This is a genomic window from Winogradskyella ouciana (assembly GCF_009709615.1).
GTDB lineage: Bacteria > Bacteroidota > Bacteroidia > Flavobacteriales > Flavobacteriaceae > Winogradskyella > Winogradskyella ouciana.
This window is the reverse complement of sequence record NZ_WJYA01000004.1, coordinates 173,014-634,386: the sequence shown is the minus strand read 5'-3', so window position 1 is coordinate 634,386 and position 461,373 is coordinate 173,014. Positions and strand designations below refer to the sequence as shown.

Below are 461,373 nucleotides of genomic sequence, written 5' to 3'. Positions count from 1 at the left end.
ATTCGAAGTTTATTTTTTTACTAGTATCATTCTTTAAAAAGAAATTGTCTTGGGCACTCAATAACCAACCACTTAGACTAAAAAAACATAAAATTATATTTTTAAAAAGTCGTTTCAATTTTGATTCAGTTTAATTGAAGTTACAAATCTTTACCTTACGACTTATTTTAAGCGTTATTTTTTACATAAACTTTAAGAAATTTCAGAACTTAGCGCTTTAAAACTACAACGATGCCAAAAATTTCAAGAAAAGGTATTAATATGCCAGAATCTCCAATTAGAAAATTGGTACCTTATGCTGAAGAAGCTCACAAACAAGGAAAAATAGTTTATTACCTTAATATCGGTCAGCCAGATATAAAAACTCCCACAATTGCATTAGATGCAGTAAAAGTGCATTCATTGGATATTTTGGCCTATTCACGCTCAGAAGGTTCTGAGGATTATAGAAGGAAAATAGCAAAATATTATGAGCGTAACTCAATACACGTTACCCATAACGACATTATTGTTACAACGGGAGGAAGTGAAGCGCTTTTATTCGCTTTTGGAAGTATAATGGACGAAGACGATGAAATTATAATACCTGAGCCATTTTATGCCAATTATAATGGGTTTTCAACAGCTTCAGGAGTTAATGTTGTTCCTGTGATCTCAAAAATTGAAGATAATTTTGCCTTACCTCCTATTGAAGAGTTTGAAAAGTTGATTACACCAAAAACCAAGGCTATACTAATTTGCAATCCAGGGAATCCAACCGGTTACCTGTATTCAAAAGAAGAGATTAAAAAACTAACTTCGATAGTTAAAAAGCACGACCTGTTCTTAATTGCAGATGAGGTATATAGAGAATTTGTCTATGATGGCATCTCCCACTATTCTATTTTACAAGAACCAGGACTAGAAAATCATGCTATAGTCATCGATTCTGTTTCTAAACGTTACAGCATGTGTGGTGCTCGTATCGGGTATTTGGTTTCAAAAAACAAAGAGGTCATTAAAACGGCTTTAAAGTTTGCCCAAGCTAGATTAAGTCCACCTACACTGGCACAAATTGCAAGTGAAGCAGCTTTGGAAACCCCACAAAGCTATTTTGATGATGTTATTGAAGAGTATGTTAAGCGAAGAAACATTCTCATAGAAGAGTTAGAGAAAATTCCAGGTGTAAAAGTAGCTAAACCCAATGGCGCATTTTATTGCATTGCTGAACTGCCTGTGAAAAATTCTGATGATTTTGCACGTTGGCTTTTAGAGTCTTTCGATTACCAAAACAATACTATAATGGTTGCACCCGCAGCTGGTTTTTATTCAACACCTGGTGTTGGCAAAAATCAAATTCGTATTGCGTATGTATTAAATGAAGAGAGTTTAAGAATTGCTGTAAAAATATTGGCAGAAGCACTAAAAGCTTATAAAGACTAATGACCATAGAAAAAAATGTTTCATTAAAACCTTTTAACACTTTTGGCATTGATGCAAAAGCGACTTCTTATTGTAATATATCTACAGTAGAAGAGCTTAAAAGCATTTTAGAACAGCAATATAAAAATCCATTTTTTATTCTTGGTGGTGGGAGTAACATGCTTTTAACAAAAGATATTGAAGCTTTGGTACTTCATATAAATCTAAAAGGTATTACAGTTGAAAGTGAAACTGATGATAAGGTAATTGTAAAGGCTATGGCTGGTGAAAACTGGCATGATTTTGTTCTTTGGTGCTTAGATAATAATTATGGTGGAATAGAAAATTTATCGCTTATTCCAGGAAACGTTGGTACAGCACCTATTCAAAACATCGGAGCTTATGGTGTGGAACTCAAAGATGTTTTTGTGAGTTGTGAAGCCATGCATGTAGAAAGTCAAACCCTAAAAACTTTTACCAAAGAAGATTGTAAATTTGATTATAGGGAATCAATCTTTAAACAAGAACTAAAAGGAAAATACATTATAACAAGTGTAAATTTTGAGTTAGGCAAAACCAGCCATAAATTACATATGGATTATGGCGCTATAAAGGATCAATTGAAACTTTCGGGTGTTACCAATCCAACAATCAGCGATGTATCTGAAGCCGTCATTGCCATAAGACAAAGTAAATTGCCAGATCCTAAAGAGATAGGTAATAGTGGGAGTTTTTTTAAAAACCCTATTATTTCAAAAGCCCAATTTGAAAAGCTTAAGAAAAACTTCCCTGAAGTGCCTTCTTACAAGGTTTCTGATGAAAGTATAAAAGTGCCTGCGGGCTGGCTTATTGAAAAAGCTGGTTTTAAAGGTAAACGCTTTAATGATTATGGTGTTCACAATAAACAAGCTCTAGTACTAGTTAATTACGGCAACGCAAAAGGAAGTGATATTTATGATATGGCTCTTTTAATTAAAAAGACAATTAAGCACATTTTTGATATTTCTATTGAAACTGAGGTCAATATTATATAAACAAAAAGCCACAAATTAAATTGCGGCTTTTTAATTTAGAATAATTTTTTAAAATGCTATTAACCAATCTCTCAAGGGAGAAAACTATTCTAACTTATTATGTGCTATTAACCTTGTAAGGCCTAATTACTTATATTTACGTCTGTAAATCCTTTTTGGACGTTACATAAACTAAAAACACTAAGATTTTAACATTTTGAGTATTACACCTACAGAGCAAAAAATAATTGATTTCCTTAAAGAAGGAGATAAACGTGCTTTAAACCTGCTCTATGAAAATTATTCCAGTAGTTTATATGGTGTAATTTTAAAAATTACAATAAATGAGGAAATAGCTGAAGATGCCTTGCAAGAGACTTTTATAAAAGTCTGGAAAAACGCTCATAAATATGACTCAAGCAAAGCAAAATTATTCACTTGGTTATTCCGTATTGCGAGAAATACTGCCATAGATAAACTCAGAAGTTTTAATAATCGCTACCAGAAAGAAGTCCAAATTGATACTTCAAACGTATATATCTTACCAACAAGCAATTTAAACCAAGATGTTATGGATATTAAAGAGCATGTTGGACGATTAGAAGAAAAGTACCAAATTGTGTTAGATGCCCTGTTTTTTCAAGGTATGACACAACAGGAAGCGAGTGATGAATTAGATATTCCGCTTGGTACTATTAAATCTAGATTAAAAATAGGTTTGCGCGAACTTAAAAAAGTTTACGACCCTTAAAATATTTATTATGGAAACAAAATTACATAGTTTTTTAAATTCTAACTTACTGAATAAGTATTTAGTAGGTGAGACTTCCAGTGAAGAAACTAAGGAAGTAGAATATTATATTAATAACTTCCCAGAAGCTGCCAAAGCTTATGATAAGTTGCAGTATAATTTAGAACTTATTGCCAAGGCAGGTGCCGTTGATGTGCCAAAAAATGTTTTGGCAAATATCTTAGATGCTTTGGAAGAGTCTAATGACACAAAGGTTATTCAGTTGGTCCAAAACAGAAAGACACCTTGGTATAGCATTGCCGCTAGTGCAGCAGCTATATTATTTGCAGTGACATCATTTATGTTATATCAAAAAAATCAAAATTTATCTAACGAGAATAATGTTGTCGTTGATGAAATCTTTGATCTAAGAAGTGATATTGAAAACAACAATGCTAAACTAGATGAGTTATCTAGAGAGCTAAACAAATTGAACGATCCGGATGCAAGAAAATATGTTATCAATGGTAATGACCGTGCTAAAGATTTAAAAACTGTAGCATATATCAATCCTGTTGAAAAAACATCTATGATTGATGTGATAACATTACCTAAATTGCCAAAAGATCAGCATTATGAAATTTGGGCTGAGCTACAAGACAGAATGGTTAATTTAGGTATTTTGGACGAGTCTGATCGTAAATTGAGACCAATACCATACATGGAAGATGCATTGGCCTTGAGTATTAAAATTGGTAACAAAGGAGATGCGAACAACACCACCGATACTGAGGTAGCAGAGGTATCTTTAAAAGAAAAAGAATAACAGAAGTTGCTATCATAAATAAAAAAGGCGCATTTAATCAAATGCGCCTTTTTTAATGAGGTTGGCAAGATATGATTTATAACTTATTAGCAAAAGCATTATCTTTGCATCAAATTGATTCTTCTTAATGAAATTACTACTTATAACACTAGGATTATTAGCCTTGGCAATAGCGGGTATAGCCATAAAACTATGGGCAAAAAAAGATGGTGAATTTGCAGGTACTTGTGCCAGCCAAAACCCAATGCTCAATAAAGAAGGGGAAGCTTGTGGTTTTTGTGGAAAAACTCCAGATCAATTTGAAGATTGTAACGAACCTCAACATTCTTAATCCTTAATGAGTTTTACAATACTATTCTTTGCTTTTTTAGTAATAGTATGTATTCAAATTGCTTATTATCTCACTTTTCTTTTTTCGTTCTCTATTAAACGAGTGGAGGTTCGCTTAAAAAAGCATATCCCTGTTTCTGTAATAATTTGTGCCAAAAATGAAGCTGAAAATCTACAGCGCAATCTTCCCTTAATTGCAGAGCAAGAGTATTCAGATTTTGAGATTGTTTTGGTTAACGATAGTTCTTCTGACGAAACCCTAAGTGTCATGGAGAGGTTCAAAAAACATCATAGCAATATTAAAATTGTTGATGCCAAACCCATCGAAGCGTTTTGGGGAAATAAAAAATATGCGCTAACACTGGGCATAAAAGCTTCAAAACATAATTTTCTGGTTTTTACTGATGCGGACTGCAGACCAAATTCCAGTAAATGGCTACAGCACATAAGTAGTAAGTTCTCCAATCAAAAAGCAATAGTGCTAGGCTATGGAGCTTATGCTAAAAAGCGATTTTCTATATTAAATAGCCTTATCCGTTTTGAGACTGTGTTTACCGCATTACAATACTTTTCATACGCAAGTCTAGGGCGAGCTTATATGGGAGTCGGAAGAAATATGGCTTACAGAAAAGAATTGTTCTTTAACAACAACGGTTTCAATGGTCATATGGCCATTAAGTCTGGAGATGATGATCTATTTATAAACGAGGTTGCTGATAACAAAAATACTGCAATTTGTGTCTCTAAAGAAAGTTTCACCGTTTCAGAGCCTAAAACCTCTTTTAAAGATTGGATTTTACAAAAGCGAAGACATATCAGTACTGCTAGTCTGTACAAAAGCAATCATCAAATTCTATTGGGTTTGTTTTACACTTCCCAGCTCCTATTCTTGATTTTAGGCACACTACTACTCTTAATTGGTTATAATTGGCTATGGGTAGTAACACTTGTTGTTTTACGTTATATCGTTCAGCTTGCAAGCTTTGGGTTGGCTGCTAAAAAACTTAATGAAGTTGGTCTTATCTTTCTTACCCCTTTTCTAGAATTATTTTTAATTAGCACACAATTAAGTATATTTATTGCTAACCTTATATCTACACCCAAACATTGGAAATAAAAGACGCGATTAAAAAAGCTAAAGAGAATGACCAGATTGCGTTCAATTTTTTACTAGACACCTTTTGGAATGATGTTTATGCCTTTCAATTAAAGCGCACCCAAAATGAAAATGATGCTGAGGATATCACCATCCAAACCTTTTCAAAGGCTTTTGACAAGATAGACACTTACAATGAAGACTATAAGTTTAAAACGTGGCTGATTACAATATCAAAAAACATCCATATTGACCTGGTAAGGAAACAGAATAGAACAATTAGGAATACATCAAAAGATGATGAGGACCATTATCTAGAAATTATTGATGATTCGCCTACACCTGAAGACAAAATCATTACGGAACAAAATCTTGCCAAGCTACTTAGGGATATAAAAAAACTCAAACCGCATTATCAAGAAGTGATTAACCTAAGGTACTTTCAAGAACTCAGTTACAAAGAAATTTCAGAAGATCTCAACGAACCTATCAATAATGTTAAGGTAAAGCTTTTAAGAGCAAAAAAACTTTTGGCAGCCATTATTACTAAATCCTAATGCTTTCAAAATTAAAAAAACTAGGTCCAGGACTATTATTTGCAGGTGCAGCAATAGGAGTATCGCACTTGGCACAATCCACAAGAGCTGGAGCCGATTTTGGTTTAGGCCTACTTTGGGCACTATTACTGGTTAACTTATTTAAATATCCGTTTTTTCAATTTGGCCCTAGATATGCGTCTGCTACTGGCGAAAGTTTATTGGAAGGTTATCGTAAACTAGGTAAAGGCATACTAATAGCTTATTTTATTTTGAGCCTTGCAACTATGTTTACTATTCAAACTGCGGTAACTATAGTAACAGCTGGGTTGGCAAATTCCCTATTTGGAGATATAAGTTTTTTAAATTTTGGCATTCAAAGTATAGACAGTGTTGAAATTTGGACAGTTATCATTTTAACCATTTGCTTATTAATACTCTTTTTAGGCAAATACAGTACTTTAGACAAGCTCATAAAGGTTATAATCGTTACCCTGACCATTAGTACATTAGTTGCAGTGTATTTTGCTTTTACCGAGTTTGAAGCTTCAGTTTCCTTAGTTCAAATTTTACCTGAAAGTAAAGTGGAAATTGCATTTTTAATTGCCTTTATGGGTTGGATGCCAGCTCCTTTGGATATTTCCGTATGGCATTCCATTTGGGCTATAGAAAAGAAAAAGGACGAAGGTACATTTTCGCCCAAAAGTGCATTACTCGACTTCAATATTGGTTACCTAGGAGCTATAATTTTAGGTATAGCATTTGTTTGCCTTGGTTATTTTGTAATGTTTAACTCTGGTGAAACCTTTAGTGATAAAGCTGCTGTTTTCTCAAATCAGCTCATTGATTTATATACCAAAAGTCTAGGTAATTGGGCCTATATCATTATCGGAATTGCAGCATTAACCACCATGTTTAGCACTACCATAACCACACTAGACGCCTCACCTAGAGCAATGTCCAAAAGTGTAGATTTATTATTTGACAAACCAAAAAAGAATGGCTATTTGTTCTGGATTTTAATTTTAACCACAGGAACACTTTTTATCTTTTTCGCTTTTGCCTCAGAAATGGGATTGCTTATAAAAATCGCAACAATTCTGTCATTTGTCACCGCACCTTTCTATGCCATTATCAATTACAAATTAATAGCCAGTAAGCACACACCCAAAGCATGGAGACCAAGTATATACCTTCATGTTTTATCATGGATGGGCATACTGTTTCTTATAGGATTTAGCATTTGGTATCTAACCACTTTGTAGGCTGTTTTAATTTATTACTTTGTATCTTTGCTTTCTCGAAATTGAAAATGAATGGAAACCAAAGTCGCTTCAAATATTTTACCAGAACGTAAACCTAAATGGCTTAGAGTTAAATTACCTACTGGCAAAAAATACACTGAACTCAGAAGTCTTGTAGATAAATATAAACTCAATACAATTTGCACCTCAGGAAGTTGCCCGAACATGGGTGAATGTTGGGGAGAAGGTACGGCTACATTCATGATTTTAGGAAACGTCTGCACTCGTTCTTGCGGATTTTGTGGCGTTAAAACAGGACGACCAGAAACTGTGGATTGGGACGAACCCGAAAAAGTAGCGCGATCTATAAAAATCATGCAAATTAAACATGCTGTTTTAACAAGTGTAGATAGAGATGATCTTAAAGATATGGGAAGTATTATGTGGGCAGAAACCGTTAAGGCGGTTCGTAGAATGAACCCTGAAACGACGCTTGAGACTTTAATTCCAGATTTTCAAGGTATAGAAAAACATATTGATAGAGTTATAGACGTTGCGCCAGAAGTGGTATCCCACAATATTGAAACCGTTAGACGATTAACCCGAGAAGTCAGAATTCAGGCTAAATACGACCGAAGTATGGGAGTTTTAAAATACTTAAAACAACAAGGTCAGCGTAGAACAAAATCTGGTATTATGCTAGGTTTGGGTGAAACTCGAGAAGAGGTTATAGAAACACTTCACGATTTAAGGGAAAACGATGTGGATGTAGTAACCATTGGCCAATACCTTCAACCGAGCAAGAAACACTTACCGGTAAAAAGATTTGTCAATCCTGATGAGTTTAAAGAGTTTGAAGAAATTGGATTAGACCTTGGCTTTAGACATGTAGAGAGTAGTGCTTTGGTGAGATCTTCGTACAAGGCACAAAAACATATCAACTAATGATTAAGGTTGCCATTAATGGATTTGGTAGAATTGGTCGCCGTGTATTTAGGTTAGCTCAAGAACATCCACAAGTAGAAATTGTTGCCATAAATGATTTGGCAGATGCGAAGACTTTAAGTCATTTGCTAAAGTACGATAGTATTCATGGTGTTCTAAAGGATCATATTTCGTCAGATGAAAGTCATATTGTGGTTAATGACACTTCGATTCCGCTTTATAATCAATCACATCCAAAATCTATTGACTGGAAAGCAATTCAGCCTGATTTTGTCATAGAAGCCACAGGAAAATTTAAAACTAAATCAGATTTACAGCATCATATTAATAATGGTGCAAAACGTGTTATTTTATCAGTCCCTTCCATGGATGATGATATAAAAACCATAGTTTTAGGTGTTAATGATGACAGTATTAACGGTTCTGAAACCATAATATCCAATGCTTCTTGCACAACAAATAATGCTGCACCAATGATTGCCTTGATCAATAAGTATTTTGGCATAAAACAAGCATATATCACTACTGTACACTCTTACACAACTGATCAGAGCTTACACGATCAGCCACATCGAGATCTAAGACGTGCTAGAGCGGCTGGACAATCTATAGTCCCAACGACTACAGGAGCGGCAAAAGCCTTGACAAAGATTTTTCCAGATTTGTCAGATGTTATTGGTGGTTGTGGTATTAGAGTCCCAGTTGCTAACGGTTCACTTACAGATATAACCATTAACGTAGAAAAAAACACTACTATTGAAGAAGTGAATGCGCTTTTTAAAAAGGCTTCAAATTCCAACTTAAAAGGTATTTTAGAATACACGGAAGATCCAATAGTCTCAATAGATATTGTGGGTAATCCACACTCATGTATTTTCGATTCTCAAATGACTTCTGTCATCGGAAACATGGTTAAAATCGTAGGTTGGTACGATAATGAAACTGGCTATAGTTCAAGAATTATAGATTTAATTTGCAATTTATCGGATAAAAAAGCACTTTTGTCGAATAAATAATTATATTTGTTTAAATAAAGTGAGCTGAAATGTCCCGAATCAAATATTACATATTTGTTTTTTTAGCGTGTTTTTGCAGTCTGGTTTTCGCACAAGTAAATGATGTCGAAGATGAGGATATGCTATCTATGAGACTTCAAGAACGTGTTAACCAAGCTAAGCTAGAAAGCGATCGCGGAGATTATTATAATGCATTAGGTAATCTAGACAAGGCTAAAGAAATTGCTGAAAAAATTGACGATAAAAAAAGTCTTGGGTCAATTCACACAAAAATCGCGAAAGTAAGATATCTTGTAGGTGAAACGGATAAAGCTAATGTAGCTCTTAATACAGCCATTCAACTTCAACGCGAAAACAGCGATTACGCAAATCTCGCTATTACTTATAATATTAAAGGTGTTATCCATAATACAAAGGAAGAGTATCTTGATGCCCTAGAGTATTATAATTCTGCCAAAACATTATTTGAGCAAGAAAACTTAGAAAAATACATTTCTGAAGTTACTTTGAACGAAGCAAAGTCTTATATCGCCTTAGAGCGCTATGATGAAGCTAAAACACAGTTAGAAAAAACTGTTATCATTGCAAAAAAATATGACCAAAGACCCATTTTAAGTAGTGCCCTAATACAAACAGGTAAGGTTTCTAGTGCCCTTAACAGTAATGATTTGGCACTTACTCAAGTCGAAGAAGGTTTGTCTATAGCAAAATCATATAATCTTCTAGAAAATATTAATGAAGCCTATTTAACCTTAAGTGATATTCATAAAAAAAGAGGAGACTACAAAAGTTCTCTAGAAAATATTACAAAACATATACAATTATCAGATTCTATACTTAACGTTAAGAGAGAAAATTTAGCACCAGGCATTACAAGCCAATCGATTAATCAATATAAGGACGCACAAAACGCACAGCTAAAAGAAACCTTAGAAGAAGTAAATGCTGAAAGTAATTTTACAAGGATTACAACAATATTAAGTATTGCTCTAATAACGATTTTATCGCTTTTAACCTTATCGTTATATAAAAACAATAACATTAGGTTAAAGACCAATAATATGCTACATAAAAAGAACGATGAGCTTATTGTAGCGAAAGAAAAAGCGGAACTTGCCTCTAAGACAAAAGCCAATTTCTTGTCAACGGTGACACATGAGTTACGCACACCACTTTATGCTGTCACAGGTCTAACGAACATGTTATTGGATGAAAACCCCAAAGAGCATCAAGTACCACACTTAAAATCATTAAAATTCTCTGGAGATTATCTTTTAACTTTTATAAATGATATTCTACAAATCAATAAAATTGAAGCTAATAAAGTTGAATTAGACCCAGAAATATTCAACCTTAAAAACAAAATAGAAAATGTAATTTCTGCCTTGAGCAATTCAGCTAAAGACAATGGCACTAAATTACATTTAGACTATGAAGAAACGTTGCCAGAAACTTATAATGGTGACCAATTAAAGATTTCCCAAATCTTAATTAACCTACTTGGAAATGCTATTAAATTCACAAAAGATGGAGACATCTGGGTGAGAGCGTACAAAATTGATCAAAAGGACAATAAGTACACGCTGCGCTTCGAAATTGAAGATAATGGCATTGGTATTACAAAAGAAAAACAAGACCACATGTTTGAGAGCTTCTCCCAAGGCTCTGTGCAGATTAACCGTAAGTATGGTGGTACTGGTCTAGGTCTATCTATTGTAAAAGGACTTATTCAGATTCTTAAAGGTAAAATTTACTTAAAGAGTGAGCTCGGAAAAGGCACTACATTCTTTTTTGAAATTCCTTTAGAAAAAGCTGAAAATGTTGAAAAACCTAAAGTAGCAGAAATTAAAAAATCTAATAAGATGGAAGATTTGGATTTAAGTAACGTGAAAATTTTAATTGTTGAAGACAACAAAATCAACCAAATGATTACCAAGAAAATCCTAAACAAAATGGGACTTTATTGCGATGTTGTTGACAATGGAGAAGCTGCCATAGAGCAAGTAAAATCTACAGAATACAATGTAGTATTAATGGATATCCACATGCCAGGCATTAGCGGATTAGAAGCGACTAAAATCATTAGAACTTTTGATAAAGACTTAACCATCTTTGCGCTAACGGCTGTAACTCTAGAAGATAAAATGCATGAGTTTGGTGAAGCAGGCTTTAATGATATTATCTCTAAGCCATTTAAACAAGAAGATTTTGAAGGCAAACTCTACGATGTACTTTCGGGTAAAGAGGTGGTTTCTAGTTTCTTTTAGTGTACAAATGCTTTGATTGCTTCATCAAAAACAGTACCGTCATCAATAATTAATTCTATAGGCAAATAATACAATTTGGCTTCCAAGCTTTCATTGTCAGATAATCTGACATAATCCTTTTCTGTCGTTAAAATCATCTCTTTTTCAGTCAGCATCTCTATATCATTGGGTCTAAAGCTATAATGGTCTGGGTATTCTACGTGATCAAATTTCAGCCCTTTTTCTTCGAGAAACCCAACCAATGGTTTAGCATTTGCAATACCAGTGACCAAGGTAAATCTTGGTAGTGACTTTAACTCTAATTTCTTATTCTTTGATATCACATCTTCAGAATAGTCAATGTGACTAAAAAATAATTTCTGGCGCGATCTTATCTTTAATTTAGATTCTATTTTAGTCTTTTCAGCTTCAGTAATATCCTTAGGGCATTTGGTGACAACAATGATGTCTGCACGTTTAGCACCAGAACGTGGCTCCCTTAAATTTCCTGTTGGCAATACCATATCAGTAAAGTAAAGATTGTAATAACTGGTTAGCAAAATATTAAAACCCGCTTTTACTTTTCTATGCTGAAAGGCATCATCCAATAAAATAACCTCAGGTTTGTTATCTAGTCCTAGGAGCTGTTCTATACCATTTTGGCGATCACCATCAACAGCGACCTCAATACCTTCAAATTTTCTATAAAACTGATAAGGCTCATCACCAATAGTATCAGCAGTGGCGTCATCGTCTCCTAATACAAATCCTTCTGTAATACGTTTATAACCTCTGCTTAGGGTCGCTACAGATGTTCTGTCCTTCAATAATCGAATCAAATACTCAATCATTGGTGTCTTTCCCGTACCACCAGTACTGAGATTACCAACGCAGATAATCGGCAAATTATAAGATTTAGAAGACTTAATACCCTTGTCGTACAGCCAATTGCGCAGCCATGTTACAACATAGTAAATAGGTACAAAGGGAAACAATATGATACGGATAATCTTCACGAGCACTAAAATATATTATTTTTGAAACAAATTTGCACATATGACCGTACAAGATGTAATTAATCAACTTCACGATTTAGCTCCATTAAACTATGCTGAAGATTTTGACAACGTAGGTTTATTGGTAGGTGACAAAAACCAATCCGTCTCAGCAGTCCTAGTCACTTTAGATACTTTAGAAGCCGTTGTTGATGAAGCTATTGAAAACAATTGTAACCTCATCGTAAGTTTTCATCCAATTATTTTCAAAGGATTAAAAAAACTGACTGGTAAATCGTATGTAGAGCGTGTGGTGATAAAAGCTATTCAAAATAATATTGCCATATTTTCTATTCACACAGCATTGGACAACGCATTTCAAGGAGTTAATTCTATCATTTGTGATCAATTAGGATTAGAGAATAAGAAGGTTTTAATACCTCAACCAAATACTTTAAAAAAGTTACAAACGTATGTGCCAAGAAATAATGCAGAAGACTTAAGAACAGCATTATTCAAAGTAGGTGCAGGTAATATTGGCAATTACGACTCTTGCAGTTTTAATATTGAAGGTAAAGGCACCTATAGAGGCAACGAAGATTCAAACCCAACAGTTGGCGAAAAAGGTATATTACATTCCGAAAATGAAACGGCTATTTCCGTGGTCTTTAAAAAACATTTAGAATCTAAAGTTTTAAAAGCTCTCTATAACGCACACCCTTATGAAGAAGTCGCTTACGAAATCACAACTTTAGATAATACAAATCAATACATAGGTATGGGAATGATCGGTCAGCTCAAAACCGAAATGAATGAAGAGGAATGCCTCCAATACGTTAAGACTAAAATGAATACGGAATGTATTAGACATTCTAAATTTTTGAATAAGTCCATTAAAAAGATTGCAGTTTTAGGAGGTTCTGGTAGTTTTGCCATCGGAGCTGCAAAAGCCTCAGGTGCAGACCTTTTAGTTACAGCAGATCTAAAATATCATGATTTTTTCAGTGCCGAAAACGACATTGTTTTGGCAGATATTGGACATTATGAAAGTGAACAGTTCACAAAATCGTTTTTAGTAGACTATCTCTCGAAAAAAATTACTAGTTTTGCAGTCGTTTTATCAAAGACAAATACAAATCCGGTAAAGTATTTATAATTATGGCAAAAAAAGCTGAAGCTACTGTAGAAGAGCGTCTAAGAGCACTCTACGATTTACAGTTAATTGATTCTAGAGTAGATGAAATAAGAAATGTCAGAGGTGAGCTTCCTTTAGAAGTTAGAGATTTAGAAGATGAAGTTGAAGGACTGAATACTAGATTAGAAAAATTAAATGACAATCTTGCTATTATTGATGATGAGATTAAAGGCAAAAAGAACTTAATCGAAGAAGCTAAGGCTTTAATCAAAAAGTATAGCGAGCAACAGAATAATGTTAGAAATAACAGAGAATACAACTCTTTAACAAAAGAAATTGAGTTTCAAGAGTTAGAGATTCAATTGGCTGAAAAGCATATCAAGGAATTTAAAGTTCAAATTGAGCAAAAGAAAGAAGTTATTTCTGAAACAAAAGACCGTTTAAAAGATCGTAAAGAACACCTTAAGCACAAAAAGGGAGAACTAAACGAGATTTTAAAAGAAACGGAAAAAGAAGAAGAAGCGCTTTTGAGCAAATCTGAAGATTTTCAAAAGAAAATTGATGACCGTTTGGTAAAGGCATACCAAAGAATAAGAAACAATGTAAAGAACGGTTTAGCCGTTGTCGCTATTGAGCGTGGTGCTTCTGGTGGTTCATTCTTTACCATTCCACCGCAAGTGCAAGTAGAAATCGCTTCTCGCAAAAAAGTGATTACCGATGAGCACAGTGGACGTATCTTAGTGGATGCTGCATTAGCTGAAGAAGAAAAAGCAAAAATGGATAAGTTATTTGCTAAGTTAAGCAAATAAGCATTTTCAAAATATAGTTTTAAGGCCTTTACAGTTTGTAAAGGCTTTTTTATTTAGCATAATTTTATACAAATTCATTTTAAGGATTTGTATTTTTCTACGACTGAATGAAAAAGAAAAATAGATTATGAAAAAATTAGTATCCATTTTAAGCATAGCCTTATTATTTAGCTGTCATAACTCAGCCCAAAACAGCAACCCAAAACAACAAGAAGTAATCAACGCTGAACCTATTGAAGTCCCAATGGAAAACGGAATGGCAAAAGCCTATTTCGCCAGTGGATGCTTCTGGTGTGTTGAGGCTATTTACGAAAGTGTAAAAGGTGTTGACGAGGTTATTAGCGGTTATTCTGGAGGACATACCGAAAACCCAACCTACGAATCGAGTAATACCGGTAGAACTGGCCATGCAGAAGCTGTTGAAGTGATTTACGACCCGGAAGTAGTTAGTTTTGCAACATTGGTCGATGTGTATTTTGGCTCCCAAAACCCAACACAGGTCAACGGACAAGGACCTGACAGAGGTTCGCAATACCGCTCAATTATTTTCTATCAGAACGATGAACAGAAAAAAATCATTGAAGAGAAAAAAGCAGCTCTGGCCAAAAAATTAGATGATGAAATTGCTGCAGAAGTTTATCCATTTCAAAAGTTTTGGGTCGCTGAAGATTATCATCAAGATTTTGAAAAGCGCAATCCTAATCAACGCTACATTGTAGCTGTTTCTATCCCAAGATTGAATAGGTTTAAAGCAAAATTACCTGAATTGTTAAAAGCAGAAGCAAAGCATTAAGTAATCAGACCTTTCAGGCTTTTAAAGCCTGAAAGGTCTACACTATTTTTTGATCGCCTTAATTTCAAAAAGCATCGGAAACAGTTGATCTTTCATTTTATACATGCCGTTCTCTATCTTAACTAGGTCAGGAAAGACATCATAAGGGCTTTCATCATATTCATTCAAATATTCTATTTGCAATCCTGCTTCAATAAGTGCATTCACAACCTCACTTAAACCATGATTCCAACCGTATTCTTTACTTACCATTTTTGAAGATTGGTCTGCATAGGTGCCTTCGTATTCATCATAAATCACTTCTTTTTGGTTGTAATGATATTTCATTTGTGGTTTTCCATCTACATAATCAAACATCCATAAAATGGGATGGAATTCTACGATGTAAAACGTTCCTCCAACCTTTAGCCGTTCTGAAATCATTTTTGCCCAAGGCTTTAAGTCTGGTAACCAACCTATAACTCCATAACTTGTATAAACAATATCAAAAGTTTCAGAAACATGTTGCGATGTATCCAAAACATTACAACATACAAATTCGGCATCAAGCTTTAATTCCTCATTAAGTGCTTTGGCAAGTTTAACACCTTCATCACTTAAATCCACACCAACACATTTCGCTCCCATCCTACTCCAACTCAAAGTATCTTGCCCAAAATGGCATTGTAGATGCAACAAAGACTTTCCGCTAACATCGCCTAAGGCTTTCAATTCATAAGGCATTAAAGAGGTTTCGCCAGCTTTAAAAGCCTCCATGTTATACATATCACTTTGTGCATGTACACCTACTTTTTTGTTCCATGTGTCTTTATTTACTTCAAAATAATTAGTGTGCTCGTCCATCGTTGATTAATTTTACATCTAAATTAAAAAATCCTTTTCGTATGAAGTCATTATATCTCGGTTTGATTTGTCTTTTAATTGTTTCAGCATGTAAATCTGAAAAGAAAGACAATGTAGTTATTGAAGAAGAAACAAAAGAATTAACCATTGCAGAAAAAATAGCAAATGCACATGGTTACGACAACTGGAAAAACGTAGAAAAAATAGAATTCACATTTAGAGTTGACCGTGACACAATACAAGGTAGCGGAAGATCTTGGGAATGGTTTCCAAAAAAAGATAGTGTGGTTATGCGAGCTGGCGAACAACATGTAAAATTTCTGAGATCAGAACTAGATAGTGTTCCTCCTAATGCTGACAGAGCATTTATAAATGACAAGTTTTGGCTATTAGTGCCATTTCAATTGGTTTGGGATACGTCTGCAACAATCTCAGAACCAAAAAAATCAGAAGCTCCAATTAGCAAAACCAAAATGGATATGATTACCATAACCTATCCTAACGAAGGTGGCTATACGCCTGGTGATGCATATGATATTTTCTACAATGAAGATTATATGATTGAAGAATGGATTTTCAGAAAAGGAAACTCAAAAGAACCATCAATGGCAACGACTTTCGAAAACTATAAAGATTTTAACGGCATAAAGATTGCCATTGACCACAAAAGAGACAACGGTAACTGGAACTTAAACTTTACTGACGTTAACATAACATTGGAGTAATACTAAATATAATTTTTGGCATTACTTTTGTAATCTATAATGTAAGTTTCACGTCCGTCATTTCGACTTAAAACGTATAGCTTACATTTTCCGCCTTTTGGCGCCTATATATATCCAAGCACTTTATCTTACGAGTTAAAGTGCTTTTTCTTTTACCCTCTAAAATCCTTCTTTACATGTGCACCATCACAATAGGGTTTGTTCTGTGAAGCTCCACAACGGCAGAAGGCAGTCGTTTTATTTTTTGTTTCTTCGTTACCATCTTTGTGAGTTACTTTCAACGTGCCATAAACCAAAAGCGGTCCGTTTTCCAACACTTCAACTTTGGTTTCTAAAGATTGAGCTGTTTTATCCTCACCATTATTCATATAATAGCTCAAAGCTCCCGAAGGGCATTTCTTAACCGTTTCAACAATCTCATTGGTTGGTGAAGCATCAACTTTAACCCAAGGGCGTTCTTTTGGTTGAAATACCTCAGGTGAACCCTTTACACAAATACCTGAGTGGATACATTTTTCAGCCTCCCAAACCACGGTTACCTCACCATTGGTGTATTCTTTTGTCTTTCCCATAACTTTATTGTTTCCTTAAAGATAACCAAAATTACTATTGAAAAAACACCTTTAATCCCTCATTTTAAATCCTTATTTTTGTTACAAACCGAAAATCAATCCAGATTGTCCGACTATAAACTTGGTCTAGATTACGCCAAACAACAAGATATATTAGACGAATTATCAAGCTACAGAGAACGATTTCATATTCCCAAGGATAAAGACGGAAATGAACTTATTTACCTGTGTGGTAATTCTCTTGGGCTTCAACCAAAATCCACAAAAGATTATATCAACCAAGAATTAAAAGATTGGGCAAATCTCGGTGTTGAAGGGCATACCGAAGCTAAAAATCCGTGGTTACCATACCATGAGTTCCTAACAGAAAGTACTGCCAATTTGGTTGGTGCAAAACCAATTGAAGTCGTTACTATGAATTCATTAACTGCGAACCTTCATTTTATGATGGCATCGTTCTATCAACCTACAAAAGAACGTTATAAAATTCTTATTGAAAGTGATGCGTTCCCATCTGACAAGTACGCCGTGGAATCTCAATTACGTCATCATGGTTATGACGACGACGAAGGCTTAATTCTTTGGAAACCAAGAGAAAGAGAAGAGTTATTGCGCTATGAAGATTTAGAGCAAATTTTCGAATCTCACGGAAATGAAATCGCTTTGGTAATGATTGGTGGAGTCAATTATTACACAGGGCAGTTTTTTGATTTAAAACGCATTACAGAATTAGGTCACAAACATGGTTGCAAAGTTGGTTTTGACTGTGCACATGGCGCAGGAAACGTTAATTTAGATTTACACAACTCAGGAGCGGATTTTGCGGTTTGGTGTACCTATAAATATTTAAATTCTGGCCCAGGAAGTCTGTCCGGTTGTTTTGTTCATGAGCGACATGCTTATAACAAAGATCTCAATCGATTAACAGGTTGGTGGAGCCACAATAAACAAACCCGCTTTAATATGCGTCATGAATTTGATGTGCTACCAGGTGCCGAAGGTTGGCAATTGAGTAATCCACCTATATTGTCAATGGCAGCGATAAAAGCCTCTTTAGATTTGTTTAATGAAATAGGAATGGAAAAACTGATAAAAAAGTCAAAAAAAATAACAGGCTATTTTGAATTTTTATTGAAGGAATTAGGAGAAGATGTCATTAGAATTATTACACCAGAAAATCCAGATGAACGTGGTTGTCAACTCTCAATACAAGTCTTAAATGCTGATAAATCATTACATAACAAACTAACTGAAGCTGGAGTGATAAGTGATTGGCGAGAACCAGATGTGATACGATGCGCTCCTGTGCCTTTATACAATTCTTTTGAGGATGTTTATTTGATGGTTGAGAAATTAAAGCCCATCCTAACCTTTCCAGAGGGAAGGAACTAACTACCAATATAATGAATAACAATACGAAAGATAGCAACAGTGAAAAAGTCTTCCCTTCTGGGGAAGATTTAGATGGGGCTCAGAATATATTAATAATCGGAGCTGGCCTCTGCGGAAGTCTCCTTGCATTGCGACTAGGCCAAAGAGGTTACAACGTCAACGTTTACGAAATGCGCCCTGACCTTCGAAAAACAGATATTTCTGCAGGTCGTTCTATTAATTTAGCGTTTTCAGATCGCGGCAACAAGGCCATGAAATTAGTCGGCATTGAAGACAAAGTAAAAGAACTCTGTATTCCAATGAATGGCCGAATGCTTCATGATAAAGAAGGCAACACATTCCTTTCAAATTACAGTGGTCGCGATTATGAATATATCAATTCCATTTCTAGAGGAGAACTTAATGGTCTGTTATTGACAGAAGCCGAAAAGCATGAGAACGTAAGTATTCACTTCAACAAAAAATGTAAATCGGTAGATTTTGAAAAGACCACAGCTTTATTCAAAGATTACCACACTAAAGACGAGTTTATCGAAGATGCCGATTGTATTATTGCCACAGATGGTGCAGGTTCTGCGTTACGAAAGAGTTATTACTTGGAAAAGAAGTTTCTGTTTAGTTTTTCGCAAGATTATCTCACACATGGCTATAAAGAATTAAGCATTCTTCCGGCAGAAGATGGTGGTTATAAAACCTACAAGAATGCCCTACATATTTGGCCAAGAGGCGATTTTATGGTAATTGCCTTACCAAACTTAGATGGTAGTTTTACCGTAACCCTGTTCTTAAGTTACGATGAAGGTGAATATAATTTCAACAACCTAACCACACCTGAAATAGTCACCGAATTTTTCCAAAAAGAATTTCCTGATGCTTTGGAATTAATGCCGAATCTCGTTGATGACTTTTTTGAAAACCCAACTGCACCTCTTGGAACCGTTAAATGTTCTCCTTGGCATTATAAGGGCAATACGTTGCTTATGGGAGATTCGGCACATGCAATAGTACCATTTTATGGACAAGGGATGAACGCCTCTTTTGAAGATGTTGTGGTTTTTGATAAAGTTTTGAATACGCATAAAGAAAAAGGTTGGGAAACTGTGTTTTCGGAATATGAAAGAGTAAGAAAGCCAGATACTGATGCAATTGCCGATTTAGCCATTGATAATTTTCACGAAATGAAAGACCATGTTGCCAATCCGATATTTCAGGAAAAACGAAAGATTGAAATGGCGCTTGAGAAAAATTTTCCCGAAGGCTATTCCTCAAAATATAGTTTGGTTACCTTTAATGAGGATATTGGCTATCGCAAGGCGATGCTAAGAGGACGCGCACAAGACAAAGCTATTTTAAATATGTTGGCAGACGGAGTCATTTCGACAGAAGATGATATAAAAGATATTTTAGATAAAGTAAAAACAGAAACCGAAGCCATTTTAGAAGATGATAGGATTGCTGGACTACATTAAAATTGAAGCGTCATTACGAGGAACGCAGTGACGTGGTAATCTTATTAATTGAGGTTCTAACAAACAGATTGCCACAGTCACTTAAAAAAGTGACTTCGCAATGACATATAAAATTGAATTATGAGTAATGAAAAAATAGTAACACCAAGAGGAGCATACCCACACGTAAAACAAGTTGGAGATTTTATCTTTGTTTCAGGTACAAGCTCTCGCAGACCAGATAACACCATTGCTGGAGTAGATATTATAGACGAAATGGGAACTAAAAAGCTAAACGCATACACCCAAACCCAAGAAGTCTTAAAAAACATAGAAAAGAATTTAGCTAAAGTTGGAGCCTCTTTAAAAGATGTGGTCGATGTGACCTCATTTTTAGTCAACATGAATGATTTTGCAGATTACAACAGGGCCTATGCTGAATTTTTTGAGAAGGAAACAGGACCAACCAGAACAACTGTAGCTGTACATCAATTACCACATCCGGATTTAGTGGTGGAGATTAAAGTAGTGGCTTTTAAACAGAATGAATGATAAACTTATTCCGAAAAATAAGAAAAGACATGTTTAAGAAAAAGAGCTTCTTAAGTTACCTACTCTATGCTATTGGAGAAATCGCGTTGATAGTTGTAGGTATATTACTAGCCCTCTATCTTCAAAATAAGAACGAGGAAAAGAAAATTGAGAAAAATGTCAGTATGTCAATCAATATGCTCAAGGATGAAATTATGACTAACAAACAAAGTATTAATAGAGTCAAAGACTATCACATAATGGTTAGAGATTCGATTGATGCTATGGATACACCAAAAAATGAAGAGGATATTGATAACACATTGAGCTTTTGGAGAGGTATGCAAACACCACGATTGCAGAACGCGGCATTTCAAACCAGTATTCAATCTGGCGTCGGTAAAGAAATTCATCCAGAACTATTAAAATCTCTTAATGCATTGTATACTTATCAAGACAGTTATAACGCGTTCGGAACCCAAGCAACTCAAATATTTTTTAATGCTGATTTTACGGATTTTAGCCAATTCAAAAGAATTATGACATCCATCGGAATGACAATGACCGACCTCTATTGGTACGAGCGTGAACTTACAGAAATGTTTGATTACAACATAAGACAAATTGATTCTTTATATTAATAGAACTTGAACATTAAAAATTACATAAACGGTAACTTTCATAATCCAATTAAAAATAATTGGATAGACAACTATAACCCATCTAACGGAGAAGTCTATGGGCAGATACCCAATTCCTCAAAGGATGATGTGGAAAATGCTTATAAAGCTGCAAAATCTGCTTTTCCGAGTTGGAGTGAAACCACATTAGAGAAACGCAGTAGAATTCTAATTAAAATTTCAGAATTACTAGAAGCCAACTTACAACGATTTGCAGAAGCCGAAAGTAAGGATAATGGCAAACCTGTTTCACTAGCTAAAGCTGTGGATATCCCAAGAGCAGCAAGTAACTTCCGTTTTTTCGGAAATGCCATTACACAATTTGCAAGTGAAAGTCATGAATCCGTTGGGCAAAACGCTATCAACTATACTTTACGTCAACCCATTGGAGTTGTAGGCTGTATAAGCCCATGGAATCTTCCACTCTACTTGTTTACATGGAAAATTGCACCAGCCATCGCAGCAGGAAATTGCGTCGTTGCCAAACCCAGCGAAATCACACCAATGACAGCTTACCTTTTAGGTGAAATTTGTAATGAAGCTGGTTTACCCAAAGGAGTATTGAATATCGTTCATGGCTTGGGCACTACAACTGGCCAGGCTATTATTAAACATCCAGATATTAAAGCGATTTCTTTTACTGGCGGAACAGCAACTGGCGCACACATCGCCAAAGTGGCTGCTCCAATGTTTAAAAAATTATCTTTAGAACTCGGTGGAAAAAATCCAAATATCATTTTTGCTGATTGTGATTATGACGATATGCTAAATACAACGGTTCGTTCGTCATTTGCAAATCAAGGTCAAATCTGTCTGTGTGGAAGTCGCATTTTTATAGAAGCTTCCATTTACGATAAGTTCAAAAAAGACTTTGTTGAAAAGGTAAAAGTACTTAAAGTTGGTCATCCATCAGAAAGTGATACCAATATTGGTGCATTAGTTTCAAAACCACATTTAGAAAAAGTAAAAGCGTATATCGAAATTGCAAAACTAGAAAATGGAACTGTGCTTTGTGGCGGAAATGAAGTATCCATTGAAGGTTATGAAAATGGTTATTATTTAGAACCTACAGTCATTGAAGTCCCAAATGATGAATGTCGTGTCAATCAAGAAGAAATTTTCGGGCCAGTAGTCACCATAATGCCATTTAATACTGAAGATGAAGTCCTGGAAATGGCAAACAAAGTAAAATATGGTTTATCAGCCACGCTTTGGACCAATAACTTAAAGCGTACCATGCGAATGAGTAACGAACTACAAGCAGGAATTGTATGGGTCAACACTTGGATGATGCGTGATTTACGAACACCTTTTGGAGGTGTAAAAGCATCTGGTGTAGGTCGTGAAGGTGGCTTTGAAGCTTTACGCTTTTTCACCGAACCTAAAAATGTATGTATTAAATATTAACAATAAGTTCTTATTTCGAATTCGTTTCAATATCTTATAAAACAAATCTAAAACGTTATGAAAATCAAAATACTTACACTCTTATTCATATTTGTATCAACCTCATTATTTGCCCAAGACGATTGGCAAACTTTCGCTAAAGATAATTATTCTATTAATTACCCTTCGGATTGGGAATATAGCGACCAAAACCCTCAACCCACGGTAGCATTTATGCTTTATAGCCCTGAAGAATCTCAAAAGGAAGATCGTTATAGAGAAAGTATTAATTTGACTGTTGAAGCACTCAGTATGGCAGATTATACCTTGGATGAATATACGAAGTTAGTATTAGACCAAGTTAAAGAAAAAATACCTACTGCCAAAATGATAAGTGCACTGCCAGTAAGTATAGGTGATGTAGACGCTACAAATATAGTTTGGTCTGCTGATTTTGGAAATGGCACGGTATTGCAATTCAATCAACTATTTGCTGTAAAAGATAGGATAGCTTATGTCTTAACCTTCTCCTCTACTGAGGCAGAATATGACAAATACATTGAGGATGCGAGTAAGATACTTAACAGTTTTAAATTCACTAAATAAATGAACTTAAATCTAAACAACAAATACGCATTAGTCTGCGGAAGTACAGCTGGAATAGGAAAAGCCACTGCTATAGCCTTAGCAGAAGAAGGCACAAACGTGACTCTGATTGCCAGAAATGAAGAAAAGTTAAAAGCTACATTAGCTGAATTGCCTCAACATCGTAATCACGATTATATCGTTGCTGATTTCTCAAACCCAAAGGAACTTCAACAAAAAGTTGAAATCTATATTAAAGATAATCACGGTTTCCATATTTTGGTTAACAATACTGGTGGACCAGCTGGTGGGCCTGTGTTTTCAGCTAAAGTAGAAGAGTTTGAGAGCGCATTTACGCAACACTTAAAATGCAATCATGTGTTAGCACAAACTATTGTTCCTTTTATGAAAGAGGAAGGTTATGGAAGAATAATTAATGTCATCTCAACTTCTGTTAAACAACCTTTAGACGGTCTTGGTGTAAGTAATACCATTCGTGGTGCTGTTGCCAATTGGAGTAAAACATTAGCCAATGAATTAGGGCAATTCGGAATCACAGTAAACAATGTATTGCCTGGGGCTACAGGTACAGAGCGATTAACGGAAATCATTAAAAACAAATCTGCAAAAACAGGCAACACAGAGGAGGCAGAAGCAGACGCTATGAAAAACGCGGTACCTGCTAAACGATTTGCCAAGCCTGGAGAATTGGCAGATGCCATTACATTTTTAGCTAGTGCACGTGCAGCCTACATTAACGGAATAAATCTTCCTGTGGATGGTGGACGTACAAAAAGTCTATAGCCCATCCTTAACCATTCTGCAAGAGAAGGGAAAAGTTGCTCGAATATTATTATCTTTAAGCTTAAATTGTATTTTTTAACAAATTACTCTTATCCACCCGAGTAAGAGTTCCTTCCTTTTGGGAAGGCTAGGAAGGGCTTTTTATCATGAGTAAATTATATCCTCCAATAAACTTTAAAGAATGGATCGAAGAAAACCGTCACCTTTTAAAACCACCTGTTGGTAACAAAGTTGTTTGGAAAGACGGAGATTTTATTGTTATGGTGGTAGGTGGACCGAATAGTAGAAAAGATTACCACTACAACGAGACGCCAGAATTCTTCTATCAAGTTGAAGGCGATATTGTTTTAAAGGTAATTGATAAAGGCACTCCAAAAGATATTCATATTAAAGAAGGTGATATTTTTCTACTACCTCCTAAAATACCACATTCACCTCAACGTGGTGCAAATACAGTTGGTCTGGTTATAGAATACCCTAGAGAAAAAGGTGTGCAAGATGCGCTACTTTGGTTCTGTGAAAATTGTACAACAAAATTGTACGAAGAAGATTTTACACTTGATAATATTGAAACGGATATGCCAAAAATCTTTGATGCATACTATGGTGATAAAGACAAACGGAGTTGCCCAAATTGTGGTGAGGTAATGCAGCCACCTAAGAAAGTACAGATTGACTAATGTGCCGTACAGAGCACTCTAAGAATCTAATTAAAACTTAAAGATGTTGCCGAGGCTAATGCCTCGCAATAGTAATAAATATGAGTAAACGAAAACTACGTATAAATGGTCACTCCCACTTACTACCCTATCCTGAGGAGATTCCTCAGTTTATGAAAGATAAAGGGATTTTTTGGGTAGACAAAGACCGAAAATATATGCTTCAAAAAGATTGGAACAGACCAATCACAGATTCGAGTTTTTTCTTAAATGAAAAATTAGCTTGGATGGAACGCTTTAAAATAGATCATGCTGTGGTTTTAAACCTGTCTCAACTTTATGGAAATGGGTTACGTGTTGAGGAAATGAAACAAGCTTTACGTTTTCAGAATGATTTTAACGCTAAAGTACAGCATGAGAACCCTAGCAAATTTACTTGTGGTTTTGTAGTGCATCCCGGATTTGTACGTGGTGCTTGTTGGGAAATTGAGCGCTGTGTAGAAGAATTGGGCATGCAACTCTTATGTTTACCAACACATTATATGGATACCATTGGTACTTGGCGTTGTATTTTTGATGAAGAAAATGAACCAATTTTTGAATTGGCAAACAAGTACAATCTTGCGATTGAAATTCACCCATATGATGGTGAGAAATTTATAAAATTAGAAAACACATCTTGGCGTTTTCATTTGATATGGATGTTGGCCCAGTGTGCAGATGCTTACCATTTTTTAACTCTCAACGGCTATCAGGACAAATATCCTAATATGAGAACTTGCTTTGCGCATGGAGGGCAATTGGCTCAGATTAATTTAGGGAGACGAATACAAGGGTTTGATGGTAGACCAGATTTATTTGAAGGTAAAAGCCATCCAAGAAAAGCTGTAGGGCATAAGAATATATTCTTTGATACTTTGGTACATGATACAGGTGGTTTAGAATTACTTATTAAAAATCAAGGGTATAAACAAGTCCTAATGGGACTAGATGACCCTTATCCTTTGGGAGAAATGGAAAGTGAAAAACAATCGTCTTATCCAGGTAAAATTTTAGACTTGGCTATGGAACGAAAAATTATTAGAGAAGATGAACGTGATGCAATTTGGGAAGATAATGTCATACAGTGGTTGTGTGGTGAAGACCAGATTGGTAAAGAAAAATTGGTTAAACGTATATTGTCATAATGAATTTCTTGCCTGAAAAATTAGACAATTATATTGTTGCACACTCTGAACAAGAACCAAGGCTTTTACAACAATTAACCAGAGAAACGTATCAAAAAGTCTTACAACCGATTATGCTCAGTGGCCCTTATCAAGGAAGGGTTTTGAGCATGATTTCAAAATTGATAAATCCTAAAAACATACTAGAATTAGGCACTTTCACTGGCTATTCTACTTTATGTTTGGCCGAAGGTCTTCAAAAGAGCGGAGAAATACATACCATTGACATCAATGAAGAACTAGTGGACTTTCAACGTAAGTATTTTGACAAATCAGGTTTTGGGGATCAAATTTTTCAACATACAGGGAATGCCTTAGATATAATCCCAACTATAGATAAGATGTTTGATTTGGTATTTATAGATGCCGATAAACCTAACTACAGTGGTTACTTTCATTTAATAATCGATAAGTTGAATTCTGGTGGAGTTATACTTTCAGATAACGTCTTATGGCATGGAAAAGTAGTAGAACCATTAGAGGACAGAGATAAATCCACTAAAGCTGTTTTGGATTATAATACACTACTAAAAAACGATGACAGAATTGAAACTGTTGTTTTGCCAATAAGAGATGGTTTGACAATTAGTAGAAAAATCTAAATCTACATTTTTCTTTTAAGTGAGCCAGTAAAATCTTCTAAATCGTCTTTGGCCTTTTTGATTTCTTCCTGAACCTCCTTAGCTACATCAGAGTCTATGATGTTGCTTTCTTTAGCACTTTTGGTGACTTCATGTTTAATATCATTGGTTGCATCTTTTAAAGTACGCATACCTTTACCAAGGCCTCGAGCCACTTCTGGTAATTTATCTGCACCAAAAACCAATACCACTATAAATAGTATAAAAACTATTTCAGTACCTCCAATGAATAATAATGTAGTTAATTTTATCACAGTGCAAATATAGAGTGACTTTAGTTAATAAAAAAAGCCGACTCGTTAAAGTCGGCTTAATATTACGTTTTTATCTCAATTAATTCTTTACTTTATCCTTGAACTTATCAAAATCACTTTGTTCTACCTCACGTGGCCAAGAATTGTTAGAAGTATCTACATCTGCAGTTTCTAAGTCAGGGTCAACAGTAATTGCTACTATTTCCTTATCGGTAGCTACTGCTCTGCTTACCTCCTTATCATTCAGTCTCCAAATTTGAGCTGGATAAGTCACTTTCTCTTTAGAACCATCTGCATATTCATACTCTACGATTAAAGGCATTACCAAACCACCTGGTTTATCAAAAGTAACTTGATAGAAATACTTTGGAGATTTCTTCAGGTTTTTTTGTTCCTCAGGAGTAAAGTTATCCATTATGTATTCCTTTACTGTAGGTAAATCCTCAATCGATGTACCATTATTCATAGCTTCGTCATAACCTTCTTCTCCTTCACCTATGAAATAAACTAGGGCGTTAGGATCCATATTGAAGCGCTCAGCCAACTTTCTACCATTTTCATTAGGGTTACTGGTTACTGCATATTTTTTCACTTCCTTAATTCCAATATCAGTATAGTCTGTAGTATAGAACCATCCTCTCCAGAACCAATCTAAATCAACGGCTGAAGCATCTTCCATGGTACGGAAAAAATCCTCAGGTGTTGGGTGCTTAAACATCCAACGGTTAGCATATTCTCTAAATGAATAATCGAATAAATCTCTACCCATTATTGTTTCTCTTAAGATATTAAGACCTGTGGCAGGCTTACTGTAGGCATTACTACCAAATTGGTAGGTATTTAAACCTTTGGTCATAATAGGCGCAATAAAATCTTGGTTACCTCCCATATATCTTACAATGTTTTTGGCAGGCCCTCTACGTGATGGGTATTTATCATGACCTGGTGATAACGCTGTTGGATACCACTCACCAAAATCTTGCTCGGCTACATACTGTACAAAAGTGTTTAACCCTTCGTCCATCCATGTCCATTGACGCTCATCACTATTTACGATCATTGGGAAAAAGTTGTGTCCAACCTCATGAATGATTACACTGATCATTCCGTATTTAGTTCTGTCTGAATAGTTACCATCTTTATCAGGGCGACCAAAATTGTAACAAATCATTGGATATTCCATTCCCATTGGTGCATGTACCGAAATTGCCTTGTGATAAGGATAATCGAATGTCATACGAGAATACGATTTTAAAGTACTAGCAACGGCATAAGTTGACCACTGCTCCCATAATGGGTTTCCTTCTTTAGAATACATAGAAACAGCCATAACATCTCTGTCTCCAATCTTCACAGCCATCATATCCCATAGAAATTTACGAGATGTAGCAAAACCAAAATCACGTACCATCTGTGCAGAAAGTTTCCAAGTCTTTTTCTTGTTACTTTTTGTCTTTTCCGTTTTCTCTGCTTCCTCTTGTGTTACAATCATAACTGGCTTGTCATAAGACTTTTTAGCTTGATTGTATCGCTTCATCATTTCTTTTGTATAGACTTCTTCTCTATTTGTTAAATAACCCGTTCCATCTAAAATGTGGTCTGCTGGCACTATTATGTTTACATCAAAATCACCAAATGGCAACGCAAACTCATCACGTCCCCAAAATTGAGAATTTTGCCATCCTTCTACATCGTTGTACACAGCCATACGAGGATAGAATTGTGCCATAACATATATTCTGTTATCGTTTTCTTCAAAGTATTCATAACCAGAACGACCACCATCTTTAACGTGATCATTGATGTTGTACCACCATTTTATCTTGAATGAAAATTTATCTCCTGTTTTCATTGGCTTAGGCAGTTCTACTCGCATCATAGTACGATTAATGGTATGAGGCAAATCTTTACCATTTACATCTTTTACGTGCTCAATATTAAAACCTCCATCGAAGCTTTCTTTTAAATATGATCTTGTAGCTCTTGAAGCCGAAGTTGCAGGACCAATACCAGAACTGTTAATCAATGGTGTTTTAGAGTCTCTCGCACGCATATTTTGGTCTAATTGCACCCAAAGGTATTTTAACTCGTCTGGCGAATTGTTGGTGTAAGTAATTGTTTCGTCACCATATAACCTTGCATTTACATCATCGATTTCGATATCCATTTTGTAATCTGCTTGCTGTTGGTAATATGCCGGACCTGGTGCACCAGAACCTGTTCTAAACATGTTTGGTGTAGCAAACTCATCGTAGAGTTGTTTGAATTTGTTTTGGTTGGTATGACCTGGTTGACGCTCTGGTTTTATTTCGTTTTGAGCATAAGTGCTTGCTGAAGTAAAAAGCAAAGCACACAAGAAAAACTTGAAAATCTTCATTATGATATAGTGTTTTTAAAAAATGATGCCTAAAATAATGATTTAAGATTGTATTAACAGATTTTTAATCAAAGTTTAACATGCATTTATCATTATCTGGAATCAGCAAAAAGCTTCTGTTTTTCCCTAACAACTTAAGCCTAACGATATTCTGCTGATCTGAAAATTTATCGAATAAGACCCTATTGACAACTTCCATAGATTTAATGTTAGAAACGTTTTCGATTTCTAGGTAGCAATAGGTAATATCATCTTTATATTCTTTACCTATAAAATTAAATTTCACTGGGTTTCCGTTGACCTTTATTTCTAACTTATCTGACAAATAGCGTTTCATGTAATTGTCTATCATTTTAGAATCACTATCTGGAGCAAGCTTTATATCTTCATCGTAACGCATCTTCAGTAGCTCTTCAAAATCATCAATAAAAATCTGGCTTATAATTTGAAGCGAATGCTGCTCTTCTGCGTATTCAATTTTTGTGACACTTACATAATATTCATGCTTCACATTGTTAGATACAAATAATGGAGCTATTACAAAAGCAATTACAATCTGTATTAATTTCATGGTTTTAATTCTAAGGTTGTTCAGCTAAATCCAAAAAGTGTTCCAAAGTTAATCTTTATCTACTTCTTCTCTATTCTCTCTGTAAGCTTTTAATTTTTGTTGAAGAAACTCAAGCAGTTTTATTTCGTTCTTTTCTTCACACAACTTCAAAAAATTTTCGTCTTCTTGTGAGAACAAGAAATATTCGGTTTTTAAATTTTCGGGTAATGAGTCCTTTTCAAAAATTATCGATTCATAATCAGCCCTTAACTTATTAATACATTTATCTCTATCATCTAACTCTACTATGGCTTTCAGTTTTTTTGTTCTTCCACTAATCTCATTTAAAAGCTTATGGAAATTAACTCCAAAACCTAAGCCAATGTAGCCCCAAGAACCTGCGTCTGCATCATGCAGTTTGCGTTCGTTTTGTGTTAATGGCAATTTTGTATTGCCTGGTATTCCTAAATCGTAAAAATTAATTTCAGTTTTGGCATCAGAGTTTTCTAAATCAGATTGTAGGCTTCCTGTTAAAATCTTACCCACAATAACTTTATCCAAAGCATTCACTAATTCCGTTAGTTCAACAGAAAGTGTTCCGTACGCTTCTTCAAACTCAGTAACAATCACTTCTTTGGTTTCGTATTTTATACTTGAAACAATTAAAGTGTCTTGAGACTTTGCAAGTATAGTAAAACTCCCGTCAGCTTTAGAAATAGCAAATTTAGCAGCTGTTTTATTTAATATATGTATGCCTTCAACATCATCGTCTGCAATAAGTTGTCCGTTGATTTCCTTTCGCTGAGCTTGCAACAATAAGGTTGAAAGCAAAGCAATAAGGCAGAAAAGTAAATTAATCTTCTTCACTTTTTTCTTTTAGGAAAGATTTACTTAATTGAGTTAAACGCTCTAAAAATTGCATTTCTTTATCTTCTTCCAATAAGGTTTCATCTACGCCTTGTTTTTCGACATAATCGATAAAGGCTTCTACTTGTTCTAGAGGAATATTGAAATTGGTGTGAATATAATTAATACTGTACTTATCTAAAGCTTCTTTAAAAGGTGTTCTTTCTATAGCTTTTTCTTCTTTTGCCTTTGTCTCATCGTCATTAAGATCTACAACTTGACTTACAATAAAACCAGCTAAGTTAACCACGTTGAGCATGTGCCTTACTTCTGGGTTGTATTCATTAAATGCAACATTTTCTACTTTGGTCTTATAATCTGCTGAAAACTCAAAATCCTCAATATGGTCTAAACCAAAATAAACATAATCTAAGCTTACGTTATAGGTTCTCACATTTTCTAAATCGGTATTTAAATTTCCTGTTAAACCAAAAGGCAAAATAACCACTTCATCTAGTTTATTAACTTCCTCTACAAGAATAACGGTTAGTTTTTTGGATTTAATAACGTCTTCAGAAATATTGATTGTAAAATCTTTAAACTGAAGTGCACCAAATTCAACAATATCGTTTAATGCCACCTTAATCTTAAACTCCCCATTTTCATCCGTAACAGTACCTTTATTAGAAGACGTGTTGAAAACAGCTACACCTTCTTTATCTTCAGACGAGACAATTATTCTACCGTTAACTTCTATTCTACCAGTGTCTTGAGCATAGATCGATAAAGCAAAAAGAGTAAATATTATGATGGTTATTTTTTTCATGTTGGTTGTATTGACTTATAAATTTCGTTGATATTCTTGACTTCTCATAAAAAAGCGCTGATAAATCTTTGTTAAATCCTCATTTTAAAATCTAATGTTTAATCTTGAATTATGTAAGTTATAACTTTTATTTTTACTAAAACATTAGATTTTGAAATCAATTATAATTGCAAGTACTTCCACAGTTCATGGTAGTGGATATTTAGAATACCTTTTGGACGAACTCAAAATTCATTTTAATTCTGCTGAAGAAATTTTATTTATTCCTTACGCCAGACCAGGTGGCACATCTCACGATGATTATACCAAAACCGCAGCTAAGGCTTTTAAGTCCATTGGTAAATCGGTAAGAGGTTTACATGAATATGATGACCCAAAAACAGCTATTAGAAACGCCCAAGGTATTTTTACTGGTGGAGGAAACACCTTTGTTTTAGTTAATCAATTGTACAAAAATGATGTTTTAATGTCAATTAAAGATGCTATAAATAATGGTGTGCCTTATTTAGGCACCAGTGCAGGAAGCAATATTTGTGGATTAACCATCAATACAACTAACGATATGCCCATTGTCTATCCTCCGAGTTTTAAAACGCTTGCATTGGTACCGTTTAATATTAATCCTCACTATTTAGATCCAATTCCGAATAGTACACACATGGGAGAAACTAGAGAAACACGAATTAAGGAATTTCATGCATTTAACACGCAACCTGTGATTGGACTTAGAGAAGGTAGTTGGATTGAGGTTAAAAATAATCGTTTGACTTTAAAAGGCTCACTAGAGGCTAGGATATTTGAATATGGCAAAACACCTTATGAGTTACCAACAGATTCTGATTTAGGATTTTTAAAATAAGTTTAGATATTCTTAAAGAAATGATAGCCCCAAATTTCATAACCTTCATTATAATAGAACTTATGTGAAGGATAATTTTGAACATAAGTATTTAGTTCCATAGAATTACATCCCTTTTCTTTCACATAAGCATAAATCCAGTCCATAAATTGTTTACCGATACCTTTGTTTCTGTACTCAGATTTAATATAAACATGATCTAATTCTACAGATTTACCCGAATAATGACGTGTACAGAACCATAAGCCAGAAACACCAATAATATCATCAGCATCAAAAATCACTGCACATTCATAATTTTGAAGTTTCATTTCATCAAAACGAGATTTTAAAACCGCTTTACTTACTCTGCCCTCGTTAAGCTCAAAAACTAATGGAATCACACTACCTAGATTCTCATTAGATATAATTTTGAATTGATAACTCATCGTTAAAATTTATGACTATAAAAGTAAAACTTTTTAAATTTTGAATACAAAACCAATGACTTTTTCGAAAATATTGTGTCAAACTTTTGTAAATTTAACTCACTAACACTATCTCTATGAGAAGAGGCAATTTTAAAGTCCGCATATTAATTTTTATAGCTATAGCTGCTTTTGCTTATCTAAGAAAATGTAGTCAAGAAGAAATTAATCCATATACAGGTAAGAAACAAGCTATTTCATTATCGCCACAAGAAGAAATAGCCATTGGCTTACAAAGTGCACCTGGTATGGCACAGCAACACGGAGGTTTACACCCAGACAACAGATACCAGACAACTGTGGACAATGTCGGTAATAAGTTAGTAAACAGCAGCATAGCCAAAGACACGCCTTACAAATACGAATTCCATCTATTAGCTGATGAAAGAACTATTAATGCCTTTGCACTTCCTGGCGGTCAAATTTTTATTACATATGCTTTGTTTTCTAAACTACAGAATGAAGATCAATTAGCCGGAGTACTTGGACACGAAATTGGTCATGTATTAGGCAAGCACTCTAACGAACGTATTACGGATGCCAACTTTTGGAAAGTTTTGGCTATGGGAAGTTCTGCCATTGACATGGGTGGTGTAGCACAGCAAATTGGTCAGGGTCAGTTATTGAAAAATGGGAGAGGTGATGAATTAGAAAGTGATGAATTGGGTGTGTATTTTATGTTAGAGGCTGGTTACAATCCTGAAGAAATGATAGGTGTTATGAAAATTTTAAAGGATGCTGCTGGGCCAAATAGAGTTCCAGAATTTCAAAGCACACATCCAGACCCTGAAAACAGGATAGAAAAAATAAGGGAAGCCATTAGAAAATATAAAAATGCGTCTTAATAAGATAAGACGCATTTTATAATTAACTAACTCAAATAATTGTCTTTAATTAGACTGTTTTCTTTTTAAAGCGTTTCAAAAACTGTGCCGCATCAGTTGCTTTAGATTTTTTTGCATGCCCTAAAGCTGTGTACCCTAGATCACAGGTAGAATGAACATCTGCACCAGCTGTTACCAATACTTTTATTAGTTCTACACGGTTGTACTTAGCTGCATAATGGATTGGTCGCATACCATTTGATTTGGCATTAACATCCGCTCCTTGCTTAATTAGAGTTTTTGCAAGTTCAATGTTGCCAGTTGCTACGGCTTTACATAGAGGGCTTACCTCTACAGTTTTTACAGTTACTTCTTTAGTATCAGAAGTTAAAACATCGTTTGTTGCATTTAAATTACTGATTGAAAAGCCCAATGCTAAGGCTAAAACTACTGCTGATTTTTTCATGATGAAAGATTTTAAAATTTAATTGATTTGTTTTTTGATATTTTGATATACTAAAGAGACGACTAAATTTCTAAACTGTTACACTAAAAAAAGTTATATAACATACATTTAACGTTTTGAAAACAAATCTGTTAAGGGTTTCACAAAACTTTATTCCACCTTAACAATCAGCGTTTTAATATTTAAAATATTAATAACAAACCAAATTTTATAGATTTCAAAATTTGATGTACTATTCTATATCTTATCTTTGAACGTATTAAACACTATTCCATGAACAAGAAGGTTATTTTAATGATTTTAGATGGTTGGGGGAAATCACCAGACCCTAAAGTTTCGGCCATAGACAATGCAAATACTCCATTTATAGATTCACTTTATACAAAATATCCGAGTGCTAGTTTACGCACCGATGGATTGCATGTTGGCTTACCAGAAGGGCAAATGGGAAACAGTGAAGTTGGCCACATGAATTTAGGTGCTGGAAGAATCGTCTATCAAGATTTGGTAAAGATTAATCTGGCCGTGAAAGATAAAACACTTCAAGAGGAACAGGTTTTAAAGAATGCTTTTCAATATGCTAAAGTCAATAATAAGAAAGTACACTTTTTAGGATTGGTTAGTGATGGTGGAGTGCACTCACATATCAATCATCTTTTTGGGCTTTTGGATGCTGCCAATGATTATGATTTAGAAGATGTTTTTGTACATGCGTTTACGGATGGCAGAGATGTTGACCCAAAATCTGGATATGGTTTTATTTTAGAATTAGAAGAACATCTTAAAAAAACTACAGGAAAACTAGCAACCGTAACAGGTCGTTATTATGCTATGGACAGAGATAAACGTTGGGAACGTGTAAAGCTAGCTTATGATGCTATTGTTAACGGCCAAGGAGAATCGACTGATAACATATTAAAATCTATTCAAAATAATTATGAAGAAAATATCACTGACGAATTTCTTAAACCTTTAGTCATTTCTGATGATAACAAAAATCCTATAGCTAAAGTAGAAGAAGGTGATGTGGTCATTTTTTTCAATTTTAGAACAGATCGAGGTCGTCAATTAACACAGGCTTTGTCTCAGGAGGATTTTCATGAGTATAATATGCATAAGCTCAATCTTCATTATGTAACCTTAACCAATTACGATGATAATTTTGAAGGTATTAATGTAGTCTTTAATAAAGACAACCTTTCAGACACACTTGGAGAAGTCTTAGAAAAGCATAATAAAAAACAGATAAGAATCGCTGAAACCGAAAAATATCCACACGTTACATTTTTCTTTTCTGGTGGACAGGAAGACCCCTTTAAAGGAGAAACAAGAATCCTAAGAAACTCACCTAAAGTTGCCACTTACGATTTAAAACCAGAAATGAGTGCTTTTGAGCTACGCGATGCTCTGATTCCAGAACTAAAGCAAGGCGATACTGATTTTGTATGCTTAAACTTCGCTAACGGAGATATGGTTGGCCATACAGGTGTAATGGAAGCCGCAATTAAAGCTTGTGAAGCTGTTGACGTATGTGTAAAAGATGTGGTTACTACAGCATTAGAAAATGACTACACCACAATTTTAATTGCCGATCATGGCAATTGCGAAACCATGATTAATCCTGATGGCACACCTCATACTGCACATACAACGAATCCTGTTCCTATTATTTTAATCGATAAAGATTTAAAGGAAATAAAAGATGGTATCCTAGGAGATATAGCTCCAACAATTCTAAAGTTAATTGGAATACCACAACCAGAAGCTATGACACAACATAGCCTTGTATAAACTCCTTAAAGTTGTACCTTTGCCCAATAATTGAATTGATAGCATGAATTTTCAAGACAGATTAATTATTGCAGTAGATTTTGATGGTACAATTGTAGAAGATGCCTATCCAAAAATTGGTAAAGCGCGCATTTTTGCTTTCGAAACCTTAAAACGCTTGCAAGAAGATGGTCATAGGCTTATTCTCTGGACCTATAGAAGCGGGACAAAATTGCAAGAAGCTGTTGATTTCTGTAAAGAAAATGGCATTGAATTTTATGCCGTAAATGCCAGTTTCCCTGAAGAGAAATTTGATTACAGCCGAAGTCGTAAAATTCATGCAGACCTTTTTATAGATGATAGAAATATTGGTGGCATTCTCGGTTGGGGAGAAATCTATCAGATGATAACCAACGAAAAGCCAGATATAAAAATACCAAAGAAAAAGTGGTGGCAGTTTTAAAACGCCTAAATCCTTTTACTTCATCATTTCAAAATACGATTTTTCAATCTCTTCCCTATGATCAGGATGTGCTATATCTACAAGTGCCTTAACGCGCTCTTTTATAGTTTTTCCATATAAATTAGCTATACCATATTCTGTCACTACATAATGAACATGTGCTCTAGTCGTTACAACGCCTGCTCCATTTTTTAAAATAGGTACGATTCTACTTATTCCCTTTCGGGTTACTGAAGGCAATGCTATAATAGCTTTACCACCTTTACTCAATGAGGCTCCTCGGATAAAATCCATTTGACCTCCAACACCAGAATACATGCTGGCACCTATGGAATCTGCACAAACCTGACCCGTAACATCAATTTCTATTGCAGAATTAATCGCCACCATTTTAGGGTTTTGCTTTATATAAGACGTATTATTTGTATAATTAGAGGCACGCATCTCCACAAATGGATTATCATCCACATAGTCATATAAACGCTTAGAACCGATTAAAAAAGTTGTTAAGGCTCTCCCTCTATTGATTTTCTTGTAGTTACCATTTATAACATCATTCAGAATTAGATCAATGACACCATCAGAAAACATTTCAGTGTGCAAACCCAAATCCTTGTGATTAGTCAATCTCGTTAAAACAGCATTCGGTATAGATCCAATTCCCATTTGCAATGTACTTCTATCTTCTATCAAGCTTGCAACATAGTCACCTATTTTATTTTCAATGTCTGTCGGCACAGACATCCCCATGGTAGGTATTTCATCATCACATTCTACAAAATAATCAATTTCCGTATGGTGAATGATCCCAGCGCCATGAGTACGTGGCATATTTTTATTCACTTGTGCTACTACAGTGGTGACATTGTCAATAGCTGCCAAAGTTGCTTCCACGGAAACACCTAAGGAGCAATAACCATGTTGATCTGGAACAGAAACATGAATTAAAACCACGTCTAAATCAATAATATTTTGTTTAAATAAAAGCGGAACTTCACTTAAAAAAACTGGGGTGTAAGACCCATTACCCGCTTTTAACGTATGTCTTACATTTTTGCCGATAAAGAACGAATTAACATGAAAACTCTCAGCAAATTCTGGGTTTGCATAAGGTGCTTTCCCCTCAGTATGCAGCTGACAAATTTCAACATTTCGTAATTCTTCATGTCTTGCAGACATGGCATTGATTAATTGTTGTGGAGCTGCCGCTGCCGCCTGAATATAAACTCTATCGTTAGATTTAATAACTTTTACCGCTTCTTCTGCGCTTACCGTTTTGTACATCTCTTAAATTTTAGATTACAAAATTATAGCTCAAAAAGCAGAAAAAAACTGCCTTTTATCATGTTTTGCTTAAATTATTTAATAGTTATAATTAATTATCTTTGCACCCTAATTTATGAGACCATGATTATTGTAAAAACAAAGGAAGAAATTGAATTAATGCGCCAAAGCGCACTAGTTGTATCCAAGACCTTAGGCATGTTAGCCAAAGAAGTTAAAGAGGGAGTTACCACTAATCACTTAGATACCATTGCCGAAGAATTTATACGAGATCATGGTGCTCTGCCAGGTTTTAAGGGATTATACGATTGTCCATCAACTTTACTTTGCAGTGTTAATGAAGCCGTGGTACATGGTTTACCAACAGATGTTCCTCTAAAAGATGGTGATATTGTTTCTATAGACTGTGGAGCTTTAATGAATGGGTTTTATGGAGACCATGCATACACCTTTGAAATTGGCAATGTCAATGAAGCCACTAAAAAATTAATCCAAACAACCAAAGAGTCTTTATATGTTGGTATAAAACAACTAAAAGTTGGGAATCGCGTTGGTGATGTGGGTTACGCCATTCAGCAATATTGTGAAGCTGAAGGTTATGGTGTAGTGAGAGAATTGGTCGGTCATGGTATTGGTCGTAAGATGCACGAAGATCCTGAAATGCCAAACTACGGTAGACGTGGTAGAGGTAAAAAATTCATAGAAGGGATGGTCGTTGCTATAGAACCTATGATAAATATGGGAACGCATAAAGTGAAACAGCTTAAAGACGGCTGGACTATCGTTACCCAAGACGGAAAACCAAGTGTTCACTTTGAGCACGATGTGGCTATTGTAGACGGTCAGCCAGAAATTCTTTCAACATTTGCTTATGTGCATGAAGCTTTGGGCATAACTTCTAATGAAGAAGATGAATTTAGACAGAAAGCTTTAGTGCTTTAACATGAAATCAGTTTTCAAATTTTTATTAAACCTTTTCCCTCGTCCACTTCTAATAAGGTTAAGCTACATAATCAAACCCTTATTAGAATTCTTTTTAAAGGGCAGAAAGTACACAGATCCTATAAACGGTAAAAGCTTTAGAACCTTTTTACCTTACGGTTATGAAAAACAAAGACCAAACATACTGTCTCCTTCTACCCTTTCGTTAGAGAGACATCGATTGCTTTGGCTATACCTAAAGAATGAAACCAACTTCTTTTCTGATAATTTAAAAGTGCTGCATTTCGCGCCAGAGCAATGCTTTTTAAAACGTTTTAAAAAATTAAACAATCTAGATTACACCACAACAGATTTATTGTCTCCGATTGCAGACGTAAAAGCTGATATTTGCGATTTACCTTTTGATGACAACAGTTATGATGTTATACTTTGTAATCATGTATTAGAGCACATCCCAGATGACACTAAAGCTATGCAAGAATTGTATCGTGTTATGAAACCAAATGGCTGGGGAATTTTTCAAATCCCACAGGATTTATCTCGAGAAGTTACATTTGAAGATGATTCGATTACCGATAAAGCTGAGCGCGCTAAAATCTTCGGTCAGTACGATCACGTTCGGGTCTATGGCAGAGATTATTTTGACAAACTTCGGTCCGTTGGATTTAAGGTTGAAGAGGTTGATTATACTTCTCAACTTTCAGATGATGAAATTGACAAATACAGATTAGCAAAAGGTGAGATTATCCCTATTGTTTATAAGTAATAACTAATCAGGAAAGTTATTTAAACTCAAAGTTTGTAATTCTTTGTTATCCCCTTCAAAAATAAAAAACGCTTTTAACTCAGGATGTGTTTTTAAAAACTCGGTAACTTTATCAATTCCCATTGCTTGAAAAGCCGTCGCATACGCATCTGCCGTCATACAATCTTGTGCTATTACCGAAACGCTTAAAACATTGGTTTTTGTGGGATAACCCGTTTTGGTGTTTATGATGTGTGCATAGCGATTACCATTTTCGTCAATTTTAAACTTTCGGTACGTTCCTGATGTTGCCATAGCTTCATCTTTTAAAGTTATGGCTTTGTAAACGGATTGTTCTCCATCAAAACGCGGCTCGTCCAGTCCTACTCTCCAAGGTGACTTCTTTTCAATATTACGCCCTTTCACTCTGATTTCACCACCAATTTCAACCAAATAATTAGCGACTTGCTTTTCCTCTAAATATTCTGCAACAACATCTACTCCATAACCTTTAGCTATGGCATTAAATTCCAAATAAGTAGAGTTTGGTTTATTGATGGCATCATTAGTTAATGATACTTTATTGAAGCCGACAAATTGCATTAAACTATCAATAGTTGTGCTATCTGTTAAAAATTTATTGGTTTCAGCACCAAAATTCCATGCGTTGACTACATTCCCTATAGTTGGATCAAAGACACCTTCCGTTTCTCGGTAAATCGTTTTAGAGGATTTTAAAACTTTAATAAAATGTTGATCTACTTCAACAAGTTCATTTCGGTTTAACCTAGAAATATCAGAATCTGGAATATAGGTTGAAAGCGATTGATTCACCGCATTGAAAAGACTATCGATGTCTTGCATATAATCAATATCAGCCTCATTATGATATTGTATGTTAAAAGTGGTTCCAAAGACTGGGCCTGACAGTTTTATCAGTTCTGGTTTTTGTTCTTGTTTGCAAGAAAGACTTAACAAAGCCATCAGAATTAAAAACACATTTTTTTTCATCTATTTAAATTTTTGTAACAACCACTTTTCTATTGTTTATTATGTCGGTTGGCATTGCCCACTGTCTGCCAAATGCCCATTATGGGCTTTAATACGGTAAATTTTGACTTCGCCTGCCTGCCTGTTCGGCAGACAGGCGCTCAGTCTGACATTGATATTAATTCAAATTCATTTCAATGACTTGTATGCCATTGTACTCAATTAAATATTCTTCATTTAAATAAATGGGTAAATCTTCACCTTTGGGATTGCCTAAACCAACACCAGCATATAAAACTTTGGCATCTTTTTCGTAAGCGTGTTTTTTAAAGGTTTCCATCCAAACCACATCATAGTTATTTGGGTTTTCTGGCAAAATGACCGCTCTAACCACAACAAAATAGTATTGACTATTCTTATCGATACACACAAATTGCGGATGGCGTTTTAGCTTACTGTTAATAGCAACAAACTCAAAACCACGGGATTCTAAATCCTTACCTACGTGGTTCATGGCGAGGTTATGTATTTCTTGAGGTGTAAGAGGCTTGCTCATGGTGCAAAAATACAAAGAAGCTATTTAAATCGTACAAATTTTGCACTATTGAACGCGTAGTTTGAAACAGGTACCACAGCATCATCTTCTAATTGATACCATGGAGATATGGAAGCATCTTCTAGATTCTTAACCAAATGTACGCTTTGCGCAGGTGTATTTCCTTGAAACAGTAAAAACAACTTTTCGCCATTGTCGTTAACCACCTCGTCACAAAGTATTACGATATGCCCAGGGCTTCCACCTTTAATTAGCATATCTCCTATTTTTAAATCCTTCGCCTTAACAGATTCCAATTCATTGAAAAGTGATAATGTACCAGAATACATATAGATTAAGTTTAAGTACTTATAAAAATTGTCTTTAGAATGATCTGCATTAGCGGTTTTATGAAATGAAACTTTACTGCCATTTATCTTTGGACGATACCCTTCTGCATATTTTTGCAAGGAGCAATAATGTCCTGAGGTAAAATTAAAGCCTATCTCGTCCTTTCTGTCTTTCTCCCATAGATATTCACTTCGTATCCTAATTAAAGCATCAGCACATTGCTGTATTCCGTTTTTGGGTACAGGAACCTCCAATACTCCAACATGACCTCCTTGCCAAAAATATTCGGAATCATCGTAATTGATAATCTTACTTCCAAACGGCTTGAGTTTATAATGTCTCAAGTAATCTTCAAAGCTTCCCTTGGGATATGCTACACGTTTATAACCTTCTGGGATATTGACTCTTGATTTAATCGTTAGGCTATCCTTATTGATTAAACTTGGCGTTTCTACAATGGCAGCAACAGTGTCAACAACGTTTTCAATAGGCTTTAATTGAAAGGCCAGAACTAGTGCTGCAATCAATAACGATAATAGAAGTAACACTTTCTTCATGTCTATTGAAACGAATAAAAATTAGATTTTGTTATACAGATTATGAATTTATGTAACTTTAGCATTACTATGAGATTGAAATTTTTATTATTTGTTTCTATTTTGCTATTCACTTTCCACTGCGAAAACAAGACCAATTTACCAGACCTTCTTGAAGCTGGTTGGAATGGACAAGCAGTTTGTGAAGTATTGGAGGAAAACAAAGAACTACGTGTTTTAAAATGTACGTTTCCTCCAAATGTTGGGCATGAAAAACATTACCACAATCCACATTTTGGATATACCCTTGCTGGTGGAAAATTTAGAATTACAGATACTACTGGTACGCGAGAAGTTGATGTGCCCACGGGTTATAACTTTAAAAATGATTCCATCACTCAACATGAAGTTTTAAACATTGGAAAAACCACTGCAGTATTCCTCATCATGGAGTATAAATAAGTTTTTTTTGTATCTTTTAGATTGAAAAAGAAGACACTATGAAAACTTCAATTCGATTTGAAAATGCCATTGCTAAGCTTTACACCGCTTTTCAAAATGAAACCTTAAACCCTGAAGATTGCAATCGATGTGCTATCGGAACTATTTTAGATAACAAAGATAGCTGGAGACACATGACAGATATCCATGGCTCGGTTCAATTAAACTATGTTGGTCTTGTCCACCAGAATTTAGGTCGAAGATTCAATGGCTATTCACCTTTAGAACTTCTTAAAATTGAAGCGTCTTTTTTAAAAGGTTGTGGTTATCGCCTAGGAAAACATTTTTGCCATAAACCAGATTGCATTGATAAAACTATATTGTTTAATGGGTTATGTGAAGTGGTTGCAACCTTATGCCAACTAGATCATATTGACAATGTGATGGATTGCTCTAAATTGTTTGGTCATCATGTTGCCAAGCCAAGAAATGTAACCTCTCCGGTTTTAGAAAATTGTGAATTCTAAATAACAAAACCAGCACTTTGATGAGTACTGGTTTGTAATACAGTTTTGAATTCGACTTTGTATAAATTTGCCAAATGTCGCTTAGAGACTAGCCACCAAAGTCATCGAATCTAATATGTTCATCAGGAATTCCGAAGTCTTCACCCATTTTTTGAACCGCCTGGTTCATCAATGGAGGTCCACAGAAGTATAGTTCAATATCTTCTGGTGCTTCATGATGATTTAGATAATTATCTATCACACAATTGTGAATGAAACCGACAAAACCATCTCCTTCTTCGTCATTAATATCTTTCTTTACTTTCCAGTTATCTTCTTCTAATGGCTCCGAAAGCGCCATATAGAATTTAAAGTTAGGAAAGTCCTTTTCTAATTCTCTAAAGTGATCGATGTAGAACAACTCACGCTTAGATCGTCCTCCGTACCAATAAGTAACTTTACGTCCTGTTTTTAAGGTTTTAAATAAGTGATATAAGTGCGAACGCATTGGCGCCATACCTGCACCACCACCAACATAAAGCATCTCACTTTCTGACTCGTTGATGAAGAATTCACCGTAAGGTCCAGAAATAGTCACCTTATCACCTGGTTTTTGAGCAAAGATATAAGATGATGCCACACCTGGGTTTACATTCATCCATCCATTTTTAGCTCTATCCCAAGGTGGAGTCGCAATACGTACGTTAAGCATAATCTCACGACCTTCAGCTGGGTAAGAAGCCATAGAATATGCCCTTTCAACTGTTTCTGTATTTTTCATTACCAATGGCCAAAGCCCAAACTTATCCCACTCTGCCTGAAACTTATCTGGTGTTTCATGCTCTTCAGGATGCGCAGTAATGTCTATATCTTCATACTTAATTTCACAAGGTGGAATTTCAATCTGAATGTAACCACCAGCTTTATAACCCATATCCTCAGGAATCTCAACAACAAATTCCTTTATAAATGACGCCACGTTATAATTTCTTACAACAGTTGCTTCCCATTTCTTAATACCAAATACTTCTTCAGGAATGGTAATCTCCATATCCTGTTTCACTTTTACCTGGCAAGCTAAACGGGCCCCTTCTTTCAACTCTTTTCTGGAGAAGTGTGGAGTTTCTGTTGGTAAGGCTTCACCTCCACCTTCAAGAACATGGCATTCGCACTGAATACAAGTTCCACCTCCACCACAAGCAGATGGTAAGAATACTTTATTGCTCCCTAAAGTGCTTAAAAGTGTACTTCCAGAAGCTACTTCTATTTCGCGCTCGCCATTAATCAAAATCTTTACAGGACCCGATGGCGATAACTTTTGTTTTACAAATAATAACAGAGCAACTAAGAGTAAGGTCACCACTAAAAAGGCAGTTACAGTTGCGACTATTGTTCCGATTGTACTTGCGGCTAATATCATTGTCTTATCCTATTACTTGTTTGTGTTTTCAGCTACTTCTAAGTCAGACTCAAGTTTAGCTTCTTCTTTTTCAATATCTTCTTTTATCGTTTCAATAACAGCAGATTCCACTTCTGGAGTTGCTTCTTCATCACCTCCAGTCAACATACCTCCAAAACTCATAAAACCTATGGCCATTAAGCCTGTAATGATAAATGTAATACCTAATCCTCTTAATGCAGGAGGTACATTACTATATCTAATTTTCTCACGAATAGCAGCAATTGATAAAATCGCCAAGAACCATCCTATACCCGAAGAAATACCGTAGTTAAAAGCCAACCCTAAAGATGCTATCTCTCTAGATTGCATAAATAACGAACCACCCAAGATGGCACAGTTTACTGCAATTAACGGTAAAAAGATACCTAAAGAGTTATAAAGCGAAGGAGAGAATTTCTCTACTACGATTTCTACTAACTGTACCATTGTTGCAATGGTTGCAATAAACATAATGAATGATAAAAAGCTTAAGTCATAGCTCGCATATTCATCTCCTAACCATGCTAAAGCACCTGGTTGTAATATATATTGATCTAACAGCCAGTTCAACGGTACGGTAATTGCCAATACGAAAATTACAGCAGCACCAAGACCAACAGCGGTTGATACTTTTTTAGATACAGCAAGGTAAGAACACATCCCTAAGAATGTGGCAAATACCATATTATCTATAAATATCGATTTAAAAAATAATTCTACGTGTTCCATTTTTTTAAGTCTTCAGTTGCAGTTTGCAGTCTTCAGTTTAAGCATTGACTGCTAACTGAGCACTGTTTTACTGTCTACTATTTTTAGTCTTCTATTAACGCCTTATTTTTAGTACGTTGAATCCAAATAATTATTCCTACTACAATAAGTGCCATTGGAGATAACAGCATAAAACCGTTATTCTCATATCCTATTGCGTAAAGTCCAGTTTTCTCAATTGGGTCACCTAATACAGGAAAGCCTAACAAAGTTCCAGATCCTAAGAGCTCTCTAAAGAATCCCACTATGATAAGAATAACTCCGTATCCTAAAGCGTTACCTATTCCGTCTAGGAATGACTTCCATGGTCCGTTACCCAAAGCAAACGCTTCAAAACGACCCATAATAATACAGTTAGTAATAATTAACCCGACAAAGACCGAAAGTGTTTTACTCAATTCGTAAGCAAAGGCTTTTAACACCAAGTCTACTATAATTACCAATGTTGCTACAACGATAAGTTGAACGATAATTCTAATTTTTGAAGGAATGATATTTCGCATTAAGGACACAACCACATTACCAACACCCAATACAAATAATACCGAAATTGACATTACGATAGAGGCTTCCAGTTCTGCAGTAATCGCCAATGCAGAACATATACCAAGTACTTGAATGGTTATTGGGTTATTATCCGTTAACGGATCTAATATTAATCTACTGTCTTTTGCCATGATTAATTAGTTTTTAAAGTATCAAAATAAGGTTTGTACAGCTTTAAATCTTGCTTGATCATTGCTGTAACACCATCACCAGTAATCGTTGCACCTGCAATAGCATCTACCTCATTATCTGTTTTATCTTCATTTTTAGGGTCTGCATTTCCTTTAGCTACGGTAATACCTTTAAATACACCAGCTTCTGACAACAGGTGTTCACCATAGAAATCATCCATAAAGTAGCGTTGTTTAATATTGGCACCAAGCCCAGGAGTTTCACCCTTGTGGTCAAAATAAGCTCCTTGTACCACCATGTTTTCATCTAGGGCAATATAGCCCCAAATCGCATCCCAAAGTCCTTTACCATAAATAGGTGCTACGTAATATGTTTTTCCTTCACGCTCACCCACGAACAATGGTAGTTGTCTGTTCTCACCAGACTTAGCATTGGACTTTTGCTTTTTAATATCGATAAGGTATGGCTCCTTATTGTTTTCTGCCATAAACTCTTCTCGAGTTTGCGTCTTTACCACCTTGCCTGAAGCATCAACGGTAATTACAATTTGTTCTTTTACAAACTTTTCAAACTCGTCTGGCGCCACATCTGGTGATACAAATACTGCACTTGACTCATCATTTTCATTAACTCCCATTGCATAGAGAATGTTCTGTTGTTTCTCTATCTCTTCATTCTGAGTAATCATGGGTTTTGTATAGCTGAATAAACCAGCCAAGATAACGCCAACAACGATTACCATACCAACGGCAAATATGACCGTATATGAATTTTTATCTGTATTAACTGCCATAGTTATGCTGTTTTAACTTTTATACGTTTCATTCTTTTCTTAACATTAGCCTGAACTACATAATGATCGATTGTTGGTGCAAAAACGTTCATTAATAAGATCGCTAAAAATACTCCCTCTGGATATGCTGGGTTAAATACACGTATCATTATTGATATAAAACCAATTAAGAATCCATAAATCCATTTTCCCTTATTGGTTTGCGCAGCTGTTACAGGATCTGTTGCCATATAAACTGCACCAAATAAGATACTTCCAATTATTAAGTGCTGCCAAAAAGGAACACTCATTAATCCGTAAAACTTACTTGTATCTCCAATCCAACCTGCGTCTACAACACCATTGAATATCAATCCCATTACCAAAGCACCTATAACCGTACTTAACATAATTCTCCAGCTTCCTATTTTAGTAAAAATTAAGAATAAGGCTCCGATTATTATTAAGAACTTGGAAGTTTCACCGACCGATCCTGGAATAATTCCCCAAAACATATCCCAATAATCAATACCTGCTAAAGAGCTATTTTGAGCATAAGCACCTAACAATGTTTCACCAGAAATAGCATCTAAATTTTGACCTGCTGCAATTGCTTGATCTCTTTCTACTGCACCGTGTACCCATACTTTATCTCCAGACATCCAAGTTGGATAAGCAAAGAACAAAAATGCTCTAATGGTTAATGCTGGATTAAGAATATTCATCCCAGTACCACCAAATACTTCCTTTCCGATAACAACACCAAAAATAACAGCGACTGCAAGCATCCAAAGTGGAATATCAACCGGTACAATTAATGGCACTAACATACCTGTTACCAAATAGCCTTCTTCAACTTCATGGCCTTTTATTACAGCAAAGATAAATTCTACTGCAAGACCAACTCCATAAGATACTGCTACTAGAGGCAACACTGTTAAAGCACCAATCCAAAGATTATCTAAGGTCCAAAAAGATGCACCCAAAAAACCATTTGCAGATTCTATTTCACCTAAAGCCAAGTAATGCTGATAACCAGCGTTAAACATTCCAAAAATTAAACATGGCACCAATGCAAGTATGACGGTATTCATTGTACGCTTTAGGTCATCTGCAGCTTTTATGTGTGTTCCACCATGAGTGGTCTCGTTTGGAGTATATAAAAAAGTAAAGAGGGCGTTAAAACCTGGCAGCCACTTCTTATCTTTATTTTTTTCTTTAAAATTATGTAATTTATTTTTTAAACCCATTATCCTATCTCTTTAAGCATTAAGTCTAAACCTTCTCTTATTATTTTCTGATGTGGTTGTTTAGATACACATATAAATTCTGTTAAAGCGAAATCTTCTGGTGCAACCTCATACATTCCTAAAGCCTCCATTTCATCTAGATCTTGGTACATACAAGCTTTTAAAATTTGCATCGGATAGATATCCAATGGAAAAACTTCTTCATAACTACCAGTTACAACAAAGGCACGATGTTCGCCATTAGTGTTAGTATCTAAGTCATATTTTTTCTTCGGATTTAACCACGAGAATGTTAGAGCTCTTGAAGTAGACACTTTATCAAAAACAGGCTTATTCCATCCAAAAAACTCATAATCGTCACCTTCAGGAATTACAGTTATAACATTACTGTAATAATCTAAGCTACCATCTGGTGCCACCTTCTTCCCTGATAAAACATTACCAGAGATAATTCTGTCATTACCGTCTTTATCAACACCATTATCGTAAACCATGGTTGCCACTTCAGAACCTATCTTAGTTCTAAAATATCTTGGTTTTTTAACAGAAGAACCCGCTAGGGCAACTACACGCTCTGCATTGAATTTCCCTGTGAGCAAAAGCTCACCGATAATCACTAGATCTTGTGCGTTTACTGTCCAAACAACTTCACCCTTATTGATTGGGTTTACTTTATTAATTAAAGTCCCTACGTTACCAGAAGGATGTGGTCCAGAAACATTATGGGTAATTGTGTTATCCAAATTAGCCAAAGGAGAGTTGGAACTCCCTATAGAGATATGCACTCCACCTTCTGTTAATTTAGATAATGCAGTGACCGCTGTTTGCAATTCTGCTTCCTTACCAGCCAATGTATAATCTAAGTCTGCTGCTAGAGGTGCGCTGGCATAGCCCGAAATAAAAATGGCTTTTGGCTCGCTATCAGCCTTTGCCACAACATCATAAGGACGTTGTTTAATGAAAGCCCAACAACCAGAAGCTAATAAATGTGCCTTGATTTTGTCTGCATCTGAAGATAAATCAAACTTACCATGATCTACGTAGGTTTGTTCTTTATCAGCAGTAATTTTTATAGCGTCTATACGACGTCTTGGTCCACGTTGTACTTCAGTTACCTCACCAGATACTGGCGAGACAAACTTCATCTCTTCATTATCCTTATTGTAAAACAATGTCTCACCTGCCTTAACACGCGTACCTTCTTTTGCAACAAGTTTTGGAATTATACTGTGGAAATCTTCAGGCCTGATAGAATAGAAATTACTAATTATAGCGTTCTCTGTAGTCTTCTCGGCTTCGCCGACCAACTTTATATCTAAACCTTTTTTAATTCTGATGTCTTTTGACATATACTTAAAGATTAGTTATCTAAAAATCCGTGCAAATTTACGAATTAATGAGTAAATATATTTTCAATTTAAAGTCAACATTTTTATTTATAATCATTTTAAATAAGGTACTACTACAAAGGCACAGAATTTGATTATCTTTATGCCTCATGTATTACAAACGAATAATGACAAAGAATCTTTATAGCATTTTATTGCTTTTGTTGTCTCCAACACTATTACTTTCTCAAGCTGTAGAAGTTAGCCCACCCGATTTTATAAAAACCATAAAATTTAAAAGCAACACTACCCAAGGCCAGTTGCCCATTCTAAAATTAGGCGAACCTTTGGTTTTGGAGTTTGATGCGTTAAACGCAAATGAGGAGGATTTCTATTATGTTATTGAGCATTTTAATTTTGATTGGACACCTTCTGTTTTAGCTAAAGCCGAGTACCTAAGAGGTTTGGACAACCAACGGATTATGGAATACTATAATTCATTTAACACCTACCAAGTTTATTCGCATTATAAATTGCAAATTCCAAACATACAAACGCGTGGCTTATTGAAAAGTGGCAATTATATGATTTCCATATATGATGAATATGATGAGTTAATGTTCAGTAGAAAATTTATGATCTATGAAGATTTGGTAAATGTCGGTGTAAGCGTCAAGCGATCTAGGGATGTGACTGTAATTGACGAAAAACAATCCGTGGATCTTGTCGTTGCCACCAACAGTATTAATTTTAACAACCCTCTTGAAACGATTAAAACACTTATTATTCAGAATAATAATTTGAATACCTCTATTTCTGATTTAAAACCTCAGTACACTCTAGGCAATGAACTTATTTATAAGTATGATACTGAATCCGCATTTTGGGGAGGCAATGAGTATTTATGGTTTGAAAACAAAGATGTTAGAACTTCTAATGTTGGTGTTCAGTTTATTGATTTAAAAGACATTTATCAGAGTTATCTTTATCCGAATATAGCTAGAGCAGGGCGACCTTACACATACAATCCCGATCTCAACGGAAATTTTCAAGTTACTGCAGCCGAACGCTTAAACACTGATATTGAAGCCGATTATACCATGGTTCATTTTTCCTTATTAAATGAAGAATTAAAGGATAAGGACATACATGTGTATGGCAATTTTAATGCTTTCGCTATTGAACCGTTGACCAAAATGGAATTTAATCCAGAAAGCGGTAAATACGAAGTAAGTTTTCGCTTTAAACAAGGTTTCTACAACTATAAATATGTAGTTGTAGATATAGATACAGGTGAACTTGATGAAGGAGCCATCAGTGGCAATTATTGGCAAACCGAAAACAATTACAAAGTCTTGGTTTATTACAGGGATTTGGGAGCACGTTTTGATAAGCTAATCGGTTATGGTGAAGCCACTTCCGTTAATATTTCTAATTAAGACTGTAAGGAGTTTTCTCTTTATAGACTAAATTTCTTTTTATCTTCACATCAAAATTGATTTTTTAGAATGCAAAACGATGTTGCCTTATTTTCAGAACTGTGCGATGAGCTTTTTAAATTAGAAATTAATAAGCCAGTTGCTGAACCCATACCCACTTCAGAATTATATCAAGAATTAGATTTATCATTAAACACAGAAGGTATAATTGATAATGATTTAAAAGAAACGCTGAAAGAAATTATTAAAAGCACCCCAAAAACAGCTTCAAAATCTTTTTTCAATCAATTATTCGGTGGCAGAATTGACAAGGCTACTTTGGGAGATTTACTCGCTGTAATACTTAACAATAGTATGTACACCTATAAGGTTGCTGGTCCTCAAGTTGGTATAGAAAAACAAGTTCTAAAAGAAGTAGCTAAACTCGCTGGATATAATGATAGCAGCGACGGTACATTTGCACCAGGTGGGTCCATGAGCAATATGATGGCATTGATTATGGCAAGAGATGCCAAAAATGAAGCGATTAGAGCGGAAGGGCTTTCATCTAAAATGACATTATATACCTCAGCGGCTTCACATTATTCTATATCTAAAAATGCAGCTTTAACAGGTATCGGAAGAAATCAGGTTAGACAGGTAAACACTAATGAAAAAGGCGAAATGCTTTCTGAGCATTTAGAAGAACTTATTTTGAAAGATATAGCCGATGGTTACCAACCTTTCTTTGTCAATGCTACTGCTGGCACAACTGTTTTAGGAGCATTTGACGACATCATAGCTATTAGTAAAGTTTGTAAAAAACATAAGCTATGGTTACATGTTGATGGAGCCTATTGCGGAGGAGTGATTTTTAGCAAAAAGCACAAACACCTTATAAAAGGCCTAGAGCTTTCAGATTCATTTAGTGTAAATGCACATAAAATGTTGGGCACACCTTTGACGTGTTCAATAATTATAACCCAACACAAAGCGCAATTGCACCATTCGTTTTCTAACGAAGCTGATTATCTGTACCAAACTGATAGTGACGATTTTAATCTTGGTAAAACATCTTTACAATGTGGACGGCGCAATGATGCTTTAAAAATCTGGACGCTATGGAAATCCGTTGGAACAAAAGGTTTAGAAAAAATTGTTGATAAACAGTTTGAAATGGCACAAATAGCAAGAGATTATATCAACAATAACGATGACTATACGCTTTACAGCTTTGATGATTCTATATCCATATGCTTTAATTATAAGGGTGTCCCAGCCAATGAACTTTGTACTGCACTTTATAAAAATTCTGAACTCATGGTGGGCTTCGGAAATTTTAACAATACAGAATTTGTAAGGATGGTAACTATAAACAGTCTCTTAGAGAAAGAAGATATTTATAACTTTTTTGAAACGCTAGAAACATTTGTTTCGGAAAAAATGTTAAAATCAGTCACAACTTAACGTAAAAATTGCGCTATCATTCAAAAATTATGCTATTTTAGCATACTCTTTTCTTAAAGTTCATGGTACAACAAGTTACAAGCGGCATAAAAATTTCTGTCGAAACCAATTTTGAAGGTACATTTTATAAAAATTATAAAGTGCACTTCGCATTTGGTTATAAAGTAACTATTGAAAACCAAAGTAAAGATTCCGTACAGCTCAATTCAAGACATTGGAAAATACTAGACGCGCTCAATAAGGAAGAGATTATTGAAGGCGAAGGTGTTATTGGTAAAAAGCCTGTATTAAAACCAGGAGAATCCCACACATACAATTCCGGGTGTCTTTTAACATCACCTTTTGGTGCCATGCAAGGACATTACAATATGGTTAACTTTACAAAGGCCAGTAAATTTAAAGTTTACATTCCTACGTTTAAATTAAGTGCGCCTTTCGCACTTAATTAGGTTATATCATTCCGAAGTATTCAGGAATCTCTTAAACAATCATCAATTTAATTTATTGTTGTTCGCGCCTCACTCAGTCGATATGACAATTATCTTTTATTTTTTGAAGTCTTTTATAAAATCAAAACGATAAGTTTTAGAATCCTGCTCAACATGAAAAAACAAGCAGTTAGAGTTATATAAAAATTGATACTCTGAACTGATATCAAAACTTGTGTCATTCACTTTATAGATGCCATCGCAATCCACATTCCCATAAGGTGAAATTCGTCTAAAGCGATAGTCAGATTTACTTCTAACGTCGTAAAGTTCAAACCAAGCACCTGTTCCTAATCCTCCTAACCATTGTGCATGATCTTTTTTTTCATCATTATATTTTGGCAAAATTTTTCCTTCTAAACTTGGGTTGTAATCTTTTAGAACATCCAAAAATAGTTTTCGGTTTTGCTTACGTACGGTAGAATCAAATTCATTGATTTCACCATTGTCAGAAACTGAGTAAACAAAATTCTCTGTATCCGAAATAACAACGTTTCCAATAGTACTTGGTGTAAAGCTCTTAGATTTTATGAGTTTTTTCTTAATGCTATCATTTGTCACACTCTCAATTAAGGTGTCCGTAACAAAACGTGCGCAGTTAGTCGCATCTTTAATAAAAGCACCATATCTTATAAAACCTTTGTTTTGCATCTTATCGATATAGTCTCGCGCTAAATTATAATTAACTGCATTACAAACTGAAGCGTACATAGTACCTTCACCATGGGTTAATTTAGGATGCGTAGCCAAAAACTTCAGTATTTCATCTAAATTTTGTACGGTATCATTCTTAATATTTGCAACGATTGGGAGATTCAGCTCAAAATCAGTCTCTCTTCCTCTCACCCTTCCGTTGGGTTCTGTAGTTATATATCTCCCAAAGTCGAAATACTCTAAAACACCTGAGCTTTTATGTATTAAAACCAATGCTGCGTGACCTGCTCTAACATGTTTTTTACCACCTATGAAGGCAAAGCGCAAAAACTTAGAGTACCGTTCTTTAGCATGAGGCACAATGGTTTCCGGGTAGGCCAGTACAATAATAAAAGCGTCATTATTAAGCATAAAGGGCTTCAAAAATTTAAGGGAGCAACTTACAAAAAATAATGCTCGTAAGTTTCACAGAACTATAACGTTTGAAATTAACAATATCTCATAAATATTGTAACTTTGCACTTTCAAAATTCAAATTAAAAAAACATAACATATCATGGGAAAAGGATTCTTTAATGTACCAATAGCTGTTAACGAGCCTGTTAAGTCTTATGCTCCTGGTTCGCCAGAGCGCAAAGCTGTTTCAGAAGCTTATAAATCGATGTTTAACAGCAAGGTAGAAGTCCCTCTATATATCAATGGAAAAGATGTGAAAACTGGTAACACAAGAACCATGTCTCCTCCGCACGATCATCAACATATTGTTGGCGAATACCATATCGCTGAGCAAAAGCATATTGATGAAGCAATTGCTACAGCTCTAGAAGCTCGTAAGTCTTGGTCTCAAATGCCTTGGGAACATCGTGCTGGTATTTTCTTAAAAGCCGCAGAATTAATTGCCGGACCATATAGAGCTAAGATTAATGCAGCAACTATGATTGCTCAATCTAAAACTATACATCAAGCTGAAATTGATGCCGCCTGTGAGCTTATAGACTTCTTACGTTTTAATGTTCAGTTTATGACTGATATTTACATGGAACAGCCAGAAAGCACAAGTGATGCTTGGAACCGTGTTGAATACAGACCGCTTGAAGGGTTTACATATGCAGTAACACCTTTTAACTTTACAGCTATAGCTGGAAACTTACCAGCTTGTATGGCATTAATGGGTAATGTTGTGGTTTGGAAACCAAGTGATAGCCAAGTGTATTCAGCAAAAGTTATTATGGATGTATTTAAAGAAGCTGGTGTACCAGATGGTGTTATTAATGTTGTTTTCGGTGACCCAGTGATGATTACAAATACGGTTTTAGCTAGTCCAGATTTTTCAGGATTACATTTTACGGGTTCAACACATGTGTTTAAAGAACTTTGGAAACAAATTGGAAACAACATCCATAATTATAAAACTTATCCTAGAATTGTTGGCGAAACAGGAGGAAAGGACTTTATTGTTGCACATAAAACAGCAAATGCCAAGCAAGTCGCAACAGCAATTGCTAGAGGCGCATTTGAATTCCAAGGACAAAAATGTAGTGCGGCTTCAAGAGCATATATCCCAAAGGGAATTTGGGGAGATGTTAAAGATTATCTTTTAGAGGATTTAAAATCTTTTAAAATGGGCTCTCCTGAAGATATGAGCAATTTTATTACTGCGGTAATCCATGAAGGCTCTTTTGATAAATTAGCTAAATACATCGATGGTGCAAAAGCCGATAGTAATGCAGAAATTATTGCTGGCGGAAACTATGACAAATCCAAAGGATATTTTGTTGAGCCAACAGTAATAGTTACTACAGACCCTAAATATACAACCATGTGTACGGAATTATTTGGACCTGTCATCACAATTTATGTTTATGAAGACGATAAATTTTCTGAAACTCTAAAAGTGGTAGATGGTACGAGTGAATATGCCCTTACAGGAGCTATCTTAGCAACGGATAGATATGCTATTGATGAGGCTGCTAAAGCGCTACAAAACTCAGCTGGTAATTTCTATATCAACGACAAACCAACAGGTGCCGTTGTAGGTCAACAACCATTTGGAGGTGCAAGAGCTTCTGGAACGAATGACAAAGCTGGTAGTGCTCAAAACTTATTGCGTTGGGTATCACCAAGATTAATAAAGGAAACTTTTGTTACACCTACAGATTACAGATATCCTTTTTTAGGTTAAGAATCACAACAAACTGAAATACAAATCCTTAGAAGTGCTATACTTTTAAGGATTTTTTTTGCTTTTCATAGAAATGATAATAGGAAAAATAAAAATAACGCTTAAACTTCGTATCTTATCGATCTTAATTAATTAATTCCTCTTCCTATGAGAAAACTCTACTTTTCTATCTTATTGTTTTTACCAGTTTTAATTTTTGGGCAAACCGCATTAACATCAGGCATAACACCAGATTTATCAGCCTATGGCGAAGCAGTAAATTACCCTGGAGAAGGTGAATATGAAATATTTCTAAGTCCAGATAATATTCTAGATAAGCCTATCATTGTTGTAGATGGTTTCGACCCTGGTGACGCTAGGGATATTCCTGGTCTTTATAGTTTATTGGATTTCAATGGCAGCTCAGGAACTCAAAATCTAGCAGATTTAGTTAGAGCACAAGGGTTTGATGTAGTTATATTAAATTTTCCTGTTTATGTAAGAACAGCAGATGGTGCCACAGTTGATGGAGGAGCTGATTTTATGGAACGTAACGCAATGTTACTCGTAGAGCTTTTGGATATAATTAATACCGCAAAGGCAGCAAACAGCCCAGAAGAAAATGTAATTATTGGGCCAAGTATGGGTGGCATCATAACGCGCTACGCTTTAAATTATATGGAAGCCAACACCCTTGATACAGACACGCGTTTGTACATTTCATTCGACTCACCACATCATGGAGCAAATGTTCCAATTGGTTTACAGCACCAATTGAATTATTTAGCATTTAATGATCTAAATCCTGTTCCAGAAGTTCAACCATTGATTAATTCATTGCTTAAATCACCTGCTGCACGTCAATTACTTGTAGATCATTTTGAAACACATCTACAATCTGGTAGTACGGTAGAATTTGACCCAGCCTTAACATTACCTCAACCGCATCCGTTTAGAACAACATTTGAAGCCAGTATAAATTCTTTTACATCTAATGGTTTCCCGCAAAACACTAGGAATATTTCCATTATAAATGGTAGCGGAATAGGAAGCACTTACTTAGCAGCTGATGGTGTTACACCAATTACGAATGGATTTACTATTGTAGATACTTCAATACCTGTCGATGGTCCTTTTGGACCTATTGATGTAGAAGTTGAAATTTATATGACTCCTCCTACTGGTGCTGCACAACAAATCAGTCGGTTTTATGCTCCAGTTTTTCCTCCATTTATAGTTGTTGAATCCACTGCAAGTTCTGGCACTACAAATTTTGATGGAGTCGATTCCGCACCAGGTGGTTTGTTTGATTTATCTGGCCTCACAGGAGATTTAGGAGGTGGAGGTGGACTTGCCGCAGAATTCTTAGCGGCTTTACAAATTGATAAATTTAGTTTTATTCCTTCAGTAAGTGCTTTAGCGCTAGATATAACCGACGAGGCTACAGGGGATGATATCAACTGGCATCACAGCATAGATTTAGCAGGTCGTGCTACAACTAATGACACACCTTTTGACAATACATTTTTACCAGATGATAACGAACCACACGTACAATTAACAGAGGATAATGTTAATTTTGCCTTAGTTGAAATACTAACTCCACCATTAAGCGTTTCGGGCAATGATAGAATGACCTTTCAACTAGAGAAAAATCCCATTGAAAATGAATTGGTATTACTTTCTAATAGAAATACCTATGCTAATATAAGTATTGTTGATGTTACAGGTAAAATGGTGTTTAACTCAACAACCTCATTAGGTAGCAGAACATCAATTCCTGTTAAATTAACTTCAGGGTTTTATATTGTGAATGTTAGAGCTGAAAATAACGAAACATTTACGACTAAATTTTTAGCCAACTAAAAACCAAAGATCAACCATTAAAAAAGCTCTTCATCTGAAGAGCTTTTTTTATTTATGCTTTAATGGTAAGTAAATTACTTTTTTAGTTTCAAAAAAGGCTTCTTCAAAATAATCTGAAAGCAAATATGCTTTAACTGTAGAATATTGTTTTAATTCATCCGTTAAATCACCGCCTTTTAAATAGAGAATTCCATTTTTAAGTTCATTTTTTTGCTGTTTGGCTATTTTACCTTTTACCCATTTTGTAAACTCAGGCATCGCAGTCACAGCTCTACTCACTATAAAATCATAGGTTTCATCAATCGCTTCTACTCTACTATGTGTTGTCTTAACATTGGTTAATTCAATGGCTTCACATACTGCATTAATAACTTTTAGTTTTTTATTGATGCTATCTACCAAGTGAAATTGACAATTAGGAAATAAAATTGCCAAAGGTACTCCTGGAAATCCACCACCAGTACCTACATCTAAAATTGAAGAATCATCACTGAAGTTAATCACTTTTGCTATGCCTAATGAATGTAATACGTGTCTTAGATACAATTCATCGATATCTTTCCGAGACACTACGTTTATCTTAGAGTTCCAATCTTTATATAATTGCTCTAAAGCCTCAAACTGCGCTATTTGCACCTCAGTTAAGTTTGGAAAATATTTTAGGATTAAATCCATAATTGTAATTTCTGCAAAAATACATTATTTTATTGTGGATAATTTAACCTTAATCATTAAGGCTTCGTTTTATATATTAACTATCTTTGGCGAATTATAATGTATCTAATCCCTATACGTTATATATTAAATTTTATTATTTATGACACAACAAACCTTATCCTTTTCAAGAGCTGACTCAGCAAAGTTCTTTAGAACGTTGAACAAACGTGTGAACAATTACTTTAAGGAAAATAACATAAAACGCACAGGTAATTGGCAACTTTGGTTAAAAACCATAGTAATGTTTGCCATATTTCTTGCACCTTATTTTTTATTGCTCACCTTAAATATTCCTACTTGGGCACAAATACTTTTAACCATTGTTATGGGAATTGGTATGGCTGGCGTGGGTATGAATGTGATGCACGATGGTAATCATGGTTCTTTTTCTAACAAAGAATGGATTAACCGTTTAATGGGTAGTAGTATTTATATTTTAGCAGGAAATGTTTATAACTGGAAAGTTCAGCATAACGTTTTGCATCACACCTACACTAACATTCATGGGCATGATGAAGATTTAGAAGCTGGAAGAATTTTACGTTTTTCCGAACATTCTGAATGGAGGAAACATCATAGGTTCCAGCATTATTATTCCGTTTTATTGTATGGTCTGTTAACTATTAATTGGGCGATCACTACAGATTTTCAGCAAATGAAACGCTACATGAAACGTAAATTGTCTTATGGTAAATTACCCAATCCAGTGATTAATTGGAGTAAATTAGTAGTATCAAAACTTTTGTATGTTTCTATGTGGATTGTGTTACCAATTGTCTTAACTGACTTAGCTTGGTACGAAGTGTTGATTGGGTTCTTTATTATGCACTATGTTGCCGGACTGATACTGAGTATTGTGTTTCAATTGGCACACGTTATGGACGAAGCCGAAATGCATTTACCTGAAAAGGACGGCACCATGAAAAACACGTGGGCAATACACCAATTAAAAACTACGGTGAACTTTGGAGCAAAAAATTGGTTGGTAAATTGGTACACTGGTGGTTTAAACCATCAAGTAGAGCATCATATCTTTCCGCATATTAGCCATATCCATTATGGTAAAATTGCAAAAATTGTGAAGGATACCGCAAAAGAATTCAATCTGCCGTACAAAGAATACGAAACCACAAGAAAAGCGGTTGCTGCACATTTCAGATTTTTAAAAGAAATGGGAATGCGACCAGCGATATAAGCATAATTCTATTATTACAACCATGAACCAACTTTCGGATAGAATTAACAATCTATCGACTTCAGCAACCCTTGCTATGGCTGCAAAAGCCAGAGAATTAAGAGCAGAGGGAAAAGACATCATTGGATTAAGTTTGGGAGAACCCGACTTTAACACTCCAGATTTTGTTAAAGAAGCAGCTATTAATGCTGTAAACGAAAACTATAACAGCTATACACCTGTTGATGGTTATGTAGAATTAAAGGATGCAATTATCACTAAGTTTAAGCGTGATAATGAGTTGGAATACAAAAGATCTCAAATTGTAGTTTCCACTGGTGCTAAACAGTCTTTATTCAATATTGCCTCTGTGATGCTAAACGATGGTGACGAAGTTATTTTACCTTGTCCGTACTGGGTAAGCTACAGTGATATTGTAAAATTAAATGGAGGTGTTCCGGTTGAAGTACAAACGGATATAAAGAACGATTTTAAAATGACAGCCGAGCAACTTGAAGCTGCCATTACGCCAAAAACAAAAATGATTTGGTACAGTTCACCGTGTAACCCAAGTGGGTCGGTTTACAGTAAGGATGAATTAAGAGCCCTTGCCGATGTTTTACAAAAACACCCAAACATCTATGTGGTTTCTGATGAAATCTACGAACACATCAATTTTATTGGAGGTCATTTTAGCATGGCACAGTTTAATGATATGTTCGATAGAACCATTACCGTAAACGGAGTCTCTAAAGCTTTTGCCATGACGGGTTGGAGAATCGGTTATATAGGTGCTCCAGAATGGATTGCTAGAGCCTGCAACAAAATGCAAGGCCAAGTGACCAGTGGTGCCAATTGTATTGGTCAGCGTGCTGTAATTACAGCATTGGAAGCTGATCCTTCGCGCATCAAATACATGGTAGATGAGTTTAAGGAACGTCGTAAACTTATTCTTGGTTTATTGGAAGGCATAGAAGGATTTAAGACCAATGAACCCGAAGGTGCTTTTTATGTATTTCCTAATGTATCCGCTTATTTCGGAAAAACCATCAAAGGAAAAACCATAAACAATGCTACAGATATGTCGTTATTCTTATTGGAAGAAGCTCTTGTCGCCACAGTAACAGGTGAAGCTTTTGGTAACCCTAATTGTATAAGAATTTCTTACGCGGCATCTCAAGAACATATTATTGAGGCAATTAAAAGGATTAAAACAGCGTTAAGCTAGTATAAATTCATCAATCGCCTTTTTAAAAGAAAAGCTCTAACGTAAATTTTATGTTAGAGCTTTTTTATTATGATGCAAAAAGCATCCAAACCAAAGCGATTATTATTACAGATGAAAATACTATAACTTTTATCCAAAGGATTTTGTTTTCCTTTTTTAGTCTTTGCCTAATTTCTATTAGTTGCTCTGGTGTAGCATTTGGTAAATTATACTCCGTTTTTCTGTTTGTATTATAACCACCTAAAGTTCTTTTAAACTTCTTTCGCTTAGAACGCATTTTCTCATTGTTCTTAAGCGTAGTTATCATTGCTTGTGCTGATCCTCCAAAACTCATAATTTGTAGTGTTAAATTTTAGCAATACTCCACTAGGTTCACCCAACAAAGCGAACTGTATAATTATAAAAGACACTAAAAAGTATCAGTTAAAGATCAAAAAAGGATATAATCTCTGCTATTAGAATATAGCGATTAATGCGATGGCAAAAACAGATAGTTTTAAAATTACACCTGCATGATTTACCTTATTTAATTGTGACGATTTAATACGCTGTCTAATTCCGAATATAGACTTTGGAGTTGGCTTGCTGAAGTTAAGCTTCACAATTGATTTGTAATTAGAATTCAATAGTCCATTGGTTGTAAAATGAGACACCTCAATGGGTTCTGGTACTGTTTCTAATTTTTGATTTAATACTAATTCCATGATTGATATTTTTAATTGGTTACGCTAATATGACGCATAACAATTAATTTTGTTACACTCTGTGTTTCAACTATAGCAATAGATTGAAGCACTCAAACTCAAAAAATAGCAGTAGAATTATAGGCTAGCTAAATTTTAAAAAATCTCAAAAAAAATTAAAATTTTATCTGTTTCGCCAGAAAAATGGAGTCAATAAAATAAGAATTGTAAATAATTCTAAACGTCCAAGAAGCATTAAAAAAGACGCCCACCATTTCCCTAAAACAGGTAAGGCTGCATAATTATTTACAGGGCCAAAATCACCTAGAGCTGGCCCAACATTACCCAAACTAGAAGCTGAAAGTCCTACTGCAGATGTAAAGTCTATTTGAAACATAGAAAAGACCAAAGCACCAATTATAAAAGATAGCATATATAAAATAAAGAACCCAAGAATATTAAAGACAATGTCTTTTGAAATAGATTTAGTGTTATACCTTACTGGTAGAATAGCATTAGGATGTAATGCACGTTTAAATTCCAAAAATCCGTTCTTGATTAAAATAAGGTGCCTTACCACTTTAACACCACCCGAAGTACTACCAGCAGAACCTCCCAAAAACATCAACCCAAAGAAGAACACGGTTAAAAATGGTGTCCACATGGTATAATCTGCAGTTACAAAACCTGTTGTCGTAACAATAGCCAAAACCTGAAATAGTCCATGCCGTATAGCGCTTTCACTTTCTCCCAAAACCATGGGATGCGCTATAGTCGATTGAGAAACATCAGCTCTAAAATATATTAAAAGGACTGCCACTATAGTGAAAGCCGCTATAAACTTAAAATAGAGTTTAAACTCATCATCCTTAATAATTTTCTTTACGTTACCCTTAAAGAGGTAATAACTCAAAACAAAATTCGTGCCTGCCAAAAACATAAAAAAGATAATGATATATTGAATGGCAGGATTATCATTCCAATGCGCAATACTGGAATTTTTTGTTGAAAAACCTCCAGTGGATAAGGTGCTCATTGCATGATTAATGGCATCGAAAAAGGACATTCCTGCTACTTGAAGTAGAATAGTTTCAGCCACTGTATAGCCAAAATAAATTAACCATAAACGCTTTGCTGTATCTGTAATTCTAGGATGTAGCTTATCACCACCAGGACCTGGTGCTTCAGCCGCAAACAACTGCATACCACCAACGCCAAGCAAAGGTAAAATGGCAATGGCCAGTACAATAATTCCCATACCACCAATCCAATGTGTCATGCTTCGCCAAAATAATATGCCTTCTGGTAAGATTTCAATATCATTTATTATGCTGGCTCCAGTAGTTGTATAACCAGACATGGTTTCAAAAAAAGCATCTGTAAACGACGGAATGGCTTCCGTTGCCAAATAGGGCAAGGTGCCTGTAAGTGACATAACTACCCAACCAAAGGCCACAACAATGTAACCTTCGCGCTTGTTCATCTCTTTACGGTGTTTCTTGGTGCCATACATTGCGATAGCACCCAATAACAAGGTTGACAAACCTGCTAGAAACAAATTTAAAGTAACACCATCTTTATAAATAAGGCTGATTAATGTAGCCAGCATCATAAAACCACCATTGAACAGCAGTAGCAGTCCAAAAAAATGGAAAATGATTTTATAGTTAAGATGCATTCGATACATAATAGTAATTATGAGAAAAAGGCTTCAACTTCAGAAATTGATCGCGGTAAACAACAAACCACTACACGATCGCCAGCCTCTATTTTAAAACTTCCAAGAGGAATCATACCATTTCCGTTTCTTATAACTCCACCAAAAATAGCAGACCTCGGAAAGTTAAGATCCTTTATGGTCTTATTAGTAATTTTTGAATTTGGCTTTACCACAAACTCCAATAGTTCGGCATTCATGTTTGTAAGCTTGGTCATAGCGACAACCTCACCTTTTCTGATATATCTGAAAATATTATTGGCAGCTAAGAGTTTTTTATTAATTAGTGTATCAATTCCTATAGATTGAGACAATTGGTAATAGTCCATGTTTTCAACCAAAGCAATGGTTTTCTTTACACCTTTAGACTTTGCTAAAAGACAGGACATAATATTGGTTTCAGAGTTTCCGGTTACGGAAATAAAAGCATCAGTATCCGAAATATTTTCCTCTTCGAGTATTTCAACATTTCTACCATCACCACATATAACCAGTGCATTAGGTAATTGATCTGCAAGATCCTCAGCAACAGGCTTTCTACTTTCAACCAGTTTAACGTTGAATTTACTCATGCACAAATCTCTCGCTGTCTTATAGCCAATTTTACTACCACCAAGAATCATCACGTTTTTAATTCCCATTTTGACTTTTCCTGATAATTCAAACAATTCTGCATCGCCTCCTTTAGAGGTCATAAACACCACCTTATCACCTTCCTTAAATTGTGTATCACCTCTCGGAATAATGGTATATTGAGTAGCATAACGTTGTATGGCAATAGGAATGAAATGCAACTCAGGATATATTTCAGCAGCTTCCCTCACAGTTTTACCAACAAAAGTTGCGGTTCTCGATAAACGCAATCCCAACATGGTAAGTGCACCACCTTCAAACTCATAGGTGTCATTAAATCCATACTGGTTTAACAACAATTCTATTTCCTTAGCCGCTAAAGATTCTGGTGAAATCAATTCATCTATTCCAAATTGAGAAAAACCAATGGTCTCTTTTTCATCAATAAATTCAGTATTAGAAATTCTGGCTATTGTGCGTTGTGCACCAAGCTGTTTAGCCAGTACACTAGCTGTGATATTTGTAGTTTCAGAAGACGTTACGGCAATAAACAATGCTGCTGATTCTATACGCGCTTCCCTTAAAATGGCGATGGAAGTTGCATCCCCTTTTATAGTTTTTATGTCTAAATGCTCGCCTGCATAAGCCAAGCCATCTTTTTTGGTATCGATAAGGGTTATCTCTTGCGACTCATAGGACAATAGCTTTGCTAAATGAAATCCTACTTCTCCTGCACCTGCGATAATTATTTTCATTACGAAATGTTCAAAATAAACATGCAAATATACTAAGAAGTTATAAGTGAAGCTAAAGTTATAGCGACTTAGAAGTTTTTATCTGTTTCTTCTACAGAGACCACAATTTTCCTTAAGAAGAATTTAAATTACAGCTTTTCTTCGGTAAGCAATACACTGCTAAATTCAATTCTTGGATTTGATCTTTAAATTTTCAAGTGAAAAAAATCACGTACTTTTGCCAAAAATTTTTAATGGCCAAAAAGATAAAACCATATAAGAATAGTGATGCTTCCAAGAAAGAGCAGGTAACGGAAATGTTTGACACCATTTCTAAAGAATATGACGGCTTAAATCGAGTTATTTCTTTTGGAATTGATGTAAAGTGGCGAAATAAAGTCGTTAAATTAGTTTCTAAAAAAAAACCAGAAAATATTCTGGATATCGCTACCGGAACTGGCGATTTGGCCATCAGCCTTACCTCTACAAATGCTAAAGAAATCATAGGATTAGACATTAGCGATGGTATGTTAGAAGTTGGCAGACGAAAAATAAGGTCTAAAAACTTAGATGGTATTATTTCCATGGTTATCGGAGATTCTGAAGATCTACCGTTTGAAGACAATACCTTTGATGCTATTACTGTTGCCTTTGGAGTTAGGAATTTTGAAAATTTAGAGAAAGGACTCGCTGAAATCTTAAGAGTCTTAAAACCCAATGGTATTTTTGTGATCCTAGAAACATCTGTACCCACAAACCCTGTTTATAAATTTGGTTATAATATTCATTGTAGACTAATTTTACCAATGGTTGGTAAATTGTTTTCAAAAGATAGAGTTGCTTATAACTATTTAAGTGAATCTGCCTCAGTTTTCCCATATGGTGAAGCACTGAACAATATTTTAAGAAAAATTGGGTTTATTAATGTCGAAGACAAGCCACAAACTATGGGTGTGGCAACAATTTACACAGCATCTAAAGCATAATATGAAAAGAATCATAATCTTTCTTGCACTAATACTGGCATTTCAAAATGTGTCAGCCCAATTATTCACCAAAGAAAAGGTTGCAAATAATATCGATAACATAGACCAAAAGTTTTTGTCTTGGGGTTATTTTCTCGGTTTTAATCAATACGACTTTAAGTTTAATTACAACCAAGACTTAAAAGATATCTTGGTTGATAAAACCTTTGGGTTTCATTTAGGTCTTATAGGAGATATGCGTATTAATGATCACCTCAACCTTAGATTAGAGCCAGGTGTTTTCTTTACCACAAGAAATTTACAGTATGATGAAAGCTATTTTGCAGGTACGGAATTTAATGATTCTGATTTGCTAAGAGAGGTGAAATCCACCTACATACATGTGCCGTTATTATTAAAAATTTCAACTAAGCGCATCAACAATTTTAAGCCGTTCATCATAGGAGGGTTTTCCACAGCTTTAAACCTATCAAGTAATCAAGATAATCCGGATGATAATAGTGCTGGTGAGTTTAGAATGAAAAAAAGCACCTATTTCTATGAGATTGGTTTTGGTATAGATCTCTATCTGCTCTATTTCAAATTTACACCTTCAATCCGTGGCGTTTTTGCCATTAACGATGAAATCGTAAGAGATGCAGACCCAAATAGTCCTTGGACAGGCAATGTGGCAAAAATGCAAACTAGAGGTGTTTTTATTAACTTTACTTTTCAATAAGACGACGTCTAAATTCACTTAATACAATTGCCGTTGCATTGGCAACATTTAGGCTTTCTGTATTTTTACTTTCGCCATATTGAGGTATGGTAAGTTGTCGATCTACTTTTACTTTAATTGAATCAGAAATACCATTGGCTTCATTTCCCAAAACTACTATACCTGTACTTGGTAATTCTGTTTTATAGATATTTTCCCCATTCATAAATGTTCCAAACACATCAGTATTAGTTGCTGATATAAATTCTTCAAGATTTAAATACGTGATATTAACACGTGTCAATGAACCCATTGTTGCCTGCACCACTTTAGGATTGTAACAATCTACTGTATTGGCACTGCAAACCAAATCCTTAACACCATACCAATCGCAAAGTCTTATGATTGTACCTAAGTTGCCTGGATCTCTTACATCATCCAATGCAATTATTAGTTCTTCCCTATCAATATCTTTAGCCTTGGGAATATTAAAAACTGCCAAAGCTGTATTTGGGTTTTTAAGTGAACTTATCTTTTTAAGTTCTGCCTCAGAAATATCAGTAACAAGCTGTTTTGGTGCGTCAAAAATCGGTTGGGTAGTATATAAATTCTGAAGCTTAAAATCTGAATTTAAAAATTCTTCAATCCCTTTTATCCCTTCGACTGCAAACAGCCCTAATTGTTGTCTATATTTTTTTTGGGTTAAACTTTTAATTAACTTTATTTGATGCTTTGTAACCATTAAAATGTCTTTACATTTGTTAGAGTTATTACAAAGTAAACCTTTTTGGACTAATTTTTGTTTATAACATCCAATATCAAAAAACAATACACCCATTGAGACTGCTACATCGCATGTTACAATTCATTAAAAAACATAAGACCACTTATAGTGTATTGTTTTTTTATTTCACCTTTTTATTTTTTAGTTCATGTAATGTTGTAAAGCGTGTTAAGGCTGATGAGCATTTAATAACTAAAAACACAATTATTGAAAACGGTAAGGTCAATAAGGAAGAACGTGTCAACAACATCATCATTCAAAGAACAAATCTTGGGATGGAAAGCTTCTTTGGTTTTCCATTGAGGCTTCATGTCTATAACTTAGCTCGGCCAAATATTGATTCTATATTACAAGCTAAAGTATTGAGTGATTCTTCTAAAGTCCGTTGGAAAACCGCTTTACTATCCAAGAAGCAATTTGACCGAGAAATACAATCGCGTAAAAACTTTAACAGTTGGTTAAAACGCACAGGAGAAGCTCCTACAATACTAAATGAAGAAAAAACCGCAAAGACAGTTACCAATCTCAGAAAGTATTATTATAGTAAGGGTTGGTTTGACAATGAAGTGAATTATCAGATAGAAAAAGACAGTAGCAAAAGAGCAGAAGTAACCTATACAGTTGTTAAAAACAAACCGTACTTTTTAGACTCTTTAAAACCTATAATAAGCAGTCCTGCAATAGATTCGCTCTACGGTAAATTCAGTAAGGCATCATTACTAAAGAAGGGAGAACAATATAATGAGCAAAATTTTGAAAATGAACGCGAGCGTATCAATACATTTCTACGTAATTCAGGCTTCTATTATTTTGGGCAAGACTATATAAGGTTTGTAACGGATACCATTGGAACAAACCATAAGGTAAACACAGAATTGATTATAGCAGACCGCAGTATTAGAACCGATGATTCTACATCAATAGAGCCCTTTAAAGTTTATAAAATCAAAGAGGTTAATATTTTTACGGATGATAATTTTGAAAATCGGTTTAAAGCTATTTCAGACACCACCACTTACAAAGATTACAACCTTTATAGTAAGGAGAAATTGAGGTTTAGACCCAAGGCACTTACTGATGCCATTTTTATTAATAAGGGAGACATTTACACGGATCTAGCGCGTAGTAGAACATCGAGATACCTAAATGACCTACAAATGTTTCGGTACCCAAGTATAGAATACGTAGAAAACAGAGATGATACTACATTAACAGCAAATATTTACTTAGAACCCAAGAAAAAGTATGGCTTAAGTTTAGATTTAGATGTTTCTCAAAGTAATATTCAAACTATTGGGTTTTCAGTAACTCCCGGTTTAAAAATCAGAAATATTTTTAGAGGTGCTGAAACTCTAGAAATTAGTGGAATTGCAGCAATTGGTGCATCTAAAGATGGAAATGATAATGAGGACGCCTTTTTTGACATTAACGAGTTTGGTGGTAATGTGAGATTATCTATTCCGAGATTATTCACCCCTTTTAATACCGATAGTATTATCCCTAAATATATGTCGCCAAATACAGCGATCAACCTCTCTATAACAGGTCAACAAAATATTGGATTAGATAAACAAACACTTTCTGGGCTTTTAAGTTACAACTGGTTACCTTCTACGACAGTTTCTAATACTTTGGAATTGTTTAATGTTCAGTTTGTGAAAAACTTAAACACAAGTAACTATTTTGGTGTTTACTCAAATTCTTTTGGAAGGTTAAATAGTATTGCTAGAAGCATTAACTATATTGATAATGACGAAAGCTTGGTAGATGATAGTTTACCTAATCGGTTTTCTCCAGCAGATCAATTTATTAATGATGTATTGGCAGGAAACACAAGTTTAACATCGAACGATGATGATTTTTTAATTGTAAATAATATAGAAGAACGCAAACAGCGATTAACAGAAAACAACCTTATTTTCTCCTCTAGTTTTGACTATAAAAAAGATAAACGTGCAAATATATTTGACAACGATTTCTCAATTTTTAAGTGGCGAATAGAAATCGCAGGAAATTTATTATCCAATCTATCTGAAGTATTTGGCTCATCAAAAAACGAAAATGGAAATTATGAAGTATTTGGTGTGGCTTTTTCACAGTATTTTAAAACTGAGATAGATTATGTAAAGTATTTTGACTTAGGTCGTAAAAACGTATTTGCTTTTAGAAGCTACGCAGGTATTGCTATTCCTTATGGTAACTCTAACAGTATTCCATTTGCGGAAAGTTTCTTTGCTGGTGGACCTAACGACAACAGAGCCTGGACCGCTTATAATCTTGGCCCAGGAAGTTCTACAACAACCAACGAATTTAACGAAGCTAACTTTAAAATTCACTTAAGTGCCGAACAGCGTTTTGGCCTTTTTGGAGATCTAAGAGGTGCGCTTTTTGTTGATGCCGGCAACATATGGAATGTTTTAGATAATGTTGAAGATGAAGAAGCAACCTTTACAGGTTTTAGTTCTTTAGAAGATATTGCTGTAGGGTCTGGTTTTGGACTTCGTTACGATTTTGATTTCTTTGTTCTGCGTTTCGATACTGGTTTTAAAACTTATAACCCTTCCCTGCCTGAAGGCGAACGCTGGTTTAAAGATTACAACTTTAGAAACGCAGTATATAACATTGGAATTAACTATCCTTTTTAAAAAACACTTAACATATTACTATATCGTTTTCGGTATTTAATACCCGATTTATCTCTAAAAACCAACTCATAAATATTCAAAATTGCTTATTTTTGAGTCTAATTTTTCAATCATAAAATTATGAGTCACAATATTAAACCTGGCGTTGCAACAGGTAGAGAAGTTCAAGAGATTTTTAAGTTAGCAAAAGAAAAAGGCTTTGCCTTACCAGCTGTTAATGTTATAGGTTCAAATTCTATAAATGGTGTTTTAGAAACTGCTAAAGCGTTAAACGCACCTGTAATTATTCAGTTTTCTAATGGTGGTGCACAATTTAATGCTGGTAAAGGATTAGGTAATGAAGACCAAAAAGGTGCTATTGCTGGTGCCATCGCTGGCGCAAAGCATGTACATCTTATGGCAGAAGCTTATGGAGTACCTGTGATTTTACACACCGATCACTGTGCAAAAAAATTATTGCCTTGGATAGATGGTTTATTAGACGCAAGTGAAAAACACTTTGAAGAAACTGGAAAGCCCTTATATAGTTCCCATATGATTGATCTTTCTGAGGAGCCAATAGAAGAAAATATTGAGATTTGTAAAGAGTACCTAGCTCGTATGAGTAAAATGGGTATGACTTTAGAAATTGAATTAGGTATCACTGGTGGTGAAGAAGACGGTGTTGATAACAGCGACGTTGATGAATCAAAATTATACACGCAACCTGAAGAAGTAGCCTATGCCTATGAAGAATTAATGAAAGTGAGCGATCAGTTTACCGTTGCTGCTGCATTTGGAAACGTTCATGGTGTTTACAAACCTGGTAATGTAAAATTGACTCCTAAAATTCTAAAGAACTCTCAAGAGTACGTTTCAGAGAAATTTAATGTTGAACATAATCATATAGACTTTGTATTTCATGGTGGCTCGGGCTCTAGTGTTGAAGAAATAAGAGAAGCTATTGGCTATGGCGTTATTAAAATGAATATCGATACCGATATGCAATGGGCATTTTTGAGTGGTGTAAGAGATTACATTGACGATAACAAAGATTATTTACAAACCCAAATCGGTAGTCCTGATGGACCAGATTCACCAAACAAGAAATATTATGACCCAAGGGTTTGGCTACGTAAAGGGGAACAAGCTTTTGTTGAGCGACTTAAAAAAGCTTTTGAAGATTTAAACAATATAGATACGCTGTAAAAGTTCAATAAATATTCTTAAAACCTATCAATACTAAAGATTATAGTTTTGATAGGTTTATTTTTTATGCTAAATTAGATAGACCTACAACTTTTGAGTTTAATTAATAAGTAGTAATTTTGCCCACCTAACTAACTAATTCATCAATTTACAGACTGAAGTAATTTGTCTATAATTGATGAACCCAAAATCGTATATCAATATGGCTTGGTTTAAAAGAAAAGATAAAGGAATACACACCTCAACAGAGGAAAAAAAAGATACTCCCAAAGGGCTTTGGTATAAATCTCCAACAGGAAAAATAATTGACACCAAAGAACTAGAACAAAATTTTTACGTTAGCCCAGAAGATGGTTATCATGTAAGAATTGGTAGTAAAGAGTATTTCGAAATTCTCTTTGATGATAATAAATTCAAAGAATTAGATGCTAACCTTACATCAAAAGACCCTCTAAAATTCGTTGATACAAAAAAGTATCCTGAGCGTTTAAAGGCTGCACAAGCTAAGACTAACCTAAAAGATGCTGTACGTACAGCTGTTGGCAAGTCCAATGGACAAGATTTAGTTATTGCGTGCATGGATTTTGCCTTCATCGGAGGATCTATGGGAAGCGTTGTCGGTGAAAAAATTGCGAGAGCTGCAGACTATGCCTTAAAAAACAAAGTGCCATTTATGATTATTAGCAAGTCTGGTGGTGCGCGTATGATGGAAGCAGCTTTATCATTAATGCAATTGGCAAAAACTTCCGTAAAACTCGCGCAATTGGCAGATGCTAAAATTCCATATATCTCATTGTGTACCGATCCAACTACTGGTGGAACGACTGCATCATTCGCTATGCTAGGAGATATTAATATTTCTGAGCCAGGTGCACTAATCGGTTTTGCTGGCCCAAGAGTTGTAAGAGATACGACAGGCCAAGAATTACCAGAAGGTTTTCAAACTTCAGAGTTTTTGTTAGAGCATGGTTTCTTAGATTTTATAACACACAGAAAGGACTTAAAGAAAAAAATTAATCTCTATATAGATTTAATAAAGAATCAACCAATAAGAGCATAAAAAAAGCGAGCCAAATGGCTCGCTTTTTTTATCCAATTAACTCTAAACCAAAAAATTAATTTAAAGTAATAGGGATTTCCGTACCGTTGTTAAAGGTAAATGTCGCTTGGTTATCGCAATCTCCATCACCAAAATCAAAAACGCCTCCAAAGTTGGTTCGCTGCACATCAAAAGAACCACTAACAAAATAGTAGCAGATAACCTCTCTACGTAATGGTACTATAACCTCGTAGGTATGTGTGTTTCCATTAACGAAAGTTGCTTCCCAATCACCAGTAATTTCAAAAACATTGTCACTAAACACTCCGCTTCCAAAACCTTCTATCCATTCTCTTATTCTTGTACCTTCTCTAGACGCCTGTAAGCCATTTGGCCAAATCACTGTAATACTTAAATCGTGCGTAAATTGAGGGTTTCCATTATCATTAGATAACTCTTTTAAGATAGAACGACTGGCAATAATGTTTTTAGCATCGAAATAAAAATCTACCAAATTGTAGTTGATAGCAATTTGTTGGGCCTCAGGATCTCTTGTATAATCAAAGATAATTTGTCCTTTAAGTAAATGACCTCTAACCAAACATCCTTCAGTACCAAAATCTAAAGTTACCTGTCTGTAGTTTTGTTGTACAACCACTGTAATTGTTACACAGTCGGGAATATCTCCGTTGTATGTAGTTCTGCCTGTTTCGCTTAATTCTTGACCTTCATAAGCATCGATTACAAGATCACCTAAAACATTATCAATTTGGTCTATTTCGGCTGAGCGCTGAACTTCTGAAGTGTCTTGAACTTGGTTTTCTGTTTCTGTAGTTTCATCTTTACTACAAGATGTAAATGTTAAGCCCAAAACCATAAGGCCTAAGACTACTTTTTTTAGCGCATTAAAATTCTTCATGATTACTTTTTTATTGTTAATATAGTGTTAAGACTACTATAATTAAAAAAGGTTTAAATTAAGCCTTAAGAAAATAAACTGAGAAACAAGTACCTTTGCCTACTTGACTTTCTACCTCAATTTTTCCTCCAATACTTTCAATATGGTTTTTTGTGATATAAAGTCCCACTCCTCTCGAGTCTTGGTGATTATGAAACGTACCGTTGAGCGTAAATAATCTAGCCTTGTTTTCTTCGAGATTTATACCTTTACCGTTATCTTTAATATGCAAAACTATATATTCATTTTTTTCTGAAGTAGTAAGTTCAATTATTGGTGGCTGATGTTCTGTTCTGTATTTTATTGCATTAGTTAAAAAATTTAATACGATACTATCTAGATAGGCTTCAATTCCGAAAATATAAATATCTTGTTTTACGTTATTGATAATTTGACAATTCTCTTTTTTTGCAATAGAACTTATATTATACATTGCATTTTTCACATAATTGTATAAAGACAATTTTGCCAAGGCATTGAATTTTTTTGGCTTATCTACTTGAATTTTAGTGAGATTTTTTAGATTTTCATTTAAGTTACTTATAGACTCGTGTAACATTTGGTAATTCTCACTTTTTACAATATCTGGCAGTTCTTCTTCCAAAAATTCTGTAATTGAATTGAGGTTACCTATATGTGTTCTAAGATCGTGAGTAGCAATATGGGCAAAGTCTTTTAATTTTTCATTTTGACCTTTGATTACATTCATTAAAAATTGCAAATGCCAAGAAGATGACTTTTGGGATGAAATATCAGTTAGTTGAGAAATAAAATATAAAGGCGTACCATCTATATTACGCACTAATGAAACTGATAGTAGCGCCCATATAATATGTCCCTTTTTATGAAAGTAGCGTTTTTCAATCTGATAATTATCAATTTCTCCTTTAAGCAATTGATCCATTAAACCAAGGTCTAAATTTAAATCATCCCTATGCGTTATTTTCTGAAAATTTATCTCATAAAGCTCTTCTTTTGAATATCCCAGAAAATTGACAATGCTATCATTTACCTTGATCCAATTTCCGTTGAGACCAACAATGGCAATACCACCATTGGCGTATTTAAAAATGTTTTTATAAATCTCCTGTTTTACTTTATGTAAATTTTCTGGCATTGCTATATAGGGCTATTTAAAAGCATGAATAATATAAATCAAAGAACAACTTCTAATTAAAATAAATAAATGCTAAATGAAACACGTTGTAAAAAAATATCTTAGGGCAAATTTTACTATTAATAAAAATAGCTCTAAGATTTTCTGGGAAATAACTCTATTGATTTAAAGATGTACTCAAATACCTATAATGCATTTCTCAAAAAAATTGAGAATTCAGTACCCACACCTACTTCACTATTCACCTCTACTTTACCTCCAAGTGATTCAATATGGTTTTTGGTAATAAAAAGACCAATGCCTATGGCATCTTCATTGTAATGAAACGTCTTATACATTTGAAAAAGCTTATCACCATACTTCTCCATATCTATTCCCAAACCATTGTCTTTAATCTTAAAAACGATAAAATCGTCCTCAACTATAGAGGTTAGCTCAATAATAGGAGTTCTTTCTTCTGATTTATATTTTATGGCATTGGTCAAAAAGTTAAGCACAATACTATCTAAATAGGCAGGGACACCTTTTACAAAGTGACCCTCATCAACTTCATTATAAATTATAGCATAGGCATTTTGAGCCATAGCAATTATATTATACATGGCCTTTTCTACATAATCGTATAAATTAAGAGATTCTAATTTTGAAGGTTCAATTTCCCTGATTTTAGCTACTTCTGTAAGGTGAGATACTGTTTCTTCTAGATTATCTACAGCTTTTTTCAGCATAACAAGGTGTTCATTATCCTTTTGATTGCTAAAGTCTTCTTCTAAAAATTCAGTTATCGAGGATAAATTTCCTGCATGTGATCTTAAATTATGTGTCACAATGTTTGCAAAAGCTGTTAACCGCTCATTTTGTTCTTGCACAACATTGAGCATTGCTTTAAGTTTATCTTGGTTTTTTTGGCGGTTAGTAACATCATTAAACTGCCATATCATATATGGTTTACCTTCTTTAAAATATACCAAGGACACATAAATTAACACCCATAATATGGAACCGTTCTTATGAAAGTAGCGCTGTTTAACGCGGTACTTATCAATTTTACCCGTAATAAGCTTTTCGTACTTCTCTTCATGTACACCAAGATCTTCAGCATAAATGATGTTATGGATATCCATATTAAAGAGCTCCCATCTTGTATAACCCAATAGGTCGCACACACTTTGATTAACCTTTAGCCAATTACCATCTAGATTTACAATTGCAATGCCATTATAAGTATTGTTAAAAACGCGGTCTAATACATCGTGTGCGTTAGAAAAATTCCGACTAGAGTCTACTGCTTTCATCCTTTTTATTTACAGGATTAATAGGTAAAAGCTCTCAATTAGGGAAGGGAGGCTATCAAAATATTTTAATATAGACTAAAAGTTACGAAAAAAACCACAAAACGCAAAAAAAGTCCTATATTTGCCGCTTGAAAGAAAATCTTTCATAGTACATAAAAATCATTTACAATAATATTAGTATGTATTTAGATCAGAAAGCAAAAGAGAAACTTTTCAAAAAACACGGAAAGAACGAAAAGGACACAGGTTCTGCAGAAGGGCAAATTGCATTATTTACCGCAAGAATCGACCATTTAACAAAGCACTTAAAAAACAATCGCAAGGATTACAACACTGAGCGTTCATTAGTAAAATTAGTAGGTAAGCGTCGTGCTTTACTAGACTATTTAACTAAGAAAGATATCTTAAGGTATCGTGCAATAGTAAAAGAATTAGGATTAAGAAAATAATCTCAATATAAAGACCACGCCTTAAAGCGTGGTTTTTATTTATATATAACGCAGTCGAAAGCGTCTAAAATTCGAATTGAAGAAGCTTACACGGTTTTTCATTGGTCACACAACTACTACACAACAACACAACGACCATTGTTTAACAGTACTGATCATGCTCGGCATATCAGTACCCGAATTAAAAAATTATGATTCCAAAAACTTACAAAGAGGTCATAGACCTAGGTGATGGTAGAGAAATTTCTATCGAAACCGGAAAATTAGCAAAACAGGCTCATGGTAGCGTTGTGGTGCAATCAGGAAAATGTATGCTATTATGTACGGTAGTTTCTAACTATCATCAGGCGGATGTTGATTTCTTGCCATTAACAGTAGATTATAGAGAAAAGTTTGCAGCTGCTGGTCGTTATCCAGGAGGTTTCTTTAAAAGAGAAGCTAGACCAAGTGATGGTGAAGTATTAACCATGCGTTTAGTGGACCGTGTATTGCGTCCATTATTTCCAAAAGATTATCATGCAGAAACACAGGTTATGATTCAGTTAATGTCTCATGACGATGACGTTATGCCAGATGCTATGGCAGGTTTAGCTGCTTCTGCTGCAATTCAATTATCGGATTTTCCATTTGAATGTCCAATTTCTGAAGCTAGAGTTGGTCGTATCAATGGAGAATTTATCATCAATCCAACACGTTCACAATTATTAGAGTCTGATATTGACATGATGATTGGTGCTTCAGCAGATTCAGTGATGATGGTTGAAGGTGAAATGGATGAGATTTCTGAAGAAGAAATGGCAGACGCAATTAAGTTTGCACATGAAGCTATTAAAGAACAGTGTGCTGCTCAAGTAAGATTAGCAGAAGCTGTTGGTAAAAAAGAAGTACGTGAATACGAGCCAGAGCGCGAAGATGAAGAATTAGAAAAGAAAATCCATGACATGGTTTACGATAAAACGTATGCCATTGCAAAAGCAGGTTCTGCAAAGCACGAAAGAGGTGCAGCATTTTCTGAAATTAAAGAAGAGGTTTTCAACTCGTTCTCTGAAGAAGAGCAAGATGATTTAGGAAAGCTCATTCACAAGTATGTTGCTAAAGCACAGAAAATAGCGATTAGAGATTTAACCTTAAACGAAGGATTACGTTTGGATGGTCGTCAAACCACTGAAATCAGACCAATATGGTGCGAGGTAGATTATTTACCATCAACACACGGTTCTGCGATTTTCACTAGAGGTGAAACTCAGGCGTTAGCAACCGTAACTTTAGGAACATCTAGAGAAGCAAACCAAATAGATATGCCATCATTTGAAGGTGAAGAGCGTTTCTATTTACATTATAACTTCCCACCGTTTTCAACTGGTGAAGCAAGGCCAATCCGTGGAACATCGCGTAGAGAAGTAGGTCATGGTAACCTAGCACAACGTGCATTAAAAGGTATGGTGCCAGAAGATTGTCCATATACAGTAAGAGTTGTTTCAGAAGTATTAGAATCTAATGGTTCGTCTTCTATGGCAACGGTTTGTTCTGGTACAATGGCATTGATGGACGCTGGTGTTCAATTAAAGAAACCTGTGTCTGGTATTGCCATGGGATTAATTTCTCAAGGTGATAAGTATGCTGTTTTATCTGATATTTTAGGTGATGAAGATCATTTAGGAGATATGGACTTTAAAGTAACTGGTACTGCAGATGGTATCACGGCTTGCCAAATGGATATTAAAGTGAAAGGATTGTCTTATGAGATTTTAGTGAATGCACTAAAACAAGCAAGAGATGGTCGTTTACATATCCTTGAAAAACTAACGGATACGATTGCTGAACCAAATGAAGACGTTAAGGATCATGCACCAACAATGGTGACAAGACGCATCCCTAATGAGTTTATAGGAGCATTAATAGGTCCTGGTGGAAAAGTAATTCAAGAATTACAAAAAGAAACCGACACAACTATTGTAATCAATGAAGATCCTGAAACCGAAGAAGGTATTGTAGAAGTACTTGGTGTTGGGAAAAAAGGTATTGATGCTGTAATGGCAAAAATTGATTCTTTACTGTTTAAGCCAGAAGTTGGTAGTGTTTACGAAGTCAAAGTAATAAAGATGCTAGATTTTGGAGCTGTTGTAGAATATACGGACGCGCCAGGAAACGAAGTTCTTTTACACGTAAGTGAACTAGCTTGGGAACGCACAGAAAATGTGTCTGATGTTGTAAACATGGGAGATGTATTTGATGTGAAGTACTTCGGAGTCGATTCTAGAACCCGTAAAGAAAAAGTATCTCGTAAGGCATTATTGCCAAAACCAGAAGGTTTTAAGGAAAGACCTCCAAGAGACAACAACCGTGGACGTGATAATAGAGGCAGAGACAATCGTGGACGCGACAATCGCAACAGAGATAATCGCAGAGACGATAGAAAACCTAGAGAAGATAAAAAAGAGGATTAATTCTTTTTTGAAACTTTATAAGCTAAAAGCCCATCAAATTTTGATGGGCTTTTGTTTTTCTAAAATGTTATATCTACAATTACATCTAACCCGTTGCATGAGACCAACACAAAACTAAAAGATCATATAATTTCTTAAATAATTATTAAAAAAAATCTAAATCAAAACTTGTCACGTACATCTCTTGTAAATTATTAATTAAAAAGGAGATAACAGCCTATGGCCTCAAAAAATAATGCCCTAAAGAACTTAAAACTTAAGCTAGATTTCAATCTTAAAAAAATAAAGACTTTTGTAAACGCGACCTTATCTGGCAACGGAAAAACTCAAAACCCTCACAATAAAATTGTCCTACTTAGTACATTTATCATATTAACTATTGGGCTCTATTTCTTTTATGTTTTTCATAATGATTTGGAGCAATTTAATGTTGACAGAAGAAGCTCAACAATTGGCTTAACCTTCGTAATAATTGCCACTTTATTATTTATATACAAAATATTTTTATTTATCTACACAGCTTATAACTTTTACAAGTATAAAGCCATAGAGTCTGTTTCTGATAATGAGTTGCCAACCTGTACTGTTATTGTACCAGCTTATAATGAAGGAAAGCAAGTATATGATACCTTAATGAGTTTAGCTCAAAGTAACTACCCTATTGAAAAGCTGCAATTATTGTCCATTGATGATGGCAGTAAGGACGACACATGGGATTGGATGCAACAGGCTAAGCAAACACTAGGTGACAGAGTGGAAATATTCCAACAACCAGAAAATAAAGGAAAAAGACACGCACTTTACAGAGGTTTTAACCTTGGGTCTGGAGAGATTTTTATTACGGTAGATAGTGACTCTATAGTTACTGAAGATACTTTGAGAAATTTGGTAAGTCCATTCTCTAAAGACGAAAAATGTGGCGCTGTTGCAGGTAACATCAGAGTATTAAATAACAAAAAGGAAATTCTTCCTAAGATGCTCGATGTCAGTTTTGTGATGAGTTTTGAGTTTGTCCGCTCGGCAGAAAGTAACTTAAATTCCGTACTCTGTACACCAGGTGCTTTAGCAGCTTACCGACGCTCAGCAGTTTTTAATTGTTTGCCAGAATGGATTAACCAAACCTTTATGGGGCAACCTTCAGATATTGGTGAAGACAGAGCCATGACCAACATGATATTAAAGCAAGGCCAACATGTATTATTTCAAAAAAACGCTGTAGCCTACACCAATGTACCAGAAAAATATCCAGGACTTTACAAAATGTTTATCCGCTGGGCAAGAAGCAACGTAAGGGAAAATTTAGCTATGGCTAAATATGTATTTACAGATTTTAGGGAAGGTAGTAAACTAGGTAGTAGATTATTATTTATCAGTCAATTCTTAAGAATTGTAATGAGTTATCCCTTTGTGATTTTTATGCTGTTTTTTGTTTTGACGCACCCACTATTATTCCTAGGATCTACATTAATGAGCATCTTAGTGGCATCATCTTTTGCAGTAGCATTCTATGCTTATCGATACGAGTTAAAAGAGTCCATTTGGGCATATAGTTACAGTATTCTCTACACGTTTGCCTTATTCTGGATAACTCCCTATGCCATTGCAACGGCTAACAAAAGAGGTTGGTTAACACGCGGATTAGCAGAAAAAAATTAAATTTATTGTCAGAACTATATAAGAAAACCCATCATAATTGATGGGTTTTTTACGTTCATTGTCACATTCTGTCACCGACAGACTGGCAGTTTTAGTCAACTAATGCAAAACTGTAATTTTCATATTGACAAACTTTTGCACTTATACCCTAGAAATCCTTAACGATTACTTTTAATCACTCCATATTTCCAAATTTTTAAAATTAGTTGTTCTATTTGGCACTCTCGTATAGTCCTTGTGGTAAATAGAGTGAAATAATTAAAATAAAAATGAAAGTATTAGTAATAGGAGCCGGTAATATGGGCTTAACGTATGCAGAAGGCATGGCGAGTTCACCTTTATTGAGCAAGCACAAGCTTAGGATATATGATACCGATCCTAAAAAAATAGAGAGTCTAAGAAAAGACTCAAGATTTGATGTATATGATAATCTAGAAGATTGCTTACCTAAAGCACACATAATTTTTGTAGCTGTAAAACCTTATCACAGTGAAGGCTTGTTTGAACAAATGACACCGATGCTAAATAAAGAGCAATTATTTGTCTCTTTAATGGCTGGAGTCACTTTAGAGACCATACAAAATGGCCTCAACCAGAAGAAAGTGATACGTACAATGCCCAACCTACCTGCACAAGTTGGTAAAGGTGTGACATCTTACACCGAAGCTGAGGAAGTTTCTAAAGTTGAAATGATTATGGTGAGAAATTTATTAGACACCACAGGCACTTCAATTCATGTCGATTCGGAAAAATATATAGATGCCTCAACAGGAATTTCGGGAAGCGGACCAGCATATGTATTCTATTTTATGCAGTCCATGTTAGAAGCTGCTCTCAAAATGGGCTTTTCGGATTATGATTCAAAAGTATTAGTGAGTAGCACTTTTGAAGGTGCAATAGAGCTCTTCAACCAAAATAATATATCTCCAAAATCATGGATAGATAAAGTGGCCTCAAAAGGAGGCACAACACAAGCTGCCATCGATTCAATGGAAGATAATAACGTGAAACAGTTGATACAAGATGCGGCCTACGCTGCTTTTGACAGAGCTGTAGAATTAGGTAAAGACAAATAAAATGAATGACAATATAAGACGTGTGGTTGTTAAGGTAGGAACCAACGTATTAACAAACAAAGACAATAGAATTTTAGGGCCAGTACTGCGCGAATTGGTAAGACAGATCGCTGTACTTTACGAAGAGGATATAATGGTAATCTTAGTATCCTCAGGTTCTGCTATGGCTGGCATGGAGGTATTGGGAGATACCAATATTGAAAACAAATCGATAAGACGACAGGTCTATTCATCGGTTGGCCAACCAAGGATGATGCGCCATTACTATAGCATCTTTCATGATTACGGAATGCGTTGCGCCCAAGTATTGGCTACAAAGCGCGATTTTGATCCTGGTAAACATCGCGAAAACATGATTAATTGTTATGAAGGATTGTTATCAGAAGGCGTTATCCCTATCGCTAATGAAGATGATGCCGTATCATTGACCATGTCCATGTTTTCCGACAATGATGAGCTAGCCAGCTTAGTAGCTGAGTTGGTCAATGCAGACCGACTGATCATCCTATCTGATACCGACGGACTTTACACAGGACATCCTGATGACGACAATTCAAAAATCCTGAATGTTGTAAAAACGAACGAAAACGTTGAGAAATACGTTCAGGCTTCAAATAAAAAGGAAGGCGAAGGACGTGGCGGTATGGCATCGAAATTAAAAATTGCTAAAGGGACTGCCAGAAAGGATATCCCGACCTACATCGCAAACGGAAAACGAGAAAATGTCATTGTGGACATTGTAAAAAACAAACAAATAGGCACAAAATTTATAAGTGCCTAAACATTGAAAAAAATTAAATTAGAAATGAAACTTTTAAATACTGAAATAAAAAATAATGTTCTTAAAACCATGATTACTATCTTGGAGAGAGAACGTAAAAATATCATCAAGGCTAATAGAAAGGATTTAGACGCCTTTCAAAGAGAAGACCAAGCACTATTTGATCGATTAATTGTAAACGATAAAAAGGTGGATGAGATGATCGAAGCTGTTAAAGCCGTGATGCTTCAAGACGATCCTGTTGGAAAAGAGATATCCAACAGAACACTAAAAAATAATCTTAACATCGTTAACACCACGGCTCCGTTCGGAACGATTTTGATTATATATGAATCTAGACCAGACGTAACCATTGAAGCCGCAGTATTGGCATTTAAAGCCAATAATAAAATTCTGCTCAAAGGTGGTAAGGAAGCTTTAAACAGTAACCTTATTTTAGAAAAGTGCTGGCATGAAGCCTTAGAGGAAAACGGTCTTTCCAAAGATTGGATTAAATTACTGCACCTTAAGCGTGAGGAAACACGTGAATTCTTGAAAAATCCTTCCGAACCTTTAGACTTAATAGTACCACGAGGTGGAGAATCACTGATTAAATTTGTTAAGGAAAACGCATCTTGCGCAGTATTGGTGAGCGGTAGAGGAAACAATTTCCTTTATGTATCGGAACATGCGGATTGGAGCAAAGCCGTAAATGTAATTATCAATGCAAAGACCGATAAGATTTCAGGATGTAATGCTTTGGACAAAGTCTTAATCAATAAAAATCTTCCTGAATATGAATTGAAGTTAAAAATGCTTCAGGAAAAACTCGAAAAACACAAGGTCGAAATCTTGGTTGACGATAAGGTATCGGACATTTTATCACAAAAGGAAACCGTATCTGATCTAGATGTATGGTACGAAGAGTTTCTAGCTTTAAAATTGTTAATCGGTGAAGTCGACAATTTGGAAGAAGCTATAGATATCATCAATATATATTCGGGTAAACATTCTGCAGCCATAATTACCGAAGATAAGTTAGAAGCCATGCAATTTATGCAGAATGTAGACAGCGCTGCAGTCTACCATAATGCCTCCACAAGATTTACAGATGGTGGACAAATGGGTATTGGTGCAGAACTCGCTATAAGTACAGATAAGCTACACCATAGAGGTCCACTAGGGTTAAACCAATTAGTAACTAATAAATATTATGTATTTGGAGAAGGACAAGTAAGGATTTAATCCTTATTTGTCTTACCATTCACTTCGTTAAACTATCTTAAAAATTTGTATTTGTCGTATAAATGCTTATATTATAGGTTATGATAACACAAGACAAAGACAAATACGCAGAAGAGTTAAATCATTCTATTGCTTATCTCGAAAATTTGGGATATTCTAATATTAAGGCTGATATTGAGGGTTACGAAACACCGAAATCTTACCTTAAAAAAGGTAGCGATATTGAAGTAACACCTGATATTGTTGCCGAAAAAGAAGGCAGAAAGCACATTTTCGATTTAAGTTTGAAGTCTCAAAAACCAAGGCTTCTTAAGTCCAAGTGGCTGTTTTTAAATACATTAAGTCAAATTAAATCGTATCGTTTTAGATTAATTACCAAGAGAGGGCATTACAAATTTACTAATGAGACTATCGACGACATTAATCTCGACACGGTTAAGCTTCTAAAGATCTAAAAGTTTTTTTTAAAGTTGTGTAACATTTTATTGCTTTTATACGTATAATAAAAGCAACACGTTGTTGCAGGTAAAATTGCACAAATCTTAAAATTAAATGAGACAACTTAAAATTACCAAGCAGGTTACCAACAGGGAAACTGCATCATTAGACAAATACCTACAAGAAATTGGTAAGGTAGATTTGATTACAGCCGACGAAGAGGTAGAATTAGCTCAACGCATTAAGGCAGGTGATCAGATTGCTTTAGAAAAGTTGACTAAAGCTAACTTACGTTTCGTTGTATCTGTTGCTAAACAATACCAAAACCAAGGTTTAACTTTACCAGATTTAATTAATGAAGGTAATTTAGGGTTGATAAAAGCAGCACAGCGTTTTGACGAAACGCGTGGTTTTAAATTTATATCCTATGCCGTTTGGTGGATTAGACAATCTATCTTACAAGCATTAGCAGAACAATCTCGTATTGTACGTTTACCGCTGAACAAGATTGGTTCAATTAACAAAATAAACAAGACATTTGCCTTTTTAGAGCAAAGTCATGAGCGACCGCCTTCTGCGGAAGAGATTGCAAAAGAATTGGACATGACGATTAACGATGTTAAGGAGTCGATGAAAAATTCTGGTCGTCACGTCAGTATGGACGCACCTTTAGTTGAAGGTGAGGATTCTAACCTATACGATGTATTGAGAAGTGGTGAATCGCCAAATCCTGATAAAGATTTGTTACACGAATCTTTACGTACTGAGATTGAGCGTGCCTTAGAAACCTTAACACCTCGTGAAGCCGATGTAATTCGTTTGTATTTTGGTTTAGGAAATCAACATCCTATGACTTTAGAAGAAATAGGCGAAACGTTTGATTTAACTCGTGAGCGTGTAAGACAAATTAAAGAAAAAGCGATAAGACGATTAAAGCATACGTCTAGAAGCAAGATATTAAAGACATATTTAGGTTAGCTTCGACAAGCTCAGCTACCAATTCAAGAGAGTAATTTTTCTTTAGGGATTGAGTAAAAGCGAACCTAAACAATATAATTAGGTTAGGATTTTGTATATTTAACGACCAACCTAATAAAGGTAACAACAGTTACAAAACATAACTGTTCGTTTTTTGATTGATGAAAGAACCCACGGCTGATTACCGTGGGTTCACTTTTTACAGCTATCCCTAAATCACTCCCAGAGGGACGGGACTCTACCATTCATAACCTTTTTTGATAAAGCACTTTGATTCTTCGCGAGAAAACCTAGTCAACGTGCTTCGTGCTTCGTGCTTCGTGCTTCGTGCTTCGTGCTTAAAAAAGCAACGATTTAAATTTATTCCACCAAGACCTCCATAATTTATTTACCTTTGCACAAACTAAAACAACACAACTTACAATGGCTTCAAAACTAATCGCTCCTTCCATGCTAGCTGCCGATTTTGGCAATTTGCAACGTGATACAGAAATGGTAAACAACAGTGAGGCAGATTGGTTTCATATTGATGTTATGGATGGACATTTTGTACCAAACATTTCTTATGGAATGCCAGTTATACAAGCTATAAAAAAACATGCCACCAAGCCTTTGGATGTTCACTTAATGATTGAAAAGCCAGAACGCTACATTGAGGAATTCGCTAATTGTGGCGCTGATATCATTACAGTTCATTATGAATCTACAGTACACCTACACAGAACGCTTAGACAAATTAAGGATACAGGTTGTAAAGCTGGTATTGTTTTAAACATTACTACGCCAATAAGCGTTTTAGAAGATATTTTGCCAGAATGCTATATGATTTTATTAATGTCTATAAACCCAGGGTTTGGAGGACAAAAATTTGAAGATGTTACCTATCAACGTATTAAAAAGCTTCGTGCAATGATAGACGCACAGGGCCTAGACACACGTATAGAAGTTGATGGTGGTGTAACAGACAAGAACATACAAAAGTTGGTCGAAGCAGGTGCAGATACTTTCGTGGCTGGCAGCCATGTTTTTAAAAGTGATGACCCAACGGCAACCATTGCAACCTTAAAAGATTTAGCCAATTCATAAAAAAAGCGCCCAATGGCGCTTTTTTCAATATTGATCAATTAAATAATTGATTAAATCCGTGGTTGTTACCATGCCTACCAATATACCATCATCGACTACTGGCAATGCATGAAATTCTCTTGTCGCCAAAATTTTTGCCACTTCCTTGATTGAGGTCTGGGAGTTTACAGTAACAACATTCTTAGCCATAACCTGATCTATAGTAAACATATTGTAAACCAAAGTATCGACTTCACTTTCAGACTCATCAACAGCATCCGCGAAACTGATTCTTAATAGGTCGGTATAGCTTAGTATACCCACAATAATTTCTCCAGACACTACAGGAATATGTCTTATTTTATGACGTTTAAATAACATTTCGGCATACTCCAAATCGTCGCTTCTATTAAGTGCTATAAGATGCTTTGACATTATAGTGCTTACAGGTATTCTTTGTCTCATGATTTCTAGGTTTTTAATTCAGAATAAAGTTACCTATTCAAAACCATAAATTATATGATAAATGTCATAGCGATAAGGACTTATGACCTATAATTAGGTCTTAGCGCCATAGCCATAATTATAGCCGTAATTGTAGCCATAGCCATAAGATTTACTAGCGCCAACGCTATTAATAACGTAGGCCATATTCTTTATCTTACCACTTTCGGACAGCTCCTTAGAGAATTTTAATAGATTTTTTTCAGTGTAATTAGCCCTTGCCAAATAAATCGTTGCATCAGCCAATTGTGAAATCAGCATGGTATCCGTGACTAAAATTGTAGGTGCCGTATCAACTACTATATAATCATATTCTTCTTTAGCCTCTTCAATGAGCTTTTTAAAACGGCCATTTGTCAATAAATGTGCTGGATTAGGTGGTATGCTTCCAGATAAAATGATATGATGATTAGGATGCTTTTCAAAACCATTTATTAATGAGTCTTTCCAATTATAATTAATATCATGCAGATAGTTAGACAATCCTGATTTTTGCTTATCTACATGAATATGCGTATGGATTTGTGGGTTTCTTAAATCGGCGCCTATCAGTAGTACTTTTTTATTTATACTGGACAAAGCCAACGATAAATTAAGACTTACATAAGTTTTACCCTCTCCCTTAATGGTTGAAGTACAATAAATCACTTTCCCTTTCTCGCCATTCTTAATTGGCAGAATATAGTCTACATTAGAACTCAATATTCTAAAGGATTCCGCAAGTGCAGAACGATCATTTGGATCGGTGAAAATAATATCCTTTTTCTTCTTTAAATCTGGTATCTCTCCAATCACTGGGATTTTTGAAGACAATTTGGTAATATCTTCTTTTCCATGCAACTTTGTGTCAAACATAAACATGAGATACAATATTCCAAACGGAATAAGCAAACCACCTAAAATGGCTCCAGCATATACTATATTGGGCTTTGGCGAAATAGGAGTAGATCCAGATAATGCTTTCTCAACAATTTTTATAGAAGGTTCTGTTATTGCTAAATTTATAGCAGCCTCCTCACGTTTTTGAAGCAATAAAAGATATAAACTTTCTTTAATTTTTTGTTGGCGTTGTATTGCTTTAAATAATCTTTCTTGTTCTGGTATCTGTGAAACTCTACCGGCAAACTTCTGGTTTCTATTTTTCAGTTGACGTAGCGATGCGTCTAATTGATTGGTATAGGTTCTCAGTGATCTATTGATGTTAGCCTTAAGATCATTGACCTGGCTCTCTGCTAATTTTACCGAAGGGTTGTTGGCACCAGCGCTGTTTTTTAATCGATCCCTATTGATAACTGCGATATTATAGTTTGATATTAAGGTATTTATACCTGCATTTTCCAAACCGATATTAGCAGGAAGCAAATCAGATTCTGTATTTGCCTGTAAGGAGTTTTCCAGTAATTGAGATAGGGTCAATTGATTCTGCAACTTAAAGAGTTCTTCTTCAGACTGTACTCTTTGCTCCAGTCCCACTTCTGCATCCGTAGCAATATCAACGATATTATTGTTTTGCTTAAACGTCTCTTGATCAATTTCTATGGAATCCAGTTCTTTGGCTAAAAACACAAAGCGGGCATCGATAAAATCAACCGTACGCTGATACACCAACTGTCTGTCGTCTATACCATCCTTATTAAAAACATCCATTAAGGTGTTTATAATCTTCTCAGACAAATCCTTACTTTCTCCTTTTATTATTAATCGTAGTAAGTCACTGCGATCTCCAATGGCCTCTACCTTAATTTTATTTTTTAACCCCAAAGCCGTATGTTTTATAGGGCTAAAGTTTATAATAAACTCCTTGTTGTTCACCTCAGTAAACGAGGTCGTATTCTTTAACTCAACGTTAAAGGGTAAATTATGATTTGAGTTATAGGTAGTATGGTCTTTAAAATTAAAGGACTTTTCTGTTTTTAGATTGGTAACCAAAAACCCACTATCGTCTACAGTTAATTTATACGAAAAGCTAGATCCAATGCTATCTGGTTGAATGCGTTGTTCAAAATTGAGCGGTAACTCAGCAATCTGTGAGGTTTGAATGGTGCCTACTTCATAAAAGCTGGTGTTTAGATCTAATTCCCTCACCACACGCTCCATGATGAGGTATGAGGTAATAATTTCTATTTCATTCTCCAGGTTAATATTACTGCGGTTAAAAACAAATGCAGACGTCGGTATCTCTAAGCCCTCGGACTCATCCAGTATTTTAATTTTTGCATAGGTTTCGTAAATTCTAGGAGCATATCGTAAATAGACATAAGCGCTGATAAGAGCCACAGCCAGCGCTAAGACAAACCAAGGCCAATACCTTAGGTAACGTCTAATCTCCTGTTTTAAATCTAAGCTCTCCTCTTCGTTAAAAGTAAAGTTATTATTTAACTGATTTTCCATAGGTTATCGCGACAATAAAATGGTTATACTAAGTGCCAAAGAGGCAATGGTAAGTATGGTACCTACATCTCCAACAAAGCCAGCACTTTTCACCTTAGGGGTATTAGGGTTTACAACAATAACATCATTGGGTCTTATGAAATAATATTCACTATTCATAAATGCTGCCGACGTCAGGTCTATATGCGATACCTTTCTAACGCCATCAATTTCTCTTGTTATTAATATATCATCACGTTTACCGTTAATAGTAAGATCCCCTGCATACCCTAAGGCTTGCAATATGGTAATATTCTGTTCCGTAAAACTAAAGGTGCCCGGTTGGTTGACTTCACCCAATATAGTGACCTTAGCATTAACAAGACGTACATTTACTGTTGGGTTTAATAAATGGCCCCCCGAAACTAATTGCTCCCTTATAGATGCTTCCAACTCTTTCGTCGTTTGATTTTTTGTAGAAATGTCTCCGAGCACCGGAAACTTTATGGTATTATCTAATGACACCAGATAACCATCTAATTGAAGTAATTGCATACTCTGAGGTTGGTTACCTTGAGAACTGGTTTTATTGTAGGGTATTGCTGCTTCAGGGACGAGAGTCTCCACAGTAATTTTAAGAATATCATTAGGTTGAATCGTAGCTGTGCTATAGTTTACGTTACCATTGCCCTCCGTCTTGGCGTCTTGCATATAAAGCACTTCTTTTTTGGAAGCACAGGAACTGACCAGTATCAGCACTAAAAAAAATATAAGGTTTCTTTTCATCAAATAAAGTTCTCGTATGTTAAGCAAATATAACTGCATTTAAAGGACTTGCAAAAGCCTAATCACTATTTAAAGTTCTAATTGTTACAAATTAAGTTAAGTCACTAATTTTTTAAGTAAGAACGGTAAGGTGTATAATGCACACCCATAAAGTAACAAACAAATAATTTGTGTATTGAGATTGAGGTGCAACAGATTGAAAGCAATTCCAACGATTAATACATTAATGCCACAAATTATAAATGTGGTCATAACATGATTGTAACCGCTTTGGATGAACTTATGGTGGATGTGGTTTTTGTCCGCCTTAAATGGGTTTGTTTTATGAATCACTATTCTTATAAAAAAAATGCGTAAAGTATCAATCAATGGATAGAACAACAATGCAAATGCCAAAGCTGGCGAGGCCCTGTAGTAGTTTGAAGTTTCATCTACCTGTGCCATATTAATAAAACTTATGGTGAAGAATGCCAATAAAAACCCAACAATCATCGAACCTGTATCACCCATAAAAATCTTATCTTCTTTTGAAAAATTTAACCTCAAGAACGCAATTAAGGCACCACATAGCGCAATAGCAATGGTCGCCAAACTTAAATCCTCCGAATTTACAAACAGATATACAAAAATTCCACTAGCACAAAATGCTATGGTCCCTGCCAAACCATCTACACCGTCAATAAGATTATAGGCATTGATAATAAGAATATAAACAAATAGCGTAAAGCCTATTGACACCCAATACGGTAGTGTGTCAACCTCCAATATGCTCGAAAACCCAATAATACGCGTATCGGTAAAAACGATTAACAACAGTGCCGCAAACAACTGACCAACAAGTTTTTTACTGGCAGAAAGCACCGTTAAATCATCTTTTAGCCCAAGGAAAAACAGAATAGTTAAGCCTCCCATGACCAAGAGTAGCACTTTTGTATTTAGAAATGCACCAACAATAGTCATTAAGACAATTAAGCTTAGAAAAATGCCTATTCCCCCAAGTGTGGGAGTATTATTTGAATGTAAGCTTCTACTATCAGGCTCATCCATTAAATGTTTGGCCTTAGCGACATACAAAATCGTGGGGAACGTTTGATAAGCAATGATAAACGCTAACACAAAGGCACATATTAACCATACTGTAGCATTATTTTCTGGAGAAAAGTTTTCGAGTAATGTTTTTATCATATCACAGATATTGAAAACATCTTAGGGGGTTTGCTAAGATACAAATTAAAAGTTGAGTTATTCCTTATTTTGGTTCACTTCCAAAATGATATCAACAATTCTTTTTGCTGTTTTACCATCCCATAGTGGTATCGGTTTGCCTTCTTTCCATTGGTTCTTAAATAGCTTATCCAAGTGCTTCTTAATAGCTTTTGGGTTAGTGCCCACCAATTCGTTGGTGCCTAAGGTAATGGTCTCTGGTCGTTCGGTATTATCACGAAGCGTCATACATGGTACGTTCATAATAGAGGCTTCTTCAGTAATACCACCAGAATCGGTAATGACAGCTTTGGCACGTTCTACTAAATAATTGAATTCGAGATAACTTAGAGGCTCTACTATATGCAGTCTAGGATGTTCTATTTTTAACCTGGAAAATATCTTAGCGGTTCTTGGGTGCATAGGAAAAATTAATGGTACGTTTTTACTATGCGCAATAATTTCGTCTATCATTGCTTTGAGCTGACTTTCTTCATCCACATTTGCTGGGCGATGAAGTGTCATTACAATATAGGATTGCGGTTTTAACTCTAAGTCTGACCATACTTTGGGAGCCCTGAAATTTGGTCTCTGTTTTACAAGGGTATCTATCATGGTGTTACCTACGTAGAAAATTGCATTACCATCTGCACCACTATTCAATAAGTTTTCATTGGCCAATTCTGAGGTTGTGAAAAAGTAATTGGTAATACTATCGGTGACTAAGCGGTTAATCTCTTCTGGCATGGTCCAATCATCAGACCTTATACCCGCTTCTACGTGTGCTACTTTGGTATGCAGCTTCTGTGCCACCAAGGCGCAGGCCATGGTAGAGGTGACGTCGCCAACTACTAACACCAAATCCGCAGGGTTAGCCATGAGTTCCTTTTCAAAATGTATTAGGATAGCCGCTGTTTGCTCAGCCTGAGTTCCACCACTGCACTCTAGATTGACATGAGGTTCAGGGATACCCAATTGCTCAAAGAAGCTTCCTGACATGTTTTTATCGTAATGCTGCCCTGTGTGGACTAATCGGTACTCCAATTTTTCACCTTTTTCTTTTGCCGCTTCAATGGCATGAATAATTGGTGCAATCTTCATAAAGTTAGGTCTTGCTCCAGCAATTATGGTGATTTTATACATATACTAATTTCGCTTTATTTGAATTATTCTTTAATTTTTGTAAGAAAAATCGATAGCTGACACGAATATGACACGCTTAAGACACGCTTATGACCCGACGGAGACCCGACGCATACCCGAGGGAGATCCGAAGGAGCTCTATCTTAACTGCCCCAATCTCATCTGTCTTACATATATCATATACTAGTACTCGTTAATACTTCCCCAAAATTAAATTAATAAAAAACCTAACCAAGTGTATTTGACGTTTTATTCTTGTGGGTTGGTTGATGAGTCTGTAAGTCCATTCTAGATTATTATTTACCCACCACTGTGGAGCGCGTTTTACGTTACCCGTGTAGACATCGAAACTACCTCCTAAGCCTTGATAAACGGCATGATGTTGTTTTTGCATGCGCTCCATTAACAGTTCTTGTCTTGGCGAGCCCATCGCCACAAACACCATATCGGGTTGCTGATTTTTTATATCCTCAATTAGGCTTCTTTCTTCTTCATCAGTCTTTATATACCCATCTCTATAGTTACATATATGTATACCTTGATATTCTGATTTTAATTGCTTTACCGTAGCTTCTATTACTTCCTGTTTAGCGCCCACGAGGTAAAAGGATTTGTCGTTGTGGTGCTTTTTAACCATATCGAGCCATAGCTCACATCCTGGAATTTTCACCACTTCTTTATGCCCTTTCTTGTGCAAGGCCCAAACTGCTCCGATGCCATCTGGGTAGCCCAGGTTTCTATTTATTATGGCTCTACTTTCGTCGGTGGCATGTAATATTTTTTCGGCATTAACCGCTACCAAAATCTTTTGATGTTTTACGGCAAAGTCTATGAGCTCATCCCTAGAATTGGGAGCATAGGTTATGACACCATTTAAAGTTTCTGATTTCATACGTCACCTTGAGATTCTAAATAATAATGTGCCATGGCATTAAACATAAAAGCATTACTCCAACGCATATATGAGATTTTGGAGCTCATTCCTTTTTTTACCTGATAGTAAAAATAGCCTTTTTTGGATTGCATGTTATCCATGGTCCAGTTTAAGGTTTTTTCAAGCAGTTCTTTATGAGTTTTGAACTGGTTTAATTTTGATGCCGTTACAATGACCTGAGCTGGGCAATGTATATCTATAGGATAGGTTTTATTATGGTAATATTTTGGCTTCCCATCTGCTTCAAAGAAATTTTCGACATAATATGTCCACCCTTTGTCAGTATATTTTTGAAAGGTTTTATCTTCGGTTTGTTGTTGGTAAGTTTCTATCGCATCTAGATTGAATCCTGTATGAAAACTATCTATCCATGACTGTACAGGCAGCAATCCATAAATCCAGGAGCCATCTTCGTTTTGCAATTGACATGCCGTTTTCACAGCCTTTGCCGCCAAGTCTTTATAGGATTCCTCTTTTGTAAAGCCATATACCAAACTTAGAATCTTTGCTCCCAAAAGCGAGGCATTGATTACGGTATTGTTTCCATCCTTAATGCTGTATGAAAACAGAAACCCATCTTTATGTGGGGTTCTAGATAAGTCCTTGAGGACAAAATGGGCTGAAGATTTAATCACCTCCAGAACTTGAGGGTCTTTGGTTATTTTATAACTCTCCACAAGTGCCTCTACAGCAAACGCAGTAGCCACTACCGTTGGTGTGTTTTTTTTGAACAAGAACAATCGTCTTGCCTGCCAATCGAAATTGTAGCCCCAACAAGCCCCAGAAAAGCCTTCTACTTTCATATTTAAAAGCAATTGGGTAATGTATTTAATCTGTTTTAGTTGCTCGGCTTTAGAGCCAAAGTCCTTGTTTCCTTTTAAGGTTGCTTGGTATAGCCTACAGTAGCCCAATAAAAATAAAGCTATACCTTTAGAATTGTGCTCCTTCGGGACTAGCAACGCTTTTCTGAAATTAATTGGGCTACGCTTGAAGCCTTGTATCCAGGCCAAACGCGCTAAATCCCAATGTTTCAGTGGTAGTGCCTGAAAGATTTTGGAATTCATCCCGTCATAAGGGTCCCAACCTTTGAAATCTTCGGATTCGCAATAGGTTTTTAATTTTTGAAAGCTTTTTTTGAAATTTGGTGATGGCAAGGCGCATGTGTTTTAGTAGGTAGATTGAATGGTATGTATTGCACGGGTCAAATTTAGGGTCTTTCTTTTTAATGGGGTAGTGTTTATTGATTTTTTTGGTTTTAAAATGATTCAGATTGATTGGCGCATTATTAATACATGAATCTGAAAGTAAGTGGTTTCCACTATTGTTGATGGGGTTTTTGATGTTCCTGCACAGCGATTTCTACACTTCGACTGTGCTCAGTGCAGGAATGCTCAGCCAAGCAGCTCTGAATGACATAGTGCTCTGGATGTCATAATGCTCCAAAGTCACTTGTCATTCAGAAGGAACGCAGTGACTGAAGAATCTTTGTTTGGTAAATAGAGCGTGTTATTCTAAAAAGAGATTCTTCGCTGTGACTTCGACAAGCTCAGCCTGATAGCTCTGAATGACAAAGGTGCTCTGAATGACAGAAATGCTCTTAATGTACTTGTCATTCAGAAGGAACGCAGTGACTGAAGAATCTTTGTATGATAATAAGAGAATGTTTTTCTAGAAGAGATTCTTCGCTTTCGCTCTGAATGACATTGTGCTTTGAATGATAATTTTATTTAAATTATTATTGTGCTTCAAGAGATTCTTCGCTGCGACTTCGACAAGCTCAGCCTGACAGCTCTGAATGACAGTTTGCTCTGAATGACAGTGTGCTCTTAAAAATACATTGTCCTAAGTAACCTACTACAGATCATCATTTAAAAATTTCCAACTCGGGTTAAATTCGGTAATAAGTTTTTCTTTTTTATGTCGGCTTTTTCCTTTTACGACCTTTTCCATGCGAATGGCTTCTTCTATGTCAAAAAAGTGCTTGTAGTAAATTAAATAGTAACATTTGTATTTTGCGGTAAATGCTTTTGAGAAAGGCTCTGGGTGGTTATGTGCATATAACCTTTCTTTAAGGTTGTTTGTTACTCCCGTGTATAAAACCGTTTTATTTTTGTTGGTTAGGATGTAAACGTAATAATTGTGACTCCCTAATGTTTTCATTTCATTTTACCGGATCGCCTTTATGCTGTTTGTTATACTTATGAAATATAGTGAAATTTAACATTATTGTTTTTTGAGGATTCTTCGCTGCGCTCTGAATGACATAGTGCTCCTATGTTACTTGTCAATCAGAAGGAACGCAGTGACTGAAGAATCTGTGTTTGATAAATAGAGCGTGTTATTCTTAAAGAGATTCTTCGCTTTCGCTCTGAATGACATAGTGCTCTGAAGAACATAATGCCCCAAATCTGTGTTTAGTTATAAGAGCGTGTTATTCTAGAAGAGATTCTTCGCTTTCGCTCTGAATGACAATATGCTGGGAATGACATAACGCTCTTAGAAACACAATGCTCCTATATTACTTGTCATTCAGAAGGAACGCAGTGACTGAAGAGTCTGTGTTTGATAAATAGAGCGTGTTATTCTTAAAGAGATTCTTCGCTTTCGCTCTGAATGACATAGTGCTCCTAAGTTACTTGTCATTCAGAAGGAACGCAGTGACTGAAGAGTCTGTGTTTGATAAATAGGGCGTGTTATTCTTAAAGAGATTCTTCGCTTTCGCTCTGAATGACAATATGCTGTGAATGACATAACGCTCTTAAAAACACAATGCTCCGATATTACTTGTCATTCAGAAGGAACGCAGTGACTGAAGAGTCTGTGTTTGATAAATAGAGCGTGTTATTCTTAAAGGGATTCTTCGCTTTCGCTCTGAATGACAATGTGCTGTGAATGACATAACGCTCTTAAAAACACAATGCTCCGATATTACTTGTCATTCAGAAGGAACGCAGTGACTGAAGAGTCTGTGTTTGATAAATAGAGCGTGTTATTCTTAAAGGGATTCTTCGCTTTCGCTCTGAATGACAATGTGCTGTGAATGACATAACGCTCTTAAAAACACAATGCTCCGATATTACTTGTCATTCAGAAGGAACGCAGTGACTGAAGAATCTGTGTTTGATAAATAGAGCGTATTATTCTTAAAGAGATTCTTCGCTTTCGTTCTGAATGACATGGTACCCTGAAGGACAGAAGACTTAAACATCAACTTGTTGCCCTCCTAATTTTATAGATTCCAGAACTTTAAACGACGCTTTAGTTACCGCAACTATCTCTTGAAAAGAGATTGGCGCGTTACCATCGTTAAGTAAACCATTTACAAATGCCGCGACCATTTCTTTTTGTCCTTTATTCTGATTGAGCAATTTTTTCTTTTTGGGTTTTCCTTTTCCGTAGATTCTCAATACTTTAAAATCATCCAATGTTGCTGACATTCCTGCCGAAAACACCTCAACATACTCCTTAGTCATGGCTTTAGAACCGTTGGCATAGTAACCGATGACACCAGAAGACCCATTTTCGAACTGAATTAAAATATTGAGTGTATCATTCAACTGATTGGCATCTGGTAATGCAGACGCTGAAATCTTTATTGGCAAACTGCCGTTGAGGTAGGTTAAGTAATCAATAAAATGGCATACTTCCCCTAAAACTCTGCCACCGCCTATTTCAGCATCTTGAATCCAGTTATCTTTCGGTATAGACCCAGCATTAATTCTGTAGATCATGGTCATGGGATTATTGCCCACCGCCTTTTTTAGTTTGGCTGTCAACGGCGAAAATCGTCTATTGAAGCCGACCATTACCGCTTTATTGGCTTTGGATTGTGCTTCAATAATGTCTTCTAATTCCGACTCCAATAAACACAAAGGCTTTTCAACAAAGACATTTTTATTGGCTTCTAGGCTTTTTAAAACATAAGCCCCATGGGAGTCGTGACGTGTTGCCACAAATACGGTATTGGTTTTATCATCCAATACGTCTGCTTCTTCCGTTGCGCAGAATTGAAACTTGAACTTTTCGGCCACACGTTTAGAGGTGGTTCCAGTATTGGTTAACACTCCTACTCTGCCCACTTCAGCACTTTCAGGAATGTTGGGTAAGAGATTCCCTTGGGCATAGCTTCCCGCGCCGATAAATGAAATGTTTATTTTTCCGAGTTTATCGGTTGCTGCTGTTGCTATTTTTGACTTGGTCGCTTGTTTGTCTGTATTGTATTTTAAGGCAATTCCCGTGAATGGTTCGGATTTAGACACTACTAAATCAAAAGCATCTTTTGCATTATCGAAATCAAACTCGTGGGTAGTTAAGTAATCGATATGAATACGTTTGGTCGCCAATAACTTCTGAAACGCTTCCATGTTGCGCTTCTCTGTCCAGCGCACATAAGGTAATGGGTAATCGATGCCTTTTTCCTCGTAGTTTAAATCGTAACGTCCTGGACCGTAGGAACAGGCCATTTTCAATTCCAGTTCTTTTCTGTACCAAAAAGGATCGCGATCAAAACCTGTGGGTATTGCACCCAATACAACAACTTTACCTTTTTTGCGTGCTATGGCGCCAGCAAAATTAATAGGATCTAAACTATCTGTAGCCGCTGCAATAATGACCGCATCCGCTCCATGGCCTTGTGTGGCATTTAGAATTTGTTCTTCAACTCCTGCAGCATTTCTGGTCAACCCTAAATCGACCACTTTATTTTCAATCGCTTGGTTGACTGCTGCTTCTGACACATCTATACCAATAACGGTAACACCAGACGCTTTTAATATCAGTGCAGCCAGTTGCCCTAATAATCCAAGCCCTATAATGACACAGGATTCTCCCAGTCTTAGATCTGCCTGACGTACTCCTTGCATGGAAATGGCACCAAGGGTATTGTAGGCGGCATCCTTAAGATTTGCGTTGTCATCTAATTTGACGCAAAGGTTAACTGGAATTGATACAATTTCAGCATGGTTGGCATAACCAGCACCAGCACAAGCTACTTTATCGCCAATTTGGAATTCCGTTACCCCTTCTCCTACTTCTATAACTTCGCCAGCGCAACTGTAACCCAGTGGTGAGTAGGCGTCCAATTTCTTCATTACGGCACGGTAGGTCTGTATTGGCCCTTGTTTTTTTAAGGTGTCTATGACTTGCTTAACTTGCTGTGGTCGTTCTTTTGCCTTGCCGATTAAGCTTTTTCTTGCCGCAACAACCGTTGAGCCTTCCGTACCTGCACTGATAATGGAATAATGATTCTTTACAATAACCATGCCTTTACCCAGTTGTGGGTAAGGTACTTCTTGTATGACCATGTCACCAGAACCTAGTTTTTGTGTGAGTTGTTGCATTTAAATTGTATTGTGATTTATAAATAATTGAGGCCTTAATAATAATAGCCCAAAGATACCCCAAACTAAAATATTATAATAATAATATGATCCTGGAACTAATCCTATACTGTCAATAAAATACATCCCAAACAACATTAAAGCGTAAACTCGCAGAGTTTTGTGTATTTTAAAAGTTTTAATCAATGATTTTATTAAAAATACGCACAAAGCCAAAAGCCCAATGATCCCATTCATCAGTAATACTCTTATAAATTCGTTATGTGTAGGTCTGGAAACACCATCACCTAACCATTGAAAAAATGAAGACTGTTCATTAGCAAAGAACCTCCAATATTTCTGCCATAAATAACCGCGGCCTGCCAAGGTATATCTGGCGTCTTTGACCTCACCTTTCTGATAACCAACTTCTTTACTAAACAATTGTTCTATATTGTCTGATACCACATCTCCAAAAACCAGAATTATTACTAAAATTCCTATTAGTATTGAGAAGCCCTGTTTTATTCTTGAGTTTGAAAACAGCAATAGTAATACAATCCATAAGCCTAAAATACCGACTGCTGCCTTACTAAATACCACATATATAGATATAAACGCTGAACCCGCCAGAGCAATTAAAAATAATTTAAAGTAAATCTTTCTAACTTTAAAAACAGACTGATAAATTAATATGCTCAGGAGGGTGGTAAGACCATAAAACCTTACAGGGAATGCATCGTGATAAAAACCTACATACCTTATTAAACCCACAGTTTCCCTTTCTCGAAAAACTATACCTGTCTGTAATTGATATATACTCACCAGAATTGGGAATATGCCACAAACCATCATGGCAATTAGCATTTTTTTTAAACGTTTCTTGGAATTAATCAATAGGGGCATAAGCAGAAACCCTAAAAATATATTTGCATTAAGGAATAAGGTTTCAACAAATGCTAATGGCTCTACTGCTATTACCCAAATTAGTCCAACAGATAATGCAAATATGTAAGTCTTTGCGTATCTCGCCCAATATTTAGGCAAATAATTAAACTTTGAAAAAAGCGGATAAAATAAGAATGGCAAAAGAATTCCTTGCACGGACATTAATGATAATACACCCAGTTTATAATCCCAGAATGCGTCCACAATGGATTTAGTTGCCACCAAAACTAAAAAAGAGGCAAATAAACCCTTTCTAAGTTTTGCTACAATCATTGCCAAATAGACTATAATAGGTACAAAAATCATTCTAAATTAGTGTGCTTTTTAGGTAAAGGTCTAAAAGGTTTTTCTAAGTACTTCAATATTTTAACAGGGTTTCCAGCTGCAATAGCTCCTTCGGGAATATCTTTATTTACCACCGAACCCGCACCAATAATGGCATGATCGCCTATAGACACATTTCGCATCACAACCGTATTTACCCCAATAAACACATGGTTGCCTATATCGACGAAACCAGAACCTAAATCGCTTGGATTGATTACGTGAGCCGCTCCGTCATGAGATAGAATATAGCAGCCATGGGTAATTAAACAATGATCTCCTATAGTAATTTTACCCCTTCTGGTATCGATTTTGGCTCCCATACTAATCATGGTGTTTTTACCAATAGTGGCACCTGATAATCGTAACAAAGAAAGCCGAATAAACCGTATTATGTTTCCTAAATAATGTATTAAAAATCTAATTAAGGTTTTCATTGCTTAAATTTTATTATCAAAAAAGGTATTAAACCATAGCTCAGTCATCAATAGCCGGAATAGGAATTGTGAATGATCTGCTGAATCGCTATAATGCTGTTTGAGTATTTTTTCTATATAATCATAATTATAAACACCTCTTTTCTTTATATTTTTCTCAGTTACCAAATCAAAAACCATTTCCTTTAAATCTGTTTTTAACCAACTTCGTAATGGAGCAGCGAAAGGAGCTTTAGGCCGATTGATAATATTCGCTTTGAGATATCTCTTAGAAACCTCCTTCAAAATATACTTTTGTTGTCCATTATTTATTTTATCGCTACTCGTGCAGCGAAATGCGAACTCAACTATTCTATAATCAATCAAAGGTGGTCTTCCTTCTATACTAGCTGCCATCATAGATTTATCCAAATAATTTAAATTATGATTGGGCAAATATAATAATGCATCTGACAAACATAACTTATTTAGATATTCGGCATCCTGTTGTCTAAAAATTTCTACTTCTCGGCTAGGGTAATTTAAGTCGTAGAAATTAAAATCAGATGTGAATGCTTTTTTCCATTCACTAGGAACAAACGCTGCGTCCTTTGCAAATATATGTCGTCTATCTTGGTCAATACTCAGCAAAAAACATATCTTTTTGAACCATCTGGTGTACTTTTTTGGTATCATAAATAGGCTCTCTGGGGTATTCTTAGCTATTGCACTAGTGCGCTTTACTAGTTTATTATTGATTAAAGGCCCCCATTGATTAAATGCTGACATCGCCCTATGAATCCGATAACCACCAAATATTTCATCAGCTCCAATACCACTTAAAAGAACAGGAATTCCCGCTTGTTTAGCCAGATCTGAAATTAAATATGTGTTAATAGCAGCAGGATCGACCAATATTTCCTCTAAATGATATACCATTTTGGGCAATAATTCAATGATATTTGGGGTAATATGAATTTCTTTATGAATAAATCCAAAATCTTCAGCTACTTGCTTTGCATAAAAACTATCATCCACGATCCCTTGTTTCTTTAAATCGTTTGCGCCCATTTTAATGGTGAAAGAATTTACATTTTTAGATGTGCCCTTCTGCATTAGTGCCGCAATTAATGAAGAATCTAAACCACCACTCAACAACACACCGATTGGAACATCGGATAACATCTGTTTTTTTACAGAATCTTGTAATAATCCATCTAACTCTTCTACTTTTTCATTAAATGTTTTCTTGTCAGACTCGTTGACTTCGATTTGCCAGAAACGCTTGATTTTGAGCTCCCCATTTTTGAAAAGCATAGAACAACCTGGTTCTAGTTTTTTGATGTTTTTAAAACCTGTTTCTGGAGCTGTCTGAAAGTGAATTGGTGTTGATAAAGCCTTATAGTCAGGTTCGACGTAATCAATGGATGCAATTATCGACTTAATTTCCGAAGCTACAATTAACGACTGATTATTATGATAGAAGTACAATGGTTTTATGCCTAAATGGTCCCTTGCTGCAAAAAAGCTTTTTGTTTTTGCATTATAGATTACAAAAGAAAACATACCGTTGAGTCTATTTAAAATTGACTCTCCAAAATACTCATAGCCTTTCAATAACACTTCCGTATCGCTATTCGTTCTAAAACCAAACCCCTTATTTTGTAATTCCTTTCTAATTTCCAAATAATTGAAAATTTCGCCGTTATAGGCAATGACTAGGCTTTTATCTTCATTCCAGAACGGTTGATTTGATTGGTTACTGAGATCTATAATTGACAATCTTCTATGACCTAATCCAATTCTTTGATTAGTGTCCCAAAATACGGATTGATTATCTGGTCCTCTATGGGCAATTACCTGTGTAGCTCTATTAAGTAACTCTTCATTGCCAAAATTAACATATCCTACATATCCACACATTTATATCAATTTTTTAAAGAGATTCTTATACTTTTGAGAATTTACCTCCACCGTAAAATCCTTTCTTAAGATTTTATTATTATCGGCTAATTGCTTCCTAAACGATTTATCTCTTAGAATTTTTAATATAGCATCTTTAATTGCTTCTATATCACCAGGATGTACTAACACCGCATTTTCATTAGGTATTAAAACATCTTTTAATGCGCCAACAGGCGTTGTTATTATCGGTTTAGCCATAGCGATGGCCTCGAGCACTGACATTGAAAACCCCTCCGAATAGGACGGTAAAATAAAGATATTACTTTTATTTAACCATTCTATTTTTTCCTTTTCGTTCAGTTTCCCTAAGTACATGTAATTTCTATCATATTTATTTTCAATATGATTTTTATAAACCATATTAGGGTTTGTATAGTTTATTGCTGTACCATCAACTTCATTAAAAAACACATTGCGTTCTTCGACTATCATTGTGCCTGCAAAACAAAACATGGTATCAGGAAATTCTCTAACCACCTCGGGAATTACTTTTAAAATGTCGCAATACCCTTTGGCATGACTCAAGTGGCCAAGGAAAAAGATCTTGTTTTGATTATACTCAGAATTATTTGAGAAGTACTTTTCCGAATCAATCATATTATAGACGTAATCTATTTTTGATTCATCTTTAACCAGCCCTCTGTACTGTTTAGCTAAAGATGGAGACTGGGCTAAGTTATAATCCGTACGGTTAAGAACCCACTTTATAATAGTCTTAAATACTTTATTCGATTGTTCATAGTTTCTTCGAAAATGCCCAGCACGCATATGTATGACCACTTTAGCACCTAGAAGTTTTGAAATTAGAATGACCCAGATGTCTTTTCCGATCCACCCTAACATAGTGGCAGTGACATAATAATAAACTATGTGGGGTCTATTACTAGTTAATTTCCGAATTAATCTCCAGTTCAGTTTAAAAAAAACCAAAACCATGTGCCAATCAAATTTTCCCTTTTGCGAATTAGAAGTTCTAAAATTTGTATTTAAGGAGGTGATCTCAAAAGTTTTGGATACTGCTGATTCCAAGAACAGTTTTGCGGAGGTTTCTGGACCTGCATATGGAGGAGGTAGTGGAGCTACAAATAATATTTTAGGTTTATGTGTATCACTCATTTAAATAAACTGTTTCTTATTTGACTTACCCAATTTTCTATAGAAAGGGTTTTCCCTTTAAGCTTTGCATTTTTGCAAAGCAATTCTAAATGCTCTCGATTATTAAGAACTTTGGTTATTATTTGTAAATTATCCTTTTCATGGTACGTAAGCACATAACCATTTATGCCATTATCAATATATGAAATTTCTGGCCCATGGTCCTCAGAGGAAAGTGTAATATAAGGCCGCCCATATAATAAAGCATGATTAATAGAAAGCCCTGATAAACCAGGCACAAACACTGCGCTTATACGCTCCATTATTGGTGCAATTTCAGATTCATTCACTAAAGTGCCGTGCCATATGATATTGTCATCTTTCTTGACTACTTGTTTAACTATTTCGTTTTCTGGGCCGTCACCAATGATTTCTAATATAAGATTAGGAAGATGTTTTTTAAGCCTAAAAAAATATTCTATAGCAACATCTATTTTTTTTGATGAAATTAATCTTCCAAGAAATAAGATTCTAGTCTCGGTAATAGGTGGTAATTTAAAATTATAATATTTATCTATTTCGTTATTATCTAGGGTGTTATTGGCCCAGAAGGCATTTTTTTTATTCACAAGGTTATGATTAACTGCCCATGCACAACTTTGCTCTGTGTAAAAAACAACCTTATCCAAACAGCTGTAAAAAAGTTTAGTAAGCAACTTATTAAGTGGTTTCCACAATTTCGATTGAGATTTTAAAAGAGGATGGTTATACGAAAACAACCTAATGTTTGGATGTTGTTTTTTGAGATATAAGATATATAAAAATAATAGCAAATTTTTCTTTTCAGCTGGAATCATTATCCAATCAAACTGAGAAAATATCATTTTTAATCTCTTACGTACAACCTTTGATGTTCCGAATTTTAATTTATCAATATTCAGTTCAGTTAATTCAAAGTCCCAATCTGCCTTAATCATCTTATCACCCATACCTTTACGACCAGTGCCACACATTACATTCAACTGTATTTTGGGTTCTTTTGCCAAGTGATTTAAAAATCTGGCCTTATAATGATTAAAGTTAGGAGCTAACCACAGTATATTTATCATACTAAAGATTTATAAACTGTGTGATATTCTCTTTCCATCCGTTGAACACTAAAATTCTTCTGGGCATATTCTATGCGCTGTCTTTTATTGTCCATAATATATCTAGGATTGATTGAACAGAACAACAAACGCTCAGCGAGTTCCTCTAAGTTTTTGACAATATTTTCTGGCTCTAGAGGAGCCACTACCTCCCTTAACCCTCCTGAATCTTCAAATGCAATTACTGGTATCCCATGTAAATAAGCTTCAACCGCAACCAAGCCGAAAGGCTCTGCCTGAGAAGGAAATACACAGACATCAAACATATTATAATAATTTTGGACGTCGGATTGATATCCTACCATCTCTACTGATTCTTCGAGTTTTAGACTGATTGCAAGGTCTTTTATTTGGTTAAATGTATCTCCATCGCCCACCAGTGTGAGTTTACCTTTACCACCCTTTTCTAAAAATTTTTTGAAAGCAATAACTAAACGGTCAATTTTTTTTCTATTGGTAAACCTTGACACTAACCCGATTGAGAATAACTGTTCTTCATTTATTTTTTTGTTTTTTACATCGGATGGCAATTTTATACCGTTGAGAATCACCATACTATTTGAACTCCTAATTTTATAATGTTGTTTAGCTAAATCTAAAGTATATTTTGAATTTGCTACTAAAACATCGACTTTATTTAATAACCACTTTTTTATTGATTCTCGGAAAAACATTTTAACCTTATTCTCTTGCCTAACTCCTTTCGATAAACCGTGCATTGTATATACCACTTTTGATGTAGCCATTAACGTAGCAAAACACCTAGCTAGTGAAAAGTTGTGCAAGTGTACAATAGCGAAATTACCAAAATCAGATTTTAAATTTTGGTAAGTTGTGTAATTAATATCATAGCCACCTTTAAGGCCTGAAATTAAAATAGGTATACCTTGCTTCTCCAAATAATCATAATATTGTCCTTTTGTAGTATCTAACATTATAGATACATCTAAGCCTTTAGATTTTTGCTCTATAGCAAGTTCAATAACCAAACGTTCTATACCACCTATATGTGGATTGTTGATACAATGCAAGATTTTCAATTGTTAATGGATTTTAAAAAGTTATCAGTCATTGTTTTTATACTATGGTTATGTTTAGCATAGTTATAGGCGTTAGATGCTATCATTTTATATAAAATTTCATTATTTAACAAACTTAGTATGTTGTTCTCAGCTTCTTTAATATTGTGGACGTTATAACCAATTTCGTTTTGAACCATTACGTCATTTGGGTCTGCCCCGAAGACTAATGTTGGCACACCTCTTAGCCATGCTTGTATATACGTATTAGAAAAACCTTCAGAAATAGAAGTATTGACCAACAAAAAAGCTGAATTAAAATAATCCAATGCCTTACTGAATGAGAGCTGACCGGTAACAATTAGATTATGAGGTTTATTTGCGAACAACTTTTTCACATAAGATTTATCACTGTGTCCTCCCACCATTACAAACTTCAAATTAGTATGTTGCATTTGACTCGCTAGTGCTACAAATAATTCTGGACGTTTGTGTTTACCAAGATTAGCACACCATAAAACAACTTTATCTTGAAGTCTTTCAGAGATTGAGGTAATAGATTTTGATAAGGGATGACCAGAAATCATATTAAAAGCTTTCTTATTAAAATTCTTTTGAATCAAACTCTTCTGGACCTTGTTTTGAATGAATACATAATCACATATCCTAATTGCTTTTTGTCGTATTAAATCTGTATATATACTTTTCCTTAGCGCATAACTGAACTTAATTAAATTTAATTTTTGATATGTTTGAATGACATTTTTATACTTCAGAGCCGAATGATTATCTGTACATATCCAAATATATTTGCAATTGTATTTTTGCCTATATTTAATTATGGCTAGTCCAAATGCCGATGACATTCGCTCTATAATATATTCTGGATTAACAATTTGGAGGATTTTGTAAATTTCCTTTATGCTGGATTTAGAATGTGTTGGTCTATTTTCAATCCAGTGTATAATAGTACCATTAATCTTTGATACTGTACCGATTTTGTCAGGGTTAATTGTTTTGCAAATATAATGCACAACACATCCTCTTCTAGCCAATTCTGCAGCAAGATAATTCGACTGTACTTCAGCTCCACCACCTTGTTCTGAAATATGGTATAGTTGAACAAAACAAAAAATTGATCCTGATTTATTCATTTCTATACTTTAAAATCTTAGCTGGATTTCCACCAACAATAGCATAAGGAGGAACATCCTTTGTTACTACCGACCCTGCTCCTATTATAGCACCTTGACCAATATAATGACACGATGGAAGAATAATTGAAAAAGCACCTAACCACACATCATCATCTATATTAAGCATCCTGGGCTTTTCCATGCCTTGCTTTGTCATAGGTATTTTAAGATTATCAAATTTATGATTTGATGCATAAAAAATAACCCTATCTCCCATCATAACATTGCTCCCAATATTTACATAGTTGATAACACAATCTTTTCCTATACTGGAATCGTTACCTATAGATATATTCTCTCCCGAACCTATTAAAGCACGTTGTCCAAATTTGTTTCTTAACCCACATTTTTTCAGCATTCTGCTAGCAACAAAATATCGTATCTTATAAAGCCCTAGGGAGTAAAACATTGTATAATGAGGCAGGTGACGTGCAAAAAGATAGTAAATGACACCAAAAAAATTTCTCATAAGAAGCGTGTTTGATTCAATTTATTTATTTAAAAACAATATTAATATAATAAGCTACAATAAAATATTTGAAAACTGAAAAAAATTAGATATGACCTTGTCTACTAATTAAAAATTTAATTACAGATGATATTGACAGTTATTTATCGTCAATTTCATAAGTCCACAGCCCAATCATATGAGCATATTTTTTTCCAAAAATTAAATTTATTAAGCTTCTGGTTCTCATCACCAAAGCTCGAAAAACATAAAGTTTAAAGAGGTTTTTAAACACCTTATTATATCTTTTTAAGCCTATATAAGTCGCATAATACGAAATGGCATTTACTTTGAGCCCGTGCATGTATAATAAATTTTCTATTTCTTGTTTATCAAAATAATATTGATAAAACTTATCGGAAGCCGAGTTTGTTTTATTTAAGCTTCTTACTTTTTGTTTTAAAGCTGGAGAAAAATATGGGACACTTATGTAAATAAGACTAGACGTTACTCTTTTAGCTTCATTAATTATTTTAGTGACTTCTATAGGATTATTAAAATGTTCAATGACCCCAAAAGACAAGTATACCGAAAACTCATTATCCTTAAAAGGTAAATTGCGAATATCGCCTGTTTGAACTTTTAAATCAGGTCTATACTCCTTTATTTCTTCAATTATATCTTCGGAAAAATCCAACCCAACTATATCTATACCGCGATGGTCTAAAGCTGCCACAATTTGCCCTTTACCACAACCTGCCTCTAAAACTTTGTCTTTTGGTTTTATATGTTTTAGAATATATTTAGTGCCTCCTAAATAACCCTTTTCAGCTTTTTTTAGAGCCAATTTAACTGACTGCTTACTCCAATGTTGTGACCAGAACTCAGCATTATCTGCATTATTACTATCATATTCTGCTAATTTACCTGTATTTATTTTTTTATATGACTTCATTAATTATGATTTGAGAAGGTTTACATAATCATCAATAATCGTATGACTTGAAAACTTCTGTTCTGCAAATTCTATGGCATTGTTACCCATCACTGAGAGTTCCTTTGGGTGTTGCATAAGGTATTTTAATTTTTCCACTAATTTGGTGAAATCGCCATGCGCGCAATATCCAATGTTGTGTTTATCCATCCAGTTATTAGGATCATGATGTAATGAAACCGTAACCGTACCACTTAACCAACTTTGGATATATGCGTTTGGTAAACCATCAGCATCTGGTAAACTGGTATTGACAAAAATCTTAGCTTTTTGATAATAAACAAAAGACTCTTTAAATGGCACTTTTCCAACAAACTCAACTACATGGGAAAGATCATATTCCTTTACCTCTTTTTCAAACTTATCATCTGTGGTACCACCAGCTAAAATCGCTTTCCAGTTGTGCATATCCAATTTAGCGACAATATCTATAAAGCGCTTAGGTTGTTTTGCTCTAGAAAGGTTTGCCATCCATAATAGCACATTCTCTTTTGGTAAGGTATTTACCACAGGTAAAAAATAACTTGGCAACACTACACCAGTTTTATTCAGTCGTTTTTTCGTTTCCTTTTTTTGCCATTCGGATTGGTTGATTACAAGGTCTACCATCTTCATCCCTTCATTAATGTAATAATCTTCATAGACTTTTAAGGGTAGAAGAATTATTTTTTTAATCCATGTTTTATTTGAAGCCTTTAAGCGTTTTACATTTTTCCAAAACTCGGCACTATCATCACCATTTGTATTCCAGACATATTTAGCATCCAATTCTCTCGCATAATTACCGGCAAGGTATTGCATAACATTTCTTCCCCTTACGTAAACTACATCTGGTGCTATAACAAGTAATTTTTTTTTGTAAGAAGCCATAACATTTTTCCATGCTAATAAACCTCTAGAATACTGTATCCAATAGAAATGGATACCATTATTTAATTCATAAGTCGGTTTTTCTTTATCCTTCGTTAAAGACACATAATGCACTTCTATGCCATGATTGGAGAAAGCGTGTGCTAAATTATGTAGCTGAACCAGTGTGCCATTAACATTAGCCGTTGGGTCATGTAGATAGGCTTGTCCTAAAATGGCTAGTTTCATTGGTGCAGTATTTTAGATTGTATTAGTTGTGAGAAGTATGATGCGCCCGCATTGTTTAAATGGTCGGGGTTTAAAAAATAATGGTCTGGCAGTTCTAGCTCGCTATAATCCATTATATCTATTTCAGGAAATTCAGCTTTTAACTCTAACAAAAACTGGTCATACTCCTCATAAGATTTATCACATATTTGATTCCTATAATTTATATTTAGTGGCACAGCTAAAATGTAAACTCTGGAATTATGATTTACGATATACGAGACTAAATCTTTATAATACTCTTTTAGTAACTGAGAGGCTGGGATATGTTTATCGCAATTTAATCCGTTTTTACCGTAATGCCTTTTTATAGCTTTATTAGCTTCTGAAATATTCACTAAACTCGTGTCCTTACCTCTATAATAACCACCTATAAATGTGCTCTTAATTTTGAATGTTGGTTCAATATTTGGCGCTCCAGTTATTTTTTTCAAATGCAATAGCAATCTTGTTTTCGCAGGCAATGTTGAATAATGATCTAAAAGATAGTTGTTATCCAAAAGTGCCCAGTATTTACTCAAGGTCGCACCAGAGGAGTCGTTAACAAAAAATCGTTGCCTGTGCCAACTACTCAGATTATGTGGCGACAAAGTGATAATTACATTTTTATTTCTTTTCTCATCCGTTAACTGTTTATATTTTAATAATGTTAAGTTGGGAGTTTCAGATCTTACGCCAAAATTCTGTATTGCTGTACCTTCTTCTTTAAAACTGCATTCCGCGTGCGAATCCCCAAATACTAAAATTTCTTTTTTGGGAAGCACTTTAAAATCTTTTAGGGCAATCGTCTTAACCACATAATTCATTAACCAACCAAAGGCCAGAACCGCTAAAATACCGCATATAATTTTTATGCCTAGTCTCATAATTAAAAATCAAAATAAATGAATTCTTGAGGATTAAAGAAATTCCCAAGCCATAGGATTAAAATTACAACGGATAGGACCCATATGGTATTTAACACCTTATATTCATGCGAGCAAATTAAAGATTCAGTTTGGTTACGATGCATCCAATCAAAAACTATAAACAGCAATAATATAGGCAATAGCCTCATAAACTGAATCGGCCCTATAAAACCATTGTCATGATTAAAAATTGATACGATATACTCAACCGCTAAAGATAAGGTATCTGCTCTAAAAAATACCCAGGCCAGAGTAGTAAGTATAAACGTTTTAATAATCAGCATTAATTCTTTAAAACTAGGCAAATAAGAAGATGAAGCCACTACCTCAATATACTGACGATTTTTATTTCTAAATAATAAAGGCAAAAAATAAAGAGCGTTTAAAAATCCCCATATAATGAACGTCCAATTGGCACCATGCCAAAATCCACTCACTAAAAAGATAATGAAGGTGTTTCTAACTTTCATCCACATGCCTCCTCTACTACCACCCAGAGGTATATACAGGTAATCTCTAAACCATGTAGAAAGCGAAATATGCCAGCGGCGCCAAAATTCTGCAATATCTCTTGAGAAATAAGGCGTTGCGAAATTTTTCATTAAATCAAACCCAAATAGTTTTGCTGTACCTATGGCAATATCTGAATAGCCTGAAAAATCCCCATAAATCTGAAAAGCAAATAATACAGCGCCCAAAGCTAAGGTCAAGCCGTTATGGTCAGCTGGTGAATCAAAAATCTGGTTAACATATACCGCACAATTATCAGCGATAACGACCTTTTTAAATAAACCCCAAATGATTTGTCGCACACCATCAGAAGCTTTTTCATAATTAAATTGTCTTTTCTTTTCAAACTGCGGCAATAAATTTACGGCGCGCTCAATAGGTCCTGCTACCAATTGCGGAAAAAAGGACACATAAGCAAAAAATTGAATGGCATTGTTGGTTGGCTTTAGTTTCCCTCTATACACATCAATGGTATAGCTCATGGTCTGAAAGGTATAAAAACTTATCCCTACAGGCAGAATAATTCTTAATGTAGATACTTGTAAGTTGATGCCAAAGGCATTAAACATATCCACAAAATTTTCTATAAAGAAATTACAGTATTTGAAATACCCTAAAAGACCAAGGTTGACCATAATACTTATAGCTAAGAGCAGTTTCCGTCGATGCTTAAATTTGGCATTAGCCAACAATAGCCCTATATTATAATCCACTAAAGAACTAAAGGCAATAAGGGTTAAGAATCTCCAGTCCCACCAACCATAAAATATATAACTGACAATTAAAAGAAAAAGGTTTTGAAGCTTTAGATTTTTATTGAAAACAAACCAATACAGCAAAAACACTGTAGGCAAGAACCATAAATATTCAAAGGAATTAAATAGCATATTAAAGCCTAATGGTTTATCTCATTAATAAAATATTGATCTTAACTTTTTCTATAATTGCACTTTTACGCATATTTCTGATAAATATTATTTTAACCAAAACCTATAATCTCTAAACAATATTAATTGCATTGGTTTAAATACAATTTTTAAATTCTTATTATAAGCAAACCGGTATAAGCGCTCAATGCTATTATAGATTGCCAGCAAGGTCTTATGAGATGTTATCTGGTCTTCCTTTTTTCTTAAGTAAAAAGGAATTTTAACATTCAATTTGTTCTGCAGTCTTTTAGTATTTGAATCATTAAAGACTTTAAAGTAGCTTTTTAGAAATATGCCGATAAAAGATTTATAAACTGGCAGTGCCTTTAGTCCTTTACTTTCAATACTTGTTATTGCTCTCCCTTTAAAAATAAGGGTTTGCCATGATCCTTTGAGGTGTATTACACTTACTTTATCAACATCAATCTGGTTATTAAAATTGTTATAAACTGACGCATCTAATTGTAGAGTTTTGAGATTACTTAACATCATATCATTATCTATATGGTCATCCGATTTATAATTAATAATTCGACAAAACGCCGCTTGGTCTGCAGCGCCATATTTTAATACAGATAATTTATGTAAGTCCTCATTTTTAGATAAATGTATAACGTGTTCTTCCATTCGCTGCGTTAGCGCCTTAGTCTTTGCATTGTTTCTAAAACACAATATTCCTATATTTACAGGATAGTGATAGCCAGGTATATCCATAGGGGTATAAGCTACGTCAAAATTATTATTATAGATAGATTTAAGATCGTTATTGATAATAGTATCGCAATCAATTAAAACAAAATCTTCATCGTTTTCCAAGAATTCATAGATATTGTTTAAATATTGCATTTTACCACTCTTTAAAGATGATAAATAAGCTGTATTAGAGCTACGATCTAGGGTTTTTTGGGGTTTTACTTCAATAAATCTTACATAAGAATAATGATTTGCAATAGGGTTAAAAATTTCTTTATCGATGTCTGACCAAAACACAATAATCTTGCTTGTGTTACCCGTCGACTCCAAGCTCTCTAAAAACACCATTAACAAGCTTGCGTATTTATTTCCATATAAACTAGTTACTAGTGTCATCTATTTGTGTTAGTTGAAGGTGAAACATAACGGCGAATATATAATAAAAGAATTATCGCAATGGTTACTAATAATAGAAAAATTAACCATTTCCAATTAATGTTGTTTTTTCTTACGGTTCTGAATGAGTGTAATAATATCAGGGCTATATTTTAATGCAAACCATATAAAAACACCTGTTCCGAGAATCAATTGCAGCACCAAAGTCACTATTGCACTGAAATTGAGATAATTGATCCCAAAAACCGGGATAAACATTAGAACACCTAAGAGCAACGGACTTTTAATACTGTTAACCGCTAAGAATCTTTCACCTAAAGTTCTGTCATAGTAATACGCTACGTAAAACCAAGAACTGAATGCTCCGATTAAATAACCAACCATAAGACCATAAATACTATAATTTGGCATTAATAAGACCATTAACGGCATAGACGTTAAAAATTCAACTACAGCAGATTTAAAAATTATGTTTGCTTTTCCTTTAGCAATTAAAGCACTTCTCAAAATATGTACTAACCCTCTTATCAATCCTACAGCTGCCAATATCATTAAATAATAGCCCGCTTCGCTCCATTTTTCTCCATATACTACCGGTATAGCATTGGTTGCTACAGCTGCCATACCCGCCATGAGTGGTATAAAAATCAACGATGTCATTCTTAGAGCTTTAGTATAATTCGTCTTAAAACGCTTTAGTTGGTCTTGAATTTGAGAAAAGCCAGACGTTAAAACCATTGTGAGAATTGTTTTTACCTTGCTCGCTGGCACTATTGCTAAGTTATAAGCAATATTAAATAGCCCCATAATTTCCTTGCCTAAATATTTACCGGTTAAAAGACCAATCATATTTTCTGCAAAAAAATAGAAAATATTGTTACCCAACATATTAAGCCCAAAGCTAAAAAGTGGTTTAATTCCTTTAAAAGTTGGTTTAGATGGTAACCATTTACCATAATAAAATGACAAAACCCCAAAAGCAAATCGTTGGATAAGCAATCTCCAAATTAATGCCCATACCCCAAAATTAAGAACTGCCAAGATCACAGCAATAACGTTGGCAACTATCATAGATATAATTTCTGCTATAGAGAACCTTTTGAAATCCATTTTTTTCTGTAACAGTATATTTGGAAACTGAAAGGTCTGTAAGAATATAACAATTGATAAGGTTTCTATGATTGGCACCAATGAAGGCTCTTCAAAGAATCGTGCTGCCATCCCTGAACCAAGATACACCAAAATTGTAAGTATGCTATTCAGAGCCAATTGTATATAAAAAATAGCCGAAATCTGTCCTTTATTAACCGTCTGACTTTGTATTATCGCTGTACCAAACCCAATATTTGTTAAGGTTTTTACAAACCGATTCACCAATAATGCCATAGCGACCAGTCCAAAATCACCTTTGGTTAGAAGACGTGCCAAAATAATCGTAAATCCTATTTGAAGCACCTGTTGGATAACATCAGTACCGCCACGCCAGGCCAGGCCCCCAAACACTTGTTTTTTTAAGGATTTTTTCAAACTTTATTCTATTAAACAGCAAATCTAAAACAATTCTGTAAGCATTATTATATAAAGCAGTTTTAAATTGAAAAGAAGAAGCACCTTCCAAGTAAGAACACTCCAGCACCAGCAAATAAGTCTATTATAAATTGTACATTTGCATTATACAACTATCGATTTGAGTGGGTAAGAACGCTCAAGGCCAAGATAGCTTTAGCCTAAAAAACAGGGATCCTAACTCGCTTTTTAGGCTTTTTTTTTGTGGTTTATATTTGTTTTTAATCATGATTACGGTTCTATTCGAAAGCTACTGTGGTTTTAGTCTTGTTCATTTTTTATTCATGATTGCTTCGCAGTTCCTTGATAAAAAAAAGAACCAAAAAAATCAAGACTGCAGATGATTTTACTAAAAATTTCTTTTGCTTCGGCGCAAAGATAATGATCCCGTAACACAATAAGATTTTAGAATATATTGCTTACATTATTAAGTGATTTTAGCTTTGTGCTTCAACATTTTTGACTTAATCCTTCGCTTCAATTCATTTTTTACGTAAAATAATCTGAGGCCGAAACCTAAAAATCATGCTGTTAACAACCATTGCGCATAGTATCCTTAAAAAGGTGCTGAACTTTTGGTGCTAAGGTGCTGAGCTTTGACTTGGAGGTTGCGGTACTTTTGCTTGGATGTTGATGAGGTTTTTAGTGGACGTTGCGCGACTTTTAGTACGTGTTCTAAGAGATTCTTCGGTCTCTACGTTCCCTACTGAATGACAAAAACTGTGTTTCATCTAAAATCGAAGATAGTCGGCACTTCGTGGTCGGCGTAGTCAATTACAGGCGGAATGTCATTCTGAGCATAGCGAAGAATCTCTTTTTTTATGTGCTAGATTCTTCGGTCTCTGCGTTCCCTCTGAATGACAAGCGATACTGTATTTCTTTCGAATGACAAACGATACTGGGTTTCTTCTGAATGACAAACGACACTGTTCTTTGTCGGAATGACAGGTGGCTGTGGTTTGTTGGGATGATAAGGAGATTGTCATTCTGAGCATAGCGAAGAATCTTTTGCTTATGGTTCGATGAGATTCTTCGGTCTCTGCGTTCCCTCTGAATGACACAAAAAAAAGGCCTTGAGCGGTAAGAAACACTCAAGGCCAACATAGCTCTAGGCTAATTAAAAAAACGGATCCTAACTCGCTTTTTTATATGACAAATTTGTCAATAATTGTCGTAAACGTTTGCCTGGTCTAAACAAAATACGCGATTTTGTAATTAAACTAGCGTTTACTTCTTCTTCAGTGTCCACTCCTTCTGAGCTAAGACCGACCTGAAAATTACCTAAGCGTCCGAGTCTAACAATACGACCAGCATCTAAGGATTGAATGATGTTACGCTCTAATGAGAGCAACACGGCATAACAATCTGATTCGGTTACCGTACACTCGTACGCGATTTGCTCTGCGAGCATGTCTAAATCTACTTCGCCATCAGCTATCGCTGCTGCGTAGTACTTCTCAGGCAATGTAATATCCTGAGGGTTTCGTTTGGCTTGCGCCTGAAATTTTACTGCCATAGGCATTTTAAAATTTAAATTAATAAAAGTTGTTTGTCATAGTACACTAAGGCTAAGTGCCTAACTGACAGTTACAAAGATGCAACCAACATTTCGTTTTATAAAACAAACTTTTTAACAGAATCTGAGTGTATTTTTTTATAAAAAAACAAGCGTATATTTCTGATTTACAACATATTAAGTTTTTTCGTTTTAAAATAGCAGCTATTACAAGTAGCGACTCAATGTTTATAATGTTGAAAATTTAATTATGCGTGCGCCTATTTTTTATAATGCTATGAGTAATTCCCTAAAACAAAGGGCATTATTTTAGTGTTATGCTCTAATTGTTAAATTCACTTCCATTAACGCTTTGTTAATATGTAAATATCAAAACCATGTATAGTTTTATTATATTTGTTTCCCCTTTTCTACACTCATATCCTTAACTGAATATTTTCTGTTATAGTAAAACAATAAATATTTAGAACACACATGAGACATTTTTACACTTTTTTAGTTGCCATTTTATTTACTAGCTTTGGTTTTGGGCAGACCATATATGATGCCGACTTCTCGAATGATGGTGATGGGTTTCCTGCCCACACGACCTCATCCCCTCCAGCTGCAGGTCCAGCTTCTGCTGGTCCATTTGGTTTAGCACCAAATGCATGGACTTTATCTTATGTAAATACTCCTGCAACCGATGGCACATCTAACACATTTGAAGTGGTTGGCGGAGAGCTACAAAGTGATGATTGGGGAGGTCAAGGTATTTTTACTAGTCAAGCAATCGATGTCTCTGGCACCTCAACTGTTGATATCTCAGCAACTGGTGTGAATTCTGGCGCAAATGATGGTGATTTTACTTATTTCTATATTTTGGATGGTGGCACAAGGGTTGAAACATCGATAGGTGTTACAAGTAATGGCAACCCAGTAAATTATTCTATTGTTGGTTTAGATGTGTCTGGCGCTTCTACATTAGAGGTTGGTTTTGAGTTTTCTGAGAATGGATCAGGAAATGGCTATGATATTTCTCAATTTACAGTAACCAGTGTTGGTGGTGGCTCAAATCCAACAATAGGCTTTGATTCTGCTACAAGCACAGAAAATGAAACCAATACTACGTTTACAAGCTCAAACATACCTATTACTGTAAGCAATTACGATGGTAATCAAATTGATATCGATGTCAATGTGACCGGTGGTACAGCTGAAGCTGGAGATTATAGTTTCACTTCGCCAACTTCCTTGTCGTTTACTGCTGATGGCACCCAAAATATTACTATAGATATTAACGACGATGCCGATTTTGACGATGAAACGGTAGAACTGACTATTACGGAGACCAGTTCAGTCACTGGTTTAGTGATTTCTCAGGCGACGCATACGGTAACCATTATAGATGACGAAGTTGCCCCACCTGTTACCACTGTGGCGTTTCAAAGTTTTGAAGGGGCTGATTCATGGAATTATACTACCAACCCAGCTACATTCGAGGAGCCAGGTGCTGTTTGGAGTGTAGTAGACAACACTTTTAACTCTTTTGGCACAATACCAAGTGATGGCATTAACTTTTTTGGTATTCAAGATTTAGAAAGCACTAATGGTACGAGTGGCTTCGGTTCAATTGATTTTAAAACCTTATATGTTGCTGGTTTATCTAATGTCGTTGTGAGGTTTGATTATGAAGTAGATGGGTTTGACAGCGATGATGATATGAAGTATGAGTTATTTGAAGATAATATATCCCAAGGTGAAGTCGTTTTTGTTGATGGCTTTAGCAATCTAAATGCGGATGGCACTATTGAAATAAATGTAACTCCTGGTACTACAAGTATACGTCTAGTAGTTTCGGTTAGACAAAATGGTGGTAGTGACTATGGTGCATTAGATAACTTTAGAGTTGAAGGATTATATAGTGGTTTAACTTATGCGAATGCGACATGGACACCATCTGCACCAGATGGCACAACAGGATCGTCTGACGCTTTGATAGTGAATGGCGAATATACTGTTTCAGGAACCACTGAGTTAAATGATGTTCTTGTAAATCCTGCAGCCTCTGTAATTGTACCTACAAGCACAACTTTAAATGCCAACACTATCACATTAGAGTCTGACTCAAGAGGTTTTGCTAATCTCATCAGTAATGGTTCAATAAATAGTAGCATTGCCTATAATCGTTTTGTAAGTGAAGTAGGTACCGGTGCTACTGGTACCGGTGGCAACGATTTAATTTCCTTGCCTTTATTTCCTTCTGGCGGGTTGACTTTTGATACGTTTTTAACGCTTGGAAGTCCAACTAATGCTACTAAATTGGCCTCACAAACAACCATAGCCACCACTTATGCATTTGGCCCGTATAACAATGAGACTCCTGTACCAGATTATGAAAATTATGATTCTAATAGTACAGATGCTCTTGTAGTTGCCAAAGGCTATAGAGTTGCCACGACTACAGGTGAAACCCTAACGTTTACAGGTGATGCTTTGCAAGCCAACCAGACTATTATGCTCACCAATCCTGTGGCAGGAGGCTCGCAGTGGAACTTAATAGGTAACCCTTTTGCCAGTTATGTAGATGCACAAGCTTGGTTGAGCACCAATGGATCTATTTTAGACCCTACTGCAATAGCCATATACGGCTATAACAGCGGTACTTACTCTGGTAGTGACCAAACTACAGGTAATTTTACTATAATTAACGGCACATCCAATAACACGCTGAACATTGCACCTGGTCAAGCCTTTTTTGTGGCAGCAGACACAGGAGATCTTTCTGGTAATGCTGGTACAGTTGTTTTTGCGGGTAACTCTGGTTTCCCAGCCGATATGCGTACTACAACAGGTGATGATGATTTTATTGAAGGAAGAAACAGTACAAATCACCACTTGAAACTGAAATTGAATGGTACGACCAGTGAAACGACAAGTTTTTATTTTAATGATAATTCTACCCGAGGTCTAGACCCAGGATTTGATGCAGCTACTTTAGATGCCTTTACTTCTGAACACTTGTTATATTCTCATTTGGTAGAAGATAATACAGGTAGAAGTATGGCCATAAATTCCTTGAGTTTGGAAGATATGTTAGACGTTACCATTCCATTAGGGGTTAACGCTAACCAAGGAGAAGAAATTACTTTTAGCATTGATACAAGTACTTTACCTAATGGTATCGATGTGTATCTAGATGATAACGTAGCCAACACTTCTACATTATTAAACTCTAATGATTATACGGTAACACCTTCCGTAGATCTTAATGGCACGGGGCGTTTTTACTTGCGACTAGGTGATAGCGCCTTATCTGCACCAACTGCTATTTTTGACCAAATAGACATTTTTACCAATAGAACTGAGAAAACTGTTGTTATATCTGGAGAATTACCAGAATCTTCTGTGGCACATATTTATGACCTTCAAGGAAGACAAGTGCTCAGTACTGATTTAGATACGGCATTAAGAACACAACGCATTAACATTAGTGATTTAAGTACTGGTATCTATGTTGTAAAAGTTAGTAATAACACTGCGAGTAAATCACAAAAAGTGATCTTAAATTAAGATACTTTAGTTTAGAATAATTCATACGGTTGAAAAGTGGGCTATTGGTATTGTCCACTTTTTTATATGTTAATATTGGGTATTTTTCACTATTTTTATCCATCATAAACATTACGAATAAATATTCAAATCAATTAAAACTACTTATATTATGACAAAATATTACTCAATAATTATGCTTATCGCATTTGTATATGCTTTTACAGGAGGCACTGTCAAAGCTCAACAAAATGTTTTCAGCAGAAGTGACGTTACTACAGGGAATTTTGGAGATGGTCAATTACCTTGGTTTTATCAAACAGATAATAATAATCAAGGAGATCCAGATAATGGAAATACGGTTAGAAACTTTGTTAAAATAGGTCATAATAGCAATACTACAATGACTACAAATGTTAGGTTCTATCAAGTTAACACCCTAGATTTTGAAGCTGGTGCTACTTCAGCAAGAACCATAAATAACAGTGGAGGTGGTTTATCCGCTTCGGGAGGTATTTACAATGCTTCAAGCGCAACACATACCTTCAATACTCCAATAGGTATTGATGGGGCTACAGTACAATTGCATGCTAATTCAACTGGTGGTTTAACTTTTACGGATAACATATTTATTAATGCTAATACCGTAGAATTTGGTAATCTTGGAAGTGGTCAAATTTCCGTAAGTGGTACAATGTCTGGTTCTGGTAATGTCAGTAAGGTTGGCTCTAACATATTGACTATTTCCGGAAGTAATACTTATACAGGAACAACAACAGTTTCTGGAGGAACGCTCGTACTTCAAAGTGATTTGTCTAGTAGCGATGTTACTGTTGAGAATGGTGCAACTTTAGAAATTGATGGTACAATTACCCTTAAATCGCTAACCGTGAATACTGGTGGACAAGTCTCAATAACTGCAGGCAATGCCCTAACTGTTACCAATGCTATCGTTAACAATGGCACCATAACACTAGAATCTACTTCTACAAGCTATTCTAGCCTAATACCAGAAGGTACGATTACGGGTACTGTAAGTTACGAAAGGCATGTTAATGGCAACTCCACATTAGGAGACACCAATGCTATTGGCGATAACGATTTAATATCTCCTCCTGTTTCTGGGCAAACTTTTGGTGATTTTGCTACAGCGAACCCTAATCTGTTGGAAAATCCTGGTGATGCTACAGAAAAAGCTTTTGCACCATTTGATAAAACCACAGGAGCATACGAAAATTACTTTACCACAACAAATGCAGCTACAGTATTAGATGCTCGTCTTGGGTATAGAGCTGCTACAAACGATACTTCTACACTTACTTTTTCCGGTACAGTAATAACAGTTAGCGAGAGTTATAATATTGTAAACTCAGGTCCTACGCAAGCAGACTGGAATTTAATAGGTAATCCATATCCTTCTTATATCTTGGCTCGAGACTTCTTGGAGCATGAGGTTGATACTGGTGTTAGAAACATAGATTTATTTCAGCCAGATACGGCTGCAATCTATGGCTATGATGGTGATGTTAATAACAATACCAATAGTTATACGGTTTATAATTTAGCAACTACGCTACCTACCACAGTAATAGCACCTGGCCAAGGATTTTTGGTAAGTGCTGATCCTTCTGACGTTGCAGCTTACGATGTAGAATTTACGCCTGCTATACGTACCACAGGAACCGATGATGATTTCATTGTTGGGCGTGGTGGTTCCCTTATTAATTTAGAACTTCAATTGACAACGGCAACTGATGGCGCTGTCACGGACTTTTATTTTAATGCGAATGCAAGTTTAGGATTGGATCCAGGTTACGATGCTGCCATATTTGGTGGTACTGCCCCTCCATTTTCAATCTATTCGCTTCTTGTGGAAGACAATGACGGAACGCCATTTATTATACAGGCCCTAGGTGATATGGATTTTGGTGATACTACGGTTGCCTTAGGTGTTAATGCTAACCAAGGAGAGCAGCTCACCTTTAGTGTATCAACCAACACATTACCAAGTACCGTTGAAGTGTATTTAGATGATACTGTAGCCTCAACATCAACATTGCTAAGTTCAGGTGATTATGTACTTACACCAGCGACTGAATTGATCGGGACTGGAAGATTCTATTTAAGATTTTCTGACAGCTCCTTATCAACCGTTGAAAATAGCTCTGATGATTTAACGATTTATACCAATCAGGCGCAACGCAGTATTGTTATTTCGGGACAACTCGTAGAGCATACCATTGCCAATATTTATGATATACAAGGGCGTTTGGTGCGTTCTCAACAGTTAGATACCACTACAACACTACACACCATTGCTGCAAGCGAATTGGGTACTGGTGTTTATATAGTAGAATTATCTAATGACCGTACAAGTAAAACTGAAAAAATAATATTAAACTAAAACCAAGCGTAGTAGTTTTGCGTATACAACTATAAGGAAACGAGGTTTTTTCACTGTAATACCGTGTATTAAATTTGTATTTTTGATAAAATCTCGTTTTTTATACTTAAGTTAGTTTTTTTATCATAATCCTTTTGAGATTATGGCTTTATAAATAAATTATTTTATTATTTTTGATTTAAATATTTAGGCTACTGCCATGAAGAAAGATAACCATACAGATAAAATCACACGTAAAGATGCCATTAAAAAGATGGGTAAGTATGCTGCATTAACAGCTGTAGGAACTTTTGTGATTTTAAATCCACTTAAAGCACAATCATCTTCTCCCCCAGATCCAGGAGGAAACCCCTTCGATTAATTTTCTTTTAAATTTTGAATAACGACTTAGCACCAACATATCAACGGTTGTTTGGTCAGTATTGGGTATTGTGGTACTCAACATCCAATAACTATAGTATAGTTAAATCTGAGTTTAAATCCCTTTTAGATCTTTATTTAAAATCCAATTCTTTAGATGAATTTGGGTCTAAAATTTCTTCTGTTGAGCATGTTTCTAATCTCATTACCATTACCAACAACCTTAAAACCTATTTAGAAAGCTGCAACGCAAGTAACACTTCATCTTTAGAAGATAGCGCTGAGTTTAACCACAGCAACAGTAATATAACAAAGTATTATAGTGTAAATGATAAGCTGATAACGGTTAACTATGATACTGAATTGGTTAAAAACACCATTCACCCTGCCCTAGCTCATCTCGAGATTAATAAAAACAATATAGACGCTCAAATCACCTTTGACATCTATTTAAATAAGGGGCAATTATCATTATTTAAAAACCAACAATTAATTACATCTGTACCTCAACGCGATTATCATTTACTACAAGGTAAATTTATTATGCAATTGCTCTGTGTAATGCACGATAAAAAAGAGTCTGACTGGGTAGGCACTTTTCATGGATCTACAATCTCTGATGGTACCAACACCATCTTATTTATTGGTAATTCTGGGAAAGGAAAAAGCACCTTATGTGCGCTATTGTCTGCAAATGGTTATGAATTATTAGCTGATGATGTCTCACCAATGCTTGCTAAAGATGGTCATATTTATCATAACCCATCGGCAATTTCAATAAAGGAAGGCGCATTTAGTGTATTACAACCCTTGATAACGGATTTTGAGAATTTACCTATTACCGTTTTCAATAAAAACAAAGGCCCACTAAGGTATTTACCATGCGATCATCCTAAAAAGGACAACTATCCTTGTAAGGCCATAATCATGGTCAATTACGAGGCTGATGCCAAAACGAATGTAGAACCTGCTTCAATTAAGACCATTTTAGAAACTCTTATACCTGATTCCTGGCTATCTCGCCACCCACTGCATGCTGAACAATTTTTAGATTGGTTAAAAACTGTCCACTTATATCAACTAACCTATAGTGACACCGATAGTGTTATTACTGAGCTTTCGACAATTTTTAATGAATTCAAGAGCAATTAATAATACTTATATTTGGGTATATAATTCAAAATTAAATGGGTAATCTAGCCGTAACATATCAAAACATAGCTGATATCCTGAGTTTTGAAACTTCTAATTCTGAATTAGAGCAACTTCTCAGTCATTCATCCTTTAATTGGGATGCTATAGTTTCGGAAGGTAGTAGACATCTTGTTTTACCAGCTTTATATTGTCGATTACAATCGAAAGAACTTCTTCATATTCTACCTAATGATTTAAATGAATATTTAGAAGAAATTACTGAATTAAACAGAGAAAGAAACTCAGCAATTCTCGATCAAATTAATATCATTACAGAATGGTTCAATAAGCACAATATTGAGCATGCTTTTTTGAAAGGTGCAGCACTTTTAGCTTTAGATTGTTATGATGACATTGCTGAACGCATGATTGGCGATATTGACATTCTTGTTGCCACAGACCAATTAGACCTTGCTTTTGACTTGCTAAAAACGAAAGCATATTCGCCCACTGAGCAGACGCTCGGTTTTGATTTTTTTGAACACAAACATTTGCCTAGGTTGAAAACAGAACATCACATTTGTGCCGTTGAGTTGCATAAAACGTTATTTGTTACCTACAAAGACTCCTATCTTGCAACCTCTAATATTCTCAAAAAGAAACAGTACAAAAATAAAATCTCAATTCCATCAAGGGCTCATCTATTAAGACACAATATTCTTAACTATCAAATTAACGATAAAGGTAGTTGGTTTAATAGTATCAGTTTCCGTTCTGCATACGATACCCTAATATTATTGAGGGGTAAACATTTTAATCCCTCGGACTATAATAATAAGATTTACAGAAAATACTTCAATGTATCAGGGCTGTTTTTTAACGATATTAAAGTTCTTACAAAGTCTAAAGAAAGTTTTTTAACCTCATTTTATCTGTTCAAATTAACTCATATTAGCTTTTATAAATTTTGGAATACGTTGCTAAAGATCATCGACTCGTCTTTATTGCTATTTGGGAGAACCTTATTTTTTTTAAAAAATAAAGACTATAGAAAGGCCATTATTAACGATAAAGAAAGAATTTATAACCGTATTAAATCATTTTTAAGTAATTCTTAATGATTTTATTATATTTACCCTTAATAACTTTACATCATTATTTGTTTTATATTTGATAAAGTTTACCTTTGAATAAATTGAACTTAACATGAAAAAATTAACTTTATTACTAATATTAGTTTCTTTTAGTTTATCCTCCAACGCACAGAAGAGTGATAACGAGTGGTTTGCCAGTGTTGGATTAAACGCAATTAACAGCTTGGGGTCACAATCTCCAATTTACAGACCAGGAGATTGGGCGAATGGTATTCCTATATCCTTAGCGGTTGAAGTTGGTTGGACTACAGGGTTTTCAATAGAACAAGCATTTACTGTAAATAAATTTTCAGAAGATGACGAAATTGATGGAGCTGATCTTAAACAAGATTATACCTATACATCATTTGACACCCATGTAAAATACTATTTTGGCAAGCATATTTTTCCAGACGCTGATTGGCTCGATTTTTATGGTAATGCAGGTGTAGGTTTTTTCTCTATAGATAACACGAATGTATCAGCCAATTTAGGTGGAGGAGTTCTAGTCTGGCTAAATAGAAGACAAACCATAGGTATTAGAGGGCAAGTTATTGGAAAGTTCGCTCTAAACCATAAAGAAAGTGGTTTAGACAATAACCATTATCAAACACATTTACAGGTTATTTTTGCATTATAAATTTATATAACTAATAATAAAAAAGCCTCATTATTAAATGAGGCTTTTTCTTTTTTATTACATATGGTAAAGTCATTTGATTTACCCATTTATTTTGATAAGAGTTTTTCAAAATAATCGATGGTATATTTAAGACCTTCTTTCAATGGCACTTTTGGTGCCCAGTTATTTAATTCTTTTCTAGCCAAGCTAATGTCTGGTTGACGTTGCATTGGGTCGTCTTGCGGTAAGGGCAAATATGTTATTTTAGATTTTGAGCCCGTTAGTTCTACAACTTCGTTAGCTAATTGCAACATTGTAAACTCTACAGGGTTACCAATATTAACTGGCCCTGTAAATCCAGATCTAGAACCCATCATACGTATAGTGCCCTCAATTAGGTCATCTACATATTGAAAACTTCTTGTTTGGGTACCATCACCAAAAATGGTAATATCCTTACCCGTTAACGCTTGTACAATAAAATTAGATACCACCCTACCATCTTGAGGGTGCATTCTTGGTCCATAAGTATTGAAAATTCTAATGATTTTTATATCAACATTATTTTGATTGTGATAATCCATAAACAAGGTTTCCGCGCAGCGTTTGCCTTCGTCATAACAAGAGCGTAACCCTATAGGGTTCACATTTCCCCAATAACTCTCTGGTTGAGGGTGCACATTGGGATCTCCATAAACTTCACTTGTTGAAGCCTGTAATATCTTTGCCTTAACACGTTTAGCCAGACCTAACATATTTATGGCACCCATCACCGAAGTTTTTACCGTTTTTATTGGGTTATATTGATAATGCACAGGCGATGCTGGACATGCCAAATTATAAATTTCATCGACCTCTACCATATAAGGATTGGTGATATCGTGTCGTACCAATTCAAAATAATGGTGGTCCATTAAATGCTCTATATTGCGTTTCGAGCCTGTGAAATAGTTATCTAAACAGATGACTTCATTACCTTCTTTGAGCAGACGTTCGCAAAGATGAGAACCTACAAATCCCGCACCTCCAGTTACCAATATTTTTTTCATGTAAACCTGTATAATGAATGCTCAAAAATAAGATTTTATTTTAAGCAATTTAATAACCTGCATATTTAAAATTGAGCATCTGCCTCATGTAATTATAAAGTTTAGGAAATTGTGACTTAAATTCTTGTGGTGTTTCAATGAAATTTTCTAACAGAACCGCAAAAAACTCATAATGATTCGTATAGGCATAAGCTCTAAAATATTTTGAAGCAATTAGGTTTTCTCTCACAACTTTATGATTTTGCAAGTAATTGGTAAGTTCCTTAAAACCTTCATTAAATATTAAACTACTTACGTCATTATTACTATAAGCATTTAAATGAATAGCGTGCCCAAATTCATGGATGCCTAAATTTAAATTATCATCACCAATATGATAACCCTTTTTAAAGTCTTCCCAAGAAAAAACAATAGCCTTCATAAGTGGATTGGTTTCCCCTTTATGATACGTTTTATTTATTTCCGAGAAATAGGCTTTAGGATATATGATAACCATTTCTATTAGTTCTATAAGGTAATCCCTAAAACCGAATGTTAACATAATAGCTGTAGCAGATAATAAAGTCTTCATTTCATTATTAGGTACTAAACCATCTCTACCAATAAATTGCTTTTGTTTTATAAATGTGGCCAATCGATGCCTAAATATGGCCTTATCTTTTGTATTCAGTCTTCTGTAGAAAGAAAATTCGCTTTCTAGAAGTCTTATTTGGGTGTCACTAAGTTCTTTTTTAAATACAATCGTATTTTTAAAAAAAGGCCTCTTGTATTTTAAGGCATAGGCTTGTTCAAAATAAATGTAGAATCTGCTTAGAACGACTGAAGCCATACCTACAAAAAATGTGATTGTAAAAATCAATTTTAAAGTAGGATTCATTGTAGGTGCTTGCGTCTCCTGAAGGTAGATTAAGATCATGGTTAAATATAGAAAGAAATTAAAAACCACGCCTTAAAGCGTGGTCTAATTATTATGGTGACTGCGAAGGGACTCGAACCCCTAACCCTCAGAGCCGAAATCTGATATTCTATCCAATTGAACTACGCAGCCAATATTTTATGTGCTATGACATTAGCTTAGCTTTGACAATAGTTGAAATTGTTTTCCCATCTGCTCTACCTGAGAGCTCCTTATTTACTATTCCCATCACCTTGCCCATATCTTTCATACCCTCTGCACCAATGTCATCAATGGTCATTACTACGACCTTTTCGATTTCTTCCTCACTTAATGCCTCAGGTAAAAATTGACTAATCACTTCTGCTTGGTCAATCTCTGGCAAAGCCAAGTCCTTTCTGTCCTGTTCTAAATAAATAGCAGCACTATCTTTACGTTGCTTCACTAATTTTTGGAGAATCTTAAGCTCTTCTTCCTCGGTAAGTTCTTCATTACCACCCGAAGATGTTTTAGCCAATAAAATAGCCGATTTAACCGCTCTTAAAGCTTCTAAAGCTACTTTATCCTTTTCTTTCATAGCTGTCTTCATAGCAGCCATAATATCATTTTGTAAGCTCATATTAACTTAATTAAATAGATGTGCGAAGATACTAAAAAGATAAGCATGGTTTAGAATTCAACACTAAAGAAAAACAAAAAGCCCAAAAGATTGAGGAACTTTTTGGGCTTTGACAATAGTGTGTAAACACTTAACTTAAATTTGCTATTAATCTACGTTATCGTGTAAAAATGAATTGTTACTTCTTAACTGAATATCGTCGTTATCATCTGTACCGACAGACATTCTAGAAGCGTTGGTTTCTGATGAATGCTGTGCATCCTCTAAGTTAACACCTTGTCTTTTGTAAGCAGGTTCCTTTTCTATTTCATCTATTTTAGCTGTGTTGAACTTATAGTTAAAATCCTTCATGTGCTTTCTGCGCTCATCGGCACGTGCTTTAATGAGCTCAGAAATTGGACTGTTCATAGGATCAATCTCATCCTCAGTAATTTCATCTGTATCTTCAACAGGAAGTGTTTTCTTTTCAAAAACAACTTCTTCTTTTACTTCAGCTTCTTTTGTATTTGTATTCATTGAAGACTCAAACGTTTCAAAATCATCTAAGGCATAACGCTTTTCGCCTTCTTCATTCACCTCTGTTACAGAAATGATTTCAACAGGTTCATTAACGTTTATATCCTTTACGTCTTCATCTAAGCTAAAAAACATTTTTTCTTCACCAGATTCCGGTTCTTCCTCTGTTTCAGGTTTTGTGCTAGACAATGGCAAATCAAATGTTAGTGTAATTTGCTCTTCCTCTGGTTCTATATCAATAGCTTCGGCTTTGTTTTCAATAGGAGTGATTACAAATTCTTCGGGCTCTGTATCCATCTGAGGTTTAGAATCTAAAACTTCATCATAAATCACATGCATGTTTCTAAGCAAATCTGTAGTAGGGATGATATTCATACCGTTATTCCCTTCTTTTTCAGCTTCCTCATCATCAACCAATAAGTGCTTCACTACTGGTTCTTCTTTTTTCTCTTCTAAAACTATATCTGGTGTAATGATTGCAGGATCTCTTTCTTGAACTCCTAACTCTTCAGCTACATCTTCTTCTAAAGCATGAATAACTTTTTTGGTCTCAGTGTTTGATATCTCGTTCTGTTGATCTAGATTAAAACCTGTAGCAATAATAGTTACAGCAATGGACTCCTGTAGAGATTCATCTTCACCAACACCCATAATGATGTTTGCTCCATGACCAGCTTCATTCTGAATATGATCATTAATTTCACCTATCTCATCAATAGTTATTTCTTGTGAGCCAGAAACGATGAGCAACAATACGTTTTTGGCACCTGTAATTTTATTATCGTTTAATAATGGCGAATCCAGCGCTTTCATAATAGCTTCTTGGGCTCTAGTCTGACCAGAAGCTGTAGCCGATCCCATAATAGCCGTACCACTATTACTTAAAACTGTTTTAGCATCACGTAAATCAATGTTTTGTGTGTAGTGATGTGTTATAACTTCAGCTATTCCTCTTGATGCCGTAGATAACACCTCGTCAGCTTTTGAGAATCCTGCTTTAAACCCAAGATTTCCGTAAACCTCACGTAGTTTATTATTGTTTATTACCACTAACGAATCTACATGACCACGCAAGTTTTCAATACCACGCTGCGCTTGTTCATTACGCATTTTACCTTCAAACTGAAATGGCATGGTAACAATACCAACCGTGAGAATATCCAGTTCTTTTGCCATCTTGGCAATGATAGGTGCAGCACCTGTACCTGTACCACCACCCATACCAGCAGTAATAAACACCATTTTGGTATTGGTATCTAACATTCTGCGGATATCCTCCAAACTTTCAACAGCGGCTTGCTCACCAACATCTGGGTTGGCACCAGCTCCTAAACCTTCGGTTAAGTTAACTCCTAATTGAATTTTGTTTGGAACACCACTATTTTGAAGTGCTTGTGCATCTGTATTACAAATCACAAAATCAACACCTTTGATACCTTGTTGAAACATATGATTTATGGCATTGCTACCACCTCCACCAACACCAATCACCTTAATAACGTTAGATTGATGCTTAGGCAAATCAAATGAGATGTTTCCAAATTCGTTGCTATTACTCATATTTTTTGAGATTATGGGATTTTATATTCTTGATTAATTAATTTCTATTTTACATTCGTCTTAGCGCTACTCAGCGTTATCCAAAAACTCTTTAACACGTTCGGTTAACTTATCTAAAAATGAACGACGCTCTTTCTTGGGTTCTTCAACAACTGCTTCTGGTTCTGTATCTGCACCGCGTTCCGTCTCTGCTGTATTAAGCATTTCTTCTTCTAATTCTTCTGCTCGCTTTCTGTCTTGACGCTTTAAGCCATCCATTACCAAACCAACTGCTGTGGCAAATAACGGACTTGCAATATCGTCATCACTATCGCCTGCCAAATGCTCATTAGGATAACCTATTCTGGTATCCATACCAGTGATATATTCTACCAATTGCTTTAAATGCTTTAACTGGCTTCCACCTCCAGTTAATACAATTCCCGCAATTAGTTTTTTCTTTTGTTCTTCGTGGCCATAATTCTTTATCTCTACATATACCTGTTCTATAATTTCAACCACTCGAGCATGAATGATTTTAGACAAGTTCTTTAATGTGATTTCCTTAGGCTCTCTTCCTCTTAATCCTGGAATAGATACAATTTCATTATCCTTATTCTCACCTGGCCAGGCTGATCCAAACTTTATTTTTAAGAGCTCTGCTTGCTTTTCAATGATTGAACAGCCTTCTTTAATATCTTCGGTAATAACGTTACCACCAAATGGAATCACAGCTGTATGACGAATAATTCCGTCTTTGAATACCGCTAAATCTGTAGTTCCGCCACCTATATCAATCAATGCTACACCAGCCTCTTTTTCTTCCTGACTCAGTACCGCGTTTGCAGAGGCCAATGGCTCGAGTGTAATACCTTCAAGTTGTAAACCTGAACTTTTTACACAGCGCCCAATATTTCTGATGGATGACACTTGCCCAACAACGACATGAAAATTAGCTTCCAATCTCCCGCCATACATGCCAATTGGTTCTTTGATTTCTGCCTGACCGTCAACCTTGAATTCTTGTGGCAATACATGAATAATTTCCTCACCAGGAAGCATCACTAACTTATGCACCTGATTGATTAAGCGATCGATATCCGCTTCATCAATTACCAACTCAGAATTAGCACGTGTGATGTAATCACTATGTTGTAAACTGCGGATATGCTGACCTGCTATACCAACAGTTACTTCTTCAATTTTTTCAGATGCCGCTGCTTCTGCTTCTTGCACTGCTTGCTGAATAGATTGTATGGTTTGTGTAATATTATTTACAACACCTCGATGCACACCCATACTTTTGGATTTGCCAACACCAATTATTTCAACTTTACCGTACTCGTTTTTACGACCAATCATGGCCACAATTTTTGTGGTTCCTATATCTAAACCTACCGAAATGTCATGCTTGTCCATAGCCTATATTTTGGTGCAAATCACTTGCTTATCAAATTTGAGATTCACAAGTTTGTAATTATCTAATATCTTGTCTTTTAAAGCTTTTTGATAAAAGGCCTTAAAATTATTTATCTTCTTTTTTAACTGATTCAATGTTCCTAAATGAACAACAAAATCACTTTTTCTAATTTTAAAATCAATGGTTTTATCGTCGTTCTGACGAATCTCAATGACATGTTTTTTTAAGAACTCATCCTCATCTACAGTCTTGGCAAATTGAAAAACCGATTCTAAATCATTTTTCTTAACACTACCAGTAACTAATGGTACTCTTGCTGCATAATTAGATGACAATGGCATAAATGATCCTTCATCATCAATGTAATATGATGCATTTGTATTGACTCGTGCAATAGGTCGTTTTTGTTCAATTTCTGCTGAAAGCTCACCGTTCACTGACATAAACACTTCTGCTTTCTTTATCATTGGATTAGAATTTAGGGCAGTTTCTAATTCGTTCAAATCTATAATTTCTTTAGGTTGTCCCGTAACGGACTGTTGATTTTGTATTAACAATTTACTAACAGTTGCTTCGGTAATGAATAATTTGTTTTCTCCAAAGAATTTAATGATTGGTTCAGAGGTGTTTCTATTACTGTTTCTGTGTTTTGAAAATGCAAATAAACCAACCACCAAAAACAGTAAACCAATGATTTTTATGTAGTTATAATTAATTTGCAATACTAAAGGCTTCTTTTATATGTTTAACTTCTTCTCCGATATCTCCTGCTCCCAATGTTAAAACTATTTGAGCATCCGATGTTTTTATTTCATTAATTAATTCTGATTTTAAAATCAAATTTTTATTTGGGTTTTTAATTTTTTCCAATAGCCAATTTGAAGTCACTCCTTCAATAGGCAACTCTCTAGCTGGATAAATGTCCAAGAGCACTACTTCGTCAAATTTTGAAAGACTTTCAGCAAAACCATCTGCAAAATCACGCGTTCTTGTATAAAGATGTGGTTGAAAAATCGCCAACACCTTTTTACTTGGATACATTTCTCTAACCGCCTGATGCACGGCATTAATTTCTTCTGGGTGATGTGCGTAATCATCGATAAACACAAAATCATCCGTTTTAATCTGATAGGTAAACCTGCGTTTTACGCCTTTATAAGATGCTAATCCCTTAGCGAGCTGCGGATGAGGGAGTCCATATTCTACAGACATCGCTAAGGCTATTATTGCATTCGACAGATTGTGTCTACCAGGTAGGTTAAATTTGAAATCTTTATATAATCCGTTAGGTGTCCTTACATCGAACACGTAACTTCCATTTTCTATTCTTACGTTTTGTGCACTATAATCTGAATAGTCCTCTATGCCATAAGTAATACCATCTAATGGCAATCCATTTCTAACGAACAGCTTTCCGTTAGCCTTAACACATTTTGAAAAATCTTCAAATGTTTTTACCAATTCTGAAGCATCTCCATAAATATCTAAATGATCTGCATCCATTGAGGTGATGCAGGCTAAGTCTGGAGATAAGGTTAAAAATGAACGGTCAAATTCATCTGCTTCCACAACCGTAACTTCGGTTCCATTTAGGATTAAGTTTGAATTGTAATTCTCACTGATGCCACCTAAAAAAGCAGTAACAGGCACATCGCACTCCTTTAATAAATGTCCTAAAATACTCGTCGTTGTTGTTTTGCCGTGCGTACCGGCAACCGCTAAACAGGTTGTTTGTTTTGTAATTTCACCGAGAACTGTTGAACGTTTCAAAACCTGAAAACCATTTGTGCGGAAATAGCCTAACTCGGAATGGTCTTTTGGAATTGCTGGTGTATAAACCACCAAAGTAGTATCTGGGTTTAAATATTTTGAGTCTATATGGGAAACATTATCATTAAAGTGAACTTCTATACCTAAATCTTGTAAGGTCTTGGTGATCTCACTCGGAGTTTTGTCGTAACCCGCTACCTGTTTTCCGTTGGCCACAAAATAACGCGCCAAAGCACTCATACCGATACCTCCGATACCGATAAAATAGACGTTAGAAGCCCATCCCAAACCCTTCCCAGAAGGAAGGGCTTTATCACGATTGCTTATATTTTCTTTATCCTTTTTATTCATGCATTTTGGGTTTCCTCCCTTTGGGAAGACGTAAGATGGGCTTTATTCAATAATTTCTCAACTTCATCAACAATGTCATTGGTAGCATTTACAAGTGCCAATGTTTCAATATTTTTACTTAATTCTTTTCGCTTTTCTTCATTTGTTATCAATTCTGAAAATTGATTCTCAAACTCTGTATCCAAGTCTCCTTCCTTAATTAAAATTGCGGCATTCTTATCTGCAACGGCCTTTGCATTCTTGGTTTGGTGGTCCTCAGCCACATTTGGTGACGGAATGAATATCACCGGCTTACCTACTATACACAATTCTGAAACTGAAATCGCTCCAGCTCTTGAGATGATAACATCTGCTGCTGCGTAAGCCATATCCATATTATTTAAAAATGCATGCACCTGAACATGTTTTAGCTCATTATATTGCTTATATCTGTCATAATAGAGTTTACCACATTGCCAAATCACTTGAACATTTTGAGCTTCAAAAAACTCGAGATTTGATTCAACAAGTTCATTGATTCGTCTAGCACCCAAACTTCCGCCCAATACCAAGAGTGTATGTTTACTGTGGATAAGGGTAAACGCATCCTTACCTTCAATATGCTTACTCTTTACTTCTAATAAATCCTTTCGGATAGGATTGCCAGTTACTCTTATTTTTTCCTTCGGAAAGAATTTCTCTAAACCTTCATAAGCTACACAAATTGTCTCTACCTTCTTTCCCAATAGTTTATTGGTAATACCTGGATATGAATTTTGCTCTTGAATTAAACTAGGCACGTTTTTAGATGTTGCCACTTGTAACAATGGTCCACTTGCAAAGCCACCTGTACCAATCACCACATCTGGTTTAAAGGTTTTAATGATATTTCTAGAGCGCATCAAACTTGTCATTAGCTTAAAGGGGAATGCCAGGTTTTTTAATGTCAATCTCCTTTGAATTCCAGAAATCCATAGGCCTTCAATCTTGTAACCAGCCTGAGGCACTTTATCCATTTCCATTCGGTCAGAGGCACCAACAAATAGGAATTCGGCATTCGGGTAGCGCGATTTTAATTCATTTGCAATAGCGATGGCAGGATAGATATGACCTCCTGTTCCGCCTCCTGACAATATGAATTTATAGTTACTCATTAAATTGTTTCGCTTAATATGTCCAGTGGATTTACATCCTCCGTTGATTCCTTATCTTTAATTTCTTGGCGCTTGGCACTAACACTTAAAATTATCCCAATGGCTAAGCATGTCATCCAAATCGATGTTCCACCACTACTTATCAACGGTAAGGTTTGACCCGTAACAGGAAATAACTCTACGGCAACTGCCATATTGATTAATGCCTGAAATACAATTGGCAAGCCAACACCCAGAACCAATAATTTCCCGAAAATGGTATCTGATTTTTGAGATACGATGACTATTCTAAATAACAACCATGAATACAGCACTAATAGAAACATACCACCTAACAATCCATATTCTTCTATGATGATGGCAAAAATGAAATCAGAGGAGGACTGTGGTAAAAAGTTCTTTTGAACGCTTTTTCCAGGTCCTACTCCCTGAATGCCACCTGAAGCAATGGCGATCTTTGCTTTTTCAATTTGATAATCGGCTTCCGTATCTTCTCCATTGGCAAAATTCTCAATACGACTCATCCAAGTATCTACACGATTTGGCATTTGCTCTGGAAATGCCTTAGCCACTAAAATAAACATGGTCAGTGCCACCAAACCTGTCCCTATGACAATCGCAAGGTATTTTATGGGATAACCACCAATAAACGCCAACATCATGATCATAGTAAATATGATAGCAGTTGTCGAAAAATTAGCTGGTAAAATGAGTAATAAAATTAAAGATACAGGTGCCCAAAGTGGTAAGACTGTATCTTTAAAGCTAATATCTTTATCTCTAATTTTAGACAGATAACGTGCTACATAAACCATTAATACCACTGCCGCCAAGGTAGAGGTCTGAAAAGAAACACCAACCACAGGAATCTGAATCCAGCGACTTGCGTTAGCACCTTCAATAGTTGTTCCTTGTAACATTGTGATGGCCAAAAGAACAATAACAATAGGCACCATTATCATTGATAATCCTCTGAAGTATTTGTAAGGCACTTTATGAATACCATAGATAATGGCAAAACCAAGTGCTAAATGCATAAAATGCTTTACGAAATAAGAGAACGTACTTCCTATACCTCCCACATAAGCCAGATTACTTGCCGCACTATAAACAGGTAAAAAGGAAAAAATAGCCAATAGGGTAACTATTGCCCAAATGGCTCTGTCTCCTTTTATTTGTTTGAATATGTTTTGCATTCCTTTTATATGATTGCTGAGGCTCTTAAGGCTTTCTAACCTAAAATTATGGTGATTTCTAGAACCTCAGTCACCAAGTATTCTTTTATAAATTCCTAACCGCATTTTTAAATTGACGACCTCTATCCTCGTAATTCTCGAACAAATCGAAACTTGCACAAGCAGGTGATAACAGCACATTATCACCAGCGTTTGCCAATTTGTATGCTATTTTAACCGCTTCGCTCATATACTGTGTTTCAATAATAACATCGACCATATTACCAAAAGCCTCAAATAACTTTCCATTATCCACACCCAAACAGATAATTGCCTTTACCTTTTCATTAACAAACGGAAACAATTCTTTATAGTCGTTACCCTTGTCAACTCCACCAACAATCCAAACCGTAGGCGCATCCATACTTTCTAGAGCGAAATAAGTCGCGTTGACATTGGTCGCTTTAGAGTCATTGATATATTGCACTTTGTTGATTTTCAACACGTGCTCCAATCGATGCTCCACTCCTTGGAAGTTCTCCAGGCTTTCGCGAATGGTTTGCTTTCTAATTTTTAATAAATGCGCCACAGTAGAAGCTGCCATTGCATTTTTAACGTTATGTTTACCTTCTAATGTTATGTTTTCTGTTGGCATAATGATTTGATTGTTATCTATTGTTATTATTATCTTATTGTCTTTGTAATATGCGCCTTGGTCAATGACTTTAGTCAATGAAAAAGGCAGTTTTTTGGATTGAACTTGATGGTTTTGAAGCCATTCTAAAATCACTTCATCATCTGCATCATAGATGAAAAAATCGTCTTCCGTTTGATTTTCTACAATTCTAAATTTTGAAGCGATATAGTTTTCAAACCTATTGTCGTATCGATCTAAATGATCTGGTGTAAGGTTGGTTAAAACCGCAATTTTAGGTTTGAAACAATGAATATCATCTAACTGAAAACTGCTGACTTCCAAAACATAGTTGTCGTGATTTTTCTCTAGAACCTGCTTCGCAAAACTGTCACCTATGTTTCCGGCTAAACCAACATCTAATTCTTGTTTAAGTAAATGATGCGTTAAGGTTGCCGTCGTTGTTTTACCATTGCTCCCTGTAATTGCCACCAAAGTTGCATCGGTATAGTTTGAAGCAAATTCAATTTCTGAAACCACCTTTATACCAGCTTCGCGAATTTGTTTCACCAAAGCCACTTTATCTGGTATACCAGGACTCTTCATAACGACATCTGCATTCAGAATTTTTAATTCCGTATGCTGTTCATCTTCAAATTCAATCTCATTATTTAAAAGAACGTCTTTATACTTTTCTTTAATTTTTCCTCTATCTGAAACAAATACGTCGTATCCTTTTGCTTTTCCTAGAAGTGCTGTTCCTACTCCGCTTTCTCCACCACCAAGAATCACCAATTTTTTCATTACCTAATTTTCAATGTCACTATCGAAATAATGGCTAGCAAAATGCCAATAATCCAAAATCGTGTGACTATTTTACTTTCGTGATATCCTGATTTTTGATAATGATGATGCAAAGGCGACATCTTAAAAATCCGCCTACCTTCACCATATTTCTTCCGGGTGTATTTGAAATAACTCACCTGTAGCATTACCGATAAATTTTCAGCCAAGAAAATGCCACACAACAATGGAATTAACCACTCTTTTCTAACTGCGATGGCGATTACAGCAATGATTCCACCAATGGTTAAACTTCCTGTGTCACCCATAAACACTTGTGCTGGATACGCATTGTACCAAAGGAACCCGATCAAAGCACCCACAAATGCTGCGATGTAAATGGTGATTTCCTCAACTTTTGGGATATACATTATGTTTAAGTACTGAGAGAATATGATGTTACCAGAAACCCAGGCAAAAATTCCTAGAGTTAGTACAACAATTGCCGATGTGCCTGCAGCCAAGCCATCGATTCCATCAGTAAGATTGGCTCCGTTAGAAACTGCCGTAACTATGATGATGCTTACCACAATGAAAATAATCCAGGCATATTGTTCTAAATCTGGACTAATCCATGTTATTAAATCTGAGTAATCAAACTCATTGTTCTTGACAAAAGGAATTGTTGTTTTGGTCGATTTTTCTGCCACATCGAACAATTGTGCTTCCGGTAAATTTGGGTTTTCAGCTAGCAAAACCCTTTGCTCTTGCAGTGGTAGTTCTTCTTTAATCGTTACATCTTCATGAAAATAGAGTGTTAGTCCAACTATTAAACCCAGTCCGACCTGACCCAATACTTTAAATTTTCCTTTTAAACCTTCTTTATCATTTTTGAATTTTTTGATATAATCATCAATAAATCCAATTGTTCCCATCCAAAGGGTGGTTATAATGAGCAGTATGATGTAGATATTTTCTAGCTTAGCCAGAAGCAACACAGGAATCAGAGTTGCTAATATGATGATGATTCCACCCATGGTTGGTGTACCTGCTTTTTCTACCTGTCCTTCTAATCCCAAATCACGAATGGTCTCTCCTACCTGCTGTCTTTGTAAAAATCTTATAATGCGTTTACCATATATTGTAGAAATCAACAATGACAAAATGATAGCCATAGCCGCCCTAAAGGTTAGGAACCCAAAAAGTGTTGCGCCTGGCAATTGAAACTGTTGTTCTAAATATTCAAATAAATAATACAGCATCTATTTTTGTAATTGTTTTAAAAATTCTCGTACTATTTTATAATCATCAAAATCGAAGCGCTCTCCTTTGATCTCTTGATAGGTTTCGTGTCCTTTACCAGCTATTAAGATGATATCTTTGGCTTCTGCCATTTGACACGCTGTTTTAATCGCTTGTTTTCTATCTGTTATTGACAGGGTCTTTTTAAAATTCTGTGGCTCAACACCTTTTTCCATATCTTCAATTATGGTTTCAGGGACTTCGCTACGTGGATTGTCACTTGTAAAAATCACCTTAGTGCTCAAAGCTGATGCGATATGCGCCATTTTTGGTCTCTTTGTTTTGTCTCTATCTCCGCCACAACCAACAATCGTAATCAATTCTTCGTTTTTGGTTCTAATGTTATTTATGGTTTCCAATACGTTCTTTAAGGCATCTGGTGTATGCGCATAGTCCACAATAGCTGTGATTTTCTCTTCGGAAATAAAATATTGAAAGCGTCCTGATACATTTTCCAACTCGCTTATTAATCTTAAAACTTCTTCGCTTTCTAATCCCAACAAATCGGCTGCTCCGTAAATTGCCAAGATGTTATAGGCGTTAAAGCTTCCTATTAAGCGCGTCCACAATTCATTATCATTAACTTTAAGAAGTAAGCCTCCAAATTCGTTTTCTAAAATTTGCGCTCTGTAATCCGAATAATTCTTTAGGGCATAGGTATATTTTTTAGCCACTGTATTTTGAAGCATTACCAAACCATTCTTATCATCCATATTGGATAAGGCGAATGCATCCTTAGGCAATCCGTCAAAGAATGCTTTTTTTACATCTCTGTATTCCGCAAACGAGTCGTGATAGTCTAGGTGGTCATGTGAAAGGTTGGTGAAGATTCCACCAGCAAACTTTAAGCCTTCCGTTCTACTTTGATGAATGCCGTGAGAACTCACCTCCATAAAACAGAATTCCACGCCTTCGTCATTCATCATTTTAAGATACTTGTTGATTGTCAATGAATCTGGGGTGGTATGTGTGGCTCTAAAGGTTTTGTCATCTACCATAACTTTTACTGTAGATAATAACCCAACCTTATATCCTGCCTTCTTGAAAAGCTGATACAGTAAACTTGTAACCGTAGTCTTGCCATTAGTCCCAGTGACTCCAATCAGTTTTAAATTTTCTGATGGATGCTGGTAATAATTTGCCGCCATATATGCCAATGCCTGGTTAGAGTTAGCCACTTCTATGTAGGTCACCCCCTCTTCTAGAGATTTAGGGAGTGTTTCACACACTATAGCAATTGCTCCATCAGCAATGGCTTTTTCAATAAACTTGTGACCATCTGTAATTGTGCCAGATATGGCTACGAAAACATCATTCTTTTTGATTTGGCGCGAATCGAATTCTATTTTATTGACAGAAATACTTGTGCTACCAACCACAGCGTTAATAGTAACCTTGTACAATATGTCTTTTAATATCATCATGATGCTTCTAAGACAATGGTTTGGTTAGGCTTTAATTTCTGATGTCTTTCAACAGACTGTGCTTTTATGATGCCGCTGCCCTTTAGCTTAACTTTTACGTTAACCTGAAGATTTTCAAGTAGAGCTATTGCATCCATTGCAGGCATGCCAATGACACTTGGCATTAACTCTTTGTATTTACGGGCGTTTTCATAGTAGTCTTCAAAATCTTCATCAACCACTTTATTATTAAAGTCTAAAGTTTTTACTTCATCTATAATCGGTGTATCTGTGTATATTTTTTGGGCAATACGTTTAAAAACTGGACCTGTAACATCTGCTCCATAGTATCCAACTTCTGTGCTTGGTTTATGGATTACCACAATACAAGAATACTTTGGATTGTCAGCCGGAAAGTAACCTGCAAAAGATGAAATGTACTTTCTGTCCTTTCTCCATTCTTCATAATTAGCATAGTCCGTTCTGGCTGTACCAGTTTTTCCTGCCATGGAAAACGTTTCGGAATACATACGTTTTCCCGTCCCACGAATCACTACATTTTTTAGAATATCCTGTATTTCTGACAAAGTTTTATCTGAACATATCTTATCGACCAAGACTTCCTTTTTAAACACTTCAATATCCTTATCGAAGGATTTTACGGACTTAATAAAGCGAGGTTTTATCATTTCACCTTTATTGGCAATGGCATTATAAAATGTTAGCGATTGCAATGGTGTAATTGTTAAATTATAGCCGTAAGCCATTGATGGTAAAGCATTTTTACTCCAGTTAGATTTACCTGGCTCAGGTATATTGGGAATACCCTCACCTAAAATTGGTATATCCAAGGAATCGTTTAGCTTCCATCGCTTAATGTGGTTTATAAATTTCTTAGGGTTTTTTGAGTAGTTTTCATCAATAATGGTTGCCAAACCAATGTTAGAGGATACTTCCAAGGTTCTAGCAGCCGATATCTTCCCATAACCATTACCAGAATCATTAATTACGCGACCATAAAAGTATTTTCGTCCATTCTTTGTATCGATAACCGTAGAAGTGTCTATAACCTTATCTTCAAGAGCAGCCATCATGGCCATAACCTTGAACGTTGAGCCTGGCTCGTGAGACTCATACACAGCATAATTTCTTTTCTCGTAGTAGGTTCCTTTTGATGTTTTAGCTAGGTTAGCTATAGCTTTTATTTCACCGGTCTTTACTTCCATAACCACAACACAACCATGTTCTGCTTCATATTTTTCAAGTTGACCTAGAAGCGAATGGTGCGCTATATCTTGAATGTTAACATCAATCGTCGTATAGACATCGTAGCCATCCTGCGGTTCAACTTGGTCAAAATCGGCAATTGGTTTCCATTGCCCATTTCCTATTTTTTGTTTTAAACGTTTTCCTTTGACACCTCTTAAATATTTTTCACCAAAAGCACCATCGATACCTGCCCTGCTTACATGGCCATCTTCGTCAAAACGCTCATAACCAATTGATCGTGCAGCAATTTCACCCATAGGATGCTCACGTCTTGTGGTTTGTTCTACAATTAAGCCTCCCTTTATTGCTCCAAGATTAAGCAACGGGAAGTTCCGCATTCTTATATAATCTGAATAGCTAATATTTCTGGCCAAGAGGAAATATCTGTTCTTGTTTTGGCGTGCTTTTCTTATGATGTTTTTGTAGTAAGATGCTGGCTTTCCTTTATAAACCGAAAGTGAATCTGCTAATGCACCTATGTGTTCTTCAAACACTGGATCCTTTGCCTGTATCGCATCAATTCTTATGTCGTATTTTGGAATGGAAGTCGCCAATAAACTACCATCTGCTGAATATACATTGCCTCGATTGGGCTCTATGTCGAAATCCTTGACTGTTCGTTTTTCGGCCAATTCCCTGTACTCATCTCCTTGGATAAATTGAATAGTACACAACTTAAACACCACAGCAAGCGCAAAGACAAACATGCAGCCTGCTACGAAGTACAATCTGTTTAATATGTTGGTTTCTGTTGTTGCCAAAGTTTATTCTTGTTGTGATCTTACTCTAATTTTTGTTGGGGGAATCTCAGAAATCTTAATGTCCTTTTCCGCCACTTTTTTTATAATGGTTGACTCCATTTTTAATCGCATCAATGTTGAGCGTCCATCTACAAATGCTGACCTTAATTCCTTTACCTCATTAGTGAGTCTTGCAATTTCATGCACTTTTTTGTCTGCACTATGCGAACTGGCAATCATTACAATGGCCAATGCCGAAATAAAAATGATGATGCGCCAATTTTTAAACGAATCATCACTGATTAGAAACTTTCCACGTAATATGCTGTAGATGTTTTTCTTCATGCTACTTCCTGCATAGGCAGGAATCTCTTTTAATTTGTTCTATTCTAATAAAACACTTCGACTGCGCTCAGTGTGACATTATATTATATCTTCTTAGCAATACGAAGCTTTGCGCTCCGTGCTCTATTGTTGTTTTTTATTTCTGATGCTGATGGCACTATTAATTTGCCCACTTTTTTTAATGGCACTTCAAAATTTCCGAAGACATCACGCTCAGGCTCTCCTTCAAACAAGCCGTTTCTTATAAAACGTTTTACCAGCCTATCCTCCAAAGAATGGTACGATATAAAACTTAATCTCCCACCAACTTTCAATATTTCTGGCATCTGTAAAAGCAATTCTTTCAACACCTCTATCTCTTGATTCACTTCTATTCGGATGGCTTGAAAAATTTGAGCCAATACCTTATTTTCCTTCCTGTGATTTAGAAACTGTTTCAAGACCACCTTTAATTGCTCGCTGGTTTCAATTGGTGCTACTTTTCGCTCCGAAACAATTACCCTTGCCATAGCTGGTGCTTGTCTCAGTTCTCCATATTGATAAAGCACTGCCCTAAGCTGCTCTTCTTCATAATTATTAATCACTTCAAAAGCAGACAGCTTGCTGTTTTGGTTCATTCGCATATCAAGCTTCGCTTCAAAACGTGTTGAAAAACCACGTTCTGCAACATCAAACTGATGTGATGAGACTCCGAAGTCTGCCAATACACCATCAACTTCCTTTACTCCATAAAATCTTAAGAACCTTTTTATATATCTAAAATTCTCATTAATGAGAACAAACCGATCGTCTTCAATGGTATTGGACAACGCGTCCTTATCTTGATCAAAAGCATAGAGTTTACCGTTCGGCCCAAGTCTGGATAAAATCTCCCTACTATGGCCTCCTCCACCAAACGTGACATCTACATAAACTCCATCTGGTTTTATGTTCAAGCCATCAACGGTTTCTTTAAGTAGTACTGCATTATGATATTCCATTGTCATCATCATCTTGTCCCATCACTTCTTCAGCTAGATCTGCAAAATCTGAAGCCGCATCATCAATAGCCTGTTCGTATTTTGTCTTATCCCAGATTTCAATAATGTTAACCGCAGAGGCCAGCACTACTTCTTTTGTAATACCAGAAAAACCAATTAAATCTTTTGGGATTAATAGTCGGCCTGCATTATCAACCTCTACCACTTTAACACCTGCAGTAAATCGTCTTATAAAGTCATTATTCTTCTTTTTGAATCGGTTAAGCTTATTCACCTTGGCCATTAGATTGTTCCATTCTGCCATAGGATAGAGCTCTAGGCATGGCTGAAACACAGCTCGCTTGAGCACAAAACCATCTTGCAATGCGGCTGACAACTGCTTTTTCAACACAGCAGGAATCATTAACCTTCCTTTGGCATCAGCTTTACACTCGTATGTTCCAATAAATGAATTCAATATCCTTGATTTCCCACTTTAACGATTGAAATTCAAATATATTGAAAATTTTACCACATTTTACCACGATCTCCCACTTTTGTTGATAAGTTTTGAATTTCAAGTTTTCCTATCTTTTTGTAAGCCCATTAAAATCAGAACACTTCACATTATTCAGCATGTTTTGTTTATCAACAGATTAAGCGTTATCATTACAAAATGAAACGAATTGAAAGCCAATAATTCTATTTGTTTTAAAAAGGATTTAGTTATATTTGTTTTTAACACTAAGCACTAACTTTATAGATGGCACACCTTTTAATAAAAGAAAAGGATTATAGATATATTGAAGTAGGAGAAGGCACACCGATTATAGTGCTTCATGGATTAATGGGCGGATTGAGTAATTTCGATTCTGTTACCAATTTTTTTAGTAATAATGGTTATAAAGTCGTTATTCCTGAGCTCCCTATCTATACGATGTCACTATTAAAGACCAACGTAAAAAGTTTTGCTAATTACCTTAAAGACTTTATTGAGTTTAAAGGCTTTGATGAAGTTATCCTGTTAGGAAATTCATTAGGAGGTCATATAGGTTTATACCACACCAAATTGTATCCTGAAAAAGTTAAGGCACTTATTATTACAGGTAGCTCTGGACTTTACGAAAGTGCCATGGGTGGTGGTTATACCAAGCGCAGTGATTACGAAGTCATAAAAAAGAAAGCACAAGACGTGTTCTACGATCCTGCGGTTGCCACCAAGGAAATTGTTGATGAAGTTTATGAAACCGTAAACGACAGAAACAAACTTATTAAAACACTGGCCATTGCCAAAAGTGCCATAAGACATAATATGGCAAAGGATCTACCCAATATGAACACACCAACATGCATTATTTGGGGAAAAAATGACAGTGTAACTCCACCTGAAGTTGCAGAGGAATTCCATGAACTTTTACCTGACTCTGATTTGTTTTGGATCGATAAATGTGGGCACGCAGCTATGATGGAGCATCCTGAGGAATTCAATAAAATTTTGAATGCTTGGCTTGAGAAACGAGGGTTTTAAGCCCATCCCTAACCCTTCCCAAATGGAAGGGAACATCAATGTAAAAAAATAGAGTTTAATTTAAAAAGATTCCCACTTTCGTGGGAACAAAAAATGGGAAAAATAAAATCAGCTGAATTTGTTGTTAGTAATTCTGAAGTGGCAAAATGTCCTAAGAATCCTATACCTGAATATGCCTTTATAGGGAGGAGTAACGTCGGGAAGTCTTCATTAATAAATATGCTAACTGACCGAAAAAGTTTGGCAAAAACTTCTGGCAGACCTGGTAAAACACAGCTTATTAATCATTTTATCATTAATGACAGTTGGTATCTAGTAGATTTACCTGGTTATGGTTATGCGCGCGTGTCTAAAACCTCAAAAAAGAAATTCCAGAAGTTTATTACCAATTATTTTGAGCAGCGTCAACAATTGGTTTCCGCATTTGTGTTGGTGGATATCAGGCACAAACCTCAGCCTATCGATTTAGAGTTTATTCAATATTTGGGTGAAAGCGGAATACCCTTTGGTATCATCTTCACAAAAGCTGACAAATTGAAACCTAAGGCCATTGAGCGATATGTAGAAGACTACTGCCAGCAATTATTAAAAACTTGGGAAGAATTACCACCATACTTTATTACTTCTTCAAGTAAAAAAATTGGACAGGAAGACGTTTTAAACTTTATTAAAGCAACTAATGAGGAGATTGAGCAGTTGAGGAATCAATAAACCTCTATGTTTTCACATCCAAAGCATCTCGTAATGCATTACCAACCAACATAAACGCCATTACCAAGATCATTATACACAGTCCTGGAATCATTGCTAAATATGGTTTACCTAATATGATGTAATTATAATGATCTTTTATCATCGCTCCCCAACTTGCCATTGGTGGTTGTGCTCCGATTCCCAGAAAACTCAATCCACTTTCAATTAAGATAGCTGCGGCAAAGTTGGCTGCTGAAATCACAATTAACGGCCCAAAAATATTTGGCAAAATATGTTTAGTGATAATTCGGTAATCGTTATATCCCAAAGCTCTTGCCGCTGTGACATACTGCATTTCCTTAGCACTGATAATTTGCCCTCTTACGACTCTGGCAACCTCAACCCACATAGTTAAACCTACAGCTATAAAGACTTGCCAAAAGCCTTTTCCCAATGCCAATGTTATGGCTATTACCAATAATAATGTAGGAATAGACCAAGTCACATTAATAATCCACATAATTATATTATCTACCTTTCCACCATAGTAACCAGCAAGGCTTCCCATTAGCAAACCTACAACCAAGGAAATAAACACCGCAATAAATCCAATAAAAAATGAAATGCGAGAACCAATTAGAATACGACTCAAATAATCCCTTCCATACTTGTCCGTACCGAAAACAAAACTTCTATTGTCTAAATACTTTTTATAATCTGAGTTAGGAAATCGATTCAATTCTATTTGCTTCTCCATGCCTTGCAATCCATCTGAAGCATACTCTATGTAGTGAAGTCTATTTCCTTTTACCTCATAAGACTGAATTGGAATTTCCGTGTCCGTATTTACTTTGCCAAAAAACAGCTTTGATAAAAAGTTTTGGTCAGACTCAACACCAGATGGGATTGTTAGCATTTCCACTTCAAACCCAGGGGATTTTGAATGAATTGACAAATGCATTTGGTTAGCATTCTTTGAAGCGTCTGGAGCAAAGAGATAGGCAAAAATGGAAATCAACCCAATACAAACAATAATGCCAAAACTAAAAACGCCCCAAAAGTTCTTTTTAAACTTTTGAAGCGCTAAACTTGTTAGTGAGTTGTTTTGGTTTGCCATTAAGGTTTTTTAATTCTTAACATCCGCGACATTGTTCTTAATAGCATAAGTCATTTTTAAATCATTAAGCACATTTAATGCTTCTTCGATGTAAACGTCCTTAGCCAAACTTACATGCCAACGCTTGCGTTTTTCTTTTAAAACCGAATCTTTTTCCATTAGTTTAATTTCATAAGGCAATGAGCTAAACGTTAAGTCAGTTTTATACTCTGACAGTTTCTCAAAGCGTTTTGCTTCTTCTTCGTTAAGCTCCATTTCCTTTTTATAATCTTCATAATTCAAGGAATAAATTTCACGGTCTCTAATTTTCTTTACCCATTGTGCATTGGCATCGATAAGCTTTAACTGCTCATTAGCTGCCATACGTGCTTTACTTTTTTCTATGGTCGTATCGTAATCGAAATAATTCCCCCATAGTTCGTAATCCACAGCATCAATTTTATCCCAAGGCAATGGGTTTTCTTGATCTTTTTCGCCTATATTAATATAACTATAACGGTCTGGTACTACAACATCACTCTTAACACCTTCTAACTGTGTAGAGCCACCATTGACACGATAGAATTTCTGAGTCGTGAACTTTAAAGCTCCCATATCTCCATTTGAGTTGTTGCGCACCATTCTATTTAAATCCAATACGTTTTGCACTGTACCTTTTCCATAGGTTTGTTTACTACCTATAATAATCGCACGCTTATAATCTTGCATTGCTGCCGCTAAAATTTCTGAAGCTGAAGCCGACAGTTCATTTACCAAAATTACCAAAGGCCCATCCCAAATAATCGCTTTATCTTTATCTTTAAGAACTTCTTTAGGTTCTCCAGTTGTTTTAACTTGTACTATTGGGCCATCTTCAATAAACAGACCAGCGATATCAACTACAGTTTGTAGTGAACCACCACCATTGTTTCTTAAGTCTAATACCAAACCTTCAACACCTTCCTGTTTAAGACGAATAATCTCTTGCTTTATATCCGAAGCTGCGTTTCGTTTGTTGTAATCCTCAAAATTGATGTAGAACTTAGGTAAGTTGATCACACCAAATTTCTTATCATCTTTAATAACGGTTGAAGATTTAGCGTAGGTTTCTTCCAACTCTACAATATCCCTTGTTATTGCGATTTCTTCTATAGTACCATCTACTTTTTTCAGCGTTAAGTTAACCGTTGTGCCTTTAGGGCCCTTAATTAACTTAATGGCATCATCTAAACGCATACCTACAATATTAACTGGCGCTTCTTCATCCTCTTGTCTCACCTTCATGATTTGGTCTCCCACTTCAAGCTCATTGGCCTTCCATGCTGGTCCACCGCTAATAATTTCATTAACTATTATAGCATCCATCTTCTTTTGAAGCCTTGCTCCAATACCTTCAAAATTACCAGACATAGCCACATCGAAACGATCTTTATCCTCTGGTGCAAAATAGAACGTATGTGGATCGAATTCTTCAACAATGGCATTGATATAAACGGCAAACCAATCTTTACGCTGTCTATCATCAATAAAGTCATAAAGCTCGTCAAGTGAACGTTTCGTTGCTTCTCTTGCTTCTTTTTCAATTTCTTCTAGAGATTTCTTCTCTTTAGTTGTTGATTTTTCATTTTCAGCAGAAAATACACTTTCCGGCAGGTTGTTTGCTTCTAAGTTTGAATCGCGTTGTGCTATAGCATCATCATAGTTAGCAATAGTCGAAAACTTGAGTTGCTGTCTCCAACGCTCTTTCATCTCGCGCTTATTGGATACGTATTCTAAATTGTCATAATCTGACGAATAAGTTTCATCCTTTGAAAAATCAAAAGGTTTACTCAAGATATCATTATAGATTTTCTTTGATTCCTCTATGCGCTGTAACAAACGCTCGTGCGTAAGACTGAAGAAAGACACATCATATGCTTTTATCTGATCGTCTAACTGGTGCTTGTAAGCTTCAAATTCCTTGATGTCAGACTCATAAAAGTAACGCTTAAATGGGTCGAGCTGATTTAAATAATCCTCAAACACATTTTCAGAAAAATCATCATTTATGTCCTGAGGGTTAAAATGCCCTTGCTCCAATACGTAAGTAATCAGTTGTATAAGTAATTTGTCCTTATCCGGATCGTCAAAAGTTTTGCTTGTAAAGCTACATGAGGCAAAGGCTATTAATAACGCCAGCAATAAAAATTTATAATTCCCTTTCATTCTTTCAAATTTTAATATTAATAGTGAAGTAGGCTTCAATAATTCACTAAAATAGAAGAAAAAACCGTGCCATAAAAAAACAAGGCACTAATTTTTTGTTAAAGGTGTAGTTACCCTACGTTCTTTAGCTTTTTAGTATTTTTACCCAATCATAAAAAAGATAAGACCTATGTCTAAACGCCCTTTAATTTTAGTGACAAATGACGATGGTATTACAGCGCCAGGAATGCGGACCTTAATTTCCGTTATGCGAAAGATTGGAGATGTTGTGGTTGTTGCGCCAGATGGCCCTCAAAGTGGTATGGGACATGCCATAACCGTTAACGACACATTGTACATTGAAAAGGTGAATATTGACGGTAAACAACCCGAATATAGTTGCTCTGGCACACCTGCGGATTGTGTAAAGCTTGCGGTTAGGGAAATTTTGGACAGAACACCAGATATCTGTGTCTCTGGCATCAATCATGGATCTAATTCCTCAATTAACGTGATTTACTCTGGCACCATGAGTGCTGCTTTAGAGGCAGGCATTGAAGGGATTCCTGCGATTGGGTTTTCGCTTTTAGACTACAACTGGAATGCCAATTTTGAGCATTGCAAACCCTTTGTTGAAACCATTACAAGACAAGTTTTGGAGCATGGTTTACCTGATGGAGTCGTATTAAATGTTAACCTACCAAATCTCGACAAAAAAGACATTAAAGGGATTAAAGTTTGTCGCCAGGCACGTGCTAATTGGGTAGAGGAATTTGATAAGCGTACCAACCCAATGGGACGCGATTATTACTGGTTAGCCGGTAAATTTGTAAATATGGACGAAGGCGAAGATACGGATGAATGGGCTTTGGCGAATGGCTATGTTTCTCTTGTTCCTGTACAATTTGATTTAACGGCACATCATAGCATTCAAAATATTAATACCTGGAAACTAAATGACTAAAAAAGACATTATCATTGGATTTGTAGTCGGTGTTATTGCTGCAGTGTTTGGGTTGATTTTTGCCATACAGATTTTTGGAAAGTCGGATAATTGGGGCGAAGTCATACAGCAAGCTATTGCGAGTGGTACCTTAACCAAACTTATGAGTATTGGAGCCTTGTTGAATCTTGGTGCTTTTTTTCTATTTCTAAAGAAAAATCAAGATAACCGAGCAAAAGGTGTGCTCATTGCTACGTTGCTAATTTTTATAGTAACCATGATCATTAAATTTTTTAATTAATGAAATACTACATCATTGCTGGCGAAGCTTCGGGCGATTTACATGGCTCTAATCTTATGAAGGCTTTATTTCAACAAGACGATAAAGCCAACATTAGATTTTGGGGAGGTGATTTAATGCAAGCTGTTGGTGGTGAATTGGTGATGCATTATAAAGAGCGCCAGTTTATGGGCTTTGCGGAGGTCATTTTTAACCTCAGAAAAATTTCTGGTCATATAAAGTTCTGTAAAAAAGATATTGAATCGTTTCAGCCTGATGTGATTATTTTCATTGATAATTCAGGTTTTAATCTCAGAATAGCCAAGTGGGCAAAGGAGCATAATTTTAGAACACATTATTACATTTCGCCACAGGTTTGGGCCTCTAGAGCTGGTCGTGTTGAGAAGATCAAACGCGATATTGATGCCATGTACTGTATCCTTCCATTTGAAAAGGAATTCTATAAAAAATACGGTTATGATGTAAATTTTGTTGGCCACCCTTTAATTGATGCCATTGCAGATCGGCCTCAAATTGACGAAAATGAATTCAGAACAACTCATCTCTTAAGCACAAAACCCATAATTGCGCTTTTACCAGGCAGTAGAAAGCAAGAAATCACCAAAATGCTTGGAGTAATGCTGAGTTTGGTTGATGATTTTGAAGACTATCAGTTTGTAATTGCTGGTGCACCTAGTCAGGATTTTGAGTTTTACGAAACGTTTATCAAAAAGAGTAATGTGAGTTTTGTGTCTAACAAAACCTATGACTTGTTGAGCATTTCAAATGCCGCTTTGGTAACCTCTGGTACAGCGACTTTAGAGACTGCGCTTTACAAAGTACCGCAAGTGGTTTGCTATAAAGCCAATTGGATTTCTTACCAAATTGCCAAACGCATTATCACCTTAAAATTTATCTCTTTGGTAAATTTAATCATGGATAGAGAAGTGGTTACTGAACTCATACAAGGAGACCTTAATAAAAAACGTTTAAAGAAAGAACTGGCTTCCATCTTACACTCCGATAAGCGCGAGCAACTCTTTTTAGATTATTATGAATTAGAGAAAAAATTAGGAGGTAAAGGTGCCAGTGAGAATGCGGCTAAGTTGATTGTTTCAAAAATTTCAAATGACAAAAACTAAATTCCAAATCCTACAAATGAAAAGACTATTACCAATACTGCTTTTAGTGATGATTGCTAGCAGTTGCAAATCCAAAAAAAACTATTCCAGTAAAAAAAGGCAAACACATACGGTAAAGGTTAATACTAACACTAAACCTTCAGAAGAAGCTGAAGCCATCGCTAATTACGCTAAAAAATTCAATGGTACACGTTATAAATATGGTGGCACTACAAAGCGTGGTATGGATTGTTCTGGTTTGATCTATACATCATTTACTGACAACAACATTTCTGTTCCTCGTACGACATCTGATTTAAAAAGCTTTGGAGATTGGATAGACCTTAAAGAAGTAAACGTAGGAGATTTAGTATTTTTTGCTACTAGGAAAAACAGCAGAAAAGTCAACCATGTCGGCATTGTTACCAATGTACGTACAGGGAATGTGGAATTTATACATGCCTCAACAAGTAGAGGTGTTATGATTTCGTCTTTAGCAGAAAAGTATTGGTATTTTGCTTTTGTACAGGCTAGGCGTGTCCTGTAATTTCTTATATTTAGTTTTTATTTTACTGAAAACTAACACGCTAGATGTCTGGAGATAAACGAACAATAAAATACTGGAAAGAATTAGCCAAAAATTCTCAAAAGGAAATTTCCTCGCTTAAAGAGTCCTCACCTAAATCAAACAAAAGACAAAGCTTATTTCAGGTAATTGGTTTGTTGATTTCCGTGATTGGAGGAATTGCCATTATTCTCCAGGTAATTGTAATGAAAAGACAAACGGACATTATGAGTGAACAACTTGAAATATTCACTAGACAAGACACTTTGCTACAAAAACAAGTTGATAATTCAAAAGAACAAAATGATCTTATTAGGAATCAGAATATACTTTTTGAAAAGCAAAATGAAATAACTGATTTGCAAAAAGAAGCTAGTATAGAACAAAACGCCCTAGTTGAAAATCAAAACAGTTTAATAGATACCCAAAACAAGAATATTGAATTACAATCCAATCTGTTGGACGCAGACAGAAAGAGTAGCCTAAATATTCTTTTTAACAGTTTGATCGATAAAATTGACGAAGAATTAACAAATCAAAAAGACAGCAAATCAAAGAGTTTAAGTCAAAACACATTAAATAGAGCAATAGCATTATCTCATGCTTTTAAACCTTATAATTTTCTATCCAATTCTAAGAATGAACAAACCTATTTAAGCCCAGAGAGAGGTCAATTACTTTTATTCCTTATTAACTCTGATCTAAGCAAAGAAACATTAAGAATAATTTTTAGAAAAGGAAACTTTAATTATTCTGACCTAGAAGGTGTCACCATCGAAAATAAAATACTCGATATTGATTTATCTTTTCCAAGTTTTAACAAAGCAAAATTAAATAATGTAATTTTCAAAAGCACTAATTTAAATTACACAACTTTCATACTGACTGAAATACAGGAAAGCCTTTTTCACCATAATACTCTTACAAACACAAATTTTGAAAATTCTAAAATTCACTTTTCAACATTTATAGGTTGTCGATTTAACAATGTGAATTTCGCACATGGGTCACTAGTAGGTTGTCATTTTAGAAGAAACACAGACCCTATTCCTTTTGAATATATTGAAGATAAAACCAGAGGAAATCGTACATTTTCGACTACAGGGCATAATTTTATTTTCAGTGATGAAAAATATGTTGAGTTAGACGTAATCGATGTCAAAAATAAACAAGGAGGCAGAAATTACAGTTACGATGACCTTTATGATAATGTAAACACGTGTATATATTACAAGATGAACTTTGAAAATACCAATTTAAGCCTAGTAAGATTTAGTGACATTATTTTTGAAAAATCGAATTTCAATAATGCAATTATAGCATTTACCAATCTTTCACACATTTCATTTCTAAATTGTAAAACATCAAAGGTTCTTATTAATCATTTTACTCTTGACTCCTTTTTTGTTAATGAAAATGAAAAGAATAAAGCTTACAAAATAACAAACAATAACCCAAAAATAACATTCAATTTTAAAAAAATTGTTACTCATGATTTGTATCGTAAAATAACAGGATATCTAAAATTAAAAAATGGTTCTTATGATTTTGGCTTTGATGGTTGGCCAGAAGACCTAAACTATTCAAATGATAAGCGGCTTAAATTGATTACTGTAAAATTTATTTGAGTTTTGATTACATAGAAATTTCTATATTAGTAACTCATATCCATGAAGTTACTAAATTTCACCATCATAAAATTAACGCTATGCCTTATTATAGGCATTGTCATTGCGCATTATTTTAAACTTGAATTTAATAGTGCACTTATCGCTACTATTGCTTTAATCCTTCTACTTGGTGGCTATTGGTTATTGTTGAGGCGAAAAATAAACCGTAAACCCTTTTTTGCATTGCTGACCTATCTGTGTATGGTTAGTATTGGCATTAATGCCTATAACATTCAAAATGAAACGTTACGACCGCATCACTATACAAATTTAGACGTTAATGATACGTTTAACACCATAACCTTTAAAATAGATGAGCGCCTTAAGCCAGATACTTATAATGATAAATATATTGTTTCTGTATTGTCAATTGATGATAAGTCTGCCAAGGGAAAATTGCTTATAAACATTAAGCCTGATTCCCTTGGTAGAGTTTTACCTGTGGATGCGGTTTTCTTTACGTCCTCAGAACTTCAAATGATTCAAAAGCCGTTAAATCCACATCAGTTTGATTACAGTAAATATTTAGAATTGAAACAGGTCTATCACCAACTCTATCTTAAACAAAGTGAGTTGTTTTTGGTGTCAGACTCCAAAACATCCATCTATGGATTCGCTGACAAATTGAGAACCACCATCAACGAAAAACTTGTTGAAGCTGGTTTTGCAGATGATACGCTCAGCATTATCAATGCCTTGTTGTTGGGCCAACGCCAAAGCATTGATAAAAGTGTCTATAATAATTATGTCAATTCTGGCACCATACATATTCTGGCAGTTTCTGGACTTCATGTTGGGATTATACTATGGATTCTAAATTTTCTTTTTAGACCACTACTCTATCTTAAATATGGGAACTACATCAGACCATTGGTCTTGGTTACTATATTGTGGTCGTTTGCCGTAATAGCAGGTTTATCGCCATCCGTTACCAGAGCCGTAGCTATGTTTAGCGTCATCAGTATTGCGATGCACTTAAAGCGACCAACCAATATTTATAATACATTAGCTATTTCCGCCTTTTTAATTTTACTTTTTAAACCCACATTTCTGTTTGAAGTTGGTTTTCAGATGAGTTATTTGGCGGTTTTGGGCATTGTCAGTATACAACCGATACTCTATAGACTTTGGAAACCTAAGTATTTGGTGACCGATAAGCTATGGCAAATCTTTACCGTTACACTTGCGGCACAATTTGGTGTAGTTCCTATTAGCCTGTTTTACTTTCATCAGTTTCCGGGTTTGTTCTTTATCTCAAATTTAGTCGTCATTCCGTTTTTGGGCCTGATACTTGGCTTTGGGTTGTTGGTTATTATATTGGCTTTGTTGAACGTCTTACCAGAGTTTATAGTCAAAGGTTACAGTTTTATTATTGAAAGCCTAAACGGGTTTATTGCATGGGTAGCACAATTTGAAGACTTTCTGTTTCGGGATATTCCGTTTACACTGCTTCAAGTGATATGTGCTTACTTTATCATTGTTGCTATGGTGCAGATATATAAATTCAGGAATTTTAAGTGGATGGCTATATGTTTAATTGGAATTCTAGCCTTTCAAGGTACATTTATCCATAACAAACTCAACAATAAAGAGGACGCATTTATTGTATTTAACAAAAGTCGGTTTTCATTAATTGGCTTGAAACAGAATGACAAACTCACTGTTCATCATAATCTCAATGCTGAAAAACGAGCAACAGACAACGTCATTAGAAACTACAAGGTTGGCGAAATCATTGATTCTACATCAATAGATAGTTTGAAAAGTGTCTATCAATTTAAAGCTAAAACCATTTTGGTTATTGACAGTTTGGGAGTGTATAAAGATATTTCATTCAAGACTGACTATGTCTTATTGCGTAATTCACCAAAAATAAATCTTGAAAGAATGATTGACAGTCTAAAACCTGAGCAAATCATTGCTGATGCCAGTAACTATAAATCTTACGTAAAACGTTGGAAGGCAACATGCGCAAAAAGAAAAATCCCTTTCCATTACACTAATGAAAAGGGAGCTTTTGTACTTGAATAAGCTTTTTATTCCTTAAACGTCGGTTTAAAGGATTTAAAGTATTCGTTAAACTTTTCTTGCGTATCCATTTCCTTGTATTTATCGGTGTTAAACAGCTTTAAATACAATTCTATTTGTTGTGGTTTCATATATCCTGAAATTGGAGCGATAACGTTTGCCTCTTCATCAAAATACACTATTGTTGGGTAAGCCCTTACTTGAAGGTATCTTGCAAACTCATGGGCACTGTTACGTCTATTGGCCTTGGCAGGATCGTAATTGGGATTTTTAAATGTTTTGTCATTAAAAGTCACCTCGTCATTACCTTCTGCATTAAACTTTACGGCATAGTAATGCTCATTGATATACTCGACAACGTCTGCATTCTGAAAGGTGTTTTTATCCAACATCTTACACGGTCCACACCAATTGGTATAAACGTCCATAATGATTTTTTTAGGCTCTTCTTTTTGAAGTTCAACAGCCTCTTCTATAGTTATCCAATTAATTTTGTCCGCATCATTTGTTGGGCTCTTTTGAAGCGACAATAACGTTCCAAAGGCTATAAATGCTATTATGTAATGTAATTTTTTCATTTGTAGGTTTTCATTTTAATAATTGTGTCAAATGTAATTCGTCAACCAACCTATAGCTCCAATTATGAATTCCATCTTTTCCCCATTTCATATCTGATTTGTAGCAAATGTTATACCGAACTTACAAAAAATGCTCCTATTGAGGAGCATTTTAAGTTATTTTAACGGTTTATCGCTAATTGAGATTAGCGTATACCATGCATCATTCTTATTAAAGTTTTATTTAATATTAACATTATTACTCCAGCTCCAACTGGTACTGCTGTAAATATCAAAAAGAATGTGCTCATACCATATTCTTCGACAATAGGGTCTATATAACTACCTGTCCAACCTGCAGTTAAATTAGCAATAAAGTTGGCGACAAACCATACACCAAACATTAAGCCAACTAATTTAATCGGTGCCAATTTACTCACATAAGAAAGACCAACAGGAGATACACATAGTTCACCTAAGGTGTGGAATAAGTATGCCAATATTAAGAATATCATACTAACTGAAGCTGTTTTTGCGCCTAACGGAATACCCATTGAACCGTAAGCTAATATTCCAAAACCGAGTCCTAATAAAATTAATCCAATAGCAAACTTCACTGGACCTGATGGATTGTATTTACTTTCCCAGACTTTAGAAAACAAAGGTGCAAACGCGATGATAAAGAATGAGTTTAGGATACCAAACCATGACGCAGGCACCTCAGATTCTTCTGAACCAAATTCTCTGTTTAACATCCAAATCACAATTCCCCAGATGATAACGAAACTTGTACCTAGTAATAAATTAGATAGTGAATATTTTGAAAATGTCTGTTTAAATAACAAAAGTAATACCCAAGTAATAATTAACATAGGTACAACAGTCAATAGTGTATTAAATACTTTAAAGGTAATAGCACCTTCACCCGTTAATACCCTATCGGTATAATCTGCTGCAAAAACAGTCATAGAACCTCCTGCTTGTTCAAAAGCCCACCAGAAGAAAATGGTGAAGAATGCAAAAACACCAATTACTTTTAACCTATCAGAAGTAATTTTTGATTTTTCAGCCTCACTTGATACTTCTTCAATAATATCCTTAGTCTCTTCTAATGAATCTTCAACGGCGTCATCAAAATCTTGAGTACCTTTTGGTGATAATCCAATTCGTCCAAAAATCTTCTGAGCAAAATAGAATTGCAACATACCAAAAAACATAAAAATTCCTGCTAGTCCAAATCCATAGTGCCAGCCAACTTTTTCTCCGATGTAACCACACAATAAAATTCCTAAGAATGCACCTGCATTAATACCCATATAGAAAATGGTATAGCCAGCATCCTTTTCTTTTCCTTGTGATTTATATAATTGACCAACCATAGAGGAAATATTTGGCTTAAACATTCCATTACCAATAATTAAAAGTCCTAGACCTAAATAGAAAAACATATCTGCTGTTACCTCTAGCGCCATTGAAGCATGTCCCAAAGTCATAAGCAAAGCTCCTATGACAACAGCATTTCGGTAACCTGTGAATTTATCCGCAATAAAACCGCCAATAATCGGTGTTATATAAACCAAACCAGTATACCATCCATACAATATTAGAGCTTCTGATCGTTCCCAGCCCCAGCCACCTTCACCTAATATAGCTGCGGTTAAGAAAAGTACAAGTAAAGCGCGCATTCCATAGTATGAAAATCGCTCCCACATTTCTGTAAAAAACAATACAAATAGACCTGAAGGGTGACCTAATACAGTCTTTTGGTTAGTTTCTGATCCTCCGAATTTAAATTCCATATATAATTAATTTAGTTAGTTTTTAGTTTATCTAGCCTTTAATCTTAGATGTTTCCGTTTCCTCTTCCTCATTTTGCTCTAGCTTATCGCCTAAAGTTCTATGGATAAAATTGGTCATCTTTTTATACAAATGTAATCTTGTATTACCACCAAAAATACCATGGTTTTTGTCTGGATAAATCATCCATTCAAATTGCTTATCGGCTTGTACCAAAGCTTCAACCATGCGCATGGTGTTCTGTAAGTGTACGTTATCATCTCCCGAACCATGGATTAATAAAAAGTCGCCTTCAAGCTTATCCACATGATTGATTGGTGAGTTCTCATCATAACCACTTGGGTTTTCCTGTGGTGTAGTCATATAACGTTCGGTGTAAATGGTGTCATAAAATCTCCAGCTTGTTACAGGTGCCACTGCAATTGCCATTTTAAAGACATCGTTACCTTTAAATAATGCGTTACTACTCATAAAACCACCGTAACTCCAACCCCAAATTCCGATGCGGTCTTCGTCAATGTATGGTCGCTTACCCATTTTTTTTGCTGCTGCAATCTGGTCTTCTACTTCGTATTTACCCAATTCGTTTTGGGTTACCTTTTTAAAATCTGCCCCTTTAAAGCCAGTTCCTCTCCCATCAATACAAACCACTATATAGCCTTGCTGCGCCAACATTTGGTACCAGTAGTCATTTGTACTGTTCCAACGGTTGGCCACTTGTTGCGAACCTGGACCAGAATACTGATACATAAACAGTGGATATTCTTTGTTTTCATCAAAATCGGCTGGCTTAATCATCCACATGTTTAAGTCATTCCCATTAACGTTTATGGTACTAAATTCTTTCTTCGACGTCACGTAATCACCCACTTTTTGAGCTAGCTTGTCATTATCTTTTATGCCTTTTACAAGTTCTCCGGTTTTAGCGTTGTGCAATGTATATTCTGGTGGTGTGGTGGCACTGGAATGTGTATTGATAAAATACGTGAAGTCTGCACTAAATGACGCACTGTTAGTGCCTTCAGATTTCGTTAATCGTTGTTTATTCTTACCGTTTAATTTGATGGAATAAACATCTCTATTAATAGAACCGTTTTCTGTCGATTGATAATAAATAGTGTTGGCTTTTTCATTGAAACCATAGTAATTAGTTACTTCCCAATCACCATCGGTAACCTGATTGATTAAATCACCGTCTTTTGAATAGTGGTAAATGTGGTTAAAGCCATCCTTTTCACTCGTCCAGATAAAACTATTATCCTCTAAAAAAGTAAGGTTGAAAGTTACATCGATATAAGCATTATCCTTTTCTGCCAAAACCAAATCGGAAGACATCTCCTTTGTATTGATAAACCACAAGTCCAGCTCATTTTGGTGACGATTCATATATTGTGCACTCAAAACATTAGGGTCCTCAGTCCATTTTATTCTCGGGATATAAAAGTCTTCGTATGTTTTATCAACCTTTAACTCGGATACATTATTAGATTCTAAATTATAAAGATGCAAGGATACTTTAGAATTGTCTTCACCTGCTTTAGGATATTTAAACACCTGTTGCGTTTGGTATAAACCAGATCCAAAAACATCCATTGAAAATTCTGGTACTTCAGTTTCATCAAATCGAATAAAGGCGATTTTGTTGCTATCCGCATTCCAATCAAAGGCCCTTACAAAGCTGAATTCTTCTTCATAAACCCAATCCGTAATACCATTGATGATTTTGTTCTTTTCACCATCAGTAGTAATCTGATTCACTTTACCCGAAGCTAAGTCCTTCACATAAAGGTTGTTTTCAAAGCCATAAGCGATTTTGGTGCCGTCTGGTGATAAGGTTGGTTCTTGCACCAAGTCATCAGAAACCTTGGTCAATGATTTGGTTTCAATATCATATACATAATATTCACCTAGTCGAGAGCGTCTAAAAACAGGTTTTTCGTTAGTGGTTAGAATTACTTTGGACTCGTCATCACTGAAGGTATAATCAAAAAAACCTTGAATCTCCGAAATATCTTCAGAAGACACCAAGGTCTTTACTTTTTCCAAGGTTTTGTAATCGTAAATATCTATAGTAGCTGTTCTGCTTTGCCTATCGAAATTTAAGACTGAATATTGTTTGCCATTATTCATGGAATGCAAGGCTTGCATGCCTTCGGTCCTGAATTCTCCGCTCCAAATATCTTCGAGCGTAATTTGCTTATTTTGACAATAAATTAAAGAAGTGGTTAAAAAACCAATAAGGGCAATGAAGTGTCTCAATTTCATAAATTTTCTATTTCAATAAAGCAATGCCAAGTTTACTAAAAATTATGGAAAAAACAGTTATTATTAACAGTAAATCGGCAATTAAAACAGATTATGTACACAATTTATGCCAATCTCAGTATCTTTGTTTTTTAAATTACTTTATCTATGTCAAATGCTATTTCTGGCTTTTCTAAGCTTTCAAAATCCGAAAAGATTGAATGGCTCTTAGATACTTACTTTACCGACAAAGACATAGCTCGAAAACTGGTAAAACAGTATTGGAATTCTGATGAAAAGCTCCAGAAGCTACATGATGAATTTATTGAAAACACCATAACAAATTACTATCTACCTTTAGGTGTTGCCCCTAATTTCTCAATAAACGGTAAACTCTATACCATCCCAATGGCCATTGAAGAAAGTTCTGTGGTGGCAGCAGCTAGTAAGGCTGCAAAATTTTGGTTGAAAAGAGGTGGGTTTAAAGCTGAAGTTATTTCTACTGAGAAAATTGGCCAGGTGCATTTTACGTATGATGGCTATTTCAATGACTTAGCGTCTTTTTTTAAAGCAGTAAAGCCGAAGCTTTTGTCCTCAGCCTCAGATATCACGGAAAATATGGAACGTCGTGGCGGTGGAATTTTGGATATTGAACTTAGAAATAAAACTGAAAAATTAGATGATTATTACCAGTTGCATGCTACGTTTGAAACGCTAGATGCCATGGGTGCAAATTTTATCAACTCGTGTTTAGAGCAGTTCGCTGATACCTTGAAAAATGAAGCCGAGCATAATTTAGAAGGCAATCTCGATGTGGTTATGAGCATACTCTCTAACTACGTGCCCAATTGTTTGGTGAGAGCCGAAGTAGAATGTCCTGTTTCTGAATTAAAAAGTAAGGACATAAAAAACCCAGAGGAATTTGCTGAGAAATTTAAGCAAGCTGTAAATATTGCTGAAGTAGAACCTTATAGAGCAGTAACGCACAATAAAGGAGCGATGAACGGTATTGATGCTGTGATATTGGCCACAGGAAATGATTTTAGAGCAGTTGAAGCAGGAGTGCATGCTTATGCAGCAAAAGATGGACAATATTCTAGTTTAACCCATTGCTCTATTGAGGATGGTGTTTTTAAATTTTGGTTGGAAATACCATTAGCGCTAGGCACGGTTGGCGGATTGACCAATTTACATCCATTGGTGAAATTTTCCCTTGAAATGCTACGAAATCCTTCTGCCAGAGATTTAATGCAGATTGTAGCTGTTGCAGGTTTAGCACAGAATTTTGGAGCTGTTAAATCACTCACCACAACCGGAATTCAAGAAGGGCATATGAAAATGCACCTTATGAATATCCTCAACCAACTTAAAGCGACACCTAAGGAAAAAGTGCGGTTGATTGAACACTTTAAAACCAATGTAGTGACTCATGGCGCTGTAGTTGAGGCTATTAAGAATTTAAGATAAAATTAATCTATACTGGTGGCTGAGCGAAGTCGAAGCCATATAATTAAAAAATGCCCAAAGGTTACGTTTACATATTAAAATGCAGTGAAGGTTCTTACTATACTGGAAGCACTATCGATATTGAAACAAGAATCAATGAGCATAATGATGGCAAAGGTGCCAATCACACAAAAAAACGGTTACCTGTAGAATTAGTTTATCTAGAAGAATTTCAAAGAATTGATGATGCTTTTTATAGAGAAAAACAAATTCAAGGCTGGAGTAGAGCTAAAAAGGAAGCTTTGATTAAAAACAATTTTGAATCATTAAGGAAACTATCAGAATGTAAGAATGATAGCCATTATAAATTATGGCTTCGACTACGCTCAGCCACCGAAAACCTAACAAATGGTTAAGACTTCAAAAACATACCACAGCCACGGCAAACTTTTAATCACTGGAGAATATGTTGTGCTGGATGGTGCTAAGGCATTGGCAATTCCAACAAAATATGGGCAAAGCTTGACTATTGAGCCAAATGATAACAATACTATTGTTTGGAAAAGCTATGATGAGCTAGGTAAAGTTTGGTTTAATGGTGAGTTTTCAATTGACGACAGCTCGACTGCCTGCCTGTTCGGCAGACAGGCGCTCAGTGTGACAAGTGAAAATTCCAATGAGGTTAGTAATCGATTAATTCAAATATTGGAGGCTGCACAAAAATTAAATCCTGAATTCCTAAGTGATCATCAAGGTTATAATATCACTACACATCAAGATTTTAATAGAAAATGGGGATTGGGAACATCCTCAACACTCATCAATAATATAGCCGATTGGGCAGAGGTTGATGCCTATGCACTTTTAGAACAAACGTTTGGTGGAAGCGGTTATGATATTGCTTGTGCTCAGCATAATTCGCCAATAACATATCAATTAGATGAAAATCACAGCCCAGTGGTTACAACCGTTGCATTTAACCCGAAGTTTAAGCATCATTTATATTTTGTTTACCTCAACCAAAAGCAAAACAGTAGAGATGGCATTAAAGCCTACAAAAGCTTAAATAGAGTTGACGATTCTATTATAAAGAAGGTAAATCAAATCACTGAATCCATGATTGCATGTGAATCACTTTCAACATTTAATAGTCTTATCGATGCGCATGAAAATCTTATTTCTGGATTAATCCTACAGGAGCCTGTTAAAGCTAGCTCGTTTCATGACTTTAAAGGAGCCATAAAAAGCCTTGGTGCTTGGGGAGGTGATTTTGTTTTAGTGACCTCGGAAACCGATCCAACGGATTATTTTAAAACCAAAGGTTATGACACTGTTATTCCGTTTGAGGCTATGGTTCTTTAGTTAAATACTGTCGATTTATTGAAGAAAATTGGATGTGACGAATCAAAAAAGGCTTTGCGTTTCTGCAAAGCCTTTTTAATTATTCGTTGTTATATCTAAATACTAGTAAACCGTTTTGGCTCTGTTATCTTCAATCTCAGCAGCTTTTTCTAATGCTTGGTAAACACGAGTCTGTACAGCGTTTTTAATTGTAGTATTTAACCTATTGACTATAGACGTATAATTATCTAACTCAGTAGCTTCATTAACTTTAGTCACCTCAATAACATAAACACCATTGGTTCCGTCTATTGGACCTGATGTCTGTCCCTCTTCTAAACCAAATGCAGCTCCAATTACCTTTGGTTCTGCACCTGCACCAGAAAGCGTTGTGTTTTTCATGGTTAAAGCAGCAGCTGTACGTGGACTTTGTCCTTGGTTTTTAGCGATCTCATTAACCGTTGTAGCCGTGATTTTTTGACGAATCATTTTCGCTTTCTTTTCTTTTCTTATTTCTGGCAATGCGGTTACGGAAGCATCCTCAACACTCATTAATCCTTCTTCGTTTTTCTCAACAAGTTTTGCGACAATAAATCCGAATCCAGAGATTGGAAAGTTCTTGTAGTCACCTACATCAGTATCTTCTTCAAATGCCCAACGCACGACTTGTCTCTGGCTTCCTAAGCCTGGCATATTCTCATCCAATTCCTTAAATGTGATTGGCTTTACAGTCAATTCACGTTCTGCCGCCAACTCATTAAAATCAGCATCTTTAGCAGCAATTTCGAACTTAGACATTTTGTTGAACACATCTTGTAATGTTTGGTCAGATGGCTCAATCTTTCGTGCTATTGTTCCGATTTTATAAGTCTCATTAAAACTCTTTTGTTCTAAAATTTCTATAACGTGGTATCCGAAAGACGTACCTACGACGTCAACATCTCCTTCTTCACTTTCAAATGAAAATGCTTTAAACTCTGGAGCCATACCTGCATTGTATGCAAACTCTATTTCGCCATCTTTTTCGTTACTCACTTTATCTGACGACAACTCTAATAGATCCAAAAACTTGGTCCCGCTTTTTATCTTTGCCAAGATGCTATCTGCTGTTTTCTTAGCTTCTTGAGGTGTTTTAGTCACTGAGGCATCAGCTCTTTGTCCACCTGCAAAAGGAATTAAGATATGTCTTACCTTAACCGAGTCTGGCATCTGCTCAACAGCTAACATTTTAGATAGTTTAAAGTACTCACCATCCTTGTATGGTCCATAATACTCACCAACCTCTAAATTCATTAAGCTGTCTTTAACTGTAGCAGGTAATTGGGCAGCTCTTAAAAATGAATCGTTAAATTTAATATCTGAGTTGGAGTTGATAAATTCTTCTGCATCAGTCGTTGAATTAAAACCAGGAATAGTGTCATAATTTCCACTACTATCGTTATATAAAGGTTGATCGTTTTTTAATTTTAAAAGTTGTGCTTTTATAGCATCTTCATCAGCTTTAGAAGCCTCTTCTTTAAACTCTACATAAACAACCTCTCTATTGGCATCAGCTTTAAATTTGTCTTCGTGCTTTTTCATGTAAGCTTTGATATCTGACTTTGACACTTCAACCAAACTATCTGCAATAGACGTGTAAGGTATTTGTACATAGCGAATATCAACCGTTTTGGCGTCTGCCATATATTCATCTTTTGCCTCAGCTAAAGTAGCACCAACACCAGCTTTAATCATGTTATAATACGTTTGCTGAATGGCATTAGTAGCAATCGTTTGTTCGTTATTGGCCCAACTCTCATAATTCACCAAGAAATTTCCAAGCGGTGCAGCTTCACCGTTAAGGTCTTTTAGGTTTGCGATAAATGCATTAAGACGATTAACATCAAAGTTTCCGTTTTCATCTTGAAACTCTGGATAAGATTGAAAACTATTCTTCAACAAATCACGCATTTCATCCTTTTCAACAGATAAGCCAAGTTCTTCATACTCCTCTTCCATAATAATTTTACGAAGCTCTTGGTTGTAAATGGTATTCATAGCCTGGGTAGAAGTCACTCTTCCACCTACTCTATCTTGATAGTTTTTTACCTTTTGTTGAAATTCATTTCTTTCAATATCGGTTCCGTTAACTGTTGCAACAACCCCTTGCGTATCTGAAAACGCATTTGGATTATCAATAACACCTTGAATAACAAAAGCGAATAATGCCAATGCTATTACTAATATTAAGATTAGCGAACGTTGTCTAATTTTATTTAAAATTGCCATAGTCTATCGTTTGATATAAATAAGTCTGCGAAAATAGTACTTTCTACCAAATTATAAAAGGAGAAGTTTAGTTTTTGTATGCTGTATTTGCTATTAATCGACTTCGAGTATTCTTAGAAGTACAACATCTATTTTTGTTGATGAAACTTCTTTGATGGTGAACTTAAAATTGCCTATCTGTACATCTTCGTTTTCTTCGGGAATACCTTCTGTTTCGTTAACGATCAATCCTCCTAAGGTCTCATAGGTTTCACTTTCCGGCAGGTTTAATTTATAGGTTTCGTTGATGTAATCGACTTCTAACCTTGCCGAAAATTTATAAGTTTTATCATCGACCTGCTCTTCAATCATTTCGAGTGTATCGTGCTCATCTTCTATTTCTCCGAATAATTCCTCTACAATATCCTCAACGGTCATGATACCAGAAGTACCACCATATTCATCGATAACAACAGCTATACTTTGTCGTTTTTTGGTTAAAATATTAAGTACATCCTTAATAAGAATGGTTTCTGGCACAAAGCTTACCGGAATAATAATGGATTTAATTGTTTTTGGTTTTTTAAACAATTCAAAGGCATGTATATATCCTAAAATATCATCTATATTGTCTTTGTAAACGAGGATTTTGGTTCTGCCAGTTTCAACAAAGAGCTGCCTTAGATTTTCTATAGATTCTGAAATGTCCACAGCTGAGATTTCGGTACGTGGAATCATTACCTCGCGTGCTTTAACCTCTGTAAATTCCAATGCATTCTGAAATATCTGAATCTCACTATCCACATCTTCGTGGTCTTCCACCGATTCCATTTGCTCACTAATATAATTACCAAGCTCTACCTTGGTCATTGCCAATACCACATCTTCTCCTTGAGCTCTAAAAATGTATTTTAATACGGCATCCGAAATCCAGAGCACAAAATCTGAAACCCAAGTAAACAGCACATAAAAAATATAAGTAGGCAATGCCAATACTTTTAATAGGGTATTTGCGTAAATCTGAAAAAACACTTTTGGTAAAAACTCAGCTGTAATTAATATCACAAGCGTTGAGATGACGGTTTGCGTTAGTAATTGCAAATCGACAAGCAAGTAGTTTAATGTTGTACTATCTGAAGGCAAATAGCTTTGAAACCACCTTACCAATACATCTCCCATTTTTAACCCATAGATGACCAGTGCTATATTGTTACCAATGAGCATGGTGGCAATATATTTTGATGGCCTAGCGGTAAGCTTGGTCAATATTTTTCCCAGAAAGTCGTCCTGTTTCTTTTCTAGCTCTATATGTATTTTATTGGAAGATACATATGCGATCTCCATACCCGAAAAAAAGGCTGAAAGTATAAGTGTGGTTACAATAATGACTATATCAACAGTCATAAATTATTTTTTATTACGATCCTCAAACTTTTTTGCGAATCGTTTTCTAAAAAAGAACATAAATATGGCCAAAGCTGCAAAAAATAAGGACATGTAGGCTCTATTTCTGTCTATAGACCAATTAGAAATAGCATCCCAAAGAAAGAGTGCTGCAAAAATTAGATATGCGTATTGAAAGAATTTTAAAATCTTCATGAGTTAGTTTATCTATTAAAAGCACAAAGATAGTTAATTATCAAGCTCAAAATCACCACCCATCTCTAACATTTGGAAATTTTTGAAGTCTTTATCTGAATCAAACCCAATACCATATAGAGGCCCTATAGCTCTTTTAAACAACCAAGGCTCATTAGTAAACACCCACTCTAATTTTTCATTATAGTACAATTGCTCTGTGAACAAAGTATCTTTTTGGTGCGTGGCAATCCTAACATTACCTCTTAAGTCTATAATATCCGTATCTGAGTAGAATATGGCGTAGCGCGACGTAATGGTTGTCATCTTACCATCGTCATCATAGACCTTTAGTTCTATCCCATCCGGGAACTCTGAAAACGAAAAATCGCGATTGGAATAGTCTAACAATTTAGGGCTAATCAAGTTTGCTTTTAAACGAACCGTATCGTCGAGGAACTCAGTATATTTTAAATCGATATTCTCAGCTTCACCAATAGGTTGATTTTGCAAAACACCCACCTTCTGTACATCGCTAAAGTTATTTTCACAATTAAAAAACAAAGTCATAGCAAATGCTATGACTAAGTTTTTTACAATATTTGAATATTTTATTCTCATTAAATATTAGGAACCGTTATGGTACGTCCTATCCAACATCCTATTTTAAGAGGCTGACCTGCGTTTCCTTTCTGGAAAATCTCAGACTTTGTTGGCGCACTCGCTCTATAGCTTGCTGCTGATTTAGCTGCAGCTGACTTTAAACGACCATCTACTCTACCAGCTTTTTCAGCTTCTAAAGCTGCTAACCAAAATACAGCTCTTTTACTAAAGTTATCCGAACCACAGTTGTTAGCACTCTTGGCATACATAGCTGCAATGGCTATATAAGGAGAACCGTCTGATGGGTTTAATTTCATAGACTCCATATAGTACTGTCTTGCTTTACCGTAGCTTCCCTTACTTTTTAGATCTTGGGCTAATTTCTTGTACAGTTTCGCCTTTTTTAAAGGATCTGTTTCCAAAGAAATAGTCTCATCAAAGTACTTTTGCTCACCAGTTAATATATATAAGTAGTATGCTGTATCTGCACTTGGCTCAATACTATTTTTTTGCTCCACCAATTTTAAAAACAATGGATCTTCCTTACAGCCTTTAGCATACATACGGTTCATGGCACGTTGTAACCAAACACCATCATTTTTATTAGCTTCATAATTCTTTTCATATAAAGGAATCAACACATCACAATTAGCTCTGTCTCCAAGTTTTTTGTCCATACTTCCCAAAATCTGATTCTCGAAAGCTTCAATATTAGACTCATAACTAGACTTATATCTAGCTTCCTTTTTTGATAAAGTCTGTCCTGCTTCTTCCTTTTCAGCATATTTGTTAAGCTTTATCGTATATCCTGCAATTAAGTTTTCGATCAACTCATTAACATCATCATATTTATCAAACATCTCCTGAGCAGGTTTTTTACCAGCATCAAACAAATCCACGGCTAATGAAAAATAGGTATAAAGCCCTTTAGCGCTTGTAAAGTTTTTAGGATCTTTTTTATAAGCTTCATCGAACATGTCATACAATTGCTGAGCGGACTTATTCAATTCATCCCTGTACTTATAAGCTAAGTTTGCCTTATCCACTAAAATTTCACCTTCATCATACTTAGAAGGAAAGTGTTCTCTACTTTGATCGTAAAGCGACATTAAATCATTTATATGTGCAACCTGATCTGCATCAGTAGAGTTTTCGATTTTGTGTGTAAGTATTTTTTCACCATGTGCATAGATAGCCCTGTTGAATTTTGGGCATTTGTTACGCACAATCTTCCAAGGCTCATAGGCTTCATCATATCGTTTGCTCTTAACATATCCATCAAATAGCGACAGATTGTTCATACACTCTTCATCTTGCTGAGCAAAACTAATGTTGAAACTCACAAACAGAGCAGCCAGTAGTATTGTAATTCTCGTCTTCATCTTGTTAATTATTATTGTTAGTTGTACTTCTTTTGTCTAAACCATCTAGAGTTTAAAGATAAACTTAAGTTAAAGTTTATAAAATTCTCTTGGATTAAATTTTTGTCAGTTGTTCCTCGTTGTCCTATTTCAACGCCTAAATTAGCGTTAGAAAATAAGTTTTGACGTCCAACTGGTAAACCTAGACCAAAAGATATGCCAAACTCTTTAATTGACTCATCTTTTATTACTAATCCTGTATTTGCAAAGTTAATACCTGCTCTGTAAACGACACGCTTAAAGTAACCAGAAAAAGCATCATAATCAGGAATATAGAAACCTCCTATCGCTATTTGAGAAGCATTTTCGAAGGAAGAAATATCATTATTAAAAATAGGGTTAGAAAAATCACTTGTATTCTGCAGTGTGTATTCTGCGCCTACAAACCAAGATTTAGGCTTACCCAAACCTGCACCAAATGATAATCTAGATGGTAAGGTAAGCTTGGTGTTTTTTAAACCCTCAGATTCCAGATCAGCTTCTGATGTATTAATGGTACCTTCTGCATTGGTTGTTGTATTAATTACTATAGTAGAAAAAGACCGTTGATTGTCCGAAGACAACTTACTCTGTGGTGCGTAGGTTGCCGTTGCCGAAAGCTCTAAAGTGTTAGACACCATTGTTTTATATGCCAAACCAAAGTTAAGGCTTAATCCACTTAAATCTGATCTGTTATCCTCTCTGGTTTGATACTGAACCAACTCTCCTTCGGGTGTATAAGCAAACTGAATAGCAGAGTTTTGTATGTTACCGAAGTTATAACTAAAATCTACTCCAATACCAAGTTTAGGTGATAGCTGATAGCCAAAACCCGCAAACACTCTATTAAGTCCACCCTCTCCTCTAAAACGATTTTGAAAATCACCATCATCATTGACATTATCTAGCTTATAACCAACAGAAGTATATGGTAAGAGCCCAAAGCCAAAGCCAAATTTTCCAATAGGAACAGATAATGCTAAATAATCAAAGGTAGAACTGTTAGTCTCACCTTCTCCAGAATTGCTTTTTAGTTTCGTGTCGCTCGTAGTACCAGCCACAGTAAATTTTACTGGTCTGCTTTCTCCATCAAAAGGAAAAGCATCAACGTTTTTACCTACATAAGCTGCTGGATTTCTTAGGTTTACATGCACACTATCTAAGTAAACACCCATGCCTCCCATGCTTCTGTTTTCTACCGTACCCTTAAACTTAAGCGTACCTATTCCATAAAATGAGTATGGTGAAGCTGTTCCTTCTTGCGCAAAAGCACTAGAACCTATAATTGCAAGACAAACTACAATGAGTTTTTTTATCATTATTTCGAATTATAATCTAAAATGAAGTTCAAACCCTCTAATAGAAAATTTGAATTCGCAAATATGCTATTTTTTAATTGGTTTGACAAAAAATTGGCATCACCTCCTGTTAAAATAACTGTTAAATCTTGGTGTTTCTCCTTATATTGGTCTATAACACCATCAATTTCCTTAACAACTCCGATAACAACACCAGAATGAATTGATGATTCTGTAGAGTTCCCAATTATTGTTTTGGGCTGGTCTTTTTCTAATAACGGAAGGTTTGCCGTTAAATTATGAAGGGCTTGATATCTCAACCGTATTCCTGGTGAAATAGCTCCCCCAAGGTACTCATTTTTATCGGTAACAAAATCATAGGTTATACAAGTACCAGCATCTATAATTAACACATTATTATCTGGAAACTGGTTTACCGAAGCACTTGCAAGCGCTATACGATCTACGCCTAAGGTTTCGGGAGTTTTGTAGAGGTTTTTAAACGGAAGTTTTGTGTTGCTATTTAGTTCAAGCACCTTTAAATCATCGTCGATAATCTCAATCTGCTTCTTGGATAATCGGCCAACTGAAGATATAATTGACGTCTTTAGCTTTGGAAATTCCTTTTTCAGTAATTTATATTGCTTTTTAAACTCCGAAAGTTCAAAACTCACTTTGTGAATGAGTTCATCATTCTTAAAAATGGCAAACTTTACAAAGGTATTTCCAACATCTACTATAAGATTCATAAGCGATACTAATTGTGCAAATTTAAAAAATCAAATTTTACAAGTTTCTTTTTGGTAATACTAAAAATGAATTTATATTTGCATCCGCTTATTTAAGCAACTGGTGCCTTAGCTCAGTTGGTAGAGCAAAGGACTGAAAATCCTTGTGTCCCTGGTTCGATTCCTGGAGGCACCACCATCAAAAACCCGATTCAATTGAATCGGGTTTTTTGGTTTCTGAAGATACCGCTTTTAGTATTTCTTAAAAACATACTCGAAAAACCACATTAGTTGCCGACCTTAAAGAGAATCTCGAGAACTTATTTACTGTATCACTTTCATTGACTCTGTAATAATTATTGATAGCATTTTCCCTATTTGATATATTCCAAATCGATGCTCCAATTTCTGACCTAAAAGTGTCGTTTATCGTGAACTTATATGTAGCAGAGGCATCAATTCTTATATAATCCATTAACCGTTCATTATTACCTTCGTCAAAATTTACATCACCATCAACAATCTCATTCCCTTGTTGAGGAATAGAAGTAGGCTTCCCAGTTCTGTATTTAATTCCAGCTGAAATGTTCCAATATTTGTTGCTAAAAGTTGTTCCTAATGTAAAAGAATGAGTAATATCAAAATTACTAGGAAACTCAACATCTTCAAGGGCTTCAAAAGTGTAAGTATTATTGATGTAAGAATAACTCAGCCAACTGTTAAAATTACCAAACTTTTTTCTAAATAAAAACTCAAATCCATAGGCATCATAACTACCTTTTTCTTTTGCAAATTCATATTTAGTAGTAAAACTTTGACTTTGGGTAGTTATACCATCCACAGTTTTATAATAGCCTTTAACATCAAATAGCCAACCATTATTTTTATATGTTATACCTAAAGACCCTTGTTTACTCCTTAAGATGGGAATACTATCATTATCGGTTAACTGCCAACGCCTTTTCTCTATACCTAAAAAGTCATTTTGAAAGTTGATAACTTGTGAGGTACTTTGATGTTTATATTCTCCTTGTGCTTCAATTTCAATATGCTCTCCAATCGATTGTCTTACACTTAATCTTGGTTCGACAATCATTTTTTTAAATCGAGTTAAGTAATTTGCCCTAATTCCACCTCTAATTGAAAAGTCATTATTAGGGTTTTTGTACCAAGCCTGCCCAAACACACCGTGTTCTCTTAATATTTCTTCATCACGTCTTACAAATCGAGGTAAATCAATATCATTTAAGTTAATGACCTCGGTTTCTGTAAACTGATAACCAAGGTTAAACCTCCATTGATTTTGATCTAATACATTATTAAGTAAAATGCTTGTTTCAGAAACAATGTTTTCTTGTAATTGTAATTGATTGTTCAAGACATCTGCATTTAAAGCTTCAAGTTTATATTCATTGTCATAGATATTTATGGTTGATGATAACTTCTCATTCCATAGTCTTTTGTAATTAAGACCCACCGCAAGTGTATTTTGCGATATACTACTGCGTCTAGTCCTCGTAGTTCCATTAACATCAGCAGTTTCATTGAACCCTAAATCATTATTTATTAGAATAAAGTTCAGTCGAATAAAATCTTTATCCGTAGGCTGATACAACCATCGTAAAGAAACATCATAGAAATCAAATTCCTGCTTAGAATTTGTAACGGCAGAAACATTGTTTTCAGCTTCGGTATCTTGCGTTACTCTTTCAAAATATACCTCGTAAGTGGGTGTTCTTAAAACATCATCTAAAGATTTTCTCGATGCAATTTGTAAGGATGACTTATTACCAATGGGAATATTAGAAAACAATTCGGCATTTAAAAAGTTAATCCCAAATACACCATTGAATTCCGAATCTATTTGTTTCTCTGTTTGCATATGAATAGTCCCAGAGATACCATCAGTCAATACTACGTCTGATCCGTTGCTGATCACACTTGCTTTTTGTGTCATAAGTGGATTAAAACTAGATATAAGACCGAAAAAATGACCTGTTTGATACATTTTAATACCATCCCATAGCATCAAATTCTGATCGTGAGATCCTCCTCTAACATTAATATTAGAAACCGTTTCATCAACGCTTAAAATACCTGGTAATGCCTGAACGGTTTGCAATACATCAGATTCAATAAGACCAGGTAATAGACTAAATCGCTTGTAGTCAATTGAGGTTGACCAGTCCTGTCTTTTATCTATACCTCTGACAATATAAGTTTCTATTAGTACTGGAGAAATAATTTCCTGTTGCACAAGCATTGTTATCGTTCCGCAAACTTCTAAATTGAAAAACTTTACCTGACGTTCTATGGTTTTATATCCTATATGTCTTATGGTTAAAATTTCATTTTCAGATTTCAACTCAATTTCAAAATAACCATTATTATCGGTGACTGCATAGGCAAATTTACCTGTTACAGTAGCACCAATGAGAGGTTCTTGTAATTCTAATCCTTTGATGTAACCACACAATTGAATCGTTTCTGAAATCGTGTAAACTAAATCGCTAACTTTTTCGAAAACTAAGTTGGTTTGCTTTTCAAGGTTATTGATTTTTGCAGCTAAGCTTAAATCTTGGGATACAGGAATTACAGTTATACCCGTTAGAAGGCTACTCTCATAATTGAAAGTGATAGAGTGCTTTTTTGTGATATTGTCCAGAACTTCAGAGATGGAAACTTTCTGTTCTAAACTTTGTCCCATCAATTTAGAGGTGAGAGAAAAACACAGCAATAAGCATATATAAAATTTAGTTTTGCCCATTCCTTATTATGACCGTGTTAGTGTTCTTAATGGTGTAGGTCAAATTAAGGGGCTTTGTAATAGATTCTAGGGCATTCTCAAGATTATTGTGCTCAAAAGCACCTGTAAATTTTACAGTCATGTCAGATGGATATTGAACTTTTATGTTGTATTGTTTTTCTAGTTCATTAGCAACGGATTTAAGTGAAGCATCTTCAAAAACACTCATGTTTTTAAGCCAATAGGGCTCAGTGATTACAATGTCTGACTTTTGTCCTTTGCCTGAAGACAAAACAAACTCTGTACCAGCAGGTAACTCAACAGTGTTATCCTCATAGCTCACTTGCACCAAACCTTCATAACAAGAAACTTTAAAAATACGGTCTTTAGATAGTACATTAAACTCTGTTCCCAAAACACTTACTTTACCAAAGTCTGTATGAACATCAAAACGTTTACCTTCCTCCACATCAAAATACGCTTCACCATTAAGGTTTAACGATCTATTTTCATTCCAATTAGAACTATTGTATTCTAGCTGTGATAATTCGTTTAGGCTTACGGTTGAATTGTCAGGTAATGTGATAATTTCGTTTTGAGCCAAACCAGTCTTAAATGAACTTATTTGGTCTTTATTTATCAATGTAAATAATGCAAATCCCACAACAAGAATTGCGGCTAAACTTGAAACAACTTTTATCCAATAAGTAGATGAGCTTTTTTTGGAAACTAAACGCCTATCAAATGCATCAAAGGATGCCACTTTAGCGTTGGTATTACCGTTGAACCTTTGAGCTTCTCCAATAATTTCTTTATATAAGTCAGCATCTTCCAACGCATGGAAAGCCTTTGACTCAGTCTCTGACAGGTCGTTATTTAACCACTTTTTTACTAATTGTTCTTTGTCCATAACATATGTTATATATTTAAAACAACTCAATAAAGGATTGTCCCATAATTATTTTCTATTGAGTTCTTCAAGTTCACCTTTGAGCTTATTTAAAGCACCATAGATTCTATGTTCAGCGACTTTTTTTGTGATGCCTAAAATTTCTGCAACCTCTTTATGTGTTTTACCATCTACTTTATTTAGTAGGAATGCAACGCGTTCCTCTTCTTTTAATTGCGAAAGAACACGCTCAAAACGTTTAAGAAATTCCTTTTTGCGCAACACAAATTCTGGAGACTCATTGGTATAATCCTTCGGCTTTACCTGTTGATATTTTAAAACCACCTTTTGATGCTTTACCGCATTAAGCATCATATTGTTGGCCGTGGTATATAGATAGGTTTTGGCAGCTTCTGGTGCAATCTTAGCACAGTTTTCCCAGAGCTTAATAAAAGCTTCCTGAACCTTATCGGCCGGATTTAAGCGTTCACCATACTTGTAAAACAATATATTGCTTAAGGATTGTGCATACGTCTCATAGAGTTTTGAAAATCGTAGCTTATCACATATATCTTTATAAAGGGACTTTGGCATTACCAGTAAATTTCCTTGAAATTATATAAAATTTTTCAATCTCCTTTGGGACAATTCCAAATAAAAATGTTTTAACTATAAACTGCCCAAAGAGTTAAGATTTGAAAATATCATGAAATTACAATGCACTGAAAGAACATCAAAATTCATTAAATCACTCGCTTTGACTAAGATAGAGGAATTATGGCAATGCAAAAAGAAAATAAAAACACTCCAATACAACCACAATAAAATAGATCTCTATAAATACAGACAAGCAAACCAAAGAATTGATAACTTAAAATCTACGATTCTTAATCTAAAAGCATTAGAAATAAAGATGAATCAAAAATTTTAATTATTTTCTTGGGACAATTCTTCATTGAGTTGTTTTAAGAATAAAGAGGCGATTTAAAAGCCAATTAACAAACGAACTTAAAAATTAAAATAAAATCCATTATGAAATCATTAAAACCAATTTTAGTAATAACAATCGGAGTTCTGCTTTCATTTACCTCCTGCAGAACTGAAGATGATGTAGCCATTGACCCACCAACAGAAGATACCATAGAAGCCAATTCTACCATTGCTAACCTTATGGCCAATGTGGCAATAAATGATGGATCATTCGATAATATCATAGACAACGCAAGTTGCTTAAGCGTACAACTACCTGTTACCGTAACGGTCAACGGAATAGAGGTAACTGTAAACGATGATGATGGTTACGAGGATATCGAAGATATTATCGATTTGTTCGATGACGATGTAGACTCCATTGAAATAACATATCCAATCACCGTAATTTTAGCAGACTACTCTACCGTAACTGTTAACTCAGATGCAGAATTAGCAGCACTCTCTGTGGACTGCCCAGGTGAGAACGAAGATGATGACGACATAGAATGTATAGACTTTCAATACCCAATCACCGCATCCATATACAACGAAAACAATGATCTTATCAACACAATCACTATCAATAACGACAATGATATGTATGATTTTATTGATGATTTAGATGACTTTGCCGCTGTGACCATTAACTTTCCAATAACCGTGGTTTTGGCTGACGGCAATTCACTGACCATAAATACAGTTCAAGAATTAGAAAATGCAATAGAAAATGCAGACGACACCTGTGATGAAGACGATGACAACGATTTTGATGATGACGATTGCGATAACTGTACCACATCAGAGCTCGATATGGTCTTTGCAGATTGTACCGAATGGACAGTAGATAAATTAGAACGAAACGATAACGACCTAGAAGACAACTATGTAGGCTATGTATTTGAGTTCAATAGTGACGGAACAATTCTAGTCACCCAAGGCGCCAATATGTTCAACGGGACTTGGGAGGCAGATGGTTCAGGCAATAATATTGCAGTGACCATCAATGTAACAGGTTTATCAGACTTCAATGACACTTGGAACCTACACGAAATAGATCAAGATCCAGGCGAAATAAAGGTAGATTTAAGACTGGGTGATGACAGATTGCGTTTTGAGAGCGACTGCTCTAGCGATGGTGGTGTCGACGACTCAACATTGGTTAGTGCATTAACCAACGGAGACTGGTACGTCACCTACTTTTTCGATGATACAGACGAAACAGCTGACTTTGCAGACTACACTTTCAATTTCGCATCAGATAATACAGCAACCGCAACAGACACTAACGGCACCACCAATGGCTCGTGGGCAACAACATCTGGAGACCAGACACAATTAGGACTAATCCTAAACTTTGGCACAAGTATACCGCTAGACGAACTTGAGGACGATTGGGATGTGCTAGAAGTCACAAACGATATCATTAGGCTAAAAGATATAAGTGGTGGCGATGGCTCCGAAGATTTCTTAACCTTTGAGCGACAACCTGTCGATGGCGGTATTGACGACTCAGCATTGGTTAGTGCATTAACCAACGGAGACTGGTACGTCACCTATTTTTTCGATGATGTGGATGAAACGGCTGACTTTGCAGACTACACTTTCAATTTCGCATCAGATAATACAGCAACCGCAACAGACACTAACGGCACCACCAATGGCTCGTGGGCAACAACATCTGGAGACCAGACACAATTAGGACTAATCCTAAACTTTGGCACAAGTATACCGCTAGACGAACTTGAGGACGATTGGGATGTGCTAGAAGTCACAAACGATATCATTAGGCTAAAGGATATAAGTGGTGGTGATGGATCCGAAGATTTCTTAACCTTTGAAAGAAACCCATTTGATGGAGGAAGTGGCAACGACAATTTAGAGGATATCCTAACAGATGGCCTTTGGTTTGTGGCATCTTACGTCGAGGACTCAGACGACCAAACCTCAAACTACGCAGGTTATGAATTAGATTTTAACATCGATGGTACTGTAACTGCATCAAATGGCTCTAATACCAATAATGGTAACTGGGCGGTAATAAGTGGAGGTGACCAAATGGTTCTAAATTTTGGTACAGACTTGCCGTTTGAAGAGTTCAATGATGATGACTGGAATGTCCTCTCCGTCTCAAGTACAGAAGTGATCATTCAGGATGTAAGCGGAGGTAACGGTGGTACCGACACCTTAACACTACAAAAATTATAATTCTAAATCATTTTAAAATAATTAATCATGAAAAAAATAGGTAATATCGGATTGTTAATAATGCTAAGCTTTTCACTAATGTCATCCATGTGTTCTAGTGACGATGACGACGGAAGCTCAAACAACAACAACCAGCAAATAGCAGAAATAGAAGGCACAGCGCAATCAGGAACATGGAGAATCTCAAACTTCAATGATTCAGGGCAAAATGAAACCTCGGATTTTAACGGTTACAACTTTAGTTTCAACGCTGACGGATCACTTGTAGCAACAAATGGCTCTAACACTATGACAGGAACTTGGTCTGTGACAGATGATAGTAATAGTAGTGATGATAGCAGTAGTGATGACGATATAGATTTCAACATCTTTTTCCCGGTATCAGATAGCAATGACTTTGAAGACCTCAATGATGATTGGGATGTAGTAACAACCACATCTACAAGAATTGAACTCATAGATATCAGCGGAGGCAATGGTGGCACAGACCTGTTGACATTTGAGAGAAACTAATTAAAAATGGGAATAAGTTAGTAATTTGTCCCTTAGCTCCAGATTGTTTGATTAATAGCAGGCCAACCATGAGATTCATGGTTGGTTTTTTTTGTGTAATACTTTAGATTAAATTACAATAACATAGCATATAGTAAAAGCGGCACCAGAGGCACCACTTTTCAAACCCTCTAAGGCTTTGTTTTACAAAGTTTTTTTGTTTATATAAGAACTAAATTACAGACAACAAAACTTCTAATGATCGTGATCTGAATGGTCATCACTTTTTGTTTCGCCAGATTGATTCATCATCATATCGTGATCGTATTTACAACACCCTGGTAATCCTTCATACGCTTCTTCATCACCTGCAACTTTTTCTGTATCGTAACCTGAAGCTGCAATTGCTTTATGAATTGCCATAGCATCAGTTTTGGTATCATCAAACGTGACATCAATTTTCTTTTTATCAACGTCCCAATTGGCGCTTGCCACACCTTCAACACCATTAGCTGCCTTTTCGATAGTGCTTTTACACATACCACAATTACCTCTTACACCAAAAGACAGGTCTGTCATTGCCATAACTTCAGACATTTCAGTAGTTGTGGTTTCAGTTTCTTTTTTGGTTTCGTTTTTACAACTTGTTACACCTAATGCTGCGATTACAGCGATACTTAAAATTACTTTCTTCATTTTCTTAAATTTAATTGTTATTACTTGTTTTATTATTCTATGACTTGTTTTACTTCTCCGCAGGTTAGCATGGCGTCACCAAAGTATGGATTGATTACTTTTTCTTCTTTGCTCAACCAATACGCACCCTTGTTGTTATCTGCCATTGGACAAAATTCTACATAGACTTTTTCATTGATTCCATATAATTGTACAGCATTGATTAAACGTGATGATAACCGCTTAAAATGGTCTCTTTGTGCTTCTATATTGGACGTTTCAGAAATAGAAGCAGCTGCAGATTTTATGTCGCCTTCTAATGACATCCATTGATTGTGAGCTTTTTTATTCGTCAATAACTTCATGTCAACTTTACTTAAATTGTTTAATAAATTTGATGCGCTTTTTGATGCATTTTTTGAATCTTCTTTAACCAAAGCATCTTTTAAATTGATATACACATTGTATACAACTTTTAACTGTTCATGAAATTCCGCTGATACTTCCATTCGTTCATTCATATTGGTGTTGACACTTTCGGTATTAGATGTATTATAATCCATTCCTAAATGACCTTCGTGTCCAGTCATTACTTTACCACCATCTTTATTCATCATAGACTTTTTGCCTTGTAATTGTGCTGCTGCATCAACCGTAAATGTTCCGTTAGTTACAATTTCATTACCAGTAAACAAGCCTTCTAAAACTTCATATTGGTTACCCATTTGATTGCCTAATTTAATTTCGCGCATTTCAAAAACGGGTTGGTTTGGATTTGTTTTTAAATACACCACAGAGCGTTCACCTGTCCATAACACAGCAGAAGCAGAAATTGTTATAACTTCGTCATTGTTCGCAGTACTACGTTCAATAGTTGCTGTTACAAACATTCCTGGTTTAAATACATCGTCTCTATTATTTAGCACCACACGCAAGGTTACCGTTCTTGTTTTTGTATTTAATACTGGGTCTATAAAATCGACTTTACCTTTAAATTCCTCGTTAGGAAAGGCATTGGTTGTTACTAATACTTCCTGTCCTTTTTTAAATTGGTCAATTTGATGTTCAAACACATCAAAATTTCCCCAAACGGTGTTGAGATTGGCTATTTTCAATAAGGGTTGACCTTGTTTGATATAATCCCCTTGCTCTACCAGTTTTTCTGTAACAGTACCTGAAACAGTTGCATACACAGGAAAGTTTTCCTTTACTTTTCCAGTCTCTTCAATCTGATTGATTTGATTTTCAGAGAGCTTCCATAATTTCAGTTTATTACGGACTGCTTTATATAAAGCAGGTTGTGATTCTTTTAAAGATGCTGCTGTAATTAATTCTTGTTGTGCTGCATAGAGTTCTGGCGAATAAATGGTTGCCAATAATTGACCTTTACGAACTTCTTCGCCTGTAAAACTCACATTCAAACGCTCAATTCTTCCAGCGAAATAACTTACTTGTACTGCATTGGCTTCTTCGTTTTCAGCAATTTTACCAGATAGTTTTATGGTATTGCCTTCTGCATTGCCTTTACCCACAACGGTTGTTTGAATATTGGCTAATGCCATCGCATTTTCTGTTAGTTTGAACTGGTCTGCCATTAAGCCATCGCTTCCGCTTTCCGCAGGAATTAAATCCATACCACAAATAGGACAATCACCTGGTTCTGGTTTCATAATCTGTGGATGCATAGAACACGTCCACATTTGATTGGTTTCTGCAACCGCATTGTGATTATGGTCTGTTTCTTTATTTGATGAGCCACCAAAAAGCAACCACCCCAATACCACGCCTACTACCAGTAAACCTGCGTATATGACTATTTTATTATTTTTCATTCTCTAATCGTTTTATCATTGCTTTCATTTCTTCTATTTCCTTCTTTTGAGCTTTTATAATGTCCTCTGCCAATTTTTTAACTTCCGGATCTTTAATATCTGCGCGTTCACTGGTTAAAATAGCAATAGAATGATGTGGTATCATTCCTTTCATCCATAATACATCACCAACTGTTGATTTTTGGTCTCGTACCAGTCCCAATGCGCCAAGAAAGAGCACAATGCTACCTATTACAATGCCTATATTTTTCTTTTTATCATTATACATATTTTTCATAAAGAAAAACATGATTAATGCCATAGTCGAAATACCCAGACAAACCATATAAAATCTGGTTAAGCTAAACCAGACATGGTCAAATTCATAGGTATTGAGATACATAGTAATGTACATTGCTATAAATGATGACCCTAGCATTAAAAAGAACTTTGTGTAATTGCTCATTCCTTTGTCGTTGTTTGTGTGTTCATTTGAATTCATAATCTTTGGTTTTATAGTTAAACTTTACTTTTTCTGTTTTTAAATATTTTTCTAATTGAAGGTGAAGAGGTAAACCACAATAAAAAACCGCTTAATACGGTTATTAACCCTAATAGTGAAAATGCTCTCAAAACAAGGGTATTAAAATTGTCTCTGCCTTCATAATCCATCGTATGCGTCATCCATAAAAAATCAAACCAACGCCAAGAACGATGTCTTACGGTTTGAAATTTTCCGTCGCTTACAGAAACGTATGCTTTTAGTGCTTCATCTGTTTTATATGAGATAACATAAGCAGGTAGTAGTTTTTCTCGATACTCGTGGTGTTTTCCAGTTTCAGTAATTTGCTCAACAGATTCTACCTCTAAACCACTCTTCATATGGTTTTTGGCAATATAGAGTGCCTCATCCTGCGTAATACTACTTTTTGGCATTCCATCTAAAGCATTGTACAATTGCTCTTTATTTATCCAATAGTACGGTGCATTATCAATATCTCTTAATTCAATAGTCTTTATACCATCTGGAACATCCATTTCTGAAGGACTTATTAAACTATTAAATGCTTTGGGTTGATAGTCCAAGTTTTTAAATTGGTCTCCGTGTATTTCGTCGATGTTTGTCCAACTAAAGTATAAACCACTAATAGTCCAAAACAGGAATTGAATCCCTAAAAAGAGACCCAAATACCTGTGGGTTTTTCTAATTTTTAAAGCTGTATGCCTGTTTACCATTTTCTAATTTTTAATTGCAAAAGGAAACTCGAGTTTAACTTTTTCCCAAGCCATCGAAATAGTTCCACTTTTATCATCTATTTTGTTGACCTTATATTCTAAATGTTCTGTGATTTCCTCTGATAATGTTGGTGTAATTTTAAATCGAATAACATCATCTTTTTCGTCATACTCATCTTTACCGTGTTGCTCCCAGTTTTTATTAATCATCACAGTCCAGTCGCCTTTTGATGGAATTGTAAAAAAGCCATATTTCCCTTTAGGAAGCGTTTCTCCATTTATGATTAAATCTTTATTCGTTTCTACCCAAGTAGCCATATGCGCTCCTGCTTGCCATACTTGGTCATAACCAACCAAACCACCAAAGATGATTCTATTCCTTACTCCTGGTGATGAATAATCAATATGAATATGTGCATCTCCAATCATTGCCATTGTTTCGGTATGCGGACTTAAAGGTTTTTTCTTGGATTGCTCAACTTTTTCGGTTTCAGCACTATGATTGTGTTTTTGCTCTTCTGAACTTGATTTTTCGTCTTTACAGCTCACTATGGTAAGCATTATTACAAGTAATAGGGTTAGATTTTTCATTAGTTTTATATTTATAGTTATACGTTAGTTGTTCTTAATCGTAGCGCATTTCCAATAACAGAAACAGAGCTAAAACTCATAGCCAAAGCCGCTATCATTGGCGAGAGTAATATTCCGAAGAATGGGAACAACACACCTGCTGCAATAGGCACACCTAATGTGTTATAGATAAGTGCGAAAAATAGGTTTTGCTTAATGTTTCTCATTACAGAATCGCTTAAATTTCTTGCTTTTACAATTCCGTTTAAATCGCCTTTTACGAGTGTTATCATTGCGCTTTCAATTGCTACGTCTGTTCCTGTTCCCATAGCAATACCAACATCGCTTTTAGCCAATGCTGGTGCATCGTTAATACCATCACCTGCCATAGCAACTACTTTTCCGTTTTCTTGCAGTTTCTCTACTTCTTTGAGTTTGTCTTCTGGTAACATACTGGCTTTAAAATCTGCAAGATTTAGTTTTGATGCTACTGCTTGTGCGGTATCGTGATTATCGCCTGTCAGCATTATTACATCAATCCCTTTATCTTGAAGTGCTTTAATGGCTTTAGCACTTGTTTCTTTTATTTTATCGCCTATAACTACATACCCAACAACGGTTTCATCTATTGACAAATAAGAAACTGTTTTACCCTGTTCTTGGTAAGATTTAGCTTCGTCTTTCATTTTAGAAGTAATATCCGCTTTAGCATATTCCATCATTTTAGGATTACCTAATGCTACATTTTTTCCATCAATTTTAGCTTCAACACCTTTTCCTGTAACTGCACTAAAATCTTCGGACTTTAAAATTTCTGCGTTGTGTTCTTTGCCATATTTAACAGTTGCTTCTGCTAAAGGATGTTCGCTATTGGTATTTAATGAAACGATGTATTGTAACACTTCTTTTTCGCTTAAAGCCTCATTAAAAGCACCAACGGTTTCAACTGTTGGTTTTCCTTCGGTAATTGTGCCTGTTTTATCAACGATAAGCGTATTCACCTTATCCATTTTTTCAAGAGCTTCAGCATTTTTAATCAATACACCATTTTGAGCACCTTTACCTACACCAACCATTACAGACATTGGTGTTGCTAAACCTAAAGCACAAGGACACGCAATGATTAGTACTGCAATTGCATTCACAAACGCATACACATAAACTGGTTCTGGTCCCCAAATAGACCATACTATAAATGTGATTATCGAAATGATTACTACAACTGGCACGAAGTAACCCGAAACTCTATCCGCTAAATTTTGAATAGGTGCACGACTTCTACTGGCATCATTCACCATATGAATGATTTGTGATAATAAAGTGTCACTACCTACCTTTTCAGCTTTCATTAAAAAGGATTGATTGCCATTTATTGTTCCGCTACTGACTTTATCTTCTTGAGATTTGTTTACAGGAATAGGTTCTCCTGTAATCATAGATTCGTCAATAGTTGTTTCGCCTTCAGTTATCACACCATCCACAGGAATTTTATCTCCTGGTTTCACTTTTAGAATATCATTAAGTTCTATCTCGTCAATACTGACTTCAACTTCTTCACCATCTACTATTTTTATGGCTTTATTAGGTGCTAATTTCAACAGTTCTTTTACTGCCGAATTGGTTTTACTATGTGCACGAGCTTCTAACAATTGACCTAAAAGCACTAACGTTAAAATCACAGTTGCTGCTTCAAAATAGACGTGAACTGCGCCTGATTCAGTTTTAAATTGTTCAGGAAATACATCTGGAAACAACATCCCAAATACACTAAATAACCAAGCCACACCTGCACCGATTCCAATGAGTGTAAACATATTGAGATTCCACGTTTTTATGCTTCTATAAGCACGCTCAAAGAACATCCACGTAGCGTAAAAGACAACTGGAATGGATAAAACAAACTGAATCCAGTTCCAATTTTTCTGTTCCATAATATTATACAATGGATTGTTATTAAGCATTTCGCTCATAGCGATTAAGAAAATGGGCAAGGTAAATGCTGTAGCAATCCAAAATTTCTTTAATAGCTTTTTATACGTTTTTTCTTCTGCTGAACTATCTGCTTCCATTGGCACTAAATCCATCCCACAAATAGGACACGAACCTGCTTCGTCTTTGACAATTTCTGGATGCATAGGACACGTCCATTGTTCTGCTGAAGTCGTGAATAGATTTTGTTCTTCCACCAAATCCATTCCGCAAACAGGACAATCGCCTGGTTCATCATAAGTTTTATCGTCTTCGCAATGCATAGGACAATAAAATGTGCCTGTGCCTTTTCCTTTGGGTTGCTCTTTCTTTTTATCTTTTGAATGTTGATGCTGTTCACCTTGTTTATGAATACTGTATCTATCACCATCCTTTTTTAAGGCTTCTTGAAACTTTTCTAGAGGAATATGCGATTCCATTTCTATGATAGCTTCTGCCTTTTCTAAATCGACCATTGCTTTTGAAACACCTTCTATTTTAGAGAGCGTTTCTTCAACGTGACTGCGACAACCGTTGCAAGTCATTCCGTGTATGTGATATATGTGTTTCATTTTTAAATATTTTAGAATTATTAGGCTAAATTACAAGGACTTACCTTATAATATTATTCTAATTCTGGCTAATTTTTATACAATTTCATCCAAGGATTTTCTGTCTCCATATTGTAAGTTTTTATAATCTGTCATTGACATTCCAGTAACTTGTTTAAACTGTTTCGATAGATGACTACTGTTTTTATAGTTAAGGCTATAGGCTATTTCTGAAAAATTAAGCTGATTCAATTGAATATACTCTTTAGCTTTTTCTATTTTCAGGTTGATAAAATACTTTTCAAGTGTTATCCCTTCTGATTTACTAAACGTTTTACTCAATGTAGAATAACTTTTGCCTATTTCACTCTCAAGTTTACCAAGAATTTCATCTGTATCATTTTTTTCAATATGCTGAATAAAATTAATTTTAATTTTTTCAATCAATGCCTTTGTAGGATCCTTAATCACTTCAAATCCTAAAGCATTCAACTGTGTTTCTAGCCGAACATAATCATTACTAGACTGTTCTTTAATAACAATTTTACCCAATTGTATAGATTCCACTTCATAGCCTTCATCATCCAACAAATTTATAATCGTCATTTTACAGCGATTACAGACCATATTTTTTATATGAAGAATATGATTCATTGTTTATTGATTCAATTTTTTAAATGAAGTATGTGAATGAATAATCTTCCAATCTCCATCTATTTTTTTTAAAATTGAAGTTGCTACGCCTTTACTTTCAATGGTTCGTTCTTTTGTTCCTTTAGCTTCATCTGCCTTTAAAACTATTGTATACAAATAATTTTCAGTTGTATATGCATAGGGCAAACTTACATTTACATCAATCTCATAATCTGAAAATGTAAAACTTTTAAAATGCCCAAGTTCTGGACCTAAATGACCATCTATATAATCTTTATAAGTTCCTTCTACTTTACCTTGCTCAAAAACGGTGGCATCTTGCGTAAAGAGTTGAAAAGTGCCTTCGGTTGTTAAGTTTTGAATGGCATCTTTATAAGATTTCATAATTTTCAACACTTCCTCTTTTTCATTTGTGTTGTCAACAACGACCTCTTTTTGAGTTTCGATAGTTGTATCTTGTTGTTTACTTTCTTTACAACTCAAAATTAAAATCGTGAGTAATAAGACAAATATGGGTGGTTTCATAATCGAATATTTTGATGTTTGACTTTTAATTATTTAAATTTTCTTTTAAATCTGACATATACTCTATGAGTAATTTCTTTTCGCTTTCAGACAATTTTGCATCTCTGTGTATTAACGTGTAAGAATCTAAAGGCATTTTATTGCCTTCTATTTGTTTTATAATTGAACGCAACTTACTTGTTTTTCTTCGAATTGTTAATGAACCCCATTCACTAAAATTTAATTCTTTTTTGCCATCTTTAATATGTTCTTCTAAAAACCAAGCAACTGGTTGTATTTTATTATACCAAGGATATTTAGTGTTGTTACTATGGCAATCATAACAAGATAGTTGCAACTTATTTTTTATATTATTTGGCACATTATTTACCAACAAAAAATCGGTTACTGGTACAATATCAGTTTGGTTACTTTCTGTGGGAATAAATTGTATTCCCACAAAAGCGACCAATAAAATCAGCAATATGATTTTAACAGTTTTCATTTAGTTAATTTCTCTTTGTACTTTTCCGCACTTCAGCATTTTACTACCATAATAAGGGTTACGTACTTCTTTATTCATACTTAACCAAGCACTTCCTTTTTCATACATTGGGCAATATTGCTCATATAATTTATTAGAAGCACCTGTTATCGCAACCATATCTATAATATCTTTACTTAAAACCTTAAAGTGTTCTCTTTGGTGTGCTATTGGGCTTTTGGATATATGCTCTGCGTGTTCTTTGGCATCCAAAATAATATCCTTTAATTCTAATTTTTGAGCATCCGTATATTTAGAAACATCTAAATTTTCTAAACTTTTTTCTAATGAAGCACCTATTTTTTTTGCCTTTGCTTCATCATCTACAACTAAAGCATCTTTTAGATTAAAATAATCTTTAAGTATAATTTCGGCATTCCCGTCTTGATTGCTATTCATTGCCATTTCTTTTTTATCACTATCGTGATGACCATCGCTATTGTCGTGATTCATTTCTGTATTATGACCTTCATCGTTGTTATGTTCTTTTTTTGCGTCTTTACAAGACATTGCTGTTAGGCTTATAAAAGCCATTACAATAATTGTTGTTACTAATTTTACTTTTTTCATTTTGACTTACTTTTAAGATTAATATTTGTTTATATAAAATTGTTATGTATTATTAGAATCGAACTAATAGTCCGCCTCCCCAGCCATATTTATTATTGTAATTCCCTTGAATTGAAAAATTTCGAGATAAGATGTACGATGCTCCAATTAACCATTGAGTTTCACCTTCATAAGAATTGTTGTTTTCTAAATCATTGACCCATCCAAAATCCGCTCTATACTCGTATTCTCCTTCGAGAAAAATTCTAGGAAAAATCAATAGTTCTCTGTCCAAACGTATTCTTGGGCGCAGTTGATGGTCCATACTCACATCCACATTAAATCTGTAAGGCGTGAAATATTTAACTCCAACTAATCCTACAGTATTAAATGTATCATAAGAATTTGGTGTAGAAGTTTCAGTATTTACACCTGCATACACACGTACCCAATCATTGAGATATCTGTTATAATTTACTTCTATCTCGGCATTTTGGTTATAATCAAACTCGGCACGTAGTCCAAATTCGTTACGAATGTTGCTTGACATCAATAAAAGTTCATTAAAGTTTGAACCTACACGTGCAGCTCCCCAAGAGTAATAATGGTCAGTTTCATCAATTAGGTTTTGAACTGGATAAGGTTTCATCCTTTCATCTCGTGGTGTATCATAGCTAAATACTCTTGCCATACCACCCATCATATGATATAGTACGTGACAATGAAAGAACCAATCACCATATTCTTCGTTATAAAATTCGATGACCACTTTTTGCATTGGTGGTACGTTAACCGTGTGCTTTAATGGTGAACGCTCTCCATTTTCATTAATCACCCTAAAATAATGACCATGCAAGTGCATTGGGTGGTGCATCATTGTCAGATTATTTAAGGTAATCCTTGTAACCTCATCACTTTTAATTTTAATCTTGTCTGTTTCGGATAATGGTGTGCCATTCATACTCCAAACATAACGTTGCATATTACCAGTTAGATTCAGTAAAATTTCATTTACTGGCACATCAGTCTTAAAAGTGGTGTTTTCCTTTGCCTTTAAAAAATCATAATTGAAATAAGTTTTACGTGTATCATAATTAAATGAAGCGGTGTCCTTTTGCATCGTAGACATCTTATGATTCATTGGCGTCGCATCCTTTTTCATTCCCATATTCATTTCATTCTCCATATTCATCTTCATTCCATATTTCTGCATTAGGGCTTTGGGGGTATTTCTATTTTTATTTCCCACTAAAGCAGGTGCACCCATCTTCATATCCATTTTTGCCATTTGCTTCATCATAGCCACTTTATCTGGTCTGTCTATTACAGTTGCTGGATACAATTTTCCGCTACCCAAGTGAATGGACGTATTACCAGAACCATCTTGGGCTGTTGCGGTAATTTCTAATGTACCTTCTGGAATGGTTACAATCACATCATAGGTTTCGGCAATTGCAAAAAGAAATCGGTTTTTATATTCTGGTATTACATCCACACCATCACTCGCAACTATCATCGGGTTACCACCACCAAAATCCACCCAATAATAAGATGAAGCAGATGCGTTGATAAAACGTAGTCGTACTTTTTCACCTGTTTTAAACTCTGGATATTCTGCAAGTTTTTTACCATTGGCTAAAAACGCAGGATAGTAGATGTCTGCAATATCAGCGCCTTCCATTCTATCGCGCCAAAATTTGAATTGTGCGCCTAATGCACCTTCTTTTATAACTCTGCTTAATGGTACTGCTGTCCCTTTTTTAACCTGATACCATTCGTTTCCTCGTTTAAGGTTTCGCAGTACATTCATTGGTTTTTCATTGGTCCAGTCAGATAACACTATAACCAAATCTTTGTCGTAGTCCAACGTCTTTTCTTTAGGATGAATGACTATTGAGCCATAAACTCCTTTTTGCTCTTGCAACATCGTATGGGAATGATACCAATATGTACCAGATTGGTTGATAGGTATTCTATATTGAAATGTAGTATTTGGTTTTATAGGTGGTGTTGTCAAATAAGGAACACCATCATAAAAATTAGGAAGTATTAAACCGTGCCAATGTACAGAGGTTTCTTCATCCATTTTATTGGTTACATTAATAATAGCGAGGTCACCTTCATTAAATTCTAATGTAGGACCTGGAATTCCACCATTAATTGTCATTCCATTTGCGGTTACACCTGCAAGGGTTATTTCATTTTCTTCTATAGTAAGGTTATACTCTTGTATGTTTCGGCCTTCTTCTTTTCTATCTTGACCATTTGTACCAACTTGGGCAAATGCCATTGAAGTTAGAAACAAGAGAAGTATTGTGTTAAATGTTTTCATTGTTTACTTAATTAAATAATTAATAATAGTTGTCTGCACATAATAGGTTTTCACAGATTCTATTTGGTTCATTTGAAACTTTAATTGCAACTCTTGAATGTCTAAAACATCATTAAAATCAATCGTTCCTGTTTCATAGCTTTTGATTAAAATGTCTTCTGCATCTTTGGCTTGCTGTAGGTTTTTGGTTTGGGTAGCATAACTTATTCTTGCAGAAATACGTTCATTATTCGCTTTGTCTAAAAGAGTTTCCAATGAATTTAAACGTTCCTGTTTTTGGGCAGTAATTTCCTGCTGTTGCAACTCATTTTGTTTGGTTTGGGATTTATATTTCTTATTGAAAATTGGGATAGATACGGAAACCATTGGCATTACAATATCCTTTCCGTTATCGCTAAAATCCATATTTGGTCTTTCAGCAACATTGATATAATCTAATCCGAAACCAATCATCGGACTGCTTTCTTTTTGATTCAATAATTCTGATTGCTCTATGGATTGATAGAGTTTATCATATTTTAGTAATTCAGGATGTAATGTTAAATTTTCAGAAGTAATATCAAAGTCTTCTGAAGGTATCAGTAAACTATCTACCACATTCACGGTAACATCATTATCTCTATTCAATAGATTATTGAAGTTAGTTTGTTCTGCTAAAAACTGTTGTTGCAATACATCTTTTAATTGTTGCATTTCGTTCTGACGCATTTGCAATCGCAACACATCTACTGCGGATGCTTTACCAACCTCTACAGAAGTTAATGCCAACGTTTCATAAGTTTCTAATAGTTTGATGTTTTCAGTTAAAACCTTTTGCTTTGCTTTGTTAGCGTATAGATTATAATAGGATTGTGATACCGAAGCCATTAGTTTTCGCTTTGCGATGACAATGTCTTCGTATTTAGCATCTGCCAATGAACTCACGTAATTTTCTCTCGAAGTAATAGTCCCAAACCACGGTAACATTTGTTTAGCAGATACTTTAAAGCGTTGTGCACCTGTTCGTGTTTCTGGTTCACTTACAAAATAACCAACTCCAAATTCGGTATTAGGAATAGTATTAACCTCATTTACTTTTTCGGAAGCTCTTTTGTATTGTAACTCGAATTTTTGAATTTCTGGATTGTTTGTTAAGGCTTCATCTATGAGTACTTCTAATTGTTGTGCATTTCCTTTGAGAACAAAGAATAACGAACAAAGAATAAAAACTGTTTTTATGTGTGATTTTATCTGTTTCATTTTACAGTTCTTTTAAGTTGAAATTCGGCTTTCCAGCTATATAATACTGGAACTACAAATAAGGTTATTAAGGCTATAAGCATTCCACCAAAACTTGGTATTGCCATAGGTATCATTATATCGCTTCCTCTTCCTGTAGAGGTTAATACTGGTAATAATGCCAAAATGGTAGTAGCAGTAGTCATTAAACAAGGTCTGATACGTTTTTCTCCTGCTTCTACAACAGATGCTCTTACTTCCTTTTTATTATCTGGTGTGTTTTTATCGAAAGTTTGCGTTAAATACGTTGCCATAACTACACCATCATCCGTTGCAATTCCGAAAAGAGCAATAAAGCCCACCCAAACTGCAACACTTAAATTGATTGGGTGCATTTGGAATAAGTCTCGCATATTTTCCCCAAAGAAATTGAAGTTTAAAAACCAATCTTGACCATAGAGCCAAATCATTAAGAAACCACCAGCAAATGCTACTGCAATACCTGTAAATACCATTAAGGATGTTCCAACAGAACGGAATTGGAAGTACAGTATCAAAAAGATAATTGCCAAAGCTAATGGTACAACAACCGATAAAGTTTTTTCTGCTCGTAATTGGTTCTCATACGTTCCTGTAAATTGATAGTTAATGCCTTTTGGTACAACCAATTCGCCATTATCTATCTTTTCTTGAATTAAGGTTTGTGCATTTTCAACCACATTTACTTCTGCAAAACCATCCATTTTATCAAATAACACATAGCCAACTAAAAAAGTATCTTCACTTTTAATTACTTGTGGACCTTGTTCATATTTTATAGTCGCCAATTCACTTAACGGAACAGGGCTTCCTTTTTCAACAGGCACATAGATTTGTTTTAAATCGGTTGGATTTGCTCTTAATTCTCTTGGGTAACGAACTCTAACACCATAACGCTCACGACCTTCTACTGTTTGTGTTAATACCATACCACCAACAGCCACTTTTAAAACATTTTGAACTTCCTCAATGGTTACACCATAACGAGCAATTTTCTCTCTATCAATGTCTATTAACAAATATGGTTTACCTACTATACGGTCTGCAAAAACTGCTTCATCTTTAACACCTTCAGCTTGTTTAAGTATATCTTCTAACTGAACACCAAATGCTTCTATTTGTTTTAAGTCTTGACCTTTTACTTTAATTCCCATAGGTGCTCTCATTCCTGTTTGAAGCATTACCAATCGGGTTTCAATAGGTTGTAGCTTTGGTGCAGAGGTTACGCCTGGCAATTTGGTAACTTTTACAATTTCATTCCAAATATCATCTGGTGATTGTATTTCAGGTCTCCAATTACGGTAGAACTCGCCATCATTGTCTGGAATGAGTTGTTCTTTCACATTAAGAGATTGCCACGCTTCACGCTGTTCCGCTCGCAATGACATTCCGTTTTTTAACACATATTCACCATCATCATTGACTTTGTAGCGTTGGCGTACTCCGTTTTCATTCAGCATATATTCTGGTTTGTACTGAATGATGTTTTCATACATTGATAGTGGTGCTGGGTCTAAAGCTGATTCTGTTCTTCCTGCCTTACCAACTACGGTTTCAATCTCTGGAATACTGGCTACTGCCATATCCAATTGCTGTAAAACACGTTTATTTTCTTCCACGCCAGAATGAGGCATCGAGGTTGGCATTAGTAGAAATGAGCCTTCATTTAATGAGGGCATAAACTCTTTGCCTGTATTTTTCATAATGAAAAAACCTGCAATTACAATAGCCGTTGGTACAGATAAAAACAATAACTTATTATCTAAACACCACCTTAAAATACGTGTGTAGTATTTTATAAATAATGAGAAAACACCTAATAAACCAAAGCAAATAACACTCACGAAAATAAGATTCCAGAAAATGCTTTTATCAACGCCTAATGGTCTCCAATATTCGGCTAACAAGAATACTATAGCTGATGCTGAAATAATGATATTGATAAGATTCGCTTGTTTGTCTGTTATCTTATTTTGAAGATTAAGACCTGCTGTAATTCCAAAAGCTATTAATATTAACCCTAACCAATACCCATAGATAATTGCAGCGATACCTAATGCTATTAAAACAGCATTTAAAACATATTTAAAAGTATTTTTAATGCTTTTCTTTCGGAATAAGAATGCAGCAAACGGTGGAATCAAAAATAAGGCTACCATAATGGATGCTGTTAGTGCAAAAGTTTTTGTGAAGGCTAATGGTCTGAATAGTTTTCCTTCCGCTCCAATCATTGTAAATACAGGAATGAAACTGATAATAGTTGTCATAACTGCGGTTACGATTGCACCAGATACTTCGGCTGTTGCGTTGTAAACTACTGTGTTTATGGGTAACTTTTTATGAGATTCCTCGTCGCTCGTTCCTTGCTCTGTCGGAATGACATTTTCGTTTTCATCCAAATGCCTTATAATGTTTTCTGATAGTATGACACCTACGTCGACCATTGTACCAATAGCAATAGCAATACCTGATAATGCGACAATATTAGCATCGACACCAAAGAGTTTCATAGCTATAAACACCATTAAAACCGCAACAGGTAATAGTCCAGAAATTAGTACGGAAGCACGAAGATTAAACACCATAATAATTATTACTAAAATGGTAATCAATATTTCAAGAGTTAAGGCTTCATTGAGTGTACCTAAAGTTTCTTGTATCAATTCTGTTCTGTCATAAAAAGGCACTATGGTAACTTGTGATGTTCTTCCATCTGCCAAAACTTTTGAAGGTAATCCTGCACTTAATTCATTAATTTTTTCCTTTACGTTATTAATGACTTCCATTGGGTTTGCTCCATAACGAGCCACCACAACAGCACCAACAACTTCAGCACCTTCTTTATCCAATAAACCACGTCGAGTTGCAGGACCTAATGAAACTTTACCAATATCCTTTATCCTTATTGAAGTATAATCTTCTGAAGTGACTACTGCATTTTCGATGTCTGAAATGGATTTCACATAACCCAAACCACGAACTAAATATTCGGCTTGGTTAATTTCCAAAGTCTGTGCACCAATGTCTTTATTGCTTTCTTTAACAGCTTTTACAACGTGATGTAATCCAATATTATATTGACGCATTAATTCTGGATTCACATCCACTTGGTATTCTTGTACGTAACCGCCAATAGAAGCAACCTCTGAAACACCACTTGCAGAGGATAGCGCATACTTTACATAGTAATCTTGAATACTTCGTAATTCCTGTAAATCCCAACCACCAGTTACATTTCCGTTTTCGTCACGACCTTCAAGCGTGTACCAAAATATTTGTCCTAATCCTGTAGCATCTGGACCCAATGCAGGATTAACACCTTCGGGTAATAAACCACTTGGTAAGGAATTAAGTTTTTCGAGAATACGACTTCTACTCCAGTAAAATTCTATGTCTTCTTCAAAAATGATATAGATACTTGAAAAGCCGAACATAGAAGAACTACGAATGGTTTTTACTCCAGGAATCCCTAACAAGGATGTGGTTAATGGATACGTAATTTGGTCTTCTATATCTTGTGGTGAGCGACCGTCCCATTTTGTAAAAACGATTTGTTGGTTTTCGCCTATATCTGGTATGGCATCTACAGCAACTGGATTACTTGGTAAGAAACCAGTATCCCAATTAAAAGGTGCATTAACCGTTCCCCATCCTACAAAAAGGACGAGTAGCAGAACTGCAACGAGTTTATTTTCTATTAAAAATTTGATGCTTTTATTTAGCATAGTATTCGATAATTAGATAATTGTAGTGATGTGTCGCAAAAAATGGCAAACACGAGTTTTAGCCCACGATACCACACATATGGTATTGGGCTTCATTCAAAAAATCTAAAAAATCAAATTAAAAAAGTCTGGTGCAGCACTTGTACATCCCGTTTGACAAAGGGTCGCGGGTAATCGTCAAAAGACAGATTTTTAGAAGAGATCTCTTCAAAAAGATTTATATAAGTATATACAAAAGAAGTGATGAACACCTGTTGATCAAAAGAAAGCGTGTCGAAGGATATTTGAAGTTCATCCTGGCCATTTACGACTTCTTGCTTATTATCACAACAATTTTTCTTAGCAATTGAACAACTTTCAACTGAGGGGCTGTTCATTTCCATTCCACAGCCTTTAGCTTTTTGAATCAATGCAGTTTCAACCAGAGCACCTCCACAATAATGCATGTTGAGCGTAAAAGACATCGTAGAAAACATAACTACGAGCGCCAACGTAAAGGACAATATTTTATGACATACTTTTTTCATGCTAAATGCGAAGTTACGAAATTTTAACCACTCAATATTTTGTTTAACAGAAGTTTAATGTACCAACCACCCTAATCCCAAGGCAACCGCTGTAGCCTAACAGCATTCAAAATGGCTAAAAGTGCCACGTTTAAATCTGCAAAAACAGCTTTCCTCATGGTAGCTAAACCACTTAATCCTAAAATAAATACAATGACTTTAACACCTTCGGGATATTCACCAATGACAAAGGCACCAATGGTGGCAATGGACATTAAAAAGAACTCGGTAAAAACATCACCTTTTTTAATACTTTTCCATCCTTCTTTGATTACTGGAAATCCAACAGGAATATAAGCGACCGTGTACCAAACGATGCGAATCCATCCTTCAAATTGAGGAATCGCATCAAAATAGTCTACAGCGATACCCACAATAAGCATTGTAAAACTTATGATTGCGGGAATATAGGTTTTGAATGCACTTCCATCACCGTGGTCGTGACCATCATCGTGAGAATGTTGTTCTTCTGAATTTGGTTTTAAATCTCTTAAATTGACTTTCTTTTTTTTCATTTAGTTACAATGTTTTCTAATACTTTTAAATCTATCCAAGCATTATTTAAAAGTGAAATAGTTTTCTTCAAAATCGCATTTATCTTTTTAGTCCTAATTATGAAATTAACGCTGTACATCCTTTAAAAGCCAATCGTCAATATCTTCGTTATCCTCTTTGTGTAGCACTACCAAGTTTCCGGTAGTTTCAAAAATTACGGCTTTGATTTCTGAGAGCTTAGTAACATTAGCTTCTCTTAATTTGGAACGTAAATCACCTTCGGTTAATCTTACTCCTTTTAAATTTTCCTTAAGAATAGTTTGACCATACATAACTAAAGTTGGTTCATTGTCTATTCGTTTTCTAAACCACTTGTACCGTCGAAAATAAGCTGCTATTAGTTGAAGAATATATACCATTAACAAACCAACTGCCCCTTCAAGAAAACTAACAGTTTCTGATAGTATAGTAGTTGCGGTAATAGAACCCACTGCAACGGTCATTGCAAAATCAAAACTCGACATTTTTGAAAAACTACGTTTTCCAAATATCCTAGTATAAACAATTATAGCAGTATAAATTCCAATGCTAGATAAAATTATCATGAGCATTGAATGTAAGTCGGTATCAAAAATACCCATGGCTTTTTTTGCAGATTGATTTGAAAAGATCAATGTGTTGATAATAACAAATAGTTTCATAGATATATATTTTATGTTTTATTGAGATTTTCTAAAGCCTTTTCCATATCAATTCCTTCGCCTAAAATATTTAAAAATGGGTCCTTTTTATTCTCAAATATTTTGGGAACAGTATGGATGTTGTAATCTTCTATTCTAAGTTTTTTATTTACATCCTTCCAGTTGATAGGTGTTGAGACCGATGCATTTGGTTTGGGCCTTAAACTAAATGCTGACACTATAGTTTGCCCTTTTCGGTTCTGTAAATAATCCAGATAAATTTTAGGACCTCTTTTTTTAATGGAACGTTCTAAAGTGGTTATTTCTGGCAGTTGTTCTTGTATATAATAGCACAGTAATTTTGTAAAATCCCGAGCTTCACTATACGTGTATTTTCTGCCTAAAGGAATATAAATATGGATGCCTGATGCTCCTGAAGTTTTGCAATAGCTTTTAATCCTAGCTGAATCCAGAACGTATTTTGCAGCTTGGGCGGTTTCAACAACTTGCTCAAAGGTATTTTTTTTAGAAGGATCTAAATCTATAATGGTATAGTCTGGTCTATCTAATTGATAGATTGTGGAATGCCAAGGGTGTAGCTCAATACAGCCCAAATTATTCATATAAGTTAAAGTTGCCTGATTTTGACAGACCAAATAATTGATATCCCGTTCTGAAGATTTTGAATGAATTTTAAAAGTTTCAATCCAATCGGGCAGATGCTCATTATCTTTTTGGTAGAACGACTCACCGTTGATCCCGTTTGGATGGCGATGCAGACTTTGAGGTCTATCCTTTAAATAGGGAAGGATGAAATCAGACATTTTTATGTAGTAGTCCAATAAATCATATTTAGTCAGATTTGCATCAGGCCAATACACTTTTTCAATGTTAGTAATAGGTACATTAATTGTATCTATTTGCAGTGTTGTATCAGAGTTTGTATTGGGTTTTTTGTTCTGTGTGGTCTTGTGAATCTTTGAGACTTCTACTGGTACAGATTTATCATCTCGCATCCGTAAGAATACAGGATGCCTCATCACACCGCTTTTTGTCCATTCGGCAAATTTTACTTCGCAAATTAACTTCGGAACCATCCAAACGGCTTTTCTACCTTTTAGATGTTTTGAAATTTTCAATATGGGTTCTTCAGTTAAATAGGGTTCAAATTGTTGATGTAATGCCTTAATTTGCTGGGACGAAAATCCAGAACCGCAAGTGCCAACATAAACCAGTTCGCCATCTTCAATCATTCCTAAAATTAGAGAAGCGAACTTTCTTGAACTGTTTTTAGATTCCGTATAACCACAAATAATAGTTTCTACATTTTCAATTTTTTTAAACTTCAACCAGTCTGGTGTTCTGGTATTCGTGTAATATTTAGAATTGGCTTTTTTAGCAATTACACCTTCCATTCCCAATTTTAATGCTCTATCATATACCGTTTTTCCCATTCCCTCAATATGGTCGCAATAAGAGATATGATTGGACTCTGGCAATACATCTCTGAGCAATTCCTTTCGGTCTATTAGCGGTAAACCTGTTGTACTATGACCGTTGAGAAACAATAAGTCGAAAACAAAATAATGAAGATGACCCTCTGTAGTTTTCGGGTTGTAGTTTTGAAGCGCATTAAATTGCGGAATTCCATCGCTATCCAAAATTACTATTTCACCATCTAAAATGGCGGTGTGCTCAATGGATTCTAATTCGTTATGAATAATATTGAATGTGGAATTTAAGGATATACCATTACGCGAGTATAGTTCAACTGACCCGCTATCTACATTGGCTAAGGAACGATATCCATCATATTTTAATTCGTATATCCAGTTTTTGTCATTGAATATTTCCTTTGCTGGCGAGGCCAGCATTGGTTTTACTGTGGATTTTAGACTCAAGTCTGAAGTTTTCTCAGTGAGCTGTTGTTTTAAATCTACTACAACATAATCCTCGGCATCATAATTTAAATTTGTGGCATACTCATCTTCGTGCTTGATGAACAGCCATTGGTTTTTTTTGTTCATTGAAGATGAACGCACCAATGTGAAAATACCTTTTACCTTATCACCTCTAATAACAAGTTTTAATTTTCCTTTGGAGTAGTCTGTAGACAGGTTGTCATTATCGTATAAACTCTCAAAAGTTCCTTCATCCCAAATCGTCATTTTCCCAGCACCATAATTCCCCTTTGGTATAACGCCCTGAAACGAAAGATAAGACACTGGATGATCTTCTGTGTGAATGGCCAACCGTTTGTCCTTGGGATTCATGGAAGGTCCTTTGGGGATCGCCCAACTTTTTAACACGCCTTCCATTTCCAATCGTAAATCATAATGCAAATGACTTGCACGATGTCTTTGTATTACAAACCTGTATTTATTTTCAGAATTGTAAATATCCTTAGGTTCTGGCGTGTCTTCAAAGGTTCGCTTTTTTCTGTATTCCTTAAGGCTCATTGTTTAGGAAGCTTTCTTTTTCTTTTGCTCGAGACTGGCCTTAAGTTTAGCCATTAAATCTTTAGCAGCGGTTGGTTCAATATCTACTTTTTCAGATTTAATTTCTTTACCTGTTGCTTTGGACTCTATTATTTTTAGCAATTGGGAATTATAAACATCCTTGTATTTTGTGAAATCAAACTTTTCGGTGTAATTTTCTATAAGGGATTCCGCCATTGAAATTTCCTTTTCAGAATTTTTCGTTTTTTGAATTTTTACATCCTCAGGATTTCGTAGTTCGTCATCAAATCGTATTACGTGAAGTACAATGACATTTTTATAAACGCCAATTAAACATAAGTTTTCCTTTTGGCGCATTACAAATGTCGCCACACCTAGTTTTTTTGTTTTTTTGAGCGCATCACGAAGTAAGTTGTATGCTTTACCTCCTTCTTTTTGTGGTTCTAAAAAATAAGGTTTTTTAAAGAGCACATCTGCAACATCGGTCTCTTTTACAAACTCTTCAATATCTATAGTCTTATTCTTCTTTACGTTAGCTTGCTCGAAATCTTCCTTTTCAAGAATCACGTAGCCATCATCTTTCTTATAACCTTTTACAATGTCTTTCCATTCTACTTCTTTACCTGTTTTCTCATTGACGCGTTTATAGCGAATGCGTTCGCCATCATGTCTATCGAGCATATCCAAATCCAAGGCTCTATCCTCTGAGGCGGAATACATTTTTATTGGTATTGATACCAATCCGAAGCTTATTGATCCATTCCATACTGATCTCATAATTACATTTTTACATTAAAATTAGAGGATTCATAGTCAATGTCAACTAAGTTTTTAAAATAATCCATAGTTAATAATGACATAAAAATTTAAAACCCGATTCTAGCAAATCGGATTTTATTGATTTCATTTAATTGGTAATACGTGTTTACTCTTCTTCACCGCGCTTATCTCCCGGTATCATTTCAATATTGTGTTGCATATCATCCATGGCATCATGAATGGTCTTTTTGTCACTGTCTTTAATTTTAGTAAGATCCTCTTCTGGCACTAAATTGCCTTTGCCATCTGGCTTTAAAGCTTCATCTTTAGTAATTTTATCAAAATTAGAGGATTTCCTATACGGTTGCTGAAAATCAGCATGTTTCTTTTTAGTACTCATAATCTAAATCTTTAAGGTTAAGTCCAAAATATAATTCTAACATAGTAAACTATTTGACCCTTTACAATAGGATTTTAATGCATATAAAAAGTCAAAACCTTATAAAGTTATTAATAGGTTTAATAGTTTTAGCAAATGTGTTAATTATTAAAAATAAATTATTTTAGATTCCCTAGATAATTAACAAAAACCAAAAGATTCTTCTCAATGGAAACTTTGAGTTATACTGAATTTATCGTCGCTATAGTAGTGGCTATGATTGCTGGTGTTAGTATTGGTATAGAGCGCCAGATGAAGAACAAAAACGCTGGGTTAAAAACCAACGCTTTGGTCGCGGTCGGTGCCGCCATTTTTGTATCCATATCGTATCACTTTAGTGGTTTAAATAATGTAGACGAAAGTCGTATTTTAAGTCAGATAATTATTGGTGTTGGTTTTTTGGGAGCGGGAGTAATTATTAAAAAAAATGGCAAAGTTACAGGTTTGGCTACAGCAGCGTCTATTTGGTGTAGTGCTGGTTTAGGATGTTTGGCAGCTATGCAAATGTATAAGGAAATCTTAGCGGCTACTCTTCTAATAATTGGTATTAATTTAATTTTTGGCGCACTGAACAGATACATTTATAAAAAGAATGGTAATAAGCATGATGAGTAAAATAACTAAGCATGATGAGCAAATAACATATAATCTAAAACCATTATAGGGGCAATACGTTCCAAATAAAATTAATGATTTATCAATTACTGAATAGCTAATACTACCAGACTACTCATTTTAAAATCAAAAAGAGTTTTGACTCGAGGGACGGCCAAAACTCTTTTCTAAAAAAATTTGCTATTAATCAATGCAAATCTTCCAAATAATCCGCTTTATTATAGCTCGCTTGTATTTCATTTTTCTGCTTTGTTAAAAGCTCACGCATAGAAGGATTAAGATCAGAATTTTCTAGAACATCTTCATAATCCTCAAGGGCTTGTTTCTCTCCATTCCTAACCTCCTCTAGCATGGATTCTTCATTATCCATTGAAAAAAACGCCTTAGTGTCTATCCATGTTCTATGTAAAGTTCCTGCTGTACTACCATCACTCTCGGTAACCTCTACTCCATTTTCACGAAGACCTTGTCTCAATTCATTAACGTAGTTACTACGTTCTCTGGCTTTGTCAGAAAAGAATGATTTTAACCGAGGGTTGTCGACGTGCTCAGAAACTTTTTTAAATCCCTTTTCCGCATCGTATGCTTTTTCTACTAAATCGTTTAGTTTGTTTTCTGTTGTCTCGCTAAATATGCTCATGTTTTTAAATTTTTAAATTAGTATTATATAACCCCAAGATACTAGTATATAGCTCCTTATTGTAATCCAATAGATTTAATATTGTCCTCATTTGATTGAGATAATGTTAAATATTATATAATTTGAAATCGTATCAGAAGCTATAACAATGGTTCTTATGACCCAATCATCTCACCACCGTTTACATGTATAAACTGACCTGTTATATAGCTACTGTCTTCAGACGCCAAGAACACATAGGCAGGACCCAACTCACTAGGCTGGCCTGCTCTGCCTAAAGGAGTATCCTGCCCAAAATCAGAAACATCATCAAACGTTGCGGGAATCAAGGGAGTCCAAATAGGGCCTGGCGCTACTCCATTAACCCGGATGTTCTTACTGGCCAAAGTTTGGGATAATGAACGCGTAAAACTTACAATAGCCCCTTTTGTACTAGAGTAATCCAGTAAGTGATCACTACCACGATAAGCAGTTACCGAACTCGTATTAATTATGGTATCGCCATCCTTCAAATGTGTCAACGCAGCCTTGGCAACAAAAAAGTACGGATAGATATTGGTCTCAAAAGTGGTACGTAGTTGGGAACTGTCAATATCGTTTAAAGAGTCCTTAGGAAATTGCATCGCAGCATTGTTAACCAATACATTTAGACCGCCAAAAGCATCTACGCATCGCCTTACGGCTTCTTTGCAAAAGTCTTCGTCTTTGAGATCCCCTTTAATTAATAGACATTCCCTACCCTCATCTTCAATCATCTTTTGGGTGGCTTGGGCGTCTTTGTCTTCCGATAAGTAAACTATAGCAACTCGGGCTCCCTCTTTGGCAAAGTGTACAGCCGCACTGCGACCTATACCGCTATCACCACCAGTGATAAGGGCTACTTTATTTTTTAATTTATCGCTACCCTTGTATGAAGCTCTTATAACTTCGGGTTCGGGGCGCATTTTTCGTTCTTTTCCTGGTTGTTTTTGTTCCTGTTCAGGGAATTTATTTGGTTTGTTCATAATTAATCTCGTTTTCTAAAATGATACGATAGCTTCAAAATTATAGGTTCGTTCGGTGATTAGAGTTAAGGTAGATGATCAACATGGTAGAATTCAACACAACGGATACACCATTGGTAATAATGATGGGATAATCTTTAAGAAACACACCATATACAGTCCATAGACCAACACCAGCTATAAGCACAGAAAGAAATACAGGCGAAATATCCTCCACCTTTCCTGTCTTTATGGCCTTATAAATCTGAGGAATGATGGCAAATGTGGTAAAAATACCGGCCAATATCCCTATAAGATCAACTCCACTCATACCGTTTTATTTACAGGCAAAAACCCAAACACACCCAAATGTCGGTAACTCCCTTGTAATTCATTAGCGTAAATGACATCATAATTAATCCTTTTGCAATTTGTAATGCAATGGTCATTTCCAAATCACCCTCATCAAAAAAATAACAGATAAGCAACTCATTATCAAATGAGTTATTAATTTATCGTATAAGATAAATGCAACCGCTTCCGTCCAACTAATTTTACTAAAAAACAACGAGCTTTAAACTGTAAATGATGAAAGTAAAACAAAAATTCAGGCGGTCCTTCAACAGCTTGTACATGTCTTCTAAAAAATATAAAATCAAAAAATATTTGCAGAAATTTATAATTGACAACGACCATCCTTGCCTAATGGCACAAACCGTTGTAAAACAAAAAAATATAGATTTCGATGTCTATACCAAAATGAACTCTTCGGTCACGGCACAGCAACTTTTGCAAAACATAGGCAACTATCTAAACAATTACGATTTCAACAGAAATGACTTCAACACCTACATTGCAGTATTCCCTTATGAAAGCCCTTATACAGAAGAAGAATTTGAAAACAACTTGTGGGATCTCTTAAGCCTAGTCAACCGCTACGACCCTGAGCCATGGGACCCAACAGTGTCAAGCAATCCACAAGACAATAATTTTAGCTTTAGCATCCAAGGGAAAGCGTTCTATGTCGTGGGCATGCATCCCAACAGCTCTAGAGCAGCAAGGCGAACCAAATACCCATTATTGGCATTTAACCTACACTGGCAATTTGAGCAGTTAAGAAAACACGGACTATACCATACCGTCAGAAATGATATCCGCAGCCGAGAAATAGAAAGAAACGGCTCCGTAAACCCAGTACTCAAAGACTTCGGTAAAGCCTCCGAAGCCCTACAGTATTCGGGAAAAAACAACACCGACAACTGGACCTGCCCATTTCAAAATTCTAAACATGAAAGTAATTAAACCAAGGTCTGGCACGGCATTCATCTTAAAAAAAGACCAGTACTTGTTGGTTGAAGACCTAGAAGGGCAGCAAGTCTCCGATATGGTATGCTTCGCCGGCAAGGAGTATAAAGAGAAAATATCCTCTGGTAAAACGCTCGATTTTGAAGCCACTACAAACCTAACTACGGGGAATTTTATCTGGAGTAATCGCAGTCGCAAATTATTGCAAATAGTACATGATGATGCAAAAAAACACGACTTCATACTGGCACCATGTAGTAAAGAAACCTTCAAAATTCTATATAAGGATCACGACACCACCCATAGTTGCCTAGATAATTTAACACAGGCACTAAAACCCTATGGCATTACCAAAGACGATATCCCTACCGCCTTCAACATTTTTATGAATGTACAAATAAAAGACACAAAGATCGCTGTATTGCCTCCGCAAAGTCTAAAGGGCGATCGCATTGTTTTTAAATGTCTAGAAACTTGCCTTGTAGCACTCACAGCATGCTCAGCTAAGGACAGCAACGGAGGAACCTTTAAGCCCATCGGCTATCAGGTTTTAGAAAATTTTTGAATACCAATTCGTTATATAATTAATGGGGTAATTTTTTTCTCAAAACCCCATAAATAAGCGTTCCTAAAAGAGCTCCGAGTATAACAATCAATACGGAAACATAACCCGCTCCGGCAAGTACGTACATAGGTCCTGGACAAACACCTGCAAGCGCCCATCCCAATCCAAAAATGATACCGCCTACTAAATAGCGTGTCACACTTTTATCCTTAGGCTCTAAACTCATGTCGCTATCATCAAGAGGTTTTAAGTTGTTTTTTTTAATGACTTGTACTCCAAGGATACCAAGCAGAACCGCAGAACCCATAAGACCATACATATGGAAAGAGCCAAACTGAAACATTTCATAAATACGAAACCACGATGCGGCTTCAGACTTATACATTATAATACCGAATAAAATACCGATAATGATATATACTATATTTTTCATACTATCCTAAAATTAAAGGGTATAACAAATGAACCATTATAAGACCACCTATAAAAAAGCCCAAAACAGCAATTAAAGATGGTTGTTGTAAATTACTCAAACCAGATATTCCATGTCCCGATGTACATCCACCACCATAGCGCGCACCAAAACCCACCATTATACCTCCCAATAAAAGGATGGCAATATTAAAGGGATCGCCTAAGGACTCTAGCGAGAAAATTTCTGAAGGCAAATAAGCTTCACCGGCACTGGTAATCTGATAGTCCGCAGCGAGTTGTTGAGCAACTTCAGGATTGACGGCTACAGTAGAATTGCTCAGATAATGTGAAGCGATAAATCCTCCAATAGCAGCACCTAGTACAACCAATAAATTCCAGCGTTTAGACTTCCAATCATAATCAAAATAATCCGACAATTTATCGGCTTCCATTGCCGCACAAGCTGTACGTAAATTAGAAGACATGCCAAATTGTTTGCCCACAAATAATAATAAAAAGAAGATTAATGCAATCAATGGGCCTCCCACGTACCAAGGCCAAGGTTCATAAATAACGTTCATAAGAGAAATGTTTTAGTTTACAATTAATTAAATTCCTTTATTTTTTCGCTCAAATCAAAAACTTTGGCGTTATCTAAATGCTTATCAATAATACTACTTCCTGCGGCACTTCTATACCCACCGGCACAATGCACCACAATAGGTTTGTCCGTAGGTATTGTATTCACCTCATCTCGCAGCGTGTTTAGGGGTATTGAAACGGCATTTTCAAATATTTTACCTTCCTCTACCTCACTTTTATTGCGGACATCTACAATCGTATAATCTTTCGGATTTTTCTTAAAATCCTCAATGTTCAAAGGACTCATCTCTTTTAACTTTACCCTCGGCAGGGTAACCACCTCTTTCAGTTGATTTTCATAGCCGATTTTAGCCACACGCTCTAATATCATATCTAAATCCTTCGGCTGATCAATGACAAGGCTAAATTCCTCCTCAGGTTTAATTATGGCACCCAACCAAGTTTCAAATTGGGCAGATTCAGATACGGCTTGTATATTAATACTGCCCTTAAGATGTCCTGTTTTAAATGCGCTTTCCTCACGTACATCTACGATTAAACCGTTTAGGTTCCCATTCATTTTAAAGTCCACTTTGGCAATGGCCTTCCGTAAGGTATCGGCTCCCCTCTTATTTAAATCTACATTGTAGCCAAAATAAGAAGGTATAAAAGGTTGACTTTCTACTAATTCCTTCACAAATTCTTGTTTGTCGGTAGTCTGAAAGGCCCAATTTTGCTTACGTTCGTCACCTAAAGTACTGCTACTTGCATCACTCATTCCCTTACCACAAAGAGAACCAGCTCCATGCGCAGGATACACAACGGCATCATCAGGAAGATCATTGAATTTTGAATGGATAGTGTCAAACATCGCTTCAGCAAGCTCTTTTTGCTTCTGTTTTTTATTACCACCGTCATTTCTTAAATCTGGCCGACCAACATCTCCCACAAAGAGCGTATCACCTGTAAAAAGCACTGTTTTATCACCCTCTGTGGCTACAATAGTGATACTATCGGGAGAATGGCCTGGAGTATTTAAGGCCGAGAAATTAATATTCCCTACAGGTATCACATCTCCTTCATCAAATTTGGTATACGGATAAAAGGCATCCAATTTCTCACTGTTATAGATTGTAGCTCCCGTTTCTTTGTATATCTGTAAATGTGAGCTTACAAAATCGGCATGAGGATGGGTCTCAATGATAGCTACAATCTTAGCGTTATTGGCTTGTGCATAGTCATAATAAATCTCTGGATTTCGTTCTGGGTCAATAACCACCATCTCGCCATTACTGATAACGGCATAGCTATAGTGGGCCAAGGGCTCATATTCAAACTGCTTTACCTTCATGGTTTTAGTTTTAAGGTTGACTTTAATACCTTAAAACTAGAAAGTACTATGGACATAGATTAATTCAATTCACACAAAAGATAATGCATATCAAAAACAAGACTTCAAAGGTAACAACGCTACACACATTTCAAAACACTAATGCCAACACTATGGGCAGCGTTTAAAACATAAAGCGCACCATCCACCTCTTGGTAAAAGCGTACACCAAAAACGCATAACAATGTACCCAGACCATTCGCTGTACCATCGGGTGTAAAGATGAGTGTATCTCCTCCAAAATTTCGGTCTAGTAAAACCTTCGGAGCAAGATGGAGTTCATAAGTAAGGGCTTCAAAATTAAAATCCAAAACACTGTACAACAATTCAATATGTGTGGCTCCGCTCACAAATCCAACATCCTGTATAGCAAAAGAACTGAGGGTCAAACGGTGATTAGTGCCTTCAATACGATAATCAAAAGGCAGCACCTGGCGCACCGAGCAATCTGGCGTATAAGCAAAATTCTGCAACAAGGTTTTGCCAGTATCAGTAACTATACCCTCTACAACACGCCGTTTACCACGTGCATGCGTAACATCCAAATCCTTCAAACCCGTAAACAATCGCATCAAACGACTATGAAAAAAGGTAAACCTATGGCCAGCATAGAAAGGCAACAAGGCATGCCGAAACAGTTTGTTCACTTTAGAGCAATGCCCAAACTCACTCGCGTTTTCACGTACCCTGTGCATACTGGCCTTGGTCTTTATAGCTTTGCGGTTAAAGCCACCACCAGCACGCCTAGCAATAGGTTGCCCATTGAGATAATAAAAATTGATACCACCAATAGTACCCACTAACGGTATAATACCCTTCTGTTTTGCCATAACACTACGCTAAAGTTAAACACCTAACCCACAGCAATATACAAAATTTCACAAAACAGGTTATAGTGTGGTTATAACATATTTATAATAAAGTTATAATATGCTATATGCATGTAACATCCAAGTACAGTGCAAATAGAATCAATAAAAAAAGATCTTAGATAGGCAAGAGCACCTAAAGCATTAACATTTCTAAAATAATACGTAATTTAGAAGTATGAAGCCTTCGTATATAGATTTACATTGCCACCCTTCCTTAAAGCCATATGGCAAGAGCTTTAAATACCAACCACAAAAACAAAATCACCTTAATAGTGGTAGAAAAAATTCGATATGGCATTACAGTCCACCTAATTTTCTGGAGCGCCAAGTCAGCAGACTACTCACTTTGACCAAATTCACCCAAACGGATATGACCACCTTGGCAAAAGCCAATTGCAACGTCGTAGTGATGTCCCTCTATCCTTTTGAAAAACATTTCCTAAAGGAAAAGATGTTGGGCTTTAAGTTTATCTCTGACATATTGGTAAATCTTGCTGCAGGTGTTAGTCAAAAACGAATTGATAATTTACGAAATCACAACAGCTACTTTCAAGATTTAAAGGACGAATATGCCTATTATATGCAATTGCATAATATGGCACAAGTTATCAATGGCATTACGTTTACATACAGACTTGTTAATAACCATGCTGATATTGAAAATAACATTAACAGCACAACGGCAACACGAAGAATAATGAGCGTAGTCAACACCATTGAAGGAGCACACTCCTTTGAAACAGGGTTGCACAGAGATAAAAACACAGCAGATGAAACAACGGTTTTAAGCAATATCGAAACCGTGAAAAACTGGGAACACAAACCATTTTTTATCACCTTAGCGCATCACTTTTACAACGAAATCTGCGGTCATGCCAGAAGTATTAGCATAGGTTTAATAAAAAAACAACAAAACCGAGGACTGAATTCAGACATAACGGAATTGGGCTTTAAGGTCATTGATAAACTACTAAACAATTCACAAGGAAAGCGCATACTGATTGACGTTAAACACATGAGCACTGCATCCCGAAAAACCTATTACCAACTTTTAGACACCAAATATGCCAGTGAAAATATTCCGATAATTATCAGTCATGGTGCGGTTAATGGAAAACGCAGTATTGTAGAATGGGATAAATCAGATTCAAAACTCAGTAAAGCATTTAGTGATATTGATGTTAATTTTTATGATTCTGAAATCCTACGCATTGCAAAATCTAAAGGTATTTTTGGATTGCAATTGGACGAACGACGGATAGGAAGCAAAAAAGCGATAAGAAGCTCTCGCATTTACTGGCCCAGTAAAAAACGACGCTCTAGAAACAAGTCGGAATTGATCTGGAACCAGGTTCAACACATCGCAGAACTTTTAGATAAAAATGGCTTATTTTGCTGGGAAACCGTTGCTATAGGCTCTGATTTCGATGGTATAATCAACCCAATAAAAGGGCTCTGGACAGCAGAAAACATAGCAGACATTAAGCCTTATTTAATTGAAAAAGCTGAGGATTACTTGAAAGAAAATGGGTCAAACTTACAAGCTCAAAATCAAATTTCAGCAAAAGAAATCATTGATCGCTTACTTTTTATAAATGCAAACGAATTTTTGAAACATAACTTTAAATAACCTAAATTGTATTCCCTTCTTCAGGAAGAGTTAGGGATGGGTTTAAAAATTGAAAGAAATTATATTAATGAATAAGAAAGAACAATTCATGAAAGAAGCAGTAAACGCTGCTTTAAAAGGAATGAACAACAACGAAGGAGGCCCCTTTGGATGCGTCGTCGTAAAAGACGGAAAAATAGTCGGCAGAGGTAATAATAAAGTCACCTCAACCAACGACCCAACAGCACATGCCGAAGTTACAGCCATAAGAGATGCTTGTAAAAACTTAGGTTCCTTTCAATTGGATGGTTGCGAAATTTACACCTCTTGCGAACCTTGCCCAATGTGCCTTGGTGCTATTTATTGGGCACGACCAGATAAAGTGTATTACGGAAGTAATCAAGTAGATGCAGCCAACATTGGCTTTGACGATGAGTTTATCTATAATGAAATTCCTTTGCCATACGAAAAACGAAGTATCCCTTTTGAGCAGTTAGCAAGAGAAATCGCTTTGAAGCCATTTGAAGAATGGGCTAAGAAAGAGGATAAAACTGAGTATTAAATTCTAGGAATTAATATGAGAAATAAAAGTTTAAATTATAATTGGGGAAATGAATTAAAAGAATTAGGATATACTAAGAAGAAGGTAAATCATTTTAGGAAAAAATATAAAAAACACTGGCTATGTATTGATTATGATTTAATGGGATTTATTTTAATGTTTAGAGTCTTAGGTCTTGATGCTTTTAACAAAACAAAATGTATCAAACATAAAGATATCGAAGATATGACTTCACTAACTCAAATTGGATTTATTAATATGGTGAATAAAATAGAAAATGAATTTAAGTCATTTATTGATAACGGTAAATAAAAGTATGCAAGTAAATGATAACCTTCATCCTAAATAACAAAACCATTAAAACCTCAGCCCATTCTGGTATGACTTTACTAGACTTTGTGCGCTACGAACAACGTCTCACCGGAACCAAAATCGGTTGTCGCGAAGGTGATTGTGGAGCTTGTACCGTTTTAGTTAGAACTCTAGAGAATGATACTATTACTTACCAAAGTATCACCTCATGTATTTCACCTTTAGGAAATGCTCATGGCAAACACATCGTTACAGTTGAAGGCACAAACCTAAAAAATAAACTAACCACTGCTCAAGAAGCCATGAAAGCCAATTACGCCACGCAATGTGGTTTTTGCACACCTGGTTTTGTCGTAGCATTGACTGGTTTTGCAATCTCAAATTCTGATAAAAATTACAGTAAAGCTCTTGATGCTATCAGTGGTAACATCTGTAGATGTACGGGCTACAAGTCCATAGAAAAAGCAGCATGCCAAGTCGTAGAAAAACTTGAAAATCAAGAAAAAAATTCTTTTAAATGGTTGATTGAAAACGGTTTTATTCCTGAATATTTTGAAGGTATTCCGCAACGTTTAAAGGAAATCGAAGCTGATGACCTTGACCAACCCAAAGGAAAATATGTTGCTGGCGGAACGGATTTATATGTTCAACAAGCCGATAATTTAATTGACAATTCGGTACATCTTATTCAGGAAAAAAACTTTTTAAAAGGTATTGAAATCAATAATGGAATTTGCAACATTGGCGCTAATTCTACAGTTACAGATTTGTGGAATCATACAGAACTTAATAGCTATTTTCCTAACCTAAAAAAACATCTTAAACTAGTCTCTTCAGAGCAAATTAGAAATATGGCTTCCTTTGGCGGCAATCTGGTTAATGCGTCACCTATTGGAGATATGACCATTTTCTTTTTAGCCTTAAACAGCAAAATCACAATTATAAATCCTGCAGGCAAAGAACGACAGTTGCCGCTTAAGGAATTTTATCAAGATTATAAAACTTATGATCTAAAGGATGGAGAACTTATCAAAACCATAAGCTTTAAACTCCCAACAAAAGATTCATATTTCAATTTCGAAAAAGTCTGCAAGCGAACCCATTTAGATATCGCCAGTGTAAATTCTGCCATTAATATTTCTTTAGAAAACGAAAAAATTCAAGAGGCTCATGTCTCTATTGGTGGTGTTGCCGCTATTCCTAAATATTTGCACAAAACCTCAGCATTCTTAAATGGAAAATCATTGACTTCAGAAATCATTATGGAAGCCGGTGATATACTTCAAAATGAAATTTCACCAATTAGTGATGTTCGTGGGTCAAGTGACTATAAACGCTTACTGGGAAGACAGCTGTTCTTTGCCCATTTTACGGAACTGTTCCCAAAGCAATTCAATTTAAACGACTTTGTTCAACATGCATAAAAACAAATCAAATAACGAATTGGAATCTCAACTAGATGCTGTTTCTATTGCTTTAAAAAAGAGCATTAAGAATCTGGATTCCTATACACATGTTCGCGGTGAATCCTTGTATGTAGATGATGTTAATATCAGACAAGGCACGTTTCATGCTGTGGTTTTTGATTCACCAAAAGCGCATGGAAAAATTAAGTCTGTCGATTATTCTAAAGCCGAAGCGTTGGAGGGTGTTGAACGTATTTTTACCTATAAAGACATCCCCGGAAAAAACCAAATTGGTGGCATTATACCAGATGAACCTTTGTTTGCAGAAGACGAAGTCCATTTTTGGGGAATGCCAATCGCATTGATTGTTGCCGAAACGGAATTCATTGCCAGAAAAGCAAGAGATCTAATCGAGATTGAAATTGAAGAACTACCTGTTATTACCACAGGGAAACAAGCCAAAGAAAAAGGCAGTCTCATTACAAAGCCACGTTCATTTGTATTGGGAGATCCTGAGAAAGCGTTCAAGGATTGTGAATATGTTTTTGAAGGTGAAACCTTCTCAAACGGTCAAGAACATTTATACATTGAAGCACAAGGTGCTTATGCCGAACCGTTGGAAAACGGAACTATAAAAATTACCTCATCAACGCAAGGACCTACAGCTGTACAAAGAACAACAGCACAGGTTTTAGGAGTAGCTATGCACAAAATTGAAGTGGATGTTACTAGGCTTGGTGGTGGATTTGGTGGCAAAGAAGACCAAGCCACACCTTGGGCAGTCATGGCGGCATTAGCGACATACCATTTGAATCAATCGGTAAAATTGATACTCAATCGCCATGATGATTTACGTATGACAGGTAAACGTCATCCTTATGAAAGCACCTATAAAATTGGATTATCCAAAGACTTGAAAATCTTGGCTTATGAAGCCGAATTCCTTCAAAATGCTGGAGCAGCAGCCGACTTATCTCCTGCTGTTGCAGAGCGCACCTTATTCCATGCGACGAATAGTTATTACGTACCTAACGTCAATGTTACTGTAGCGAGTTGCAAAACCAATTTACCACCAAACACAGCGTTTCGTGGTTTTGGTGGTCCACAAGGTATGTTTGTGATAGAGTCTGCGATTGCAAAAGCAGCACATGACATTGGAGTGACACCAAGAGCCATTCAGGAAGCTAATTTGTTAGATGAAAACGATGTGTTTTCCTATGGGCAAATTGCCAAAAAAGTGGAAGCTAAAAACTCATGGGAATCGGTAAAGTCAATTTATAATATTGAAGCTATAGAGCGTGAAGTAGAAGAATTCAATAATTCAAACTCAGCTTATAAAAAAGGCATGGCATTGATGCCTATTTGCTTCGGTATTTCGTTTACCAACACACCTATGAATCATGCACGTGCTTTAGTTCATATTTATCTCGATGGAAGTGTTGGCATAAGCACAGCAGCCGTAGAAATGGGACAAGGTGTCAACACCAAAATGATGCAAATTGCTGCTAATGTGTTTTCTGTTCCTTATGAAAAAATTAAAATTGAAACCACCAATACCACTCGCGTTGCCAACACCTCACCTTCTGCAGCAAGTTCAACGGCAGATTTAAACGGAAAGGCTACATTAAAAGCCTGTAACGCTTTATTAAAACGACTGAAAACTGTTGCAGCCACATACCTCAAGGTTACACCTGAACAGATCACTTTAAAAGATGAATTCGTATATATTAAAGCTAAAAAAACGCAACTCGAATGGACGCAACTCATCAGTATGGCCATGCTAGAGCGTGTGGCTCTGACTGAAAATGCGCATTATGCCACACCAGAAATTCACTTTGATAAAACCAGAGAAAAAGGTCATCCATTTGCCTATCATGTTTATGGCACAGCCATCATCACTACAACGGTAGATTGCACACGTGGCACTTATAAATTTGATTCGGTTAAAATTGTTCACGATTATGGAAAAAGTATGAGTAAAGGTATTGATTTAGGTCAGGTTGAAGGTGCACTAGTTCAAGGTATCGGTTGGATGACTATGGAAGAAATTGCTTATAACGACGAAGGAAAACTATTGTCAAACGCCTTATCAACCTATAAGATTCCAGATATATTTTCGGTACCGAAGATTGTGGAAACTGTGCCGTTAGAAACCAAGGGTCATGAATTGGCAATACTAAAATCAAAAGCTGTAGGCGAACCACCACTAATGTATGGTATTGGTGCTTATTTCGCGATTCAGAATGCGATTAAAGCCTTTAATCCTAATTACGATTTAAAGTTTCATGCACCGATTACACCTGAGAAAGTTTTGATGGGATTGTATGAGAAAAATAATATTTAAATAACACCCCTAAAGTCCCCTCGAGGGGACAATAGTTCAAAGTTTATTCGTGGGAATGTCCCCTTGAGGGGACTTTAGGGGTGTGAGACTATAAAAAAACAAGAATATCTCACTACACTACAAAAAACAAAACATCCTAAAAGGCGCGCTAATATACAGTGCTGGTGACACTATTGCTGCACTTTTGTTAGATGAATTCTCCTTTACACGGTTATTAGGAATGATGTTTATCGGTGCAACAGTTTATGCCTTTGAAATTCCTAATTATTTTGATTGGATTGTACGTAAGACACAATTTTTAAAAGGTATAAAAGCCACATTAACCAAAACCGCATTAGCTATTTTATATTTTAACCCACTATGGATTGCCAGACACTTGCTATTTATCAAATTATTTTCTGGTCAGTTTGATGCTATTGGTTGGAATATATTGGAAATTGCTTTTTGGTCATTTTTAGCTAATATTTTGATTTCGTTTATCGCCAATTATATCATTCAGAATCGATTTAAGTTGAAATGGCGGTTTTTGGGAAGTGCTATATTTTCAGCTTTAATGGCGATTTATTATGCTTTGAGTGAGACTTTTTTTGGTTGACAAGCCAAAGCTCAGACCTCACAGGTTTTTGAAACCTGTGAGGTCTAATCAAATAATCTTAAGCCATCTTTTTTCAAAACAGAATATTCAGAAATATTATAATGTTCCAAAATATCATCAAACAAAGATTCACGAACTACAAGAATTAAATAATGGTCTTTGTTCTTTTCATATTTCGGAATCAAAACTTTAGCCGAATCATGTAGGCCGTTATATTTCAATTCCAACTTCCCGAGTTCATCTATGATTAAATATTTAGAGACTCTTTTTTCATTAGCTTCTAATAAGTAATTATTCGCTTTTTGAAACGAAGACTTTAAAAATTGAAATGCTCCTATCGAAATTATTTTGTTTTCTTCTGTATCAAGATTAGTACCAAGAAAATACTCCTCCTTAGTTTTTATATTCAAAAAATAACGCTTCCCATTCTCACTATCTGGACACAACACACCATCAACATCTGCTCTACCTTCAATCCAGTTTAAAAGTGCAGTTGTTTTACCAGTTCTAATATCTCCAGTTAAAATATAAATCATTCTGAAGGCACTTTAAAATGCATACAATTGGAAATGCTATCTGCCATAAAATGTTTGAAGCGTGTATAACCTTTTAGATGTTTGGTGTCTTTCCAAGTATATGAAATAATCTGTCTGAAATACGGAAACAAATCCATAGCATTAGTAATATCTTCTTTGTATTGCGATTCTTTTTTGTTTAAATACTTACGAACCATTTTCAATAAAAAAGGGCCCAAAACCAAGTACCAAAGCATCAGTATTAAAAAACTTCGCAATAAGATATAGACCGCTTTCTGCCATCCGAATAAATCTCCACCAAATAATGAAAACGCCAAAACGATAACGGCTACTGTAATCAACCATAGCCAAATCACTTTCGTTTTGAAAGACCTTTTGCTCTTACCAGTTTTAATAGCGTCTAACTGAGTGTCTAAATAAAAATTCTTTTCCTTCTTTTTTGATATTATTTTAATAATGTTTCTGATAAAAATGCCTGCGAGCAATCCACAAACTCCATAAACAATCAGATACAGACTAATGAGGTAAGTCGATGTGGTGGTTTCTGAAACAAAATTCAATTTACTTTGCACCCACTTCCCATAAATATTAATGGCTTCCCAAACTTCTGTACCGTAAACAATCGTTAATATCAGTAATTTTTGAAGTGCTGATTCTAAAAAGGTGACGATTCCCAAAACGATAATCGCTGCACCTTTCCAAGAAAAGTTAGAAAACAAAAACGCTCCAAATATGGCCTGAAAACTCACAGCAACATAAGCACCAAAAGGTGAATATGGGCTTACCGCCATTTTTATAATCAGTACAACAACCAATGCTTTCAGTATGGCTTGCCATTTGTTTTCTGCATAATAGGCAATTAAGCTTATCAATAAAATTGCGATCCCACCCACGATTAACCCCGTAAATGGTGTGCTAAAAACATGCAAAAAACCCCCTAAACCAGACTCGTTTAATGCCCAAAGTGCTGTTAATCTGTCAATGATGTGTTTGTTGTTTTTCATGTAGAGATTCTTCGCTTTGCTCTGAATGACACAATTTATTTTGTTACTGGTTGGTAATGCACTTGAAGCAATTGTGCCACCACGCTTATCGCGATTTCTTTAGGAGTATCACCACCTATTGGCAATCCTATTGGGCAAACCACATTCTTCATACCATCTTCAATTCCCATTTCCTTTATGAGCATATTATTGAAGCGTGCTTTTTTAGTTTTACTGCCTATTAAACCTAAATATTTGGTTTCATTTTCCAGTGCCATGGCTACAATATCAAAATCTATAGCATGGTTATGCGTCAACACCAACACATAGCAATTCTTTCCCCAAGTGATGGTGTCCCTAAAAGTTTTAAAATCGTGTTCTTTTACCTGGCATTGTTCTATACTTTCATGAATATCAAACTCAGAAAACCAATCTGGTCTCGAATCGATCAGTTTTACTTTAAAAGGTGTCCCTACAAGAAGGTTGGCGATTTCGGTTCCGATGTGTCCTGCACCAAAGAGATGCAATTCTGGTGATTGATTCATGGGTTCTATTATAAATTCTACAACACCTCCACAGCATTGAGCAAAATCTGGTCCTAAGGTGTACGATGATTCAATGATTCTGTTTTCCCTTAAAGCCACTATGGCTTGATCAATGGCTTTATATTCTAATTTTCCGCCTCCAATGGTACCAAAAATAGATTTATCTTCAGCAACAATCATACGCGAAGATACCACGCAAGGTGCTGAACCTGAGCATTTGGTTACGGTAACCAAAGCCACAGGTTGTCGCTTTTCTTTAAATTCTGATAAAAGTTCTATCCAGTTTTTCATTTTATTTAGAAAAAGAAGAACTAAAAGTAAGGTTTTTTAGTGTAAACCATCCAGAGTACACCTGCTTAAAATAAATTAGCATTCTCCTTATTTTTCTGTTAAGTTTGGGTTTATTTTTCGACCTAAAACCTAATACCTAAAAATTACGTAGGTAATATAACTAACTGAAACACTTTACAAATGTCTAAAACATACTACGACCCAGCAGATTTAAGAAAATTTGGAAATATTACGGAATGGAGTGAAGAACTCGGCAATAAATTCTTTGACTACTACGGTAAAGTGTTTGAAGAAGGAGCATTAACTGCTCGCGAAAAATCACTTATTGCCTTGGCAGTTGCACATACGGAACAATGTCCATATTGTATCGATGCCTATACCAAAGATGGGCTTCAACGTGGTGTTACTAAAGAAGAAATGATGGAAGCTATACATGTTGGTGCTGCTATAAAAAGCGGAGCAACTTTAGTGCATGGTGTACAAATGATGAATAAAGTGAATAAATTAGACGGATAAAAAAGCCCCTTTTTATTTCCCAAGAGGGGAAAAACCAATACGCATAAAATTAAATAAGCATAACAAACCCGAAACAGATTAATGGCGACAGCAACAAAATCCCTAAAAAAACAAGGAAGCGAACTAGCTAAAAGCAACAAACAACTTGAAATTCTCTCGAATGGAATTTTTCAAAATGGTGAATTGCCAACGTTTAAGAAAAAGATTTCTGAAACGAATCAATTTCCCTTAAAAGCTAAAAAGCTCGAAATTCTTCAAATCAATGTAGGCTATATGTGCAATCAGGTTTGTGACCATTGCCATGTTGATGCTGGTCCAGACCGAAAAGAAATTATGACTCGCGATACGATGCGCCAATGTCTGGAAGTAATTAAAAATACTGGAGCACATACATTGGATTTAACAGGTGGCGCGCCAGAAATGAATCCTGATTTTAGATGGTTTGTTGAAGAAGCTGCAAAAGCAGGGATTAAAGACTTCATTGTACGTTCTAACCTTACTATTATTCGTGCGAATAAAAAGTATTACGATTTACCAGACTTCTTTAAGAAGCATAACGTACATGTCGTAAGTTCTATGCCACATTGGACGCGTGGTAAAACAGACAAACAACGAGGCGATGGTGTATTTGACAAATCCATAAAAGCGTTACAAGAGTTAAATGATAGAGGTTACGGTATGCCAGATTCTGATTTAAGATTAGATTTGGTTTACAACCCTTCAGGAGCTTTTCTACCAGGAGACCAAGCCTCTATGGAGAAGGATTTTAAAAAGGCTTTATTAGAAGATTTCAATATTCATTTTCATAACCTATTTGCTATAACGAATTTACCAATTGCACGTTTCTTGGATTATTTAATAGCTTCAGAAAATTATGAAGATTACATGTATCAGTTAGTGGAAGCGTACAATCCTGCTGCAGTAGAGAATGTAATGTGTACCAATACGCTTTCTGTAAGTTGGGATGGGTATTTATTTGATTGCGATTTTAATCAGATGTTAGAATTGCCTGTGAATAGTAAAGTAAAACACATTTCAGAATATAACGAGGACCTACTTGAAGGTAGAAATATTGTAATTTCTCAACATTGTTACGGTTGTACGGCTGGTGCAGGAAGTAGTTGTCAAGGGAGTGTGGCATAATAAGTAAACAGTCGCAGTATGCAGTTAGCAGTTAAAAATAGAACTAATTTGTCATTTCAAACTCATGTGAGAAATCTCATTCTAATTATATGCGTTTGTTTTTCTCCCATAGTAAATGCTCAAGAAACGCTTACAGAGTTGTTGAAACGACATAATTCTGAAACTGTACCATATATCTCAGTTCAAGAATTGGCAATGCCCAAAACGAAAGCTGTGCTTTTGGATGCTAGAGAAACTGCAGAATATGAAGTTAGTCATATAAAGGATGCCATACATGTTGGTTATAACGACTTCAACTTAGAAGAAACGACACAACAACTTAATGACAAACAACAAACCATCATCGTGTATTGTTCATTAGGTATTCGTTCAGAAGATATTGCAGAGCAGCTCCAAAAAGCTGGCTACACTAACGTTTATAATTTATTTGGTGGTATTTTTGAGTGGACAAATAACGGCTTTTCGGTTTATGATTCCGAAGGCGAAACAAATAATGTTCATGCCTTTTCCAAAGTATGGAGCAAATGGCTATTAAAAGGAAATAAGATATATGACTGATGCACTTGTCATTGTGTTTGTAAAGAACATAAAATTAGGAACCGTAAAAACTCGACTCGCCAAAACCGTTGGCGACTATGGTGCTTTTGAGGTGTATTCTGAATTGGTTAAAATCACAGAAAAAGCAACGGAAGCTTTAGATATAGACAAACGTATTTATTTTTCTAATGCTGCGGTGGATACGCAATGGGAAAATGAATTTAAAACTGTTCAAAAAGGAATTGATTTAGGGGAACGCATGTTGAATGCTTTTAAAGATGGTTTTGAAGCTGGCTATGAAAGAATTGTGTTGATTGGTTCTGATTTGCCAGATATCAATTCAACTCATATTGAAAATGGTCTTGATGCATTGAAAACTAATGACATGGTTTTCGGACCTGCGGAAGATGGAGGATACTATCTTGTCGGAATGTCTAAAATGGAAGAATTAATCTTTAAAAACAAACCTTGGAGTCAAGCTAACCTATTAGAACTTACGCTTCAAGAATTAGAAGAAAAGCAAGCTAAAGTGGGTATTCTTGAAACCTTGAATGATATTGACAATTACGACGATTTAATCGTATCAGACTTTTATAAAAACAACCAAAAACTACAAGAAAAAATACAACAGCTTAATGATTAAATTTATTACTGAAAGTACAGAATACCTTCAAAGTAAAGGTTTTGAAAATCCAGAAGTTGGTATCATTCTAGGTACTGGTTTAGGGCAGTTGATTGATGACATTGAGATCATTGCCGAAGCGAGTTACAATCATATACCTAATTTCCCAACAGCAACCGTAGAGTTTCATAAAGGCAAATTAATTTATGGCAACCTAGGCGGAAAAAAAGTGGTTGTGATGCAAGGACGATTTCATGTTTATGAAGGTTATACTTTACAAGATGTAACGTTTCCTGTTCGGATTATGGAAAAACTTGGCATAAAAACCTTATTGGTTTCTAATGCTGCAGGTGCTATAAATTTAGATTTCAAAAAAGGAGAGTTGATGTTAATCGATGATCATATTAATCTTCAAGGTAGTTCGCCGTTGGCATTTAAAGGAGTGTCAGATTTAGGAGAGCGATTTACAGATATGAGCGCTCCTTATGATTTAGATATAAATTCGAAATTTAAAAGTATTGCCAAAGCAAATAATATAAAATTGCATGAAGGGGTTTATGCCTCAGTCGTAGGACCACAACTAGAAACACGTGCAGAATACAGAATGCTAAAAATTATTGGTTCAGATGCTGTTGGTATGAGTACAGTACCCGAAATAATTGTAGCCAATCACTTAGGCCTTAAAGCTGCAGCTATTTCTGTTTTAACCGATGAATGCGACCCAGATAATTTAAAACCAGTGGATATTGCCGAAATTATTGCAATGGCAGGCAAGGCTGAGCCTAATATGATTACGTTATTTAAAGAATTGATAAAAACCCTATAACGTCATTCCGAACGAAGTGAAGGAATCTGCTTAATGAGATTGCCACGTCACTTTGTTCCTCGCAATGACAAATAATAAAAAAGATGAGTTACTTAGAAGCAACAAACGACCTTTACAAAGAAGCAGCACTAACACCAGATGTTGGCTTATGCTGTACTACAAATCCTATTTGGGAATTACCAGGATTAAAAATTCCAAGAATAATGCAAGAGATGAACTACGGTTGTGGTTCTACAGTGCATGCAAGAGATTTAACTAATAACCCAAAAATGCTTTATGTAGGTGTTGGTGGTGGTATGGAATTATTACAATTTTCGTATTTCAACAGGCAAAAAGGTGGAGTTATTGGTGTTGATGTAGTTGACGAAATGTTAGAGGCATCTCGCAAAAACTTTAAAGTCGCTGAAGAGCAAAACGATTGGTTTAAATCAGAATTTGTTGAGCTTAAAAAAGGGGATGCTATGAATCTTCCTGTTGAAGATAACAGTATTGATGTTGCGGCTCAAAACTGCTTGTTCAATATTTTTAAAGCTGAAGATTTAAAGAAAGCCATTGCAGAAATGTATCGTGTATTAAAACCTCATGGTCGTTTGGTAATGAGTGATCCGACCTGTGAGCAACCTATGAATGAGGAGCTACGAAATGATGATAGATTACGTGCATTATGTTTAAGTGGTAGTTTACCAATAGCTGAATACGTAAAAGCATTAACTGATGCTGGTTTTGGTACGATTGAAATAAGAGCACGTAAGCCGTACAGAATACTAGACCCAAAGCATTACAATACAGATGAATTAATCTATATAGAATCTATTGAAGTTGCTGCCATTAAAGACCCAATGCCTGCAGATGGTCCTTGCGTTTTTACAGGAAAAGCAGCGATTTACTTTGGTGATGAAGATTATATAGATGATAACGCTGGTCATATTTTGTTGAAAAATCAACCTTTAGCGGTTTGTGATAAGACTGCTGGTGCTTTGGCGAGTTTAGGAAGAGATGATATCTTTATTAGTGAATCTACTTACCATTACGATGGTGGAGGTTGTTGTTAGACTACATTGTTATTCCTGCGAAGGCAGGAATCCACTTTAAATTAACAATAGAGATTCCTGCCTTCGTAGGAATGACAGATGGATAAGTACATAGACATATTTAAAAAATCCTATTCCGATTATTGGAATTATCTCAAGTACGAGCTCATTGACCTCAACCATTGGGATAACTTTTTCTATGGCCTTATTATAATTTCACTTTTGGTTTGGGTTTTGGAAATCGCTTTTCCTTGGCGAAAAAATCAATCTATTTTTAGAAAAGATTTTTGGCTGGACACCTTTTACATGTTTTTCAATTTCTTTTTACTAAATCTCATCGTCCTCATCGCCTTGTCAAATACGGCTTCAGAACTATTTAATGATGTTTTAAGTGTAGTTGGTTTATCGCTTTCTGATATTCAACTTTTTGATGTGGATGATTTACCGCAATGGCTAGGCTTACTAATATTCTTCCTGATATCTGATTTTGTACAATGGAATACCCATCGCCTACTGCATCGCGTGCCTTGGCTCTGGAATTTCCATAAAGTGCACCACTCCGTAAAAGAAATGGGATTTGCTGCACACTTACGCTATCATTGGATGGAACCTGTGGTTTATAAATCTTTACTTTATATTCCGATAGCTCTAATTGGTGGTTTTGATGCACAAGATGTTGCCATTGTTTATTTTTTTACCATTGCTATTGGTCATTTAAACCATGCGAATTTGGGATGGGATTACGGCGTTTTAAAATACATTTTCAACAATCCTAAAATGCATATTTGGCACCATGCCAAAGCCTTACCCAAACATGTAAGGTATGGTGTTAATTATGGACTAACTTTAAGTCTTTGGGACTATCTTTTTAAAACTGCTCATGTGCCTCACGACGGAAGGGATATAGAATTAGGTTTTGAAGGCGATGAAACGTTTCCTAAGGATTTTTTACGTCAGGAGGCTTATCCTGCTTTTTCCCGCAGACAGAAACCTCATAAATAGAAGCAATACACATGAAATATATATCAATTTTAGTAGTAGCATTATTAACCAGCGCTTGTTGTGGTGCAAAAAACACTGTTTTAGCTCAACCCGAACAAACCAAAGAAGTTGCGGTTGTTACCGAAGTGCCTGATGCTGTTGAGGCACCTCCTTCTCCAGGATCTTTAGTTGATGAAACAGAAGTTGAAATACCCTTACCGCCAAAACCTCCTAAACTAGAAGAAGTCGATGTTGTAGATGATTATAAGCCTGAAGCTTTCAACCATAGCAGATGGAATAAATTATTAAAAAAATATGTTACTGAAGGTGGAAATGTAGATTATAAAAGCTTTAAAAATAACCCTAGGGAATTAAGTGTTTATATCGATGACTTAACACACAATACTCCAACCGAAGATTGGAATAAAGACGACAAATTGGCTTACTGGATTAACGCTTACAACACCTTGACTGTAGATTTAATCCTAAAAAATTATCCTTTAGAAAGCATAAAAGACATTAAAGACCCTTGGGACCAACGCTTATGGCAGTTTGGTGATAAATGGTATAACCTCAATGATATTGAGCATGAAATATTACGTAAAATGGACGAGCCACGTATTCATTTTGCCATAGTTTGTGCGTCTGTGTCTTGTCCCAAGCTTCAAAATGAAGCGTTTACAGCATCAAAACTTGAAGAGCAATTAACCAATGCCACTAATGAATTTTTAGCTGACACTTCGAAAAATGAATTTTCAAAAGACGAAATCAAACTATCCAAAATCTTTAAGTGGTTTAAAAAAGACTTTGAGCAAAATGGAAGTTTAATTGATTTTCTGAACCAATATACTACTGTTACCATTTCAGAATCTGCAAAGAAGAGTTACAAAGACTACAATTGGGATTTAAACGATTAAAACTATTATCTTGTAATTTCCGTAAGTAACTATATGATTAGCATTATAATTCCTGTTTTAAACGAGTCTGAAACCATTAAAGATGTACTCCATCATTTAATTGATAATGCGTCGTTAAATTCAATTTCAGAAATTATAGTTGTTGATGGTGGAAGTACTGATGACACTAAAGACATTGTTAAATCTCTCGATTTAAACATTGTGCTTTTAGATTCAGAAAAAGGAAGAGCCAAACAAATGAATTTCGGAGCAAAGCATGCTAAAGGTGATATTCTATATTTTCTTCATGCCGATTCTTTTCCTCCAAACAGATATGATAAATATATTATTGATGAAGTCCATAAAGGTAATAACGCCGGTTGTTTTAGATTACAGTTCGACAGCGACCATTGGTGGTTAAGATTAGCAAGTTGGTTAACGCAATTCAGTTGGCGTGCATGTAGAGGTGGTGACCAAAGTCAATTTATAACACGTGCTTTGTTTGATGAAATAGGTGGTTATGACGAAAATTATATCATCTATGAAGATAACATTTTAATTAATGAGCTCTACGCTCGCAATGAATTTGTAGTTATCAATAAAAAGCTAAGAACATCTGCCAGAATGTATGAAGAGCATGGTATTTGGAAAGTGCAATACCACTTCTGGACCATCTATGTGAAGAAATGGTTTGGTGCTTCAGCTGATGAGATGCTGGCTTATTATAAAAGGCATCTTTGTTGATTAAATATCAAACTCATTCATCTTTACACCCCTAAAGTCCCCTCAAGGGGACACTAGTCCAAAGGTTCTTTTTAGAATTGTCCCCTTGAGGATTATCGAAATAGAAGCGATAGCTTTTATTGAAGATAGCGAGCGAAGCTCATTAGGGGTGTCTTTCTTATCAAAAATTTTTAACAATCTATAACTAGCCATTCCTCCCATCCTCATCTGGATAAAGCTTAGGCAATGTATCACTTTGAAAAATCTCTTTCGTATCAATGTCTATGGCAGACAACATACCTGTAAATGCTGCACCAGTATCTACATTCCAAACATTGGCTTTATTCATCGGCTCGTAACTGTGACTGCGCAAGGTTGGTGTGTGACCGATGTAAATTTCAGAATAATGCTTTAATCGATTTGGGTAATTATCTGCGTCTTTTTTTATACGCTTATCCATAGTCTGCACCATTTCCCATAGTGTACGGTCCGTACAAAAGCTCTGTTCAAATTTTTCTTCCTTAACACCGTGCATTGAGGTAAAACCAGCATGCACATAAAGTCTATTCTGATTGTCTATATAGTACATTGGCATAGTCTGAAAAAACTCTAAATGCTTTTGTTTATCGCCCTTTGAAAAATCTTTATAGCTTTCAATGGTGCCTTTTCCACCATGGTATAGCCAAACTGGTGGAGCCGTACCATGCTGTAACCATTTTTCGCACCAAATATCGTGGTTACCTTTTATAAACACACATTCATTTTTTTCTGAAAGTTCTATGAGGTATTGGATAACTTGGGCAGATTCGCTCCAACCATCAACATAGTCACCTAAAAAGATGAGTTTATCATCCTTATTGACTTTAGCGCGTTCTAAAAGTTGGGTTAAACCTCTCAGTCCTCCATGAATATCGCCAATTGCTAATGTTCGCATATAAATTAATTGTATTGTGTGTAGTAAGATTGAATAACTTTCTCAACAGGTTTGTTTTGAGGGGTAAACATTGGGTTTTCTGCACCTCCAACTTTGTCGTGCTTATGAAACCACTTCCATACAAAGCCTCCTGCAAACCAATCCTCTTTCCAAAAGGTTTCAAAAAGCGCTTTTGTGGTGTTTACTTGGGCTTCAAGGTTTACATCTCTCATGGTGTGATCTGACACCCACGGTTCTCTTCCACTAAAATCTACACTTCTATAACCATATTCGGTAAACAAAATCGGTCTGTTCAGTTGTTCCGAAAACTCTTGTATCACTGGTTTGTGCTTTTCCCATCCTTTTAGGCAATCTTCAACCGTAGGTGTTTGTTTGTCACTTACCGGAAAATAGGCATCTATACCTATATAATCCAGTTGCTCCCAAAACGGAGTGCGTTTATATTCATCCCAATTGGCTGCATAAGTGAGTTTGCCTTTATAAATGTTTTTTATTTTGACTATAAGACCGTTCCAATATTCTGGTCTATGTTTAATAAAATTTTCGAGCTCAGTGCCGATGCAAAATATTTCGGCATTGACTTCTTCTGCCAATTCAGCATATTCCAAAATAAAATCTGAATATGAGGATTCCAAAAGTTTCCAATTAGTTTCTGTTTTCATTTCCAGAAAACCGGTAAAAAATCCATGGGTAATCCAAAGTTGTGGTTTCACCATAATTTTAATTTTTGCTTTACGAAGCTCTTCGATGTATTGCTTGGCTCCTGCCCTAGTTTCACCATACCATTGCCTATTAGTATTATGAACTATAGTTGGGTTATCTAAATTTCTAATAAACCCAAATGGCATAATCGCTGCACTATTTGCACCGACATTTACTACCGGATTGACGTGGGTTGTATCTACCGCATCCCTTGCGGCTACAAAACTCACTCCATTAAATTTTACAGGCTTAAAGGGTACTGCAGCACAACCCACTAAAACGAAAACCAAAAGGAACTGTAAAAAATATCTCATACTGTAAATTTATGCCTAAATTTAAAAGAAATTGAACTATCGCTGTTAAGGTTTTATCAAATCCTTCGACATAAAGATATCTAACTACAAAAGTTTCCCGACTTCTCGGGCCTAAAAAATGGAGCACATTGTTATTATTGGCAACGGCATTTCTGGTGTTACACTTGCAAGGCATATCAGAAAACTTTCAGACAAAAGAATTACAATAATTTCTGCTGAAACCGACTACTTCTTTTCCCGTACAGCACTAATGTACATTTATATGGGCCACATGACCTACGAGCACACCAAACCTTACGAAGATTGGTTTTGGAAGAAGAATAGAATTGAGTTGAAAAAAGGTTATGTGAAACATATTGAAACCAAATCAAAAACGCTTCATTTTGCTGAAGGAGATTTAATGACCTACGACAAATTGGTCATTGCCACAGGAAGCAAACCCAATAAATTCGGCTGGCCAGGGCAAGATTTAAAAGGCGTACAAGGTTTGTACACCAAACAAGATGTGGACCAACTCGAAATTGATGCGCCAAACAACAAGGTCTGTAAACGTGCCGTGATAGTAGGTGGAGGTTTAATAGGCATTGAATTGGCTGAAATGTTGAATTCAAGAAATATTCCTGTTACATTTTTAGTTAGAGAATCTAGTTTTTGGAATGGTGTTTTACCAGAAGGCGAAAGCCAAATGATCAATAGGCATATTAAAAACCATCATATAGATTTACGCTTATCGTCAAATCTAAAGGAAATAAAATCGGACGAAAACGGAAAAGCAAAATCAGTTATTATCGAAGAAACCGGAGAGGAAATTCCTTGTAATTTAGTGGGATTAACTGCTGGAGTGTCACCGAATATTGATTTTCTAAAGGATTCTGAAATTGAAACTGACAAGGGAGTAAAGGTTAACAAATATCTCGAAACCAATGTTGAAGATGTCTATGCCGTTGGCGACTGTGCTGAGCAACAAGAACCCAATGAAAATCGTAGACCAATCGAAGCCGTTTGGTACACAGGACGCATGATGGGAGAAGTTTTAGCGCAAACGCTTTGTGGTAACAAGATGGCTTATAATCCTGGCCATTGGTTCAATTCCGCAAAGTTTATGGATATTGAATACCAAACCTATGGTTGGGTACATGGCAGTAAAGGTCGACCGGATTACGAACAACATTTTCACTGGAAACATGAGGATGACACCAAATGCATCACAATTGCATTCAACAAAGACACTAGTGAATTTTTGGGAATCAACACCTTTGGGATTCGAATGAAACACGACACTTTTGATAAATGGCTGACAGAAAAACGCGATATTGATTTTGTGGTTAAGAATTTAAGACAAGCCAATTTTGATCCAGAGTTTTACGACCATTATGAAAAAGAAATTTTAAACGCATACAACAGACAATTACAACCATCATAATAATTTAGGAGACCTCACAGGTTTTGGAAACCTGTGAGGTCTGTGTAACTTGAAGCAATGAAATACGAACCAATAATAAAAGATTCCTATTACCACATCTATAATTGCGGGAATAATAAAGAAGATATATTTATCGAAGAACGTAATTATGCTTATTTCCTTTCGCTTCTAAAAAAACATATTCTACCAGTAGCTGAACTCTTATCTTATTGCCTACTTAAAAATCACTTTCATCTACTCGTAAAAACTAAAAGTAATGTTGAAGATAAATTTATTTCACAAGCATTTTCTAATTGTTTTAACGCTTATACGAAAGCTATAAATAAAGCTTATGGTAGAACAGGGAGCCTATTTCAAGATAGATTTTCAAGAATTAAAATAACCGATGAGGAATATCTGAAATCGTTAATAATTTATATTAATAACAATGCAGTGCATCATGGATTTACTCAAGATGTTTCTTCTTATAAATATTCCTCTTACCAAGCATTGGTTTCTGACAAACCAACTCTTTTAAGTAGAACATTTATAATTAACCTTTTTGAAAACACTGAAAATTTTTCCATGGTATTACATTCCAAAAAAGAATACTATTGAAGAACTAACTTTAGAATAAGAATTTAGACCTCACAGGTTTCTAAAACCTGTGAGGTCTCCAAACAAAAAACAATGAACACACCAAACCCAAGTATGTCGCTTACAAAGCCAGAAGCTTTTGATTTATCAACAAAGCAACGCATTTACGTTGCCATTGGGATGATTGGACTTATGGTTTTAACGTTAGCGACATTCAATATTACATTTCCCTATCGCAAAATTACACTAACGGTATCCTTGCTCGCTATAATAATCGGCACCATACTTTTTGCGAATGATTTGTACCTCAATAAAATGGCTGGAATTAAGAACGATGGAGTGATGTTTAAATCTATCTCATCTCGCGGACTTTGGGCATGGATTTCCGGATTGGCATTAACAGGATTTTATATTGTTCTCTATTTTAAAGCAGGTTGGTTAGGGCTTGGGGCTGATGGTGCAGAAAACACAGGTTTGGTTGCGCTTTTTGATCCACTGAGTAGATTACTTAATGGTGGACAAGCCAGCCAGTGGTTTGTTTATGGCGTATTCTATACCATTGCCATATTAGTATTTGGTTATAAATTTTTGTTGAAATACAGACACAATAAATACGAACGATTACGAACTTATTCCGTAATGTTTTTTCAATTATCGTTTGCGTTTTTGATTCCAGAGTTTATGTCGCGATTAAACTCAGAATCCTTCAGTTTACCGTATTACGATCTAAAAAATATTTGGCCGCTTAATTACTATAATTTTGAGCAGTATAGAGTCGATTCAATGATTGATGCAGGCGATATCGGTTTGGCAATGTTAATCTTCGGAATACTTTCAATTTTTGTCATCACACCAATCCTAACCTACAAATATGGAAAGCGCTGGTACTGTTCATGGGTTTGCGGTTGTGGTGGTCTAGCGGAAACCGCTGGTGATCCCTTTAGGCATTTAAGTGACAAACGTAAGTTTGCCTGGAAAATTGAACGATGGGTCGTACATAGTGTGGTGGTTTTTGTGGTCTTAATGACTACGGCAGTTGTGTATTCGTATTTAGGAGATGATAGCAGTAAATATTGGTTAACAAAGAGTACATTCCTTATCAGCGTTGCCGTTTTATTGACCGTAGTTTTTGCCTTGGCAATGATTTTTAAAAGAGACCAATTGGCCAAAGATGCGCAATATGGTGCCATTGGCTATTTTGTGATTATACTAGTGCTGTTAGGTATGCATTATTTTAATGGCACTAATTTATTTTTATTTAAAGCCGAAACCCTGAGATCAACTTATGGGTTTTTAATTGGAGCTATATTCTCAGGTGTTATAGGAACAGGATTTTATCCAATTTTCGGGAATCGCGTATGGTGCCGTTTTGGTTGCCCTATGGCTGCTATTCTTGGATTTCAACAACGCTTATTTTCGAGATTTAGAATTACGACCAATGGAGGCCAGTGTATTTCTTGCGGAAACTGTTCTACCTATTGCGAGATGGGAATCGATGTAAGAGCTTATGCCCAAAAAGGTGAAAACATTATACGCTCAAGTTGTGTTGGCTGTGGTATTTGTTCTGCCGTATGTCCAAGAGGTGTCTTAAAACTAGAAAACGATTCCATGAAAGGCCGCATTAACTCGAACGAAATTTTATTGGGTAATGATGTTGACCTTATGGATTTAGTAAATCAGAAATAAGAAGTCTATTTTTGCATCTTCAAACTAACTAAATGACCAAAATTGTTGTCATCATTCCTGCATTTAATGAGGAAGAATCCATTCCACGCGTTATAAAGGATATTCCTTCTATAGTTGATGAAGTTATTGTAGTGAGCAACGATTCAACTGACCAAACGGAAACCAATGCTAAAAATGCAGGTGCTACTGTCTTAACAGAATCGCGAAAAGGTTATGGCTATGCTTGTCTTAAAGGCATGGAATATATTGTTCGCTTCGATGACACTCAGCAACCAGATATCGTCGTTTTTTTAGATGGAGATTATAGCGATTATCCCGAAGAACTCACTAAAATCGTTAAGCCAATCATTGAAGAGAATATAGATTTTGTCGTAGGAGCAAGAGTTAAAGAATTACGTGAGGCCGGCTCAATGACGTTTCCTCAAATTTTTGGTAATTGGCTAGCAACAAGTCTGATGCGTTTATTTTTTCGCTCAAAATTTACCGATCTTGGTCCCTTTAGAGCCATTAAGTACGATAAGTTGTTAGCGTTGAACATGGAAGATAAAACCTATGGTTGGACAGTAGAGATGCAACTTAAAGCTCTTAAGCAAAAATTGAGTTATAAAGAAGTTCCTGTACGATATAAAAACAGAATAGGTGTCTCAAAAGTTTCAGGTACGGTAAAAGGTGCTATCTTTGCAGGCGTAAAAATCCTAACTTGGATTTTCAAATATAGTTTTAAGTGATTTATTTACAATATTTCATCATCATTGTTTACACCATTGCCATTGTACTTATTTTCTTGTACGCATTGGCTCAGCTTAATTTACTTTACAATTACCTATCCTCAAAAAAGAAAAGGGAAAAGTGTGTTACCTTTGACCTTTCCAACCCTGAAGAGGTACCTTATGTAACCATTCAGCTTCCGGTATTTAATGAGATGTATGTTATGGAGCGCCTGCTCGATAATATAGCACGGATAGAATATCCTCGTGAAAAACTGGAAATTCAGGTTTTAGATGATTCTACAGACGAAACCGTACATTCCACAAAAGCTCATGTTGAAAAATTAGCCGCTACAGGTCTTGATATAAAGCACATTACAAGGACCAATAGAGCTGGTTTTAAAGCAGGTGCATTAAAAGAAGGTTTAAAAATTGCCAAGGGAGAATTTATTGCCATTTTTGATGCTGATTTTTTACCACAGCCCAATTGGTTAAAACGTACCATTCCTTATTTTAAGAATGAAGAAATAGGCGTCGTCCAAACACGTTGGGGACACATTAACCGTAATTATTCTTTGCTTACAAAAATTCAGGCATTTGCTTTGGATGCACATTTTACTTTAGAGCAAGTTGGTAGAAATAGCAAAGGACACTTTATCAACTTTAACGGTACAGCTGGTATCTGGAGAAAAAAATGCATCATCGATGCTGGTAATTGGGAAGGTGATACTTTGACTGAAGATTTAGATTTAAGCTACAGAGCACAACTTAAAAATTGGAAGTTTAAGTATCTTGAAGATGTTGAGACTCCAGCAGAATTACCTGTTGTTATTAGTGCCGCAAGATCACAACAATTCCGTTGGAATAAAGGTGGTGCCGAGAACTTTAGGAAAATGCTTAAACGTGTGATTAAGTCCGAGAATATTTCAACAAAAACCAAAGTTCACGGTTTACTGCATTTACTTAATAGTACCATGTTTTTGAGCATTTTTATTGTAGCGGTCTTAAGTATTCCCATGCTATACATAAAAAATGAATATGCTCATTTACGTGACTATTTTTATGTAATGAGTTTCTTCATTATGAGCACCATTATATTCTTTGTGTGTTATTGGTTTATGTATCGTAACATCTATGGTAGTGGTTTTAAAAAGTTCTTTGGATATATTGGTATGTTCTTTACGTTTTTCTCTATTGCTATGGGCTTTTCGTTGCACAATTCAATTGCCGTGATAGAAGGTCATGCTGGTAAGCGTAGTGAATTTGTTCGTACGCCAAAATTCAACATCAGTACCATTAGAGACTCATGGAAAGGCAATAAATACCTTAGAAAGAAATTATCACCTCACGTAATAATAGAAGGTATTTTAATGTTGTATTTTGCTTTTGGTATGTACAGCGCTTTTGTCGTTGGAGACCAAGGAGGAGACTTTGGGCTATTCCCTTTTCACCTTATGCTTTTTATTGGGTTTGGTTATGTATTTTTTAAGTCTTTGAGTTCTAAGGTTTAATTTTGACACAGATTACACTGATTCTCACGGATGTTTTGCACAACGTTTTGGTTTCTTTGCAGCTTTGCGAGAATATTTGAAGCCAATTTCTAACCTAGCTTCTGTCTTCAAACGGAATAATGACTCCCTTTTCTAAATAATTTTTTAAGCCGTTTAACAACATTGCCCAACAGAAGGATGAGTGTTTAAAATGGTTATTACATTCTGGCCAATCTTTATGAAAAAAGTTGAGGCAAGTTCCGTTTTCTTTTTCCTTTAGTTTAAAACCAAAAGTGGTTGGATCCCAATCATCATCAGATTTTGTCATTTTAAAATGAATGTGATCGTCTTGTTCACAGCTCACTACCTTAGCATACCAATCATATTCATCGGTAAAGTTAAAGTTATAGGTTTCCCCTACTTTAGGAATTCCAGAACATTTCAAAGGCCACCAATTGACCAAATGATCCGGATGTGAAACCGCATAATAAACACTTGCCTTATCGCTCTTAATAATAAAATTGAAGTAAATGGAATGACTCATAACCTTAGTTTTTATGAATTAAAGTTATTAATCTTTTTTTAAACTCGGTTTTGCCAATTTTAAATAGTTCTATCTTTCTTCTGTACATTAAATTTAGCTTAAAAAAAATAACAAAATTCAATGTACTTCAGGAACCACTGCGTTAGCACATAATTTTTTTTAATTTGATAACGAGTCAATTTTCAAACTAAAAAAATCATGTACTTTTGAATTTATGCTCGGGCTATCCAACCTTATAAAATATCATAAGATTCCACTACTCTTCATTATTTTGAGTGGTGTTTTTTATGTTTCATTTGGTTATGATTTAGAACGAACGGATAGTGAAAAACTGCTCGTATTGTATGTGGCTCTGTTTGCATTTGCTTTTCAAATTATAAAATTGTCTGGCTTTCACTTCAGGCTGCTTGTAATAGCTTCAATAGTATTCCGATTGCTGTTTTTGTTTGCCATACCCAACTTATCACAGGATTTTTACCGTTTTATATGGGATGGCAGAATGATTTTAGATGGCTTAAACCCTTATCTCTATACGCCTGATTCTTTTATACAAAATGGTAAGCTTCCTGTTAAACAAGCACAAGAACTATACAACGGCATGGGAGCATTGAGTGCTTCGCACTTTACCAACTACCCTCCATTAAATCAATTATGTTTTACGATCGCTGCACTGTTTTCTGGAAAAAGTATTTTGGGCTCTGTAATAGTGATGCGTGTTATAATTATCGCGGCTGATATTGGTACGCTTTATTTTGGAAAAAAACTGTTAGAGCGTCTTAAAGTACCTTCTAAAAGAATCTTTTGGTACATCCTTAACCCGTTTATAATTATTGAACTTACTGGGAACCTCCATTTTGAAGGAGTGATGATTTTCTTCCTGGTTTGGAGTTTGTATCTACTTCATTGTGGTAAATGGAAATGGGCTGCTGTAGTTTTAGCTTGCTCTATTTCCGTGAAGCTGATTCCGTTAATGTTTTTGCCTTTGTTTTTTTGGTGGTTTTCTGAACACAAAAAAGATGCTTCGACTGCGCTCAGCATGACAAAATTGTTGTCATTTTATACCATAGTCGGTATAACTACACTAATGTTATTCCTGCCATTCTTCTCTATGAAGTTCATCAATAATTACACAGAAACTGTTGGGCTTTGGTTTGGTGATTTTGAGTTTAATGCAAGTATCTATTATCTCGCTAGAGAAATTGGCTATGCCATAACTGGCTATAATGAAATTGCTATTATTGGGAAAATACTACCCATAGTAACCTTAATTATAATCTTAGGGTTTTCATTTTTTAAAAAGAACCATACTATTCCAAAATTAACCACTTCTATCCTACTGACTTTTACTTGTTATTTATTTTTAAGTACAACGGTACATCCGTGGTATATCGCCACTTTGGTAATACTTTGTGTATTTACAAATTATAGATTCCCTTTGGCTTGGTCCTTGGTTGTTGTTTTAAGCTATTTGGCCTATTTAAATGTTGACAATTCTGAAAACCTTTGGGTTATTGCTTTAGAATATATTATCGTGTTTTCAATTTTTATTTGGGAACTATGGTCAAAAAGAAAGCTGCCAGTTTCCTAGCAGCTCCTTAAATTTTATTATTAAAAGAATTAAAGTTTCTTCAATTTTACAATTTTATAAACTTCATATATTTCTGTAAAACCGTTTTCGTCTTCCTCTTCGTATTCTGTAATCTCATAAGTGATTTCAAAACGTTTGCCCATCATATCGTTTGACTGAAGATTTACAGCTTTCAACACATCCTCAGCGATTTCTGCAAAGTACATCGTTTCATCGTCCCCTTCTTCATCTGGGACCACAAAAGCGTAACCATCATCTTCATCATAACCATCATAGGTACCTGTAATAGTTGCTGTAACCACGTCTTGATTGTTATGTTTGATCTCTAAAATTGCGTTAGCATTAAATGCAACTATTGAGAAGATAAATGCCAATATAACTTGTTTATTTTTCATTTTATTCAATTTTAAAATGGGTTATCTTCCATATAAAATTATATTAGAAGATTTTAACTTTTCGTTTTTTGGGAATTTGCCACCTCAAGCCCAAAAGTGCTTTTAGATTACAACCTTAGGGTTATAATTACCGTGGTTAGTTTTGAAGTATTTTTTATTTGCCTAAAACAGTTTTAGAATAAACATATCTACGACTTCAACTAAGATTAAAATGATTATTATCCATTCTAATCGACTACTTTCCTTATGATCCATAATATCCTTAAAGAGTTCTAAATTCTCTTTAATAATTTCTATCCTATCATGGATAAGGTGATATCGGTCCTTTAGATCGAAGGTCTTCTTTAGCTCTAGGTTGAGTTTATTTAATTGTTCGTCTTCCCATGTAATTTCTGGAGAATCAAAAATGTAGAGATTCTCAGAAATCTTGTTTTTTATATTTAAAACCTTACCTATAAATCGCTTTAGTTTATTTCCCGAGATATCCAACTTCCCTTTATTCTCGAGGTATTTAGTGTGCTCATTGGTTTCAATCAGTAGGTCTTCGGTTATTTTTGAAAACCGATCTAGGGCCACAGACTGTGACGCGTTAAGCATCACCAACCGAATCATTTCACTATTTAAATTTGGAAGTACAATACTCTCAAAATTTACTTGTAAAGTGTTGGGTTTAATTTCAATCCGTACTTCTTCTGAAATGCTCTCGCCAAAATGATTTTCACAATAAGGTTGAATCATCTTTAAGGCAGCATCGCGCTCATCTGAGGATAAGTTAAAGAAGCTGACCATTCCATAGTGAAACAGATAAATAAACTTGTCTTTAGAACTCGAAAAAAAGAGTTCGTCACTATCTTGAAACAGCAACTGCCACTGCAATTGCTGTTTACTAGCTTTTATGTTGATAGTGTTTGCTACTTGATAAGCAACAACGGTAAACATTAAGTCTTAAACATGTCTTTAAGTTCTTTAAAACTCTTAAACTCTATCATATAATCATTTGGGTCATTGATAAAAAAGGACAGGTGTTCTCCTGTTTTATCTTTTAAAAAAGTGGTCTGAGTCACAACTTCTAAATCACTTTTGCTAAGTTTTGCATAAAGTTCTCCCCAAGTGTCAATATCTACTATCACACCAAAGTGGAATGATGGTAGAATTTTACCTTCAAGCACATAATTTGGGCTATTAAAATTAAATTTCTCAGCCTGAATAAATGTTAATTGATGGCCAAAGAGATCTATATCTAACCAATGTTCTGCCTTTCTTCCTAAGGAAGCACCAATGTTTTTGATGTAAAAGTCTTTGGTCTCATTTACATTTAAACATGGTAAGGACATGTGAAATGCTGTTTTCATAAAATCCTTTTTAAGATTTATAATTTTTTATCAATCAAAATCATCCGTATCGTCACTCGGCACCATATCTGGGTCTTGCACTGCGTCTGGATCGTCATCTTCAAAATCCTCATAATCTTCTTCGTCATAGTTCTCCATAGTCACTTCTAGTTTCGAGCTTATTTTTACAAGATACTTAGTGTCTTCTGTGGTTACCTCAACGGCTTCAATGAGCTCATTTTTAAGGTTTTTAAATTTCACCACATGACCATCATCATAACCATAAGGATACTTTTCTACTAAAAGTGCTAAAATTTCTGGTGTCAGTTTTTTAAAATCAACTATGACACGTTTTAAGTGTTGGTCTTTTTTATTCATTTTATTGTAGGTTTACATACCCAAAAGATACGCAAAAATTAATGGCGCAACAATAGTTGCATCACTTTCTATAATAAATTTTGGTGTATCAATATCTAACTTTCCCCAAGTAATCTTTTCGTTTGGTACTGCGCCAGAGTACGATCCGTAACTCGTTGTGCTATCACTGATTTGGCAAAAATAGCTCCAAAATGGCGTATCTGTACGTTCCATATCTTGATACAACATAGGCACTACACAGATAGGAAAATCACCTGCAATACCACCTCCTATTTGAAAGAAACCAATGCCTTCATTGGAATTATCAGTATACCAATCGGCTAAAAAGGTCATATACTCAATACCAGATTTCATGGTACTTGCTTTCAATTCGCCTTTAAGCACATAGCTAGCAAAAATGTTACCCATGGTGCTGTCTTCCCAACCTGGGCAAACTATCGGTAAATTTTTCTCGGCAGCAGCATACATCCATGAATCTTTTAAATCTATTTCGTAGTGCTCTTCTAAAACTCCAGACAACAATAATTTGTACATATATTCATGTGGGAGATAACGCTCACCTTTGGCTTCGGCGTCTTTCCAGATTTTTACAATATGCTCTTGTATGCGTCTAAACGCTTCTTCTTCAGGAATGCAAGTATCCGTTACTCGGTTAAGACCTTTCTCCAATAAATCCCTTTCATCTTGCGGAGTTAAATCGCGATAATTAGGTACACGTTTATAATGAGAGTGCGCCACTAAATTCATGATATCTTCTTCTAAATTGGCTCCTGTACAAGAGATAATATGCACTTTATCCTGACGAATCATTTCTGCAAATATCTTTCCCAATTCCGCAGTACTCATCGCACCTGCCAAAGACACTAACATTTTTGCACCATTGTTCAATTGGTCTTCGTAGCCTTTTGCGGCATCGACCAAAGCTGCTGCGTTAAAATGCAGATAGTACTTTTCTATAAACTGTGATATCTGTCCTTTAGTAGTCATCTTCAACATTGTATTTAGAATTTTTATTTACTCCTGTTACTCCTTCGTTGAAATTACTTTCAAAATCTTCATCAATATCTTGATCTTGAAACTTATAACTTAACATTTTGTAATAAAGCTTCGCTGCCAAGAAATCTGAAGACTTATCATTTTCATTAGGACAAAGTTCAACAATATCAAAGCCAACAACGTTCTTTTCTTCAAACACTTGCTTTAAGAAGTCCAAAGTCTCATACCACAACAAACCACCAGGTTCTGGTGTACCAGTACTTGGCATAATGGATGGGTCTAAAGCATCCAAATCGAAGGTGATGAATACGTTGTCCGTCATTTGGTCAATGGCGGAATCTACCCAATTGTCATCTTCTGCCATTTCGTGGGCAAAATAGGTTTGTTCTTCATTCATTACGGTTTTTTCAATAACGTCCATTGACCGAATTCCAACCTGAATAAGGTTAGTGGTCTGGCTCGCTTCATAAACCGCACAAGCGTGGTTGCACTTAGAACCTTCATAGCTTTCACGTAAATCGGCATGCGCATCGATATGAAGTACAGTTAAATCTTCAAACATTTCGTTAAAGGCTCTGATGGTACCAATGGAAATGGAATGTTCACCACCAAAAATCGTCACAAATTTGTTCTTTTTAATATATTTTTTTGTGGTTTGGTGTACCGCTTCTACCATAGCCTCTGGTGAAGTATTTTCTGTAACCGCTTCAGCTAAAAAGACACCTTGTTGATACACTTCAGAATCGGTTTCGATATCGTAAAGCTCCATGTTTTCTGATGCTGCTAAAAACGCATCTGGTCCTTTGTCGGCACCTTTTTGCCAAGTACTTGTACCATCGTATGGTACTGGAATTAACACAATCTTCGATTGGTCTAATTTTCCATATTCTGCTGATATACCAGCGTAAGTTTTTGTTTTTATGTGTGTCATTTTTATTTTTTGTTAAGGTCACATAGAACATCTTCGTGGTAATTCTTCGCATTTGAAAATCACTTTGAGATGTTTCATATTTCTCTTCCTGTGGAAGCAGGAATCTTATTAATTGTAATTAATCTTTTCAAATTTTGTTTGTGCTTCTACTTTCTCCGTAGAACCGTATCCTAAAATATTCAGTAAATCTTCGCTTTTTTGTTGTTCTGCAAAAATTTCCGTTGTTAAATCTCCGTTACCATTGCGTTGAATTAAAATATGCTTTGGTGAAGGAATTAAACAGTGTTGCAAGCCACCAAAACCACCAATGGTTTCTTGGTACGCTCCTGTATTAAAGAATCCTATATATAATGGTTTATCCTTACTATATTTAGGTAGATAAATGGCGTTAACATGCTGCTCGCTGTTGTAGTAATCGTCACTATCGCAAGTTAATCCGCCAAGCAAAACACGTTCATAGCTGTCATTCCAACGGTTTATTGGTAACATAATAAAACGTTTATTGATGGCCCACGTGTCTGGCAAAGTGGTGATAAACGAAGAGTTAATCATATTCCACTTCTCTCTGTCATTCTGTTGTTTTTGATACAATACTTCATAGATGGCACCACCACTTTCACCAACGGTAAAACTGCCGAATTCCGTAAAAATGTTTGGTGTATCCACTCCCTCTTCATCACATACCGTTTTTATCTGATTGACAATTTCATCCACCATATAGGCATAGTCAAAATCAAAAGCCAATGAGTTTTTAATTGGGAAGCCTCCACCAATATTAAGACTATCTAAAGTTGGGCAGATTTTCTTTAATGAGGTGTATACCTTTAAACACTTGGCCAATTCGTTCCAATAGTAGGCATTATCTCTAATACCTGTATTGATAAAAAAGTGAAGCATTTTAAGCTCAACCTGCTTATTATCCTGAATCTGGTTCTTATAAAACGGTACAATGTTCTTATAACCGATTCCAAGTCGAGATGTATAAAACTCAAACTTTGGTTCTTCCTCTGAAGCAATTCTGATACCTACATTAAACTTTTTGTTTATTTCTTGCGACAATAAATCGAGCTCTTCGTAATTATCTATAATCGGAATACAATTTTTATGTCCGCTATTGATCAGTTCGGCAACGTTAAGGATGTATTGCTCACGTTTAAAGCCATTACTTAACACGTAAGTATCATTGGTGATTTTACCCGCTTTTTTTAGGCTTTTTACAATATCAAGATCAAAAGCTGACGAGGTTTCTATATGAATGTCGTTACGCAATGCCTCTTCCAACACATGCTTAAAATGTGAGCTTTTGGTGCAGTAGCAATAGTTATACTTGCCTTTATAGTCGTGTTTTTTAAAAGCATCGCTAAACCAGGTCTTGGCACGCTGAATGTTGTTTGATATTTGTGGCAAATAGGTAAACTTTAAAGGTGCACCATATTGCTCAACCAATTCCATAAGGTCTATACCGTGAAATTGCAATGTTTTGTCCTGCAGCTCAAATTCAGGCTGAGGAAAATCGAAAGATTGATCAATAAGATCAATGTATTTTGTATTCATTCTGTGGTTTAAAAATTCAAGTGAAATAATAATGTGATAAGCGTAATCAATATGAGTTTAGCTTATATCAAACTTGAATTTGACTTTGTGTAGTTGGCACAAAACCATAGACATGCTGGCTTGCAGCGATGGTAGTAGCGGAAGTTAGCTCTAAAATTCGGTTACTTATCCTATAAGCAGCTTTTGAAAATGACTTCCTAAGGTCCAAAAGCCCGAACATAAAAACAGTTTTCAATGTGTTCAGCTAAAAACCGGTTTCTGTGTTATGTATTGAAACCGATTTTCGCGGCAAATGTAGTTTATTTTTTAATATGCAAAACTTTTTTGTGATTTATTTGAGAAAATGTTTTTAATTCATAAAATTCAGTGTAGATGGTTGATATACACTGAATTTTATTAATTTAACAACATGAAGCACACCTCACCTAAAATTCAGCTAGTGAACCTAGTTCACAAAGGTCAGAGTCATATTGGTCTTAGATTTAGATATAATGAAGATTTATTGAACATTATAAGGGATATACCTTTGGCGCGCTGGAGTAAAACCCATAGAATTTGGTATTTACCGTATTCTGATAAAAACATTGAACTTATACATAATTGTTTTAAAAAAGACGCAATTATAGATAGTAAAGGACTAAGTAAACAAGCTGTGGTACTCGACAAAAAGAAACAAAAACGACAACGCCAATTATCAGAAGAACAAAAGCTACTACTTAATAATTTTTACAAATATTTAAGAGGGAAACGTTACAGTAAAAGCACCATAGATACCTATACGTTTTTTGTAGCAGATTTTATTGAATTTCATAACAATAAAGCTGTTGACCAATTAACCAATAGAGATGTTGAATTATTTATAGAGACCGTGTTTATACAGCGGAATTACAGTATTAGTACTCAGCGACAGTTTATTAGTGCTCTGAAATTGTTTATAGTTTTTGAGCCCGCTACACACATTAATAGTTTAGAGTTGTTGAGACCTAATAAGGACAAAAAATTGCCTAATGTATTATCGCAAGAGGAAGTGTTAGATTTAATAAGGCATACTAAAAACTTAAAACACAAAACCATAACTACACTCTTATATTCTTGTGGCTTAAGAATCAGTGAATTACTAAACTTAAAATTATCTGATATTGATACAGACAGAAAACAATTATATGTTAAGAACAGTAAAGGTCGTAAAGACAGAGTTGTAAGTTTGGCCAATACTATTTTGCCTGTATTAAAGACCTATTATATGAATTACAAGCCTAAGCAATATCTCTTTGAGGGATCGAATGGGAAAAAATATAGTCATGAAAGTGTTAGACAATTTATTAGAAGAAATTCAAAAAAAGCGCAAATAAAAAAAGTTGTTACTCCACATACGTTAAGACATAGTTATGCTACGCATTTATTAGAGAATGGTGTAGATATCAGATATATTCAATCTCTTTTGGGACATAGTAAACCAGAAACGACAATGATTTACACTCATGTAAGACGAAAAGACCTCATGGATATTATGAACCCTTTAGATGTAGCTTTAGAAAAACTAAATCATCGGGATAAAACAAACCCAAATGTTCTCATATCCCGACAAATAACCCGATAAATCCATATATTTGTTTGGATATAACCAGTTAACTAAAATAGCTCGACAGAAAAATTGCAAATCCAATGACAGAAATATTTAAAACAGATAAATTGTATTTTAAAGTAACATTTCAGATTGAAAATTGAATCGCACAGATTTGATTATTGAAACGGATTGGTTTTGGGAAAAATTTAAAATTTGTAACTCGTCAGACAAATTTCAGACTGACTTCTACTCTATCGGATTTAGAATTGAATCGAACAGATTTTTAGCAACATTTCGGATTTGAGTAATGAATTGAAAAATCGGCAGTAAGAAAATATTTTAAAAAGAAAAATTGAAATTACATCGAGAAATTTTTTGATTTTATTTTGTGAAACGTAAAAATCAAAACAGAAAAAAGTTGAAAGAAAAATGGTAAACTACGGCAGACAAATCTCTGATTATACAAAAATCCATTGCTTGGCAGAATGTGTCGCTAAATTAGTTAACAATGTATATAATTCATTGCGGCTAATGAACATTTTTGACAAAAAAATACTAAATTTAAAATCTGATTTCTTCTACGAAAAATCTAACCGATTTTCCGCAACGAAATCATAATACTAAACCGTTGTGTACAATGCCGAAAATGATAAAGAAATTTAACCTAAAGCTGATTTTATTAGAGTGTTTTGCTTTGATTTTTATCATTAGCGGATTGAAACGCTTATATGTCGCATATAATGGAAAACTTTTCGACGCTTTAATGAATGACGATTGGGAAAAATTTAAAAGTCTGACTGACGTGCGAATTGGACAATTTTTCGCTGACCAAGCTTATTGGACTTTAGCTAGTTTAATAATCGGAATTTTAGCAGTTGGACTGGTAAATTGGAAATATAAATTCGGAATCATAAACTCAATAGTAGTTCTAATTCTGACATTCGGAATTTCTGCAACTGGAATTTACTCATCTGGAATTATAAACAGATACTTGAATTACTTTTGCGGATTTTTCGCTAAAGGATATGGAATGGCTTTTCTAATTGGTGGTTTGATAATATTATTAACTGGAATCACTATGATGTGGAAAACCATAACAATGAATAAAAAGCACAGTACACAACAACGGCTATAATCCATTGCGGCTGAAATTCCTATCGGAATTTCATTGCAATTTACTATCTTTCGGCTACGGCGGAAAGAATCCTGCGGATTTTTCCGCAACGTATCATAGCCAAACACGTTGCCCACAATACGAAAAAAAAATCGTGAAATAAATGAACATAGATAAAGCATATAATATTTGGGCTGACCAATATGATACGAATTCAAATAAAACGAGAGATTTAGATACAAAATCTACAATCGAAACTTTAAATAAATTTGAATTTTCATCAGTTATCGAATTAGGTTGCGGAACTGGAAAAAACACAATCTTTTTACTAAAGAAAGCGGATGAAATTATAGGATTGGACTTTGCCCAAGAAATGTTGAATAAAGCAAAAAACAAAATCAAAGATGAGCGAGTTGAATTTCGAAAAGCGGACTTAACTGCTGAATGGAATATTGAAAATAATTATGCGGATTTAATTACTTGTAGTTTAGTACTTGAACATATTGAAAATCTGAACTTTGTATTCAACCAAGCGAATAAAAAATTAAAAAATGGAGGACTTTTTTTCATTAGCGAGCTTCATCCATTTAAACAATATTCAGGAAGTAAAGCCAAATTTGAGACGGAAAACGGAACACAGGAATTAGAAACTTATGTTCATCACATATCTGAATATTTAGAAGTTGCAAATGAAAACGGATTTGAACTGCTGGAACTGAAAGAATGGTTTGATGAAGAAAATAAAAGTGGAATACCAAGATTGATTGGAATAACATTACTTAAAAAGTACTGTGGGCAACACCGTATATAATTTATTGCTAGTTCTAGCCTACTTACGAAAATCCTCGCGGATTTTCTATTCGATTTTTATTTGCTAAATTAGGTGCTTAAACCACGCAACAAACCATATACAAACACGTTGTGTGTAAGTTAAAAATCAGAACGCTGAATGAAAGAAACAGTTGAATTGAGAAACAAACCGGAATTGAAATTTATTCTGAATACGGACGAGTTTGATATCGTCGACAATGCGGAACCGAAAAATAACGGAACTTACTCATACGCTGAAATAAAAAGTGCGGAACTGAATGCGGAACGAACAAATTGGCTGATTTCAACTTTAAGCATAATCGTGGACTTTTTAACTGGAAGCGGAAATGGTGGGAAATTCAAAACCAAAGCAAACTTAATTCTGAAAACTGAAAATCGGAATTTCAAAATATGGCTGAACGATGCAGATTATGGAAAAGCGGAAAAAATAACTGAATTATTAAATGATAAAAAAACCTACACACAACAACGGCTATAGTTCATTGCGGCGGAATTTCCTCTCGGAAATTCCTGCGTATTTGCTAACTTTGGTTTACGGCGGAATAGTTCTGCCGAACCATTCCGCAACGAAACCATAGCCAAGGCCGTTGTGGTGCATTTGAGAAAAATGAAAATAAGACAAATAACAATATTAATTTTTACCCTTTCAATAGCCTTTTCGTGTAAAAAATACATTGAAAAAGAAACTACTGACTACAAATATTTTGACCAAGCAATACCTGACACAGTTTCGACTGATAAACTGGAAGCAGTAACAGACGAAGAATATTTAGAATATGGAGTAAGAGTTGCATATGTAAATGAAAATAACGATACAATAATTCCATTTGGGAAATACGCATTTTACGGAACTGACACATTGGAATTTTATGCGAACGTTATTGAACATCCGAATGACAGTACTTATGGACGACAGATTGCTATCGACAGGAATCAAAATATTTTGTTTGACATTGTAATGTTTGACAATGGGCCAGAACCTTTCAATGATGGACTGACTAGAGTTCTTCGAAATGGTAAAATGGGATACGCCAACAAATTTGGACAAATAGTTATTCCTTGTAAATATGATTACGCAAAATGGTTTGAAAACGGAAAAGCCGAAGTGACTTTTAATGCAAAAGAATTTTTAGATTTAGACGAACATAGAAGAGTTGAAAGTGATGAATGGTTCGAAATTGACAAAAAAGGAAAGAAATTAAAATAAAAACGACACCACAACAATGGCTATAAGTAATTGCTTGTTCTCGCCTACTTCTGAAAATCCTCGCGGATTTTCAGTTTGGTGTGTACTTGCAAAGTTAAGTGCTAACCCACGCAACTACTCATAGCCGAGACCGTTACCTGCCATTTTTTTAGAACATTAAGCCCTTTTTGCTGTTTAAGCAAAAAAACTTCCCTAAACAAAACCACCTCTTTACTCACCCAAGCCAATAGATAACTCAAGTCTATTTTATATCTTTAACCAAAGCTTATAGTTTAGATGTAAACAAAACACATACATTATGAGAACACAAGTATTTACTCAAAAACAAACACTTAAAACCTTTGGTTTTTTAGTGACAATGTTAGCCCTGTTTGCATTTAACCCTTCTTATGGACAAACTAGAGCTAATACAGAAACTACTTCAACCGAACGCACTGTAAAGGGTGTAATCAGTAACGAAAAAGGACCACTAAAAGATGTTAATGTTACACAACAAGGCACAAGACATGGTACTACGACCAACGAAAATGGTGAATTTACTTTTCCTGTAAAGCTTAAAACAGGAGATGTTTTGCTTATAAGCTATTTGGGTTACGAAACTCAAAAATTTGAAATTAAGGAGGACACCACTTTTATTAAACTGGTCCTAACCGAAGATATGATAGAAATGATTGGTGCTTTAGATTCCAACAAACCATACAAGTCTAAACGCAAAAACTAATTGTTCTGTTTCTATTGAAAACATTTCCCTATATATTTTTCTTATTTGTAGTAGGTCAATCCTATTCGCAAATCTCAGATTTTGAGCATATAGATTTTAAAACAGCGGATAGTATTGCCTTATCGTATAACAAAGAAGAATTAACAAATCTACCTGAACTTTCTTATAAGCTTACAGCCCACCTCAATACTGATGTAGAACGGCTTAGAGCCATTTATCGCTGGGTTTGTGCCAATATTGCCAATGACTATAGTCTATACCTTAAAAATAAGCGCAAGCGCCAACGGTTTAAGGACGATAGCTTAAAGTTTGTGGCTTGGAACAACGACTTTAGAAAAACCATATTTAAAAAGCTTCTAAAAAACCAACGTACCATTTGTACTGGTTATGCCTATTTGGTAAAGGAATTAGCTGAGTTGGCCAACATAGAATGTGAAATTGTACAAGGCTATGGACGCGTCAGTACAACGGATATTGAAAATTTAAATCTTCCCAATCATTCTTGGAATGCCGTAAAACTAGATGGTAAGTGGTATCTCTGTGATCCTACTTGGGCGAGTGGTATTCCAGATAAGGCAACCAACCGTTTTACCTTTCAATATAATGATGGATTCTTTTTAACAGAACCTGAGTTATTTGCTGTGAACCATTTTCCTGTGGATGAAAGGTGGTGGCTTTTAGAGGATAATATTCCTACATTCGATACCTTTTTGAGCGCACCTGTTATCTACGGACAAGCCTATGAGAATCTTGCCCTACACAATGCACCAATGCAAATGCATCACGATATTAAAAAGCATGGTAAAGTAGCTTTTCAGTACGAGTTGAAAGGTTCAGCAAAAACAGAACATATACAACTCGTACTGGATAATGGATTTGACACTTGGAAAATCGACCCTACATCAATTTCAATTAATGATACATCATTATCATTTGAACACCAATTTAATAACATTGGGTTCTATGATGTCCATTTTTATCTAGAAGATGATTTAATAGCCACCTATACCGTTAAGGTAAGCAACTGATATTCCTAAAAGTTAAATGTATTTATTCTCCAGAGATCATCAATGTATTGTTAATATCGATTTCCAGTTCTAAGTTATCGCACAACTGAAGGTTTAAAGGGATTTTCTGCCCATAAACAATGTCATTGGTAGCTACAGCTAAAACATCATTCTGAGATAATTCTACCCAACCACTATTAGCAGTCGCAGATACATTGCCAGAATGCAATAAGCTATAATCTTCAGCATAAACTATGAACTCAAAACTATGCGTACCGTTGTTGGTGAGTCTAACTTTAGGAGCATCATTTACACAGTTTTGCACAACTTGATTTGTGGCAGAAACCTCTAATACTTCTTCAGCGTTAGGTGAGTCTGTTGTACAGTTTACAAATAGTAAAAGCACAAGTAAGCGTCTTACATGTTTCATAAGCAGGTTATTTAATTTGGGAGGACTAACATAGAAAATTTAAAGATACACTCGACAAATAGTATGGTTTATTCGACGAAATGCATAGTTTTAATTAAAATTAGTGCTACTTATGACGGATTTATAGCATTTTTAGAGTGCTAATCTCCTGTTCTGTAAGATGTTTCCAGTGGCCTCTTGGAATATCTTTCTTGGTTAAGTGACCTATGGCAACACAATCTATCTTTACAATATCGTAGTTAAGTGTATCAAAAATGGTGCGCAGTATGGTGTTTCCGGTATTTTTAATTTTTATGCCGATCTTATTTTTAGACTCACCTTCAATATAACTTACCTCTTCTACAGTGATTAATTTGCCATCTACCTTAAAGCCTTCCTGTATCTTTTTAAGATCTTCAAACTTTAGGTTTTTATTTAATTCAACTTGAAATAATCGTGCTACACCATGCTTTGAGTTCGTGAACTTTTGCACCACTTTATCATCGTTGGTAAATAACAATAAGCCTAAAGAGTTTCTTCCTAGTCGTCCTATCGGTTTTATGTTTGCGTTGGTAGCATTGGCTACCAAATCCATAACCGTTCTACCTTTGCTTTCTGCCGTTGTAGTAGCAAAGCCTTTAGGTTTGTTCAATAACAAATAGACTTTAGGCTCTGGGTTGATACGCTGACCGTCAAATCTTACATCATCTTCGAGTTTTACTTTGTAACCCATTTCGGTCACCACTTTTCCGTTGACGGTTACCAAGCCAATGGCGATATTCTCATCAGCCTCGCGACGCGAACATATACCCGAATTTGAAATGTATTTGTTTAACCTTATTTCATCAGGATTAGATGAAGATTTCTTTTTTGGTTGGGACTTCTTTTTAAAAGGAGCATTTCCTTTGGTAAAACCTTTGGATTTACCTTTAGCATTTCCCTTTCCTGAAGCTTGTCCTTTTCCTCTGCTATTTTGATTTTTGCTCATGGTTTAATTTTTTGCAAAGGTATAACAATAGTTCTCATTAACTACTTAATTTCCACAGTAGTTTGTCGCTCTCTATTGACGATGAGTTTTGTGACGTCTGGTCTTGAATAATGCCCTACTGGATCGAAGTTTTGACGTTCTTCTAACACACGATTAAAATCTATGGTTTGAATAATTAAGCCTTCTTTATTCAAGACTGGTTCAACAATCCACTCTCCATCAGGTCCAGCGATACAGCTGCCACCATTGGCTAAAGTATCAGGTGCGTTTTTGAGAATGGCATCAAGGTGCGGAGTTTCATCAGGAAAATCTGATTTAGACATTAAACTCGAAACCGAAACCACATAAGAGCGCGACTCCCTTGCTATAAAACGCGTAATATCTTTAGTGTTATGATCACTGCCAGGCCAAACTGCAATATGTAAATTTTCGCCTTGACCGTATAAAGCCGTTCTTGGTAATGGCATCCAGTTTTCCCAGCAATTGAGTCCACCAACCGTAAATGCCTTGAGCGGATGAACTTGCAAACCATTGCCATCACCTGGAGACCAGGTTAAGCGTTCATCGTATGTAGGCTGTAGTTTTCTATGTACCGATTTTATGTCTCCTTTTGCGTTGATATAAACCAAAGATGCATAGATACTATGACCACCTCTATCTGTTGGTCGCTCCATAATGCCTAGATAAATAGCCATTTTGTGTTTTTTTGCCAATTGACATACCGAATCAAGTTCGCCTTTCTCTATGCAAATGGAATTATTTACATAATGCGCGTGTAGTTCTTTATTCACTTTTGTGTTCCATTCTGCTCCACCTGTTAACGCCAACCAAAACGGATAGCCTGGCAACAAGGCTTCTCCAAAGACAATGAGCTCGCATTGTTCTTCTGCTGCATCTTTTATAGCATCTTCAATTTTTTGCAAAGTCGCACTTTTGTCTAACCATACTGGTGCGATTTGTGCCATCGCGATTTTTAAAGTCGTATTCATTTATATTCGGTTTAAAACAACAGATACATCGATTAATAAAATGGAAAACACACCCAGAACTATTATAAACTTAAGTATGTTATGCAGTATAAGATAATGCGTTTTTTTGTTTGATTTCCAGAGTACAAACAAGAATAGTATTAGCAACCCAATACTGAGATAGAAAAAGTAGTACATATGCCCAACTTTAAAGAACATAATTAAGATAACAGCAGAAACTATAGTTAATACAGACATTATGGTTAGCATGAATTTAGACACTTTTTCTCCATGCACCACAGGCACGGTTTTATAATCTAAAGCTAAATCCCCTTTTATGTTCTCAAGATCTTTGGTGAGTTCGCGCATGGAAACCAAAAGAAAAAGAAAAATGGCATGGGCAAAGATGACCAATTCAAAATTTTGGTAGTAAATAAAAATCGCAAAGAACGGTGTTACCGTTAGTATAGCCGAAACGAGATTACCAACAATAGGCTGTTTCTTTAATCTATGGGAATACAACCAAATCGCAAAAATGTAAATAGAAAAAAAGATGACTGCCCTAAACGATACATAGCTTGCAAAAACAATCGCAAGAAAATTCAATACAAAATAGAATGACAGTTTTGTGTTTTGGCTTACCAGACGATCTAACATCGTTTTTGTTGGCTTGTTAATCAGGTCTTTTTCTGAATCGTAGAAACTATTGATAATATAACCGGCAGCAATTGTTGCTGAAGATGCCAACACCAACATTAATAAGTTAACATCAAAAAGTACCGATTTAATGGTTTTATCTGGTGCAAAAATATAAATGGACGCTAAATATTGGGCAATAACTACCACTAGGATGTTATACCCTCTAACTACAGAAAACAGGCTGAAAAATTTAAGTAGAATGTGTTTCTGCCGTCTTGATAGCATAGGTCTAAATTAAAAAAACCTCATAAGTTTCAAGAACCTATGAGGTTTAAATGTAATATTTTTTGAATTAAAAGTTGTAAACCACCTCTAATTTCTGTCCTTTTAAAGCTTCTCTTGCCCTATCGATATTCTCTGTAAAGCCTAAGATGTAGCCTCCACCACCAGAACCGCAAAGTTTAAGGTAGTAATCATTAGTTTCAATACCTTTTTTCCAAAGCTCATGAAATTGTTTTGGTATCATTGGCTTGAAGTTGTTCAATACTACTTTAGACAGTTGCTTTGTGTTTTTAAAAAGTGATTTTATATCACCTTTGAGAAAATCATCCACACAAGCATCCGTATGTTTTATAAATTGATCCTTAAGCATACTTCTAAAGCCTTCATTCTTCATGTTTTCCATAAAAATGCTGACCATAGGTGCTGTTTCACCAACAGAGCCACTATCTAATAAAAATACGGCTCCTTTGCCTTCTGCTTTTTGAGACGGAATACCAGTTGCTTCAATATTGTCTTTTGAATTTATTAAAATAGGAAGGCTTAAATAGCTATTCAATGGGTCTAAACCAGATGATTTACCATGAAAGAACGATTCCATATCAGCAAATATAGCTTTCAACTTTAAAAGCTTTTCACGCGTAAGATTCTCTAAAACCGTAATCTTATCCGAAGCATATTTGTCGTAAATCGCAGCCACTAAAGCACCACTACTCCCTACTCCATAACCTTGTGGAATAGAAGAATCGAAGTACATGCCAGCGTTGACATCTTCTTGTAATGTTTCAAAATCAAAGTCAACCAAGTCTTTGTCCAATCCCTTTAAATATTCAACGAATCGTTTTAAGCTTTCATTAGATTTAATCGCCTCTTCAGAGGGATTCTCATCGACTTTTAATGCTCCGTTATAAAAATTGTAAGGAATAGACAGACCTTTAGAGTCTTTAATGATACCATACTCTCCAAAGAGTAAGATTTTTGAATAAAAAAGTGGTCCTTTCATATTGGTATTAGCAATTTCCTTTAACAAATATACGTATTAATCTTCTATTTGGTTTGCTCCCAAGCCAGTATGGTCGCAAATATAATGTTCATTTTGACAATATGCAGCCAATTCTTTCTTTATAAAATCGAGTACGGTTTCCTTTTCTTCTGAAGGATAAAGCACATGAACATTAGCTCCTGCATCTAAAGTAAAGCAAATATTAGAATTAGTTTCTTCTCTGAATTTCCAGATTTTATTGATGATTTCGAGCGTATTTGGCTTCATTAATATAAAATACGGTATGCTTGTCATCATCATCGCATGAAGCGTTAAGGCCTCACTTTCAACAATTTTTACAAAAGCCTTTAAATCACCTGAAGCAAAAACTTCTTTTAAGTTAGCAAGATTTTTATGAGCTTGGGCAAAACGTTCCTTTGCAAAGGGATGACCAAACATTAATTTGTGTCCAACGGTACTACTCACCTGTTTTTCACCTTTATCTACTAAAAGAATTGTATCCTGATAGTTTTTAAAGTTCGAATGGACTTCGCCATTAAACTTAATTCCGAATAAGTCTGAACTTTCGGTACTTTCATTTTCTCCCCAAACTACGAGTTCACCTTCAATACTTCGGCATGCGCTACCAGAACCTAGTCTTGCTAAAAAGGATGCTTTTTTGTTGAAGTAATTTTGAGATTCTTCGCTATCTCCTTCGACAGGCTCAGGATGACAGCTCTGAATGACATCGTTCTTTAATTTTTCTTCAATACTCATTAAGCATAAGGCCAAAGCGCTCATACCTGAAGCTGAAGACGCAATACCAGAACTGTGTGGAAATGTATTAGAGGTTTCAATTTTAAAATGATAATCTCTTAAAAAAGGTATATAGGATTCAATACGCTCAAAAAATGTTTGAATCTTTGGTTTGAAGGCTTCGTTTTTTTCACCTTCAAAATAGACATCAAAACTAAAATCATCACCTTCCTTTTTAGTATAAGTGACTTCTGTGATGGTTTTACAATTTGAAAGTGTAAAGCTTATAGAAGGGTTTTCTGGAATCTGATTGTCCTTTTTTCCCCAATATTTTACCAAGGCAATATTGCTTGGTGAAGACCATTTTACAGTGCCACTTTTGATATGGCTATTATATGATTTGAGGATAAAATCTTGTTCTGTCATTTCGGTTAATTCTGTGACAAAGATAAGAGTTTTACCATCGTTTTATAATTTCTAGCAGTAGCACTCACCATTAATTTACGTTCAAAAAAATTAAGATTGAATTTTGCATTGCCATAACCATTGGCACAGTAGAAATACAGGGCATCGTTAAGAATTTCGTACTCTTCATTTTCATAGGTTTTCTTGTATGCCTCTTTGACCAAGTCTTCCTTTGGAACATTAGATAGTATTGCAAAATAGCTGTTTTCTTTTTTCTCTTCTGGAAAAGGACAATCATTAAAAATTTTGCTTAACTGTGCTCTGGTTCTCACCAACACGGAAACATCAAAACCAAAATGCTCTAAAATTGATTGCTTTATTTTTTCTTCTAACGTTTTAGTGCTCTTACTTGAAGATTGAAAAATAATATTCCCTGTTTGGATATAAGTTTTTACATTTTCCAGACCAGATTCGGCCAATACCGCTCTCAGTTCAGCCATTGGTACTTTTTTATGACCACCAACATTAATACCTCTTAAGAGTGCAATGTATGTTTTCATGATTTAGCGATGGATTGTGACACAATATAAGCTCCTGTCCAAGCATTCTGAAAGTTGAAACCACCTGTAACGGCATCTACATTAATCACTTCACCAGCTAAATAGAGATTTGGAACTCGTTTGCTTTCAAAGGTTTTAAAGTTGATTTCTTTAAGATCTACACCACCAGCCGTGACGAATTCTTCTTTAAAGGTGCTTTTGCCAGTAACATGAAATTGAGCTGCTGTTAATTGCAACGTCAAGGCCTCTAATTGTGATTTATTAATATCCGCCCAGCGTTCGGTTTCATTTATGTTTGAAGCTAAAACCAATTGTTTCCAAAGACGTTTTGGTAATTCAAAATGTGTGGTATTGACTACTAATTTTTTTGCATATTCTTGTTTTGAATCTTTAAGTACACTCAAACACCATTCATAATCTTGTCTAATAAAGTTGACTTCAATTTTAAAATCATAATTGAGTTTTGCCAGTTCAATAGCACCAAATGCTGATAGTTTTAAAATGGCTGGCGCACTCATACCAACATGTGTGATCAACAATGGTCCTTCTGAAATCAAATCTGTTTCCAGAACCTTTACCTCAACATCTTTTGCAACAACGCCTGGAATATCCATTATACGTTCATCCTTTATATCAAAAGTGAACAGCGATGGTACAGGCTGTACTATGGTATGACCTAAATCTTCCAGTAACTTCCATATTTTAGGATTGCTTCCTGTGGCAATGATAAGTTTATCACACTCAAAGACACCTTGGGAAGTATCTAGTAAAAAATCATTTTCTCTTGCATAAATAGATTTTACAGAATGATTATACAACACTTCAACATTATGTTTTTTGGCTTGGTGTAAAAAGCAATCGATAATGGTTTGTGACGAATTAGAAACAGGGAACATCCTACCATCATCTTCAATCTTCAGTTCTACGCCACGCTCTTCAAACCAGGCTATAGTATCTCCAGTCATAAAGGTGTGAAATGGCCCTAGCAGTTCTTTTTCACCTCTAGGATAATTGCTAACCAAATCCGAAGGGATAAATTCAGCATGTGTCACATTACAACGTCCACCACCTGAAATTTTTACTTTTTGAAGACCTTCTTTACCACGTTCTAAAATAGCAACTGATTTCTCTGGATGTTGCTCTGCAATGTTGATTGCCGCAAAGAATCCTGCTGCTCCTCCACCAATAATTATAATATCTTTGTATGTATTCAATGCTATATATTGAAGTCATAAAATTACAATGATAATGGTCAAAAGACTAATATTTCTATTACTTATTGTTAGCTCTTGTCAGCACTCTGACTTGTTAACTATTGAAGGCTCCATCAATAATAGTTTAGATGAAGTTTCGGCAGCAGAATCTCTTATAAATTCTGACCTTATTTGGGTTATAGAAGATGCAGGTAACGATAACCATTTGTATGGCTTAAGCAGAAAAGGTAAAATCATTATGGATATTACGATTCTAAATGCTGAAAATACGGATTGGGAAGATTTAACCTCTGATAGTGCAGGGAATATTTACATAGGTGATTTTGGAAACAACAATAAAAAGCGAAAATTATTTAGAATTCTAAAAGTTAAAAAAGAGGATTTAAATGCATCTAGAGCACATGCAGAAATTATTGAATTCATATTACCTAAAGATGTAAAATCAAAAGATTTTGAAGCCTTTTTTCTATTCAATAATTATTTCTACATATTCAGTAAAGAGACTAAAAAATTTATTGTTTTAAAAGTTCCAAATAAAACAGGAAGACATGAAGCTATTGTAATATCTGATTATAATTTAAAAGGAAAACATAATAAAATAACTTCAGCAGATATAAGTTTTAATGATGAAAAAGTTCTACTATTAAATCATGACAAACTATGGGCATTATCTGGCTTTGAAGGTGATGATTTCTTTTCTGGAGCTATTAATAAACTTCCATTTCAACATAACACACAAAAAGAAGGGGTTTGTTTTGTCAATGATACTATTGTCATTTTAACCGACGAACGCAACGACTATGAAGGTGGAAACATTTACAGTTTTAACTTAAAATAGTTATCCTAATATCGTATTATAGGTCGTTTTTAGAAGTTTTAAATCCGCTGTATTCTGAATACTGTTTTTAGCATCTTCATATAGATTTTCTATTTCCTGACGTATGGTTTTTACGTAATCCTCACTGGCTTTTTCATTATTATCTAACATCGAAGCCAACATTTGCATGAGCTTTTGCACAATAATTATATCATGCTTACAATACGTTCTTAATGCTGTCATTACATTAAAAAGCAATTGCTTAAAACTAACAGTATTTATTAAAATTACAGGATTGTTTTTTTTATCCCTATATATACTCTGATCTTGTTTTTGCAACCGTAACAAAAACAGTTCCGTTAAATAATCAATAGCATTTATGGCAGTACCAGGATCGTTAATACCAGGAGACATGGCTTTTACAGCAATTTCAGTCAGCTGCTTAAAAGCCAACAGGTAATTATCTTCTATACGTTCACTTTTAGAATAATGAAAAGAAGAAAATACTTTTTCTATAGTATCTTCATCAACCTCTTTGCTCATTTTTAGCACAGGAGTGTTCTTAAAAACATAAGTGCCTTTTACTGGCACCACCTCTAATTGCATTTCTACTTCATCTGCAAGATTAGCCATAGCCGAAAGTGAAATATCTTGAAAGTAACCCGATTTTTTTGAATTCAATGTTGTCCAATTGTCCGTAGACGGAAACTTGTTTTTTTCATCCGTTTGGTTATTAACCAGCTCTTTGAGTCGTTTTTTTGCTACAGAAAAAATTCTGCTCATAATATTGTTTATCTGTATTTCTTGTGAAATAGAATGAATAAAATAGATAAACGCACCTAAACAAAAGGTCATAAAAAAAATGGCAAGCAGAACACTAAAGCCTGGCAGTTGGTATTTATCGCCATCTGGCTCAATACTTACTAAAGTAAAAATACAATAGAGTAAAGAGGAATTGTAAATCCCAAGTATTACTTGATGTCTTCTGTTAGAAATTAAGCCTGGCAACACACGTGGCGAAAAATTACTTGATGCCTGACTCAATAAGATCATAACCATAGAAAAACTGAAGACCATGATTGAAATTAAACCAGCTACAAAAGTTGTAAGAAGATTTCTGGCAGTTTCAGTGTCATTTACAACCAATAAGGGAGCTTCTTCTATTAAGTAATCTGAAACACCTAAGCTTTCTGCATATATCATTACAAAAGCAAAAATGGTACCTATGAGACTTAAAACTGTCGGATAAAAGGCAATTTTACTTTCTAATTTGTAAAAATATTTAATGGTATAGTTTAAAAAGTTTTTCATTTACTATTAGAAATTAAGGCCAAAACCAAATGAAAAGCGGAACCCTTCGGTACTATTAAAAAAATTAAATGTACCTGAAAGTGACTCGGCTGCAGTCACCCAAAAGCCACCACCATAGTCGCTATGCCACTTATCAGAAAAGTCATTTCGTAGCCACACTCTTCCCACATCAAAACCCGTAAAAATCCCTATCTGCAATGGTAAAATATTGGTTTTGAATGAATTGAAACTATACCTTAAATCACCACTGGTCACCAAAGAGCGCGATCCTGTAAAACGCTCGGTCCTGTAGCCTCTTAATCCATTGCTTCCTCCAATATTTGCGGCTTGGTAAAACTGATAATCCTTACCAATTCTAAATTGGCTTCTTAAATTTGTCTTTAAAACCAATTTTCTGTTTCGGGATAAAGCATTGTAAAATCCAATATCTGCATTGATATAGCCAAAAATGTTCTTTGCTTGCTTAAGCTCTGTTTTAGCACCGCCCTGAAGCATAAATGTCATTCCCCTAGTTGGGTTTATCTGATTGTCGTAACTCGCATAGTTATACTGCGCTTCAACAGCACCAAAATAACGTCGTTCATAAAATTCTTCGTTAGATGATGGCGCAAAATCCGTTATGAACCTATCTGCAGTATCGTCTAGTTCTATACCTTCAAATATAACCCTAAACCCGTAATCACTACCAAAATTACCTTTTCTTATAATACCTGCCTTTGCCATATAAATACTAGTCCTAACTCGATTATAATCCAAATCTAGCTCATCATCATTATTTACGGTTTCATTACCATAACCAAAGAAGTTATTGGTGAAATTATCTGAAGTAAACTGACCTCCAATATGAAGATTCCAGTCATTCATAATATTTGCAAATTCACCATCATACTTTAAAGAAAATCCGCTTGTTGCGAAAAAGTAACCTCCCTTAAATCTGTGCTGTCTTGAAAATGGATTTCTCTGAAATCCATTAAGCGTAGATGCATAGGATACTCCTACAGAAATACCATCATCTGGATTATATCCAACAGCTGGAGTTATCACACTGTTTTTTACAATACTTTTTTGATAATCAAAGAGATTGAGATTGTAAACATCTGTCAACCTTATTGAGCTCTTTCTACTCTCTTTAATGGTATTGGGCTTACTTTCGTGGTCATAGACTTTTATACGTCTACCGGATTTAATGATATAAGTATCATTTTCCAATCCACCAATCAATCGAACAAAAATGGGATTATTCCCTCTACCTGTAACTTCAAATACATCTTTATCGTCCAATCCATACACCCAAATTTCCTTAGTTATATCTCTGTTGAACACCCTATCTACAATAGAATCTGACTTCTTCCCATCTTTTATTCTAGAGATTATAACCCTTGTTTTTTTATTACCCTCTCTAATGACTTCAATATAATCATCCTTGTCGGTTCCTGTTAAGATTACAAGTTCATTTAAATAGTTGTAATAGCGCGTTGCAATATCCTGAAGATTAGCTCTTCGTCCTTTTAAATGCTGCTTTATCTCTTCTAAGGTTTCGTCCTGAACCTCTTCGGGTACATTTGCGAATGCTTTTTCTATAACCTCATCCGTAACATTATCTTGTAAGAACTTCGCCTGCTTTAACCATAATTTCTTTTCGGCATTTTGAATCAGCGTGCGATCTAATTTAATACCTGCATTATTCATCCACTTAATGTCTTCTAACTTATCGTCATATACCTGTAGCTGTTTGGTAGAACCCGAAATTATTCGCATAATTCCCAATAATGCTCCATCAAAATTTGAAAACACTTGATCCCTATCTCTTGGAATTGGTCTATAGTACTTATCGCCATTTTCCATATCAAATTGTGCCCAGCGCCATTGATCTTGGTGTCGATCCCAATCGCCAATAAGCATATCGAACAAACGTGCCCTAACAAAGGCATTTTCATCTATTTTATGCTCTTCATCTTCTCTAATCTTCTCAATTATGTCGTGAGTGCTTTCAATGTCATCTGCGTATCCAAAATTGCGCTCATCGGTGTAATTTTCTTCTGGACGCTCTTCAATCATGTAAAGCTCACCTCCATACTCTTCGTTATAATCTCCCAGATGTTTGTGTTTTGGTATATAGTATAGTTTTGGATTGGTATGATATACTTCTGCAGCGTCAGACAACTCTGGAACAACGGTAAAAGCATATGGATGAGCTGCTGTATAGAAATCTAAAATCAGCCCTTCAATTGCAGTTCTTTCAAATTCATCTTGAATATAAGTATCCTTAAACAATACGGTTTGCAGATATTGTGTAGCGCTCTTACGTAACGCTCTCATATTCAATTCTTTGCCGTCTTTGGTTTTTAATCGTAAAGATCTTGTCTGATGACCTCCTCCTTTTCTAACCACTTCCAAGCCTCCATATAATGTATCTAAAGTGGCGACTTCAGCTTTTATTTTTGTACTGTAAACATCTCGGTAGTGATCGCCCCAAACCGATTCAAAAAAACCTGTTTTATCTGTTTCTTCTTGGGTATATATTGAAACTTCCTTTTCGTTCGGAAAACTTTCCGGTAAATGAGAGACATCATAATATTTTCTGGGAGCGAACACTTCCTTTTCAAAAAGTACTTTAGGTTCACCATTTTCCGCACTATATATTTTCACCCAAGAACTCCCATCTTTATATATTATAAGTTCTGCAAATCCTTGACCTCCATAGCTAAATACCCCATTTTTTCCTAGAGCAGCACCAGAGTTTTTCGCACCAGAGCCAGAAACGATTTGCCGTATGCTATCCTTTTCTATATATTGTAGTGTATGCTCGTGCCCTGAAACGAATACAACGTTATCTGCATCGTAAGTCATAGTCTCAAGACGTTTCATTAAATCATTATACCTTTCATTATATCTATCTTGAATAGAGACACCACCTTGTGTTCTAACCTGCGTTAAAAACGAAGCCAATATTGGCATTGGTATTTTGTTTTGGGTAGGGTATAAATGTTTTTTTGCAGCATAATAACCACCGTGCACACCGTTGGTAAACATGGGGTGATGCATAGCAAACACCGTTGTTTTATTTTGTGCTTTTTTTAGCTCACCTTCTATTTCCAAGAAAAACCGCTCACGTGTTTTAATTTCACATTCGTCGTTTATGGTTGGGTTCTTGTTCCAATTTTCTAAGTACCATTGAGAATCAATGATTATTAACTGAACCGTTTCACTGATATCTATGCTTTCTAGTGGGCAGCCATTTTCAGGCAAAAACGTGTTCTTTCCTAGAGCATCTTCAATATATTTTTCTTGCCTTTTGAGGCCGTTTAGGCCATCTGAATACCAATCGTGATTTCCTGGAAGAAATATAACATTACCATTAAAATTTTCTAGTGACATTAATTGACCCTCGAGCGCATTTATAGCATTCTCATAACCTTTTTGGCCTTCTTTTGGCAAACCTGATGGATAAATATTATCTCCAAGAAACAGTACATGATCCTGAGTTGTATTTTTCCCTTTTATATGTTTGTCGAAAGCTGCCAACGCATCGGACATACCATTCATGGGCGACTTACCCGCGTCGCCTATTAAGTAAAACCGTTTTTCAATTTCTTTTTCTGGAGATTTGTTTTGTTTGAGTGCCTCGTCTCTATATTTTGCTTCATAAGTTGCACAGGCATTACATAAGAAAGATAAAGCTATTAAGGTAATTATTTTTTTAATGTTCTTCATGAGTAAATTTAAACCGTAAAAATAATAAGACTATAACTTAAGTTTTAACGCAAGTGCTATAGATATTAATCCTTAAGGGAGTTTCTCCCAAAGGCTATCTGCAAAATAATGCTTGCAATCCAAAAAGTTAGATTTTAGTTTAAAGTTGTTTGTTTCTGCTAAGTTACAAATTTCGTCAAGAGCATATTTTTTGGAAAGCTCTGTCCAAATCAACTCATTATAATCAAATTCTACATATTTATTAAGGGCTTTTATATTCACCCTTTGTTTCGTTAAACTAACAATGTAACTTTTAACCTCTCCAGTAATTGGGTTATAATGGCAATAAAAGTCGAAATCATCAATTTTAAAATCGGCATTTAATTCTCTATTGATTCTTAATAGCAAGTTTAGGTTGAACCGTTTGGTTATACCGTGCTTATCATAGTAAGCATTATGAATAGTTATTGGATTCTTTTTTAAGTCAAAACCAATAAGAAGCTTATCTCTCACTTTCATATTATCATTAAAAAGCTTAATAAGTTCATTAGCTTTATCCTGTAAATAATTACCAATATTACCACCTAAAAATAGTAGTAAACTGGGATAATCACTATCCTTATTTGCGCTAAGTATCTCAAAATAATCACCAACCTTAGGCTTAATGTTTATGCCTGGCAAACGCTTTTTCAATCGCTCTGACAGTATATCCATGGCCTCTTGGGAAATATCAATCGGCACATAATTAAAATTCACATTATTATTTACCAGATACTCGAGAAGTTTAAATGTCTTAAAGCCATCTCCTGCTCCCAGCTCAATTATATTGAAAGGAGTTGAAAACTCTAGAGCTTCTAAAATCTGTTTGGATTGCATGGAGAGTATCTCAAACTCAGCATCCGTAAGATAATACTCTGGCATATTCATTATTTCTTGAAATATGCGACTGCCATTATCGTCATAAAAATATTTTGAGGATAGGTACTTGCTTTTGGCTGTTAGCCCAGCGAGCACGTCCTTTGCGAAAGAATTTGTCATTTATTTTGCTAGTCTTATTCCCGAAAACTGCCAACGCAATTCGGCATGAAAAAAGTTTCTATAAGTTGGTCTGCAGTGCTGTGGCGAAGTCGCTACAGAACCACCTCTTAACACCATTTGGTTGACCATAAATTTACCGTTGTATTCACCCAACGCACCATCTGCTTTGGCATAATTTGGGTATGGAAGATAGGCACTATTAGTCCATTCCCACAACTGCCCATGTTTAAAATGTTCTGAAGATACTTCCCATTCAAATTCCGTAGGTAGTCGCATCTGTTTCCATTGCGCATAGGCGAATGCTTCATAAAACGTAATATGATTGACAGGCAATTCGTCTTCAATAGCTTTAAAACCTTGAAGCGTATAATGCATCCATTTACCGTTGACCTTATGCCAATACATTGGAGCTTCAATATTGTGATTCTGAACCCAATCCCAACCTTCTGCGTGCCATAGGTTAAAATCTTTATAGCCTTCAGCCTCGATAAATTCCATATATTCTGAATTGGTTACCAATCGATTTGAAATTTCAAAATCATTCAGATAAACTTTATGTCTTCCCAATTCATTGTCCCAACAAAAATCCTCTCCTTTGTGCCCAATATCATAGAGTCCTTCATCAATTTTTATAAATTCCTGTGATTGATTTTCGGGCTTCAAAGTGATATTATAATCAAGTGTTGGAAATGATGGTTGGTGCCCGAAAATGTATTTTATATCGTAAAACAAAAGCTCTTGATGCTGTTGTTCGTGCTGCAATCCTATTTCAATAACATTCTCAATTTCTGTTGATATATCAGCACTCAAAAATTCTGACATCTGTTCATTGACATAATTTCTATAATCTAGGACTTGCTTTAAAGTAGGACGTGTCATTAATCCGCGATTGGTTCTTAAAACCTTATCTCCAACATTGTTGTAATAACTGTTGAAGTAATAGGCGAATTTTTCGTGAAATACCTCGTAATTTTTTTTATATTCTGAAAGCACAAACTGCTCAAAAAACCATGTGGTATGTGCCAGGTGCCATTTGGGTGGCGAGACAAATTCTACAGGTTGTAGTGAAACGTCTTCGGGTTTTAAAGACTTACAAATTTCTTCTGTTCTATGTCTTATTTCTAAAAATCGAGTTTTAGTAATCGGTTTTTCTAATTCTATCTGCACTATTCTTCTATTATTTGAGTTTCGAAAACAACTTCGCTTGCTATGGTTTTATGCACAGGGCATCTCGAAGCTATTTCTTTTAATCGTTCTTTTTGAGTATCGTCTAAATTGCCCACAAATTTTAGCTTTTTATTAATATGGTCCATATATTTTGGTTTATCAACCTTAACCATTAAATCATCACTATGCTTTCTTGAATGAGAAAGATATACAAAGACTTCCCTGAGATCCCACTTCTTTCTTTCTGCATACATTTTTAAAGTCATGGCTGTACAAGCGGCCAATGCTGCATTAAGATATTCATAAGGTGATGGTCCAAAATCGCTACCTCCAATTCCAGAAGGTTCATCTGCTATAAACGTGTGGTTTTTAGTTTGAATTGAGGTTGTAAAATTATCTTCGATAATGTTTAAATGCCCAACCAATTGCTCACCCTCAGTATCTAGCATTTTGTTTTCAACCTGAGGAAAATAACGACTTGCCCATGTACCAATAATTTCTCCTACATACTGACTATCTTTTTCTTCACTCAGAAGGTGATCGGCATCATCCAAGGTTATAAAGCTTTTGGGATGATGTGCTTTGAGGTACAATTGCTTGGCATTATCTATACCGACTATTTTATCTAATGGTGAATGCATTATTAATAGTGGCTTTCTTAGATTCTTTACAATTACTGGTAAGTCTGTTTTATCAAATTCCTCTACAAAGTCTTTATTAATTATAAATGGTCTTCCACCAATATCAACTTCAACACTTCCTTTGTCTTCAATGTCTTCGATTTGATGCGAAAACAAATGTTTTACATGACCAACCGTAGCAGGTGCACCAATGGTAGCTACCGCTTTTACCGCTTTTAGTTTTGATGCTGCAACCAGTACCGCAGCTCCACCCAAGGAATGACCAACCAATAAACCTGGAGCTTCATAATGCCCTGATATGTAACTATGAACATCGAGTAAATCCTGAACATTTGCCGAGAAATGACTATCTGCAAACTCTCCTTCACTACGACCCAATCCTGTAAAATCGAATCGTATAACGGCAAAACCATCTTGTGTAAGTGATCTGCTCACATGCTTAACAGCATTTAGATTACTACTACAAGTAAAGCAATGGGCAAAAATGGCGTAGTAATTAGGCTTTTGATTTGCTGGCAACTCCATATAGGCATTCAGCGTTAAACCCTTACTGTTTTTTATTTTTAGCTTTGTGCTTTTCATACTATTCGGTTACTTCTACTCCCTTCCAAAAGGCCACCCTGTTCTGAATGTGTTTGGCTTCATCTGAGGGATCTGGATAAAACCATGCTCCATCAATATTCTCTTTACCATCAACATTAATATTGTAGTAGGATGCCGTACCTTTCCAGGGACATACCGATTTGGAATCGCTAGGTGTAAAAAAATCTTCTTTAATGCTGTTATGCGGAAAATAGTGATTGTCTTCCACTACAACGGTATCATTACTTTCTGCTATTACTTTATTGTTCCAGATTGCTTTCATAATTATTTTTTTATCAATTAATTTTATGAGCTACAGGATAACATAGAACAGCCTACCTTATGCCTTGCCCAATCAGGACGTTTTGTAAACCATTTTTTGTTTTTTGGTTGCTCTGCATAAGGCTGTTTTAATAGTTGAAACAAATCATCAATTAAACTGTAGTCTCCATTATTTGCCTTGTCTATAGCCAATTGCGCCATATAATTTCGCAACACATATTTTGGGTTCACTAAGTTCATCTTCTCTTTTCTTCCGTCGTCATCAACCTCTTCCATTTGTAATCTTTGGTCGTAAGCTTTAAACCATCCTTTCCATTGTTTTAATATATCACCCTTAATCTGTTCGGGTTTATAAAATGCTTTTTCAATAGTGCCTAATGCATTTTCAACTTTTCCTTTTTTATAATCGGATAGTAGCCTAAAGAAGATGGTCATATCGGTTTCAGAACTTAATAAACAATCCTCTAAATTGTTAATCAATTTTAGATCATTGTCTTCTTTTTTTTGCAAGCCTAATTTAGATCGCATCATATCCAATGACCTACTTTCAAAATTCGTTTTGTATTGATTTAAAATCTCTTCGAAAGGAGAGGCTTCTTCTACCAAAGGATAAAGTGCATTAGCAAGTTGCAACAAATTCCAAAGTGCAATATTAGGCTGGTTACCGAAGCGATAACGGTTGTTTTGACTGTCGGTAGTGTTTGGCGTCCAACCAAAATCAAAACCCTCTAACCAACCATAAGGACCATAATCTATGGTCAATCCCAAAATTGACATGTTATCTGTGTTCATCACTCCATGAACAAAACCTACACGTTGCCAGTGGATAATCATGTCTAAAGTTCTGTCGGCAACCTCTCCAAAAAACTTTATATAAGTTTCTTTTGAAGGTTTTCCCAGTTCAGGATAAAAATATTTGATGGTATAGTCTGCCAGTATTTTTAGGTTTTTAGTGTCTTGTCTTGAGGCAAATAACTCAAAATTACCAAAGCGGATAAAAGTTGGTGCCACGCGACATACAATAGCTCCTCTTTCGTACTCAGCATTACCATCATAGAGCATATCTCTCAATACATCATCACCTGATGACATTAGACTCAATGCTCTGGTTGTTGGTACACCTAGATGGTGCATGGCTTCACTGCACAGATATTCTCTTATTGATGACCTCAGTACTGCCAACCCATCGCCTTGTCTAGAGTAGGGAGTTTCACCAGCGCCTTTGAGCTGTAAAGCCCACCGTGTTTCGTTATTAACTATCTCAAATAAATTTATGGCTCTACCGTCTCCTAATTGCCCAGCCCAATTCCCAAACTGATGTCCAGCGTAAGCCATAGCATACGGTTTAGTTTTTGGGTAAACTTTTGCTCCTGAAAACACTTCTAAAAACTCTTTTGATTTTAATTCCTCAACTCCTATGCCTAAATTAGACGCCATTTCTTCTGAGGCATGAACTAATTTTGGGTTAGACGGAACCTTTGGTATAACATAAGAATGTGCTGCATTAAATACTTGCCGTCTTGTATTCTCAAGGTTTGAATCTGACGGTAATTCCTTATTAAATGAGTCTTTAATTTTCAGCTGCACAATATGGTGTTTGCTTAAATTTCTAAGCTTTGATTTATTTAAGTAACTAATTTAATCATTTAACAACCTTAATTACTATAAAAATAGATTTAGATTGTAACTCATTTAATAATTTTAAATATTAACTCGTTTATTTTTTTGTAAATTCACATTGTTCAAATAAACTCATTTAGCATGGCAAAATCCCTAGTAGAAAAGACTCAAGAATTTGTATTTAATCTTTTAAAACAAGAGCTGCCAAATTCTTTCTTATACCATAACTATACGCATACTGAACGCGTTTTAAGGAGTACCCGGGAAATCATTGAAAACACTGAAGTATCTGACAAAGAGACTGAAATTCTTGAAATAGCTGCTTTATTACATGATACGGGATACACTAAGAGTGCAGATGAGCATGAAGAAAAAAGTGTTGAAATTGCCACCAAGTTTCTTAAAGAACAGGATGCAGACCAAGACCTCATCGATGGTGTTAATGAGTGCATCATGGAAACAAAATTTAAAGAGCCACCAAAGACCAAGTTAGGCAAAATTATTAGAGATGCTGATGCCTCTCACTTTGGTAAAAAATATTTTGAGGAAGCAAGCGAATTCCTACGTAAAGAATTAGAAATGAGAGGTGTTAAGCACTACTCTTCAACAGAATGGCGTGATGAAAATATTAGAGTACTTGCAAAAAGCCATCAATATTACACAGATTATGCTTTGAAGGAATGGGATCCTAGAAAAGCGAAAAATCTTTCTAAGTTAATGAAGGCGAAAAAGAAACAAAAGCGCAAATACAAGAAAGAAGAGATTAAGGCTAAATACAAAGCGCAGTACAAAAACGAAAGCCCATCTAGAGGTGTTCAGACGTTTTATAGAGTAGCATTACGAAACCATATTAAATTAAGTGATATTGCAGATACAAAAGCCAATATTTTATTATCGGTTAATGCCATTATTATTTCTGTTGTACTTGCCAACCTAATCTCTAAGTTAGATACAAATCCTTATTTAACCTGGCCAACAGTAATATTCACTCTATTCTGTGTAACATCTATGGTTTTATCTATAATAGCAACACGTCCAAATGTAACGAGTGGTGAATTCACAAAGGAAGACGTAAAAAATCAAAAAGTGAATTTGAGTTTTTTTGGGAATTTCCACAAAATGAGCATGGACGATTACGAATGGGCCATTAAAGAAATGTTAGAGGACAAAGATTACATTTATAAAGCACTTACAAAAGATCTCTATTTTTTAGGTGTGGTATTAGAACGTAAATACAGATTGTTACGAATTACCTATACCGTCTTTATGACAGGGATTATTATTTCTCTTATTGCATTTGGTATAGCTGTTAAGAAAAATCCAGGTGTTGATTTAAAGGATGTTTTGCCTGAAACCAATACCAATACCTCAATGATATTTGAAGGTATTAGTAAAAATAAGACTGCAAATTTTAGGATTTAATCGTTTCCATTAAATCATCATAAGTGTAGAAGTTCTTATCATTTTCATTATGGTAAAGAATACTGGTGCGCAATGCCTTAAGGCCTGTTACACCTTGTAAATCTTCAAGTTCTAGGATTTCTAAATCTTTATCTAAAACGTTCTTGGATTGAAGGAATCTTATATATCTAACATACTCTTCTTCATCTTCTTTTTGTGAGTAAACAATAGTGAGTTTGCCTTTTTTTGTGATTCGTTCCTCGGTACCTTTTATAAATGCTTTATCAACACGTTTTTTAACCACTTCGTAACGCGCATTGTACGTACCATCCACATCGAAACGTTTTTCGTCCATTCTAAAACGTATAGACAAAGGTTGGTTAAATACCAATATCATAGAAGCTACATCCAAACCAATTGGGTACTCGTGTTGGTTTTGGTAATATTCATTTTCCATTTCGCACATTACCTGCAATTGCCATAATCTTAAGTTGTAGAGGTAAATCATGTTAAAGCTATCTTGCTTTGTAATGGATTCACCTATATACATATTATGCTCAACACCATCTGTCTTAAAGCGCTCAAAAAAATGTGGATACATTTTCTGAGCTTCAATTTGTTTCTCATCAATCAAAGATGACATATTGGTGTTAATTAGTTTTACCGTATCATCGTAATGTTTTCTGTAAAAATAGATAACTCCTAGGTCTTCATCTATTTTACTAAAATAATCCTCAATATCTGGTCTTAGTGCTTTTTGTGTTTGAGCTATTAGTTTAAAAATAGGTTTTACTTCAGTAGTTAAGAATACAGAAATAGCATGCTCACTATCCACCTTAAAATTCTCTTTTAATTGTGAAAGGAACTCAGTTATTTGAAATTTTATCTGCTCATAAATAGGCAAACTTTGCTCTTCTAAACTTTTCTCTAAAATCTTATCTGCCAAGTTAAGCTGTAGTGACAAGTCCTTTTGTGTCGCTTCGTTTCTAGCATTAGATGAGCCCTTAACATCAATTTGTCCAAATAATGGATAGACATTCTCAAAGGCAATTTTTCTAAAGGTCGGAGACTCGCCTGTATTAAACTCAGTTTTAATATAGTGTCTGGCCTCTTGAACGAATTTCCAGTGCACGCTAGAGTGAATCGATGTACATTCCTTTTGTATGATTGCCTCTATTAAGTTTGCTTCCGCATTTTTAGAACGTTCTACTGCAGATACAATAAAAGGCATAACATCTACCAACTTATTGGCATTTATACTATTTAAAGTCTTTGGTGTTTTAGATACTATTTCTAAAATTCCCATAAGACCATCGTCATTTGCAATAGGAGCAAAAATAGCACTCTTAAATCCTTGGTTATACAATTCCTTAACATGTGGTGCCTTACCTTTAGATTGTTTAAAGATGCGATCCACATCTGATACCGAAAAAAATGCGTTTTCTTTCATTAGTCTATTATAGGACCAATAGCATAAAGCATCAGAACAAGGCTTACTTTCAGACTCATTTAATAAAAAACTATTCATCCCTACACCATATACGCGCTCAAAAGTGTTTTCTACTTCATTATAAATGGAAAAACCCACTTCTAAATTCTTTAAGCCAAATAGTGAACGGAAAATTTCATAGAAGCCCTTCATAAAACTTTCATCCTTCCGTTTATCTTCACCTATCAAAGAAGATTTAATGTTTGAAATGGATTGATCATCAGTAACATCAAAAATATTTGAAATCACAAAACCTTTAAACGTATAACTGTTTGGTGGAAATTTTTCTTTCCAAAGCTCTATATTTTCAAAGTTATCTAACAGTTCCTCATAATCTTTATCTGTTATATTAGGAGCATCTTCATTAGGAACAATTTCAGTAAAGTCTGCATTATACAGTATCTTATAATAGCGTTTTATACCATGTGCATCTGGAATCTCATAAAAAAACGGACGTTTAAAATTAAGGTTATAACCATAGCAAAAGTTTAGAATGATGGTACATGCAATTATATAGGTTTGATCCTCTGGCATGTTTTTCATCTCTAATTCAAAATCTTCACCTGCCGTTTTTAAGATGGATTTAAAACGTTCTGAAGCATTAAATGTAAAATTGTGAAATGGTACCGATGCCGTTTTTATTTCGTTTTTTGTAAGTATAGGACTGAAAGTGTCTTGTAGAATTCCCTCTATTTCCTTTTCTAAATCTACAAATACCGAGAAATCACTAAACCCTTCTCTTAGTATTGGGTTTTCTTCTGCTATTTTGAGTACACGACGTGCATTAGAAGCAATAAAATCGTTATCAGTCTTAATTAATTCTTCGTACTGATTTAATAATTTATTGAAACTAACCTTTAAAACAAAAGGTGATTCTATGTTGTCATTAATGTCCAAACTGTAGTTGTATAAAGTAAGCAAAGTTACAAATATTTAAAATAGTCGTTTAGTTTAAGACTACCTTACAATCAGTTTGTTACAATAAGAAATGTTAAATGGCACTAGAATCCTAGTTGACCGTAGGTCCAATTAGACCCGTCACTTACAAAAACCAATGTTTTTGTAGGGTCTCCTCCATCGTTACCAATATCTGCTGCCATGGTGACTGATTTAACACTCACACGGCTATCTCCAGGAAAAAACTCAACACCATTTCCTTGTCCTGCCACAAACCCAAATGAGTAAATGACGGCATCTACTGAATCTGAAATATTCCGAGCAATATATATCCTGCCAGGAACTGTAGTGGCATCAGGTAGAATAAACTCAATGTTTCCAGATGTAGGAGATAAATTTAAATAAATACCATCATCAATTGGAGTGGCTGAACCACCAGGTCCTCCGTTATAACCTACAACTTTTAAAGATAAATTTCCATTAATATCTAGTGTACTCTTTGGGTCTTGTGTATTAATCCCAACACCATCTACTTGAGCATTCAAGCAAAACGTAAATATTAAACATATGAGGGTTACTATATTTTTCATAGGGATTAAAAAATTAGTTGTTTTTCTTTTTCAAACTTATGGCAAAGCCACCTCCTTCGGCGAGTTTAATTGATAGCTTATTACCTTTTGTCTGTTCCATTTTTTCTATTTCTATATCCAATGGGTTATCGTTCCAATGGGCTTCTTTGCCATCTTTATAGATTGTAGCGTCGTACGTTTGGTCTTCATCCAGAAAATCGAAAGTCAACTCATGAGTTATTGAATTTTCATCCGTTATACCTCCAACAAACCAGTTACCTGTTTGACGTTCTTTTCTTGCAATAGTCACATAATCTCCAACTTTACCGTTTAGCACTTTAGTTTCCTCCCAATCTACACCAACATCTCTGATAAACTGCAAAGGTTCTGGGTTAGCTTCGTAATGTTCCACTAAATCTGCTGCCATTTGCACAGGGCTATAAATAACTACATATAAAGCTAGTTGCTGGGCAATTGTAGTATTGACCTGATTATCTTTTTTGAACTCATCAAATTTTATATTGAATATACCAGGCGTAAAATCTATTGGGCCAGACAACATTCTGGTAAAGGCCACTATTGGCAAATGCTCTGGTGGATTGCCACCATCTTCTGCCCAAGCGTTAAACTCCTGACCTCGCAAACCTTCTCTCGAAATTATATTAGGATAGGTTCTTCGCAGTCCTGTGGCTTTAATCGGTTCGTGTGCATTAACGGCAACTTCGTATTTAGCGGCTTTTATGGCTGCGTTGTTATAATGATTAACCATATACTGTCCGTGATGGTATTCGCCTTTTGGTAGAATCTTACCTACATAACCCGATTTAACGGCATGCATACCATATTTCTGCATTAAGGCGTACGCTGTGTCTTGCTGTTTTTCATAGGTTTCAGTAGCTGCAGAAGTTTCATGGTGCATTATAATTTCTACACCTTTTTCCTTGGCATAACGAGTTACTTCATCAATATCATAATCTGGATATGGTGTTACAAAATCGAAAACACCTTCTCTGTCCTCAAAGCCAATCCAATGTTCCCAACCTGTATTCCAGCCTTCGACCAAAACACCTCTAATATTGTTTTTTGCTGAAAAATCAATAAAACGTTTTACATTTTCTGTTGTTGCTCCATGTGTTCCGTTAGATTTCCCTGGGTCTGTCCACGTATTCATATCTTGAGTCATTCCATAATCCCAAGAGGACTTACCCAAGTGCATTTCCCACCAAACGCCAGTATATTTCATGGGCTTAAACCATGACACATCTCCAAGTTTGTTGGGTTCATTTAAATTGACAATGAGTTTAGACTCAATTAAATCTGGTGCATTATCTGTAATTTGAAGGGTTCGCCAAGGTGTATGAAATGGCAAACTTCTTTTTACCTTATAATCTGTATTTTCAGAACCTACTAGATTACTCTTTAGGTTAAGGTTTTCAGTATCGACCTTTAAAGTCATTCCAGAATAATCTACTAATGCCGCTTCATGAAAACTTAAGTGCGTATTATCATCACCAACCATGGTTACTGGTGTATTTACAGCATTTTCTGGAATATAGGTTTGTGCCAAATTCACATGACCTACATATTTCAAAGCATCGATTTCTGATAACTTTGTGGTGCTATACAAATGCTCATAGATATCCCAATCACCAGGAATCCAAAAGGTATTGTAGTCTTTTGTGAGGTTGAATTCTGTATGCTCATCTTTAATTAATGCTTCTGTCCATCCTTCTTGCTCTGGGAATTCGTATCTAAAACCAATGCCATCATCGTAAACTCTAAAAACGATGTTTAATTTTCGTTTTGGTTCTGAAGTTTCCTGTAGTTCTACTTTTAATTCATTATAATGATTAACCACATCGACTTGTTCTCCCCAAGGCATTTGCCAGGTTTCGTTGAAGGAATTTGTGGCTGTAGTTATAATTTTTAAATCATCTTTTAAAGCTTCAGCATTTGTAAATTCGAAACCCAAATACGAAGTATCTACAACCGTTTTATTGTTGAACATCACCTGATAGAAAGGCTCTCCTTCAGCATTTAGATTAAAACTTACCTTAAGATTAGATTGTGGTGATTCCACATCTAGAATCATACTGTCATTCTTACAAGAAAATGAGAGCATTATAATTAAAACAACAAGAAATTTACATTTCATAATTTTACTTTTTCTCTAGCAATACCATATTATATTCTGAACTAACAACAGCTTTGCCATCAGTCACTGTAATATCTTGACCTGAATATGCATCATGCAGTTTATCTCCTTCTTCAAACACCTTAGAGACATCTAATACTTTTTGTCCTTTTTTAAGATCCATACCAATTACAACAAAGTCGTTAAAATGGTCTGTGGACAAACTTCTATAAAATACATACGGAGATTCTGTTATCATTTGATGTAAACCAGCACCTACTGCAGGATGGTTCGCTCTAAACTGCCCTAATTTTTGCCAATGTTCCAAGACTTCTTTCGTTCTTGGCTGCTTGGCTATGGAATCCCAATTCATAAATGAACGCAATGTTGCATCTCCTACCGTGCCTTCCACAATTAATGATCTTGCCGACTCGTCTCCATAATACACTTGTGAAGTTCCTGGTGATAACAATAATTTATTAGCAGTTTCATAGGGCTTTTGTCTTGAGGCATCAAAAGGACTTCCGTCATCATGTGAACTTAGATAGTTCATAGTCCCAAAGTTCTCTAACTCGTTATTCAACACCTCTGAATAGCGTTTAAAAAGAGGTTCGTAATCCATTTCTTTAGAATTCCATTTGAATTCAAAATTGATAAGACTATGAAAGCTTTCAGGTTCAAAATAATTTACTTTTTTGTCACCAAAATCAAACATTTGACCTCCACTGATACCATAGTTATAAACTTCCCCAACCAAATAGAAGTTATTGTCATCCAACACCTTATCTGGATTATTCTTTTTATACTCATTAAAGGCATAGTCACACTCTTTTCTGAACTCTTGCCACACGTGTTCTTCGGTATGTTTTACGGTATCTACTCTATACCCGTCAACACCGAATTCTGTGATGTAATCTGTTAGCCATTTCATGATGTAAAAACGTGGTGCTCTGGGATGTCCTGTACGCTCAAAAAAAGCGTCGAGTTCTTTTATTTCTTGCTCATAACGTCCTTCTGCTTTCCATTTTTCAACCAATTGAGGTGGTAACTCTACATCCTCGTTACTTTCGGTTTTTATATCTGGTAAATTGGCGACCAATGTACAGGTCACTGTATTTTCATAATTATCATATTTGCATTGTGGGTCAGTCCTTACCCACTCATCTGGCCAAACTGGATCTTTTTCCGTTACTGGTCCTGTGTGATTTATCACGGCATCTAAAACAATACGAATGCCTTTGGCATGCGCCTGTTTTACTAACTCTTGTAAATCTTCCTTAGTACCATAGTTAGGGTCTATTTTAGTCCAGTCTTTTGCCCAATAGCCATGAAAACCGTAGGTCACTCCTGTGCCTTCATCTGTACCTCCGTGAATTTGCTCTACGATTGGTGTCATCCAAATAGCATTGATTCCTAAATCTGTGAAATAACCTTCTTTTACTTTTTGGGTTATACCTTTAATGTCCCCACCTTCGAAGCCACGAAGTTTACCTGTTTCTTTAGTTCTACCAAAGTTGACATCATTGGATGTGTCTCCATTATTAAAACGGTCGGTTAGTAAAAAATAAAGATTGGCACCTTCCCATACAAATGGTAAATCTTGCTGTAAGCTTTCTTTTTCCACTGCTATAGCGACATCCGAATCCGTATTATTTTTACAATTAAGAAACGTTAGTGCGATTAATAAAACCCAAATTGTTTTCTGCATAGTTTATTTTATTAAAATCTTGTATTCCCAAGGGCCCATGGTAAAAGCATCTCCCTTCAATTCAATTTTTTCATTCACCATATAATCTAAATACATACCTCCAGGTACAGCTATTTTATTTGCTTCATCAGAAAAATTACCAATGAATAAAATAGTTTCATCATTTTTAGAACGCTCAAACATTAGTATATCTTTTTCAGAATCTAATTGTTTATAAGATGCTGCATTTTTACCACCATGTAATGCTGGGTTTGTATTTTTAAGATTACCTAATTTTTTCAGTAGATCCCAGCTCTCTCCTTTTGTTTTAGGAATGGAATCCTTTTCAAAAAACTTTAATCTATGATCCATATCATATTCTTGACCTGAATAAATCAACGGCATACCTTTTAAAGTAAAGCTCAATGCAGTCATCAGCTCAGAGGCGTCTCCCATGCGTTCTTTTATAGTACCGTTCCATGAGTTTTCATCGTGGTTGGTTACAAAATTCATTAAGATATCATCGTCATCATAGTCTTTTGAAATCTTTTGAATATAGGCTTCGTAATCTTCTAAATTCTTTTCGCCTTTAGCCAATCCATTAAGTAGATGATGACCATCCCAAGCATAGGCCATATCAAATAAATTACCATCCAATAATTCTGGTTCCCAGGCTTCAGCCAACATAAAAATATCTTTCTTTTCTCTTAATTGAGGTACGGCTTGTTGCCAAAAATCAAGAGGTACAGAACCGGCTACATCGCATCTAAATCCATCAACTCCTTCTTCGGTGATCCAGTAAGACATGTCTTCAATCATTTCTTTTCGCATATCTTGGTTGTCGTAGTTTAAATCTGCGACATCTGTCCAATCTGTTCCTTTGGGATGAATGACTTCACCGTCTTCGTTTTGTGTGTAGTATTCTGGATTTGTTTTTAACCACTCATGATCCCAACCTGTATGATTTGGCACCCAATCCAATATGACATAAATGCCATTATCGTGAGCCGTTTTAACCAATTCTCTAAAATCTTCCTTGGTACCAAATTCTGGATTAATCTCAGTAAAATCAGTTACAGCATAATAGCTCCCCAAATATTTTGAGCGCTCTTCTTCTGGAAATTCTGAAGCAAACTTGCTATCTGGTCCTCCTGTGGCTTTACGTTTTGTTTCTGAAATAGGAAATACTGGCATTAACCAAATAATTTTCACCCCTAATTCCCTTAGCTGAGGAATATCTTTTGTGAATTCATCAAAAGTGCCTTCTGGTGAATATTGACGAATATTAGCTTCATAAATCACGGCTGTTTCCATATCTGAAGCGGAAATTGGTGTAAATTCCTCTTTAGTAGTTTCCTCTACTTTGATGTCTTCTTTTTTCTCTGATTTACACGCTCCAAATACTAATAGCATACAGATTATTAATGCAAAGTTTTTCATCTTGTTTTATTTTTTAAGTTTTATTTTTATTTCTTTTTTGGTTGTCGCTTCCCAGTTAATAGGGATAGTTAAGGTTTTTGTTTCTGAATTCCATTTTACCTCAACTTTTTTACCATCAACCTTAATATATTTTGGTTCTCTTTGAATATTGTGTACTATAAGATCGATTGTTTTGTCATTTGAATTTAAAGTTTCGTCAAATTCGATACTTTTTTCAAACTCGAATTCAAATTTTAGATTTGATCCCTTATATATAGATTCAAATTTCATTAATTCATAATTTGAATTACCACTCCACAATGGATTAATTTCTGAACCATTATCGTTATAAACTTTACGTTCATTTTCAGGTGAATTCTTATCGAAATAATAGTGAAGCTCTAGACGATTACCTTCATACTCAGATGTTGATTGCACCACTTTGGTTAATGGTATAAAAGCTCCTGCCCTAACATAAGTTGGGATATAGGCTGGATGTGTTTTAACCATTTTGGTTTGTCCGCCTTCAATGAGTTCATCAGTTTCTATATTAAACCAGTTTGACGTTTTCGGAAAATAAACCTCTTGTTGTGTTTTACCAGCTTCTAAAACTGGTGCTACTAGAATATCATTTCCCCACAAATAGGTTTTTGAATAGCTAAATAATTTAGTGTTATTAGGTTCTTCAAAAAATAAAGGTCGCATTAATGGTTTGCCATATAAATGATTTTCGTACATCAAATTATAATTATACGGCAACATGCGATAACGCATTTGAATCGCGAACTTCGCTAATCGTTTTGCTTTTTCACTTCTAAATATAGGTTCGCTAGGCACATCTTCTTGTGCATGTGGTCTAAAAATGGGATTGAACACTCCGTATTGCAACCATCTCACATACAATTCATCATCGAGGTTTGCACCTGCAAAGCCACCTAAATCGGAATGCATATAAGCCAGACCTTGCATTCCCATTTGTAAGGCAATTTCGGGCTGACTTTGTAATCCTCCCCAAGTTCTGTTGACGTCACCAGACCATGGCACCATGCCGTAACGCTGGCTACCGGAATAACCTGCTCGCATTAAGATGAATGGTCTTTTATTTGGGTTGGCTTCTAGACTGGCTTCATACACTAATTTTGCCCAATCGTGCCCGTAAATATTATGGACTTCTGAAGCCGTACCTGCATGGTGCTGTACCCAATTAGGATGCACTTCGGGTTCTCCTAAATCTCCCCAAAATCCGTTGACACCCATGTTAGCCAATTCCTTGTAAATATTTTTAAACCATTGCTCTCCTTTTGGGTTATAAATATCTATGATTCCTGTATTACCGAAATAGAAGTCGTATTTGGCTGGGTTTCCAATAGAGTCTTTAGCTAAAATATCTTCTTCAACAGCTTCGTCCCAACGGTTAGAAGTGGTTAATACAAAAGGCTCTGTGATAAGGATCGTTTCGACGTTTTTAGATTGTAAATTCTTAATCATCTCTTTTGGATTTGGAAATGAATCCCTTAAAAACTCAAGATTTCCCATGGTTCCTTTTATGTCTTTACCAAACCAGTACAAATCCAAAATAATGGCATCAACAGGAATCTCTTCTTCCCTAAATTTATCAATCGTCATCTCAACTTCTTCTTGGGAATGATAGCCAAATCTGCTTGAAAAATTACCCAAAGCCCAACGTGGTAGCATAGGTTGCTTACCCGTTAAATTGGTATAGTTTCTCATGATATCATACCATGAATCCCCAACAATGACTTGATAGGTTTTGCGACCAGAAACAGTTTCGTAAGTTAAGGTATTATCACCTTCACTATCTAAATCTAAATAGCCAATTGGTGCGTTGTCAAAATGAATCATGTACTTATTCGAAGACAATACAATTGGCATGGTGTAGTTCATCAATTGAGATTCGGTTTCGTAACCGTAATGTGCTCTATTGAATAACGGTAAACGATGTCCTCTACGATTCATACCCAAGGCTCTGGCGCCTCCGCCATAAAGTACTTCATCTTTTGTGAGGTTGAATTCTATTTTTTCAGTAGAATCGGCAACAATATTGCCTTTTACAATATCCATTGGTTGGTGTGCACTTTTGTAGTAGCCTCGTTTTTCGGATGTGATGAGTTGGTCCTTGTAGTAATATGATATTTGGAATGGGCTTTTTGTGATAACTACATATAAACCGTTACGCGCTTTTATCAAAACGTCTTTAGCTCTTTCTGTAATATCAATTGTTGAACTTTTCGGTTTTGCCACAACGGCATGCGATTCTGTGATTAATTCTTCACCGTTGGGCACAAATGTTGTCTCAACAGTGTTTGACGCATACGGGTTAATGATGTAATAACCGTCATTCACCTCAACCTTTACATATAACCCTTCAATTTGAGCGCTTTTAAAAATACGCTCAGCATTCTGCGCAGTGATTGAAACTGTAAAAAGTATAAACGCTATGTATAGTATGCTTTGCTTCATAGTAAATTTTAAAGACCTCACAGATTTAAACCTTTCCATGAGGTCTTAGGTTGCTATTAATCCAAATCATTCCCTAATAAGAATATTAAGGGTTGATCTAGGCGTTTATTCCAAGAATTCTCTGAATGGTCAGTGTCTTTAAAAAATAAGTTCTTAGAATCTTTATCTGTATAACCTTTTGCTTTTAATATCTCATCTACTCTAGGTGCATATTGTGGGTAATGCTGGTCTAGGGTTTTGTTGCCGTAATCAAAATACAACATATGATTTCCTGCTTTTGGTAAATTAGTTTCCATATATTGAAAAATAGCATCAGGATAAGGGTTCTTTTCCATTGGCATAGCACCAACCCAATGGGTTGATAAACATGCTGCTCCACCGAAAACTTCAGGATATTCGGAAATAGCATACATTGACATTAAACCTCCCATACTTGAACCCATAACAAAAGTGTGCTCTCTATCTGTATGAACAGGATAAGCAAAATCTATTTGTGGCTTTAATTCTTCGACTATAAATCTTAAGTAATTGTCACCATTGAGTTTTATATTCTTTTTACCAGCTATGTCTGCAAGGGAATCTTTTACACTTTCGTCTATAAAGTTAATTGCCTTCTCAGGAAACAAATCTTGCCAACGGATGTTAGGAATATTATGGATAGCTACCACTATAAAATCCTGAACCTTTTCTTCTTCCATAAGTTTAGTTGCCCATTCATCAACTTTCCATTCTTGTTTGTTCCAAGATGTGGTACTATCAAATAACATTTGCCCATCGTGCATATAGAGGACGCTATATTTTTTATCTCTGGTGTAATCTTTAGGTAACCAAATATCTACCGGTCGTGGTGTTATATATTTAGAAGGAAAACTATCTGCTCTAATTAAGGAACCTGCATAAAGCTCTACCTTGTCTAACTTTTCAAAAGTGTAGGTTGTACTTGGCATGTTAGATTCAAAATCGGCATTAGTAGTTTTCTTCTCGTTTTTACAAGACATTATCATTAATAGGACTAAAACATAAATGGTGTTTTTCATCTTTATAGTTTTGTCGATAAGATTATGCTTCCTTTTTCATTCAACTTTATACTATCTCCCCAAACCATGGTCTCTCCAGTTATGACATTCTTTAATGTTTTTCCATTTAGACCCATTTCTTCGTGATAGTTTAAATCAATTTCAATAGGTTCTTCATTTTTGTTAATGATGTGCACTACGGTTTCGTTACCATGTGTTCTGTATAAGAAATATGTGCCTTCGAATGGTGCAAAGTGTTTTGTTTCGCCTTCATGAATGGCTTTACTTTCCTTTCTGTAGTTGAGCATCTTTTTAAGGAAGTTCTGCATCTCTTTTTGTTCGGCATTTAGACCTTCGCCTGTAAACGCATTCACAGTATCTCCTTGCCAACCTCCAGGAAAATCTGTTCTAATTAACCCATGATCGCCTGGATTATCAAAATCGTCCATTAAGATTTCTGTACCATAATAAATCTGAGGAATTCTTGGCAACATTAATAAGTAACTCAAGGCCATTTTGGTGTTTACTGCATCACCTTTCAGCTCTGTATAAACACGGCTCTTGTCATGATTATCTAGAAATGCCATGATATCTTTTGGTGAGGTATAGGCAAAATCATTTGCTAAACCTTCGTACATTTTAACAAGACCTTTATCCCAAGATTCTTCTTCATTTAATGCATCAATAATCTGTTTTTGCATCGCAAAATCCATTGATGATTTTAAGTTAGAATCGTAACCATCTTTATTTTCATGACCTTCTTGCCAATATGCTATTAAAAGCGGATTGTAACTCCACTCCTCACCAACAATACTAAAATTAGGATACTCAGTCATAATTGCACCTGCCCAATCACTCATAAATGCTTTATCTGGATATGGATAGGTATCTTGACGGATTCCGCCCAAGCCTAAAGTTTCTACCCACCAAATACTATTTTGAATGATGTAATTTGCCATAAACGGATTCCGTTGATTTAAATCTGGCATATCTGGTACAAACCAACCTTGAGACATGCCATCATTATCTATTTTTGCTGCATAAGGATCTTGATTTGTAGTTCGCCTATGATTAGACATTTTAGTTGTTTCTCTATTCCAGTTATCTATATTTTCTAGATAATAATCCTGATAATTTACCCAATCCTTAAACGGCAAATCCTTCATCCACCAATGTTGTAAACCACAATGATTAGCCACTTGGTCCATGATAAGTTTCATGTCCCTGTTTCTTAGCTCATCAGCTAGATTTTTATATTCATCTAAAGTTCCGAATCTTGGATCTACTTTATAAAAATCTGTCATGGCATAACCATGATAAGAGCCCCTTGGCATATCATTAATGAGTACAGGACATGGCCAAACCGCAGTAAACCCTAAATTGTCTATATAATCTAAATGCTCTGTTATACCTTGGATATCTCCACCATGCCTAGCGTAACCATGGGTTCTATCTATTCCTTGTTCTAATAAACCTTCTACCTCATCATTTTCTGGGTTTGCATTTGCAAAACGGTCTGGTGTGATGAGATAAATGGCATCTGAACTATTAAAACCTATATAATCTTCAGCTGATTTTTCACGCGATTTCAACTCATAAGTTTGAACAAGCTCCTTACCATCATCTTGTTTAAAAACAATATTGAATTTACCTGCTTTTGCAGATTCCGAAATCTCTAAATCTAAAAACAGATAATTAGGACTATCTGCCTGATGAAAATTTTCTAGAGTGACACCAGAATAAGAAATCTCTGGTGTGTAACTTCCGATATTAGGATGTTTAACCAGTAATTGCAATTCAGCGTTTTTAAACCCAGTCCACCAATGTGGTGGTTCTATCCTTTCGAGATCATTTAATTCTTCGGTAAACTCTTTAGATGTTGACTGCTCTACTTCTTTTTGGTTTTGCTCCTTACAAGAAGTCACAAAAATCAATAAGCATACTGAAACTATTTTTATTATGTTTTTCATATTCATTGTTTTTAGTGTTCTTTAACTGGAGCTATAAAATCATCTAAACCGTTACCAACTTATTAGGTGAAATAATTACTTCGTTACCATGTACCATAATTGATAAATCTTCGTCGCCATCTAACTCAAAATGTGTTTTGCCTTGGTTTACGATAACCTTTAGTATTCTATTCCTAAAGTTCACCTTAAACGAATACCCTTCCCATTGTTCAGGGATTTTAGGCTCAAAACTTAACATATCGTTTTTAATACGCATGCCTCCAAAGCCTTCTACAATGCTCATCCAGGTACCTGCCATTGAGGTGATGTGCAAACCTTCGTGCACTTCGTGATTATAGTCATCCAAGTCTAATCGCGATGTTCTCAAATAAAACGTATAGGCCTGGTCCATTCGGTCTAACTTCGCTGCCTGAATACTATGTACACAAGGTGACAATGAGCTTTCGTGTACTGTAAATGGTTCATAGAAATCGAAATGTCGTTTTAATTCTTCAGTAGAAAACTGATCTTCAAAAAAGTAAAACCCTTGAAGCGTATCCGCCTGTTTTATGTATGGTGAACGCAAAATTCTATCCCAAGACCATTTTTGGTTTATTGGTCGTTGCGACTTATCTAAGTCTGCTACAGTTATTAATTCTTTATCCAAGAAACCATCTTGCTGTAAATACACATTGTGTTGTTCAGAGTATGGAAAATACATGTTGTCCGCTACCTCTTGCCATTCCTTAATTTCGGCTTTAGATAGTTTAACCTTATTCATAATTCGGGTGTAATCCGTATCATATTCTGATGCCACACGATTAATGTTTTCAACTGCATAATTGATACACCATTGGGCAATATAATTAGTGTACCAGTTATTGTTTACATTGTTTTCATATTCATTTGGCCCAGTTACACCTAAGATAACATATTTGTTTTTGTCTGTTGAGAAGTTTGCGCGTTGATGCCAAAAACGAGCAATACCAATAAGTACTTCTAATCCCATTTCTTGGATATAACTGTAATCTCCTGTATAACGATGGTAATTGAAAATGGCAAACGCAATGGCACCGTTTCTATGGATTTCCTCAAATGTAATTTCCCACTCGTTATGGCATTCTTCACCATTCATGGTTACCATAGGGTACAATGCTGCACCGTTTGAAAATCCTAATTTTTCGGCATTTTCAATGGCTTTTTCTAAATGTTTATATCTGTAGGTCAATAAGTTTCTGGCCACCTTTTGGTCTTTTGTTGCCATATAAAAAGGAATACAATAGGCTTCGGTATCCCAATAGGTGCTTCCTCCATATTTTTCGCCAGTAAATCCTTTAGGCCCAATATTTAATCTTGCATCAGTACCGAGATAGGTTTGATTTAAGTGAAAGATATTAAATCGGATGCCTTGTTGTGCTTTTACATCTCCATCTATAGTAATGTCTGCCATATCCCAAATTTTTGCCCATGCATTTTTTTGAGCTTCGAGCAATGCTGAAAATCCAGTTTTTGTGGCTTTGTTCAGAACCATTTTAGCAGCTGAAACCAATTCGTATTTATCGTGGTTTCTATCAACAGTATAACCACCGAACTTATGAATGGTGTAGGTTTGGTCTTTCTTTACATTATAACTATAACTAAACGAAGCACTGTTTGAATCTGCACTTATATTTGGCTCAATAATTACAGATTTGCCATCAATAAAAACTTGAGACTCCATAAAGGTACAGGTATAAAAATCGGTCTTCATTGTCTTGGCCTGAATGAAGGCTTGATTGTTCTCGTGACTTACATTTAAGGTATCCCAAAACTTATCATCCCAATTGGTATCTTCGTTTGTAATCCCACTATCGATATACGGTCTGTATGTTATGGTAGCGTCAGAACTCAAAGGTTTAACCGAGTAATTTATTGCACCTAATTCATCTATATCTAAACTTAAAAAACGTTTAACACTTACTTCTACTTTAACCTCATTTTGAAGCGTAGCGATAAAACTGCGAGATAGCCAACCTTCTTTCATGTTGAGCTCTCTTTTAAAATTTTCAATCTTTTTACATATATGAAGATCTAAGGCCTCATCATTAATAAAAACATTAATACCTATCCAGTTTGGTGCATTAAGTACTTTTGCAAAATATTCTGGGTAACCGTTTTTCCACCAACCTACTCTGGTTTTATCTGGATAATAAACACCCGCAATATAACTTCCTTGAAATGTTGGCCCTGAATATTGCTCTTCAAAATTAGCGCGTTGTCCCATGGCACCATTTCCGATACTGAATATACTTTCTGACGCCTTTACGTTATTTGGATCGAATCCCTCTTCTAAGATTGACCAATCATTTGGTATGATATAATCTAAATTCATTTATCTTAATCTTAGTACCATATTCTAATGGCACTGTATGTTTTAATTTTCAATTAGTGAGTTTATAAACTCATTTGAGATTTCTGTGAAATCCTTAAATATATATTTGGCATGTCCAAGAACGTCTTCACTTCCAATACCAATCGACACCATGTTGGCAGCATTGGCAGCCTCGACTCCAGCAACAGAATCTTCAAAAACTATACAATGCTCTGGCTTTACATTTAATAGTTTTGCAGCTATTAAAAAAACCTCAGGATCTGGTTTCGCTTTGCTTACATCATTACCATCTACGATAGCATCAAAATGTTTTTTTAGATTTACACGCTCTAAAATGGTTCTGGCATTTTTGCTTGCTGAGCCTAATGAGATAGGTTGCTCTTTATCTTTTAATAAATTCAATATTTTTGGAACATCTGGAAGTATTTCATCTTCGTCCATTTTGGAAATATGACTTAAATAATCTGTGTTTTTTGCAGACATTAATTCCATGAATTTATCTTCGGAAATGGTTTTATTTCCCCAAGACAAAATCTTTTCTAATGATCTTACCCGACTTACACCTTTTAGTTGCTCATTTTCTACTTCAGTGAAATCTATACCTAAGCTATTAGCTAATTTCTTCCAAGCCAAAAAATGATATTTAGCGGTGTCAACAATCACACCATCGAGATCAAATATGAATCCTTTTTTATTCATTTGCTACTGCTGTTACTTTATCATTTACCATTAAAGATAGAATTCCTGCTAGTATCATAGACCCACCACCTATCAATAGTGCATAAACAGGTTGGTTATCAAAAAATGTGGATACCAAAAATCCTAAAATTGAGGCTGCAACTAATTGTGGAATTACAATAAAAAAGTTGAACACTCCCATATAGTAACCCATTTTACTAGCAGGCAGAGAACCTGAAAGCATCGCATAAGGAACTGATAAAATAGAAGCCCATGCAATTCCAACTCCAATCATTGGTAACCATTCTATTGTGAACGTTGAAGGATTGCTAATGAAGTATATAGACATTAATCCAAAGCCACCAGCAACCAAAGCCAAGAAATGGGTAAATTTTCTACTTGTCTTTTTTGCTAGTAATGGTAGTAAGAATGCTACTGCTGCTGCAATAATATTATAATTAGCGAACATTTCTCCTACTTGATTTGCACCAGTATTGTAAGCCAGTGAAGTTGTATCCTTTGTGTTGTATATGTGCTCAGTTACTGCACTGGTTGTATAAATCCACATTGAAAACAATGAGAACCACGAGAAAAATTGCACCCAAGCCAGTTGTTTCATTACCTTAGGCATGAATTGAAAATCGTTCACAATGGTTACAAAACCGTTATGGTAATTCTTAGCTTTTTGCATTAGACCAGAAATAATCAAAATTATTCCTCCCAATGAAATCAGTCCCAAAGTCAATACATACAAATCTTTCTTTAATTCAAAATGGTATACACCATAGGTAGCTATTATTCCAATTAAAAGAGTAATTACCCCTTTAAAAATATGAGACTTCCCATTTGAAACATACCATGACTCAGATCGTTCCTTGGTCACATAATCTTGACTCTTTGCTTCATGCTCCTCAAATACTTTCATTTCCTCTGGGGAATATTCTTTAGAGCGTAGTACAGTCCATAGCACAGCTATAAAAAATGCCGCACCACCAATATAAAATGAGTATTTAACAGAATCTGGTATAACCCCTTCAGGTGCAGTATTGGCAACTCCAAAATATGTCAATATCTTCGGAAGCTTAGAAGCAACGTAAGCACCAATACCAATAAAAAAGCTTTGCATAGCAAAACCTTTTGTTCTTTGGTGATTTGGCAAATTATCCCCTACAAAAGCTCTAAATGGTTCCATGGAAACATTTATGGAAGCATCCATAATCCAAAGCATACCTGCGGCAAACCAAAGCACAGGAGAATTTGGCATAATGAACAATGCCAAAGATGCTAAAATGGCTCCTATTAAAAAGTATGGTCTTCGACGACCTAATTTTGGATGCCACGTCCTATCACTAAAATAGCCAATGATTGGCTGAACTATTAAACCAGTTAACGGTGCTGCAACCCAAAGGATAGGTATGTCTTCAACTTCTGCTCCAAGCGTTTGAAAAATTCGACTGACATTTGCATTCTGAAGGGCAAAACCCATTTGAATTCCCAAGAAACCGAAACTCATGTTCCAAATTTCCCAGAAACCTAGTGTGCGCTTTTTCATGAAATAGTATGTTTAAATTAATACTATTCTGACAAGCTGTGCTTATCAAAACTTATGTGTAGAAGTGAAAATATAAGTTTTGATTTCGTGGTAAAGATATAAAAGTTTTTAAAATGGCAATGTTAAATTTCTATTTGGTGGATTCGCGTTCTATCAATTCCGTAGCGATGACAACCGTTTGAAACTCTTCTTCCTTCTCATCATCAAACTCGTTTTCTAACTTATCGATTAACAGATTTGCTGCAGTCTCTCCCATCTGTTGTGCATGCTGACTTACCGTAGTTAAGCTTGGTGTGGCATGTTTTGACAAAACACCATCGGTAAAACCAATAACCTGAATATCATTTGGTATATCCAAGCCTAATTTCCTAGCGACTTTCATTGCCGATAAAGCATACAATTCATTAACTGCAAATACACCATCAATCTTTTTATTTGATTTAAAAAGTTGTTCGATTTCTAACTCTAACGCGTCCAAATGAACTTCGTAATCTAATGTGTCGTCAATTTTGAGGATAAGCTCCGCCTTTGGAGTCATCTTGTGTTCATGCAAAGCCTCTAAATAGCCCTGAGTACGTAACTTACCAACACTTACATAATCTTTGGTTGTAATTAGAGCAATAGATTTACATCCATTGGTTATCAGTTTTTCTACTGCATTTTTCGAGCCCTTATAATCATCTACAATAACTTTATCGCATTTAATGTCTGCTATTACACGGTCAAACATAACAATAGGCATACCCTGGCTCATCGTTTCATTAAAATGATGATAATCTTGTTGCTGCAATGTTTCTTTTGAAATTGACAAAATAAAGCCATCAATACTACCATTGGCGAGCATTTCCATATTTATGACCTCTTTAGAGAACGATTCATTTGAAAGACCAACAATAACATTATAACCTCTATTGTTGGCTACAGTCTCTACTCCACTAATGACCTTAGAGAAAAAATGATGGACAATTTCTGGGATAATAATTCCAATAGTATTGGTTTTTCTGTTTTTAAGACTTAAGGCAATATTGTTGGGTCTGTAGTTGTACAATTTCGCAAAAGCTTGGACTTTTTGCTTCGTATCTTCACTAATTTCCACACTATTACGCAGTGCCTTTGATACGGTTGAAATGGAGACATCTAGTTCTTTAGCAATTTGCTTAAGGGTTATTTTTCGTTTCATGTATTATAAACTAACTAAGGGATCTTTAAAACGAATATACACCAAAAATAGTTTTACAGCTTTTCGGGACTTGGTAATTTTAACAGCTCTCAATTGAAAATATCTCATTTTTTTACTATTTTACTCTCACTATCAATAATTTCAGAAAAGTTTTTAACACGAAAACGTTTGCGTTAGGTCTCGTTTGCCTTTTAACACTTAAATCACATTAATTTTACATAGATTTAACCCAAGAAGTGAAAATATAAATCAATTAACTAAGCAATTAACTTAAAAACATTGTATGAAAACATTCTTAAATGCTTTAATAATCTGTTTAATTATGATACCAGCTACTCTGATGGCACAATCAACTGTCAGTGGTACAGTAACAGACAAAGCAAACGCTATGCCTTTACCAGGTGTAAATATTCTGGTAAAAGGGACTTCGAGAGGAACATCGACCGATTTCGATGGAAAATACACAATTGAAGTCAACCAAGGAGAAACTATTGTGATTTCTTATGTTGGTTACAAGTCGCAAGAAATAGTCTTTAACGGACAAGCTACCGTTGATGTAGTTTTGGAAGAAGACGCAGCTCAATTAGATGAAGTAGTACTTATCGGTTATGGTTCTACAACGAAACAAGACGCCACAGGTGCTGTAGAAAAAGTAGGCGATGAAGAATTTAACCGTGGAGCCATTGTAGCGCCACAGCAACTTATTGCTGGTAAAGCTGCAGGTGTTAGAATTACATCTGGTGGAGGTGCTGCTGGTGAAGGTGGTGAAATTAGAATTCGTGGTGGAGCTTCATTAGGCTCTAATTTTGGTGCAACCAATGACCCATTAATTGTAATTGACGGGCTTCCAATTGATCAACGTGGTGGTGCGCAAGGAAGTAGAAATGCTTTAAACGCTATTAACCCAGCTGACATTGAAGATTTTGTGGTACTTAAAGATGCCTCTGCTACTGCCATTTATGGTTCTAGAGCATCTAACGGTGTTATACTAATTACTACGAAAAAAGGAAGTGCAAATCAGCCTTTTAAAGTTGAGTATGGTTTACAGGCATCAACGAGAAGTGTTACTAACACTGTAGATGTTTTAAACGCTGAGCAATATATGCAAGTAGTTACGGATAACGGAGGTGATACCTCATCGTTTGGTGGTGCCAACACAAATTGGCAAGATGAAATTTTTACAACTGGTATTGGAGCAATTCATAATATTACAGTTTCTAAAGGATACGAAAGATTTAACTTTAGAGTAAATTTAAACCATGTATCTCAAGAAGGGCCACTCGATGATTTATACGAAAGAAACGGCATCAACACGTCGTTTGTTCACCGTTTTCTGGATAATGATCTAAAATTGACTTTAGTTGCTAAAGGAATTCAAGATGAATACACTTATGCAAATGAAGGTGCAATAGGTGCTGCAATATCTTTTGACCCTACGCAACCTGTATTTGATGAAAACGGTAACTACACACAATATGGTACTAGTGCAAATCTAGCACCTGCCAACCCTGTGTTTTTATTAGATAACAACAATTACAACAATAGACAAACTATAAAGCGAGTTATTTCAAACTTTAATGTTGATTATAAGTTTTGGTTCTTAAGAGACTTAAGGTTAAATGTCAATGCTGGTATAGATTACGCTGAAAATGATGGTTACGTTTTCTCAGCTGCTAATCCAAATAACTCAGGTGGAGTACCAACAAATGAAGTATCTACTGGTCTTAACAGAAATACATCATTAGATTTCTATTTAAATTACAAGAAAGATGTTGAGTCTATTGATACAAAATTAGATATTACAGCGGGTCACGCTTTCCAAGAATTTTATATCAAAAGTTTTGTAGATAGAGTATCCGCTACAACACTTACTGATACTGATATTAATAGAAATGCACTTGAGTCTTATTTTGCAAGAGCAAGTTTTGATATTGCAGACAAGTACTTAATATCTGCAAGTTATAGACGTGATGGTTCTTCGAGATTTAGTGAAGATAATCGTTGGGGTTCTTTCCCAGGTGTCTCTGTGGGTTGGAAGATGACGAACGAAAGTTTTATGGACAACTCTTTCTTCTCTAACTTAAAACTTAGAGCTGGTTGGGGTGTTACTGGTCAGCAAGAAATTGGGCAGAATTATGGTTATTTAGGCATTTATACACCATCTCGTAACAACGCTGCCAATATTCAATTTGGTACGTTACCAAATGGTGATCCTATTTTCTTCCAAACGTTAAGACCAGAAGGTTTTGATGAAGAACTTAAATGGGAGGAAACCACACAATATAATGTAGCTTTAGACTTCGGTCTTTTTAACAATAGACTTACAGGTACTATTGATGCTTATTATAGAGAAACTGAAGATTTATTATCTCGTGTTCCTGTACCAGCTGGTGCCAATCTTACTGATTTACTGATTACTAACGTCGGTGAAGCCACAAGTAGAGGTATAGAATTAAGCCTTAATGGTATTATCTCGCAAACCGAAAACTTTGGATGGGACACTAATTTTAACTTAACATTTCAGGATGTAGAAATTACTAAGTTAAGTTTAAGTGATGATCCTAACTTTACGTTACCAACTGGAGGTATTTCTGGTGGTGTAGGTAACAATATTCAAATTTTAAGACCTGGTTATGATCCAACTACGTTTTTTGTATTCAGGCAAGTTTATGATGACAATGGAAACCCAATCGCTGGTTCTTACGTAGATGTTAATGGGGATAACCAAATTACTGAAGCAGACAGACAAGCTTATAAAAAGGCTACACCAGATGCTTTTATTGGTTTCACTAATAACTTTAGATATAAGAACTTGGACTTGAATTTTACATTCAGAGGAAGTTTTGGAAACTATGTGTATAACAATGTAGCCTCAGATAGAGGTAATACTAATGCCATTGTAAACCAACCTGGTTACCAAGCAAATGGACACGCTAGTTTATTAAATACTGGATTTACTAATCAAGAGCTGTTTTCAGATTTATATATTCAGCGTGCTGATTTTGTAAGATTGGATAACATCTCTCTTGGTTACACAATTCCTTTCTCAAAAATGACATTAAGAACTTCCTTAACGGCTACAAACGTTTTTGTAATCACTGAATATGATGGCTTAGATCCTGAAATTAGTAATGGTATAGAAAATAATTTCTATCCAAGAACTAGAGATATTGTATTAGGCTTAAACTTTACATTTTAAAAAAAATGAAAAATAAATATATAAACAACAAAGCTATGATGTTAAGAACAATTAAAAGTATCTTCTTGGTCTTTGCTATTGCACTTTTTGTGCAATCTTGTGCAGACCGATTAGATTTACAACCAGAAGACGAACGTCTTACTGGCGATGCTGCGTTTGAAGACCCTAATGCTTACAAAGAATTTTTAGCTAAAATTTATGCTGGAATCTCTTTGAGCGGTCAGGAAGGTCCTGCAGGCGCACCAGATTTAGCCGGTTTAGACGAAGGGTTTTCCAATTATCTAAGATTGTATTGGAAAATGCAAGAACTCACAACTGATGAAGCGCTTATTGCGTGGAATGACGGTACAATTCAAGATTTACACGGTCAAGTTTGGACCTCTGGTAACGAATTTATCAGAACCATGTACAGTAGACTAATGTACCAAGTTGCATTATGTAATGAATTTTTACGACAAACTACGGATAGTAAATTAGATGGTAGAGGTGTCTCTTCAGAATTGAGAGCTGACATTCAGACCTTTAGATCAGAAGTTCGTTTTATGCGTGCGCTCACCTATTGGCATGCCATGGATTTATTTGCAAATCCGCCATTTGTAACTGAGGACGATCCTATTGGAGCATTTCTTCCACCACAAATACAAAGAGCTGATTTATTTGATTTCATTGAGTCTGAATTATTAGCAATCACAGATAATATGGCTGCTCCTAGAAGCAATGAATATGGTAGAGCTGATAGAGCTGCTGCTTGGATGTTATTGGCTAAGATTTATTTAAATGCTGAAGTATATACTGGTACACCAAGATATGCAGACGTAATTACTTATACTAATAATATTATTGGTGCAGGATACTCCATTCCAGACATCCCTTATTTCCATTCTTTCTTAGCAGACAACGATTCTAATGGTGCACAAGACGAAGTTATCTTTACAATTCCTTTTGATGGTCAGAGAACACAGGCCTTTGGAGGTATGACATTTTTAACACATGCCCCAGTTGGTGGATCTATGGATCCTTCGGATTTTGGAATCAATGGTGGTTGGTTTGGCATTAGAACTACACCAACATTTGTTGAGCAATTCCCTGGTGAAGAAAATTCAGCAGACGGACGTGAGTTACTTTATACAGATGGGCAGTCCAAAGACATTATGTCTGTGGCTACATTTACTGATGGTTTTGCCGTTGCTAAATACCGAAATGTAGATGTGAACGGAAACCCAGGATCGGATACTACAGGAGACCATACGGATATTGACTTCCCAATGTTTAGATTGGCAGATGCATATTTAATGTATGCAGAAGCTTTCTTAAGAGGCGGCGGCGGTAGTGCCAGTACCGCTGTTGGATATATTAATGAACTGAGAGAACGTGCATATGGCGACACAAGTGGAAACATATCTGAAGCTGATTTAACCTTGGATTTCATTATAGACGAGCGCTCTAGAGAATTATACTGGGAAGCTCACAGAAGAACTGATTTAATAAGATTTGATCAATTCTCAGATAATGGCGTTTGGCAATGGAAAGGTGGAGTACAATCTGGTACTACAACAGAATCCTTTAGAGATTTAATGCCATTACCTGCAACAGACTTAGGTATAAATACCAACTTAGAACAAAACCCAGGATACTAATTAACACTAAAAAATAACATGAAAAAATTATCAATTTTAGGCCTTTTCATCTTAGCCTTAATAAGTTTTAATAGTTGTGAAACTGAAGATGACGTTGTTTTCACAACACAAGAACCAGAAGGGTTTGTGTTTACAAATTCTACTTTAGATAACTATGTACTTGCTGCTGCAACTTCAAGTAATCTTGGTGAAAGATTCACTTGGGTCAGCGCAGATTTTGGTGCACCAACAAATGTTACTTACGAACTACAAAGCTCAGTAAGTGGAGATTTTACAGATGCTACTGTTGTTTCATCAACCACGTCTAACGAAATAGCAATGACTATTGGACAAATGATGAGTGTTGCTATGGAAGCTGGTTTAGACGCTGATCCAGATAGTCCAGAGCCAAATACTGGATCATTTTCTGTGAGATTAAGAGCATATCCAGGTGATACTGGTAGTGGAACAGAAGCATTTTCAAATGTTATGGTATTAAATGTAGAATTATTAGAGAGCACTGGAACAGGTGGTGGCGGAATTATGCCAGCATCTTGGGGTGTTGTTGGTTCTGGTTATAATGACTGGGGCGGAGCTGGCCCTGACGGTCAGTTCTATACTACAAGTACTGCCGATGTCTTTGTAGCTTACGTAACACTTATTGATGGTGAGATTAAGTTTAGAGAAAATAACGAATGGGTAAATGACTTTGGTGACGACGGTGCTGATGGTACTCTTGATGCAGGTGGTGCAAACATCGCTGTAACTGCTGGAACGTATAAAATCACTTTAGATATTGCTGCTGGTACTTACATGATGGAAGATTTCTCTTGGGGAGTTGTTGGCTCTGGTTATAATGATTGGGGTGGAGCAGGTCCTGATGGAAAGTTCTACTACGACTATACTACTGATACCTTTAAAGTTGGCATTAGATTGGTAGATGGTGAAATTAAATTCAGACAAAACAACGAATGGGTTACTGACTTTGGTGATACTGGTTTAGATGGTACATTAGATGGCGGAGGAGATAACATCCCTGTAAGTGCAGGACATTACCAAATAACTTTAAACTTCAACGACAACACTTACTCAATCGAATCTACTGATGTTTGGGGTGTTGTAGGTTCTGGTTATAATGATTGGGGTGGAGCTGGTCCAGATTTCGCTTTAACTCAAATACAACCAGATGTTTACTACGGAGACATTGCTACTCTTGTTGATGGTGAAGTTAAATTCAGAGCTAATAACGATTGGGCTTCTGACTATGGAGATACTGGTGCTGATGGAACTATAGATGCTGGTGGTGATAATATTGCTGTAACTGCTGGATTATACAGAGTTAGATTAGATGTTGCTAATGGCACTTACCAACTTAATAAAATTCAATAATTTAGGGTATAACCCTTAAACCTAAAAGGGCTGATTTTTCAGCCCTTTTTTTAAAAACAAAAACTTCTATGAAAAAGTTCTACTTATCAATTTTATGCTTTGGCTTTTCATTACTTATGTTTAGTCAAGTGACTATTACACCCAACCCATTTGAAATTGATGAAAGCATAACCATAACTCTAGACATCAATAGTACAGCTACTGACTGCGATGGTTTTACTAGCCCAAACAAAGTGTATATGCACTCTGGTGTAGGTGATAGCGATAATGCTTTTAATATTAGTGTTGTTGGAAATTGGGGACAAGATGATGGTGTTGGCCAAATGACAAGCCAAGGGAGTGGTATATACTCTATAACCTTAGTGCCAGAAACCTATTACGGTCTAACCGCAACCCAAGCCGCGAACGCTGTTTTAATGGGAATGGTATTTAGAAATGAAGATGGTTCGCAAGAGTTTAAAGCTAGTGGCTGTAATGACTTTATTTTTGAGATTGGGACATTTCAGGTTAGTTTAACTTCTCCTAGCGATGATACAACTATCATTAATTCTGGTGATGACTTAGCTATTTCTGCAACTAATATTGGCGGAAATGCAAGTTACACACTAAGCGCAAATGGATCTGTTATTGACACGGATGGCTCAACTAATAGCTACTCTTACACTGTTACTAATATTACAGAAAACACAAATTATGAGTTGGTTGCTGTTTTAGATGGTACTACAATTACAAAAGAGTTTAGTGTTCTCATTGACCCAGGATCAAATATTGGCATCATGCCAACCAATTATCAAGATGGTATTACATATATTGACGACAATACGGCAGTACTAGTTTTATATGCTACTGGGAAAGATTTTGTGTATCTGGCAGGAAGTTTTAATAACTGGCAACCAGATTCTAATTATGCCATGAAAAAAGATGTGACCAGAAACAATAAATTCTGGATAGAACTTACAGGATTAACTCCGGGCCAAGTAGAAACTTATCAATATTGGGTAGCAGATAAAACACCAACTGCAAATTCTCCGTCTTTAGTTAAGGTAGCGGATCCTTATTCTACTTTAGTTTTATCTCCGTTTGATGATCCTTTTATTCCTTCATCAACATATCCTAACTTACCAGCATATCCTACAGGTCAAGAGCGTGAGGTCACTGTACTTCAAACTGGTCAGACAGCTTATAATTGGCAGGTTACAAATTTTGAAAAACCAAAGAAGGAAGATTTAATTATATATGAAGTTTTGGTTAGGGATTTTGATGCTGATAGAAACTATCAAGATCTTATAGATAGAATCGATTATTTCAAAAATCTTAATATCAATGCCATTCAGTTAATGCCAGTTATGGAGTTTGAAGGTAATGAAAGTTGGGGCTACAACACTTCATTTCATATGGCTTTGGATAAGTTTTATGGTACAGAAGAAAAGTTTAAAGAATTTATTGATGTTTGTCATCAAAATGGAATCGCAGTAATACTGGATATCGCATTAAATCACGCCTTTGGAAGAAGCCCTATGGTAAGAATGTGGATGAACGATCCTGATGGTGACGGTTGGGGAGATCCAAGTAGTGACAACCCTTATTTTAATGAAATTGCACAACATAGTTATAGTGTAGGTAGTGATTATGATCACTCTAACCCTAGAACAAAAGATTACGTTAAGCGTGTAGTAAAACACTGGATTGAAGAATTCAATATTGACGGATTCCGTTGGGATTTAACCAAAGGGTTTACCCAAAATTGTGAAAACAATGAAGGTTGCACTAATCAATACCAACAAGACCGAGTAGATGTACTTAAAGAGTATGCTGATTATTCTTGGTCTTTAGATGATGACCACTATGTAATTTTTGAGCATTTAGGAAGCGAAAATGAAGAAAAAGAATGGGCGAATTATAGGTTCGACGAAGGTAAAGGAATAATGATGTGGGGAAAAATGACTGATCCTTATAATGAGTTGACCATGGGACAAAATGGAAACAAAAACATTAATGGTATTGGTCATAACTCTCGTCCTTCATTTAATGGGCCAAGAGTTGTCGGTTACCCAGAAAGTCATGATGAAGAACGCTTAATGTATAAAAATTTAGCATTTGGTAACACCAGTAATGCAAGTCATAATGTACAAGATTTAAATACGGCCATTTCTAGAATGTCTGCTATGGCTGCCGTTTCGGTAATGGTACCTGGTCCTAAAATGATATGGCATTTTGGTGAGCTCGGTATGGAAAATTCAATTTTCACGTGTAATAATGGTACCGTTAATTTACCTGGCGGAGGTGATGGAGATTGTAAATTAGACACGAAGCCACAACCACAATGGACAAATAATTGGTTAGCTGATGCCGTTAGAGGAGCAGTTTATGATGATTGGTCTAAACTTCATAAATTAAAAACAGACGAACCTGTTTTTGAAGGAGATTATACCATGACTTCTGGCGATTTTACACCAAGAATTGACATCTTTGATAACTCCATACCAACAACGGAATTAAAGAACGTTATTATTTTAGCAAACTTTGATGTGGTATCACAAACGGTAAATACTAATTTCCCTGCAGGTGTCACTTCAACGTGGTACGATCTTATGGATCCAACAGGAAATACCACGATTACAAATTCAACAACTTCTATCACTATTCCTGCGGGCCAGTTTAGAATCTTAGGTAATAAACCATCAAATGTGTTGAGTGTAGAAGATGAGTCATTATTTGGTTTTACTATTTACCCTAACCCATCTCGTACTTCATTTAGTATCAACACCAATGTTTCAGACGTTGAGATCTATGATTTATCAGGAAAAATGATAAAGTCCTATAAAGGTGATTTTACAAGAATAGATTCATTTGATATTTCTTCCTTAAATACAGGAATGTATATCGTCAAAGTTGAAAATGATAATAAACAAACAATGACAACCAAGTTAGTCAAGCTCTAATTATTAAGTGTTATTTGAGCAAAAAAGAGCTTCTCGTTGAGAAGCTCTTTTTTTATAATAAATATCTTAGGGATTCTGCTGCTGCTTCAGCAGTAATATCACGCTGTGGACTCGCAAACATTTCGTAACCAACCATAAATTTTTTTACAGTTGCACTTCTTAAAAGTGGAGGGTAAAAACTCATGTGCCAATGCCAATGCTCATTATTGGCTTTGTCTGTAGGAGATTGATGAATTCCGCTAGAATACGGAAAAGAACAGTTAAACAACTTATCATAAACCTTTGTAATTACTGAAATAGCTTCTGCGAATAATACTGTTTCAGCGACAGGTATTTTACAGATATCTGTTTGATGCGCCTTGGGTATGATCATTGTTTCATAAGGCCATATGGCCCAAAACGGAATTAAAACTACAAAGGCTTCATTTTCGAAAATAATACGTTTCTTTAATTTTATTTCTTGTTTGAGGTAATCCTCAAGCAATGAACTACTTTCTTCACTGAAATAATTAAACTGACTTCTGTCTTTTTTTAAAACTTCATTAGGCAGTGAACTTTGACTCCATATTTGACCATGAGGGTGCGGATTACTACAACCCATAACTTCACCTTTATTCTCAAATATCTGTACATAATTGATACTATCCTTTTTTCCCAAGTTTTTATATTCTCTCTGCCATGCATTGATTACTTTTTCTATCTCTCTAATAGACATTTGGGCTAGACTCTTTGAATGATCTGGGCTAAAACATACAACTTTGCATATGCCTGTTTCTGTTTCGGCTTTAATGAGTTTATGGTCTGTTTTATAGTTCTCTTTTCCATGTGTTAGCGCAGCAAAATCATTTTTAAAAATGAAAACGTCTTCATAATTGGGGTTTACTTCTCCATTGGCTCTTTTGTTTCCTGCACATAAGTAACAATTAGGGTCATAGCTAGGTCTTTTTGATGTAGATAATTCTTCCTCTTGCCCTTGCCAAGGTCGTTTAGTTCTATGCGGAGATACCAAGACCCATTCTTCTGTTAAAATATTAAATCGTTTATGTGACGCGTTTTGTAAATAATCTTCCATTTTAGTTTTTATTTAATAACTCTTGTGCCGTCGCCCAACTTTACATTATAAATACTACAATCTTTATTGAAGTTTTTCTTATAAGCCTTTGAAATTTTTAATTTAAAATCTTCTACTTCTTTCTTTAATACCAAATTAATAGTACAACCACCGAAACCACCTCCCATCATTCTTGCACCAATGACGTAAGCACTTTTTTTAGCCTCATCTACTAAAAAATCTAATTCTGTACAGCTTATATCGTACATTTTACTTTGTCCAATATGCGATTCAAAAAGTAATCTACCTACAGCTTCAACATCATTATCTTTAAGCGCATTTTTGCATGCCACTACTCTATCATTTTCCTGAAGAACATAAACTCCCTTTCTATAATCTGATTCTGAAAGTTTAGTTTTTATAGAATTCAACTCTTCAAACGAAACCTCTCTAAGCGATGGTTTATTAAGAAGTTTAATGATTTTTTTACAGACGGAATACCTGTCGTTATAACCACTCTCTGCCAAAGCGTGTTTTACATTACTATTAACAAGTACAATTTCGTATTTCTGGAGTTGTACAGGGACTAATTCTGATTGTAATGTTTTACAATCCAAAAATATAGCATGATTATGTTTTCCAAATATACTCGCATATTGATCCATAACACCACAGTTTACGCCTACATAATTGTGTTCTGCCTTTTGGGATATATATATTAATTCATTTTTGTTTAAACCTAAACTAAAGAGCTCATTGCAACCAAGAGCTAAGCTATTTTCTAGCGCTGCAGAGGAAGACAAACCAGATCCTACAGGAATATCGCCAGCAAAAACACAATTAAAATTCTCGACTTGCTTTCCAGTTTTAAAGATTTCTGCAATAACCCCAATGATGTAATTCTTCCATGAACTCTCTTCTATTCTTTCGAGATTTTTAAGGTCTATTACCAATTCTTCATTCATATCCATAGAGACTATAGTAGAATGGTTATTGCTACTTCTTCCAAGAGCTAAAACAATACCCTTGTCAATTGCAGCAGGAAGCACAAAACCATTGTTATAATCTGTATGCTCACCTATTAGATTAATTCTACCAGGGGAAAACACTAAAACACCTTCAGCCTTAAATATAGTTTTATACCTATCTCTTATTGTATTTACAAGTTGTGTATTCATAGGCTACGCAAAATATATGTATATGGCTATTACAACCACAACTATGCTTATACTTGCTGTGTTAACATGCTTCCAAGGTGTAATATTGACCTGTTTAGTGTACTCCATGTTATAAGCTTGGCTATTGGGACGAAACTTCCCAATAATGAGCATGATTATAATATTCAAGACAAAGAGAATTGCCATAATATCTAAAAAATGAGGGTATGCTTTGGCTTCCACTAATGCTATCGCTGACTCCGATACGACACCATTCAATTTTGCCTCTGTTAGAGCTTTTTCAATAAAATAAGGTTGAAGTAAAAACTGACTTAGAATATATAACAGACATCCTGTTATTAAACCAATTTTAGCTGCAATTGCAGGTACTCTTTTGGTGAAATAGCCTACAACTATAATCGTTAAAATAGGTATACTGTAAATACCATTGACCTCTTGAAGGTAATCAAACAAACTACCAGCATCTTCAATTAAAGGGGCAATCATCATTGCAAGTATAGCCAAGATAATTCCGAAAAACTTTCCATACCTAACCACACTCCTATCACTAGCGGTTTTATTAATATGTTGCTTGTAGACATCCATACCAAATAAGGTGACAGAACTATTCAACACACTGTTAAACGAACTCAGAATTGCACCAAATAATACCGCTGCAAAAAAACCAACCCAAGCATTTGGTAAGACTTTTTTGACAAGTGCTGGATAGGCCTCATCTGCATTTCCTAACTCCCCATTAAATACATGAAATGCAATTAAACCTGGCAACACCACTATTATTGGTCCAAGTATTTTAATAAACGAAGCTAGTAATAGTCCTTTTTGTCCTTCCTTTAAATCTTTGGCACCAAGTGCTCTTTGAATAATTTGTTGATTAGTTCCCCAATAAAATAGCTGCACCAACATCATTCCTGTAAAAATAGTATAAAATGGTACTGGGTCTGTGAGTTCACCTGTGGACTTGAATTTTTCGGGATGCTCTGTTGTTAAAATAGAAAGTCCGTCTATGACACTTCCATCACCTATTAGTAAAAGTCCGAAAACCGGAATTAATAGTCCGCCAATTAATAGACCTATAGCGTTAATTGAATCTGAAACGGCAACTGCTTTTAATCCCCCAAAAATCGCATAAATAGATCCCATGACACCTATTCCCCAAATACATATTTTCAATGCTGTAGATTTTGAAACGCCCAACAATTCTGGCACATCAAACATACCGCTTAGTGCAATAGAACCAGAGTACAATATTATTGGCAAAAGCACCACCGCATATCCTGTTAAAAATAAGATAGATGTAATGGTTTTCGTCGAAGTATCGAACCTATCTTGAAGAAATTGAGGTACTGTTGTTATTCCGCCTTTAAGATATCTTGGCAATAAATACATTGCTGTTGCTACCATAGCGATTGCAGCTAAGGTTTCCCAAACCATAACGGAAAGGCCGCTTTCGTATGCAGATCCATTTAAACCAACGATTTGCTCTGTTGAAAGATTAGTAAGTAGAAGAGACCCAGCAATAACTCCCGCTGTTAAACTTCGGCCTCCAAGAAAATAACCATCTAATGTAGACTCTTTAGTTGATCTTGTTTTTAGGTAAGAAATAATTGCTACAATTAGCGTGAATCCTATAAATGCTAAGAATTGCATAGTCTTTTATTTTTTAGTTTTTAGATATTTTTAAGATCCATTCTTTTTCATAGGTTTCATTGGAGTCCAATACATTTAAACCTATACCATTATTAAGGCTATTTGACACCCCTACCATAGGTTCTATTGCAATAGCATTAAGCTCCTCAGGTGTATAAATTTGTAAATAGTTTTCTGCAGATGACGACTCTAATTTGAGTGTGTAGTCTGGTGTTATAAGCTTTGCAATATTTGAGTTTACAGTAAATGCATCATCAAGTTCTATTTTACCCAACTGAATTGGTATGCTAGTAGTGAATTTTTCTCTATCCAGTACAATACCCTTTTCATCACTTAAAAATTTTTCTTTAGCATTAAAAATTAGCTGACTTTGCTGTAAATCTGAACTTATAAAATAAGGATGCCATCCTAGTGTAAAAGGAAATGAATAGTCGTCATCGTTTTTTACCTTAACGGTCACTGAAAACCCGCCATTATTTAAAATATAGATTAACCAGATTGAAAATTTATAGGGAAACCCTTGGTAACCATTTTTTTCTTTATAATATAGAACTATTCTGGCTGTATCGCTTTTTAATTCTTCACCTATTAACTTAAAGGACTTATTATAAACCAAACCGTGTATAGCATTGTTGTTTCCCTTTTCATTGCAAGGCAGTTTATAGCTTGAAGCGTTAAAAACATATTCACCATTTTCAATTCGGTTTGCAAAAGGAAAAAGAATAGCTGCAGCATAACTCTTATTGTAGGGAGAATTTTCTATATCCGATATAATATTAATTCCTTTATGTTTATATGATGCAACCCTACCACCTTCATCCAAATTAATTAATAGGGTATTGGTTTCTTCTTGATTGCTTATAACAAGACTTTTCGAATTTTCACTCTTAACGTGTTCAATTTTATACATCTAAAGTGACTTTCTAATAAGAATGTTATTGGGGTTTTTTATCTGGGCAAACTCATCATTATTTATCATAAACGCCATGCGCTCTCCCATTTCCTTAAAGTTTGTGGATATAGTTGTAATACCGCCTTCAACGATTTCCTTGAGTAATGAATCATTATAAGCTATAATACCAACATCCTCTCCTATTTTAAGCGTACTCTGCTTAAGCTTTTTTATAAGCTTTATTAAGCTTCTATCATCAAGAACTAAATAGATGTCACCTTGGTTTGGAATTACTAATTCTAAACCAGCAACTTGGCTTCCTTTAATCGTAATCTTTGAAATAAACTTCCTAAAACCATTAAAAATACCTTCTGGTTGATTAGATTTTGGGGTGATCAGGATTAAATTGTTATAGCTCTGCATCATTGGTTTTAAACGAGTTAAACCATCAAAAACATTAGCTTCAAAATTTTGGAATACTCCTGCATAGATACTTAATTCTTCATTCGTCTGATCTAGCAAATAGACTTTTTCTTTTGGTAATTTTTCCAACGTTTTTGCTACATTTTTTAAACTTGCAGGCATAATTACATAGTAGTTATAATTATCCAGATTGTCATTAATGTGCTTGGCAAATACTTCTTCATTGAAATGATGAAAAAAGATGTCTACCTGTACACCTTGTCCTAGGGCATTTGTAAATGCATTATAAAGATCTTCTTTAAAAATGTTTAATTCATCAAAAAAAAGAAACACTTTTTTTACTACGGTAACATCTTCACTTTTTATATAATAACCTTTGCCAGAAATAGCTTCAACTATACCTCGTTTTTTTAACTCACCAAAGGCCATGAAAACAGTATCTCTAGATAATGAAAATCTATTTCTAATACTATTCACCGAAGGCAGTTTATCACCTTTTTTAAGACGACCATCAAGTAAACCCATTTCTATAGATTGTATAATCTGTTTATACTTAGGTATTCCGGTGTTGTTATTTACATTAATAATATTCACAGAACAAATATATACAAAAACTGGTAGGTACTGGTAGGTGTTTGAAAAATATTTTTTTAACTTAGCAGAAAATTGCTGTAAATTATGACATATCTTAAATTAGGAATGCATCACATTTTGTCTATAATATTATTGCTATCACTTCTTTTTGGTGTCAATTCGTGTATAGAAAAAGATTCAAATGGCACTAATGATGATAGTGATCTAACCGAAACACCAATTTCATTTTATTATGGTGCTGACCTGTCTTATGTCAATGAAATGGAAGATTGTGGTGCCATCTATAAGGATTCAGACGGAATAACTACAGATGTATATCAACTATTTAAAAACGAAGGTGCTAATTTGGTAAGAGTACGTCTTTGGCACAATCCTGATTGGACCAATTACTCAAACTTTAATGATGTTAAGGAAACCATACAACGCGCTAAATCCAAAGGTTTAAAAGTGCTATTGGATTTTCATTATAGCGATACTTGGGCAGATCCTTCCAAACAAGAAATCCCTGCCGCTTGGCTTAACGAAATAAACAATACCCCTGCTTTGGGTGAGTTGCTTTACAATTACACCTATAACACTCTAGATGAATTATCCAATCAAAATTTATTGCCAGACATGGTACAAGTCGGTAATGAAATTAACGGTATGATTTTGCAACAAGGTGAGCTAGTTTGGCCTATAGACTGGACTAGAAATGCTACATTAATCAATAAAGGTATTGAAGCTGTTAGGGATATTGCAACAGCTAAAAATAAAGACATAGAAGTAATGCTTCATATTGCACAACCAGAAAATGGACTTTGGTGGTTTGAGCAAGCTACAGCAAATGGCATCACAGATTTTGATTGGATTGGACTATCCTATTATCCCTTGTGGTCCGATTACGATTTAGATGAAGTACAAACACCGCTTTCTACACTAATTAACACCTATAACAAAAAATTGATGATTGTTGAAACAGCTTATCCTTTTACGCTTGAAAATGCAGATAATGCCAATAACATTTTAGGTTCAGATGCTTTAACAGGCGGATTTCCTGCAAGCCAGCAAGGACAATTAGACTATCTTAATCAGTTAGCCCTAATTATCGAAAATGCTGGCGGACAAGGCTTAGTATATTGGGAACCTGCTTGGGTTTCTACAGGCTGTTCTACACTTTGGGCACAAGGTTCTCATTGGGACAATGCTACACTTTTTGATCACGATAATAAAGCCACGCTCGGAATTAAATTTTATAACGCTTCACTAAATGAATAAGACTTTATTTTCACTTCTTGGTTGTTTGATATTTTTCTGCGGAGCATATTTTTCTGAAGCGCAAACCAGAGAAATAATCACGTTAAAAAAAGGTTGGAAATTTAAAAAAGGGCAACATCCTAGTGCTACTAAAGTAGATTTTGATGACGCTAAATGGGAAACCGTAACCGTTCCTCACGATTGGGCAATTTATGGCCCTTTTGATAAAGAAGTTGATAAACAAACCGTTGCCATTACTCAAAATGGCGAGGATATTGCCACTGAAAAAACAGGCAGAACTGGCGCATTACCTTACATCGGAGAAGCTTGGTACAGAAATACTTTTTCACTTGAGAATTTTGACGATACCAAAAAAGTACTATTGCTTTTTGAAGGCGCTATGAGCGAACCAGAAATCTTTTTAAACGGAGAAAAAGTTGGTGAATGGAAGTACGGTTACAGCTATTTTTATTTTGATGTTTCAAAATACATTAATGGTAAATCTCAAAACACTTTAGCCGTAAAACTAACCAATGAAGGTAAATCGTCAAGATGGTATCCTGGAGCTGGTTTATACCGCAATGTAAGGGTCATTATAAAAAATAACGAAAGTTTTGAGCAATGGTCTACATTTATATCCACACCTTCAATTTCGTTAGATGAAGCTAAAGTTAACATCAAAACAAAAGCTTTTGGTACAGATTTAAAGCTAGTCACGGAAATTTATAACAAAGATGGCAACGAAATAAATTCTAAAGAAACCTCAACCATCATCAACAATGAGTTTGAACAAAATATTAAAGTCAACCAACCGCAACTTTGGAGTCCGGAAACACCATATTTATATACTGCTGTTTTAAAGCTTTACAAAGGCGACATTCTTAAAGATGAAATAACACAACGCTTTGGTATTAGAACCATAGATTACAGCCCAAACACAGGTTTTAGCCTTAATGGCGAAACCAGAAAATTTAAAGGTGTTTGTTTACATCACGATTTGGGTCCAATTGGTACAGCAGTAAATAGGTCTGCATTGCAACGTCAACTCAAAATCTTAAAAGATATGGGTTGCAATGCCATTAGAAGCGCACACAATATGCCGTCTTTTGAGCAATTGGAACTTTGCGACGAAATGGGTTTTATGTTTTTGGCTGAAAGTTTTGACGAATGGAAAAAACCAAAAGTTGAAAATGGCTATAATCGCTTTTTTGATGAATATGCCGAAAAGGATGTCGTTAACTTAGTGAGAGCAACAAGAAACCATCCATCCATTGTTATGTGGAGTTCTGGTAACGAGGTGCCAGATCAATGGGGAAGTGAAGGTGTTAAACGTGCTAAATGGTTACAAGATATTTTTCATAGAGAAGATCCAACGCGACCTGTAACGGTTGGTATGGACCAAGTGAAAGCGGTTATGGAATCTGGTTTTGGTGCCATTATGGATGTTCCAGGACTAAATTACAGAGTTCATTTATACGACGAAGCTTATGAACGTTTTCCGCAAGGTTTCCTTTTAGGTTCCGAAACAGCTTCAACAGTAAGTTCTCGTGGCATCTATAAATTTCCTGTTGAAATTGCTAGTATGAAGACCTATCCAGATTTTCAATCCTCTTCTTACGATTTGGAATACTGTAGCTGGTCCAATCTTCCAGATGATGATTTTGTATTACAAGATGATAGACCTTGGGTTATTGGCGAGTTTGTCTGGACAGGTTTTGATTATTTGGGGGAACCAACGCCGTACGATGAAGCTTGGCCATCGCGAAGTTCGTATTTTGGAATTAATGATTTAGCAGGTTTACCAAAAGACCGCTATTATTTGTACCGAAGTCGTTGGAATACCGAAGATGAAACACTTCATATATTACCGCATTGGAATTGGCAAGGACGTGAAGGCGAAACCACACCAGTTTTTGTGTATACAAGCTACGATAGTGCAGAATTATTTTTGAACGGAAAAAGTTTAGGAATCCAAACTAAAAACAACAAAACGAATCAAAACCGATATCGTTTAATGTGGATAGATGTAAAATACGAACCCGGAATATTAAAAGTAGTAGCTTTAGATAACAATGGCAATCCTGCGGCCGAAAAAGAAATCAAAACCTCAGGAAAACCATATGAGCTTGTTCTCGATTCTGATGTAAAAACTTTAAAAGCCAATGGTGAAGATATTGCTTTTGTTACAGTTTCTGTAGTAGACAAAAATGGCATCCCTTGTCCAACAGCAACAAACCAACTTCAATTTAAAGTTGAAGGAAATGGCTTATACAGAGCTGCCTGCAATGGAGATGCAACTTCATTAGAACTATTTCACTTACCAACGATGAAATTGTTTAGTGGTAAACTCGTAGTACTGGTTCAGTCAACAAATAAAGTTGGAAACATAAAACTTACGGTTACTGGAGATAATCTAGAAAAGGGGGAACTAATTATAACCTCGAAAAAATAATTACCTAATAATAAATCAAATTATCGTTAAATAAAAAAGCCTCAGTAAATACTGAAGCTTTCTAACTTGTACAGGCGGCGAGACTCGAACTCGCACACCTCGCGGCACTAGATCCTAAGTCTAGCGTGTCTACCAATTCCACCACGCCTGCTTACAATCCCGAAAATAACGGGATGCAAATATAAACAATACTTTCAATATTCAAATAGCATTTAAACTAGAATATTTTCGGTTTTGTTTTTGTTATTTTTGTTTGAAACCAAACAATTATTATGCAAAATATAGATTCTTACATCAAAGAACATAAACAACGATTCATAGACGAACTTATAGAACTTCTAAAAATACCATCCATTAGTGCTGATTCAGCCTATAAGAAAGATGTTCTAAACACAGCCGATGCCATTAAAGAAAGTTTAGAAAATGCTGGTTGTGACCATGTGGAAATCTGTGAAACTGAAGGCTACCCAATTGTTTATGGTGAAAAAATTATTGATAAAAACCTGCCAACTGTTTTGGTTTACGGTCATTACGATGTACAACCACCAGATCCATTAGATTTATGGAATTCACCACCTTTTGATCCAATTATTCAAAAAACGGAATTACATCCTGAAGGTGCCATTTTCGCAAGAGGAGCTTGCGATGACAAAGGACAAATGTATATGCATGTAAAAGCATTGGAATACATGACCAAAAACAACGAACTGCCATGCAACGTTAAATTTATGATTGAGGGTGAGGAAGAAGTTGGCAGTGAAAATCTAGGTGTTTTTGTCGCTAACAACAGAGAAAAACTTAAAAATGATGTCATTTTAATTTCTGACACAGGTATGATAGCCAAAGACGTACCTTCCATTACAACTGGCTTAAGAGGACTTAGTTATGTTGAAGTTGAAGTAACGGGTCCGAATCGTGATTTACATTCGGGATTGTACGGAGGTGCAGTAGCAAATCCTATTAATGTCTTGGCTAAAATGATTGCATCTTTACATGATGAAAACAATCATATTACAATTCCTGGGTTTTATGATAAAGTCGAAAACCTTTCTAATGCTGAACGTGCCGAAATGGCGAAAGCTCCTTTCTCATTAGAGGCTTATAAAAAAGCTTTGGATATTGATGCTGTTTATGGTGAAGAAGGCTACACAACCAATGAACGTAATTCAATTAGACCAACATTAGACGTCAACGGCATTTGGGGAGGCTATACTGGTGAAGGAGCCAAAACCGTAATTGCGAGTAAAGCTTACGCAAAAATTTCCATGCGATTAGTACCACATCAAGATTGGGAAGAGATTACTGAATTGTTCAAATCACATTTTGAAAGCATAGCGCCAAAAGGCGTTAAAGTAAAAGTAACTCCGCATCATGGTGGGCAAGGCTACGTGACTCCAATTGATAGTATTGGTTACCAAGCCGCATCAAAAGCTTATGAACAGACCTTTGGAAAAGCACCTATACCTCAACGTAGCGGTGGAAGTATTCCTATTGTATCCCTTTTTGAGCAAGAATTGAAGAGCAAAACCATTTTAATGGGCTTTGGTTTAGATAGCGACGCTATTCATTCACCAAACGAACATTTCGGAATTTGGAATTACCTAAAAGGCATAGAAACCATTCCTTGGTTCTATAAGTATTTTACTGAGTTGAAAAAGTAAGGATTACTCCTTTACAATTTTATAAGTTGAAGATTTAGTATCTGAGTTTATACTAACAAAATAAACACCAGTTGCCATTGTATTGAGTTCAATCACTGTGAGCTCTTTTTGTGAGACTTGTGTTCTAACGACTTTACCTGAAATATCATTGATGGTTATCTTTAACTCTGAGCCTGTAAAGTTTTCAATATTCAGTTTTGAAGTTACCGGATTTGGGAATATCTTGATTTCATTGGGTGAAAATTCTTCTGTGGATAAAACCGAAAAACTAATGCACAAACTCATTTCCGAACAACTACCATTACTGACTTCAACAGCATAATTTCCAGTGGTTGTCGGTGTAAATGTTTGACTGGTTTCTCCTGATATTGCAGCACCAGTATCACAATTAAACCATTGATATGAGCCTGTAGATTGGTTGGCTGTCAATTCTGTTGCTGATTGTGTTACTGTATTATCAAGGTTAATCAATCCAGATTTTGTGGCCAAATAAGCTGTAACTAATTTGGTCAGTTCTGTCATATACTGAAAATCAATATCCTCTACTCTATCATTTGATGTATGATAATCTGGTGTTTCATCGTCGGTTTCCCAAGATTCCCCAACCAAAACCGCAGAATACCCTTCATTCCAAAAACGTGAGTGATCACTTGCCGTTGTTCCTGGGTTAACGACTATTTCATTCAAATCAAAAGTGTAGGTACTGAGAATACTTATTAAATCATCTTTAATGGCAATGGAATTCGCAATGTTTCGCACATCAATATCAAAATCATTATCGCCTGCGGTTCCTGGAGCATCACCATCGTACCCAATCATATCCATATTTACAACCGCAAGTATGTTATCTCTTGTGTTTCCGTTGGTGTCGTCAGCAGCTTGTTGTGCATAATAATTGGCTCCTCGTAAACCTATTTCTTCCTCGTCCCAAAGTGCATAAATAATGGTACTATCTGTACATTGTGTGGATAAAATTCTTGCGATTTCAATAACAGCAGAAACACCAGTAGCATTGTCATCTGCACAATAGGCCGTCACCGAATCATAATGTGCACAAACGATGTAAATATCATCAGGATTAGTCTGTCCCAATTGTGTGGCAATAATATTTTTCCCAGTAGTATTAAAGTTCTGATAGTTCACCGTGAGATTAGGTAAAGCCTCTAACTGTTCTTTTATGTATTCTGCAGCTAAATCGTTATTGCTGTGTACTCGGCTGGTAATGGTCTGCGTTGTACCATCAATATTGGCAGATTGTTCGCCAGATAGCACCGCGACTTTAGTTTCTAAGTTTATAGTGCTGACCTGATTCATTAAATCTTCTACAGATTGTCCATAAGAGACACCCAAAACCGTAAAACCAAATATCATAGAAAGAAATACGCTCTTCATCACTTTATATTTTCTTTTTCATTTTTCGTAAAGATAATTATTTAGAATTATAATCTATTTTTAAAACTCTAAGCTTTATCAAGGTCAATACACCCCTAAAGTCCCCTCAAGGGGACACTAATAACAGAGCTTGTTTTGAGAATTGTCTCCTTGAGGGAACTTTAGGGCTGTCAAAAATATTTTTAATAAAATCTTTTGTAAATCATTATTTTATTCTACATTTGTAGAGTTAATTCTAACATTGTAGAACATGCAACTCTCAAAAACCGAAGAACAGTTAATGCAATATCTCTGGAAGCTAGAAAAAGCTTTTATGAAAGATTTGTTGGATATCTATCCTGAGCCCAAACCAGCAACCACTACAGTTGCCACTTTATTAAAACGTATGATCGGCAAGGGTTTTGTAGATTATAAAACCTACGGAAAGTCGCGAGAGTATTTTCCTTTGGTTAAAAAAGAAGATTACTTTTCCAAACATGTTAATGGGCTCATAAAAACATTCTTTAATGATAGTGCTACTCAGTTTGCATCGTTTTTTACAAGAAAAACAGACTTAACTAAAGAAGAGTTAGAAGAATTAAAGTCTATTATAGACCAAGAAATTAAAAACAAGTAGCTATGGATACGTACCTATTAAAATTTTCGGCTTGTTTGTTGGCTTTTTGGCTCATCTATATTTTGATGTTAGAGCGTCAAAAAATGCACCATTTTAAACGCTTTTATCTACTAGGTTGCTTTGCCGCAGCTTTAATCATACCACTATTGACTATAACACATTATGTAGAGCCGATAGTTCAAGATTTTGATTCATCGCCAATGTATATCCCAATAGAATCAGGTCTTGCAGAAGTACAAATTGAGGAAAGAACGTTTATGACCTTAGAAACCGTATTATGGCTTATCTATGGTATTGGTGCGCTACTATTTACCGTTCGGTTTGTGGTTAACCTTACAAAATTGTATCGTCTAATCTCCAAGAATGAGCGTATACCTCAACGTTCATTTATATATGTGTTGTTGAAAAACTATCGTATACCACATTCCTTTTTTAAGTACATCTTTTTGAATAAATCAAAGTTTGAAAACAACGATATACCGAAAGAGGTTTTACTGCACGAAGAAACCCATGCCAAGCAATGGCACAGTTTAGATATTATACTTATTGAACTGCTTCAAATTGTGTTTTGGTTTCACCCTTTAATTTATGTACTGAAACACCATGTAAAGCTTAATCACGAATTTTTGGCTGACGATGCCGTTTTACAAGAAGGTTCAGATACCAAAACGTATCAAAACATATTACTACAATTTTCATCAAGTACTCAAGAGCATCAGCTGGCGAGTGCCATCAATTATTCATCCATCAAAAAACGATTTACAGTTATGAAAACACAAACATCAAAAACCAGAATTTGGTTGAGCAGCTTATTATTGCTCCCTATTATTGCTATTCTTTTTTACAGTTTTGCTGAAAGGGAGTATGTTGAAAAAACATCTGAACTAAGCAGTGCTAGAGTAGATGAAATTGAGACTCAACAAGTAGTCACAAAAACAGAAATAGAAAAATACAATGCTTGGGCTAAGAAAATACATAGTGAAAGTAAAGCACTTTCAGAAGATGCTACATGGTATCCTCCTATTGACGAACAAGACTTAATTAAATTCTCAAAGATCTATAAAAGAATGTCAGCTCAACAGAAAAAACAAGCTCTTGAGTATCCTTTTCCAGGTCTTGATGTAAAAGATAGCGAACAACAAAAAGCCACACAAAAACAAATTGCAGCTTATAACGCTTGGGCAAAAAAAATAAATACTGCCATGGCTAAAGCTAAAGCCAATAATGACGTAAACGCATATCCTATTGTAAAGGTAAAAGAGGTCAATAAATACAAAGCTATTTACAATATTATGACAGAAGCTCAGAAAAAAGTAGCAGAGCCATGGCCAAGTTTTCCGCCTCCACTACCACCTCCACCAGTAGAACAAGAAAGACCTACAGTAATTGAAATTGCAGAATACGATGCATGGGCAAAAAAAATGAATGCTGCCATTAAAAAAGCTGAAGCAACCAATACCAAAATAAAAGAATACCCTATAATCAAGAAAAAGGAATACGATAAATACTATAATATTTACAGTAACCTAATGACTGAAGCGCAACGTGAGAATGCCGAACCATGGCCAAATATTCCGCCACCTCCTCCGCCTCCACCACCAGCGCCAGAACCAACAAAGGTTAGAAAAGGAGGTGAGGACATTCCACCACCTCCTCCTCCGCCAGCACCAGAATCACCTTTAGAGTTTGTAATAAGAATGGCAAAAGCTGATGCAATATTCTTTAGTGAGGGAAAATCCATTTCTTCAGATCAGGCAATTAAACTCATGAAGACAAAAAAAATGTTTAATATTAAAGCTACAGAAAAATCTAAAGATGGTCGGCCATTAGTTTATATTATGGAAAAGCAATAAAAGTCAAAGACTAATAATTATAAAATCTTAAAAAAGCCTCGATTATCGAGGCTTTTTTTGATATATAGTGTAACAAATCATAGGTTTTAGCGTTCTAATAGTCAATCAATCAAAAAACAATCAATCATGTTAAAACAATTCTTCATTTTATGTTCGGGAGCCGATACGGATATTCTAGACGAATGTTCCATTGGCGAACAAAATAAATACGCTGGTATTGGCGCTACAGTTTTCTTTACGGCTCTAATGGCCACAATCGCATCGAGCTACGCGCTTTACAACGTTTTTGACAACTTATACACCTCCGTTTTCTTCGGAATTATTTGGGGTTTGCTCATTTTTAACCTAGATCGTTATATTGTCTCAACAATAAAGAAACGCGACAATGTTTTGGACGAAATCCTTCAAGCCACTCCACGGATTTTCTTGGCAGTAATTATCGCTATTGTTATTTCAAAACCATTAGAACTAAAGATTTTTGAAAAGGAAATCAATCAAGTTCTATTGGAGCAGAAGAATGATTTAACCTTAGCCAATCAAAATCAGATTGCTCAACAGTTTAATCCTAAAATTGCGGATTTAGAAAATCAGATTATAGGTTTACAATCGCAGATTGACACCAAAGAAACAGAAGTCAATGCGCTTTACGACACTTATATTACAGAAGCCGAAGGCACATCAGGAACCATGAAATTAGGCAAAGGCCCTGTCTATAAAGAAAAACGTGAAAAACATGATGCTGCTTTAGCAGAATTACAACAACTTAAGACAGATAACAACGCAAAGATAGAGGCTATAGAAAATGATATCATAGCCTTGCAGGGAGATTATAAAGCCAATGTTGCAGAATCGCAACCTGTGATCGATAATTTTGATGGCTTAATGGCACGTGTTAATGCTTTGGGAGTACTGCCTTGGTTGCCTTCATTTTTTATATTTCTTTTGTTTTTGGCTATAGAGACCTCTCCTATAATTGCAAAACTATTATCTCCAAAAGGTGAATATGACTTTAAGTTAGAAGACCAGGAAACGGTAGTAAAATCTTGGGTAAATCAACAGGTTGCCGAACGCAAATTACTGGTAGCTACCGACAACGAAATCAATAACAGAGTTTACACAGAAATTGCCGACGAGGAAGAAGTAATGAACTACAAGCGTGAAAAAGCACGCGAATTGATGCAGCACCAAGCAGATGCGTTTTTAAAGAAACAGAAAGGGGTGCTTTGAGTTCGATAAGTGCAATCACCACTATTTAAGAAATCTCTTAGAATATTATAATTAGTTATTACTTTTATATAATAATTAAAAAATTCAACCTTATGAGATTTGTCTATGCCTTAGTTTTATCATTATTATTTGTTAGTTGTATTAGCGTAAAGGCTGATGTTAACACAGAAAAAAATAATTTACCATCCACTAGTGTGGTTGATGCAGAAGCTGGTATTCGTTTAGTCATGCAAGCTCAAGAAAGTGCTTGGAACAATCATGATCTAGAGAGTTTTATGCAAGGCTATTGGAAAAGTGAAGAGTTAAAATTTTATGGATCTAATGGACTTACATTAGGTTGGGATAACACATTAGCTAGATATAAAAAAGCGTACCCAACAAAAGCAGAAAGTGGTAGGTTAAAGTTCGTTATCAATGATATTTCTAAAATTGAAGGTGACAATTATTGGGTAATGGGAGAATATCACTTAAAACGGGACATTGGTGATGCCAATGGAGTCTTTATCATTATCTTTAAAAAGATTGCAGGCGAATGGAAAATTGTTGCTGATATGTCTTGCTAAAAGTCTCTAAAAGAAAAGTGTTTCCAAGAGCATTAATCTGTCACGAAAAACACTAGTCGGAAACACTTTATTTTAAATCTTTATCTAAAACTGCTTATGCAGCTACAGTAGTTTCTTCTTGACTTTTAAAGTGGTCGTATAAGTCTTTGCAGCCCAAACCGACTATAGATAATCGTTTTGATTTTGTTATCGATTCATTGTGTAATCTTGCCAAAGCCATTACACCTGCCCTGTCAATGCTTTCAACACTTTCAATATCTAACAAAACATCATCTAGCTTGTCAAAAATATTAGAGAAATGTGCGTGAAATGTTTTTAAGTTCAACTTGTTTAAGGTTCCTTTAATCTGAAAGCGATTGTTGTAGTTGGTAATCTGTAAGTCCATAATAAATAATATTAGTTCATCAATAATAATTTAGGGCTATTAATCTGTAAATTTGGTGCTATTAATTCAAAGGGATGCCTCAATATCCGATATATAATCCTTAGTTAATTAGAAAATCGATAAATGGTAATATTGACTAGTTAATTTGAAATTGGCTGTTTATTTTTTCGATAAACAACACATTTGCAAACAGATATAATGTAAGAAATTAACTACTTAGAATTTAGTTTTTTGACATGCGCCTCTATATTTACAGGCTTGTACACTTGTATAGTTGAAACTGGATATTTATTTAATAAATGTGTAGGTCTTATCGGTCGTTTTTCAAAACCACCACCACAATTAGGACACACTTCTATTAAAAGTGCTACACAATCTGTGCAATAAGTACATTCAAACGTACAAATCATGGCTTCGTTAGAGTTATTTGGTAATGCTTTATTACAGTTTTCGCAGGTTGGCCTAATCTCTAACATTTTTGATTTTTTACAAAATTGAATCCTTATAATTAATTTTAAAGCATGAAATACAGTTACAAACTTATCCTAATGGCCATATTAGCCGCAATAACCATTTATGGTCTTGTAACCGGTAAATACTTGTTTCTTGTTTTTATGATTCCCCTTAGTTTTAGTTTCTTCAACAAAAAAGACTCGGATTAAATCTTTTTAACGTATTCTGTAATAATCACAATCTGCTGGCCATCGACCTTACCTTCAATATACGCCTCATTGTCGTGGTCTAATCTAATGTTTCTCACCGCCGTGCCTTGCTTAGCTATCATGCTCGAGCCTTTTACTTTAAGATCTTTGATCAGCACTACGGAATCACCAGTTTCCAAAATAATACCATTAACATCTCTGTGGGTGATTTTATTTTCATCCTCTTCACCGTCTCCCGATGCCTTTGCCAATTCAAGGGTCTCATCTTCCAAATACATCATACTTAATAAATCGTGTGACCAATCGGCTTCAATTCTGTTAAGCATTCTCCAAGCCATAATCTTAACGGCATCATGCTCACTCCACATACTATCGTTAAGACAGCGCCAATGGTTAGGATCAATCTTTTCAGAATCGTCCATCTGTTCAATACAGGTTTTACAGGCGTAAAGCGAGGTGTTTAATCCATTTTCTTTAATGTCTGGAACTGTGTAAGTTGAAAGGTTTTCTGAATTACCACAGAGTTCGCATTGATTGTTACTGCGCTGTTGAAGTTCTTTTTCCAAGGACATATATAATTGTTTGAAGCAAATGTAGAATTATTTCAAGGTTTCCCTTACTTTTTTGGGTAATCCTTTTACGATCATATCATAAGAATGGTCAATGAGCTCAAAAATAAATTTGGTTGTCAATTCTCCTGTATGAAAATAAACACTGTTCCATGATTTTTTGTGCATGTGGTAACCTGGTTTTATACTATTGTATGCCGTACGCAATTCTTCCGCATAATCCGGATCACATTTAAGATTAATAAAGCCTTCTCCTCTTTCCCATTTAGAAAGCGATGCCAACGCAAACATTTTATTGCACACCTTAAACACCAACACATCATCATCAAAAGGGAAGTGTTCTGTGACTTCTTTTTTGCTCATGCAATAATTTCTGTAGTCTTCTATGTTCATCTTACTTTCTGTTAAAGCGGGAACTATATTCAATTAATAGGAATGCTTTTAAAATGAGATTGCCACGTCCTTACGTCCTCGCAATGACAAAACCTCTATGTTTATTTCAATAACTTTTTATCCTCTTCTCCTTCAATTTTTAAAGCAGAATAATCTAAAGTCCAACCGATAGTTTCAACTAAATTTTCAATAAGCTGAATCGCCTCCAATGCTTCTTGTTTTGCTATATTATATAAGCCACTCTCAGGAACCTTATCCAATATATGTGCTTTAGCTTTGGTGTGTAAATCAGTTAAATCTGATGCTTCAAACCTATTGAACATACCATCGCGCTTATCGTAATAATTAATATCACTTTCAATAGACAACACTTCTGGCTGTGGAAAATGTGATAGTACTACGGTCTTTGATTTTGGGTTGGAATCCATTTGTATTTTACTCAAATCGAACCCAACATGCGCCTTTGCATTAATAACAACCAACGCCTTCTTTCGACTAGAAATTAGTTTTAAGAATTTCTCCTTTACGTCTTCGTAATGATAAATCTCGGCAAAGTCGCCTTCAACCGTAATAAATTTACATACACGTTTTATCTTGTCTAACAACACAATGGATTGTTCATTGGTCTTCTTTTTGGTTTTCCATTGCTTGTATATGGTAACCAAACCCAAGGTTACCAGTATGCTTATTATGATTATAAAAAATGTTTCCATTTATGTTGTTTCTTTATTCATAGGACACTTTTAATCTGTTCCGTCACATACTAAACGTTCACATGGGTTTAGATACTGAAACAAGTTCAGCACGACAAATCAAATGCGTTAATCTATAACCTTATACAAAATCGGTTTACTTGGTGTGGCATCATTTTCAAAAGGTGCAATTTGAAGATTGAGCATATACATACCGTCTTCAATTTTATTAGATACATAGATCAACTCAGTTATTGTGGCGTCTTTTCTAATTTTGCCTTTGGTGTTCCAAAATGTGTTATGCCCTTTTAGTTCACCACCATCTTCTTCCCTATCTACACTTGGTAAATCAATCAATAGGTGCTTAATGCCTTTTTTTACTAGCAGTTTTATAGCATCTTCTTGAAAGTACGTCCAATTGGTATTGGAATACTGTCTTGATTTTTTGTCTCTGGTATTTGGCATAGTGCGCACCACTAAGGCCTCTCTTTTTTTGTTACCTAAAGCAAATTGCAGTTGCTTTGCCGAAATTACATAATCATCACCTAGCTTTTCTGGTGCCACAGTAACCACTTCTGCCAAAAAGAAAAACTGTTTTAAGTACTTATTAACTGAATATTTTTCTTTTGTAATATGACCAACGGTTTCTGTATGGGTTCCGTGGGAATGTGGATTAAAGGTTATAGTGTTAAAATTAACAGATGCTCCTTTTTCTACACTGATAGTATCACCATCAAAAACTTCTGGTTCTATTTTTGGTTCACCAATATACCAAGCATTTACATTGGATTTGCTGCCTTTTATTGGTATAGAGATATCTAAGGGCTGTGATAAATCTATTTTTAGTTTTCTGGAATTGTATTGAATTGTAGTTATCAAGATAAATTAAGTTTAAATAATTCTGAAGCAATACCATCACTCAAAAATTGTCCTTTTTCAGTAACACGTAAATGCTCATCATCAATATACAATAAATGTTGATTTATAAAAACATTGGCTTGCTCAATTAGATAATCTTTATATACCATCCCAAAATCTTGTTCAACTTTGGTTAAAGACACTCCCCAAATGGTGCGCAAACCTGTCATTATATATTCATTGTATTGATCTGTTTTAGTGAGCGTCTCTATCTCAATTGGCAATTCATTGTGTTGAATGGCTTTTATATATTTCGAATTGTTTCTCACGTTCCATCCACGTTGTGTGCCATTAAACGAATGTGCTGAAGGACCAACACCTATGTACGGTTTTCCCTGCCAATAGGCCGAATTGTTTTTACTAAAATAACCTTCCTTACCAAAGTTGGACAACTCATAATGAATAAAACCCTCTTCTTCTAATCGATCTTTTAATATGTGGAATTGCTCATGGGCTTGCTCATCATCCACATCTTCAATAATACCTTTATTTATAAATGATGCTAGTGCCGTTTTCGGTTCAACCGTTAAGGCGTAGCTCGAGATATGAGGTACATTATAGCCTAAAGCAATTTCAATATTTTTTTGCCATTGCTCGTTCGACGCACCTGGAATACCATAAATTAAATCGAGGGAAATATTATCGAAGTAGCGCGTCGCCACAGACAGGCATTTTTTTGCTTCTTCTTCGTTGTGCGCACGATTCATAAGTTTTAAATCGGATTCGAAGAAAGATTGGATGCCGATGCTCAATCTGTTGATTGGTGAATTCGCCAATTCTTCTATTCGCTGAACTGAAAGGTCGTCTGGATTGGCTTCTAGGGTGATCTCTGGGTTTTCTGAAACTTGATAATTTTTATAAACCGAATCAATCAAAAGTTGTAATTCGTCATTTGTCAATAGACTTGGTGTTCCACCACCGAAGTAGATGGTTTCTACAGTTACATCTTTAAATTCATCTTTACGAAGTTCTAGTTCTTTAGCTAGGGCTTCGATTAGTTCGTCCTTTTTCTTTAAAGATGTAGAAAAATGAAAATCGCAATAATGGCAGGCTTGTTTGCAGAATGGTATGTGGATGTAGATGCCAGCAGCCCCTTCTAACTTCTCCAGAGGGGAAGAACTCTTACTCATTCCCTTTGATAATTTTTTTTTCATCAAGTTTCACTTTCCCCTCTGGGGATTAAGGGGCTTTTCTACACGTTTTTCATTCTGCTTAACAAAAACATCCCAACCTGTATAACTCTTACCAACCTCCACTCTACCTTGGTTGTAAAAATGACAAACTGCTGCCGCCAACCCATCGGTTGAATCGAGGTTTTTAGGAAGTGATTTTAGGTTTAATGTACTTTGTAGCATTTTGGCGACTTGCTCTTTACTGGCATTACCATTACCTGTGATCGCCATCTTAATTTTCTTTGGTGAATATTCGGTGATAGGAACCTCTCTAGATAAACCTGCTGCCATAGCCACACCTTGTGCTCTTCCCAATTTCAACATACTTTGTACGTTCTTACCAAAGAAGGGAGCTTCAATGGCTATTTCATCTGGATGATAAGTGTCGATGAGTTCTACAGTGCGTTCAAAAATGAGTTTGAGTTTTAGGTAATGGTCGTCATATTTTTTGAGCTGCAATTCATTGAGTTGCATAAACTGCATCTGTTTTCCAACTACTTTTATAAGTCCAAAACCCATAATGGTAGTGCCTGGATCAATTCCTAATATTATTTTTTCTTTACTCATTTAATCAATCACAATATTGACAACCGCTTAACGAAACCGCCAAACCAACCGTCATATTAAACACACTGCCATTAAACGCGCCCAATCCACTTAGGGCTGGGCCATAATCATCTAAGGATGTTAAACCATATATATAAGCTGTATCTACATAAATAGAGACCTTTTCGTTAATAGCATAGTGTATTTCTAAACCAACTAAGAGATTAAGGTAAGACTGCTTGTTGTCTCCCAAACTCCCTAAAGGTTTTGCAAAGCTAAAACCTGGTCCTGCATGAAAAATAGTACGCAATCTCATTGGCAAAAAACCGATATATTCAGTAGGGTCAAATACAAACTGCGCATTAATACGGGAGTAGTTGATTTTAAACTCTGGAGAGCCATCATCATTCTTAAACCGGTTAAATCCATAGTCTAACTTTACTCCATAAGTGCGTTTAAACATATGCTGAATACCAAGATTCACAGTCGGGAAATTCACAGATTGTGCATAAGTGCCATCAACAAACCCATCAGTTGTAGGATAGTTAAAACCTACTGCAAAAAGCGCTTTCCACTTAGACGTATCCTTAAGTTGTGCATATCCATTCAAAGTCGCAAAAAAGACGATAAAAAAGAAAATGTAATGTTTTAAATATTGCCGCATCTATAAGTTTTTGGTTTAATTTGTAACATGCTTTATAACGTGCCTTACAAAACTAAGCAATTCTTCTTTGTACTTATTAAGTTAAGCATTGTAGTTGGCGCTTTTTATTTTATTTACACGAAACTTGCTGAAAATGAAAATCTACAATTCAATGAATTTTTAGCTTTTTTGAAGGAAAATGACACATTTTCAGCCAAAAACATCAGTTTTTTACTCATTTTAAGCGTTTTTAACTGGTTTTTTGAAATTGTAAAATGGCAATATTTGGTTAAGACCGTGAAGAAAATTTCTTTTAGAGATGCTTTAGAGCAAAGTTTAGGAGGATTAACTGCTTCTTTGATTACACCAAATCGCATCGGTGATTATGGAGCTAAAGCAGCTTACTTTGCAAAGCAATTTAGAAAACGAATTGTTTTATTGAATCTTTTGGGTAATATGGCACAAATGACCATCACAACCATTTTTGGTGTTGTTGGGTTAATTATTTTTGCTAATCGTTATCAAATTGAAGTGGACTATTATAGAGTTGCCAGATTTGGTGTTATTTTACTGCTCATAAGTCTTTTCGCCGTTTTTGGGATTAAACATAAACGATTTAGCATTAAAGGTTATTCCATTGAGCGCATTTTAGAATACATTAAAAATATCGCCTTTAAAGTCCATGTTACTAATTTATTTTTTGCACTGATTCGCTATTCAATTTTTTCATTTCAATTTTACTATTTGCTTACCATTTTTGGAGTTGAAGTCGATTATACCAAAGCCATGGTATTAATCACTAGCATGTACTTTTTAGCGTCCATTGTACCTTCAATTTCAATTTTTGATGTTGTTATAAAGGGAAGTGTCGCCGTATTCCTGTTTGTATATGTACAAGTCAACGAGCTCACTATATTGTCAATTATTACCTTAATGTGGTTATTGAACTTTGCCATTCCGAGTTTGTTTGGCAGTTATTTTGTGTTGAATTTTAAGCTGCCTAAAATCGAAGAATGATCGCAACTATTATAATCGTCATTATAATTGCTTATCTGATTGTTATCGGAAGCCTGACCTATGGTTTTGATAAAGTTGAAGAGTTTCAACTTCGGGATTTAAAACCTAAGACTAAATTTTCGATTGTTATTCCATTTCGGAATGAAGCTGAGAACTTACCCAAATTGTTGAATTCGATTTTTAAATTAAATTATCCTAAAGATTTGTTTGAAGTCATTTTTGTTGATGATGAGTCTGATGATGGATCGGCTGATATCATAAATAACCTTCTCAACACAAAAGATTTCACTCGAACTGATAACATAAAAATTATTCAGAACAATCGCGTTTCAAATTCACCAAAAAAAGATGCGATTACCTCAGCTATAGAAATTGCTAACAACGAATGGATTATTACTTCAGATGCCGATTGTGTTTTGCCAGAATATTGGTTAGATACTTTTGATGAGTTGATTCAAACAAAACAACCCAATTGCATTGTGGCACCTGTGACCTATTATGGACAAACGTCTTTTTTTAACCGTTTTCAAACTCTAGATTTTTTAAGCCTTCAAGGTGCTACTATTGGTGGTTTCGGTTTGCAGAAACCTTTTCTATGTAATGGTGCCAACTTTGCATATCAAAAATCTATTTTTAGAGAGTTGAAAGGATTTGAAGGCAATATCAAAATTGCAAGTGGTGATGATATTTTTTTATTGGAAAAGCTTAAAACCTATAATCCAAAAAAAGTCTGTTATTTAAAAAACCCAAAAGCTATTGTTCATACGCAACCTGTTTCAAGCTTGCAGCAATTAATTAATCAGCGATTACGTTGGGCCTCTAAAACCAGCCGTAATCCCGATTGGTTTTCTAAGCTATTAGGACTCGTTGTTTTCTTGGCAAATTTAGTTTGTCTGTCATTGTTTCCGTTGTTAATCTTCAACCTTATCAGCGGAAGAATAACAGTTTCCTTGTTGGTTATAAAATTAGGGATAGACTTTTTGTTGTTGTTTAAAACAGCTCGCTTTTTTAAACAAGAAAACCTTCTGTTATCGTTCCTATTTTCAAGTATCTTGTATCCTTTTTTTAGTGTTTATATTGTGATTCTCTCTTTGTTTAAATCCTATCATTGGAAAGGCAGAACATTCAAAAAATAATAACATCTCATATATTTTTGGTAGCTTTACTAAAACCAAGTCATACAACAAATGAAAAAATCACTGTTAATCCTAATTCTTTGTCTTGCGTTTCAGCTAAACCATAGCCAAGAAACCTATACCATCAATGGCGAGACACTTGAGCTAAAAACTGATATTGATGGTAAATTAGACCTTCTGTGGAATGTTATCGATGGTGAATATCGCTATTTTGTGCGTACCGAAAATGGTACAATTACCGAATTAAAGAACACAAGGGATGAAAACAACAACTATAAAGAGGAGTATAAATCAACGTTGAGCGAACTCACAGGAATGTCCAAGGACAAGCTTAAGTTAACACTCTACAGCCTAAGAGCTTATATTGATGCTTATAATAGCTCTGCAGACCCAAACTATACATCGAGTACAACCGAAAGTAAAGCACAGTTTAGACTGGGGTTTTCTGGAGGTATAACCAATAATCCTTTTGTTGGTAATCCTGAAAATAAAAAAACACCAATGATTGGTGCAGAATTAGAAGTCTTAGAAGGCCATGATATGCCAAGACATTCCGGCTTTTTACAAGCAAGACATACGTTTGATAGTGACGATTTTCCCTACAGCACCACCGAATTTTCATTAGGTTACCGTTTTAGATTTGTTAATACGGAAACGTTTTCAATCTATGGACAAGTAAAATTTGCAACGCTGAACCTTTCTAATGCTTCATTCATTAATGAAAGCGACATGGAAGTTGACGTCAATGAGACTTCATTTGACATCCCTTTTATTTTCGGAGTAGGTTCTGATATTAAGGTTGGTGAGAACAGCTATATTACATTAATTTATGGAGAATTATTTGCCGCATTTTTAGATAACCAAGGTAATTTTTCCACAGATATTGCCATAGGCTATAAATTCAACTTATAATAATGAGTCTAAGGAATTTTAAGACTTCAAACCCTGTATTTAATGGTTATTTTTGGGAGGGTGGTAAGTCTTCGTCTAAAACCATGTCTGTTGCTGGCATTTTTTTTAAATCCATGCTTGGCATTATTGTTATTGCAGCCATTACAGGCTATTTGTGGAAGCTCAATGAAGCTGGCACACCCATGCGATGGTTTACCCTAGGTGGCATGCTGGGAGCCATAGTTATGAGTATTTTAATTTCCGTGAGACAACATTGGGCTCACATTTTAGTACCACTTTACGTTGTAGCAAAGGGCTTCTTTTTGGGTGGGTTTTCGTCTTATGCGCATCGTAATTTTCCCGAGCTACCATATCAGGCTATTGGTGTTACCATTGTTACGTTCTTTGTAATGCTCATACTATATCAGCTTAGGATTATTGTAGTAACAAAAAAATTACGAAGCGTTATTATAACCGCCACAATTAGTATAATGGTTGTGTATTTAATTTCTTGGATACTTAGTTTTTTCGGGATAAAAACCTATATCTGGGGAACATCTTGGTTTGCTATTGTGTTTAATATTTTAGCTGCCATAGTAGCTTCATTTGCCTTGTTGTTAGACTTTGATTATATAGAGCGTTATAAGAACAGAGCGCCAAAATACAAAGAGTGGATCGCAACTTGGGGACTTTTGGCAACGCTAATTTGGTTGTATATAGAAGTACTGAGATTGATGCAGAAATTGGCTATACGCTTTTAGTGTTTCTTGCAGAGACGCGAAGTAGTTAGAAAAACAAAGTAACTGCTTACTGCTTACTGCTTACTATACCTATTCAATCTTAACTATCACAGGCAACTCAAAAGCTGTGGTAACTTGTTGCCCACGTTTAATTGCTGGAAAGATTTTAGGAATATCTTTTAAGCTTTGACGTAGTAGGCTATCTATTTCCGGAATTTGAAATTGTGTTTCTGGCTTTATCACCATACTATCAACTTCTAAAAGCCCTTTGTTATCTATAACAAGTTTTAAACGAATAGTATCGTTGACATCATCTGAAACTACAATGTTTTGATCTGCCAGATATTGATTAACATGAGATAATAGTGTGTTCTGAAAACAAGCTCTACTCTCTTCCTTTGCAGTAATGGAGTCGCAACTACTAAACGTAGGATAGGTATCTACATCGTTCCAATTGAAGGTTTGCAATTCTTCCTCAAGCAAATCTTCTGAATCTACTTTTTGCTTTTCAAAATAATCGCAAGATGTAAAGAGAATAATTAAAAAGAGACAAGCAATTCGGTTCATTATCACGTTTCTTCTGATACCGAAATGTACAATTTTTTATCTAATAAGACATAAGTGGACTCTACTTTTGAAAATGTTGGCATTACCCAATATTAATATAGGATTTACTAATCATTTTTTGTGTTTACAATTTGAAAAATTATTGGGATAGAATAGGCTACATCTACGGTTTCACCATCTTTCTTTCCTGGGGTAAATTGTGGCAATAACTTCAACACTCTCACTGCTTCTTCTTCTAATTTTGGATGTGGGCCCCTAGCAATAATATTTGAAATAAGACCTTCTTTATCTATTTTAAATTGAACAAAAATTCTTTTTTTACCTGCCGTTAAATTTAAAGATTTGGCAAAATTCATATTAAAATTTTTGCCTATATGTTTATTTATTGCACTTGTAGTACACTCTTTGCTGTCTGATTCTGAGGAAATAGGGTTACAATTTGGATGAACAGGAGCTACTTCTACAGTAGTCCACGGCTCTGTCTCATTTTCAGGTTTTGTTTTCTTATATTCACTTGGTATAAATTCTACTGAATCTCTTTGAGCCTTAGTTTCCAAACGCTCAATAAACTTATCGTAATTTTTTGCTCTGAAACTATCTAACGTATCCTTGAGTTTTGTTTTTAAAGCATTAATCTGTTGATTTAATTGTATTATTACAGGGTTTTTATCAGCATTTGCATTTTGCAAAAGATTGTCACGTTCCTGAATTAATTCATTTAACCTTTTAGCATCATCCTTCACTTCAAAAACAATCGGTAAAGAATAAGGTACCGTAACCAATTTCCCTTTTTGTCTCCCTGGAATAAATTGCGGTAACATGCCTATTACGCGTTTAGCCTCTACCTCTAAAGCTTCGCTTGGCCCTCTGGCAATAATATCTTTAACCTTTCCTTCTTTGTCAATCTTAAACTGTACAAAAACTCGTTTCCTACCTGGTGGTAAGCCATGAGCTAAATCGGTATTGAAATTTTTGTTGACATGCTTATTTACAAAATCACTTAAACAATATTTTCTTTCTTTATTATTAGTCAAATCCAAACATTTAGGAAGTGTTGGCACTTCTTCGATAACTAAGAACGGGACTTCTATGTTTTCTTCTACTACTTCTATTTCTTTGGTATCTTCATCTGAATTATCATATAGCTCTATCTTAGAAACTCCCACCATTTCACAAACTGTAAGTTTATAAAAATTGTCATCATCATGCAATTTTCCCAAAAGCTCATCAAAACGTTTTTGTTCTTTGGCTGTCTTGTTCTTAAAATCGTTTACTACAAATCTTAATTCCCCATCTTTTGCATTTGATTCCCAAAGTTTTTTGGCTTCATCAGTTTTTTTCCACTCTCTGTATTCCTTATAGGACTGATGCTTATTCAAAGTCATGTTTTTAGCGGTTTCATAATCCTTATCTGTGAGCGTACCGTCTTCAGACTTTCTTTTAATTAAAGCATCGGCCATATGTTGCATAAAAGCAATAGACTTTAAATAATTCTCTTTAGACCGGATATACACATCAGAATTCTTAATTGTAAAGCCAGTATAATCTGAAATTTCAACAACTGAAATACCCTCTTCTTTCATTTTAAGTATTTCGTCATAGTACGATTGTATAAGTTGTTCATCCGTCAATTCTTGATTGGCCTCATTTTTTGTTTCTGTTTTTTCCTGGGCCCTAACTTCTGTTGAAGTATAGATTAACATCCCAAAAACTAGTGGAATCAACAGCGCATACTTGATTAAATTCAGCTGTCTTGATTTTGATTTTTGTAACATAGCTATTCGTTTTTTGATTAATGATTTTTTGAAAAATGTATTGGTAAACGACACATTATTTGTATCGAACATTTGATTTAATAAACTTTGATAATATTCCGCTTTGCCATTTTGTTTTACTGCCTTAGCATCTGCTATAAACTCGTGCAGCTCTTTTATTCTATTTTGATAGATGTAGATTAACGGGTTAAACCAAAAGACAATTCTTAGTAATTCAAAAAATAGCAAGTCGAGCGTATGCAACTCTTCTACGTGCACTAACTCGTGCTTATAAATTGTTGTTTTTTCGGAATCGGGAATTTTTTCTCCTAAAAAAACAGTGTTGAAAAATGAAAAGGCAGCGCTGCTTTTTATTAACCTCACAACCAAAATATTGCCTTGCCAACGCTTAGGGCTATTTTCCTTAAGCCAATACAGTTTTACAATTTTATATACAAAAACCAAGGTGGCAATGATAAGCCCAATCCAAAACACATATTGCCAAATTGGTGTTTTGGGCTGTTCCATTATTTTGCCTGCGGTCTCTGCAATTTGTATTTCTGAAATTGGTGATGCTTTTGTACCAATAAAAACTTCTGGCAGCTGTATTACAACGTTTTGAGTTGTCATTTTTTTAAGTTCAGGAAACTTAAGAAACGGCAAAACAAATGAGACTATGGCAGTAAGCAACAAATAAGCCCTATTGTAATTAAAGAAGGTTTCGCGCTTTAAAAACAAATCGTACACCAATAGAAATAGTGCCTGAAATGCTATAATTTGAAAAATTGTATAGAGCATAATTATTTGCTTTTGTTAATTTCGTTCAACAAGGTTTCAATATCCTCAACATCCACATCGTTCTTTTGTACAAAAAACGATACCATACTTTTAAATGACCCTTGAAAATAATTATCGACAAGCTTATTTATTGATTGATTACTATAGGCGTCTTTGGGTACAACAGGAAAGTAGAGATGTCCTTTCCCTTGCTTTTCGTAGTCCACAAATCCTTTGGATTCTAGAATCCTTATAATAGTTGATACGGTATTATAGGCAGGTTTTGGTTCTGGTAAAATCTCGATTACCGATTTTACATTGGCTTTTTTTAATTGCCAAAGTGCTTGCATTATTTCCTCTTCTGCTTTTGTGAGTTGTTTCATGATTTTTAGATTAACACTGCTAATATAACTAAAAATTTAGTTTAAACTAAATTTTTAGTTGATAAATGTAACTTTAGCTTGCTTCTTGCGTCTTATAATTGAATTTAAATTAATTATATGGAATTATTTTTAGTGCTTGTCGCACTACTTTTAATGATATTAGGAATATTAGGTAGTTTTTTACCTGTATTGCCTGGTCCGCTCACTAGTTGGGTTGGTCTTTTGGTTTTACATTTTACAGAAGGTGTACAAATGAGTCAGACGTTTTTAATAGTTACGCTCTTGGTCGCCATTTTTATATATGTGCTAGATTATATAATTCCGGCGTTGGGAACCAAACGCTTTGGTGGCAGTAGAGCTGGTATGATTGGTACAACTCTGGGCTTAATTATAGGTATACTTTCTCCAATTCCATTTGGAATCATTATCGGTCCATTTGTTGGAGCCCTTATCGGAGAGATGATTCACAGAAATGATATGGAAAAAGCACTTAAGGCAGCATTTGGATCGTTCTTAGGGTTTATAGCTTCTACTTTTTTAAAGTTTATTGTGGCCATAATATTCTTAGGCTTCTTTATAGTAAAACTTTCTGAGCATAATGCCAGTTGGTTCTAAAAAGTAAAAAACCTAGTTACAACGCGTGTAACTAGGTTTAGTTTTCTTGCTATTAACTCAACAATTACTTAAGAGGGATTAATTAATTCTTGTTGACTTGGGATAAATATAAGTAAGCACTTTAAATTTTTGTTGTGGAAAAACCATAGACTTGATGCGGAAAAACCGTAGTTTTCAGCATTGGCGAGCCTTTGGGAAGTTTTATTTAGCAGTAGAAAACGCTGTTTTTTTTACAAATACCCTTTTTCTCGTGCTTCTTGCAACAAACTTTCGTCCTTACCATCTGTTACTGAAAATAATAGCTTAAGTTGCTTTTTTCGTTTTTCTATGGCACTTGTTGATAATGGGATATACTCACTAAGGCTTTTGGTTTTTATCCCTTGAGATAATAAATGTAGAATTTTTCTATTAACATCATCCACGTATATTTCGCTAGTAATGGTCTTTTTTACATAATTACTTACAGTACTACTGTAATATGGTGGATACTTTAAAATTTGCTGAAATGCATCTGCCAGCTCCATGGATGTTAAGTCACTTTTTATAAGAAAACCGTCTGGGTTTATTTCTTTTATGATATTATGAATCCTAAACGATTCGTTGAACATGGTCAGAATAATAATTTTGGCCTCCGGTAAAACTTTTTTTGCCAAAAGGGCAAGGTCTTCGCCCGAAGCGTATTTACCATCCTCTGATGGTGGTAAGCTAATATCAAAAAAACAAACATCGTAAGGCGTATCCTTTGATGCTCTATTGATCATTAATTGTGCTGTGTCACAGTTATTAGCAGTGTCAATAAGCAATGTTTGGTCGTCTTCTTTTGTTGCCATTAACACATTTTGGTAGCCCTCAATAATTATAGGGTGATCATCTACCATAAGGATATTAATATGTTTCATGTCGATTGGTTTGAGTAGGGAATCTTAACATTAACAATTGTACCATTACCAGATTGAGAGGTAAAGGTAATTTTTCCATTAATGTCTTCTACACGAGAAGTCATATTTTTTAAACCAATTCCTTTTTTGTTCTTTGATGTGTCAAATCCCTCCCCATCGTCAATGATGTCTAGGCAAATTACATTTTTTTCTAACGAAATGCTAATTTTAATGGCTTTAGCATTAGCATGTTTGTAGATATTCTGCATGGACTCTTGAATAATTCTGTAGATATTAATTTTGGTTTTATTGGATACAGAATCCCAGTTAATATCGTCCGTATAATCAAAATCGTATGTTAAGCCATAAGCTTGAGTCTGATTCTCAATAAGCTCTGAAACAATATCCATGAACCCAGTACCCGAAACAAAATCCGTATTTAACTCATGAGATATTTTTCGGATATCTTCTTCTATACTTTTAAGCTGACCAATGTAATTGGCTCTGGTCATCATCGCTTCTTTACCATCTTTAAAATTAATGCTGTCTAAACTAAGTCGCGTACCGAAAAGACGCCCAAGCACACCATCATGTAATTCTTCTGAAATTCTTTTTTTCTCTTGAGTTCTGGCTTCGTCTACCTTATCCTGTTGCCCAAGCATAAGGTTATAAATATCTTCATTTGCCTTTTGTTGAACCTGTATGAGTTTTAATTTTCTGTTTTTAGCGCGTTGGGATATCACAATGAAAACGAGTACCGCTGTTAACAAAAGTCCAATTGACAAAAAGACTAGGTACAGGTTTTCTTTAGATATTTGCTCATTTTCGGCTTCTAGTTGGTCGGTTTCAAATTCAATTCTAGCATATTTATTTCTAACATTTCTTTCTTCCTTTAACAAGCTGTCCGTAAGCTTAATATGTTCTTCTAAATAATTCTTACTTTCTTCTCCCTTGGTTAAAGTTGCCAAAAGCAACATAGACTCTAAATAAAGATCGTTAATGGATATGTCTTTTGAAATCTTGTAACTCTGTCTAGAATAGATAAGCGAAGAATCCAAACGGTTATTGGCTTTATAAAATTTCGCCAAATCTATAGATACTGCTAATTTTGTATAAGGATCTCCTAAACTGTCTGCGATTTTTAGAGCGCTTTTAAAATCTTTTTCTAATGTAGAATAATTATAATTTCCTGATAAAAATTTTGTAAAAGCATAGTTATCCAAAATTAAAGCGTGAAATACTAGATCGTTTTTTTTTAGATTTTCATTATTTGCTAAATCCTCATAAATTTCTAAAGCCTTATCATAATCTCCTTTTGCACGATATGGTAGTGCCAAATCGTTTTGTGAATCCAACAACAAGTCATTACCTCCATCTATTTTTCTTGTAAGCTCAATGGCTTGGTTATGATAATCAATTGACTTATCGTAATTCTCTAACTTATAAGACAAACTACCCAGAAGACTAAGAACCAGATACCTGTCTAAAGCCTTATCTATGTTGTTTAATTTATTGAAAATTTTTAATGCTTCAACAGCATTCTGTTCACTCCCTAGATAATCCTTTTCTTGATTTTGAATTGCAGCAATTGCATATAAAACTTCAGCTTTTTTCTGTAAATTACCTAAATTGTCAAAATATCTTAGTGCTTCAACTAAATAAGCATAAGCGGTAGTGTTGTCACCTCCTATTTGATAATAATACCAGCCTAAATTTTGAGCCGAAAATGCAATGGCTGAGGAATCAATTATTTTTCTAGCCAATTTTAGATTATTTGTGGTCTGATCTTTAAATTTTACGTAATCACCATTAATTAAATGCGCATAGCTCAAGTTTCTGTTAGAGCGTAAAATAAGTGAATCAATATTAGATCGCTTTGAAAGTTCACTGGCCTTTTTTGCAAAATTAAGTCTTTCTTTTGCTGATAAAGAATTATCATTAAATGATTTATTGTATTCTCTTATCGAATCAAGTAGAGCAAAACTTTCCTGGGCTGCCAAAGGCAATGTTAAAAATAGAAAACAAAAAAAGAAAAGTTTAGATTTCAAGAATTTTATGGCGTTGGTATAGAATCAAATTTAGAGTTTTTTAATGAAGAAATAAAAAAATTACATACATATAAAAAGCCCATAACAAATTGCTATGGGCTTGTATCATTTTAAAACTTAAAATATTATCCTTGACTAGGCATTTTTAATTTTTTTACTTTACCATGAGCGATCAAGTTAATTTTAGTTTCTTGCTTTATGGTCTTAGCATCTACATAGTCATTTTGATCTGATTGTACACCAGACACAGTTAACATAGCAATTGCAACTAAGGCTAAAGTAATTTTTAGGGTTTTCATAAGTATCAATTTAGGGTTTATTAAATAGTCAATATTAAAATTGCGTAACGACTGTCGTTACATTGAGGGAGGGAATGGATAATTAACTATTCTTTAGGTTTAAGCCTAAAATTGTACTAAAATAAAAACGAGGGATGTTTTCTAAACAGAAAGTCTATAAGTAAAATGGATTAAATTAAAGCTGAAACAACTTTAACGAGGGAGAACGAATATATAATTATTTGAAAGATTAACAACTAAATCATCGATAAAATGTATTTTTTTATCGATTAAATACTAAATTTATTACTTTTATTACTATAAAAACAAAGCCCCAACTCAATTGGGGCTTCATAACTAACACTAAAAAAACAAATTGTTATGCACAATTATTCTGTTAAGGGTTTTGATGAGTTATAATTCGTTCTAATTTATACTTAAGTTTAATGAAAAAACAGTAATTGAGGTTGTTCCAGAACCTGTTAATCTTTGTCCCCAGATTTCAATATAATCATTGGGAGCAAGTTCTACAGTACCAGAAATAGCGTTACTTGATATATCTGAAGTATTATTTACTCTCATTAAGGTATTTGTTTCAGTAAGTGTTGTTGTACCATTTTTTCTTATAAAAAAGGCATAATAATCTCCTACACCCGAGTTGCCTCTAATGGACAGCGCAGCACTAAGCTGAAATGTCCTTGTTTTATCACCAGTGTAGGTAATTCTATTGTCTTGGGTAGACATGGTCCGTAATTCATTAACCAATGTTGTACTATTACTATTTCCATTACCCCTAAGGTTAAATGGGTTGTTGTCAGTAGTCGATTGAACAAATCCAGTGGTTATAGTTCCGTCATAATAAATATTACCACTACTTACCTCATCAGATTCTACTGGTATACCAGGACAATTAACCGTCCAAGAATTATCAAAATTATATCCAGAATATGACCCTACACTATAGCCATCTATGTACTGACTACTTGTGCCAGAGAAACTGACTCCTGTTAATACAGCATTGTTAACTGTTGGGTTACTGCTAACATCTATACCAACATCAGTGCCATCAATTAACATGTAGCCACCTTGTTTTTGAATAAAAGCAAAAGTCCCAGAATAAGTTTCAAAAACGCCAGAATTAGTAGATTGCCACGCTGTATTACTTATTAAAAGATCATCGATATCCGTATAAGTAATACCACCTGAATTACCAGCAAATTGCACAATGCTCATAAATACCAATTGAAAGCCAGATATAGTACCTACCGCATTAGAATTAGCAATAACAGCATCCCTTATTATAAGATTATCGGTAGTTGTGCCCGAGAGATTAAATACAGTACCACCAGCAGCAACTAGGGTTGTATTTTTAATAAGACCGCCTTTTGTACTAACAAACATTGTACCTCCGGTTTTTAACAAAACATCTTCGTAGGTATCCCTTCCAGATATAAAAGCGTTATTAATATCTATAGGATAGGCCAAATTTATTGTACCATTGATTTCATAAAAAGTGTTTTCTGAGAGTAGGTATTTTGAGCCACCTCCTGCTGTTAGTTCCTCACTTAAGTCAGCAACCGATTTTATTAATTTGTAATTGTCTCGCGTTTTAGATTTGAGATTTACCCACTGGCTAGAGCTATAATAGTAAAACGAATTTTCTGTAGTGTCGTATACCAGTAGTCCGTTAGCAGGGTTTGATATGGCAATTCTTTGGACACTAGTCATTCTTGGTGCCAACATTCCTTTTGAGGTAGAGCTCACATCTAGCATGGAAGATTCATCTGGAGTGAGTGTGCCTATACCCACTTGGGCAAAGCTATTAATGCTAATGAATAAGGCGACAAGGCATTTAATAAAGATTAAAGTTTGGTTAAGATTTTTCATAATTAATATTTTAAGATTTTAGTAGATTTTTGGGTGTTGTCACTTTTTACGTCCACTATATAGATTCCGTTTGGATGAGCAAATGGTATGGTAATAGTGCTATTGTTATTTAGATTATCTTGTTTTTCTAAAACTAATTGACCTAATGTGTTGTAGATTTCAATACGGTCTATGTGAATATTTTTGTCGTTCTTAACCACTATAGACTCTGAACCGTTATAAAACACCTGTAACATCTTTAGGCTATTATCGTCAATATGAAGATCATTTAGAGCTTCAAAGGCTATAACAAACCTGTTGTTGTAAACACCTATTGGCAAACTAAATTCATAGTCAGACGCTGTTAAGTCAATTTCCGTATTGGTATAGGTATCTCGTAGATAAACCGAATGGTTGAAATTCTCCAGAGCATCTATAGTGATTTTATGATTACCCAGTTCTGAAATTTTTATCCCTAGCGGAAACTCCATTTGCGTAGCAAATTCTCCAACACCTTGTATTACATATTGTAGATCATCATTGTCTTCAATAATGAAATAAGCATCATTATCCCTTAGATCAAACATTTTGGCATCGTAGCCCATGTTATAATCGAGATTTGCTCCAGAATTGGGTAAGAACCCTAGCAGCAACTGTCTATGAAACCCTCCAGGATTTTCGTAACCTATTCTTATGTATTTATTTAAGTCATTAGCGTTGCTATTTAATCGATAGAAAGTAGTTTCCGTTGAAGACTCTGTTTTATACGCCCGTTGTGCATTATTGAATTGAATTGTACCATTGGAAGACGCCTGTACAAAAAATCCTTGACCTACAGAAACATATTGTGTTGGCGAGGTCACTGAGCCAGAAGTTCCTATTCCGTAGATTAATGGTGATGCTACTGAAGGTGGTGTTCCACCTGTTAGGTTCTTTACACCATAACCGCCCAGATAATCTGTTAAATAATGAGACGTAGAGCCTCCATCAACCCAAAAATATAGCGCATCAACAACGCTAGCGTTGTCGGTTAAAAATTGATCTGCATCCAAAGCGGATGGATACGGATTGCCTAAAAGGGCATGCTCACCAGAATTTATGGTAAAAGTATAATCACCGTTATTGGGTTCACCATAAAACACATAATTTTGATACGAAGATGATGTACCTGTGCCTTTCATGGTGTATCCTTGCCCGGGATTTAACGTTGTGTTTTCATCTATATGCAACCAATCTGCATAAGAGCCATTGCCAAACATATAGGTATATAGCCAATATTTATTTATGGTAAGCGCATTAGTGACATTTCCGCTCACATCAGTTACAGAAGGGAGACCGTTATAAGGCGCACCGTTATTTAAATTAATAGCCTGTGGGCTAAAAGGGTTTAAGTCAGCGTCAGAACCATCAAACAAACAACTGGCTATTGAAAAAACAGCGCTTCGGTTTACTGGTGAAGACCAATAATTATATTTATAAACCGAGCTCTCACCTTGCTGATCCTTTAGCAATTTTCCAGCACCAAATGTATTTGTGTTTGAACCAGAATGCATTTGTATAAGTTGTGACTCGCCCATCAACCTCAAATCTCCATTTTTTAAGTACAGTGAATTTTGCAGGTTAAGAACCCTGTTGTCCTCTACCCGGACACCTTTAGTATTTGCCGCTGTTACATCTAGCTCTAAATTGTAAAAATTAACCGTATCAGCAGTGCCTGAAATTTGAATTAAATTGTTGGTAGCACTTTTAAAAAATGTTGTTCCGGAATTTGCGACTGTACTACCATTATTAATAAAATTGTTGTTTAATTGCAAATTGCCATCAGAGTTATGGTTGCCATTGTTTACATACTCGTCTGTAAACTTAACGTCGGTACCACTAACGATTTTTAAGTCGCCATGATTACTGATTTGGGCATTTAAGGACGTTACACAAACCGTTAAGATTGTGGTGATTAGATAGTAGTGTGTTTTCATAGTACATTTGGGTTAGGTTATTTTAGATTAATTTCAGATAAGAACCTCTAAATCTCTTGCTATTTGAGGCCGTGTTGCAAATACTAGAAAAACCTTCAACAGTGAGCGGTTTATTTAAATATCCCGAACAATAAGGATTGTTGTCTGCATTTAGGATATCCTCAGGGTATAGTGACGATGAGAGCATATAGATTTTAGGCAATTGAGCAAGATTTAGTTCTTGTTTCTTTAACTCCTCTATAAACTGAAAGCCGTTCATTTGAGGCATATTAATATCGAGCAATATCAGATCTGGAGGCAGCAAGGTTTTGGACTTGCTGCTTAAACGACATAGCTTTAAATAATTGAGCGCTGAAATTCCATTAGTAAAATTTCTGGTTTTAATCTCCGGATCATACTTCTCAATTATTTTTTTACATATAAACAAATCTATTTTGTTATCGTCTATAAGCATTATATTAGAAATCATACTACTTTTTTTTAGGTAAATTGGGGATTGTTATTTTAAAAGTTGTGCCATTGGCAACATTACTATCTAAACTTATGGTTCCGTTTAGATCTTCTATGATACATTTAACTATGTAAAGACCTAAGCCAGTACCTTGTACACCTTCGTTGCTAACTCTATAATAAAGGTCAAACACTTTATCTTGGTTCTCTTTTCGTATACCCAGCCCATTATCTGAGATGACTATATCTATAGTGTTTGCGTGTTGTTCTACATTTATTTTAATAAGGGGTTTATAATTTGCAGACAAAGTTTTTTTATAATTGATGGCATTCTGAATTAAATTTTGAAATACAGAGTTTAGCAGCTCTTTACTCGAATAAAAGCGTTTGGTTTGCTTTACATTTATTTTGAAACCAATTTCATCAAAACCATCAAGCCCGCTAAGTGATTCAATAGATTTTTCAATTTCTTTCTTAAAGTTGATGGCACTTACGTCTAATTTCTTCTGTGATATCGATGAGGCAAATGCAAGATTATCAAAAAGTAATTTTCCTTTTTGAAGACTCATGCTTAATAAATCTACTAATTCTGCAGTGCTACTATCAATATTTTCCTCTTTTATTAATGCTAACAAACCTTCTGCCGAGGTTAATGGTGCTTTGAGATCGTGTGCAGATCTATATAAAAAAAGCTCAAGATCCCTGGTTTTTTGTCGTAGGCGATTTTCAAGGCTTTTTCGTTCGGTGACGTCTATCATAAATACTGATAAGAAATGCTCCTTTCCGCAGAACCATCCGTTTACAGCAAATTCTACAGGAAACGCTCTCCCATCTTTTTTAAGCGCATTCATTTCTAAAGTATCGCCTTCTCTAACATTACCTACGTCATTTTTAATCTTAAGCAACTCTCTTACACCTGTCTCTATCTGCGGTTTGGAAATGAGCATAGAAAAGCATCTTCCTATAACTTCATCTTCTTTATAGCCAAATGCAACTTCAGCGCCTTTGTTCCATTCTTTTATAATACCATTACTATCTGTTACAACAACGATTCCTAAGTTATGTGACTTTAGGATATTTTTATACTTGGTTTGGATATCGTTTAGCTCTCTTAAAATATTTACATTCTTAGTTTTAAGCTCAGTAGTGATTTTAGCATAAGACACCTCATCGTATTTATCTAAAATAGGCTGTACGTCTGATAAATAAAGTTCTTTATTATAGCTGTCTTGGCATCTAGCAAATTGAAAATCACTAGATTTTTTCTCATTAAACACCTCAGCGATTTTAGATTTTATGGCATCGTGATAAGCTATATCAATAAAATCGTAGATATAAGACCCAACCAGTTCGTCGTAGTCCTTATTTAAAGATGTGCTCTGTGCCCTAATTATTTTAGCTCTTTTATTAACAGAAAGGATAACTTTCTCTAAATTTTTAAACTCAACTTTTTCTCCTAGCGCAACAGTAGTATCTATGTTTTGATTTTGGTAATAATCGGTAATATCATTATAGACGGAAAGATATTTAGTAATACAATCTTTTTTATCTTTTATTGGATATACTGTGGTTTGCAACCAATAGTGTCTAGATTCTGAAATTTTATGAAACAGTACACCTTTCCATACGTCACCCTTTTTTAAGGTTTTCCACAAGTTTTTGTATACTTTATTGGTGTGTAAATGCGATTTTAAAATTTCATTTTCCTCTCCGAGGATAAGATTTCTAGATGCGCCAACAAGATCACAAAAGTTATCATTGACATAAATAACTCGACCAAATTTATCGTTTACAGATATTATGAGGTGGTCATCTAGAGTATTTAAAATATTAGCGTTTTGTCCTTTTAGGTTGAACTTTTCAAGTTTTGGGGCTTGCATACATTCTTTTTTTCTTCCGTATAATATTGTACGGCTTTTTCTACGTCATCAAATATTTTAAAAGGTTTTTTAGGCTCAAAGATTCTTTTATAAGCGAGAACCAAGAGTTTTCCTTTTATTGAGTTTGTAACAAAGGCTTCAAAAGTTATGCGTTGGCAAAAACTTTCATTTATTGCCAATAATTTAAAAGCCTCTACAGTAAAATTACAAACCACATTTCTCAGATCTACCACTAATGGCATACACTTTTCCTTAGTTAAATCTTCAATTGCTTTTAAAAAACGCTCCATATCTCTATCCGTTAACTTGTAATTGAGATCAGTATTTAAAAACTGACAGAAAAGTATATTACTTTCTGTCCAAAATCTAACTATATTAAAGTCATATGATAATGTAATTGGCATATAATTTTTTAAACTCGCTTTATATATTGCCAAAGACGTGCCAAATACAAAATTTAAGCACAATAAAGTTCTAAATTGTTGATTTGAAAAGATTTAAATATTTTCCTGCAAATTAACCTACCCACGATATACCGTGGGACTACTTTACGGAAAACGCAATCCGCGGAATACCGTGACTACGGTTTTTTAATTCCAAGCTTTTTCATTCTATCTCTTAATGTGCTTGGTTTAATGTCTAAAATTTGAGCAGCGCCTTGGGATCCGTCGATTTTCCAGTTACACTGCTCTAAAGTCTGTACTATATGCATTCTTTGTACGTCGTCCAAGCTAAGTGTTGCAGAATGTATAGGAGTAGGTTTTTCTGAAGACTTGAATCCTGGTACAAACAGGGTTTCTGTATTAGTCAATATAACAGCGCGCTCCACCAAGTTTTCCAATTCTCTAACATTACCAGGCCAATCATAGTTGTATAAGGCATGTCTTGTATCTTGTGGAATGTACTTGATTTTCTTATTGTATTTTTTACAAAACTTGTCCACAAAATGCTCTATTAAAATAGGTATATCTTCTGGTCTTTGTCTAAGCGGTGGTATATTTATTGGGAATACATTGAGCCTAAAATAAAGGTCTTCCCTAAATTTTTTCTTTTTAACCTCCTTGTCTAAATTTCTATTGGTAGCTGCAACTATTCTTAAGTTTACTTTTTGTACCTTAGAACTACCTATCGGTTCTATTTCGTGCTCTTGTATTGCGCGTAGTAGTTTAGGCTGCATGTCTAAAGGCAATTCCCCAATTTCATCTAAGAACAATGTACCTCCGTCTGCGAGTTTAAATTTACCTTCTTTATCATTTAATGCACCCGTAAACGATCCTTTTTTATGACCAAACAATTCACTCTCAATTAACTCTTTAGGTATTGCAGCGCAATTAACTTTAATAATTGGTTTGTATTTTCTACCACTAATGTTATGGATTGCTCTGGCTATAAGCTCTTTCCCTGTACCAGACTCACCCAATAGCAGCACCGTAGCATCTGTTTCAGCCACTTTTTCTACATCAGTAAGCACCTGGCTAAAGGCCGCACTACCATAGACCATTTCTTCATAATTAAAGACTAAGTTTATTTCTTCTCTTAAATATACGTTTTGTTGCTCCAGTTCTTTTTTTAGCTGGTTTAAATCAGTATTCGCTAAAGACAATTTTTTGTTTGTCTCAATTAGCTTTTTCTGAATTTTTGTTCTTTCGGCATTCTCAATGGCCAATGACACTAAACCTGCAACAGTTGTAGCAAATTGTTCTTCTTCTGGTGTCCACTCCCTTATGTCATCTAAATGCTCAAAACAGAGTACACCAAAAGGTTTCTTAAGGCCTTTAACAAAAACATCGAGCATGGAAGTGATACCAAATTTGTCTAAGTAACTATTTTTGTAATCATTATTAAAGTCACTATTTGCACAATCATTGATTTTTACAATTTTTTTATCGTACAGTTTTTTAAAATAGTTAGGATAGTTCTTTGTTTCGAGCTCTTCACTATTTTTAAATTCATCTCCTTGTAAATGATAAGCACTTAGACAGTGTATTTGGGTCTCATCCTCATTAAATTTCCAAATACTAACTCGTTTTACTTCTAATGCTTGAGCGGCACTTGAGATTATGTTTTTTAAGACCTTATCAAAATCTTCACCTATTAGATTTACCAGTTTGAGAATGACATTTTTTCTATTTAAAGCTCTCTCTGATTTATCCTTTAACTCATTCTGAAATTTTAGCCGCTCTGATATATCTACAAAAGTTGACACATAACCAATGGTTTCTTCTTGGCTATTGGTAATTTTTGCATTTGCTACCGCTGCCTCAAAACGGTCACCATTTGCCTTCTTAAATGTGAGTTGACTTTTATTGAAAACACCTTGCAGACCTAAACTTACGTATTTTCTAAAGGTTTTATAGTGCTCAGGTGGCCAATGAGGAAAAGGCTGTTTTGTACCCACAATTTCAGACTCTTTATACCCAGTCATATCAAGATAAGCCTTATTTACGCGGATACAAGTGAGGTCTGCATTTAATACAATAAGGCCTTCATGCATACTATCTAATACAGACTCAGAAAAGTTTTTGGACACCTGAAGCTGGTTCTCGGTATGCTTTAGTGCACTAATATCTAAAATTGAGGACTGCACAAAATCTTCCCCTCCCAAATTGACTAATTGAAAGGTTGCCAATCCATAGGTGGTGTCACCATTTTTTTTAATCACTTCTAGCTCGTATGATTTGAGGATTTCCTGATCCGCTAAAAACGCCCTAATAGAATTGGCCTCACTTAAACAAATAAGCTCTAAATTCTCAACAGTATGCCCTAAAACCTCTTCTTTTTTATAGCCTGTAAATTTTTCCCATGCTTCGTTAACATCAACTAAGGTTCTATCACTCTTTTTTGCGAGGGTATGAGGTGTTGGGTTGTTATGAAAAATTTTTGAGTATATACTATTTTGACTAAAAATAGTATTAGAAGGGTTAGGGTTTTTGCCTGGGGCTTTATCTTTTTTCATAGGACACAATACAAATATTCCGCCTTTAGGGTGGGCAGTTAAGAGATTTCTTTAAAGTTGAGTCACACAAGAATACACCTAATATACAAAAAAAAGATACCTGTATCGTTATTAAACTAAGATAGTACAATATTTTTTTAAAAAATTCTATAAAAACAAAAAAGCATCCCGATTTTCTTATTCAGAAAAAAGGAAAGCCTTTCATTGGTAAATATCCAATAAATTGGATTTCTACTAAGACTCAGATGTTACTCTGAGCACAACACAACGTCTTTATATTGAAAAAGCTCCAATTTCTCAGAGCTTTTAAGCAATTTTTGCGGTCTGGACGGGACTCGAACCCGCGACCCCCTGCGTGACAGGCAGATATTCTAACCAGCTGAACTACCAGACCGTTGCATAATTGCGAGGGCAAATATACATTGCATTTTTAATTCCGCAAACAAAAAATTAAAAAAATAGAGATTTATTTACACAAATTTTTGCCGCTCTATCATATATGTGGTGAGTATCTGGTTAAAGCCCTTATTAATGTCCGCCTCAACATACTTTATTCTGTACTGTCCGCATTTCAATTTTAGGTTGTCAAAGTAATCTTTTACAGCCTTTTCATAATTTTCCTTGATGTTATCTGGATATAAATTGATAAAATCACCTGTTTCCACATCTATAAAACGCTTAGGTCTATTATCAAACTGAAAAGTCAATTCTTTAGCTTTATCATATATATGAAATAAAACCACTTCGTGCTTATTGTGTTTTAGATGTCTTAAAGCCTCAAACAACTTCTCATCGTCTTCAGAGGTTTGAAACATGTCCGTAAACAAAAATATCAAAGACCTGCGATGAACCTTCTCTGCTATCTGGTGCAAATAGGTATAGGTTTCGGTGGTTTTGGACTCTGGCTTAGCAACTACAGCTTCACCTAATTTGCTCAGCAACATTCTATGGTGCCGCTCGCTCCCTTTTTCAGGTGCATAAAAATCATAAGTATCACTATAAATACTCAACCCAACCGCATCACGCTGTTTTTTTAGAATATGCATCAAGGATGCGCTTGCCAATGCCGAAAATGCAATTTTATTGAGATTATCAATTGTTGTACCTGCCGATTCTGGATAGTGCATCGAAGTACTATTATCCACAATTAAGTGACAACGTAGATTGGTTTCCTCATCATAGCGCTTGGTGTACAAACGATCGGTTTTGGCATAGAGTTTCCAATCGATGTGTTTGGTACTTTCACCTTGATTGTAAATCTTATGTTCAGCAAATTCTGCCGAAAACCCATGAAACGGACTTTTATGCATGCCAGCAATAAAACCCTCTACTACTTGCTTGGCGAGTAATTCTAGGTTTTTAAAACCGCCTGCTTTATTTAATTCTAATTGTAAATCCATAAGCCCATCCTAACCTTCCCTACCAGAAGGCATTATTTTAGCTTCGTGCTTCGTGCTTCGTGCTTCGTGCTTCGTGCTTCGTGCTTCGCGCTATACGTCTAAACTAAAAAAGGTTCGCCGTAATGGCAAACCTTTTATCATTTCTTTTAGAACTTATTTGAATATCGACTATAAAAGTGCATCGATAGCTTCTGAATAAGCGTTCTTTGGTGCAACACCTACTTGTCGGCCTACGACTTCACCATCTTTAAAAACCAATACTGTTGGTATGTTTCTTACTCCGTATTTAGCAGCAAATTCTTGATTTGCATCTACATCAACCTTACCAACTACAGCTTTTCCTTCGTACTCTGTGCTAATCTCGTCAATGATTGGCCCAACCATACGGCAAGGTCCGCACCACGCTGCCCAAAAATCTACCATTACCGGTTTATCACTCTTTAATACTGTTTCTTCAAATGTTGCATCTGTTATTTCTAATGCCATAATATTTATTTTAATTGTATTCTACTTCGTTTACACAAAATTAGTCAAAAATTTTGCCAAACCTTACAATGGCAGTATTTCATTTGATTATTGCCATATTGACGTAATAAATTCACCAAAAATTCTCAATTCAACTTATACCGAACATCCAACTCATGTAGCTCATTCAACAGCTCTTGCGAAATCTTTACCTTCTGTTTTCGGCTTGGCATATTCAACTTTAATTTTTCAGATTGGTCATAGACCACAAAATTGAGGTTATGATTGCCTATATGCATACCAAGCAAGTCTTGCAAGTTTGAAACCGTGTCTTTTTCCAAATCATCTATATTTAATTGAATGGACAACTTTTTGGCATAGGCATCCATAACATCGTGCAACAACTGAAAGTTATTAAACTGAATCCTTGGCTCTCCTTTTTGACCCGTTTCTCTGTTCATCCAACCTTCCTTTACATAGGCGCGTACATAAACAAAGGAATTCTGTACCAAGAAATGCCTGAACTTTAAATAGTCCTCACCAAAAATCCTAAAGTCGTGACTATCCGTATAATCTTCAATCGTAAAAATCGCCCAACCCTTGCCTTGCTTACTCACACGATGCTGTACTTCGGTAACCACACCACCAAAGGTAATTTCTCGATTTACAACCGCATTTAAATCGTTGAAAACTGAAATATTACCATTGCAAAAGGTTTTCATTTCAATTTTAAAATCATCCAACGGATGACCCGAAATATAAATACCAACTACTTCCTTTTCGCGCGATAGCTTTTCCATCGTTCCCCAATCTTCACAAGGTGGCACTTGTGGTTCTGCAATCTGTACATCACTAGCTTCCCCAAACAAACTCACTTGTGCCGAATTTTCATTTTCCTGATGTTTGGCACCATACTTCACCGCTTTTTCTAAAAAGGTAATCCCATCTCCATCATGGGCAAAATATTGTGCTCTATGTGTATCTTCAAAACAATCAAATCCGCCTGCATTAGCCAATCCTTCAAAAGCTTTTTTGTTGGCAGCTCGCAAATCGATACGCTTTGCCAAATCAAAAATAGATTTATAATTTCCGTCTTTTTTACGATTTTCCACAATAGTTTTTACAGCTCCATGACCTACACCTTTTATGGCTCCCATACCGAACCGTACCGCATTGTCCTTATTTACCGAAAATTTATAGAAACTCTCGTTGACACTTGGTCCAAGTACGGGTAGTCGCATCCGCTTACACTCTTCCATAAAGAAGGTTACGGATTTAATATCGTTCATATTATTAGAAAGCACCGCAGCCATATATTCCGCTGGATAATGAGCTTTCAGATAAGCCGTTTGGTAGGCAATCCAAGCGTAGCATGTACTATGCGATTTGTTGAAGGCATAACTTGCAAAGGCTTCCCAATCCTTCCAGATTTTTTCGAGCTTGACCTTGTCCATCCCTTTAGCCGCAGCCTGCTCAATGAATTTTGGTTTCATTTTATCAAGTACCGCTTTCTGCTTTTTACCCATCGCTTTTCTCAAAACATCGGCTTCACCTTTGGTAAAATCCGCCAATTTTTGGGACAACAACATCACTTGCTCTTGATACACCGTAATACCATAGGTTTCCTGTAGGTATTCTTCCATTTCAGGCAAATCGTAAATAATTTCCTCTTTACCGTGTTTACGATTAATAAAACTCGGAATATATTCCATCGGGCCAGGACGATACAGCGCGTTCATGGCAATTAAATCATCAAAAACCGTAGGCTTTAAATGCTTCATGTGCTTTTGCATACCTGGCGATTCATACTGAAAAATCCCAACCGTTTCTCCACGTTGAAAGAGTTCGTAGGTCTTTTCATCATCAAGCGGAAAACTATCTGGGTCGAGATCTATATTGTGCTTTGCCTTTACGATTTTCACCGTATCCTTTATTAAGGTCAACGTTTTTAGACCCAAGAAATCCATCTTCAGCAATCCAGCACTTTCAACCACAGAGTTATCAAACTGTGTGACGTACAAATCGGAATCCTTGGCAACCGAAACAGGCACATAATTGGTAATATCGCCAGGTGTGATAATGACTCCACAAGCGTGAATCCCAGTATTTCTTACTGAACCTTCCAAGATTCTGGCTTGGTTTACAGTTTCGGCTTGTAAATCTGAACCATCTGAAATGTTGAGTAGCTGATTGACTTTCTCTAAATCCTCTGAACGGAATTTGCTCGCCAATTCTTTTTCACTTTTGCCAAAAATCTTTCCGAGTTTAGACATATTCGGAATCAGTTTCGCTATATGGTCGGCTTCATTCAAAGGTAAATCCAGTACACGCGCTGTATCTCTAATGGATGACTTTGCAGCCATTGTTCCATACGTGATAATCTGTGCCACTTGATTGGCGCCATATTTATCGATCACATATTGCATCACGCGACCACGACCTTCATCATCAAAATCGATATCGATATCTGGCATACTCACACGATCTGGATTCAGAAAACGCTCAAAAAGTAAATCGTACTTAATCGGGTCAATATTGGTAATCCAAAGGCAATAAGCAACCACGGAACCTGCTGCCGAACCACGTCCTGGCCCAACGGACACATCCATTTTTCGTGCTTCGCGAATAAAGTCTTCAACAATCAAGAAGTACCCAGGATAGCCTGTGTTTTCGATAACGCTTAACTCAAAGTCGAGACGTTCTTTGATTTCTGGGGTAATCTCTCCGTAGCGTTTTTTTGCACCTTCGTAAGTGAGGTGTTTTAGATAGGCGTTTTCACCTCGTTTACCACCATCGGCTTCATCTTCTTCAAACTTGAATTCATCTGGAATATCAAAAGCAGGCAGTAATACATCACGCGCCAATTCATAAGGCTCAATCTTATCGACCACCTCTTGAATATTCACAATCGCTTCAGGAACATCCCGAAACAAAGCTTTCATTTCTTCCGACGACTTAAAGTAATATTCTTGATTTGGCAATCCGTAGCGATAACCGCGACCACGACCGATTGGTGTAGCCTGTTTTTCGCCATCTTTTACACACAATAGAATGTCGTGTGCGTTGGCGTTTTCCTGCTCAACATAATAGGTATTGTTGGTGGCTACCAATTTCACATCGTGCTTTTGCGCAAATTGAATTAAAACCGGATTCACACGATTTTCATCCTCCTGATTATGACGCATCAATTCGATATACAAATCATCTTGAAAGGTATCCTTCCACCACAGCAAGGCTTCTTCAGCTTGGTTTTCGCCAATATTTAATACCTTACTTGGCACTTCTCCGTATAGGTTTCCTGTGAGGCAAATCAAGTCTTCCTTGTATTGCTCAATCAGTTTTTTATCAATTCGCGGCACATAGTAAAACCCATCCGTAAATGCGGCTGATGACAATTTTGCCAGATTGTGATATCCTTTTTTAGATTTAGCCAACAACACGATCTGGTAACCGTTGTCTTTTCGGGTTTTGTCTAAATGATTTTCGCAGACAAAAAACTCACAACCAATTATCGGTTTTATAATATGCCCTTTTTTCTCTTCGCCTGCCTCTTCAGCTTCAGCATGTTGTGCTTTTATTGCTTTATTATGATTGGAAACTGTGCTCACAAAATGAAATGCGCCCATCATATTTCCATGGTCCGTTAACGCCACAGCTCGCATATTTTCTTTTGCTGCGGCATCCACTAAATCCTTGATACTAATAGTGGATTGTAAAATCGAAAACTGCGAATGGTTATGCAAATGCACAAAATCCACATCGGCCAATTGAGCCGCTGCTTGCTTGTTGGTTTGGGTAGGAACAGCTTGTGATTGCTCTTTTTGAAGTCGCGCATTGATCTTGTCACTTTCCTTTTTTAAGTTGATGTGCTTTAAACCAATCAGCTGAATTTCATTTGGATTTTCCTTAGAAAACTTTTCAAAATAATCTGGTTGAACATCAAGTTGTTCTTTGGTGTATTGCTTAAGTCTAATAAGTTCCAAAAAGCAACGTGTAGTTGCCTCAACATCGGCTGTGGCGTTGTGGGCTTCTGCAAATGGTTTGTTGAATAGGAATTCGTGCAACTCTGTCAAGGTTGGTAATTTGAATTTCCCGTAACGGCCACCTGGAATTTTACATAATTCTGCTGTATGTTCTGTACAGGTATCTAAAACAGGTAATTCTTGTAATGGGTTTGCAACATCTTCACGTACAAACTCCGCACCCATAATATTTAAATCGAAACCAACATTTTGCCCGACCACAAATTTGGTTTTAGCCAAAGCGGTATTGAATTTTTCCAGAACCTCAGCCAATGGCACACCTTTTTCTGCTGCCAGTTCTGTTGAAATACCGTGAATTTTTTCAGCGTCATAAGGAATATTGAAACCCTCTGGTTTTATTAAATAATCCTGATGCTCAATACAATTACCCATAGCATCATGTAGTTGCCATGCAATCTGGATGGCTCTTGGCCAATTTTCCGTATCAGTGATAGGCGCATCCCAGCGTTTTGGTAATCCTGTGGTTTCGGTGTCGAATATTAAGTACATGCTCTAGAGTTCAAAAAGTTTAGAGTTTAAAGTTCAAAGTTTTCTTCTCGCTAAGGCGCAGAGGCGCGAAGAGGGAAACTATACTTTATTCTTTTATCAATGATAACCTAATTGTCATGCTGAGCGCAGTCGAAGCACTTGTAAACTAAGAATTAAAAAGCGTTTTGACTACTCTGAACGTGACAGAAAGTTAGCCCATAAAATTACATAGAATTTGTACTTTTTTAAAGTGAAGTTATTATGAGTTTTGAACATAAAAAAACCACACTAAAACGTGTGGTTTTTAATTCAGTTAATCTTTAATTTTAGGATAATACGACCTCAAAATTTTTCGCTTTAGCAACAGTTGCTTCAATAGCATTTCGTTGCTCTCTTAGAATATTAGTTATAGGCATTGGCATGGTTCCTTCATTTAGAATTTCATTATACTCTTCTAAACTAGATTTTTCACCTTTGATGGTTTCCTCTAAAATGGCTTCTTCATTGTTTGAAGAAAACGCTGTTTTTAGAGACATCCATGTTCTATGTAATTCTCCTGAGATATTACCTGAATTTTCAGGAACCTCTCCTTTTTCCCAAACTTCGCTTCGCAAATCTTTTACAAATCTTGCGCGTTCTCTTGCCCTGTTTTTGAAAAAATTCTTCACTTCGCTATTTTCTACTTTATCAATGGCCATTTCATAACCATCTTTTGCGTTCATGTTTTTTTCAATTAATTCGTTTAATTTATCTGTAATTTCTGTTTCGTACTTCATAATCTTGTTCATTTTTAAATTTTCAATACTTGGTTTTAGATGTGTATTGATTAGCATCTTATAATAATGAAAAAGAGTTACTATTTATAACAACCCTTTTGCTGTGGTTGGTCTTTTAATTATGATACCATTTCTTCATGGACCTTCTCTGTATTGATAGCTGCTTGAATAGCATTTTTATGCTTAATCAATAAACTATCTATAGAAGGTGGTAAGTTACGTTCTTCTAACAAGTCGTTGTACGACTCCAAACTTTCCTTTTCGCCTTTAATGGCTTCTTCTAGAATAGCTTCTTCGTTGTTAGAACTAAAGAGTGATTTTAGGCTCATCCAATTTCTATGAACTGTACCTTTAAAGCTTCCTGAATCTTTAGGGTCTTCACCATATCTTAAGATTTCGGTTCTCAATTCTTTAGCAAATTCACTTCGCTCAGATGCTCTTCTTTTAAAGAACATTTTAAGTCTATCGCTATCAACATTATCGATGGCGTTGAGATAGCCTTTTTCGGCATCATAATTCTTTACCAGTAATTCGTTTAATTTATTTGAAATTTCTTCTGAAAATGTCATAATTGGTTTGTTGTTTTTAAGTTTCAATACTTTCTTTTGGGATGCGTATTGTTAAACATCACAACACTATATAACATACATTAAAAAGTAGGAAAAATCCAACAATTTAACATCTTTAACAAAGGCTTAGCTTTATTTAACAAAAAAAGCATCACTCTCTCGAGCAATGCTTATTATTATTGTCTTTTTAAGCTTATCTAGGCTTGCAAATAATCTGGTGTGCCGTCGGCATCAGAATCTAAGGCATCCACTGGATTACCGTCTGAATTAGGGTCAGCATTCTCGTTAATGGTTAATATGGTATCTCCATCATCGTCATCGTCTAAATAGTCTGCAACACCATTACCATCTGTATCTCCAGTTTCAAAATTGGTAAATACACCATCACCATCATCATCATTATCTAGATAATCCACATCACCATCACCATCTGTGTCTATTGGGTTTCCATCTACATCAACCGCTTCGTCCGCTGTTAAAACACCATCTCCATCGTCATCGTTATCCAAGTAGTTAGGTGTTCCGTCACCATCTGTATCATCATTGGTTAAATCATCATCACCATTAAAATCTTCAAATGCATTTGGGACGCCGTCACCATCATCATCATCACAATCCAAGGCATCTATCTCTGCCTGTATACTACCATCATCATCACCACAGAATTGAATCTGTTCTTGGAGATAAAATAGATACTGCGCACACTTTTCATCAAAATTTCCAATTGTAGCCGTGTTATATTGTGCCTCGGCTTCGGCTCTGTTATCCGTTGCTTGCGCACAACTAATTTGGCAACTCCCTAAAGCATCTATCATAGCTTGTATAGATCCATCAGAATCACCACAAAAATTTCTTTGTGACAACAAAGCATCACTATAAGCATTACAAGCAGCTTCAAAATCTGCACTTACTACAAATTCTACACTAGAATCGAATGTCGCTTGATACGCCAACAATGCCGTTTCCGCTGCCACTTCAGTGTCTGTACATGTCATAGGATTTGTAGGTATTGTACCAGATATCAAAGGCACTTTAAAGAAAATACCATTGGTGTAACCCACAGAATTTAGTCCAGAAGCATCAAAAGCCAAGAATCTAAATGTCCCTGTAAAGGTTGCATTGGCTACGTCTATTTCTTCAATTACAATTTCACCTAACTCTGGATATATTGAGACACTTGGGTCTGGTCTATTATTGGTAGAGAAACGTGTACCAAAGCCATCGATATATTCAGCTTCCATAGCATCTACATTACCAACAACAAAAGTACCTTCAAACACAGATGGCACTCTAAGGTTTACCGTTTCAATATTATTAGTACCAGTAATGGTTAAAAAGCCATTTTCATCAATACTTGCTGAAAATGCTTTTGCTCTCCAAAGTTCATTTGCACGATCTCCTTGAAAGGCAGGCGTATTAAATTGAACCTCGTCACCGCAACTGAATAATGTTAAAAAAGTAAGGGATAAGAGAATAAGTTTTTTCATCTTTTAAAGCATAATTTTTGCTTGCTTCAATTATAACGAAACAAGAATGTCAAAAGTATAATATTTTTTTATACTTAGCTTATCTTCATTTCTTCTTTAGGTTAAAGTAATAATCTTTCAGTTAAAGTGGTTAAAAGCCTTGAGAATTAAAAAAATATACTATCTTTGCGCCCTCATTAATAACAGAGGTCGAGAACCTCACTAATTAATTATTATGCCTGTAAAAATCAGATTACAAAGACACGGTAAAAAAGGAAAGCCTTATTACTGGATCGTAGCAGCGGATTCTCGCGCTAAAAGAGATGGTAAATACCTAGAAAAATTAGGTGCTTACAACCCAAACACAAATCCTGCAACTATCGAATTAGATGTTGACGGAGCTGTAAAATGGTTGCAAAATGGTGCACAACCAACTGACACTGCAAAAGCAATTTTGTCTTACAAAGGTGCAATGCTTAAAAAGCATTTAGCTGTTGGTGTTAGAAAAGGAGCTTTAACTGAAGAGCAAGCTGAAGAAAAATTCAACGCTTGGTTGGAAGAAAAAACTGCTAAAATTGAAGCTAAAGCTGAAGGGTTATCTAAAGCAGAAGCTGATGCAAGAGCTAAAGCACTTGAAGCAGAAAAGGCTGTAAACGAAGCTCGTATTGCGGCAGCAGAGCCAGTTGTTGAAGAAGAAGTAGCTGAAGAAACTGAAGCTGTAACAGAAGAGGCAACGGCTTCTAACGAAGAAGAATAAAGAATTTATTTTTTATACTTTTAAACCCAGATCATTATGGTCTGGGTTTTTTATTCTCACAAAAGTGGGAATCTCATCAATTTTTTGAACTCACATTAATAAGTTTCCCATTTACACGGGAACAAAAACATTCGTTTTTGATGAAAAAAGAAGATTGTTTTTATTTAGGTAAGATTGTAAAGAAGTACAGCTTTAAAGGTGAACTCTTGGCTAAACTAGATACGGATGAACCTGATCTTTACGATAATTTGGATGCGATTTTTTTGGATCTAAGAGGCAATTTAGTGCCGTTTTTTATCGAATCTTCCCAATTACACAAATCGGATTTGCTTCGACTTAAATTTGAGGAAGTAGATACTGAAGCTGATGCCGATGCATTGCTTAAATCTGAACTTTACTTACCTCTTGATTTACTCCCTAAACTCGAAGGTGATAAATTTTACTTTCATGAGGTCATTGGCTTTACAATAAAGGACAAAAACTTTGGTGAAGTGGGTATTATTAAAGCCATTAACGATTCTACGGCTCAAGCGCTTTTTGAAATTGATAGAGATGGTGTTGAAATCCTAATTCCGATGAATGATGAGTTTATAGTTAAAGTTGACAGGAAAAATAAAACCATTGAAGTTGATACACCTGAAGGGTTGATTAACCTTTATCTGGAAGAGTAGTTGTCATTCCTGCGTAGGCAGGAATCCATAATGTAAATTCTATTAAAAAAATAGATTCCTGCTTTCGCAGGAATGACAGAAAAATGAACAAGCCATTCAAATTCAAACAATTTACAGTCAATCAAGACCAATGTGCCATGAAAATTGGTACAGATGGTGTTTTGCTTGGTGCATGGACTTCTGTTGACCATAAGCCATTCAATGCGTTAGATATTGGTGCTGGCACAGGAATCCTAAGTCTTATGATAGCGCAGCGAAGTAATGCTGAGCAAATTGAAGCCATTGAAATTGATGATGACGCATTTGAGCAATGTGCAGAAAATTTTGAAAATTCTCCTTGGAACGATAGGCTTTTTTGTTTCCATGCGTCCTTAATAGAATATATTGAAGCCGTAGATGAAACATTTGACCTCATCATCTGCAATCCACCTTTCTATTCTGAAGACTACAAATCTGTGAACAAAGCAAGGAACTTAGCACGATTTAGTGATGCCATGCCTATGGAACACATTATCTACGCTGTGAATAATTTTTTATCGGAAAACGGTATATTTTCAATTGTTATTCCTCATAAAATGGAGAACACATTTATTGAAGAAGCTAGCCTTATAGGTCTTTTTCCCAATCGTGTTTTAAGGGTAAAAGGCAATCCAAACACCGAAATAAAGCGAAGTTTGATTGAGTTCAGCTATACAGAAACTGCAACAAAAATATCAGAATTAATTATTGAAACTGAACGCCATCAATACACAGGAGATTATATCAACCTTACCAAAGATTTTTATCTGAAAATGTAGTTCTCTTATTGGGCAATGAAAACGATTTCGTTACATTTGACCCTCAATAGATTTTAAAAAATTACATAATGAAGCCAGATTTATTCGAAGCACCAGATTATTACAATCTCGATGAATTACTTTCAGAAGAACATAAACTTGTACGTGATGCTGCAAGAGAATGGGTAAAACGTGATGTTTCTCCTATTATTGAAGAGGCTGCACAAAAGGCAGAATTCCCAAAATCAATTATTGGAGGTTTAGCAGAAATCGGTGCTTTTGGACCCTATATTCCAGAAGAATATGGTGGTGCTGGATTAGATCAAATTTCTTATGGTTTAATAATGCAAGAGATTGAGCGTGGAGACTCAGGAGTACGTAGTACGGCTTCTGTACAATCGTCTTTGGTAATGTATCCTATCTGGAAATATGGTAACGAGGAACAACGCCAAAAATACTTACCAAAATTAGCTTCTGGTGAATGGATTGGTTCTTTTGGGTTAACAGAACCAGACCACGGAAGTAATCCAGGTGGTATGACCACAAACTTTAAGGATATGGGAGACCATTACTTATTGAATGGTGCTAAAATGTGGATTTCTAATGCTCCATTTTGCCAAATTGCAGTCGTTTGGGCAAAAGATGAAAATGGACGTATTCACGGATTGATTGTAGAACGTGGCATGGAAGGGTTTTCAACTCCAGAAACACATAACAAATGGTCCCTTAGAGCTTCAGCAACAGGAGAGCTTATTTTTGATAATGTAAAAGTGCCAAAAGAAAACTTATTACCAAACAAATCTGGATTAGGCGCACCATTAGGTTGTTTAGATTCAGCGCGTTTTGGTATTGCTTGGGGAGCGATTGGAGCAGCCATGGATTGTTATGATACAGCACTTCGTTACAGTAAAGAACGTATTCAGTTTGGCAAACCTATTGGCCAATTTCAACTACAACAAAAGAAACTAGCTGAGATGATTACCGAAATCACCAAAGCACAATTACTCGCTTGGCGACTTGGTGTAATGCGTGAAAATGGTACGGCAACCTCAGCCCAAATCTCAATGGCAAAGCGCAACAATGTAGATATGGCCATCAATATTGCACGTGAAGCCAGACAAATGTTAGGAGGTATGGGAATTACTGGTGAATACAGCATTATGCGTCATTCTATGAACCTTGAAAGTGTAATTACTTATGAAGGTACGCATGATATTCATTTATTGATTACAGGATTGGATGTTACTGGGCTAAATGCTTTTAAATAGAATACGCTTGAAAAAGAGAATCTCATAGTCGCAATTAACTATCCTTAGAGATTAACTCATAAATAATAATGCCTCTCATAACTTAAGAGGCATTTTTTTATTTCATCACACGCAGCCACATCAACATGTGGTTGTATTTAAATAGAAGCTTAGTAATTTAGCAAGGCTATTAACCAATATTCACACTTCAATCGTTTGTGCATTATTAAATGTTCAGGCGATTGTTTTATTTAGCTTAAATTTATATTCCAAGAATCGAATAACAATAATAGATTGAGGTACTTCATAATTCTATTTTTCTTTACCATTTCGCAGCACCTCACTGCACAGTTAAACCTATTCGATATTCAGTATCCATACACGGAGTTCGCATACTATGTATATGAAGATAACGATGGAAACATCTGGCTCTATGATAATGAAACGATTCTAAGGTACAATGGCGAAAAATTCACAACTCAAAATAGCTATCAGCATAAAGCTGTAGCATATAATACAATCCATGATTCTACCGGAATTGTCTATTTAAAACAAGACCGTGTATATCATTATCACAGAAAAACAAAAACAATAACCCAAATTGGAACATTAAACCAAGACACTACGTTCGATTTTTTCTATAGAGATGATGCTGACAGGGTTTGGGTTTTCACTAAAAATATTGAAAAAAAGGAACGAAATGTCTATAAAATCACAGAGACCAATACCTTAGAATTTGCCTTTAATCTCTACCATCACCTTGGAGATAAATCCATAGATGATAATATAGAACTTGAAGATTTTAATGGCAACTTTTATGTTCACTTATGGCATGGTCGACTTCTCGTTATTGATAGTAAAGGAAATGAGGTGAAATTACCTTTAGCGGCTTCAGAAAACCAAAGCATCCAAAAACCTTGCAGTGTTTTTCGACTGGATAACAAAAACAATTTATGGCGCATTACCTATGATGTTTTTGAGATTTATAATCCTGAATTAAAACGATTTGAGATACATCCCATTTCCAATAAAATCATTGTTGAAAATGAATGTCAAAAAATACCTGGTGTCAATCTTAGCCTAACTAAGATTTTTATGGATTCCGACGATAGAATTTGGTTGGGTTTTGAAGACTCTAATTTATTTATGTATGATGCAAAGGATAACACCTTTATTAACTTTAAAACTCCACTCATTGAGGCTCTAGGCGGAAAAGGTGGAGACATTAAATCTTTAATGGAAGACCAGAATGGAAATATTTGGGGCAATAAACGTGGTGGGATTTTCAAGATTAGAAAAAAAGAAAATGGGTTTAGGAGTTATCTTGTAAATACCACTGACCCTGAACACGAACTCTACAAACTAAATCCAACCTACACTAAAACGTTATGGTTCTATTTTGGAAAGGAATATTTGCCTACGGCTCCTGTTACTCCCCAAGTAACGTCTAATGGCGACATCTATGCTCAAGACCAACGTTTTAGCTATCGTATATTAGCAAAAAACGACAGCCTGGAAGTTATTCCATGGCTTCATTCCTCACAAAAACAATACCTTCATTCTATTAAAGATTCTCTTAGAATTTACACCACATGGAGCCATTATTACAGTATTGATAAAAACTTAAAAACCAAAATAATACCCAATCCTGTAGGTTTTCCTTTGCGCTCATTAAGTCAGGTTTTTCAGACCAAGGATGGCATCATTTGGGCAAGCGGTTCTTTGCATCAGCAAGGTTCATTTTTAGCGCAACTCCATCCTAAAACCTTAAGATTAGAAAATGTTTTCAAAAAAGAGGATAACACTGAAGATTTCAGTGATAATTTTATTGTTAAACTAGATGAAGATGACCAAGGCAATTTGCTGATTTCGAGCTATAATGGCCTCTACAAAATGAATCTCAAAAGTAAAGTAACAAAAACACCTGACTATAAGTTTTACAAGAAGGATTCTATACGATTTGATGAACGTATTACCAAGTTTGATTATACTGGGAATGATCTTGGCTGGATTTTCAATAGAAATCAAATAGGATTGTTAAACCTAAAAGAAAATCGCTTAATACACTATATCACTAAAGACCAACTTAATCTTATTGAAATTAATGATGTGCTTCCGGTGAACAATCATACGATATGGTATTCTTGCAGAACAGGAATTGGTTTATATAATTTTAAAACCAATGAAAACAAGCATTTTGATAAAACCTATACCCTAATTGATAATTTCTTCGCAAAACAATTAAAATCTAATCCCTATAACGGAGAGCTTATTGTGACATCAACCAATGGTTTGCATAGGTTTCATCCCGATTCGCTTTTAAAACTGTACGATACTAAAAAAATCGGAAATGAAAATGTTAATTTAACACTAACCGATTATTCCGTATTGCCTAACAAAAGCAAGTCTGTTAACACGTTTTATCCCACAGATTACAAGGGTGAAACTATCGCTCTCAATTACAATGATAAATCGGTTACTTTTAACTTTGAACTGATCCACTATAGTTATCCATCACGGCATCGATACACCTATAAACTAGAAGGTTACGACAATGAATGGTCTCAGTTGACTTCTAAAAGCGAGATTACCTATATGAGTTTGCCACCTGGAGATTATACCTTAAACATAAAAGGCTCCACTGGAGGACATACTTGGAGTAAAAACGAACTCTCCATTCCTATTTATGTAAAACAAGCTTGGTACAGAACCTGGTGGTTTTTTGTATTAGTTGGATTGTTATTGGCTCTTTTAATTTATGCCTTAACTCGATACTACTACCAACTAAAATTTAAACAGAAAACAGAAATAGATAATATAAGAACCAAAATATCCATCGATTTACATGACGATGTGGGCTCCATATTAACGGGATTATCTATGCAAAGTGAAATCTTAGAACAAAAAGCAACCAAAGAAGACAAAGCCAAGCTTCACCGAATGAGCGAATTAAGTCGATCAGCAATGCTTAGAATGCGCGATGCCGTTTGGGCCATGGACTCTAGAAAAAATAATTGGGAAAGTCTTATAGACCGCATGAACGAGTTTGCAGCAGAAACGCTAGAACTTAAATCTATTGAGTACTATGTACAACACCACACCATTACCTTAGACAAAAGCATTACCAATATAATGCGCCAAAATTTATATCTCATCTATAAAGAAGCAATTACCAACATTATAAAACATTCTGATGCCAGTTATGTTGCTATAGAACTAAATGAACATCATGGGCAAGTAGAACTTTTAATTAAAGACAACGGATCTGTAGAGCCTAAATTCTCTACCTCAGGGTTGGGTCTCTCTAACATGAAACATCGTGCAGACCAAATAAACTGTAACCTTGAGATAAAAAAAGAGCAAGGTTTTACAATTCATTTAAAAAGTAAAAGCCTCACTTAACTACCACATCTTAATGTGGTTGACTACTTTTATAAACGCACTATCTTTATAGTTACAAATGGTACAGCCTTTTAATTTTTTTAAAACAACCATAACTTAGGTTGTGAACTTATACAAATGAGAACAATACACGTTGCCATAATAGAAGATGATAACATTATTAAAGAATCCCTTCAAAGTTTTCTTGGTGATCATCCATCAATTGCTATAACATTTGCGGCAGGAAGCGTGGAAGATTTTTTAACAGGCTTAGAAGTTACCAACAACCCACAAATAGATATTCTTCTACTCGATATAGGCTTACCAGGCATGTCAGGGCTGGAAGGCATAAGACACATCAAAAAAAAGTTACCCGAAGTTAATATCATCATCCTATCCACGTTTGAAGAAGAAGACAAAATCTTTAAAGCACTATGTGCAGGAGCCGTATCGTACATTTCTAAACGTACTGCCTTAACCAAGATAGAAGATGCCATTTTTACGATTTACAATGGTGGCTCTTACATGTCTCCTTCTATTGCCAGAAAGGTCATTAATCATTTTAAACCCAAAGCGAAGAACGAAAACATTGAGTTAAGCGACCGCCAAATACAAATCATCCAAGGTATCGTAGACGGGTTAAGTTATAAGATGATTGCCGATAAATATCTCATCTCAATTGATACGGTACGCGATCATATTAAAAAAATCTACCGTCTATTGGAAATTAACAGCAAAGCAGAGCTGATTAAAAAAACCAATGATGAAAATCTCATCTAACCACGCTTAAAACATTTTTATCTTAAATTCTTCCAACCACATCTTTATGTGGTTTACTTCTTACAAAAAGCAATGTAGTTTTATAGTCAAGTAAGCTAGGGGTTTTGTGTCATTGCAATAAAAAGGGCTTACTGCTCCAAATCTTTCCTACAAATTCATTAAATAAGGCTATTGCCATAAAGAATTAAGATTATGAAAAAAATTACGTCTCTATTAGTCGCTTGCTTATTTTGTTTTACTGTGTATGCTCAAAACAACTACATCAACTACAAAGCACTTGTAAAAGATAATTTGGGTAACGTAGTAGCCAACCAAAGTATCGACGTTAGGTTTACCATATTTGCAGGTGCTGTACAAGTCTATGAAGAAACTCATAACCCAACTACAGATGCCAATGGTATTATGATTTTAGACATTGGCAATGGTTCAACCTCTGACTTATTTAGTGCTATAGATTGGAGCACCAATACAACCTTAAAAACCGAAATAGACACAGGCTCTGGGTATGTAGATTTGGGTACAACTGATTTTAAATCGGTGCCCTATGCCATCAATGCAGGCAATACAGCTTTTAGCTCCACAGCTAATGTAACAAGTAATGCACCAGGTGATATCGCAACAGACGACTTTGTTTTTGGTAGTACACAATTGGCGCATAGTGCTCCTGCTGGAGCCAATGATAACCGTATGTTTTTTGATAAAAGTAAGGGTGCTTTTAGGGCAGGAAGTACTATTAATTTTGATCCTGCTTTTCCTAATGATGGCACAGCTTGGGATGATGCCAATGTAGGAGACCATTCTTTTGCTAGTGGTTGGAATACAACTGCTTCGGGTAATTATTCCACTGCGATGGGAAATGGTACAACCGCTTCAGGTTTTACATCCACCGCGATGGGAAATCTTACAACAGCTTCTGGTTATTTAGCCACTGCTATGGGGCTTCAAACAATCGCTTCAGGTCATTTTTCAACTGCAATGGGATTCCAAACAATTGCTTCTGGCAGTGAATCTACCGCAATGGGGTTATCTACAATTGCTTCGGGTCATGATTCCACTACAATGGGCATAGCTACAATCGCCTCAGGTTATGTATCAACCGCAATGGGGCTGTCTACCAAGGCAGAGGCATTTACTTCAACGGCCATAGGACGCTTTAATATTGGAGGTGGCACTACAGACAATTGGATAGAAACAGACCCCCTATTTGAAATAGGAAACGGCATTGATGATGATAATAGAGCCAATGCATTAACCGTATTAAAAAACGGTACTGTTACAGCACCAACCTTTGACCTTGCAGAAATCACAGACCCAAAAGCTCTAGTAACCAAAGAATACGCAGATGCACAAGCAGGAGCAATGAGTACCGCAGCAAATGTAACAAGTAATGCACCAGGTGATATTGCTACAGACGATTTTGTATTTGGAAGTACCCAACTCGCACATAGTGCAACCCAATTCGAATATGACACCCGTATGTTTTTTGATAAAAGCAAAGGGGCTTTTAGGGCAGGAAGTACTTTTAATTATGTTGATCCTTTTCCTGATGATGGCACGGCTTGGGATGATACCAATGTAGGGGAACATTCTTTTGCTAGTGGCTTTAACACAACCGCTTCGAGTGCTTCTTCTACCGCGATAGGGTATGAGACAATCGCTTCGGGTTCATATTCTACCGCGATGGGGCGTGAAACAACCGCTTCGTCTTATGCAGCCACCGCGATGGGGGATAATACAACCGCTTCGGGTAATTATTCTACCGCGATGGGACAATACACATCCGCCTCAGGTTCTACCAGCACCGCTTTAGGAAATGGCGCAAATGCTTCGGGTAATACAGCCACTGCGATGGGGCTTAATACAACAGCTTCGGGTACTTATTCTACCGCGATGGGCTTAGGCACAAAAGCAAATGCATCAAGATCAACAGCCATCGGAAGCTATAATATAGGAGGAGGAACCCCCTATTGGATAGAAACCGACCCTTTATTTGAGATTGGGAATGGTACCAATGATGACAATAGAGCTAATGCACTAACTGTATTAAAAAACGGTACTATACTAGCTAACTCGCTTTCTTTAGACCTCATTAACTCACCAGATGTTGCTATACCCTCACCGGAGCGTATGTTGGTTACCAAAGAGTACGTTGATAGCGGTGCCGGAGCGTCCGGATTGGAGCAAATAACAGAAAATGATGGTATTACTGATAATACTGGCTGGCGACTAAAAGGACGTAATGCAGCTAATTATGGTCCAATCGGAGCCAATGCCGTTGATTTTAGTGTTTCTGTAGTTGCTTCAGATACTAATGGAGCAACTGGTCCGTATAGTTTTGCAGTAGGCGAAGGTTCAAAAGCTTTAGGCTATAGCTCCATCGCAATGGGATATTATACAACTGCTTCGGAATTTTTCGCCACCGCGATGGGATATAGTACAACAGCTTCGGGTTCGTATTCTACCGCGATGGGCAGAGGTACAAAAGCAAATGCACATAGATCAATGGCCATTGGAAGCTATAATATAGGAGGAGGTGATCTTTATAACTGGGTGGCAACAGACCCTTTGTTTGAAATTGGCAATGGTACCGATGACGCTAATAGAGCCAATGCATTAACTGTACTTAAAAACGGTAATACTCAAATAAGTAGTAAACTTACATTAGGTACTACTGCAGTTAGTAGTCTTGCAACATTAGCTATCAAAGGTGATACTACTAATAATCTAATTGGTTTTATTGATAATTCAGATATAAATTCTTGGAATATAAACCTAAAAAATTCCGGAGAAGATTTGAATTTTGAGGAATCCCTCGTTGCCGACGGCAGACTTTATCTTAAAAAAGGTGGTAATGTAGGTATAAATACCACCTCACCACAAACGCGATTGCATCTAGATGGTGGTTCCCTATGGATTGGTGGTACACATGCTAATGCGCTACCTACTGCCGCGGGTGCAGGCATTAGATTGTTTAATGACGGGAGTACCTCTCGTATCAATGCTTATGATTACGGGATTAATGCACCTATGGATTTATCACTCCAACAATTAGGAAATCTTGGGATTGGCATCTCTAATCCCAATGTAAAACTAGATGTATCTGGTAGTATTGAATATACAGGGACTATTACAGATGTATCAGATAGACGCTTAAAAGAAAACCTAATTCAGTTAGATAACGTCATCCCATCAATAAAAAAAATAACGCCATATACCTATAATATGATTGACGATGCTGACAAAAAAAGAGAGTATGGTGTTATGGCACAAGATGTCTTAGAGGTGTTTCCGGAAATGGTATCTGTTGTAGATGAAGAGAACGGCTATTATGGAGTTAGTTATATACAGTTTGTTCCTGTACTGCTCAAAGGCATGCAAGAACAACAACAGCTAATTGAAACATTAAGCGAACGTATAGCCACATTAGAAGCCCAAAACAAAAAACTACGCAAAGACAATACAGAATTAGAAACTGTGAAGAATGATATCGTACAAATTAAGTTGCAATTAAGCTTAATTGCCAAACCTAAGGAAACACCAAACTCAACAACCATAGAAGAATAAGAACGTTATTTCGCATTTACACCATAACCAAGTGCCAAATTGCAAGCGCTTAGCGACCGCCATATACAAATTATTCAAGGTATTATAGATGGCTTAAGTTATAAGATGATTGCCGATAAATATCTGATCTCCATTGATACCGTTCGTGATCATATTAAAAAAACCAACGATGAAAACCTCATCTAATCGCATTTAAGGCATTTTTATCTTAAATTCTTCCAACCACATCTTTATGTGGTTTACTTCTTACAAAAAGCAATGTAGTTTTATAGTCAAGTAAGCTAGGGGTTTTGTGTCATTGCAATAAATAGGGCTTACTGCTCCGAATCTTTCCTACAAATTCATTAAATAAGGCTATTGCCATAAAGAATTAAGATTATGAAAAAAATTACGTCTCTATTAGTCGCTTGCTTATTTTGTTTTACTGTGTATGCTCAAAACAACTACATCAACTACAAAGCACTTGTAAAAGATGATTTGGGCAACGTTGTGGCCAACCAAAGTATCGACGTTAGGTTTACCATATTTGCAGGTGCTGTACAAGTCTATGAAGAAACCCATAGCCCAACAACGGATGCCAATGGCATTGTAATTTTAGACATTGGCAACGGTACTACAACGGATATGTTTAGTGCTATTGATTGGAGCGCTTCGACGAGTTTACAGACAGAAATAAATACAGGCTCTGGGTATGTAGATTTGGGCACTACGGAATTTAAATCTGTGCCTTATGCGCTTAATTCTGGCAATATCTCAGGTCTTGAGCAAATCACAGAAGGGGGAAATACGGGTTGGCGTTTAAAAGGCAAGAATCCTGAAAACTTTGGAAATATTGGCAATAACGCCATAGATTTTAGTTCCTCTACTGTTTCTGGTACCACGTATGGTGCTACTGGAGCAAATTCATTTGCTTTAGGAACATTTAGCATTGCATCTGGAAATTTATCCACAGCTATTGGACAAGCTGCAACAGCATCGGGATATTCTTCAACTGCCATAGGCGAAAGCGCATTTACTAATGCAAACAATGCTATAGCATTAGGATCAACAAGGGCTCAATCTTATTATAGCACAAGCATTGGTCGTAGTAATATAGGAGGTGGAAATCAGACCACATGGGTAGCAACAGACCCTATATTTGAGATTGGCAACGGAGATTTTACTACTCCCGCCAATGCACTAACTGTATTAAAAAACGGTACTATACTAGCTAACTCGTTTTCTTTAGACCTCATTAACTCACCAGATGTTGCTATACCCTCACCAGAGCGTATGTTGGTCACCAAAGAATACGTAGACGCACAAGCAGGTGCAATGAGCACCACAGCAAACGTTACCAGCAATGCACCTGGTGATGTCAATACTGATGATTTTGTGTTTGGGAGCACACAATTGGAGCATAGCCCTCCTCCTCAATATGAAGAAGATATTCGTATGTTCTTTGATAAAAGCAAGGGTGCGTTTAGATCTGGTCGCACATTTAATTTTAGTAATTCCCTTCCTAATGATGGTACAGCTTGGGACGAAGTTAATATTGGATCTTTCTCATTTGCAACTGGTGAAAATTCAATGGCCAGTGGTAATTTTTCTTTTGCAGCTAATGGTGGCACATTGGCTTCAGGTGACATTTCTGCAGCATTCGGCTTAAGAACTAAAGCAGAATCCTTTGCATCTATGGCTATTGGTATATATAATATAGGAGGTGGTGATTCTACTAACTGGATAGAAACAGACCCTTTATTTGAGATTGGAAATGGAAATTCTTCTAACAGCGCGAATGCACTAACCGTACTGAAAAATGGCAATACTACAATCAACGGACAAACTACGGTGAATGAAGATACAGCTAATTTTTCTGCTCATGCCATAAGTGGTATTAAAACACATACTGGTGATATTGATGCATATGGAGTATTTGGTAAGAACGATGTATCAGATTTTTATGGTTTTGGAGTTTATGGATTGGGAGGATATGTAGGAACTTCTGGGTTGGTTTATCCGACTGGTTCTTCGGCTTATTTCGGGGTTTTTGGTCAAGTATTTGGTACAAATACCTCTGGAACCAATTATGGTGTATATGGTAATGCTAATTCGGGAGTTGGAGCTACTAATTATGCGGTTTATGCACAAGGTGACCTAGCTTATACAGGCACAATGATCAATGCCTCAGATAGAAAATTAAAGACCAATATAACTACTATAAATAATAGTCTTGAAGACATTATGAGGCTAAATCCCACCTCTTATCTTATCAGAGAAAATTACCAAAAAACAATGAACATGAGCAGTAGTCCACAGTTTGGCTTTATTGCCCAAGAGTTGCAAGAGGTATTTCCAGATTTGGTGTCGCGCAATGTAAATCCTGGCGCCACTAAACAAGATGCAAGCATAGAGTATTTGGGTGTTAATTATATAGGCCTTATCCCAGTACTTACCAAAGGCATACAAGAACAACAAGCAACTATAGAAACTTTAGAAGAAAAAGTAGAGCGTCAAGAACAAGTGATAGCCTCATTAGTCGCAAGACTTGAAGCTTTAGAAAACCGTTAAATCAATATATCATGAAAATTCTATCAGTTATAATTCTAATTTTTACCATTACGTTTTGCCCAGCGCAAAGCATCGAAAGATTCAGTATAGACAATGGTGGTGCATCGGTTAGTAATGGCAGCATTCAACTGCTATATACCATTGGTGAGGTTAACGTGCAAGAAATTGATGCAGGTTCGGTAAGTGTTTCTGAAGGTTTTATTACATCGGGTTTTAAAATTCTTGTTGATCCCAAAGTCTTTCTTCAAGGCCCGCTTATTAATGCGGCAACACCAGATATAATGGAAGATGACCTAAGAATAAATGACCAATTGCCAACGACGAGTCCTTATGAGGACAACGCGACTTGTAATACCACGGTTTTTGACATTACGGGCAATAATGCCATTGTGGATTGGGTATGGTTAGAGCTTAGGGATGCCAACGATAACACCAAGATTATTAACGCACGTTCTGCACTCTTACAAAGAGATGGCGATGTGGTAGATGTAGATGGTGTTTCTAACATTACCATGCAGGCACCACCAACCGGTTATTACGTTACTGTAAAACATAGAAACCACTTGGGTGTTATGTCTGCACAGACCATAATGCTTAATGAAAGCTCTGCAACCGATGCAGATTTTACGGACAATGCTTTTAACACTTTCGGTACCAATGCACAGGTTCTATTAGCTTCGGGCAGTACCGCGCTTTGGGCTGGTGACACCAATAATGATGGTAGCGTACAGTTCTCTGGAGGCAATAGTGACGTCAATATACTTAAGGATTTTATCTTGAACCATCCTTCCAATCCCTTAGGTTTTTTAACGGTTGCCATAAATGGATACTTTAACCAAGACGTTAATATGGATGGTATCGCTAAGTTCTCTGGTACTAGTAACGATAGTAATGCCATAAAGGATATTATACTAAATCATCCTGGGAACTTTCTAAATATACCAACCTTTACCATTAACACACAAGTACCAGAAAATTAAATTTCTATTAACCAAAAACATAAAATTATGAGACAGCTTTACACATTTTTTTTAGCACTTTTACTAACCCTTTGTGGTTATGCGCAGCAATATGATTTTGGCATCGTACACAATGGCGGCTATAACTTTTCTGTTGTCGCCACTCCAGATTTTGATGCTACGGACACGGACGTATCAGATATAGGTTTTACGCTGATGCTACCTGCCGGAGACGCAGATGTGACCAATTTAACGCAATTTAACGGTCGTGCTTGGAGTGCCACACAAGTAACAGAAGCCCAATTTACAGGTGCAGGAGTCAGTAGTGACGGTAGAGATGGTTTTCTTATGAATCTACCACCAGGACAGACCATTTTATCGCATACCAATGGTACACCATTTGTTGTGGTCAATTTTGAAATCAGTAATATGCCATCCTCTGGGCAATTGGAGATTTTGCTCAATTCAGACCCTATAGCAATAGCACTTGGTGGTGCATTAGACAGCTTTTACAATTCTAATATAGACAGTACCTCCACACAAGATTATTTTGGTGAAATATCCCCTGGGCAGGGCAGTTTTAATTTTTCTACTTTGGGTATTGATGACGTGGTTGAGGAAGACCTGTCGGTTTCGGTATATCCAAATCCAGCCTCAGAGTTTATAAGTGTTGAGGCTTCATTCCATATTGATAGCGTTGAGTTATTTGATATTACTGGGAAACATGTTCTATGGTCTACGCAAACAAATGCCATAGAGGTGCGTCATTTACCAAATGGTGTCTATTTGCTTAAAATATTTTCGGACAAAGGCAGCCTCACCAAAAAGTTAGTAATTAAATAAATTTGCCTTTATTTTTTCTTTAAAATGCTTCTCTCATGAGAGGCATTTTTTTATGTTGTATCTTTAAGTCTATGAAAAAGATATTTTTAGTATTACTGCTTGCCACTATGAGTGTGGCTTGCCAATCAAATGATGATGCCGATTTACAACAAGTGACGACATATAGAATTTTATCCTTAGGAGACAGCTACACCATTGGAGAAAGTGTTTGTGACTCTTGCCGATTTCCAGAACAATTAAAAGATAGTTTAATTCAAAATTTAACAGAACAAATAACCATAAATCTAGATGTGGTTGCACAAACAGGCTGGACAACTACAAATCTAAAATCCGCAATTGAAATAGCAGATTTAGCTTCAGAATATGATTTGATAACCTTGCTTATTGGTGTTAACAATCAGTATCAAGGCAAACCGTTTTCATTATACGAAGAAGAATTTCCTGAGTTGGTCAACACAGCTTTGGAATTTGTCAATAACGATAAAGCTAGGATTATTGTAGTATCCATTCCCGATTATGCCTTTACTCCTTTTGGGCAAAATTCCGGAAATCCTGAAACTACTTCAGAAGAGATTGATATGTATAATACTTTTGCTGAAGATTACTGTAACAATAACAACATCACTTTTATAAACATCACAGATATTACAAGAGAAGGCCTTAACAATTCAGATTTAGTGGCATCAGATGGCTTACATCCTTCAGAATTGGCATATACTCAATTTGTTGAACGGCTTTTACCCGTGGCATAAGAGAAATTATAATAACTTTTCTTACTTTAGTTTCAAACCAATTAAATGTCATCAAGAACACGATTTAATAAAGCCTACAAAAATGCCAAACGCGTTTTGTTCAATGACAGTTCTAAATTTATACTCTTTAGTGATTGTCATCGTGGCGACAATAGCTTTGCAGATGATTTTGCCAATAACCGTAATATTTACTTTCATGCATTGAAAACTTATTATGCCGAAGGGTTTAATTATTGTGAATTGGGTGATGGTGACGAGTTATGGGAAAACCTGTCTTTTGAATCCATTTTAAGTGCACATAAAAACGTGTATATGTTGATGAAGCTATTCCATGACGAAGGACGACTGCATATGATTTGGGGCAACCACGATATGGTGTACCGAAATGAGGATTATGTTAGTAAGCACCTCAACACCTATTTTGATCCTAAAACAGGTAAAGACGAAGACCTTTTCTGTGATATTAAATATCACGAAGGCATTATTTTAGAACACACCGAAACTGGGCAGGAAATTTTCTTATGCCATGGACACCAAGCAGATTGGTGGAATTACCTCTTTTGGAAATGGAGTCGTTTTATGGTTCGCATTCTTTGGAAACCCTTAAATGTTATGGGTATTGCGGACCCAACCAGTCCGGCAAAAAACTATAAGGAGCTGATAAAAGTAGAGCGAAGAACCAAAAGATGGATTATTGAAAACGACAACCTTATTACTATAACTGGCCACACTCACAGACCACGTTTTCCAGAACCTGGTGATATTGCCTATTTTAATGATGGGAGTTGTGTACACCCACGAAGTATTACTGGCCTTGAAATTGAAGCCGGTAAAATTTCCCTGATTAAATGGCAGATTGTGACGACGGAAGATGGTACGTTAAAGATTGATCGCTTTTTGCTGGAAGGCCCTACACCTTTGATTGATTATAAGACTGAGTAATCTCTTAAAACAGAACTAAAAAAATAAACAGATTGCTTCTCCCGAAGTTTCGGGATCGCAATGACGTTATAATTTATGATTCTGGTGCCAACTCAACTTCCAAGCCTTCCATATCAGATGTCATTTGAATTTGGCAACCCAATCTGGAATTATCTTTTACGTAAAAGGCTTCAGAAAGCATGGCTTCTTCATCGTCTTGCATTTCTGGTAATTGATGATCTGAATTTACATAACATTGACATGAAGCACACATCGCCATACCACCACAAACACCAATGGTACCTTCTGGCGCCAATTCAAAAGAACGCACTACTTCCATAAGGTTCATAGCCATATCGGTTGGTGCCATGATGTCGTGGGTAACGCCATCGCGATCGGTGATTTTTATGTTAATGTCTTGTTCCATGCTATATTTTCTGCAAAAAAATGTTCAATATAAAGACCTGCAAGGTCTAGGTCTTGCTTTTAATTTATCTTTTTTACAACGGCTTTTGGTGCTTCCTTCCTTGTACCATCAAAGCCGTCAACACCTGAAACCGTAGTGTATTTCATGACATAGCGCTTACCAGGATTTATAATTTTATAGGCTGCTTGACACATTAAAGTAGCTTCATGAAAACCACATAGGATCAACTTTAATTTTCCTGGATAGGTGTTTACATCACCTATGGCAAAAATGCCTGGAATATTGGTTTGATAGTCCAATGCATTGTTCACTGTAATGGCATTTTTCTCTATTTCAAGTCCCCAATTTGCAATTGGACCGAGTTTTGGAGATAGGCCGAATAATGGCACAAAATGATCGCACTCCAACTCAAATTCTCTCTCAATATGTTGCGCTTGTTTTACAACGACAGCGTTAACTTTTTCATCACCCACAATACCAACTACCTCGGCAGGTGTAATTAGGTTTATCTTTCCTTTATTTTTTAGTTCTTGCACCTTTTCTACAGAATCTAAATGCCCACGGAATTCATTTCTTCTATGAACTAAAGTGACTTCACTAGCGACATCACTTAAAAAGATACTCCAGTCTAATGCAGAATCACCACCACCTGCAATCACCACTTTTTTATCGCGATACATTTCTGGGTCTTTAATAATGTACTCTACACCTTTATCTTCAAAATCCTTAATGTTATGGATTAAAGGTTTTCGAGGTTCAAAACTTCCTAACCCGCCAGCTATAGCAACAACTGGTGCTTGGTGCTTTGTACCCTTATTTGTAGTTACTATAAAAGAACCATCTTCTTGTTTTTCAATGGTGTCTGCACGTTCGCCCAAGGTAAAACCAGGCTCAAACTGCTTGCACTGTTCTAATAACTTATCGGTTAAGTCACCTGCTAAAATTTCAGGGTAAGCAGGAATATCGTAAATAGGCTTTTTTGGATAAATCTCTGAGCATTGTCCACCAGGTTGCGGCAAAGCATCAATTAAGTGGCACTTTAATTTTAGGAGACCAGCTTCAAAAACCGTGAACAATCCTGTTGGTCCAGCACCAATGATAAGTATATCTGTTTTAATCATGAATTGAAAATTGGATACAAAACTATCAATGTAATTTGAAGTAAAATGTGATAAATGTCACATTCATTATTCTACATTAATAACCTTTTCTATTTGAGGAGCGTATTTCTTAATCGTCATTTCTACACCCGATTTTAACGTCATCTGATTAACGTTACAAGAGGTGCAGGCACCGACAAGTTGCACTTTAACCAGCTTATTGTCATCTATGGACAATAGATTAATATCACCACCATCACTCTGCAAAAACGGACGGATTTCGTCTAATGCTTTTTCTACGTTTAATTTAAGTTCTTCTGAGCTCATTTACTTTTTATTTACGGCAGAGCAACCTGCCATTGTTGTAATTTTTATTGCTTCTGTAGCTGGTAAATTATCATTTCTATCCACAACTTGCTGAACGACATTTCGTGTCAACGCTTCAAAAGCTTCTTCTGTCGGAGTTGCTGTTTGCATTGCTGCAGGTCTACCAACATCACCTGCTTCTCTAATACTTTGTACCAATGGCACTTCACCTAAAAACGGAACTTCTAAATCTTCAGCTAAGTTTTTAGCTCCTTCTTTTCCGAAAATGTAATACTTATTTTCTGGTAATTCCGCTGGAGTAAAATACGCCATGTTTTCGATGATTCCCAAAACAGGAACATTAATGCTTTCTTGCTGAAACATTGCCACTCCCTTTTTAGCATCTGCCAAGGCAACATTTTGCGGAGTACTAACTACTACAGCACCTGTGATTGGTAGCGCTTGCATAATGCTTAAATGAATATCTCCTGTACCAGGAGGTAGGTCTAACAACAGAAAATCCAGTTCTCCCCAAGCGGCATCAAAAATCATTTGGTTTAGCGCTTTTGAAGCCATAGGCCCACGCCAAATTACGGCTTGGTCTGGTCTAGTAAAAAATCCTATGGATAATACCTTGACTCCATAATTTTCTATGGGTTTCATTTTTGATTTGCCATCAACATTAACGGATAGTGGTCGCTCGTTGGCCACATCGAACATAATTGGAATTGATGGTCCGTAAATATCGGCATCCAATATCCCAACTTTAAATCCCATTTTGGCCAAAGTCACAGCTAAATTCGCCGTTACAGTTGACTTTCCTACTCCACCTTTACCTGAAGCTACTGCAATAATATTTTGAATTCCAGGAATTGGTTTTCCTTTGATTTCGTTTTTTGATGGAGCTGCTGGAGCATCCACCTTTAAATTCACTTTTATCTTTGCCTTTTCATAAACCTCTTTATGAATCGTTTGAAGGATTTCGACTTCAGTCTTTTTCTTTGCCTGTAGACTTGGGTTTTTGATGGTAATATCTACAATAACTTCATCTGCAAAAGTTACTACATTGGTCACTGCACCACTATCTACCATATTCTCACCTTCACCAGGCACTGTTATGGTTTTGAGGGCTTTAAGTATATCTTGTTTGTTAAGCTTCACTGTGTTTATTAAGATTAATTCTAAATGCAAAGATAGGCATTAATGAAAGAAGAATAAAGCCGTGAGTTAGAAGATATTTATTGGTAGATTGATGAAATCAATTTACTTAAGTTCTTTTGCAGGATCCCAAAACACGGATGCCAAATTTTGAATTTGATTATCCACAACTTCAATGCCCTCATTTTCGAGCAATTGTTGCATTAAGTTAGTACCATCAAAATGATGTTTACCTGTCAATAAGCCTTTTCTATTGACCACGCGATGTGCTGGTACATCTTTCCCTCCAGAACCATTCATAGCATACCCAACAATTCTTGCACTTTTTGCAGCTCCTAAATATTTGGCAATGGCTCCATAACTCGTTACTCTTCCGTAAGGGACTAGCCTGGCCACTTCATACACTTTTTCAAAAAAACCTAAGGTTTCAGGTTTCATCACAATTCCTTTAAAATATTGATAAAAGTAATTAATGCCACAAGACCTGTTATTGCTCCTATGCTATAATTCATATTCTTTTGGGAGGTGAATTTTTTGTCTTTTATCTTATCAAAAAAGAAAATGTAGAAATACAGCATCACAAAAGTTCCCATGGCTGCACCAGTAACATAGGTGATTATACTTGTTCGTTCAAAATCCATCCAACCAAAAGACGCCATAGTGATAGTCATATAGGCTTGATAAGGAATTGGGAACACATTAAGTGCCGATAAAAACATGCCATGAAAAAAGCGACTTTTTTTACTTCTTACGTCCGCTTCTACCTTGGTCTCTTTTTGGTTTCTGGCAATTATCAAAAAATAAATAGTAATCAGAACAAAGATGACAAAAGCTACACGTTGCAAAATCTCTACGATATCTGGTCTGTTGGATAAATACCTCGCAAAAATAGCAGCAACATAGGTTTGAATAAAGACGACCAAACAAACGCCTGACGAAAAGGTAATGCCTCTACCAGGACCTTCTTTAAGACTAATTCTGGCAGCCGTCATATTAAGTAAACCTGGTGGAATTACACCAATAAGTGCCACAAAAAGCCCGAGGAAGAAGACAACTGTTATACTCAAATTTTAGTTGATTTTGAATCTAATATACGTAATTGCTTTGTCTTTCTCTAAATACTGATTTTCGTAAAAGGTCTGTATCTCGGTGACTTCTTCAGGACTTCCTTCCAATTTATATACATTATGGTTGGCATAAAGCACCTCGTAACCCTTACCATGCAGTAAGCCAAGCGTATAACCATGCATAAATTCGCTATCGGTTTTTAAGTGCATAAGTCCATTTGGTTTAAGCACTTTACGATAACGCTCTAAAAACTGAAGATTAGTTAAGCGGTGTTTTGTACGCTTATATTTTATTTGTGGGTCTGGAAATGTAATCCAGATTTCATCGACTTCATTTTCTTCAAAAACGTGTTCAAGGAGTTCTATTTGTGTCCTTATAAAAGCAGCATTGGGAATGTTATCCTCTAAAGCAGTTTTTGCACCTCTCCAAAAACGTGCGCCTTTAATATCAACGCCTATAAAGTTTTTATTGGGATAACGTTTCGCTAAACCAACGGTGTATTCACCTTTTCCACAACCCAATTCTAAAACTACAGGATTGTCATTCTTAAAAAATTCTTTCCTCCAATTGCCTTTTAATGAATAGTTTCCTTCAGTTAACTCTTCTCGTCTTGGTTGAAACACATTTGCAAAGGTTTCATTTTCTTTAAATCGTTTGAGCTTATTTTTACTTCCCACGTTATTCTTTCGTTTTCGATTTCGTAATAATTCGGTAAAATTAAGGAAACATTTTAGCTTTATCTTTGTATTTGATGAAACGAATTTTAATTGCGCCTTTAAATTGGGGATTAGGACATGCCACAAGATGTATTCCTCTTATAAACGCCCTGATTGCCAACAATTTTGAACCTGTTATTGCCAGTGATGGACAGGCTTTAGAATTGTTAAAAAAAGAATTTCCCAAGCTTCAAGCTTTTGAGCTACCGTCTTACAACATTACTTATGCAAAAAAAGCCAATAGCTTTAAACTAAAATTACTGAAAGATTCACCACACCTTTTAAAAACCATTAAAAGGGAAAAAAAGGTTGTTGAAAGTTTAATTGCATCTGAAGACATTTCGGGTATCATTTCAGATAATCGTTTTGGAGTACGGAGTAAGAAGATTCCATCTGTTTTTGTAACACATCAATTGCAAGTGCTAAGCGGTAGTACAACTTGGTTAAGTAGTAAGTTGCATCAGAAAATAATTTCAAAATTTGATGAATGCTGGGTACCTGATCATATAGGAACAAAAAACCTAAGTGGTGACCTAGGACATCCTGATGGTTACCAATCGGCATTAAAATATATTGGACCCTTAAGCAGATTTAATAAGCAAGATTTACCCGTAAAGTACAATATACTTGTGGTATTATCTGGTCCGGAACCTCAACGCACATTGTTAGAAGAGAAACTTTTACAAGAACTAAAAGCTTACCAAGGTAGCGTATGCTTTGTAAAAGGAACGATAGAACCTAAGCAAACTAAAGTTACAAAAGGAAATCTCGAGATATATAATTTTATGACAAGTGTTGAGTTAGAAAACGCCTTAAATGAAAGTGAATTAGTAATAGGTAGATCTGGTTACACTTCGATTATGGATTACGCCAAGCTAGAGAAGAAAGCTTTTTTTATCCCTACTCCTGGTCAATTTGAACAAGAGTATTTAGCTCAAAAATTTAATGAAGAAGGTATCGCTCCGTGTTGCAAACAGAAGGATTTTAAACTACAATTATTGTCTGATATTGAAAATTACTCCGGATTACAGTTTTTGAATTACGAGGTTAACTACAAAAAATTATTTGGCCTTTTCTAGTGTAAAGGAAAACTCACTACCCACACCAATTTCGCTCTCTACATACATTTTTTCCTCATGGGCTTCTATAATATGCTTTACAATAGATAACCCTAATCCAGAACCTCCCTCTTTACGAGAACCACTTTTATCCACTCGGTAGAACCTTTCGAACAAACGTGGCAGATTCTCTTCTTTAATACCTTCACCATTATCCGTAACCCTAACAATGACTTTATTTTTTATAAGGTTTTCTATGCTTACTTCCGTTGTGCCTTTTTTTCTACCATATTTAATGGAGTTGACAACTAAATTAGTAAGTACCTGTTGAATACGTTCTACATCAGCATATACCATAACTGGTTCAGTATAATCGATATCAAAGGTCAGCGTTATACTTTTCTTCGCGGCTTTCATTTCAAAAAGCTCAAAAACATTCTGTACCAGCTTTACAATATCAAAATGTTCCTTGTCTAAGCTGAGGTCACCAACTTCTAATTTAGTGATCATGTCTAAATCTTTAATGATATAGGTTAGCCTCTCTACTCCTTTGCTTGCTCTATTTAAATATTTCTTTCTAATCTTTTCATCGTCAATGCCACCATCTAAAAGCGTATCTATATAACCTTGAACCGTAAACAAGGGAGTCTTTAATTCGTGAGACACATTGCCAATAAACTCCTTTCGGTATTCTTCCCTAACTTTTAACGTTTCAATCTCTATTTTCTTATCCTTGGCATACTTGTCTATTTCTTTGGTAAGTGTGCCCATATCAGTAGTAATGGGCTGTTGTCTTAAATCTACGGATTCCAATAAGGTAAGGTCATCATAAATTTTCTTTACACGTTTGTAAATAAAACGTTCAACCCTAAATTGTATGATAACAAAGGATAATGAAAAACAAATGAGAGGGAAAAATATAATCTCCCAGTTAAGTGCATTATTATAGTATAAAAAAACACTCACAAGGAGTGTTACAAATAAAGTAACATACAAAGATGTTTTTATGGCAAACTTGTACGTTTTTTTAAGGTTTTTTTTCTGCATTAGTCTACAAACTTGTAACCAACACCCTTAACCGTCTTAAAAGATTTATCCCCTATTTTTTCGCGAAGTTTTCTAATGTGTACATCAATGGTTCTGCCTCCAACAACGACTTCATTTCCCCAGACTTTGTCTAAAATCTCTTCGCGCTTAAATACTTTTCCGGGCTTGGTTGCTAACAAAGATAACAATTCAAACTCTTTTCTTGGCAGTATAATCTCTTCACCTTTTTTGGTAATTTTATATTCCTCTCTATTAATGACTAAATCACCGATTTTTAGAGATTCGTTTGTGGCTTCACTTTCCTTAAACCTTCTTAGTAGCGCTTTAACTTTACTAATGAGCACTTTGGGCTTTATCGGCTTTGTAATGTAATCATCCGCACCAGCATCAAAACCCGCAACTTGAGAATAGTCCTCACCTCTGGCGGTTAAAAATGTAATTATAGTATTATTGAGCTTAGAATCTTGACGTATGCGCTCACAAGCTTCAATACCATCCATCTCTGGCATCATAACGTCCAATATAATTAAATGAGGTTTATGTTTTTTGACTTTTTCAATGGCTTCAAGTCCATTTTCACCAGTTATAACCTGATAACCTTCTGATGATAAATTATACCCTACTATTTCTAAAATGTCTGGTTCGTCATCAACCAATAATATCTTAATATCCTTTTTCTTCACTGTTAAGGTAATTTTAAGCTTCTGTAAAGATAAAATATATCTGTGTTATGATAGCAAAATTTTTAAATTGATAACAATTCGCTAACATTGAAAATCTAATTCACTGTAAATTAAAACACTCTGACCCTTATTATGTTAACATATTGTAAAAAACGGAAATGTTGGTAAAACCATTATAGAAACTCACTATTTGTTAGTATATTTATGAACTAATTTTTAAAAATCAATTATGAAAAAACTTTACATTTTATTATTTGCATTGATTGTTTCTTCAATTTCTTTTGCCCAAGTTTTGGCTGAAGATTTTGATTATGGCAATACAAGTGGAGATTTAACAGCTACCAGTGGTGGTTTATGGAGTAATCATTCTGGGACTACTGCTGTTGCATACGTAGGAGCTCCTACAAGTTTATCTATGACTGATTATCCTTCTTCAGGTGTTGGAGGCCATGTGTCTCTAACAGGTTCAAACTCTGAAGATGTAAACAGAGCATTCACAGATATAACAACAGGTACAGTATATGGAAGTGCATTAGTGAATCTATCGTCGGTTGGGACCGGCAATTATTTCATTCATTTTAATGCTAGTGGATTTAGAGCCAGGGTTGGTGCTCAAGATGATGGAAACGGAGATGTTTTATTTGGTATTGGAACCAGTAGTAGCACTTTAACGTATGGCACAACTGCATATAGCTTAAATACTACTTACTTATTAGTCTTTTCTTATGAAATAGCTACTGGTGTTACTAATTTACACGTGCTTACAGCTGTTACGCCAACTGAGCCAATGACACCCGAGGCAACAAACACAGGTACATCAGGTACAGCTATTAATGCAATTTCTTTTAGACAATCCTCGAATATCCCAGATGTTCTTGTAGATGGCATTCGTGTGGCAACATCTTGGAATGAAATTATGAACGACTCTGCTTGTGATGTCTCCTTGCAGCCTGCGACTTACTCTTGTAATACCAATACACTTGGTGATAATAACGATGGTGTAGTAATTAATATACCTTATACAAATTCTAATGCCGGTATAATGAATGTGACTACAACTTCTGGAGGTACAGTTGGTGGAGATGACCCATCTGGGACTCCTAATGGTACAATTACAATTTCTGGTTTGTCTGAAGGTGATGCTTGGGACGTAACCTTAGAAGGTGGCGATTGTGATGGGGTATCGTTATCTGGAATGGTTCCTGCTGCTGAATGTGATCCTGCACCAAATACATGTTTTGATTTGAGTGGTGGAACTGAATTTTTTGAATCAGTTTCTGTAGCAACAAATTCTGACACCGATGAGTGGACTGAAACTTCAGGTACATACAGTATGAATGGTTTCTGTGGAGGTGGATGCATGGAAGAGTCTAATACGTGGCTAATTTTTGGACCACTTGATATGACAAGCGTATCAGATCTTTCTTTAATTTTTGAAGCTACTGAAGGATTTGACGGAACTGAATTAAATATTCAATATACGAATGATTATTCTAGTCTTTGCCCAGATGGTGCCACTTGGACATCAGTTCAAACTATTGTAGATTCCGGTAATTATTCTATTGATATTTCGGGAGCATCAGGTACAGACGCTTTTATTGGAATTCAATATTTAGATTCTGACGGATCTTTCTCTTCTTGGGATCTATCTAACGTAAGCATTGGTGCATTTGGTACATGTCCTACTTTAGGCTCTAGGCCTACTTCTGATTGTGCAGTATGTGATGTTTCATTACAAAGTGAAATATACGTTTGTGCTACTAACACTGCTGGTGATAATAATGATAATGTGACTATAAATATTCCTTACACAGGAGTTGACAATACCATAACATCAGTTACTACTACATCTGCAGGTATCGTTGGTGGTGACGATCCGTCTGGCACCCCAGATGGTACAATTACCATTACAGGATTAAGCGAAGGTGATTTATGGGATATTACTATAAATGGTGGAGATTGTGACGGTACAACCATGTCGGGAGCCGTACCAGCAGCACAATGTGACCCTGTTACTATGGACTTAGTAATTAATGAAATTTTAGCTGATCCTGCAGGAGATATTACTGGTGACGCCAATGGAGATGGAACAAGAGATGGCTCTGATGATGAGTTTGTAGAACTGTACAACATTGGCTCAAGTAGTTTAGACATTTCTGGCTTCACTATTGAAGATGGGTTTGGGCTAAGACATACATTCCCTGCGAGTACAGTTGTTCCTGCAAATAGTTTTATCACCGTATTTGGTGGTGGTACACCAACTGGAATTTCTGGTATGGTACAAGTTGCCTCAGAAGGTCAATTAGGATTAAATAACGGTGGTGACGATGTTGTAGTGAAAAATGACTCTGGTGTTGTTGTAGTAACTTACACCTATACTGGTGCCACAGACCAATCTGTTGGCCGTAACCCAGATTTTACTGGTGCTTTTGTTGACCATTCTACAATTGCAGGAAATGGAGGTGCTTTATTCTCACCTGGCCAAGAAAATGATGACCCATCACTTTCTACAAGTGAATTTGACTCAACTTCATTCTCTGTTTACCCTAACCCAACAAACACAGGTTTTGTAACCATAACTTCATCAAATAGTGATGTAATGAGCGTACAAGTGTTTGATATTTTGGGAAAGCAGGTAAAAAGTGAAACTTTAACGGATAACACACTAAATGTATCTAATTTAAATACTGGTGTTTATATTTTGAAGATTACTCAAAACAATGCTTCTACAACTAAAAAATTAGTGATTAGATAAGTTTCTTATTTTCAAGATGATAAAAGCACAGTTATTCCATAACTGTGCTTTTTTTTATTTATTGTTTTATTTATACCCCTTTTAAACGAGCATTGTGATATAATTTTAGTATTTTATCAACCTAATAATCCCTATACTATCATGAAAAAATTCTACACTTTATTTTTATTTCTTTTAACATTTTTTATTGGTTTTGCTCAAAGTCCCGGTGATATCGTAATTACAGAAATAATGAAAGATCCTAGCGCAGTTATTGACGAAAATGGCGAGTGGTTCGAAATTTATAATTCAACAGCATCAGATATAAATATTGATGGCTGGACACTGAAAGACGATGGCACCAATAATTATGTCATAGATGCCACAATAGATCCTATGACTGGTACTGGAGGTCAAACCATTGTACCTGCTGGAGGTTATTTGGTACTTGGTAGAACCTTAGACCTCATGGTCAATGGAGGTGCTCCAATTGATTATGCTTATCAAAGTAATTTTAATATGGGTAATGGTGCTGATGAGATAGTCCTTGTAACACCAGGTAATATTGAGATTTCTCGAGTTAATTATGATGGAGGTCCAAATTTCCCTGATATGGCTGGTGAAAGTATGCAGTTAAACCCATCGTTTTTAAACGAAACAGACAATGATAATGGAGATAATTGGTGTCCATCACTTTCTCCTTACGGAGATGGTGACCTAGGAACACCTGGTGCTGCAAATGAAGTGTGTGCACCTGAGTGTACAATAGATTTTACATCGTTAGATGTAACTTGTGACTCCTTAAATCCAGGGTCAACAGACGACACTTACACTGTGAATTTATCTTATTCCGGAGGTAATGTATCCACAACGTTTATTGTGTCTTCGACAGCAGGAGACGTAAGTGGTGATGATCCTTCTACCGTAGAGTCTGGAACCATTATTGTCTCTAACGTTCCTGAAGGGACAAACATTGACATTACATTAGATGATACTGCTAGTGGAGGTATATGCTTTACTACCGTTAATGTTTCTAGCCCAAATTGCATACCTGTAGGTAGCATTGATCTTGAGTTTGTAGGTATAATGGACTTTACAGTTCCATCTGGCGGTAGTGACGGTAAAGCAATACATGTCGTTGCAACAGCAGACATTGCAGATTTGAGTGTTTATGGCATTGGAACTGCAGCTAATGGTGGTGGTTCTGACGGCCAAGAATACACATTTGACGCCATAAGTGTTAACAATGGTGATCATATTTTAGTAGCACGAACACCTAGTTCAATGCAACAATATTTAACCCCTAGCGGTTACAGTTTATTTAATGTTGTGCTAATTGCATCAACAGATATAAACATGAATGGCAATGATGGTATTGAATTATTTAAGAATGGAACACTTATAGAAACTTTTGGAGATGTTAATGTGGATGGAACAGGCCAGAGCTGGGAGTATTTAGACTCTTGGGCCTATAAAGAAACTCTAGGATCTGTATGGCCTTCTGGTTGGATGTATGGAACAGTGAATTGTACCGATGGTAGTCAAACAACGTTTAGTAGTACTTGTGTTTACCCTTTTGTAGCTTCACTATCAAATGATGAATTTTCCACTAATAAATTTTCAATTTATCCCAATCCTACAACCACTGGATTTATTAATATTTCATCATACAACAATGATGTAATGAGTGTCCAAGTATTTGATATTTTAGGGAAGCAGGTAAAAAGTGAAACTTTAACGGATAACACACTAAATGTTTCTGATTTAAACACTGGTGTTTATATTTTAAAGATTACTCAAAATAATGCCTCTACTACTAAAAAATTAGTGATTAGATAAGCATATTAAATTTTTCGAAAAAGCGTTGTTCACAATTTTGAACAGCGCTTTTTTTATTTTATCTACTTTTGTATTTCGACTACACCCAATAACCAAATCAAATTTTGTTTACAAACTGACTATTTAAGTTTGGTGAAAATTATGATAGATCCTAAAGCCATTTTCAGTATTAAATCAGATGCTCAATTTGAAGCTTTGGCATTGGAAGTTTTTAGATTTCAGTTTGAAAATAATTCTGTTTACCGCTCATTTTGCGACTTACTTTATAAACATCCTTCTGATGTAAAAACCATTGAAGGTATTCCTTTTTTACCCATTCAGTTTTTTAAAAGTCATGATATCTTAAGTTCTAATGATGCTATTGAAAAAACCTTTACAAGTTCTGGCACCACAGGAAGTGTAACAAGTAAGCATTTAGTCACTGACCTTAACCTGTATAAAGCAAGCTATACAAAAGGCTTCCAAAGTTTTTACGGAAACGTTGAGGACTATGTAATTTTAGCCTTATTACCTTCTTATCTTGAACGCGATGGTTCCTCGCTAATTTATATGGTAAACGATTTAATACAGCAATCCAATCATCCTGAAAGCGGGTTTTATCTCAACAACCTTGACGAATTAGCACAAAAACTTCTTCGGCTTGAAGCTAAAAAACAAAAAACACTTTTAATTGGTGTCTCCTTTGCCTTATTGGATTTGGTGGAACGATTTCAGTTCCGTTTAAAGCACACTACTATCATGGAAACTGGTGGTATGAAAGGTAGGAGAAAGGAAATCATTAGACAAGAGCTTCATCATATTCTTAAAGCCGGTTTTAGTGTTGACAAAATCCATAGCGAATATGGCATGACCGAGCTCTTGAGCCAGGCCTACTCTAAAGGCGATGGTATCTTTGAATGTCCTCCATGGATGAAAGTTTTAACACGAGATACGGAAGACGCACTTTCACTTCAGCAGCCCAACAAAACAGGTGGCATTAACGTTATTGACTTAGCAAATGTGAATTCGTGTCCTTTTGTTGCCACACAAGATTTAGGTAAAGTTTACGACAACGGTGAATTTGAAATTATTGGCAGATTCGATAATTCTGATATTCGCGGATGTAATTTAATGGCACTGTAAGGAATCCATAAAATTTACGACTAAATATATGCTATCGAAAAGAGAAATTTTCAATAGTTGATTGATTGGTTAGATGTGCCCAAAAGAGATTTTGGGCACTTTTTTTATACTATCTTAATAATATAGGTATTCTTCTTACCTTTATTAATGATGATGTATTTATCATTTATTAAATCTTCAGCAGATAACTGATAATCTTCTTTTACCTTTTCTTTATTAACTGCTATTGAATTTTCCTTTAATGCTCTACGCGCTTCACCATTAGAATTTAAAAAATTCGTTTTTGCTGCTAAAGCTCCAATCATGTCTAACCCTTCCTTAAAATCTGATTGTAATATCTCAGCTTGAGGAACGCCTTCAAACACATCTAAAAAGGTTTTTTCATCCAAAGTTTTAATGTCTTCTTTAAATGATTTACTGAATAAAATGTTTGAGGCTTTCTCAGCATTTTCAAAATCCGCTTTAGAATGTACCATTGTGGTAATTTCTTCTGCCAAACGCTTTTGTAATACCCTAAAGTGCGGTGCCTTTGAATGTTCAGAAATCAACTCATTTACTTCTGTTTCCGTTAAAAATGTAAATATCTTAATGTATTTTTCAGCGTCTTCATCACTAGAGTTTAGCCAATACTGGTAAAACTTATAAGGAGAGGTTCTGTTGGCGTCTAGCCAAACATTACCACCTTCAGACTTTCCGAATTTAGAGCCATCGCTTTTTGTAATCAGCGGACATGTAATGGCAAAACCTTTTCCGTTACCGATACGTCTTATCAGTTCGGTACCTGTGGTAATATTTCCCCATTGGTCACTTCCACCCATTTGAATAGTACAATCATTCGCTCTGTATAAATGCAAAAAATCGTAGCCCTGCACCAATTGGTAGGTGAACTCCGTAAAACTCATACCATCACTAGTTGATTCACCAGAAATTCTATTCTTCACAGAATCCTTAGCCATCATATAATTTACCGTGATATGTTTCCCTACGTCTCTTATGAATTCTAAAAATGAGAATTCCTTCATCCAGTCGTAGTTATTCACTAAAACGGCAGCATTATCTTCATTACTTTCAAAATCCAGGAAATGGGACAATTGCTTTTTTATGGCATCTTGATTATGACGTAAGGTCTTTTCGTCCAAAAGATTGCGCTCACTAGATTTACCAGACGGATCACCTATCATACCTGTGGCACCACCAACCAAAGCTACAGGTTTGTGACCACAACGTTGGTAATGTGCTAACAACATAATTGGCACCAAATTACCTATATGTAAAGAATCTGCGGTTGGGTCAAAACCAACATACGCACCTCTCATAGCTTCAGCTAAATGCTCTTCTACTCCAGGCATACTTTGGTGCAACATACCTCTCCACTGTAATTCTTCAACAAAATTCTTTCCCATTATAAGATGATTGTAATTCGGTTTTGGCAAAGATATGTTTCCGTACCAAAAGACAAAAGACAATTTTAACGTAATTTTACCTTATGATATTAGTTACAGGCGGAACAGGTTTAGTAGGCTCTCATTTACTTTTTAAGTTAGTGAGCAGTGGAGAAAGTGTGCGTGCCATTTACAGAAGAGAGAAAACCTTAAAACGTGTGAAGCACGTGTTCTCTTATTTTTCTGATGATCATGAATCACTTTTTAATACCATTGATTGGGTAGAAACCGACATTAATGATATTCCAAGATTACAAAAAGCATTTATAAACATTACCCACGTTTACCATTGTGCTGCATTTGTTTCTTTTGAACCTGATAAGTATCACCAATTGCGAAAAATAAACATTGAAGGCACTGCCAATATTGTCAACCTATCGATTAGTAATTCGGTTAAAAAACTGTGCTATGTGAGTTCTATAGCTGCTATTGGCCATCATGAAGATTCTGAAAAACTAATAAATGAAAAAACCGAGTGGAACCCTGAAGACGATAACAGCGTTTATGCGATAACTAAATACGGAGCTGAGCTAGAAGTTTGGAGAGGTACACAAGAAGGTTTGGATGCCGTTATTGTAAACCCTGGGATAATCTTAGGAGCAGGCTATTGGAAAGGTGGTAGTAGCGGCAACCTTTTTAGAAGAATACATAATGGCATGCGCTATTACACTGGTGGTATCGTTGGCTACGTGGATGTTTTTGATGTTGTTAATGCCATGATTAAATTGATGAAAAGTGATATAAAAAATGAGAACTTTATTTTAGTATCAGAGAACCTTAGCTTTAAAAGTTTTCAATATAACGTAGCAGAAACACTAAATGTGGATCCGCCTAAAAAAGAAGCTAAAGCCTTGTTGTTGAATTTAGCCTGGCGTTTGGATTGGTTAAAGCATATATTATTTGGCACAAGACGTAGTCTGTCTAAACAAGCAGCGAAATCAGCCATGAGCATCACAAAGTATGACAATTCTAAACTAAAAAATACTCTAGGTTTTGATTTTAAACCGATTGACAAATCGATTGAGGAAATATGTGAACTTTACCTAAAAGATTTAAAAGCAGAGGAAAATTAATTATTTGGGTTTTTTAACCCTTTTGTCTTTGGGTCTTTCTTTTTTCTATTGGCTTTTGTTATTGAGTCTCTTCTTCGTTTGGCAGCCTGGCCTTCAATTCTTTCCTGTTCTTCAAACTCTAATTTTTCCTTTTCCAATCTTTCTTTAACTTTTTCAACTATGCCTCTATATTCATCTGCATTAAAGGCATAATATGCATTGCTATTGGCAAATTGCGCACTATCAATGTTGTGTTTGGTCAGCAAATAGGTTTCTGGCACCACTCCATTTTCCTCCAATATTTTTCTGTTAACACCTTTAGCAGCATTCATAATATACAAATCGTATAAAATGTGCTCCATTTTATCCATAGAAATGAGGTTGTCTGGTTTTTTGGGTTTCTCCTTGCTATTGCAAGCCAAGACCAAAAGACCTAAAATGAATAAAACACCTATCTTTTTCATATTATCGATTAAAAGTTAAACGACGCCCTGCTTTAACGTCTAAAACCTTAAAGTTGTTATATGCCAGTTCCCCATTTACAAAGGTATGGGTTATTCTACTTTTAAATGTATTGCCTTCAAAAGGAGACCAACCACATTTATAAAGTATGTTACTTTTATTTACTGTCCAAGGGCTTTTGAGGTCTACAATTACCAAATCTGCATAATACCCTTCCCTTATGTAACCTCTTTTTTCAACATCGAATAATATAGCAGGATTATGACATGCTTTTTCTACAATTTTTTCTATTGAAATTTTACCTTGATGATGCATTTCCAAAAGAGCTAACAAAGCATGCTGTACTAATGGCCCACCAGAAGGAGCACTTGTATAAGGATTATCTTTTTCTTCTAAAGTATGTGGTGCGTGATCTGTTGCAATAACATCTATTCTATCATCCAACAATGCTTTTAAAAGCTGTTCTCTATCTTTTGAAGTTTTTACTGCCGGATTCCATTTGATATGGCTTCCTTTTCTCGCATAGTCTTCATCAGAAAACCACAAATGATGTACACAAACCTCTGCTGTTATTTTTTTATCTTTTAGTGGTATTTTATTTGAAAACAGGCTCGTCTCCTTTCCTGTAGAAAGATGAAATACATGTAATCTTGCGCCAGTTTTCTTTGCTAGTTCAATAGCTTTTGATGATGAAATGTAACAAGCCTCTTCGCTTCTAATAATTGGATGTTTTTCCATAGGAATATCATCCCCATACTCAGCGATATGTGCTTCAAGATTCTTTTTTATCGTTGCTTCATCTTCACAGTGTACAGAAATCACCATATCTGTACTTGAGAATATCTTTTCGATGACTGCAGGATCATCAACCAACATATTCCCTGTGGAAGAACCTAAAAACAATTTTAATCCAGCGACGGTTTTAGAATCTACCTTTAAAATCTCATCCAAGTTATCATTGGTTCCGCCAAACATAAACGAATAATTGGCATGCGATGATTTAGATGCAATTTCAAACTTCTCCTCTAGCTTTTCTACAGTAGTAGTTTGTGGTTTGGTATTTGGCATTTCTATAAAAGATGTAATCCCACCTGCTAAAGCCGCCTTTGATTCCGTTTCTATATTTGCCTTGTGTGTAAGTCCTGGTTCTCTAAAATGAACCTGGTCGTCTATCATACCAGGTAAAACATAGTTGCCTTCTGCATCAATAACAGTTATTTCAGAGGACTTTACGCTTATTGAGGAAGCTATTTCCATTATAATATCATTTTCAATAAGTATATCGCCTTCAATAGTTTGCCCTTCATTGACAATTTTAGCGTTCTTAATTATAGTGTGTTTCCTCATTGTACTATTTAGAAAATAAACTTTTTAACTTTAAACTAATAACTCCAAAGACAGCCTCCGAAATTATACTTCCGCTCATTTTAGACTTGCCCTTAACCCTATCTTTAAATATAACAGGAATTTCAGTGATTTTGAAACCTTTTTCGTGAGCTTTAAATTTCATTTCAATTTGAAACGCATATCCCACAAATCTCACTTTATTCAAATTTATAGCTTCTAGCACGGCTCTTTTATAACAAATAAAGCCTGCTGTAGAATCCTTAACTTTCATTCTTGTTATAAACCGTACATATCTCGATGCTCCGTAGGACAAGAGAATTCTGGTCAACGGCCAATTAACAACCGTGATACCTTTAACGTATCTAGAGCCAACAGCAATATCTGCACCGTCAACATCACAAGCCTTATAGAGTTTTATTAAATCATTTGGATTATGTGAAAAATCAGCATCCATCTCAAAAATATACTCGTAATGCTGTTTTAAGGCCCATTCAAATCCGGCAATGTACGCACGTCCTAAACCATTTTTCTTATCGCGTTCTAGTAAAAAAAGTTGGTCTGGAAATTCGATTTGTAAAGTTTTGACTTGCTCAGCTGTTCCATCTGGGGAATTATCATCCACTACCAGGACATGAAACACCTTCTCTTGTGAAAACACTGCACGGATAATGGCTTCGATGTTTTCAATCTCATTATATGTTGGAATGATGACAAGTGCGTCAGACATTTGCATACTTTTAAACACGTTTAGGTGCTAACTTTAGAGTTAGGACAAAAGTAAAGTTTTTAATGGATTATAAACTGTTATAACTTTCATAAGATTTTGTTGAACCAAGAAATACCTCAATTGCTTTTTTATGCCTAATAATTCTTTATAATTTAGCAACATGCGAAATTTTATTACCTACGAGTGGTTTACAATCTTTACAGTTTTAGGGCTGGTGTTTATTGTCGCAGCTAAATATGTCAATACCTTTAGGTTTAATGATTTCCTTTCGGTGATAGGTAATTCTAAATATTTAAAGATTTATAGCAAGGACCAGAAGTTTGTTGATTTATTTGATGGCCTTCTGTTTTTAAACTTCTCAATGTCTGTGGGCGTTTTTTTGTTTTTTTGCTATTCAACTTTTATTTCTCCATTAACTTTTGAATTGGTTTGGTTCTTAAAATTGCTTTTGGCAATTGCTACAATAGTTATTATTAAAACCTTGTTAGAGCGGCTTATTGGAAGTCTTTTTGAAATAGACGCGTTAGTTGATGATTACTTATTTCAAAAAACAACCTTTATCAACTATTCTGGGCTATTATTTTTGGTTGCAAATCTTTTTCTTCTATACACAAAAAATTATGCAGATGTTATTATAATAGCAACGTTTTCTTTGATTTGTTTTATAAACCTCATCGGATTTATAACTTCTTTAAAAAACAATCAAAAAATAATTAATCTCAATATTTTCTATTTTTTATTGTATCTTTGCGCTCTCGAAATTGCGCCTTATGTGCTTTTATATAAGGTAATTAGAGAGTATAACGTTTAAAACAAAGGGGTTTCCGTATGAAAGTGAAAACAATTTTAGTATCGCAACCAGAACCTAAAATAGAGAACTCTCCATATTTTGACTTGCAAGAAAAGCAAAAAGTTAAAGTTGACTTCAGACCTTTTATTCATGTAGAAGGTGTTTCTGCAAAAGAAATTAGACAGCAAAAAATAGACCTTACCAAGTTTACTGCCATTATATTAACCAGTAGAAATTCAGTAGATCATTTCTTTAGAGTAGCAGAAGAAATGCGTTTTAAAGTGCCTGATACATTAAAGTATTTCTGCCAATCTGAGGCTGTCGCTTATTATCTTCAGAAGTATGTTGTTTACAGAAAGCGTAAGATATATGTAGGTAAGCGTAATTTTGCGGATTTAATTCCTTTGGTTAAAAAATACAAGGACGAAACATTTTTGTTGCCGACTACAGATAAAGTAAAACCTGTAATTCCTGAAACCTTAAATGATTTAAAGGTAAACTGGACACAGGCAACTTTTTATAAAACTGTTATTAGTGATTTATCGGATTTGGCCAATGTATACTACGATATTTTAGTGTTCTTTAGTCCTTCTGGTATAGAATCTTTGTTCCATAATTTCCCTGATTTTAAACAGAACGATACGCGTATCGCAGTGTTTGGAAATACAACCGTACAGGCAGTTAAGGAAAAAGGCTTACGTGTGGATATTGCAGCACCAACTCCTGAAACACCATCTATGACAATGGCTTTGCAGAAGTACATTGATGCTGTTAACAAAGGCAAATAAAAAATATAACTTTATTAAAAAGCCCAATTGAGAATTCAATTGGGCTTTTTTTATAGCTTAACTTCATAAGCTCTATAAATAGATTGGTCTTTATCCTTTAAATCTACCATATAGATTTTAGATGCACTATTTAAAATTTTGCTAAAGCTCTTAAATTCTGAATTTATAAAGTCTTCATAGTTAATAATGTTGCCGTCTGATAAATTATCCAACGATTCTTCTCCATGCATATAGGAAAAATGATAGAGTGTTATTTTTCCTTTTTTTGCCACTGGCACCTTCTCAAGGTTTCTATCAATTTCTCCATCATCACCAACTAACAATTCATATTTAAAGTTCTCAGAAGCTAGGTCTTTAGATAGTTTGAACGTTTTTATTAATACTGAATCATTCACATTTTTATCAATAACGTGCATTTCGTTATTTTCAGAATTGAACACTAAGTAAAGATTGTATTTAGTCTTGGATTGAGCATTACTTATTTGATTGAAAACCAAAAGAAGCAAAATAGCGAGGGAAAATCTTTTCATTTTATGAAAATTAAAAATCCAATATATAAAATGTTTGCCTCTTTCTATTGTATAGCTCTTAAATATTTTACTTTCAACTAGTTATAATAAATAAAAAAGCGACTCTGAATCAGAGTCGCTTTTTTTAATTGTCTATTTAAGTTGAGCGTTAAAACGCATAGCGTTGTGGTCCTCCACGTCTTATTTCCTCAGAAGCATAAGACTCAAATTTCTTAAAGTTCTCTCTAAACGCGTTGGTTAATTTAAATGCCATGGTATAGTATGCTTTATCATCATTCCATGTTTTTCTAGGACTCAACACTTCAGTTGGCACTCCTGGGCATGTTCTTGGTTGGGCAACTCCAAAAACAGAGTGGATATGATAGTCTTCGTATGTGTAATCACCAAGGTCTCCATTAAGAGCCGCATTGATCATAGCACGCGTATATTTTAGTTTCATACGTGTTCCTACTCCATAAGGACCACCTGTCCAACCCGTATTTACCAACCATACATTTACACCTGCATCTTTCATCTTTTTACTTAGCATATCTGCATATTCTGTTGGATGCAATGGCATAAAAGGTGCTCCAAAGCAAGCCGAGAAACTTGGTACAGGCTCTACAACACCAGCTTCTGTACCAGCAACTTTAGCTGTATACCCAGAAATAAAGTGATAAGCCGCTTGTGAAGGAGTCAATTTAGAAATTGGAGGCAGTACTCCAAATGCATCAGCCGTTAAGAAAAATATATTCTTCGGGTTTTTCCCTATAGAAGGGGTTTTAATATTTTCAATATGGTAAATAGGATAGCTTACTCTGGTATTCTGAGTTATTGACGTATCAGCAAAATCTACATTGCCCTTATCATCCATAATAACATTTTCGAGAATAGCACCCTTTTTAATGGCTCCGTAAATTTCTGGTTCTTGTTCTTGCGATAGGTTAATTACTTTAGCATAGCATCCACCTTCAAAATTAAACACCGTATTCTCGTTGGTCCAACCGTGTTCATCGTCACCAATTAAGCTACGATTGGCATCTGTTGATAAGGTTGTTTTCCCTGTACCGGACAAACCGAAGAAAATAGCCGTATCACCATCATTACCAACATTAGCACTACAGTGCATTGGTAGCGTATTCTTAAATACTGGCAATTCAAAATTTAAAGCAGAAAAGATTCCCTTTTTAATTTCACCTGTATAACCTGTACCTCCAATAATAGCCGTTTTTTTGGTAAAATTAAGAATGGCAAAATTGTGCTGACGCGTACCATCCTCTTCAGGTACGGCCATAAAACCTGGCGCGTTAATTACGGTCCATTCTGGAGAAAAATCTTGTAATTCTTCTTCCGTTGGGCGCAAAAACATATTATATGCAAACATATTACTCCAAGGATACTCATTGATCACTCGGATATTTGTTTTATAATTTGGGTCTGCACAGGCATAACTATCTCTAACATAAACCTCTTTACCAGACAAATAATCAGTAATTTTATCGTAAAGTTTATCAAACTTCTCACTTTCAAAAGGGATATTGATATTTCCCCACCAAACTTTATCCTTGGTAATATCATCCTTTACTATAAAACGATCTTGAGGCGAACGTCCTGTAAATTCACCTGTATTTACAGCTAGTGCACCAGAAGAGGCTTCAACACCTTGGCCTTTCGCTATAGTTTCGGCATGAAGTTGATCTGGAATTAATTGGTAGTTAATTTTGGCATTTTTGATACCGTAATTGTCTAACGAAATCGTTTTCGTTTTTTGTGTATGGTTTACCATAATTTTTGTGTTGTTTAGGGTGCAAAATTATAACTTTATTTTAAAACTACACCTTAGATTACCATTAATCGGCCTTATTTCTTATAATACCGATTAACATCACAATCCAAGCCAATATTAGCAATAACCCACCAATAGGAGTTATCATCGCAATTCTCTTAAAATCAAAGCTTGAGAGTTCGTTTGTAGCCAATCCGTAAATAGATCCAGAGAAGAAAATTACACCAATTATGACTAAATAAAATATCGTTTTTTTGCTTTTTAATCTCACAAAAGAAGTACCACCTAAAATCAGGAATAAAAATGCATGATACAATTGGTAACGCACACCTGTTTCAAAAGATTTAATGGCATCAGCATCAATCATTTTTTCTAAACCGTGGGCAGCAAAGGCTCCTAGTATTATCCCTAAAATTCCTAAAATTGAACCCGCAATTAATATCTTTTTGTTCATAAGTAAAATATCTTTTTGGTTTCTTTTTGCCTTCTGTATTTGTTACTTTCGTGCTTTACAAAATTAGTCATATAAACCCACTATGCGAAAGATTTTAATTATTGGTGCCGGAAAATCCTCATCATATCTCATAAAATATTTGTTAGACAAATCAGAAACGGAAAATCTTCAAATAACGGTTGGCGATCTCAACGTAGACAATGCTAAAAAACTTGTTGGTGACCACCAGAATGCCAATGTCATTCATTTAGATGTGTTTAATTCTGAATCTAGAATTGATGCCGTTAAGAACTCAGATATTGTGGTCTCCATGCTACCTGCACGTTTTCATATTGAAATCGCTAAAGAATGTGTCACCTATAAAAAACACATGGTTACTGCTTCTTACGTTAGCAAGGAAATGCAGGAATTAGATGATGCCGTAAAAGCGAATAATCTCATTTTTATCAACGAAATAGGTGTTGATCCTGGTATTGACCACATGAGTGCCATGCAGGTCATTGATAAAATTAGGGATAAAGGCGGAAAAATGATTCTGTTCGAATCCTTTACTGGCGGATTGGTCGCTCCAGAAAGTGATAACAATCTTTGGAACTATAAATTTACTTGGAATCCTAGAAACGTTGTTGTTGCAGGACAAGGTGGTGCAGCGAAATTTTTGCAAGAAGACCAGTTTAAGTACATCCCTTACCACAGATTGTTTAGGCGAACAGAATTTCTCGAAGTTGATGGTTATGGCCGTTTTGAAGCTTATGCCAATAGAGATTCTCTAAAATATCAGAAAGTATATGGCTTAGACCATATTAAAACGCTATATCGTGGCACTATGCGACGTGTTGGTTTTAGTAGAGCTTGGAACGTGTTTGTGCAATTGGGTATGACAGATGACAGCTATACGATTGATGATAGTGCCAATATGAGTTATCGTGATTTTGTTAACTCATTTTTACCTTACAGCCCTACGGATTCTGTGGAACTGAAATTTAGACATGCTCTAAAGATTGACCAGGATGATATTGTTTGGGATAAATTTTTGGAACTCGATATTTTTAACTCTAAAAAGATGGTAGAACTTGATAAAGCCACACCTGCCCAAATTCTTCAAAAGATTTTGATGGATAGTTGGTCGCTTGATGCTGATGATAAAGATATGATTGTGATGTACCATAAATTTGGTTATGAACTCAATGGAGAAAAGCATCAAATTGATTCTACTATGGTAGCTCTTGGTGAAGACCAAACCTATACAGCAATGTCTAAAACCGTAGGTTTGCCAGTTGCCATGGCAACAATGGCTGTTTTAAATGGAAAGATAACCACTCCTGGTGTTCAAATTCCGATTTCTAAAGAAGTTTATTCTCCAATTCTTGAAGAATTAGAAACTTATGGTATAAAGTTTAATGAAAAAGAAGTGCCTTACCTAGGTTATAATCCTTTAAATGTTTGAACTGAAGTTTTAATCTGAAATCGTTTTCTTATTTTTAACTTTTAAATTAGAAGAATAAGATTCCCGATGCCTCGGAAATGAAAACAAGTTTTAAATGAAGATTAACGATAAAGGCATTTACATTGATGGTATTGACAAAAAGATACTTAGAGCATTAATGCAAGATGCCAGAACTCCAATTCTCGAAATTGCGCGCCAAGTTGGTATTTCGGGTGCTGCCATACATCAACGACTTAAAAAACTTGAGAAGTCTGGCCTTTTGGCTGGTTCTAAGTTTATAATCAACCCAAAAGTTCTGGGTTATACGACTATGGCTTTTGTAGGTGTATATCTAGATAAAGCCGTCAGTAATCCTGAAGCAGTAAAGCAATTACAAAAAATCCCTGAAGTTATTGAATGCCACTACACGACTGGGCATTGGAGTATTTTCTTAAAAATCCTATCAAAGGATAATGAACATTTAATGCATGTTTTAAATTCAGATATTCAGAGTATTAAAGGAGTTTCCAGAACTGAGACCTTTATCTCCTTGCAGCAACAGATAAACCGACAAATAAAAATATAAAAAAAGCCCTGATTTCTCAGAGCTTTAATTTTATAAGGTTTTAGTCTTAATCTCTACCTCCAAACACTTGAAGTGCCCAGTACAATAGCGAAGCTAATGCACCTATAGCTGCAACCAGATAGGTTCTAGCTGCCCATTTTAAAGCGTCTTCTGAGCCTTTATACTCTTCTGGTGTTACCATGTTTTTTGCCTTTAACCAAGCTAATGCTCTATTACTCGCATCGTACTCCACTGGTAAGGTGATAAAGCTAAACAGCGTTGCGAAGGCCATAAAAACCAAGCCTGCAACAGCTACCCAATAGCCTAATCCAACACCAGCTGCGGCACCCAAAACAAGTCCACCAATAACTAACCACTGAGACATGCCAGAAGTAACACTCACAATTGGCACAAGCGCAGATCGCATACCTAATGCACTATAAGCTTGTGCATGCTGTACGGCATGCCCAACTTCATGTGCAGCAACTGCAGCAGCAGCCGCATTACGTTGATTATAAACAGGTTCACTTAGGTTTACCGTTTTATTTTTTGGGTTGTAATGATCTGTTAACTGTCCTGCGGTAGAAATTACCTCAACATCATAAATACCATTATCTGCCAACATCTTTTCAGCAATTTCTCTTCCGCTCATTCCATTGCGTAATTGCACTTTAGAATATTTGGCAAACTTTCTTTTTAATTGATTACTAACAAGCCAACTTACAAGTGTAATGCCGCCAATTAGTATCCAATACCCTATTCCTATTCCTCCCATAGTTTTATATTTTTTTTAAAATGTAAATTTAGTAAATGAATAGCAAATAGTGCGCCAAAATAAAGTTAAGAAATTATGTCAGTTTTATTGGTTTACATGGCATCAACTGTCCAATTGAAGGCTTCAGCAATTTCTTCGTAAACAATCTTTCCTTTTACAATATTAAGTCCTTTTCTTAAGGATGCATCCTTGGCACAAGCGACTTCCCAACCTTGATTTGCCAATCTTAATACGTATGGTAACGTAACGTTGGTTAATGCCAGTGTAGAAGTGTAAGGCACTGCACCTGGCATATTGGCAACACAATAGTGCACAACATCATCTATAATATAAGTCGGGTTTTCATGTGTTGTTGGTTTAGATGTTTCAATACAACCACCTTGGTCCACGGCAACATCAACTAACACGGTTCCAGGTCGCATCTCTTTTAACATATCTTTTGAGATTAACTTTGGAGCTTTTGCGCCTTTTAGCAAAACACCTCCAATAATTAAATCGTGGTCTTTAATACGTTTTCTAATATTGTATTCGCTAGAAAATTCAGTAACTACATGACTTGGCATCACATCATTAACATAGCGTAATTGCTTCATATTAATATCCATAATGGTAACATGCGCACCTAAACCTGCTGCCATCTTCGCAGCTTGGATTCCAACCACACCCGCACCTAATACCAATACTTTTCCAGGTGGTACTCCCGGTACTCCGCCTAACAGAACTCCCCGACCTTTAATAGGTTTTTCAAGATATTTTGCACCTTGTTGAATGGCCATACGACCAGCTACTTCAGACATTGGTGTTAATAATGGCAAGCTGCCATCTTCATCTTCTACAGTTTCGTAAGCTATACATACCGCTTTACTTTTTAGCATGGCTTTTGTCAATGGCTCGCTTGAAGCAAAGTGGAAATAGGTAAACACCACATGGTGCGATTTAATCAAAGGATATTCCTCTGCAATGGGCTCCTTCACTTTTACAATCATTTCCGCAGCGTCGTAAACATCTTCAATAGTATCTAAAACTATGGCGCCAACCTCTTTATAGTCCTCATCAAAAAAGCCGCTTCCAAAGCCAGCATCTTTTTGTACATAAACTGTGTGATTGTTTTTGATAAGTTCGTAAACTCCGGCTGGTGTCATACCAACACGGCTTTCATTGTTCTTGATTTCTTTTGGGACTCCAATTTTCATGATAATTGATTTTGAGGTTAATAGCGTTATGAAATACTATTAAAAATTTCAACTATCCAAATTTGAGTGGAATTCTGAACGTATTTTTATGGAATTATTATTTTGAAGTCCTTATTTTAAAGAATTAACAATAACTGCCACATTTTCAAACAAATACAGCAATAGACGAATGCATTAAAGTTTCGATGAAGTGAAAATCGGAAAGTCATTTGTATTTGGTTACCAAAGTATAACGCTATCCCACAATATTTACAATCTTACCAGGAACCACAATTACCTTTTTAGGTGTGCGACCATCTAATTGGGCTTTGGTTTTGTCATTTGCCATTACTGCAGCTTCAATTTCGTCCTTAGATAAATCCAACGGTAAATCCATAGTAAAACGCATTTTACCGTTAAATGATATCGGATATTCTTTACTACTCTCTACCAAGTACTTTTCCTCAAATTTTGAGAATGGTGCTGTAGAAATCGATTCTGAATGCCCTAATTTTTCCCATAATTCTTCTGCAATATGAGGAGCGTAAGGTGAAATTAAAACCAATAAAGGCTCTAGTATTTCCTTACTTGTACACTTCTGCGCGGTTAACTCATTAACAGCGATCATAAAGGTTGAAACTGATGTATTGAAAGAGAAATTCTCAATATCTTCCTCAACTTTTTTAATGGTTTTATGTAGTGTTTTTAAGTTGTCTTTTGTAGGCTCTGTGTCATTAACAATTAAGCCGTCTTGACCAACGTACAACTTCCATAATTTTTTAAGGAAACCATGTACTCCTGTAATACCAGCAGTATTCCATGGTTTATATTGTTCTAATGGCCCAAGGAACATTTCGTAAAGTCTTAGGCTGTCTGCTCCATATTGCTCACAGATTTCATCTGGATTAACGACGTTGTACTTGGATTTGGACATTTTTTCTACTTCTCTACCTACAATATATTTTCTTTCATTATTTGTATTGATTACTTCAAATTCGTCATCTAAAAAAATGAAATTCCAAAATCCTCTCATCATCTCATCAGACTTAAATTTTTCAATGTTCAATTCATTTGTTGTTCCTTTTAACAAGTCAACATGTATGCGAACCTCTGAAGTAAATGTTTGAAGTTTTAATTGATTATTGAAAATCTTGATAATTACATCTTTGGGTAAAAATTGTAAAACAGTTTCTCTTAACTTCTTATATTTTTCCAATCTTAAGAAATTATCTCCTGTCATTATATCAATATAATCATCTGCAATAATCTTTGGCACCATAAAACCCATTGACATTTGGATGGATTTTCCTTGTGCAGCAAGATTCATATCCAAAACATTAAACTGAAGTCTATAAACAAAAGCGCTTTCACCCAAAATCATCCCTTGGTTAATCAATTTTTTAGCAAACTCATCAACTGGGACTAAACCTTTATCGAACATAAATTTTTGCCAAAAACGAGAGTAGAGTAAGTGTCCTGTGGCATGTTCGCTTCCACCGATGTATAAATCTACTTGCTCCCAATAGTTAATGGCTTCTTGAGAAAAGATTTCCTCATCATTATGCGGATCCATATAACGGTTAAAATACTGTGAGCTCCCTGCCCAACCTGGCATGGTATTCAACTCTAATGGAAACACGGTTTTGTGGTCTATTCTGTCGTTATCTACAACGGTGTTAGATGCAGTATCCCAAGCCCATTTTGTAGCGTTACCTAAAGGTGGCTCGCCTGTTTCGGTTGGTAAGTATTTTTCAACTTCTGGAAGAGTTAATGGCAGATGTTCTGCGTCTATCATCTGTGGCATGCCATCCACATAATATACAGGGAATGGTTCTCCCCAATATCGCTGACGAGAAAACACTGCATCACGCAAACGGTAATTGGTTTTACCTTCTCCTTGGCCTATTTGTTCCAGTTCGTAAATGGCGCGTTTGGTCGCTTTTTTATAGGTCATTCCGTTAAGGAAATCGCTATTGGTAATGATGGTTTTTTCTTTATCTGCAAAAGCTTCTTCAGAAATATCCACACCTTCAAAAATATTTGGAATCGGAATACCAAAATGCTTAGCAAAATCATAATCACGTTGGTCTCCACATGGTACTGACATCACAGCGCCTGTTCCGTAGCTTGCTAATACGTAATCACCAATCCAAATCGGAATCGGTTCTTTAGTAAAAGGATGCTCAGCATAAGCTCCCGTAAACACACCAGAAATGGTTTTAACATCTGCCATACGGTCGCGTTCACTACGTTTTGCAGTGGCTTCAACATAGGCTTCAACCTCAGCTTTTTGTTCTGGAGTTGTGATTTGTGATACGAGTTCGTGTTCTGGTGCAAGAGTCATAAAAGACACTCCGAAGATGGTGTCAGGACGCGTAGTGAAAACATCAATAACCGGATTTTCAGAGGTGGCAGATTGCTTCCCACTTCGTTCCTCGTGGTTCGCAATGACGTTAAACGAGACACTTGCCCCAACCGATTTCCCTATCCAGTTGCGTTGTATGTCTTTTAGGGCGTCTGTCCAATCGATGGTTTCCAATCCTTGTAGTAAACGTTCTGCATAGGCAGAAATTCGCATACTCCATTGCGTCATTTTTTTACGAATCACGGGATGCCCTCCACGTTCTGAAACTCCGTTTACTATTTCGTCATTTGCCAATACTGTTCCCAATGCTGGGCACCAGTTCACTTCGGTTTCGGCTAAATAGGTGAGCCTGTATTTTAAAAGGATGTCTTGTTTTTCAACATCTGAATAGGCTTTCCATGCTTCTGCAGAAAACGTTTCAACATCATCATCACAAGCTGCATTTACGTTTGTATTTCCTTCAGCATTAAACTTTTCTATTAAGGTATCAATAGATTCTGCTTTATTGGAATCATAGTTGTACCACGACTCAAACAACTGAATAAAAATCCATTGTGTCCATTTGTAATAGTTAGGGTCTGAGGTACGTACTTCTCTACTCCAATCAAAAGAAAACCCGATTTGATCTAATTGACGACGGTAGGTTTTTATATTTTCTTCCGTTGTAATACGAGGATGCTGACCAGTTTGTATGGCATATTGCTCAGCAGGTAAGCCGAAACTATCGTACCCTTGCGGATGCAACACATTGAATCCTTTATGGCGTTTATAGCGCGCATAAATATCACTAGCAATGTAACCTAGCGGATGCCCAACGTGCAAACCTGCTCCACTTGGGTAAGGGAACATATCTAAAACATAATATTTTGGTTTGTCTGAATGGTTTTCAGCCTTAAAGGTTTGGTTTTTTGCCCAGTAGTCTTGCCACTTTTTTTCAATGTCGTTGAAATTGTATCGCATCACAGTTTTTCCTTGAAATAAGGTGCAAATTTAAACTTTACTTGTCAAATAGCCTATAAGTTACAGAAGTTATTAAATTGAAAAAGCACCTAAAATAAAGGTGCTTTTCCGTATATATGACATAATTGATTTAGAATTTGTATCCTAAAGACAATTGAAATACGCTGTTCTTAATATCTGGATTTTCTGCTACAGTAGAAATACCAAAATTATAACGTGCCTGCACAAAAATATCTGAGCTGATGTTATAGCCTAAGCCCACATTGGCACTGATATCAAAACTTTCGGCATCTGTATCTTCATCTGGCAAATCGCTGTCTATATACTCGCCTTTGTCATTCACCAAAAAAGAGAATTGTGGGCCAACTTCTATACTAAAGTCATCAGCCAAATAGTATTTTGCCATTATAGGAATAGCCAAATAATCCAATTTAATTTTAACAACATCCTGGGCTTCTGAGCCTTGTCTAGAATATAAAAGTTCTGGCTGAAGTGAAAATCGTTCGCTTAAGGAAATTTCGGAAACGGCACCAACATGAAAGCCTATTAAGCTATTTCTGTCGGCATCTCCTCCAGAAAAATTTGAAACGTTGAGTCCTGCTTTAGCTCCAAAAGTAACGTCTTGGGCATTGGTGTGTTGGGTAAATCCGATAGCGGTAAATGCTATGGCAAAAAGTAGTTTTTTCATAATTGATTTGATTTTAAATTTATAGCTCAGGATTTTTCAACAACTATGCCATTAATCAATTGAAAACGCTAAAATTTTTCAGAAAAACTAAATCAAAATTGTACTTATTTGACTACAAAATAGTTACAGAATACATTTATTTTTTAGACCAATTTCCATTATTCTACAACACAATAAAAAACTAAACGTTGTAATAACATCAATGAAATAAAGCTTTAGAACTCATTGTAGTTTTCGGAATTTTTAAAAGATTCCCATTTTCACGGGAATGACAATTTTAATGTTATCAAAAGACTGACATCTTTTGAAGTTTTGTTGTCATTGTTTTTTATTTTTACGCAATTAATCCTTTTTATATGGCATCATCTTTTGACAAATACCAAAAGCGAAAATTAATTTCATCCTACATCTCCGTAGTGATAAGTATTGCTTTGGTTTTGTTTCTTTTAGGTTGCTTGGGTTTATTGGTGATAAACTCCAAGAAAGTGGCCGATCATTTTAAGGAACAGGTAGTCATGACCATCTATCTCAACGATACTGCCAAGGAGGTTGAAGTCAACCAACTAAAGAAAAGTCTAGCCATGGCAGATTATACCAAGGAAGCAAAATATGTTTCTAAGGAAGAAGCTGCAGAACTGATGAAAGCTGAAACTGGTGAGGACTTTATGGATTTTGTGGGTTACAATCCCTTAAAAAATTCTATTGATGTTTACCTAAAAGCTGATTTTGTCACTACTGAACAATTGACAGAAATTACCGAAAGCCTTTCTAACAAAACCTTTATAGAAGAAATAAGATACGATAACGACTTGGTGGAACTGATGAACGATAACGTAAAGAAAATATCGTTTTGGGTTTTGGTCGTCAGTGGGCTATTTACGCTCATTGCCGTGTTGTTGATTAACAGCTCTATTAGATTAGCCGTTTACTCTAAGCGTTTTATCATTAAAACGATGCAAATGGTTGGAGCTACCAAGAGTTTTATCCGCAGGCCTTTTGTTTGGAAAAGTGTACAACTTGGAATCATCGGAGCTATTGTGGCGTTGATAGGCATGGCAGTAGTATTGTATTATTTAGATATAACGTTTCCAGAATTAGAGCTATTAAGAAACACCGTAATGATTGTTGCACTGTTTGTTGGTGTTTTCTTGTTGGGTGTTATTATTACCTGGATCAGTACTTTTATAGCTACACAACGCTTTTTGAATTTGAAGACGGATCAGTTGTATTATTAGGTGTTAGAAAATAAATTATTTTTAATCTCGTTAAGATTATAAACCATCCTTTATGAGCCGTCCAGTTAGAAACCTTCTCATTATTTTGGTTATAGTAGTATTCTTACCGCTATTATTTTTCAAGTCTTGTGTGATTTACAATCCAAAAGCCAAAAATTGTGAAATAGTGACTGTAAAAATCACTGCACTCAGAGCCGGACCAACCTATGACATTCAATTTAAAACCCATAAAGGCAAAACATATTACATCAACCGAGGGATAGAATCTGGTCTAAATTTAGATTCCCTTAACGCAAAAGTTTTAAATAAAACCGTTACTTTGCACTTACCAAAAATGATTTATGGACCTTCTAAGCACATAGCGCAATTGGCTATTGAAGACTATATCCTTTATACAGAATTTAATAACTGATCCTACTGCGCATTTGCTTCGTAGGACAAAATAAAACACGGTGGGAGAACAAAAACGCAAACAAGAGTCTAAAACTGAATTTATCTTCGGGAAGAAGAACTACAAGTTTATGCTTATCGGATTGGCATGTATTGTTATCGGCTTTATCCTTATGGCAGGCGGTGGCAGTGACGACCCAAATGTTTTTGACCCATCGATCTTTAGCTGGAGACGTATTCGTCTGGCACCAACCCTTGTTTTGATCGGTTTTGGCATTCAGGTATATGCTATACTTTTAAACCCGAATAAAGGTTCAAAAAAATAACATTCTTTTTACTTACTTTTGACGCACATCAAAACACGATGTGATACTTTTGCCTCATGGAGATTTTAGATGCGGTCATTTTAGGAATTATTCAAGGCCTTACAGAGTTTTTGCCAGTATCGTCCAGTGGACACTTAGAACTTGGTAAAGCTATTCTAGGCAGCAAATCCTTACCTCAAGAAAGTTTATTGTTTACCGTAATTCTACATTTTGCAACCGCTTTAAGTACCATCGTTATCTTTAGAAAGGATGTTGTCGAAATATTGAGTGGCCTTTTTAAAGGTATCACTACATTAACTTGGACTGAAGAGACGAAATTTTCTGCTAAAATCATTATTTCAATGCTACCTGCTGTTATCATTGGTTATAGATACGAACGTGTTTTTGAAGAACTTTTCGGTAACAATATTCTACTGGTAGGCTGCATGCTTATTGTTACAGCTGTACTCTTATTCCTAGCGGATAGAGCAAAGCGAACACATAAAAAAGTAGGTTTACTCGATGCTTTAATCATTGGTGTAGCACAAGGTATAGCCATGTTACCTGGTATTTCGCGCTCTGGCGCAACGATTTCCACTTCGGTATTATTAGGAATTGATAAAACCAAAGCAGCACGGTTTTCATTCTTAATGGTTATTCCACTGATCTTTGGTAAAATTGCCAAGGATGTTTTAGAAGGCCAGATTGATTATACCAGTACTAATTTCACTTATTTAAGTGTTGGTTTTATTGCGGCATTTATATCTGGTTTATTTGCTTGTACTTGGATGATAAAGCTCGTTAAGCAAAGTAAATTGACCTACTTTGCTATTTACTGTGTTATTGTTGGTATTATTGCGATAATCTGGACGATATTCTTTAAATGAAAACACTAGACGATTTTAAAAACGGTCAAATCCTATTGATTGACAAACCATTAACCTGGACGTCTTTTCAGGCTGTTAACAAGTTGCGTTGGGCCATAAAACAAGCTTTTTCCATTAAAAAAATAAAAGTTGGGCATGCTGGCACCTTAGATCCTCTGGCAACGGGATTATTGGTAATCTGTACAGGTAAAATGACCAAGCAAATCAATACTTTTCAAGGTCAGGAAAAAGAATATACTGGGACTTTTGTTTTAGGGAGCACTACTCCATCCTATGATTTGGAAACTGAAATAGATGCGACTTTCCCTACGGCACATATTTCTGAAGACCTCATCCACGAGACCACCAAACAGTTTATTGGCAAAATTGAGCAGTTTCCTCCAGTTTTTTCGGCCATTAAGAAAGATGGGAAGCGTTTGTATGAATTTGCCAGAGCTGGCGAAGCGGTTGAAATTAAATCACGACAAGTCGAAATCACGGAGTTTGAAATCACTGAAATTAAAGGTTCAGAAGTAAATTTTAGAGTGGTTTGTAGCAAAGGCACCTACATTCGTTCTTTGGCGCACGACTTCGGAAAAGCATTAAATTCTGGCGCACATTTATCTAAATTACGACGTACGCGTATAGGTGAATTTAAGGTTGAAAATGCCTTGAGTCCAGAGGATTTTATTGCCTCACTTCCAAAGAAAATATGATTTAACAAGGGTTTATGATACCTATCTAAACTTTTTCATTGTTATATTCGTATATCTAAATACTAGAAATTTAAACCACATTTGAAGCTAATTGAACAATATAAAGCCGCTATAATCACGTTTCTTATTACAGGAACTGTGGTTCTCGCTATGTTCAGTATTCAACTAAAACAACAAGGAGATCTCATTACCGAAAGCTATTATGAGTTAGAACCAGAGCCAGAACTACCTGAGGAAAAACTAACTGAACAAGAACTTGAAAATTTTGAAGATCCTAACGCACCTTCTACCAATAAAGCGTTTAATGAAGATCAGGAATACAAGGACATGATGCGTAACTTTAAAACCGTCAGTTCCAATGATTTTGAACGCACCACGAAAGCTTTGGATGAAGTTAAAGCCAATGAAGTATTAGAAGAAAATAGTGTAAACAAGTCTTATGCTAACAGTAACGCTTATGCCCTAAACTCGGATGAAACCGAATCTTATAAAAAGCTACAGGAAGAGCTTAAAAAACGTTTAGAAAACAAAAAAACAGCTGATGAGCATGCCAAAAGCAAAAGTACACTAACCTACTCTTTAATTGGCAGAGTGATGCAAGCCTATGACATTCCACGCTACTTGTGCGAAAAAGGCGGTAGAATAGTGGTTAATATTGAGGTAAATGGAAAAGGTAAAGTAACAGATGCATCAATTAACGGATCTTCTAGCTCCAGAAATCAATGTTTAATAGAACGTGCTTTGGAGTATGCTAAGGATGTTAGATTTGACTCCTCCAGTAAAACGAAGCAAATTGGTACTATTACGTTTCGCTTTAGAGGGAAGCGTTGACTTCGACTACGCTCAGTCACCAAACTATTTTAAATAGCAAAGAAATTAAACTAACTGTTTCAACAAATCTTCAATTGTTGATTGTCCTTTGTCTTTATTGTACCAACGCTGTAAATCTTCTTTAAATTCTGATGTTAACATGCCATGTTCTTCTATATAGGCTTTTACCATTGCAGTTGCCACTGACGGCCTTGCACCAAAGGTATCAAGCACTTCTTTAGATTCATTATCAATCATGATAAGTTTAGGAATTGCTCGCGCACCATTGGTTAAGAATAGATCCATCAATTCCGCATTATCATCACGCAATACAATTCTGTAATCAATATTGTCATTTAGCTCTGCTACTTTATGGATTACTGGCATAATATGCGCTGCATCACCACACCAGCTCTCAGTAATCACTAACCAAGTTACTTTGTTGCCAAAGCTTTTGATCTTGGTTTTTGCTTCGTTAGATAGCTTAACCGTTTTATCCCAGCGTTTCATGCGTCTGTCATTTAGCATGGTATAGTTAATTAAGGCTTCTGTTTTTTCGTTTCCTGTTGTAGAATGTTTCTGCACTAATTCAGCAACGAGTGCTCTATATTGAGGATAAGAAATACTTTTTTTAATGCTTTTTGAAATAATTTCGTTGACCACTGATAATTCATTTACTTTCATATTGCAAATTTAAGGTTGACTTGCCATATTTTATGTGACAGTTGTTACCTTAGTATGAAATAAACAGAAAACTTACAATGAATAAACGTCGACGAATATTTTTTATCATTCAAATAGTCTGTGTAATTGGATGGATTATTGCATTAATTATTGAAAGGCTTCATTATTTTGAAGGTTATCCGACAAACCGTTCTAATTTTTATGGTTGGTTTAGGATTCTGTTCGTTATTGTTTCATTTATTACAACATTAATTTATTACTTAAAAAAAAAACAAAATGGAAAAGCATAGATGCGGTTGGTGCGTTGGTGATCCACTTTATGAAGCTTATCATGATGAAGAATGGGGAGTGCCAGTTTATGATGACGATACGCTATTTGAGTTTTTAACCTTAGAGACCTTTCAAGCAGGTTTAAGTTGGATTACCATTTTAAGAAAGCGTGAAAATTTCAGGAAGGCTTTTGATAATTTTAATTACAAGAAAATAGCCAAGTACCAACAGCCTAAGGTTGATGCTTTGCTTCAAGATAAAGGTATTATAAGAAATAAACTGAAAGTAAACGCTACGGTTACCAATGCGCAGGCATTTATGAAAATTCAAGATGAATTTGGTTCGTTTTCAAAATACATATGGGACTTTGTAGATGGCAAACCCATTAAAAATAGTTTTAAGGACTACAAAAAAGCTCCAGCCAACACACCTCTAAGTGATAAAATAAGCAAGGATTTAAAAAAGCGTGGCTTCAAGTTTGTGGGCACTACAGTTGTTTATGCGCACATGCAAGCTACAGGCATGGTGAATGACCATGAAGTATCTTGTTTTAGATATAATGAGGTCTAAAGGTATTTCAGAAATTCTTGCCTCGAAATATGCTTTCCTCCTAAACTTTCTAGATGTTTGGTGTGCAATTGGCAATCGATTAGTTTATAGTCAGAATTCTGAACAAAGGTTATAAATCCGACCTTACTGGCATTACTCACTTTAGCGAACATGCTTTCTCCACAGAAGACATCATTTCCTAAGTCCACACCATACAAACCACCAACCAATTCATCGTTTTGCCACACTTCTACAGACTTTGCATAACCCAATTGGTGCAATTTTTTATAAGCCTCTATCATATCTTTGGTTATCCAAGTCCCTAACTGTCCTTTTCTTTTTGTATTGGAACATTGAGCGATTACAGCATTGAAATCTTTGTTCACAGTAACACTAAAAAGATTCTTTTTGAATACTTGTCGCGTACTCTTTGACACTCTTAAATCTTTAGGAAAAAGCACAAATCTTGGGTCTGGTGACCACCAAAGCAGTGGTTCTTCAGCTTCAAACCAAGGGAAGATACCATGGGAATATGCATGTATCAATCGTTCTGTAGATAAATCACCACCAATGGCCAATAACCCATCTGCAGAGGCTTTTGAGACATCGGGAAATTTTATTTTTTGTGTCAAAAAGTGCATAAAATATGCTTTTAAGCGATTTTTTACTGTTAAATAAGGATTTGTGTTTTGATAGTATAAGAATTTTATAGATATTTGGCTCGACCTTTATGTAATAAATTTTTGTTCATCATTGCTTTTTTTTAAGTTTGTTTGTAAAGGTCAAAACCTAAAACCACAATACTAAGTCCCAACTAACCATTGGGACTTTTTCATTTTAAAACAAAAAAGACTCGTTTCAAGAGAAACAAGTCTTTTTTTTATAATCATTGCGTTTTTTTAATTAAAACGGCAAATCATCATGATCGTCTTCATTTAAATCACTCACTGGCTCAAAAGCTTCAGTTGGTGGCACTGGTGGCATATCACCACTTGCCGCTTCTGGCTGTAAAGCCTCGATTCTCCACCCTTGTATAGAGTTAAAGTATTTTGTTTCTCCTTGAGGATTTACCCACTCACGGCCTCTTAGGTTAATATTAATTTTAACCTGTTGTCCTACTTGGAAATTGTTCAATAAGTCCGTCTTATCCTGGACAAATTCCACCATAATATGTTGTGGATATTGCTCTTCTGTTGTTACTACAACTTCTCTTTTTCTAAATCCGTTACTTCCAAAAGTTTGGGTCTCTCCAATCATCTTAATACGTCCTTGTACTTCCATTTTTGCTTAATCTATAATTATTTTATGTTTATTTTCTTTGAGTTTACGAAAGTAATAACTTCCATGCACTTTCTACGTCTCCATAACTCAAATAATTTTGAGCTAATTTATGTTTTCTTCTATGTGAGGCTGTTTTAATCTCGGGATAGCGCTCACTTATATTTGCAATAAATTTTGCTACTTCCTCTTTGTTTGGCAAAGTTTCTACATTAGCCAACATGCCTAGGTTATTCCCTGTTAAAATCATACTATTTCTAACATCTTCTGGTAATGCATCAACACCAATTCCCATAGTTCTCAATGGTTTTGGGATTTCGAAAAAGCCTCGTTTTGCTCGGCTATAATAACTGCCACCAGCTCTCGCTACTAAATCCAATGCTTCTTGATTTATAGTACTATCGGCATTCATAACTTCATCTGATATATGAAGCTTCACCACTTCGCATATTATCAAATTTCCTGCTCCACCTTCGCTACCTAAATTAACAATCTCATTGACCTTACATTCAAACTGTACCGGAGATTCTGCCACTCTAAAAGGTTTTACCTTATCGGAAGGCAACATAGTTAATCCTGCTTTTTCAAACTCATTGATATCCTTAGGATACTCAGTACTGCTCAATGACATTTGATGTACAATATCATAGTTAACAACATTAATGACCACTTCTTTTACCGCTTCAACATTTTCTAATGTATGCTTTGTGGTATTATCCCTAACACGTCGCGCAGGAGAAAATATCATTATTGGTGGATTGGCACTAAAGACATTAAAGAAACTAAATGGCGATAAATTTGGGTTACCATCAGCATCAATAGTACTTGCAAACGCAATAGGTCTTGGCGCTACAGCACTCAACAAATAACCGTGTAATCTGCCTGTGGAAAGGTCTTTGGGATCAAAAGATAGCATGCAGTCAACTGATTTTCAACAAATATAATTATATTGGTTCGCTGATGAAAGTGTTTGGCATGTATATCAGTACAATATTATCAACAGTTTTACATTATATTAAAAAGAAATTGCACTAGCCAATGAACCTAAGCTTAGAAAGAAATGTAGCTCGCTGGATTATTATATTGTCTTCGTTTATTATTATTTCCCTTATTCTCTGGAATACCTATTCCTTTTTTCAAAAATTTAAGGCCGAAGAGCGAATAAAAATAAAAACCTGGTCGGTTGCCCAAATTGACTTATTGAAAAATATTGATGACCTCACTGAAGATGTAAATGAAGTCACTTCCCACGTTCTCACCGAGACCACAACCAGCACACCAATGCTGGTCTTAGACGAAGAAGGTAAAGTAAGTACCTCTATTAATATTGATGAGGAAAAACTTCAAGATTCTCTTCAAATACAAAACTTGGTTAATAAATTCACAAGCGAAAATGAGCCTATTAAGGTTATTGTTAATAACAAAGTGTTTCAAACCATATATTATGGCAATTCACCACTACTTAACAAATTGAAATACTATCCACTGGCTTTATTGCTCATTATACTTCTTTTTGCTGCTGTGGTCTATTTCTTTTATCGAAGTTCTAAAAACGCGGAGCAGAATAAATTGTGGACAGGAATGGCCAAGGAAACGGCACATCAAATAGGAACTCCATTATCATCGCTTGTGGGTTGGACAGAAATTTTGAAAACAGAAAATGTAAAAGCAGAGTATATTTCGGAAATAGAAAAAGACATCGATCGCTTACAGACCATTACAGAGCGCTTTAGCAAGATAGGCTCCGCTCCTACTTTAGAAAGGTTGGATATTGTTAAGCTCACAGAGTCTTCGTATGATTATTTAAAATCGAGATCTTCTAAACTTATTAACTTCCATATTGAAAGCCCAGATAATGAAATTATCGTAAATGTAAATCCACAGCTCTACAGTTGGACTATAGAGAATTTGGTAAAAAATGCCATTGATGCTATGAAGGGCAAAGGGGATTTAAAGCTGAAAATCTCCCAAACAGATAAAAACGTTTTAATTGATATTTCCGATACAGGAAAAGGTATTGCCAAACATCAGTTTACTAAAATTTTTGAGCCTGGTTATACTACAAAAAAACGTGGTTGGGGACTTGGGCTATCGTTAGCCAAAAGGATTGTTGAAGATTATCATAACGGAAAGATAAAAGTTCTTCATTCTGAAATTGGTAAAGGCACCACCATTCAGATTAGTTTAAAATTATTGTCTTAACTTTAGGTATGGCTACGACAAAATTCTTTACGCTAAAAGAGGCTAGACTCAATAACAATTGTCCAGAGTGTTATTCTAATGATGGCTTAGAAATTACTTTTAAGCAAAAGTTTAAAGAAAATGCGTTTTACAAAGCTATAACTACTGAAACATCACACGAAATGCACTGTAATAATTGCAATACAGCAATTTTTCCTGTGCGATGGACGGATGATATAGAACGTGTTGTTGAATATCAACAACGTGCAGTGCAGCCCAAATCAAAATCAATAAAACTAAAGCCTTTAGCTTGGGTTATTATCGTATTGGATATTCTTATTTTAGCACTGATTGTATTGGTGATGACTGATGTAATTTCTTTTTAAATTACAAGAAGGAAGCTATTTTATTGGCAATAGTTTCAAACTCTTCCGAAGTTAATTTTTCCTTATGTGTAAAGCGTGCATTTTCCATAGTATGCAGTGGAATTAAGTGGACATGTACATGTGGAACCTCTAACCCAATAACCGACATACCTACACGTTGACATGGTATAGCTTTTTCAATAGCTATAGCCACTCGTCTCGAAAATTGCATTAAACCAGTGTAAGTCTCTTCATCTAAATCAAAAATTTTGTCGACCTCTTTTTTTGGAATACAAAGTGTATGACCTTTTGAATTTGGGTTTATATCTAAAAAAGCATAGAAATCTTGTGTCTCTGCCACTTTGTAAGATGGAATTTCGCCATTTATGATTTTTGTGAAAAGTGTAGCCATTTCTTTTTAAGAATATCTTATAAAGATAAAAAGATTCCTTGAGAAAGGAATCTTTTTACTATAAGCATTTAAATTGTCTTTAGTTTATCTCGAAATTTCTAATATATCAAATTTCATAATTCCGTTAGGCACTTGTATTTCTGCGGTGTCACCAACAGATTTACCCAATAAACCTTTACCAATTGGCGAATTTACCGAAATCTTACCTGCAGCTAAATCTGCTTCACTTTCTGCAACTAAGGTATAAGTCATTTCCATACCATTGGTTTGGTTCTTTATCTTAACTTTTGAAAGCGCTAATACCTTAGAAGTGTCTAACTGAGATTCGTCAATAACACGAGCATTTGCCAGAGTTTCTTCCATCTTAGAAATTTTCATTTCTAACATCCCTTGCGCTTCTTTGGCAGCATCGTATTCTGCATTTTCACTCAAATCACCTTTATCTCTTGCCTCGGCAATCGCCTGTGATGCTTTAGGACGTTCTACATCTTTAAGATGATTTAGTTCTTCTCTTAATTTTTTTAGTCCTTCAGCTGTGTAATAAGATACTTTACTCATAATTCATTCGTTTAACTATTGTAATCTCTTGTGCTATATCTAAAAAAGATCCCGAAACAAGTTCGGGACTAACGAAAAAATCCCGCGCCAACGAGATTACTATGCAAATATATAAAATATTTACGGTATAGCTGAAATAATCGTAAATTGAGCCACAAAATTTTGTAATGAAAAAGCTACTTATTATCCTTTCTATACTCTTATTTACATGCAATAGCGATGACAGCGCAAGAAGCAATTGTAACTTCTTATTTGATGCTGGAGTTAACCTCACTGTTAATACTAATTTACCACAGTTTAATCAATTGCAGTTTCCCGGTAATGGTGTTTACGTTTCCGGACAAGGCAACAATGGTATATGGCTTTGGCGCTTAAACTCATCTACACTTTATGCTTGGGAAGCAGCTGACCCAAGTCATGCTCCTGCCGCATGTTCAACACTTACAGATTCTGGGGTTGGTGATATTGTGGTTTGTGGTTGTGATGATGAAAATCAATATAGTTTAGCAACTGGTTTAGGTCTTGAGGGAAATACACAACCCTGTACGTTAGTGCCATACAGGGTTGATGATGTTGGTAATAATACCTATGTAGTTTCTAACTAAAAATTCAATGTTACCCCCATTAAAAAATTGGTTGTGGCCTGTGGGTAAAATCCAGAAAAAAAACCAGTTGAACTACCTGTTGGGCTACTAGGATCTTCAAAATCAAAAGAACCAAAGTAACCGTTTGACACATATTTTTCGTTAAAAATATTATTTACCAAACCGGTAAACACAATAGATTCAAAAATTGAATTTGTTTTAAGTGTGTAGTTGATGTTAAAGTCATTCACAAAGAAACTATCTAGTTTTGAATCAGGATTTTCTGTATTTCCCATAAACTGTTCACCCACATATTTACTCAATAATGACATTTGAAGGTTGTCTATAGGTCGAAATACTATAGCATTCGCTGCTACTATATCTGGCGAGAATGAAATATCTGTCTTTCCTAAATTTTGTAGTTCTCCATTTAAGGACACAATGGTTTCTTTAGTTTTATTAGAGCTAATCGTCATGTTAGGTTGTAACGTTAGCTTAGATGTTACAGGAATAATTGCCTCTAACTCTAATCCCAAGCGATAGCTTTCACCACTATTGGTTCTAATTGGGTTACCAACATCATCTAACCGTCCAGAAAGTACCAACTGTTGGTTATACAGCATATAATAGGCGTTGGCATTAAACGTAAAGTTGCCTTTTTTGTGTCTCCAACCGAGCTCAAAGTCATTAAGTTGCTCAGGTTTTATATTAGGATTGCTTTCAAAATCCGTTCTGTTGGGTTCTCTATTTGCTCTGGCATAAGAAAAATATAGGCTATTAGACGTATTTAAGTCATAAGTAATACCAGCCTTTGGATTGAAAAACGTAAAATCTTTATCCACTTCAAAATCTACTAAATCAGATGTATTTCCGAAGGTTTTATACGTTACATTCCTAACCTGTAAATCTCCGTACAAGCTCACATTTTCGTTTAATTGATAATTGGCTTTAGTAAATACGGACAAATCATTTTTTATGCTATTACCATCGTAATAACGATCTCGTATTTCACTTTGGCTAGCAAATTCTGCCCAAATTACTTCACCAAAATGGTCGCCATCGTAATGACTGAATGATCCACCGAAGATCATATCGAGTTTATCATTTTTATAGTTGGCACTTGCATTAATAACATAAAAGTCATTATCTAACCAACGACGACGAATTAAATCTGTAGTATTAACCGTCTCTCCATCAACAGTCAATTCTTCAAAACCATAAGTTGAAAAATCATCGTCTTCTCTAAACTGCTCAAAATAGCCACGACCATAGGTGTAATTTAAGCCCAAGGTTGTTGACCAATTGTTGTTGTATTTCTGATTCCAGTGTAATTGGTAATGGTCTTGGCTGTAATTATCTACCTCATTATCGTAGAACTGTGTGTTTCCATCATCATCTGTATAGATTCCGGCAAAATTGAAAGTTCGGTCATTAGCTAAAGTCTCTGCATCAATACCATACCAAGCTTGGTAGGTGACTTCATTACCACCAAATGTTATGGCCTTAATTAAGGTATTAGTATCAATGTATGACGCTTGCAAGAAATATGATTTTAAATCTGCTGAAGCTCTATCGATATAACCGTCTGATGAAATATTAGATAATCGACCAGCTATCTCAATGTGGTCATTAAGTAATCCCGTACTAAACTTTACGGTATGCTTTCTGGTATTATAACTTCCGAAGGAATTAGAAATTTCACCTGAAGCTTCTTTAGAAACAGCGTCAGTCAATACATTGATACTCGCACCAAATGCTCCTGATCCGTTAGTTGATGTCCCAACACCACGTTGCAACTGTAAACTTTCAACCGAAGATGCAAAGTCACCCAGGTTCACCCAAAACGTACCTAAAGATTCGGCATCGTTATACGGAATCCCATTTATGGTAACATTGGTTGATTGCGGGCTCACACCTCTCACTCTAATACCTGTATAACCAATACCTGCACCAGCATCTGTTGTTGTAACTACTGAAGGTAAAAAGTTTAACAAAACCGGAATATCTTGCCCTAGATTACGCTTTGCGATTTCCTTTTTGGTGACATTAGAATGTGTAATTGGTGCTTTTTCCGTTACACGAACGGCTTTTACAAGAACTTCGTCTAGTTTTTCAACTTTTGTGGTGTCTTGTTGTTTTTCTTGTCCATAAGCTGAACAAAGGCTAAATAAAAAAATGAAAATTGTCGATTTCTGCCAACTTGTTTTAAGCAGATTTTTGAATAGATTTTTCATACGACTATAAGTTTATAATCGAATAAAAAGAGGTCATTATTCTTGTTAATAATTGATTTTTTTGATGAATGAGATGCTGAAACAAGTTCAGCATGACAAAGTCATCTTTAAATTCCTTCACAGCATTACCTGCGCAGGTTCAATGGGTATGATCTCAGCCCTATCAGTAAGCAGTTGGCAGTAATCAGTTTCCAGTAAAACTGAAGACTGTGAACTTGTAACTGCATACTTTAAAAAGCACCCCTTTTTTGAGAACGCTGCAAAGATAGTAACAAATGATAATTTGCAAATGTTTATTGACTAATTATTTTAATCAATTTTTGGCGGTTTACGATTTGCTTTCTTTTCGGAATTCTTACGCTTGTTTTTTAAACGTTTTCGTTTAACGGCTCTTGGGATTTTGGTTGGTTTTCTTTCTTTATCTTCTTTTAGACCTTCCTCAACTAATTCTAAAAACCGCTGTGTGACTAAGGCCTTGTTTCTAAATTGGCTTCGGCTTTCATCAGAGCTTAAGATGAGGACTCCCTTCTTATTTAATCGGTTACTGAAAAACGCTCTTAAAAGTTCTTTTTCATCTTCGTTGAAGACCGAAGATGCTTCCAAATCAAAATACAGTAAAACTTTAGATGCTACTTTGTTGACATTTTGCCCACCGCTTCCAGAGCTTCTGACAGCTTTATACGTTAATTCAGATTTTAAAGCTTCTGCATCCACTACGACTTTATTTGATGTGGTGCTTTTAGCAAATCATTTACGGTTTTCACTGGGTTGAATGTAATAATAGGGACCTCAACAAAAATGGTGTTCCAATAGGCCATACTACCATTCCATAATCCAGGTAGTTCCAGTGCTTTTAGGTCCTTTCCAACTTTGGTTTTCATAGTTATAAAAGCTGCATTGTGATCGACGAAGTTTTCGAGATTAAATTTTTCACCTTTATAGTTCTTAACTCCACAAACCAAATCCACTGGATTAAAATGTGTGGCATTGGTTAAAATATCTTTCTGTGATTTATTCTTTAAATTAATCTGTGCCGACTCCACAATCTGTAAGGATAGGTTACCATACATATCTCTTACCCAAAATGGACCTCCACCTGGTTCTCCCTCATTTTTTACCATTCCACAAATTCGGATAGGTCTGTTGAGCTTTTCCCGTAAATACTCTATCTTATATTCATCCTGATATTTTTGGTATTCACTAGAGATTTTAATCATCATGTCTTGTGAAAGAAATTCCTCAATTTCGGCAAAATCACCACCTGAAATTGTTTGCTTATCCAATAATTGCAGATACTCAAATGTTTTGGATTGTAGTTTTAATAGAATTCCAGCCAGTACCTTTTTGTATTTTGCTACTTCATGTTTGTAATCCTTTACTACTACATTATCAATATTCTTAATAAAGATAATATCCGCCTCAATGGCATTGAGGTTCCTTAATAAAGCCCCATGACCAGAAGGCCTAAACAACAGACTATCATCATCTTCTCTAAACGGTTCATTATCTAAAGTCACCGCAATGGTGTCCGTTGATTCGTGTTGGTAAGAAAATGAAATATTGAAAGACACTCCTGTGCTATTTTCCACGTATTCCTCGATACGTTTAAATTCCTCGTCAAACTTATCTTTGTAACGTTCTGAAATGGTAAAGTGTAACTCAGCTGTATTGTCTGTTGAGGCATAAAGTGCTGCTTCATACAAATGTTCTTCAAATGCTGTAGAAATATGACTACTACGATATTTGTGAAATGGCAATAATCCTTTTGGTTGATTTCCAAAATTCAACTGCTTCTCATCGAGCATGGCATGAACAAAATGCCAGGTTTTTTTACTATCTGATAGGTTTTCAAAATCCACTCCTTTTGATTCCAATCGCTCTGTAACTTGGGCATAAAATGGGAACTTTTCTAACCCAACCATAAACAGCGACATTTCTTTCAGCTTACTTTTGTTGATATAAGAATTAATGGATTGTTCTTCTGGATTATATTCCTTTAGAAATTTATACAAAAATTTGAACATCCTTGTGGCTGCACCAGAAGCTGGCACAAATTTTACGAGATCTAAGCTATCCTTTTGTGCATCAAATCTTGCCACATTGTCCTCAATACTATTCTCGGACAAGCCAATAATACCGTTGTCTATAGTTGCTGCTTCAGCGATGTTTGCAAAAGGGATTTCGGTTTTAAAAAGTTCAATCTGAGATTCAACTTGCTGTATCGTTAATCCTTTAGCTTCAATTTGTTTTATATCTTTTTCCGTAAAACTCATTTCTTTTGCTCTAATAATTTATCAATATGCTCAACTGATGTTTTTAAGCGTTCTTTTTTGTTTCCTTTCAGCAAAACATAGGGTTTGTTGTAGGTTTGCAGTGCACTTTCAAAAGCTTTAAACATACGTTCTCTTTCATTGGGTCTATCTCTTAAATCGTCTGCTTCCCAGGGTGTGTCAATATAAGTTAAAAAGTAAAGGTCGTACGAATTTTTTAGAGCATATGTTTCTAAAATCGGGTCACATGTGCCTGAATAATAGGCTTCACTATATACTTTGGTTTCGAGCAAATCGGTATCACATATTAAAACTGAATCCGTTTTTTGAGCCAGTTCATTTTCGAGTTTCATCTGACCTATTGCTATTGGAAGTAAGTCCTTGGGCTCACAAGTTTTGCGTTCATTATTCCATTTATCTTGAAGATACTCTCGCGCATATTCTGGCACCCAAACCGAATTGTAATGTCTGGCCAACTGACGCGATAATGTTGTTTTTCCTGTGGATTCAGGTCCAAACAAAACGACTTTTATACAGTTACTAGGTTGTTGTTTAAGTGCTTCTTCCATGCTAAATAACCAAATATTGCAATTACAGTAAATCCTAAATATTGAAAACTTGTAAATGTAAATCCTTTATAAAAATACAAAGGTACAGATATGACATCTCCAATAATCCAGAATATCCAATTTTCTATTTTTCGTCTCGCCATAAGCCACATGCCAACAAAAAATGTTGCTGTTGTTATGGTGTCGATGTAGGCAACCCAACCATTCCATTTGTCAAATGTTTTATAGACACTAAAAACAAAAATTAGGGTGGCTATAAAAATGCCTATACTTAGCTTTTTTTCTTTTGATGTTGTCGTGGAAATAGGCGTGACGTGGGTTTCATCTACTTTTCGCGTCCATACATACCAACCGTAAACACTCATAACAAAATAATAAGCATTAATCATCATATCGCCCAACAATTCCCATTTAAAAAGCAGATACACAAAAATTATGGTACTCAACATACCTGTTGGGAACACCCAAATCTTATTTTGCTTAGAAAACCAAACGGATAGGAAGCCAAATACAACAGCTATAATTTCTAAGACTATATCTGTGGTTTGATATTCGGCATATTGAGCGAAAAAAAAATCAAAAATCTGGTTCATAATCGCTTCGGTCGGTTTTTACGATTTTCATGTTCAATACGGCTATTTCAATTTCTGAAAATGACTTCTTTATTTCTCGAGTTAAAAAAGGCATAAGCGTATCATAATCACCATAAATCTGTGTGCTCAATGGATTTTCTAAAACCTTGAATTCTGAAGCTCTCAGTGCTTTTATAAAGTCGATGATATGCGATTCGTAATCGTCTTTTAGTGGTGTAAGTGTTAGTTCTATTGATATTTTCATGATACTTGCCGCGAAAGCGGTAATCTTTTTATTAATATTCTTATTTATGAGATGCTGAAATAAATTCAGCATGACAATTTACTTTTGCAAATTGTCAAAAAATGCTTCATCTTCTTCAAAAGCAGTTCCTATTACTACTAAATTTGCTCCTGCCTTGTAAGCCGATTCTAATTCTGTCTTAGACCTAATTCCACCACCAACAATCAATGTGATATTTAGTTCTCGCTTTACTTTTGAAATGATTTCTGGTTCAACAGGATGTGTTGCTCCACTACCAGCTTCAAGATATATGAGTTTCATACCTAATAATTCCCCTGCTTTGGCAGTATCCACAATATTTTGAATGTCATTTCGCTTCAATGGTTTGGTCTGGCTTACGCGTTCTACTGAGGTTTCTTTTCCGTTTTCAATTAAAATATAGCCACATGGCATTACCTTTAAATTTGTTTGTTTTAATTTTGAAACAGCTTCGACGTGTTTTCCTATTAAATACTCGGGATTTCTACCAGAAATTAAAGACAGAAACAATATGCCATCTGCTTTATCCGTAATTTGAATGACATCACCTGGAAATAAAATCACAGGCAGTTTTGTGTACTTCTTTATCTCAATAACCAATGCCTCTGTCACACCTTCACCTACTTCACTTCCACCAACAAAAATGTGCGTTGCTATAGATGTGTTTACCATGTTGATAAAACCTTCAACATGTTCAATACTCATTTTATCTGGATCGATGAGAACAGCTAAACTTTTAGCGTCACTTTTAATTGATTCCAATATGACTTGGGTCGCATTTTTCATTGCATTATTCAGTGTATAGCACGGTTAAATCCCATAACAAAAAATCCAAATTCCAAAGCTCTAATTTCTAATTTCTCTTGTCTCATTTCTTTTAAGGAACCACGTACGCACAAGTAAACCCTTCAAACTCTAAAAAGGCTGTATTATACCTGTATTTTTTATCTTCATAATCAATCCAGGCTACTGTTTCTCTATCTTTCAACATAAACGGAATCACTAAAAAATGGTCTTTAAAAACCATACCTGGTGTAGCAAAGAGTTTATAAAGTGATTCTTTTACGCACCAAATAACCGTTAGCCTTCCAATGTAGTCTTCAGAATTCTTATCTAAATAATCGAATTCATAATCCACAAATTTATGGGCTATAATACTGATTTTATCACGTTGTTTTTCTATGTCAATTCCAACTTCATCGTCACTGATAATCACTCCAGAAAATGTAAATGAATGCGTAATTGAAATATGCTTGCCATCTTTTAGGTGTGGTTTTCCGTTGTCATCATAATACAAATCCTGGTCCGTATAACCGAATTCCCGCAGCAAATGCCTTACACTTAAAAAACCACGTTGGTGCAGTTCGCTTTTCATGCCCAAAACACGTTCTAGGCTGTTTGGTTTTAGATCCAAGGGCTTCATTAAATCGTGGTAAGACTCTTCAATCTTCCAGATTTTAACAGTAGTTTGTGAGTTTACGCTAATGGATTTATACAGTGGCATTTAATATTCTGAAAGCTATTGATTATCTTTGCACTGCCTAAGGCAGATTTGGCATTTTTTGGTAAGCGAATTTAACCATTTCAATGTGAAACCCAAAGGCAGGAACAATTTTAAAAATTAGACAAAAAATAATATGAGTACAAAAACAGTTGCTTACGTGCCTAACAAGGTAAAAGACATGTCGCTCGCGGCTTGGGGAAGAAAAGAAATTGAATTAGCAGAAGCAGAAATGCCAGGTTTAATGAGTCTTCGAGAAGAATACAAAAACGAACAACCTTTAAAAGGTGCTCGTATTGCAGGGTGTTTGCACATGACCATACAAACTGCGGTATTAATCGAAACCTTACAGGCTTTAGGTGCAGAAGTCACTTGGAGTTCTTGTAATATTTTTTCAACTCAAGATCAAGCTGCTGCTGCAGTAGCCGCTGCAGGAACTGCCGTTTACGCTTGGAAAGATATGACGGAAGAAGAGTTTGATTGGTGTATTGAGCAAACCTTATTTTTTGGTGAAGACAGACAACCGTTGAATATGATCTTGGACGATGGTGGTGACTTAACCAACATGGTTTTAGATAAATATCCTGAGTTAGCCTCTGGTATCAAAGGACTTTCTGAGGAAACTACAACTGGAGTTCACAGATTGTATGAGCGTGTAAAGAATGGAACTTTACCGATGCCAGCAATAAACGTTAATGATTCAGTTACTAAGTCGAAGTTTGATAACAAATACGGTTGTAAAGAATCTGCAGTAGATGCGATTCGTAGAGCAACTGACCTTATGTTAGCTGGTAAGCGTGTAACCGTTTGTGGTTATGGTGATGTTGGTAAAGGAACAGCCGCTTCTTTTAAAGGTGCTGGTAGTATTGTTACCATTACTGAAATTGACCCAATTTGCGCATTACAAGCAGCCATGGACGGTTTTGAAGTGAAGAAACTGGAAACGGTTGTAGGTAACTCTGATATTGTAATCACAACAACAGGAAACAAAGATATAGTACGCGCTGAGCACTTTAAAGCGATGAAAGACAAAACTATAGTGTGTAATATTGGGCATTTTGATAATGAAATCCAGATGGCTTGGTTAAACGACAACTATGGTGACACTAAAAACACTATTAAGCCACAAGTTGACAAATACACTATTGATGGTAAAGACATCATTGTATTGGCTGAAGGGCGTTTGGTAAACCTAGGTTGCGCAACTGGCCACCCAAGTTTTGTAATGAGTAATTCATTTACCAACCAAACCTTGGCTCAAATTGAACTTTGGAATAATTCTGAAGCCTACAAGAACGACGTGTACATGTTACCTAAGCACTTAGATGAAAAAGTTGCAAAGTTACACTTAGAAAAAATTGGTGTTGAGCTTACGGAATTAAAAGAAGACCAAGCAAAATATATTGGTGTTAATGTTGAAGGCCCTTATAAGCCTGAGCACTATCGTTACTAGGGTAACGAAAATTCCAAAAAACTAAAACTCAAAATCCTAAGTCCCGAAATTTCGGGATTTGGGATTTTTTTTATTTACCTTAACCCAAACTATATATCCATGGCATCAACTAAAAATCTGAACAATTACATCAGCCAAATTGAAAGTTATATACCAAAATACGAATACATTAATCCTAAAGTCTCAAAATCATCCGTAGGATGGCATTTGGATCATAGTTTAAAAGTGATAAACAGCGTTATTGACACTTTAGAGAAATCTAACCCAGAAGAGTATAAAAATAATTTTAGCTTTTTGGGGAAAGTGTTTTTTACCCTTGGGTTCTTTCCAAGAGGAAAAGCAAAAGCACCAAAATACGTCTTACCACCAGAGCATATTACAAAAAAGGATTTGTTAGCGCAATTGGAATCAACAAAAACCAATATTGATGTCATTGAAAAATTAGATAACAATGCTTATTTTAAGCATCCCTTGTTTGGACATATTAATACTAAAAGAGTTAATCGTTTTTTGATGCTGCATACCAATCATCATTTAAAAATTATTAGAGATATTTTGAAATGATTTCGAACTGTTCGTCACTTCGAGTGATCCCGAAACCTCGGGATTGTATCGAGAAGTATTTATATTTATCAAATGAAACAATCTTACGTTTACATTTTAAAATGCTCTGATGACACATATTACACAGGAATAACGTCTAACTTGACAAATAGAATTTCTGAACATAAAAACGGTAAGCATATAGAGAGTTATACTTATACTCGTAGACCAATAAAATTAGTTTTTTATGCCGGGTTCACTGATATCAACTTAGCTATCCAGACAGAAAAGCAAATTAAAAAATGGTCGAGAGCTAAAAAGGAAGCACTAATTAATAATGAATTTGATAAACTTTCCAATTTAGCAAAGAAGAGTTTTAACAAATAAGAGTTCTCGATACAAAATTGCTGAAAAAGCAATTTCACTCGAACTGACGTACTAACCACATTTCGTCACTTCGAGTGATTCCGAAGAATGAGGAATTGTATCGAGAAGGTGAACTCTTTGAAAAAAAATTCTAAATTGTTATTTTAATTTATCAATGCCGTATTCCGAAGAAAAAATAAAAGTCCCAAGATTCAACGAAGAATCTGGTTTCTATACCACAAAGAAACGCTCTAAAATAATGAGCAAAATACGTGGTAAGAATACCAAACCAGAATTGTTGTTCCGTAAGGCACTTTGGCGAAAAGGTGTGCGATATCGTGTAGATAGCAAACAACTACCTGGACGACCAGATGTAAGCATTAAAAAATACAAATTAGTCATTTTTATTGATGGTGAATTTTGGCATGGCTACAATTGGGATGAGCGAAAGGACCAACTAAAAAGCAACCGTGGATTTTGGATTCCGAAGATAGAGCGAAATATGCAACGCGATCGAGAAGTGAACCAACAATTAAGAGAACTTGATTTTACTGTATTTAGATTTTGGACCCATGAAATAAAAGACAATCTCAAAACATGCATTAATGATGTGATGATGTTTTTACATACTGCTGGATTAAACAAACCTTAAATAAGTTTTAAAAGATTTATGGTTTTAGTATCTTTAAATCTATGCAACACCAATCTAAATTACCCAATGTAGGCACTACTATTTTTACCGTAATGAGTGCTTTAGCAAAAGAGCATAATGCTATAAATCTTTCGCAAGGTTTTCCAAATTATCCGAGTTCGCAAAAATTGAATGATCTAGTCAGCAATGCCATGAACAATGGCTATAACCAATATGCACCAATGGCTGGTAATCTCGATTTACGATTGGCAATATCAAACAAATACCAATTACTCTATAAATCGACTTACCATCCTGAAAAGGATATCACGGTCACTGCAGGTGCCACGCAAGCCATTTATACCATTATTTCAGCATTTGTGCGGCATGGTGACGAAGTCATCATTTTTAAACCTGCTTACGATTGTTACCAACCTGCAATAGAGGTCAATGGTGGAAAAACGATTCCTATTCAGCTTTCTGCACCAAACTATAAAGTCGATTGGGAGGGAGTTGCTTCAAAAATATCATCAAAAACTAAAATGATCGTTATCAATACCCCTCATAATCCAAGTGGAACGATTTGGACTAAACATGATATGCTTCAACTTCAAAAACTGACAAAAGACACCAACATCATTGTACTAAGTGATGAAGTTTACGAACACATTATTTTTGACGGCGAACATCATCAAAGTGTATGCTTATTTGATGATCTAAAACAGCGCAGTTTTATCACAGCTTCTTTCGGAAAGACGTTCCACAACACGGGTTGGAAGATTGGGTATTGCTGTGCACCAGAATATTTGATGAAGGAATTTAGAAAAGTACATCAGTTCAATGTCTTTTCCGTTAATCATCCTGCGCAAAAAGGCATTGCTGACTATATGCAAGATGCAGAAACGTATTTAGGATTGAATGATTTCTTTCAACAGAAGCGTGATTTGTTTCTTAATCTCATTTCAGAATCTCGCTTTAAGTTTCAACCTTCACAGGGCACCTATTTTCAGGTTTTAGATTATTCTGAAATTACGGATGAACACGATGTGGATTTCGCTAAGCGATTAACAAAAAAGTTTAAGATTGCATCAATCCCGTTGTCTGTATTTAATGAAAATGGTAAGGACGATAAAGTGTTACGTTTCTGCTTTGCTAAAACTAATGAAACTTTAGTTAAAGCAGCGGATGTTTTAAAGCTAATTTAATAATCATATTAGTTAATAAATCAACCATTTAAATGCTATCATTTGGGCATATAATTAAATAAATACCTATGGCTAATTCAAAAGAAATATCAATACTATTATTATTGTTGATTTTATCCTCTTGCGGAAGTAGTGAACGAATAATTACTGATGAAGGTAAGGTCTATGAAGTAAAAGGAAATACGATAATAAATAATGGAGAAGATGTAACGGGAAAACTAACTGAATCTGAAAAAAATTCATTGCAGAAATTAGTAAATCAAAAAGAAAGCGCACAAAGTGCCACAGAGAAAGAACAAGAAACTTTGGAAAAAGCTATTGAAGAACAAGAGAAAATTGAAAAAAAAGCCCAAGAAAAGCAGAAAGAGTTAAAAGAAAAATTAGACGCACTACAAGATAAGCTTAAAGCATCTGAAGAAGCAAGAGACGATTATGTAAATATTAAAAGACGTTATGAAGACCATAAAAAAGAATTTGAAAAATTAAGAAAAGAAGGTTCACTTTCACCAGCGGAAATTAAAGATCGAGAAAAAGAACTGAAAAAGTTAAAATTAGAGGTTGAGGAAGCATTTCAAAAACTTAAAAAAACCTAACAGAAACTAAGTTATATCTGTTACTTTTTGTACTTTTCTGTGTCACATTAGTGAACTTAAATTTTAAGACAATGAAATACTATATCATACTATTATTCCTGGCATTTTCTTTTTCATCATTTGCCCAAAAGGTGGAAAAAGACGGAAAGACTTATGAAGTAAAAAAGGAAAAAATCTTTTTAAACGGTGAAGATGTCACAGAAACTTTAAATCTAGAAGACAAACAAACTATTTTAAAAAAAGCTGCTGCAATTTCTGAAGAACTAAAAATGAAGGAAAAAGCAGAAAAAGCAGCCAAAAAACTCGAAAAAGAGAACAAAAAGGCAGAAAAAGCTCAAAAAAAAGCAGAAAAAGCCCAAAAGAAGGCTGAAAAGGAATTGAAGAAAAGAGAGAAACTTCAGAAGAATTTTGATAGAGCGCAAAACAACTTAGAAAATGCACAATCTAAATACGAAAAGTTAAAAAAGAGAGGCAAACTATCGCCTGTTGATGAAGGTAAATGGCTAGAAAAAATAGAAAAACTTACCGAAAAAGTAGAGAAGGCCAAGAAAAAGCTATAACCATGAGCAATTCCCTAACCGTTGCACTTATCCAAACCAGTTTAGTCTGGGAAAATCCAGAAGCCAATAGAATTAACTTAGAAAAAAAGGTCAACACTATAGAAAGTGCCGACCTTATTATCTTGCCAGAAATGTTTACTTCTGGCTTTACCATGAATGCTTCCTCAGTTGCAGAAATCATGGATGGTAACACCATCAATTGGCTAAAACAATTGGCCGATAAAAAGCAAATTGCTATTGTAGGAAGTTTGGTTATCACTGAAAACAACAACTATTATAACCGATTGGTTTTTGTAGAACCTTCAGGTACAATTACACATTACGATAAAAAGCACACCTTTACTTTGGCTGGCGAGCATAAAGTCTATACCGCTGGAACTGAAAAAGTGACATTAAATTATAAGGGCTGGAAAATTTGCTCGTTGGTGTGTTACGATTTACGCTTCCCTGTTTGGGCAAGAAATACCGAAGATTACGACCTTTTGCTCTATGTCGCTAATTGGCCCAAAATACGTACAAATGCTTGGGATGCACTTTTAAAAGCTCGTGCTATAGAAAATATGGCTTATTGTATTGGAGTGAACCGTGTTGGCTTAGATGGTAATAATTATGAGTATTCTGGGCACTCTGCTGCTTATGATGTGTTGGGTCATCGCATGGATTCTATTCCTGAAAATAAAGAAGCTATTGAAATTGTTACTTTAGAAAAAGAGCACATTACAAAATACCGCGAAAAGCTTGGTTTCTTAAAAGATAGAGATGTCTTTAATCTAAAAGCGTAAAGTCGATAATAAAATCGAAACTTGCTCTTACTTCTTCTATTGGCGGAGAATAACTCACACGTTCTGGCTGAATGCCCAAGAGATAATTTCCAGTATCATATTTACCATTGGCATTGGCATCGTAAATTACGCGCAGACTATATTGCCTAGGTGATATATTGGTAAAATCAACCACTGGCGACTCTGTGGTATAACGCTCATATAACACTACTCCATTCTGATTTACCAATTGTACGATCAACGGGAATTTGGCATTTCTAAGGTTGACTCTAATATTACCATATTCAGATTTCATCTTAGTTCTAAAGGTGTAATTCAGAGTATCTTTATTGGTGCCTTCATAAAAATCCGTAAAGGTACCAGGCAACATCTCAAAAAAGTATTTCTGCCCTTCTTCCTTTACAACAGGAAATTTATAGCGGTTTAATATAAAATCATACTCTACCTTATAATCTATTTCAGTAGAATCGCGATTAATCAACTTAACTTTTGATGTATCAATCTTTGTCAATGGTATATTAGCTTCTAAGGTGAATTCATTTTCAAAATTCAGCGTACCAGATGTCACCGTTTTTATCTCTAGCGAATCCGCTTCTAGTTTTCTAAATCGATGTTTAAAGGTATCTACATATTTTTCGTTAGTTACCACAAACAAGGTGGTATCAACTTCAAAATTTGGCTTATACCAATAGTAAAGTGTATCCTTTGTTGCGTCTTTAATGATACGTGTTTGGTAACCTTCAGGTTTATCTCCCAGAACTTTGATTCGCATGTCTTCGTAATTTCCTTCATACGGAAACACGATCATAGACTGACCTTCTTGCTTTGGTTTAACAGCTTTAAAATTCACCTCCTCTTTAAACAAGGTCAATTTGTATGCTGAAGCTGATGGTACGGAAATGAAATCCTCGTTAAATGCTATTTTATCATTCTTCTGATCAAACTTATAATTTCCATTTTTATCCTTTAAGGCAATGAGTTTATACGTTCCAGCTTTTATATTATCAATGCTAAATGTTGTTAAACTATCTAGAGTATTGGTAATGTACCTTGGCTTTTCCTTGTAAACAATAGAGTCTGTATATGTAGAGTCCACTTCGTATAGCATCACGGAAATAAAGGTATCCGGCTCTTCGAGAATAGCATCTTCAACATAACCTCTAACTGAAAGTGAGTCGATGGTGTCACCCGTTGAAAAGACATAACGATAGTAAGGGTAAGGATTACTTTCGTTATTATCCACAATACTTTCGCCAAAATTAAAGGCGTAAGTCGTGTTTTCTTGCAGAGTGTCTTTTATCTTTATTGAAATGTACCTACTCGCGCTTGACATTGGCACAATTTCAGGGTCAAGATCCATTGGTGGAGAAATAATGAGCTGAGTTCTAATGTCTTTAATTTTTACATACTCATCAAAATATATTCTGATTTCGTCACCCTTAAAATTAGTAGAAAAATTTGGAGGAATCTCCTCAATAATCACTGGAGGTTCTTCGTCTTTTTCACCACCAGTTGGCGAACCACGATTAGCGCAACTAACTAGAGTTATTGCAATTGAAATAATGCCTAAAATTCGGTTAAGATATGAACGCATTTAATCGGAATAATTTTGCACAAAGAAACAATTTAAAAAAGGATACTCAAAACAAACGCATAAATCAATCTGCAATTGCCATCGTGGCCAGACTTAACTTAATATTATCAATTTTTAACAACTCTGTAGCACAAGCTTCAACCGTGGCACCTGTAGTAATAATATCATCTACCAATAAGATATGCTTTCCTTCTAAAGATTTGTTTTCTGAAATGGCAAATACGGCTCCATCATCATTCCAACGGGATAATCTCCCTTCAAACACTTTGGTTTTAGTGGCTTTGGTTTTTATAAGTACTTTATCGTTATAATCTGCATTGAGTGATTTAGCAATTACTTTCCCAAACTGCTCCACTTGGTTGTAGCCTCGCTTTCGTAATTTGGTTTTGTACAAAGGTACTGGTACAACCACATCTACTTGTTTGTAAGCGTCAATTGTACTTAGCTCTTTACCAAGCCATTTACCAAAAAAGCCACCTATACCTTTATGTCCTCTATACTTTAAATTGTGAAGCAATTGCTGCACTTTTCCTTTTTTGGAAAAATGTAAAAGTGCCGTTGCTTTTTCAAGTTTAACACGTCCGTAAACAATCCTTTTGACGACTTCAGAATCATCAAAATGAAAGTTAGTTACTGGTAGCTGATGTCTACAATTTATGCAGATAATCTGCTCATTATCTGTTAAAACATTACTACAAGCATTACAGACTACAGGAAAGAACAAGTTCAACAAATTTTTTACCACTTAATCGAATAAAATAAAATTGCTCTCCAATATAATCTAAATTCGCGTCAACTAAGAAAATTAATGATGATAGTTAACCCTCAATTATTTAACTACAGATTAATTATAAGTTCTTTATTGGTCGTTTTAACCGTTTTAGGAGTCTATAGTTTTACAAATTATAAATCCATTAAATCCTACGAAGAGTTTCTAAAACAAGAAAAGTTTTTGATAGAAAAAGAGCTGTCAGAAATGCTAGAAAGTTATGACGAACTGAGCCAAGATTATGATCTTATGGCCTCACAGCTCCAAGAGGCAAAACTAGAAACTAAATCAGCTTTAGATTCTTTAAGGTTATTAAAAAGTGACTTATCAATAATCACTAAATTCAAAGACCAACTTTCGGTTTTAAAAACCAAAAGCAAGGTACTTCTCGCTACGGTAGACTCTCTTAATTCGGCAAATATAAGGTTGCAGAAAGAAAAGCGCTATGCCCTAAACACTATAGAGAGGAAGAGTTTTGAAATCAATGAATTGGAGGAGGAAAATGATTCCCTTAATAAAACCATTGATGTAGCTTCTATTTTAAGAGCAAGCAGTGTTAATGCTGAAGCCTTTAAGATAAACAACAACAAGAAAAAATCAACTACCAGAGCTAGGCCTGCCAATGCTATTGATGTTTGTATAGGCTTAGTTGAAAATCCTCTTACAGAAAAAGGCAAGAAAGAGTTTTACATCCAAATTGTAAGCCCAGACAATAACGTTATATCAGATAAAGGTGAAGTTTATTTTGGCAGTAGCTCCCTAATATACAGCCAAAAATATGTTCTTAACTTTGACAATAAGAACCTTGATATTTGTACTACAGTAGCGACTTATAAAGAAGATAGGCCACTAAAAAAAGGTACTTATTTTATTAATGTTTTTCATAAAAACACAAAGCTCGGAAGTACCAGCATAGAATTAAAATAAACTAACTACATAATTTTCCTAAAACCGCTCTGTTAATTTGAGCGGTTTTTTATTTTTGCAACATGGCAAACGACGACAAATTCAAAAAAGTAATCTCTCATGCAAAGGAGTATGGTTACGTGTTTCAGAGTAGTGAAATCTACGACGGACTAAGTGCAGTATATGACTATGCACAAAACGGTGCTGAGTTAAAGAAAAATATTCGTGATTACTGGTGGAAAGCCATGGTACAAATGCACGATAATATTGTTGGTATCGATGCCGCGATATTTATGCATCCAACCACTTGGAAAGCCTCTGGACACGTTGATGCCTTTAACGATCCTCTAATTGACAATAAGGATTCTAAAAAACGTTATAGAGCTGATGTTTTGGTGGAAGATTATTGTGCAAAGATTGAAGCAAAAATCAATAAGGAAATTAAAAAAGCCGAAAAACGTTTTGGAGATGCCTTTAACAAAGATGAATTTGTTACTACCAATGGACGCGTTTTAGGCTATCAAGAAAAGATAGATACCATTCTAAAACGTCTCGGACAATCTTTGGAAAAAGAAGATTTAGCAGACGTAAAAGCTTTGATTGAAGAGCTTGAAATTGCCGATCCGATGACCGGTAGCCGTAACTGGACAGACGTTAAGCAATTCAATTTAATGTTTGGTACCAAATTAGGTGCTTCTGCCGATACTGCAATGGATTTATACCTAAGACCAGAAACAGCCCAAGGTATTTTTGTCAACTTTTTGAACGTTCAGAAAACAGGACGTATGAAAATTCCATTTGGTATTGCCCAAACAGGAAAAGCCTTTAGAAATGAAATCGTTGCGAGACAATTCATTTTCAGAATGCGTGAATTTGAACAAATGGAAATGCAATTTTTCATAAAACCAGGTACACAAAGTGACTGGTTTGATTATTGGAAAGATACACGTTTAAAATGGCATAAATCATTAGGATTGGGTGAAGAAAACTACCGTTTCCACGATCATGAGAAACTAGCACATTACGCAGATGCTGCAACAGATATTGAATTCAATTTTCCATTTGGATTTAAGGAATTGGAAGGTATCCACTCTCGTACAGATTTCGATTTAAAACAACATGAAGAATACTCAGGCAAAAAATTACAATATTTTGACCATGAGGAAAACGCAAGTTATACACCTTATGTCTTGGAAACCTCTATCGGTTTAGACCGTATGTTCTTAGCCGTATTCTCTAATAGTTTACAAGATGAAACTTTAGAAGATGGTAGCGAGAGAACCGTTTTAAAATTACCAGCAGTTTTGGCGCCAACAAAAGCAGCTGTCTTACCATTGGTTAGAAAAGATGAAGCCCTAACAAAAATGGCAAAAGATATCGTTGATGATCTTAAGTGGGACTTCAATGTGGATTACGACGAAAAGGATGCTGTCGGAAGACGCTATAGAAGACAAGATGCAGCAGGTACTCCGTTCTGTATTACGGTTGATGGAGAAAGTCTTGAAGATAACACTGTAACCATACGCCATAGAGACACCATGGAGCAAAAACGTGTTAAGATTGAAGAATTACGCGACATCATTAAAAAAGAAGTTGATGTAAAGGAGTGGTTAATGAAGATGTAATAAAGAATCGTTACTTATAATTGGTCTAATTACCTTAAAAAAAACACCCAAACTTAAAAAGCTTGGGTGTTTTTTTTATTTTATATTATTTCTGAATTTAGAATCGATAACCTAATGTAATACCTAATTTACTTACGAAATCTATTGTTGTTTCTTCAGATTTAAATAAATTTCTACCAACTCCAAAATTCACCTCTCCAATAAAACCGCCTTTTGTTATCCACTTTCCACCTAAACCAATTCCTAAAGCAAAATCAGTTACATATTCTCTGTCTTCATCATTAACGAAGAAATCAAATTCCCGTTCTGCTGAATTTAACATTCCAAAGCCTTCGAGAAAAAATCCGGCGGCATACTTTTTACCAAAATAAAATCTATAATATGGTGAAATATAATATTGAAGATCTTCTTTAATTTCTTTGTCGTAAGGAATAGCAATATTCAATCCAACGGCTGACTCTTCATTTAAAAGACGCTCGTAAGTAAAATCTAAAATTCCAACGACTAAGTATAACCCATTGGTTTTAATTTCATTTTTACTAATATTTGAATCGCTAGTATCCTCCTTATCTTGTGCATTCATAGCAAAAACAGAGGTCAACAATAAAAGTGTTAAAATTGATTTTTTCATAAAGTTTAATTTAGTTGATTCAGATCGAATAATTACGACAGTAATTATACCACATAGATACAAAACTATCACAATGGTTGCGTAAGAAATCTCTTTATTTTTAAAAATAAGCCTTTAACTGAATTGTACCTGTATGAATGGTCTTAGAGGTCTCTGTTTTACGCCCAAAGTAATTCAAATTCAAATCTAAGAATTTGGTCAATTTTTTCTGTGCCAATAAGCTCCACGTGAAGTTTTTTCCTGGCTGTAAACCTTCTAGCATTTGATAGGCGACTGGTGTGTTCGCATTGCCTTCAAACGCATTTTGAAAAAAGTTAAACTCACCCGTTAAGGCAATTTTCTGGGCATTGTTATAAGTAAATGACAGACCATAGTTGTTTTGGGTTAGAGTCTCTAGACTTCCTATGGTATTACTTTTTGAGGTGTATTGATAAAAGACATCAAACTGTGCGTTTTCATTAAATAAATATGATAATTTGGGCTGAAAGCGCTCTTCTTCAATATTAAAATTACGATTGGCAAAATTCTCACTTATACTTTCATCGGTTCCAAAACTAGCCAATGCATTTACTAACCAATTAGTCGCGAATTTATGATTGAAATTTAATTGATGATTAGTCAATTTATTTTCTTGAAAACCTATGGATAACAAATTGCGACTTGTGTTGGTCAAATACGTATAAGATGTTGTGTAACGTTGCTTCCCTCTATTGTAAAACAACACATTTCGTACACTGTTGTTTAAGGCCAATTGATTGTCTCCATCATCATTGAAAGGATTGAGGTTAAAGTTATTCCCTTCTCGCCTTACTTTTCTATCCACTAAATATGAGGTCTGATTATAAAAATGAGAGAAGAACTTCTTCGTCTTGTTTTTAGATTGGCTCCATTGTATAGGATTAATGGTCAAAGTTTGGCTTAATCGGTTTTGATGTGTTCTCACAAAAACCTGGTTGGGCAATAGTACTCTAATGTAATTGCCTTGGTCGGCAAATTGCGCTATTTCAAACTCATTGAGTTCTTGTATGCCGTTTTCGTTATAATCTATCCATGTGTAAGCCCCTTGCCCTGCTTCTACCTCAACATAAGTAAAATCCTGTTGCGGCAATGTGCCCGAATTGGTTTCAAAACTCGTGTTCCAAACGATAAGGTTATTGAATAATTTCTGATTGTAATTTAAACGGCTGTTCAAACTTTGTTCATCTTCAAAATCGGGATCTTCAGATTTTAAATCCCTATAATTGACAAATAACTGAAGGTTAGTACTTTTATTCTGAATTAAACGCGACTTTAAATAATACGTGTTTGAGTTGTTAACACGCTCTAAAGAATTGTTTCTTAAACTGTCATTGAAACGCTTTATATAACCCACTTCAGCATAAACTTTAGTACTGTCACCAATACCAACAAAAGCTTCATAGGCTTTAAACCTTTGACTTAACGGTGTTAAAGAATCTGTAGCAATAACGGCTTGCTCATTGTCTTCCGTAGCAAATTTAACTCCAGCCCATTTATTGTTTTTTCCATAGATGACACGATTAAAGGATCTTAAAAATGTGGAACGGTTAATAGTACTTTCGCTATTGAGAAAACTCGAATTTGAAAATATCCTAAAATTCCCCAAGCGCAAATTAGCGGTCACGTTATGCCGATTCCCATTAAAATTATTGGCAAAGTCTAAGTACTCAAAATTATAAGTGGCTATGCCTTTCTTAGCATGAGACAATTTTAACCCTGAAGTTAACAACAGCTGATTACCAAAATTAAAATTACCTTGATCATCACGATTATCGTTCTCTAAATTCCAGTCACGATTAAATTCTGCTCTGTATAAACGTTGAATCGTTCTAAAATCCTTCTGGATAAAATCTGCATCTACCAAGGCGGATAAATTCCAAAGACTGTCTGATTTTATTAATTTTTGATTGACTTTCAGTTTTCCTGCAAAACCATTATTGTCGTCATCATCTATGTTCGAAAACAAATTGGCATCATTTTTACTTCCTGCCAATTCAAAAAACACATCTGTTTTTTCTGTAGGCTGATAACGACCATTCAACACTGCAATCTGCAAACGTTCAGGAGCGACGAGTTGTGTAATAGGTTCATAATTTCCCTGTGGCACTCCTGCAATTGGTGCTACATATTCAAAAATGTTACTCACGGCATTATCGTTGCTCAGTACATAATTTCCTTGGTTAGTGCCTACCAACGTAAAGCGTACACTGAAGAGTTCATCTTCTGGATTTTGAGAAAACACAAATACTTCTTCACCTCCAACAATGTCTTTACGGTATAGTATTCTATTTTCAGAAAACGATTCAGGTGTTGCGGATGGAGCTACCATTAAACTTCTATCATCTCCTGCGTCTGCTAAAATCTGAGTCTGCTCAGTGGAGAGGTTTTGTTGTAACGGTTGATTTTTAGCATCACTTTCAGAATACACAGAAACGTTTAAATTTAACTTTTCGGTGTTATATGAACTGCCACCAAAAACCGTAAATCTTGAATAGTTGCGTTCACTGAATTGGTAATCGACTGTAATTCGCATTTCGGAAGTTATCGGAAATGTGGAATTGAAAATAATTTCACCTGCATTGTAATCGATAATATAATCGTTGTTTTCTCCACGTTCTAAAGGCACTCCATTAACGTAAACCGTTTCGCTACCAGAAACAATGAGCACAAAGAGTTCATTATTGGGTCCACGTAATTTATAAGGCCCTTGATTGCCTTCTTGAGCCGTAAACTGTGTTGTAGTAAACTGACCTCGTACCAAAGCACCCGAAGCAAAAACCGATGTCTTTTCACTCAGGTTAGCATTGACCAATAATCCTTGTACGCGCTTAGAGAAATTGGCGAAATAACTGTTGGTATTCACCAAATCGATATCACCTGCTCGTATATTCCAGCTATCGCTAAAAAGTTCTATAAATACTTGGTCAAATTCATCCAAACGTTGGGAATATCCACTTTCTTGCAAAGGAATATTAGCATCCTGTATGGATGCTCTTAAAGACACCTTATCGCTTAATTTACCCGAAATCTGAAGGTCTAATTCGCTATTCAATACCGAATTCTGATTGTTTCCAATAGTAACTCCTCTAGAAATGCTTCCGGAAGTCGTTAACCCATCAAAAGGTGTAAATACATTCCGTTTATTGGTGTTCTCGAGTTTGTACAAGGCCTCCGTACCAGGACCTGAGCGATCTACGATGACGTCGTCATCCAACTGTCTATAAACCTTGGTTAAAAATTCTGGGTAACGTAAATATTCGATTTGAATAGTATCTACATCAATAGACTGTTTAAACCTCAAAATTGATTTTGAATAGTCCACGACATAAAGTGTAGAATCCAAAATCTTTCCGTCCTTAGTTTTTACAATAAATTTTAAAGGGTTAATACTTACCGAATCGATTTTAATACTATCCTTTACAGCCAAACGCTTTTTCTTGTAATTACTAGCATTCTCTTGGGCAACACCCAAAAAAGAACTCAGTAGCAATAGAAAAAGTAGCGTATGCTTCATTGTAGAATAATAACTATTAAAACCCTCGATTATTTTATTGTTAAAATAGCCTCAAAATAATAGTGTAAAAGTAGGGTATTATTTAATTTAGACCGATAATAAGACATTAGTCTGTCAGACTGAGCGCAGTCGAAGTCCTTATGGAATCTAAGTTTAATTAAAAAGAGTCCCGTTTTCACGGGAAATGTGTATGAAAATAGCATCCTATAACGTCAATGGTATTAGAGCAGCAATTAACAAAGGGTTTATAGATTGGCTTAAAGCCACAAACCCAGATGTCATTTGTCTTCAAGAAATTAAAGCCATGGAAGAGCAGTTGGATTTAGACTTATTTACCGATGCTGGTTATGAGTACAACTACTGGTTCAGCGCTCAAAAAAAAGGGTATAGTGGTGTCGCTATTTTATGTAAAACAAAACCCAACCACATAGAATTTGGCACAGGCATTGAATCCATGGATTTTGAAGGTAGAAATCTTAGAGTAGATTATGATGGAGTTTCTGTGATGAGCATGTATTTACCTTCTGGGACTAATGATGCCAGATTGGCTCATAAGTTTGAATATATGAATATGATTCATGAATATTTAAATGAACTTCAAAAAGAAAAACCAAATCTTGTCGTTTGCGGAGATTACAATATTTGTCATGAAGAGATTGATATCCATAACCCAAAAATGAAAGGTGTATCCGGTTTTTTACCAGAAGAACGCGAATGGTTAGGCAATTTTATTGATAGTGGTTTTATTGATAGCTACCGACATTTACACCCAGAAAAACAAGAGTTTTCGTGGTGGAGCTACAGAGCTAATTCCAGGGCCAATAACAAAGGTTGGCGATTAGATTATGCCATGGTTAGCGAACCTTTACAAGAAAAGATAAAACGAAGCGTTATACTCACTGAAGCAGTACACAGCGACCATTGTCCTATATTATTAGAATTAGATATTTAAAATCAAATCAACAACTTAACAACTTATAGCATGATAAAAAGAATTTCATTAATAGCACTGGCATTTACCCTTTTCTCATCGTGTGTATCAAAAAAAATATACACAGATCTTGAAACTAAGTATGCCAATCTCAAAAAGGAAAATAGAAATTTAACTGATGAAGTTGAAACTCTTAATGCTGATAAAAACAAACTATCCAATGACTTAGACGCGCTGCAACAAGCCTACGACAAAGCTGTTGCCGAACGTGATAAATTGCAAAGCGAATATGCGGCAACAAAATCTAATCTCGATAATCTAAAAGCATCCTACGACGCTTTAGAACAAAACAGTTCTGCTGAAATTGCAAAGAACTCAAAAAAGAATAGAGAACTGTTAGCACAACTCGAAGCCAAAGAACAAGCACTAGCTGCTGAAAGTGAGCGATTGGAAAAGTTGAAAGAAGAGCTCGAAAATCGTTCTAAACGTGTTGCTGAACTAGAAAGTGTTATAGCCGCCAAAGATGCCAACATGCGTGCTCTTAAAAATGCAATTTCTAAAGCGCTAACCAATTTTGAAGGTAAAGGCTTAACGGTTGAACAGCGCGATGGCAAGGTCTATATTTCTATGGAAAATAAACTCCTGTTTCAATCTGGTAGTTGGTCCGTAGGCACTGAAGGTCGTAAAGCCGTACAGCAATTGGGAAGTGTATTGGCCGAAAATCCAGATATCGCTATTTTAATTGAAGGCCATACTGATAACGTACCTTACAAAGGCAACGCACAGTTGAGTGGTAACTGGGATTTATCCACTAAGCGCGCTACAGCCATCGTTAATATTCTTAGGGAAAATCCATCTATCAATCCTGAAAACTTAACTGCTGCTGGTCGCGGAGAATATGCACCAATTGCCTCAAACGACACTGCAGAAGGCAGAGCTAAGAACAGACGTATTGAGGTGATTTTAACGCCAAAATTAGATGAAATTTCTAAGCTATTAAATGAAATATAAAAATGAGTTGTCATTGCGAGGAACGAAGCAATCTTATGAATGGTTGATAATATACTAATTATGAGATTGCTTCGTTCCTCGCAATGACATATTAACACAGATTTAGACCTCACAGGTTTTAGAAACCTGTGAGGTCTTGTTATATTTGTTTGTATAATCATAAATTAAATCAACGGTATCACACTGAGCTTGTCGAAGTGCAACTGTAGATATGTAGATGAGATCCTGAAACAACTTCAGGATGACAAAATAAAAGTTTAACTAAAAAGAGGTTCCCACTTTCGTGGGAAGTGAACATGAAATACACAACACTACCCAACACCAATATAAAAGTTAGTAAAATTTGCCTTGGCACCATGACCTGGGGCAACCAAAACACCCAAGACGAAGGCTTTGCCCAAATGGACATGGCCTTGGACAAAGGCGTTAATTTCTTTGATGTGGCCGAGCTTTATCCTGTGCCAGCAAACGCAGAAACTTATGCCGAAACCGAGCGCATCATAGGAAATTGGTTTACAAAAACCGGTAATAGAGACAAGGTGGTGTTAGCAACCAAGATTGCCGGACCAGGCGATTACACTGCACATATTAGAACAACGGGATTTAGCAAAGATGCTCTAAATGAAGCAGTGGATAACAGTTTAAAACGACTGCAAACCGATTATATAGATTTATATCAATTGCATTGGCCAGAGCGCGACACCAACACCTTTGGGCAACGTGATTATAAGCATAACCCAAATGAGAAATGGGAAGATAACTTTAATGAAATTCTTCATAATCTCGATGAGCTGATTAAATCTGGGAAAATAAGACAGGTTGGATTATCTAATGAAACCGGTTGGGGAACGATGCGCTATTTGGAAGAGTCTAAGTACAACAATTTACCAAAAATGATTACCATTCAAAATGCGTACTCCTTAGTGTGCAGGTCTTTTGAAAATGATTTGGCAGAAATTTCACATCGCGAAAATATTGGGCTTTTAGCCTACTCGCCAATGGCATGTGGTGTGTTATCCGGTAAATATATTAAAGGTACAGACCAGGCAAACTCGAGGTTAAATTTGTTTCCACGTTTTTCACGTTATAGTAGTGAGCAATCCACAGAAGCTACAAAAAAGTATTTGAAAATCGCAGAAGTCAATGATATGACCTTAGCACAAATGTCTTTGGCTTTTGTTAATGAGCGTCCGTTTTTAACAAGTAATATTATTGGCGCCACTTCTCTAGAGCAATTAGAAGAAAATATAGATAGCATTAATATTTCATTATCAGAAGACGTGATGAAAGCAATCAATAAAGTGCATGAGGAGATTCCTAATCCTGCGACATGATTGCAAATGGATAAAACTGAGTTTGAATATCGACTTATAGAATCAACGCGGGAATTGATTGAATTCACACAGACGATGGTCACCAATTCAATCTCTAAAAACGTTGAATATTTAATTGAACCCAGTTCTAGATTAGCAAGTAATCATTTAAATGAAAGAGAATTATTCAAGTTAGAACAAATTAATTTATCAAAAGGAAAGCCTCAGTCTATTCAACAAACTATTGATTTATTGTATGATTTTGGATTGACACCTCTTTGGATAAATGCTGAAATTTCCCATTCTTTTAAAAAAAGAACTTTGATAAATTTAACTTGCTCGAGGAGATTTCGTAATGAAGAACAGTTAAACAAAAAGGTTGATAAATTTCCACCTTTCCATATTGGAGTTTCTTTACCTCCATGGCATAAAAAAGGAGAAAAATTCAATATTAATTGGAAACGACATAGATTAAAATTGAAGTTGTATTCATTAATATGGAAGTATAAATATAGAAAACGACTTAAAAACAAAAAGCCCAATTGTTAATTCAATTGGGCTTTTCTCTAATAGATATTATGTGATTTTGTTACCATCCTTGTCAAAGAAATGGTATTCAAGATAAGTGTAAGCATCTCTAGGTAAAACTTTTACCCATTTTTTGTGTTCAAAGAACCACTTTGTACGTACTGATGGATACCCTTTGGTTAAAAAGGCCGCTATAAAAGGATGTGCATTTAGCGTTATCTTTTTATAGTCTTTTTTAAGAATCCTTTCGAGGTCTTGCTTAATACGTTCCACCACTTTAATTGGTGCTTCGATTTCGTCTCCACCTACAAGATTAGGATTTTGTTCTTTTGTTTTAATATTGCGCTCTGGCCTAACACGCTGTCTGGTTATTTGCACTAACCCAAACTTACTCGGCGGCAATATTTTGTGCTTTGCTTTGTCGTCTTTCATCTCATCTCTGAGAAAGTTGTAAAGCTTTTTTCGATTCTCTGCACGTCCCATATCGATAAAGTCGATAACGATGATGCCTCCCATATCACGTAAACGCAATTGGCGGGCAATTTCTGCGGCAGAGATTAAGTTGACTTCTAAAGCTGTGGCTTCTTGGCTTTTTTCTTTATTAGAACGGTTACCACTGTTTACATCTATAACATGCATAGCTTCGGTATGTTCTATAACCAAGTACGCTCCTTTTGCCATAGAAACGGTTTTTCCAAACGATGTTTTTATTTGGCGTTCTACACCAAATTTTTCATAAATCGGAATTCCGTTTTTGTAATACTTCACAATAGACTCTTTTTTCGGTGCAATCTGTTGCACGTAATCTTTTATTTGTATGTACAATTCCTCGTCATCCACAACGATACCAGAAAATGAATCATTAAAAATATCCCTTAAAATAGAGGATGCTTTGTTCATTTCACCAAGTACTTTTGTTGGGTGATGTGCCTTGTACAATTTTTTACACATTGCTGTCCATCTTGTCAGCAAATTCTGTAAATCACTGTCTAGCTCGGCAACTTTTTTGCCTTCAGCTACAGTACGAATAATAACACCAAATCCTTTAGGCGTGATACTTTTTACAAGTCTTTTTAAACGGTCTTTTTCTTCTTGCGATTCAATTTTTTGTGAAATTGAAATACGGTTAGAAAACGGCACCAAGACTATGTATCTACCTGCAATAGACAATTCTGAACTAATGCGAGGCCCTTTAGTGGAAATAGGCTCCTTTACTACTTGTACTAAAATTGATTGATTGGATTTTAAAGCATTGGCAATAGCGCCATGCTTATCTAAATCTTTTTCAAACGGAAAGTTTTTGAGCGTATAATCTCTTAATTTTCCTGTGCTTACACGTTTAATGAATTTTAAAAGTGAAGGAAGTTTAGGTCCTAGATCGTGATAGTGTAAAAAACCATCTTTCTCATAGCCAACGTTGACAAACGCGGCATTTAAACCTGGCATAACCTTACGTATTTTGGCAATAAAAATATCGCCAACCGCGAAGTTATTATCCTCTTCGTCTTTATGTAATTCAATAAGTTTTCCATCTTTTAATAAGGCAAAATCAACAATATCTGAACTCGATCTTACGATTAATTCCTTGTTCATAATGTTAATTTATATCCATCCTTTAATTAGGACAGATGGATTTTACTTAATTAATTGACACAGGATTCCTGATTGTTTATCAGGATTATCCAGCAAACTTAAGTACACTCTATTAAATGTGCTTAAATTCTATATCAAAGAACGTTTCTTAAAACTGAAAAAAGTAGTTTTTAAAACTACTTTTCCTCAGCTTATTTCTTTTTGTGACGATTAGCGCGTCTACGTTTCTTACGCTTATGCGTCGCTACCTTGTGTCTTTTTCTTTTTTTACCACTTGGCATAATAAATAATGCTTTTTTAAATTAATATTTTTTTTAATGTCTTTAGTTGACTTCAACATTAGTTTTTACACCTTCTAAAAATACTTTAGCTGGTTTAAAAGCTGGTATGTTGTGAGCTGGGATTTTAATCGTAGTGTTTTTTGAAATGTTACGACCAGTTTTTTCAGCTCTTGTTTTAATAATAAAACTTCCGAAACCTCTTAAATACACGTTATCACCACCTTCTAAAGATGATTTTACTTCTTCCATAAAAGTTTCTACCGTAGCTTGTACGTCACCTTTCTCGATACCTAATTTATCAGATATTTTAGCTACTAAATCGGCTTTTGTCATTGTTATTAGTTTTAGGGTTACTATAAATTCTAAGGGATGCAAATATATGTAATTTAATTTCAATATTTCAAGCGTAATTAATTAAAATTTAACGTGATAAAGATTTAATTTTGCTTCATCAATTAAAAACCTAATGGATTTTAACAAAAAACTAACTAACTGGTATTCAAACAATAAACGAGATTTACCTTGGAGAAATACCAAAAATCCATATTACATTTGGCTTTCAGAAATTATTTTACAGCAAACCCAAGTTAAGCAAGGGTTGCCATATTATGAAGCTTTTGTTAAAACCTATCCTACAATTTTTGACCTTGCAAACGCTACTGAGCAAGAGGTTTTAAAACTATGGCAAGGCTTGGGTTATTATTCTAGAGCTCGAAATTTACATACCACAGCAAAGCACATTGCTTTTAATTTAGACGGTGAGTTTCCAAACAATTATAAAGACCTACTAAAATTAAAAGGTGTTGGTGATTATACAGCTAGTGCCATTGCCTCAATAGCCTTTAATGAAGTTGCCGCAGTAGTAGATGGTAACGTATATAGAGTTTTATCGCGTTACTTCGGAATTGATACTCCTATAAATTCAACTTCAGGTATTAAAGAATTTAAAAAATTGGCGTCCTCTTTAATAGATAGAGAACAGCCAGCGACCTTTAACCAAGCCATTATGGAATTTGGTGCAAGGCAGTGCAAGCCCAAAAATCCTGATTGCGCCATTTGTCCTTTACAAGACGGTTGTGTTGCCTTGCAGAAGGGTTTAGTGGAAACGCTTCCCGTAAAACTGAAGAAAACCAAAGTCACTAACAAATATTTCAATTTTTTAGTTTGTGTTGACCAAAACAAAAACATCGTGTTAGAAAAACGAACTGGCAAGGGCATTTGGCAAAACCTGTATCAATTTCCATTAGTTGAGTCTAAAAGAAGCCTAAAAACTAATGAGTTCCATCTTTTAAATGTAGAAGAGGAATTATTTAAAGGTTTAAAGTTTGATTATTGGCTATATAACGAGTCGGACATCATCCACAAATTATCTCACCAGCATCTTTATACTAAATTCTGGATTGTTGAAATTAATGAACTACCCAAAGGGTCTATACCTGTTAAAAACCTTGATTTATATCCTACACCTGTGCTAATTAGTGATTTCATTAACACCTTCAATTTTAATAATATATAGAAATCACATTTTTTTCTTAATTTTAAAGGAGTGATATCAAATTGAGTAACTTTGCAAGCTAAAACAAACATATTATGTCAGGAACGTTAAATAAGGTAATGCTAATTGGGCATTTAGGAGATGAAGTAAAAATGCATTATTTCGACGACAAAAATTGTGTCGGTCGTTTTCCATTGGCAACTAACGAAACTTACACTAACAAGCAAACCAACGAGCGTGTCTCTAATACAGAGTGGCACAATATCGTGGTGAGAAATAAAGCCGCTGAGATTTGTGAAAAATACCTGAGTAAAGGAGATAAAGTCTATATTGAAGGTCGCATAAAAACTAGAAAATGGACAGATGATAAAGGTATGGAGCGCTATTCTACGGAAATTCAATGTACAGACTTTACGTTTTTAACCAATAAAAACGAACAGCAACAAGGTGGGCAACCACAACAGGAGGCTCAAGCCCAACAACCATCTCAACAACCTCAACAACCTCAACAACAGACCCAAAACAGTGTTGCACCAGAAGAGGATGATGATTTACCATTCTAAATTCATATAATATAATTTTATCTTGGATCCAGAACCCACGGTTTTAATTTCAAATTTATTACTCACTAACACTTCGTTTATTACGAGTGTTATATTACTTATTGTACTTCTTGGATGCTCAGCACTGATATCTGGAGCCGAAGTGGCATTATTTTCCTTAACGAAATCTAATGTAGATGAAGGCATGGAAAATAATTCTGCCGCAATGCAGATCATTGCTAAGCTGTTGGAGCGCCCTAAAAAACTATTAGCAACTATTTTAGTTGCAAACAACTTTATAAATATTGCTATTGTTCTTTTATTTGCCTTTATAGGTGAAACACTTTTTAGAAGCATTACACATGCACTTTTGAGGTTTTTGGTAGAAGTTGTCTCAGCTACATTTTTAATCTTACTGTTTGGTGAGATTATTCCAAAAATATATGCCAGTAGAAACAGTGTAAAGTTTTCGTCATTTATGGCGAGACCACTGAAGGTGTTGGATGTTATTTTTTCTCCAATCAGCCTACCAATGCGTTTTGTAACGCTTAATATTCAGAAGAAGTTTGGGAAACAATCTTCCAACCTAAGTGTCGATCAGTTATCACAGGCTTTAGAGCTCACAAACCACGAGAATACGACGCAAGAAGAGCAAAAATTATTACAAGGAATTGTTTCATTTGGTAACACTGACACTAAACAAGTGATGCGTCCGCGCATGGATTTATTTGCGCTAAATATCGATACTCCTTTTGAGACTATTATAAGAGACATAGTGGATAATGGTTATTCTAGAATTCCTGTTTACGAAGAAAATATAGATAAGATAAAAGGTGTACTCTACGTAAAAGATCTATTACCTCACTTAAATAAGAAAACATTCGATTGGACCAGCATTCTACGTGATCCGTTTTTTGTGCCAGAAAACAAGAAACTAGATGATTTAATGGTCGAATTTCAACACAAAAAAGTACATCTTGCCGTTGTAGTAGATGAATATGGTGGGACGTCTGGTCTGGTATCCTTAGAAGATATTATTGAAGAAATTGTAGGTGATATTAGCGATGAGTATGATGACGAAGATTTAATCTACACCAAATTAGACGACAACAATTATAGTTTTGAAGGTAAAACCCCTTTAAAGGATGTCTATAAAATTATTGGCATTGAAGACGAAACTGAGGATTTTGAAAGCAGAAAGGGTGAGGCGGAAACCTTAGCTGGTTTTGTTCTCGAAATTTCTGGTGGTTTCCCAAGAATAGGTAGTAAAATAAATTTTAAAAATTTCGTTTTTACTATTGAAGCTTTAGAACGAAAACGCATAAAACAAATAAAATTAACCTTGCTTAAGTCAAATATATGAAGCGTATAATGGTACCAATATTGAGTCTTTTTATGTTAGGTTGTGGTGACGATCCGCTACCCAAGCCAAAAGGCTACCTAAGGTTGGAATATCCTGAAGCTACATATGAAAAGGCAATTTTACCGCTTCCATTTACTTTTGATAAAAACAAATTGTCTGAACCTATCAGTAAAGTAAAATCCTCCGGCAGCGCCAAAGGTGTTGATGTAAAATATCCTGCTTTAAAAGCAACCATATACCTTACTTATAAAACTGTAAGCAACGATAATTTGGATAGCTTGCTAAGAGATGCGCAAAATCTCACCCAAAAGCACACTATTAAGGCAGATGAGATTTTAACTGTTCCTTTTGAAAACAATAAAGACAAGGTCTATGGTATGCTGTATGAAGTTGGTGGAGATGCTGCTTCACAATCTCAATTTTATGTTACAGACAGCGTTAATCACTTTTTAAGTGGGTCTTTATACTTTTACGCAAAACCTAATTACGATTCTATTTATCCGGCTTCAGAATATCTAAAAAAGGATATAAAGCGCATAATGGAATCTGTAAATTGGAAAGAATAAAAACTTAATCTTAAGTCATAAAAAAAGCAGCCGTTCGGCTGCTTTTTTTATTCTATATTTTGTATAGACTAGAAGTTGTAACGAATACTTGCGTTAAACGTTCTTCCAACACCTAGGTAATAACCAAAAGCATTTCTTTGGTTAATATATGCTTCATTAAATAAGTTGAAAACATTCGCTCTAAACGTAATTGGGTTGTCTCCCATAGTAAATCTATAAGTTAAACCGGCATCAGCTAGTGTATAAGCTGGTAGTCTTACAGACTCATAAGTACCACCATCTAAAGAAGCTTGGATTGCATCTTCTACATCAACAAACTCATACAAATCTGTATAGATATTATAATCCATATCTACAGAAAGTCCATCACAAATATCTGCAACAAATCCAACACCAAAAGACGTTTGAGGTGCATTACCTACTTTAACATCTGTTAGGTTAACAGTGCCATTTTCAATCACAAATTCTCCAGTATCATCATTTTGAAGGTTAAATGGAGTTTCATTATCATACTTCCAGTTACCAATAGAACCATATCCTCTAAGGCTCCAACCTGCTGCTAATGGTCTGTATTCAAAATCAAACTCTACACCTTGGTGTATTTGAGTAACGTCATTAAATCTATAGATACCAAACTCATCCATTGGTAAGCTAGTACCAAAACTTAAGAATCTATTTCCCCATTCTGTTCTGTAAACATCTAAATTAAATCTAAAAGAACTGTTGCTAAAACGGTATCCAGCTTCAAGACCAGTAATTGCTTCATTTTCAACTTCTGGTTCAACCAATTCATTAGAATATCTAATATTAGCAAATACGTTATCTAAGAAAGGTTGACGCTCAAAGAATCCTGCATTAGCAAAAATGCTATGATTTTCAGTTAAATTATAAGCTGCACCACCTTTAATTTGGTAACCTACTTTATTGATTTTTTCTGATTTTCCTAATCCGTCACCTACACCAGTAAAGAAACCTTCTCTTTGGTAAGATTGTGTAGACACAGCACCTTGTACAAAGACAGAGAAATTGTCATTTGCATATTCAGCCTGACCGAAACCACCGATATAATTTATTACCTCTTCGTAGTTTCTGTCATATCTTTGATCATCATCAGCAAAGTCAAATAAAGAAGACCATGGATTAGCTTCAAAGGTTTCAGAGATTACATAATCATCAGGTCTATCAGTTCTAAAGTTATCCTCATAACCATTAAGACCAAACTTATCTATTAATTGTCTAAAGTGGATTCCGTTATATGTTCTTCCATCTAATCCAATATTAAATGACCAATTTTCACTAGTTTCAATATTTAAGTTTGATAGTAAACCATACCAATTATGGTTATTTACAGAAGCTCTTCTTAAATAAGAATCACCAAAATTACCATTATTGTTAGCATCTGCCGTAGCAACATTGTTTTCTTCAATTTGATCAAAATCTATTAAATATGGTCTTGAGCCATTATACATAGGATCATCACCAACTCTAACTCTTCCTCTACCAAGGTTTCCGGTTCCACCACCACGTCCCCAAGACGCATATAATACTGTAGATAGTTCTAAACCTTCTTTAATGTCATAGTCCCAGTTAAGGTTCATTACTGGTTTATGGTAGTAGTTACGTCTTTCTGTAAAACCTTCACCGTTATAAAACCCGTAATTATCATTAGCTTTCTCGCCAAATTCCTCATAAAATTCTAAATCTTCTGAGAAGTTTTGATCGTGCCATTGTGGAGCACCTGTCAATAAGAAGTTAAGAGTGTGTCTCTCATTTGGCTTATAACCAACAGAAAATAAATAATTTTGACCTTGTCCGGCAGTACCTTCAGAATATTTTCTATGTGCTTGCCAGTGATCAACAAATACTGAAAAAGCCCATCCTTTATCATTTATACCAGAGTTATATGAAAAAGACCCTTTAAAGTAACTGTCGTTACCAGACATAAATCTTACAAAACCACCTTCTCTTCTATCTGTTGTCTTAGATACAATATTAACTGTACCACCAACTGATGAAATTGCTAGTTTAGAAGATCCTAGACCTCTTTGAACCTGAACCGCATTAGCTACATCTGACATACCAGACCAGTTAGACCAGTACATTCTACCATCTTCCATACCGTTTATTGGCTGTCCATTTAAAAGGTAAGCTGTGTTAGTGTCATCAAAACCTCTTAAGAATATTTGGCTATCACCAAATCCACCAGCTTGGCTCGATACGTAGACAGATGGTGTGTTTTTCATAGCTTCACCAAATTCTACGTTACCAGCAGCTTTTAGCTGTATATCTTTACCTTTAATAGTAGATACAGCAACAGGTGTTTTTCTACCTTCTGCTAAATCTATAATCCCTGTACCTACAACTACAACTTCTTGTAGAGAGTTGTCTAAATCTAAAACAATAGTTCCTAGATTAGCATCACCATTAAACTTAATGGCTTTAGAAGCAAATCCGATATAGGAAATTACTATCTCACCAGAAGTTGAATTGGCAGTAATTGTAAAATTACCATCAAAATCTGTGGTTGTACCATTAACTGTACCTCTTACTAAAACATTAGCACCAGGCAGAGGTGAATTCATGTCAGCATCAACTACCTTACCTGTAATAGTAGCTTGAGCAAATGCTGCTGTAGTAAAAAGCATCAATACAGCTGCAAATAAAAAATAGTTAAATTTTTTCATATAAAATTTGAATTAATTGGTTTCAATTAGTGGCGCAAAATTACGCATATCTCTAGTTATTATATTACCTAAATGTTAAGAATTTTAACAGCACAATTTAATTATACTTTTCGCAATTTTTATGCGTGCATAATTAAATTTTCAGAAAGTTTTTAACAGTTTTTAACGTTTTTCTTTATAAAAAGCCACTAGGTTTTGAGTCGAAGAATCATGTTTTAAAGAATTCGATTCTTCATTTAACTCACTAAGTATGGATTTTGCCAGTTGTTTGCCCAATTCAACACCAAATTGATCATAGCTATATATGTTCCAAATTATGCCTTGAACAAATATTTTGTGTTCATAGAATGCAATAAGTTTTCCTAAGCTTTCTGGCGTTAATTTTTGAACCAGTATTGACGTTGTCGGTTTATTGCCTTCAAAAACTTTGAAAGGAAGTAGCTTACTGATTTGTTCGCTGGTAAGTGATTGCCCTTGCAACTCTGATAAAACCTCATCTTTTGTTTTACCATTCATTAAGGCTTCTGTCTGTGCAAAATAGTTAGACATTAACTTATCGTGATGGTCTTTATTTCCATGAAGCGATTCAACAAAACCTATAAAATCTGCAGGAATCAATTTAGTACCTTGGTGAATCAATTGAAAAAAGGCGTGTTGAGAGTTTGTGCCTGGTTCTCCCCAAATTATAGTTCCGGTTTGATAATCAACAGTATTGCCGTCCCTATCTACACTTTTACCATTGCTTTCCATAATACCTTGCTGTAAGTAAGTAGCAAATTGATTTAAATATTGTGTGTAAGGGATAATGGCTTCACTTTCTGCATTAAAAAAGTTATTGTACCATACAGTTAATAATGCCGAAATGATTGGGATATTCTTTTCAAAATCCGTTGTTCTGAAATGCTCATCCATTTTATTGGCGCCTTTTAACAGACTTTCAAAATTCTTGTAACCTAAGGCTAAGCTTATCGATAGACCGACTGCACTCCATAGCGAAAAACGTCCTCCCACCCAATCTTTCATCGGAAAGATATTGGCCTCATCAATACCAAATGCCTTTACACTTTCTATATTGGTAGATACGGCAACAAAATGTTTGGAAACAGCCTCTTCTGGCTGACTTTCTAAAAACCAGGACCGAATGGAATTGGCATTGGATAAGGTTTCTTGGGTAGTAAAGGTTTTTGAAACTATCACAAAAAGTGTTGTTTCAGGGTTCAGATTTTTAATGAGTTCTTTATGGTGGTCACCATCTACATTACTAACAAAATGTGTGTTGAGTTGGTTTTTATAAAACTGAAGTGAATCTACAACCATAGCAGGTCCAAGATCAGAACCACCAATACCTATATTAACAACATCTGTTATTTCCTTACCTGTATAACCTTTATGCGTTCCGTTGACTACTGAATTTGTGAAAGTTTTTATTTTCTGTTTTACCTCAAAAACTTCTGGGATAACATTAGCACCATCAACAAATACCTCAGTATCTTTTGTTGCTCTTAATGCCGTATGCAAAACCGCCCTACCTTCTGTAGCGTTGATGATATCCCCTTCAAAATATTTTGAAATAGCGTCTTTTAAATCCACATCATTAGCCAATTGCAACAATAAATCTAAAGTCTCGCTTGTAATTCTATTTTTTGAAAAATCAACATAAAAATCATCCCACTTTAGAGTTAAATCATTTGCTCTGTTTGGGTCTACCGCAAAAAGTTCTCTTAGGTGTTTGGACTTAATCGTTTCAAAATGCTCTTCTAATTTTTTCCAGGATTCTGTTTGGGTCGGGTTTGTGGATTTCAATGCCATTATTGAATGTCTGTAATTTGATCTTCGGTGATTGTGTTTTCCATATCTTTAGGCTCGCCTTCCAAGAAAAAGATATTGTCTAATTGCTGTTTTATTGGCTTTATGTAGTCTAGGTATTTCACTTTTAAACTATCTGAAATTGGTTTTGCTTCTGGCAATTTTTGTTTAAACGGATCAACTTGTTTCCCATTTTTCCAAAAGCGATAACATACGTGAGGACCACCTGTATTACCGGTCATACCAACATATCCAATTATATCTCCTTGTTTTACAAATTGTCCTTTTTTTACCGCTTGTTTACTCATGTGTAAATATTGGGTGGTGTACGTGTCGTTATGCCTAATCTTCACATACTTACCGTTACCTCCTCGTCTCGTAGATTCTATGACCGTTCCATTTGCAGTGGCCATAATTGGTGTGCCTACCGATGCCGCAAAGTCAGTACCTTTATGTGGCCTAACTTTGTAACCATAATAGGCTATTCTTCTATTTAAATTATATCGAGAAGATAATCTACCAAACTTAACAGGCATTTTTAAAAATGCTCTACGTAAATTTTTGGCATCTTCGTTAAAGTAGTCAACAATACCTTTTATAGAATCTGTTTGAAACCGAAAAGCGTAGAGCGAATCTCCATTATGCTCAAAATATGCTGCTTTTACATCATGAACTCCAGCATATATACTATCGTTTATATACTTATCCGTATAAATAACCTTAAATCGGTCTCCTGGTTGTAGGCGTCTAAAATCTATGGTCCATGCGTAGATATCATCAGCCATTTTAAATGCCAGCATTTGACTCAACCCTTTTTCTTCTAAAGTTTGGGAAATATTATTTTCTATGACGCCTGTTGCTGTTTTTTCGACATAGGTTATGGGCTTTGTGCTTGTATAGGCCTGAATGGAATCTTTAAAATCTATAACCACATAATCCTCTAGATTCTGTTGATAGATAAATGTTGTTGGTTTTTGAATACTATCATTGGCATTCTCTTTAGAAAACAATAAGGTATAAGGTTTACCAACTTGAAGCTTAGTGGCAATATCAAAAGTGTCTTTTGCTTTTTCGGCTATTTGGTAAATTTCAGGGTAACCCACATTATTTCGCTCTAAAATAATACCAAAAGTATCTCCTTTTTTTACGGTATCTCTTTTAAACTCGAACTGTTTTAGATCAAAACCAAATTCAAGAATTTTTTCCTCTTCGGCTATTTCGGCTATTTCTTTATTGTAAGTCTCTTCCGCTGAATTGTCTTCTTTACAAGCAAAAACAAACACGGAAACTACGATTATTGCTATTAATTGTTTCAACTGCATTAAGTATGCTAATTATATGTTATTTCCCCAATTTTCTAATTCTTCTTCAGTCCATAGGTCTGGAAAAAAAATACGTCTTTGATATTTTGGATGCATGTATTTTTTCCAGTCACTACCACCAGTGGCTTCTCCGTCACCCAAGCCACTATCTATGTAGTGCTTGGCTGTGTTATAATGTGCCATTACCCAAGTAACGTTAACTGTATAGTCAAAATGGCGCATTGCCTTTACCAAGTCCTTATCTTTTTGGTCTTCAACTGGCAACTCTTTAAAACGTGTCCAAAGGTTTTTAGTGTTGTACATTTCCATAAATCTTAAGAACTCGTCTTTGTAACGCTTTTCAAAATTAATTAAAAGCGTTGATTTTTTTCCTGTTTTATGGTCTTTTCCTGCAGCTTGCCAATATAGATGTTCAAATGCGTGTGTAAATGGTGTATTTCTATCAATATCTTTTCTAAATCTGTAATCAATAAGGTTGATTAATTCGGTGGATGCAAACTCTATTAACCTGTACTGCGCACTCTGAAATCCGCTTGCTGGAGTCAAGGTATATCTAAACTTCATGTACTGCTCTACTTCCATGCCTTCTCCCATGATGTTAAAGGAAGTTGTGAGCATATCAAAATAACGACTAATACGCATGATTTTATTTTCAAAAAAGACCACATCTAGATTTTCCTTTTCGGCCACTTGGGAAATTTCCCAAAGTATCATTTTAAAAATAAGCTCGTTGATTTGATGATAGGCAATAAATACCATCTCATCTGGTAATGTTGTACGTTGAATCTGAAGGTTTAACAGTGCATCGGTTTGTATATAATCCCAATATGTAATCGGCTTGCTGTAAAGCAAGCCGTATAAATGGTCATCTGTATCTTGGTCTATTTTGGTGTACTTCTCTTGAAGCGCTTTAATAATCTCGTCGTAGTTAGGTTGGTCTGGCATAAATTAATTATCTAATACTATTGGGAAAGTATGTTTTAACCCTTTAAACTGTACTAAATCGGCACGTAGTGATCCTACGGCCAAGTCTGCTTTTATCTTTAATGGAATTTTATTCTTATCAGCACTCACCCACAAGGTCAAACTCTCTTCTTCCTTAAATACTCTACCTGCCATTACGTAAGGTCTAAATTTTAAGGTTTTAACTCTAACTTTAGAACCATTAACATCAACCTTTATTGTTTCTTTACCCAAATATTTAAGTTTAAAACCGTAATTCTCTTCATCAAAAAACATATTGGTTTTTATTTCATCTCCAATACTTAATGAAGAAATATCAATGCTGTTTCTTAGATAATAGTACATGGACACCATATCCTGCACATCTTTTTCTGTTGAAATAGTCTTTATCTTTTTATGCTTCTTGTTATTGACAATAGCTTTTTGCTCTTCGTGAATAAAATCAATTTCTATATCTTTAGTATGGCCACCTTCATCAATTTTTCTAATAAATTTATATGGCGCACCTGTTTCCTTATCAAAGTAGCTTTCGTATCTATCTCTTACTTTAAAAAAAGCGTTGGCAAGACCTGTGGTCTTTCCTTTACCCACAACATGAAAAACGGACTTTCCGTTTAATTTTTTCTCATCAACTTTTAATGTCGCCTCACCAGCTTTAAACCAGCCACTGTAGCTCATTCTAAATTTAAACCACTCACCAGATTGAAAAGCAGATTCACTCTGTACGCTTGGTGCTTTAAGTCCGATAAGAAAAACTAGTATGGTAAATATATATTTCATGTGTTTTTGTCTAGTGAAATTTGACGGTCACATACAGTTCGCAATTTATACTTCTATAAACCGATAAACTTTTAACATGCTCGTGTCATAATCTCCAGTTTGTAAATTTAAATAATGTAACGCAATTTTTATGTTACAATTATCTTAATTACAATTACTGTTCCAAATCTATTAAAACCCTGAAACACAAGCAAAAACTATAGTCTATTTAAAAATATCTTCGATTAATGCTCACATTTTTAAAGTTTTTCGATGCTAGAGTAGAGCAAACCAAAGTACATCTATTTTAATCTCGATGTACAATTAGAATTTAGAGTTGGTTTTTATAAGCGCGTTTATCAGTAGGGAGTTAAACGCGCTTTGCTTTTTTATAAAGTACCTCTCTTAGCCTGTTCTCTTTCAATAGACTCAAACAAAGCCTTAAAATTACCTGCGCCAAAGCCACGAGCTCCCATACGTTGAATAATCTCAAAGAACAAGGTTGGCCTATCCTCTACTGGTTTTGTGAAAATCTGAAGTAAATAACCTTCTTCGTCAGCATCTATCATAATGCCAAGGCCTTTTAAGGTTTCGATATCCTCTCTGAGTTCATGGCTGAATTCTTCCAATCGTCCTGGTACGGCTCTATAATACTCTTCTGGTGGAATGGATAAAAATTCAACTCCTCTGGCACGCAATTGAGAAACGGTTGTTATGATATCGTCAGTGGCCACTGCAATATGTTGCACACCTGGTCCTTCATAAAAATCTAAATATTCTTCAATCTGAGAACGCTTTTTACCTTCTGCAGGTTCGTTAATTGGGAATTTTATTCTTCCGTTACCATTACTCATTACTTTACTCATCAGCGCTGAGTATTCGGTATGAATTTGCTTATCATCAAATGATAGGAAGTTTACGAATCCCATCACATCCTCGTACCATTTTACCCAAGTATTCATTTCTCCCCAACCTACATTACCTACCATATGATCTATGTACTTTAAACCTACTGGTTCTGGGTTGTAGTCGGACTCCCATTTCATAAATCCAGGCATAAATACACCATTGTAATTTTTGCGTTCTACAAACATGTGTACGGTTTCACCATAGGTGTAGATGCCAGCTCTCACCACTTCTCCAAATTCGTCTGTTTCAACTTTTGGCTCCATATAGGACTTGGCTCCACGTTTTGTGGTCTCTTCGTAAGATTTGCGTGCATCATCTACCCAAAGTGCTACAACTTTAACTCCATCACCATGTTTAACTATATGATCGTTTATTGGGTTCTCAGAGCTTAAAGGCGTCGTAAGCACCAGTCTGATTTTGTCTTGTTTTAAAACATAAGACACCGTGTCTTTGCTTCCGGTTTCCAATCCTTTGTATGCATACGACTGAAAACCAAAGGCAGTTTTATAAAAATGGGCTGCTTGCTTTGCATTACCTACATAGAATTCTACATAATCTGTTCCTAAAAGCGGAAGAAAATCTTGCGCTCCTTCGAATATTTTTTCTAGACCGTAATCAACGGATTTTATTTCTTTTGACATAATATTAGAAGCCCCTTCTAACTTCCCCATAGGGGAAGAACTCTTACTGCTGGGCTAAAAGAGTTTGAGTTTATATATTATTTATTCGTTTTCGTTCTATTTGCTCAACATATCCCTTCCCTCCAGGAAAGTCAGGGTGAGCTTTTACTCCAACCAAGATTTATAATAATCCCCGTCGGCAATTTTCAATGCTTCTTCTGTTACTTTTAATGGCTTAAATGTATCTACCATTACTGCCAGTTCATCTGTTTTCACCTTACCAATACTGCGTTCCATTGCTCCTGGATGTGGTCCATGCGGAATACCTGCAGGATGCAATGAAATATGGCCTTTATCAATATCATTTCTGCTCATAAAATCGCCATCCACATAATACAACACCTCATCACTATCTATATTACTATGGTTGTATGGTGCTGGTACAGCTAAAGGATGATAATCATATAAACGTGGCACAAAGCTACAAACTACAAAAGCATCGGTTTCAAAAGTTTGATGCACTGGTGGTGGTTGATGTACTCGTCCCGTTATCGGTTCGAAATCGTGAATTGAAAATGCATAAGGATAATTGTAACCATCATAACCCACTACATCAAAAGGATGCGACGCATATACCATATCAAATATGTCATCTTGCTTTTTTATCTTGATTAAAAACTCACCAGATTCATTATAGGTCTCCAGTTCTTGCGGTTGACGTAAATCGCGCTCACAAAATGGTGAATGCTCCAATAATTGCCCAAACCAGTTACGATAACGCTTAGGTGTGTAGATTGGTCGTCTACTTTCTACAATAAATAAGCGATTATCTTCTGTATCAAAATCTATTTTATAAATAATGCCTCTTGGCACCAACAGATAATCTCCGTATTTAAAATCTAAATTACCGAGATGTGTTCTTAGTTTACCTGAGCCTTTATGGACAAAAATAAGCTCGTCAGCATCTGTGTTTTTATAAAAATAATCTTCCGTGGATTTTTTTGGAGCTGCAAGTATAATACTGCAATCGCTGTTGGTTAAAACAGTCTTTCTGCTGTCTAAATAATCGTTTTCGGGCTTTACCTTAAATCCATGAAAACGATAGGATTGCATGTTGTTGGCTTTCGCTACTTTTGGTGCGACACTATATTGTTTCTTTATTTCTTTTACTTGAGTTGGTCGTTGCTCGTGGTAACTATTGGTTGACATTCCGTCGAAACCTATAGTACCAAACAATTGCTCATAATAAAAACTACCATCTGGTTTTTTAAACTGTGTATGGCGTTTTGGTGGAATTTTTCCTAATTTATGATAAAATGGCATTTGTAATTCTGTTTAATTGTTGAGTTGTTTATTCGTTGATTTGGTATAAACCAGCAACGTTTAAAGGTACAAAAAATGAAAACTAAATTAAAGATATCCTGAAATAAGACTTCGACACTTCGACTCTGCTCACTCAGTGCAGGAAAGTATAGCATAACCGTTCAGGATGAGACAAATGCTATTCTGGGTTCCTTTTGATAAGGAAGTGTAAGTGTAGTTTTATGTTTGCCCAGAATGGTTTCATATGAGTTACAAAGTTGATAATTTTTTAACTTAAAACCAAAACCCAAGATTAAAGAACCAATAACCATCGCCTGTTTCTGGTGAGTATGTATATTTCCCTTCTAAAGGTCCTAGAAACGTTTCTAAAGAATAACCCAAAGCATACCCACTATAATCAGGCGCTGTAATCCATTCGCCTGTTTCAAAAATCCCGTCTTCTATATTGGCGTAATTAGCCGCTAAGAGGATATGATGCTTTTTAAAAATTTCGTAATCCAAAGTAAAGGTTGCTTTTACAAAACTATCGCCCGATAAGGCTAAATAATCGTAGCCATAAAAGGATTGAAAATTATTAATGAAATTTTTGCCATAGCCACCTAAACCAAATCCTAAAGTCGTTGTGGAGTTATCTCCAATTTTAAAGCCACCACTCGTTTCAGTTTTTAAGGCGAGTTGATCTGTAAAGCTAAATGCATATCCTATATTGGCTTTGGCTATTGAAAACTGCTGAAAATCGGTGTTAAAATCTGACGCATTGAGATATAAATGAAAATCCCCATTAAAATAAAATCCGCTTTTAGGAAAATTAAAATTGTCATAATCGTCAAAAATTAAATTACCATAGACACTAAAATAATCTGTATTTTCAAAAGTAAATTCATCTTCTTGATTATTGTCTATAATCGTTTCCGAAGTTATCTTAAGGCGTTTATACTCTGCACCTGCTCTTAACGCAAAGTCTTTTCTAAAAATGGTCTGTAAGTAAATTTGATTGGTGAAATCCGTGAGTTCTACGTCAATTTTGTTCAGTCCGGTTAACAAAGGAGAATCCTCTTCTAAAGCAAGTAATGGATTTATGTTTTTATTAAAACTATTGTAACGCGACTTAACACCTATACTGATATAAAACCCTTTGTCGATGAAATAATCGAAGTTATATCTAGAATTATCGCCAAGAATAATATCTAAGGACGCTATATCATTATTAAACAGTAATCTTTTTTTTGTAATATTGGCCAAAGCTGCACTTTTATACAAGCCATCGTAATGAACGCCTAATCTTAAAAAGGTAGATACTTCTGACTCTCTAATTTCTCCCATTAAGTTATACCCTTTGTTATTTGAAGAGGGTTCTAAATAGTACCGGAGCGTGTTAAAGTTGTTGGTTGCTATGAGGTTATTTACACCTTCCTTAAAATCATTATAACTTATCTTTTCATTATCCTTAAACTTGAGTTTCCCCAAAAGATAAGCTCTTGTATATCTTTCATTTCCAGTAAAATTTATAGAGTTGATTTTAATGCTATCTAAAAGTTGAAGCTTAGATTTTTCTGAATAAGTGCTTTGCTGTTTTTTTACCTTTAGCAATTCGGCAATATTAGCTCTAGCTGCTGCCTCACCATTGGCAATAATATCTTCCCCTTCACTAAACGAAACAACAGAAAATTCAGCTATATCTGGTTTTATGTAGATATCTGTCAGACTAGCTTTTTTTTTCATAGCGTTAATAGTGCGAAAGTTATTGATCTGAAGTAAAATCTCAGGCGCCGATTTTAACGATTTTCTGTCCTTAAGTGCATCTTGAACATCTACACCGATAATAATATCCATACCTTTAGCCCTTAACTCTTCAACAGGAAAATTATTGGTAACTCCTCCATCTATCAATATTTTATCATCAATTATGACAGGTTGAAACAGAGACGGAAGCGCACCACTTGCAGTTACGGCTTCAGCTAAATTCCCTTTATCCATAATTATGGATTCTCCTGTCTCTATATTTGTAGCAATGCAAAAAAAAGGAATTGGTAAATTCTCAAAGTCTCTTACGTTGTTTACAGGAAGCATCATTTGATATAGTAAATTATAGACACTCTGCCCACGAGACAACGCAGAAGGTAAGCTTATATTAAACCTATCAAACGGGAGACTAACAGCATATTTTTCTGAATTATCGCGCTCGTAAAAAGGTTTTGATGCTCTAGGGAATTTATCATTTATCAATTCATCAAAATCGATAGTATTAAACAAATTCTCTAGCTGTTTACCAGAATAACCTGTAGCGTACAAAGAACCTATAATGGCTCCCATGCTTGTACCTGAAATATAATCAATCTTTATACCCAAACTGTCAATAACCTTTAATGCTCCAATGTGCGCAAACCCTTTAGCCCCACCACCACTTAAAACCAGACCTACTTTTGGCTGTTCATCCTCTTGGGCATGTATACTGTTTAAGTTATACACTAGAAAAAATAAGAAAAAAACAAGATTTAACTTATTAATCCTTTGTCTATATGTGGGTGATAATTTCAAAATGAATTTATTCTTTATGGTAATAATTATACACTTTATTTGCTCTTGCTACTCCAATTACCGCTTCAAGTTCATCCAATTTCGCATTGGCAATTCGTTTTACGGTTTTAAAACGCTTCATTAAATCTATAATGGTCTGCTCGCCTACTCCAGGAATATTTTCTAGCTCAGTGGTCAATGCACTTTTACTTCTTCTATTTCTATGGTGTTCTATACCAAAACGGTGTGCTTCATTACGTAATTGTTGTATGATTTTTAACGTTTCGCTTTTCTTGTCTAAATATAATGGAATTGGATCATCTGGATAGAATAATTCTTCTAAACGTTTAGCAATTCCGATGATTGCTATTTTACCTCGCAATCCAAGCGCATCTAAACTTTTTAATGCCGAGGACAATTGCCCTTTGCCACCATCAATGATAATGAGCTGTGGTAATGGTTGATCTTCTTCAAGTAATCTTTTGTAGCGTCTATATACGACTTCTTCCATAGAAGCAAAATCATCTGGACCTTCAACTGTTTTTATATTAAAATGACGATAATCCTTTTTGCTCGGCTTTCCATTTTTAAACACTACACAAGCAGCCACAGGATTTGTTCCTTGTATGTTAGAGTTATCAAAACATTCGATATGTCTTGGCTCTTCCGACAACCGTAAATCAGCTTTCATTTGTGCCATAATTCTATTGGCATGACGATCTGGATCTACAATTTTTATTTGCTTCAATTTATCCATTCTGTAATACATCGCATTACGTTTAGATAAATCCACAATGCTCTTTTTGTCCCCAAGCTTTGGAACTGTTACTTTCACCTCTTCACCTAAGTCAATCTTAAACGGTACGTAAATTTCCTTAGAATTTGAATTGAACCGTTGTCTTATCTCAGTAATTGCTAACTCTAAAAGTTCTTTGTCTGATTCCTGAAGCTTTTTCTTCAGCTCAAGTGTATGTGACCTTATGATAGAACCATAACTTAATTGTAAGAAGTTAACAAAAGCATAGGTTTCATCACTTACAATAGAAAACACGTCAACATTACTAATCTTAGGGTTCACAATTGTTGATTTAGCCTGATAGTTTTCTAAAATTTCTAGCTTTTCTTTAATCTTTTGGGCATCTTCAAATTGCATGGCTTCCGCGTGTCGCTTCATCTGTTTTCTAAACTGTTGTAGCGAATCCTTAAAATTCCCTTTTAAGATTTCTCTAATAGCAGTGATATTAGAATGATATTCTTCCTCCGTTTCTAAGCCTTCACATGGGCCTTTGCAATTTCCGAGGTGATACTCTAAGCAAACTTTGTATTTTCCTGCTTCAATTTTAGCTTCGGATAAATCATAATTACAAGTCCGTAATTGGTATAACCCTTTGATTAGGTCTAAAAGCGTTCTTACGGTTTTCATGCTGGTGTATGGCCCGAAATATTCAGATCCATCTTTAATTACTCTACGCGTTGGGAATATCCTAGGGAAGCGTTCATTCTTGATACAAATCCAAGGGTAGGATTTATCATCCTTAAGCATTACATTATACTTTGGCTGATACTTTTTTATAAGATTATTCTCTAACAGTAAGGCATCATTTTCAGTTTCTACAACAATATGTTTTATCGACGCTATATTTTTAACCAATACACGTGTTTTACCATAATCGTGATGCTTCGTAAAATAACTGCTCACCCGCTTTTTTATGTCCTTAGCTTTACCAACATAAATTAATTTATCATCGGCATCAAAATATTGGTACACACCTGGTTGGTGCGGAAGGGTTTTTATCTGAATATCTAAGGCAGTTTTTGGCATTGAATCAAAAGTACATGAAATTTTTTATTTGAAAATTCGATAGAATCAAATGAAACAATTTTATGGACTAACAAAGTGGTTCTTGATGTGATTATTAAATTTTTAATCTTTAAAAAGTAAAATTTAAAGTCACAGAAAAAAGGTAAGAATTCGTAAAAATAATTGTGCAAATTCAATAGACTTTATCACTATCTTGCGCCACTTTTTAAAAATTTTATTTCATATGAAAAAAACTTTGGGGCGTGTCGATAAGATAGACTTTCCCGAATTACTGCTTAAAAGTATCGATGTAAAAATTGATACTGGCGCTTACACCTCTGCCATACATTGCTCACAAATTAGTGAGGCTAATGGCAAACTATATTGCACTTTTAAAAGTAAAGGTCATCCCAATTTTAATAGTAAGGAAGTGGTATTTGAAAATTACACTTACACTGATGTAAAGAGCAGTAATGGCCACAAGGAAAACCGCTATAAAATTAAAACAACTGCTATATTCTTTGGAAAAAGCTATAAGATTAACTTAACTTTAAGCACCAGAGACGATATGAAATTTCCGGTATTAATTGGCCGTCAATTTCTAAAACAAAAATTTTTGGTCGATGTTGACCTAGACAACCAATCCTATAAGCACACTAATGAACATTGTAATTCTTTCGCGTAATGCACATTTATATTCTACCAGGCGACTCGTAGAAGAAGGCGAAAACAGAGGGCATGAAATTGAAATTATCGACCCTTTAAAGTGCGATATCATTATAGAAAAAGAAAAACCGACCATTTATTATAAGGACAGATATTTAGATTATGTAGATGCCATTATCCCTAGAATTGGCGCGTCGGTCACCTTTTTTGGCTGTGCAGTTGTACGTCAGTTTGAAATGATGAACGTCTTTACAACTGTTTCCTCTGATGCCATCATACGTTCTCGCGACAAATTGAGAAGTTTTCAGCGTTTATCTAAAGCTGGTATTGGTATGCCAAAAACAGTTTTTACCAATTACTCTCGTGATGTTGAAGAAGTTTTAGCGCATGTTGGTGGACCACCTGTAATTATTAAACTACTGGAAGGCACCCAAGGTCTGGGAGTGGTACTGGCAGAAACAAAAAATGCTGCTGAATCGGTTCTAGAAGCCTTTAATGGACTACAGGCAAGAGCGTTAGTACAGGAGTATATAGCCGAAGCCAAAGGAGCCGATCTAAGAGCATTGATTGTAGATGGACAAGTTGTTGGGGCTATGAAACGTCAAGGTAAGGATGGTGAATTTCGTTCTAATTTACATAGAGGAGGAAGTGCTGATTTAATTAGACTTTCTGAAGATGAATTAAAATTGGCGATAAAAGCGGCACGTGCTCTAAAGTTGCCTGTATGCGGAGTAGATATGTTACAATCCTCAAGAGGGCCATTGATTATGGAGGTCAACTCTACGCCAGGCTTGGAAGGTATTGAAAGGGCAACACAAAAAAATATAGCGAGGGCTATTATTACTTTTATTGAAAGAAACACAAAATAGACTCTTTTGCCCAAGCGTGAGAGTCCCTTTCGAAGCCTGTGCTTAGCGCAGTTGAAGCAGGAAGGTAAGGATGGGCTAATTTTTATGAGCAAAAAAGAAGTATTACATATTCTTGGAGAAAAAGTAGGACTAGGAGAAAGTGCCAAGGTTAGCTTTAATGTTGCAAAACTGCATACCCAAAACACAATTGATGTTCCGGTGATTATTGAACGCTCCAAAAAGCCTGGACCTACAGTTTTAATTACAGCTGGTATTCATGGAGATGAAGTAAATGGTGTGGAAATTGTACGTCAGATTATTGCCAAGGGTATCAATAAGCCTAAAAAAGGGACGATTATATGTATTCCTGTCATTAACGTTTTTGGGTTTATCCACATGGATCGAGAATTCCCTGATGGCCGGGATTTAAACCGTGTATTTCCTGGTATAAAAGGAGGTTCTTTAGCAAGTAGAGTAGCTTTTAAATTGGTGACCGAAATTTTACCGCATGCAGATTTGGTTTTGGATTTTCATACAGGAGGTGCTGGTCGTTTCAATTCTGCCCAAATTCGTGTTATAAAAGAGGAAAAAAGTCTAAATGAATTAGCACAAATATTTGGTGCTCCATTCGTATTATATACTAAAAACATCAAGAAATCATTCAGAAGCACCTGTCACAAATTGGGTATCCCTATTTTGTTGTATGAAGGCGGTAAATCCTTTCATATAGACCATCACATCACCAATACAGGTGTTAATGGAGCTAAACGCGTGCTACATCATTTAGGGATGTTAGGTTCTAAATTTAAGGTGTCTGAGCCAAAAAAATCTTGTGTAAATATATTACAGAGTAAATGGATTAGAGCTAGTTATTCTGGCATGTTTAAATCTTCAGTTTCAATTAATTCTGAAGTAAAAAAAGGAGATGTTCTTGGACATATTACAGATCCTTACGGTAGTTTTAACCATTTTGTAAAAGCACCAAATAATGGCTATATTTTTAATGTTAATGAATCACCAATAATTTATCAAGGTGATGCTATTTTTCACATTACCACTAAAACCGAATCGTGACAAAATCCGAACTCCGAAAAAAATATAAATCACTTCGTAAGGCATTATCCCTTGATGACGTTGAAGATTATAGTCTTTCTATAGCCAATCAGTTGCTAAAATTAGATATTTGGGATAAATCCTTCTATCATATCTTCTTGACCATAGAAGAACAAAAGGAAATCAATACCGAATACATTTTAAATATCCTAGCAGGAAAAGATAAAAACATCGTCATTTCAAAAAGCAATTTCGTGGATTTTTCGATGACACATTATCTCCTCACAGATAGTACAACAATTAAAAAAAACAACTATAACATTCCCGAACCAATTGACGGAATCCCTATCGCTTCAGAACAATTAGAGGTAGTTTTTGTACCGCTTTTAGCGTTTGACAAAACAGGAAACAGAGTGGGTTACGGAAAAGGATTTTATGATCGATTTTTGAAACAATGTAAACCTGAAACCATCAAGATTGGCTTATCATTTTTTGAAACTGAAACGGAGAATTTTGAAGCCGTAGATAATGATGTTAAGTTAGATTATTGTGTGACTCCGAATCATGTATTTCAGTTTTAGGCTTGTCATTAAAAGCTTTTTTATTGAACACAATTAAAATCCCGATACCTGTACTAATAGCAATATCGGCAACATTAAAAACAGGGTCAAAAAAAGAAAAGTATTTTCCACCAAAAAATGGTAACCATTCTGGTAGCACTCCACTCCAAATGGGAAAATGCAGCATATCTACCACCTTACCATGAAATACTTCAGCATAACCACCTCCTTCTGGTAAAAATGTAGCGATCTGCATGTCACTATCGCTAAATAATACGCCGTAAAACACAGAGTCAATAATATTCCCTAAAGCACCTGCAAAGATTATGGAAATTGCAAAAATCAATGTTTTAGACTTTTTTTTCTTAGTGACATCTACCAACCAAAACCCAATACAAGTTACAGCTACAATTCTAAATAAGGTTAAGATAAGTTTGGCTGATCTATCTGAAATAAAGGTGAAAAAATCACTCAATTTAGTTCCCCATGCCATGCCATCGTTTTCCACAAAAGCGATTTTAAACCATGAAAAGACAGTGATGTCATCATTTAACGCAAAATGTGTTTTGATATAAATTTTGCTGATCTGGTCTATCAGTAAAATGAGGATGATGATAAATAAAGCTTTCTTTAGGGACATTAAGCGATTTTAGGCAAATGTAAATTATTATTCTTTTTTGGCAACAGTTATATCTCCATTAATGGATTTCAAATTCCACAGAGACTGCGATGGATTAAAGTTGTCCTTAACTACCTCACCATTTTTAGATGATGCAATAATTTTCCCATCTTTGGTAACAACGCTAATATTACCGTCAATAGTATTGATAATGCCGTTCTTAGCCAACCCATTAACATTACAGTACCCTTGCAAAAGCTCTATGGAAAGCATATTGAAATTTCCGGTAACATCTGCAGAGCCAATATCGCTATGAATGTTTAAATTAAGGTTTTCAGGGATTTTAAGATGTAGAGTTGCTGCAATGACTTTATGAGCATTTCTCTTGTTGTCTGGTATATCTTCAAAAGACATAAACTCTAATCGAAGTGTAAGTTTGTTGTTTTTTTCTTCAGTTATTATCTGATATTTACTTTGGTATTCACCATCTAATGTTGATGTTATATCAATGAGATTCGTTTTAGACGTTACAACCGAAATATTGAAAATTTGATTGCCTTGTATTGAAATAGTTTCAATGGCAGTTGCATCTATGGACTTTGTCAGTATGTTTTGAGAATTACCACAGTAAGAAAATACAAGACAAAACACTAAAACAAAAGACCTCACAGGTTTTAGAAACCTGTGAGGTCTGTATTTATAATTGCAAATCTGCTTTTTTGTCATGGGATTCCTGCAGTTGCAGGAATTTGTTACTTCTGCATGTTTTTAGCTTCGATGCTCAAAGTTGCATGAGGCACCAGCTTTAGGCGATCCTTGTTAATAAGCTTTCCGGTAACACGACATACACCATAGGTTTTGTTTTCAATTCTAATCAATGCGTTTTTTAGATCACGAATAAACTTTTCTTGTCGTATGGCCAAAGCAGAGTTTGCCTCTTTGCTCATAGTCTCACTCCCTTCTTCGAACGCTTTAAACGTAGGCGACGTATCGTCGGTACCATTGTTGTGATCGTTCATGTAAGCACTTTTTATCAGTTCTAAATCGTGCTCAGCTTTATCAATTTTTTCTTGAATTAAAACTCTGAATTCTTCTAAATCTTTATCTGAATATCTGTTAGTAGTATCTGTTGCCATAATATTAATGTTTTTGTATAAACAGTTTGGTATTTACCTCGTCAAAAGCAATATCTATACCATTGTTTACTTTGTCCATAATTTGTAATTCTTCGGTTAAAGTTTCTGATTTGATATACTCCTCATTTGAAGCTATTGCAGCTTTTACTGATTCGTCATTCTGAAGTTGCACATCAATTCGATCTGTGACTTCAAACCCAGAATCCTTACGTAAATTTTGAATACGGTTTACGAGCTCACGTGCAATACCTTCTTTACGTAAATCTTCGGTTATTGTAACATCTAAAGCTACTGTTAATGCACCTTCATTAGCCACAAGCCAACCTTCTATATCCTGGGATGTAATCTCAACATCACCTAATTCTAAAGTAACACTTTTTCCGTTAATTTCAACGTCTAAAGTACCATTTTGCTCGATATTTTTAATGTCTTCAGCCGAAAAATTACTTATAAGGTTGGAAATCAACTTCATATCCTTTCCAAATCGAGGGCCTAACACTTTAAAGTTTGGTTTAATTTTTTTAACCAAAATGTCTGAAGCATCTTCTAAAAGCTCAATCTCTTTTATGTTTACTTCGTGTTTTATTAAATCAGAAACTGCTTTAATCTCCTCCTTTTGCTGTTGATTATCAATAGGAATCATAATTTTCTGCAATGGCTGACGCACTTTAATCTTCTCCTTAGCTCTCAACGATAATACTAATGAAGATATTGTTTGTGCATTTTCCATTTTTCGTTCTAACACTTTATCTATAGCACTTTTATCAGCTTTTGGGAACTCAGCCAAATGCACGCTTTCAAAATTCTCTTTTTGCGCTACAGCATTAAGGTCTAAATACAACCTGTCCATAAAGAACGGTGCAATTGGAGCTCCGAGTTTTGCAATAGTAATCATGCACGTATAGAGCGTTTGGTATGCCGAAATTTTATCTGTTTGGTAATCACCTTTCCAGAAACGTCTTCTACTTAAACGCACATACCAATTACTCAGGTAATCTTGAGTAAAGTTTGAAATGGCCCTTGCCGCCTTAGTAGGCTCGTAATCCGCATAAAATGCATCAACCTTTTCAATCAATGTGTTTAATTCTGAAAGAATCCAACGATCGAGCTCAGGCCTTTCATTCATTGGGATATCGTCCTCTGAATAATTAAATCCGTCTAGGTTCGTATAAAGTGAAAAGAATGAATAGGTGTTATACAACGTTCCAAAAAACTTACGTTTTACCTCTTCTACACCTTCAATATCAAATTTTAGGTTATCCCAAGGATTGGCATTGCTTATCATATACCAACGCGTAGCATCTGCGCCATGGTTAGCAAGTGTTTCAAACGGATCTACAGCATTACCTAAACGCTTAGACATCTTTTGTCCGTTTTTGTCTAAAACCAAACCGTTAGATACCACATTTTTGTATGCCACAGAATCGAAAACCATTGTCCCAATAGCGTGCAATGTATAGAACCATCCACGTGTTTGGTCAACACCTTCTGCGATGAAATCTGCAGGAAACGCTTCTTTCTTATCTATGAAATCTTTGTTTTCAAATGGGTAATGCCATTGTGCATAAGGCATAGAACCAGAATCGAACCAAACGTCTATTAAATCAGTTTCGCGTTTCATTGGTTGCCCTGAAGGTGAAACCAATACTATTTTATCGACTACATTTTTATGTAAATCGACAGTTTCATAGTTTTCTTCAGACATATTACCGACTTCAAAATCAGCGAATATATCTTCAGACATTACACCTGCTTCAACAGCTTTAGCGATTTCTGCTTTTAATTCTTCTACTGAACCAACACATAATTGTTCCTTACCATCTTCAGTTCTCCAAATTGGTAATGGAATTCCCCAAAAACGTGAACGTGACAAATTCCAATCGTTTGCATTAGCTAACCAGTTACCGAAACGTCCAGTTCCTGTTGATTTTGGTTTCCAGTTTATGGTATCATTTAGTGAGACCATTTTTTCCTTTACATCTGTCACTTTAATAAACCAAGAGTCTAAAGGATAGTAGAGGATTGGTTTATCTGTTCTCCAACAGTTTGGATAACTGTGCTTATATTTTTCAACCTTAAAGGCTTTGTTTTCTATTTTTAATTTAATGGCAAGTTCTACATCTACTGACTTCTCTGGTGCTTCGCCTTCACTGTAATATTCGTTTTTAACATATTTACCTGCAAACTCTCCCATTTCTGGTCTAAATCGGCCTTGTAAATCTACCAGTGGTACTAAATTACCATTGTTATCTTTTACTAACATTGGTGGTACTTCTGGCGTAGCTTGCTTTGCAACCAAAGCATCATCTGCACCAAAGGTTGGCGCAGTATGTACGATGCCTGTTCCGTCTTCGGTAGTTACAAAATCTCCTGAAATGATTCTGAACGCATTTTCTGGGTTATCGTTTGGTAATGCGTAGGATAATAGTTGTTCGTAGGTAATCCCAACTAAATCTTTTCCTTTGAATTCTTTTACAACATAAAAAGGGATTTTCTTATCTCCTTCTTTAAATTCTATTAGTTCTGGCTTGGTTTCAACTTGTTTGTATTTACCATCGAATTGTTTTCCAACTAAACTTTTAGCTAAAACCACATTAATTGGTTTGAATGTATATTGATTGTAGGTTTCAACTAAAACATAATCAATCTTTGGCCCAACTGTCAATGCTGTGTTACTTGGTAGTGTCCAAGGTGTAGTCGTCCAAGCTAGAAAGTATATATCACCTTCATTTTGTAAAAAGTTTGGTAATGAATCTGTATTAGCTTTAAACTGAGCTACAACTGTGGTATCTGTTACATCTTGGTAAGTTCCAGGTTGATTTAACTCATGCGAACTTAAACCAGTACCAGCTTTTGGCGAATATGGCTGAATCGTATAGCCTTTGTATATTAAATCTTTTTCGTAAATCTGCTTAAGTAACCACCAAACAGATTCCATATACTTGGATTTATAAGTGATATATGGGTCGTCCATATCTACCCAGTAACCCATTTTTTGCGTGAGGTCGTTCCAGATGTCTGTATAACGCATCACGGCTTTTTTACACGCTTCGTTGTACGCTTCAACTGTTATTTTTGTACCGATATCTTCTTTAGTAATACCCAATTCTTTTTCGACACCAAGCTCAACTGGTAAACCATGAGTATCCCAACCAGCTTTACGCTTTACTTGAAAGCCCTTCATGGTTTTATAACGTGGAAAGATATCCTTAATAGCGCGTGCTAAAACGTGGTGTACACCTGGTAAACCATTAGCAGAAGGTGGACCTTCAAAAAACACATAGGGTTCTTTGCCTTCTCTTGTGGTTACACTTTTTTCGAAGATATTATTAGCTTCCCAATAGTCGCTAATGCCTTTTGCAACTTTTGGCAAGTTAAGTCCTTTATATTCAGGGAACTTTGTAGTCATTATTCGCATTTCTTTTCGAGGTGCGAAATTAAGGATTTTTTGCTAAAAATGTCTAGATGTTCTTGAAAAACAAAGGCCATTCGATATGCTTACCGAACGGCCTTTGCCACTAACTAACTAAAAACACTGTTTTACTTTACGATAAATTTCTTCGTCATGCTTGCGCCCGTTTCGGTGGTAAGGTTTACGATGTACGTGCCCGCGCTCAGTTGCGGCAAGCCATACTCGTTGTACGAGCCCTCGAAGGTACCGATCCTTGCAACGGACTGTCCTAGCATGTTTATTATTTCCATGCTCTTTAGGTCTTCACTGGTTGGGTTCAGCACCACGATCTTCTTTCTTCCAATGGCATAATAAAGGTTAATATCTTCAATGTTTTCTTCTATCTGCGACAGCGTTTCGCTTTGCTGTTGCTGGAAAACGATCTCCAACCTGTCGTTAAATTCACCTTCTTCGGATGAGAATTCAAATGGTTGCTCTTCATTTCTTAAATCGAAATATTCACCAGTTAAATTATCCTTTATATACAGCTCTTGGGCCTCAGGGATATTTTCCATTTCGGAAACCTTTATGGTATAGTTATAGCTTCCCGAAGTTTTTAGTACCAGCGGTACCACCTTATCCTCAGTAATTGGACCATAGGCCTGCATGGTCATCAGTTCGTCTTCTAGAGCAAGGTTGAGGTCATCGCTGTATTCCTCTACATTTTTAGAATCATATCCGTAATCATAATCGTCCGATGTATCTTCGCTAAAGCCCAGTAATAATTCTCTTCTGGTGGCAGGACCATCAACTGAATTGAACTCTAAACGTATTTTTTGCATTGGATCCTCTTCAGGTTCTGAATTTTGCTGTTCAGTTACATTTTGTGAATTTGAAGTGCCCCTAAAGAACACCGATCCATTATTATAAGACCCGTTGGCGTCTGATTCTTTAATAAACACTCGTTGGCTGTTTTTAAAAACTATATTGCCACTGTTCTCAATCTCTGTCATAAACCCTTGCCCTACCGGTAAGTACCTTGATGGTGTCTTTGTTCCATCTTGGCTGCCATTGGTCTCACCTTCGATGCCCACAAACTGATATGCCCTTACCGAGCCCAGTTTGTTGACCTGTGCGTAGCCTCCGTTATATTCATCGAGATAATGAGAGCTTCCGCTCCATTGCTGCCAAAGCTGTATCGTACCGTCTATGACACCGATATTGTCATCGATGAACTCATGGATGTCCAAAGCAGATGGATATGGGTTGCCCAACAGGTAGTCCGTTTTTGATACCGCGGGAACGGAACCGCTTCCGCCAGTATCCGTGACCGGTACGACTATGGTACCGTTATTTGGTTTTCCCTCAAACAGATATTGCTGTTCCGACCCTGATATACCGGTGCCCTTTTGCGTGTAACCGACACCTGGCTGCAGTGCCGTGTTCTCATCAAAGCCTTCATAGTCATAATAGGTGACGCCGTTTTGGTACTTGTACAGCCAGAACCTGCTTATCTTGCCCGTCTCGTCATAGGAATCGGTAAACTGAAAGCTACTGCCGTCCGCCTTTTTGAGCATGTTCAGGCTATGGCCCGAATTATTGGGGTTGTTGTTCGTCGTATTGTTGTCCGTTAAGCTTGTCGCACCTTGACCCCCAACCGGTGAGGCCCAATAGTTGTACCAATATTTGTTGTTGGTCCCTTCTTGTCGACGCTTAACTCTACCGCTGGCAGAGGTCACCAAATCACTGGTAACGGTCTGAACCAACTGGGAATCGTCCATTAGATCCAAGGTGCCGTTCAGTTCTAGGTACCAATTGTTCTCCACCTTGTTGTCACCGTTCATGGTCAAGGTCCTATCGGAGTCTATCAGCAGTGCCAGGTTGGTGTGCGACGCTGAGGATGTAACATTATGCTTAATGTGGACAATGCCCCAGTCCTTGTTGCTCGGTACATCTTCAATGTCCCAGACATCGCCGTGCAACCATGTCCCTTCATTTGTCCAGTCGCCATTGCCGCCCGTCTCATAGGGCATTGGCGCGGTCTGTTCCTGTACCGTCCTAATGTTCATAAGCTTTAGGGTCCTGCCATTTCCCGAGTGGTCCGTCGTGGTACTGCTCTTTATATCTGTCATTGGCCAGTAGCCCATAAGGCTCGACCATGGCACAGTCTGAAGGGTCTTGGTGTCCTTTATCTGTTTCGGTGTGACTTTCCCCTTTACATTGCCACCTTCCGACTCTATTTCCTGGTAGACCATCTGCTGTATCTGCTCATCGCTCAGTGCCGTGCCGAAGACCCTAACCTCATCTATGTTTCCCGGAAAATACTGCTGGTTCACTACATCACTGGATAAACGGCCTATCTCAAATCGATCGTTCCACGAGCTCAGAGGGACTATCGTCTTACCTATCAATCCGCTCGAGGTAAACCTTCTTCGCTCCTGCCCGTCAACGTATATGATCTGTTCGCCCGTAATATTGGAAAAGGTGCCCACAACATGGTGCCACTCACCATAATCGACGTTGATGCTCTGAACGGCAGTGGAACCCAGTGCCGTGCGGATGCCGAAAATCAGTTTGTTCCCGTTCTGCACGTAGAGCCTACAGCCATCCCCCTCGCCAGCTATCGTGGCATAGGTGTTCCCCGAATTTGAGGGGTCTATCTTTACCCAAGCCATTATCGTCAGCTCCCCCAGGCCCTCAAGAAGACTGTCGCCGCTCAGATAGTCGTCGTCCCCGTCGAAATCTATCGTGGCCTTATCTGGAGGATTAATATTGAACAAATCGCGATAATCTAAATCACCACCAGAATTTAAGTCCCCATCCGTATCTGGTAGAACTGAAGCACTAGGATTGTTAATTTCATCGTTTACATCATTTGCATCAATCGAATTAATCCCCTCAAAATTATTATCTAGTCCATCGTCATCAGAATCTGAAAATGTGGTAATACTATTTGCCATTCCATTTTCTTCTATGTCTAAAAGACCATCATTATCTGAATCTAAATCAAGGTAGTCATATAAGCCATCACTATCTGTATCTTCTATAGGGAAGGAAACTCCGTAATTATCATCAATACCATCCCCATTTGAATCTGTAATTCCATTACCGGCTCCACTAGGAGAAACATAGCCTATAGTAGGTTGCATCTCAACATTATCTGGGATACCATCATCATCAGAATCTATATCTAAAAAATCATAATTGCCTGTGCCATCTGTATTCAATGGGTTTGTCCCTGTACCTGCCGATTGTGGAATACCATCAGTAGTTGATGTAGTACCAACTTTTCCATCCGCTAATCCATCCCTAGCAAAAATT

General features: G+C 35.5%; 415 protein-coding genes, 4 tRNA genes and 1 pseudogene (2 of these 420 cut by a window edge). 178 read left to right on the top strand and 242 right to left on the bottom strand.

Annotated elements, in window-relative coordinates:
- A protein-coding gene (locus F1003_RS06800; RefSeq protein ID WP_235898282.1) for a pepsin/retropepsin-like aspartic protease family protein crosses the window boundary here: on the bottom strand, window positions 1-61 show its 5' portion. It extends 1,229 nt beyond the left edge of the window; 61 of the gene's 1,290 nt are visible here — the first part of the coding sequence; the start codon lies at window positions 59-61; its stop codon lies off the left edge, out of view.
- 170 nt (window positions 62-231) lie between these two features.
- On the opposite strand from F1003_RS06800, the gene F1003_RS06795 reads away from it, so the two are divergent.
- From F1003_RS06795 to F1003_RS06745, 11 genes are all read left to right on the top strand, one after another.
- Window positions 232-1,422, top strand: coding sequence for a pyridoxal phosphate-dependent aminotransferase (locus tag F1003_RS06795; RefSeq protein WP_155088452.1), 1,191 nt, complete (start codon window positions 232-234; stop codon window positions 1,420-1,422).
- Complete coding sequence (gene murB / locus F1003_RS06790) at window positions 1,422-2,435, top strand: UDP-N-acetylmuramate dehydrogenase (RefSeq protein WP_155088451.1); 1,014 nt, start codon at window positions 1,422-1,424, stop codon at window positions 2,433-2,435. Before F1003_RS06795 ends, murB begins: the two co-directional genes overlap by 1 nt.
- Window positions 2,436-2,631: 196 nt before the next feature.
- Window positions 2,632-3,165 (top strand): RNA polymerase sigma factor, encoded by a 534-nt coding sequence (locus F1003_RS06785; protein WP_155088450.1) that lies wholly within the window; start codon window positions 2,632-2,634, stop codon window positions 3,163-3,165.
- 10 nt (window positions 3,166-3,175) lie between these two features.
- A complete protein-coding gene (locus F1003_RS06780) occupies window positions 3,176-3,970 on the top strand; it encodes an anti-sigma factor domain-containing protein (RefSeq protein ID WP_155088449.1) in 795 nt (264 codons plus the stop codon).
- A gap of 127 nt (window positions 3,971-4,097) precedes the next feature.
- The gene (locus tag F1003_RS06775) at window positions 4,098-4,301 is read left to right on the top strand and encodes a membrane or secreted protein (RefSeq protein WP_155088448.1); all 204 of its coding nucleotides are present in this window, start codon (window positions 4,098-4,100) and stop codon (window positions 4,299-4,301) included.
- 6 nt (window positions 4,302-4,307) lie between these two features.
- Window positions 4,308-5,417, top strand: a complete 1,110-nt coding sequence (locus F1003_RS06770) for a glycosyltransferase (protein WP_155088447.1) — start codon at window positions 4,308-4,310, stop codon at window positions 5,415-5,417.
- Window positions 5,408-5,953: an RNA polymerase sigma factor gene (locus tag F1003_RS06765; protein ID WP_155088446.1), complete on the top strand. Its 546-nt coding sequence runs from the start codon at window positions 5,408-5,410 to the stop codon at window positions 5,951-5,953. The genes F1003_RS06770 and F1003_RS06765 overlap by 10 nt, the downstream gene beginning before the upstream one ends.
- Window positions 5,953-7,197, top strand: coding sequence for an Nramp family divalent metal transporter (locus tag F1003_RS06760; protein WP_155088445.1), 1,245 nt, complete (start codon window positions 5,953-5,955; stop codon window positions 7,195-7,197). Before F1003_RS06765 ends, F1003_RS06760 begins: the two co-directional genes overlap by 1 nt.
- 51 nt (window positions 7,198-7,248) lie before the next feature.
- On the top strand, window positions 7,249-8,121 hold the full coding sequence (gene lipA, locus F1003_RS06755; RefSeq protein WP_155088444.1) for a lipoyl synthase: 873 nt from the start codon (window positions 7,249-7,251) through the stop codon (window positions 8,119-8,121).
- Window positions 8,121-9,137, top strand: coding sequence for a type I glyceraldehyde-3-phosphate dehydrogenase (gap, locus tag F1003_RS06750; protein WP_155088443.1), 1,017 nt, complete (start codon window positions 8,121-8,123; stop codon window positions 9,135-9,137). Before lipA ends, gap begins: the two co-directional genes overlap by 1 nt.
- 29 nt (window positions 9,138-9,166) lie before the next feature.
- Entirely contained in the window at window positions 9,167-11,404 is a 2,238-nt protein-coding gene (locus tag F1003_RS06745; protein ID WP_155088442.1) for an ATP-binding protein, read from the top strand.
- On the opposite strand, the gene lpxK is transcribed toward F1003_RS06745, so the two are convergent.
- Entirely contained in the window at window positions 11,401-12,399 is a 999-nt protein-coding gene (gene lpxK, locus F1003_RS06740; protein ID WP_162306925.1) for a tetraacyldisaccharide 4'-kinase, read from the bottom strand. The genes F1003_RS06745 and lpxK overlap by 4 nt on opposite strands.
- Before the next feature lie 40 nt (window positions 12,400-12,439).
- Here lpxK and F1003_RS06735 point away from each other — a divergent pair, with 40 nt between their 5' ends.
- The 3 genes from F1003_RS06735 to msrA all read left to right on the top strand — a co-directional run bounded on the left by F1003_RS06735 (window position 12,440) and on the right by msrA (window position 15,115).
- Window positions 12,440-13,534 (top strand): Nif3-like dinuclear metal center hexameric protein, encoded by a 1,095-nt coding sequence (locus F1003_RS06735; RefSeq protein ID WP_155088441.1) that lies wholly within the window; start codon window positions 12,440-12,442, stop codon window positions 13,532-13,534.
- Window positions 13,535-13,536: 2 nt separating this feature from the next.
- Complete coding sequence (locus F1003_RS06730; protein WP_155088440.1) at window positions 13,537-14,322, top strand: zinc ribbon domain-containing protein; 786 nt, start codon at window positions 13,537-13,539, stop codon at window positions 14,320-14,322.
- 127 nt (window positions 14,323-14,449) lie between these two features.
- The gene (msrA, locus tag F1003_RS06725; protein WP_155088439.1) at window positions 14,450-15,115 is read left to right on the top strand and encodes a peptide-methionine (S)-S-oxide reductase MsrA; all 666 of its coding nucleotides are present in this window, start codon (window positions 14,450-14,452) and stop codon (window positions 15,113-15,115) included.
- A gap of 42 nt (window positions 15,116-15,157) precedes the next feature.
- Here the strand turns inward: msrA and F1003_RS06720 are convergent, their stop codons facing one another.
- The gene (locus F1003_RS06720; protein ID WP_155088438.1) at window positions 15,158-15,958 is read right to left on the bottom strand and encodes a class I SAM-dependent methyltransferase; all 801 of its coding nucleotides are present in this window, start codon (window positions 15,956-15,958) and stop codon (window positions 15,158-15,160) included.
- A gap of 41 nt (window positions 15,959-15,999) precedes the next feature.
- Here F1003_RS06720 and F1003_RS06715 point away from each other — a divergent pair, with 41 nt between their 5' ends.
- Complete coding sequence (locus F1003_RS06715; protein ID WP_155088437.1) at window positions 16,000-16,683, top strand: hypothetical protein; 684 nt, start codon at window positions 16,000-16,002, stop codon at window positions 16,681-16,683.
- A gap of 152 nt (window positions 16,684-16,835) precedes the next feature.
- On the opposite strand, the gene F1003_RS06710 is transcribed toward F1003_RS06715, so the two are convergent.
- Entirely contained in the window at window positions 16,836-17,255 is a 420-nt protein-coding gene (locus tag F1003_RS06710; RefSeq protein WP_155088436.1) for a (4Fe-4S)-binding protein, read from the bottom strand.
- Between the two features lie 105 nt (window positions 17,256-17,360).
- Between F1003_RS06710 and kynU the strand changes: the two genes are divergently transcribed.
- The 10 genes from kynU (at window position 17,361) to F1003_RS06660 (ending at window position 26,568) form a co-directional block, all read left to right on the top strand.
- Complete coding sequence (gene kynU, locus F1003_RS06705; protein WP_155088435.1) at window positions 17,361-18,647, top strand: kynureninase; 1,287 nt, start codon at window positions 17,361-17,363, stop codon at window positions 18,645-18,647.
- A gap of 11 nt (window positions 18,648-18,658) precedes the next feature.
- Window positions 18,659-20,116, top strand: coding sequence for an FAD-dependent oxidoreductase (locus F1003_RS06700; protein WP_155088434.1), 1,458 nt, complete (start codon window positions 18,659-18,661; stop codon window positions 20,114-20,116).
- A 120-nt stretch (window positions 20,117-20,236) separates the two neighbouring features.
- Window positions 20,237-20,647: a RidA family protein gene (locus F1003_RS06695; RefSeq protein ID WP_155088433.1), complete on the top strand. Its 411-nt coding sequence runs from the start codon at window positions 20,237-20,239 to the stop codon at window positions 20,645-20,647.
- A complete protein-coding gene (locus F1003_RS06690) occupies window positions 20,644-21,267 on the top strand; it encodes a hypothetical protein (RefSeq protein ID WP_155088432.1) in 624 nt (207 codons plus the stop codon). Before F1003_RS06695 ends, F1003_RS06690 begins: the two co-directional genes overlap by 4 nt.
- A gap of 6 nt (window positions 21,268-21,273) precedes the next feature.
- Complete coding sequence (locus F1003_RS06685) at window positions 21,274-22,713, top strand: aldehyde dehydrogenase (RefSeq protein ID WP_155088431.1); 1,440 nt, start codon at window positions 21,274-21,276, stop codon at window positions 22,711-22,713.
- Between the two features lie 57 nt (window positions 22,714-22,770).
- A complete protein-coding gene (locus F1003_RS06680; protein ID WP_155088430.1) occupies window positions 22,771-23,298 on the top strand; it encodes a PsbP-related protein in 528 nt (175 codons plus the stop codon).
- Complete coding sequence (locus tag F1003_RS06675) at window positions 23,299-24,081, top strand: SDR family oxidoreductase (RefSeq protein ID WP_155088429.1); 783 nt, start codon at window positions 23,299-23,301, stop codon at window positions 24,079-24,081.
- Between the two features lie 146 nt (window positions 24,082-24,227).
- Window positions 24,228-24,761, top strand: coding sequence for a 3-hydroxyanthranilate 3,4-dioxygenase (locus F1003_RS06670; protein ID WP_155088428.1), 534 nt, complete (start codon window positions 24,228-24,230; stop codon window positions 24,759-24,761).
- An 80-nt stretch (window positions 24,762-24,841) separates the two neighbouring features.
- Window positions 24,842-25,927, top strand: a complete 1,086-nt coding sequence (locus F1003_RS06665) for an amidohydrolase family protein (protein ID WP_155088427.1) — start codon at window positions 24,842-24,844, stop codon at window positions 25,925-25,927.
- Window positions 25,927-26,568, top strand: a complete 642-nt coding sequence (locus F1003_RS06660; protein WP_155088426.1) for an O-methyltransferase — start codon at window positions 25,927-25,929, stop codon at window positions 26,566-26,568. Before F1003_RS06665 ends, F1003_RS06660 begins: the two co-directional genes overlap by 1 nt.
- Before the next feature lie 2 nt (window positions 26,569-26,570).
- Here F1003_RS06660 and F1003_RS06655 read toward each other — a convergent pair whose 3' ends face one another.
- The 5 genes from F1003_RS06655 to F1003_RS06635 form a co-directional block, all read right to left on the bottom strand.
- On the bottom strand, window positions 26,571-26,861 hold the full coding sequence (locus F1003_RS06655) for a Sec-independent protein translocase subunit TatA/TatB (protein ID WP_162306913.1): 291 nt from the start codon (window positions 26,859-26,861) through the stop codon (window positions 26,571-26,573).
- Between the two features lie 79 nt (window positions 26,862-26,940).
- On the bottom strand, window positions 26,941-29,238 hold the full coding sequence (locus F1003_RS06650) for a M1 family metallopeptidase (protein WP_155088425.1): 2,298 nt from the start codon (window positions 29,236-29,238) through the stop codon (window positions 26,941-26,943).
- Between the two features lie 64 nt (window positions 29,239-29,302).
- Window positions 29,303-29,809, bottom strand: coding sequence for a DUF6702 family protein (locus F1003_RS06645; protein ID WP_155088424.1), 507 nt, complete (start codon window positions 29,807-29,809; stop codon window positions 29,303-29,305).
- Between the two features lie 48 nt (window positions 29,810-29,857).
- Window positions 29,858-30,655 (bottom strand): peptidase associated/transthyretin-like domain-containing protein, encoded by a 798-nt coding sequence (locus tag F1003_RS06640; protein ID WP_155088423.1) that lies wholly within the window; start codon window positions 30,653-30,655, stop codon window positions 29,858-29,860.
- Window positions 30,642-31,460, bottom strand: coding sequence for a carboxypeptidase-like regulatory domain-containing protein (locus F1003_RS06635; protein WP_155088422.1), 819 nt, complete (start codon window positions 31,458-31,460; stop codon window positions 30,642-30,644). The genes F1003_RS06640 and F1003_RS06635 overlap by 14 nt, the downstream gene beginning before the upstream one ends.
- Window positions 31,461-31,611: 151 nt before the next feature.
- Here F1003_RS06635 and pepE point away from each other — a divergent pair, with 151 nt between their 5' ends.
- Window positions 31,612-32,319, top strand: a complete 708-nt coding sequence (gene pepE, locus F1003_RS06630) for a dipeptidase PepE (protein WP_155088421.1) — start codon at window positions 31,612-31,614, stop codon at window positions 32,317-32,319.
- A gap of 2 nt (window positions 32,320-32,321) precedes the next feature.
- Here pepE and F1003_RS06625 read toward each other — a convergent pair whose 3' ends face one another.
- Window positions 32,322-32,747, bottom strand: coding sequence for a GNAT family N-acetyltransferase (locus F1003_RS06625; protein WP_155088420.1), 426 nt, complete (start codon window positions 32,745-32,747; stop codon window positions 32,322-32,324).
- A 116-nt stretch (window positions 32,748-32,863) separates the two neighbouring features.
- On the opposite strand from F1003_RS06625, the gene F1003_RS06620 reads away from it, so the two are divergent.
- A complete protein-coding gene (locus F1003_RS06620; protein ID WP_155088419.1) occupies window positions 32,864-33,631 on the top strand; it encodes a M48 family metalloprotease in 768 nt (255 codons plus the stop codon).
- 49 nt (window positions 33,632-33,680) lie between these two features.
- Here the strand turns inward: F1003_RS06620 and F1003_RS06615 are convergent, their stop codons facing one another.
- Window positions 33,681-34,076, bottom strand: coding sequence for an ankyrin repeat domain-containing protein (locus F1003_RS06615; protein ID WP_155088418.1), 396 nt, complete (start codon window positions 34,074-34,076; stop codon window positions 33,681-33,683).
- A 273-nt stretch (window positions 34,077-34,349) separates the two neighbouring features.
- On the opposite strand from F1003_RS06615, the gene gpmI reads away from it, so the two are divergent.
- Window positions 34,350-35,867 carry a 2,3-bisphosphoglycerate-independent phosphoglycerate mutase gene (gene gpmI, locus F1003_RS06610; protein WP_155088417.1) on the top strand — a complete coding sequence of 506 codons (1,518 nt, stop codon included), beginning with the start codon at window positions 34,350-34,352 and terminating at the stop codon, window positions 35,865-35,867.
- A 43-nt stretch (window positions 35,868-35,910) separates the two neighbouring features.
- Window positions 35,911-36,309 carry a BT0820 family HAD-type phosphatase gene (locus tag F1003_RS06605; protein ID WP_155088416.1) on the top strand — a complete coding sequence of 133 codons (399 nt, stop codon included), beginning with the start codon at window positions 35,911-35,913 and terminating at the stop codon, window positions 36,307-36,309.
- Window positions 36,310-36,324: 15 nt separating this feature from the next.
- On the opposite strand, the gene F1003_RS06600 is transcribed toward F1003_RS06605, so the two are convergent.
- Window positions 36,325-37,593 carry an acetyl-CoA hydrolase/transferase family protein gene (locus tag F1003_RS06600; protein ID WP_155088415.1) on the bottom strand — a complete coding sequence of 423 codons (1,269 nt, stop codon included), beginning with the start codon at window positions 37,591-37,593 and terminating at the stop codon, window positions 36,325-36,327.
- Between the two features lie 123 nt (window positions 37,594-37,716).
- On the opposite strand from F1003_RS06600, the gene map reads away from it, so the two are divergent.
- Window positions 37,717-38,535 (top strand): type I methionyl aminopeptidase, encoded by an 819-nt coding sequence (map, locus tag F1003_RS06595; protein ID WP_155088414.1) that lies wholly within the window; start codon window positions 37,717-37,719, stop codon window positions 38,533-38,535.
- Window position 38,536: 1 nt separating this feature from the next.
- Window positions 38,537-39,301: a class I SAM-dependent methyltransferase gene (locus F1003_RS06590; RefSeq protein ID WP_155088413.1), complete on the top strand. Its 765-nt coding sequence runs from the start codon at window positions 38,537-38,539 to the stop codon at window positions 39,299-39,301.
- A gap of 3 nt (window positions 39,302-39,304) precedes the next feature.
- Here the strand turns inward: F1003_RS06590 and F1003_RS06585 are convergent, their stop codons facing one another.
- From F1003_RS06585 to F1003_RS06575, 3 genes are all read right to left on the bottom strand, one after another.
- Window positions 39,305-40,291 (bottom strand): FAD:protein FMN transferase, encoded by a 987-nt coding sequence (locus F1003_RS06585; RefSeq protein ID WP_155088412.1) that lies wholly within the window; start codon window positions 40,289-40,291, stop codon window positions 39,305-39,307.
- A gap of 157 nt (window positions 40,292-40,448) precedes the next feature.
- Window positions 40,449-40,826 carry a DUF8840 domain-containing protein gene (locus F1003_RS06580; protein WP_155088411.1) on the bottom strand — a complete coding sequence of 126 codons (378 nt, stop codon included), beginning with the start codon at window positions 40,824-40,826 and terminating at the stop codon, window positions 40,449-40,451.
- A gap of 20 nt (window positions 40,827-40,846) precedes the next feature.
- A complete protein-coding gene (locus tag F1003_RS06575; RefSeq protein WP_155088410.1) occupies window positions 40,847-41,713 on the bottom strand; it encodes a DUF4846 domain-containing protein in 867 nt (288 codons plus the stop codon).
- A 69-nt stretch (window positions 41,714-41,782) separates the two neighbouring features.
- Here F1003_RS06575 and F1003_RS06570 point away from each other — a divergent pair, with 69 nt between their 5' ends.
- Window positions 41,783-42,154: a cupin domain-containing protein gene (locus tag F1003_RS06570; RefSeq protein WP_202913884.1), complete on the top strand. Its 372-nt coding sequence runs from the start codon at window positions 41,783-41,785 to the stop codon at window positions 42,152-42,154.
- Between the two features lie 38 nt (window positions 42,155-42,192).
- The gene (locus F1003_RS06565) at window positions 42,193-42,660 is read left to right on the top strand and encodes a Na(+)-translocating NADH-quinone reductase subunit F (RefSeq protein ID WP_155088409.1); all 468 of its coding nucleotides are present in this window, start codon (window positions 42,193-42,195) and stop codon (window positions 42,658-42,660) included.
- An 88-nt stretch (window positions 42,661-42,748) separates the two neighbouring features.
- Here F1003_RS06565 and nqrF read toward each other — a convergent pair whose 3' ends face one another.
- The 6 genes from nqrF to F1003_RS06535 all read right to left on the bottom strand — a co-directional run bounded on the left by nqrF (window position 42,749) and on the right by F1003_RS06535 (window position 48,897).
- Window positions 42,749-44,059, bottom strand: a complete 1,311-nt coding sequence (gene nqrF / locus F1003_RS06560; RefSeq protein WP_155088408.1) for an NADH:ubiquinone reductase (Na(+)-transporting) subunit F — start codon at window positions 44,057-44,059, stop codon at window positions 42,749-42,751.
- Window positions 44,060-44,071: 12 nt separating this feature from the next.
- A complete protein-coding gene (gene nqrE, locus F1003_RS06555) occupies window positions 44,072-44,809 on the bottom strand; it encodes an NADH:ubiquinone reductase (Na(+)-transporting) subunit E (protein WP_155088407.1) in 738 nt (245 codons plus the stop codon).
- 83 nt (window positions 44,810-44,892) lie between these two features.
- Window positions 44,893-45,525, bottom strand: coding sequence for an NADH:ubiquinone reductase (Na(+)-transporting) subunit D (locus F1003_RS06550; RefSeq protein WP_155088406.1), 633 nt, complete (start codon window positions 45,523-45,525; stop codon window positions 44,893-44,895).
- A 2-nt stretch (window positions 45,526-45,527) separates the two neighbouring features.
- Window positions 45,528-46,319 (bottom strand): Na(+)-translocating NADH-quinone reductase subunit C, encoded by a 792-nt coding sequence (locus F1003_RS06545; RefSeq protein WP_155088405.1) that lies wholly within the window; start codon window positions 46,317-46,319, stop codon window positions 45,528-45,530.
- Between the two features lie 2 nt (window positions 46,320-46,321).
- On the bottom strand, window positions 46,322-47,548 hold the full coding sequence (locus F1003_RS06540; RefSeq protein WP_155088404.1) for an NADH:ubiquinone reductase (Na(+)-transporting) subunit B: 1,227 nt from the start codon (window positions 47,546-47,548) through the stop codon (window positions 46,322-46,324).
- Window positions 47,548-48,897, bottom strand: coding sequence for a Na(+)-translocating NADH-quinone reductase subunit A (locus F1003_RS06535; RefSeq protein WP_155088403.1), 1,350 nt, complete (start codon window positions 48,895-48,897; stop codon window positions 47,548-47,550). Before F1003_RS06535 ends, F1003_RS06540 begins: the two co-directional genes overlap by 1 nt.
- A 167-nt stretch (window positions 48,898-49,064) precedes the next feature.
- Between F1003_RS06535 and F1003_RS06530 the strand changes: the two genes are divergently transcribed.
- The 3 genes from F1003_RS06530 (at window position 49,065) to apaG (ending at window position 52,210) form a co-directional block, all read left to right on the top strand.
- On the top strand, window positions 49,065-50,315 hold the full coding sequence (locus tag F1003_RS06530; RefSeq protein WP_155088402.1) for a type IX secretion system plug protein: 1,251 nt from the start codon (window positions 49,065-49,067) through the stop codon (window positions 50,313-50,315).
- Between the two features lie 69 nt (window positions 50,316-50,384).
- The gene (locus F1003_RS06525; RefSeq protein ID WP_155088401.1) at window positions 50,385-51,761 is read left to right on the top strand and encodes a pyridoxal phosphate-dependent decarboxylase family protein; all 1,377 of its coding nucleotides are present in this window, start codon (window positions 50,385-50,387) and stop codon (window positions 51,759-51,761) included.
- Between the two features lie 62 nt (window positions 51,762-51,823).
- The gene (gene apaG / locus F1003_RS06520; RefSeq protein ID WP_155088400.1) at window positions 51,824-52,210 is read left to right on the top strand and encodes a Co2+/Mg2+ efflux facilitator ApaG/CorD; all 387 of its coding nucleotides are present in this window, start codon (window positions 51,824-51,826) and stop codon (window positions 52,208-52,210) included.
- A gap of 96 nt (window positions 52,211-52,306) precedes the next feature.
- Here the strand turns inward: apaG and F1003_RS06515 are convergent, their stop codons facing one another.
- Window positions 52,307-53,314 carry a DUF6695 family protein gene (locus tag F1003_RS06515; protein ID WP_155088399.1) on the bottom strand — a complete coding sequence of 336 codons (1,008 nt, stop codon included), beginning with the start codon at window positions 53,312-53,314 and terminating at the stop codon, window positions 52,307-52,309.
- A 145-nt stretch (window positions 53,315-53,459) separates the two neighbouring features.
- Here F1003_RS06515 and pruA point away from each other — a divergent pair, with 145 nt between their 5' ends.
- Together pruA and F1003_RS06505 are read left to right on the top strand one after the other, a co-directional pair.
- Entirely contained in the window at window positions 53,460-55,085 is a 1,626-nt protein-coding gene (pruA, locus tag F1003_RS06510; RefSeq protein WP_155088398.1) for an L-glutamate gamma-semialdehyde dehydrogenase, read from the top strand.
- Window positions 55,086-55,232: 147 nt separating this feature from the next.
- On the top strand, window positions 55,233-56,930 hold the full coding sequence (locus F1003_RS06505) for a T9SS type A sorting domain-containing protein (RefSeq protein ID WP_155088397.1): 1,698 nt from the start codon (window positions 55,233-55,235) through the stop codon (window positions 56,928-56,930).
- Between the two features lie 48 nt (window positions 56,931-56,978).
- Here F1003_RS06505 and rsmG read toward each other — a convergent pair whose 3' ends face one another.
- Entirely contained in the window at window positions 56,979-57,605 is a 627-nt protein-coding gene (gene rsmG, locus F1003_RS06500; protein ID WP_155088396.1) for a 16S rRNA (guanine(527)-N(7))-methyltransferase RsmG, read from the bottom strand.
- 142 nt (window positions 57,606-57,747) lie between these two features.
- Between rsmG and F1003_RS06495 the strand changes: the two genes are divergently transcribed.
- Window positions 57,748-58,842, top strand: coding sequence for a fatty acid desaturase family protein (locus F1003_RS06495; protein ID WP_155088395.1), 1,095 nt, complete (start codon window positions 57,748-57,750; stop codon window positions 58,840-58,842).
- A gap of 22 nt (window positions 58,843-58,864) precedes the next feature.
- Window positions 58,865-60,049, top strand: coding sequence for a pyridoxal phosphate-dependent aminotransferase (locus F1003_RS06490; protein WP_155088394.1), 1,185 nt, complete (start codon window positions 58,865-58,867; stop codon window positions 60,047-60,049).
- Between the two features lie 67 nt (window positions 60,050-60,116).
- On the opposite strand, the gene F1003_RS06485 is transcribed toward F1003_RS06490, so the two are convergent.
- From F1003_RS06485 to trkA, 4 genes are all read right to left on the bottom strand, one after another.
- Window positions 60,117-60,383, bottom strand: a complete 267-nt coding sequence (locus F1003_RS06485) for a hypothetical protein (protein WP_155088393.1) — start codon at window positions 60,381-60,383, stop codon at window positions 60,117-60,119.
- Window positions 60,384-60,504: 121 nt separating this feature from the next.
- Window positions 60,505-60,753, bottom strand: a complete 249-nt coding sequence (locus tag F1003_RS06480; RefSeq protein ID WP_155088392.1) for a hypothetical protein — start codon at window positions 60,751-60,753, stop codon at window positions 60,505-60,507.
- Between the two features lie 163 nt (window positions 60,754-60,916).
- A complete protein-coding gene (locus tag F1003_RS06475) occupies window positions 60,917-62,410 on the bottom strand; it encodes a TrkH family potassium uptake protein (protein WP_155088391.1) in 1,494 nt (497 codons plus the stop codon).
- Between the two features lie 17 nt (window positions 62,411-62,427).
- Window positions 62,428-63,777, bottom strand: coding sequence for a Trk system potassium transporter TrkA (gene trkA, locus F1003_RS06470; RefSeq protein WP_155088390.1), 1,350 nt, complete (start codon window positions 63,775-63,777; stop codon window positions 62,428-62,430).
- 233 nt (window positions 63,778-64,010) lie between these two features.
- Between trkA and ubiE the strand changes: the two genes are divergently transcribed.
- Together ubiE and porT are read left to right on the top strand one after the other, a co-directional pair.
- Window positions 64,011-64,742, top strand: a complete 732-nt coding sequence (gene ubiE, locus F1003_RS06465) for a bifunctional demethylmenaquinone methyltransferase/2-methoxy-6-polyprenyl-1,4-benzoquinol methylase UbiE (protein WP_155088389.1) — start codon at window positions 64,011-64,013, stop codon at window positions 64,740-64,742.
- Window position 64,743: 1 nt separating this feature from the next.
- Window positions 64,744-65,460, top strand: a complete 717-nt coding sequence (porT, locus tag F1003_RS06460) for a type IX secretion/gliding motility protein PorT/SprT (protein ID WP_155088388.1) — start codon at window positions 64,744-64,746, stop codon at window positions 65,458-65,460.
- On the opposite strand, the gene F1003_RS06455 is transcribed toward porT, so the two are convergent.
- Window positions 65,447-66,181 (bottom strand): TrmH family RNA methyltransferase, encoded by a 735-nt coding sequence (locus tag F1003_RS06455; protein ID WP_155088387.1) that lies wholly within the window; start codon window positions 66,179-66,181, stop codon window positions 65,447-65,449. The genes porT and F1003_RS06455 overlap by 14 nt on opposite strands.
- 113 nt (window positions 66,182-66,294) lie before the next feature.
- Between F1003_RS06455 and tamL the strand changes: the two genes are divergently transcribed.
- The 3 genes from tamL to accD all read left to right on the top strand — a co-directional run bounded on the left by tamL (window position 66,295) and on the right by accD (window position 71,116).
- On the top strand, window positions 66,295-68,868 hold the full coding sequence (gene tamL / locus F1003_RS06450) for a translocation and assembly module lipoprotein TamL (RefSeq protein ID WP_155088386.1): 2,574 nt from the start codon (window positions 66,295-66,297) through the stop codon (window positions 68,866-68,868).
- 120 nt (window positions 68,869-68,988) lie between these two features.
- Window positions 68,989-70,056: a class II fructose-bisphosphate aldolase gene (fbaA, locus tag F1003_RS06445; RefSeq protein WP_155088385.1), complete on the top strand. Its 1,068-nt coding sequence runs from the start codon at window positions 68,989-68,991 to the stop codon at window positions 70,054-70,056.
- Window positions 70,057-70,258: 202 nt separating this feature from the next.
- Window positions 70,259-71,116, top strand: coding sequence for an acetyl-CoA carboxylase, carboxyltransferase subunit beta (accD, locus tag F1003_RS06440; RefSeq protein ID WP_155088630.1), 858 nt, complete (start codon window positions 70,259-70,261; stop codon window positions 71,114-71,116).
- Window positions 71,117-71,171: 55 nt separating this feature from the next.
- On the opposite strand, the gene F1003_RS06435 is transcribed toward accD, so the two are convergent.
- The 3 genes from F1003_RS06435 to F1003_RS06425 all read right to left on the bottom strand — a co-directional run bounded on the left by F1003_RS06435 (window position 71,172) and on the right by F1003_RS06425 (window position 74,465).
- Window positions 71,172-72,014 carry a hypothetical protein gene (locus F1003_RS06435; RefSeq protein ID WP_155088384.1) on the bottom strand — a complete coding sequence of 281 codons (843 nt, stop codon included), beginning with the start codon at window positions 72,012-72,014 and terminating at the stop codon, window positions 71,172-71,174.
- 58 nt (window positions 72,015-72,072) lie between these two features.
- Complete coding sequence (locus tag F1003_RS06430; protein WP_155088383.1) at window positions 72,073-73,170, bottom strand: sensor histidine kinase; 1,098 nt, start codon at window positions 73,168-73,170, stop codon at window positions 72,073-72,075.
- Window positions 73,171-73,355: 185 nt separating this feature from the next.
- A complete protein-coding gene (locus F1003_RS06425; protein WP_155088382.1) occupies window positions 73,356-74,465 on the bottom strand; it encodes a sensor histidine kinase in 1,110 nt (369 codons plus the stop codon).
- Between the two features lie 179 nt (window positions 74,466-74,644).
- Here F1003_RS06425 and rpsO point away from each other — a divergent pair, with 179 nt between their 5' ends.
- From rpsO to rpe, 9 genes are all read left to right on the top strand, one after another.
- Window positions 74,645-74,914, top strand: coding sequence for a 30S ribosomal protein S15 (gene rpsO, locus F1003_RS06420; RefSeq protein ID WP_155088381.1), 270 nt, complete (start codon window positions 74,645-74,647; stop codon window positions 74,912-74,914).
- A gap of 191 nt (window positions 74,915-75,105) precedes the next feature.
- Window positions 75,106-77,361, top strand: coding sequence for a polyribonucleotide nucleotidyltransferase (locus F1003_RS06415; protein ID WP_155088380.1), 2,256 nt, complete (start codon window positions 75,106-75,108; stop codon window positions 77,359-77,361).
- Between the two features lie 219 nt (window positions 77,362-77,580).
- On the top strand, window positions 77,581-79,017 hold the full coding sequence (locus F1003_RS06410) for a glycosyltransferase family 2 protein (RefSeq protein WP_155088379.1): 1,437 nt from the start codon (window positions 77,581-77,583) through the stop codon (window positions 79,015-79,017).
- A gap of 269 nt (window positions 79,018-79,286) precedes the next feature.
- Complete coding sequence (gene proC / locus F1003_RS06405) at window positions 79,287-80,093, top strand: pyrroline-5-carboxylate reductase (RefSeq protein WP_155088378.1); 807 nt, start codon at window positions 79,287-79,289, stop codon at window positions 80,091-80,093.
- A 1-nt stretch (window position 80,094) separates the two neighbouring features.
- Window positions 80,095-80,874 carry a glutamate 5-kinase gene (gene proB / locus F1003_RS06400; protein ID WP_155088377.1) on the top strand — a complete coding sequence of 260 codons (780 nt, stop codon included), beginning with the start codon at window positions 80,095-80,097 and terminating at the stop codon, window positions 80,872-80,874.
- 24 nt (window positions 80,875-80,898) lie between these two features.
- Entirely contained in the window at window positions 80,899-82,098 is a 1,200-nt protein-coding gene (locus tag F1003_RS06395; protein ID WP_155088629.1) for a glutamate-5-semialdehyde dehydrogenase, read from the top strand.
- Window positions 82,099-82,178: 80 nt separating this feature from the next.
- Window positions 82,179-82,553 carry a hypothetical protein gene (locus F1003_RS06390; protein ID WP_155088376.1) on the top strand — a complete coding sequence of 125 codons (375 nt, stop codon included), beginning with the start codon at window positions 82,179-82,181 and terminating at the stop codon, window positions 82,551-82,553.
- Between the two features lie 97 nt (window positions 82,554-82,650).
- A complete protein-coding gene (locus F1003_RS06385; protein WP_094967995.1) occupies window positions 82,651-83,514 on the top strand; it encodes a sigma-70 family RNA polymerase sigma factor in 864 nt (287 codons plus the stop codon).
- Between the two features lie 423 nt (window positions 83,515-83,937).
- Window positions 83,938-84,600, top strand: a complete 663-nt coding sequence (gene rpe, locus F1003_RS06380) for a ribulose-phosphate 3-epimerase (RefSeq protein ID WP_155088375.1) — start codon at window positions 83,938-83,940, stop codon at window positions 84,598-84,600.
- A gap of 24 nt (window positions 84,601-84,624) precedes the next feature.
- Here rpe and F1003_RS06375 read toward each other — a convergent pair whose 3' ends face one another.
- From F1003_RS06375 to F1003_RS06315, 13 genes are all read right to left on the bottom strand, one after another.
- Window positions 84,625-85,044: a CBS domain-containing protein gene (locus F1003_RS06375; protein WP_155088374.1), complete on the bottom strand. Its 420-nt coding sequence runs from the start codon at window positions 85,042-85,044 to the stop codon at window positions 84,625-84,627.
- Window positions 85,045-85,137: 93 nt separating this feature from the next.
- A complete protein-coding gene (locus tag F1003_RS06370) occupies window positions 85,138-87,474 on the bottom strand; it encodes a GumC family protein (protein WP_155088373.1) in 2,337 nt (778 codons plus the stop codon).
- A gap of 3 nt (window positions 87,475-87,477) precedes the next feature.
- Window positions 87,478-88,164 (bottom strand): polysaccharide biosynthesis/export family protein, encoded by a 687-nt coding sequence (locus F1003_RS06365; protein ID WP_235898281.1) that lies wholly within the window; start codon window positions 88,162-88,164, stop codon window positions 87,478-87,480.
- 171 nt (window positions 88,165-88,335) lie between these two features.
- On the bottom strand, window positions 88,336-89,424 hold the full coding sequence (locus F1003_RS06360; RefSeq protein WP_155088371.1) for an MraY family glycosyltransferase: 1,089 nt from the start codon (window positions 89,422-89,424) through the stop codon (window positions 88,336-88,338).
- 57 nt (window positions 89,425-89,481) lie between these two features.
- Window positions 89,482-90,585 carry a non-hydrolyzing UDP-N-acetylglucosamine 2-epimerase gene (gene wecB, locus F1003_RS06355; RefSeq protein ID WP_155088370.1) on the bottom strand — a complete coding sequence of 368 codons (1,104 nt, stop codon included), beginning with the start codon at window positions 90,583-90,585 and terminating at the stop codon, window positions 89,482-89,484.
- Window positions 90,586-90,778: 193 nt separating this feature from the next.
- Window positions 90,779-91,477, bottom strand: a complete 699-nt coding sequence (locus F1003_RS06350) for a WecB/TagA/CpsF family glycosyltransferase (protein ID WP_155088369.1) — start codon at window positions 91,475-91,477, stop codon at window positions 90,779-90,781.
- A complete protein-coding gene (locus tag F1003_RS06345) occupies window positions 91,474-92,673 on the bottom strand; it encodes a delta-aminolevulinic acid dehydratase (protein ID WP_155088368.1) in 1,200 nt (399 codons plus the stop codon). Before F1003_RS06345 ends, F1003_RS06350 begins: the two co-directional genes overlap by 4 nt.
- Window positions 92,674-93,373: 700 nt before the next feature.
- Window positions 93,374-93,679, bottom strand: coding sequence for a GIY-YIG nuclease family protein (locus tag F1003_RS06340; RefSeq protein WP_155088367.1), 306 nt, complete (start codon window positions 93,677-93,679; stop codon window positions 93,374-93,376).
- Between the two features lie 1,040 nt (window positions 93,680-94,719).
- Window positions 94,720-96,858: a Gfo/Idh/MocA family oxidoreductase gene (locus F1003_RS06335; RefSeq protein ID WP_155088366.1), complete on the bottom strand. Its 2,139-nt coding sequence runs from the start codon at window positions 96,856-96,858 to the stop codon at window positions 94,720-94,722.
- A complete protein-coding gene (locus tag F1003_RS06330) occupies window positions 96,859-98,058 on the bottom strand; it encodes an O-antigen ligase family protein (RefSeq protein ID WP_162306912.1) in 1,200 nt (399 codons plus the stop codon). It lies immediately after the preceding gene.
- A gap of 29 nt (window positions 98,059-98,087) precedes the next feature.
- The gene (locus F1003_RS06325) at window positions 98,088-98,546 is read right to left on the bottom strand and encodes an acyltransferase (protein ID WP_155088364.1); all 459 of its coding nucleotides are present in this window, start codon (window positions 98,544-98,546) and stop codon (window positions 98,088-98,090) included.
- A gap of 3 nt (window positions 98,547-98,549) precedes the next feature.
- A complete protein-coding gene (asnB, locus tag F1003_RS06320; protein ID WP_155088363.1) occupies window positions 98,550-100,448 on the bottom strand; it encodes an asparagine synthase (glutamine-hydrolyzing) in 1,899 nt (632 codons plus the stop codon).
- Window positions 100,449-101,333: a glycosyltransferase family 4 protein gene (locus F1003_RS06315; protein WP_162306911.1), complete on the bottom strand. Its 885-nt coding sequence runs from the start codon at window positions 101,331-101,333 to the stop codon at window positions 100,449-100,451.
- Window positions 101,334-101,424: 91 nt separating this feature from the next.
- On the opposite strand from F1003_RS06315, the gene F1003_RS16565 reads away from it, so the two are divergent.
- On the top strand, window positions 101,425-101,610 hold the full coding sequence (locus F1003_RS16565) for a hypothetical protein (protein WP_162306910.1): 186 nt from the start codon (window positions 101,425-101,427) through the stop codon (window positions 101,608-101,610).
- Here F1003_RS16565 and F1003_RS06310 read toward each other — a convergent pair.
- The 11 genes from F1003_RS06310 to F1003_RS06260 form a co-directional block, all read right to left on the bottom strand.
- Window positions 101,603-102,694, bottom strand: coding sequence for a glycosyltransferase (locus F1003_RS06310; RefSeq protein ID WP_155088361.1), 1,092 nt, complete (start codon window positions 102,692-102,694; stop codon window positions 101,603-101,605). The two genes, F1003_RS16565 and F1003_RS06310, sit on opposite strands and share 8 nt — an antisense overlap.
- On the bottom strand, window positions 102,691-103,773 hold the full coding sequence (locus F1003_RS06305) for a glycosyltransferase family 4 protein (protein WP_155088360.1): 1,083 nt from the start codon (window positions 103,771-103,773) through the stop codon (window positions 102,691-102,693). The genes F1003_RS06310 and F1003_RS06305 overlap by 4 nt, the downstream gene beginning before the upstream one ends.
- Window positions 103,770-104,906 carry a glycosyltransferase family 4 protein gene (locus F1003_RS06300; RefSeq protein WP_155088359.1) on the bottom strand — a complete coding sequence of 379 codons (1,137 nt, stop codon included), beginning with the start codon at window positions 104,904-104,906 and terminating at the stop codon, window positions 103,770-103,772. The genes F1003_RS06305 and F1003_RS06300 overlap by 4 nt, the downstream gene beginning before the upstream one ends.
- The gene (locus F1003_RS17175) at window positions 104,899-105,306 is read right to left on the bottom strand and encodes an acyltransferase (RefSeq protein ID WP_162306909.1); all 408 of its coding nucleotides are present in this window, start codon (window positions 105,304-105,306) and stop codon (window positions 104,899-104,901) included. The genes F1003_RS06300 and F1003_RS17175 overlap by 8 nt, the downstream gene beginning before the upstream one ends.
- 250 nt (window positions 105,307-105,556) lie before the next feature.
- Entirely contained in the window at window positions 105,557-106,351 is a 795-nt protein-coding gene (locus F1003_RS06290; RefSeq protein WP_155088357.1) for a class I SAM-dependent methyltransferase, read from the bottom strand.
- Window positions 106,352-106,354: 3 nt separating this feature from the next.
- Entirely contained in the window at window positions 106,355-107,488 is a 1,134-nt protein-coding gene (locus tag F1003_RS06285; RefSeq protein WP_155088356.1) for a glycosyltransferase family 4 protein, read from the bottom strand.
- Window positions 107,485-108,393: a hypothetical protein gene (locus F1003_RS06280; protein ID WP_155088355.1), complete on the bottom strand. Its 909-nt coding sequence runs from the start codon at window positions 108,391-108,393 to the stop codon at window positions 107,485-107,487. Before F1003_RS06280 ends, F1003_RS06285 begins: the two co-directional genes overlap by 4 nt.
- 2 nt (window positions 108,394-108,395) lie before the next feature.
- Window positions 108,396-109,832, bottom strand: coding sequence for an MBOAT family O-acyltransferase (locus F1003_RS06275; RefSeq protein WP_155088354.1), 1,437 nt, complete (start codon window positions 109,830-109,832; stop codon window positions 108,396-108,398).
- An 87-nt stretch (window positions 109,833-109,919) separates the two neighbouring features.
- A complete protein-coding gene (locus F1003_RS06270) occupies window positions 109,920-110,963 on the bottom strand; it encodes a putative nucleotide-diphospho-sugar transferase (RefSeq protein WP_155088353.1) in 1,044 nt (347 codons plus the stop codon).
- Between the two features lie 96 nt (window positions 110,964-111,059).
- A complete protein-coding gene (locus tag F1003_RS06265) occupies window positions 111,060-112,490 on the bottom strand; it encodes a lipopolysaccharide biosynthesis protein (RefSeq protein ID WP_155088352.1) in 1,431 nt (476 codons plus the stop codon).
- Window positions 112,491-113,661: 1,171 nt separating this feature from the next.
- Complete coding sequence (locus F1003_RS06260) at window positions 113,662-114,045, bottom strand: HU family DNA-binding protein (RefSeq protein ID WP_155088351.1); 384 nt, start codon at window positions 114,043-114,045, stop codon at window positions 113,662-113,664.
- A gap of 474 nt (window positions 114,046-114,519) precedes the next feature.
- Here F1003_RS06260 and F1003_RS06255 point away from each other — a divergent pair, with 474 nt between their 5' ends.
- The 6 genes from F1003_RS06255 to F1003_RS06235 all read left to right on the top strand — a co-directional run bounded on the left by F1003_RS06255 (window position 114,520) and on the right by F1003_RS06235 (window position 123,247).
- Window positions 114,520-117,597, top strand: a complete 3,078-nt coding sequence (locus F1003_RS06255; RefSeq protein WP_155088350.1) for a DUF8693 domain-containing protein — start codon at window positions 114,520-114,522, stop codon at window positions 117,595-117,597.
- Window positions 117,598-117,748: 151 nt separating this feature from the next.
- Window positions 117,749-119,980: a DUF8693 domain-containing protein gene (locus F1003_RS06250; protein ID WP_155088349.1), complete on the top strand. Its 2,232-nt coding sequence runs from the start codon at window positions 117,749-117,751 to the stop codon at window positions 119,978-119,980.
- A 199-nt stretch (window positions 119,981-120,179) separates the two neighbouring features.
- Window positions 120,180-120,341, top strand: a complete 162-nt coding sequence (locus F1003_RS16815; RefSeq protein WP_202913882.1) for a hypothetical protein — start codon at window positions 120,180-120,182, stop codon at window positions 120,339-120,341.
- A 14-nt stretch (window positions 120,342-120,355) separates the two neighbouring features.
- Entirely contained in the window at window positions 120,356-121,492 is a 1,137-nt protein-coding gene (locus tag F1003_RS06245) for a hypothetical protein (RefSeq protein WP_155088348.1), read from the top strand.
- A gap of 35 nt (window positions 121,493-121,527) precedes the next feature.
- Window positions 121,528-122,592 (top strand): nucleotidyltransferase family protein, encoded by a 1,065-nt coding sequence (locus tag F1003_RS06240; protein WP_155088347.1) that lies wholly within the window; start codon window positions 121,528-121,530, stop codon window positions 122,590-122,592.
- 88 nt (window positions 122,593-122,680) lie between these two features.
- The gene (locus F1003_RS06235; protein ID WP_155088346.1) at window positions 122,681-123,247 is read left to right on the top strand and encodes a hypothetical protein; all 567 of its coding nucleotides are present in this window, start codon (window positions 122,681-122,683) and stop codon (window positions 123,245-123,247) included.
- A gap of 89 nt (window positions 123,248-123,336) precedes the next feature.
- Here F1003_RS06235 and F1003_RS06230 read toward each other — a convergent pair whose 3' ends face one another.
- The 17 genes from F1003_RS06230 to mraZ all read right to left on the bottom strand — a co-directional run bounded on the left by F1003_RS06230 (window position 123,337) and on the right by mraZ (window position 141,609).
- A complete protein-coding gene (locus F1003_RS06230; protein WP_155088345.1) occupies window positions 123,337-124,278 on the bottom strand; it encodes a UDP-glucuronic acid decarboxylase family protein in 942 nt (313 codons plus the stop codon).
- 49 nt (window positions 124,279-124,327) lie between these two features.
- Complete coding sequence (locus F1003_RS06225) at window positions 124,328-125,194, bottom strand: zinc-dependent peptidase (RefSeq protein ID WP_155088344.1); 867 nt, start codon at window positions 125,192-125,194, stop codon at window positions 124,328-124,330.
- Window positions 125,195-125,249: 55 nt separating this feature from the next.
- Window positions 125,250-125,326, bottom strand: a tRNA-Arg gene (locus F1003_RS06220).
- Window positions 125,327-125,339: 13 nt separating this feature from the next.
- Window positions 125,340-125,792: a GatB/YqeY domain-containing protein gene (locus tag F1003_RS06215; protein WP_155088343.1), complete on the bottom strand. Its 453-nt coding sequence runs from the start codon at window positions 125,790-125,792 to the stop codon at window positions 125,340-125,342.
- Window positions 125,793-125,939: 147 nt separating this feature from the next.
- Window positions 125,940-127,868 (bottom strand): cell division protein FtsZ, encoded by a 1,929-nt coding sequence (gene ftsZ / locus F1003_RS06210; protein ID WP_155088342.1) that lies wholly within the window; start codon window positions 127,866-127,868, stop codon window positions 125,940-125,942.
- Window positions 127,869-127,934: 66 nt separating this feature from the next.
- Complete coding sequence (ftsA, locus tag F1003_RS06205; protein ID WP_155088341.1) at window positions 127,935-129,266, bottom strand: cell division protein FtsA; 1,332 nt, start codon at window positions 129,264-129,266, stop codon at window positions 127,935-127,937.
- A 3-nt stretch (window positions 129,267-129,269) separates the two neighbouring features.
- Window positions 129,270-129,989 carry a cell division protein FtsQ/DivIB gene (locus F1003_RS06200; RefSeq protein ID WP_155088340.1) on the bottom strand — a complete coding sequence of 240 codons (720 nt, stop codon included), beginning with the start codon at window positions 129,987-129,989 and terminating at the stop codon, window positions 129,270-129,272.
- Entirely contained in the window at window positions 129,979-131,388 is a 1,410-nt protein-coding gene (murC, locus tag F1003_RS06195) for a UDP-N-acetylmuramate--L-alanine ligase (RefSeq protein WP_155088339.1), read from the bottom strand. Before murC ends, F1003_RS06200 begins: the two co-directional genes overlap by 11 nt.
- Window positions 131,385-132,521, bottom strand: a complete 1,137-nt coding sequence (gene murG, locus F1003_RS06190; RefSeq protein ID WP_155088338.1) for an undecaprenyldiphospho-muramoylpentapeptide beta-N-acetylglucosaminyltransferase — start codon at window positions 132,519-132,521, stop codon at window positions 131,385-131,387. Before murG ends, murC begins: the two co-directional genes overlap by 4 nt.
- Window positions 132,521-133,717: an FtsW/RodA/SpoVE family cell cycle protein gene (locus F1003_RS06185; protein WP_155088337.1), complete on the bottom strand. Its 1,197-nt coding sequence runs from the start codon at window positions 133,715-133,717 to the stop codon at window positions 132,521-132,523. The genes murG and F1003_RS06185 overlap by 1 nt, the downstream gene beginning before the upstream one ends.
- 85 nt (window positions 133,718-133,802) lie before the next feature.
- Window positions 133,803-135,134, bottom strand: a complete 1,332-nt coding sequence (murD, locus tag F1003_RS06180; RefSeq protein ID WP_155088336.1) for a UDP-N-acetylmuramoyl-L-alanine--D-glutamate ligase — start codon at window positions 135,132-135,134, stop codon at window positions 133,803-133,805.
- On the bottom strand, window positions 135,134-136,375 hold the full coding sequence (mraY, locus tag F1003_RS06175; RefSeq protein ID WP_155088335.1) for a phospho-N-acetylmuramoyl-pentapeptide-transferase: 1,242 nt from the start codon (window positions 136,373-136,375) through the stop codon (window positions 135,134-135,136). Before mraY ends, murD begins: the two co-directional genes overlap by 1 nt.
- Window positions 136,376-137,839, bottom strand: a complete 1,464-nt coding sequence (locus tag F1003_RS06170) for a UDP-N-acetylmuramoyl-L-alanyl-D-glutamate--2,6-diaminopimelate ligase (RefSeq protein ID WP_155088334.1) — start codon at window positions 137,837-137,839, stop codon at window positions 136,376-136,378.
- Window positions 137,836-139,794: a penicillin-binding protein gene (locus tag F1003_RS06165; protein WP_155088627.1), complete on the bottom strand. Its 1,959-nt coding sequence runs from the start codon at window positions 139,792-139,794 to the stop codon at window positions 137,836-137,838. The genes F1003_RS06170 and F1003_RS06165 overlap by 4 nt, the downstream gene beginning before the upstream one ends.
- Window positions 139,795-139,851: 57 nt before the next feature.
- Entirely contained in the window at window positions 139,852-140,172 is a 321-nt protein-coding gene (locus F1003_RS06160; RefSeq protein WP_155088333.1) for an FtsL-like putative cell division protein, read from the bottom strand.
- Between the two features lie 83 nt (window positions 140,173-140,255).
- Window positions 140,256-141,152 carry a 16S rRNA (cytosine(1402)-N(4))-methyltransferase RsmH gene (gene rsmH, locus F1003_RS06155; protein WP_155088332.1) on the bottom strand — a complete coding sequence of 299 codons (897 nt, stop codon included), beginning with the start codon at window positions 141,150-141,152 and terminating at the stop codon, window positions 140,256-140,258.
- Entirely contained in the window at window positions 141,139-141,609 is a 471-nt protein-coding gene (gene mraZ, locus F1003_RS06150) for a division/cell wall cluster transcriptional repressor MraZ (RefSeq protein WP_155088331.1), read from the bottom strand. Before mraZ ends, rsmH begins: the two co-directional genes overlap by 14 nt.
- A 285-nt stretch (window positions 141,610-141,894) precedes the next feature.
- On the opposite strand from mraZ, the gene F1003_RS06145 reads away from it, so the two are divergent.
- The gene (locus F1003_RS06145) at window positions 141,895-142,659 is read left to right on the top strand and encodes an alpha/beta fold hydrolase (RefSeq protein WP_155088330.1); all 765 of its coding nucleotides are present in this window, start codon (window positions 141,895-141,897) and stop codon (window positions 142,657-142,659) included.
- Between the two features lie 93 nt (window positions 142,660-142,752).
- Entirely contained in the window at window positions 142,753-143,370 is a 618-nt protein-coding gene (yihA, locus tag F1003_RS06140) for a ribosome biogenesis GTP-binding protein YihA/YsxC (RefSeq protein WP_155088329.1), read from the top strand.
- Window positions 143,371-143,374: 4 nt separating this feature from the next.
- On the opposite strand, the gene F1003_RS06135 is transcribed toward yihA, so the two are convergent.
- Window positions 143,375-144,469, bottom strand: coding sequence for an ABC transporter permease (locus F1003_RS06135; RefSeq protein WP_155088328.1), 1,095 nt, complete (start codon window positions 144,467-144,469; stop codon window positions 143,375-143,377).
- 9 nt (window positions 144,470-144,478) lie between these two features.
- On the bottom strand, window positions 144,479-146,653 hold the full coding sequence (locus F1003_RS06130) for a carboxy terminal-processing peptidase (RefSeq protein ID WP_155088327.1): 2,175 nt from the start codon (window positions 146,651-146,653) through the stop codon (window positions 144,479-144,481).
- Window positions 146,654-146,822: 169 nt separating this feature from the next.
- Here F1003_RS06130 and surE point away from each other — a divergent pair, with 169 nt between their 5' ends.
- The 6 genes from surE to F1003_RS06100 all read left to right on the top strand — a co-directional run bounded on the left by surE (window position 146,823) and on the right by F1003_RS06100 (window position 153,242).
- Window positions 146,823-147,596: a 5'/3'-nucleotidase SurE gene (gene surE, locus F1003_RS06125; RefSeq protein ID WP_155088326.1), complete on the top strand. Its 774-nt coding sequence runs from the start codon at window positions 146,823-146,825 to the stop codon at window positions 147,594-147,596.
- Complete coding sequence (locus F1003_RS06120) at window positions 147,589-147,876, top strand: hypothetical protein (protein ID WP_155088325.1); 288 nt, start codon at window positions 147,589-147,591, stop codon at window positions 147,874-147,876. Before surE ends, F1003_RS06120 begins: the two co-directional genes overlap by 8 nt.
- Window positions 147,876-148,997 carry a lipid-A-disaccharide synthase gene (lpxB, locus tag F1003_RS06115; RefSeq protein WP_155088324.1) on the top strand — a complete coding sequence of 374 codons (1,122 nt, stop codon included), beginning with the start codon at window positions 147,876-147,878 and terminating at the stop codon, window positions 148,995-148,997. Before F1003_RS06120 ends, lpxB begins: the two co-directional genes overlap by 1 nt.
- 16 nt (window positions 148,998-149,013) lie before the next feature.
- A complete protein-coding gene (locus F1003_RS06110; protein ID WP_155088323.1) occupies window positions 149,014-149,523 on the top strand; it encodes a C40 family peptidase in 510 nt (169 codons plus the stop codon).
- A gap of 245 nt (window positions 149,524-149,768) precedes the next feature.
- On the top strand, window positions 149,769-151,169 hold the full coding sequence (locus F1003_RS06105; RefSeq protein ID WP_162306908.1) for a pentapeptide repeat-containing protein: 1,401 nt from the start codon (window positions 149,769-149,771) through the stop codon (window positions 151,167-151,169).
- Between the two features lie 42 nt (window positions 151,170-151,211).
- A complete protein-coding gene (locus F1003_RS06100) occupies window positions 151,212-153,242 on the top strand; it encodes a ComEC/Rec2 family competence protein (protein WP_155088321.1) in 2,031 nt (676 codons plus the stop codon).
- Window positions 153,243-153,247: 5 nt separating this feature from the next.
- Here F1003_RS06100 and F1003_RS06095 read toward each other — a convergent pair whose 3' ends face one another.
- The 3 genes from F1003_RS06095 to F1003_RS06085 all read right to left on the bottom strand — a co-directional run bounded on the left by F1003_RS06095 (window position 153,248) and on the right by F1003_RS06085 (window position 157,858).
- A complete protein-coding gene (locus F1003_RS06095; protein ID WP_155088320.1) occupies window positions 153,248-153,817 on the bottom strand; it encodes a thioredoxin family protein in 570 nt (189 codons plus the stop codon).
- A gap of 185 nt (window positions 153,818-154,002) precedes the next feature.
- A complete protein-coding gene (locus F1003_RS06090; RefSeq protein WP_155088319.1) occupies window positions 154,003-155,595 on the bottom strand; it encodes a peptide MFS transporter in 1,593 nt (530 codons plus the stop codon).
- A gap of 31 nt (window positions 155,596-155,626) precedes the next feature.
- On the bottom strand, window positions 155,627-157,858 hold the full coding sequence (locus F1003_RS06085; RefSeq protein ID WP_155088318.1) for a S9 family peptidase: 2,232 nt from the start codon (window positions 157,856-157,858) through the stop codon (window positions 155,627-155,629).
- Window positions 157,859-158,005: 147 nt separating this feature from the next.
- Between F1003_RS06085 and F1003_RS06080 the strand changes: the two genes are divergently transcribed.
- The 3 genes from F1003_RS06080 to F1003_RS06070 are packed head-to-tail and all read left to right on the top strand — an operon-like array spanning window position 158,006 to window position 160,645.
- Window positions 158,006-159,304 carry a hydroxymethylglutaryl-CoA reductase, degradative gene (locus tag F1003_RS06080; protein WP_155088317.1) on the top strand — a complete coding sequence of 433 codons (1,299 nt, stop codon included), beginning with the start codon at window positions 158,006-158,008 and terminating at the stop codon, window positions 159,302-159,304.
- A 50-nt stretch (window positions 159,305-159,354) separates the two neighbouring features.
- Entirely contained in the window at window positions 159,355-159,699 is a 345-nt protein-coding gene (locus F1003_RS06075) for a GIY-YIG nuclease family protein (protein ID WP_155088316.1), read from the top strand.
- Window positions 159,692-160,645, top strand: a complete 954-nt coding sequence (locus tag F1003_RS06070) for a GYDIA family GHMP kinase (protein ID WP_155088315.1) — start codon at window positions 159,692-159,694, stop codon at window positions 160,643-160,645. Before F1003_RS06075 ends, F1003_RS06070 begins: the two co-directional genes overlap by 8 nt.
- Window positions 160,646-160,747: 102 nt before the next feature.
- Here the strand turns inward: F1003_RS06070 and F1003_RS06065 are convergent, their stop codons facing one another.
- The 7 genes from F1003_RS06065 to F1003_RS06035 form a co-directional block, all read right to left on the bottom strand.
- The gene (locus tag F1003_RS06065; RefSeq protein ID WP_155088314.1) at window positions 160,748-162,892 is read right to left on the bottom strand and encodes a SurA N-terminal domain-containing protein; all 2,145 of its coding nucleotides are present in this window, start codon (window positions 162,890-162,892) and stop codon (window positions 160,748-160,750) included.
- Between the two features lie 93 nt (window positions 162,893-162,985).
- The gene (locus tag F1003_RS06060; RefSeq protein ID WP_155088313.1) at window positions 162,986-164,275 is read right to left on the bottom strand and encodes a hemolysin family protein; all 1,290 of its coding nucleotides are present in this window, start codon (window positions 164,273-164,275) and stop codon (window positions 162,986-162,988) included.
- 3 nt (window positions 164,276-164,278) lie between these two features.
- On the bottom strand, window positions 164,279-164,470 hold the full coding sequence (locus tag F1003_RS06055; protein ID WP_155088312.1) for a hypothetical protein: 192 nt from the start codon (window positions 164,468-164,470) through the stop codon (window positions 164,279-164,281).
- Between the two features lie 33 nt (window positions 164,471-164,503).
- Window positions 164,504-165,070 carry an LPS export ABC transporter periplasmic protein LptC gene (gene lptC / locus F1003_RS06050; protein WP_155088311.1) on the bottom strand — a complete coding sequence of 189 codons (567 nt, stop codon included), beginning with the start codon at window positions 165,068-165,070 and terminating at the stop codon, window positions 164,504-164,506.
- Window positions 165,070-166,434, bottom strand: coding sequence for a hypothetical protein (locus F1003_RS06045; RefSeq protein ID WP_155088310.1), 1,365 nt, complete (start codon window positions 166,432-166,434; stop codon window positions 165,070-165,072). Before F1003_RS06045 ends, lptC begins: the two co-directional genes overlap by 1 nt.
- Window positions 166,435-166,451: 17 nt before the next feature.
- Window positions 166,452-167,771, bottom strand: coding sequence for a BamG family beta-barrel-assembly machinery protein (gene bamG, locus F1003_RS06040; RefSeq protein WP_155088309.1), 1,320 nt, complete (start codon window positions 167,769-167,771; stop codon window positions 166,452-166,454).
- Window positions 167,771-168,499: a type III pantothenate kinase gene (locus F1003_RS06035; RefSeq protein WP_155088308.1), complete on the bottom strand. Its 729-nt coding sequence runs from the start codon at window positions 168,497-168,499 to the stop codon at window positions 167,771-167,773. The genes bamG and F1003_RS06035 overlap by 1 nt, the downstream gene beginning before the upstream one ends.
- 102 nt (window positions 168,500-168,601) lie before the next feature.
- Between F1003_RS06035 and F1003_RS06030 the strand changes: the two genes are divergently transcribed.
- Window positions 168,602-168,677, top strand: a tRNA-Phe gene (locus tag F1003_RS06030).
- A gap of 63 nt (window positions 168,678-168,740) precedes the next feature.
- Here the strand turns inward: F1003_RS06030 and F1003_RS06025 are convergent.
- Genes F1003_RS06025 through F1003_RS06015 form a run of 3 tightly spaced genes read right to left on the bottom strand, consistent with a single transcriptional unit; the run spans window position 168,741 to window position 172,707 of the window.
- Window positions 168,741-171,185, bottom strand: a complete 2,445-nt coding sequence (locus F1003_RS06025) for a TonB-dependent receptor (protein WP_162306907.1) — start codon at window positions 171,183-171,185, stop codon at window positions 168,741-168,743.
- Window positions 171,186-171,231: 46 nt separating this feature from the next.
- On the bottom strand, window positions 171,232-172,134 hold the full coding sequence (locus F1003_RS06020; RefSeq protein WP_155088306.1) for a FecR family protein: 903 nt from the start codon (window positions 172,132-172,134) through the stop codon (window positions 171,232-171,234).
- Window positions 172,135-172,182: 48 nt separating this feature from the next.
- The gene (locus tag F1003_RS06015; RefSeq protein WP_155088305.1) at window positions 172,183-172,707 is read right to left on the bottom strand and encodes an RNA polymerase sigma factor; all 525 of its coding nucleotides are present in this window, start codon (window positions 172,705-172,707) and stop codon (window positions 172,183-172,185) included.
- A gap of 438 nt (window positions 172,708-173,145) precedes the next feature.
- Between F1003_RS06015 and F1003_RS16810 the strand changes: the two genes are divergently transcribed.
- Entirely contained in the window at window positions 173,146-175,290 is a 2,145-nt protein-coding gene (locus F1003_RS16810) for a hypothetical protein (RefSeq protein ID WP_202913881.1), read from the top strand.
- Between the two features lie 27 nt (window positions 175,291-175,317).
- A complete protein-coding gene (locus F1003_RS06005; protein WP_235898280.1) occupies window positions 175,318-175,803 on the top strand; it encodes a hypothetical protein in 486 nt (161 codons plus the stop codon).
- Between the two features lie 234 nt (window positions 175,804-176,037).
- On the opposite strand, the gene F1003_RS06000 is transcribed toward F1003_RS06005, so the two are convergent.
- The 19 genes and pseudogenes from F1003_RS06000 to F1003_RS05910 form a co-directional block, all read right to left on the bottom strand.
- On the bottom strand, window positions 176,038-176,478 hold the full coding sequence (locus tag F1003_RS06000; RefSeq protein ID WP_155088304.1) for a heavy-metal-associated domain-containing protein: 441 nt from the start codon (window positions 176,476-176,478) through the stop codon (window positions 176,038-176,040).
- 32 nt (window positions 176,479-176,510) lie between these two features.
- Window positions 176,511-178,289, bottom strand: coding sequence for an efflux RND transporter periplasmic adaptor subunit (locus F1003_RS05995; protein WP_155088303.1), 1,779 nt, complete (start codon window positions 178,287-178,289; stop codon window positions 176,511-176,513).
- A complete protein-coding gene (locus F1003_RS05990; protein ID WP_155088302.1) occupies window positions 178,279-178,770 on the bottom strand; it encodes a DUF305 domain-containing protein in 492 nt (163 codons plus the stop codon). The genes F1003_RS05995 and F1003_RS05990 overlap by 11 nt, the downstream gene beginning before the upstream one ends.
- 17 nt (window positions 178,771-178,787) lie before the next feature.
- Window positions 178,788-179,504, bottom strand: a complete 717-nt coding sequence (locus F1003_RS05985; RefSeq protein ID WP_155088301.1) for a PepSY domain-containing protein — start codon at window positions 179,502-179,504, stop codon at window positions 178,788-178,790.
- A gap of 3 nt (window positions 179,505-179,507) precedes the next feature.
- Window positions 179,508-180,095: a DUF2911 domain-containing protein gene (locus F1003_RS05980; protein ID WP_155088300.1), complete on the bottom strand. Its 588-nt coding sequence runs from the start codon at window positions 180,093-180,095 to the stop codon at window positions 179,508-179,510.
- 17 nt (window positions 180,096-180,112) lie between these two features.
- The gene (locus F1003_RS05975; RefSeq protein WP_155088299.1) at window positions 180,113-182,614 is read right to left on the bottom strand and encodes a heavy metal translocating P-type ATPase; all 2,502 of its coding nucleotides are present in this window, start codon (window positions 182,612-182,614) and stop codon (window positions 180,113-180,115) included.
- A 75-nt stretch (window positions 182,615-182,689) separates the two neighbouring features.
- Window positions 182,690-183,199 (bottom strand): helix-turn-helix domain-containing protein, encoded by a 510-nt coding sequence (locus tag F1003_RS05970; RefSeq protein ID WP_235898279.1) that lies wholly within the window; start codon window positions 183,197-183,199, stop codon window positions 182,690-182,692.
- A gap of 51 nt (window positions 183,200-183,250) precedes the next feature.
- Window positions 183,251-183,772 (bottom strand): YybH family protein, encoded by a 522-nt coding sequence (locus F1003_RS05965; RefSeq protein WP_155088297.1) that lies wholly within the window; start codon window positions 183,770-183,772, stop codon window positions 183,251-183,253.
- A gap of 25 nt (window positions 183,773-183,797) precedes the next feature.
- Window positions 183,798-184,256 (bottom strand): heme-binding domain-containing protein, encoded by a 459-nt coding sequence (locus F1003_RS05960; protein WP_155088296.1) that lies wholly within the window; start codon window positions 184,254-184,256, stop codon window positions 183,798-183,800.
- On the bottom strand, window positions 184,257-184,865 hold the full coding sequence (locus tag F1003_RS05955; RefSeq protein ID WP_155088295.1) for a DUF3347 domain-containing protein: 609 nt from the start codon (window positions 184,863-184,865) through the stop codon (window positions 184,257-184,259). It lies immediately after the preceding gene.
- Window positions 184,866-184,917: 52 nt separating this feature from the next.
- A complete protein-coding gene (locus F1003_RS05950) occupies window positions 184,918-187,176 on the bottom strand; it encodes a multicopper oxidase domain-containing protein (RefSeq protein WP_155088294.1) in 2,259 nt (752 codons plus the stop codon).
- 3 nt (window positions 187,177-187,179) lie between these two features.
- Window positions 187,180-188,415, bottom strand: coding sequence for a TolC family protein (locus F1003_RS05945; protein WP_155088293.1), 1,236 nt, complete (start codon window positions 188,413-188,415; stop codon window positions 187,180-187,182).
- Entirely contained in the window at window positions 188,412-192,158 is a 3,747-nt protein-coding gene (locus F1003_RS05940) for an efflux RND transporter permease subunit (RefSeq protein WP_155088292.1), read from the bottom strand. Before F1003_RS05940 ends, F1003_RS05945 begins: the two co-directional genes overlap by 4 nt.
- Window positions 192,159-192,271: 113 nt before the next feature.
- Window positions 192,272-192,685 carry an HYC_CC_PP family protein gene (locus F1003_RS05935; protein WP_155088291.1) on the bottom strand — a complete coding sequence of 138 codons (414 nt, stop codon included), beginning with the start codon at window positions 192,683-192,685 and terminating at the stop codon, window positions 192,272-192,274.
- Window positions 192,686-192,870: 185 nt separating this feature from the next.
- A pseudogene (locus F1003_RS05930) lies at window positions 192,871-193,239 on the bottom strand (heavy metal translocating P-type ATPase); the annotation flags it as partial.
- A 105-nt stretch (window positions 193,240-193,344) separates the two neighbouring features.
- A complete protein-coding gene (locus F1003_RS05925; RefSeq protein WP_155088624.1) occupies window positions 193,345-193,860 on the bottom strand; it encodes a DUF421 domain-containing protein in 516 nt (171 codons plus the stop codon).
- Between the two features lie 71 nt (window positions 193,861-193,931).
- A complete protein-coding gene (gene ligD / locus F1003_RS05920; RefSeq protein ID WP_155088290.1) occupies window positions 193,932-196,358 on the bottom strand; it encodes a DNA ligase D in 2,427 nt (808 codons plus the stop codon).
- A 3-nt stretch (window positions 196,359-196,361) separates the two neighbouring features.
- On the bottom strand, window positions 196,362-197,135 hold the full coding sequence (ku, locus tag F1003_RS05915; protein WP_155088289.1) for a non-homologous end joining protein Ku: 774 nt from the start codon (window positions 197,133-197,135) through the stop codon (window positions 196,362-196,364).
- A 148-nt stretch (window positions 197,136-197,283) separates the two neighbouring features.
- Complete coding sequence (locus F1003_RS05910) at window positions 197,284-197,517, bottom strand: hypothetical protein (protein WP_155088288.1); 234 nt, start codon at window positions 197,515-197,517, stop codon at window positions 197,284-197,286.
- 207 nt (window positions 197,518-197,724) lie between these two features.
- Between F1003_RS05910 and F1003_RS05905 the strand changes: the two genes are divergently transcribed.
- Complete coding sequence (locus F1003_RS05905) at window positions 197,725-198,171, top strand: MgtC/SapB family protein (protein WP_155088287.1); 447 nt, start codon at window positions 197,725-197,727, stop codon at window positions 198,169-198,171.
- Window positions 198,172-198,358: 187 nt separating this feature from the next.
- Here the strand turns inward: F1003_RS05905 and F1003_RS05900 are convergent, their stop codons facing one another.
- The 3 genes from F1003_RS05900 to F1003_RS05890 form a co-directional block, all read right to left on the bottom strand.
- The gene (locus tag F1003_RS05900; RefSeq protein WP_155088286.1) at window positions 198,359-198,811 is read right to left on the bottom strand and encodes a ferritin-like domain-containing protein; all 453 of its coding nucleotides are present in this window, start codon (window positions 198,809-198,811) and stop codon (window positions 198,359-198,361) included.
- A gap of 155 nt (window positions 198,812-198,966) precedes the next feature.
- Window positions 198,967-199,815 (bottom strand): SDR family oxidoreductase, encoded by an 849-nt coding sequence (locus F1003_RS05895; protein WP_155088285.1) that lies wholly within the window; start codon window positions 199,813-199,815, stop codon window positions 198,967-198,969.
- 40 nt (window positions 199,816-199,855) lie between these two features.
- The gene (locus F1003_RS05890; protein ID WP_155088284.1) at window positions 199,856-200,125 is read right to left on the bottom strand and encodes a SemiSWEET family sugar transporter; all 270 of its coding nucleotides are present in this window, start codon (window positions 200,123-200,125) and stop codon (window positions 199,856-199,858) included.
- A gap of 254 nt (window positions 200,126-200,379) precedes the next feature.
- Here F1003_RS05890 and gntA point away from each other — a divergent pair, with 254 nt between their 5' ends.
- Window positions 200,380-201,096 carry a guanitoxin biosynthesis heme-dependent pre-guanitoxin N-hydroxylase GntA gene (gene gntA / locus F1003_RS05885; protein WP_306461424.1) on the top strand — a complete coding sequence of 239 codons (717 nt, stop codon included), beginning with the start codon at window positions 200,380-200,382 and terminating at the stop codon, window positions 201,094-201,096.
- The gene (locus F1003_RS05880; protein ID WP_155088282.1) at window positions 201,083-201,664 is read left to right on the top strand and encodes a DUF1989 domain-containing protein; all 582 of its coding nucleotides are present in this window, start codon (window positions 201,083-201,085) and stop codon (window positions 201,662-201,664) included. Before gntA ends, F1003_RS05880 begins: the two co-directional genes overlap by 14 nt.
- A gap of 19 nt (window positions 201,665-201,683) precedes the next feature.
- Here F1003_RS05880 and F1003_RS05875 read toward each other — a convergent pair whose 3' ends face one another.
- The 4 genes from F1003_RS05875 to F1003_RS05860 form a co-directional block, all read right to left on the bottom strand.
- A complete protein-coding gene (locus F1003_RS05875; RefSeq protein ID WP_155088281.1) occupies window positions 201,684-202,097 on the bottom strand; it encodes a YeeE/YedE family protein in 414 nt (137 codons plus the stop codon).
- 1 nt (window position 202,098) lies between these two features.
- Complete coding sequence (locus tag F1003_RS05870) at window positions 202,099-202,659, bottom strand: YeeE/YedE family protein (RefSeq protein WP_155088280.1); 561 nt, start codon at window positions 202,657-202,659, stop codon at window positions 202,099-202,101.
- Between the two features lie 23 nt (window positions 202,660-202,682).
- The gene (locus F1003_RS05865; RefSeq protein ID WP_155088279.1) at window positions 202,683-204,011 is read right to left on the bottom strand and encodes an MBL fold metallo-hydrolase; all 1,329 of its coding nucleotides are present in this window, start codon (window positions 204,009-204,011) and stop codon (window positions 202,683-202,685) included.
- A 119-nt stretch (window positions 204,012-204,130) separates the two neighbouring features.
- A complete protein-coding gene (locus F1003_RS05860) occupies window positions 204,131-204,880 on the bottom strand; it encodes a hypothetical protein (protein WP_155088278.1) in 750 nt (249 codons plus the stop codon).
- A gap of 217 nt (window positions 204,881-205,097) precedes the next feature.
- Here F1003_RS05860 and F1003_RS05855 point away from each other — a divergent pair, with 217 nt between their 5' ends.
- The 6 genes from F1003_RS05855 (at window position 205,098) to F1003_RS05830 (ending at window position 211,750) form a co-directional block, all read left to right on the top strand.
- Entirely contained in the window at window positions 205,098-206,552 is a 1,455-nt protein-coding gene (locus F1003_RS05855; protein ID WP_155088277.1) for a membrane dipeptidase, read from the top strand.
- 67 nt (window positions 206,553-206,619) lie between these two features.
- Window positions 206,620-207,093, top strand: a complete 474-nt coding sequence (locus F1003_RS05850) for a nucleoside deaminase (protein WP_155088276.1) — start codon at window positions 206,620-206,622, stop codon at window positions 207,091-207,093.
- Between the two features lie 15 nt (window positions 207,094-207,108).
- Window positions 207,109-207,405: a hypothetical protein gene (locus F1003_RS05845; RefSeq protein ID WP_155088275.1), complete on the top strand. Its 297-nt coding sequence runs from the start codon at window positions 207,109-207,111 to the stop codon at window positions 207,403-207,405.
- A gap of 14 nt (window positions 207,406-207,419) precedes the next feature.
- Window positions 207,420-208,829: an FAD binding domain-containing protein gene (locus F1003_RS05840; protein WP_155088274.1), complete on the top strand. Its 1,410-nt coding sequence runs from the start codon at window positions 207,420-207,422 to the stop codon at window positions 208,827-208,829.
- Complete coding sequence (locus F1003_RS05835; RefSeq protein WP_155088273.1) at window positions 208,822-211,155, top strand: xanthine dehydrogenase molybdopterin binding subunit; 2,334 nt, start codon at window positions 208,822-208,824, stop codon at window positions 211,153-211,155. The genes F1003_RS05840 and F1003_RS05835 overlap by 8 nt, the downstream gene beginning before the upstream one ends.
- Before the next feature lie 220 nt (window positions 211,156-211,375).
- The gene (locus tag F1003_RS05830; protein ID WP_202913880.1) at window positions 211,376-211,750 is read left to right on the top strand and encodes a hypothetical protein; all 375 of its coding nucleotides are present in this window, start codon (window positions 211,376-211,378) and stop codon (window positions 211,748-211,750) included.
- A gap of 44 nt (window positions 211,751-211,794) precedes the next feature.
- Here F1003_RS05830 and F1003_RS05825 read toward each other — a convergent pair whose 3' ends face one another.
- The 3 genes from F1003_RS05825 to xdhC are packed head-to-tail and all read right to left on the bottom strand — an operon-like array spanning window position 211,795 to window position 214,105.
- Window positions 211,795-212,286, bottom strand: a complete 492-nt coding sequence (locus tag F1003_RS05825) for a nucleoside-triphosphatase (RefSeq protein ID WP_155088272.1) — start codon at window positions 212,284-212,286, stop codon at window positions 211,795-211,797.
- Window positions 212,283-213,290, bottom strand: a complete 1,008-nt coding sequence (locus F1003_RS05820) for a hypothetical protein (RefSeq protein ID WP_155088271.1) — start codon at window positions 213,288-213,290, stop codon at window positions 212,283-212,285. The genes F1003_RS05825 and F1003_RS05820 overlap by 4 nt, the downstream gene beginning before the upstream one ends.
- A 35-nt stretch (window positions 213,291-213,325) precedes the next feature.
- On the bottom strand, window positions 213,326-214,105 hold the full coding sequence (gene xdhC, locus F1003_RS05815; protein ID WP_155088270.1) for a xanthine dehydrogenase accessory protein XdhC: 780 nt from the start codon (window positions 214,103-214,105) through the stop codon (window positions 213,326-213,328).
- A gap of 180 nt (window positions 214,106-214,285) precedes the next feature.
- Between xdhC and F1003_RS05810 the strand changes: the two genes are divergently transcribed.
- From F1003_RS05810 to F1003_RS05770, 9 genes are all read left to right on the top strand, one after another.
- Window positions 214,286-214,621 carry an arsenosugar biosynthesis-associated peroxidase-like protein gene (locus tag F1003_RS05810; RefSeq protein WP_155088269.1) on the top strand — a complete coding sequence of 112 codons (336 nt, stop codon included), beginning with the start codon at window positions 214,286-214,288 and terminating at the stop codon, window positions 214,619-214,621.
- A gap of 81 nt (window positions 214,622-214,702) precedes the next feature.
- Window positions 214,703-215,764, top strand: a complete 1,062-nt coding sequence (gene arsS / locus F1003_RS05805) for an arsenosugar biosynthesis radical SAM (seleno)protein ArsS (RefSeq protein ID WP_155088268.1) — start codon at window positions 214,703-214,705, stop codon at window positions 215,762-215,764.
- An 18-nt stretch (window positions 215,765-215,782) separates the two neighbouring features.
- Window positions 215,783-216,322, top strand: a complete 540-nt coding sequence (locus F1003_RS05800) for a rhodanese-like domain-containing protein (RefSeq protein WP_155088267.1) — start codon at window positions 215,783-215,785, stop codon at window positions 216,320-216,322.
- Complete coding sequence (locus F1003_RS05795) at window positions 216,315-216,944, top strand: TIGR04282 family arsenosugar biosynthesis glycosyltransferase (protein WP_155088266.1); 630 nt, start codon at window positions 216,315-216,317, stop codon at window positions 216,942-216,944. Before F1003_RS05800 ends, F1003_RS05795 begins: the two co-directional genes overlap by 8 nt.
- Window positions 216,937-217,749, top strand: coding sequence for a purine-nucleoside phosphorylase (locus F1003_RS05790; protein WP_155088265.1), 813 nt, complete (start codon window positions 216,937-216,939; stop codon window positions 217,747-217,749). The genes F1003_RS05795 and F1003_RS05790 overlap by 8 nt, the downstream gene beginning before the upstream one ends.
- A gap of 83 nt (window positions 217,750-217,832) precedes the next feature.
- Window positions 217,833-218,801, top strand: a complete 969-nt coding sequence (arsM, locus tag F1003_RS05785; RefSeq protein WP_155088264.1) for an arsenosugar biosynthesis arsenite methyltransferase ArsM — start codon at window positions 217,833-217,835, stop codon at window positions 218,799-218,801.
- Window positions 218,802-218,879: 78 nt separating this feature from the next.
- Window positions 218,880-219,782 carry a sterol desaturase family protein gene (locus tag F1003_RS05780; protein ID WP_155088263.1) on the top strand — a complete coding sequence of 301 codons (903 nt, stop codon included), beginning with the start codon at window positions 218,880-218,882 and terminating at the stop codon, window positions 219,780-219,782.
- Between the two features lie 11 nt (window positions 219,783-219,793).
- Complete coding sequence (locus F1003_RS05775; RefSeq protein WP_155088262.1) at window positions 219,794-220,678, top strand: DUF547 domain-containing protein; 885 nt, start codon at window positions 219,794-219,796, stop codon at window positions 220,676-220,678.
- A 33-nt stretch (window positions 220,679-220,711) separates the two neighbouring features.
- Window positions 220,712-221,401 (top strand): TIGR04283 family arsenosugar biosynthesis glycosyltransferase, encoded by a 690-nt coding sequence (locus tag F1003_RS05770; RefSeq protein ID WP_155088261.1) that lies wholly within the window; start codon window positions 220,712-220,714, stop codon window positions 221,399-221,401.
- Between the two features lie 184 nt (window positions 221,402-221,585).
- Here F1003_RS05770 and F1003_RS05765 read toward each other — a convergent pair whose 3' ends face one another.
- Together F1003_RS05765 and F1003_RS05760 are read right to left on the bottom strand one after the other, a co-directional pair.
- The gene (locus tag F1003_RS05765; RefSeq protein WP_155088260.1) at window positions 221,586-222,314 is read right to left on the bottom strand and encodes a metallophosphoesterase family protein; all 729 of its coding nucleotides are present in this window, start codon (window positions 222,312-222,314) and stop codon (window positions 221,586-221,588) included.
- A 5-nt stretch (window positions 222,315-222,319) separates the two neighbouring features.
- Window positions 222,320-223,330: a glycoside hydrolase family 113 gene (locus F1003_RS05760; RefSeq protein ID WP_155088259.1), complete on the bottom strand. Its 1,011-nt coding sequence runs from the start codon at window positions 223,328-223,330 to the stop codon at window positions 222,320-222,322.
- A gap of 118 nt (window positions 223,331-223,448) precedes the next feature.
- Between F1003_RS05760 and F1003_RS05755 the strand changes: the two genes are divergently transcribed.
- From F1003_RS05755 to F1003_RS05735, 5 genes are all read left to right on the top strand, one after another.
- Window positions 223,449-224,753: an NAD(P)/FAD-dependent oxidoreductase gene (locus F1003_RS05755; RefSeq protein WP_155088258.1), complete on the top strand. Its 1,305-nt coding sequence runs from the start codon at window positions 223,449-223,451 to the stop codon at window positions 224,751-224,753.
- Between the two features lie 57 nt (window positions 224,754-224,810).
- On the top strand, window positions 224,811-225,350 hold the full coding sequence (locus F1003_RS05750) for a transposase (protein WP_155088257.1): 540 nt from the start codon (window positions 224,811-224,813) through the stop codon (window positions 225,348-225,350).
- 72 nt (window positions 225,351-225,422) lie between these two features.
- Window positions 225,423-227,015 (top strand): 4Fe-4S binding protein, encoded by a 1,593-nt coding sequence (locus F1003_RS05745; protein ID WP_155088256.1) that lies wholly within the window; start codon window positions 225,423-225,425, stop codon window positions 227,013-227,015.
- 32 nt (window positions 227,016-227,047) lie between these two features.
- Entirely contained in the window at window positions 227,048-227,743 is a 696-nt protein-coding gene (locus F1003_RS05740) for a glycosyltransferase family 2 protein (protein WP_155088255.1), read from the top strand.
- A complete protein-coding gene (locus tag F1003_RS05735; protein WP_162306922.1) occupies window positions 227,743-229,233 on the top strand; it encodes a cellulose synthase family protein in 1,491 nt (496 codons plus the stop codon). The genes F1003_RS05740 and F1003_RS05735 overlap by 1 nt, the downstream gene beginning before the upstream one ends.
- 94 nt (window positions 229,234-229,327) lie before the next feature.
- Here F1003_RS05735 and F1003_RS05730 read toward each other — a convergent pair whose 3' ends face one another.
- Window positions 229,328-229,756, bottom strand: a complete 429-nt coding sequence (locus F1003_RS05730) for an SRPBCC family protein (RefSeq protein ID WP_155088254.1) — start codon at window positions 229,754-229,756, stop codon at window positions 229,328-229,330.
- Window positions 229,757-229,970: 214 nt separating this feature from the next.
- On the opposite strand from F1003_RS05730, the gene F1003_RS05725 reads away from it, so the two are divergent.
- Window positions 229,971-231,344: an MptA/MptB family glycosyltransferase gene (locus F1003_RS05725; protein WP_155088253.1), complete on the top strand. Its 1,374-nt coding sequence runs from the start codon at window positions 229,971-229,973 to the stop codon at window positions 231,342-231,344.
- A 29-nt stretch (window positions 231,345-231,373) separates the two neighbouring features.
- Here F1003_RS05725 and F1003_RS05720 read toward each other — a convergent pair whose 3' ends face one another.
- From F1003_RS05720 to F1003_RS05690, 7 genes are all read right to left on the bottom strand, one after another.
- Window positions 231,374-231,739 carry a hypothetical protein gene (locus F1003_RS05720; RefSeq protein WP_155088252.1) on the bottom strand — a complete coding sequence of 122 codons (366 nt, stop codon included), beginning with the start codon at window positions 231,737-231,739 and terminating at the stop codon, window positions 231,374-231,376.
- A gap of 162 nt (window positions 231,740-231,901) precedes the next feature.
- Window positions 231,902-232,678, bottom strand: a complete 777-nt coding sequence (locus tag F1003_RS05715; protein ID WP_155088251.1) for an RMD1 family protein — start codon at window positions 232,676-232,678, stop codon at window positions 231,902-231,904.
- Window positions 232,678-233,091: a VOC family protein gene (locus F1003_RS05710; RefSeq protein WP_155088250.1), complete on the bottom strand. Its 414-nt coding sequence runs from the start codon at window positions 233,089-233,091 to the stop codon at window positions 232,678-232,680. Before F1003_RS05710 ends, F1003_RS05715 begins: the two co-directional genes overlap by 1 nt.
- A gap of 30 nt (window positions 233,092-233,121) precedes the next feature.
- Complete coding sequence (locus F1003_RS05705; RefSeq protein WP_155088249.1) at window positions 233,122-233,448, bottom strand: hypothetical protein; 327 nt, start codon at window positions 233,446-233,448, stop codon at window positions 233,122-233,124.
- A 12-nt stretch (window positions 233,449-233,460) separates the two neighbouring features.
- Window positions 233,461-234,435, bottom strand: coding sequence for a deoxyhypusine synthase family protein (locus F1003_RS05700; RefSeq protein WP_155088248.1), 975 nt, complete (start codon window positions 234,433-234,435; stop codon window positions 233,461-233,463).
- Window positions 234,425-235,375 (bottom strand): agmatinase, encoded by a 951-nt coding sequence (speB, locus tag F1003_RS05695; protein WP_155088247.1) that lies wholly within the window; start codon window positions 235,373-235,375, stop codon window positions 234,425-234,427. The genes F1003_RS05700 and speB overlap by 11 nt, the downstream gene beginning before the upstream one ends.
- 108 nt (window positions 235,376-235,483) lie before the next feature.
- Complete coding sequence (locus F1003_RS05690; protein ID WP_155088246.1) at window positions 235,484-236,929, bottom strand: arginine decarboxylase; 1,446 nt, start codon at window positions 236,927-236,929, stop codon at window positions 235,484-235,486.
- A gap of 439 nt (window positions 236,930-237,368) precedes the next feature.
- Here F1003_RS05690 and xerA point away from each other — a divergent pair, with 439 nt between their 5' ends.
- From xerA to F1003_RS05655, 7 genes are all read left to right on the top strand, one after another.
- Window positions 237,369-238,529: a site-specific tyrosine recombinase/integron integrase gene (xerA, locus tag F1003_RS05685; RefSeq protein ID WP_368732354.1), complete on the top strand. Its 1,161-nt coding sequence runs from the start codon at window positions 237,369-237,371 to the stop codon at window positions 238,527-238,529.
- 613 nt (window positions 238,530-239,142) lie between these two features.
- Entirely contained in the window at window positions 239,143-239,631 is a 489-nt protein-coding gene (locus tag F1003_RS05680) for a hypothetical protein (RefSeq protein ID WP_155088244.1), read from the top strand.
- 142 nt (window positions 239,632-239,773) lie between these two features.
- Window positions 239,774-240,421 carry a class I SAM-dependent DNA methyltransferase gene (locus F1003_RS05675; RefSeq protein ID WP_155088243.1) on the top strand — a complete coding sequence of 216 codons (648 nt, stop codon included), beginning with the start codon at window positions 239,774-239,776 and terminating at the stop codon, window positions 240,419-240,421.
- Between the two features lie 138 nt (window positions 240,422-240,559).
- Complete coding sequence (locus F1003_RS16805) at window positions 240,560-240,919, top strand: hypothetical protein (RefSeq protein WP_202913879.1); 360 nt, start codon at window positions 240,560-240,562, stop codon at window positions 240,917-240,919.
- A gap of 129 nt (window positions 240,920-241,048) precedes the next feature.
- A complete protein-coding gene (locus F1003_RS05665; RefSeq protein ID WP_155088242.1) occupies window positions 241,049-241,648 on the top strand; it encodes a WG repeat-containing protein in 600 nt (199 codons plus the stop codon).
- Window positions 241,649-241,946: 298 nt separating this feature from the next.
- On the top strand, window positions 241,947-242,369 hold the full coding sequence (locus F1003_RS05660; RefSeq protein ID WP_155088241.1) for a carboxypeptidase-like regulatory domain-containing protein: 423 nt from the start codon (window positions 241,947-241,949) through the stop codon (window positions 242,367-242,369).
- A gap of 14 nt (window positions 242,370-242,383) precedes the next feature.
- Window positions 242,384-243,397 (top strand): transglutaminase domain-containing protein, encoded by a 1,014-nt coding sequence (locus F1003_RS05655; RefSeq protein WP_155088240.1) that lies wholly within the window; start codon window positions 242,384-242,386, stop codon window positions 243,395-243,397.
- A 22-nt stretch (window positions 243,398-243,419) separates the two neighbouring features.
- On the opposite strand, the gene F1003_RS05650 is transcribed toward F1003_RS05655, so the two are convergent.
- The 8 genes from F1003_RS05650 to F1003_RS05615 form a co-directional block, all read right to left on the bottom strand.
- Entirely contained in the window at window positions 243,420-243,806 is a 387-nt protein-coding gene (locus F1003_RS05650; RefSeq protein WP_155088239.1) for a hypothetical protein, read from the bottom strand.
- 121 nt (window positions 243,807-243,927) lie between these two features.
- Window positions 243,928-244,773, bottom strand: coding sequence for a pseudouridine synthase (locus F1003_RS05645; protein ID WP_155088238.1), 846 nt, complete (start codon window positions 244,771-244,773; stop codon window positions 243,928-243,930).
- A gap of 41 nt (window positions 244,774-244,814) precedes the next feature.
- Entirely contained in the window at window positions 244,815-245,762 is a 948-nt protein-coding gene (locus F1003_RS05640; RefSeq protein WP_155088237.1) for a carbon-nitrogen hydrolase family protein, read from the bottom strand.
- Complete coding sequence (locus tag F1003_RS05635; RefSeq protein ID WP_155088236.1) at window positions 245,763-246,665, bottom strand: geranylgeranylglycerol-phosphate geranylgeranyltransferase; 903 nt, start codon at window positions 246,663-246,665, stop codon at window positions 245,763-245,765.
- A 67-nt stretch (window positions 246,666-246,732) separates the two neighbouring features.
- Window positions 246,733-247,662 carry a mevalonate kinase family protein gene (locus F1003_RS05630; protein WP_155088235.1) on the bottom strand — a complete coding sequence of 310 codons (930 nt, stop codon included), beginning with the start codon at window positions 247,660-247,662 and terminating at the stop codon, window positions 246,733-246,735.
- A 36-nt stretch (window positions 247,663-247,698) separates the two neighbouring features.
- The gene (locus tag F1003_RS05625) at window positions 247,699-248,823 is read right to left on the bottom strand and encodes a diphosphomevalonate decarboxylase (protein WP_155088234.1); all 1,125 of its coding nucleotides are present in this window, start codon (window positions 248,821-248,823) and stop codon (window positions 247,699-247,701) included.
- A gap of 5 nt (window positions 248,824-248,828) precedes the next feature.
- Window positions 248,829-249,362: a DUF1697 domain-containing protein gene (locus F1003_RS05620; RefSeq protein WP_155088233.1), complete on the bottom strand. Its 534-nt coding sequence runs from the start codon at window positions 249,360-249,362 to the stop codon at window positions 248,829-248,831.
- Window positions 249,359-250,576, bottom strand: a complete 1,218-nt coding sequence (locus F1003_RS05615; RefSeq protein WP_155088232.1) for a BaiN/RdsA family NAD(P)/FAD-dependent oxidoreductase — start codon at window positions 250,574-250,576, stop codon at window positions 249,359-249,361. Before F1003_RS05615 ends, F1003_RS05620 begins: the two co-directional genes overlap by 4 nt.
- 34 nt (window positions 250,577-250,610) lie before the next feature.
- Here F1003_RS05615 and F1003_RS05610 point away from each other — a divergent pair, with 34 nt between their 5' ends.
- Window positions 250,611-251,414 carry a hypothetical protein gene (locus tag F1003_RS05610; protein WP_235898277.1) on the top strand — a complete coding sequence of 268 codons (804 nt, stop codon included), beginning with the start codon at window positions 250,611-250,613 and terminating at the stop codon, window positions 251,412-251,414.
- Here the strand turns inward: F1003_RS05610 and F1003_RS05605 are convergent, their stop codons facing one another.
- The 7 genes from F1003_RS05605 to F1003_RS05575 all read right to left on the bottom strand — a co-directional run bounded on the left by F1003_RS05605 (window position 251,415) and on the right by F1003_RS05575 (window position 261,694).
- The gene (locus F1003_RS05605) at window positions 251,415-252,704 is read right to left on the bottom strand and encodes a DUF2254 domain-containing protein (RefSeq protein WP_155088230.1); all 1,290 of its coding nucleotides are present in this window, start codon (window positions 252,702-252,704) and stop codon (window positions 251,415-251,417) included.
- A 6-nt stretch (window positions 252,705-252,710) separates the two neighbouring features.
- Window positions 252,711-256,418, bottom strand: a complete 3,708-nt coding sequence (locus F1003_RS05600; RefSeq protein ID WP_155088229.1) for a metallophosphoesterase — start codon at window positions 256,416-256,418, stop codon at window positions 252,711-252,713.
- 72 nt (window positions 256,419-256,490) lie between these two features.
- Window positions 256,491-257,435 carry an L-histidine N(alpha)-methyltransferase gene (locus F1003_RS05595; protein ID WP_155088228.1) on the bottom strand — a complete coding sequence of 315 codons (945 nt, stop codon included), beginning with the start codon at window positions 257,433-257,435 and terminating at the stop codon, window positions 256,491-256,493.
- On the bottom strand, window positions 257,436-258,602 hold the full coding sequence (gene egtB, locus F1003_RS05590; protein ID WP_273291758.1) for an ergothioneine biosynthesis protein EgtB: 1,167 nt from the start codon (window positions 258,600-258,602) through the stop codon (window positions 257,436-257,438).
- Window positions 258,602-259,825, bottom strand: coding sequence for a bifunctional alpha/beta hydrolase/OsmC family protein (locus tag F1003_RS05585; RefSeq protein ID WP_155088227.1), 1,224 nt, complete (start codon window positions 259,823-259,825; stop codon window positions 258,602-258,604). Before F1003_RS05585 ends, egtB begins: the two co-directional genes overlap by 1 nt.
- A gap of 1 nt (window position 259,826) precedes the next feature.
- Window positions 259,827-260,108 (bottom strand): DUF427 domain-containing protein, encoded by a 282-nt coding sequence (locus tag F1003_RS05580; RefSeq protein WP_155088226.1) that lies wholly within the window; start codon window positions 260,106-260,108, stop codon window positions 259,827-259,829.
- Window positions 260,109-260,131: 23 nt separating this feature from the next.
- On the bottom strand, window positions 260,132-261,694 hold the full coding sequence (locus tag F1003_RS05575; protein WP_162306906.1) for a protein adenylyltransferase SelO: 1,563 nt from the start codon (window positions 261,692-261,694) through the stop codon (window positions 260,132-260,134).
- A 174-nt stretch (window positions 261,695-261,868) separates the two neighbouring features.
- Here F1003_RS05575 and F1003_RS05570 point away from each other — a divergent pair, with 174 nt between their 5' ends.
- A complete protein-coding gene (locus tag F1003_RS05570) occupies window positions 261,869-263,149 on the top strand; it encodes a Pycsar system effector family protein (protein ID WP_155088225.1) in 1,281 nt (426 codons plus the stop codon).
- Here F1003_RS05570 and F1003_RS05565 read toward each other — a convergent pair.
- The 12 genes from F1003_RS05565 to F1003_RS05510 all read right to left on the bottom strand — a co-directional run bounded on the left by F1003_RS05565 (window position 263,139) and on the right by F1003_RS05510 (window position 282,550).
- Window positions 263,139-265,514 (bottom strand): GAF domain-containing protein, encoded by a 2,376-nt coding sequence (locus F1003_RS05565; protein WP_155088620.1) that lies wholly within the window; start codon window positions 265,512-265,514, stop codon window positions 263,139-263,141. The two genes, F1003_RS05570 and F1003_RS05565, sit on opposite strands and share 11 nt — an antisense overlap.
- A gap of 104 nt (window positions 265,515-265,618) precedes the next feature.
- Window positions 265,619-266,104, bottom strand: coding sequence for a hypothetical protein (locus F1003_RS05560; RefSeq protein ID WP_155088224.1), 486 nt, complete (start codon window positions 266,102-266,104; stop codon window positions 265,619-265,621).
- A 13-nt stretch (window positions 266,105-266,117) separates the two neighbouring features.
- Entirely contained in the window at window positions 266,118-268,238 is a 2,121-nt protein-coding gene (locus F1003_RS05555) for a glycoside hydrolase family 97 protein (RefSeq protein ID WP_155088223.1), read from the bottom strand.
- Window positions 268,239-268,242: 4 nt separating this feature from the next.
- Complete coding sequence (locus F1003_RS05550; protein ID WP_155088222.1) at window positions 268,243-269,925, bottom strand: alpha-amylase family glycosyl hydrolase; 1,683 nt, start codon at window positions 269,923-269,925, stop codon at window positions 268,243-268,245.
- A 3-nt stretch (window positions 269,926-269,928) separates the two neighbouring features.
- Window positions 269,929-271,344, bottom strand: coding sequence for an alpha-amylase family glycosyl hydrolase (locus F1003_RS05545; protein ID WP_155088221.1), 1,416 nt, complete (start codon window positions 271,342-271,344; stop codon window positions 269,929-269,931).
- Window positions 271,345-271,350: 6 nt separating this feature from the next.
- Complete coding sequence (locus tag F1003_RS05540) at window positions 271,351-273,804, bottom strand: TIM-barrel domain-containing protein (protein ID WP_155088220.1); 2,454 nt, start codon at window positions 273,802-273,804, stop codon at window positions 271,351-271,353.
- A 56-nt stretch (window positions 273,805-273,860) separates the two neighbouring features.
- Window positions 273,861-274,841, bottom strand: a complete 981-nt coding sequence (locus tag F1003_RS05535) for an alpha/beta hydrolase (protein ID WP_155088219.1) — start codon at window positions 274,839-274,841, stop codon at window positions 273,861-273,863.
- Window positions 274,842-274,843: 2 nt separating this feature from the next.
- Complete coding sequence (locus F1003_RS05530; RefSeq protein ID WP_155088218.1) at window positions 274,844-276,790, bottom strand: glycoside hydrolase family 13 protein; 1,947 nt, start codon at window positions 276,788-276,790, stop codon at window positions 274,844-274,846.
- Between the two features lie 43 nt (window positions 276,791-276,833).
- The gene (locus tag F1003_RS05525) at window positions 276,834-279,140 is read right to left on the bottom strand and encodes a glycoside hydrolase family 65 protein (protein ID WP_155088217.1); all 2,307 of its coding nucleotides are present in this window, start codon (window positions 279,138-279,140) and stop codon (window positions 276,834-276,836) included.
- A gap of 42 nt (window positions 279,141-279,182) precedes the next feature.
- Complete coding sequence (gene pgmB, locus F1003_RS05520) at window positions 279,183-279,839, bottom strand: beta-phosphoglucomutase (RefSeq protein WP_155088216.1); 657 nt, start codon at window positions 279,837-279,839, stop codon at window positions 279,183-279,185.
- Window positions 279,832-281,370, bottom strand: coding sequence for an MFS transporter (locus F1003_RS05515; protein WP_155088215.1), 1,539 nt, complete (start codon window positions 281,368-281,370; stop codon window positions 279,832-279,834). Before F1003_RS05515 ends, pgmB begins: the two co-directional genes overlap by 8 nt.
- A 130-nt stretch (window positions 281,371-281,500) precedes the next feature.
- A complete protein-coding gene (locus tag F1003_RS05510) occupies window positions 281,501-282,550 on the bottom strand; it encodes a LacI family DNA-binding transcriptional regulator (RefSeq protein ID WP_155088214.1) in 1,050 nt (349 codons plus the stop codon).
- Between the two features lie 283 nt (window positions 282,551-282,833).
- Between F1003_RS05510 and F1003_RS05505 the strand changes: the two genes are divergently transcribed.
- The 4 genes from F1003_RS05505 to F1003_RS05490 all read left to right on the top strand — a co-directional run bounded on the left by F1003_RS05505 (window position 282,834) and on the right by F1003_RS05490 (window position 291,696).
- Window positions 282,834-285,749, top strand: a complete 2,916-nt coding sequence (locus tag F1003_RS05505; RefSeq protein ID WP_155088213.1) for a SusC/RagA family TonB-linked outer membrane protein — start codon at window positions 282,834-282,836, stop codon at window positions 285,747-285,749.
- Window positions 285,750-285,787: 38 nt separating this feature from the next.
- Window positions 285,788-287,386, top strand: a complete 1,599-nt coding sequence (locus F1003_RS05500) for a RagB/SusD family nutrient uptake outer membrane protein (protein ID WP_155088619.1) — start codon at window positions 285,788-285,790, stop codon at window positions 287,384-287,386.
- A gap of 18 nt (window positions 287,387-287,404) precedes the next feature.
- Window positions 287,405-288,754: a SusF/SusE family carbohydrate-binding protein gene (locus F1003_RS05495; RefSeq protein WP_155088212.1), complete on the top strand. Its 1,350-nt coding sequence runs from the start codon at window positions 287,405-287,407 to the stop codon at window positions 288,752-288,754.
- Window positions 288,755-288,822: 68 nt separating this feature from the next.
- The gene (locus F1003_RS05490; protein WP_155088211.1) at window positions 288,823-291,696 is read left to right on the top strand and encodes an alpha-amylase family glycosyl hydrolase; all 2,874 of its coding nucleotides are present in this window, start codon (window positions 288,823-288,825) and stop codon (window positions 291,694-291,696) included.
- A gap of 52 nt (window positions 291,697-291,748) precedes the next feature.
- On the opposite strand, the gene F1003_RS05485 is transcribed toward F1003_RS05490, so the two are convergent.
- Genes F1003_RS05485 through F1003_RS17305 form a run of 5 tightly spaced genes read right to left on the bottom strand, consistent with a single transcriptional unit; the run spans window position 291,749 to window position 297,484 of the window.
- Window positions 291,749-292,768 carry a UDP-glucose--hexose-1-phosphate uridylyltransferase gene (locus tag F1003_RS05485; protein ID WP_155088210.1) on the bottom strand — a complete coding sequence of 340 codons (1,020 nt, stop codon included), beginning with the start codon at window positions 292,766-292,768 and terminating at the stop codon, window positions 291,749-291,751.
- Window positions 292,769-292,776: 8 nt separating this feature from the next.
- Window positions 292,777-293,925, bottom strand: a complete 1,149-nt coding sequence (gene galK / locus F1003_RS05480) for a galactokinase (RefSeq protein ID WP_155088209.1) — start codon at window positions 293,923-293,925, stop codon at window positions 292,777-292,779.
- A 3-nt stretch (window positions 293,926-293,928) separates the two neighbouring features.
- Window positions 293,929-295,575, bottom strand: a complete 1,647-nt coding sequence (locus tag F1003_RS05475; RefSeq protein WP_155088208.1) for a solute:sodium symporter family transporter — start codon at window positions 295,573-295,575, stop codon at window positions 293,929-293,931.
- 13 nt (window positions 295,576-295,588) lie between these two features.
- Entirely contained in the window at window positions 295,589-296,485 is an 897-nt protein-coding gene (locus F1003_RS05470) for an aldose 1-epimerase (protein ID WP_155088207.1), read from the bottom strand.
- Window positions 296,486-297,484 carry a GntR family transcriptional regulator gene (locus F1003_RS17305; RefSeq protein WP_162306905.1) on the bottom strand — a complete coding sequence of 333 codons (999 nt, stop codon included), beginning with the start codon at window positions 297,482-297,484 and terminating at the stop codon, window positions 296,486-296,488. It lies immediately after the preceding gene.
- An 84-nt stretch (window positions 297,485-297,568) separates the two neighbouring features.
- Between F1003_RS17305 and F1003_RS05460 the strand changes: the two genes are divergently transcribed.
- Together F1003_RS05460 and F1003_RS05455 are read left to right on the top strand one after the other, a co-directional pair.
- Complete coding sequence (locus tag F1003_RS05460) at window positions 297,569-298,741, top strand: glycoside hydrolase family 53 protein (protein ID WP_235898274.1); 1,173 nt, start codon at window positions 297,569-297,571, stop codon at window positions 298,739-298,741.
- Window positions 298,734-301,172, top strand: coding sequence for a DUF4982 domain-containing protein (locus tag F1003_RS05455; RefSeq protein ID WP_155088206.1), 2,439 nt, complete (start codon window positions 298,734-298,736; stop codon window positions 301,170-301,172). The genes F1003_RS05460 and F1003_RS05455 overlap by 8 nt, the downstream gene beginning before the upstream one ends.
- A gap of 69 nt (window positions 301,173-301,241) precedes the next feature.
- Here the strand turns inward: F1003_RS05455 and F1003_RS05450 are convergent.
- A tRNA-Leu gene (locus F1003_RS05450) sits at window positions 301,242-301,323 on the bottom strand.
- A gap of 121 nt (window positions 301,324-301,444) precedes the next feature.
- On the opposite strand from F1003_RS05450, the gene F1003_RS05445 reads away from it, so the two are divergent.
- Window positions 301,445-302,833, top strand: coding sequence for a dipeptidase (locus F1003_RS05445; RefSeq protein ID WP_155088205.1), 1,389 nt, complete (start codon window positions 301,445-301,447; stop codon window positions 302,831-302,833).
- Window positions 302,834-302,836: 3 nt separating this feature from the next.
- On the opposite strand, the gene F1003_RS05440 is transcribed toward F1003_RS05445, so the two are convergent.
- Window positions 302,837-304,225, bottom strand: a complete 1,389-nt coding sequence (locus tag F1003_RS05440) for a M28 family peptidase (RefSeq protein ID WP_155088204.1) — start codon at window positions 304,223-304,225, stop codon at window positions 302,837-302,839.
- Between the two features lie 250 nt (window positions 304,226-304,475).
- Between F1003_RS05440 and F1003_RS05435 the strand changes: the two genes are divergently transcribed.
- The 4 genes from F1003_RS05435 (at window position 304,476) to F1003_RS05420 (ending at window position 308,484) form a co-directional block, all read left to right on the top strand.
- Window positions 304,476-304,841 carry a BlaI/MecI/CopY family transcriptional regulator gene (locus F1003_RS05435; RefSeq protein ID WP_155088203.1) on the top strand — a complete coding sequence of 122 codons (366 nt, stop codon included), beginning with the start codon at window positions 304,476-304,478 and terminating at the stop codon, window positions 304,839-304,841.
- A 2-nt stretch (window positions 304,842-304,843) separates the two neighbouring features.
- Window positions 304,844-306,694, top strand: coding sequence for a M56 family metallopeptidase (locus F1003_RS05430; protein WP_155088202.1), 1,851 nt, complete (start codon window positions 304,844-304,846; stop codon window positions 306,692-306,694).
- Window positions 306,695-306,820: 126 nt separating this feature from the next.
- Window positions 306,821-307,921 carry a DUF4407 domain-containing protein gene (locus tag F1003_RS05425; RefSeq protein ID WP_155088201.1) on the top strand — a complete coding sequence of 367 codons (1,101 nt, stop codon included), beginning with the start codon at window positions 306,821-306,823 and terminating at the stop codon, window positions 307,919-307,921.
- 92 nt (window positions 307,922-308,013) lie between these two features.
- Complete coding sequence (locus F1003_RS05420; RefSeq protein ID WP_155088200.1) at window positions 308,014-308,484, top strand: YybH family protein; 471 nt, start codon at window positions 308,014-308,016, stop codon at window positions 308,482-308,484.
- A gap of 94 nt (window positions 308,485-308,578) precedes the next feature.
- Here F1003_RS05420 and F1003_RS05415 read toward each other — a convergent pair whose 3' ends face one another.
- The 9 genes from F1003_RS05415 to F1003_RS05375 all read right to left on the bottom strand — a co-directional run bounded on the left by F1003_RS05415 (window position 308,579) and on the right by F1003_RS05375 (window position 314,485).
- On the bottom strand, window positions 308,579-308,869 hold the full coding sequence (locus F1003_RS05415) for an STAS domain-containing protein (RefSeq protein WP_155088199.1): 291 nt from the start codon (window positions 308,867-308,869) through the stop codon (window positions 308,579-308,581).
- A 212-nt stretch (window positions 308,870-309,081) separates the two neighbouring features.
- Complete coding sequence (locus F1003_RS05410) at window positions 309,082-309,345, bottom strand: DUF1272 domain-containing protein (protein WP_155088198.1); 264 nt, start codon at window positions 309,343-309,345, stop codon at window positions 309,082-309,084.
- A gap of 182 nt (window positions 309,346-309,527) precedes the next feature.
- Window positions 309,528-310,103, bottom strand: coding sequence for a PhnA domain-containing protein (locus tag F1003_RS05405; RefSeq protein WP_155088197.1), 576 nt, complete (start codon window positions 310,101-310,103; stop codon window positions 309,528-309,530).
- A 27-nt stretch (window positions 310,104-310,130) separates the two neighbouring features.
- Entirely contained in the window at window positions 310,131-310,493 is a 363-nt protein-coding gene (locus tag F1003_RS05400; RefSeq protein WP_155088196.1) for an MmcQ/YjbR family DNA-binding protein, read from the bottom strand.
- 101 nt (window positions 310,494-310,594) lie between these two features.
- Window positions 310,595-311,206: a DUF4230 domain-containing protein gene (locus F1003_RS05395; protein ID WP_155088195.1), complete on the bottom strand. Its 612-nt coding sequence runs from the start codon at window positions 311,204-311,206 to the stop codon at window positions 310,595-310,597.
- A 108-nt stretch (window positions 311,207-311,314) separates the two neighbouring features.
- Entirely contained in the window at window positions 311,315-312,064 is a 750-nt protein-coding gene (locus F1003_RS05390; RefSeq protein ID WP_155088194.1) for a cyclase family protein, read from the bottom strand.
- Window positions 312,061-313,233, bottom strand: a complete 1,173-nt coding sequence (gene hemW, locus F1003_RS05385) for a radical SAM family heme chaperone HemW (RefSeq protein ID WP_155088616.1) — start codon at window positions 313,231-313,233, stop codon at window positions 312,061-312,063. Before hemW ends, F1003_RS05390 begins: the two co-directional genes overlap by 4 nt.
- Before the next feature lie 30 nt (window positions 313,234-313,263).
- Window positions 313,264-313,842 (bottom strand): crossover junction endodeoxyribonuclease RuvC, encoded by a 579-nt coding sequence (gene ruvC / locus F1003_RS05380; protein ID WP_155088193.1) that lies wholly within the window; start codon window positions 313,840-313,842, stop codon window positions 313,264-313,266.
- A 4-nt stretch (window positions 313,843-313,846) separates the two neighbouring features.
- The gene (locus F1003_RS05375; RefSeq protein ID WP_155088192.1) at window positions 313,847-314,485 is read right to left on the bottom strand and encodes a cell envelope biogenesis protein OmpA; all 639 of its coding nucleotides are present in this window, start codon (window positions 314,483-314,485) and stop codon (window positions 313,847-313,849) included.
- Window positions 314,486-314,512: 27 nt separating this feature from the next.
- Between F1003_RS05375 and F1003_RS05370 the strand changes: the two genes are divergently transcribed.
- The 4 genes from F1003_RS05370 to F1003_RS05355 are packed head-to-tail and all read left to right on the top strand — an operon-like array spanning window position 314,513 to window position 318,269.
- Window positions 314,513-315,481 (top strand): lysylphosphatidylglycerol synthase domain-containing protein, encoded by a 969-nt coding sequence (locus F1003_RS05370; RefSeq protein ID WP_155088191.1) that lies wholly within the window; start codon window positions 314,513-314,515, stop codon window positions 315,479-315,481.
- Window positions 315,478-316,617 carry a glycosyltransferase family 2 protein gene (locus F1003_RS05365; RefSeq protein WP_155088190.1) on the top strand — a complete coding sequence of 380 codons (1,140 nt, stop codon included), beginning with the start codon at window positions 315,478-315,480 and terminating at the stop codon, window positions 316,615-316,617. The genes F1003_RS05370 and F1003_RS05365 overlap by 4 nt, the downstream gene beginning before the upstream one ends.
- A 51-nt stretch (window positions 316,618-316,668) precedes the next feature.
- Window positions 316,669-317,529, top strand: coding sequence for a hypothetical protein (locus F1003_RS05360; RefSeq protein ID WP_155088189.1), 861 nt, complete (start codon window positions 316,669-316,671; stop codon window positions 317,527-317,529).
- Between the two features lie 2 nt (window positions 317,530-317,531).
- Window positions 317,532-318,269, top strand: a complete 738-nt coding sequence (locus tag F1003_RS05355; RefSeq protein ID WP_155088188.1) for a Bax inhibitor-1/YccA family protein — start codon at window positions 317,532-317,534, stop codon at window positions 318,267-318,269.
- A 69-nt stretch (window positions 318,270-318,338) separates the two neighbouring features.
- Here the strand turns inward: F1003_RS05355 and F1003_RS05350 are convergent, their stop codons facing one another.
- From F1003_RS05350 to F1003_RS05340, 3 genes are all read right to left on the bottom strand, one after another.
- The gene (locus F1003_RS05350) at window positions 318,339-318,815 is read right to left on the bottom strand and encodes a hypothetical protein (protein ID WP_155088187.1); all 477 of its coding nucleotides are present in this window, start codon (window positions 318,813-318,815) and stop codon (window positions 318,339-318,341) included.
- A 107-nt stretch (window positions 318,816-318,922) separates the two neighbouring features.
- Window positions 318,923-321,367: an energy transducer TonB gene (locus F1003_RS17830; protein ID WP_155088186.1), complete on the bottom strand. Its 2,445-nt coding sequence runs from the start codon at window positions 321,365-321,367 to the stop codon at window positions 318,923-318,925.
- Between the two features lie 2 nt (window positions 321,368-321,369).
- Window positions 321,370-321,729 (bottom strand): BlaI/MecI/CopY family transcriptional regulator, encoded by a 360-nt coding sequence (locus tag F1003_RS05340; RefSeq protein WP_155088185.1) that lies wholly within the window; start codon window positions 321,727-321,729, stop codon window positions 321,370-321,372.
- A gap of 117 nt (window positions 321,730-321,846) precedes the next feature.
- On the opposite strand from F1003_RS05340, the gene F1003_RS05335 reads away from it, so the two are divergent.
- Window positions 321,847-322,344: a DUF456 domain-containing protein gene (locus F1003_RS05335; RefSeq protein ID WP_155088184.1), complete on the top strand. Its 498-nt coding sequence runs from the start codon at window positions 321,847-321,849 to the stop codon at window positions 322,342-322,344.
- A 230-nt stretch (window positions 322,345-322,574) separates the two neighbouring features.
- Here the strand turns inward: F1003_RS05335 and F1003_RS05330 are convergent, their stop codons facing one another.
- The 16 genes from F1003_RS05330 to F1003_RS05255 all read right to left on the bottom strand — a co-directional run bounded on the left by F1003_RS05330 (window position 322,575) and on the right by F1003_RS05255 (window position 343,884).
- Window positions 322,575-323,243: a response regulator gene (locus tag F1003_RS05330; protein WP_155088183.1), complete on the bottom strand. Its 669-nt coding sequence runs from the start codon at window positions 323,241-323,243 to the stop codon at window positions 322,575-322,577.
- Window positions 323,240-325,222: an ATP-binding protein gene (locus F1003_RS05325; RefSeq protein ID WP_162306904.1), complete on the bottom strand. Its 1,983-nt coding sequence runs from the start codon at window positions 325,220-325,222 to the stop codon at window positions 323,240-323,242. The genes F1003_RS05330 and F1003_RS05325 overlap by 4 nt, the downstream gene beginning before the upstream one ends.
- A gap of 173 nt (window positions 325,223-325,395) precedes the next feature.
- The gene (locus F1003_RS05320) at window positions 325,396-325,569 is read right to left on the bottom strand and encodes a hypothetical protein (protein ID WP_155088181.1); all 174 of its coding nucleotides are present in this window, start codon (window positions 325,567-325,569) and stop codon (window positions 325,396-325,398) included.
- 405 nt (window positions 325,570-325,974) lie between these two features.
- The gene (locus tag F1003_RS05315) at window positions 325,975-327,435 is read right to left on the bottom strand and encodes a phage tail-like protein (protein ID WP_155088180.1); all 1,461 of its coding nucleotides are present in this window, start codon (window positions 327,433-327,435) and stop codon (window positions 325,975-325,977) included.
- Between the two features lie 2 nt (window positions 327,436-327,437).
- A complete protein-coding gene (locus F1003_RS05310) occupies window positions 327,438-329,390 on the bottom strand; it encodes a DUF8693 domain-containing protein (protein ID WP_155088179.1) in 1,953 nt (650 codons plus the stop codon).
- Between the two features lie 22 nt (window positions 329,391-329,412).
- Window positions 329,413-329,859, bottom strand: a complete 447-nt coding sequence (locus F1003_RS05305; RefSeq protein WP_155088178.1) for a response regulator — start codon at window positions 329,857-329,859, stop codon at window positions 329,413-329,415.
- Between the two features lies 1 nt (window position 329,860).
- Window positions 329,861-331,720: a sensor histidine kinase gene (locus F1003_RS05300; protein WP_155088177.1), complete on the bottom strand. Its 1,860-nt coding sequence runs from the start codon at window positions 331,718-331,720 to the stop codon at window positions 329,861-329,863.
- Complete coding sequence (locus F1003_RS05295) at window positions 331,687-332,124, bottom strand: DUF7793 family protein (protein WP_155088176.1); 438 nt, start codon at window positions 332,122-332,124, stop codon at window positions 331,687-331,689. The genes F1003_RS05300 and F1003_RS05295 overlap by 34 nt, the downstream gene beginning before the upstream one ends.
- A 176-nt stretch (window positions 332,125-332,300) precedes the next feature.
- Window positions 332,301-334,676: a sigma 54-interacting transcriptional regulator gene (locus tag F1003_RS05290; RefSeq protein WP_155088175.1), complete on the bottom strand. Its 2,376-nt coding sequence runs from the start codon at window positions 334,674-334,676 to the stop codon at window positions 332,301-332,303.
- 320 nt (window positions 334,677-334,996) lie between these two features.
- A tRNA-Asp gene (locus tag F1003_RS05285) sits at window positions 334,997-335,070 on the bottom strand.
- Window positions 335,071-335,146: 76 nt separating this feature from the next.
- Window positions 335,147-336,076, bottom strand: a complete 930-nt coding sequence (locus tag F1003_RS05280; RefSeq protein WP_155088174.1) for a DUF58 domain-containing protein — start codon at window positions 336,074-336,076, stop codon at window positions 335,147-335,149.
- Window positions 336,077-336,244: 168 nt separating this feature from the next.
- Window positions 336,245-336,562, bottom strand: a complete 318-nt coding sequence (gene trxA / locus F1003_RS05275; RefSeq protein ID WP_155088173.1) for a thioredoxin — start codon at window positions 336,560-336,562, stop codon at window positions 336,245-336,247.
- A gap of 125 nt (window positions 336,563-336,687) precedes the next feature.
- Window positions 336,688-341,073, bottom strand: coding sequence for a DNA polymerase III subunit alpha (dnaE, locus tag F1003_RS05270; protein ID WP_155088172.1), 4,386 nt, complete (start codon window positions 341,071-341,073; stop codon window positions 336,688-336,690).
- 305 nt (window positions 341,074-341,378) lie between these two features.
- Window positions 341,379-341,828, bottom strand: a complete 450-nt coding sequence (locus F1003_RS05265; RefSeq protein WP_155088171.1) for a ferritin-like domain-containing protein — start codon at window positions 341,826-341,828, stop codon at window positions 341,379-341,381.
- A 119-nt stretch (window positions 341,829-341,947) separates the two neighbouring features.
- A complete protein-coding gene (locus F1003_RS05260) occupies window positions 341,948-342,397 on the bottom strand; it encodes a ferritin-like domain-containing protein (protein ID WP_155088615.1) in 450 nt (149 codons plus the stop codon).
- A gap of 197 nt (window positions 342,398-342,594) precedes the next feature.
- Window positions 342,595-343,884, bottom strand: coding sequence for a DUF6252 domain-containing protein (locus F1003_RS05255; protein ID WP_155088170.1), 1,290 nt, complete (start codon window positions 343,882-343,884; stop codon window positions 342,595-342,597).
- Between the two features lie 214 nt (window positions 343,885-344,098).
- Here F1003_RS05255 and F1003_RS05250 point away from each other — a divergent pair, with 214 nt between their 5' ends.
- The 13 genes from F1003_RS05250 to F1003_RS05190 all read left to right on the top strand — a co-directional run bounded on the left by F1003_RS05250 (window position 344,099) and on the right by F1003_RS05190 (window position 361,085).
- Window positions 344,099-344,620, top strand: coding sequence for a 30S ribosomal protein S16 (locus F1003_RS05250; RefSeq protein ID WP_155088169.1), 522 nt, complete (start codon window positions 344,099-344,101; stop codon window positions 344,618-344,620).
- Window positions 344,621-344,760: 140 nt separating this feature from the next.
- Entirely contained in the window at window positions 344,761-345,291 is a 531-nt protein-coding gene (gene rimM / locus F1003_RS05245; protein ID WP_155088168.1) for a ribosome maturation factor RimM, read from the top strand.
- An 83-nt stretch (window positions 345,292-345,374) separates the two neighbouring features.
- Entirely contained in the window at window positions 345,375-346,088 is a 714-nt protein-coding gene (locus tag F1003_RS05240; RefSeq protein ID WP_155088167.1) for a tRNA1(Val) (adenine(37)-N6)-methyltransferase, read from the top strand.
- Between the two features lie 68 nt (window positions 346,089-346,156).
- A complete protein-coding gene (locus tag F1003_RS05235) occupies window positions 346,157-347,335 on the top strand; it encodes an acyl-CoA dehydrogenase family protein (RefSeq protein ID WP_155088166.1) in 1,179 nt (392 codons plus the stop codon).
- Between the two features lie 273 nt (window positions 347,336-347,608).
- Window positions 347,609-350,716: a sensor histidine kinase gene (locus tag F1003_RS05230; RefSeq protein ID WP_155088165.1), complete on the top strand. Its 3,108-nt coding sequence runs from the start codon at window positions 347,609-347,611 to the stop codon at window positions 350,714-350,716.
- A 117-nt stretch (window positions 350,717-350,833) separates the two neighbouring features.
- Window positions 350,834-351,475 (top strand): response regulator transcription factor, encoded by a 642-nt coding sequence (locus tag F1003_RS05225; protein ID WP_155088164.1) that lies wholly within the window; start codon window positions 350,834-350,836, stop codon window positions 351,473-351,475.
- A gap of 192 nt (window positions 351,476-351,667) precedes the next feature.
- Window positions 351,668-355,039, top strand: a complete 3,372-nt coding sequence (locus F1003_RS05220) for a tail fiber domain-containing protein (RefSeq protein WP_155088163.1) — start codon at window positions 351,668-351,670, stop codon at window positions 355,037-355,039.
- 39 nt (window positions 355,040-355,078) lie between these two features.
- On the top strand, window positions 355,079-355,225 hold the full coding sequence (locus F1003_RS17285; protein WP_155088162.1) for a LuxR C-terminal-related transcriptional regulator: 147 nt from the start codon (window positions 355,079-355,081) through the stop codon (window positions 355,223-355,225).
- Window positions 355,226-355,417: 192 nt separating this feature from the next.
- Window positions 355,418-357,589 (top strand): tail fiber domain-containing protein, encoded by a 2,172-nt coding sequence (locus F1003_RS05210; protein ID WP_155088161.1) that lies wholly within the window; start codon window positions 355,418-355,420, stop codon window positions 357,587-357,589.
- A gap of 11 nt (window positions 357,590-357,600) precedes the next feature.
- On the top strand, window positions 357,601-358,569 hold the full coding sequence (locus F1003_RS05205; RefSeq protein ID WP_155088160.1) for a hemagglutinin protein: 969 nt from the start codon (window positions 357,601-357,603) through the stop codon (window positions 358,567-358,569).
- A 27-nt stretch (window positions 358,570-358,596) separates the two neighbouring features.
- Complete coding sequence (locus tag F1003_RS05200; protein WP_155088159.1) at window positions 358,597-359,391, top strand: T9SS type A sorting domain-containing protein; 795 nt, start codon at window positions 358,597-358,599, stop codon at window positions 359,389-359,391.
- A gap of 71 nt (window positions 359,392-359,462) precedes the next feature.
- On the top strand, window positions 359,463-360,143 hold the full coding sequence (locus F1003_RS05195) for an SGNH/GDSL hydrolase family protein (RefSeq protein WP_155088158.1): 681 nt from the start codon (window positions 359,463-359,465) through the stop codon (window positions 360,141-360,143).
- Window positions 360,144-360,188: 45 nt separating this feature from the next.
- The gene (locus F1003_RS05190) at window positions 360,189-361,085 is read left to right on the top strand and encodes a metallophosphoesterase family protein (protein WP_155088157.1); all 897 of its coding nucleotides are present in this window, start codon (window positions 360,189-360,191) and stop codon (window positions 361,083-361,085) included.
- Window positions 361,086-361,158: 73 nt separating this feature from the next.
- Here F1003_RS05190 and F1003_RS05185 read toward each other — a convergent pair whose 3' ends face one another.
- From F1003_RS05185 to trmB, 7 genes are all read right to left on the bottom strand, one after another.
- Window positions 361,159-361,491, bottom strand: coding sequence for a 2Fe-2S iron-sulfur cluster-binding family protein (locus F1003_RS05185; protein WP_155088156.1), 333 nt, complete (start codon window positions 361,489-361,491; stop codon window positions 361,159-361,161).
- Window positions 361,492-361,550: 59 nt separating this feature from the next.
- The gene (locus F1003_RS05180; RefSeq protein WP_155088155.1) at window positions 361,551-362,612 is read right to left on the bottom strand and encodes an NAD(P)/FAD-dependent oxidoreductase; all 1,062 of its coding nucleotides are present in this window, start codon (window positions 362,610-362,612) and stop codon (window positions 361,551-361,553) included.
- 66 nt (window positions 362,613-362,678) lie between these two features.
- On the bottom strand, window positions 362,679-362,918 hold the full coding sequence (locus tag F1003_RS05175; RefSeq protein ID WP_155088154.1) for a NifU family protein: 240 nt from the start codon (window positions 362,916-362,918) through the stop codon (window positions 362,679-362,681).
- Window positions 362,919-364,058, bottom strand: coding sequence for an Mrp/NBP35 family ATP-binding protein (locus F1003_RS05170; protein ID WP_162306903.1), 1,140 nt, complete (start codon window positions 364,056-364,058; stop codon window positions 362,919-362,921).
- 102 nt (window positions 364,059-364,160) lie between these two features.
- Entirely contained in the window at window positions 364,161-364,493 is a 333-nt protein-coding gene (locus tag F1003_RS05165) for an MGMT family protein (protein WP_155088152.1), read from the bottom strand.
- Entirely contained in the window at window positions 364,493-365,122 is a 630-nt protein-coding gene (locus tag F1003_RS05160; protein ID WP_155088151.1) for a LysE family transporter, read from the bottom strand. The genes F1003_RS05165 and F1003_RS05160 overlap by 1 nt, the downstream gene beginning before the upstream one ends.
- A gap of 3 nt (window positions 365,123-365,125) precedes the next feature.
- The gene (gene trmB, locus F1003_RS05155; RefSeq protein ID WP_162306902.1) at window positions 365,126-365,800 is read right to left on the bottom strand and encodes a tRNA (guanosine(46)-N7)-methyltransferase TrmB; all 675 of its coding nucleotides are present in this window, start codon (window positions 365,798-365,800) and stop codon (window positions 365,126-365,128) included.
- A 74-nt stretch (window positions 365,801-365,874) separates the two neighbouring features.
- Between trmB and F1003_RS05150 the strand changes: the two genes are divergently transcribed.
- Complete coding sequence (locus tag F1003_RS05150) at window positions 365,875-366,918, top strand: glycosyltransferase (RefSeq protein WP_162306901.1); 1,044 nt, start codon at window positions 365,875-365,877, stop codon at window positions 366,916-366,918.
- Here the strand turns inward: F1003_RS05150 and F1003_RS05145 are convergent.
- Window positions 366,901-367,944: a sensor histidine kinase gene (locus F1003_RS05145; RefSeq protein ID WP_155088148.1), complete on the bottom strand. Its 1,044-nt coding sequence runs from the start codon at window positions 367,942-367,944 to the stop codon at window positions 366,901-366,903. The two genes, F1003_RS05150 and F1003_RS05145, sit on opposite strands and share 18 nt — an antisense overlap.
- Window positions 367,944-368,627 (bottom strand): response regulator transcription factor, encoded by a 684-nt coding sequence (locus tag F1003_RS05140; RefSeq protein ID WP_162306900.1) that lies wholly within the window; start codon window positions 368,625-368,627, stop codon window positions 367,944-367,946. The genes F1003_RS05145 and F1003_RS05140 overlap by 1 nt, the downstream gene beginning before the upstream one ends.
- 229 nt (window positions 368,628-368,856) lie before the next feature.
- On the opposite strand from F1003_RS05140, the gene F1003_RS05135 reads away from it, so the two are divergent.
- The 3 genes from F1003_RS05135 (at window position 368,857) to F1003_RS05125 (ending at window position 374,322) form a co-directional block, all read left to right on the top strand.
- Complete coding sequence (locus tag F1003_RS05135; RefSeq protein WP_155088147.1) at window positions 368,857-371,382, top strand: T9SS type A sorting domain-containing protein; 2,526 nt, start codon at window positions 368,857-368,859, stop codon at window positions 371,380-371,382.
- 141 nt (window positions 371,383-371,523) lie between these two features.
- Complete coding sequence (locus F1003_RS05130; RefSeq protein ID WP_155088146.1) at window positions 371,524-373,200, top strand: lamin tail domain-containing protein; 1,677 nt, start codon at window positions 371,524-371,526, stop codon at window positions 373,198-373,200.
- 141 nt (window positions 373,201-373,341) lie between these two features.
- Complete coding sequence (locus tag F1003_RS05125; RefSeq protein WP_155088145.1) at window positions 373,342-374,322, top strand: LuxE/PaaK family acyltransferase; 981 nt, start codon at window positions 373,342-373,344, stop codon at window positions 374,320-374,322.
- A 104-nt stretch (window positions 374,323-374,426) separates the two neighbouring features.
- Here the strand turns inward: F1003_RS05125 and tyrS are convergent, their stop codons facing one another.
- Window positions 374,427-375,725, bottom strand: a complete 1,299-nt coding sequence (gene tyrS, locus F1003_RS05120) for a tyrosine--tRNA ligase (RefSeq protein WP_155088144.1) — start codon at window positions 375,723-375,725, stop codon at window positions 374,427-374,429.
- Window positions 375,726-375,808: 83 nt separating this feature from the next.
- On the opposite strand from tyrS, the gene F1003_RS05115 reads away from it, so the two are divergent.
- Window positions 375,809-376,837 (top strand): NAD-dependent epimerase/dehydratase family protein, encoded by a 1,029-nt coding sequence (locus F1003_RS05115; RefSeq protein WP_155088143.1) that lies wholly within the window; start codon window positions 375,809-375,811, stop codon window positions 376,835-376,837.
- Here F1003_RS05115 and F1003_RS05110 read toward each other — a convergent pair.
- From F1003_RS05110 to F1003_RS05100, 3 genes are read right to left on the bottom strand one after another with little or no spacing between them, the layout of a single operon-like run.
- Window positions 376,834-377,280, bottom strand: coding sequence for a DUF4296 domain-containing protein (locus tag F1003_RS05110; RefSeq protein WP_155088142.1), 447 nt, complete (start codon window positions 377,278-377,280; stop codon window positions 376,834-376,836). The two genes, F1003_RS05115 and F1003_RS05110, sit on opposite strands and share 4 nt — an antisense overlap.
- 1 nt (window position 377,281) lies before the next feature.
- A complete protein-coding gene (locus F1003_RS05105; protein ID WP_155088141.1) occupies window positions 377,282-378,625 on the bottom strand; it encodes a dihydroorotase in 1,344 nt (447 codons plus the stop codon).
- 4 nt (window positions 378,626-378,629) lie between these two features.
- Window positions 378,630-379,352, bottom strand: coding sequence for a polyprenol monophosphomannose synthase (locus tag F1003_RS05100; RefSeq protein ID WP_155088140.1), 723 nt, complete (start codon window positions 379,350-379,352; stop codon window positions 378,630-378,632).
- 160 nt (window positions 379,353-379,512) lie between these two features.
- On the opposite strand from F1003_RS05100, the gene F1003_RS05095 reads away from it, so the two are divergent.
- Both F1003_RS05095 and F1003_RS05090 read left to right on the top strand, forming a co-directional pair.
- The gene (locus tag F1003_RS05095) at window positions 379,513-380,163 is read left to right on the top strand and encodes a DUF4271 domain-containing protein (RefSeq protein WP_155088139.1); all 651 of its coding nucleotides are present in this window, start codon (window positions 379,513-379,515) and stop codon (window positions 380,161-380,163) included.
- Window positions 380,164-380,180: 17 nt separating this feature from the next.
- Entirely contained in the window at window positions 380,181-380,930 is a 750-nt protein-coding gene (locus F1003_RS05090; RefSeq protein ID WP_155088138.1) for a uroporphyrinogen-III synthase, read from the top strand.
- A gap of 50 nt (window positions 380,931-380,980) precedes the next feature.
- On the opposite strand, the gene F1003_RS05085 is transcribed toward F1003_RS05090, so the two are convergent.
- The 3 genes from F1003_RS05085 to F1003_RS05075 all read right to left on the bottom strand — a co-directional run bounded on the left by F1003_RS05085 (window position 380,981) and on the right by F1003_RS05075 (window position 383,679).
- Window positions 380,981-381,460, bottom strand: coding sequence for a hypothetical protein (locus tag F1003_RS05085; protein WP_155088137.1), 480 nt, complete (start codon window positions 381,458-381,460; stop codon window positions 380,981-380,983).
- Window positions 381,461-381,608: 148 nt separating this feature from the next.
- Window positions 381,609-383,225: a phosphoenolpyruvate carboxykinase (ATP) gene (gene pckA, locus F1003_RS05080; RefSeq protein WP_155088136.1), complete on the bottom strand. Its 1,617-nt coding sequence runs from the start codon at window positions 383,223-383,225 to the stop codon at window positions 381,609-381,611.
- 64 nt (window positions 383,226-383,289) lie between these two features.
- On the bottom strand, window positions 383,290-383,679 hold the full coding sequence (locus F1003_RS05075; RefSeq protein WP_155088135.1) for a DUF423 domain-containing protein: 390 nt from the start codon (window positions 383,677-383,679) through the stop codon (window positions 383,290-383,292).
- 82 nt (window positions 383,680-383,761) lie between these two features.
- On the opposite strand from F1003_RS05075, the gene F1003_RS05070 reads away from it, so the two are divergent.
- The gene (locus F1003_RS05070; protein ID WP_155088134.1) at window positions 383,762-385,126 is read left to right on the top strand and encodes a saccharopine dehydrogenase family protein; all 1,365 of its coding nucleotides are present in this window, start codon (window positions 383,762-383,764) and stop codon (window positions 385,124-385,126) included.
- 94 nt (window positions 385,127-385,220) lie between these two features.
- Window positions 385,221-385,691, top strand: a complete 471-nt coding sequence (locus tag F1003_RS05065; RefSeq protein WP_155088133.1) for an Lrp/AsnC ligand binding domain-containing protein — start codon at window positions 385,221-385,223, stop codon at window positions 385,689-385,691.
- Window positions 385,692-385,737: 46 nt separating this feature from the next.
- Here the strand turns inward: F1003_RS05065 and F1003_RS05060 are convergent, their stop codons facing one another.
- The 4 genes from F1003_RS05060 to F1003_RS05045 form a co-directional block, all read right to left on the bottom strand.
- Window positions 385,738-386,445, bottom strand: a complete 708-nt coding sequence (locus tag F1003_RS05060; RefSeq protein ID WP_155088132.1) for a zinc metallopeptidase — start codon at window positions 386,443-386,445, stop codon at window positions 385,738-385,740.
- A 92-nt stretch (window positions 386,446-386,537) separates the two neighbouring features.
- Window positions 386,538-387,638, bottom strand: a complete 1,101-nt coding sequence (gene ald, locus F1003_RS05055; RefSeq protein ID WP_155088131.1) for an alanine dehydrogenase — start codon at window positions 387,636-387,638, stop codon at window positions 386,538-386,540.
- Window positions 387,639-387,873: 235 nt separating this feature from the next.
- Window positions 387,874-390,942 carry a leucine--tRNA ligase gene (locus tag F1003_RS05050; RefSeq protein WP_155088130.1) on the bottom strand — a complete coding sequence of 1,023 codons (3,069 nt, stop codon included), beginning with the start codon at window positions 390,940-390,942 and terminating at the stop codon, window positions 387,874-387,876.
- 130 nt (window positions 390,943-391,072) lie between these two features.
- Window positions 391,073-391,630 (bottom strand): porin family protein, encoded by a 558-nt coding sequence (locus F1003_RS05045; RefSeq protein ID WP_155088129.1) that lies wholly within the window; start codon window positions 391,628-391,630, stop codon window positions 391,073-391,075.
- A 356-nt stretch (window positions 391,631-391,986) separates the two neighbouring features.
- Between F1003_RS05045 and F1003_RS05040 the strand changes: the two genes are divergently transcribed.
- The 6 genes from F1003_RS05040 to F1003_RS05015 all read left to right on the top strand — a co-directional run bounded on the left by F1003_RS05040 (window position 391,987) and on the right by F1003_RS05015 (window position 395,973).
- Window positions 391,987-392,865, top strand: a complete 879-nt coding sequence (locus tag F1003_RS05040; RefSeq protein WP_155088128.1) for a cell division protein FtsX — start codon at window positions 391,987-391,989, stop codon at window positions 392,863-392,865.
- Between the two features lie 52 nt (window positions 392,866-392,917).
- Window positions 392,918-393,277, top strand: coding sequence for a hypothetical protein (locus F1003_RS05035; RefSeq protein WP_155088127.1), 360 nt, complete (start codon window positions 392,918-392,920; stop codon window positions 393,275-393,277).
- Window positions 393,278-393,317: 40 nt separating this feature from the next.
- Window positions 393,318-393,581, top strand: a complete 264-nt coding sequence (locus F1003_RS05030; RefSeq protein ID WP_162306899.1) for a DUF3098 domain-containing protein — start codon at window positions 393,318-393,320, stop codon at window positions 393,579-393,581.
- Between the two features lie 56 nt (window positions 393,582-393,637).
- Window positions 393,638-394,447, top strand: a complete 810-nt coding sequence (locus tag F1003_RS05025) for an undecaprenyl-diphosphate phosphatase (protein WP_155088126.1) — start codon at window positions 393,638-393,640, stop codon at window positions 394,445-394,447.
- On the top strand, window positions 394,444-395,142 hold the full coding sequence (gene truB, locus F1003_RS05020) for a tRNA pseudouridine(55) synthase TruB (RefSeq protein WP_155088125.1): 699 nt from the start codon (window positions 394,444-394,446) through the stop codon (window positions 395,140-395,142). The genes F1003_RS05025 and truB overlap by 4 nt, the downstream gene beginning before the upstream one ends.
- A gap of 81 nt (window positions 395,143-395,223) precedes the next feature.
- A complete protein-coding gene (locus F1003_RS05015) occupies window positions 395,224-395,973 on the top strand; it encodes an energy transducer TonB family protein (protein ID WP_155088124.1) in 750 nt (249 codons plus the stop codon).
- A gap of 45 nt (window positions 395,974-396,018) precedes the next feature.
- Here F1003_RS05015 and F1003_RS05010 read toward each other — a convergent pair whose 3' ends face one another.
- Window positions 396,019-396,636 carry a thioredoxin family protein gene (locus F1003_RS05010; protein WP_155088123.1) on the bottom strand — a complete coding sequence of 206 codons (618 nt, stop codon included), beginning with the start codon at window positions 396,634-396,636 and terminating at the stop codon, window positions 396,019-396,021.
- A 276-nt stretch (window positions 396,637-396,912) separates the two neighbouring features.
- On the opposite strand from F1003_RS05010, the gene F1003_RS05005 reads away from it, so the two are divergent.
- Entirely contained in the window at window positions 396,913-397,476 is a 564-nt protein-coding gene (locus F1003_RS05005; protein WP_155088122.1) for a DNA-3-methyladenine glycosylase I, read from the top strand.
- On the opposite strand, the gene aat is transcribed toward F1003_RS05005, so the two are convergent.
- From aat to F1003_RS04990, 3 genes are all read right to left on the bottom strand, one after another.
- Entirely contained in the window at window positions 397,473-398,096 is a 624-nt protein-coding gene (aat, locus tag F1003_RS05000; protein ID WP_155088121.1) for a leucyl/phenylalanyl-tRNA--protein transferase, read from the bottom strand. The genes F1003_RS05005 and aat overlap by 4 nt on opposite strands.
- Window positions 398,097-398,358: 262 nt before the next feature.
- Complete coding sequence (locus tag F1003_RS04995; RefSeq protein WP_155088120.1) at window positions 398,359-398,736, bottom strand: DUF3127 domain-containing protein; 378 nt, start codon at window positions 398,734-398,736, stop codon at window positions 398,359-398,361.
- A 43-nt stretch (window positions 398,737-398,779) separates the two neighbouring features.
- Window positions 398,780-399,649 (bottom strand): flavin reductase family protein, encoded by an 870-nt coding sequence (locus F1003_RS04990; protein ID WP_155088119.1) that lies wholly within the window; start codon window positions 399,647-399,649, stop codon window positions 398,780-398,782.
- Between the two features lie 122 nt (window positions 399,650-399,771).
- On the opposite strand from F1003_RS04990, the gene F1003_RS04985 reads away from it, so the two are divergent.
- Together F1003_RS04985 and F1003_RS04980 are read left to right on the top strand one after the other, a co-directional pair.
- On the top strand, window positions 399,772-400,935 hold the full coding sequence (locus tag F1003_RS04985) for a sensor histidine kinase (RefSeq protein ID WP_155088118.1): 1,164 nt from the start codon (window positions 399,772-399,774) through the stop codon (window positions 400,933-400,935).
- An 8-nt stretch (window positions 400,936-400,943) separates the two neighbouring features.
- The gene (locus F1003_RS04980; RefSeq protein WP_155088117.1) at window positions 400,944-401,300 is read left to right on the top strand and encodes a hypothetical protein; all 357 of its coding nucleotides are present in this window, start codon (window positions 400,944-400,946) and stop codon (window positions 401,298-401,300) included.
- A 1-nt stretch (window position 401,301) separates the two neighbouring features.
- On the opposite strand, the gene F1003_RS04975 is transcribed toward F1003_RS04980, so the two are convergent.
- Complete coding sequence (locus tag F1003_RS04975; RefSeq protein ID WP_155088116.1) at window positions 401,302-401,691, bottom strand: HIT family protein; 390 nt, start codon at window positions 401,689-401,691, stop codon at window positions 401,302-401,304.
- 84 nt (window positions 401,692-401,775) lie between these two features.
- Window positions 401,776-402,249, bottom strand: coding sequence for a transcription elongation factor GreA (gene greA, locus F1003_RS04970; protein ID WP_155088115.1), 474 nt, complete (start codon window positions 402,247-402,249; stop codon window positions 401,776-401,778).
- 167 nt (window positions 402,250-402,416) lie between these two features.
- Here greA and F1003_RS04965 point away from each other — a divergent pair, with 167 nt between their 5' ends.
- Window positions 402,417-402,854, top strand: coding sequence for a hypothetical protein (locus F1003_RS04965; RefSeq protein ID WP_155088114.1), 438 nt, complete (start codon window positions 402,417-402,419; stop codon window positions 402,852-402,854).
- Here the strand turns inward: F1003_RS04965 and F1003_RS04960 are convergent.
- From F1003_RS04960 to F1003_RS04925, 8 genes are all read right to left on the bottom strand, one after another.
- Window positions 402,851-405,067, bottom strand: a complete 2,217-nt coding sequence (locus F1003_RS04960) for a TonB-dependent receptor (RefSeq protein ID WP_155088113.1) — start codon at window positions 405,065-405,067, stop codon at window positions 402,851-402,853. The genes F1003_RS04965 and F1003_RS04960 overlap by 4 nt on opposite strands.
- A 309-nt stretch (window positions 405,068-405,376) precedes the next feature.
- Entirely contained in the window at window positions 405,377-405,781 is a 405-nt protein-coding gene (gene arfB / locus F1003_RS04955; protein ID WP_162306898.1) for an alternative ribosome rescue aminoacyl-tRNA hydrolase ArfB, read from the bottom strand.
- Entirely contained in the window at window positions 405,781-407,340 is a 1,560-nt protein-coding gene (locus tag F1003_RS04950) for a DUF4301 family protein (RefSeq protein WP_155088112.1), read from the bottom strand. Before F1003_RS04950 ends, arfB begins: the two co-directional genes overlap by 1 nt.
- A complete protein-coding gene (locus tag F1003_RS04945; protein ID WP_155088111.1) occupies window positions 407,337-407,906 on the bottom strand; it encodes an AAA family ATPase in 570 nt (189 codons plus the stop codon). Before F1003_RS04945 ends, F1003_RS04950 begins: the two co-directional genes overlap by 4 nt.
- Window positions 407,867-408,499: a nicotinamide riboside transporter PnuC gene (gene pnuC, locus F1003_RS04940; RefSeq protein ID WP_155088110.1), complete on the bottom strand. Its 633-nt coding sequence runs from the start codon at window positions 408,497-408,499 to the stop codon at window positions 407,867-407,869. Before pnuC ends, F1003_RS04945 begins: the two co-directional genes overlap by 40 nt.
- Window positions 408,483-408,743: a hypothetical protein gene (locus F1003_RS04935; RefSeq protein ID WP_155088612.1), complete on the bottom strand. Its 261-nt coding sequence runs from the start codon at window positions 408,741-408,743 to the stop codon at window positions 408,483-408,485. Before F1003_RS04935 ends, pnuC begins: the two co-directional genes overlap by 17 nt.
- 78 nt (window positions 408,744-408,821) lie before the next feature.
- Window positions 408,822-409,547 carry a phosphoglycerol geranylgeranyltransferase gene (locus F1003_RS04930; RefSeq protein ID WP_155088109.1) on the bottom strand — a complete coding sequence of 242 codons (726 nt, stop codon included), beginning with the start codon at window positions 409,545-409,547 and terminating at the stop codon, window positions 408,822-408,824.
- Window positions 409,548-409,638: 91 nt separating this feature from the next.
- Window positions 409,639-410,265: a 4'-phosphopantetheinyl transferase family protein gene (locus F1003_RS04925; protein ID WP_155088108.1), complete on the bottom strand. Its 627-nt coding sequence runs from the start codon at window positions 410,263-410,265 to the stop codon at window positions 409,639-409,641.
- A 133-nt stretch (window positions 410,266-410,398) separates the two neighbouring features.
- Between F1003_RS04925 and ahcY the strand changes: the two genes are divergently transcribed.
- The 8 genes from ahcY (at window position 410,399) to F1003_RS04885 (ending at window position 416,395) form a co-directional block, all read left to right on the top strand.
- Window positions 410,399-411,715 carry an adenosylhomocysteinase gene (gene ahcY, locus F1003_RS04920; RefSeq protein WP_155088107.1) on the top strand — a complete coding sequence of 439 codons (1,317 nt, stop codon included), beginning with the start codon at window positions 410,399-410,401 and terminating at the stop codon, window positions 411,713-411,715.
- Between the two features lie 99 nt (window positions 411,716-411,814).
- A complete protein-coding gene (locus F1003_RS04915; RefSeq protein ID WP_155088106.1) occupies window positions 411,815-412,279 on the top strand; it encodes a DUF1569 domain-containing protein in 465 nt (154 codons plus the stop codon).
- Window positions 412,280-412,351: 72 nt separating this feature from the next.
- On the top strand, window positions 412,352-412,645 hold the full coding sequence (locus tag F1003_RS04910) for a GIY-YIG nuclease family protein (protein WP_155088105.1): 294 nt from the start codon (window positions 412,352-412,354) through the stop codon (window positions 412,643-412,645).
- Window positions 412,646-412,799: 154 nt separating this feature from the next.
- Complete coding sequence (locus F1003_RS04905) at window positions 412,800-413,276, top strand: very short patch repair endonuclease (protein ID WP_155088104.1); 477 nt, start codon at window positions 412,800-412,802, stop codon at window positions 413,274-413,276.
- Window positions 413,277-413,317: 41 nt separating this feature from the next.
- Window positions 413,318-414,460 carry a methionine aminotransferase gene (locus F1003_RS04900; protein WP_155088103.1) on the top strand — a complete coding sequence of 381 codons (1,143 nt, stop codon included), beginning with the start codon at window positions 413,318-413,320 and terminating at the stop codon, window positions 414,458-414,460.
- Window positions 414,461-414,528: 68 nt separating this feature from the next.
- Window positions 414,529-415,053, top strand: coding sequence for a hypothetical protein (locus F1003_RS04895; protein ID WP_155088102.1), 525 nt, complete (start codon window positions 414,529-414,531; stop codon window positions 415,051-415,053).
- A gap of 71 nt (window positions 415,054-415,124) precedes the next feature.
- Complete coding sequence (locus F1003_RS04890) at window positions 415,125-415,613, top strand: hypothetical protein (protein WP_155088101.1); 489 nt, start codon at window positions 415,125-415,127, stop codon at window positions 415,611-415,613.
- A 2-nt stretch (window positions 415,614-415,615) separates the two neighbouring features.
- On the top strand, window positions 415,616-416,395 hold the full coding sequence (locus tag F1003_RS04885; protein WP_155088100.1) for an amidohydrolase: 780 nt from the start codon (window positions 415,616-415,618) through the stop codon (window positions 416,393-416,395).
- On the opposite strand, the gene F1003_RS04880 is transcribed toward F1003_RS04885, so the two are convergent.
- Both F1003_RS04880 and F1003_RS04875 read right to left on the bottom strand, forming a co-directional pair.
- Window positions 416,379-417,989 (bottom strand): Ig-like domain-containing domain, encoded by a 1,611-nt coding sequence (locus F1003_RS04880; RefSeq protein ID WP_155088099.1) that lies wholly within the window; start codon window positions 417,987-417,989, stop codon window positions 416,379-416,381. The genes F1003_RS04885 and F1003_RS04880 overlap by 17 nt on opposite strands.
- A 64-nt stretch (window positions 417,990-418,053) precedes the next feature.
- Complete coding sequence (locus F1003_RS04875; protein ID WP_306461423.1) at window positions 418,054-418,719, bottom strand: ComF family protein; 666 nt, start codon at window positions 418,717-418,719, stop codon at window positions 418,054-418,056.
- 78 nt (window positions 418,720-418,797) lie between these two features.
- On the opposite strand from F1003_RS04875, the gene F1003_RS04870 reads away from it, so the two are divergent.
- Together F1003_RS04870 and F1003_RS04865 are read left to right on the top strand one after the other, a co-directional pair.
- Window positions 418,798-419,685: a DUF8428 domain-containing protein gene (locus F1003_RS04870; RefSeq protein WP_155088098.1), complete on the top strand. Its 888-nt coding sequence runs from the start codon at window positions 418,798-418,800 to the stop codon at window positions 419,683-419,685.
- Between the two features lie 62 nt (window positions 419,686-419,747).
- Window positions 419,748-421,289 carry a glycine--tRNA ligase gene (locus F1003_RS04865; protein WP_155088097.1) on the top strand — a complete coding sequence of 514 codons (1,542 nt, stop codon included), beginning with the start codon at window positions 419,748-419,750 and terminating at the stop codon, window positions 421,287-421,289.
- Window positions 421,290-421,386: 97 nt separating this feature from the next.
- On the opposite strand, the gene F1003_RS04860 is transcribed toward F1003_RS04865, so the two are convergent.
- Both F1003_RS04860 and F1003_RS04855 read right to left on the bottom strand, forming a co-directional pair.
- Complete coding sequence (locus F1003_RS04860) at window positions 421,387-421,920, bottom strand: DUF3575 domain-containing protein (protein WP_155088096.1); 534 nt, start codon at window positions 421,918-421,920, stop codon at window positions 421,387-421,389.
- Between the two features lie 100 nt (window positions 421,921-422,020).
- Complete coding sequence (locus F1003_RS04855; RefSeq protein WP_155088095.1) at window positions 422,021-425,452, bottom strand: DUF8818 domain-containing protein; 3,432 nt, start codon at window positions 425,450-425,452, stop codon at window positions 422,021-422,023.
- A gap of 190 nt (window positions 425,453-425,642) precedes the next feature.
- Here F1003_RS04855 and F1003_RS04850 point away from each other — a divergent pair, with 190 nt between their 5' ends.
- The 4 genes from F1003_RS04850 (at window position 425,643) to F1003_RS04835 (ending at window position 429,256) form a co-directional block, all read left to right on the top strand.
- On the top strand, window positions 425,643-426,404 hold the full coding sequence (locus F1003_RS04850) for an exodeoxyribonuclease III (protein WP_155088094.1): 762 nt from the start codon (window positions 425,643-425,645) through the stop codon (window positions 426,402-426,404).
- Window positions 426,405-426,434: 30 nt separating this feature from the next.
- Complete coding sequence (locus F1003_RS04845) at window positions 426,435-427,394, top strand: OmpA/MotB family protein (protein ID WP_155088093.1); 960 nt, start codon at window positions 426,435-426,437, stop codon at window positions 427,392-427,394.
- A 296-nt stretch (window positions 427,395-427,690) separates the two neighbouring features.
- Window positions 427,691-428,728, top strand: coding sequence for an aldo/keto reductase (locus tag F1003_RS04840; protein WP_155088092.1), 1,038 nt, complete (start codon window positions 427,691-427,693; stop codon window positions 428,726-428,728).
- Between the two features lie 6 nt (window positions 428,729-428,734).
- The gene (locus F1003_RS04835) at window positions 428,735-429,256 is read left to right on the top strand and encodes a hypothetical protein (protein ID WP_155088091.1); all 522 of its coding nucleotides are present in this window, start codon (window positions 428,735-428,737) and stop codon (window positions 429,254-429,256) included.
- Window positions 429,257-429,283: 27 nt separating this feature from the next.
- Here the strand turns inward: F1003_RS04835 and F1003_RS04830 are convergent, their stop codons facing one another.
- Together F1003_RS04830 and F1003_RS04825 are read right to left on the bottom strand one after the other, a co-directional pair.
- Window positions 429,284-430,828, bottom strand: coding sequence for an Rne/Rng family ribonuclease (locus tag F1003_RS04830; protein ID WP_155088090.1), 1,545 nt, complete (start codon window positions 430,826-430,828; stop codon window positions 429,284-429,286).
- A 323-nt stretch (window positions 430,829-431,151) separates the two neighbouring features.
- Complete coding sequence (locus F1003_RS04825) at window positions 431,152-431,442, bottom strand: HU family DNA-binding protein (protein WP_155088089.1); 291 nt, start codon at window positions 431,440-431,442, stop codon at window positions 431,152-431,154.
- A 133-nt stretch (window positions 431,443-431,575) separates the two neighbouring features.
- On the opposite strand from F1003_RS04825, the gene mutY reads away from it, so the two are divergent.
- The 4 genes from mutY to gldD all read left to right on the top strand — a co-directional run bounded on the left by mutY (window position 431,576) and on the right by gldD (window position 435,075).
- Entirely contained in the window at window positions 431,576-432,625 is a 1,050-nt protein-coding gene (mutY, locus tag F1003_RS04820) for an A/G-specific adenine glycosylase (RefSeq protein WP_155088088.1), read from the top strand.
- Window positions 432,626-432,699: 74 nt separating this feature from the next.
- Window positions 432,700-433,167, top strand: coding sequence for a single-stranded DNA-binding protein (locus F1003_RS04815; RefSeq protein WP_155088087.1), 468 nt, complete (start codon window positions 432,700-432,702; stop codon window positions 433,165-433,167).
- A gap of 22 nt (window positions 433,168-433,189) precedes the next feature.
- The gene (locus F1003_RS04810; protein WP_155088086.1) at window positions 433,190-434,509 is read left to right on the top strand and encodes a gliding motility-associated protein GldE; all 1,320 of its coding nucleotides are present in this window, start codon (window positions 433,190-433,192) and stop codon (window positions 434,507-434,509) included.
- Window positions 434,506-435,075, top strand: coding sequence for a gliding motility lipoprotein GldD (gldD, locus tag F1003_RS04805; RefSeq protein ID WP_155088085.1), 570 nt, complete (start codon window positions 434,506-434,508; stop codon window positions 435,073-435,075). Before F1003_RS04810 ends, gldD begins: the two co-directional genes overlap by 4 nt.
- A 68-nt stretch (window positions 435,076-435,143) precedes the next feature.
- Here the strand turns inward: gldD and F1003_RS04800 are convergent, their stop codons facing one another.
- The 9 genes from F1003_RS04800 to uvrC form a co-directional block, all read right to left on the bottom strand.
- On the bottom strand, window positions 435,144-437,759 hold the full coding sequence (locus F1003_RS04800; RefSeq protein ID WP_155088084.1) for a TonB-dependent receptor: 2,616 nt from the start codon (window positions 437,757-437,759) through the stop codon (window positions 435,144-435,146).
- A 162-nt stretch (window positions 437,760-437,921) separates the two neighbouring features.
- A complete protein-coding gene (pgi, locus tag F1003_RS04795) occupies window positions 437,922-439,568 on the bottom strand; it encodes a glucose-6-phosphate isomerase (RefSeq protein ID WP_155088083.1) in 1,647 nt (548 codons plus the stop codon).
- Window positions 439,568-440,887, bottom strand: a complete 1,320-nt coding sequence (locus tag F1003_RS04790; protein WP_155088082.1) for a M23 family metallopeptidase — start codon at window positions 440,885-440,887, stop codon at window positions 439,568-439,570. Before F1003_RS04790 ends, pgi begins: the two co-directional genes overlap by 1 nt.
- Before the next feature lie 12 nt (window positions 440,888-440,899).
- Window positions 440,900-441,832 carry a tryptophan 2,3-dioxygenase family protein gene (locus F1003_RS04785; RefSeq protein WP_155088081.1) on the bottom strand — a complete coding sequence of 311 codons (933 nt, stop codon included), beginning with the start codon at window positions 441,830-441,832 and terminating at the stop codon, window positions 440,900-440,902.
- 3 nt (window positions 441,833-441,835) lie between these two features.
- Window positions 441,836-442,630, bottom strand: coding sequence for a DUF3108 domain-containing protein (locus F1003_RS04780; protein WP_155088080.1), 795 nt, complete (start codon window positions 442,628-442,630; stop codon window positions 441,836-441,838).
- A gap of 368 nt (window positions 442,631-442,998) precedes the next feature.
- The gene (gene hppD, locus F1003_RS04775; RefSeq protein ID WP_155088079.1) at window positions 442,999-444,159 is read right to left on the bottom strand and encodes a 4-hydroxyphenylpyruvate dioxygenase; all 1,161 of its coding nucleotides are present in this window, start codon (window positions 444,157-444,159) and stop codon (window positions 442,999-443,001) included.
- Between the two features lie 144 nt (window positions 444,160-444,303).
- Window positions 444,304-445,461 (bottom strand): homogentisate 1,2-dioxygenase, encoded by a 1,158-nt coding sequence (locus F1003_RS04770; RefSeq protein ID WP_155088078.1) that lies wholly within the window; start codon window positions 445,459-445,461, stop codon window positions 444,304-444,306.
- Between the two features lie 273 nt (window positions 445,462-445,734).
- Window positions 445,735-447,930: a patatin-like phospholipase family protein gene (locus F1003_RS04765; protein ID WP_368732350.1), complete on the bottom strand. Its 2,196-nt coding sequence runs from the start codon at window positions 447,928-447,930 to the stop codon at window positions 445,735-445,737.
- A 76-nt stretch (window positions 447,931-448,006) separates the two neighbouring features.
- Window positions 448,007-449,800 carry an excinuclease ABC subunit UvrC gene (gene uvrC / locus F1003_RS04760; RefSeq protein WP_155088076.1) on the bottom strand — a complete coding sequence of 598 codons (1,794 nt, stop codon included), beginning with the start codon at window positions 449,798-449,800 and terminating at the stop codon, window positions 448,007-448,009.
- Between the two features lie 223 nt (window positions 449,801-450,023).
- On the opposite strand from uvrC, the gene F1003_RS04755 reads away from it, so the two are divergent.
- The 4 genes from F1003_RS04755 (at window position 450,024) to F1003_RS04740 (ending at window position 452,927) form a co-directional block, all read left to right on the top strand.
- Window positions 450,024-450,464, top strand: coding sequence for an ATP-dependent zinc protease family protein (locus F1003_RS04755; RefSeq protein WP_155088075.1), 441 nt, complete (start codon window positions 450,024-450,026; stop codon window positions 450,462-450,464).
- Window positions 450,439-451,314 (top strand): 30S ribosomal protein S6--L-glutamate ligase, encoded by an 876-nt coding sequence (gene rimK / locus F1003_RS04750; RefSeq protein WP_155088074.1) that lies wholly within the window; start codon window positions 450,439-450,441, stop codon window positions 451,312-451,314. Before F1003_RS04755 ends, rimK begins: the two co-directional genes overlap by 26 nt.
- 84 nt (window positions 451,315-451,398) lie before the next feature.
- Window positions 451,399-452,367 carry a succinylglutamate desuccinylase/aspartoacylase family protein gene (locus F1003_RS04745; RefSeq protein ID WP_155088073.1) on the top strand — a complete coding sequence of 323 codons (969 nt, stop codon included), beginning with the start codon at window positions 451,399-451,401 and terminating at the stop codon, window positions 452,365-452,367.
- Window positions 452,364-452,927 carry a 5-formyltetrahydrofolate cyclo-ligase gene (locus F1003_RS04740; RefSeq protein WP_162306897.1) on the top strand — a complete coding sequence of 188 codons (564 nt, stop codon included), beginning with the start codon at window positions 452,364-452,366 and terminating at the stop codon, window positions 452,925-452,927. Before F1003_RS04745 ends, F1003_RS04740 begins: the two co-directional genes overlap by 4 nt.
- Here the strand turns inward: F1003_RS04740 and F1003_RS04735 are convergent.
- From F1003_RS04735 to F1003_RS04715, 5 genes are all read right to left on the bottom strand, one after another.
- A complete protein-coding gene (locus F1003_RS04735; protein ID WP_155088072.1) occupies window positions 452,881-453,546 on the bottom strand; it encodes a lipoprotein signal peptidase in 666 nt (221 codons plus the stop codon). The genes F1003_RS04740 and F1003_RS04735 overlap by 47 nt on opposite strands.
- Before the next feature lie 27 nt (window positions 453,547-453,573).
- Complete coding sequence (locus F1003_RS04730; protein WP_155088071.1) at window positions 453,574-454,194, bottom strand: DUF4097 family beta strand repeat-containing protein; 621 nt, start codon at window positions 454,192-454,194, stop codon at window positions 453,574-453,576.
- A gap of 83 nt (window positions 454,195-454,277) precedes the next feature.
- Window positions 454,278-454,661 carry a TraR/DksA family transcriptional regulator gene (locus F1003_RS04725; RefSeq protein WP_155088070.1) on the bottom strand — a complete coding sequence of 128 codons (384 nt, stop codon included), beginning with the start codon at window positions 454,659-454,661 and terminating at the stop codon, window positions 454,278-454,280.
- Window positions 454,662-454,665: 4 nt separating this feature from the next.
- Window positions 454,666-458,070, bottom strand: coding sequence for an isoleucine--tRNA ligase (gene ileS / locus F1003_RS04720; protein WP_155088069.1), 3,405 nt, complete (start codon window positions 458,068-458,070; stop codon window positions 454,666-454,668).
- Between the two features lie 131 nt (window positions 458,071-458,201).
- Window positions 458,202-461,373, bottom strand: partial view of a DUF8693 domain-containing protein gene (locus F1003_RS04715; protein WP_155088068.1) — the 3' portion only. The gene runs 1,106 nt beyond the window's last position; the window shows 3,172 of its 4,278 coding nt (coding positions 1,107-4,278); its start codon lies beyond the right edge, outside the window; the stop codon is at window positions 458,202-458,204.

What these genes read in the sequence shown, in the direction of transcription:
- F1003_RS06795 (WP_155088452.1), top strand. Translation starts at nt 232, where the DNA reads ATGCCAAAAATTTCAAGAAAAGGTATTAATATGCCAGAATCTCCAATT.
- murB (WP_155088451.1), top strand. Translation starts at nt 1,422, where the DNA reads ATGACCATAGAAAAAAATGTTTCATTAAAACCTTTTAACACTTTTGGC.
- F1003_RS06780 (WP_155088449.1), top strand. Translation starts at nt 3,176, where the DNA reads ATGGAAACAAAATTACATAGTTTTTTAAATTCTAACTTACTGAATAAG.
- F1003_RS06775 (WP_155088448.1), top strand. Translation starts at nt 4,098, where the DNA reads ATGAAATTACTACTTATAACACTAGGATTATTAGCCTTGGCAATAGCG.
- F1003_RS06770 (WP_155088447.1), top strand. Translation starts at nt 4,308, where the DNA reads ATGAGTTTTACAATACTATTCTTTGCTTTTTTAGTAATAGTATGTATT.
- F1003_RS06760 (WP_155088445.1), top strand. Translation starts at nt 5,953, where the DNA reads ATGCTTTCAAAATTAAAAAAACTAGGTCCAGGACTATTATTTGCAGGT.
- lipA (WP_155088444.1), top strand. Translation starts at nt 7,249, where the DNA reads ATGGAAACCAAAGTCGCTTCAAATATTTTACCAGAACGTAAACCTAAA.
- gap (WP_155088443.1), top strand. Translation starts at nt 8,121, where the DNA reads ATGATTAAGGTTGCCATTAATGGATTTGGTAGAATTGGTCGCCGTGTA.
- F1003_RS06745 (WP_155088442.1), top strand. Translation starts at nt 9,167, where the DNA reads ATGTCCCGAATCAAATATTACATATTTGTTTTTTTAGCGTGTTTTTGC.
- F1003_RS06735 (WP_155088441.1), top strand. Translation starts at nt 12,440, where the DNA reads ATGACCGTACAAGATGTAATTAATCAACTTCACGATTTAGCTCCATTA.
- F1003_RS06730 (WP_155088440.1), top strand. Translation starts at nt 13,537, where the DNA reads ATGGCAAAAAAAGCTGAAGCTACTGTAGAAGAGCGTCTAAGAGCACTC.
- msrA (WP_155088439.1), top strand. Translation starts at nt 14,450, where the DNA reads ATGAAAAAATTAGTATCCATTTTAAGCATAGCCTTATTATTTAGCTGT.
- F1003_RS06720 (WP_155088438.1), bottom strand. Translation starts at nt 15,958, where the DNA reads ATGGACGAGCACACTAATTATTTTGAAGTAAATAAAGACACATGGAAC.
- F1003_RS06715 (WP_155088437.1), top strand. Translation starts at nt 16,000, where the DNA reads ATGAAGTCATTATATCTCGGTTTGATTTGTCTTTTAATTGTTTCAGCA.
- F1003_RS06710 (WP_155088436.1), bottom strand. Translation starts at nt 17,255, where the DNA reads ATGGGAAAGACAAAAGAATACACCAATGGTGAGGTAACCGTGGTTTGG.
- F1003_RS06700 (WP_155088434.1), top strand. Translation starts at nt 18,659, where the DNA reads ATGAATAACAATACGAAAGATAGCAACAGTGAAAAAGTCTTCCCTTCT.
- F1003_RS06695 (WP_155088433.1), top strand. Translation starts at nt 20,237, where the DNA reads ATGAGTAATGAAAAAATAGTAACACCAAGAGGAGCATACCCACACGTA.
- F1003_RS06690 (WP_155088432.1), top strand. Translation starts at nt 20,644, where the DNA reads ATGATAAACTTATTCCGAAAAATAAGAAAAGACATGTTTAAGAAAAAG.
- F1003_RS06680 (WP_155088430.1), top strand. Translation starts at nt 22,771, where the DNA reads ATGAAAATCAAAATACTTACACTCTTATTCATATTTGTATCAACCTCA.
- F1003_RS06675 (WP_155088429.1), top strand. Translation starts at nt 23,299, where the DNA reads ATGAACTTAAATCTAAACAACAAATACGCATTAGTCTGCGGAAGTACA.
- F1003_RS06670 (WP_155088428.1), top strand. Translation starts at nt 24,228, where the DNA reads ATGAGTAAATTATATCCTCCAATAAACTTTAAAGAATGGATCGAAGAA.
- F1003_RS06665 (WP_155088427.1), top strand. Translation starts at nt 24,842, where the DNA reads ATGAGTAAACGAAAACTACGTATAAATGGTCACTCCCACTTACTACCC.
- F1003_RS06660 (WP_155088426.1), top strand. Translation starts at nt 25,927, where the DNA reads ATGAATTTCTTGCCTGAAAAATTAGACAATTATATTGTTGCACACTCT.
- F1003_RS06650 (WP_155088425.1), bottom strand. Translation starts at nt 29,238, where the DNA reads ATGAAGATTTTCAAGTTTTTCTTGTGTGCTTTGCTTTTTACTTCAGCA.
- F1003_RS06645 (WP_155088424.1), bottom strand. Translation starts at nt 29,809, where the DNA reads ATGAAATTAATACAGATTGTAATTGCTTTTGTAATAGCTCCATTATTT.
- F1003_RS06635 (WP_155088422.1), bottom strand. Translation starts at nt 31,460, where the DNA reads ATGAAAAAAATAACCATCATAATATTTACTCTTTTTGCTTTATCGATC.
- F1003_RS06625 (WP_155088420.1), bottom strand. Translation starts at nt 32,747, where the DNA reads ATGAGTTATCAATTCAAAATTATATCTAATGAGAATCTAGGTAGTGTG.
- F1003_RS06620 (WP_155088419.1), top strand. Translation starts at nt 32,864, where the DNA reads ATGAGAAGAGGCAATTTTAAAGTCCGCATATTAATTTTTATAGCTATA.
- F1003_RS06615 (WP_155088418.1), bottom strand. Translation starts at nt 34,076, where the DNA reads ATGAAAAAATCAGCAGTAGTTTTAGCCTTAGCATTGGGCTTTTCAATC.
- gpmI (WP_155088417.1), top strand. Translation starts at nt 34,350, where the DNA reads ATGAACAAGAAGGTTATTTTAATGATTTTAGATGGTTGGGGGAAATCA.
- F1003_RS06605 (WP_155088416.1), top strand. Translation starts at nt 35,911, where the DNA reads ATGAATTTTCAAGACAGATTAATTATTGCAGTAGATTTTGATGGTACA.
- F1003_RS06600 (WP_155088415.1), bottom strand. Translation starts at nt 37,593, where the DNA reads ATGTACAAAACGGTAAGCGCAGAAGAAGCGGTAAAAGTTATTAAATCT.
- map (WP_155088414.1), top strand. Translation starts at nt 37,717, where the DNA reads ATGATTATTGTAAAAACAAAGGAAGAAATTGAATTAATGCGCCAAAGC.
- F1003_RS06590 (WP_155088413.1), top strand. Translation starts at nt 38,537, where the DNA reads ATGAAATCAGTTTTCAAATTTTTATTAAACCTTTTCCCTCGTCCACTT.
- F1003_RS06585 (WP_155088412.1), bottom strand. Translation starts at nt 40,291, where the DNA reads ATGAAAAAAAATGTGTTTTTAATTCTGATGGCTTTGTTAAGTCTTTCT.
- F1003_RS06580 (WP_155088411.1), bottom strand. Translation starts at nt 40,826, where the DNA reads ATGAGCAAGCCTCTTACACCTCAAGAAATACATAACCTCGCCATGAAC.
- F1003_RS06575 (WP_155088410.1), bottom strand. Translation starts at nt 41,713, where the DNA reads ATGAAGAAAGTGTTACTTCTATTATCGTTATTGATTGCAGCACTAGTT.
- F1003_RS06570 (WP_202913884.1), top strand. Translation starts at nt 41,783, where the DNA reads ATGAGATTGAAATTTTTATTATTTGTTTCTATTTTGCTATTCACTTTC.
- F1003_RS06565 (WP_155088409.1), top strand. Translation starts at nt 42,193, where the DNA reads ATGAAAACTTCAATTCGATTTGAAAATGCCATTGCTAAGCTTTACACC.
- nqrF (WP_155088408.1), bottom strand. Translation starts at nt 44,059, where the DNA reads ATGATATTAGCCGCAAGTACAATCGGAACAATAGTCGCAACTGTAACT.
- nqrE (WP_155088407.1), bottom strand. Translation starts at nt 44,809, where the DNA reads ATGGAACACGTAGAATTATTTTTTAAATCGATATTTATAGATAATATG.
- F1003_RS06550 (WP_155088406.1), bottom strand. Translation starts at nt 45,525, where the DNA reads ATGGCAAAAGACAGTAGATTAATATTAGATCCGTTAACGGATAATAAC.
- F1003_RS06545 (WP_155088405.1), bottom strand. Translation starts at nt 46,319, where the DNA reads ATGGCAGTTAATACAGATAAAAATTCATATACGGTCATATTTGCCGTT.
- F1003_RS06540 (WP_155088404.1), bottom strand. Translation starts at nt 47,548, where the DNA reads ATGGGTTTAAAAAATAAATTACATAATTTTAAAGAAAAAAATAAAGAT.
- F1003_RS06535 (WP_155088403.1), bottom strand. Translation starts at nt 48,897, where the DNA reads ATGTCAAAAGACATCAGAATTAAAAAAGGTTTAGATATAAAGTTGGTC.
- F1003_RS06530 (WP_155088402.1), top strand. Translation starts at nt 49,065, where the DNA reads ATGACAAAGAATCTTTATAGCATTTTATTGCTTTTGTTGTCTCCAACA.
- F1003_RS06525 (WP_155088401.1), top strand. Translation starts at nt 50,385, where the DNA reads ATGCAAAACGATGTTGCCTTATTTTCAGAACTGTGCGATGAGCTTTTT.
- apaG (WP_155088400.1), top strand. Translation starts at nt 51,824, where the DNA reads ATGGTACAACAAGTTACAAGCGGCATAAAAATTTCTGTCGAAACCAAT.
- F1003_RS06515 (WP_155088399.1), bottom strand. Translation starts at nt 53,314, where the DNA reads ATGCTTAATAATGACGCTTTTATTATTGTACTGGCCTACCCGGAAACC.
- pruA (WP_155088398.1), top strand. Translation starts at nt 53,460, where the DNA reads ATGGGAAAAGGATTCTTTAATGTACCAATAGCTGTTAACGAGCCTGTT.
- F1003_RS06505 (WP_155088397.1), top strand. Translation starts at nt 55,233, where the DNA reads ATGAGAAAACTCTACTTTTCTATCTTATTGTTTTTACCAGTTTTAATT.
- rsmG (WP_155088396.1), bottom strand. Translation starts at nt 57,605, where the DNA reads ATGGATTTAATCCTAAAATATTTTCCAAACTTAACTGAGGTGCAAATA.
- F1003_RS06495 (WP_155088395.1), top strand. Translation starts at nt 57,748, where the DNA reads ATGACACAACAAACCTTATCCTTTTCAAGAGCTGACTCAGCAAAGTTC.
- F1003_RS06490 (WP_155088394.1), top strand. Translation starts at nt 58,865, where the DNA reads ATGAACCAACTTTCGGATAGAATTAACAATCTATCGACTTCAGCAACC.
- F1003_RS06485 (WP_155088393.1), bottom strand. Translation starts at nt 60,383, where the DNA reads ATGAGTTTTGGAGGATCAGCACAAGCAATGATAACTACGCTTAAGAAC.
- F1003_RS06480 (WP_155088392.1), bottom strand. Translation starts at nt 60,753, where the DNA reads ATGGAATTAGTATTAAATCAAAAATTAGAAACAGTACCAGAACCCATT.
- F1003_RS06475 (WP_155088391.1), bottom strand. Translation starts at nt 62,410, where the DNA reads ATGCATCTTAACTATAAAATCATTTTCCATTTTTTTGGACTGCTACTG.
- trkA (WP_155088390.1), bottom strand. Translation starts at nt 63,777, where the DNA reads ATGAAAATAATTATCGCAGGTGCAGGAGAAGTAGGATTTCATTTAGCA.
- ubiE (WP_155088389.1), top strand. Translation starts at nt 64,011, where the DNA reads ATGGCCAAAAAGATAAAACCATATAAGAATAGTGATGCTTCCAAGAAA.
- porT (WP_155088388.1), top strand. Translation starts at nt 64,744, where the DNA reads ATGAAAAGAATCATAATCTTTCTTGCACTAATACTGGCATTTCAAAAT.
- F1003_RS06455 (WP_155088387.1), bottom strand. Translation starts at nt 66,181, where the DNA reads ATGGTTACAAAGCATCAAATAAAGTTAATTAAAAGTTTAACCCAAAAA.
- tamL (WP_155088386.1), top strand. Translation starts at nt 66,295, where the DNA reads ATGTTACAATTCATTAAAAAACATAAGACCACTTATAGTGTATTGTTT.
- fbaA (WP_155088385.1), top strand. Translation starts at nt 68,989, where the DNA reads ATGAGTCACAATATTAAACCTGGCGTTGCAACAGGTAGAGAAGTTCAA.
- accD (WP_155088630.1), top strand. Translation starts at nt 70,259, where the DNA reads ATGGCTTGGTTTAAAAGAAAAGATAAAGGAATACACACCTCAACAGAG.
- F1003_RS06435 (WP_155088384.1), bottom strand. Translation starts at nt 72,014, where the DNA reads ATGAAGAATTTTAATGCGCTAAAAAAAGTAGTCTTAGGCCTTATGGTT.
- F1003_RS06430 (WP_155088383.1), bottom strand. Translation starts at nt 73,170, where the DNA reads ATGCCAGAAAATTTACATAAAGTAAAACAGGAGATTTATAAAAACATT.
- F1003_RS06425 (WP_155088382.1), bottom strand. Translation starts at nt 74,465, where the DNA reads ATGAAAGCAGTAGACTCTAGTCGGAATTTTTCTAACGCACACGATGTA.
- rpsO (WP_155088381.1), top strand. Translation starts at nt 74,645, where the DNA reads ATGTATTTAGATCAGAAAGCAAAAGAGAAACTTTTCAAAAAACACGGA.
- F1003_RS06415 (WP_155088380.1), top strand. Translation starts at nt 75,106, where the DNA reads ATGATTCCAAAAACTTACAAAGAGGTCATAGACCTAGGTGATGGTAGA.
- F1003_RS06410 (WP_155088379.1), top strand. Translation starts at nt 77,581, where the DNA reads ATGGCCTCAAAAAATAATGCCCTAAAGAACTTAAAACTTAAGCTAGAT.
- proC (WP_155088378.1), top strand. Translation starts at nt 79,287, where the DNA reads ATGAAAGTATTAGTAATAGGAGCCGGTAATATGGGCTTAACGTATGCA.
- proB (WP_155088377.1), top strand. Translation starts at nt 80,095, where the DNA reads ATGAATGACAATATAAGACGTGTGGTTGTTAAGGTAGGAACCAACGTA.
- F1003_RS06395 (WP_155088629.1), top strand. Translation starts at nt 80,899, where the DNA reads ATGAAACTTTTAAATACTGAAATAAAAAATAATGTTCTTAAAACCATG.
- F1003_RS06390 (WP_155088376.1), top strand. Translation starts at nt 82,179, where the DNA reads ATGATAACACAAGACAAAGACAAATACGCAGAAGAGTTAAATCATTCT.
- F1003_RS06385 (WP_094967995.1), top strand. Translation starts at nt 82,651, where the DNA reads ATGAGACAACTTAAAATTACCAAGCAGGTTACCAACAGGGAAACTGCA.
- rpe (WP_155088375.1), top strand. Translation starts at nt 83,938, where the DNA reads ATGGCTTCAAAACTAATCGCTCCTTCCATGCTAGCTGCCGATTTTGGC.
- F1003_RS06375 (WP_155088374.1), bottom strand. Translation starts at nt 85,044, where the DNA reads ATGAGACAAAGAATACCTGTAAGCACTATAATGTCAAAGCATCTTATA.
- F1003_RS06370 (WP_155088373.1), bottom strand. Translation starts at nt 87,474, where the DNA reads ATGGAAAATCAGTTAAATAATAACTTTACTTTTAACGAAGAGGAGAGC.
- F1003_RS06365 (WP_235898281.1), bottom strand. Translation starts at nt 88,164, where the DNA reads ATGCAAGACGCCAAGACGGAGGGCAATGGTAACGTAAACTATAGCACA.
- F1003_RS06360 (WP_155088371.1), bottom strand. Translation starts at nt 89,424, where the DNA reads ATGATAAAAACATTACTCGAAAACTTTTCTCCAGAAAATAATGCTACA.
- wecB (WP_155088370.1), bottom strand. Translation starts at nt 90,585, where the DNA reads ATGTATAAAATCACCATAATTGCTGGAGCAAGACCTAACTTTATGAAG.
- F1003_RS06350 (WP_155088369.1), bottom strand. Translation starts at nt 91,477, where the DNA reads ATGAAATCAGAAACTTTAAATGGTGTCATAACCTATGCTCCCAATTCT.
- F1003_RS06340 (WP_155088367.1), bottom strand. Translation starts at nt 93,679, where the DNA reads ATGAAAACATTAGGGAGTCACAATTATTACGTTTACATCCTAACCAAC.
- F1003_RS06335 (WP_155088366.1), bottom strand. Translation starts at nt 96,858, where the DNA reads ATGCAACAACTCACACAAAAACTAGGTTCTGGTGACATGGTCATACAA.
- F1003_RS06330 (WP_162306912.1), bottom strand. Translation starts at nt 98,058, where the DNA reads ATGATTGTAGCAAAACTTAGAAAGGGTTTATTTGCCTCTTTTTTAGTT.
- F1003_RS06325 (WP_155088364.1), bottom strand. Translation starts at nt 98,546, where the DNA reads ATGAAAACCTTAATTAGATTTTTAATACATTATTTAGGAAACATAATA.
- asnB (WP_155088363.1), bottom strand. Translation starts at nt 100,448, where the DNA reads ATGTGTGGATATGTAGGATATGTTAATTTTGGCAATGAAGAGTTACTT.
- F1003_RS06315 (WP_162306911.1), bottom strand. Translation starts at nt 101,333, where the DNA reads ATGTTAGGGTGGATCGGAAAAGACATCTGGGTCATTCTAATTTCAAAA.
- F1003_RS16565 (WP_162306910.1), top strand. Translation starts at nt 101,425, where the DNA reads ATGTGCCAATCAAATTTTCCCTTTTGCGAATTAGAAGTTCTAAAATTT.
- F1003_RS06310 (WP_155088361.1), bottom strand. Translation starts at nt 102,694, where the DNA reads ATGATAAATATACTGTGGTTAGCTCCTAACTTTAATCATTATAAGGCC.
- F1003_RS06300 (WP_155088359.1), bottom strand. Translation starts at nt 104,906, where the DNA reads ATGAATAAATCAGGATCAATTTTTTGTTTTGTTCAACTATACCATATT.
- F1003_RS17175 (WP_162306909.1), bottom strand. Translation starts at nt 105,306, where the DNA reads ATGCTGAAAAAATGTGGGTTAAGAAACAAATTTGGACAACGTGCTTTA.
- F1003_RS06290 (WP_155088357.1), bottom strand. Translation starts at nt 106,351, where the DNA reads ATGAAGTCATATAAAAAAATAAATACAGGTAAATTAGCAGAATATGAT.
- F1003_RS06285 (WP_155088356.1), bottom strand. Translation starts at nt 107,488, where the DNA reads ATGAAACTAGCCATTTTAGGACAAGCCTATCTACATGACCCAACGGCT.
- F1003_RS06280 (WP_155088355.1), bottom strand. Translation starts at nt 108,393, where the DNA reads ATGAGACTAGGCATAAAAATTATATGCGGTATTTTAGCGGTTCTGGCC.
- F1003_RS06275 (WP_155088354.1), bottom strand. Translation starts at nt 109,832, where the DNA reads ATGCTATTTAATTCCTTTGAATATTTATGGTTCTTGCCTACAGTGTTT.
- F1003_RS06270 (WP_155088353.1), bottom strand. Translation starts at nt 110,963, where the DNA reads ATGACACTAGTAACTAGTTTATATGGAAATAAATACGCAAGCTTGTTA.
- F1003_RS06260 (WP_155088351.1), bottom strand. Translation starts at nt 114,045, where the DNA reads ATGGCAGTAAAATTTCAGGCGCAAGCCAAACGAAACCCTCAGGATATT.
- F1003_RS06255 (WP_155088350.1), top strand. Translation starts at nt 114,520, where the DNA reads ATGAGACATTTTTACACTTTTTTAGTTGCCATTTTATTTACTAGCTTT.
- F1003_RS06250 (WP_155088349.1), top strand. Translation starts at nt 117,749, where the DNA reads ATGACAAAATATTACTCAATAATTATGCTTATCGCATTTGTATATGCT.
- F1003_RS16815 (WP_202913882.1), top strand. Translation starts at nt 120,180, where the DNA reads ATGAAGAAAGATAACCATACAGATAAAATCACACGTAAAGATGCCATT.
- F1003_RS06240 (WP_155088347.1), top strand. Translation starts at nt 121,528, where the DNA reads ATGGGTAATCTAGCCGTAACATATCAAAACATAGCTGATATCCTGAGT.
- F1003_RS06235 (WP_155088346.1), top strand. Translation starts at nt 122,681, where the DNA reads ATGAAAAAATTAACTTTATTACTAATATTAGTTTCTTTTAGTTTATCC.
- F1003_RS06230 (WP_155088345.1), bottom strand. Translation starts at nt 124,278, where the DNA reads ATGAAAAAAATATTGGTAACTGGAGGTGCGGGATTTGTAGGTTCTCAT.
- F1003_RS06225 (WP_155088344.1), bottom strand. Translation starts at nt 125,194, where the DNA reads ATGATCTTAATCTACCTTCAGGAGACGCAAGCACCTACAATGAATCCT.
- F1003_RS06215 (WP_155088343.1), bottom strand. Translation starts at nt 125,792, where the DNA reads ATGAGCTTACAAAATGATATTATGGCTGCTATGAAGACAGCTATGAAA.
- ftsZ (WP_155088342.1), bottom strand. Translation starts at nt 127,868, where the DNA reads ATGAGTAATAGCAACGAATTTGGAAACATCTCATTTGATTTGCCTAAG.
- ftsA (WP_155088341.1), bottom strand. Translation starts at nt 129,266, where the DNA reads ATGGACAAGCATGACATTTCGGTAGGTTTAGATATAGGAACCACAAAA.
- murC (WP_155088339.1), bottom strand. Translation starts at nt 131,388, where the DNA reads ATGAATAAAAAGGATAAAGAAAATATAAGCAATCGTGATAAAGCCCTT.
- murG (WP_155088338.1), bottom strand. Translation starts at nt 132,521, where the DNA reads ATGAGTAACTATAAATTCATATTGTCAGGAGGCGGAACAGGAGGTCAT.
- F1003_RS06185 (WP_155088337.1), bottom strand. Translation starts at nt 133,717, where the DNA reads ATGCAAAACATATTCAAACAAATAAAAGGAGACAGAGCCATTTGGGCA.
- murD (WP_155088336.1), bottom strand. Translation starts at nt 135,134, where the DNA reads ATGAAAAAATTGGTGATTCTTGGTGGTGGAGAAAGCGGAGTAGGAACA.
- mraY (WP_155088335.1), bottom strand. Translation starts at nt 136,375, where the DNA reads ATGCTGTATTATTTATTTGAATATTTAGAACAACAGTTTCAATTGCCA.
- F1003_RS06170 (WP_155088334.1), bottom strand. Translation starts at nt 137,839, where the DNA reads ATGATGATATTAAAAGACATATTGTACAAGGTTACTATTAACGCTGTG.
- F1003_RS06165 (WP_155088627.1), bottom strand. Translation starts at nt 139,794, where the DNA reads ATGTTTGTCTTTGCGCTTGCTGTGGTGTTTAAGTTGTGTACTATTCAA.
- F1003_RS06160 (WP_155088333.1), bottom strand. Translation starts at nt 140,172, where the DNA reads ATGAAGAAAAACATCTACAGCATATTACGTGGAAAGTTTCTAATCAGT.
- rsmH (WP_155088332.1), bottom strand. Translation starts at nt 141,152, where the DNA reads ATGGAATATCATAATGCAGTACTACTTAAAGAAACCGTTGATGGCTTG.
- F1003_RS06145 (WP_155088330.1), top strand. Translation starts at nt 141,895, where the DNA reads ATGGCACACCTTTTAATAAAAGAAAAGGATTATAGATATATTGAAGTA.
- yihA (WP_155088329.1), top strand. Translation starts at nt 142,753, where the DNA reads ATGGGAAAAATAAAATCAGCTGAATTTGTTGTTAGTAATTCTGAAGTG.
- F1003_RS06135 (WP_155088328.1), bottom strand. Translation starts at nt 144,469, where the DNA reads ATGGCAAACCAAAACAACTCACTAACAAGTTTAGCGCTTCAAAAGTTT.
- F1003_RS06130 (WP_155088327.1), bottom strand. Translation starts at nt 146,653, where the DNA reads ATGAAAGGGAATTATAAATTTTTATTGCTGGCGTTATTAATAGCCTTT.
- surE (WP_155088326.1), top strand. Translation starts at nt 146,823, where the DNA reads ATGTCTAAACGCCCTTTAATTTTAGTGACAAATGACGATGGTATTACA.
- F1003_RS06120 (WP_155088325.1), top strand. Translation starts at nt 147,589, where the DNA reads ATGACTAAAAAAGACATTATCATTGGATTTGTAGTCGGTGTTATTGCT.
- lpxB (WP_155088324.1), top strand. Translation starts at nt 147,876, where the DNA reads ATGAAATACTACATCATTGCTGGCGAAGCTTCGGGCGATTTACATGGC.
- F1003_RS06110 (WP_155088323.1), top strand. Translation starts at nt 149,014, where the DNA reads ATGAAAAGACTATTACCAATACTGCTTTTAGTGATGATTGCTAGCAGT.
- F1003_RS06105 (WP_162306908.1), top strand. Translation starts at nt 149,769, where the DNA reads ATGAGTGAACAACTTGAAATATTCACTAGACAAGACACTTTGCTACAA.
- F1003_RS06100 (WP_155088321.1), top strand. Translation starts at nt 151,212, where the DNA reads ATGAAGTTACTAAATTTCACCATCATAAAATTAACGCTATGCCTTATT.
- F1003_RS06095 (WP_155088320.1), bottom strand. Translation starts at nt 153,817, where the DNA reads ATGAAAAAATTACATTACATAATAGCATTTATAGCCTTTGGAACGTTA.
- F1003_RS06090 (WP_155088319.1), bottom strand. Translation starts at nt 155,595, where the DNA reads ATGGAATTTAAATTCGGAGGATCAGAAACTAACCAAAAGACTGTATTA.
- F1003_RS06085 (WP_155088318.1), bottom strand. Translation starts at nt 157,858, where the DNA reads ATGAAATTGAGACACTTCATTGCCCTTATTGGTTTTTTAACCACTTCT.
- F1003_RS06080 (WP_155088317.1), top strand. Translation starts at nt 158,006, where the DNA reads ATGTCAAATGCTATTTCTGGCTTTTCTAAGCTTTCAAAATCCGAAAAG.
- F1003_RS06075 (WP_155088316.1), top strand. Translation starts at nt 159,355, where the DNA reads ATGCCCAAAGGTTACGTTTACATATTAAAATGCAGTGAAGGTTCTTAC.
- F1003_RS06070 (WP_155088315.1), top strand. Translation starts at nt 159,692, where the DNA reads ATGGTTAAGACTTCAAAAACATACCACAGCCACGGCAAACTTTTAATC.
- F1003_RS06065 (WP_155088314.1), bottom strand. Translation starts at nt 162,892, where the DNA reads ATGGCAATTTTAAATAAAATTAGACAACGTTCGCTAATCTTAATATTA.
- F1003_RS06060 (WP_155088313.1), bottom strand. Translation starts at nt 164,275, where the DNA reads ATGACTGTTGATATAGTCATTATTGTAACCACACTTATACTTTCAGCC.
- F1003_RS06055 (WP_155088312.1), bottom strand. Translation starts at nt 164,470, where the DNA reads ATGAAGATTTTAAAATTCTTTCAATACGCATATCTAATTTTTGCAGCA.
- lptC (WP_155088311.1), bottom strand. Translation starts at nt 165,070, where the DNA reads ATGAGAATAAAATATTCAAATATTGTAAAAAACTTAGTCATAGCATTT.
- F1003_RS06045 (WP_155088310.1), bottom strand. Translation starts at nt 166,434, where the DNA reads ATGAAGACGAGAATTACAATACTACTGGCTGCTCTGTTTGTGAGTTTC.
- bamG (WP_155088309.1), bottom strand. Translation starts at nt 167,771, where the DNA reads ATGATAAAAAAACTCATTGTAGTTTGTCTTGCAATTATAGGTTCTAGT.
- F1003_RS06035 (WP_155088308.1), bottom strand. Translation starts at nt 168,499, where the DNA reads ATGAATCTTATAGTAGATGTTGGAAATACCTTTGTAAAGTTTGCCATT.
- F1003_RS06025 (WP_162306907.1), bottom strand. Translation starts at nt 171,185, where the DNA reads ATGGGACAAAGTTTAGAACAGAAAGTTTCCATCTCTGAAGTTCTGGAC.
- F1003_RS06020 (WP_155088306.1), bottom strand. Translation starts at nt 172,134, where the DNA reads ATGGACAAAGAACAATTAGTAAAAAAGTGGTTAAATAACGACCTGTCA.
- F1003_RS06015 (WP_155088305.1), bottom strand. Translation starts at nt 172,707, where the DNA reads ATGCCAAAGTCCCTTTATAAAGATATATGTGATAAGCTACGATTTTCA.
- F1003_RS16810 (WP_202913881.1), top strand. Translation starts at nt 173,146, where the DNA reads ATGAAATCATTAAAACCAATTTTAGTAATAACAATCGGAGTTCTGCTT.
- F1003_RS06005 (WP_235898280.1), top strand. Translation starts at nt 175,318, where the DNA reads ATGAAAAAAATAGGTAATATCGGATTGTTAATAATGCTAAGCTTTTCA.
- F1003_RS06000 (WP_155088304.1), bottom strand. Translation starts at nt 176,478, where the DNA reads ATGAAGAAAGTAATTTTAAGTATCGCTGTAATCGCAGCATTAGGTGTA.
- F1003_RS05995 (WP_155088303.1), bottom strand. Translation starts at nt 178,289, where the DNA reads ATGAAAAATAATAAAATAGTCATATACGCAGGTTTACTGGTAGTAGGC.
- F1003_RS05990 (WP_155088302.1), bottom strand. Translation starts at nt 178,770, where the DNA reads ATGAATTCAAATGAACACACAAACAACGACAAAGGAATGAGCAATTAC.
- F1003_RS05985 (WP_155088301.1), bottom strand. Translation starts at nt 179,504, where the DNA reads ATGGTAAACAGGCATACAGCTTTAAAAATTAGAAAAACCCACAGGTAT.
- F1003_RS05980 (WP_155088300.1), bottom strand. Translation starts at nt 180,095, where the DNA reads ATGAAAAATCTAACCCTATTACTTGTAATAATGCTTACCATAGTGAGC.
- F1003_RS05975 (WP_155088299.1), bottom strand. Translation starts at nt 182,614, where the DNA reads ATGAAACACATATATCACATACACGGAATGACTTGCAACGGTTGTCGC.
- F1003_RS05970 (WP_235898279.1), bottom strand. Translation starts at nt 183,199, where the DNA reads ATGACGATTATAAATTTGTTGGATGATGAAGGCTATGAAGTGGAATCT.
- F1003_RS05965 (WP_155088297.1), bottom strand. Translation starts at nt 183,772, where the DNA reads ATGAAACCACCCATATTTGTCTTATTACTCACGATTTTAATTTTGAGT.
- F1003_RS05960 (WP_155088296.1), bottom strand. Translation starts at nt 184,256, where the DNA reads ATGAAAACTGTTAAAATCATATTGCTGATTTTATTGGTCGCTTTTGTG.
- F1003_RS05955 (WP_155088295.1), bottom strand. Translation starts at nt 184,865, where the DNA reads ATGAAAAAAGTAAAATTAGTAACAACAATTATTGTAATGGCTTTTATA.
- F1003_RS05950 (WP_155088294.1), bottom strand. Translation starts at nt 187,176, where the DNA reads ATGAAAACATTTAACACAATACTTCTCTTGTTTCTAACTTCAATGGCA.
- F1003_RS05945 (WP_155088293.1), bottom strand. Translation starts at nt 188,415, where the DNA reads ATGAAACAGATAAAATCACACATAAAAACAGTTTTTATTCTTTGTTCG.
- F1003_RS05940 (WP_155088292.1), bottom strand. Translation starts at nt 192,158, where the DNA reads ATGCTAAATAAAAGCATCAAATTTTTAATAGAAAATAAACTCGTTGCA.
- F1003_RS05935 (WP_155088291.1), bottom strand. Translation starts at nt 192,685, where the DNA reads ATGAAAAAAGTATGTCATAAAATATTGTCCTTTACGTTGGCGCTCGTA.
- F1003_RS05925 (WP_155088624.1), bottom strand. Translation starts at nt 193,860, where the DNA reads ATGGGTATTTTTGATACCGACTTACATTCAATGCTCATGATAATTTTA.
- ligD (WP_155088290.1), bottom strand. Translation starts at nt 196,358, where the DNA reads ATGAGCCTTAAGGAATACAGAAAAAAGCGAACCTTTGAAGACACGCCA.
- ku (WP_155088289.1), bottom strand. Translation starts at nt 197,135, where the DNA reads ATGAGATCAGTATGGAATGGATCAATAAGCTTCGGATTGGTATCAATA.
- F1003_RS05910 (WP_155088288.1), bottom strand. Translation starts at nt 197,517, where the DNA reads ATGAGTACTAAAAAGAAACATGCTGATTTTCAGCAACCGTATAGGAAA.
- F1003_RS05905 (WP_155088287.1), top strand. Translation starts at nt 197,725, where the DNA reads ATGGAAACTTTGAGTTATACTGAATTTATCGTCGCTATAGTAGTGGCT.
- F1003_RS05900 (WP_155088286.1), bottom strand. Translation starts at nt 198,811, where the DNA reads ATGAGCATATTTAGCGAGACAACAGAAAACAAACTAAACGATTTAGTA.
- F1003_RS05895 (WP_155088285.1), bottom strand. Translation starts at nt 199,815, where the DNA reads ATGAACAAACCAAATAAATTCCCTGAACAGGAACAAAAACAACCAGGA.
- F1003_RS05890 (WP_155088284.1), bottom strand. Translation starts at nt 200,125, where the DNA reads ATGAGTGGAGTTGATCTTATAGGGATATTGGCCGGTATTTTTACCACA.
- gntA (WP_306461424.1), top strand. Translation starts at nt 200,380, where the DNA reads ATGATGAAAGTAAAACAAAAATTCAGGCGGTCCTTCAACAGCTTGTAC.
- F1003_RS05880 (WP_155088282.1), top strand. Translation starts at nt 201,083, where the DNA reads ATGAAAGTAATTAAACCAAGGTCTGGCACGGCATTCATCTTAAAAAAA.
- F1003_RS05875 (WP_155088281.1), bottom strand. Translation starts at nt 202,097, where the DNA reads ATGAAAAATATAGTATATATCATTATCGGTATTTTATTCGGTATTATA.
- F1003_RS05870 (WP_155088280.1), bottom strand. Translation starts at nt 202,659, where the DNA reads ATGAACGTTATTTATGAACCTTGGCCTTGGTACGTGGGAGGCCCATTG.
- F1003_RS05865 (WP_155088279.1), bottom strand. Translation starts at nt 204,011, where the DNA reads ATGAAGGTAAAGCAGTTTGAATATGAGCCCTTGGCCCACTATAGCTAT.
- F1003_RS05860 (WP_155088278.1), bottom strand. Translation starts at nt 204,880, where the DNA reads ATGGCAAAACAGAAGGGTATTATACCGTTAGTGGGTACTATTGGTGGT.
- F1003_RS05855 (WP_155088277.1), top strand. Translation starts at nt 205,098, where the DNA reads ATGAAGCCTTCGTATATAGATTTACATTGCCACCCTTCCTTAAAGCCA.
- F1003_RS05850 (WP_155088276.1), top strand. Translation starts at nt 206,620, where the DNA reads ATGAATAAGAAAGAACAATTCATGAAAGAAGCAGTAAACGCTGCTTTA.
- F1003_RS05845 (WP_155088275.1), top strand. Translation starts at nt 207,109, where the DNA reads ATGAGAAATAAAAGTTTAAATTATAATTGGGGAAATGAATTAAAAGAA.
- F1003_RS05840 (WP_155088274.1), top strand. Translation starts at nt 207,420, where the DNA reads ATGATAACCTTCATCCTAAATAACAAAACCATTAAAACCTCAGCCCAT.
- F1003_RS05835 (WP_155088273.1), top strand. Translation starts at nt 208,822, where the DNA reads ATGCATAAAAACAAATCAAATAACGAATTGGAATCTCAACTAGATGCT.
- F1003_RS05830 (WP_202913880.1), top strand. Translation starts at nt 211,376, where the DNA reads ATGATGTTTATCGGTGCAACAGTTTATGCCTTTGAAATTCCTAATTAT.
- F1003_RS05825 (WP_155088272.1), bottom strand. Translation starts at nt 212,286, where the DNA reads ATGATTTATATTTTAACTGGAGATATTAGAACTGGTAAAACAACTGCA.
- F1003_RS05820 (WP_155088271.1), bottom strand. Translation starts at nt 213,290, where the DNA reads ATGAAAAACAACAAACACATCATTGACAGATTAACAGCACTTTGGGCA.
- xdhC (WP_155088270.1), bottom strand. Translation starts at nt 214,105, where the DNA reads ATGAAAAACTGGATAGAACTTTTATCAGAATTTAAAGAAAAGCGACAA.
- F1003_RS05810 (WP_155088269.1), top strand. Translation starts at nt 214,286, where the DNA reads ATGTCTAAAACATACTACGACCCAGCAGATTTAAGAAAATTTGGAAAT.
- arsS (WP_155088268.1), top strand. Translation starts at nt 214,703, where the DNA reads ATGGCGACAGCAACAAAATCCCTAAAAAAACAAGGAAGCGAACTAGCT.
- F1003_RS05800 (WP_155088267.1), top strand. Translation starts at nt 215,783, where the DNA reads ATGCAGTTAGCAGTTAAAAATAGAACTAATTTGTCATTTCAAACTCAT.
- F1003_RS05795 (WP_155088266.1), top strand. Translation starts at nt 216,315, where the DNA reads ATGACTGATGCACTTGTCATTGTGTTTGTAAAGAACATAAAATTAGGA.
- F1003_RS05790 (WP_155088265.1), top strand. Translation starts at nt 216,937, where the DNA reads ATGATTAAATTTATTACTGAAAGTACAGAATACCTTCAAAGTAAAGGT.
- arsM (WP_155088264.1), top strand. Translation starts at nt 217,833, where the DNA reads ATGAGTTACTTAGAAGCAACAAACGACCTTTACAAAGAAGCAGCACTA.
- F1003_RS05780 (WP_155088263.1), top strand. Translation starts at nt 218,880, where the DNA reads ATGGATAAGTACATAGACATATTTAAAAAATCCTATTCCGATTATTGG.
- F1003_RS05775 (WP_155088262.1), top strand. Translation starts at nt 219,794, where the DNA reads ATGAAATATATATCAATTTTAGTAGTAGCATTATTAACCAGCGCTTGT.
- F1003_RS05770 (WP_155088261.1), top strand. Translation starts at nt 220,712, where the DNA reads ATGATTAGCATTATAATTCCTGTTTTAAACGAGTCTGAAACCATTAAA.
- F1003_RS05765 (WP_155088260.1), bottom strand. Translation starts at nt 222,314, where the DNA reads ATGCGAACATTAGCAATTGGCGATATTCATGGAGGACTGAGAGGTTTA.
- F1003_RS05760 (WP_155088259.1), bottom strand. Translation starts at nt 223,330, where the DNA reads ATGAGATATTTTTTACAGTTCCTTTTGGTTTTCGTTTTAGTGGGTTGT.
- F1003_RS05755 (WP_155088258.1), top strand. Translation starts at nt 223,449, where the DNA reads ATGGAGCACATTGTTATTATTGGCAACGGCATTTCTGGTGTTACACTT.
- F1003_RS05750 (WP_155088257.1), top strand. Translation starts at nt 224,811, where the DNA reads ATGAAATACGAACCAATAATAAAAGATTCCTATTACCACATCTATAAT.
- F1003_RS05745 (WP_155088256.1), top strand. Translation starts at nt 225,423, where the DNA reads ATGAACACACCAAACCCAAGTATGTCGCTTACAAAGCCAGAAGCTTTT.
- F1003_RS05740 (WP_155088255.1), top strand. Translation starts at nt 227,048, where the DNA reads ATGACCAAAATTGTTGTCATCATTCCTGCATTTAATGAGGAAGAATCC.
- F1003_RS05730 (WP_155088254.1), bottom strand. Translation starts at nt 229,756, where the DNA reads ATGAGTCATTCCATTTACTTCAATTTTATTATTAAGAGCGATAAGGCA.
- F1003_RS05725 (WP_155088253.1), top strand. Translation starts at nt 229,971, where the DNA reads ATGCTCGGGCTATCCAACCTTATAAAATATCATAAGATTCCACTACTC.
- F1003_RS05720 (WP_155088252.1), bottom strand. Translation starts at nt 231,739, where the DNA reads ATGAAAAATAAACAAGTTATATTGGCATTTATCTTCTCAATAGTTGCA.
- F1003_RS05715 (WP_155088251.1), bottom strand. Translation starts at nt 232,678, where the DNA reads ATGTTTACCGTTGTTGCTTATCAAGTAGCAAACACTATCAACATAAAA.
- F1003_RS05710 (WP_155088250.1), bottom strand. Translation starts at nt 233,091, where the DNA reads ATGAAAACAGCATTTCACATGTCCTTACCATGTTTAAATGTAAATGAG.
- F1003_RS05705 (WP_155088249.1), bottom strand. Translation starts at nt 233,448, where the DNA reads ATGAATAAAAAAGACCAACACTTAAAACGTGTCATAGTTGATTTTAAA.
- F1003_RS05700 (WP_155088248.1), bottom strand. Translation starts at nt 234,435, where the DNA reads ATGACTACTAAAGGACAGATATCACAGTTTATAGAAAAGTACTATCTG.
- speB (WP_155088247.1), bottom strand. Translation starts at nt 235,375, where the DNA reads ATGACACACATAAAAACAAAAACTTACGCTGGTATATCAGCAGAATAT.
- F1003_RS05690 (WP_155088246.1), bottom strand. Translation starts at nt 236,929, where the DNA reads ATGAATACAAAATACATTGATCTTATTGATCAATCTTTCGATTTTCCT.
- F1003_RS05680 (WP_155088244.1), top strand. Translation starts at nt 239,143, where the DNA reads ATGATAAAGAAATTTAACCTAAAGCTGATTTTATTAGAGTGTTTTGCT.
- F1003_RS05675 (WP_155088243.1), top strand. Translation starts at nt 239,774, where the DNA reads ATGAACATAGATAAAGCATATAATATTTGGGCTGACCAATATGATACG.
- F1003_RS16805 (WP_202913879.1), top strand. Translation starts at nt 240,560, where the DNA reads ATGAAAGAAACAGTTGAATTGAGAAACAAACCGGAATTGAAATTTATT.
- F1003_RS05665 (WP_155088242.1), top strand. Translation starts at nt 241,049, where the DNA reads ATGAAAATAAGACAAATAACAATATTAATTTTTACCCTTTCAATAGCC.
- F1003_RS05660 (WP_155088241.1), top strand. Translation starts at nt 241,947, where the DNA reads ATGAGAACACAAGTATTTACTCAAAAACAAACACTTAAAACCTTTGGT.
- F1003_RS05650 (WP_155088239.1), bottom strand. Translation starts at nt 243,806, where the DNA reads ATGAAACATGTAAGACGCTTACTTGTGCTTTTACTATTTGTAAACTGT.
- F1003_RS05645 (WP_155088238.1), bottom strand. Translation starts at nt 244,773, where the DNA reads ATGAGCAAAAATCAAAATAGCAGAGGAAAAGGACAAGCTTCAGGAAAG.
- F1003_RS05640 (WP_155088237.1), bottom strand. Translation starts at nt 245,762, where the DNA reads ATGAATACGACTTTAAAAATCGCGATGGCACAAATCGCACCAGTATGG.
- F1003_RS05635 (WP_155088236.1), bottom strand. Translation starts at nt 246,665, where the DNA reads ATGCTATCAAGACGGCAGAAACACATTCTACTTAAATTTTTCAGCCTG.
- F1003_RS05630 (WP_155088235.1), bottom strand. Translation starts at nt 247,662, where the DNA reads ATGAAAGGACCACTTTTTTATTCAAAAATCTTACTCTTTGGAGAGTAT.
- F1003_RS05625 (WP_155088234.1), bottom strand. Translation starts at nt 248,823, where the DNA reads ATGACAGAACAAGATTTTATCCTCAAATCATATAATAGCCATATCAAA.
- F1003_RS05620 (WP_155088233.1), bottom strand. Translation starts at nt 249,362, where the DNA reads ATGAAAACATACATTGCACTCTTAAGAGGTATTAATGTTGGTGGTCAT.
- F1003_RS05610 (WP_235898277.1), top strand. Translation starts at nt 250,611, where the DNA reads ATGGTCAAAAGACTAATATTTCTATTACTTATTGTTAGCTCTTGTCAG.
- F1003_RS05605 (WP_155088230.1), bottom strand. Translation starts at nt 252,704, where the DNA reads ATGAAAAACTTTTTAAACTATACCATTAAATATTTTTACAAATTAGAA.
- F1003_RS05600 (WP_155088229.1), bottom strand. Translation starts at nt 256,418, where the DNA reads ATGAAGAACATTAAAAAAATAATTACCTTAATAGCTTTATCTTTCTTA.
- F1003_RS05595 (WP_155088228.1), bottom strand. Translation starts at nt 257,435, where the DNA reads ATGACAAATTCTTTCGCAAAGGACGTGCTCGCTGGGCTAACAGCCAAA.
- F1003_RS05585 (WP_155088227.1), bottom strand. Translation starts at nt 259,825, where the DNA reads ATGAAAAGCACAAAGCTAAAAATAAAAAACAGTAAGGGTTTAACGCTG.
- F1003_RS05580 (WP_155088226.1), bottom strand. Translation starts at nt 260,108, where the DNA reads ATGAAAGCAATCTGGAACAATAAAGTAATAGCAGAAAGTAATGATACC.
- F1003_RS05570 (WP_155088225.1), top strand. Translation starts at nt 261,869, where the DNA reads ATGGCAAAATCCCTAGTAGAAAAGACTCAAGAATTTGTATTTAATCTT.
- F1003_RS05560 (WP_155088224.1), bottom strand. Translation starts at nt 266,104, where the DNA reads ATGAAAAATATAGTAACCCTCATATGTTTAATATTTACGTTTTGCTTG.
- F1003_RS05555 (WP_155088223.1), bottom strand. Translation starts at nt 268,238, where the DNA reads ATGAAATGTAAATTTCTTGTTGTTTTAATTATAATGCTCTCATTTTCT.
- F1003_RS05550 (WP_155088222.1), bottom strand. Translation starts at nt 269,925, where the DNA reads ATGCAGAAAACAATTTGGGTTTTATTAATCGCACTAACGTTTCTTAAT.
- F1003_RS05545 (WP_155088221.1), bottom strand. Translation starts at nt 271,344, where the DNA reads ATGAAAAACTTTGCATTAATAATCTGTATGCTATTAGTATTTGGAGCG.
- F1003_RS05540 (WP_155088220.1), bottom strand. Translation starts at nt 273,804, where the DNA reads ATGAAGCAAAGCATACTATACATAGCGTTTATACTTTTTACAGTTTCA.
- F1003_RS05535 (WP_155088219.1), bottom strand. Translation starts at nt 274,841, where the DNA reads ATGAAAAACACCATTTATGTTTTAGTCCTATTAATGATAATGTCTTGT.
- F1003_RS05530 (WP_155088218.1), bottom strand. Translation starts at nt 276,790, where the DNA reads ATGAAAAACATAATAAAAATAGTTTCAGTATGCTTATTGATTTTTGTG.
- F1003_RS05525 (WP_155088217.1), bottom strand. Translation starts at nt 279,140, where the DNA reads ATGAATTTAGATTATATCATACCAAATGATTGGTCAATCTTAGAAGAG.
- pgmB (WP_155088216.1), bottom strand. Translation starts at nt 279,839, where the DNA reads ATGAATAAAAAAGGATTCATATTTGATCTCGATGGTGTGATTGTTGAC.
- F1003_RS05515 (WP_155088215.1), bottom strand. Translation starts at nt 281,370, where the DNA reads ATGAAAAAGCGCACACTAGGTTTCTGGGAAATTTGGAACATGAGTTTC.
- F1003_RS05510 (WP_155088214.1), bottom strand. Translation starts at nt 282,550, where the DNA reads ATGAAACGAAAAATAACCCTTAAGCAAATTGCTAAAGAACTAGATGTC.
- F1003_RS05505 (WP_155088213.1), top strand. Translation starts at nt 282,834, where the DNA reads ATGAAAACATTCTTAAATGCTTTAATAATCTGTTTAATTATGATACCA.
- F1003_RS05500 (WP_155088619.1), top strand. Translation starts at nt 285,788, where the DNA reads ATGTTAAGAACAATTAAAAGTATCTTCTTGGTCTTTGCTATTGCACTT.
- F1003_RS05495 (WP_155088212.1), top strand. Translation starts at nt 287,405, where the DNA reads ATGAAAAAATTATCAATTTTAGGCCTTTTCATCTTAGCCTTAATAAGT.
- F1003_RS05490 (WP_155088211.1), top strand. Translation starts at nt 288,823, where the DNA reads ATGAAAAAGTTCTACTTATCAATTTTATGCTTTGGCTTTTCATTACTT.
- F1003_RS05485 (WP_155088210.1), bottom strand. Translation starts at nt 292,768, where the DNA reads ATGGAAGATTATTTACAAAACGCGTCACATAAACGATTTAATATTTTA.
- galK (WP_155088209.1), bottom strand. Translation starts at nt 293,925, where the DNA reads ATGAATACACAACTTGTAAATACAATAAGAGATAGGTATAAAACTATA.
- F1003_RS05475 (WP_155088208.1), bottom strand. Translation starts at nt 295,575, where the DNA reads ATGCAATTCTTAGCATTTATAGGATTCACGCTAATTGTAGCAATTATT.
- F1003_RS05470 (WP_155088207.1), bottom strand. Translation starts at nt 296,485, where the DNA reads ATGTATAAAATTGAACACGTTAAGAGTGAAAATTCGAAAAGTCTTGTT.
- F1003_RS05460 (WP_235898274.1), top strand. Translation starts at nt 297,569, where the DNA reads ATGACATATCTTAAATTAGGAATGCATCACATTTTGTCTATAATATTA.
- F1003_RS05455 (WP_155088206.1), top strand. Translation starts at nt 298,734, where the DNA reads ATGAATAAGACTTTATTTTCACTTCTTGGTTGTTTGATATTTTTCTGC.
- F1003_RS05445 (WP_155088205.1), top strand. Translation starts at nt 301,445, where the DNA reads ATGCAAAATATAGATTCTTACATCAAAGAACATAAACAACGATTCATA.
- F1003_RS05440 (WP_155088204.1), bottom strand. Translation starts at nt 304,225, where the DNA reads ATGAAGAGCGTATTTCTTTCTATGATATTTGGTTTTACGGTTTTGGGT.
- F1003_RS05435 (WP_155088203.1), top strand. Translation starts at nt 304,476, where the DNA reads ATGCAACTCTCAAAAACCGAAGAACAGTTAATGCAATATCTCTGGAAG.
- F1003_RS05430 (WP_155088202.1), top strand. Translation starts at nt 304,844, where the DNA reads ATGGATACGTACCTATTAAAATTTTCGGCTTGTTTGTTGGCTTTTTGG.
- F1003_RS05425 (WP_155088201.1), top strand. Translation starts at nt 306,821, where the DNA reads ATGTTAAAACAATTCTTCATTTTATGTTCGGGAGCCGATACGGATATT.
- F1003_RS05420 (WP_155088200.1), top strand. Translation starts at nt 308,014, where the DNA reads ATGAGATTTGTCTATGCCTTAGTTTTATCATTATTATTTGTTAGTTGT.
- F1003_RS05415 (WP_155088199.1), bottom strand. Translation starts at nt 308,869, where the DNA reads ATGGACTTACAGATTACCAACTACAACAATCGCTTTCAGATTAAAGGA.
- F1003_RS05410 (WP_155088198.1), bottom strand. Translation starts at nt 309,345, where the DNA reads ATGTTAGAGATTAGGCCAACCTGCGAAAACTGTAATAAAGCATTACCA.
- F1003_RS05405 (WP_155088197.1), bottom strand. Translation starts at nt 310,103, where the DNA reads ATGTCCTTGGAAAAAGAACTTCAACAGCGCAGTAACAATCAATGCGAA.
- F1003_RS05400 (WP_155088196.1), bottom strand. Translation starts at nt 310,493, where the DNA reads ATGAACATAGAAGACTACAGAAATTATTGCATGAGCAAAAAAGAAGTC.
- F1003_RS05395 (WP_155088195.1), bottom strand. Translation starts at nt 311,206, where the DNA reads ATGGAAACATTTTTTATAATCATAATAAGCATACTGGTAACCTTGGGT.
- hemW (WP_155088616.1), bottom strand. Translation starts at nt 313,233, where the DNA reads ATGAGTAAGAGTTCTTCCCCTCTGGAGAAGTTAGAAGGGGCTGCTGGC.
- ruvC (WP_155088193.1), bottom strand. Translation starts at nt 313,842, where the DNA reads ATGAGTAAAGAAAAAATAATATTAGGAATTGATCCAGGCACTACCATT.
- F1003_RS05375 (WP_155088192.1), bottom strand. Translation starts at nt 314,485, where the DNA reads ATGCGGCAATATTTAAAACATTACATTTTCTTTTTTATCGTCTTTTTT.
- F1003_RS05370 (WP_155088191.1), top strand. Translation starts at nt 314,513, where the DNA reads ATGCTTTATAACGTGCCTTACAAAACTAAGCAATTCTTCTTTGTACTT.
- F1003_RS05365 (WP_155088190.1), top strand. Translation starts at nt 315,478, where the DNA reads ATGATCGCAACTATTATAATCGTCATTATAATTGCTTATCTGATTGTT.
- F1003_RS05360 (WP_155088189.1), top strand. Translation starts at nt 316,669, where the DNA reads ATGAAAAAATCACTGTTAATCCTAATTCTTTGTCTTGCGTTTCAGCTA.
- F1003_RS05355 (WP_155088188.1), top strand. Translation starts at nt 317,532, where the DNA reads ATGAGTCTAAGGAATTTTAAGACTTCAAACCCTGTATTTAATGGTTAT.
- F1003_RS05350 (WP_155088187.1), bottom strand. Translation starts at nt 318,815, where the DNA reads ATGAACCGAATTGCTTGTCTCTTTTTAATTATTCTCTTTACATCTTGC.
- F1003_RS17830 (WP_155088186.1), bottom strand. Translation starts at nt 321,367, where the DNA reads ATGCTCTATACAATTTTTCAAATTATAGCATTTCAGGCACTATTTCTA.
- F1003_RS05340 (WP_155088185.1), bottom strand. Translation starts at nt 321,729, where the DNA reads ATGAAACAACTCACAAAAGCAGAAGAGGAAATAATGCAAGCACTTTGG.
- F1003_RS05335 (WP_155088184.1), top strand. Translation starts at nt 321,847, where the DNA reads ATGGAATTATTTTTAGTGCTTGTCGCACTACTTTTAATGATATTAGGA.
- F1003_RS05330 (WP_155088183.1), bottom strand. Translation starts at nt 323,243, where the DNA reads ATGAAACATATTAATATCCTTATGGTAGATGATCACCCTATAATTATT.
- F1003_RS05320 (WP_155088181.1), bottom strand. Translation starts at nt 325,569, where the DNA reads ATGAAAACCCTAAAAATTACTTTAGCCTTAGTTGCAATTGCTATGTTA.
- F1003_RS05315 (WP_155088180.1), bottom strand. Translation starts at nt 327,435, where the DNA reads ATGAAAAATCTTAACCAAACTTTAATCTTTATTAAATGCCTTGTCGCC.
- F1003_RS05310 (WP_155088179.1), bottom strand. Translation starts at nt 329,390, where the DNA reads ATGAAAACACACTACTATCTAATCACCACAATCTTAACGGTTTGTGTA.
- F1003_RS05305 (WP_155088178.1), bottom strand. Translation starts at nt 329,859, where the DNA reads ATGATTTCTAATATAATGCTTATAGACGATAACAAAATAGATTTGTTT.
- F1003_RS05300 (WP_155088177.1), bottom strand. Translation starts at nt 331,720, where the DNA reads ATGCAAGCCCCAAAACTTGAAAAGTTCAACCTAAAAGGACAAAACGCT.
- F1003_RS05295 (WP_155088176.1), bottom strand. Translation starts at nt 332,124, where the DNA reads ATGCCAATTACATTATCATATGACTTTAATATAGTTAGATTTTGGACA.
- F1003_RS05290 (WP_155088175.1), bottom strand. Translation starts at nt 334,676, where the DNA reads ATGAAAAAAGATAAAGCCCCAGGCAAAAACCCTAACCCTTCTAATACT.
- F1003_RS05280 (WP_155088174.1), bottom strand. Translation starts at nt 336,076, where the DNA reads ATGGATTTACAATTAGAATTAAATAAAGCAGGCGGTTTTAAAAACCTA.
- trxA (WP_155088173.1), bottom strand. Translation starts at nt 336,562, where the DNA reads ATGGCATTAGAAATAACAGATGCAACATTTGAAGAAACAGTATTAAAG.
- dnaE (WP_155088172.1), bottom strand. Translation starts at nt 341,073, where the DNA reads ATGTACTTAATATTCGACACCGAAACCACAGGATTACCAAAACGCTGG.
- F1003_RS05265 (WP_155088171.1), bottom strand. Translation starts at nt 341,828, where the DNA reads ATGAAGTACGAAACAGAAATTACAGATAAATTAAACGAATTAATTGAA.
- F1003_RS05260 (WP_155088615.1), bottom strand. Translation starts at nt 342,397, where the DNA reads ATGACATTTTCAGAAGAAATTTCAAATAAATTAAACGAATTACTGGTA.
- F1003_RS05255 (WP_155088170.1), bottom strand. Translation starts at nt 343,884, where the DNA reads ATGAAAAAACTTATTCTCTTATCCCTTACTTTTTTAACATTATTCAGT.
- F1003_RS05250 (WP_155088169.1), top strand. Translation starts at nt 344,099, where the DNA reads ATGCCTGTAAAAATCAGATTACAAAGACACGGTAAAAAAGGAAAGCCT.
- rimM (WP_155088168.1), top strand. Translation starts at nt 344,761, where the DNA reads ATGAAAAAAGAAGATTGTTTTTATTTAGGTAAGATTGTAAAGAAGTAC.
- F1003_RS05240 (WP_155088167.1), top strand. Translation starts at nt 345,375, where the DNA reads ATGAACAAGCCATTCAAATTCAAACAATTTACAGTCAATCAAGACCAA.
- F1003_RS05235 (WP_155088166.1), top strand. Translation starts at nt 346,157, where the DNA reads ATGAAGCCAGATTTATTCGAAGCACCAGATTATTACAATCTCGATGAA.
- F1003_RS05225 (WP_155088164.1), top strand. Translation starts at nt 350,834, where the DNA reads ATGAGAACAATACACGTTGCCATAATAGAAGATGATAACATTATTAAA.
- F1003_RS05220 (WP_155088163.1), top strand. Translation starts at nt 351,668, where the DNA reads ATGAAAAAAATTACGTCTCTATTAGTCGCTTGCTTATTTTGTTTTACT.
- F1003_RS05210 (WP_155088161.1), top strand. Translation starts at nt 355,418, where the DNA reads ATGAAAAAAATTACGTCTCTATTAGTCGCTTGCTTATTTTGTTTTACT.
- F1003_RS05205 (WP_155088160.1), top strand. Translation starts at nt 357,601, where the DNA reads ATGAAAATTCTATCAGTTATAATTCTAATTTTTACCATTACGTTTTGC.
- F1003_RS05200 (WP_155088159.1), top strand. Translation starts at nt 358,597, where the DNA reads ATGAGACAGCTTTACACATTTTTTTTAGCACTTTTACTAACCCTTTGT.
- F1003_RS05195 (WP_155088158.1), top strand. Translation starts at nt 359,463, where the DNA reads ATGAAAAAGATATTTTTAGTATTACTGCTTGCCACTATGAGTGTGGCT.
- F1003_RS05190 (WP_155088157.1), top strand. Translation starts at nt 360,189, where the DNA reads ATGTCATCAAGAACACGATTTAATAAAGCCTACAAAAATGCCAAACGC.
- F1003_RS05185 (WP_155088156.1), bottom strand. Translation starts at nt 361,491, where the DNA reads ATGGAACAAGACATTAACATAAAAATCACCGATCGCGATGGCGTTACC.
- F1003_RS05180 (WP_155088155.1), bottom strand. Translation starts at nt 362,612, where the DNA reads ATGATTAAAACAGATATACTTATCATTGGTGCTGGACCAACAGGATTG.
- F1003_RS05175 (WP_155088154.1), bottom strand. Translation starts at nt 362,918, where the DNA reads ATGAGCTCAGAAGAACTTAAATTAAACGTAGAAAAAGCATTAGACGAA.
- F1003_RS05165 (WP_155088152.1), bottom strand. Translation starts at nt 364,493, where the DNA reads ATGAAACCTGAAACCTTAGGTTTTTTTGAAAAAGTGTATGAAGTGGCC.
- F1003_RS05150 (WP_162306901.1), top strand. Translation starts at nt 365,875, where the DNA reads ATGAAACGAATTTTAATTGCGCCTTTAAATTGGGGATTAGGACATGCC.
- F1003_RS05145 (WP_155088148.1), bottom strand. Translation starts at nt 367,944, where the DNA reads ATGCAGAAAAAAAACCTTAAAAAAACGTACAAGTTTGCCATAAAAACA.
- F1003_RS05135 (WP_155088147.1), top strand. Translation starts at nt 368,857, where the DNA reads ATGAAAAAACTTTACATTTTATTATTTGCATTGATTGTTTCTTCAATT.
- F1003_RS05130 (WP_155088146.1), top strand. Translation starts at nt 371,524, where the DNA reads ATGAAAAAATTCTACACTTTATTTTTATTTCTTTTAACATTTTTTATT.
- F1003_RS05125 (WP_155088145.1), top strand. Translation starts at nt 373,342, where the DNA reads ATGATAGATCCTAAAGCCATTTTCAGTATTAAATCAGATGCTCAATTT.
- tyrS (WP_155088144.1), bottom strand. Translation starts at nt 375,725, where the DNA reads ATGGGAAAGAATTTTGTTGAAGAATTACAGTGGAGAGGTATGTTGCAC.
- F1003_RS05115 (WP_155088143.1), top strand. Translation starts at nt 375,809, where the DNA reads ATGATATTAGTTACAGGCGGAACAGGTTTAGTAGGCTCTCATTTACTT.
- F1003_RS05110 (WP_155088142.1), bottom strand. Translation starts at nt 377,280, where the DNA reads ATGAAAAAGATAGGTGTTTTATTCATTTTAGGTCTTTTGGTCTTGGCT.
- F1003_RS05105 (WP_155088141.1), bottom strand. Translation starts at nt 378,625, where the DNA reads ATGAGGAAACACACTATAATTAAGAACGCTAAAATTGTCAATGAAGGG.
- F1003_RS05100 (WP_155088140.1), bottom strand. Translation starts at nt 379,352, where the DNA reads ATGTCTGACGCACTTGTCATCATTCCAACATATAATGAGATTGAAAAC.
- F1003_RS05095 (WP_155088139.1), top strand. Translation starts at nt 379,513, where the DNA reads ATGCGAAATTTTATTACCTACGAGTGGTTTACAATCTTTACAGTTTTA.
- F1003_RS05090 (WP_155088138.1), top strand. Translation starts at nt 380,181, where the DNA reads ATGAAAGTGAAAACAATTTTAGTATCGCAACCAGAACCTAAAATAGAG.
- F1003_RS05085 (WP_155088137.1), bottom strand. Translation starts at nt 381,460, where the DNA reads ATGAAAAGATTTTCCCTCGCTATTTTGCTTCTTTTGGTTTTCAATCAA.
- pckA (WP_155088136.1), bottom strand. Translation starts at nt 383,225, where the DNA reads ATGGTAAACCATACACAAAAAACGAAAACGATTTCGTTAGACAATTAC.
- F1003_RS05075 (WP_155088135.1), bottom strand. Translation starts at nt 383,679, where the DNA reads ATGAACAAAAAGATATTAATTGCGGGTTCAATTTTAGGAATTTTAGGG.
- F1003_RS05070 (WP_155088134.1), top strand. Translation starts at nt 383,762, where the DNA reads ATGCGAAAGATTTTAATTATTGGTGCCGGAAAATCCTCATCATATCTC.
- F1003_RS05065 (WP_155088133.1), top strand. Translation starts at nt 385,221, where the DNA reads ATGAAGATTAACGATAAAGGCATTTACATTGATGGTATTGACAAAAAG.
- F1003_RS05060 (WP_155088132.1), bottom strand. Translation starts at nt 386,445, where the DNA reads ATGGGAGGAATAGGAATAGGGTATTGGATACTAATTGGCGGCATTACA.
- ald (WP_155088131.1), bottom strand. Translation starts at nt 387,638, where the DNA reads ATGAAAATTGGAGTCCCAAAAGAAATCAAGAACAATGAAAGCCGTGTT.
- F1003_RS05050 (WP_155088130.1), bottom strand. Translation starts at nt 390,942, where the DNA reads ATGCGATACAATTTCAACGACATTGAAAAAAAGTGGCAAGACTACTGG.
- F1003_RS05045 (WP_155088129.1), bottom strand. Translation starts at nt 391,630, where the DNA reads ATGAAAAAACTACTTTTTGCCATAGCATTTACCGCTATCGGATTTACC.
- F1003_RS05040 (WP_155088128.1), top strand. Translation starts at nt 391,987, where the DNA reads ATGGCATCATCTTTTGACAAATACCAAAAGCGAAAATTAATTTCATCC.
- F1003_RS05035 (WP_155088127.1), top strand. Translation starts at nt 392,918, where the DNA reads ATGAGCCGTCCAGTTAGAAACCTTCTCATTATTTTGGTTATAGTAGTA.
- F1003_RS05025 (WP_155088126.1), top strand. Translation starts at nt 393,638, where the DNA reads ATGGAGATTTTAGATGCGGTCATTTTAGGAATTATTCAAGGCCTTACA.
- truB (WP_155088125.1), top strand. Translation starts at nt 394,444, where the DNA reads ATGAAAACACTAGACGATTTTAAAAACGGTCAAATCCTATTGATTGAC.
- F1003_RS05010 (WP_155088123.1), bottom strand. Translation starts at nt 396,636, where the DNA reads ATGAAAGTAAATGAATTATCAGTGGTCAACGAAATTATTTCAAAAAGC.
- F1003_RS05005 (WP_155088122.1), top strand. Translation starts at nt 396,913, where the DNA reads ATGGAAAAGCATAGATGCGGTTGGTGCGTTGGTGATCCACTTTATGAA.
- aat (WP_155088121.1), bottom strand. Translation starts at nt 398,096, where the DNA reads ATGCACTTTTTGACACAAAAAATAAAATTTCCCGATGTCTCAAAAGCC.
- F1003_RS04995 (WP_155088120.1), bottom strand. Translation starts at nt 398,736, where the DNA reads ATGGAAGTACAAGGACGTATTAAGATGATTGGAGAGACCCAAACTTTT.
- F1003_RS04990 (WP_155088119.1), bottom strand. Translation starts at nt 399,649, where the DNA reads ATGCTATCTTTTGATCCCAAAGACCTTTCCACAGGCAGATTACACGGT.
- F1003_RS04985 (WP_155088118.1), top strand. Translation starts at nt 399,772, where the DNA reads ATGAACCTAAGCTTAGAAAGAAATGTAGCTCGCTGGATTATTATATTG.
- F1003_RS04980 (WP_155088117.1), top strand. Translation starts at nt 400,944, where the DNA reads ATGGCTACGACAAAATTCTTTACGCTAAAAGAGGCTAGACTCAATAAC.
- F1003_RS04975 (WP_155088116.1), bottom strand. Translation starts at nt 401,691, where the DNA reads ATGGCTACACTTTTCACAAAAATCATAAATGGCGAAATTCCATCTTAC.
- greA (WP_155088115.1), bottom strand. Translation starts at nt 402,249, where the DNA reads ATGAGTAAAGTATCTTATTACACAGCTGAAGGACTAAAAAAATTAAGA.
- F1003_RS04965 (WP_155088114.1), top strand. Translation starts at nt 402,417, where the DNA reads ATGAAAAAGCTACTTATTATCCTTTCTATACTCTTATTTACATGCAAT.
- F1003_RS04960 (WP_155088113.1), bottom strand. Translation starts at nt 405,067, where the DNA reads ATGAAAAATCTATTCAAAAATCTGCTTAAAACAAGTTGGCAGAAATCG.
- F1003_RS04950 (WP_155088112.1), bottom strand. Translation starts at nt 407,340, where the DNA reads ATGAGTTTTACGGAAAAAGATATAAAACAAATTGAAGCTAAAGGATTA.
- F1003_RS04945 (WP_155088111.1), bottom strand. Translation starts at nt 407,906, where the DNA reads ATGGAAGAAGCACTTAAACAACAACCTAGTAACTGTATAAAAGTCGTT.
- pnuC (WP_155088110.1), bottom strand. Translation starts at nt 408,499, where the DNA reads ATGAACCAGATTTTTGATTTTTTTTTCGCTCAATATGCCGAATATCAA.
- F1003_RS04935 (WP_155088612.1), bottom strand. Translation starts at nt 408,743, where the DNA reads ATGAAAATATCAATAGAACTAACACTTACACCACTAAAAGACGATTAC.
- F1003_RS04930 (WP_155088109.1), bottom strand. Translation starts at nt 409,547, where the DNA reads ATGAAAAATGCGACCCAAGTCATATTGGAATCAATTAAAAGTGACGCT.
- F1003_RS04925 (WP_155088108.1), bottom strand. Translation starts at nt 410,265, where the DNA reads ATGCCACTGTATAAATCCATTAGCGTAAACTCACAAACTACTGTTAAA.
- ahcY (WP_155088107.1), top strand. Translation starts at nt 410,399, where the DNA reads ATGAGTACAAAAACAGTTGCTTACGTGCCTAACAAGGTAAAAGACATG.
- F1003_RS04915 (WP_155088106.1), top strand. Translation starts at nt 411,815, where the DNA reads ATGGCATCAACTAAAAATCTGAACAATTACATCAGCCAAATTGAAAGT.
- F1003_RS04910 (WP_155088105.1), top strand. Translation starts at nt 412,352, where the DNA reads ATGAAACAATCTTACGTTTACATTTTAAAATGCTCTGATGACACATAT.
- F1003_RS04905 (WP_155088104.1), top strand. Translation starts at nt 412,800, where the DNA reads ATGCCGTATTCCGAAGAAAAAATAAAAGTCCCAAGATTCAACGAAGAA.
- F1003_RS04900 (WP_155088103.1), top strand. Translation starts at nt 413,318, where the DNA reads ATGCAACACCAATCTAAATTACCCAATGTAGGCACTACTATTTTTACC.
- F1003_RS04895 (WP_155088102.1), top strand. Translation starts at nt 414,529, where the DNA reads ATGGCTAATTCAAAAGAAATATCAATACTATTATTATTGTTGATTTTA.
- F1003_RS04890 (WP_155088101.1), top strand. Translation starts at nt 415,125, where the DNA reads ATGAAATACTATATCATACTATTATTCCTGGCATTTTCTTTTTCATCA.
- F1003_RS04885 (WP_155088100.1), top strand. Translation starts at nt 415,616, where the DNA reads ATGAGCAATTCCCTAACCGTTGCACTTATCCAAACCAGTTTAGTCTGG.
- F1003_RS04880 (WP_155088099.1), bottom strand. Translation starts at nt 417,989, where the DNA reads ATGCGTTCATATCTTAACCGAATTTTAGGCATTATTTCAATTGCAATA.
- F1003_RS04870 (WP_155088098.1), top strand. Translation starts at nt 418,798, where the DNA reads ATGATGATAGTTAACCCTCAATTATTTAACTACAGATTAATTATAAGT.
- F1003_RS04865 (WP_155088097.1), top strand. Translation starts at nt 419,748, where the DNA reads ATGGCAAACGACGACAAATTCAAAAAAGTAATCTCTCATGCAAAGGAG.
- F1003_RS04860 (WP_155088096.1), bottom strand. Translation starts at nt 421,920, where the DNA reads ATGAAAAAATCAATTTTAACACTTTTATTGTTGACCTCTGTTTTTGCT.
- F1003_RS04855 (WP_155088095.1), bottom strand. Translation starts at nt 425,452, where the DNA reads ATGAAGCATACGCTACTTTTTCTATTGCTACTGAGTTCTTTTTTGGGT.
- F1003_RS04850 (WP_155088094.1), top strand. Translation starts at nt 425,643, where the DNA reads ATGAAAATAGCATCCTATAACGTCAATGGTATTAGAGCAGCAATTAAC.
- F1003_RS04845 (WP_155088093.1), top strand. Translation starts at nt 426,435, where the DNA reads ATGATAAAAAGAATTTCATTAATAGCACTGGCATTTACCCTTTTCTCA.
- F1003_RS04840 (WP_155088092.1), top strand. Translation starts at nt 427,691, where the DNA reads ATGAAATACACAACACTACCCAACACCAATATAAAAGTTAGTAAAATT.
- F1003_RS04835 (WP_155088091.1), top strand. Translation starts at nt 428,735, where the DNA reads ATGGATAAAACTGAGTTTGAATATCGACTTATAGAATCAACGCGGGAA.
- F1003_RS04830 (WP_155088090.1), bottom strand. Translation starts at nt 430,828, where the DNA reads ATGAACAAGGAATTAATCGTAAGATCGAGTTCAGATATTGTTGATTTT.
- F1003_RS04825 (WP_155088089.1), bottom strand. Translation starts at nt 431,442, where the DNA reads ATGACAAAAGCCGATTTAGTAGCTAAAATATCTGATAAATTAGGTATC.
- mutY (WP_155088088.1), top strand. Translation starts at nt 431,576, where the DNA reads ATGGATTTTAACAAAAAACTAACTAACTGGTATTCAAACAATAAACGA.
- F1003_RS04815 (WP_155088087.1), top strand. Translation starts at nt 432,700, where the DNA reads ATGTCAGGAACGTTAAATAAGGTAATGCTAATTGGGCATTTAGGAGAT.
- gldD (WP_155088085.1), top strand. Translation starts at nt 434,506, where the DNA reads ATGAAGCGTATAATGGTACCAATATTGAGTCTTTTTATGTTAGGTTGT.
- F1003_RS04800 (WP_155088084.1), bottom strand. Translation starts at nt 437,759, where the DNA reads ATGAAAAAATTTAACTATTTTTTATTTGCAGCTGTATTGATGCTTTTT.
- pgi (WP_155088083.1), bottom strand. Translation starts at nt 439,568, where the DNA reads ATGGCATTGAAATCCACAAACCCGACCCAAACAGAATCCTGGAAAAAA.
- F1003_RS04790 (WP_155088082.1), bottom strand. Translation starts at nt 440,887, where the DNA reads ATGCAGTTGAAACAATTAATAGCAATAATCGTAGTTTCCGTGTTTGTT.
- F1003_RS04785 (WP_155088081.1), bottom strand. Translation starts at nt 441,832, where the DNA reads ATGCCAGACCAACCTAACTACGACGAGATTATTAAAGCGCTTCAAGAG.
- F1003_RS04780 (WP_155088080.1), bottom strand. Translation starts at nt 442,630, where the DNA reads ATGAAATATATATTTACCATACTAGTTTTTCTTATCGGACTTAAAGCA.
- hppD (WP_155088079.1), bottom strand. Translation starts at nt 444,159, where the DNA reads ATGTCAAAAGAAATAAAATCCGTTGATTACGGTCTAGAAAAAATATTC.
- F1003_RS04770 (WP_155088078.1), bottom strand. Translation starts at nt 445,461, where the DNA reads ATGCCATTTTATCATAAATTAGGAAAAATTCCACCAAAACGCCATACA.
- uvrC (WP_155088076.1), bottom strand. Translation starts at nt 449,800, where the DNA reads ATGCCAAAAACTGCCTTAGATATTCAGATAAAAACCCTTCCGCACCAA.
- F1003_RS04755 (WP_155088075.1), top strand. Translation starts at nt 450,024, where the DNA reads ATGAAAAAAACTTTGGGGCGTGTCGATAAGATAGACTTTCCCGAATTA.
- rimK (WP_155088074.1), top strand. Translation starts at nt 450,439, where the DNA reads ATGAACATTGTAATTCTTTCGCGTAATGCACATTTATATTCTACCAGG.
- F1003_RS04745 (WP_155088073.1), top strand. Translation starts at nt 451,399, where the DNA reads ATGAGCAAAAAAGAAGTATTACATATTCTTGGAGAAAAAGTAGGACTA.
- F1003_RS04735 (WP_155088072.1), bottom strand. Translation starts at nt 453,546, where the DNA reads ATGTCCCTAAAGAAAGCTTTATTTATCATCATCCTCATTTTACTGATA.
- F1003_RS04725 (WP_155088070.1), bottom strand. Translation starts at nt 454,661, where the DNA reads ATGGCAACAGATACTACTAACAGATATTCAGATAAAGATTTAGAAGAA.
- ileS (WP_155088069.1), bottom strand. Translation starts at nt 458,070, where the DNA reads ATGACTACAAAGTTCCCTGAATATAAAGGACTTAACTTGCCAAAAGTT.